At 57.8% G+C, this 461,373-nt stretch carries 383 protein-coding genes, 2 tRNA genes and 2 riboswitches (2 of these 387 running past the window's edge); of the genes, 205 read left to right on the top strand and 180 right to left on the bottom strand.

What is annotated here, in order from left to right:
• The 3 genes in view from ACIPR4_RS03565 to ACIPR4_RS03575 are tightly spaced (at most 7 nt apart) and all read left to right on the top strand, a layout consistent with a single transcriptional unit that may run on beyond the window.
• Positions 1-163: the 3' end of a S66 peptidase family protein gene (locus tag ACIPR4_RS03565; protein ID WP_013567281.1), read on the top strand. Its footprint begins 770 nt before the window's first position; 163 of the gene's 933 nt are visible here — the last part of the coding sequence; the start codon falls outside the window, past its left edge; it ends in the stop codon at positions 161-163.
• Positions 164-165: 2 nt separating this feature from the next.
• Positions 166-1,611 carry a UDP-N-acetylmuramate:L-alanyl-gamma-D-glutamyl-meso-diaminopimelate ligase gene (gene mpl, locus ACIPR4_RS03570; protein WP_013567282.1) on the top strand — a complete coding sequence of 482 codons (1,446 nt, stop codon included), beginning with the start codon at positions 166-168 and terminating at the stop codon, positions 1,609-1,611.
• Between the two features lie 7 nt (positions 1,612-1,618).
• Positions 1,619-2,329 carry a lysophospholipid acyltransferase family protein gene (locus ACIPR4_RS03575; RefSeq protein WP_013567283.1) on the top strand — a complete coding sequence of 237 codons (711 nt, stop codon included), beginning with the start codon at positions 1,619-1,621 and terminating at the stop codon, positions 2,327-2,329.
• A 73-nt stretch (positions 2,330-2,402) separates the two neighbouring features.
• Here ACIPR4_RS03575 and ACIPR4_RS03580 read toward each other — a convergent pair whose 3' ends face one another.
• The 8 genes from ACIPR4_RS03580 to ACIPR4_RS03615 all read right to left on the bottom strand — a co-directional run bounded on the left by ACIPR4_RS03580 (position 2,403) and on the right by ACIPR4_RS03615 (position 9,064).
• Positions 2,403-3,104 carry an SPOR domain-containing protein gene (locus tag ACIPR4_RS03580; protein WP_013567284.1) on the bottom strand — a complete coding sequence of 234 codons (702 nt, stop codon included), beginning with the start codon at positions 3,102-3,104 and terminating at the stop codon, positions 2,403-2,405.
• A 3-nt stretch (positions 3,105-3,107) separates the two neighbouring features.
• Positions 3,108-3,896, bottom strand: a complete 789-nt coding sequence (locus ACIPR4_RS03585) for a slipin family protein (protein ID WP_013567285.1) — start codon at positions 3,894-3,896, stop codon at positions 3,108-3,110.
• Positions 3,897-3,923: 27 nt separating this feature from the next.
• Positions 3,924-4,595: a porin family protein gene (locus ACIPR4_RS03590; RefSeq protein WP_013567286.1), complete on the bottom strand. Its 672-nt coding sequence runs from the start codon at positions 4,593-4,595 to the stop codon at positions 3,924-3,926.
• A 106-nt stretch (positions 4,596-4,701) separates the two neighbouring features.
• A complete protein-coding gene (locus tag ACIPR4_RS03595) occupies positions 4,702-5,415 on the bottom strand; it encodes an NfeD family protein (protein ID WP_013567287.1) in 714 nt (237 codons plus the stop codon).
• Positions 5,412-7,109: a tetratricopeptide repeat protein gene (locus ACIPR4_RS03600; RefSeq protein WP_245536443.1), complete on the bottom strand. Its 1,698-nt coding sequence runs from the start codon at positions 7,107-7,109 to the stop codon at positions 5,412-5,414. The genes ACIPR4_RS03595 and ACIPR4_RS03600 overlap by 4 nt, the downstream gene beginning before the upstream one ends.
• Positions 7,028-8,632, bottom strand: a complete 1,605-nt coding sequence (locus tag ACIPR4_RS03605; protein ID WP_013567289.1) for a glycosyltransferase family 39 protein — start codon at positions 8,630-8,632, stop codon at positions 7,028-7,030. The genes ACIPR4_RS03600 and ACIPR4_RS03605 overlap by 82 nt, the downstream gene beginning before the upstream one ends.
• A gap of 6 nt (positions 8,633-8,638) precedes the next feature.
• Positions 8,639-8,956, bottom strand: a complete 318-nt coding sequence (locus ACIPR4_RS03610; protein WP_013567290.1) for a DUF3467 domain-containing protein — start codon at positions 8,954-8,956, stop codon at positions 8,639-8,641.
• A gap of 23 nt (positions 8,957-8,979) precedes the next feature.
• A tRNA-Leu gene (locus tag ACIPR4_RS03615) sits at positions 8,980-9,064 on the bottom strand.
• Between the two features lie 85 nt (positions 9,065-9,149).
• Between ACIPR4_RS03615 and tdh the strand changes: the two genes are divergently transcribed.
• Positions 9,150-10,187 carry an L-threonine 3-dehydrogenase gene (tdh, locus tag ACIPR4_RS03620; RefSeq protein WP_013567291.1) on the top strand — a complete coding sequence of 346 codons (1,038 nt, stop codon included), beginning with the start codon at positions 9,150-9,152 and terminating at the stop codon, positions 10,185-10,187.
• A 9-nt stretch (positions 10,188-10,196) separates the two neighbouring features.
• Positions 10,197-11,402 carry a glycine C-acetyltransferase gene (locus ACIPR4_RS03625; protein ID WP_013567292.1) on the top strand — a complete coding sequence of 402 codons (1,206 nt, stop codon included), beginning with the start codon at positions 10,197-10,199 and terminating at the stop codon, positions 11,400-11,402.
• Positions 11,403-11,412: 10 nt separating this feature from the next.
• Here ACIPR4_RS03625 and ACIPR4_RS03630 read toward each other — a convergent pair whose 3' ends face one another.
• The 7 genes from ACIPR4_RS03630 to ACIPR4_RS03660 form a co-directional block, all read right to left on the bottom strand.
• Entirely contained in the window at positions 11,413-11,925 is a 513-nt protein-coding gene (locus tag ACIPR4_RS03630; protein WP_013567293.1) for an asparaginase domain-containing protein, read from the bottom strand.
• Between the two features lie 72 nt (positions 11,926-11,997).
• Entirely contained in the window at positions 11,998-13,239 is a 1,242-nt protein-coding gene (locus ACIPR4_RS03635; protein ID WP_013567294.1) for a lactonase family protein, read from the bottom strand.
• A gap of 105 nt (positions 13,240-13,344) precedes the next feature.
• Positions 13,345-14,634: a beta-propeller fold lactonase family protein gene (locus tag ACIPR4_RS03640; RefSeq protein ID WP_013567295.1), complete on the bottom strand. Its 1,290-nt coding sequence runs from the start codon at positions 14,632-14,634 to the stop codon at positions 13,345-13,347.
• Positions 14,635-14,849: 215 nt separating this feature from the next.
• Complete coding sequence (locus ACIPR4_RS03645) at positions 14,850-16,925, bottom strand: M13 family metallopeptidase (RefSeq protein WP_013567296.1); 2,076 nt, start codon at positions 16,923-16,925, stop codon at positions 14,850-14,852.
• Positions 16,926-17,075: 150 nt separating this feature from the next.
• Entirely contained in the window at positions 17,076-17,720 is a 645-nt protein-coding gene (locus ACIPR4_RS03650; protein ID WP_013567297.1) for an HAD hydrolase-like protein, read from the bottom strand.
• A gap of 332 nt (positions 17,721-18,052) precedes the next feature.
• Positions 18,053-19,066, bottom strand: a complete 1,014-nt coding sequence (locus ACIPR4_RS03655) for a radical SAM protein (protein WP_144312304.1) — start codon at positions 19,064-19,066, stop codon at positions 18,053-18,055.
• 54 nt (positions 19,067-19,120) lie between these two features.
• Positions 19,121-19,732 (bottom strand): hypothetical protein, encoded by a 612-nt coding sequence (locus ACIPR4_RS03660; protein ID WP_013567299.1) that lies wholly within the window; start codon positions 19,730-19,732, stop codon positions 19,121-19,123.
• Between the two features lie 306 nt (positions 19,733-20,038).
• Here ACIPR4_RS03660 and ACIPR4_RS03665 point away from each other — a divergent pair, with 306 nt between their 5' ends.
• A complete protein-coding gene (locus ACIPR4_RS03665; protein WP_245536444.1) occupies positions 20,039-21,634 on the top strand; it encodes an ArnT family glycosyltransferase in 1,596 nt (531 codons plus the stop codon).
• Between the two features lie 40 nt (positions 21,635-21,674).
• Here the strand turns inward: ACIPR4_RS03665 and ACIPR4_RS03670 are convergent, their stop codons facing one another.
• The 3 genes from ACIPR4_RS03670 to ACIPR4_RS03680 form a co-directional block, all read right to left on the bottom strand.
• Positions 21,675-22,034, bottom strand: coding sequence for a hypothetical protein (locus ACIPR4_RS03670; protein ID WP_013567301.1), 360 nt, complete (start codon positions 22,032-22,034; stop codon positions 21,675-21,677).
• Positions 22,035-22,243: 209 nt separating this feature from the next.
• Positions 22,244-22,975 carry an SDR family NAD(P)-dependent oxidoreductase gene (locus tag ACIPR4_RS03675; RefSeq protein WP_013567302.1) on the bottom strand — a complete coding sequence of 244 codons (732 nt, stop codon included), beginning with the start codon at positions 22,973-22,975 and terminating at the stop codon, positions 22,244-22,246.
• Between the two features lie 284 nt (positions 22,976-23,259).
• The gene (locus tag ACIPR4_RS03680) at positions 23,260-23,868 is read right to left on the bottom strand and encodes a class I SAM-dependent methyltransferase (RefSeq protein ID WP_013567303.1); all 609 of its coding nucleotides are present in this window, start codon (positions 23,866-23,868) and stop codon (positions 23,260-23,262) included.
• 110 nt (positions 23,869-23,978) lie between these two features.
• Here ACIPR4_RS03680 and ACIPR4_RS03685 point away from each other — a divergent pair, with 110 nt between their 5' ends.
• Together ACIPR4_RS03685 and ACIPR4_RS03690 are read left to right on the top strand one after the other, a co-directional pair.
• Positions 23,979-24,335 carry a PadR family transcriptional regulator gene (locus ACIPR4_RS03685; protein WP_041585903.1) on the top strand — a complete coding sequence of 119 codons (357 nt, stop codon included), beginning with the start codon at positions 23,979-23,981 and terminating at the stop codon, positions 24,333-24,335.
• A 2-nt stretch (positions 24,336-24,337) separates the two neighbouring features.
• A complete protein-coding gene (locus ACIPR4_RS03690; RefSeq protein ID WP_013567305.1) occupies positions 24,338-27,007 on the top strand; it encodes an ABC transporter permease in 2,670 nt (889 codons plus the stop codon).
• Between the two features lie 8 nt (positions 27,008-27,015).
• On the opposite strand, the gene ACIPR4_RS03695 is transcribed toward ACIPR4_RS03690, so the two are convergent.
• The gene (locus tag ACIPR4_RS03695) at positions 27,016-27,831 is read right to left on the bottom strand and encodes a GAF domain-containing protein (RefSeq protein ID WP_041585904.1); all 816 of its coding nucleotides are present in this window, start codon (positions 27,829-27,831) and stop codon (positions 27,016-27,018) included.
• A gap of 415 nt (positions 27,832-28,246) precedes the next feature.
• On the opposite strand from ACIPR4_RS03695, the gene ACIPR4_RS03705 reads away from it, so the two are divergent.
• Positions 28,247-31,690 carry a TonB-dependent receptor gene (locus ACIPR4_RS03705; RefSeq protein ID WP_013567307.1) on the top strand — a complete coding sequence of 1,148 codons (3,444 nt, stop codon included), beginning with the start codon at positions 28,247-28,249 and terminating at the stop codon, positions 31,688-31,690.
• 59 nt (positions 31,691-31,749) lie between these two features.
• Here the strand turns inward: ACIPR4_RS03705 and ACIPR4_RS03710 are convergent, their stop codons facing one another.
• The 5 genes from ACIPR4_RS03710 to ACIPR4_RS03730 form a co-directional block, all read right to left on the bottom strand.
• Positions 31,750-32,430, bottom strand: a complete 681-nt coding sequence (locus ACIPR4_RS03710) for a glycosyltransferase (protein WP_013567308.1) — start codon at positions 32,428-32,430, stop codon at positions 31,750-31,752.
• The gene (locus tag ACIPR4_RS22035) at positions 32,384-33,196 is read right to left on the bottom strand and encodes a UDP-2,3-diacylglucosamine diphosphatase (RefSeq protein ID WP_013567309.1); all 813 of its coding nucleotides are present in this window, start codon (positions 33,194-33,196) and stop codon (positions 32,384-32,386) included. Before ACIPR4_RS22035 ends, ACIPR4_RS03710 begins: the two co-directional genes overlap by 47 nt.
• Positions 33,197-33,359: 163 nt before the next feature.
• Positions 33,360-34,514, bottom strand: coding sequence for an aminotransferase class I/II-fold pyridoxal phosphate-dependent enzyme (locus tag ACIPR4_RS03720; protein ID WP_013567310.1), 1,155 nt, complete (start codon positions 34,512-34,514; stop codon positions 33,360-33,362).
• A gap of 117 nt (positions 34,515-34,631) precedes the next feature.
• On the bottom strand, positions 34,632-35,246 hold the full coding sequence (locus ACIPR4_RS03725; RefSeq protein WP_013567311.1) for a thioredoxin family protein: 615 nt from the start codon (positions 35,244-35,246) through the stop codon (positions 34,632-34,634).
• Between the two features lie 96 nt (positions 35,247-35,342).
• A complete protein-coding gene (locus ACIPR4_RS03730) occupies positions 35,343-36,263 on the bottom strand; it encodes a ferritin-like domain-containing protein (protein WP_013567312.1) in 921 nt (306 codons plus the stop codon).
• 267 nt (positions 36,264-36,530) lie between these two features.
• Between ACIPR4_RS03730 and ACIPR4_RS03735 the strand changes: the two genes are divergently transcribed.
• From ACIPR4_RS03735 to ACIPR4_RS21410, 4 genes are all read left to right on the top strand, one after another.
• Positions 36,531-37,298: an SDR family oxidoreductase gene (locus ACIPR4_RS03735; protein ID WP_013567313.1), complete on the top strand. Its 768-nt coding sequence runs from the start codon at positions 36,531-36,533 to the stop codon at positions 37,296-37,298.
• 255 nt (positions 37,299-37,553) lie between these two features.
• The gene (locus ACIPR4_RS03740) at positions 37,554-38,174 is read left to right on the top strand and encodes an outer membrane beta-barrel protein (RefSeq protein ID WP_013567314.1); all 621 of its coding nucleotides are present in this window, start codon (positions 37,554-37,556) and stop codon (positions 38,172-38,174) included.
• Positions 38,175-38,319: 145 nt separating this feature from the next.
• On the top strand, positions 38,320-38,964 hold the full coding sequence (locus ACIPR4_RS03745) for a carbonic anhydrase (RefSeq protein ID WP_013567315.1): 645 nt from the start codon (positions 38,320-38,322) through the stop codon (positions 38,962-38,964).
• 149 nt (positions 38,965-39,113) lie between these two features.
• Positions 39,114-39,779 carry a DUF2306 domain-containing protein gene (locus ACIPR4_RS21410; RefSeq protein WP_013567316.1) on the top strand — a complete coding sequence of 222 codons (666 nt, stop codon included), beginning with the start codon at positions 39,114-39,116 and terminating at the stop codon, positions 39,777-39,779.
• Positions 39,780-39,854: 75 nt separating this feature from the next.
• Here the strand turns inward: ACIPR4_RS21410 and ACIPR4_RS03755 are convergent, their stop codons facing one another.
• The 3 genes from ACIPR4_RS03755 to ACIPR4_RS03765 all read right to left on the bottom strand — a co-directional run bounded on the left by ACIPR4_RS03755 (position 39,855) and on the right by ACIPR4_RS03765 (position 42,627).
• A complete protein-coding gene (locus tag ACIPR4_RS03755; protein WP_013567317.1) occupies positions 39,855-41,405 on the bottom strand; it encodes a SulP family inorganic anion transporter in 1,551 nt (516 codons plus the stop codon).
• 29 nt (positions 41,406-41,434) lie between these two features.
• Entirely contained in the window at positions 41,435-42,088 is a 654-nt protein-coding gene (locus ACIPR4_RS03760) for a carbonic anhydrase (protein ID WP_013567318.1), read from the bottom strand.
• A 125-nt stretch (positions 42,089-42,213) separates the two neighbouring features.
• A complete protein-coding gene (locus ACIPR4_RS03765) occupies positions 42,214-42,627 on the bottom strand; it encodes a hypothetical protein (protein WP_013567319.1) in 414 nt (137 codons plus the stop codon).
• Positions 42,628-42,722: 95 nt separating this feature from the next.
• On the opposite strand from ACIPR4_RS03765, the gene ACIPR4_RS21415 reads away from it, so the two are divergent.
• Genes ACIPR4_RS21415 through ACIPR4_RS03780 form a run of 3 tightly spaced genes read left to right on the top strand, consistent with a single transcriptional unit; the run spans position 42,723 to position 45,279 of the window.
• Entirely contained in the window at positions 42,723-43,586 is an 864-nt protein-coding gene (locus tag ACIPR4_RS21415) for a transporter (protein ID WP_013567320.1), read from the top strand.
• 33 nt (positions 43,587-43,619) lie between these two features.
• Positions 43,620-44,534 (top strand): bestrophin family protein, encoded by a 915-nt coding sequence (locus ACIPR4_RS03775; RefSeq protein WP_013567321.1) that lies wholly within the window; start codon positions 43,620-43,622, stop codon positions 44,532-44,534.
• A gap of 43 nt (positions 44,535-44,577) precedes the next feature.
• A complete protein-coding gene (locus tag ACIPR4_RS03780; protein WP_013567322.1) occupies positions 44,578-45,279 on the top strand; it encodes a Crp/Fnr family transcriptional regulator in 702 nt (233 codons plus the stop codon).
• 105 nt (positions 45,280-45,384) lie between these two features.
• Here ACIPR4_RS03780 and ACIPR4_RS03785 read toward each other — a convergent pair whose 3' ends face one another.
• From ACIPR4_RS03785 to ACIPR4_RS03805, 5 genes are all read right to left on the bottom strand, one after another.
• Positions 45,385-47,037 carry a cytochrome c oxidase subunit I gene (locus ACIPR4_RS03785; protein ID WP_013567323.1) on the bottom strand — a complete coding sequence of 551 codons (1,653 nt, stop codon included), beginning with the start codon at positions 47,035-47,037 and terminating at the stop codon, positions 45,385-45,387.
• Positions 47,034-47,306: a hypothetical protein gene (locus ACIPR4_RS03790; protein WP_013567324.1), complete on the bottom strand. Its 273-nt coding sequence runs from the start codon at positions 47,304-47,306 to the stop codon at positions 47,034-47,036. The genes ACIPR4_RS03785 and ACIPR4_RS03790 overlap by 4 nt, the downstream gene beginning before the upstream one ends.
• A 72-nt stretch (positions 47,307-47,378) precedes the next feature.
• Entirely contained in the window at positions 47,379-48,623 is a 1,245-nt protein-coding gene (locus ACIPR4_RS03795) for an MFS transporter (RefSeq protein WP_013567325.1), read from the bottom strand.
• A gap of 293 nt (positions 48,624-48,916) precedes the next feature.
• Complete coding sequence (locus ACIPR4_RS03800; protein ID WP_013567326.1) at positions 48,917-49,633, bottom strand: ABC transporter ATP-binding protein; 717 nt, start codon at positions 49,631-49,633, stop codon at positions 48,917-48,919.
• Positions 49,634-49,657: 24 nt separating this feature from the next.
• Entirely contained in the window at positions 49,658-50,014 is a 357-nt protein-coding gene (locus tag ACIPR4_RS03805) for a hypothetical protein (RefSeq protein ID WP_013567327.1), read from the bottom strand.
• 42 nt (positions 50,015-50,056) lie between these two features.
• On the opposite strand from ACIPR4_RS03805, the gene acpS reads away from it, so the two are divergent.
• Together acpS and ACIPR4_RS03815 are read left to right on the top strand one after the other, a co-directional pair.
• Positions 50,057-50,545, top strand: coding sequence for a holo-ACP synthase (gene acpS, locus ACIPR4_RS03810; RefSeq protein ID WP_245536445.1), 489 nt, complete (start codon positions 50,057-50,059; stop codon positions 50,543-50,545).
• A 138-nt stretch (positions 50,546-50,683) separates the two neighbouring features.
• On the top strand, positions 50,684-51,769 hold the full coding sequence (locus tag ACIPR4_RS03815) for an MlaD family protein (protein ID WP_013567329.1): 1,086 nt from the start codon (positions 50,684-50,686) through the stop codon (positions 51,767-51,769).
• Positions 51,770-52,199: 430 nt separating this feature from the next.
• Here the strand turns inward: ACIPR4_RS03815 and ACIPR4_RS03825 are convergent, their stop codons facing one another.
• Positions 52,200-52,712 carry an O-acetyl-ADP-ribose deacetylase gene (locus ACIPR4_RS03825; RefSeq protein WP_013567331.1) on the bottom strand — a complete coding sequence of 171 codons (513 nt, stop codon included), beginning with the start codon at positions 52,710-52,712 and terminating at the stop codon, positions 52,200-52,202.
• Between the two features lie 107 nt (positions 52,713-52,819).
• Here ACIPR4_RS03825 and scpB point away from each other — a divergent pair, with 107 nt between their 5' ends.
• Positions 52,820-53,962: an SMC-Scp complex subunit ScpB gene (gene scpB, locus ACIPR4_RS21420; protein WP_013567332.1), complete on the top strand. Its 1,143-nt coding sequence runs from the start codon at positions 52,820-52,822 to the stop codon at positions 53,960-53,962.
• 39 nt (positions 53,963-54,001) lie between these two features.
• Entirely contained in the window at positions 54,002-54,907 is a 906-nt protein-coding gene (locus ACIPR4_RS03835) for a pseudouridine synthase (protein WP_013567333.1), read from the top strand.
• Between the two features lie 22 nt (positions 54,908-54,929).
• On the opposite strand, the gene ACIPR4_RS03840 is transcribed toward ACIPR4_RS03835, so the two are convergent.
• Together ACIPR4_RS03840 and ACIPR4_RS03845 are read right to left on the bottom strand one after the other, a co-directional pair.
• Complete coding sequence (locus ACIPR4_RS03840) at positions 54,930-55,289, bottom strand: hypothetical protein (RefSeq protein ID WP_013567334.1); 360 nt, start codon at positions 55,287-55,289, stop codon at positions 54,930-54,932.
• A gap of 233 nt (positions 55,290-55,522) precedes the next feature.
• The gene (locus ACIPR4_RS03845; RefSeq protein ID WP_013567335.1) at positions 55,523-55,771 is read right to left on the bottom strand and encodes a hypothetical protein; all 249 of its coding nucleotides are present in this window, start codon (positions 55,769-55,771) and stop codon (positions 55,523-55,525) included.
• 239 nt (positions 55,772-56,010) lie between these two features.
• Between ACIPR4_RS03845 and msrA the strand changes: the two genes are divergently transcribed.
• Positions 56,011-56,487 carry a peptide-methionine (S)-S-oxide reductase MsrA gene (gene msrA / locus ACIPR4_RS03850; protein WP_013567336.1) on the top strand — a complete coding sequence of 159 codons (477 nt, stop codon included), beginning with the start codon at positions 56,011-56,013 and terminating at the stop codon, positions 56,485-56,487.
• A gap of 79 nt (positions 56,488-56,566) precedes the next feature.
• On the opposite strand, the gene ACIPR4_RS03855 is transcribed toward msrA, so the two are convergent.
• Positions 56,567-57,928, bottom strand: a complete 1,362-nt coding sequence (locus ACIPR4_RS03855; RefSeq protein WP_013567337.1) for an amidohydrolase family protein — start codon at positions 57,926-57,928, stop codon at positions 56,567-56,569.
• Between the two features lie 47 nt (positions 57,929-57,975).
• Positions 57,976-58,905 carry a glycosyltransferase gene (locus ACIPR4_RS03860; RefSeq protein WP_013567338.1) on the bottom strand — a complete coding sequence of 310 codons (930 nt, stop codon included), beginning with the start codon at positions 58,903-58,905 and terminating at the stop codon, positions 57,976-57,978.
• A gap of 35 nt (positions 58,906-58,940) precedes the next feature.
• Between ACIPR4_RS03860 and ACIPR4_RS03865 the strand changes: the two genes are divergently transcribed.
• The 4 genes from ACIPR4_RS03865 to ACIPR4_RS03880 all read left to right on the top strand — a co-directional run bounded on the left by ACIPR4_RS03865 (position 58,941) and on the right by ACIPR4_RS03880 (position 65,024).
• Positions 58,941-60,395 carry a lipopolysaccharide biosynthesis protein gene (locus ACIPR4_RS03865; protein WP_245536446.1) on the top strand — a complete coding sequence of 485 codons (1,455 nt, stop codon included), beginning with the start codon at positions 58,941-58,943 and terminating at the stop codon, positions 60,393-60,395.
• Positions 60,388-61,428: a glycosyltransferase family 2 protein gene (locus tag ACIPR4_RS03870; RefSeq protein ID WP_013567340.1), complete on the top strand. Its 1,041-nt coding sequence runs from the start codon at positions 60,388-60,390 to the stop codon at positions 61,426-61,428. Before ACIPR4_RS03865 ends, ACIPR4_RS03870 begins: the two co-directional genes overlap by 8 nt.
• 387 nt (positions 61,429-61,815) lie before the next feature.
• Positions 61,816-63,321 (top strand): DEAD/DEAH box helicase, encoded by a 1,506-nt coding sequence (locus tag ACIPR4_RS03875; RefSeq protein ID WP_013567341.1) that lies wholly within the window; start codon positions 61,816-61,818, stop codon positions 63,319-63,321.
• Positions 63,322-63,830: 509 nt separating this feature from the next.
• On the top strand, positions 63,831-65,024 hold the full coding sequence (locus tag ACIPR4_RS03880; protein WP_013567342.1) for a TIGR03118 family protein: 1,194 nt from the start codon (positions 63,831-63,833) through the stop codon (positions 65,022-65,024).
• 162 nt (positions 65,025-65,186) lie between these two features.
• Here ACIPR4_RS03880 and ACIPR4_RS03885 read toward each other — a convergent pair whose 3' ends face one another.
• The 3 genes from ACIPR4_RS03885 to rph form a co-directional block, all read right to left on the bottom strand.
• On the bottom strand, positions 65,187-65,747 hold the full coding sequence (locus ACIPR4_RS03885; protein WP_013567343.1) for an RNA polymerase sigma factor: 561 nt from the start codon (positions 65,745-65,747) through the stop codon (positions 65,187-65,189).
• Between the two features lie 13 nt (positions 65,748-65,760).
• A complete protein-coding gene (locus ACIPR4_RS21425; protein ID WP_013567344.1) occupies positions 65,761-66,891 on the bottom strand; it encodes a glycosyltransferase family 4 protein in 1,131 nt (376 codons plus the stop codon).
• 401 nt (positions 66,892-67,292) lie between these two features.
• Complete coding sequence (rph, locus tag ACIPR4_RS03900; RefSeq protein WP_013567345.1) at positions 67,293-68,033, bottom strand: ribonuclease PH; 741 nt, start codon at positions 68,031-68,033, stop codon at positions 67,293-67,295.
• A 464-nt stretch (positions 68,034-68,497) separates the two neighbouring features.
• Here rph and ACIPR4_RS03910 point away from each other — a divergent pair, with 464 nt between their 5' ends.
• From ACIPR4_RS03910 to ACIPR4_RS03935, 7 genes are all read left to right on the top strand, one after another.
• Complete coding sequence (locus ACIPR4_RS03910; protein ID WP_041586400.1) at positions 68,498-69,964, top strand: sigma-54-dependent transcriptional regulator; 1,467 nt, start codon at positions 68,498-68,500, stop codon at positions 69,962-69,964.
• Between the two features lie 87 nt (positions 69,965-70,051).
• Entirely contained in the window at positions 70,052-70,561 is a 510-nt protein-coding gene (locus ACIPR4_RS03915; protein ID WP_013567347.1) for a hypothetical protein, read from the top strand.
• Positions 70,562-70,683: 122 nt separating this feature from the next.
• Positions 70,684-70,905 carry a CDGSH iron-sulfur domain-containing protein gene (locus ACIPR4_RS22040; RefSeq protein ID WP_013567348.1) on the top strand — a complete coding sequence of 74 codons (222 nt, stop codon included), beginning with the start codon at positions 70,684-70,686 and terminating at the stop codon, positions 70,903-70,905.
• A gap of 93 nt (positions 70,906-70,998) precedes the next feature.
• Positions 70,999-73,194 (top strand): CocE/NonD family hydrolase, encoded by a 2,196-nt coding sequence (locus ACIPR4_RS03920; RefSeq protein WP_013567349.1) that lies wholly within the window; start codon positions 70,999-71,001, stop codon positions 73,192-73,194.
• Positions 73,194-73,745 (top strand): NUDIX domain-containing protein, encoded by a 552-nt coding sequence (locus tag ACIPR4_RS03925; RefSeq protein ID WP_013567350.1) that lies wholly within the window; start codon positions 73,194-73,196, stop codon positions 73,743-73,745. The genes ACIPR4_RS03920 and ACIPR4_RS03925 overlap by 1 nt, the downstream gene beginning before the upstream one ends.
• A gap of 367 nt (positions 73,746-74,112) precedes the next feature.
• Positions 74,113-74,418, top strand: a complete 306-nt coding sequence (locus ACIPR4_RS03930; RefSeq protein ID WP_245536447.1) for a cupin domain-containing protein — start codon at positions 74,113-74,115, stop codon at positions 74,416-74,418.
• A 215-nt stretch (positions 74,419-74,633) separates the two neighbouring features.
• Complete coding sequence (locus tag ACIPR4_RS03935; protein ID WP_013567352.1) at positions 74,634-75,044, top strand: ester cyclase; 411 nt, start codon at positions 74,634-74,636, stop codon at positions 75,042-75,044.
• Between the two features lie 99 nt (positions 75,045-75,143).
• On the opposite strand, the gene ACIPR4_RS03940 is transcribed toward ACIPR4_RS03935, so the two are convergent.
• Genes ACIPR4_RS03940 through ACIPR4_RS03960 form a run of 5 tightly spaced genes read right to left on the bottom strand, consistent with a single transcriptional unit; the run spans position 75,144 to position 80,104 of the window.
• Positions 75,144-76,394, bottom strand: coding sequence for a vWA domain-containing protein (locus tag ACIPR4_RS03940; protein ID WP_013567353.1), 1,251 nt, complete (start codon positions 76,392-76,394; stop codon positions 75,144-75,146).
• 5 nt (positions 76,395-76,399) lie between these two features.
• Positions 76,400-77,497 carry an alginate lyase family protein gene (locus tag ACIPR4_RS03945; protein ID WP_013567354.1) on the bottom strand — a complete coding sequence of 366 codons (1,098 nt, stop codon included), beginning with the start codon at positions 77,495-77,497 and terminating at the stop codon, positions 76,400-76,402.
• A gap of 25 nt (positions 77,498-77,522) precedes the next feature.
• Positions 77,523-79,043, bottom strand: a complete 1,521-nt coding sequence (locus ACIPR4_RS03950) for a sigma 54-interacting transcriptional regulator (protein ID WP_013567355.1) — start codon at positions 79,041-79,043, stop codon at positions 77,523-77,525.
• 45 nt (positions 79,044-79,088) lie between these two features.
• The gene (locus ACIPR4_RS03955) at positions 79,089-79,787 is read right to left on the bottom strand and encodes an MgtC/SapB family protein (RefSeq protein WP_013567356.1); all 699 of its coding nucleotides are present in this window, start codon (positions 79,785-79,787) and stop codon (positions 79,089-79,091) included.
• Positions 79,788-79,792: 5 nt separating this feature from the next.
• Positions 79,793-80,104, bottom strand: coding sequence for a tetratricopeptide repeat protein (locus ACIPR4_RS03960; RefSeq protein WP_013567357.1), 312 nt, complete (start codon positions 80,102-80,104; stop codon positions 79,793-79,795).
• A gap of 108 nt (positions 80,105-80,212) precedes the next feature.
• Between ACIPR4_RS03960 and ACIPR4_RS03965 the strand changes: the two genes are divergently transcribed.
• The 5 genes from ACIPR4_RS03965 (at position 80,213) to dnaJ (ending at position 84,494) form a co-directional block, all read left to right on the top strand.
• Complete coding sequence (locus ACIPR4_RS03965) at positions 80,213-80,731, top strand: acyl-CoA thioesterase (RefSeq protein WP_013567358.1); 519 nt, start codon at positions 80,213-80,215, stop codon at positions 80,729-80,731.
• Positions 80,732-80,797: 66 nt separating this feature from the next.
• Complete coding sequence (locus ACIPR4_RS03970) at positions 80,798-81,649, top strand: Mrp/NBP35 family ATP-binding protein (protein WP_013567359.1); 852 nt, start codon at positions 80,798-80,800, stop codon at positions 81,647-81,649.
• Between the two features lie 8 nt (positions 81,650-81,657).
• Positions 81,658-82,734 (top strand): heat-inducible transcriptional repressor HrcA, encoded by a 1,077-nt coding sequence (gene hrcA, locus ACIPR4_RS03975; RefSeq protein WP_013567360.1) that lies wholly within the window; start codon positions 81,658-81,660, stop codon positions 82,732-82,734.
• Between the two features lie 38 nt (positions 82,735-82,772).
• Positions 82,773-83,339 (top strand): nucleotide exchange factor GrpE, encoded by a 567-nt coding sequence (locus ACIPR4_RS03980; RefSeq protein WP_245536448.1) that lies wholly within the window; start codon positions 82,773-82,775, stop codon positions 83,337-83,339.
• 18 nt (positions 83,340-83,357) lie between these two features.
• A complete protein-coding gene (gene dnaJ, locus ACIPR4_RS03985) occupies positions 83,358-84,494 on the top strand; it encodes a molecular chaperone DnaJ (RefSeq protein WP_013567362.1) in 1,137 nt (378 codons plus the stop codon).
• A 47-nt stretch (positions 84,495-84,541) separates the two neighbouring features.
• On the opposite strand, the gene ACIPR4_RS03990 is transcribed toward dnaJ, so the two are convergent.
• From ACIPR4_RS03990 to ACIPR4_RS04000, 3 genes are all read right to left on the bottom strand, one after another.
• Complete coding sequence (locus ACIPR4_RS03990) at positions 84,542-85,255, bottom strand: RsmE family RNA methyltransferase (RefSeq protein WP_013567363.1); 714 nt, start codon at positions 85,253-85,255, stop codon at positions 84,542-84,544.
• A 371-nt stretch (positions 85,256-85,626) separates the two neighbouring features.
• Positions 85,627-87,063, bottom strand: coding sequence for an L-serine ammonia-lyase (locus ACIPR4_RS03995; RefSeq protein ID WP_013567364.1), 1,437 nt, complete (start codon positions 87,061-87,063; stop codon positions 85,627-85,629).
• Positions 87,064-87,089: 26 nt separating this feature from the next.
• On the bottom strand, positions 87,090-87,998 hold the full coding sequence (locus ACIPR4_RS04000; RefSeq protein ID WP_013567365.1) for a HEAT repeat domain-containing protein: 909 nt from the start codon (positions 87,996-87,998) through the stop codon (positions 87,090-87,092).
• A 140-nt stretch (positions 87,999-88,138) separates the two neighbouring features.
• Between ACIPR4_RS04000 and ACIPR4_RS04005 the strand changes: the two genes are divergently transcribed.
• From ACIPR4_RS04005 to rho, 3 genes are all read left to right on the top strand, one after another.
• Positions 88,139-89,722 carry a YifB family Mg chelatase-like AAA ATPase gene (locus ACIPR4_RS04005; protein WP_013567366.1) on the top strand — a complete coding sequence of 528 codons (1,584 nt, stop codon included), beginning with the start codon at positions 88,139-88,141 and terminating at the stop codon, positions 89,720-89,722.
• Positions 89,723-90,132: 410 nt separating this feature from the next.
• Positions 90,133-90,366: a hypothetical protein gene (locus ACIPR4_RS04010; protein WP_013567367.1), complete on the top strand. Its 234-nt coding sequence runs from the start codon at positions 90,133-90,135 to the stop codon at positions 90,364-90,366.
• A gap of 120 nt (positions 90,367-90,486) precedes the next feature.
• Complete coding sequence (rho, locus tag ACIPR4_RS04015; RefSeq protein ID WP_013567368.1) at positions 90,487-91,737, top strand: transcription termination factor Rho; 1,251 nt, start codon at positions 90,487-90,489, stop codon at positions 91,735-91,737.
• Here the strand turns inward: rho and ACIPR4_RS04020 are convergent.
• Positions 91,734-92,684, bottom strand: a complete 951-nt coding sequence (locus ACIPR4_RS04020) for a putative bifunctional diguanylate cyclase/phosphodiesterase (RefSeq protein ID WP_187290243.1) — start codon at positions 92,682-92,684, stop codon at positions 91,734-91,736. The two genes, rho and ACIPR4_RS04020, sit on opposite strands and share 4 nt — an antisense overlap.
• 232 nt (positions 92,685-92,916) lie before the next feature.
• On the opposite strand from ACIPR4_RS04020, the gene ACIPR4_RS04025 reads away from it, so the two are divergent.
• Positions 92,917-94,737, top strand: a complete 1,821-nt coding sequence (locus tag ACIPR4_RS04025; RefSeq protein ID WP_013567370.1) for a phosphoenolpyruvate carboxykinase (GTP) — start codon at positions 92,917-92,919, stop codon at positions 94,735-94,737.
• On the opposite strand, the gene ACIPR4_RS04030 is transcribed toward ACIPR4_RS04025, so the two are convergent.
• The gene (locus tag ACIPR4_RS04030) at positions 94,738-95,085 is read right to left on the bottom strand and encodes an L-rhamnose mutarotase (protein WP_013567371.1); all 348 of its coding nucleotides are present in this window, start codon (positions 95,083-95,085) and stop codon (positions 94,738-94,740) included.
• Positions 95,086-95,252: 167 nt separating this feature from the next.
• Between ACIPR4_RS04030 and ACIPR4_RS04035 the strand changes: the two genes are divergently transcribed.
• Complete coding sequence (locus ACIPR4_RS04035) at positions 95,253-96,293, top strand: PLP-dependent cysteine synthase family protein (RefSeq protein WP_013567372.1); 1,041 nt, start codon at positions 95,253-95,255, stop codon at positions 96,291-96,293.
• On the opposite strand, the gene ACIPR4_RS04040 is transcribed toward ACIPR4_RS04035, so the two are convergent.
• From ACIPR4_RS04040 to ACIPR4_RS04055, 4 genes are all read right to left on the bottom strand, one after another.
• Complete coding sequence (locus tag ACIPR4_RS04040; RefSeq protein WP_013567373.1) at positions 96,290-97,528, bottom strand: chloride channel protein; 1,239 nt, start codon at positions 97,526-97,528, stop codon at positions 96,290-96,292. The genes ACIPR4_RS04035 and ACIPR4_RS04040 overlap by 4 nt on opposite strands.
• 14 nt (positions 97,529-97,542) lie before the next feature.
• A riboswitch (Fluoride riboswitch) is annotated at positions 97,543-97,616 on the bottom strand.
• Positions 97,617-97,647: 31 nt separating this feature from the next.
• Positions 97,648-97,974: a Rieske (2Fe-2S) protein gene (locus ACIPR4_RS04045; protein WP_013567374.1), complete on the bottom strand. Its 327-nt coding sequence runs from the start codon at positions 97,972-97,974 to the stop codon at positions 97,648-97,650.
• A gap of 60 nt (positions 97,975-98,034) precedes the next feature.
• The gene (locus tag ACIPR4_RS04050) at positions 98,035-99,285 is read right to left on the bottom strand and encodes a PepSY-associated TM helix domain-containing protein (protein WP_013567375.1); all 1,251 of its coding nucleotides are present in this window, start codon (positions 99,283-99,285) and stop codon (positions 98,035-98,037) included.
• Between the two features lie 20 nt (positions 99,286-99,305).
• Positions 99,306-102,425, bottom strand: coding sequence for a TonB-dependent receptor (locus tag ACIPR4_RS04055; protein ID WP_013567376.1), 3,120 nt, complete (start codon positions 102,423-102,425; stop codon positions 99,306-99,308).
• A gap of 304 nt (positions 102,426-102,729) precedes the next feature.
• On the opposite strand from ACIPR4_RS04055, the gene ACIPR4_RS04060 reads away from it, so the two are divergent.
• The 9 genes from ACIPR4_RS04060 (at position 102,730) to ACIPR4_RS04100 (ending at position 115,885) form a co-directional block, all read left to right on the top strand.
• Positions 102,730-102,834 carry a hypothetical protein gene (locus ACIPR4_RS04060; RefSeq protein ID WP_013567377.1) on the top strand — a complete coding sequence of 35 codons (105 nt, stop codon included), beginning with the start codon at positions 102,730-102,732 and terminating at the stop codon, positions 102,832-102,834.
• 26 nt (positions 102,835-102,860) lie between these two features.
• Positions 102,861-104,159 carry a GRP family sugar transporter gene (locus ACIPR4_RS04065; RefSeq protein ID WP_013567378.1) on the top strand — a complete coding sequence of 433 codons (1,299 nt, stop codon included), beginning with the start codon at positions 102,861-102,863 and terminating at the stop codon, positions 104,157-104,159.
• Between the two features lie 89 nt (positions 104,160-104,248).
• Positions 104,249-105,265, top strand: coding sequence for a LacI family DNA-binding transcriptional regulator (locus ACIPR4_RS04070; RefSeq protein WP_013567379.1), 1,017 nt, complete (start codon positions 104,249-104,251; stop codon positions 105,263-105,265).
• A gap of 105 nt (positions 105,266-105,370) precedes the next feature.
• Positions 105,371-106,234: an inositol oxygenase family protein gene (locus tag ACIPR4_RS04075; RefSeq protein ID WP_013567380.1), complete on the top strand. Its 864-nt coding sequence runs from the start codon at positions 105,371-105,373 to the stop codon at positions 106,232-106,234.
• A 324-nt stretch (positions 106,235-106,558) separates the two neighbouring features.
• Positions 106,559-110,089 carry a TonB-dependent receptor gene (locus ACIPR4_RS04080; protein WP_013567381.1) on the top strand — a complete coding sequence of 1,177 codons (3,531 nt, stop codon included), beginning with the start codon at positions 106,559-106,561 and terminating at the stop codon, positions 110,087-110,089.
• Between the two features lie 93 nt (positions 110,090-110,182).
• The gene (locus ACIPR4_RS04085) at positions 110,183-111,355 is read left to right on the top strand and encodes a phosphatidylinositol-specific phospholipase C1-like protein (RefSeq protein WP_013567382.1); all 1,173 of its coding nucleotides are present in this window, start codon (positions 110,183-110,185) and stop codon (positions 111,353-111,355) included.
• 63 nt (positions 111,356-111,418) lie between these two features.
• Entirely contained in the window at positions 111,419-112,669 is a 1,251-nt protein-coding gene (locus tag ACIPR4_RS04090; protein ID WP_013567383.1) for an ROK family protein, read from the top strand.
• An 85-nt stretch (positions 112,670-112,754) separates the two neighbouring features.
• Entirely contained in the window at positions 112,755-114,965 is a 2,211-nt protein-coding gene (locus tag ACIPR4_RS04095) for a beta-glucosidase family protein (RefSeq protein ID WP_013567384.1), read from the top strand.
• A gap of 98 nt (positions 114,966-115,063) precedes the next feature.
• Complete coding sequence (locus tag ACIPR4_RS04100; protein WP_013567385.1) at positions 115,064-115,885, top strand: hypothetical protein; 822 nt, start codon at positions 115,064-115,066, stop codon at positions 115,883-115,885.
• On the opposite strand, the gene ACIPR4_RS04105 is transcribed toward ACIPR4_RS04100, so the two are convergent.
• Entirely contained in the window at positions 115,886-117,346 is a 1,461-nt protein-coding gene (locus ACIPR4_RS04105; RefSeq protein WP_013567386.1) for a glycoside hydrolase family 125 protein, read from the bottom strand.
• A gap of 171 nt (positions 117,347-117,517) precedes the next feature.
• Between ACIPR4_RS04105 and ACIPR4_RS04110 the strand changes: the two genes are divergently transcribed.
• From ACIPR4_RS04110 to ACIPR4_RS04165, 12 genes are all read left to right on the top strand, one after another.
• On the top strand, positions 117,518-118,810 hold the full coding sequence (locus tag ACIPR4_RS04110) for an MFS transporter (RefSeq protein ID WP_013567387.1): 1,293 nt from the start codon (positions 117,518-117,520) through the stop codon (positions 118,808-118,810).
• Positions 118,811-118,895: 85 nt separating this feature from the next.
• Positions 118,896-120,122, top strand: a complete 1,227-nt coding sequence (locus ACIPR4_RS04115; RefSeq protein ID WP_144312311.1) for an ATP-binding protein — start codon at positions 118,896-118,898, stop codon at positions 120,120-120,122.
• Positions 120,123-120,199: 77 nt separating this feature from the next.
• Positions 120,200-120,823, top strand: coding sequence for a response regulator (locus tag ACIPR4_RS04120; RefSeq protein ID WP_013567389.1), 624 nt, complete (start codon positions 120,200-120,202; stop codon positions 120,821-120,823).
• A 375-nt stretch (positions 120,824-121,198) separates the two neighbouring features.
• Positions 121,199-124,426 (top strand): TonB-dependent receptor, encoded by a 3,228-nt coding sequence (locus ACIPR4_RS04125; protein ID WP_013567390.1) that lies wholly within the window; start codon positions 121,199-121,201, stop codon positions 124,424-124,426.
• A gap of 113 nt (positions 124,427-124,539) precedes the next feature.
• Positions 124,540-125,298, top strand: a complete 759-nt coding sequence (locus ACIPR4_RS04130) for an RraA family protein (protein WP_013567391.1) — start codon at positions 124,540-124,542, stop codon at positions 125,296-125,298.
• 200 nt (positions 125,299-125,498) lie between these two features.
• A complete protein-coding gene (locus ACIPR4_RS04135; RefSeq protein WP_013567392.1) occupies positions 125,499-126,800 on the top strand; it encodes a selenocysteine synthase in 1,302 nt (433 codons plus the stop codon).
• A gap of 25 nt (positions 126,801-126,825) precedes the next feature.
• Entirely contained in the window at positions 126,826-127,329 is a 504-nt protein-coding gene (locus ACIPR4_RS04140; RefSeq protein WP_013567393.1) for a RidA family protein, read from the top strand.
• A 57-nt stretch (positions 127,330-127,386) separates the two neighbouring features.
• Entirely contained in the window at positions 127,387-128,994 is a 1,608-nt protein-coding gene (locus ACIPR4_RS04145; protein ID WP_041586409.1) for a PLP-dependent transferase, read from the top strand.
• Positions 128,995-129,093: 99 nt separating this feature from the next.
• Positions 129,094-130,653 carry an amidohydrolase/deacetylase family metallohydrolase gene (locus tag ACIPR4_RS04150; RefSeq protein WP_013567395.1) on the top strand — a complete coding sequence of 520 codons (1,560 nt, stop codon included), beginning with the start codon at positions 129,094-129,096 and terminating at the stop codon, positions 130,651-130,653.
• 289 nt (positions 130,654-130,942) lie between these two features.
• On the top strand, positions 130,943-131,371 hold the full coding sequence (locus ACIPR4_RS04155; RefSeq protein ID WP_013567396.1) for a DUF3299 domain-containing protein: 429 nt from the start codon (positions 130,943-130,945) through the stop codon (positions 131,369-131,371).
• Positions 131,361-132,059 carry an ABC transporter ATP-binding protein gene (locus tag ACIPR4_RS04160; RefSeq protein ID WP_013567397.1) on the top strand — a complete coding sequence of 233 codons (699 nt, stop codon included), beginning with the start codon at positions 131,361-131,363 and terminating at the stop codon, positions 132,057-132,059. The genes ACIPR4_RS04155 and ACIPR4_RS04160 overlap by 11 nt, the downstream gene beginning before the upstream one ends.
• Positions 132,056-133,309: an ABC transporter permease gene (locus ACIPR4_RS04165; RefSeq protein ID WP_013567398.1), complete on the top strand. Its 1,254-nt coding sequence runs from the start codon at positions 132,056-132,058 to the stop codon at positions 133,307-133,309. The genes ACIPR4_RS04160 and ACIPR4_RS04165 overlap by 4 nt, the downstream gene beginning before the upstream one ends.
• A gap of 195 nt (positions 133,310-133,504) precedes the next feature.
• Here the strand turns inward: ACIPR4_RS04165 and ACIPR4_RS04170 are convergent, their stop codons facing one another.
• Together ACIPR4_RS04170 and ACIPR4_RS04175 are read right to left on the bottom strand one after the other, a co-directional pair.
• Complete coding sequence (locus ACIPR4_RS04170) at positions 133,505-134,212, bottom strand: copper homeostasis protein CutC (protein ID WP_013567399.1); 708 nt, start codon at positions 134,210-134,212, stop codon at positions 133,505-133,507.
• Positions 134,185-134,937 carry a hypothetical protein gene (locus tag ACIPR4_RS04175; protein ID WP_187290245.1) on the bottom strand — a complete coding sequence of 251 codons (753 nt, stop codon included), beginning with the start codon at positions 134,935-134,937 and terminating at the stop codon, positions 134,185-134,187. The genes ACIPR4_RS04170 and ACIPR4_RS04175 overlap by 28 nt, the downstream gene beginning before the upstream one ends.
• Positions 134,938-135,041: 104 nt before the next feature.
• Here ACIPR4_RS04175 and ACIPR4_RS04180 point away from each other — a divergent pair, with 104 nt between their 5' ends.
• The 4 genes from ACIPR4_RS04180 (at position 135,042) to ACIPR4_RS04195 (ending at position 139,269) form a co-directional block, all read left to right on the top strand.
• Entirely contained in the window at positions 135,042-135,761 is a 720-nt protein-coding gene (locus ACIPR4_RS04180; protein WP_013567401.1) for a response regulator, read from the top strand.
• Between the two features lie 23 nt (positions 135,762-135,784).
• A complete protein-coding gene (locus ACIPR4_RS04185) occupies positions 135,785-136,504 on the top strand; it encodes a response regulator transcription factor (RefSeq protein ID WP_013567402.1) in 720 nt (239 codons plus the stop codon).
• A 152-nt stretch (positions 136,505-136,656) separates the two neighbouring features.
• The gene (locus ACIPR4_RS04190; RefSeq protein ID WP_013567403.1) at positions 136,657-138,231 is read left to right on the top strand and encodes an OmpA family protein; all 1,575 of its coding nucleotides are present in this window, start codon (positions 136,657-136,659) and stop codon (positions 138,229-138,231) included.
• A gap of 264 nt (positions 138,232-138,495) precedes the next feature.
• Positions 138,496-139,269: an SDR family NAD(P)-dependent oxidoreductase gene (locus tag ACIPR4_RS04195; RefSeq protein WP_013567404.1), complete on the top strand. Its 774-nt coding sequence runs from the start codon at positions 138,496-138,498 to the stop codon at positions 139,267-139,269.
• Between the two features lie 191 nt (positions 139,270-139,460).
• On the opposite strand, the gene ACIPR4_RS04200 is transcribed toward ACIPR4_RS04195, so the two are convergent.
• Positions 139,461-142,076, bottom strand: coding sequence for a DNA translocase FtsK (locus tag ACIPR4_RS04200; protein ID WP_013567405.1), 2,616 nt, complete (start codon positions 142,074-142,076; stop codon positions 139,461-139,463).
• Between the two features lie 466 nt (positions 142,077-142,542).
• Between ACIPR4_RS04200 and ACIPR4_RS04205 the strand changes: the two genes are divergently transcribed.
• On the top strand, positions 142,543-143,004 hold the full coding sequence (locus tag ACIPR4_RS04205; protein ID WP_013567406.1) for a PA2169 family four-helix-bundle protein: 462 nt from the start codon (positions 142,543-142,545) through the stop codon (positions 143,002-143,004).
• A gap of 73 nt (positions 143,005-143,077) precedes the next feature.
• Positions 143,078-143,512: a DoxX family protein gene (locus ACIPR4_RS22410; protein WP_013567407.1), complete on the top strand. Its 435-nt coding sequence runs from the start codon at positions 143,078-143,080 to the stop codon at positions 143,510-143,512.
• Here the strand turns inward: ACIPR4_RS22410 and ACIPR4_RS04210 are convergent.
• The 10 genes from ACIPR4_RS04210 to ACIPR4_RS04255 form a co-directional block, all read right to left on the bottom strand.
• Positions 143,442-144,311: an undecaprenyl-diphosphate phosphatase gene (locus ACIPR4_RS04210; RefSeq protein ID WP_013567408.1), complete on the bottom strand. Its 870-nt coding sequence runs from the start codon at positions 144,309-144,311 to the stop codon at positions 143,442-143,444. The genes ACIPR4_RS22410 and ACIPR4_RS04210 overlap by 71 nt on opposite strands.
• Before the next feature lie 24 nt (positions 144,312-144,335).
• Positions 144,336-145,346 carry a hypothetical protein gene (locus ACIPR4_RS04215; protein ID WP_013567409.1) on the bottom strand — a complete coding sequence of 337 codons (1,011 nt, stop codon included), beginning with the start codon at positions 145,344-145,346 and terminating at the stop codon, positions 144,336-144,338.
• Positions 145,347-145,352: 6 nt separating this feature from the next.
• On the bottom strand, positions 145,353-146,357 hold the full coding sequence (locus tag ACIPR4_RS04220) for a threonine ammonia-lyase (protein WP_013567410.1): 1,005 nt from the start codon (positions 146,355-146,357) through the stop codon (positions 145,353-145,355).
• A 17-nt stretch (positions 146,358-146,374) separates the two neighbouring features.
• Positions 146,375-147,559, bottom strand: coding sequence for an alpha/beta hydrolase family protein (locus tag ACIPR4_RS04225; protein WP_245536449.1), 1,185 nt, complete (start codon positions 147,557-147,559; stop codon positions 146,375-146,377).
• A 247-nt stretch (positions 147,560-147,806) separates the two neighbouring features.
• Entirely contained in the window at positions 147,807-149,480 is a 1,674-nt protein-coding gene (locus ACIPR4_RS04230; RefSeq protein ID WP_013567412.1) for a ribonuclease J, read from the bottom strand.
• 45 nt (positions 149,481-149,525) lie between these two features.
• A complete protein-coding gene (locus tag ACIPR4_RS04235; RefSeq protein WP_013567413.1) occupies positions 149,526-150,524 on the bottom strand; it encodes a VWA domain-containing protein in 999 nt (332 codons plus the stop codon).
• A 108-nt stretch (positions 150,525-150,632) separates the two neighbouring features.
• Entirely contained in the window at positions 150,633-151,481 is an 849-nt protein-coding gene (locus tag ACIPR4_RS04240; protein ID WP_013567414.1) for a 2,3,4,5-tetrahydropyridine-2,6-dicarboxylate N-succinyltransferase, read from the bottom strand.
• Positions 151,482-151,532: 51 nt separating this feature from the next.
• On the bottom strand, positions 151,533-152,552 hold the full coding sequence (gene gnd / locus ACIPR4_RS04245; protein WP_013567415.1) for a phosphogluconate dehydrogenase (NAD(+)-dependent, decarboxylating): 1,020 nt from the start codon (positions 152,550-152,552) through the stop codon (positions 151,533-151,535).
• Positions 152,553-152,602: 50 nt separating this feature from the next.
• The gene (locus ACIPR4_RS04250) at positions 152,603-153,787 is read right to left on the bottom strand and encodes a threonine synthase (protein ID WP_013567416.1); all 1,185 of its coding nucleotides are present in this window, start codon (positions 153,785-153,787) and stop codon (positions 152,603-152,605) included.
• 59 nt (positions 153,788-153,846) lie between these two features.
• Complete coding sequence (locus ACIPR4_RS04255; protein ID WP_013567417.1) at positions 153,847-156,654, bottom strand: TonB-dependent receptor; 2,808 nt, start codon at positions 156,652-156,654, stop codon at positions 153,847-153,849.
• Positions 156,655-156,780: 126 nt separating this feature from the next.
• On the opposite strand from ACIPR4_RS04255, the gene ACIPR4_RS04260 reads away from it, so the two are divergent.
• On the top strand, positions 156,781-158,427 hold the full coding sequence (locus tag ACIPR4_RS04260; RefSeq protein ID WP_013567418.1) for a rhamnogalacturonidase: 1,647 nt from the start codon (positions 156,781-156,783) through the stop codon (positions 158,425-158,427).
• On the opposite strand, the gene dapA is transcribed toward ACIPR4_RS04260, so the two are convergent.
• The 15 genes from dapA to ACIPR4_RS04335 form a co-directional block, all read right to left on the bottom strand.
• Entirely contained in the window at positions 158,424-159,359 is a 936-nt protein-coding gene (gene dapA, locus ACIPR4_RS04265) for a 4-hydroxy-tetrahydrodipicolinate synthase (RefSeq protein ID WP_013567419.1), read from the bottom strand. The genes ACIPR4_RS04260 and dapA overlap by 4 nt on opposite strands.
• Before the next feature lie 13 nt (positions 159,360-159,372).
• Positions 159,373-159,990 (bottom strand): TMEM175 family protein, encoded by a 618-nt coding sequence (locus ACIPR4_RS04270; protein WP_013567420.1) that lies wholly within the window; start codon positions 159,988-159,990, stop codon positions 159,373-159,375.
• Positions 159,987-160,736 carry a 3-keto-disaccharide hydrolase gene (locus ACIPR4_RS04275; RefSeq protein ID WP_013567421.1) on the bottom strand — a complete coding sequence of 250 codons (750 nt, stop codon included), beginning with the start codon at positions 160,734-160,736 and terminating at the stop codon, positions 159,987-159,989. Before ACIPR4_RS04275 ends, ACIPR4_RS04270 begins: the two co-directional genes overlap by 4 nt.
• 30 nt (positions 160,737-160,766) lie before the next feature.
• The gene (locus tag ACIPR4_RS04280) at positions 160,767-162,032 is read right to left on the bottom strand and encodes an aminopeptidase (RefSeq protein WP_013567422.1); all 1,266 of its coding nucleotides are present in this window, start codon (positions 162,030-162,032) and stop codon (positions 160,767-160,769) included.
• 65 nt (positions 162,033-162,097) lie between these two features.
• Positions 162,098-162,469 (bottom strand): VOC family protein, encoded by a 372-nt coding sequence (locus ACIPR4_RS04285; protein WP_013567423.1) that lies wholly within the window; start codon positions 162,467-162,469, stop codon positions 162,098-162,100.
• Positions 162,470-162,548: 79 nt separating this feature from the next.
• Complete coding sequence (locus tag ACIPR4_RS04290) at positions 162,549-163,232, bottom strand: 4-hydroxy-tetrahydrodipicolinate reductase (protein WP_013567424.1); 684 nt, start codon at positions 163,230-163,232, stop codon at positions 162,549-162,551.
• A 29-nt stretch (positions 163,233-163,261) separates the two neighbouring features.
• Positions 163,262-164,701, bottom strand: a complete 1,440-nt coding sequence (gene lysC / locus ACIPR4_RS04295) for a lysine-sensitive aspartokinase 3 (RefSeq protein ID WP_013567425.1) — start codon at positions 164,699-164,701, stop codon at positions 163,262-163,264.
• Positions 164,698-165,783 carry an aspartate-semialdehyde dehydrogenase gene (asd, locus tag ACIPR4_RS04300; RefSeq protein WP_013567426.1) on the bottom strand — a complete coding sequence of 362 codons (1,086 nt, stop codon included), beginning with the start codon at positions 165,781-165,783 and terminating at the stop codon, positions 164,698-164,700. The genes lysC and asd overlap by 4 nt, the downstream gene beginning before the upstream one ends.
• A 76-nt stretch (positions 165,784-165,859) precedes the next feature.
• The gene (locus tag ACIPR4_RS04305) at positions 165,860-166,150 is read right to left on the bottom strand and encodes a hypothetical protein (protein WP_013567427.1); all 291 of its coding nucleotides are present in this window, start codon (positions 166,148-166,150) and stop codon (positions 165,860-165,862) included.
• 5 nt (positions 166,151-166,155) lie between these two features.
• Positions 166,156-166,944, bottom strand: coding sequence for a hypothetical protein (locus ACIPR4_RS04310; protein ID WP_013567428.1), 789 nt, complete (start codon positions 166,942-166,944; stop codon positions 166,156-166,158).
• Positions 166,945-166,993: 49 nt separating this feature from the next.
• Positions 166,994-167,461 carry a transcriptional regulator NrdR gene (gene nrdR / locus ACIPR4_RS04315; protein ID WP_013567429.1) on the bottom strand — a complete coding sequence of 156 codons (468 nt, stop codon included), beginning with the start codon at positions 167,459-167,461 and terminating at the stop codon, positions 166,994-166,996.
• 28 nt (positions 167,462-167,489) lie between these two features.
• Complete coding sequence (locus ACIPR4_RS04320; protein WP_013567430.1) at positions 167,490-168,521, bottom strand: lysylphosphatidylglycerol synthase transmembrane domain-containing protein; 1,032 nt, start codon at positions 168,519-168,521, stop codon at positions 167,490-167,492.
• Complete coding sequence (locus ACIPR4_RS04325) at positions 168,518-169,231, bottom strand: lytic transglycosylase domain-containing protein (RefSeq protein ID WP_013567431.1); 714 nt, start codon at positions 169,229-169,231, stop codon at positions 168,518-168,520. The genes ACIPR4_RS04320 and ACIPR4_RS04325 overlap by 4 nt, the downstream gene beginning before the upstream one ends.
• Positions 169,232-169,258: 27 nt before the next feature.
• Positions 169,259-170,176, bottom strand: coding sequence for an HAD hydrolase family protein (locus ACIPR4_RS04330; RefSeq protein ID WP_245536450.1), 918 nt, complete (start codon positions 170,174-170,176; stop codon positions 169,259-169,261).
• 8 nt (positions 170,177-170,184) lie between these two features.
• Positions 170,185-171,111, bottom strand: coding sequence for a DMT family transporter (locus ACIPR4_RS04335; protein WP_013567433.1), 927 nt, complete (start codon positions 171,109-171,111; stop codon positions 170,185-170,187).
• 278 nt (positions 171,112-171,389) lie between these two features.
• On the opposite strand from ACIPR4_RS04335, the gene ACIPR4_RS04340 reads away from it, so the two are divergent.
• Positions 171,390-172,547: a hypothetical protein gene (locus tag ACIPR4_RS04340; protein WP_041585917.1), complete on the top strand. Its 1,158-nt coding sequence runs from the start codon at positions 171,390-171,392 to the stop codon at positions 172,545-172,547.
• A 90-nt stretch (positions 172,548-172,637) separates the two neighbouring features.
• On the opposite strand, the gene ACIPR4_RS22415 is transcribed toward ACIPR4_RS04340, so the two are convergent.
• From ACIPR4_RS22415 to ACIPR4_RS04355, 4 genes are all read right to left on the bottom strand, one after another.
• Positions 172,638-173,630 carry a hypothetical protein gene (locus tag ACIPR4_RS22415; protein ID WP_144312313.1) on the bottom strand — a complete coding sequence of 331 codons (993 nt, stop codon included), beginning with the start codon at positions 173,628-173,630 and terminating at the stop codon, positions 172,638-172,640.
• 807 nt (positions 173,631-174,437) lie between these two features.
• Positions 174,438-174,962 (bottom strand): rod shape-determining protein MreD, encoded by a 525-nt coding sequence (mreD, locus tag ACIPR4_RS04345; RefSeq protein ID WP_013567436.1) that lies wholly within the window; start codon positions 174,960-174,962, stop codon positions 174,438-174,440.
• Positions 174,963-174,983: 21 nt separating this feature from the next.
• Positions 174,984-176,159: a rod shape-determining protein MreC gene (gene mreC, locus ACIPR4_RS04350; RefSeq protein WP_013567437.1), complete on the bottom strand. Its 1,176-nt coding sequence runs from the start codon at positions 176,157-176,159 to the stop codon at positions 174,984-174,986.
• 15 nt (positions 176,160-176,174) lie between these two features.
• On the bottom strand, positions 176,175-177,239 hold the full coding sequence (locus tag ACIPR4_RS04355) for a rod shape-determining protein (protein ID WP_013567438.1): 1,065 nt from the start codon (positions 177,237-177,239) through the stop codon (positions 176,175-176,177).
• A 230-nt stretch (positions 177,240-177,469) separates the two neighbouring features.
• Between ACIPR4_RS04355 and ald the strand changes: the two genes are divergently transcribed.
• From ald to ACIPR4_RS04370, 3 genes are read left to right on the top strand one after another with little or no spacing between them, the layout of a single operon-like run.
• Entirely contained in the window at positions 177,470-178,585 is a 1,116-nt protein-coding gene (ald, locus tag ACIPR4_RS04360) for an alanine dehydrogenase (protein WP_013567439.1), read from the top strand.
• A 53-nt stretch (positions 178,586-178,638) separates the two neighbouring features.
• On the top strand, positions 178,639-181,014 hold the full coding sequence (locus ACIPR4_RS04365; protein WP_013567440.1) for a sensor histidine kinase: 2,376 nt from the start codon (positions 178,639-178,641) through the stop codon (positions 181,012-181,014).
• Positions 181,011-182,381, top strand: a complete 1,371-nt coding sequence (locus ACIPR4_RS04370) for a sigma-54-dependent transcriptional regulator (RefSeq protein WP_013567441.1) — start codon at positions 181,011-181,013, stop codon at positions 182,379-182,381. The genes ACIPR4_RS04365 and ACIPR4_RS04370 overlap by 4 nt, the downstream gene beginning before the upstream one ends.
• A gap of 158 nt (positions 182,382-182,539) precedes the next feature.
• On the opposite strand, the gene era is transcribed toward ACIPR4_RS04370, so the two are convergent.
• The 4 genes from era to ACIPR4_RS04390 form a co-directional block, all read right to left on the bottom strand.
• On the bottom strand, positions 182,540-183,589 hold the full coding sequence (era, locus tag ACIPR4_RS04375; protein WP_013567442.1) for a GTPase Era: 1,050 nt from the start codon (positions 183,587-183,589) through the stop codon (positions 182,540-182,542).
• A 32-nt stretch (positions 183,590-183,621) separates the two neighbouring features.
• On the bottom strand, positions 183,622-184,929 hold the full coding sequence (locus ACIPR4_RS04380; protein ID WP_013567443.1) for a hemolysin family protein: 1,308 nt from the start codon (positions 184,927-184,929) through the stop codon (positions 183,622-183,624).
• A gap of 11 nt (positions 184,930-184,940) precedes the next feature.
• Positions 184,941-185,411 (bottom strand): rRNA maturation RNase YbeY, encoded by a 471-nt coding sequence (ybeY, locus tag ACIPR4_RS04385; protein ID WP_013567444.1) that lies wholly within the window; start codon positions 185,409-185,411, stop codon positions 184,941-184,943.
• A gap of 88 nt (positions 185,412-185,499) precedes the next feature.
• Positions 185,500-186,537, bottom strand: coding sequence for a PhoH family protein (locus ACIPR4_RS04390; RefSeq protein WP_013567445.1), 1,038 nt, complete (start codon positions 186,535-186,537; stop codon positions 185,500-185,502).
• Between the two features lie 274 nt (positions 186,538-186,811).
• On the opposite strand from ACIPR4_RS04390, the gene ACIPR4_RS04395 reads away from it, so the two are divergent.
• Complete coding sequence (locus ACIPR4_RS04395; RefSeq protein WP_013567446.1) at positions 186,812-187,072, top strand: GlsB/YeaQ/YmgE family stress response membrane protein; 261 nt, start codon at positions 186,812-186,814, stop codon at positions 187,070-187,072.
• Between the two features lie 75 nt (positions 187,073-187,147).
• Here the strand turns inward: ACIPR4_RS04395 and ACIPR4_RS04400 are convergent, their stop codons facing one another.
• Positions 187,148-190,471: a TonB-dependent receptor gene (locus ACIPR4_RS04400; protein WP_013567447.1), complete on the bottom strand. Its 3,324-nt coding sequence runs from the start codon at positions 190,469-190,471 to the stop codon at positions 187,148-187,150.
• Between the two features lie 292 nt (positions 190,472-190,763).
• Between ACIPR4_RS04400 and rpsT the strand changes: the two genes are divergently transcribed.
• The 7 genes from rpsT (at position 190,764) to ACIPR4_RS04435 (ending at position 201,763) form a co-directional block, all read left to right on the top strand.
• Entirely contained in the window at positions 190,764-191,039 is a 276-nt protein-coding gene (gene rpsT / locus ACIPR4_RS04405) for a 30S ribosomal protein S20 (RefSeq protein WP_013567448.1), read from the top strand.
• Between the two features lie 84 nt (positions 191,040-191,123).
• Positions 191,124-193,085: a penicillin-binding protein 2 gene (gene mrdA / locus ACIPR4_RS04410; protein ID WP_013567449.1), complete on the top strand. Its 1,962-nt coding sequence runs from the start codon at positions 191,124-191,126 to the stop codon at positions 193,083-193,085.
• Positions 193,086-193,089: 4 nt separating this feature from the next.
• Positions 193,090-194,190 (top strand): rod shape-determining protein RodA, encoded by a 1,101-nt coding sequence (gene rodA, locus ACIPR4_RS04415; protein ID WP_013567450.1) that lies wholly within the window; start codon positions 193,090-193,092, stop codon positions 194,188-194,190.
• Between the two features lie 74 nt (positions 194,191-194,264).
• On the top strand, positions 194,265-195,035 hold the full coding sequence (locus tag ACIPR4_RS04420) for an SIMPL domain-containing protein (RefSeq protein ID WP_013567451.1): 771 nt from the start codon (positions 194,265-194,267) through the stop codon (positions 195,033-195,035).
• Positions 195,036-195,518: 483 nt separating this feature from the next.
• The gene (locus ACIPR4_RS04425; protein WP_013567452.1) at positions 195,519-199,124 is read left to right on the top strand and encodes an Rne/Rng family ribonuclease; all 3,606 of its coding nucleotides are present in this window, start codon (positions 195,519-195,521) and stop codon (positions 199,122-199,124) included.
• A gap of 233 nt (positions 199,125-199,357) precedes the next feature.
• Positions 199,358-200,317 carry an outer membrane beta-barrel protein gene (locus ACIPR4_RS04430; RefSeq protein ID WP_013567453.1) on the top strand — a complete coding sequence of 320 codons (960 nt, stop codon included), beginning with the start codon at positions 199,358-199,360 and terminating at the stop codon, positions 200,315-200,317.
• Between the two features lie 141 nt (positions 200,318-200,458).
• Positions 200,459-201,763: a sugar MFS transporter gene (locus ACIPR4_RS04435; RefSeq protein ID WP_013567454.1), complete on the top strand. Its 1,305-nt coding sequence runs from the start codon at positions 200,459-200,461 to the stop codon at positions 201,761-201,763.
• 184 nt (positions 201,764-201,947) lie between these two features.
• Here ACIPR4_RS04435 and ACIPR4_RS04440 read toward each other — a convergent pair whose 3' ends face one another.
• Together ACIPR4_RS04440 and ACIPR4_RS04450 are read right to left on the bottom strand one after the other, a co-directional pair.
• On the bottom strand, positions 201,948-203,306 hold the full coding sequence (locus tag ACIPR4_RS04440; protein ID WP_013567455.1) for an aminopeptidase P N-terminal domain-containing protein: 1,359 nt from the start codon (positions 203,304-203,306) through the stop codon (positions 201,948-201,950).
• A gap of 439 nt (positions 203,307-203,745) precedes the next feature.
• The gene (locus tag ACIPR4_RS04450) at positions 203,746-205,389 is read right to left on the bottom strand and encodes a cellulose synthase family protein (protein WP_013567457.1); all 1,644 of its coding nucleotides are present in this window, start codon (positions 205,387-205,389) and stop codon (positions 203,746-203,748) included.
• A gap of 235 nt (positions 205,390-205,624) precedes the next feature.
• Here ACIPR4_RS04450 and ACIPR4_RS04455 point away from each other — a divergent pair, with 235 nt between their 5' ends.
• Complete coding sequence (locus ACIPR4_RS04455) at positions 205,625-206,590, top strand: alpha/beta hydrolase (RefSeq protein WP_013567458.1); 966 nt, start codon at positions 205,625-205,627, stop codon at positions 206,588-206,590.
• Positions 206,591-206,602: 12 nt separating this feature from the next.
• Positions 206,603-207,787 (top strand): geranylgeranyl reductase family protein, encoded by a 1,185-nt coding sequence (locus ACIPR4_RS04460; protein ID WP_013567459.1) that lies wholly within the window; start codon positions 206,603-206,605, stop codon positions 207,785-207,787.
• Positions 207,788-207,978: 191 nt separating this feature from the next.
• On the opposite strand, the gene ACIPR4_RS04465 is transcribed toward ACIPR4_RS04460, so the two are convergent.
• The 4 genes from ACIPR4_RS04465 to aroE are packed head-to-tail and all read right to left on the bottom strand — an operon-like array spanning position 207,979 to position 211,735.
• Positions 207,979-208,362, bottom strand: coding sequence for a hypothetical protein (locus tag ACIPR4_RS04465; RefSeq protein ID WP_013567460.1), 384 nt, complete (start codon positions 208,360-208,362; stop codon positions 207,979-207,981).
• Positions 208,352-208,849: a vitamin K epoxide reductase family protein gene (locus ACIPR4_RS04470; RefSeq protein WP_013567461.1), complete on the bottom strand. Its 498-nt coding sequence runs from the start codon at positions 208,847-208,849 to the stop codon at positions 208,352-208,354. The genes ACIPR4_RS04465 and ACIPR4_RS04470 overlap by 11 nt, the downstream gene beginning before the upstream one ends.
• A gap of 34 nt (positions 208,850-208,883) precedes the next feature.
• Positions 208,884-209,681: a hypothetical protein gene (locus ACIPR4_RS04475; protein WP_013567462.1), complete on the bottom strand. Its 798-nt coding sequence runs from the start codon at positions 209,679-209,681 to the stop codon at positions 208,884-208,886.
• A complete protein-coding gene (gene aroE, locus ACIPR4_RS04480; RefSeq protein ID WP_144312315.1) occupies positions 209,681-211,735 on the bottom strand; it encodes a shikimate dehydrogenase in 2,055 nt (684 codons plus the stop codon). The genes ACIPR4_RS04475 and aroE overlap by 1 nt, the downstream gene beginning before the upstream one ends.
• A gap of 197 nt (positions 211,736-211,932) precedes the next feature.
• On the opposite strand from aroE, the gene ACIPR4_RS04485 reads away from it, so the two are divergent.
• From ACIPR4_RS04485 to ACIPR4_RS04500, 4 genes are all read left to right on the top strand, one after another.
• A complete protein-coding gene (locus tag ACIPR4_RS04485; protein ID WP_013567464.1) occupies positions 211,933-212,424 on the top strand; it encodes a single-stranded DNA-binding protein in 492 nt (163 codons plus the stop codon).
• A gap of 164 nt (positions 212,425-212,588) precedes the next feature.
• The gene (locus ACIPR4_RS04490) at positions 212,589-213,494 is read left to right on the top strand and encodes a DMT family transporter (protein ID WP_013567465.1); all 906 of its coding nucleotides are present in this window, start codon (positions 212,589-212,591) and stop codon (positions 213,492-213,494) included.
• Between the two features lie 65 nt (positions 213,495-213,559).
• Entirely contained in the window at positions 213,560-213,895 is a 336-nt protein-coding gene (gene cyaY / locus ACIPR4_RS04495; protein ID WP_041586418.1) for an iron donor protein CyaY, read from the top strand.
• Positions 213,896-213,917: 22 nt separating this feature from the next.
• Positions 213,918-214,685, top strand: a complete 768-nt coding sequence (locus ACIPR4_RS04500; RefSeq protein ID WP_013567467.1) for a glycosyltransferase family 2 protein — start codon at positions 213,918-213,920, stop codon at positions 214,683-214,685.
• Here ACIPR4_RS04500 and pgeF read toward each other — a convergent pair.
• From pgeF to ACIPR4_RS04545, 9 genes are all read right to left on the bottom strand, one after another.
• Complete coding sequence (gene pgeF, locus ACIPR4_RS04505) at positions 214,682-215,734, bottom strand: peptidoglycan editing factor PgeF (RefSeq protein ID WP_144312316.1); 1,053 nt, start codon at positions 215,732-215,734, stop codon at positions 214,682-214,684. The two genes, ACIPR4_RS04500 and pgeF, sit on opposite strands and share 4 nt — an antisense overlap.
• Positions 215,735-215,775: 41 nt before the next feature.
• On the bottom strand, positions 215,776-215,997 hold the full coding sequence (locus ACIPR4_RS04510) for a hypothetical protein (RefSeq protein ID WP_041585918.1): 222 nt from the start codon (positions 215,995-215,997) through the stop codon (positions 215,776-215,778).
• 11 nt (positions 215,998-216,008) lie between these two features.
• On the bottom strand, positions 216,009-216,575 hold the full coding sequence (locus ACIPR4_RS04515) for a DUF420 domain-containing protein (RefSeq protein WP_013567470.1): 567 nt from the start codon (positions 216,573-216,575) through the stop codon (positions 216,009-216,011).
• Positions 216,576-216,587: 12 nt separating this feature from the next.
• Complete coding sequence (gene cyoE / locus ACIPR4_RS04520) at positions 216,588-217,541, bottom strand: heme o synthase (RefSeq protein WP_013567471.1); 954 nt, start codon at positions 217,539-217,541, stop codon at positions 216,588-216,590.
• Positions 217,542-217,588: 47 nt separating this feature from the next.
• The gene (locus tag ACIPR4_RS04525) at positions 217,589-218,620 is read right to left on the bottom strand and encodes an AI-2E family transporter (RefSeq protein WP_041585919.1); all 1,032 of its coding nucleotides are present in this window, start codon (positions 218,618-218,620) and stop codon (positions 217,589-217,591) included.
• Positions 218,621-218,720: 100 nt separating this feature from the next.
• On the bottom strand, positions 218,721-219,296 hold the full coding sequence (locus tag ACIPR4_RS04530; RefSeq protein WP_013567473.1) for a shikimate kinase: 576 nt from the start codon (positions 219,294-219,296) through the stop codon (positions 218,721-218,723).
• 291 nt (positions 219,297-219,587) lie between these two features.
• Positions 219,588-219,866 (bottom strand): hypothetical protein, encoded by a 279-nt coding sequence (locus ACIPR4_RS04535; protein ID WP_013567474.1) that lies wholly within the window; start codon positions 219,864-219,866, stop codon positions 219,588-219,590.
• Entirely contained in the window at positions 219,863-220,516 is a 654-nt protein-coding gene (locus ACIPR4_RS04540; protein ID WP_013567475.1) for an RNA polymerase sigma factor, read from the bottom strand. Before ACIPR4_RS04540 ends, ACIPR4_RS04535 begins: the two co-directional genes overlap by 4 nt.
• A 181-nt stretch (positions 220,517-220,697) precedes the next feature.
• Positions 220,698-221,750 carry a ThiF family adenylyltransferase gene (locus ACIPR4_RS04545; RefSeq protein WP_013567476.1) on the bottom strand — a complete coding sequence of 351 codons (1,053 nt, stop codon included), beginning with the start codon at positions 221,748-221,750 and terminating at the stop codon, positions 220,698-220,700.
• Between the two features lie 52 nt (positions 221,751-221,802).
• Between ACIPR4_RS04545 and ACIPR4_RS04550 the strand changes: the two genes are divergently transcribed.
• The 7 genes from ACIPR4_RS04550 (at position 221,803) to murG (ending at position 230,191) form a co-directional block, all read left to right on the top strand.
• Positions 221,803-223,218, top strand: coding sequence for a UDP-N-acetylmuramoyl-tripeptide--D-alanyl-D-alanine ligase (locus ACIPR4_RS04550; RefSeq protein ID WP_013567477.1), 1,416 nt, complete (start codon positions 221,803-221,805; stop codon positions 223,216-223,218).
• A gap of 17 nt (positions 223,219-223,235) precedes the next feature.
• A complete protein-coding gene (locus tag ACIPR4_RS21430; protein WP_013567478.1) occupies positions 223,236-223,949 on the top strand; it encodes a hypothetical protein in 714 nt (237 codons plus the stop codon).
• A 55-nt stretch (positions 223,950-224,004) separates the two neighbouring features.
• Positions 224,005-225,366, top strand: coding sequence for an acetamidase/formamidase family protein (locus ACIPR4_RS04560; protein ID WP_013567479.1), 1,362 nt, complete (start codon positions 224,005-224,007; stop codon positions 225,364-225,366).
• A gap of 117 nt (positions 225,367-225,483) precedes the next feature.
• Complete coding sequence (gene mraY, locus ACIPR4_RS04565) at positions 225,484-226,620, top strand: phospho-N-acetylmuramoyl-pentapeptide-transferase (protein ID WP_013567480.1); 1,137 nt, start codon at positions 225,484-225,486, stop codon at positions 226,618-226,620.
• Between the two features lie 2 nt (positions 226,621-226,622).
• Positions 226,623-227,981 carry a UDP-N-acetylmuramoyl-L-alanine--D-glutamate ligase gene (gene murD, locus ACIPR4_RS04570; RefSeq protein WP_013567481.1) on the top strand — a complete coding sequence of 453 codons (1,359 nt, stop codon included), beginning with the start codon at positions 226,623-226,625 and terminating at the stop codon, positions 227,979-227,981.
• An 11-nt stretch (positions 227,982-227,992) separates the two neighbouring features.
• Positions 227,993-229,084 carry a putative lipid II flippase FtsW gene (gene ftsW / locus ACIPR4_RS04575; RefSeq protein ID WP_013567482.1) on the top strand — a complete coding sequence of 364 codons (1,092 nt, stop codon included), beginning with the start codon at positions 227,993-227,995 and terminating at the stop codon, positions 229,082-229,084.
• Positions 229,085-230,191 carry an undecaprenyldiphospho-muramoylpentapeptide beta-N-acetylglucosaminyltransferase gene (gene murG / locus ACIPR4_RS04580; RefSeq protein ID WP_245536452.1) on the top strand — a complete coding sequence of 369 codons (1,107 nt, stop codon included), beginning with the start codon at positions 229,085-229,087 and terminating at the stop codon, positions 230,189-230,191.
• Positions 230,192-230,256: 65 nt separating this feature from the next.
• Here murG and ACIPR4_RS21435 read toward each other — a convergent pair whose 3' ends face one another.
• Positions 230,257-231,252 carry a YXWGXW repeat-containing protein gene (locus ACIPR4_RS21435; protein WP_013567484.1) on the bottom strand — a complete coding sequence of 332 codons (996 nt, stop codon included), beginning with the start codon at positions 231,250-231,252 and terminating at the stop codon, positions 230,257-230,259.
• Between the two features lie 207 nt (positions 231,253-231,459).
• Between ACIPR4_RS21435 and murC the strand changes: the two genes are divergently transcribed.
• The 9 genes from murC (at position 231,460) to ACIPR4_RS04635 (ending at position 243,249) form a co-directional block, all read left to right on the top strand.
• Complete coding sequence (gene murC / locus ACIPR4_RS04595) at positions 231,460-232,824, top strand: UDP-N-acetylmuramate--L-alanine ligase (RefSeq protein WP_013567485.1); 1,365 nt, start codon at positions 231,460-231,462, stop codon at positions 232,822-232,824.
• Positions 232,825-233,397: 573 nt separating this feature from the next.
• Positions 233,398-234,774, top strand: a complete 1,377-nt coding sequence (locus tag ACIPR4_RS04600) for a cell division protein FtsQ/DivIB (RefSeq protein WP_013567486.1) — start codon at positions 233,398-233,400, stop codon at positions 234,772-234,774.
• Positions 234,775-234,778: 4 nt separating this feature from the next.
• A complete protein-coding gene (gene ftsA / locus ACIPR4_RS04605; RefSeq protein WP_013567487.1) occupies positions 234,779-236,002 on the top strand; it encodes a cell division protein FtsA in 1,224 nt (407 codons plus the stop codon).
• A 3-nt stretch (positions 236,003-236,005) separates the two neighbouring features.
• The gene (locus ACIPR4_RS04610) at positions 236,006-236,911 is read left to right on the top strand and encodes a DMT family transporter (protein WP_013567488.1); all 906 of its coding nucleotides are present in this window, start codon (positions 236,006-236,008) and stop codon (positions 236,909-236,911) included.
• 275 nt (positions 236,912-237,186) lie between these two features.
• Complete coding sequence (ftsZ, locus tag ACIPR4_RS04615) at positions 237,187-238,719, top strand: cell division protein FtsZ (RefSeq protein WP_013567489.1); 1,533 nt, start codon at positions 237,187-237,189, stop codon at positions 238,717-238,719.
• A gap of 78 nt (positions 238,720-238,797) precedes the next feature.
• A complete protein-coding gene (locus ACIPR4_RS04620) occupies positions 238,798-240,078 on the top strand; it encodes a penicillin-binding transpeptidase domain-containing protein (protein WP_013567490.1) in 1,281 nt (426 codons plus the stop codon).
• Positions 240,079-240,163: 85 nt separating this feature from the next.
• Positions 240,164-241,735 (top strand): bifunctional ADP-dependent NAD(P)H-hydrate dehydratase/NAD(P)H-hydrate epimerase, encoded by a 1,572-nt coding sequence (locus ACIPR4_RS04625; RefSeq protein ID WP_041585922.1) that lies wholly within the window; start codon positions 240,164-240,166, stop codon positions 241,733-241,735.
• On the top strand, positions 241,711-242,169 hold the full coding sequence (tsaE, locus tag ACIPR4_RS04630; protein WP_013567492.1) for a tRNA (adenosine(37)-N6)-threonylcarbamoyltransferase complex ATPase subunit type 1 TsaE: 459 nt from the start codon (positions 241,711-241,713) through the stop codon (positions 242,167-242,169). The genes ACIPR4_RS04625 and tsaE overlap by 25 nt, the downstream gene beginning before the upstream one ends.
• A gap of 66 nt (positions 242,170-242,235) precedes the next feature.
• Positions 242,236-243,249: a proline iminopeptidase-family hydrolase gene (locus tag ACIPR4_RS04635; protein WP_013567493.1), complete on the top strand. Its 1,014-nt coding sequence runs from the start codon at positions 242,236-242,238 to the stop codon at positions 243,247-243,249.
• 1 nt (position 243,250) lies between these two features.
• Here the strand turns inward: ACIPR4_RS04635 and ACIPR4_RS04640 are convergent, their stop codons facing one another.
• On the bottom strand, positions 243,251-244,207 hold the full coding sequence (locus tag ACIPR4_RS04640) for a GlxA family transcriptional regulator (RefSeq protein WP_013567494.1): 957 nt from the start codon (positions 244,205-244,207) through the stop codon (positions 243,251-243,253).
• A gap of 108 nt (positions 244,208-244,315) precedes the next feature.
• Between ACIPR4_RS04640 and ACIPR4_RS04645 the strand changes: the two genes are divergently transcribed.
• The 3 genes from ACIPR4_RS04645 to ACIPR4_RS04655 all read left to right on the top strand — a co-directional run bounded on the left by ACIPR4_RS04645 (position 244,316) and on the right by ACIPR4_RS04655 (position 247,597).
• Complete coding sequence (locus ACIPR4_RS04645) at positions 244,316-244,966, top strand: HD domain-containing protein (protein WP_013567495.1); 651 nt, start codon at positions 244,316-244,318, stop codon at positions 244,964-244,966.
• A gap of 184 nt (positions 244,967-245,150) precedes the next feature.
• A complete protein-coding gene (locus ACIPR4_RS04650) occupies positions 245,151-245,666 on the top strand; it encodes a Dps family protein (RefSeq protein ID WP_013567496.1) in 516 nt (171 codons plus the stop codon).
• 125 nt (positions 245,667-245,791) lie between these two features.
• Positions 245,792-247,597, top strand: a complete 1,806-nt coding sequence (locus ACIPR4_RS04655; RefSeq protein WP_013567497.1) for an ABC-F family ATP-binding cassette domain-containing protein — start codon at positions 245,792-245,794, stop codon at positions 247,595-247,597.
• Between the two features lie 57 nt (positions 247,598-247,654).
• On the opposite strand, the gene ACIPR4_RS04660 is transcribed toward ACIPR4_RS04655, so the two are convergent.
• The 8 genes from ACIPR4_RS04660 to ACIPR4_RS04695 form a co-directional block, all read right to left on the bottom strand.
• Entirely contained in the window at positions 247,655-248,860 is a 1,206-nt protein-coding gene (locus tag ACIPR4_RS04660) for an acyltransferase family protein (protein WP_041585923.1), read from the bottom strand.
• A gap of 242 nt (positions 248,861-249,102) precedes the next feature.
• Positions 249,103-249,870 carry an enoyl-ACP reductase FabI gene (locus tag ACIPR4_RS04665; RefSeq protein WP_013567499.1) on the bottom strand — a complete coding sequence of 256 codons (768 nt, stop codon included), beginning with the start codon at positions 249,868-249,870 and terminating at the stop codon, positions 249,103-249,105.
• A 35-nt stretch (positions 249,871-249,905) separates the two neighbouring features.
• A complete protein-coding gene (locus ACIPR4_RS04670) occupies positions 249,906-250,283 on the bottom strand; it encodes an EVE domain-containing protein (RefSeq protein ID WP_013567500.1) in 378 nt (125 codons plus the stop codon).
• 181 nt (positions 250,284-250,464) lie between these two features.
• Positions 250,465-251,316: an aldo/keto reductase gene (locus ACIPR4_RS04675; RefSeq protein ID WP_013567501.1), complete on the bottom strand. Its 852-nt coding sequence runs from the start codon at positions 251,314-251,316 to the stop codon at positions 250,465-250,467.
• 26 nt (positions 251,317-251,342) lie between these two features.
• On the bottom strand, positions 251,343-252,026 hold the full coding sequence (locus tag ACIPR4_RS04680; protein ID WP_013567502.1) for a GerMN domain-containing protein: 684 nt from the start codon (positions 252,024-252,026) through the stop codon (positions 251,343-251,345).
• On the bottom strand, positions 252,023-252,739 hold the full coding sequence (locus tag ACIPR4_RS21440; protein WP_013567503.1) for an N-acetylmuramoyl-L-alanine amidase family protein: 717 nt from the start codon (positions 252,737-252,739) through the stop codon (positions 252,023-252,025). The genes ACIPR4_RS04680 and ACIPR4_RS21440 overlap by 4 nt, the downstream gene beginning before the upstream one ends.
• On the bottom strand, positions 252,726-254,138 hold the full coding sequence (locus ACIPR4_RS04690; protein ID WP_013567504.1) for a DUF1015 domain-containing protein: 1,413 nt from the start codon (positions 254,136-254,138) through the stop codon (positions 252,726-252,728). Before ACIPR4_RS04690 ends, ACIPR4_RS21440 begins: the two co-directional genes overlap by 14 nt.
• A gap of 47 nt (positions 254,139-254,185) precedes the next feature.
• A complete protein-coding gene (locus ACIPR4_RS04695; RefSeq protein WP_013567505.1) occupies positions 254,186-255,760 on the bottom strand; it encodes a hypothetical protein in 1,575 nt (524 codons plus the stop codon).
• Between the two features lie 128 nt (positions 255,761-255,888).
• Here ACIPR4_RS04695 and ACIPR4_RS04700 point away from each other — a divergent pair, with 128 nt between their 5' ends.
• The 8 genes from ACIPR4_RS04700 to ACIPR4_RS04735 all read left to right on the top strand — a co-directional run bounded on the left by ACIPR4_RS04700 (position 255,889) and on the right by ACIPR4_RS04735 (position 263,120).
• Positions 255,889-256,911 (top strand): VWA domain-containing protein, encoded by a 1,023-nt coding sequence (locus ACIPR4_RS04700; RefSeq protein WP_041586424.1) that lies wholly within the window; start codon positions 255,889-255,891, stop codon positions 256,909-256,911.
• Between the two features lie 70 nt (positions 256,912-256,981).
• Positions 256,982-257,992, top strand: coding sequence for a VWA domain-containing protein (locus ACIPR4_RS04705; protein ID WP_245536453.1), 1,011 nt, complete (start codon positions 256,982-256,984; stop codon positions 257,990-257,992).
• A 26-nt stretch (positions 257,993-258,018) separates the two neighbouring features.
• Complete coding sequence (gene tsaB, locus ACIPR4_RS21445) at positions 258,019-258,624, top strand: tRNA (adenosine(37)-N6)-threonylcarbamoyltransferase complex dimerization subunit type 1 TsaB (RefSeq protein ID WP_049780772.1); 606 nt, start codon at positions 258,019-258,021, stop codon at positions 258,622-258,624.
• A 32-nt stretch (positions 258,625-258,656) separates the two neighbouring features.
• The gene (locus ACIPR4_RS04715; RefSeq protein ID WP_144312318.1) at positions 258,657-259,055 is read left to right on the top strand and encodes a GNAT family N-acetyltransferase; all 399 of its coding nucleotides are present in this window, start codon (positions 258,657-258,659) and stop codon (positions 259,053-259,055) included.
• Between the two features lie 31 nt (positions 259,056-259,086).
• Complete coding sequence (locus tag ACIPR4_RS04720; RefSeq protein WP_013567510.1) at positions 259,087-259,713, top strand: phosphatidylserine decarboxylase; 627 nt, start codon at positions 259,087-259,089, stop codon at positions 259,711-259,713.
• Between the two features lie 2 nt (positions 259,714-259,715).
• Entirely contained in the window at positions 259,716-260,561 is an 846-nt protein-coding gene (pssA, locus tag ACIPR4_RS04725; RefSeq protein WP_013567511.1) for a CDP-diacylglycerol--serine O-phosphatidyltransferase, read from the top strand.
• 34 nt (positions 260,562-260,595) lie between these two features.
• Positions 260,596-261,630, top strand: a complete 1,035-nt coding sequence (locus tag ACIPR4_RS04730; protein ID WP_013567512.1) for an Asd/ArgC dimerization domain-containing protein — start codon at positions 260,596-260,598, stop codon at positions 261,628-261,630.
• A 236-nt stretch (positions 261,631-261,866) separates the two neighbouring features.
• Positions 261,867-263,120, top strand: coding sequence for a hypothetical protein (locus tag ACIPR4_RS04735; protein ID WP_245536454.1), 1,254 nt, complete (start codon positions 261,867-261,869; stop codon positions 263,118-263,120).
• 1 nt (position 263,121) lies between these two features.
• On the opposite strand, the gene ACIPR4_RS04740 is transcribed toward ACIPR4_RS04735, so the two are convergent.
• Genes ACIPR4_RS04740 through serS form a run of 3 tightly spaced genes read right to left on the bottom strand, consistent with a single transcriptional unit; the run spans position 263,122 to position 265,507 of the window.
• Positions 263,122-263,772, bottom strand: a complete 651-nt coding sequence (locus tag ACIPR4_RS04740; protein WP_013567514.1) for a LolA family protein — start codon at positions 263,770-263,772, stop codon at positions 263,122-263,124.
• 43 nt (positions 263,773-263,815) lie between these two features.
• Entirely contained in the window at positions 263,816-264,181 is a 366-nt protein-coding gene (locus tag ACIPR4_RS04745; protein ID WP_013567515.1) for a hypothetical protein, read from the bottom strand.
• Positions 264,182-264,184: 3 nt separating this feature from the next.
• Positions 264,185-265,507: a serine--tRNA ligase gene (gene serS, locus ACIPR4_RS04750; RefSeq protein WP_013567516.1), complete on the bottom strand. Its 1,323-nt coding sequence runs from the start codon at positions 265,505-265,507 to the stop codon at positions 264,185-264,187.
• Positions 265,508-265,554: 47 nt separating this feature from the next.
• On the opposite strand from serS, the gene ACIPR4_RS04755 reads away from it, so the two are divergent.
• Both ACIPR4_RS04755 and ACIPR4_RS04760 read left to right on the top strand, forming a co-directional pair.
• Positions 265,555-267,234: an alkaline phosphatase family protein gene (locus ACIPR4_RS04755; RefSeq protein ID WP_013567517.1), complete on the top strand. Its 1,680-nt coding sequence runs from the start codon at positions 265,555-265,557 to the stop codon at positions 267,232-267,234.
• Positions 267,234-268,163, top strand: a complete 930-nt coding sequence (locus ACIPR4_RS04760; protein WP_013567518.1) for a dihydroorotate dehydrogenase — start codon at positions 267,234-267,236, stop codon at positions 268,161-268,163. Before ACIPR4_RS04755 ends, ACIPR4_RS04760 begins: the two co-directional genes overlap by 1 nt.
• A gap of 84 nt (positions 268,164-268,247) precedes the next feature.
• Here the strand turns inward: ACIPR4_RS04760 and ACIPR4_RS04765 are convergent, their stop codons facing one another.
• Positions 268,248-268,610 carry a hypothetical protein gene (locus ACIPR4_RS04765; protein ID WP_013567519.1) on the bottom strand — a complete coding sequence of 121 codons (363 nt, stop codon included), beginning with the start codon at positions 268,608-268,610 and terminating at the stop codon, positions 268,248-268,250.
• Between the two features lie 116 nt (positions 268,611-268,726).
• On the opposite strand from ACIPR4_RS04765, the gene purH reads away from it, so the two are divergent.
• From purH to dgt, 3 genes are all read left to right on the top strand, one after another.
• Entirely contained in the window at positions 268,727-270,319 is a 1,593-nt protein-coding gene (purH, locus tag ACIPR4_RS04770) for a bifunctional phosphoribosylaminoimidazolecarboxamide formyltransferase/IMP cyclohydrolase (protein WP_013567520.1), read from the top strand.
• A gap of 105 nt (positions 270,320-270,424) precedes the next feature.
• Entirely contained in the window at positions 270,425-272,488 is a 2,064-nt protein-coding gene (locus tag ACIPR4_RS04775; RefSeq protein WP_013567521.1) for a tetratricopeptide repeat protein, read from the top strand.
• Positions 272,489-272,519: 31 nt separating this feature from the next.
• The gene (gene dgt, locus ACIPR4_RS04780) at positions 272,520-273,665 is read left to right on the top strand and encodes a dGTP triphosphohydrolase (RefSeq protein ID WP_013567522.1); all 1,146 of its coding nucleotides are present in this window, start codon (positions 272,520-272,522) and stop codon (positions 273,663-273,665) included.
• Here dgt and ACIPR4_RS04785 read toward each other — a convergent pair.
• Positions 273,662-273,988 (bottom strand): hypothetical protein, encoded by a 327-nt coding sequence (locus ACIPR4_RS04785; RefSeq protein WP_013567523.1) that lies wholly within the window; start codon positions 273,986-273,988, stop codon positions 273,662-273,664. The two genes, dgt and ACIPR4_RS04785, sit on opposite strands and share 4 nt — an antisense overlap.
• 74 nt (positions 273,989-274,062) lie before the next feature.
• Positions 274,063-275,595, bottom strand: coding sequence for a hypothetical protein (locus tag ACIPR4_RS04790; RefSeq protein ID WP_144312319.1), 1,533 nt, complete (start codon positions 275,593-275,595; stop codon positions 274,063-274,065).
• Between the two features lie 79 nt (positions 275,596-275,674).
• Here ACIPR4_RS04790 and ACIPR4_RS04795 point away from each other — a divergent pair, with 79 nt between their 5' ends.
• Both ACIPR4_RS04795 and ACIPR4_RS04800 read left to right on the top strand, forming a co-directional pair.
• Positions 275,675-279,229: a trifunctional glycoside hydrolase family 18/polysaccharide deacetylase/glycosyltransferase family 2 protein gene (locus tag ACIPR4_RS04795; RefSeq protein WP_013567525.1), complete on the top strand. Its 3,555-nt coding sequence runs from the start codon at positions 275,675-275,677 to the stop codon at positions 279,227-279,229.
• A 25-nt stretch (positions 279,230-279,254) separates the two neighbouring features.
• Positions 279,255-280,097 carry a hypothetical protein gene (locus tag ACIPR4_RS04800; RefSeq protein WP_041585924.1) on the top strand — a complete coding sequence of 281 codons (843 nt, stop codon included), beginning with the start codon at positions 279,255-279,257 and terminating at the stop codon, positions 280,095-280,097.
• Between the two features lie 8 nt (positions 280,098-280,105).
• On the opposite strand, the gene ACIPR4_RS04805 is transcribed toward ACIPR4_RS04800, so the two are convergent.
• On the bottom strand, positions 280,106-280,765 hold the full coding sequence (locus ACIPR4_RS04805) for a response regulator transcription factor (RefSeq protein WP_013567527.1): 660 nt from the start codon (positions 280,763-280,765) through the stop codon (positions 280,106-280,108).
• A gap of 308 nt (positions 280,766-281,073) precedes the next feature.
• Between ACIPR4_RS04805 and ACIPR4_RS04810 the strand changes: the two genes are divergently transcribed.
• Entirely contained in the window at positions 281,074-282,708 is a 1,635-nt protein-coding gene (locus tag ACIPR4_RS04810; RefSeq protein ID WP_013567528.1) for an NAD(P)/FAD-dependent oxidoreductase, read from the top strand.
• A 29-nt stretch (positions 282,709-282,737) separates the two neighbouring features.
• The gene (locus ACIPR4_RS04815; protein WP_013567529.1) at positions 282,738-284,162 is read left to right on the top strand and encodes an ATP-binding protein; all 1,425 of its coding nucleotides are present in this window, start codon (positions 282,738-282,740) and stop codon (positions 284,160-284,162) included.
• Positions 284,163-284,164: 2 nt separating this feature from the next.
• Here the strand turns inward: ACIPR4_RS04815 and ACIPR4_RS04820 are convergent, their stop codons facing one another.
• Entirely contained in the window at positions 284,165-285,268 is a 1,104-nt protein-coding gene (locus ACIPR4_RS04820; RefSeq protein ID WP_013567530.1) for an FAD:protein FMN transferase, read from the bottom strand.
• A gap of 827 nt (positions 285,269-286,095) precedes the next feature.
• Between ACIPR4_RS04820 and ACIPR4_RS21450 the strand changes: the two genes are divergently transcribed.
• The 5 genes from ACIPR4_RS21450 to ACIPR4_RS21470 all read left to right on the top strand — a co-directional run bounded on the left by ACIPR4_RS21450 (position 286,096) and on the right by ACIPR4_RS21470 (position 290,777).
• A complete protein-coding gene (locus tag ACIPR4_RS21450; protein WP_013567531.1) occupies positions 286,096-286,830 on the top strand; it encodes a helix-turn-helix domain-containing protein in 735 nt (244 codons plus the stop codon).
• Between the two features lie 329 nt (positions 286,831-287,159).
• Positions 287,160-287,795 (top strand): helix-turn-helix domain-containing protein, encoded by a 636-nt coding sequence (locus tag ACIPR4_RS21455; RefSeq protein ID WP_245536455.1) that lies wholly within the window; start codon positions 287,160-287,162, stop codon positions 287,793-287,795.
• 329 nt (positions 287,796-288,124) lie between these two features.
• Entirely contained in the window at positions 288,125-288,787 is a 663-nt protein-coding gene (locus tag ACIPR4_RS21460; RefSeq protein WP_245536456.1) for a helix-turn-helix domain-containing protein, read from the top strand.
• A 108-nt stretch (positions 288,788-288,895) separates the two neighbouring features.
• The gene (locus ACIPR4_RS21465) at positions 288,896-289,783 is read left to right on the top strand and encodes an AraC family transcriptional regulator (protein ID WP_013567534.1); all 888 of its coding nucleotides are present in this window, start codon (positions 288,896-288,898) and stop codon (positions 289,781-289,783) included.
• 106 nt (positions 289,784-289,889) lie between these two features.
• Positions 289,890-290,777 carry a helix-turn-helix domain-containing protein gene (locus tag ACIPR4_RS21470; protein WP_013567535.1) on the top strand — a complete coding sequence of 296 codons (888 nt, stop codon included), beginning with the start codon at positions 289,890-289,892 and terminating at the stop codon, positions 290,775-290,777.
• A 6-nt stretch (positions 290,778-290,783) separates the two neighbouring features.
• On the opposite strand, the gene ACIPR4_RS22675 is transcribed toward ACIPR4_RS21470, so the two are convergent.
• The gene (locus tag ACIPR4_RS22675) at positions 290,784-291,224 is read right to left on the bottom strand and encodes a TlpA family protein disulfide reductase (protein WP_187290246.1); all 441 of its coding nucleotides are present in this window, start codon (positions 291,222-291,224) and stop codon (positions 290,784-290,786) included.
• Positions 291,225-291,825: 601 nt separating this feature from the next.
• Here ACIPR4_RS22675 and ACIPR4_RS04855 point away from each other — a divergent pair.
• Positions 291,826-293,412 carry a UbiD family decarboxylase gene (locus ACIPR4_RS04855; protein ID WP_041586436.1) on the top strand — a complete coding sequence of 529 codons (1,587 nt, stop codon included), beginning with the start codon at positions 291,826-291,828 and terminating at the stop codon, positions 293,410-293,412.
• A gap of 145 nt (positions 293,413-293,557) precedes the next feature.
• Here ACIPR4_RS04855 and ACIPR4_RS04860 read toward each other — a convergent pair whose 3' ends face one another.
• Entirely contained in the window at positions 293,558-294,106 is a 549-nt protein-coding gene (locus tag ACIPR4_RS04860; protein ID WP_013567539.1) for a molybdopterin-binding protein, read from the bottom strand.
• 38 nt (positions 294,107-294,144) lie between these two features.
• Here ACIPR4_RS04860 and nuoI point away from each other — a divergent pair, with 38 nt between their 5' ends.
• The 4 genes from nuoI to ACIPR4_RS04880 all read left to right on the top strand — a co-directional run bounded on the left by nuoI (position 294,145) and on the right by ACIPR4_RS04880 (position 297,129).
• A complete protein-coding gene (gene nuoI / locus ACIPR4_RS04865; RefSeq protein WP_013567540.1) occupies positions 294,145-294,648 on the top strand; it encodes an NADH-quinone oxidoreductase subunit NuoI in 504 nt (167 codons plus the stop codon).
• A 205-nt stretch (positions 294,649-294,853) separates the two neighbouring features.
• The gene (locus ACIPR4_RS04870) at positions 294,854-295,234 is read left to right on the top strand and encodes a response regulator (protein ID WP_013567541.1); all 381 of its coding nucleotides are present in this window, start codon (positions 294,854-294,856) and stop codon (positions 295,232-295,234) included.
• Positions 295,235-295,324: 90 nt separating this feature from the next.
• A riboswitch (SAM riboswitch) is annotated at positions 295,325-295,423 on the top strand.
• Positions 295,424-295,566: 143 nt separating this feature from the next.
• Positions 295,567-296,847 carry a threonine synthase gene (gene thrC / locus ACIPR4_RS04875; RefSeq protein ID WP_013567542.1) on the top strand — a complete coding sequence of 427 codons (1,281 nt, stop codon included), beginning with the start codon at positions 295,567-295,569 and terminating at the stop codon, positions 296,845-296,847.
• Positions 296,848-297,129: a MoaD/ThiS family protein gene (locus tag ACIPR4_RS04880; RefSeq protein WP_013567543.1), complete on the top strand. Its 282-nt coding sequence runs from the start codon at positions 296,848-296,850 to the stop codon at positions 297,127-297,129.
• Between the two features lie 54 nt (positions 297,130-297,183).
• On the opposite strand, the gene ACIPR4_RS22045 is transcribed toward ACIPR4_RS04880, so the two are convergent.
• Positions 297,184-297,342 (bottom strand): DUF3309 family protein, encoded by a 159-nt coding sequence (locus tag ACIPR4_RS22045; protein WP_013567544.1) that lies wholly within the window; start codon positions 297,340-297,342, stop codon positions 297,184-297,186.
• 175 nt (positions 297,343-297,517) lie between these two features.
• Here ACIPR4_RS22045 and ACIPR4_RS22420 point away from each other — a divergent pair, with 175 nt between their 5' ends.
• A complete protein-coding gene (locus ACIPR4_RS22420; protein ID WP_013567545.1) occupies positions 297,518-297,664 on the top strand; it encodes a lmo0937 family membrane protein in 147 nt (48 codons plus the stop codon).
• A 61-nt stretch (positions 297,665-297,725) separates the two neighbouring features.
• On the opposite strand, the gene lon is transcribed toward ACIPR4_RS22420, so the two are convergent.
• The 5 genes from lon to ACIPR4_RS04905 form a co-directional block, all read right to left on the bottom strand.
• Positions 297,726-300,155, bottom strand: a complete 2,430-nt coding sequence (gene lon, locus ACIPR4_RS04885; protein WP_041585925.1) for an endopeptidase La — start codon at positions 300,153-300,155, stop codon at positions 297,726-297,728.
• Positions 300,156-300,383: 228 nt separating this feature from the next.
• Complete coding sequence (gene clpX, locus ACIPR4_RS04890; protein WP_013567547.1) at positions 300,384-301,673, bottom strand: ATP-dependent Clp protease ATP-binding subunit ClpX; 1,290 nt, start codon at positions 301,671-301,673, stop codon at positions 300,384-300,386.
• A 192-nt stretch (positions 301,674-301,865) separates the two neighbouring features.
• Positions 301,866-302,462 carry an ATP-dependent Clp endopeptidase proteolytic subunit ClpP gene (gene clpP, locus ACIPR4_RS04895; protein WP_013567548.1) on the bottom strand — a complete coding sequence of 199 codons (597 nt, stop codon included), beginning with the start codon at positions 302,460-302,462 and terminating at the stop codon, positions 301,866-301,868.
• 58 nt (positions 302,463-302,520) lie between these two features.
• Entirely contained in the window at positions 302,521-303,936 is a 1,416-nt protein-coding gene (tig, locus tag ACIPR4_RS04900) for a trigger factor (RefSeq protein WP_013567549.1), read from the bottom strand.
• A gap of 123 nt (positions 303,937-304,059) precedes the next feature.
• Positions 304,060-305,172 (bottom strand): aldose epimerase family protein, encoded by a 1,113-nt coding sequence (locus ACIPR4_RS04905; protein ID WP_013567550.1) that lies wholly within the window; start codon positions 305,170-305,172, stop codon positions 304,060-304,062.
• Between the two features lie 67 nt (positions 305,173-305,239).
• Between ACIPR4_RS04905 and ACIPR4_RS04910 the strand changes: the two genes are divergently transcribed.
• The gene (locus tag ACIPR4_RS04910; protein ID WP_013567551.1) at positions 305,240-305,953 is read left to right on the top strand and encodes a uracil-DNA glycosylase; all 714 of its coding nucleotides are present in this window, start codon (positions 305,240-305,242) and stop codon (positions 305,951-305,953) included.
• An 83-nt stretch (positions 305,954-306,036) separates the two neighbouring features.
• Positions 306,037-306,354, top strand: coding sequence for a YtxH domain-containing protein (locus ACIPR4_RS04915; protein WP_013567552.1), 318 nt, complete (start codon positions 306,037-306,039; stop codon positions 306,352-306,354).
• A gap of 67 nt (positions 306,355-306,421) precedes the next feature.
• On the opposite strand, the gene ACIPR4_RS04920 is transcribed toward ACIPR4_RS04915, so the two are convergent.
• Both ACIPR4_RS04920 and ACIPR4_RS04925 read right to left on the bottom strand, forming a co-directional pair.
• Entirely contained in the window at positions 306,422-308,902 is a 2,481-nt protein-coding gene (locus ACIPR4_RS04920) for an ATP-dependent Clp protease ATP-binding subunit (protein ID WP_013567553.1), read from the bottom strand.
• A 292-nt stretch (positions 308,903-309,194) separates the two neighbouring features.
• Complete coding sequence (locus tag ACIPR4_RS04925; protein ID WP_013567554.1) at positions 309,195-309,884, bottom strand: ABC transporter ATP-binding protein; 690 nt, start codon at positions 309,882-309,884, stop codon at positions 309,195-309,197.
• A 55-nt stretch (positions 309,885-309,939) separates the two neighbouring features.
• Here ACIPR4_RS04925 and ACIPR4_RS04930 point away from each other — a divergent pair, with 55 nt between their 5' ends.
• On the top strand, positions 309,940-310,254 hold the full coding sequence (locus ACIPR4_RS04930; RefSeq protein WP_013567555.1) for a hypothetical protein: 315 nt from the start codon (positions 309,940-309,942) through the stop codon (positions 310,252-310,254).
• Here the strand turns inward: ACIPR4_RS04930 and glnD are convergent.
• The 3 genes from glnD to ACIPR4_RS04945 all read right to left on the bottom strand — a co-directional run bounded on the left by glnD (position 310,234) and on the right by ACIPR4_RS04945 (position 314,939).
• Positions 310,234-312,927 (bottom strand): [protein-PII] uridylyltransferase, encoded by a 2,694-nt coding sequence (gene glnD / locus ACIPR4_RS04935; protein WP_013567556.1) that lies wholly within the window; start codon positions 312,925-312,927, stop codon positions 310,234-310,236. The two genes, ACIPR4_RS04930 and glnD, sit on opposite strands and share 21 nt — an antisense overlap.
• Before the next feature lie 86 nt (positions 312,928-313,013).
• Positions 313,014-313,352 carry a P-II family nitrogen regulator gene (locus ACIPR4_RS04940; protein WP_013567557.1) on the bottom strand — a complete coding sequence of 113 codons (339 nt, stop codon included), beginning with the start codon at positions 313,350-313,352 and terminating at the stop codon, positions 313,014-313,016.
• 99 nt (positions 313,353-313,451) lie between these two features.
• Positions 313,452-314,939, bottom strand: coding sequence for an ammonium transporter (locus tag ACIPR4_RS04945; RefSeq protein WP_013567558.1), 1,488 nt, complete (start codon positions 314,937-314,939; stop codon positions 313,452-313,454).
• A 308-nt stretch (positions 314,940-315,247) separates the two neighbouring features.
• Between ACIPR4_RS04945 and ACIPR4_RS04950 the strand changes: the two genes are divergently transcribed.
• From ACIPR4_RS04950 to ACIPR4_RS04970, 5 genes are all read left to right on the top strand, one after another.
• Positions 315,248-315,838 (top strand): hypothetical protein, encoded by a 591-nt coding sequence (locus ACIPR4_RS04950; RefSeq protein ID WP_041585926.1) that lies wholly within the window; start codon positions 315,248-315,250, stop codon positions 315,836-315,838.
• 158 nt (positions 315,839-315,996) lie between these two features.
• Positions 315,997-316,614 carry an NADH-quinone oxidoreductase subunit B gene (locus ACIPR4_RS04955; protein ID WP_013567560.1) on the top strand — a complete coding sequence of 206 codons (618 nt, stop codon included), beginning with the start codon at positions 315,997-315,999 and terminating at the stop codon, positions 316,612-316,614.
• A 217-nt stretch (positions 316,615-316,831) separates the two neighbouring features.
• The gene (locus tag ACIPR4_RS04960; protein ID WP_013567561.1) at positions 316,832-318,454 is read left to right on the top strand and encodes an OmpA family protein; all 1,623 of its coding nucleotides are present in this window, start codon (positions 316,832-316,834) and stop codon (positions 318,452-318,454) included.
• A gap of 102 nt (positions 318,455-318,556) precedes the next feature.
• Positions 318,557-320,566: a WD40/YVTN/BNR-like repeat-containing protein gene (locus ACIPR4_RS04965; RefSeq protein WP_013567562.1), complete on the top strand. Its 2,010-nt coding sequence runs from the start codon at positions 318,557-318,559 to the stop codon at positions 320,564-320,566.
• A gap of 210 nt (positions 320,567-320,776) precedes the next feature.
• Positions 320,777-323,902, top strand: coding sequence for a family 78 glycoside hydrolase catalytic domain (locus ACIPR4_RS04970; protein WP_245536457.1), 3,126 nt, complete (start codon positions 320,777-320,779; stop codon positions 323,900-323,902).
• 55 nt (positions 323,903-323,957) lie between these two features.
• Here ACIPR4_RS04970 and ACIPR4_RS04975 read toward each other — a convergent pair whose 3' ends face one another.
• A complete protein-coding gene (locus ACIPR4_RS04975; RefSeq protein WP_013567564.1) occupies positions 323,958-325,793 on the bottom strand; it encodes a DUF885 domain-containing protein in 1,836 nt (611 codons plus the stop codon).
• A 147-nt stretch (positions 325,794-325,940) separates the two neighbouring features.
• On the opposite strand from ACIPR4_RS04975, the gene ACIPR4_RS04980 reads away from it, so the two are divergent.
• The 4 genes from ACIPR4_RS04980 to ACIPR4_RS04995 all read left to right on the top strand — a co-directional run bounded on the left by ACIPR4_RS04980 (position 325,941) and on the right by ACIPR4_RS04995 (position 330,659).
• Positions 325,941-326,312, top strand: a complete 372-nt coding sequence (locus ACIPR4_RS04980) for a VOC family protein (RefSeq protein WP_013567565.1) — start codon at positions 325,941-325,943, stop codon at positions 326,310-326,312.
• Positions 326,313-326,419: 107 nt separating this feature from the next.
• Complete coding sequence (locus ACIPR4_RS04985) at positions 326,420-327,823, top strand: NADP-dependent isocitrate dehydrogenase (RefSeq protein ID WP_013567566.1); 1,404 nt, start codon at positions 326,420-326,422, stop codon at positions 327,821-327,823.
• Between the two features lie 4 nt (positions 327,824-327,827).
• Positions 327,828-329,315: a malate dehydrogenase (quinone) gene (mqo, locus tag ACIPR4_RS04990; RefSeq protein WP_013567567.1), complete on the top strand. Its 1,488-nt coding sequence runs from the start codon at positions 327,828-327,830 to the stop codon at positions 329,313-329,315.
• 18 nt (positions 329,316-329,333) lie between these two features.
• Complete coding sequence (locus ACIPR4_RS04995; protein ID WP_013567568.1) at positions 329,334-330,659, top strand: hypothetical protein; 1,326 nt, start codon at positions 329,334-329,336, stop codon at positions 330,657-330,659.
• Between the two features lie 6 nt (positions 330,660-330,665).
• Here ACIPR4_RS04995 and ACIPR4_RS05000 read toward each other — a convergent pair whose 3' ends face one another.
• The 3 genes from ACIPR4_RS05000 to ACIPR4_RS05010 are packed head-to-tail and all read right to left on the bottom strand — an operon-like array spanning position 330,666 to position 333,196.
• A complete protein-coding gene (locus ACIPR4_RS05000) occupies positions 330,666-331,187 on the bottom strand; it encodes a peptidylprolyl isomerase (RefSeq protein ID WP_013567569.1) in 522 nt (173 codons plus the stop codon).
• Between the two features lie 39 nt (positions 331,188-331,226).
• Positions 331,227-332,018, bottom strand: coding sequence for a peptidylprolyl isomerase (locus ACIPR4_RS05005; RefSeq protein ID WP_041586443.1), 792 nt, complete (start codon positions 332,016-332,018; stop codon positions 331,227-331,229).
• Between the two features lie 56 nt (positions 332,019-332,074).
• Positions 332,075-333,196, bottom strand: a complete 1,122-nt coding sequence (locus ACIPR4_RS05010) for a dipeptidase (RefSeq protein ID WP_013567571.1) — start codon at positions 333,194-333,196, stop codon at positions 332,075-332,077.
• 81 nt (positions 333,197-333,277) lie between these two features.
• Here ACIPR4_RS05010 and ACIPR4_RS05015 point away from each other — a divergent pair, with 81 nt between their 5' ends.
• Positions 333,278-333,466 (top strand): hypothetical protein, encoded by a 189-nt coding sequence (locus ACIPR4_RS05015; protein ID WP_013567572.1) that lies wholly within the window; start codon positions 333,278-333,280, stop codon positions 333,464-333,466.
• A 60-nt stretch (positions 333,467-333,526) separates the two neighbouring features.
• Here the strand turns inward: ACIPR4_RS05015 and ACIPR4_RS05020 are convergent, their stop codons facing one another.
• Both ACIPR4_RS05020 and ACIPR4_RS05025 read right to left on the bottom strand, forming a co-directional pair.
• Positions 333,527-334,012 carry a DinB family protein gene (locus tag ACIPR4_RS05020; protein ID WP_013567573.1) on the bottom strand — a complete coding sequence of 162 codons (486 nt, stop codon included), beginning with the start codon at positions 334,010-334,012 and terminating at the stop codon, positions 333,527-333,529.
• A 54-nt stretch (positions 334,013-334,066) separates the two neighbouring features.
• Positions 334,067-335,062 carry a metallophosphoesterase family protein gene (locus ACIPR4_RS05025; protein WP_013567574.1) on the bottom strand — a complete coding sequence of 332 codons (996 nt, stop codon included), beginning with the start codon at positions 335,060-335,062 and terminating at the stop codon, positions 334,067-334,069.
• A 192-nt stretch (positions 335,063-335,254) separates the two neighbouring features.
• Here ACIPR4_RS05025 and ACIPR4_RS05030 point away from each other — a divergent pair, with 192 nt between their 5' ends.
• The gene (locus ACIPR4_RS05030) at positions 335,255-336,133 is read left to right on the top strand and encodes a hypothetical protein (protein WP_013567575.1); all 879 of its coding nucleotides are present in this window, start codon (positions 335,255-335,257) and stop codon (positions 336,131-336,133) included.
• Between the two features lie 131 nt (positions 336,134-336,264).
• Here the strand turns inward: ACIPR4_RS05030 and sdhB are convergent, their stop codons facing one another.
• The 7 genes from sdhB to ACIPR4_RS05065 form a co-directional block, all read right to left on the bottom strand.
• Positions 336,265-337,044 carry a succinate dehydrogenase iron-sulfur subunit gene (gene sdhB, locus ACIPR4_RS05035; RefSeq protein WP_013567576.1) on the bottom strand — a complete coding sequence of 260 codons (780 nt, stop codon included), beginning with the start codon at positions 337,042-337,044 and terminating at the stop codon, positions 336,265-336,267.
• Positions 337,045-337,073: 29 nt separating this feature from the next.
• Positions 337,074-338,855 carry a succinate dehydrogenase flavoprotein subunit gene (sdhA, locus tag ACIPR4_RS05040; protein ID WP_013567577.1) on the bottom strand — a complete coding sequence of 594 codons (1,782 nt, stop codon included), beginning with the start codon at positions 338,853-338,855 and terminating at the stop codon, positions 337,074-337,076.
• 22 nt (positions 338,856-338,877) lie between these two features.
• The gene (locus ACIPR4_RS05045) at positions 338,878-339,678 is read right to left on the bottom strand and encodes a succinate dehydrogenase/fumarate reductase transmembrane subunit (protein ID WP_013567578.1); all 801 of its coding nucleotides are present in this window, start codon (positions 339,676-339,678) and stop codon (positions 338,878-338,880) included.
• A gap of 165 nt (positions 339,679-339,843) precedes the next feature.
• Positions 339,844-340,110 carry a type II toxin-antitoxin system RelE/ParE family toxin gene (locus ACIPR4_RS23450; RefSeq protein WP_041585928.1) on the bottom strand — a complete coding sequence of 89 codons (267 nt, stop codon included), beginning with the start codon at positions 340,108-340,110 and terminating at the stop codon, positions 339,844-339,846.
• Positions 340,111-340,183: 73 nt separating this feature from the next.
• On the bottom strand, positions 340,184-340,423 hold the full coding sequence (locus tag ACIPR4_RS05055; RefSeq protein ID WP_222829259.1) for a type II toxin-antitoxin system RelB/DinJ family antitoxin: 240 nt from the start codon (positions 340,421-340,423) through the stop codon (positions 340,184-340,186).
• A gap of 36 nt (positions 340,424-340,459) precedes the next feature.
• Positions 340,460-341,056, bottom strand: coding sequence for a non-canonical purine NTP pyrophosphatase (locus tag ACIPR4_RS05060; RefSeq protein ID WP_013567579.1), 597 nt, complete (start codon positions 341,054-341,056; stop codon positions 340,460-340,462).
• 2 nt (positions 341,057-341,058) lie between these two features.
• Positions 341,059-341,988, bottom strand: coding sequence for a carbohydrate kinase family protein (locus ACIPR4_RS05065; protein ID WP_144312322.1), 930 nt, complete (start codon positions 341,986-341,988; stop codon positions 341,059-341,061).
• A gap of 148 nt (positions 341,989-342,136) precedes the next feature.
• Between ACIPR4_RS05065 and ACIPR4_RS05070 the strand changes: the two genes are divergently transcribed.
• From ACIPR4_RS05070 to queF, 3 genes are all read left to right on the top strand, one after another.
• Positions 342,137-343,468 carry an inositol-3-phosphate synthase gene (locus tag ACIPR4_RS05070; RefSeq protein WP_013567581.1) on the top strand — a complete coding sequence of 444 codons (1,332 nt, stop codon included), beginning with the start codon at positions 342,137-342,139 and terminating at the stop codon, positions 343,466-343,468.
• A gap of 221 nt (positions 343,469-343,689) precedes the next feature.
• Positions 343,690-344,838: a M48 family metallopeptidase gene (locus ACIPR4_RS05075; protein WP_013567582.1), complete on the top strand. Its 1,149-nt coding sequence runs from the start codon at positions 343,690-343,692 to the stop codon at positions 344,836-344,838.
• A 359-nt stretch (positions 344,839-345,197) separates the two neighbouring features.
• Positions 345,198-345,608, top strand: coding sequence for a preQ(1) synthase (gene queF / locus ACIPR4_RS05080; protein WP_013567583.1), 411 nt, complete (start codon positions 345,198-345,200; stop codon positions 345,606-345,608).
• A 14-nt stretch (positions 345,609-345,622) separates the two neighbouring features.
• On the opposite strand, the gene ACIPR4_RS05085 is transcribed toward queF, so the two are convergent.
• Positions 345,623-346,909, bottom strand: a complete 1,287-nt coding sequence (locus tag ACIPR4_RS05085) for a glycosyltransferase (RefSeq protein ID WP_013567584.1) — start codon at positions 346,907-346,909, stop codon at positions 345,623-345,625.
• Positions 346,910-347,058: 149 nt separating this feature from the next.
• On the opposite strand from ACIPR4_RS05085, the gene ACIPR4_RS05090 reads away from it, so the two are divergent.
• Genes ACIPR4_RS05090 through ACIPR4_RS05100 form a run of 3 tightly spaced genes read left to right on the top strand, consistent with a single transcriptional unit; the run spans position 347,059 to position 350,500 of the window.
• Positions 347,059-348,312: a spinster family MFS transporter gene (locus ACIPR4_RS05090; RefSeq protein WP_013567585.1), complete on the top strand. Its 1,254-nt coding sequence runs from the start codon at positions 347,059-347,061 to the stop codon at positions 348,310-348,312.
• Positions 348,309-349,469, top strand: coding sequence for a glycosyltransferase family 2 protein (locus tag ACIPR4_RS05095; protein ID WP_013567586.1), 1,161 nt, complete (start codon positions 348,309-348,311; stop codon positions 349,467-349,469). The genes ACIPR4_RS05090 and ACIPR4_RS05095 overlap by 4 nt, the downstream gene beginning before the upstream one ends.
• A gap of 32 nt (positions 349,470-349,501) precedes the next feature.
• Complete coding sequence (locus tag ACIPR4_RS05100) at positions 349,502-350,500, top strand: LLM class flavin-dependent oxidoreductase (protein ID WP_013567587.1); 999 nt, start codon at positions 349,502-349,504, stop codon at positions 350,498-350,500.
• Positions 350,501-350,604: 104 nt separating this feature from the next.
• On the opposite strand, the gene ispG is transcribed toward ACIPR4_RS05100, so the two are convergent.
• Positions 350,605-351,867: a flavodoxin-dependent (E)-4-hydroxy-3-methylbut-2-enyl-diphosphate synthase gene (gene ispG / locus ACIPR4_RS05105; RefSeq protein ID WP_013567588.1), complete on the bottom strand. Its 1,263-nt coding sequence runs from the start codon at positions 351,865-351,867 to the stop codon at positions 350,605-350,607.
• Between the two features lie 51 nt (positions 351,868-351,918).
• On the opposite strand from ispG, the gene ACIPR4_RS05110 reads away from it, so the two are divergent.
• A tRNA-Arg gene (locus ACIPR4_RS05110) sits at positions 351,919-351,995 on the top strand.
• Positions 351,996-352,195: 200 nt separating this feature from the next.
• Here the strand turns inward: ACIPR4_RS05110 and ACIPR4_RS05115 are convergent.
• On the bottom strand, positions 352,196-353,509 hold the full coding sequence (locus ACIPR4_RS05115) for a purine-nucleoside phosphorylase (RefSeq protein ID WP_083811986.1): 1,314 nt from the start codon (positions 353,507-353,509) through the stop codon (positions 352,196-352,198).
• 65 nt (positions 353,510-353,574) lie between these two features.
• Positions 353,575-355,101 (bottom strand): hypothetical protein, encoded by a 1,527-nt coding sequence (locus ACIPR4_RS05120; RefSeq protein WP_144312323.1) that lies wholly within the window; start codon positions 355,099-355,101, stop codon positions 353,575-353,577.
• Between the two features lie 493 nt (positions 355,102-355,594).
• Between ACIPR4_RS05120 and ACIPR4_RS05125 the strand changes: the two genes are divergently transcribed.
• Positions 355,595-356,863, top strand: coding sequence for a M23 family metallopeptidase (locus ACIPR4_RS05125; RefSeq protein WP_245536458.1), 1,269 nt, complete (start codon positions 355,595-355,597; stop codon positions 356,861-356,863).
• Between the two features lie 51 nt (positions 356,864-356,914).
• On the opposite strand, the gene ACIPR4_RS05130 is transcribed toward ACIPR4_RS05125, so the two are convergent.
• The gene (locus ACIPR4_RS05130) at positions 356,915-358,312 is read right to left on the bottom strand and encodes a hypothetical protein (RefSeq protein ID WP_144312324.1); all 1,398 of its coding nucleotides are present in this window, start codon (positions 358,310-358,312) and stop codon (positions 356,915-356,917) included.
• Between the two features lie 459 nt (positions 358,313-358,771).
• Between ACIPR4_RS05130 and ACIPR4_RS05135 the strand changes: the two genes are divergently transcribed.
• The 5 genes from ACIPR4_RS05135 to ACIPR4_RS05155 all read left to right on the top strand — a co-directional run bounded on the left by ACIPR4_RS05135 (position 358,772) and on the right by ACIPR4_RS05155 (position 367,095).
• Entirely contained in the window at positions 358,772-362,248 is a 3,477-nt protein-coding gene (locus ACIPR4_RS05135) for a TonB-dependent receptor (protein WP_245536459.1), read from the top strand.
• A 107-nt stretch (positions 362,249-362,355) separates the two neighbouring features.
• The gene (locus ACIPR4_RS05140; protein WP_013567594.1) at positions 362,356-364,662 is read left to right on the top strand and encodes a GH92 family glycosyl hydrolase; all 2,307 of its coding nucleotides are present in this window, start codon (positions 362,356-362,358) and stop codon (positions 364,660-364,662) included.
• A gap of 325 nt (positions 364,663-364,987) precedes the next feature.
• On the top strand, positions 364,988-365,380 hold the full coding sequence (locus tag ACIPR4_RS05145) for a MarR family winged helix-turn-helix transcriptional regulator (RefSeq protein ID WP_049780774.1): 393 nt from the start codon (positions 364,988-364,990) through the stop codon (positions 365,378-365,380).
• Positions 365,381-365,485: 105 nt separating this feature from the next.
• Entirely contained in the window at positions 365,486-366,460 is a 975-nt protein-coding gene (locus ACIPR4_RS05150) for a ring-cleaving dioxygenase (RefSeq protein WP_013567596.1), read from the top strand.
• Positions 366,457-367,095: an alpha/beta hydrolase gene (locus tag ACIPR4_RS05155; RefSeq protein WP_013567597.1), complete on the top strand. Its 639-nt coding sequence runs from the start codon at positions 366,457-366,459 to the stop codon at positions 367,093-367,095. The genes ACIPR4_RS05150 and ACIPR4_RS05155 overlap by 4 nt, the downstream gene beginning before the upstream one ends.
• 57 nt (positions 367,096-367,152) lie before the next feature.
• On the opposite strand, the gene ACIPR4_RS05160 is transcribed toward ACIPR4_RS05155, so the two are convergent.
• The 4 genes from ACIPR4_RS05160 to ACIPR4_RS05175 form a co-directional block, all read right to left on the bottom strand.
• Positions 367,153-368,148: an efflux RND transporter periplasmic adaptor subunit gene (locus ACIPR4_RS05160; RefSeq protein ID WP_013567598.1), complete on the bottom strand. Its 996-nt coding sequence runs from the start codon at positions 368,146-368,148 to the stop codon at positions 367,153-367,155.
• Between the two features lie 7 nt (positions 368,149-368,155).
• Entirely contained in the window at positions 368,156-369,187 is a 1,032-nt protein-coding gene (locus ACIPR4_RS05165; protein ID WP_013567599.1) for a hypothetical protein, read from the bottom strand.
• Positions 369,188-369,197: 10 nt separating this feature from the next.
• Positions 369,198-371,606 (bottom strand): hypothetical protein, encoded by a 2,409-nt coding sequence (locus ACIPR4_RS05170; protein WP_013567600.1) that lies wholly within the window; start codon positions 371,604-371,606, stop codon positions 369,198-369,200.
• Positions 371,607-371,671: 65 nt separating this feature from the next.
• Entirely contained in the window at positions 371,672-372,910 is a 1,239-nt protein-coding gene (locus ACIPR4_RS05175; protein ID WP_013567601.1) for a hypothetical protein, read from the bottom strand.
• 560 nt (positions 372,911-373,470) lie between these two features.
• Between ACIPR4_RS05175 and ACIPR4_RS05180 the strand changes: the two genes are divergently transcribed.
• The 3 genes from ACIPR4_RS05180 to ACIPR4_RS05190 all read left to right on the top strand — a co-directional run bounded on the left by ACIPR4_RS05180 (position 373,471) and on the right by ACIPR4_RS05190 (position 376,664).
• Positions 373,471-374,154 carry a response regulator transcription factor gene (locus ACIPR4_RS05180; protein ID WP_013567602.1) on the top strand — a complete coding sequence of 228 codons (684 nt, stop codon included), beginning with the start codon at positions 373,471-373,473 and terminating at the stop codon, positions 374,152-374,154.
• Positions 374,151-375,563, top strand: coding sequence for a sensor histidine kinase (locus tag ACIPR4_RS05185; RefSeq protein ID WP_013567603.1), 1,413 nt, complete (start codon positions 374,151-374,153; stop codon positions 375,561-375,563). The genes ACIPR4_RS05180 and ACIPR4_RS05185 overlap by 4 nt, the downstream gene beginning before the upstream one ends.
• Before the next feature lie 78 nt (positions 375,564-375,641).
• Positions 375,642-376,664: a YncE family protein gene (locus ACIPR4_RS05190; protein WP_013567604.1), complete on the top strand. Its 1,023-nt coding sequence runs from the start codon at positions 375,642-375,644 to the stop codon at positions 376,662-376,664.
• A gap of 57 nt (positions 376,665-376,721) precedes the next feature.
• On the opposite strand, the gene ACIPR4_RS05195 is transcribed toward ACIPR4_RS05190, so the two are convergent.
• The 3 genes from ACIPR4_RS05195 to ACIPR4_RS05205 are packed head-to-tail and all read right to left on the bottom strand — an operon-like array spanning position 376,722 to position 382,389.
• Complete coding sequence (locus ACIPR4_RS05195) at positions 376,722-379,829, bottom strand: efflux RND transporter permease subunit (protein ID WP_013567605.1); 3,108 nt, start codon at positions 379,827-379,829, stop codon at positions 376,722-376,724.
• Positions 379,829-381,100, bottom strand: a complete 1,272-nt coding sequence (locus ACIPR4_RS05200) for an efflux RND transporter periplasmic adaptor subunit (protein ID WP_013567606.1) — start codon at positions 381,098-381,100, stop codon at positions 379,829-379,831. Before ACIPR4_RS05200 ends, ACIPR4_RS05195 begins: the two co-directional genes overlap by 1 nt.
• A complete protein-coding gene (locus ACIPR4_RS05205; RefSeq protein ID WP_245536460.1) occupies positions 381,100-382,389 on the bottom strand; it encodes a TolC family protein in 1,290 nt (429 codons plus the stop codon). Before ACIPR4_RS05205 ends, ACIPR4_RS05200 begins: the two co-directional genes overlap by 1 nt.
• A gap of 339 nt (positions 382,390-382,728) precedes the next feature.
• Between ACIPR4_RS05205 and ACIPR4_RS05210 the strand changes: the two genes are divergently transcribed.
• The gene (locus tag ACIPR4_RS05210; RefSeq protein WP_013567608.1) at positions 382,729-385,590 is read left to right on the top strand and encodes a TonB-dependent receptor; all 2,862 of its coding nucleotides are present in this window, start codon (positions 382,729-382,731) and stop codon (positions 385,588-385,590) included.
• A 349-nt stretch (positions 385,591-385,939) separates the two neighbouring features.
• Positions 385,940-386,641, top strand: coding sequence for a hypothetical protein (locus tag ACIPR4_RS05215; RefSeq protein WP_013567609.1), 702 nt, complete (start codon positions 385,940-385,942; stop codon positions 386,639-386,641).
• A gap of 65 nt (positions 386,642-386,706) precedes the next feature.
• On the opposite strand, the gene ACIPR4_RS05220 is transcribed toward ACIPR4_RS05215, so the two are convergent.
• The gene (locus tag ACIPR4_RS05220; protein ID WP_013567610.1) at positions 386,707-387,864 is read right to left on the bottom strand and encodes a redoxin domain-containing protein; all 1,158 of its coding nucleotides are present in this window, start codon (positions 387,862-387,864) and stop codon (positions 386,707-386,709) included.
• A gap of 129 nt (positions 387,865-387,993) precedes the next feature.
• Between ACIPR4_RS05220 and mgrA the strand changes: the two genes are divergently transcribed.
• The 10 genes from mgrA to ACIPR4_RS05270 all read left to right on the top strand — a co-directional run bounded on the left by mgrA (position 387,994) and on the right by ACIPR4_RS05270 (position 399,208).
• Complete coding sequence (gene mgrA / locus ACIPR4_RS05225) at positions 387,994-389,019, top strand: L-glyceraldehyde 3-phosphate reductase (RefSeq protein ID WP_013567611.1); 1,026 nt, start codon at positions 387,994-387,996, stop codon at positions 389,017-389,019.
• 46 nt (positions 389,020-389,065) lie between these two features.
• Entirely contained in the window at positions 389,066-390,445 is a 1,380-nt protein-coding gene (gene fliD / locus ACIPR4_RS05230; RefSeq protein WP_013567612.1) for a flagellar filament capping protein FliD, read from the top strand.
• 8 nt (positions 390,446-390,453) lie between these two features.
• Positions 390,454-390,927 carry a flagellar export chaperone FliS gene (locus ACIPR4_RS05235; protein WP_013567613.1) on the top strand — a complete coding sequence of 158 codons (474 nt, stop codon included), beginning with the start codon at positions 390,454-390,456 and terminating at the stop codon, positions 390,925-390,927.
• A gap of 98 nt (positions 390,928-391,025) precedes the next feature.
• Positions 391,026-391,784, top strand: a complete 759-nt coding sequence (locus ACIPR4_RS05240; protein WP_013567614.1) for an SDR family NAD(P)-dependent oxidoreductase — start codon at positions 391,026-391,028, stop codon at positions 391,782-391,784.
• A 9-nt stretch (positions 391,785-391,793) separates the two neighbouring features.
• Positions 391,794-392,624 (top strand): amidohydrolase family protein, encoded by an 831-nt coding sequence (locus ACIPR4_RS05245; protein WP_013567615.1) that lies wholly within the window; start codon positions 391,794-391,796, stop codon positions 392,622-392,624.
• Positions 392,625-392,972: 348 nt separating this feature from the next.
• Entirely contained in the window at positions 392,973-393,368 is a 396-nt protein-coding gene (locus tag ACIPR4_RS05250) for a hypothetical protein (protein WP_013567616.1), read from the top strand.
• A gap of 60 nt (positions 393,369-393,428) precedes the next feature.
• Entirely contained in the window at positions 393,429-394,613 is a 1,185-nt protein-coding gene (locus ACIPR4_RS05255; RefSeq protein WP_013567617.1) for an acyltransferase family protein, read from the top strand.
• An 80-nt stretch (positions 394,614-394,693) separates the two neighbouring features.
• Positions 394,694-395,527: a TIM barrel protein gene (locus ACIPR4_RS05260; protein WP_245536461.1), complete on the top strand. Its 834-nt coding sequence runs from the start codon at positions 394,694-394,696 to the stop codon at positions 395,525-395,527.
• 83 nt (positions 395,528-395,610) lie between these two features.
• Positions 395,611-396,102 carry a heme-degrading domain-containing protein gene (locus ACIPR4_RS05265; RefSeq protein WP_013567619.1) on the top strand — a complete coding sequence of 164 codons (492 nt, stop codon included), beginning with the start codon at positions 395,611-395,613 and terminating at the stop codon, positions 396,100-396,102.
• 16 nt (positions 396,103-396,118) lie between these two features.
• Positions 396,119-399,208 carry an FAD-binding and (Fe-S)-binding domain-containing protein gene (locus ACIPR4_RS05270; RefSeq protein ID WP_013567620.1) on the top strand — a complete coding sequence of 1,030 codons (3,090 nt, stop codon included), beginning with the start codon at positions 396,119-396,121 and terminating at the stop codon, positions 399,206-399,208.
• A 317-nt stretch (positions 399,209-399,525) separates the two neighbouring features.
• Here the strand turns inward: ACIPR4_RS05270 and ACIPR4_RS05275 are convergent, their stop codons facing one another.
• Positions 399,526-400,017 (bottom strand): TlpA family protein disulfide reductase, encoded by a 492-nt coding sequence (locus ACIPR4_RS05275; protein WP_013567621.1) that lies wholly within the window; start codon positions 400,015-400,017, stop codon positions 399,526-399,528.
• A 23-nt stretch (positions 400,018-400,040) separates the two neighbouring features.
• On the opposite strand from ACIPR4_RS05275, the gene ACIPR4_RS05280 reads away from it, so the two are divergent.
• Both ACIPR4_RS05280 and ACIPR4_RS05285 read left to right on the top strand, forming a co-directional pair.
• Entirely contained in the window at positions 400,041-401,096 is a 1,056-nt protein-coding gene (locus ACIPR4_RS05280; RefSeq protein WP_013567622.1) for a glycosyltransferase family 2 protein, read from the top strand.
• A complete protein-coding gene (locus tag ACIPR4_RS05285) occupies positions 401,093-402,379 on the top strand; it encodes an MFS transporter (protein WP_013567623.1) in 1,287 nt (428 codons plus the stop codon). The genes ACIPR4_RS05280 and ACIPR4_RS05285 overlap by 4 nt, the downstream gene beginning before the upstream one ends.
• A gap of 139 nt (positions 402,380-402,518) precedes the next feature.
• On the opposite strand, the gene ACIPR4_RS05290 is transcribed toward ACIPR4_RS05285, so the two are convergent.
• From ACIPR4_RS05290 to ACIPR4_RS05300, 3 genes are read right to left on the bottom strand one after another with little or no spacing between them, the layout of a single operon-like run.
• Positions 402,519-403,547: a ComEC/Rec2 family competence protein gene (locus ACIPR4_RS05290; RefSeq protein ID WP_013567624.1), complete on the bottom strand. Its 1,029-nt coding sequence runs from the start codon at positions 403,545-403,547 to the stop codon at positions 402,519-402,521.
• Positions 403,544-404,350, bottom strand: a complete 807-nt coding sequence (locus ACIPR4_RS05295) for an SDR family NAD(P)-dependent oxidoreductase (protein WP_013567625.1) — start codon at positions 404,348-404,350, stop codon at positions 403,544-403,546. Before ACIPR4_RS05295 ends, ACIPR4_RS05290 begins: the two co-directional genes overlap by 4 nt.
• Positions 404,347-405,396 carry a galactitol-1-phosphate 5-dehydrogenase gene (locus ACIPR4_RS05300; RefSeq protein WP_013567626.1) on the bottom strand — a complete coding sequence of 350 codons (1,050 nt, stop codon included), beginning with the start codon at positions 405,394-405,396 and terminating at the stop codon, positions 404,347-404,349. The genes ACIPR4_RS05295 and ACIPR4_RS05300 overlap by 4 nt, the downstream gene beginning before the upstream one ends.
• 68 nt (positions 405,397-405,464) lie before the next feature.
• On the opposite strand from ACIPR4_RS05300, the gene ACIPR4_RS05305 reads away from it, so the two are divergent.
• From ACIPR4_RS05305 to truB, 5 genes are read left to right on the top strand one after another with little or no spacing between them, the layout of a single operon-like run.
• Positions 405,465-406,739: a hypothetical protein gene (locus ACIPR4_RS05305; RefSeq protein WP_013567627.1), complete on the top strand. Its 1,275-nt coding sequence runs from the start codon at positions 405,465-405,467 to the stop codon at positions 406,737-406,739.
• Positions 406,740-406,780: 41 nt separating this feature from the next.
• Positions 406,781-407,194 (top strand): 6-pyruvoyl trahydropterin synthase family protein, encoded by a 414-nt coding sequence (locus ACIPR4_RS05310; protein WP_013567628.1) that lies wholly within the window; start codon positions 406,781-406,783, stop codon positions 407,192-407,194.
• Positions 407,191-407,637 carry a 6-carboxytetrahydropterin synthase gene (locus ACIPR4_RS05315; protein WP_013567629.1) on the top strand — a complete coding sequence of 149 codons (447 nt, stop codon included), beginning with the start codon at positions 407,191-407,193 and terminating at the stop codon, positions 407,635-407,637. Before ACIPR4_RS05310 ends, ACIPR4_RS05315 begins: the two co-directional genes overlap by 4 nt.
• Positions 407,638-407,665: 28 nt before the next feature.
• The gene (folE, locus tag ACIPR4_RS05320; protein ID WP_013567630.1) at positions 407,666-408,247 is read left to right on the top strand and encodes a GTP cyclohydrolase I FolE; all 582 of its coding nucleotides are present in this window, start codon (positions 407,666-407,668) and stop codon (positions 408,245-408,247) included.
• Positions 408,244-409,119: a tRNA pseudouridine(55) synthase TruB gene (gene truB / locus ACIPR4_RS05325; protein WP_013567631.1), complete on the top strand. Its 876-nt coding sequence runs from the start codon at positions 408,244-408,246 to the stop codon at positions 409,117-409,119. Before folE ends, truB begins: the two co-directional genes overlap by 4 nt.
• Positions 409,120-409,122: 3 nt before the next feature.
• Here truB and ACIPR4_RS05330 read toward each other — a convergent pair whose 3' ends face one another.
• Positions 409,123-409,866: an arylesterase gene (locus tag ACIPR4_RS05330; RefSeq protein ID WP_013567632.1), complete on the bottom strand. Its 744-nt coding sequence runs from the start codon at positions 409,864-409,866 to the stop codon at positions 409,123-409,125.
• Between the two features lie 62 nt (positions 409,867-409,928).
• Here ACIPR4_RS05330 and ACIPR4_RS05335 point away from each other — a divergent pair, with 62 nt between their 5' ends.
• Positions 409,929-410,606, top strand: a complete 678-nt coding sequence (locus ACIPR4_RS05335) for an ABC transporter ATP-binding protein (protein WP_245536463.1) — start codon at positions 409,929-409,931, stop codon at positions 410,604-410,606.
• A complete protein-coding gene (locus ACIPR4_RS05340; protein WP_013567634.1) occupies positions 410,606-413,170 on the top strand; it encodes an ABC transporter permease in 2,565 nt (854 codons plus the stop codon). Before ACIPR4_RS05335 ends, ACIPR4_RS05340 begins: the two co-directional genes overlap by 1 nt.
• 60 nt (positions 413,171-413,230) lie before the next feature.
• On the opposite strand, the gene ACIPR4_RS05345 is transcribed toward ACIPR4_RS05340, so the two are convergent.
• Positions 413,231-413,818 (bottom strand): winged helix-turn-helix transcriptional regulator, encoded by a 588-nt coding sequence (locus tag ACIPR4_RS05345; RefSeq protein ID WP_222829260.1) that lies wholly within the window; start codon positions 413,816-413,818, stop codon positions 413,231-413,233.
• 24 nt (positions 413,819-413,842) lie between these two features.
• On the opposite strand from ACIPR4_RS05345, the gene ACIPR4_RS05350 reads away from it, so the two are divergent.
• Positions 413,843-414,283 carry a DUF4334 domain-containing protein gene (locus tag ACIPR4_RS05350; RefSeq protein ID WP_222829261.1) on the top strand — a complete coding sequence of 147 codons (441 nt, stop codon included), beginning with the start codon at positions 413,843-413,845 and terminating at the stop codon, positions 414,281-414,283.
• 144 nt (positions 414,284-414,427) lie between these two features.
• Here the strand turns inward: ACIPR4_RS05350 and rpiA are convergent, their stop codons facing one another.
• Positions 414,428-415,126, bottom strand: a complete 699-nt coding sequence (gene rpiA, locus ACIPR4_RS05355) for a ribose-5-phosphate isomerase RpiA (protein WP_013567637.1) — start codon at positions 415,124-415,126, stop codon at positions 414,428-414,430.
• 280 nt (positions 415,127-415,406) lie between these two features.
• Between rpiA and ACIPR4_RS21475 the strand changes: the two genes are divergently transcribed.
• Genes ACIPR4_RS21475 through ACIPR4_RS05370 form a run of 3 tightly spaced genes read left to right on the top strand, consistent with a single transcriptional unit; the run spans position 415,407 to position 419,955 of the window.
• On the top strand, positions 415,407-417,863 hold the full coding sequence (locus ACIPR4_RS21475) for a serine/threonine-protein kinase (protein ID WP_013567638.1): 2,457 nt from the start codon (positions 415,407-415,409) through the stop codon (positions 417,861-417,863).
• Positions 417,860-419,164, top strand: a complete 1,305-nt coding sequence (locus ACIPR4_RS05365; protein WP_013567639.1) for a tetratricopeptide repeat protein — start codon at positions 417,860-417,862, stop codon at positions 419,162-419,164. The genes ACIPR4_RS21475 and ACIPR4_RS05365 overlap by 4 nt, the downstream gene beginning before the upstream one ends.
• Positions 419,161-419,955 (top strand): PP2C family protein-serine/threonine phosphatase, encoded by a 795-nt coding sequence (locus ACIPR4_RS05370; protein WP_013567640.1) that lies wholly within the window; start codon positions 419,161-419,163, stop codon positions 419,953-419,955. The genes ACIPR4_RS05365 and ACIPR4_RS05370 overlap by 4 nt, the downstream gene beginning before the upstream one ends.
• Before the next feature lie 36 nt (positions 419,956-419,991).
• Here the strand turns inward: ACIPR4_RS05370 and ACIPR4_RS05375 are convergent, their stop codons facing one another.
• The 3 genes from ACIPR4_RS05375 to tssK (ACIPR4_RS05385) are packed head-to-tail and all read right to left on the bottom strand — an operon-like array spanning position 419,992 to position 425,489.
• A complete protein-coding gene (locus ACIPR4_RS05375; protein ID WP_013567641.1) occupies positions 419,992-423,420 on the bottom strand; it encodes an ImcF-related family protein in 3,429 nt (1,142 codons plus the stop codon).
• Positions 423,421-424,137 carry a DotU family type IV/VI secretion system protein gene (locus ACIPR4_RS21480; protein ID WP_013567642.1) on the bottom strand — a complete coding sequence of 239 codons (717 nt, stop codon included), beginning with the start codon at positions 424,135-424,137 and terminating at the stop codon, positions 423,421-423,423.
• On the bottom strand, positions 424,134-425,489 hold the full coding sequence (tssK, locus tag ACIPR4_RS05385) for a type VI secretion system baseplate subunit TssK (RefSeq protein ID WP_013567643.1): 1,356 nt from the start codon (positions 425,487-425,489) through the stop codon (positions 424,134-424,136). Before tssK (ACIPR4_RS05385) ends, ACIPR4_RS21480 begins: the two co-directional genes overlap by 4 nt.
• A 249-nt stretch (positions 425,490-425,738) precedes the next feature.
• Here tssK (ACIPR4_RS05385) and ACIPR4_RS22425 point away from each other — a divergent pair, with 249 nt between their 5' ends.
• Positions 425,739-426,917 (top strand): hypothetical protein, encoded by a 1,179-nt coding sequence (locus tag ACIPR4_RS22425; RefSeq protein WP_013567644.1) that lies wholly within the window; start codon positions 425,739-425,741, stop codon positions 426,915-426,917.
• Positions 426,918-426,941: 24 nt separating this feature from the next.
• On the opposite strand, the gene tssK (ACIPR4_RS05395) is transcribed toward ACIPR4_RS22425, so the two are convergent.
• Complete coding sequence (gene tssK / locus ACIPR4_RS05395; protein ID WP_013567645.1) at positions 426,942-428,312, bottom strand: type VI secretion system baseplate subunit TssK; 1,371 nt, start codon at positions 428,310-428,312, stop codon at positions 426,942-426,944.
• A gap of 277 nt (positions 428,313-428,589) precedes the next feature.
• Between tssK (ACIPR4_RS05395) and tssB the strand changes: the two genes are divergently transcribed.
• The 9 genes from tssB to ACIPR4_RS05440 all read left to right on the top strand — a co-directional run bounded on the left by tssB (position 428,590) and on the right by ACIPR4_RS05440 (position 441,376).
• Positions 428,590-429,105, top strand: coding sequence for a type VI secretion system contractile sheath small subunit (gene tssB, locus ACIPR4_RS05400; RefSeq protein WP_013567646.1), 516 nt, complete (start codon positions 428,590-428,592; stop codon positions 429,103-429,105).
• Positions 429,106-430,605 carry a type VI secretion system contractile sheath large subunit gene (tssC, locus tag ACIPR4_RS05405; protein ID WP_013567647.1) on the top strand — a complete coding sequence of 500 codons (1,500 nt, stop codon included), beginning with the start codon at positions 429,106-429,108 and terminating at the stop codon, positions 430,603-430,605.
• A 48-nt stretch (positions 430,606-430,653) separates the two neighbouring features.
• Positions 430,654-431,145, top strand: a complete 492-nt coding sequence (locus tag ACIPR4_RS05410; RefSeq protein WP_013567648.1) for an Hcp family type VI secretion system effector — start codon at positions 430,654-430,656, stop codon at positions 431,143-431,145.
• 236 nt (positions 431,146-431,381) lie between these two features.
• On the top strand, positions 431,382-433,253 hold the full coding sequence (gene tssA / locus ACIPR4_RS21485; protein ID WP_144312328.1) for a type VI secretion system protein TssA: 1,872 nt from the start codon (positions 431,382-431,384) through the stop codon (positions 433,251-433,253).
• Positions 433,246-433,707, top strand: a complete 462-nt coding sequence (gene tssE / locus ACIPR4_RS22050) for a type VI secretion system baseplate subunit TssE (RefSeq protein ID WP_187290247.1) — start codon at positions 433,246-433,248, stop codon at positions 433,705-433,707. Before tssA ends, tssE begins: the two co-directional genes overlap by 8 nt.
• 2 nt (positions 433,708-433,709) lie before the next feature.
• Entirely contained in the window at positions 433,710-435,551 is a 1,842-nt protein-coding gene (gene tssF, locus ACIPR4_RS05425) for a type VI secretion system baseplate subunit TssF (RefSeq protein ID WP_013567651.1), read from the top strand.
• Between the two features lie 23 nt (positions 435,552-435,574).
• Positions 435,575-436,576 carry a type VI secretion system baseplate subunit TssG gene (tssG, locus tag ACIPR4_RS05430; RefSeq protein WP_187290248.1) on the top strand — a complete coding sequence of 334 codons (1,002 nt, stop codon included), beginning with the start codon at positions 435,575-435,577 and terminating at the stop codon, positions 436,574-436,576.
• An 18-nt stretch (positions 436,577-436,594) separates the two neighbouring features.
• On the top strand, positions 436,595-439,258 hold the full coding sequence (gene tssH / locus ACIPR4_RS05435) for a type VI secretion system ATPase TssH (RefSeq protein WP_013567653.1): 2,664 nt from the start codon (positions 436,595-436,597) through the stop codon (positions 439,256-439,258).
• Between the two features lie 51 nt (positions 439,259-439,309).
• Complete coding sequence (locus ACIPR4_RS05440; RefSeq protein WP_013567654.1) at positions 439,310-441,376, top strand: type VI secretion system Vgr family protein; 2,067 nt, start codon at positions 439,310-439,312, stop codon at positions 441,374-441,376.
• Positions 441,377-441,704: 328 nt separating this feature from the next.
• Here the strand turns inward: ACIPR4_RS05440 and ACIPR4_RS05445 are convergent, their stop codons facing one another.
• Positions 441,705-442,766: an SDR family oxidoreductase gene (locus ACIPR4_RS05445; RefSeq protein WP_013567655.1), complete on the bottom strand. Its 1,062-nt coding sequence runs from the start codon at positions 442,764-442,766 to the stop codon at positions 441,705-441,707.
• A 50-nt stretch (positions 442,767-442,816) separates the two neighbouring features.
• Positions 442,817-443,116, bottom strand: a complete 300-nt coding sequence (locus ACIPR4_RS05450) for an ArsR/SmtB family transcription factor (RefSeq protein ID WP_013567656.1) — start codon at positions 443,114-443,116, stop codon at positions 442,817-442,819.
• A 513-nt stretch (positions 443,117-443,629) separates the two neighbouring features.
• Here ACIPR4_RS05450 and ACIPR4_RS05460 point away from each other — a divergent pair.
• On the top strand, positions 443,630-446,986 hold the full coding sequence (locus ACIPR4_RS05460; protein ID WP_187290249.1) for a TonB-dependent receptor: 3,357 nt from the start codon (positions 443,630-443,632) through the stop codon (positions 446,984-446,986).
• Between the two features lie 140 nt (positions 446,987-447,126).
• The gene (locus ACIPR4_RS05465; RefSeq protein ID WP_144312330.1) at positions 447,127-449,493 is read left to right on the top strand and encodes a glycoside hydrolase family 125 protein; all 2,367 of its coding nucleotides are present in this window, start codon (positions 447,127-447,129) and stop codon (positions 449,491-449,493) included.
• A 90-nt stretch (positions 449,494-449,583) separates the two neighbouring features.
• Here ACIPR4_RS05465 and ACIPR4_RS22055 read toward each other — a convergent pair whose 3' ends face one another.
• Positions 449,584-451,698 (bottom strand): PD40 domain-containing protein, encoded by a 2,115-nt coding sequence (locus ACIPR4_RS22055; RefSeq protein ID WP_187290250.1) that lies wholly within the window; start codon positions 451,696-451,698, stop codon positions 449,584-449,586.
• Between the two features lie 568 nt (positions 451,699-452,266).
• On the bottom strand, positions 452,267-453,670 hold the full coding sequence (locus tag ACIPR4_RS05475) for a hypothetical protein (protein WP_013567660.1): 1,404 nt from the start codon (positions 453,668-453,670) through the stop codon (positions 452,267-452,269).
• A gap of 237 nt (positions 453,671-453,907) precedes the next feature.
• Between ACIPR4_RS05475 and ACIPR4_RS05480 the strand changes: the two genes are divergently transcribed.
• Positions 453,908-457,387 carry a TonB-dependent receptor gene (locus ACIPR4_RS05480; protein WP_245536464.1) on the top strand — a complete coding sequence of 1,160 codons (3,480 nt, stop codon included), beginning with the start codon at positions 453,908-453,910 and terminating at the stop codon, positions 457,385-457,387.
• Between the two features lie 92 nt (positions 457,388-457,479).
• Positions 457,480-458,280 carry a DUF1868 domain-containing protein gene (locus ACIPR4_RS05485; protein WP_013567662.1) on the top strand — a complete coding sequence of 267 codons (801 nt, stop codon included), beginning with the start codon at positions 457,480-457,482 and terminating at the stop codon, positions 458,278-458,280.
• A gap of 20 nt (positions 458,281-458,300) precedes the next feature.
• Here ACIPR4_RS05485 and ACIPR4_RS05490 read toward each other — a convergent pair whose 3' ends face one another.
• Positions 458,301-459,668, bottom strand: coding sequence for a hypothetical protein (locus tag ACIPR4_RS05490; protein ID WP_013567663.1), 1,368 nt, complete (start codon positions 459,666-459,668; stop codon positions 458,301-458,303).
• A gap of 210 nt (positions 459,669-459,878) precedes the next feature.
• On the opposite strand from ACIPR4_RS05490, the gene ACIPR4_RS05495 reads away from it, so the two are divergent.
• Positions 459,879-461,373 carry the 5' portion of a TonB-dependent receptor gene (locus ACIPR4_RS05495; protein WP_013567664.1) on the top strand. 1,967 nt of this gene lie beyond the right edge of the window, so 1,495 of the gene's 3,462 nt are visible here — the first part of the coding sequence; it begins with the start codon at positions 459,879-459,881; its stop codon lies off the right edge, out of view.

The raw sequence follows: 461,373 nt of genomic DNA on the forward strand, positions 1-461,373 counted from the left end.
GCAGGCGATTCTGCATAGCCTTCGCGACTTCGCAGGACCGATTGCGATCGGCTTACGGTGCGGCCATGTGTATGGGCCAAATGTGACGCTTCCGCTCGGAGCGAAGGTGCGCTTGAGTGCGCGGGAAGTGCGGCTGGAGATTCTAGAAGCGGTGGTGGGCTAGAGATGCGAGAGACGAAACATGTTCATCTGATCGGGATCTGCGGCACAGCGATGGCTTCGCTTGCGGGGATGCTGCAGGCGCAGGGGCATCGCGTTACGGGATCGGACGCCGCAGCGTATCCGCCGATGAGCGATCAGTTAGCCGAAATGCACATTCCCGTGATGCAGCCATATTCGGAAGCAAACCTTACGCCCCGTCCTGACATGGTCGTGGTGGGAAATGCAATCTCGCGCGGGAATCCAGAGTTGGAGTATGTGCTGGATCAGCGTGTCTGCTTCGTCTCCATGGCGGCGTTGATCCACGATGAGTTTCTGCAAGAGCGCGAGCCGCTCGTGGTCTGTGGGACGCATGGGAAGACCACGACGACGAGCATGCTGGCGTGGATCTACGAAGTGGCTTCGCGCACCATGCCGGAGCTGGCGGCTTCGTTTCTGATCGGCGGCGTGGCTGAGAACTTCGGAACGTCGTTTCTTGTGCGACTAGAGACGAAGCCCTTCATCCTCGAAGGCGATGAGTACGACACGGCCTTCTTCGACAAGGGGCCCAAGTTTCTGCACTACTTTCCCGACGCCGCGATCTTGACGCATGTGGAGTATGACCATGCGGACATTTACGCGGACCTGGAGGCGGTAAAGACCGCCTTCAAGCGCCTCGTAAATCTGGTGCCACGGCGCGGACGGATCGTGGCCTTCGACGGAAGCGCGAATGTGACAGAGTGTGTCGCGCGCGCGTTCTGTGCAGTGGAGCGGTATGGATTTGAACCCAGCTCCTATTGGCAGATGAAGGACTTCAAGGGCGGCGCTTCAACCAAGTGGACGTTGTTGCGCGAAGGGAAGCACTTTGCCGACCTGGAGCTTCCGATGGCCGGCGAGCACAACGCGCTGAACGCCACGGCAGCGGCTGCGATGGCAGCGGGACAGGGCGTTCCCGCAGTGGCGATTGTCGAAGCACTGGCGAGCTTCCGCAGTGTGAAGCGTCGGCTGGAGGTACGCGCGGAGGTCAACGGCATCACGATCATCGACGACTTCGCGCATCACCCGACGGCGATTCGGGAGACGCTGCGCGCTCTGCGTAGTGCTTATCCCGATCGGCGACTGATCGCCGTGCTGGAACCGCGCTCGAATACTTTGCGTCGCAACGTCTTTGAAGCGGATCTGATCGATAGTCTCTCGGGAGCGAATGAGGTGGCGTTGGCGAGTGTTTTCAAGAGCGAAGCGATTCCGACGACGGAGCGTCTGGAGCCTCAGCGCGTCGTTGCGGGGCTGACGCAGATCGGGATACCCGCTCAGCTTTACTCCGATGCGGACGCCATCGTGACGGGTCTGACACCCAGGCTACTGCCTGGAGATGTAGTCGCCATTCTTTCGAACGGCGGATTTGGCGATATTTATACCAAGCTGCCGCGCGCGATTGCAGCTCAGAACAGCGAAGCTGAGAACGGGGAGTAGGCAGAGAATGTTTGCGGCTTTCAAGATGGTGTTTGTGTTTATGGCGCTGGGAATTCCAGCGTGGGTGTTGGGGATGCCCTGGACGCTTCTAACGAAGAGTGTCGATCGCATGTACATCTGGGGAAGACAGGTCGCCGCGCTTGGTGTACGTGCCGCGGGCATTCGCGTGAAGGTCTCCGGGCTGGAGAATATTCCGGCGGAAGCCTGCCTCTTCATGAGCAATCACTGCTCGAATCTGGATCCGCCGATTTTGATTCCGGTGATCCCACGGTTGCCTTCGGTGATGGTGAAGAAGGCGCTGATGAGTCTTCCGCTGCTGGGTTCCGCCATGAAGATAGGCAAGTTCGTTCCGGTAGAGCGGGATAGCAGAGAGGGAGCTGTACGGGCGATGCGCGCCGGGTTGGACGCCGTCCGCTCGGGCAAGTCGATGGTGATCTTTGCCGAGGGAACGCGTTCGCGCACGGGGCGCCTGTTGCCCTTTAAGAAAGGCCTGTTTCACCTGGCGCAGAGCACCGATGCACCTATCGTTCCGGTCGTGCTGCTTGGTACGGAAGCGATGATGGGCAAAGGCGGTTGGCGCGTCTATCCAGGGACTGCAGAGGTGAAGTTTCTGGAAGCTGTAAATACGGCGGCTTTTCCGAAGCGCGAAGATCTGATGGCGGAGGTCCGGAGGCGCATGGTGGAGGCTCTGCCGGAGCATATGCGGCCGTTAGAGTAGAAGAAAAAGCGGATTCCTTCGCTTTGCTGCGGAATGACAAAGAAGCTACGGAGCGACAAACAAAAGGCGGAAGTTATTTCAGGATGGCGTTGTAGCCGTCGCCTTGAAGGCGCAGGCGCATGGCTTCCGCGTCCTTTTTGTTACTGAAGGGGCCGATCTGCACGTGGATCAGCTTATCTCCCGTATTCGTGTGGTTTGAAACGGCGTAGCCGTGGCGCTTGAGTGCAGAGGTGAGTACGTCCGCATCTTCCTGATGGCTGACGGCCGCGATCTGCACCATGATGGATTGCCCGCCGACGACGAGGTTTCCTCCCTGTGATACGACGGGTACGGGTGCCGTCGAGGGTCGCTCCACCGGAGCGGCTGCCCGGAGGGCTGCTGCGGGCGAAGCTAGCGGCGTGCCTGAACTTGGTTTCGGAACGGGCTTGGGTGCTGGGGGCGCAGGTGCTGTCGTGGCTGTCGTGATCGACGGGCTGTCTGAATCGTCGTTGTCGGTTGGCTTCTTTGCCGGGCTGGCAGGACTTCCCGGAGAGGGCTTGAAGTTGCTGAAGCTGCTGCTGTTTGCCGGGGGCGTGGTCTCGGTAGTCTCCGCAACAGGCGCGGGCTGTGCCGACTTGCGACCGAGCGTGTAGCCAAAGCCGAAGAAGACCGCGCAGATCAGGGCGAGGGCGAAGAAGATGCCGAGCACCATGCCGGTGCCAAGAGTCACTTCTTTATCGCGTGAGGAAGAGCGATGGTGGCCGAGATCGTCATCGTCATCGAGCAGATGATTCATGGGTTAGGCGTGATCCTTGGGATCGGTGCCAGAGTTGGGTGCGACGGCGCGATTGAAGAGGGTCATCAGTTCCATGGGCAGAGGGAAGACGATGGTGGTGTTCTTCTCCACGCCAATCTCGGTGAGGGTCTGCAGATAGCGCAACTGGATCGTCATGGGTTGTGTGGAGAGCAGGGCAGCCGCTTCGACGAGCTTGGCGGCGGCGTTGAACTCGCCTTCGGCATGGATGATCTTGGAGCGGCGCTCGCGTTCCGCTTCGGCCTGCTTGGCCATGGCGCGCAGCATGTTTTCGGGCATGTCCACCTGTTTCACTTCGACGGAGATGACCTTGACGCCAAAGGGCGAGGTGTGGCCGTCGATGATGGTCTGGACGCGCCGATTCAGGGCATCGCGGTGGGCGAGCAGTTCATCGAGATCGACTTCGCCAAGGACGCTGCGGAGAGTGGTCTGTGCGAACTGCAGGGTTTGGTAGATGTAGTTGCTCACCTGGATCACGGCGAGCACCGGGTCGACCACGCGCAACGTCAGAACGGCGTTGACCTTGAGTGTGACGTTGTCGCGGGTAATGACATCCTGCGAAGGGATCTCCATCGCTTCCTGCCGCAGACTCATGCGCACAATCTGGTCGAGCGGACGGAATACGAGGATGACGCCGGGCCCGGAGGCGTCCTTACGGACACGTCCGAGCCGAAAGACAACGGCCCGCTCATACTCTTTGAGGATCTTGACGGAGTTGATCAGGTAAAACGCAACGATGACACAGGCGATCAGGATCGGAGTGGCGAGATTCATGGTGATGGCTCCACGTGCGTGAGCGAATTAGAAGTGGAAGACGAAGCCGATAACGGGTTCACTCGTATATGTCCGTTGCTTGGTGGTGATGTACTTCTGTCCGAAGTCTGGAGCCAGATAGAAGAGCTGGCGGAAACCGAGGCGTACCGAGAAGAAGTCCGCGAAGGCCGGGACATCGACGCCCGCCGAATAGTAATAAACCGCGCGCGCCTGGGTGGTAAGACCCTGTCCGCCGTTGACGGTGGGACGGAAAGCGAGCGTGCCGGCGCCGACCGAGGCGTAGGGCTTGGCTCCAAGGAACTCATGAGGAGGATGGACCACGTAGCCGAAGGTGTACTCGTAGGCGTTGGTCTGCGCGCCACCCTGCAGGTTGCAGCAGTCGTAAGTCTCCGTAAAGCGCTGATAACCGATGTTTCCTTCAAGCCCGACGTAGGGACTCTTGGTCGCACGTAGGGTGAACAGGGCTCCGAAGGTATTGCTGGTGTCCTGCGTGACCGTAGCGCCAGCATTGGTCACGCTGCTGGAGGTGACCGTACCCGTCGTCGACTTGGTGAAGACGCCGGTGCCGTTCAGGGCTACGTCGATATGGGAAAGGGCCTTTTCGAGCGGTGTCTGGGTTGCTGCCTGTGCGCGCATTGCGGTGGAAGACATGAGGCATAGCGCGAAGGCCGCGAAGAGGATGCGGGACTGCTTCAACATGAACTTTCGGTACTCCCTTGGCCGTTGCCCGTTGCGGGCAGCCAGCGTCTAGTCTACTCTGCCGTGGCCTGAATTTATGCCCCGGGGCGCGGATTTCCGAGGTACGCTACTCCGTGGGAACGGCGTGTGGCGCGGGAATCACGGTGAGCAACAGGCCCTTCGAGGCGACGATCCGTACGGTTTCCCCCACCATCGCGTGTGTTGCAGGACTCAGGAGCTGCGCAGACCAAATCTCTCCACGCACCAGGACCTGCCCTGAAGGGGCCAGGGGCGTTTGAGCGACGGCGATGCAGCCAAGCATGGCTTCTTCGCCGATACGAACTTTTTCCCGGCGAGCCCGCCCACCCAGAACCGCCAAAGCGCAGGCGATTGCTCCGAAACCGATGCCCGCACCGACCGCAATGCCTCGATTAACCTGCTGCCGGGGATCGTCCGTGGCGATCAGATGCGCGAGCGATGTGACCAGTGCGGCGATTCCAGCCAGTGCGATCAGGCCGCGGCTGGGAAATTTGGCTTCCGCCAGAAGCAGGGCAAGGGCTACCACGAGGAGCGCCGTAGCACCGGGGCTGAGGTGCATCCTCTGCAGCTCGAAGAGCGCGAGCAGGACGCAGAGGACCCCGACAGCGCCGGGAAGGACAGCGCCCGGAGCGTTGAACTCGATCAGGATAAGAAATCCACCGAGCGCGAGTAGAAGCACCGCGGCGTTGGGGTTTGCGAGATAGACGGCATGGGCGGCGGGAGTCTGCTGGGCAGCCAGAGCAAACGGAAGGCAGCAGGCGATCAGGATCGCAAGATGCCGACGCGCCCCGGAGAAGCTCATGGCAGTTGGGTGCCGCGCGTCGCCAGCGCTTGGCGGAGGCCGAGTGCGGCGCTGTTAGTGGGTTCCAGTTGTAGCGCGTGCGATACGTTGGCCGCAGAGGCGGCGTTTGCGCCGGTTTGCAGGTCGAGCCGTGCGAGCACCAGGTAAGCCTGGACGTTGGGTTTCAGCGTAATGGAGGTCTGCGCCTCGGTGCGCGCCTCGGCTGTGTTGCCGCTGCGCTCGCGCACTTCTGCGAGGCCCGCGTGTGCTGCTGCGTTCTTCGGATCGGCGTTCGCCGCGGATTGAAACTCGCGCTCGGACTCGAGAACAAGGCCTTGAGCGAGGTAATCGCGGCCAAGCTGGGTGGTCTGAGCGGCGCGCTCAGAGGGCGGAAGTGCCGCCATCTTCATGAGGCGGAGTTGGTCAAGCTGAAAAGCGGCTTGACGGAAAGAGGCCTCGGAGTATGTGCGACGAACCCGTTCTTGCGGATCGAATCCATTGCTGGTCTTCTGTGGTGCGGCTACGGAGAGGGCTGTGCGCAGTTCCGTTGCTTCGCCATCGTTGGTGTGGATCTGCAGAGCCTTGTCGATCTCAAGGCGCGCGTTGACGAAGTCTCCACGGCGGCGCAGAGCTACCGCAATATTGAAGTGGTAGTCGGCATCCTGCGGATCGGCAGCGGAGGCACGCTGCAAGAGCGGCGTCGCGTCTTTCTTCTGCCGGGCCTGAGCCACGCCCTGGTTATTGACGACTTCGGGCAGGGGAAGACGGCTGGCGACAAAGCCAAAGGAGCTTTCGGCGTCAGCGTAATGCGCCGTGTTGAAGCGGGCCAGGCCGCGATAGAAGCCTGCCTCAAGCGCCAGAGGACTGTTCGCGGGGATCCTGGCAAAGGTGGCTGCAGCGCCGTCGTAGTCGCGCACAGCATACTGCGCCTTCCCCAACGCAAGCAGCGCTGCGGGATAGGTGGGCGAGATGAGAACTGCCGCCTGGAGACGCTTAAGGCGCTCGTCGTCGTTTAGCGTGCTGATGCCGCGGATGTAGTTTTCGTAGGCATCGAGCTTGATGTCATGCGAGGTGGCGACGAAGGTACCGAGCGCCACGTTGAAGTTGGGATCCATCTGCTTCGCGATCTTCCAGGCGATGCTGTTTTCGAGATCCAGCAGGCGCGGCAGGTCCGACGAGTCATCCATGGGCTTCGACAGGGACAGCTGGTTGATGCGTAGTAGCTGTGCCTGTGCAGAGACCTGATTGTCGCGCATGGAATAGCTGCCGACGACGACATACTCGGCGTCCAGCGTCTGTGCGATGCGGATGGTGGTCGCGCGCGACGGGCGGAATCCCGGGGGCAGACCGAGATGGTCGAGCGCGTACTGGCGGTCGTCCCTGCTGATGGTGAGGAAACCGGCGGATGTCAGGCGCTGGTTGAGCGTCTCGGCGAAAGACTCGCCGATCCAGTCGAGCGACGGCTGTCCGCTCCGATTGTCGAAGGGAAGAACGAGGACGACACGACCGCCGGTGTCGGTGCTTTGTGCTCGAGACGCGATAGGCATCACGCAGGCGAACAGGACGAGGAAGCAGCGAAGGCGAACGAAGCGTGTCACAGCCTGATTATAGTTCTCGCGGCTTTTCTCGAAGATCAGGGAAGGCGCAGATGGGCGTCCATGGTGCGGGGAAAGCGAAGAACGGCGGCCCACTCGCCTTTGCGGTCTGCCTGCCATACGACGTCTCCGTGGAGCAGGCGTGCGATCTCCTGCGGAGGCATGTCGTCGTGGAAGTCGAAGTACTTGGTGTCGTTCGGCATGTTTGTCGTGCTGGACGTCCCGGGCGGAAGGTACTTGGTGGAGAAGACGATGGCGGTGTCGAAGCGGTCCTGCTCGCCCATCGCCTTCACGATCTCCTGCGCAGAGAAGTTCTCAAGGGGCGTCATACGAAGAGGTATCCTGACGTATCCAAGCTCCGGGCGGATCAGGTCGGCCCCGACCGGCCAGGCAGTGAGAATGGTCGCCTGCGGCCAGCGATGCGCAACGACACTGATGGCCTGCTGATGCAGCTCGATCATGTCGCGATAGGCGAGGTTGTCTTCCGGAGCATAGGGATAGTTGGGGTTTACCTCGCAGGCCACCGCGAAGCCCGCAAGCGCGACCGTCGCGATGAGAGGCCACTGCGCAAAGCGCTGTCTCCAAAGCGAGACGCATATCAAAAGAAGCAGCGGATAGATCGGCAACAGATAACGCGTGAGGAGTGCACCACCGAGGATGGAGAAGGCAATCCAATTGGCCACACCGATGAACGCGATCGCCCAGAGGGCGTGCTGCGACAGGGTAGTGCGATCTTCACCGTTGCGCGTGCGAAGCGGCGGAAGCAGAAGCACCGCTGCCGTGCACAGCGTAACCACCCAGAGGTTCATGTGGAAGGTGAGATGAACCAGGCGATGCCAGAGGCTAAGCAGGATGCGATGCACGCTCATGTTCGCCGTGGCGTTGTAACGAAGATACTCGGGATTGCCAAAGGTGAAGCCCGTCTTCAGGCGATGGAAGATGTACCAGGCGATAAGCGGAAAGACGGTAGAGGAGATCCACGCAAAGATTTGTAGATGTTCGCGTCGGATAAGGCTGTTCCTGCGGTTGCGCCACGCCAGGAAAAGTTCATAAGCCGAGAGTGCCGCTGGCGTGACGATGGCGGTTTCCTTCGCCATCACAGAGAGCGTGAAGAGGAGGAGGCAGAGCGGCCGCGCGTACTTCCGTTTCTGGGTGAAGTAGAGCGTGAGGGCCCAGAGCGTCGCCGCTGCCGCGAAGATGTCCGCATGGGCAAGACTGCTCTGCGCAAACCAGATTGGGTAGATCGCCGTAAGCACGGTGACCGTGGCGGCCACGGCTTCGTCCGCGAGGATTCGGCCCAGCCGATACACCGCGAGCAGGGCCAGTGCTGCGATCAGGCAGACAAAAAGCCGCGTGCTGTAGATGTGAAAGCCCGCGATCTTCCACCATGCCGCAAGCAGGATCGAGGGAAGCGGCGGATGCGCGTTGCGCATCGTGGAGACCGGAAGTACGGTGCCAAAGCGGAAGAAGTCCCACGCCGCAGGGATGTAGTATCCACCTTCATCCCAGAAGTAAGGAAGGCGCAGAAGCGTGAAGTGCAAGATATAGACCGCTACGAAGATCGGCGGATAGAGCATCCAGAGTGGAAGCGCTGCGAGTTGTTTCTCCCCGTTACGGGCGCTTTGGAGCCGTTTGCGAAGCATCGCTGGCTAGTGCACGGGCCCGTTGGCAGCAGGGAACTGCGGCTCCAGATGCACTTCGCCAAAGGTCTGCTCGTACTGTGCGAGGTTCTGCCCCAGCACGTTCCAGAGCGCCTTCGCCTGCTGCGGGCTGAGATAAATCCCCTGCAGATTGCGGATGTTGACTTCGTCCGGAGAGGTTGTGGGCTGCAGGGTTCCGAAGACGAGCATGAAGTCCCAGACGCTCATCTTCACCTGCACGCTGTTCGCATAGGTGTCGCGATAATCCGGTGCATCAGTGAGCGTCAGCTTCTGCTGCTGTAGATCGGGGACCTTCATCTCGCTCATCGTTTCACTCTTTGTTCCCAATTTGGTGCGAAAGGGGGGACTTGAACCCCCACGGATTGCTCCGCCAGATCCTAAGTCTGGTGCGTCTGCCAATTTCGCCACTTTCGCGCTTGATCAGTGTAAATCAGCAGCCTTATGCCGTGTGTCGCACGGTGTGTTGCGTCGCGTAAACTTAGGCCGAAGGAAAAGGCACATGAAGGCACTTGTGAAGGCGCGCGCCGAGCGCGGATTGTGGATTGAAGATGTGCCCGAACCCGAGATGGGCATTAACGATGTGAAAATTCGAGTGCTGGCCACTGGCATCTGCGGGACCGACCTGCATATCTACGAATGGGACGCTTGGGCGCAGAAGACCATCCCTGTGCCGCTGGTGATCGGGCATGAGTTTGTTGGCGAAATCGCGGCTGTCGGATCGAATGTGACCGACTTTCATGTCGGCGACCGTGTAAGTGGCGAAGGCCACGTCGTCTGCGGGCGCTGCCGGAACTGTCTCGCTGGCAGGCGACATCTGTGCGCGCATACGCAGGGTGTCGGCGTGAATCGCGCAGGGGCCTTTGCGGAGTACATCGTGTTGCCGATGACGAACATCTGGCGGCACGACCACGGCATCGACCTCGATGTCGCGGCGATCTTCGATCCCTTCGGCAACGCGGTGCATACGGCCCTGGCGTTTCCCGTATTGGGAGAAGACGTTCTGGTAACCGGTGCCGGTCCGATCGGGATTATGGCGGCTGCGGTGGCGCGCCATGCGGGTGCAAGGCATGTGGTGATCACTGACCTCAATCCGTATCGCCGTGAGCTTGCGGTGAAGGCTGCCCATGTGACGCGGGCGATTGATCCGCGGGAGACAACGCTGGAGCAGGTCCAGCACGAGCTCGGCATGCAGGAGGGCTTCGATGTTGGCCTGGAGATGTCCGGCAATGCGAATGCCTTTCGCGACATGATTGGAGCGATGAGCCACGGCGGCAAGATCTCGATGCTGGGCATTCCTTCGCCCTCCGAGATGTCGATTGACTGGAGCAAAGTGATCTTTAATCAGCTGACGCTGCGGGGAATCTACGGGCGCGAGATGTATGAGACCTGGTACAAGATGACGGTGATGCTGCAGTCTGGACTCGATCTGAGCAAAGTCATTACACACCGTCTGCCATGGACAGAGTTTGAAACCGGTTTTGACGCGATGCGTTCCGGCAATTCGGGTAAAGTCGTTCTCGACTGGTCCAACCTCTAGGAGAGTTCGATGAGTGAAACACGCAAACAGCTTGGATATCTGACGGAACAGCTCGACGCCATGCGCGCTGCCGGAACGCACTTTCGCCTGCGCGTCCTGGACGATCAGCAGGCTCCTATCTGCCACTATGACGGCAAAGAGGTCATCAATCTCGCTTCGAATAACTACCTTGGGTTGGCGAACCATCCGAAGCTGATTGAAGCGGCAGTGGAAGCGACGAAGAAGTTTGGTGCGGGCTCCGGCGCAGTGCGAACGATCGCGGGCACCATGCGTCTCCACATGCAGCTGGAAGAGCGCATCGCGGCCTTCAAGAACGTCGAAGCGTGCGTGGTTTTCCAGTCCGGCTTTGCTGCGAATGCGGGAACGGTGTCCGCGATCCTGGGCAAGGAGGACTTCATCTTCTCCGATGAGTTGAACCACGCGTCCATCATCGACGGCGCACGCCTCTCGCGGGCGAAGATCAAGGTCTTTCGGCATAAGGACGTCGCCCACTGCGAGGAACTCCTCGCCGAAGTGCAGAACGAGCCCGGGCGCAAGCTGGTCATCACGGATGGTGTGTTCTCGATGGACGGTGATATCGGACCGGTGGGAGCTCTGGCGGGTGTGGCCGAGCGCTACGGGGCCATCATGATGGTCGATGATGCGCACGCCTCCGGTGTCCTGGGACGGCATGGCCGGGGTTCTATTGACCACTTCCACGCGCACGGACGCGTCGATATTCAGGTGGGTACGCTCTCCAAGGCGATTGGATCGCTGGGCGGCTACGTCTGCGGATCCCGCGACTTGATCGACTTCCTCTACCATCGCGCGCGACCGTTCCTGTTTTCCACGTCGCATCCGCCTGCGGTTCCTGCGAGCTGCCTGGCGGCCTTCGACATCCTGGAGAGCGAGCCGGACCGTATGGAGAGGCTGTGGCGAAATACCCATAGCTTCAAAGCGACGCTGGCGAGTGCAGGCTTCAATATCGGAGGGCAAAATACGCCCATGAGTGAGACGCCCATTCTGCCGATCATCGTTGGGGAGAGTGCGAAAGCGGCGGAGTTCAGCCGTGCACTCTTCGACGCAGGCCTGATGGCGACGGCGATTACCTATCCCACGGTGGCGCAGGGCAAGGCTCGCATCCGTACGATCGTGACCAGCGAACACTCGCCGGAAACGCTGGCGCAGGCTGCGGAGATCCTTACCGCAACGGCGAAAAAGCTGGCGATTCTTTAATCGCTGTTCTTCATCTTTGGGAAACCCTGACGAATCGGCTCTGCTCGGTGTCCTTCTTCACGTCCGCGATAGGGAAGACCTCGCCGTGGAAGACGATGTAGACGCCAGGTGCGACAAGCGACGCAGCCAGAAGGCTTTCGGTCAGGTTTTGGATAGCGTCTGAGCCCTCGATGCCGAAAGGCGTCATGGCGCCCGTGAGAAGGACCGGTGTGCGCAGGTCGGGGAGGCGGTCGGCGAGGACGAGGCCAGTCTGTACCATGGTGTCCGTCCCGTGGGTGACGACCACAGGGATGCCCCGGGACGTGGAGCGGGCCGCCGCCGTGGCGATGAGTTCCCGGTCTTCCGGTGTCATGACCAGCGAGTCCTTATTCATCAACTCTTCGACGGTAATCTTCGCCCCTGGCAGGCGGAGAAGAGCGAGACAGCGCTGGATCTGCGGCTCCGTGTTGGCCATCGCGCCCATCTGTTCGACGTAGCGCTTTTCGATGGTGCCGCCGGTGGTGAGAAGTGTGATTGGACGCATACAGCATGCAGGATAGCGCACAAAGCAAAAGGCCCCGCCGAAGCGGGGCCTTGCTGTTGGTCCGGAAGGAGCTTACTGAACGATCTGGGTTGCGTGATCGCCGTTGGCAACCGCAGCAGCGCAGCTTGGCAGACCGGAAGCCGGGAACGGGGTGTTCTGAATGTTCTTCAGAGCGCCCGTGCTCGGGTTGAGCTGAAGGCCCGTTACCGAGTTATCCAGCTGGTTGGAAGTGAAGAGGTAGATACCAAGAGCCGATTCGATCGTCACGCAGGTCGGACCTGTACCTGTCGCCGTTCCTGTGGAACCGCTAGAGGCGGAGAGCGATCCGGTTGAGATATCGATGGCAAACGGCGTCACCGTGTTGGCGTTGTAATTCGCCACGTAGAGGAACTTGCCGCGAGGATCGATGGTGGCGGCTACGGGCAACGATCCAGTGGCGAAGGGGCCATTGTTCATAGGTGTTGGTACGCCGCCGGAGGAGAAGGTGTAGCCGATGACCTGGTTGGCCGAGCGATCCGTCACATAGAGGTAACGGGCCTTGGGATCTTCCACGATGGAGCTGGGAAGAACGCCTGAGCTGTACCCCGTCGCTGCCGTCGCTGTTACCGTGGTGCCAGCGAGCGCCGTCAAAGCCCCCGTAGTGGTATTGCGGGAGAATCCGAGGAGATTGCTCGTAGTCGTCGTATCCTGCTCGATGACGTACAGGAAACTGACGGTTGTAGCGGGTGCAGTAGCTGTAGCTGTGGTCGTGGCGTTCGTGCTTGCCACAACACCGATCGGAGTTACCCCGACGTTCGTATTGAGCGCGGTCAGCGGGGTCAAGCTATAGTCATTGTTCGTTGCATCGTCGGCTGTCTGGAAGACATTGATAATGCCTGGGCCGGTGCTGCTTGTCCCCTGGTAAGTGCAGACGACGTAGAGAAACTTGTCGTCCGAAGAAATTGCGAGGGCCACCGGGAAGCTCCCGGCGGTGCTATAGGTCTTCTGCGCATAGATCTTGCCATCCGTGCCGATCTGATACCAGACGATATTGGAATCGTCGCGGTTGATCACGAAAAGGCTCTTCTGGCTATTGGTCACGACGAGACCTACAGGGTTCTTTCCGCCGGATGAGACTGGCGAATCCGAAAGCTGCATGAGCGAACCCGACTGAAAGTCCACGTGGTAGACGTTGACCAGGCCCGGATTGGACTTGGTGGAAGTCGCGTAGACGTATGCCACCGTATAGTCACGGGTGCATGCGATAAGGCCGAGACATACCGCGAGAGACGAGAGCGAGGCCAGCGTAAAACGGCCCATCTGACTGAACTTCATGTGTTTCCTTCAAATGCCGGGACCGTGACCGCCCCGTTCATGTCCTGCTTTGCAGCAGCGTTGGATTTTCAAACCGGCGCGCCGAAAAGGCCGCGCCGGAAGGTATTAGTTTACGTTTCCGCTTACGATCAGGCAGGTAGGCTTGCCCGTGACCGCAAAGGTGGAACCGCGGCGAAGCGCGTTCAACTGTCCCGTAGATTTATTGATTTCGTAGCCTGTCACGCTGCCATCGTTGGCATTCGACGTGTAGACATACTTAGCCAACGGATCTTCGACCATGCAAACCGGACCAGCGCCGACGGGATACGGATTGTTCGTGTCCGATACCTTGGTGAGCTTGCCATTGGAGTCGACGGTGTACGCTCCGATGCTGCTAAAGCTCGTCGTGACGTTGGTCGATGTCTGGTTGAGTACATAAACAAACTTAGTTCCATCGGTCAGTGTCCAGACTGGAGTGACCTGGCTCACGAAGTTTGTAACTGGACCGCCCGTAACGCTTTGGAGTACACCGTTCGTCCCCAGAGTATAGGGAGAGATGGTGTTGGATGCGGCGTCCGTGAGATAGACATAGCTTCCACCGGTGGTGATCGAAGTGATCGTCGTCAGGTTGGTCTGTTGGGTGCTGTTTGTGGTCAGCGTCAACTGGCCACTGGTCGCGTTCGCCGAGTAGGACGTAATCGTCTGCGTCGTCTGGCTGGTGCTGGTATCCGGCGCATTCACCGTCAGGAGCGTTCCGGAAAAATACTTCATCAGGCTCGGCGTCGGGCCCACGGGGAAGTACGTGATGTTGGTTCCAGCGCTGTTCTTCGTGGTGGCGTTAGTGACCAAAGTCAGGCGGCCGGTATCGGCGGCGACGGAAAAGACCGTGATCGCGCCGCAGTTGGCAATAGTGCAACCTGCCGGGATCGGATTCAGGATTGCTCCCGAGTTGCTATCACGCGTGAACGGTGCCTGGGTATCGAGAACATAGAGGAAACCTCCAGCGCTATCCATCTGAAGGAATACTGGTTTCGAGGTGACATCGCCCTGGGTGCTGTAGTTCTGCTGGAAACTCAAAATGCCATCGCCGCCGACGCTGAAAAGGGCAATATTGCCAGCTGTCGTGCCGTCGCCCTGATTGACAGCATAGACGTACCGGCCGCCAGGCTTCACTACCGCTTGGACGGGATTGACGCCGCCGGAAGTAAAGGGCGAGTTCACAACCTCAGTCAGGTTTCCGGTGAAGTTGTCGATCTTGAACCCGGTAATGGAGTTCCCGGAGCCATTCGACGTCTGTTTTCCAGCGAGGACCCACATGAACCCGATTGTTCCGCCGCCGCACGCCGTCATGCCCAAACCTACGGCGAGGGATACTACTGTGGCCAGAGATGCTCGGCCGATTCTGCTCAACTTCATGTAGTTCCTTCGATTCTTTCCAGTGCTTTGCCCCTTTAGGGGCAAAGCACCGCTTCAGATTTCTGGGAGTTTCAGTCCTCCCATCATTGTAGAACTGTGCGAGCGTTTCGCCAATGGCAGGAGCTCGGGAAACGGAAATCGCGACGCAAAAGAGTGTGGGCCCGAGGATTTGACGCTTCGGGCCCACATTGGTTTTTAGGTGACCTGGAGTGAATCTACCAGACGCGGCAGGAATCGACGGGCGTCATGGGCTGGCCTTTCTTGCAGTTGAAGGCTTCGCCGAATTTGTCGAAGTTGACGACAGATCCGTTGACGCGGAACCGTCCAGGGGAGTGCGGATCGGTCTTGGCGCGCATACGAGCCGTCTGTTCGCGTGTGTTTTCGCACCAGACCTGGGCAAAGCCGAGGAAGTAGCGTTGGGCTGGGGTGTAGCCATCGATGGTTGCCGTTGTGGACAGATTCTCCTTAGCGAGAGTGTTCATCAGGGCGGCGTAGGCGATGTGCAGGCCTCCGTTATCGGCCGTGTTCTCGCCGAGGGTCAGCTTACCGTTGAGGATCGCTCCGGGAACGGGCTCGAAGGCGCCGTATTCCTTGACCTCGCAGGCGGTGCGTTCATCGAACTTGGCCTTGTCTTCGGGGGTCCACCACATCCGGACATTGCCCTTAGGGTCGAACTGCGAACCCTCGTCGTCGAAGCCATGGGTCATTTCGTGTCCAATAACCACGCCGATGGCGCCGAAGTTCACTGCGGGATCGATCTTGAAGTCGTAGAACGGTGGCTGGAGGATGCCTGCGGGGAAGTTGATGTCGTTGTTGGACGAATCGTAGTAGGCGTTCACGGTGGGAGGCGTCATGCCCCACTCCTTCTCGTCCACGGGTTGCCCGATCTTGTCCAGATCGCGGCGGTCGTTGAAGATGACCGTCTGCTGCAGGTCATGGACATAGTCGTCGCGTTTCACGTCCAGTTTGGAGTAGTCACGCCATTTCTCGGGATAACCGATCTTGTCGCGGAATGCGTCCAGCTTCTTCTTGGCTTCGACCTTGGTGGTGTCGCTCATCCAGTCGAGGCCCTTGATGTCCTGATCGAGTGCGGCTTCGAGGGCGTGGACAAGCTGCTCCATGTTGTCCTTCGCCGAGGGTGGAAAATTCTTCTTGACCCAATCCTGGCCGACCGCTTCGCCGAGAGCGTGGTCGGTTCCGGAGGTGCAACGCTTCCAGCGGGGCGCTTGTTCCTTCTGTCCGGCGAGTGTGGCGGAGAAGAAGTTGAAGTTCTCCTGATCGAAAGCCTTGGAGAGACCGCCAGCGAATTGGTGGACGACGTGCCAACGAAGGTAGCTCTTGAGATCGCCGATGGAAGTGGATTCGACCTCCTGGTTCATGGCCTTGAAGAAGTTGGGAGTGCCGACGTTGAGGCTGGTGAGTTGGTCGCGGCGCAGGGCACCGAGGTACTCACTCCACTTAAAACCGGGCGTCAGAGACTGGAGCTCTGCGCGGGACTTGATGTGATACACGTTGGTGGGATCGCGCAGATCGACGCGCGGCGTGGAGCCTTCCGCCAGAGCCGTCTCAATGGTCATCACCGACTTCGCTTCGGTCGCGGCTTTTTCGGGTGTGTCGCCGAGGAGTACGAACATCTTCGTCAGATGTTCGATGTACTGCGCGCGGATCGTCTTCATCCGATCGTCCTGCTGCAGGTAATAGTCCCGGTCAGGCAAGGAGAGGCCACCTTGCATGATGACGCCGATCTGCTTGGTGGAATCTTTCTGGTCCTGCTCGGAACCGAAGTCGAAGAGCGTACCAACGCCGTCTTTGTCTTCCAGATTGCCGAGAAGCGCGGCAAGGGTGGCCTTGTTGTTCCAATGGTCGATCTTCGCCAGCACGGGCAGGATAGGCTGCGCGCCGAGTTTGTCGTGCTGCGCCGTGTCCATGCAGGCAGCGAAGTAATTGCCGTACTTCACTTGGAGCGGCGTGGTGGGATGGTCGGCTGCAGCGCGGAGGTCCTGATAGAGGAGGTAGTTATTGCGTTCGTTGAGAGCGTCGAACTGGCCGTAACGGACTTTGTCTGCAGGGATGGGATTATTCTTTCGCCAGTTGCCGCAGGCGTAGGCGTAGAAGTCTGTGCAGGGATCGACGGTCTTATCTATCCCGTTGAGGTCCATGGAGATGGGAGTTTTTGGCGCAGAGGTGGGGGCCGAGATAGTGTCATCGAGGACAATGGCCTGTGCGGCGTTCTGTGCAGAAAGGCAGACGCTCGTGCTGAAGAGCAAGGCTATAAGGAAAAGGTTGCGCATTCGGTCTCCAGGTTCTGCGCTGCTCTCTGACGAAGAGCGGCGTGCTTTACAGCGTAATACGAAGCGGGACGGAATGGACTGAAAGTTCTGTCTTCGTTGCGATGTGACGGTATGCTATTCCCTTTGCGGAATTCGTGCCGCCATCCTCCTTCAGAAGAAGACTTTTCCTCGTGAAGCGAGGTCAGAGGCCTCGGCGAAGATCCATTGTGCACCCGCCTGCGCAAGCACGTCTGGATCGTTGTAGCCCCATGCCACACCGCCAAACGGGATCTCCAACTGTTTGGCCGCTTCACAATCGCGTATCTCATCGCCGATCAGGATGGTGTCGACGTTTTGGAAGCCTGTCGTCTTGAGCAACTTCTTGAGCTTGGAGCGCTTGCCGAAGATGGATGTTCCACACTCGATATGAAGAAAGAGTTTTGCTGTCTCATGGCCTAAGACGCGCAACACATTGTCCTGCGAGTTCGAGCTCAAGAGGGCCAGTCGAGCGCCGTGCTGTGCGAGATATTTCAAAACCTCTTCCATTCCTGGAAACAGCCGCACCTTGTCGATGTCCTGCGCCATGAGCTTCCGCATTTCGAGCGTAATGGCGGGCAGTTTCCACATGGGGACCTGATGGTAAGCGAGGATGGCTCGCGCGTGCAGCGTTCGCAGATGCGCACCGTTTTCGCGGTCAAAGGGCTTGAATCGATACGAACTAGCAAGAAAATCGAAGGTTTGGGCGAAGAGATCGAAGGTGTCTGCCAGAGTCCCGTCAAAGTCGAAGATGATGAGTTTTTGCTGTATCGATTGCATTAGGTCTCCGCGTGTCAGTGTATGGGCGTGGCCTCCAAAGCTTTCGTCACGCACATCAGTATTGACACCGATCAGCTTCGATCATTCCATTTCGCCTTGGGCGAGTCCCCCTTGAGGCCAGGCTTCGTTTTACGCGAGAGCACCGTATACCAGCCGGGATATATTCTTCGGCCCAGCCCGGGAATCCCCAGTGCCCTCTCGCGTGAACTCAGGACAGACACAGATCAGATTTCCGTATGTACCTGCTGGTATGGGTCTCATGTAGGTTTATGAAATTCCTGTTCGCTGCTCCAGTCGCCCTTTCCTTCACGTGTTTTTTGCGTGCCCGGTCCTCAACGCGTGGAGCTTGGAAGAGCAGAAGCCCGCAGGAGCGGGTAAAGCACTTCGTCGAAGACCACACTTTCGATGATCTCCGCCTCCGCTTCTTTGTAATGTGTGAGGATCGTCGCGGCTACTTTAGGGTCGTGATAGACCCGCTGGCACGCCTGGCAGTTGTGCGCATACATGTTTTCCCACTGGATCGATGGATCGCGCTCAGAGGCCCAGGCCAGGATCTTTTCCGGCCCTTTGTAACGCAGCCATAGTTTGAGTAAGTCACCTTCCGCGTCAGCCATCGCGTTCGCGAGAAAGTTCGGTCCGCGCGCTTCGCCTGCGTAAAGCTCCTCAATCAGTTCCATGCCGAGACCGCAGCATGCGCTGACTCGGCCATCGGGATGTACTGTGTAGCTTTCGAGGACGCTGGTGCAGGGACCGCGGGCGTGCACATTTTCGCCATCGACTCGGTCGACGTTCCTGTAGTCGCCCATCTGCTCCGGACTTAGCGGCATCCAGGGACTCTCCACGATCTCGATTCGTTCACGGTGGGGATGGTCGGCAAGCAGAGGATGAGCAAGCAAGACCGTTTTGGTAATGCTTCGGTTCTGGCGGTATTCCACCATGATGTGGACGGTATAGCCGTGTTCCAGTCCTGTCGCGATTCCCAGCGCCACTCGATCCAGAGGGACAAATCGTGCGTGCTCGTCGCCGGTACTTATATTCAACTCATCCAGACCCGCAGCGTGGAGTGCGGTGACCACTTTGGATGCTGCGTGGGCAGATTCTGCCCAGTGCGCATTGGTGACCAGCCGGGTGCGCAGGCCCAGCGTATGCGCAAGCCCTATCCCCTCCAGCAGTTCGTCCCATGCCAGCGTCGCTTCGCCACCGGTGAACGCTATGAGTGCAAAGCCAAGCTCGGCTGCCTGTTCGATAGACGTCCGAATCACAGAAGCTTCCAGCGACTGTTTGACTTTAGGACTACTGAAGGATCCGCAGTGTCGGCAGGCAGCGGTGCATGTGCGCGTTGGCATGACCGCCAGGATCTTCTCGCGTGAGCACACGGATCCGGCTGTGTTTTGCATCGATCAGCCCACCCTTTCTTCCAGGTTGGCGAGCACCCCCTGCTTCGCCAGTATTTTCGCGCGCGCAACAAACGCTTCGGAGAGCGCACGAATTGTTTCGGGATCGATTACATTTCCGCCCAAGGTGGCCTGGGCCTTTGCGACCGGCGTGCAGGTGCAGGAGGTCTTGTTGGTGGTCTCGCTACTGACGCACTGGTATGCGACCTGGGATAGACCGGGAATCCCATTTCCCACCAGAGCATTCCCTACGAGTGCCACCAGGATATTCTTGTCCTCCAGCGAGGCGATCTTCTTTGCGAATGCGGCGGCAAACTCCTGCTTCGCGGCCTTGGAGTTCGAAGCGGAGGGTTCAAAGCGCGAAAAAAATGTCCGCATCTCATCGTTCGCGATCAACGCAAACAATAGCCGGTTGGACTCCGATACCTGCTGTGGGCTGGCAGCCACATGCGTGACCTGCGAAGTCATCAGCTTGGTTGGATTGGCGATGAAGGCTTTGCGGACGTTCTCATCCCGTTGCACCTTCTCAAGAAGAGCGAGCGTGTTCTTCCGGAGTTCCGGAGGGCGTAGTTCCAGGGTTTTCGTTTTTTTATAAATGGGCAGTTGTTTCGTAGACATGGCGTTCCTCCGCAGCGAATTTTCATCTGGCCCGAAGAGGCAGAAAGTGTACTCCAATTCGCAGTGCAGGCAAGGGTTTTCCTTGCGGTTATCTTTAGCGGGGGAGCGCTCACTTTTGGGATGGGTTTTGCCTGGCAAGACGCCGACTAGCGCGTGACTCACGACGATCTGAAACTGTAAAGCGTTCGGTGCCCATCCCACGGTCCGGGTGAATATTCCGGCATATAAAATTCTCGTCAATTGCGATTGATTTGGGGAACTGGCCGCAATGCCTCTACGTACTTCCGGTCATACTCTATGGAATCTATGATGATTCGTCCCGCCGATTCAACATTGCGCCAAGCCCTGCGTCTCGCCGCCATCTTCGCGGCTGTAAAGCTGGCACTTCACTTTGCTCTTACCTTGTGGACCGAGCATCTGGGATATGGCTACTTCCGCGATGAGTTCTACTACATCGCCTGCGGACGTCACCTGGCCTGGGGCTATGTCGATCACGGACCGATTGTGGCCTTGCAGGCGCGGCTCGGTGAGTTGCTCTTTGGTGATTCGGTCTTTGCCATCCGCATTCTGTCGGCCGTCGCTGGCGCGACCACCATCTTTCTCACGGGCATGATCGCATGGGCGTTCGATGGTCGGAGGCCTGCGCAGGCATTGGCGATGTTCGGCTTGATTGTCTGCCCGCAATATATCGGCACCGATGGTTATCTCTCGATGAACTCCTTCGAGCCGGTCTTCTGGATGACCTGTGTACTCGCTGTGGTTCTGATTCTGCGTGGCTACTCCCAACGCTTCTGGTGGATCGTCTTTGGCGTATCTGCAGGGATAGGTCTGCTGAACAAACCGTCCATGGCCTTCTTTTTGGCGGCCGTTGGGCTGGGCTTGCTGCTCACGCCGCAGCGCCGAATCCTCTGGTCGCGGTGGACCGCAGTCGGCCTTGTGCTGATGCTCCTGATCGCTCTGCCCAACGTGCTTTGGCAGATCCACAACCATTGGCCGACACTCGAATTTCTCCACAATGGTAAGGTCGGGCATAAAAACATCGTCCTGGGTCCAGTCCAGTTCTTCCTGGCGCAGTTCAACAATATGCAACCAGTGAATGCGCTGGTCTGGATTCCAGGCGTTGTGGCGTTGCTCCGTGCGAAGTCAATACGCGAAGGACGCTGGCTCGGTCTTACTTACCTGTTTTTCTTTGTCCTCATGCTGGCCCTGCACGCCAAAGACTATTACCTCGCCGCGATTTACCCGGCCTATTTCGCCGCTGGCGGCATTGCCTGGGAGCGGCGGTTCTCTGGCTCGCGCGGTGTACAGCGCAACCGCGTCGTGGCCTTTCCTCTCTTCGAAGCCGTTCTGTTGGTCACAGGCCTCATCCTTTTGCCGATGAGTTCGCCGGTATTGCAGCCCGATGCCTGGGTGCGCTACACTACGGCTTTACACTTGCGTGGGGACAAGATGGAGACTGCGGCCACAGGTCCTCTCCCGCAGTTCTACGCGGATCGCTTCGGCTGGCAGCAGGAGGTGAGCATTGTTCAGAACACCTTTCAATCTCTCTCACCGCAAGATCAACGGCGCGTTTGCATCTTCGCCAACAACTACGGCGAGGCGGGCGCAATCGATTTACTCAGTTCTCTTCAGGATGCGGGACAGCCCCTGCATCTACCGTTGGCAATGAGCGGACAAAACAATTATTGGCTATGGGGGACCCATGGCTGCGATCCAGATGTCGTGATCGCGGTGATCCGCGACACCCCAGAAGCCGTGTCACAGAAGTATCAATCGGTTACGATCGTCGGCCGCATGGACAATCCATGGGCTATGCCCTTCGAGCACAAAAATATCTACCTGCTTCGCGGGAGACGATCATCGGCCCCTTTCAGCTGGGCCGACGAGAGGTTCTACTTTTGAGCTCTTACCCGACAGATAGCGGGGAAAACGTAAGCTCCTTTCATGCTGCAAGAGCGGCGCAGGCAAGCAGTGCAGCGAAGAGCGCCACGACCATTCGAGGTTGGGAGTATTCAAGAAAGAGAAAGCAGATAGCCAGCCACGCCGCTGCTGCGGTAAATCCGAGCGTCAGGCCGGGCCAGTGACTGACTGCCGAGCTTCCACTCCGCAAAACGAGGATTGCCAGCAACGCAACAAGAACCTGTCCCAGCGCATACGCGGTATTCAACCCGTAGTAGAGCGTCGTCTCTGGGCTTGGCGCGCGTTTGCCGCGGACGTACTGGGAAATTACGTCGACGCCGAAGTGTAGTAGACCTCCCAACAAAAGCCAACCGTACGCTGCGTAGAGAAGTTTGATTCGCATCCTTCATCCTCACTTTCGCGAGTATAGGAAGAGCGCTCTCTTTTGGGAATAAGGCACTTGAAAGTACGTCAGGCACTCAAAAGACAGTGTCAGGCAGGATGAGAGAACGGGACTCTCCTGATAGAAAGTCAAAACGCTCCCGACCTCTGCACGATGTTGCTCGCGAAGAGGCGAGAGCGTTGGTTTTGGTGAACCGGTCCAGCTCGAATTTAGATCGAGGCGGTGCCACCGTCGACGAAGAGCTCAACGCCGTTGACGAAACTGGAGTCGCTGGAAGCGAGGAAGAGGGCGACGGTGGCAATCTCTTCCGGACGTCCCATCTCGCCACGTGGGATCAGAGATTTGAAGAACTCCCTGGTGTCGGTGTCGAGGTGGCCGAGGAGAGGCGTGTCGATGGTGCCGGGGCTAAGGATATTGAAGCGGATGCCGCGTTCCTTAAGTTCTACAAGCCAGGTGCGAACGAAGGACCTTAGCGCAGCCTTGCTGGCACTATAGACGCCGCAATTTGGGAAACCTTTGACACCCGCGATGGACCCGTTGAGGAAGATCGAACCGTTATCCTTGAAGAGTGGTAGTGCCTTCTGCACGGTGAAGAGGGTGCCACGCACATTGAGGTCGAAGGTACTGTCGAAGTTCTCTTCGGTGACCTCTCCCAGCTTTTCGAGATATCCCCGCCCTGCGCTGGCAAAGAGGATGTCGATCTTGCCCTTCTCGCGTTTGACGACCTCGTAGAGACGATCGAGATCGGCGAGGTTAGCGGCGTCTCCCTGTACGCCGGTGACGTTTTTGCCGATGGTCTTAACGGCTTCATCGAGCTTGTCCTGGCGGCGTCCGGTGATGAAGACGTATGCGCCCTCTTCAACGAAGAGTTTAGCGGTAGCGAGCGCCATGCCTGATGTGGCTGCGGTGATGACGGCTACTTTTCCTTCGAGCTTTCCCATAGTGTTTTTTCACTCCCAATTCAATTGCTTTTATCGGTGTCCAATTTTTGCTTGATTGCAGAGGCTGGACCGCCCGACAGCTCGACTGAATAACAGACGAATCGAGCGGAGAGTAGTTTCGTGAATACGGGGAGGAATGCACTAGAATGAGCACTTTTATGTAAGTTGAGTATTTTTGTATAAGCCATTCTTTACTTCAGCTCCGTTTGGGTATTTCACGCACCCATTCTTTCGCGATGAAGTCGCGAATGAATGGGGCACACTTCCACATCTGATTGAGGGTTTTAGGCGTAGCGCTTTCTTAGGACCCAAGTCGTCATGCAGCGATAGTCCTGCACGATGGTGGTTTTGAGAGGGTCGACGAGGACGGCGTTTCTTTTGGCAGTCTGAGCAAGCAGCATCGCTTCGTCGACAAGGAACCATTCAGAGCCGTCGCCGGTACGATAGATGTTTTCTCGTATCTTCTCGAAGTTCATGCCGATGCGTGAGCCGAGGCGGCAGAAGAGTAGGCCGCCGGGCTTCACGGTGCGCCAAAGTTCCGTCAGCATGGCCTCGAAGTGCTCTTCGTCCTTGGCAAAGTGGAGCACGGCATTGCAGAGGACGACGTCGGTGAAGGCATCGGGGAAGGGCATGCGGTCGATGCGGCCTGTCTGGAAGTTTTCGGAGGGTAGGCCGGTTTCGAGCGAGGCGGAGAGTTGGCGAACGTGTTCAACAGCGGCGGGGTCGGCATCGAGTGCGAAGACTTCGCAGCCTTCGCGGAGAAGGTGTACGAGATTGCGGCCGTAGCCGCATCCGGCGTCGAGAATGCGCATGCCGGGAAGGATGTTTCCCCGCAGGATTTGATCGAAGAGATAGATGTCAATCTGGCCGAACTGTTCTTGCACGTTAAGCATGAGTAGTGAGACCCCTGCTATCACTTTACGCACCGGGAACTTTTCCATTGTCGTTCGCGTATGGGTATTTGGGTTGACATCCGACCCGAGCGCGGAGATACTCAGGTCGAATGCCTACCCAAGATAGAAGTCAAGATCGGATTGCCTTATTGCAGGGAACGCTTGACCTGCTGATTTTAAAGACGCTTCTGTCCGCACCGGTGCATGGTCAGGGTGTGGCGCGAATAATTCAGCGCCAGTCGGAAGAGGTCTTCTTTGTGGACCACGGGTCGCTCTATCTTGCGCTGCAGCGGCTGGAAGACAGGAAGTGGATCTCTGCGAAGTGGGGCGTGAGTGAAAACAATCGCAAGGCGCGGTTCTATTCACTGACTCCCAAAGGCCGAGAGCACCTGGTAGAGAAGACCAGCGAATGGCGTCGGCTGGCGCGTGCGATGGCGATGATTCTCGATGCTCCTTTGGAGGGCTGAATATGTTCTGGCGCAGACGAAGTCCGGATGATTTTGCGGAAGAGATCAAGAGTCACCTTGAGCTGGAAGCGGATGAACTGCGGCGCGAAGGGATAAGTGAGCGCGAGGCGCATTGGAAGGCGATGCGCGAGTTCGGCAACGTAAGAGCGGCACAGGAGAGGTTCTATATGAAGGGTCGATGGATCTGGCTGGACAAGTTAATGCGCGATCTTCGTTTTGGAATGCGGTCTTTGTGGAAGACCCCTGGCTTTACCGTGACGGCGGTGCTGACGCTGGCGTTGGGCGTGGGCGCAAATACGGCGGTGTTCAGTGTGATGAATGCGGTGCTGCTGAAGTCTCTTCCAGTGGAAGATCCGCAGCGTGTGGTCTACGTGAAGACATCTGGTGCGCCGCGTCGAGCGAACAACACAGGCAACTGGGACACGTCGCTTTCTTACCCGGTCTATGATGCTCTTCGGCGCGAGAAGAATGTGTTGAGCGACGTGATGGCGTATGTGCCTCTGGCCAACGACAAGATTGGTGTGCGCATCGGAGCGCAGCCGGAAGAGGCCGAGGCCGACATGGTGAGCGGCAACTTCTTTTCGGGGCTGGGCGTGAAGATGGTGCGCGGCAGAGGCTTTATAGGGAGCGACGAAACCGACCATGCGCCGATTGCAGTGCTTAGTTCGAAGTACTGGACTGCGCGTTTTGCGAGCGATCCGGATGTGGTGGGGAAGACGATTTACGTGAAGGGCGTTCCGCTGACGATTGCGGGTGTTGCTGCCGCTGGTTTTGAAGGAGTCGAGCCGGGGCATTCCACGGATCTATGGATTCCGCTGCAGAACAGTGAAGCGTTGAATGCGTGGGGCGCGCCGTTCAGAAAGGGCAAGAACTTCATGCAGGTGCCGGACTGGTGGTGTCTGCGCATGGTGGCACGACTGGCTCCGGGAGTGAGTAGAGAGCAGGCAGCGCAGCGTTTGCAGGGAACGTTCAAGGCTGCTGCCTATATCAGTCTGGGATCTCCACTCGCGGGAGAGAAGCCGCCGGTGTTGAGCTTCGACGAGGCGAAGAATTTCCCCGGATACGAAGAAGAGTGGGGCAAGCCGCTGCGGATGTTGATGGCGATGGTGGGCCTGGTGCTCCTGATCGCGATGACGAATATCGTGATGCTGTTGATGGCGCGGAATGCAACACGGCAGAAGGAGTTTTCGCTCCGACTGGCACTGGGTGCGCAACGAGGTGAGTTGCTGCGACAGCTTCTGGTGGAGAGTCTTCTGCTGGTGACGCTGGGCGGAGCCTTGGCGTGGGCATTTGCGCAGGGTGCAACGCGGATGCTGGGGATATGGGCGCACATCGATTCGAGCTTGTCTCCAGACAGGATGGTGCTGCTTGCGACGCTGGTCGTTCTGTTGCTCGCTGCTGTGCTGTTTGGCCTGGCACCGTTTCGTACCGCAGTGGCGGGCGGGGCTGAGATGGCGCTGAAGACTTCGGCAGCTACCTCTGGCACCGATGCAGGGAAGACTCGCACGGGCAAAATCGTAGTCGCGCTGCAGATGGCCCTTTGTGTGGTGTTGCTGGTCGGCGGTGGGCTGTTGGTGCGGACGCTGCAGAACCTGCAGAATATCCCGCTGGGGATACGGACGGAAGGGCTGCTGGTGTTTGGTGTGAGTCAGCCAAATGCGACGACGGGAATGCAGAGTGTCCAATTCTATGAAGAGTTGCTGCGGAAGTTGCGCGCGTTGCCGGGTGTAGAGGCGGTTACGGTGATGGGCAATCGCGTGGGCTCCGGTTGGTCGAACAACAATAACGCGATGGTGGATGGGAAAGAGCCTCAGCCCGTAGGTGGCGGATCGACCATGCAACGCAACAACTACGTAGGCGCGGACTTCTTCCATACGCTCGGCATTCCGATCGTCATGGGGCGTGAGTTTGCGGATGTGGACACGCCGACATCGCAGCAGGTGGCGGTAGTCAGCGAGTTGTTTGCCCAGCGATTTTTACCGAATGTGAATCCGCTTGGACACCACATCAATGGGAACAGCAAAAAAGACGATGTCGTGATTGTGGGTATCGCAAAGAACAACAAGTACACGAGTATGAATGAAGAGCCGATCCCGATGATCTGGTACCACTACGCCCAAGCGGGCGAACCGATGGCCATGCATGTGGAGATGCATGTCAATGGAGACCCGATGAGCATGTTGCCTTCGGCACGCAAGGTGGTAGCGAGCCTCGATCCAAATATTCCGCTGGTGTTGCCGATGACGCAGCGAGCGCAGTTTGAGCAAAGCATCTCGCAGCAGTTGATGTTCGCGCGGCTGGCGGAGTTCTTTGGTGTGCTGGCGGTAGTGCTGGTGGCGACCGGGCTTTATGGAACGCTGGCCTATCGCGTGAGCATGCGAACAGCGGAGATCGGTGTTCGTATGGCTGTAGGCGCACGTAGAGGACAGGTGGTCTGGATGATCCTGCGAGATAGCTTGATCTTGACGGGAGTTGGTGTGTTGGTGGGAGTTCCGCTGGCAATGCTGGTGGCCCGCGCGCTGACGACCTCACTCTATGGAGTGAAGCCGATGGACGTGATGAGCTACGTGATGGCGGTAGTGGGTGTGACTCTGGTGGCGCTAGCGGCGAGCGCCTTACCTGCCGGAAGGGCGGCGAGTGTCGATCCTTTGACGGCCTTGCGCGCGGAGTAACAGTGCCGCTAACTGCGGTTCAGAGCGTCTATGGGGAGAGCGAGTAGCTTCTTTACTAGAGCCGAAAGCTTGTTGAGATCGCTGGACATCTCCGCGGCGAGGGCCTTCGTATCTTGTTGAGAGTCTCCTTCGGCAGCAAGGTAGACGAGATTCGTGAGGCTCTGCAACGGATTGTTAATACGGTGTGCGAGTTGGTTCGCCATGGCGGCTGCGGCGGAGGCTGATGCCTGGCGCATGAGGATCTTCTGCTGGCGATTCTGACGGACGCCCATGGCCGCGAAGTTTGCAAGGGCTTCCATTAGACGGCAATCGTTCTTGTCGAATGCTTCGGTCCGTTCGTGCGCCATGATCCAGAGGGTTCCGTGGGTCTCTTCCACCTGCCAGGGGATAAGTATGCCGTCGGTGACGATTTCGGCTTCAATACCCATGAGATCGAAGAATTGGGGATGAACACGAAAGAGTTGCGGCTGACCCCTTTGGATACAGACGCTGCAGGCGCTCGGGTAGGAGGGCAGCGTGGCATCGACGAAGCGTGCATACTTCCCAGCGGTGGCGACCCAGCTGTAGGTCGTGTTGGCAGCGTCGTCTTTGTTCTCAATGCTGATGCCCGCACTGTCGGCTCCGCAAAGATCGACAGCGGTGTTGACGAGTTCCTGCAGGATCGTCTCGGGGCGGTCTACGAAGGCTTGGGCGAGGCGTTGCATGCCTGCGAGCTGAGTCGCCGCGTCGCGGGCATGGAGATGCCGACGTGTGAACTCGAAGTCTGTTTCGAGGTCCACCACTTCAAGCCCCGTTCCTGCGAGGTTGGCTAGGTCCGTTTCCACTGCTTCTGAAGTGTGACAGGATATGAGCGAAAAGAACAATACAGATCTGCGCGTCCGGGATATGCATGCGGCCATGCAAGTTGATCCCATGAAGGTGCTCCCAGGGAACGTGCTTTCCAAGCAGCCTTCCGATGAGTTGAGATGGGTAACTTCTCTTGGGGAAACATCCCTCAAGAGGTCGCAAGCGTTTGCAACAAATGCTTTTGGCGGCCATAAGTCCAATGGAACTCGTATGCAATGTGCCTTTGCCTGGGTCAAACGGTGAGTCACTTGCCAATCGTCTGCAACGACGCTGAGTGTAGCTCTGCTCCAGAAATGGTGCGGAGACGGAAATAAGCTTTCCTAAGAGTTGTCATGAACAAGCCGGGACAGAAGAGCCCGTAAATGGTGTTGAAGGTTTTTGGAGGTCTGAGCTGTGAAGGATTTTGGGAAAAAGATGTTGAGGCTGGCGTTGGCGCTCGCGCTCGGCGCGGTTGCTTTTCAAGTGACGCCGACTTTGGCGAAGTATCAGGTCGGCGAGGCGCAGAACACAAACGCGACCATTCGTGGCCAGGTATTGGATCCGACTGGCGCACTGGTTCCCGGGGCGAAGGTCACCATCATTAATCAGGCGACGAATGTGCAGGTCTTCGATGGAACGACGGACTCTGCGGACAGTTTTGTCGCACCGCAGGTGATTCCGGGAGCGTATCGCTTGACCGTGGTGGCCCCTGGATTGAAGACGGCGACGGTGAACGACCTAATCGCAACGGTCTCTCAGGTTGCATCCATCAATATTGATATGCAGGTTGGCGACATGACGGATGTTGTGACGGTGATGTCCAAGGGCGAGCAGTTGGATCGTTCGACGTCGAATATCTCTACGTTGATTTCGCCTCAGGATGTTGAGAATCTTCCCCTGAACAGTCGCAACGTAGAAAATCTGCTGGCGTTTGTGCCCGGTGTGGCGACCGGTGGGAATCCTACGCAGGTGAACACTTCACAGCTCTCGATCAACGGAAGCCGAACGCTGAACAATGAGATTCTGTTAAACGGCGTTTCGACGATCATTGCTTCGACAGGATCGCCCTTGCTGCTTCCCTCACCCGATGGCATCGATGAGTTGCGCTTTCTTACGGCGAACGCTCCGGCGGAGTATGGCCGTACCTCGGGTGCAGTCCTGGCAGCGAACACGCGTTCGGGAACCAACGTGTATCACGGAGCCGTATATTTTCTCGGCCGCAACGAAGCTCTGAATGCCAATAGCTACTTCTTCAATTTGAATGGAACGCCACGCGCCCGAGATCGCTTCTTCCAGATGGGCGGATCGCTGGGCGGACCTGTTTGGATCCCTCATGTTTACGACGGGCACGACAAGCTCTTCTTTTTTGCGAACTATGACCGGACGATCCGCAGGGTCCCTTCGAATACGACTCCGATCACGATTCCGAACCAGGCAGAGCGCGCTGGTGATTTTTCCGCCGCAACCAACCCCGTCTTTCAGCCGGGCGGTACTGCGACGCCGCAGTTTGCGGGGAACCGTGTGACGGGAATCGATCCTGCAGCGGCGAAGATTATGGCTCTTCTGCCACTCCCAAACGTTGCTGGTTCGCCTGATGCGGTGAATGGCCGAACGACAGCGAATTATCTTGCGCCAGTTACGACGTCGCAGGATCAGCTGCGACTCGTCGCCCGCGTGGACTATCAGATGACGCAGAAAGATCGCTTGGGGTTTGCGATGTATCGCTTTACCAGCAGCGCCCCCAATGCGGTTTTTTACAACGTGCCACTTTTGAACACTAACTATGATTGTGCCTGTAGCAATGCGTGGGTCGGTTCGGCGGATTACACGCGCACCTGGACGTCGACTCTCGTTTCCGACTTTAATATGGGCTTCTTCCGGAATGCGGTCTTCCGCAATCCTCCTGGAGCGGGCATGGGCGCTTCGGCGGCACTCGGTATTGCGAGTCTTCCGCTGGACCAGACGCCGCAGATGACAGTCACCGGATACAACAATATCGGTGCAGACACGAATACGAACCAGATCAACATCACCAATACCTTTTCGCCTTATGGCACGGTGACGAAGACTTTCGGTCCGCATACCTTTCGCTTCGGTGGCTCGCTCCGCAAGAACCAGTTCAACTCTTACAATCCTTCCGGCAGTCCGAACGGGTCGTTCGCGTTCGATGGCAGCATCACCAATCACGGTAGCAATGGCAATGCCTCGACAGCTCTGGCAGATTTCCTGACCGGCAATATCAAGACCGCTAACTATCAGTTGCCGATGCCGGAGACGGGCCGTCGCAACTGGAACCTCGGTGCCTTCTTTCAGGATGACTACAAGATCACGCCGAAGCTCACGATGAATCTCGGCATCCGCTACGAGTACGAGTCGCCCATGAAGGTCGCCAACGATGTGTATTCCCGCTTCAATCCTTTGACAGGATTGATTCTCCGTGCGGGAGTCAATGCTTCGGATTCATTGAATATCCAGACACCCAAGGCAAACTTCTCGCCTCGGATCGGACTGGCGTTCAGCCTGAACGATAAGACGGTGATGCGTGCCGCGTTCGGCACATTCTACGGAACGATCTTCCAGAACCTTGGTGGACAGGTCGCGTTTCCCGGATACGACCAGACGCAGCAGTACAACAACCTGGGAACGGCGGTCGCGCAACCCTTCAAGTTGTCGCAGGGAATTCCGTTGACGCTGACTCCAGATGTGACGGCCTCGTTTGCTGCGATCCCAAATCCGACAGACACATCACGCGCCGCTACGCCTTACTCGATCAGTGGCGTTTCCTTCGACAAGCTGAGCCCGATGCCGTTGGTGCAGCAGTGGAACTTCGGTGTGCAGCGTCAGTTACCGTTCGCCATCACCTTCGAGGCGAACTACGTCGGAAATCATTCGCTGCATCTGCCGTACAACATTCCCTTTAATAATGTGGCGATCTCGCAGTGGGATTCCGTCTCCCAGGCGAATACGACCACGGCGACTCAGTTGGCGAGACCCTTTCCGGCACTGCAGGGAATCACGGTCGTCCAGCACGTCGGTATGTCGAACTACAACTCGTTGCAACTCGTAGGACGCAGGCAGTTCAATGCGAAGTTCGTTGTGCTGTCGAGCTATACCTATGGCAAGGCGCTGGATGATGGCAGCTCGATTTACAACTTCTCCGCTCCAAACGGATCAGCGAACGCACAGTACGCAGGCGATGCCTCGCTCCGCAGGCAGGACTATGCCGTGAGTTCGATCGACATCAAGCATCGCGTGAACATCGCTCTCCAATACACGACGAGCGGAGCGTGGTGGCTGCGCGGATGGAATATTGCGCCTGCGTTCGTCGGGCAGACGGGGATTCCGATCAACATTACGCAGAACAATTTGATTCCGAGCGTCTCGCAACAACGACCGAACGGGCGGGCACAGGATGTGATTGTGAAGCCATACTTTGACGGTACGGTTCTCCGGTACTTCAAGAAAGTCGACACGGCGCAGGGACAGACCAATTATCCGCTGCAGCCTTCCGGCCCTATTTATAATCCGGCACGTACGGTCCGCATTATTCCGAGCGCGCTGGGAACGATGCCCAGGGATGCGGCAAGGGCCTTCGGTCTGATCCAGTTCGATGCTTCGGTTTCTAAGACCTTCGACGTGTACAGGAACCTGAAGTTCCAGTTCCGTGTCGACGCATTCAACGTGCTGAACCACACGAACTTCAACGCACCCAATGCCACTCTGACCGCGGCAGCGGACCAGATCGGAAGCACGGGAAACTATGTGGCAAACTTCCGTGCGGGGTCGAACACCTTCGGTCAGATCACGGGGACACAGCCAGCCCGACAGTTGCAGTTGGTAGGGCGGTTCAACTTCTAAGTGTGCGCTGTATTCAATAGAACGGCCACCCCTGCGGGTGGCCGTTTCTTCGTTTGGAGCTAGCCGCGGGAGTAGTAACGGCGCCGTGTGAGAGGTTGTTCCGGGCGTGTGGTCCAGTAATCATGGGATTTCTGGAAGTGGCCGGGGTTGCGCGCGTTGACCATGGTCTTGAGGAAGAGCCACGTCATACCCAGATGGCCTGTCTTCTGGAAGCGGCGGTTTGAGGTGTGCGCTTCTCCACGGATGATGGCGAAGCGCAGCGGCGAGATTTTGCGCGTGAAGTCGTAGTCTTCCGCAAAGAGAGCAAGTTCAGAGAAGCCGCCCAGGGCTTCGAAGCGGGCACGGTCCACGAGAAGGAACATGCCTGTGCCGAAGGGGCGAAGCCAGGTAGAGAGGTGTTGCGCGAGATTGGAGGCACTGTAGAGGATGCGGTCGCGAAGTCCCGTGGAAGTGCAGGCGATGTTGACGGTCGCGCAGTGGAGTTGGCGTCCGCGCATGGCCCGCATGGCGCGGCGGATGAGGGTCGGGTCCTTGAGTTCGATGTCTGCATCGAGGAAGAGGATGAAGGTGGATTGGCTGGCGCGTGCGCCGTTGTTGCGGGCTACGGAGGGCAGGCCGCCGGGGATGATGGTGATGTCCAGACGATCATGGAAGCTCAGGGCTTCTTCGACAGTACGGTCAGTCGATCCGGCATCAGCAACGTAGACTTTCGTAGGCCGCGAGTGCAGGTAATCCTGCATGCTCAAAGAGGCAAGGAGCTTCGGCAGGAAGTTCTCTTCGTTCTTCGCGGGTATGACGATGGCGAGTTCGGGAAACGTCTCTGTATTCACGGAGGTGGACTCCTGTTTCGTCGATCGTGATGTAGGTAGGGATCTGTTCGACCCAGCAACCGGTGTTGAAGTAGTCGATCCCGTTGCGGGAGCGCATCGTGGGAAGGTGGGTGTGTCCGCAGAAGATGCGGTCGGCGTAGCCCGCGGCCGCGTAGGTGAGCGCGCCCTCGGCTACCTTTTCCGTGAGGCGGAGCCAGCGCGTGCTGAGGCGATCGAGGGTGTTGGTGAACTTCTTGCTTTGGGTATCCCAGCGCTGAAGGTGCTCGTAGATGCGAACGCCAATGCGGGAGAGAAGATAGTTCTTCGACACGAAACGATCGAACTGATGGCCGTGGATGGCGATATGCCGTTTCCCCGCAAACTGCCAGACGTAGCGCTGGTAGACGGAGATGCCCATGAGGTGGGACATCAGGTTGGAGAGGCCGAGGTCGTGATTGCCTTCGACCCAGATGACTTGTTTGCGACGGCGGGGGTTGGAGAGCCGCCGGATCTCCGAGAGGAACTCCCAGTGGTCGCGCGTGAGACGAGCGAAGTTGAGATCGGAAAAAATATCGCCGAGGAGAATCAGACGATTGAAGGAGACGGTGCGAAGAAGTTGAACGGCGTCCGCGGCCCGGCTGGCTTCAGAGCCGAGGTGAAGGTCGGACAGGATGAGGGTGTCGCAGGACTCTCTCATGACGTCCTCAGGATGGCACAGTAATTTTTACTTTACTAGTGCAAATGTGGAAATATTTTGTGGATATTGACCATAGTGAATCTCCTGTGGTGCAGAACAGGACATCTAGTTACCGATAACGTAAATATTCGATGAATAAACGTGGAGTGGCCCTCAAGCTGCTTCAGGAGATTTTAGCTACGGCCAGGGCCTGGTGGATGTCTTCGAGAAGGTCGGCCGTGTATTCCAAACCGATGCCGAAGCGCACCAGACGCGGGCCGTGTTGGGCAACGATGCGGGTGTCGTCGGGATAGGCCATGACGACGGAAGTGGTGCCTCCCCAGGAGTACCCGATCATGAAGAAGCGCAGGGCGTCGACGAATGCTTCGGTTTGTTCGCGGGTGGTGTGCTCGTGGAAGACGATGGAGAAGAGCGCCGCAGGGCCGGTGAAGTCGCGCATGAAGCTGCTATGTCCTGGGTTGGAGGGAAGTGAGGGGTGGAGCACGATCGCGATGGCCGGGTGGTTCTCCAACGCCCTTGCAAGGGTGAGAGCTGATTCGGCGGCAGCGGCGAGGCGGACGCTAAGCGTCTGCAGGCCACGCAGGGCGAGGGTGCAGTCATCGGGCGAGGCGGTCAGGCCGAGGATGCGGAAGGTGTCGCCGAGTTTTAAGTAAAGCGCGTGGTCTGTGTGCGGTGCCGTGGTGACGCAGCCAAGGACGAGATCGGAGTGGCCTCCGATGTATTTGCTGATGGCCTGCATGCTGATGTCGATGCCGTGATCGAATGGGCGAAAGAGCACGCCGGCAGAGTACGTGTCGTCGATGACGGTAAGTATGTCTTTGCCGCGAAGTTCTTCCATCAGTGCGGGGATGTTCTGGACCTCCATGGTGACGGAGCCGGGGGATTCGAACCAGACGAGGCGTGTATTCGGACGAAGGTGCGCGGAGAGTGTGCCGAGCGGGTTGTAGAAGGTGGCTTCGATGTGAAGCTGGGTGATGAGTTGCCGCATGAGATCGCGATGTGTCCCATAAATAGTGTCCGGGATGAGCACGTGATCGCCGGGACGCAGAAGAGCCAGGTTGATGAGGGCGATGCCAGCCTGTCCGCTGGGCACGATGAAGGTGTGGCTGCCGCCAGTCATCGTGGCGATGCGCTGGGAGAGATCCAGCGTCGTGGGTGTGCCGTAGATGCCGTAGGTATAGGGCTTCTGCCAAGTCGCGTCAGCTGTCGCGGCAAAGTTGGGAAAAACAGTAGTGCTGGCGCGGTGGGTGCTGGGAGCGAGGGACTTGAATCCAGCGGGAGGTGCGTCGGGGTGAAGAAGTTTTGAGCGCCAGTCCATGAGGGGATTGTAAGTCAGCGGGTCAGCGGGTCAGCGGGTCAGCGGGTCAGCGGGTCAGCGGGTGTTTGGATGGGGAGGTGGGTATTGGGTTGCCCTCCCCGTCCTCTGTTTCCGGATTTAGCTTTCTCGCCACTTGATGTTGCAGCCCAGGGCGGGCACCTGATTCTCGAGTGGTGGCTGGCGGGCAAACATGTTTTGAATGGCGGCGCGGAGGTCTGCGCCGTCGGAGGCTTTGCCGTCCGAGATGTCGGCGTACTTATTGGGACGTGTGCCGTCGATCTGGCCGTGGTACGCGAGCTTCAGTTCGCGGTCGAAGAGATAGACGTCCGGTGTGCAGGCTGCGTGATAGGCGCGGGCTACTTCCTGAGACGGATCGACCAGATATGGGAAGCTCCAGCTGCAGCGGTCGGCCTGAAAACGCATAAAGTGGGGCGCGTCCTGAGGGTAGGCATCGGTGTCATTAGAGTTAATCGCGACGATGGCGAGCGGGCCTTCTCCAGCAAGGCCGTTGAAGTCGCGGCCGATGCGAGCGAGCTGGTCTTCGACGTGTTGCACGAAGGGGCAATGAACACTCGCGAAGATCACAAGGAGGCCAAGGCGCGGGCAGCCCTGCGGATGTGAGGCGAAGATCTCGTCGCGGGAGAGCACGGTGTTCGACCGAACGTCGAGAAGTTCAAAGGCGGGAGCGATGGTGCCGAGGGAGAGTTCCGAGTTCGATTCTGTGCGAGCCATATAGCGATGTTAGATGTTTGGCTTGCGGGGCGGAGATGCAAACAAAAGAGAAGCGGCCCGTTGTGGGCCGCTTCAAGGGAGAGCATCTGCGTTGGTTTATACGGTCTTGATGTTGCCGTTGAGACCAGCGGGGAAGAATCCGCCAGACGCTGTTCCTGCTGTGGCACTGCCATACACGATTGCAAGGACTTGCGAGGTGGAGCGCTGATAGGCGAAGCCGGGATTGGTGCCGGTCTGCGCCGTGGTGGCGCCCGAAGCTCCCGCAGTGGCAAAGAATCCGCCATTCGCAGTGGTTGGGCCAGCAGCTGCAAGCGTTGCGCCCGCGTCGGCAGGCTTCACATCGTAGTTGTCCGGGGTTGTGCCGGAGTAGGCTGCGGCGTTCTGGATGGCGAGGAGACGGAAAGCGCCAGCGTGGAAGGCTTCCACGGCGAGGATCTGAGCGGCTGCCTGAATATTTGCAGCGGTGGGAAGAAGTGTGACGGCACCCGCATAGGCCGTAACGCCGACGTCTTCGATCAGACGTGCGAGGGAGAGATAGTTGGTTGCCGTGATGGCAGAGAGATTCAGATTAGGGCGGGTCACGGCTGCAGAGCTAAGAGCAGAACGAAGGTCATTGACGTGGCTGATCTCGTCAAAGTAGACCTCGGCGAGCAGATCCGCGATGAGCGGGGGAAGACCTACAAGCTTTGCTGGCGCGCCCGTGACAGTACCTGTGCCGCCGGTCGATGCGGAAGGAATATCTGCGCCCGTGACGAGGTACGAATACAACGTCGCTTCAAAGTACTCGAGGTTAAGCGCGAAGTTGAGAACGTCTGTTTCGGAGACGCCTGCTGCTTTGACGACGGTCGTTGCTGCGTCGTCGCCGCAGCCGGTGAGAAGGCCAGCTCCAGCGATGGCTGCGCCCGTGATGCCAATCCCGGCCATGAAGTTGCGGCGGTTTAGAGAGCGAGCGATGTTGATGTGGTGGTTTGCTTTCTGTTCCGCGGTGGGAGTAGCGGTGAGTTCTTCATGAGCCATTGGAGTGGCCTCCTTGTGTCAGTAGGAACGGAGCGACCGCGAACGTTGGATTGGTATGGACCAAAGGATTCTTTCGATGGCTCGATATGACGTAAGCGGCACTTGCTTCTGGTCAAGCCATGCGCGAGCCCATTGAAGAACGGTGTGGGTCGGAATAATTCAGGGCCTGAGGAGTCATTACATGGGGAGTTCGAGAGCAGAACTTCATTTTTATTCAAGCAGTATCCGGAGATCGGCCCACACGCGGTCTGTGGGGAAAGGCAGGAGATGAAACTCAAAGGCAAAAGGGCACTGATTACCGGGGGAAATAGCGGGATTGGTCTGGCCACGGCACAGCTCTTCATCCAGGAGGGCGCCCATGTGGCGATTACTGGCCGGGATCAAGCGACGCTCGAGGAAGCGGAAAGCAAGCTTGGTGCAAGGGCAAGAGCTTATCGGACGGATGTGAGTGACTCTACCGCGCGCAAAGAATTCTTCGTACAGCTTCAGAAGGATTTCGGTCATCTGGACATCGTCTTCGCCAATGCAGGTATCGGTGGTGCGACGCTCGTAGGCAGTTCCGATGAAGCGCTCTTTGAAAGTGTGCTTCGTACCAACGTGACCGGTGCCTACTTCACTGTAGAAAGTGCGGTGCCCCTGCTCAGAGATGGGGCTTCTATCATCTTCAACGGTTCGATTGCAGGGAGCCTGGGCCGGCCGGGTTATGCAGCCTATGCTGCAAGTAAAGCTGGAGTCCGTGCAATGGCGCGTTGTCTTGCAGCGGAGCTTTCCTCGCGCAACATCCGCGTCAACGTTGTCTCTCCGGGCGTGATTACGACACCCATCTGGGACCGCTCGTTTACGCCGGAGCAGATCATTCAGATCGAGAAGCGCGCACGAGAACTTAGCCCGCTGGGGCGTGTGGGTCATGTCGATGAGGTTGCGAAGGCAGTCCTCTTTCTTGCCTCGGAGGATTCTTCTTACGTGCAGGCGATCGAGATGTTTGTAGATGGAGGCATCATGGGGACTCCGTATGGCGGCCCCGGTCTACGGTAGAAGCGCGGATTTTTCTTACATGTGCGTGTTGCGAGGAAGTCCGTTGATTGAAAAGGTTCCATCGATTAAAGGTGTCAATTTAAAGCGACTAAATTCACGGCTTATTATGACGTCTTTCCGGACGTAGTGAATGAGGGCTAAAGGGAATCTAAACGTTTAGTAAGTGTTGTATGAGGAGAGGGTGACCGTGCTCCTCATGAAGTGTTAGGTTGCCGCGATCACGGTACGCGGGTAACAGAAGAAGGAGTAGCAAAGATGAAAAAGAGGCTGATGACATTGGCCGCTGTTATAGCAGCGGTTGCAGGAGCAACCTGCGCCCAGGGACAGTTTTACAAGATCCGCGGATTGGAAGCGGGCGCAAGTGCAACTGGACGTTACGTGACACCGATCTCGAATGAGAACAGCGTGACACCGAGGCCCACAGAGGGCGTCGGTCTATTGGTGACATTGCGCGCAGCGCCGAAATCCTGGCTTGGACTCGAGGCGAACTACGGCCTGAATCACTATAACGAGCGATACTCGACACAGGGCGTGACGGACAGAACCGTTAATGATCGGATCAATACCTATCAGCATGAGGCGACGCTGGGATATGTATTGCATTTGAAGACTCTGTATGGCATCCAGCCGTTTGTGGTTGTAGGCGGCGGCGCGACTGACTTTTTGCCGCGCGGCGGCGGCCAGAACCAGTGGCGCGGTGCAGGCATGTACGAGGTGGGCTTCGACTACATTCCGAAGCGCTCACCGCATGTCGGCTTCCGCATTCAGCAGCATGCACTACTCTACAAAGCGCCGGATTATTACCAAAATGCGCTTCGGTCGAACACGTGGGTGCATCAGTCGTCCCCAGCGGCTGGCGTCTTTGTCCGTTTCTAAGAGTGCCTTACGATAGGCGACCGGGTTTCCCACCGGTCGCCGTTTTTTTATTTAAGGGGCAAGGCAGGATTAAGGGAGGCACGGTAGAGTTTGTAGAGCAGGCGCGTGGCAAATTTTGACGTGCGTTGCTTGCCCTGGAGGGGATATGAAAGCAGTGCTCGACCAGTTGAAGGACGGTATCCGAAAGTTTCAGACGGAGGTCTATCCGGAAAGAGCCGAGGCCTACCGTGTAGCGGCGACGACGCAACAGAAGCCGCATACCCTTCTGATCACTTGCGCGGATTCGCGCATCGATCCCGAGGCGATTACCAGCAGCGTGCCAGGTGAGATGTTTGTAACGCGCAATGTCGGCAACATGGTTCCCGCGTATGGAGAGATGCTGGGCGGTGTGAGCGCCGTCATCGAATATGCCGTAGAGGCCCTCGGTGTGCAGCATGCCGTGGTCTGCGGACACTCGGACTGCGGAGCGATGAAGGGTCTGCTCGGTTCGGCCAGTGACCTGGAAAGAATGCCTACGGTGAAGAGCTGGCTGCGTAACGCGGCTGCAGCCTTGATGGTGACGCAGGGTCTTGCTGGTGAGAATGCATCACCAAAGACACTTCTTCATTCTCTAACGGAGCAGAATGTGTTGCTGCAGTTGAATCACCTCCGGACGCATCCTTCGATTGCCGGTGGACTGGCAAAAGGGACGCTGACGGTCTCAGGCTGGGTCTATGACATCGAGCATGGCGAGGTGAAGATCTACGACGACGTTACGAATAAGTTTTTGCCAGTGAGTACAAGGATCTAATTTGGTTTCGAGACGGATGGAGCGGCGCTGTATAGATCTGTGGGGATAAGTACAGACGGAATAAATCTCTATTGAGGGTGTTCTGTCTTTGCTAAGGCAAACTCTTCACGCCGACTTCTCTGGTCTCAAGACCAAAAGGAAATTGAACTTTGTACAAAAGATTGCTGCGGCCGAAGTATGTCGTTTTCGGCATTATTTTTTTGATGATGGCCTATGTTCTTCACCACAATGAACGGTTTGTGGTTCATTCGGATGATCCAGCGTGGAAGCATTACGAGGCGTTCAAGTGGTGGCTTTTGCCCCACATCATCGCAGGATGCTGCGCGCTTTTTCTTGGTCCGATGCAATTTTCTGAGCGGCTTCGACGCCGTTACCGGAAGCTGCATCGCGTTTTGGGAAGGATTTATGTAGGCGGCGCGTTGATTGCAGCGCCGCTGGGTGCCTTTATTCAGTATCGATTTGATGAACGGTTAGGAATGTCGCGTTCGTTTTCGATCTCCCAAGTCGTTGAGGCCTCGCTTTGGATCGTATCCACCCTGCTTGGCCTGATTTTTGCTCTCCGCGGAAAGATTCAACTACACAGTCAATGGATGACGCGTAGTTATGCTGTTGCGATTGTGTTTCTGGAGACGCGCGTTATCCTCGGTCTGGGCGGTTGGCAGATCAGCCCTGCCAACTCTGCGATCATCGAAACTGTTATCTGGATCGGTCTGTCTCTCTCGATCCTGTTCGCCGATATTGCGATCTCTTGGGAAGATCTTTGGCCGAACCGCTCTACGAATGCGAAGGCCGTTGCGGCTACCGTATTACGGTAAGCGACCATCAATAAGCTGCAATCAAAAAAAGAACCCCATGTCTCAGGCAGGAGACATGGGGTGCCGTTGTTCTGGCTAAGAGACAGACTCTGATACCGGCGTCTGGTAACGCCGGTGAAGCTGTTCCAACTCAATGTGGACGACGTGACCCTGGTCCTGCCAGCGTTCGACCCAGGCTTCGATGATCTCGATGCAGGCGTGGTCGACGTAGCGCAGGCCGATGGCGTGGATGTGGACGGGAATGCCGGGGCGTATCTGATCGAGGGTCTGAGAGATCTTCGGGATCGCAAGGAAGGTTCCGACTCCGGAGAAATGGATGACGGTCCTGTCGGACGCCTCTTCCACGGCCGCCTGAAGGTGTGTGAGCTTCCAGAGCGTCCAGAGGAGTGAGAGGCCAATTCCGAGAAGAACGCCGGTAAGGAGATTGGTTGCGACGATGGTAATCATCGACAGCATGTAGACGATCACGGGTGCCCAGCCGAAGCGGCGGAGGTGCATGATGTCCTTCGGCTTGACGAGCTTGATGCCGGTGAGCACAAGGACGGCGCCGAGTGAAGCCATCGGAATCAAGCGAAGAATGCCTGCGAGAAAGACAACGGAGACCAGGATCCACACCCCGTGAAGGATGGTGGATTTGCGTGTCTCCGCACCGGCCTGTACGTTGGCCGAGCTGCGCACGATGACGCCGGTCATGGGCAAAGCGCCGAGGAAGCCGCAAAGCATGTTACCGATGCCCTGCGCACTGAGTTCCTTGTCGTAGTCCGCGCGCACCTTGGCCTGCATCTGATCGACGGCAGCGGCGGACAGAAGTGTCTCCGCACTGGCGATGAAGGCAAGCGCCGCTGCGGTGCCGAGCATCGCGCCCCAGCCAATCGTGTTGAAGCTCGCGACGGTGGTGAAGCTGACCATGTCGCCCAGAGTGGCTGGAACCTTAATGCGATTGACGTCGAGATGCATGAACTGTGCTACGGCAGTCCCCGCGCCAATGCCGAGCAGGGCTGCCGGAACGAGCTTGAGCTTTTCTGGGCGGACGCGATTCCACAGCAGCATGACGACAAGGGTTACGGCACCGACGAGGAAAGCAAATTCTTCACGACTGCCGTTGAGAGGAAAGAGACCGCCGAAGACGGCCTCGCCCATGGCGTAGATATTCGCGGGGCCGTTGGCTTTGGGAGCGCGATCGAGAACGACATGGAACTGTTGAATCACGATCAGGACGCCGATGCCCGCGAGCATGCCATGCACGACTTCAGGAGAGATGGCGCGGAACCATCTGCCCACCTTCAGCACGCCTGCGATGAACTGCATGGCACCAGCGAGCATGAGGATGGGACCGAGGGCGCCGATGCCGTGATCGTGCACCAGCTCAAAGACCAGCACCGCAAGGCCAGCGGCGGGGCCGCTGACCTGCAGAGGTGAACCGGAGAACAGGCCGACGACGATGCCTCCGATAATGCCGGTGACAAGACCGCGCGCCGGTGGCATGCCGGAAGCAATGGCGATGCCCATGCAGAGCGGAAGCGCCACCAGAAAGACGACGAGGGAAGCAGAGAGATCCTTGACCCACGTACTCTTTGCTTCCATCTGGCTGACCCGTGTTTTTGGGGTTCTTATTTCGGTGATCATTTTGATTTCCTCGCTCCGATGGGAGTGGGTTAAGCGATTTTGAGTTCGTTCTGATGAAGGTCTAAAGCGAGGGGCCCGAAGGAGCCGCTCTCGTTGTCCAGGGCGAGAATTTCGCCGGTGGCGATGTCGTAGACCCAGCCGTGGAGGCGAAGCGTTCCCTTGAGAATTCCTTCCGCCACGCTGGCGTGTTGTGCGAGATGACCGAGCTGGGTCATCACGTTTGCCTGCGTGAGGAGAGAGAGCTTCTTTTCGTCAGAGATCCCCGCGTCCTGGAAGAGAGCCGAAAGCCACTTCGCGGAAGGTCCCGCGTGATGCAGCCAGGAGTGAACGAGCGGGAGATCTTTGACGTGTGCGCGTTCGAGGATCTCTTTCATCGCGCCGCATCCTGAGTGTCCAACGACGACGATGTCCGCCACCTGGAGTGCGCGAACGGCATACTCCACGCTGGCGGCAACGCCGCTCTGGGATTCGGTGGGAGGGGGGACGAGGTTTCCTGCGTTGCGGATGGGAAAGATCTGTCCGGGTTCGCATTGGAAGATCATCTCCGGCATGACGCGGGAGTCGGAGCAGGTGATGAGTGCAATTTCGGGCTTCTGGCCTTGGGCGAGCTGCTGAAAGAGTGAAGAGTGGTGCGGAAAGACTTCGTTGCGAAAGCGAGAATATCCCTCAAGTAAACGCTGCATATTTGTTCTCCTGGTGCGGACCAACAAGGGGTCAACGCGACCTGCAAATGATTCTGGGTACACGTGTAGCCATGCTTCGGCGGAAGCCGGGGCAGATTACACGCCAGATTTTGCTATGGGAAGAACTAGGAGCGTGGAGGGCCGCGGGAGTTTCCCGGCGCACGCGGAGCGGAGCCGAGAGCAACGACGCTGACGGCAGCGAGTGGCTCCGAAGTCAGATTGTTCTGCAGCACCAAACCCGCGGGAAGCAGGACCGCAGCGTGCATGTCTGTGATCGGGTGTGTGGACTTGGAGCGCGGAGCGACGCTGCTTGCCTCGAAGTGATCGGAGGCGCCGTGGTCCGAAACGCTCAGGCGCTGCGAACGAGAACCGCGACCGGTGGGGCGGTGTGGCCCGTGCGGTGGAACGTGCTCGTAGTTCGAGCGGGAGTACTTGGAAGCGTGGTGCCCGTGGGCAGAGACGAGATAGCTGAGCGTGTTGAGACCCAGACCTACGGCAAGCAGCACGAAGATGCGTCCGAGATGTAGGGTCTTTGCCATCTTCTTCGAGAATGCCACAGTTTTCACTTCGTGCGTATGAATAAGTTCTGGGAGTTGGACTTGCAGGGTTTGGGAAAGTTTGCGCAGAATGAGCTATGTCTTTGATTCGTGCGATGAGTGTTTTGTGTGTGGCCTGCTTCGGTTTGATGTTTAGTCCCGATGCGTTTGCGACCGAAATGGATGATAATGAAGGGTTTTTCGCGGGGTTTGAGCGCCGAGCGACGGCGACGCAGTCGAAGCAGCCGGGATGGGCTGTGCCTCTCTTCGCTCCCCATAGCGGCCTGATTCAGTCGATCCGGCAGGACTTTACGCGCCAGATTGGGACGACCGGAACCGAGACCTGGAACTACGGCGGAGGCAAGGGCGTGAACTTTATCCCACTTCCCAACACACAGGTAGATATCAATTTTCCGCCTTACTTTCAGCGCTCCAGCGGAACGGTAGATGGCGCGGGAGACTTTTCTTTTGGTGTGAAATATCGTCTTGCGACGGCAAAAGAAAAGAAGGGAAACTACAGCGTGATGGTTGGCATTGCTGCCGCTGTCCCGACGGGAAGCTACAGTAATGGCGCGACGCACACTGTAATTTCGCCAAACGTCGCGGTAGGCAAGGGATGGGGCCGCTTCGATGTGCAGAGCTCCGCGCTGATCAATCTGCCGACAGGAAATACCGGTAGGCTGGGGAGGCATGTGACCTGGCACACGCTCGCGCAGGTGCATCTTGGAAAGTATTTCTGGCCGGAGATTGAGAACAGCACGACCTTCTACCAGGGCGGAACGAATGATGGCCGCGTGCAAAATCATATTTTGCCGGGGCTGATGTTCGGCAAGATTAAATTCAAACCCGAAGATCCCAAGAGTCGAACGGGGATCTCTGTTGGCGCGGGCATGCAGTTTGCAACGACGCACTTTCACGTGCACGATCACATGCCGATCTTTTCGGCGCGCTTCACTTTCTAAATCCAGTTGCAAGAGACGGAGTAGTTTCGATTCATGATCGTTCCTCGTTCGCCGCAGATTCGCAGAATGGTGGAGTACGTCGGCAGGCCTTTGCTGGTGCTCTTCGGATACGACCTGGCTGTCGTTGTAGCATACAAGGTGATGCACTGGGACTTCGTGGCCCTGCCGCACGTTCCCCTGGCGCTCTTCGGTTCGGCGATCGGTTTGATCCTTGGCTTCCGCAACAACTCGGCATATGACCGCTGGTGGGAGGCGCGAAAGTTGTGGGGTGTGATCGTGAACAACTCACGCAGCTGGGCCCGTCTTGTGGTCTCCACAGTAGCTTCGCCCGATGCATCCGAGCAACAGGCGGTGCGCACGATGCAGGTGCGCCTGGTGCATCATCAGATTGCTTACGTGCATGCGATAAGACAGCATCTGCGCGGCCTCGCGCCGTGGGAAGAACTGTCGCCGCTGCTGCATGAAGAGGAGATTTCCGCGCTGCAGTACGAGAAAAATATTCCGCTAGCCATTCAAGTGCAGACCGGAAAACTGGTGCAGGAGTGCCTGCAGCGGGGGTGGATCACCGATCTGCAATGGTCGCTGATGAATACGAACATCGACGACCTTGCGGACGCGCAGGGTGGGTGCGAGCGCATCAAGAACACACCGATGCCGAAGCAGTATGACTACTTCCCGAAGCTGTTCGTGGAGATCTACTGTCTGGTGCTGCCGCTGACTCTGGTCACGAATATGCAGTGGTATACGCCGCTGGGATCTACGTTGGTCGGGTTTATTTTTCTTGCACTGGACAAGATTGGTCGGGACATGGAAGACCCCTTCGACAACACAATTTACGATGTTCCCTTGACGTCGATCTCGCGGAATATCGAAATTAATCTGCGGCAGATTCTGGGCGAGGAAGAGTTACCTGCGGCCGAAGTTGCGGTGCGTGGAGTACTTTGGTAGCCCGAATTTGTTGCGTGGTGGATACTGAGAACAGAGGTCTGCCATGCCGCGTTCGATTTCAAGGAGCTGTCTGGAGTGCGCGGTCCGAGGGGGTGATTGTTTCTGCACCCTCGAAGACGATGCGCTGCGGACGTTGGAAAATCTCGGCGAGCATGTACAAGTGCCGCAGGGAACACAGATTTTTCGCGAAGGATTCGACCCCGACAAGGTCTTCATCGTCTGCAAGGGGCAGGTAAAGCTGACCGTCACGAGCAAGGATGGTCGCCTGCTGATTCTGCGCATCGCGGCTCCTGGCGATGTGCTGGGGCTGGCTGCAGCGTTGCGGCATAAGCAGTACGAAGCGTCCGCGGTGGCGATCGAGCCGTGCCAGTTGAAGTGGATGGTGCGTGCGGACTTCTTCGAGTTCATGAAGCAGTTCAGCGAGGTGGGTGAGAACTCCGCGCGATCCTTGGCGGAGGAGTATCGCACCACGGTGATGAGTGCGCGGCGGCTGGCGCTCTCCGGAAGCGCTGGTGGAAAGCTTGCGAGCGTGCTGCTGGAGTGGGCGCACAGGGCTTCGATCGACAAGACGCAGTTGAAGTTTGTGATGCCGCTGACGCACGAGGAGCTGGCGAGTATGGCGGGTATCTCGCGTGAGACGACGACGCGGATGCTCACGAAGTTCAAAGGCGACGGCCTGATCACCATCCATGGCTCTACGATTGTGATCGAGGATGAGGCAGGGATGGAGCAGATGTTTTCCTGATTAGCGAGTCAGCTAAAAGCAAATCCCTTGACTTCGTTACGGGATGACAAACAAAAAAGAAAAGCCCCATCTTCCGGCAGTGGAAGATGGGGCTTTTGGCATACGCTACGCCATGACCTTGTGTGGGGAGGCTGTTCCGTCGATCACGTCGTAGGGGTAAGCCTCCGTGGTAATGATGGGCGTTTTGCTGAAGTTTTCGGTAGGGGGCGGTGAGGAGATCGTCCATTCGAGGCCTGCGGCGTTCCACGGATTCGATGTGGCGATGGCACCGTAGCGCAGGCTCCACAGGAGATACGCAGCGGTGAGGAAATAACCAAAGGCCATCACCGTAGCGCCAGCCGTCGACATCACATTGAGTACCTGAAACTCTTTGGGATATGTGGCATAGCGGCGCGGCATGCCGAGATAACCGAGCATAAACTGCGGTCCAAAGGTGACGAAGAACCCGATGAAGATGCAGATGGCTGCAGCCTTTGCGGGGGCTTCGGGATACATGCGGCCCGTGATCTTAGGCCACCAGAAGTGCAGGCCTCCGAGGTACGCCATGATGACAGAGCCGACCATGACGAAGTGGAAGTGGGCCACGATGAAGTAGGTCTCGGTGAGCGAGATATTCATACCGAGTGTGCCGAGGAAGACGCCGGTGCAGCCTCCGATGACGAAGAGGCCGATGAAGCAGAGGACGTAGATCATCGGAGCATCGAACGAGATGGAACCCTTGTAGAGCGTGAAAGTCCAGTTGAAGACCTTGATCGCAGAGGGCACGGCGACGAGCATCGTGAGCATCGAAAAGACAAGGGCGGAGTAGTTCGAGATGCCCATGATGAACATGTGGTGCGCCCAGACGAAGAAGCTGAAAGCAGCGATCGCAATGGACGAGAAAGCCACCGCGGTATAGCCGAAGACGCGTTTGCGCGAGAAGGCACTGACGAGTTCCGAGATAACTCCCATCGCTGGAAGAAGCATGACGTAAACGGCCGGGTGGGAGTAGAACCAGAAGAGATGCTGGAAGAGGAGCGGGTCTCCGCCCATGGCGGGATCGAAGAAGCCGAAGTGAAAGAGGCGCTCGATGGCGACCAGAACGATGGTGACTGCGACGACTGGTGTGCCAAGGACCATGATGACCGAAGCGGCGTAGTTGGCCCAGAGGAAGAGCGGCATGCGGAACCACGTCATACCGGGTGCGCGCATACGGTGGATGGTGACGATGAAGTTGAGACCCGTGAAGATGGACGAGAAGCCAGCGACGAAGGCGGCCAGACCGGCGGAGACCACGTTGGTATTTACGAAGCGCGTGGAGAGCGGCGTGGTGAAGGTCCAGCCTGTATCGACGCCACCTGCGAGAACAGTGTAGAGCAGCAGAATTCCGGCGATGACGAAGCAATACCAGGAGAGCAGATTGATGCGCGGGAAGGCGAGGTCCCGAGCGCCAATCATGATGGGAAGAATGAAGTTTCCTAAGATGGCGGGGACGGCTGGAATCAGGACGAAGAAGACCATGACGATGCCATGCATGGTGAAGACCTTGTTGTAGGTGTCCGCCGCCATAAGATCGCCTGTGGGCGTAAGGAGATGAATACGGAGCACCATCGCGAGCAGGCCGCCGATGAGGAAGAAGAAAGAGATGGAGCCCAGGTAAAGCAGGCCGATCCGCTTGTGATCGACGGTGAGCAGCCAGCTCTTTAGGCCGTGGGTCTCGTTGAGATAGTGACGCTTGGGAGCGATGGCCTGGGGGGCAGTGACTGTGGCGGTACTCATGCGCGCGCCGTTCTGTAGTTGCTGCTCAGGCTGTAGTTGTTGTTCAAGCTGTAACTGTTGCTCATGCTGCCAAAAGAAGGCAGAGTGGCCGCGGCGAGCGAGCGCAGAGCGGCTTCCACGACCGCAAGCACCACGAGGGGCGGGCAGTTGGCGGAGGTGCCATAGCCGACGCAGGCGGAGTGGCCGTCGCAGCTATTCTGGCTACGGCGGGCGTTAGGGCAGTTGGGGCAGGCCTTGGTGCAGGTGGAGGATTGCAGAACTTTGAACATGCGGCGATCTCCCGATATCTGAGGATCGGGTAGATCGCTGCATGAGCGCTGTGACGGCCGTCACAGGGTTTGTCAGAGTTTTGTAGCCGGGGCGTCCTTCGGCTCCATGAAAAACTTGCCCGCGGCGAGGAGAACAACGACCAGGACTGCGCAGAGTGCGAAGACATGCCGCGTTCCCGTGTGTTGAGCCAGCACGCCAGAGAGCAGCAGACCGCCGATCTGGGCGGCGAAGACGGAAGACATCACCGTGGAACCGACGCGGCCCATAAGGTGTTGCGGTGTCTCCTGCTGGATAAGCGTCTGCGCGGGAACGATGACGCCAGCGACCGAGAAGCCGATGAAGAGATTGCCCACGACCGTAGTCCAGAGGTGGGGGAAGAAGACGAGCACCATCAGACCGAGGGCGATGCCACTCAGACCGGAGTAGACGAGGGTGGTCTCGCGCAGACGTTTGCCGAAGGTGTTCAGCACGTTAAGGCCGAGCAAAATGCCGACTCCGATGGCCGCAGAGGCCAGACCGAAGGCACGGTTCGTCCCATGAAGGACATCGCGCACATAAATGGCGATCAGCGGTCCGAAGCAGCCGAGCACGAACATGCCGGAGGCGAGTGCAAGGATCACAAAGAGTAGGGCCGCATGATGGACGATGAAGCTGAGTCCTTGCTGCATGTCATGGCGGATGCGGGCAAGACCGGTGTGCGTCGTGGCCGTCTCCTGGCTTGCAGGCGGGGGTGAGATGGCCACGGTGGCGATGAAGCAGGCCGACGCGGCGAAGCTGGCAGCATCCACGAGATAGCAGCTGCGCGGACCGAAGGCAGAGACGAGCACGGCGGATGTGGCAGGGCCAAGGATGCGCATGACGAACACGACCTGCTGCATAAGGGCGTTGGCGGAGCGCAGACCATGCATGGGAACGATGGACCGGAGAGCGACTCCCTGGGCCGGATTGAAGAAGCTGGAGACGATGCTGATGGCGGCGAGAATCGCGTAGAAGTGTGAGAGATGCGTAGCGAAGAGCAGAAGAAGCGTCAGACCGGAGCGGATGGCATCCGAGAGGATGAGGGTCGGTTTGAGGGGCCAGCGGTCGACGAAGACGCCCGCCATGATGCCGAGTATGGCGATGGGCAGGGAGTAGGCGATCTGTACGCCGGTGATCTGCTGCGCGTTGGCATGCAGGCCGAAGGTGAGCACGGCGATGACGGCATAGAGGGCGAGGAAGTCGCCAAAGTTGGAGACGATCTGCGCGTACCAGAGCCGACGCATGGAGCGAATGCCGAGGGTTTCGCGCATGGACATCGGAATGGGCGTGGTGGCCATGGGTGACTCCTATGATTTTGGGGACAGGTCTACTGTAGCGCGAGCTGTCGAGCCATGATTGTGAAGGTTGGAACGGCTTAGACCTTTCACCGTGTCTGTACCCGCCTGAACTCTTTGTCCTCCCGCAGCGTAGCGGGAGGAATCTGCTTTTACCCAATGGGTATAGGAATCAGATCACTCTGCCGCGCTGCGGGATGACAAAAAAGGCAGTACGGTGGGCTGACAAGAGACCATGCTGCGGCGATTGCAAAAAAGCTGCGCTGCAGAGAGCAGCAAAAGCAGATCTCTGCGCTCTAGTAAACGGTGTGCTCGATGTGATCGGCGGCTTTGCCTGCCACAATACGCTGGACGCGTCCGTCGCGCATGGTGATGACGCGGTCGGCGATCTGGGCTGCTTCCAGGTTGTGCGTGATCATGAGGACGGTCTGGTTGAGCTCACGGGACGCGTGACGCAGCATCGCGAGAACGGCGTCGGAGTTTTCCGTGTCGAGGTTGCCGGTGGGCTCGTCCGCAAGGATGATAGCCGGGCGTGTGATGAGGGCACGGGCGATGGCGACGCGCTGCTGTTCTCCGCCGGAGAGCTCCGAAGGGCGATGATGGAGGCGGCCGTCGATCTTGAGGAGCTCCGTCAGTTCGGCGAGATAGGCGGAATCGAAGGGTTTGCCCGTCGCGGCGATCTCGTGCGCGAGTTCGATGTTGCCCTGAGCGGAGAGGGTGGGCAGGAGATTGAAGCGCTGGAAGACAAAGCCGATCTTCTTGCCGCGCTCGCGTGTGCGGTCCGCGTCGGAGAGCTGGGCAAAGTCGACGTTGTCGATCAGAACGGAGCCGGAGGTGGCGTTGGTAAGGCCTCCCAGCAAATAGAAAAGGGTGGATTTTCCCGATCCGGAGGGCCCCACAATGGCGACAAACTCGCCCCGGTCGATGGAGAAAGAGACGTCGCGGAGGGCGGCGGTTTCGATCTTGCCGGAGCGATAGGTTTTACCGAGGTGGGACGCATTAATAATGGGCATGAGGTCGCTTCCAGTGTATCGCGGTCAGGAAGCGATCTCAGGGCGGCGGCGCATGCTGGTGTCATTCAAAAACGAGATATTCAGGCAGAGCGGGATCACCTGACGCTGGTTTTCGGGTGAGGTGAGATGCTGGCGGCAGGTGCAGCGTTCGGCCAGGGCGAGATGGCTCCAGCGCGTGAGCTCCAGCCCGGCGGCAAGCAATGCGGCATAGAGGTCCAGCATGTCGCGGCTCTGCACTTCGACCCGAAGCGCAATGCCGCGGCCAGCGAGGGCCTTTTTTTCCAGTACCCAGCCGCCGGAGCGGCTAATCGCGGAAACCAGGGAATAAAGCAGGACGGAGGACTCTCTATAAGAAAACCCTTGCAGGGCGATGGGGCTCATCGGGAAGTATTCCGGAGCGCCCAGACAGACGGAGTGGCTTGGTTGATTCACAGAGATGATATCGGCGGTCAGGCGAAGGAGCTACAGGGTGTGTCGAATTCGCACGGTACCCGGCAAGGTCGTGATAGGTTCGGCAAAGGAGTCGAGCGGATGATTGTGGGAACTGGAACCGATCTGGTGGAAATTGCGCGTGTGGCGCGGTCCTTGGAGAGGTTTGGGGCTCGTTTTGAGGAGAGAGTGTTTACGCCGGAGGAGATTGCGTACTGCCGGCGGAAGGTCAAGACGGCCACGGAGAGCTTTGCCGCACGGTTTGCGGCGAAAGAGGCCGGCGCAAAGGCCCTGGGAACCGGGATCAGCCGCGGTGTAAGCTGGCAGGAGATTGAGGTAATTCGACGACCCGGGGAGCGCCCGGAGCTGTTTTTTCATGGACGCGCCGCCGAGTGGGCTGTCAGGCTGGGCGCACGGAAGGCGCATCTGAGCCTGACCCACGGACGCGAAAGCGCCATTGCGATGGTGGTTCTGGAGAGCTGATGGTCAGCAATCCCCTGGAAGATGAAACCGATACCGAAGCTTTCGCATCGGATAGACGTAGAGATTTCAAAGACATCTGTTAGGAATTGAATGGTATCGGCGGGAAGATGCGCCGATACGTCAGGAGCGGAACGACGCATGCCCAGCCAAAGTGATGTGAAGTGGTCGCAGTTGAAGGTGGGCGTAATTGTCGCCGTATCGCTGGTTCTTTTGATCACGCTCCTGTTTTTGATGACGAGTGCTTCCGGGACCGGATTTTTCGCAAAAAAGATCCACGTGAAGACGTATTTTGAGAACTCCGCCGGCCTGAAGCCAGGAGCCGCTGTGAACCTGCAGGGTGTCACCGTGGGCAACGTCGATAAGGTAAAGGTCGTCCCCGATGCGTCGCGCAAGCTGACGCCGGTCGAAGTGACCATGAAACTCGACACAAAGTACCTGCCGATGATGAAGAAAGATTCCAAGGCAGCGTTGAGCACTGTGGGCGTACTGGGCGATACGGTGGTCGATATCAATTCGCAGTTTGCAACCGGCCCGACGCTGGCCGACGGCGACGAGTTGAAGACGTTGGAAAGCCCCAATCTGCAGGACGTGGTGAAGGCAAGCCAGGGTACGATCGAGAGCCTGAATGTCATTCTGGCCAAGATGGACCGCATCGTCGAGGCCATTTCGCAGGGCAAGGGCGCCGTGGGACAGCTGATCTATGACGATTCTCTTTATACCCGGGCAAATGCAACGGTCGGTGAGCTGCAAAAACTGAGTCAGAATCTGAACTCCGGCAAGGGCTCCATCGGAAAACTGCTCAACGACGACGAGATGTACAACCACCTGAACGCGACGACAGCCAAACTGGACCATATCGCGACAGAACTGGATGCGGGTAAAGGGTCGGCAGGCAAGTTGTTGAAGGACGATGCTCTTTATAACAACTTGAATGAGACCTTAAAGCATGCGAACTCCATCATGGCGGACGCGGATGCGGGCAAGGGTGGAATCGGCCTGCTGGTCAAGGATCCGGCGTTCGCACAGAAGCTGAACGACACGATCACGCGACTGGACAGCGTGATGACGGGTATCGATAAGGGCGAAGGAACGGCGGGCCTGTTGGTCAAGGATCCTGCCTTGTATCACAACCTGGATAAGCTGGCGGTGGACTCACAGAGCCTGGTCAACACGATCCGAAGCGATCCGAAGAAGTACCTCACGATCCACTTCAAAATCTTCTAAAGATTTTGTGGTTCGTTCAACGGCGTCCTTCGGGACGCCGTTTTCTGTGTTGTGCATCGCTTTCAGGCACTCTTTTGGGGGATTGAATTTTTTTGAAGATCGGGAATATTTTCTTTGCAAATGGTTGTGGAAAAGGAATAGCCTCCATTTCGTTGAGTTTTCCACCTGAATTACTGAAGGATGACTGCTTTGAGATTTTCCTCTGTGTTGATCGGCTACTTGGTTCTCTCGTTAGTGCTGCCCGCGCTGGCGCTGGGAGTGGCAATGGTGCTGCGGTCCTTTCGCGAAAAAGAGCGAGGAATTCGCAGCTGTCGTTGGTGCGGGACCGGAGTGCGCTCGGCGAGCGAGATGGTTTTCTGTAGCGAATATTGCGAGACGGACTTCCTTACAGCACGCGCAGAAGCTCTGGATCAGCGCACCGGCATTCTCTCTAAAGCGAGTTAAGCAAGGCCTGATAGATCGTTTCGGCCTGCGTATTAAAGCAGCAAAAGACGACCTTTTCGAGTGAAGCTGCCGGGGTGGCAGCAAGGGCTTCGCGAACGGTGCGGACGGCGATGTTCGCGGCACGTTCCAAGGGAAAATGATAAACGCCTGTTGAGATAGCGGGAAACGCGATCGACGCGCACTCGTGTTCGAACGCCAGTTTCAGCGAACGGCGATAGCAGCTGGCCAAAAGGACGTCTTCGTCCTGCGTTCCGTCGCTCCAGACGGGCCCAACGGCGTGGAAGACGAACTTTGCGGGAAGCCGGAAGCCAGGAGTAGCCTTAACCTGGCCTGTGGGGCAGCCGTGCAGTTTGCGGCATGCTTCGAGCAGTTTGGGACCAGCCGCGCGATGGATGGCTCCGTCGACACCGCCTCCGCCGAGGAGTGAGGTGTTTGCGGCATTGACAATGGCATCGACTTCCAGGGTGGTGATGTCGGCGAGGAGGGCTTCGAGGCGCATGTGTGGTTGGATGCACCGATGTCTTTCTGTTTGGCGATTCTGACCGAAACTGGCGGAGCTCCACGGTACACTTGGAAAATATCCCACGAACTGAGCGAATCGAGAGCATGAGCCTTAAGTCGAAGATCGAAGCTGTGATTTACGCGTCGGAAGAGCCGGTGACGCTGGCGCAGTTAGCAGGACTTCTGGGGGAAGAGGCCCAGGCAGAGATGGACGCCGAGCGGGCGCGGCAGAGCGACCTGCCCCTTGACGGCGACCAGATGGACGATTCGGAGCCTCAGATCACCGAGTCGGAGGAAGATTCCGAAGCTGAGTTGGAAGAGGATGCCGGAGTCGGCGACCAGCATGCGGCTCCTGCCGAAGAGCCTGCTGAAGTGGAAGAGGCCGCTGGAGCCGAAGAATCGGTTTCCCTTCCCGAGGCTGCCGTAGGCCAGGAGGACGACGAAGCCGTCAAAAGTTTGAGTGTTGAGGCGGAGAAGAAGCGTCAGCGGGAGACGGAACGCGCTGTGCGCGAGTATCTCCGGGCCGAGGCCGAAAAGCTCATCCGCGAATATGCGGATTCGGAGCGTGGGATTGAAGTGCGTGAGGTCGCCGGTGGATACCGGATGGGCACCAAGCCCGAGTATCACGATGCCGTGCGCGGATTTGTGAAGAGTTTGAAACCTCCGTTGAAGCTGACGTTGCAGGCACTGGAGACTCTGGCTGTTGTGGCGTACAAGCAGCCGGTGACGGCGGCAGAGATTTCGGAGATCCGCGGCGTGGATTCGGGCGGCGTGCTCGGCGGTCTGATGTCACGCAAGCTGATCGCGACGGCAGGACGCAAGCAGGTGGTCGGTCGTCCTATGCTGTACAAGACGACGAAGGACTTCCTGTTGCGGTTTGGCCTGAAGGACATCAATGAGTTGCCGTCCATGGAAGAGTTTGAGCGCATGGCGAGCGAGCTGGAAGAGCAGGAAGATCTGCCGATGGAGCAGACCGAAGTCGATGCAATGGTGGAGCATGCCAACGCGCGCGGGGATGCGGAACACATTGCCGGCGAAACGGCCGTCGAGGCACAGCCGGATGGTGCGGGTGAGTCGGTCGATGATCCTGTCGATGAGCCTACTGGCGATCCCGTTGACGATCCTTCCGGGCCGGAAGAGGCGGTTTTACCGGTTGCCGATCCCGCCGATTCGATGGGCGAAAAGATGCCAGAGGGCGGCGATTCGAGCGAGCCATTGAACGATTTTTTGAAAGAAGCAGCAGAGTAGTCGCAGATCGACCTTCGGGAGAAGGACAGGAGTAAAGACATGGCGAAGAAACCTGAACTAAAGGCTGGCCCAGAGGGCGTCCGGTTACAGAAGATCCTGGCGGATGCCGGGATCGCATCGCGGCGAAAGTCCGAGGAGGTCATCCTCGAAGGCCGTGTGCAGGTGAATGGCAAAGTCGTCACCGAACTGGGGACGCGGGCAAATCCCGAGAAAGACCATATTCGCGTCGATGGCAAGCTGCTGCAGGGGCCGGAGGAGCATCGTTACTACTTGGTTAATAAGCCGCGCGGCTATGTGACGACGATGCACGATCCGGAGAAGCGTCCGACGATCGTCGATCTGCTGATTAAAGACGGAAAGATGCCTGATGTCCGGCTGTATCCAGTGGGTCGGCTCGATTACAATTCCGAAGGTCTGCTTCTGATGACCAACGATGGAGAGCTGGCGAACGCACTTTCCAAGGCATCCAACTCAGTCGAAAAGACTTATCTCGTGAAGGTCGCGGGGCAGCCTAGTGAGCAGGCAATCGACCAGCTGCGGCGCGGCGTGATGATCGAGCGCGGACGTCTGCAGGAGACGCAGGGTGCGCGGCGCAATCGTGTCATGACGGCTCCGGCAAAGGTGAAGCTGGTGCGTGCCGGGTTGAACCCATGGTTCGAGGTTTCCCTAACTGAGGGACGGAACCGTCAGCTGCGCAAGATGTTCGAAGAGATCGACCACCATGTGGAGAAGATTCGGCGTATCGGATACGGAGCACTGGTGCTGGACGTGGCTCCGGGTGAGTTTCGCGAACTGAAGCCGGGCGAAGTGACAGCCTTGGGGCGCGCGGCTACCGGTAAGAAAGTGGAGCGGCGGCGGACGATGCCGGAGGCCGCGAAGCTGACGGTTCCGGGAAAGAAGACCGGGTCGCGGAAGGCTTACAAGCGTCCGCGCAAGGAAGTTTAGAAGGGCGACAGTAGGATCACCCTCATTTGGAGGCAACCGCAGCTACGAGGGCAAATACGAAGCAAGCTCCGAATATAATCAAGACATTGCGCACCAGATGACGATGATGCTGAGGTGGATTCTGGCTACTGCCGGGATTCGCCTGGCCGCTCGGATCTTCGATAGCGCTCTTGACCTCGGCGTAGCTCACCGTGGTTGGCCCTGCAGCGACGCTACGGTCTTTCTCTTCGATCTGCGTCGCGATGTCAGTCGGAGAACTGTCGCGCTGAAGCTCGAGCCTTGCAGGCTTCATATTTGTGTGGCCGGTGGATGCGCTTGCGCTTTGAACCGATAGGCCAGAGATGAGAAAGACGGGAACTATCCGGGCGACAGTTTTCTGCATGGAGGTTTCCTGCATTGGAAGCAATGCGAACAGCTTATCAGGCAACAAGCGCTTGAAGAGTCGCACGAACGTAACCGCCCGATTCCAGGACGGTTGTCCTAAATCTAAAAGCAGATCCCTTCGCTTCGGGATGACAAAGAGGCAGTCGGTAGGCAGCGACAAAAGGGTTATACGCCAAGAACTACGAGTGCTGGCCTTCGCAAGGCCCCCGGTGACTTCGCGGACACCGCTTCTTAGTGAGCGGCAGCGGCGAGGACGCACATTCCCGTGACGCCAATCACGAAATCGCGAACGCGATGGCTGTGATGCCAGGACTGGCTGCTTCCTGAAGTCGCTTCGCCGTTGGGACCCTGGGCAAGCTGTTTGTTGGTGTAGGTAAAGGCATACGCTGTGAGCACGGAGACACCGAAAACGACAAAAGCGGTCGGTAGCCATGCCAGGCACTTCTGCACTGCCAGAACAAAAAGGTGAAGTTCGTACATACCTATGCTCCTTACGGCGCGAGGTGGTCGATCACTCGACACCACTAGAGTGACACCAAAGCCTCCGCCGTGTGTGAAGGTCAGATGAATAATTGGTCTCAATAAGAAAAGTTTCGCTCCCTGAAATTCTTCGGGATGAGAATGGCGTTGCCTCACCTGATGACAAACGTAGGGTGATTAGCATCCAATACCTGTGGCTGCGGATCCCGCGGCAGACAGCAGGCAAGGAGAATATTTCCGTGGCAATAGAGAAGGCGACGTTTGGTGCAGGGTGCTTTTGGGGTGTGGAAGCAAAGTTTCAGGAGCTTCCTGGAGTTCTGGAGACAGCAGTAGGATACGAGGGCGGCGAGCTGGAAAGGCCTACATATAAAGATGTCTGTACCGATACCACGGGCCACGCCGAGGTTGTGGAAGTGACATACGATCCAACCCGCGTGACGTTTGAGACGTTACTGGACACCTTTTTCCTTCTTCATGATCCGACCCAGTTGAACCGGCAGGGACCCGATTGGGGAACGCAGTATCGTTCGGCGATCTTTGCCCACAATGAGGCACAGGCGGAAGAGGCGCGGAGCAAGATTCGCGAGTTGAACGCGGAGGGTGTTTACCGCCAGCCGATCGCAACCAAGGTGGAAGAAGCGCAGACGTTCTGGCGTGCAGAGGAGTATCACCAGCGCTACCTGGAAAAGCGCGGCATGGTCAGCTGCCACATCTAGTCCTACGCAGATGGCGATACGCGCTTTGCGCAAGAGCAAAGCCCCGGCATTTTTGCCGGGGCTTTCTTTTTTAGGTTAGTTACTGAGCGGATTCAACGTGCTGGAGACGGACGCCATTATGAAAGACGGCGACGATGTGGGTGGTATCGGAGATGGTCGTGGAGGGATCGCCATCGACGATGATGAGATCGGCAATCTCGCCTTCGGAGACGAGGCCTTTATTGCCTAAATGGAGGGCAAGCCCGTTGTGGCTTGTGGCGGTGGAGATGGCTTGCAGGGGCGCGAGGCCCGCGGCGACGAGTAGCTGCAGTTCGCGGTGTTCGGAGTAGCCGGGAACGCGTCCGAGCATCGCTCCGGAGTCTGTGCCGAAGCCGATCTGGACGCCTGCATCGTAAAGCTTCTTTACATTGCGTGAGGCCATGGCGAGATCCTGACGATGCACTGCCGTGGACAGGTCGGAGAGGGTCTTTTCGCGGTACTCACTGCTGTTGAGTCGAGCGAGGGTCTCTGCGGGGATGGCATCGCGGAAGAACGGTGACTGCGTGAGTTCAGGGTGATCGGCGAAGACAAAGAAGCTCTCATCCACGGTGAGCGTAGGGAAGTACCAGATGTGTTTCCGCTTGAGAAGCTTGATGAAACTGTCGTCGACTTCCTTGTCGCGGACAGAATGCGCGAGGATATCGACGCCCATGTTAACGACGCGGCGCGCGTCTTCCAGAGCGTAGACGTGAGCGGCGACGCTGAGGTGGTTTTTGTGGGCCTCGGAGATCACGGTATGGACGACCGCGTCGGACATTTCGGGAAATTTGTTGTGGTTGGAGTCGATCCAGATCTTGATGAGATCGGCGTGGTTTGCGACGCTCTCGTCGACGGCGTGGCGGGCCTCTTCCGGGGTGGTGGGTCGGTAGAGCTGATCCGATGAACCATTCATGGGAGGAAAGCCATCGGGAACGCCGATACCTCGGCCTGCGGTGAGGAGCGTGGCTCCGTCGAACTGCCCGGTGTGCTGATGCGCGCGCACGGAGTAGACCAGGTCTTTATTCAAACCGAGCGAGGTCATGGTGGTGACACCGTAGCGCTCGTACTGTTCGAGCTGGCGGAGGACGTTCCTCTCGGTGTACTGCGCGGAGTCGAAGTTCGACTCCGCGTTGAGCAGCGCCAGATGCCCGTGGGCATTGATAAGACCGGGCATGACGGTCTTGCCAGCGAGATCCATGCCGACGGCTGTGGCGGGCGTGGCACAGAGGTGAGCCTCATCGCAGATCTGTTGAATGCGGCCACCGGAGAGGACGAGGGTGACGTGATCGCGCGCGGGTCCACCGCTGCCGTCGATGAGGCGCATGTTTCTGAGGACGGTGAGCGGTGGGGCTTTGAATGTTTGGGACGGCGCTTGTGCGGTGAGCGTAGCGGCGAGAACGAGTGCAAGGAGTGAAATCCGCATAGGTATTCGATGCTACCGAAGTTGGTCCGGACGATGTTTTTGCGTGGCTAGAGCAGACCGAAGGCCGCGCGGAGATCGAGGAATGCAAATTTTTTATCAGAAAAGCGCAGCGCGTGGACTGCGGCCTGGCGCAGACAACGGAGTCGATACCAGAACCGCGTCATGGGGTCGCTGAACTCCTGGTGGAAGGTACTCTCCGCCTGCAGCATAAGAAGATAGCGATCACGGCTGATGCCGGTCCCCAGGGAGGTAGTGGAGAGTGCATGGGGCAGTGCAGAGCCCAGCAGCCAGACGCGGCCGCCATTGCTCTGCAGCATGGCCAGAAGGGCGTGGTCGAGGAATTCCATGCTGTAGCGCAGGGGGAATCCGCCGACGGCTTCAATGGCAGAAGCGCGGAGGAGAAGGCCCGAGTTGAAGGCGCTGATCTCCTGTTTTGCTATGCCTGTCAGCGTGGGTGGAACAGGCTTGTGGCGCACGCGAGGGAGCAGGCTTGGTGAGTGGACCTTCGTTCCCTGAACGAGACGCGGGACTGCAAGAGCGATCTTCGGATGCAGGGGAGCGGTGTTCTCCAGGAAGGCAAGGGCCTCGTGGAAATAGGCGGGGGTGAGTTCCGTGTCGTGATCGAGAAGAAGAAGCCAGGGAGCGCCCTGCTGGTGTGCGAGGTCCAAAGCCGCGTTATATGCAGGGGCCAGGCCGCGGTTGGAGGGGTCGGAGTGATATGTCAGTGGAAAGGAGGCGGGGGGGACCGTATGAGGTTCGGGCGAATTGTCGTAGAGGAGGACGTGGATCTGTTCGCGCAGGCCCGGTTCCTGCTGCAGAAGAGAGGAGAGGGAAACGAAGGCCTCACTCTCCTGGGGCTGTCGCTGGTAGAGCACGATGACTGCGATCAGGAGCGGCGGTTGCATGGATTTAGGATACGTTCTGGCGTAGCCGCGTTGCTGCGAATTTCGCATGTGGACTGGTAGACTGGAGGCCATGCCGAGGGGCTTTCTCCTTCGTGCCGACGAGAGAAATGCCAGAGAAAACGGGAAGAGATCTCGTGCGGATGGATGAGGAAGCGGCGATGGTGTCTGACCTGACGCCTGTGGCGGACGGTCTGCCCCTGGGTGGTCTTGGGCTGAGGCCTTCGCTGTGGCGGCGTACGGTCAAGCGAGCGGGAATCGACCGCGCCATTGGCTACACGATCCTGGCGCGTGGCTGGTCTTCGTCGGCGGGTTTGATTACGGTCGCGCTGATCGCGCATACACTCACACGGGCCCAGCAGGGCTTTTATTACACCTTTGGGTCACTGGTCGCGTTGCAGATTGTCTTTGAGCTTGGCTTTTCTGTTGTGGTTCTGCAGATGGCTACGCATGAGACTGCACAATTGCAGATTCTGGACGATGGACGCGTGCTCGGCGATCTGCGCGCGCGGCAGAGGCTCGCCTCCGTTCTGCAAAAAGCGGTGAAGTGGTACACCCTGGCGGCGGTTCTGATGGGCTGCGTTCTGTTGCCGGTAGGCTGGCGCTTTTTCGTCGGAAGTCCCGGAGCGGGCGATACGGCGTGGCGCGGTCCCTGGATTGCGGTCGTACTGGCGTCTTGTTTTACGTTTCAGATTGATCCCATCTTTTCATTCCTCGAAGGTTGTGGGATGGTCAGCCGCGTGGCGCGGACGCGGTTTACGCAGTCGATCCTGGGATCGTCGCTGGCGTGGGCTGCACTCCTCCTGCACCGAGGGCTGTTTGCGCCTTCCATGTTGATCACCGGGCAGGCGATTGCCGGGGCGTATTTCCTTTGGACGCGTCGCAAGTTGCTGGTTGGCCTGCTGCGCATGACCGTGGGGGAACATGCGATCCATTGGGGCACCGAGGTGTGGCCGTTTCAGTGGAGGGTCGCGATTTCGTACGCCTCGGGCTTCCTGATCTTTCAACTCTTCAACCCGGTGCTGCTGCGCTTCTATGGACCGGTGGTCGCCGGGCAGATGGGGATGTCGTTGAACATCTCGAATGCGTTGGCGGCGGTGGCCGTGGCGTGGATCAATACGAAGGCGGCGATGTTTGGGACGATGATCGCGCGGCGCGAGTACGGCGCGTTGGACCGGCTCTTCTTTCGTTCCGTAGCGCAGACGATGTTGCTGTGCGTGAGTGGATCGGTGGTGGCGTGGTCGCTGGTCGTCCTGATGGGGTACGAGCATGTGAAGTTTGCGCAGAGGCTTCTTTCGCCGCTGCCGTTTGCACTGCTGCTCGCGACGATGTGTCTGAACCTTACGGTGTCGTCGATGGCGCTCTATCTGCGTGCGCATAAGCAGGAGAAGTTCCTGCTCAACTCCGTTCTGGGTGGGATTGTGGTGGCTACGTCGACGCTGACGCTTGGGCGCTGGTATGGGCCGACGGGCATGACGGCGGGACATCTGACAGCGACGCTCCTCATAGGCATTGGTATGGGTTCGTACACCTTTGTGAAGTACCGGCGGCTGTGGCATGCCTGAGAAGCAACCTCTGCTCACGATCGCTGTCCCCACCTACCAACGCGCGGAGTATCTCCGCGAGTTCCTTGCTGAGCTGTTGCCGCAACTCGAAGGTGTGGACGACGTAGAGCTTCTCATCTCGGATAACTGCTCTCCGGACGAGACACCTGCGGTGGTGCAGGCGGCGATCGATGCGGGAGCGCGGCTGCGCTCTGTGCGGCAGGCAGAGAATATCGGTTCGGATGCAAACTTCGTCTTCTGCTTTCGCGCGGCGCGGGGAAAATACTTCTGGCTTTGCGGAGACGATGACGTCCTGCGGCCGGGTGCGATTGCGAGTGTACTGGGGCACCTGCGTGGAGCGGAGTATGACTTTGTCTATCTCTCCGCCGAGGCGTTCTCCAAAGACTGGCGCGTCGAATACAAAGGCGATGCGTACGGGCGCGAGGCGGAGATTGTGACGTCCGCGCGAACGCTGGCCGTGATGATGAATGTGATGGTGACGTTCATCACGGGCATCATTAGCAACCGCGAACGCTTTTTGCAGCTTGAAGCCGAAGCTCCCGAGGCTTTCCTGGGAACGAACCTGACGCAGTTGAGCTGGACGCTGCCGCTGCTGGACCAGCATCGCCAGAGTCTCGTTCTGTGGCAGAAGTGGGTTTCGGGCCGCGAGATGAACTCCGGCGGATATGGCTTGGCGGAGGTCTTCGGCGAACGCTTTGCGACGCTGGTGCACCGGTTGATGCCACGGCATCCGCGCGTGGCGCAGGTCTTTGTGAACTACACGCTGCGGCAGTGGTTTCCGGAGACGCTGCTGCAGATGCGAACAGGAGATGTCGGCGATCGATATGGACTGAGCGAAACAGGGGAAGTGCTGCGAAGATCTTTTGCGGGAAACCCACGCTTCTGGTTGCTGGTGTGGCCGGTGCTGCATTTGCCGCTGCCGCTGGCGCGGAGATGGCAGTGGGCTGGAGCGAAGGCGAGTGTCCTGGCGAATCTCTTCCTGCTTCCCGCGCAGACCCTGCGCAAGCTGCGCGGGAAGCAGTCCAGGCGCTGATGCAGAATGAGATTTTTCTGCATAGATTTGCGAGCCATGTGCTAAAGTATCTCTAGTGGCGAGCAATCGCCCCGGGTGTTTCGGGAACGGCCCTGAGTGGATTGGGGTTGGCCAGAGACTGAAACGGTCCCGTCCCAACTGCGGCTTTCAAATGCGTTGGTTGCTCTGGCTTTGATGGCCCTTATGTTTTTATGGACCTCGCCGTGCAGCAGCATGATTCATCTCAAGGTGAGATGGCCCTAGCTGAAACAAGATGCAATCCATGGTGTGCGAATCAAGCCAGCGACTCGCGACACACTCTGCAAACCGAATGACGATGACTGGCAGGCAGATGCAGTTCGAGAGACGGACGCGTTGCCCCGTATCACCACATAGGAAACCCATACTTTGAATCCAGTTTTTGAAGGCACCACTGAGCCGACGGCAGAGCCCAAGGCAGTTGAAGTAAAGACCACCACTCCTCCCGTAGCGACCGAAGTTCAATTCAACGATTTCAATATTTCAGAGAAGCTGAAGCAGCGTCTTGCTGCCAACAACTTTGTGAATCCGACGCCGGTGCAGGCGAAGGCCATCCCTCCGGCGCTGGAAGGCCGCGATGTTCTGGCGACTGCAGCAACCGGAACGGGCAAGACCCTTTCTTTCCTGATCCCGATGATCGAGCGGATGGATGCGAATCCTCTGGCGGCGTTGGTACAGCAGGTTGCGCAGGAGCAGGCGCCCCAGCCTCCCCAGTACGGCCGTCAGCGCGGTGGACGCAACAATCCTCCTCCCCGTGGACCCCGCGCACCGATTCGCGCTTTGATCCTTCTGCCTACGCGTGAGCTTGCGATGCAGGTTCTCGATGCGTACGCGAAGATCGTTCCGAATGCCAAGCAGGATTCCGTGCTCGTCTGCGGTGGTCTGAGCGAAGGCGCACAGTTGGATGCTCTCCGTCGCGGACCGCGTCTCGTTGTCGCGACTCCCGGCCGTCTTGAGGATTACCTCAAGCGTCGCGAGATCAACCTGAACAACGTCGAGATGCTCGTCCTGGACGAAGTCGACCGCATGCTGGACATGGGCTTCCTGCCCGCGATCCGCCGCATTGTGGGCGCTCTTCCGAAGACGCGTCAGACGATGTGCTACTCGGCTACGCTCGATGCCAACATCACGGAGATCGTTCGCGACTACGTTTCGAACCCGATCCGTATCCAGATTGGAACTACGTCGAAGCCGAACGAGCGTGTGGAACTGCGCGCTTTCACAGTCATGCAGGACCAGAAGCTGAGCCTGCTGGATCAGCTTCTCGGTGAGCACGCTGGATCGTACCTGGTCTTTTCGCGCACGAAGCATGGCGCGGATCGTATTGCCAAGAAGCTCGAGAAGCTGGGACATGAGACCGACGTCATCCATGGCGATCGTTCGCAGTCACAGCGTACCGCTGCTCTGAAGAGCTTTGCAATGGGTCGCAGCCGCGTCCTGGTGGCGACGGACGTTGCCGCTCGCGGTATCGACATTCAGCACATCGCGCACGTCGTGAACTACGACCTGCCGAACGGATCGGATGACTTCGTGCATCGCATTGGCCGTACTGGCCGCGCGAGTGCGTCGGGTGTTGCGACCACGTTTGTCATGCCACAGGAGCGCAGCGATGCACGTAAGCTGGAGCGCGAACTGAAGATCAGCTTCAAGTGGGCGGAAGCCGACAAGGGACTGGCCAAGGAAGAGCGCAACAAGCCCGTGGACATGAACGGCGACATGCTGCACATGGAGACACGCGCATGGCGCACCAATCCTTCGGGAACGGGACACGAGCCGACTTCGGTTCCGTCACGTCGTCCGCAAGGGAACCGCGGTCCGGGTGGACCAAGCCGTCGCCCGAGCAGCGGTGGTGGTGCTGGTCGTCGCGGGCGCTAGTTGCGATTGAGTTGAAAAGAGAACCCCGGACTTCGGTCCGGGGCTTTTTGTTTGTTCTTTGTTCTTCCGGCTTCCTGCTGGATGTCCGATGCATCCTTCTGCAAAGCACGGATGTTCGAAGCTCAAGCTTCGAGCTTCTACGGTTATAGCCTGTATCTGGAAGATCGATAGGCCGGGCGCCTCGAATCACTAGTTAGCCGGCAGGACCCCTTTTGATAAAGCTCATCCATTTAGATAAGTGGAGACAGTAACTTCTACTGCTTGTTCGTGTGAAGTTGTGTCTTCTTACACTTTGTAATGTTAAAAAAGCAAAGCTTATGCGCTTGCGGATGTACACGAAATGACCGCGAATTGTGTTCCCCTGGGAATATGGAAGAGGCCTTGTTGTTCTTGTAGTCAGTGCATCGCGAATTCTTCACTCTGTAGCTGGCTCTGCGATCGTCTCTGTTCCGGGAGGAAAGCTCCAAGACTGCTCTATGAGTGGGTGCGCGAACACTCAAGGAGAAGTTATGAAGTCACTCGTGAATATTGCTGTTAGCGCTGTAACCATGCTGTCTCTGGGAGTTATGTCTCCTGCCCAGAGATACACCCAGACAAATCTTGTTTCGAACACCTCGGGCGTAGCGCCGATAACAGATCCAAATCTTGACGATGCATGGGGCTTGAGCCGTGCATCGTCGGGAGATTGGTGGGTATCTGACAATGACAGCGGTGTGAGTACTCTTTATGCTGGCAACGGCACAAAGAACGCTCTGACCGTAACAATCCCCTCGGTTAATCCGAAGAAGAACCCAAAAGGTAGTCCGACCGGCACGATTGCCAATGGCAGTACGACCGATTTTCTCATCGCACCAAATACACCAGCAGTTTTTCTCTTTGTTACATTGGATGGCGGGATCGCAGCATGGAATCCAAACTTCGCCATCTCTCAGGGAGGCGCGGCACCTTCGACGAATGCCGTCCTGGTTTCGAAGAGCTCAGATGGCTCGTCTTACACGGGAATCACGAGCTCATTTATTAAAGACAAGCGGTATCTGTATGTTGCCAACTTTGCAAAGTCGCGCGTCGATGTTTTCGATAGCTCCTTTCACAGGGTCACTCTCCATGAGGACTCCGATCATACTTACGACTTCAATGACTCGAACGGTCGTCAGCGCAATGAGCCGTTTGTGGATGAGCGGCTTCCTAAAGACTTCGCACCCTTTAACGTGCAGGCCATTGGACCGGATATCGTCGTAACTTACGGTTTGCTCGTTGAAGGTCAGCATGTTGCTGCTGGCGGCCCCGGACTGGGCTACGTTGATGTGTATACTTCCTCCGGTCGGCTGCTCACTCGTCTTGAGAGCGGTTCTCAATTGAATTCACCTTGGGGCGTTACGCTTGCACCGTTGGACTTTGGACGTTTCAGCCACGCTCTGCTTGTGGGGCAATTTGGAGGTGGAGGCTCTACACCTTCGGCCGGTACGATTGCTGCTTATGACTTAGCAACTGGTGAGTTCTTAGGTACGGTAGAGGATGCAACTGGAAGGCCAATCGTTGTTCCTGGACTCTGGAGCTTGAGTCCGGGTAATGTCAGCCCAACTAATCTGGACTCTGCCGCTGCACCCGCCGCCGAGGTGTACTTTACCTCCGGCACAAGCAGGAGTCTTTTTGGTTATTTTACGGCCGTGTCGACTGATCTTACAGAAGGCAATGCTCAGTAGCGTTAGTCTGCAGTAACTCCGAAGCTTGTTAGCATGCCGCAGTTATACCGCCGCGGCATGCTAACACCGCGATAATAAGTATTTGGTTGGAAGTCACTTATAAAGTAAGTGAACCTTACTTTATAAGTAGTGTTGTTTGCAGAAGAGAGTGTGGCAAGGAGGTCAGGCGGGGCGGCAGGTGCAATCGACGCAGCCGTGTTCGGCGCAGCAGCCGCAGGTACGGAGGAGTTCGCGGCGAAGTGCCAGACGTGCTCGATAGGCGCGGACGCCTGCGTTTCCTGAAGTAATGTTGTGCGCCGTGGCGAAGTCTTTCAAGCTGATGTTGCCGAGGTCCACTTCCCGGAGGATTTCGGCGTATGCGGGCGTTAGGTGGTCGAGCACTGCTGTGATGCAGGTGCAGACGACGAGCTCAAGAGTAGGGTCTTTGGCAGGGAGATGTTCGAGAGCGTGTCCCCATGCTTCCAGCAGCTTGTTTTCGGTGGTGCGGCGGCGATAGTGATCGATGATCGCGTTGCGCAGGATGCGATAGAACCAGGCAACTGCGGACTCGTTTGCACGCAACTCCCCACCGTGTTGCAAAGCGCGAATGTAGGCGGTTTGCAGAATGTCTTCCGCCAATGCACCATCCGCAACGCGGCGCTGCACGAAGCCGAGGAACTGCTTCCGTTGGTCGAGCAGCTGCGTTGGAATCTCTGGGTCCAATTTATGGCTTTCGATAGACATCCACTCTCAACGATTACACAACCAGTACATCCACCCACGCCGCCACATTCTTCGGCAGGTCATGGTTCTGAAGCGCGCGGTCCCGCCCTGCAGCACCCATTCTTTTCCTCAAAGCCTCATCTCCAGCCAGCTTCAGGATACCTGCCGCAAGCGCCCCATCATCCTGAGGCTCGAATCCAAACCCATTCAGCCCATCCTCCACAAGCTCCGGCAGGCCGCCGATCCGAGCCGCCACCACCGGCAATCCTGCGCTCATGCCCTCCGCCACCGACAGGCAAAACGCCTCATGCCACTGCGAGCATTGAATCTGAATCGCTGCTGCCCGCCATGCTCCGCTTGCGGAAAGATCCTGCACCTGGCCGCACCAAGTCACATGGTCCGCGATCCCTAATTCGTTTGCCATCGCGGCATATTCGTCCCGTCCAGCCCCGTCTCCACAGAAGACGAATTGCAGGTCCTGCCGCTCGGCCAGCACCCGCTTCGCTGCCCTTAGCGCTACGTCGATGCCTTTTTCAGGCACCAGCCAGCTGGTCTGCAAGACGATCCGCCGATCCACCGGAATGGCATACTTCTTTCGGAACGCAGCCGCATCGCCCAGGTCTCGATGGTTATCCACGGCGCTGTAGATTACGCGGCTCTTGCCTGCCGGCACGATCTGTTCCCGGTCTGAACATGCCTTCACGAAAACCGTCGCGCATATGGACTCAGTCAGAGGCTTCATGAGCATCTGCACCTTGCTGTCTGCGCGATAGTTGTACCGCGCTGCCGATCTCGAAGTCTGGTCGTAATAGATTCGCCGCCCAACACCCAGCAGCGATCCCAGCAAAGGCCACAGCCGCACCGGTCCGCCCAGCGTATAAAGCAGCACGTCCGGACGATACCGCAGAACCAGCTTTATATATTCCAGGGTGTTTTTGAGCCCCAGCCCCTCCTGCGCCGGCATGACGTCCAGGGTTACATTGCCAGGCTCCAGCAGGAACTCCCGCACCGCGCCTTTGGGCTCCGTGAGGTAGCAGATCGTCATGTCCCAGCCTTTGCGGTCCAACTGCCGTGCCAGTTCCGCCGCATAACTTTCAATTCCGCCGATACGGTTTGCCGCCAACGCCGCCAGGAACAAAACCCGTTTGCGCTTCGATGTCGCCATCTTCTAACCCTAACCTGCCGCAGCCCTCAATTTATTCCAAATAGAGCCCTGAAGTTGGAAGTTCCTTGCAGCCGACATCGCTGCTCGCTTTGGCTGTTAAAGGACGGTTCTGGCATCGGGAGAGCAAACGGTCAGGAAGCCCTTTCAGAGATTCCTGACCGTTGGATGGCTGATCAGGCGCGTTTATTGCAGATACAGACTGGCGTGCAGATGCAACCGGTGCCGCAGGGGCAGTCTTCACAACGTGTTGTGGTGGTCATGTTGTTTCTCCTTCGGAACGCGATGGCCGCGTTCACAAAGGCTGACGCAGGTGAAAGGAAAACATTACACCGGGGGACGGCTCAAGTTGGCAGACGTGTTTAGCGCAGCTCTGCCGCGCAAGCAAACACACTCTCTAGCGGCTACTTCTTAAGGACAGAGCGCTGGTGGACGAGGAGGTTCTTGACACCGCTGGCGGCGATGTCGAGCAGGGCGTCGAGTTGCGGGCGGGTGTAGGTGTTGTGTTCCGCTGTGGCCTGGACTTCGACGAGACCGCCATCTTCCGTCATGACGACGTTCATATCCACATCGGCGCGGGAGTCTTCTTCATAGGCCAGATCGAGGAGAATATTGCCATCTACGATGCCGACTGAGGTGGCCGCGACGAGCTGTTTCAGTGGCGAAACGGGAAGCGTGCCCGCAGCTACAAGTTTATCGAGCGCCATAGCCAGCGCAACGCAGGCCCCTGTGATGGCGGCTGTTCGGGTGCCGCCGTCGGCTTGGAGAACATCGCAGTCGAGGATAATCATGCGTTCGCCGAGAGCCTTGAGGTCGACGACGGAGCGCAGGCTGCGGCCGATGAGGCGCTGGATCTCGTGGGTGCGACCGCCGATCTTGCCGCGTTCGCTCTCGCGTGGGGTGCGTGTGAGGGTGGCCCGGGGGAGCATGGAGTATTCCGCCGTGACCCAGCCTTTGCCGGAGTTGCGCAGCCATCCGGGGACGGAGGGCTCGATCGTAGCGTTGCAGAGGACGCGCGTGTTGCCCGCTTCAATGAGGACGGAACCCTCCGCCGTGGCGACATAGTCAGGCGTGAGTTTGATGGAGCGGAGCTGGGCGGCGGTCCGGCCACCCGGACGGAAGAGTTCCTCTGAAGCGTTTGTCATTCTCCGATTATAGGAAGACGCCTGCCGCAGCGCTTGTGGGGGATCGTTTGCAGAGTTTACACATGGGACAAATTTTCGCTTCGAAAGTTTCCCGATTTGGGAATTTGCTCTTTAGAGGCCCTGGATGGGTTTATTTTTCGCGTGATCAAAGGTAGATTCACCTCATCAGAGGTAATCAACCAATTGACGTCCCAAAATGGCGCAGTCAGGTATGGGGAGTTTCTCATTTTTTGGTGCGCTATCAAGGGATTTATTTTCTTCGACTTAGCCGAATTTTTTCGTAAGTCATATTTAATGTTCCATAGGGAACTTGGTGACTTGCAGGAAATAGGGCAGATGTTCGATGAAAAGCTAGGCCCACGAAAGTTAACAGAGTAATGAGGGCGAACCAAATGCAGACGAATTATCTGAGCAGTACTGCAAGCAGCATGAACGAGTCGGCCGAACTTCAAAAGCCCTTAACCATGCTTCGAAACGAAGGGGCTGATGCGGAGACATCACGAGCACTTTCGCTGTTAGTTGTAGATGACGATCCGGCCGTATTGCGGGCGTGTTGCGAGATCGCGCGCAGTATGGGGTATCGCGTTGTAGATGCAAGCTCCGTGGAGGAGGCACGGAACGAACTGGCCAGGCAGCAATTCGACGTACTGCTGTTGGACCTGAAGCTGCCGGTGTATGGCGGGCTGACCCTTCTGGATGAAGTCACGGCCGTATATCCCAACACCGCCGTGATTGTGATGACGGCCTTCGCCACGGTGAACAACGCGCTGGAAGCCATGCGGACGGGGGCACAGGATTATCTGACCAAGCCGTTTGCCATGGATGAACTCACGGTGATGCTGGAGCGCGCTGGGAATCGGAAACAGTTTGAGAGTGACAGCAGGCGGTTGCGCGACCGAACCCTCACGCAGACGGGCATGATCGGCATGGTTGGCCACTCGTCCGAGATGCAAAAGCTGTATCGCATTGTTTCAAAGGTGGCGTTTTCTTCGCATCCCGTCTTGATCATGGGTGAGAGTGGAACGGGGAAGGAGCTGGTTGCGCGTTCGATCCATGCCAACGGACCGAAGGCGAGCAGGCCCTTCATTTCTGTGGACTGCGGATCACTTGTGCCGAAGCTGGTCGAAAGCGAGCTCTTTGGGTATGCCAAAGGGGCGTTTACAGGAGCAAGTCGAAGCAGGGATGGACTGCTCGCGACGGCAGGGGGCGGGACGGTTTTTCTGGATGAAGTGGGTGAGCTCTCTCTGGAGTTGCAGGCGAAACTCCTGCGCGCGTTGCAGGAGAAGGAGGTGCATCCCGTGGGCGCGACGCATGCCGTGCCCATTTCGGCACGCGTGGTGGCGGCGACGAACCGTGATCTCTCCGCGATGGTGGAGCAGGGGCGCTTTCGCAAAGACCTCTACTTCCGCCTGAATGTGGTGAATGTGCGTATGCCGTCTTTGCGAAGCCGTAAGCAGGATATTCCTTTGTTGGCGGCGCATTTTCTGGAACGCATGCGCAAGGAGAACGGTGTGCTCTACAAGTTCTCGGACGAAGTGCTGCGCGTGATGGCGGAGTACGAATGGCCGGGGAATGTTCGCGAACTGGAAAACGCCATCGAGCGCGCCTGCGCTCTGTCCAGCGGACCCATCCTGCACATGGCAGATATGCCATCGCCGCTGCAAAACTTCAGCACCCACACTTCCAAGCCATCGGTGCAAAAGATCGATGAGCGGCGCGTGAGCAGCAGGAGAGCAGCGGACGTGGAGATGGCCATGCAGGTTGAAGCGTCGCGCCACAGGCAGATCGTATCTATCGCCGAATTGGAGAAGCAGGCCATTTTGAGCACGATACGGCAGCTGCATGGCGACAAATTGATGGCGGCCCGTCTGCTCGGCATTGGAAAGACCACACTCTATCGCAAGCTGAAAGAGTATGGGATCGGGGAGTAAAACTCCCGCACCGCAGTGCTTTCACCCGCGTTTGCGGAGTGGAAGAAAATTGGTATCACTTGGATTTGCCTTGGAGAAAATGGGCCTATGAAGCAGGAAGTACACAGCGTTTTGATTTTGACAGCGATGGAGGGGGCGGAGAATCTGGCTGGCGTCCTTTCCCGCGAGGCGGATGTCACAGTACAGGTAGCGCGGAACTGGATGTCAGCTCTCGCGGTTCTGCGAAGGGAGGCGTTCACGATCGTACTTGTGGATAGCGCCCTTGCGCAGACCCAGCCTGGAAGCATGGAAACGCTTTGGGAGCGTGCCGATCTGGCCGTTCCTCTGGAATTGAACATTGCAGAGCTTGGCGCGGACCGTTTGATTCGGCAGATCTGTGGCATCCTGGCGCGGCGGGAGCAGGAGTATGTGCTGGCAAGAAAAGCGGCAGGCCTGGAGATCGAGGAGGAACTGCGGTCGCATGTCACAGGGCTTCTGTTGGAAAGCGATCTGATGCTGAGCGAGCAGGCCATTTCGCCGATAGTGCGTCAGCGGCTTGTGACCTTGCGGGAGCTGGCGGATGGACTTCGGGTGCGTCTTCGGCATGCTTCGGCGTGACACATAAGGCGTCTTCGTGGCGTGGAAGCAGGTCTGCTATTCTGCCTCATCGGGGCATTTGGGAATCTTTGCGGCTGCATGCAGCATGGAAGCCCGTGCGCGATCACTTTGAGGGATGTGTCATGGCAGAAGAAACGGTAAAGATTACGGTGCGTCCGAACGGGCCACTGCGTGTTGAAGGTGCGATTCACCTGGTGGATGCCGACGGGCAGGAGTGGGATCTCACGGGCAAGCCAGCGGTGAGTCTTTGCCGTTGTGGCGCCAGTGAGAAGCGTCCTTTCTGCGATGGGGCTCACAATCGGGTTGGTTTCCAATGTATGACGAGCCCAGGGAACCTGACCTAGAATTTATGCAGCAGAGTTCAGCCGCCGCAGAAGTTTGCGGCGGCTGAATTGTAAGAGCACTCAAGAGCCGAGAGTGTCGGCCAGGGAGAAGTGATGCGGCAACGGTGGATTGGGACAGCAGTGGCGTTGATGCTTGGGGTTGCAGCTTTCCTGCCCAGCGCGATGGGAGGCCAGGCTCCACATCACCCGCACGCTACGGCGGAGTCCCGGCCGCTCGACGCATTTGTCGGACTCTATAAGGAGAATAGCGATCCGGATGTTGTGCTCTCCATCTCGCGGGAGGGTGACAGCCTGTTCGTGGAAAGCGCGCGTATGGCGCGTTTCCAGATGCACGCCGAGGGGAAAGACCACTTCGCCACGACGAGCACGAAATACGAGTTTATACGGGACCCTTCCGGTGCGGTGACGGCGGTGAGTGTTACGGGAGGCCGTCGCGGGACGGAGCTGACAACCGAACTTTACACGCGGACGACCAACGTTGCGGAGACGCTGAATCACTTTCGTAACTACACCCGTACGGAAGTGATGATGCCTGTGCGGGATGGTGTCCGTCTGCATGCCGTGGTGTTGCGTCCAGAGGGATCGGAGCATAGCGGAGAACCGTTGCCGATCTTCCTTCAGAGGACCTGCTATGGCACAGAGGGCAGCAACTCGGCGACGGTGAATATGACGAAGCCCGAACTGGCACAGAGTGGGTACATCTTTGTCTTTGCGGACATTCGCGGGCGGTACGAGAGCGAAGGCCAGTTCGTGATGAACAGGCCCATCGTGCATGTCTATGGAAACCGTACCGATCCGAAGCTGGTGGATGAAAGCTCGGACGCATATGACTCCGTGGATTGGCTGGTGAAGAACCTGCCGAATAACAATGGGCGCGTCGGCGTATGGGGTGTGTCGTACCCGGGATTTTTGGCGATGATGGCGGGAATGGATCACCATCCTGCGGTGAAGGCGGTGAGTCCGCAGGCGCCGATGACGGACGTCTGGATGGGCGACGACTTCTTCCATAACGGAGCGTTTCGCGAGACGTACGGCTTCGACTATACGCAGCGGATGGAGCGCTCCAAGAGGGACGTTCCCGTTTCGATGGACGAAGATATGTACGCGTACTTCCTGCGATATGGGAACTTCGAGAATGCCGCAAAGGCTGCCGACGCGCAGAACCTGCCAACAGCGAAACGCTTCGTTGCCGAACCCGCTTATACGAAGTTCTGGCAAGAGATGGCGGTGCAGCCAAAGCTGACATCGATTGAAGTTCCCGTGCTGGAAGTCGGCGGCTGGTTCGATCAGGAAGACATGTTCGGAACGCAGGCCGAGTATGCTGCGCTGCGACCGCACGATACGAAGAAAGACCCTGAGCACTCTGTCTATATGGTGCTGGGACCGTGGAGCCATGGTGGATGGGCTGGATCGGCACGACGACTCGGTGCGCTTGAGTTCGGATCGGCGACGGGCGAAGAGTATCGCAAGCGCTACGAGGTCACGTTCTTCGAGAAGTTTCTCAAGGACCGCACTGGCTTCGATCTGAAAGACACAGCGACCTTTCGCACGGGCGTGAACCAGTGGGAGCGGTATGACGTATGGCCGCCGAAGGTCGGATTTCATCCGGCGAAGTTGTACCTTGGTGTGCGGCATTCGCTAAGTTTCGATGCTCCCACGGGCGGCGATGTGCGCGACCATGCAAACTACGTCGCCGATCCATCGAACCCAATTCCGTACCGCGAGCGGCCGATCCAGAGCACTTACGGATCAGGGTCGAAGTGGAGGCCTTGGCTGTCGGGCGATCAGGGCTTTCTGAAAGATCGGAAAGACCTGACAAACTTTACCTCCGACGCGATGGACAAGGACACGACGATCACCGGGGACATCGTGGCGCATCTGTTTGCGTCGACCTCTGGAAGCGATGCGGACTGGGTGGTGAAGCTGATCGACGTCTATCCGGACGATGCTCCCGGCGGGATGGCGGGCTACCAGACGATGGTGGTCGAGGAGATATTTCGCGGGCGGTACTGGAAGACCTTCGAGGCAGCGACGCCGATTGAACCGAACAAGGTGAAGGAGTACACGTGGAGTCTGCACGGAGCGGACCACACTTTCCTGAAAGGCCACCGGATGATGGTGCAGGTGCAGTCGTCGTGGTTCCCGCTCTATGACCGGAATCCACAGACGTTCGTGCCCAACATCATGACGGCACCCATGGACGCTTATACACCTCAGACGCAGACGGTCTATTTTTCGAAGAAGCATCCGTCGCATCTGGATGTGTTGCTGCCCGATACGGAGAAGTAATGATCAAGACGATCAGTTCGCGCGAGGTTTACCGGAACAAGTGGACGCGCGTACGCGAAGACGTGATCGAGCGATCGAACGGCGAGCGCGGCATCTTCGGCGTGGTCGACAAAGACCCGGCGTGCATTGTGGTGGCATTGGAGCGTGAGGCGGATGGGACGGAGTATCTCTGGCTCGTCGAACAGTTCCGCTACACGGTAGGTGGACGTTACATGGAGTTCCCGCAAGGTGGATGGGAGCAGGAAGAGGTCGTCCCTGAAGATCTGGCGCGGGGCGAGCTGCGCGAAGAGACCGGATTGGTCGCCGGGAAGATGACTCTGCTGGGCTTTCACTGGATCGCGTATGGCGTCATGAATCAAAAGCACTATGTCTTTCTTGCGGAAGAGCTTGTGCAGGGCGAGCACGATCGCGATGCCGAGGAGACCGATCTCGAAGTGAAGCGTTTGAGCGTGCGCGAGTTCGAAGATGCTTTGTTCGATGGAACGATCAGAGACAACTGCACGGCCGCTGCCTGGGCGCTGTATAAGATCTGGCGGGAGAGGCAGGTTTAGGAATGGTTGCTTGTTTGTTATCCCGTAGCGCAGAGAAGGGATCTGTCTTTCAGACTGTTGTGAGGGTCGCTCTTCGAGCGAACGATGCGCTTTGCGCATAACCCATGTCCCAAAGGCGGGACATGGGGCACTCGGTTTTAGGTTTCCTTACACATCTGGTTTGTGCGCTCCGCGCGACCCCCACCCTTTCGCAAAGAGCGCGAAAGAATGGGGCACAGTACTATGGCGCATGACAAATTTGCGCCCTCTCGCGTTGTGTATCGCTTTGCTCTCGATAGGCCGAGGTGTATCGGCTCAAAATGCCCCGGTGAATGCGCCGCTTAGCGAGGCCCGCATCTTTGCGGCTGACGCTTCTCTCGTTAGGAAGATGGCGAATGGAGCGGAGTTTCGTAGCATCGTGCATGGCGAGTTGAAGACAGGTGAGAGCGTAGATCTGCATGAGACAATGCAGCCCGTCGGCACCGTGCCGAGCCCACTTCATGCGATCCAACATTCCGAGTTCATCGTCGTGCGCGAGGGAATGATCGTCTTTGTGCATGAGGGCAAGGTAGAGCGTGTCGGTCCCGGCGGAGTGATGTACGTCGCCTTGGGCACGATCCATTCGCTGAAAAATGTTGGTGATGTTCCCGCGCGCTACGTTGTCATTGCGATCGGCGGAGATGTTAAAAAGTAATTTTCGACAAGTTACAGCGCTTTGACGGTCATCACCTTTTAATATGGTTCTCCTATCCCAATTTGAAAACACATTCGAGACAAGCGCACAAACCGTTTATGGGCTCACGTGCGTCCAAAAAGCAGGTGTGTTCTTGGATGAAAATCCGAAAGCATGAGTTTGTAACAGTGAGTGATCGGTAACGAGCGCCACAAAGCAGCTGGGGGTAAATAAAGATGTCTGCAAATGTTTTAAGTAATGTCATCGAAGATTATTTGGCTTTATGGTCAAGGCCTGGAGTGACCCGGGAATTTCTTTCGCTCTATACGGATGACTGTGTCTATGAGGATGTAGCGAGGGGGAGTGTCGCGAGGGGGAAGCCCGAGTTAGAAAGCTTCTATCAAGAAGTTCGTGCAGCTTTTCCCGATTTCGCTAAAGTATTTGTGTCCAGCATGAGTACAGAAGATCACGGCGCAGTGCAGTGGGTCATGAAGGGTACGCAGACGGGGGATCTTCCAGGACTTCCAGCGACCAATAAAAAGATGTCTGTCCGTGGAATCAGCATCTTTGAAATGCGGGGAGATAAGATTAAAGAGTTACACGAGTACTACAACTTTGCAGAAGCGCTTAAGCAACTTGGGGCGTAAACAATAACTTTAATATTTCCAGTTCGATGGGAATGCGTCTCGATACAACCTCTATCGGAAAGGGAGGTTGTATCGCCGCATGACCCTAGTATTCACGAGCTAGTGAATCGTCTTCATCCGGCGATTCATGAAGTCCATCAGCAGGTAGCTGCCAAGTTTGTCCGGCGTGGTGAAGTAGGCTTTGCCTCGGCACATGGCGCTGACCTTTTGAACGAATTGCATCAGGGCGAAGTCCTGCGCGAGCATGAAGGTATTGATGACGATGCTGGCGCGCTTGCAGCGGGCCACTTCTTCCAGCGTTTCGGAGAGCACAATGGGATCGAGGCCGAAGGCGTTTTTGTAGATGCGGCCGTCGGGCAGGGTGAGCGCAGAAGGTTTGCCGTCCGTGATCATCACGATCTGCTTCATGTCTTTATTGGAACGGGCGAGGATACGCTGGGCTACGCGCAGACCTTCGCGGGTGTTGGTGTACCACGGGCCCACGCGGACGCGCGCGACCTGCTGGATGGGCATCTCTTCGGCAGAGTCATGGAATAGGACGAGGTGAAGGGAGTCGCCGGGGAACTGCGTTCGGATGAGGTGCGAGAGCGCCATGGCAACGCGCTTTGCGGGCGTGAAACGGTCTTCGCCGTAGAGAATCATCGAGTGCGAGCAGTCGAGCATGACGACCGTGGCGCACGAGGACTGGTACTCCGACTGGTGAATGTGAAGATCGGAGTATTCGATGTTGAGTGGAAGGCCCAGGCCTTCGCGCTGCAGTGCACTAGAGAGCGTGGCGTTGACGTCGAGGTTCATCGTATCGCCGAACTCGTAGGGTTTGCTGGATCCGCTCGACTCGATGCCACTGGCTTCGTAGCGTGTATCATGGCGGCCCATGTTGGCGCGGCCCATGCCTCCAAGGAGATCGCGCAGGGATTTGTAGCTGAGGAAATCCATGCTCTTGTCTGTGACGTTGAAGCGCGCTTCGCCCTGTGGCGGCGCGGGCTGCTGGATTTCTCCGGGTCCGCTACTGCTCTGCGTTTCGGAGGGGTCGCCTTGTTCCTGCTGGATGAAGTTGCCTTGCTCGAGGCGCTCGACGAGTTGATCGATCATCTCTTCGCGCTGCTCTTCGGACATGGCCTCGTACTGTTCCTGCGCCTCCATGTCGAGAAAGCTGCCGTCTTCGAGAACCTGGCGGATCGCTTCGCGGAGATTCTCCATGTTGTGATCGCCGTCGAGTTCCTGGAACTGCGACATCGGATCCTGAAAGCCGGAGTCGAGCAGGAAGTCGCTCAGTGCTTCCATCAGATCTTCGAGGCCGAGCGAGGAAGCGAGATCTCCGTTGAACTTGGTATAGCGTGTGCGCTTCATAGGACCTACTTTGCGGCGAGAACGGTGGTGCTGCCGCCGATGCGTGTGGCGTCCGTCGGCGTGGAGAGGCCGTGGACGATGGAGGCCGGGAGATTCTTCGCGCCAAAGCGGCGGACGTAGAACTCAAGGAAAGAATAATCGCTGCTGCCGAAGTCCAGTATCTGTTCGTCCGGTGTGTAGACCTTCACGATGGATGGATCGTCGATGGCTTTGCCGAGGAAGAGCACGCCGTCCCGAATGGTATGGCCGTTCTGAGAGTAGTTGTAGAGTGGTATGCCCTGGCGTTCGGCAAACTCAGCGATGGGGATGAGCGGTTGCAGAGCGAAGGCCTGATAGTGGATTGCGCGTTCGTGGCGGGCCATCTCCAGAGGGAAGGCTCCGCGCTCGTCGAGAGCAGCGACGGACTCCTGAAAGGTGTCTACGCCGAATTTGAAGAGAGCATCATCGGAAGAGACCACGCCTGCAGCGGTTGCAGCAACGGCGCGCCAGTAGTGGTGGTTGTTCTTTTCGCCCGCTTCGAAGGCGATCATCTTGTGGGCCGATGCGTTGATCCACTTGGTATCGCGCACGGTCTGCTCTTGATCGAGCTTGGAATCGTTGAGTAGAACAGACTCTGTAATAGCTGCTGAGCTAAGCGTCCATTCGACCTGATACCAGGCCTGAGAACTCACCTTCGGATCGTAATCGAGGAGGGCGCCAGCCTTTGCCCAGAGGTCGATCTGCTGCTGTGCGCAGGCTGCCTCCGCGTGGCTTCCCGTAGCGAGGTACTGGTTCATGCCAGCAGTGGTGCGTTTCTCAAACTGGCCGTAGATATGCGTGGCTTCCGCTTCCGCTGGGTTCACTGGGCCGTGCGACCCATTGAGATAGTGATGCGGAATGTCGATCGGACGAGAGGGAGCGGCGACCACCGGAGATCTGAGGCAAGATCCCAAACCAGCAATGGCACTGCGGACACGGGGATCCTTCGTCGAGGGCAGCTCGGCCTGGCGCGCAGGCACATCGATCAACGAAGCGCGGGGATCGCGGACGTGCTGTGCCTGTGCGACAGAAGCGGCGGCAAGCAGACAAGCCATGCCTGCCTGTGCCCACGGACGATTGAACATGCGCTCTGCTCCTTCAGCGTTCAACCTAGTTGAAGCCGCGTTTGTTGCGGTTCTTGGACTGCCACTCCTGCTTCTCCCGCTCACGCTCGCGGATCTCTTCCTGAAAACCCTGCGAGCGGTCCCTGTTCCTCTTCTCGATGGCGGTGAAGCTGCGCTCTTCCGTGCGGGAGATGCGCTTATGCGCCGTCATGCCTTCCAGAAGGAACTCGGCTGCGGAGACGAACTGCTCGGCAGCGATGTGCGCGGGCAGCTTCAGGGGCTTCAACTTTTCTGCGAGCCCCTGGATGGTGCGAAGCTCCTTCATCGAATCCTCCGAGGAGGTTGCGTCGGAGAGCTGCACGGTACCGCCGAGGTTGAACCACTCCTCGATCTGCTGCGTGTTCACGTCGGCGAAGTAGCCGTCGAAGGTGTGGGCGACGGCGGTGTTGATGATCTCGTGGACGACCTTATCCGCGCCGCGCATCTCGCCTTCGTACTCAAGCTCGATCTTGCCTGTGATGCCGGGGAGAGCGGTGTAGATATCGCCGATGCGGGGAACCGCGGTGCTTTCTCCATGAAGGAGCGCGCGGCGTTCGGCGTTCGAGATCACGAGTTCCAGTGTGGAGATAGGAAGGCGCTGTGATACGCCGCTACGCTTGTCGACGCGCTTTTCTTCGCGCGCGGTGAAGGCGATCTGCTCCACGACTTCGCGGATGTAGCGTGGGATGTGCAGATCGAGACCTCCGCGCTTAGACCAGGCTTCCTGCTCCGTGACGGAGATGGCTTGATCGAGCGAGTCGAGATAGTGTGTGCGAATCTCCGAACCGATGCGATCTTTCAGAGGGGTCACAATCTTGCCGCGCGCCGTGTAGTCTTCCGGGTTCGCGGAAAAGACGATGGCGACGTCGAGTTCGAGGCGGACGGGGTAGCCCTTAATCTGGACGTCGCCCTCCTGCATGATGTTGAAGAGCGCGACCTGGATCTTGCCTGCGAGGTCGGGGATTTCGTTGATGGCGAAGATGCCGCGATTGGCGCGGGGCAGCAGGCCGTAGTGCATGGTGAGTTCGCTGGAGAGGATTTCGCCGGAGCGCGCCGCCTTGATGGGATCCACATCGCCGATGAGATCGGCCACGGTGACGTCCGGGGTCGCGAGCTTTTCGACATAGCGCTCTTCGCGTCCCATCCATGCGATGGGGGTGTCATCGCCCATGGTGGCTATCAGGTCTCGGGAGTACTTGCTCAGCGGAGCGTAGGGATTGTCCCGCAACTCGGAGCCGGCGACGTAGGGGGCCTTTTCGTCCAGCAGCGTGGTGAGCGCGCGGAGGATGCGGCTTTTTGCCTGGCCGCGCAGGCCGAGCAAAATGAAGTTGTGTTTGGAGAGGACCGCGTTCACGATCTGGGGTGTGACGGTGTCTTCGTACCCTACGATGCCGGGGAAGATGGCTTCTTTGGCGCGCAGTTTTACGATCAGGTTGTCGCGCAGTTCGTCTTTAACCGAACGAGCGACGTATTCAGGCGTCCATTCGCTTTTGCGTAGTTCGCCAAGTGTTACGGGGAGTGATTTCATTAATCTCGGAATCTCCTGATTTGGTGCTTCTGGAAATTAGATGTTCTATTCATCCCATCGGAACCCAGCAATCCCCGGAAGAGAGCGCAGCTCATCCAGGCGGCGGGGAGTATTGGGTGCCTGGGCAAAGTTTGCCCGCCACTGGAGTTCACAGCGAAGCGTGACCAGCTGGTTGGCGGGGGCGTACTGGACGGACCAGGTCTGGACCTTAAAGGTGTAACCGCGAATGAGTTCACGCAGGGTCTGTTCGTCGGGAGCGCCCTCTTTCAGATTCAGGGTGAGCGCTCCGCGGCGCGCTCTGGGGACATACTGCTCCACCTTCTTAAGCACTTTCAGGATGAAAAGGGCTAACACTGTGGCGGTAATGCCAAGCCAGATTTGTCCTCCACCATAAAGGAGGCCGAGCATGGTGGTGAACCAGAGCGTGGCGGCGGTGGTCACGCCGGTGGCTCCATTCTCCTTTTTAATGATGGCGCCTGCGCCGATGAAGCCAATGCCGCTGAGGACGCCGAGGGGAAGACGCATCAGATCGAGCGTGTTGAAGCTGGTAGGGCCCTTTCCGCTGAGCGAAAGCAGAAGATTGACCTGCAGCATGGAGAGTGTCGCCGTCAGGGTAACCAGCATGATGGTGCGCATGCCAGCGGGTCGGCCGTGTTCGTCGCGGTTGTAGCCGATGGCCAGACTGGCGACGCAGGCCAGCGCTAACCTCAGCGCGATCTGCTGCCAGTGGAGGTCCAGGGGCATGGGCGTCAGCCCTCCAGCTCGTCGAGGAGCGCCTGCATCTCGCTGGCAGCATGTGTGTTGTGGGTGCGGCTGGCTGCAGAGAGGCCTTCCTGCAGGCGAACGACGGCTTCGTCGTTCCGATGCAGCTTAGCCAGTGTCTGGGCGCTCATCTGGTAGGCCGGGACGTAGTCGGGGTTGTGCTGGGTTGTGGCGGCAAACTCAGTCAGCGCGGCGTCGGAGTCTCCGGCGCTGAGGTGTTCCATAGCGAGGCCGTACCGGGCGAAGGAGTCGCCGGGGTTCTCGGAGAGAATCTGGGAGAGCATCGCGATCTTATCCATCGGTCTATTCTTCTCTCGTCCGGAGATGATGGCAAATCAGGGAGTAAAAATGCGCCGTGGAAGGTCGGGCATTGCAGGAAATCCCGCAAAACGCGACACTAGAAGGTGATGACAGAAACGGCACGCACGGTCAGGGAGTCGCAGGCGGAACGGAGCGAGATCATCTTTCCGGGCGACTCGAACGCGTTGGGGAACCTCTTTGGAGGACGCCTGATGCAGTTCATCGATCTGGTGGGCGCTGTGGCGGCATATCGGCACGCCCACGCGACCACGGTGGTGACGGCTTCGATGGACCATCTGGACTTCGTGGCTCCGGTGCATATCGGCGATCTCTTGATTCTGAAGGCGAGTGTGAACCGGGCCTTCCGCACCTCGATGGAGGTCGGCGTGAAAGCGATGGTGGAGGATCCGAAGTCGCGGACCTTGCGGCATGTCTCCACGGCGTACATCACGTATGTCGCTGTGGACCAGAACGGAACGCCCGTGCCGGTTTCGCCTATCGTTCCGGAGACGGAGCATGAGCGGCGGCGCTACGACGATGCGGAGCGGCGGCGGCAGATGCGGTCCAGCGAAGTGACACGAAAGCGCGAGATGCGCAGTACTCTGACGATAGGCTGGCACGTGTAGGGGCAGTGAATCGACCGGCTTTACCGCATCATCTAAGAAGTTTCAGAAGGCTGGAATAGGGAAACGATGGCACACAGTGGACACACGCATGGCGGCGCACCGCAACAGGGACCTCAACCGCAGCCGATCAAGGGCGTAGCGAACGTAATCGCCATTGGCAGCGGAAAAGGCGGCGTGGGCAAAACGACGCTCAGTGTGAATCTGGCAATCGCCTTGGCGCAGCTTGGACATCGGGTCGGCCTGATCGACGCGGACATCTATGGGCCGAACGTGCCCATGATGATGGGACAGACGCGGCAGCCCAATGTGGCTCCGGATAACCGCATCCAGCCGCTGGAAAGTTTTGGCGTGAAGTTCATCTCGGTGGGTCTGATCTCTCCCGGCGACAAGCCGCTGATGATGCGCGGACCGATGCTGCACCAGATCATCCGGCAGTTTCTCCAGCAGGTGGAGTGGGGCGAGCTGGATTTTCTCGTGATCGATCTTCCTCCGGGAACGGGCGATGTGGTGATCTCGCTGGTGCAGACGGTTCCGCTGACGGGCGCGGTTGTGGTGTCGACGGGAAGCGGCGTGGCTTTGCAGGACGCGCGCAAGGCCCTGGAGATGTTCCACCAGGTTCATGTGGATGTTCTTGGTCTGGTAGAGAATATGTCCCAGATGACGCTGCCGACGGGCGAAGTGATTGACGTCTTCGGCGCTGGCGGAACGGAGCGCACGGCGCGTGAGTATGGCCTGCCCTTCCTTGGTGGGATTGACCTCGACCCGCAGATCCGTGAGGGTGGAGATACCGGTAAGCCGGTCACGCTCGCAGGGCCAAATTCGCAGAGGGCCAAGGCTTACTTCGCCATCGCGCAGAAGGTCGCGGACGCCTCCAAGGCCATCGCTGCAAAGCAGGAAGACGTCTTCGAAATTACGTAAACCAAACGATGCAGAATGAGATCAACATCACGGCGCGGCAACGGGCGATCCTCACGGAGGTCGTGGAGAGCTACATCTCTACGGGCGAACCTGTGGCTTCGCAGAACGTCGCCCAGGCGCTGGCGAATCTCAGTTCTGCGACGGTGCGCAACACGATGGCCGAACTCGCCGATGCGGGCTTATTGGAGCAGCCGCATACCTCCGCTGGTCGCATTCCAACGGCGCGGGCGTTTCGTATCTACGTTGAGCAGTTGAACGGAAACGACCGCATCCATCCGGCATTGCTGTCCAGCCGGTCGCGGTCGCAGATCGATTCCAGCTTTGAAGGGATCGCCGGGACACAGGCCTTCCTGGAGCGTACCTCGCACGTCCTCGCAACGCTTTCGAGTGGAGTCGGGGTGGCACTGGCTTCGGTGGATACCGCTGATCTCTTGGAGCACGTTCACTTTTCGCGCCTGGCGGTGAAGAAGGTTCTCGCTGTGGTGGTGTTGAAGTCGGGCCTTGTGAGAGATCGAGTTCTTGCTCTGGATCGGGATCTCGATCTGCGCGAGCTCGAGGCTGCCGCTCGCTTTCTCAACGAGAACTTCCGTGGATGGAGTGTAGAGCGCGTCCGGGTGGAGATTCAGCAGCGCACGGAGCAGGAGCGCAACGAGTACCAGCGGCTGCTGGCGGCGGTGAAGGAATTATGGTCGGGTGCGGTGCCGGAGGGCGAGCAGCAGATTTATGTGGAGGGCGTCTCAAACCTGATGATGGCGCCGGCGCTGGGTCAGGAAGAGCGGGAGCATCTGCGCGAGATGCTGGTGGCGCTGGAGGCGAAGGAGCGGCTGGTTGCTCTGCTGAATGCGTACGTCGATGCACGGCAGGAGTCCGTGCGCGCCGTCTTTGATCTGGATGAGTATGCTCCTGCCATGCAGGGACTGGTACTGATTGCGGCCCCCGCCCGTCTTCACGGGGAGAACCGCGGCGCGGTGGGAGTGATTGGACCGAAGCGCATGCAGTACGAAAAGACGATGAACACCGTGGGCTATGTCGCACAGCTCTTCGATCGGATGCGGCAGGCAAGTGACGAGAGTTCTACACAGTGATGGGAAATTTTCAAGACCGGTTCAAAAGGTGGAAACAGATGAGAGAGATGGAGGGCGATCCAATGACAGAGGCGGAGATTTTGCAGGCAGCAGAGCAGGTAGAAGGCGTACCGGTTACAGAGGCAGAAGTAGGAACGGTTACGCTGGCAGAGTTTGAGCAGGTCAAGCAGGAGCGCGACCAGCTACTCGACCGCATGGCCCGGATGCAGGCAGAGTTCGATAACGCACGCAAGCGTGACGCGAAGGAGCGGACGGAGTTCCGTGAGTTTGCTGTAGGAAGTTCGGTAGAGCAGATCCTTCCCGTCTTGGATAATTTCCAGCTGGCGATGAAGGCGCAGGGAAGCCCGGAGCAGTTCCGGGAGGGCGTGGAGTTGATTCTTCGTCAAATGGAAGAGGCAATGAAGCAGCTCGGCGTTCAGAAAGTCGAGACAATAGGAACGCAGTTCGACCCACGCTTCCATGAGGCGTTGGGGTCGATTGAGACGACGGAGCATCCCGATCATCAGGTGCTGGAAGAAGTACGCGCAGGATATCGCATTAAAGAACGGCTTCTGCGCCCGGCATTGGTTCGCATTGCGGTGAATCACGCGCAGACCGAAGCATAAGAAGGAATCCAGGAAGAGATGAGTTCAACGGCAAATATGAAGCTTGACTACTACGAAGTGCTTTCGGTTTCGCGCGACGCCTCCGACCAGGAGCTGAAGTCGTCGTACCGCAAGCTCGCGATGCAGTTCCATCCGGACCGGAATCCCGGCGACCATGCCGCGGAGGAGAAGTTCAGGCAGTGTAGCGAGGCTTACCAGGTGCTCAGCGACCCGGAAAAGCGCGCTGCCTACGATCGCTACGGCCATGCTGGACCGAGCAGCGGCTTCGGCGGCGGTGGAGGCTCGCCCTTTGGCGGACAGGATGTTGGCGACATCTTTGGGGACATCTTTGGCGAGATGTTCAACATGGGTGGCAACAGCGGCCGGCGTGCCTCACGGGCGCAGCGTGGACGCGATCTTCGTTACGACATGAAGCTCGAGTTTGCCGATTCCGTCTTTGGAAAAGAAGAGACGATCAAGATCCGCCGGCTGGAAACCTGCGACGACTGCAATGGAACCGGCGCTGCCCATGGCAAACAGCCGCAGACCTGCGCACAGTGCAAAGGACATGGGCAGGTGCGCTTCCAGCAGGGCTTCTTCTCCGTTGCGCGGCCTTGCCCCAAGTGCGGCGGCACAGGCACAACAATCACCGATCCCTGCCTGACCTGCAAAGGTGAGACACGGGTCATGCGTGAGCACGAGATCCTGGTGAAGGTTCCCGCAGGCGTCGAAGACGGTACACGCATCCGCTACGGTGGCGAAGGCGAAGCTGGAAAGTATGGCGGTCCTGCCGGCGATCTGTACGTCTCGCTGAGCGTGGAGGCGCATGCCTTCTTCGAGCGCGAGGGCGATGACTTGCACTGCGTGATCCCCATGTCATTCCCACAGGCGGCTCTCGGTCTGGAGATCGAAGTACCCACGATGGACGGTGTGACGTCGATCAACATTCCGGAAGGAACGCAGAGCGGCAAGCGGTTCAAGCTGCGTGGCCGTGGCGTGCCTCATCTGAATGAGCACGGCAAGGGCGACCTTGTTGTGGAGATTCGGGTGCAGACGCCGCAGAAACTCAACAAGCAGCAACGGGATCTTCTTAAGCAGCTTGGAGAGACCATGGAAGTACAGAACACGCCGCATACGCGGACGTTCCTGGACAAGATGAAGGACATCTTCAGCTAGAGGTCTTCAGCACACCAGCGCGGCGCTTTGGCGTCGCGCTTTTTTGTTTACAGGATCGAACTGGTGATTGCCAATGCAGCAATGCAGGCTGTCTCCGCACGCAGAATGCGCGGCCCGAGTGTAGCGTGTGTCCATTGCTGCGTTGAGAAGAGCGCCATTTCCTCCGGCGTCCATCCACCTTCAGGGCCGACGGCCAGTGCGATGTCGCCTGCATGACCTTTCAGCGCGGCGGCCAGTGTGTTCTCCTGCTCTGTCTCCGCAAGCAGGATGCGTGTGCCCGCTGTGCAGGTCTTGAGAGTAGAGGCGAGCGTAGCTGGATCGTCCACGACTGGGATCTCTGTGCGGCGTGACTGCTTCGAGGATTCAAGCACGATGCGTCTCCAGCGTTCGACACGCTTGGTAGATGCCTGTGCGAGATGCTTCTCGGTTCTCCGGGCGAGTACAGGTGTGATGCGTGCCACGCCCAGTTCGGTCGCCTTCTCGATCGCCCATTCCAGATGATCGAACTTGTAGACGGCGAGGTAGAGATGAACGGGAAGAGCGGCATCCGACTCCATCTCCTCATGCAGGGTGAAGATGACCGCGTCCTCGCCGACGTTAACGACTTCGGCGCGATGAAGAAATCCTCCTGCGACGACGTCAAAAATCTGTCCCGGCTCTGCTCGGAGGACACGTGCAAGGTGTGATGCCTGATCGCCGGTGAGCGAAGCGGAGGTCCGTTCTTCGTTCCATGTGTCTGCGATCCATCGTCGGCGTGTCATCGTTTTGCGTCCTCGTTATGGTGGTCTTGCTTCGGTGTTGCCCGTGGACGAGTGTATCGCGTCTCATGTGCCGAGAGAGAAATCGCCTGTGTTCATGCACCTTTGCGGTGCTGCGCAAAGGTCGGCACAAAACACTGCGGGGAGCGCATGACGCGCTCCCCGCAGTGTTTTGCTATTGTTGCTTTGCCTTTTGCATCCGCGGTCTTTGCCACCGGGTTGCGTCTTACCGCTGTCTATTCTCCCTGAATGAGAAGACATCGCGCCGCATCTCGTTCATAGCGACTATCGAATGTATAGAAGTCTGAAAAATCAGTGTCAAGTAAAAAATGTCATAGATGAAAATTCTGCTGAGAAAAATTTAAGCAGATCGATCAACATTCGATGACGTTGAGCGCCAAACCGGCGAGCGAAGTTTCCTTATAACGCGATTGCATATCGAGTCCCGTCTGGTACATCGTGCGAATCACCTGGTCGAGAGAGACCTTGTGCTCATCGGTTTCGTGCATCGCCATGCGTGCTGCGTTGACCGCTTTCACTGCGCCCATCGCGTTGCGTTCGATGCATGGAATCTGTACGAGGCCACCGATGGGATCACACGTCATGCCAAGATTGTGTTCCATACCGATCTCCGCAGCGTGCTCCACCTGCGCGTTGGTACCGCCGAGCGCAGCGACAAGGCCACCCGCAGCCATCGAGCATGCAACGCCGACCTCGCCTTGGCAACCGACCTCTGCACCGGAGATCGAAGCGTTCTCCTTGTAGAGGATGCCGATGGCTGCAGCGGTGAGGAAGTAGCGGACGATACCGTCGTCATTCGCTCCTTCGATGAAGTTTAGATAATAGAGGCCAATGGCAGGGATCACTCCTGCCGCTCCGTTGGTGGGCGCGGTGACGACGCGGCTGCCTGCGGCGTTCTCTTCGTTGACGGCCATGGCATAGATCGTCAGCCAGTCGAGGGGAGCGAGCGGATCGCGTGAGCCTTCCTCCTTCAGGCGCTCGGAGAGGCGCTGTGCTCTTCGACGCACGTTCAGACCACCGGGAAGGATGCCTCCCGTACGCATGCCGCGCTCGGCACAGTCGCGCATGGCGGACCAGAGCGCAAGGATGCCATCGCGGACCTTGTCTGCATCCTGTTCGCCCGTGGGATGCTCGACGCGCGGCCGAAGGATGGAGGCGTCGTGTGCCAGCGCCACTTCATTCTGGAACATGAGCTCGGCAATCGTCAGGTTACTTTTGGTTGAGAGTTTCAAGAGCTCTTCCGCACTTCGGAAAGGGAAGGGCATGGGGCGTGAGGATTTGGGAACAGCGTCCTCTTCCGGCGAAAGCTCCTCCGCCGGAATCACGAAACCGCCACCGATGGAAAAGTAGACGTGAGACGCGACGATCTCTCCCGTGGCATCGAAGGCGGTGAAGCGCATGCCATTGGGGTGCGTCTTGATCTCCGGGGCGGGGAACATCTGGTCGCGATGGAAGAGAAGATCGCGCTCGCGAAGGAACTCGATGGGATGATCGCCGTGGAAGAGCAACTGGTTCTTGGCCGAGGCGCGATCCAGAAGGGAGGCCATGCTCTCCGGAGTGATGGTGTCTGGCTGCTGATTGCTTAGACCTGCGAGGACGGCATGGTCTGTCCCGTGGCCGATGCCCGTCAGGGCCAGTGAGCCATAGAGATCGATTAGGACGCGGTGGATGTCGGGGAGGCGCGGCCCTGCCTCGTGAAGAAACGCAAGGGCCGCGCGCATAGGGCCGACAGTGTGAGAGCTGGAAGGGCCGATACCGATCTTGAAGAGCTCGAAGAGACTCGTGTTCACAGCATGGCCTTCTTTACATCCGGCAACTAGTGCTTACGGACGACGCGTGCAGGTTTTGCTTCCGGCATGCTGACTCGAATATAGGCTCCGCAGGCGATGAGACGTACCCCAGGTTTACTGTCGCTGACGAGAGTACCAAGGGCCTTGACGACCTCCGGACCGCGAAACTTCGCAAGCTCCTCGGCCGCTGCCAGCCGAAGACCGGTATCTTTATCAGTCGTCGCGGCGATCAACTCGTTACGGACAAAGTCTGTGTGGTCCTGCGCGAGTTGCTCAATTGCCACGACACGGGGAGAAAGTCCGCCCTGCCCCTTCATGTAGTGAAAGGCTCCCAGGCCGATGCCGACAGGCGGAAGCAGAATCGTCGAGGCCTGAAGAGCGCCGAGCTTTGCCAGCGCCAGGGGATTGTGGAGCGTTCGGTTGGCGTTGTGCATGCCAGTATTGAAGAATCCTCCGTCGGCCTTGCGCTCGCCGCGGGCAATGGCGACCAGAACATCTTCTCCGCTGTGGTCGTTCATCTTCCAGAGGGTCGAAGCTGCTGCCAAGGCTACCTGCGGCTCTGCGTCATCCAGAAGAGACCGCAGCGCCGTCGTAAAGTTCGGGTTCTTCGTCTCTCCCGCAGCGACGATGGAAGCGACGCGGATGTCGACTTCCTTGTTGTCGAAGTGGGCGCTGAGAATGGTAAAGGCCTTGGGGGAGTTTCCCATGAGACCGAGAGCAGCAATGGCCTGGAGCTGGGTGTCGACGCTCTTGGCATCGAGCGCCGTATTGATCTGCGACCATGCTTCGTCGACTGAAGGAGCAGATGAGGCGTCCGCTGCGGCTGCCTTCTGATCTGCCGGGGCGTCCTGCGCCTGAATCAGATTGGGAAGGAGCAGAAACAAAGCGCCTGCAGTGGTAAGAGTGACTTTTCTCAGTCGAATGGATGCGAGCATAAGGGCGGGACTCCGTATTCTATGTGCCGGGATGGCGGTGTTGGAGGTACATCAAAATTAATAGATGCGATTGTCCCCTGTTGCCGATGCTATACACTGCGACCTTGTGACACAATCTTCTTTCTGAGCAGGCCCGGAAGATGCTTTTCAAAGCACGTAGTGCAGCAGTGTATGGAATCGATGCCCACATCATCGATGTGGAAGTGGACTTCTCGGGTGTAAAGCGAGAAGAAGAGCAGTTCGCCATGGTAGGTTTGCCCGATGCCGCCGTTCGCGAGAGCCGCGACCGCGTCCGCGCCGCCATCAAGAACTCCGGGTTCGATCTTCCGCCCACGCGGATCACGATCAACCTCGCACCCGCTGATCTGAAGAAGGAAGGCAGCGGCTTCGATCTTCCCATAGCCGCGGGAATCCTGGGAGCCTATGGCGCGCTCCATCTCAAAGACCTCGATGATTTCCTGCTGGTGGGAGAACTCGGGCTCGATGGCGCTATCCGGGGAGTGCCAGGAGTACTGCCCATCGCAGTCGCGGCGCGCAAGGCGGGGATCAAGAATCTTCTGCTGCCTGCGAAGAACGCGCGAGAGGCCGCCGTCGTCGATGGCGTCAATGTTTTTCCAGTGAAGTCGCTGGCAGAGGCACGCGAGCTCTTAAACATGGCGGCCTTCGAAGCGCTCACGGTTCCACCGTTGCGCGTTGAGACCAGTCACCTGCTGAACGAGATGCAGAGCTTTCCCTTCGACTTCAAAGATGTCCGTGGCCAACATGTGGCGAAGCGTGCGTTGGAGGTCGCTGCTGCAGGCGGGCACAACATCCTTATGATCGGGCCGCCGGGCTCAGGCAAGACGATGCTGGCCAAGCGTTTGCCTTCGATCCTGGCTCCTTTACGCTTCGAAGAGGCGCTGGAGACGACCAAGATCCACTCCGTCGCCGGAGTCCTGGATGCAGACCAGGGTCTGGTGGCGCATCGTCCGTTTCGCTCGCCCCATCACACGGTCTCCGATGCTGGTTTGATCGGCGGAGGTGCTATCCCGCGTCCGGGCGAAGTCTCGCTGGCCCACAATGGTCTTTTGTTTCTGGACGAGATTCCGGAATTCCCGCGCAATGTGCTCGAAGTACTTCGCCAGCCATTGGAAGATGGCGTGGTCACGATCTCTCGCGCGGCGATGAGTCTTAGCTTTCCCGCGCGCTTCATGCTGGCAGCTGCCATGAATCCTTGCCCCTGCGGGTACTTCAACGACAAGAGCCGCGAGTGCATGTGTACGCCTCCAATGATCCAGCGCTACGTCTCCAAAGTGAGCGGGCCTCTGCTCGATCGAATCGATATTCATATCGAAGTTCCGGCGGTGCAGTACAAGGAACTGAGATCGGGGGAAGCGGCGGAAGGCTCGACCCAGATTCGCGACCGCGTCCTCGCAGCGCGTGAGCGGCAGCATAAGCGCTTCGCTATGATCGAAGAAGCGACTTCTGGTAGGCGACAGAAACCCATCTTCGCCAACGCTCAGATGAGTACGCAGCAGATCCGTATCTTTTGCGAACTCTCCTCCGATGCGGAACGTATTCTGGAGCGCGCCATGCAGCAGCAGGGGCTCAGCGCACGGGCTCACGACCGCATCCTCAAGGTGTCTCGTACCATCGCCGACCTGGAAGGTACCCCGGAGATCGCGGTCAAACATATTGCCGAGGCGATCCAGTACCGGACCCTCGACCGCAGTTATTGGGCGTAGTGAGGTGATAACTCTATGGTTTTCCGTCAAACTTTTGTACAAGTCTCCGAAAATAAGTATTGACCCTGATCTCGATACAAATTATGTTGCATGAGTGTCCGGGGTTTTAGAGCGCTTTTACGCGATCTGATTCTTTCGGGAAACTCGTTGCGGGATGATTGGCCGTATCCCGAAACCTCTTGAATAAAAAGGGCTTAGACCCTAGCCTTCAGCATTGGGCAACTTAAATCCCCCACGCAGTGAGCGTAGTCGAAGCGAGGGCCATGGGCTCTGCAACGTTGCGGTACAGCGTCATACGGCGATTGCACCTTCTAGCGAAGTTGCAACGTCCAATCTAAGGACACGGCGGGGGAGACTCCGTCCAGCGTCCAGCAAGCGGGCTCCGACAAGCCGCATAGATAGGAGAAGCAATGCGTTCTGATCTCATCTTTGGTGCCATGACCCATGTCACCAACCGCTACCAGCTCTGTCAGCTCGCCTCTAAGGCGACCCGCAAGTTGCATAAGCCGAATACCCGCCTCCAGGACACGACCAACGAGGTTCTGGATCGCTTCCGTGAAACGGTTCCAACGGATCAGAAGGCACTCCCGGCGACCGCTTTGCCTGTTGCCAGCCATCTTGTGCAGGAACGCCGCGCGGCCTAACGGCCCGCGGCTCTGCCGCTTTTTTTGTTTGAAACTGTGTCACCCCGCACCACCCCCTCCGTTTCATCCCCCTCCGTACAATCCCCTCCAACATTCCCTCCAAAGCATTTCAGGTAAACGATGACGATCTCTGAGTTAAAAGAAAAGAGTATTGCCGAACTCGGCAAGCTCGCACGCGCACTAGACATCCAGGGCACCAGCGCACTCCGTAAGCAGGACCTGATCTTCAAGATCCTTCAGGCCCAGAGCGAAAAGGAAGGTCACATCTTCGCTGAAGGTGTGCTTGAAATCCTCCCCGACGGCTACGGTTTCCTGCGCTCGCCGGATTACAACTATCTCCCTGGCCCGGACGACATTTACGTCTCCCCCTCGCAGATCCGCAAATTCGATCTCAAGACCGGCGATACCATCTCCGGTAACGTCCGTCCTCCGCATGAAGGTGAAAAGTACTTCGCACTCGTCAAGATCGAGGCGATCAACTTTGAGTCCCCCGAAGAGACGCGCAACAAGATTCTCTTCGACAACCTCACGCCTCTCTATGCGGAAGAACGCGTCAAGATGGAAACCGTTCGCGAGAACATCTCGGGTCGCGTGATGGACCTGCTTACTCCCGTAGGTAAGGGACAGCGTGGTCTGATCGTCGCTCCTCCCCGCACCGGTAAGACGATGCTTCTGCAGTCCATCGCAAACAGCATCTCGACCAACCATCCGGAGATCGTTCTGATTGTTCTGCTCATCGATGAGCGTCCGGAAGAAGTGACGGACATGCAGCGTTCGGTCAAGGGCGAGGTCATCTCCTCCACCTTCGATGAACCCGCAGCACGCCACGTTCAGGTCGCCGAGATGGTGATCGAAAAGGCCAAGCGCCTCGTCGAGCACAAGCGCGATGTCGTCATCCTGCTGGACTCCATTACGCGTCTCGCGCGTGCGTACAACACCATCGTCCCGGCGTCGGGCAAGGTGCTCTCAGGCGGTGTGGATTCGAACGCGCTGCAGCGCCCGAAGCGCTTCTTCGGCGCGGCCCGAAACATCGAAGAGGGCGGTTCACTCACGATCATGGCAACGGCCCTCGTCGATACCGGATCTCGTATGGACGAAGTCATCTTCGAAGAGTTCAAGGGTACGGGCAACATGGAAGTCATCCTGGACCGCAAGCTTGTCGACAAGCGCGTCTTCCCGGCGATCGACATCCAGCGCTCCGGTACACGAAAGGAAGAGCTTCTCATTCCGAAGGAAGACCTCCAGCGAATCTGGATCCTTCGTAAGGTGCTCAACCCTCTCTCCGCAGTCGAAGCCATGGAGCTCCTTACGGATCGCCTCGGCAAGACCCGCAACAATACGGAGTTCCTGCACAACATGAACTCGCTCTAAGCGATACCGAAAAACACAAGAGGCGCAGCTAAAGGCTGCGCCTCTTGTGTTTCTAACGCGCGGGGGCTCAGCGAAAAGATCGCCGTGTCCACCAGGGGCGGGCCCGCCGAATGTGCCTCATTCCTATGCTTCGACATTAAAATAAAAAGTTCTTCGGGCGTCATCGGATGTGCCAGCAGATAGCCTTGGATCTCCTCGCATCCCATCTGGTACACAAGGTTTCGTTGTTCGACGGTTTCCACGCCTTCCGCCACGACTGTGAGTCCCAGCGAATGAGCGATATTCACGATGGCCTGCACCATGGCGGCTCCGCGGATCTCCTCGTCTGCTCCCTGAACGAAGATTTTGTCGATCTTCAAGACGTCCGCATCCAGTTCGCGCAGGCGTCCCAGTGACGAATAACCAGTTCCAAAGTCATCAATCGAAATCCGCACACCATGCCGTCTCAACATTTGCAGATGTTGCTTTACCTTCTCGAAGTCCAGCACCAGCGCGCTTTCCGTGACCTCCAGCTCCAGCATCTGAGCAGGCAGCCCGCTCTCCCGGAGGGCTTCGAAGATGGTCTCCACAAAATCCTCGCGCCAGATATGCACAACGGAGAAGTTGACGGCTAGGCGGCCCAACAGAAAGCCCTGGTCCAGCCATCGCTTTGTCTGGAGGCACGCCTCGCGGATCACCCACTTGCACAGCGGCACAATCAGCCCTGTCTTCTCTGCGAGGGGGATGAACTCCGAGGGAGAGATAGGACCTTCGATCGCATCGTCCCACCGCGCCAGCACCTCTACTGCAGCAATCTGCTGGTTTCGATCGAAGATCGGCTGATAGGCGAGACTTAGGCCGATGGAATCCAACAGCGCTTTCTCAAGCCTGACCGCCAGCCTTCGTTCCCGTTCCGAAACCCTTGCTTTGCTACCTGAAGGAACGCCTGGGCCAATCAGCTCCCGCACATGAGTCTCTTTCCTTTGCAGCAAACCAACCTCCGCACAACATGCCGTGAAGTACGCCTTTTTCCCTCATCGGCAGTTTCCGCTTCAGGTAGAGTGGAGCAAAAAGTGTCTCATTTTCGTACGAAGGGAAAAGTGCTTCATCGCATGAATCACTTGACGCGCGCTTCCCCCGGAGTTTCTCATGGGGCGTAGGGCATGCGGAGCTGTCTTCGTCCCGCGAGAGGAACCTTGAATGGCCACGCAAAGCATCACCTCAGCTCCCACTACGAATCGTCACCTCATCCGTTGGGTGGAAAAGATGGCGGACCTTACCCAGCCCGACCATATCCACTGGTGCGATGGATCTCAGGCTGAGTATGACTTCCTCTGCAACACCCTTGAAGAGGGCGGAACCTTTACCCGCCTGAATCAGAAGCTTTGGCCCGGCTGCTTTCTCGCTCGCTCCGATGCGCGAGATGTTGCCCGCGTGGAAGACCGGACGTTCATCTGTTCGCTCTCCAAGGACGCCGCCGGTCCCACAAATAATTGGGAAGATCCCTTCAAGATGCGCCGCAAGCTGAAGCAGCTCTTTAAGGGCTGTATGCGCGGGCGGACGATGTATGTACTGCCCTTCAGCATGGGACCCATTGGTGGTCCGATGTCCCGCATCGGTGTGCAGTTGACCGACTCCGAGTACGCCGTCGTGAATATGCGCATTATGTGCCGAATTGGAACGCCGGTCTACCGCGAGATCGAAAAAGATAACCAGCGCGTCGTTCCATGCCTTCACTCGGTCGGCATGCCGCTTGCTCCTGGTCAGAAAGACGTTACCTGGCCCTGCAATGACGAGAAGTACATCGTTCATTTTCCAGAAACACGCGAGATCTGGAGCTACGGCTCCGGCTATGGAGGCAACGCCCTCCTGGGCAAGAAGTGTTTTGCGCTTCGGATCGCCAGCAACATCGCGCGCGACGAAGGCTGGATGGCGGAACACATGCTCCTCGTCGGCCTGGAATCGCCGGGGGGCGAGAAGACCTACGTCGCCGCCGCATTCCCATCCGCCTGCGGCAAAACCAACTTTGCCATGATGGTTCCCCCCGAGGGCTTCGATGGCTGGAAGATCCGCACCGTGGGTGACGATATTGCCTGGATTCGTCCCGACGAGAACGGTCACCTCCGCGCCATTAACCCAGAGACGGGCTTCTTCGGCGTCGCGCCGGGCACCTCGCCTAAGACAAACCCCAACGCGATGGCTACCCTTCGCCAGAACACCATCTTCACCAACGTGGCGGAAACGCCCGAAGGCGGCGTCTGGTGGGAGGGCATGACCGACACGCCACCCGCTGAGTGTCTTGACTGGCGTGGAGAGCCCTGGACTCCTGCGATTGCGAAGGAGACCGGTCGCACCGCCGCGCATCCCAACGGGCGCTTTACCGCTCCAGCCTCGCAATGCCCCGTCATCGATGCCGATTGGGAGAAGCCCGAAGGCGTTCCGGTCTCGGCCTTTATCTTCGGTGGCCGCCGCAGCACCACCATGCCGCTGATCTACCAGGCTTTCAACTGGAGCGCGGGCGTGTATGCTGGCGCCACGATGGGTTCAGAGATGACCGCCGCTGCCGGTGGCACGCTGGGCACCGTACGGCGCGATCCCATGGCCATGTTGCCCTTCTGCGGATACCACATGGGCGACTACTTCCGTCATTGGATCAAGATGCAGCGCACGCTTGAGCGCACGCCCCGCATCTTCCATGTGAACTGGTTCCGTAAGGACCAGAACGGCAAGTTCCTCTGGCCGGGCTTCAGCGAGAACATGCGCATTCTTCGCTGGATCGTCGATCGCGTCCATGGCCGTGCCCAGGGGCGTGAGACGCCTATCGGCTGGACACCCTACTACGAGGATGTTGTGTGGGACGGTCTGGATTTTCCAAAAGCCAAATTCGACGAGCTACAGCAGGTGGATCGCACGCTCTGGCGCAAGGAAGTCATGAGCCACGAAGAGCTCTTCATCAATCTCCACGACCGTCTTCCACCCGAGATGATCTACGAGCGCGAACTTCTTATCTGCCGTCTCTAGCTACTGACCTAGAGCGCCCTGTAGCCAGAAGACACGCTCCATCGGCAGCCACTTCCGTCCGTCCTCTGAGAAGGGAAGGGTGGATTGGAAGCGACCCATCATCGTCTCCCACTTCTGCACCACAGGGTTTGCGAGATCCATGGACGCCTTGCGTTCAAAGGTGAAGTCGTCTGTGACCTCCATGATCATAAAGAGACGGTCGCCAAGCGAATAGATCTCCATGTCCAGAACGCCCGCCGCCCCGAGACTCTCCATCACCTCGGGCCACACTTTCGTGTGCCAGTCGATGTACTCCGTAATCAGGGCTGGCTCATCTTTGAGGTCACAGGCAAGGCAATAACGCTTCATAAAAAGTCTCCGGTGTGTTCTTCGCAGAATAATCTGTTTTCACGATTTTCGATCTGCCTTACATCCTAAGAAAGCTTTGGCCTATCGCCATACAACACTTCAGATCTGCTGGAAATCACCATACGAAGGCCATGTCTCTCGCGCCGAAACTTCACTAGCCTGAAGACATGCCCACTTTCTGTCCGCCTACTGTCCACAAGCGCTTCGACGCGCTCCGCGAAATGATCGGACAGACGCCGATGCTTGCGATCGACTATCGCTTTCGCGGTCGCGTAGGAACGATCTGTGCCAAAGCCGAGCAGATCAACCTGAGTGGTTCCATTAAAGACCGCATGGCCCTCCATATCCTCGAGAATGCTTACGCCACCGGTGTCATTGCCCCTGGCGACACCATCGTGGAAGCGACCAGCGGGAACACTGGCATCTCGCTCTCCGCCATTGGAGCGGCCCTCGGACATCCGGTCGTGATCTATATGCCAGATTGGATGAGCCGTGAGCGGGTTGACATCATCCGCAGCTACGGCGCGGAGGTTGTCTCCGTGAGCAAGGCCGCGGGCGGCTTCCTCGGCAGTATCTCTCTCTGCGAGAAACGCATGTCGGAGTGCGCTGGGATCTTTCTGCCGAGACAGTTTGAAAATCAAGCCAACGTGCAGGCGCACGCACGGCATACTGGCCCAGAACTTCTCGCGCAGATGGGTGCGGCAAATCTTCATCCGCACGCTTTTGTCGCCGGAGTCGGCACGGGTGGAACCATCATGGGGGTCTCTGCCTGCTTCCGCCTGCATGACAAGACGATCAAGCTTCACCCTGTAGAGCCTGCCGAATCGCCGACCCTGACGACTGGCTACAAGGTCGGCTCGCACCGTATCCAGGGCATCTCAGACGAGTTCATTCCACAGATCGTGGAACTCAATCGGCTGGATGAGGTGATCGCAGTCCACGATGGCGACGCCATTCTGATGGCGCAGAAACTTGCGCGCAAACTCGGTCTCGCGCTGGGTATCTCGTCGGGATGTAACTTCCTTGCCGCCGTGATGGCTGGCCTGCAGCACGAGCATCCCGTCGTCGCCACGGTCTTCTGTGACGACAACAAGAAGTATCTGTCAACGGGATTGATGAAGGACGAGCCCGTGCGCGAAGACTACCTGACGCCGGAGATCGAGCTGCTCGACCTTCGTGTCATCCCTCGTTCACCCATCGCCAACTAGATCTGCTTGCGCAGAGGATAGATGCCTAACTTCCCGGAGCACAGATAGCTTGCCACGCACGCAATCGCAGCGAAGCAGCCTGGGACAGGCCCAAAGAGTTCAAAGGCCATGATGGTGGACGCAATGGGCGTCTTGGCTGCTCCCGCAAACACCGCCACGAAGCCCATCCCCGCCAGCAGGGAAGCGGGTAAAGGAAGAACGGCGGAGAGCGCGTTGCCCATCGTCGCTCCGATGAAGAAGAGCGGCGTGACCTCTCCGCCTTTAAATCCAAGTCCAAGCGTGACGACGGTGAAGATCGTCTTCCATGCAAAGTCCGCGCGCGGCAGGACATGGTGAAACGCATCCACGATGACGGGCACCCCGAGGCCGATGTACCGCGTCGTTCCCATCGTAAACACCGCCGTTGCAATGATCACACCACCGATGGCGGGCCGCAGCGGACCAAAGCGTACAAGCTTTTTCGACCACGAAGACAGGTGATGCACGCCATAGGAAAAGATCAGGGCCATCAAGCCGAAGAGTGCTCCCGCGAGGACGGAAGCAAGCACTGTCCTGGGCGTAAAGCCTGCGAGCGCATCCACGCGGTAGATGGTGTGATGTACGCGCCACGCGCGTGTGACGATGTCTCCAACGACAGCTGCTATGAGGCAGGGCCCCAGGGCGGGCGTGAGCAGGCGGGCAACGCCGAGGACCTCCATACCAAAGACGAAGCCCGCGAGGGGCGTTCCAAAGACCGAGCCAAAGCCCGCGCTCAGACCCGCCATCAGTAACAGCCGTCTCTGCGAACCATCCAGGCCCAACGGCTGCGTGAGCTGGTCGGCGAGGGATGCTCCCGTTTGCAGCGCCGTTCCTTCGCGACCTGCGGAGCCACCAAAGAGATGCGTGAGAAAGGTGCCAAGCAGGATCAGCGGAGTCATGCGCAGCGAGATTGTTTCCTGCGGATCGTGGATCTCTTCGAGGATGAGCGCATTGCCTCCTTCCACTTTGCTTCCGAAGTGACGATAGAGCAGGCCCACTGAAAAGCCCGCTACAGGAAGCAGAGCGATCAACCAGCGATGCGCTTCTCTCGTTTTCGTAGCGAAATCGAGCGAGACGAGCAGAAACGCAGAAGCCGTTCCTGCAAGTGCTCCGATCACCGCAGAGATGCCGATCCAGCGCAGACCGGTGCCGAGATGAAAGGCATGTTTCCATGTGAAATGCGGTGTGGTGGGGCGGGTAGATAAACCTTCGGGCACACTTCCTCCTACGTTGTCTCGTAGGAGTCATCAGCTCCGCGCATACAGCGCGTGCGGTTAGTGGCGGAACCCCATCGCCCAGGTTGTTCTCTTGAAAGTAGCATCGCAGCGCACCGAAATCAACGCGCTGGCTCTGACCCATCAGGCAGTTTGATAAAGATTTCGTTGTCGTACTGCCGAATCTCGTACAGCACCAGAGGCGGGTCACCCGCGATCTCAGGGCATCCATCGGTGATGTCGAAGCGCCATGCATGATACGGACAGACGACCTTGGTGCCGTCCAGATGCCCGCTCGACAGCGGCGCTTTCTGGTGTGGGCAATCGTTATCAAAGGCGAACATGCCGCCCGCGTGCCGTGCCACGCAGATCTCCAGCGCGCCGCCACGAAATGCCTTCATCTCGTTCTCCGGCGGGAGTTCGTGCGCGTTACACAACTTGACGATCATGACTTCATCCTAACGGCTACTGAAGCTGGAAGGGCATACAAGGGCTCGCGATAAGTGTGTTCAAGACGACTTATTAAGCCGATGCCAGAGGGGCCGCAGCTTGCGGTTCCAGTACATGATCAGGCCTGTGACGGCCAGCAGAACCGGTACAAGACCGACCACGACCCAGAGGATCTTCACCGCAATCCCAAGCCAGCCCTCACCGCCGAACGAACCGAAGTGCACCGTGAAGAAGTACTGGATCACGCGCAGTCCCAGCATCTGCTGCGTGGTATCTGCCTTGCCCAATACTTCCCCTGTATGCGGATCGAGCGAGACACGTACGAGTTGGGAGTAGGGAAGCGATCCGTTGTAGTAGCCCGTTACGCTGAAGGGAACGCCGGGTCTGCCGGGAAGGTATAGGTAATTCGGCGGAGCGTTTTGAGGAAGTGCTCTTCGCGCTGCGGCGATCACCTGGTCCACGGTCATGGCAGGAGCGGAGCTTGGCGCAGGCTTTCGGTCCGGCGCTTCCATCTGGGCCAGGGCCTTGGCCGGGCTGCCTCCTGTGGCTAGCACAGTGATCCGGCTCATGGCTGCAGGGAAGGCAAAGTACAGACCTGTAAACGTAACGGCCAGGAGCGCCGCGCAACTCCAGAAGCCCACGACCGAGTGAAGATCCCAATTCAGGCGCTTCCAGTTGATTCTCTTGCGACCGTGCAGCCGAAGCACCATGGCTCCCGCCCAACGCTGCACACCGGGCCACCAAACCACGAGCCCAGAGAGGCACAGCACAAGCAAACCGACGGACATCCATCCACTGATCTGCAGACCGAGCTTTCCTAAGAGCAGATAGAAGTGAAGATTGCTGATCCAGCCGAGCACGCCGTCATAACGCATGCGATCCAGAAGGACTACGCCTGTGTAGGGGTTGAAGCTCGCCATGCGATAGTTCGAGTTCGGCGCGCCGGTCTTCTGACGCATCAGGACCGTAGTGGCTTCGCCTGTCTTGTCGAAGTCCTTCAGACCGGAAGCGACCCACCCGGGTCTGCTGGCTTCGATGGTTCGTATCGATTGCTCCAGCGTGACCGTCTGCGACACAGGAACGATGCGATAGACCTGCGCTTCGGTGGCGTGTTCGATCTCTCCCTTGAAGACAAGGGCCGATCCGCTCAGACCGATGACGACGCAGTAAAGGGCGACAATCACGCCCATCCACAGGTGTATCTGGAAGATCGCGCGTCGCAGCCAGACTCTCTGAGGCGACCGCAACCAGTTTGCTTTCCTGGTTACAGCCGCCACGTGCTTTCCCGGATTGGCCACAGCAGATTCCATGCGAGGTTCTTTCCTTCAGGTTAGAAATGCAGCTTCATGGAAACCTGCATGGAGCGTGGACCGCCAACTTGATACAACGAGGCCAGACCACCGAGTTGATTGTTGAGCGTGTTGGATGCCTGTCCGAACAGGTCCGCACCGACCGAAAGGGAGTTGCGCACGCTGCCATAGATCGGATGGTTCAGAACGTTATAGGCCTCGGCGCGAAACTGAACGCCTACCCGCTTCGTGAAGGGGAAGTCGCGACGCAGAGTGAGATCAGCCTGCACGGCTCCAAAACCACGCGCAGAGTTGCGTCCCGCGTTTCCATCCACACCAGCTACAGTCGTGGTCGAGAACGCGTTGAAGTTGATCGCACGTCCGCCAGGATATTGGTTGCCATAGAGGTAAAGAGGCGCTATCGCAACGCGGTCCGGATGATAGGCCACGTTCGCACCGGAGCTGGCATCGATGGTCTGCGCCTGCAGGATATCGACCGGCAATGCCGAACGTGCGGAGATGCGTGCATCCATCGACCAGTGCTTCAGCGTGTACGCCACGAAGGAGTTGTTATAGCGCCCCGGGATGTCATAGCTCACGGCAGCCTGGAAGTTATTCCGGATGTCATAGTCAGAGACAGAGCGACGCAGTTGATAGACGGTGAAGTTCGACGTCGCATCATCCATCGCGTGGGACCATGTGTACGCTACAAGGACCTGCAATCCCTTGGAGAGCTTGCGGTCGAAGCGTACCTGAAGCGAGTTGTAGTCCGAGCCTGAGGTGTTCGTGGTGACGTACAGTCCCTTGCCTGCGCTGAACGCTGTGTTTCCCAGAGCTTCGGGATGATAGAAACGCTGCGCCAGTAGACGACGTCCGGCGGAGGCTACGTAGTTGATCGTCAGAGACTGGCTTGTGCCCAGCGCTTGTTCTACTGCGACGTTCCACTGACCGGTATAGGGCAGCTTGAGGTCGGGAGCGTAGGCGTAGATAGGAGCGTTATACGGAGCATTCGCATTGGGTGTGGGAGCAGACTGGACCTGTGCAAGTGTCGCGGGGAAGGGAGCGGTGTAGCTCGCGAATCCGGTTGTTCCGATGCCGTAGTAGCCTTGTGCGCTTAGCGCCTGGCCGGTGTCGTAGAACAATCCACCGCCCGCGCGCAATACCGTTTCTCGACCCGGTGTGCGGTACAGCTGATAGGCCATTCCAATACGAGGTGCAACGTTACCGTAAGTCGTCTTCCACAACGAGGTGCCCTTGGCCGCGGCCTGCGTGGTCGCCAGATTCGAGATCTGGTTCACCGTGTAGGGCGTGTTCCCGTTGGCATCGTTCGGTGCGGGATTCACATCCCACCGTACGCCTGCCGAAACGCTGAGCCGGTCACTCACTTTCCATTCGTCCTGAAGGAAGGCCGAGAAATTCTTCGATACGGCCTTCATGTTCACGTTCTGCGTGTACACGTAGAGGCCGTCGGGTGTGTTGGTCATCACCGCCTCCGGGGTGTAGAAGAAGGCAACCTCCCACAGTGGCGGCAGCTTTTCGCTCGTGACAAGTCGGCGATAGTCGATGCCGAACTTCAGGTTATGACGTGCAACCGTCTTGGTCAGTGAATCCGTGATGTTCAGCTGCCGCTGACGATTCGATTGCGGTTCGAGCAGGTAATAGGGATACAGGCCGTAGAAGAGGAAGAACGTCATCCAGTCACCGTTGCCAAGGCCGGGGGCCGTGCTTACGCTCAGCGGACTTGCGCCGCCGAAGTTATCCAGATAGCGGTTCGACTTGTAGTCGTTGCCTGTGACGCCGATGCGGAATTCATTTGCGAGTGAAGGAGTGATGACGTTGCTTGCACCAAGGACCAGCGTCTTCACGTTACGGGTCGTGGCATTCACCTGTGCGAGGTTGCTGGCCTGCCGAGCTGAACTTTGCGAGGGCACGTCGCTGTATCTTCCAAAGATCTTGAATCGATCGCCAAAGGAATGGTCGATGCGGATGCTGCTGGTATCCAGTCGGCTTGGAGCCGCGTAGCCAGCCGTGTAGTTCGCCAGGCCGTTGCCCAGGTCAGGATTATTACTTACAGGGAACGCGGAGAGAAATGGCCGCAGGGCCGCCGGTGCAGAAGCTCTCAGTGCATTGCTGGGCACCTGGTAGAGCGCTGCCGCCACGGGGCTCGTCAGTCGGAGGCCTTCATAGGAAAAGAAGAAGAAGGTCTTGTCGCGGCCGTTGTACACATGAGGAATGTGCAGATAGCCGCCGAGCGTTCCGCCGAAATCGTTTTGGCGCTCTGGAAGCTTTACCGTGTCGAAGATGTTCTTCGCATCGAGCGCATCGTTCCTCAGGAAGTCGAAGGCCGTGCCATGCCAGTCGTTCGTACCTGAGCGTGTGCTGAAGCTGAACTGTCCGCCGGGTGTCCGGCCATACTCTGCCGAATAGGAAGAAGTGCTCGCACGAAACTGCTCCAATGCGTCGATAGACACAATGCTCTGCGTCGTACCGAGAGCACTGCCCTGTGGCGTCGATCCAGAGAAGCCCGCGCCAGGATATCCGTCCGTCGAAACCGTCGCGCCGGTGTTCGCGCTGATGCCGTCGATCGTGTAGTAGTTTGATTCAGTGCGCTGTCCGTTCACGCTGATCTCGCCGCTCGATCCAGAGCCAGCGGAAGGAACAACAAGTGTTCCCGGAGCAAGGGTGATCAGGGACTGGAAACTTCGTCCGTTCAGCGGCATGTTCTCCACAAACCGGCGGTCGATGACGGTACTCACGCTCGCGTCGGTGGTGTCGATGGTCTGGCCGCTGCCGTCGACGCTGACCTGTTCGCTCGCGGAACCAATGCCCAGCTGTACGTTCTGAGCAATCTTTCCGGCTACGTCCACGGTTACATCGCGAATGACCTCGGAACTGAATCCCGGTGCGGAGATGCGTAGGGTATAAACGCCTGGCTCCAGAGAGGGGATTGCATACAAACCCGTTTCGTTGCTATGGGTCCTGTAGGTTTTCTGTGTCTTCTGATTAACCAGCTCCACCTCGGCGTTGGCCACATTGGCCTTCGCTGAATCGGAGACGATTCCCGAAACCTGTGCGGTCTGGCCCCATGCCTTCAGGGAACCTCCAAACAACACCATTGCAACCGCAGTTCGGCCTAAAACAATATAAAAATGCTTCAGCATGACTTGCCTTTCAAAATAGCAACCGTCTGCCGCAAGCATCTACAATGGACACTCGGCGGCCTAAGGGCTGTCGATCTGTGGGCCCCCTCGATGCTCCGCCAAAAGACTTCGCGGGGGTCCTTTCTGTTAATCCACTTTGTATGAATATACGACATGTTTAGTCTTAGTTAGGGTCGGACATGAATCGTTATGCATGCGGTGCCCACAATTGACACGTCTTATCGGCGAAGATTAGTTTGGCCGCAACGTAATCGGTAACGAAACAGGGAACTTATGCGTCCCACCACAGCTTCGTAGGGAGAACATGCGACCTTCAGAGACGGCGAAAGCCATCCTCACCGACATACACTTCTGGATTCCGGTCGGGGTGCTCGCGCTCGGCCTGGCGCTCCTCGTTGCACTGCACTAAATCAGCTTTACCAGAAGGAAACGAACATGGCGACGGCTCCACTTGCAACACCTCCGCGCAAACTTCATACCGGATCTCTGCACGGCCTGGGTGTTCTCTGTGGCCTGACGGCAGGCGCCTGGCTGGGCGCCGCCGAAGCTCCGACGAAGCTGGTCAACGCGGGTTTTTCCCCTTTTGCGATTTCACTGTGCATGGTGGCAGGCGTCTTCACTGCGCGCTGGACCTTTCCCACTCTTTTAAAAGGAACAACGTATGTCTTCGCGGACCTGATGCAAAAGAAGCACCTCGTGGTCTGGGCGATTCTTGCCGGTGCGCTCTGGGCCGTAGCGAACACACTCACCGTCTTCGCGATTCGCGACGTGGGTCTTGCCGTTGCGTTCCCAATGTGGAACACGAATGCGCTCGTCGGTTTATTTTGGGGACGCATTCTCTTCCGCGAACTCGACGGAGCAGATCGGAAGACGATCGGCAAGGTCATCCTTGGCTCGATATGCATTGTGGTCGCGGCGATCATGCTCGGCTTCAGCACTATTCACGGCGGTGTTACGGCGACGGGACACAATGCGGTTGGTGGCGTACTCGCAGCCATTGGCGCCAGTTTGATGTGGGGAACGATGTATGTTCCTTATCGCAAGGCGTACCTGAGCGGTATGAATCCTCTCTCTTTCGTTACGGCCTTCACCGTAGGCGAATTGTTGACGATGTTCATCCTGACGTGGACGCTCGACGGTGGCCGTAAATCCTCCGTTTTTCAACTCGCACGCAGTGGGCAGTATCTCTTCTGGCTCTTCCTGGGTGGATTCGTCTGGGTGATCGGGGATCTGTTTCAGCAGTTTGCTGCAAAATATTTGGGGATTGGCCGCGGCATTCCTCTCTCCAACACGAACCAGCTCTGGGGGCTCGCCTGGGGCGCTCTCGTCTTTGGCGAACTCGCGACGGCGGATATTAAGCACAAGCTACTGGTTCTCGGCGGATCGACGATCATGATCCTCGGTGCGCTTGCGATCAGTACCGCGAAAGCATCCGCGGGAGAACATGTATCGAAAAACGAGGCCTTGGAGCGGGAGTGTATTCGCTACGGCCTCAGTTATCAGCAAGTGTTAGCAGCACAGAGTGGAGAGGAGTTCGACCGCACGGAGAAGCGTCGCTGGTGGGATGTCGCCATCGTTCTTGCCGCCACCGGCGTCTTCATCTGGTTAGGGATGCGGGCCGTCGTTCCGCCGCTCGCGATGAATATGCGCTGGATGGCTGGGCTGCTTATCATCCTTCTTGTGAGTCTTGTGGGCTGTGGTTGGCGTCTCTTCAAGCAGACACGCTTTTCCTAGTAACTTTCGTCGTTACGTTAACGAAGATTTCCCATACACTTGCTCAATTGCGCTTTTCAGGAAATTAGCACGGGGGTTGCGAAACAAGATTGGCCATTCGTCTCAAGGATATTGCTCGCGACCTGAACGTCTCCACCGTCACCGTCTCCAAGGTGTTACGCGGTAACTCGGATATCAGCGAAAAAACCCGCGCCCGTGTCCTTAAGCGCATGCAGGAGCTGAACTATCAGCCGAACATGCTCGCCCGCGGGCTGGCCAGCGGGCGGACCTACACGGTAGGCCTCGTCGTTCCGGACCTCGTCCATCCTTTTTTTGCGGAGTTCGCCAAATCCCTTTCCGCCGTGCTGCGCGAAAGCCACCGCGCCCTGATTCTGGCTTCCTCCGAAGAAAACGCCGAAATCGAACAGCAGGAGATTCGTACCCTCCTCAGCCGCAGCATCGATGTGCTTCTCATCGCCTCATGCCAGCCAAAGCTCAAAAACTTCTACGAGTTGGGCGACGAACGAACGCCGTATCTTCTGATCGACCGCAATTTCCCCTACCTGGCGGCACATTTTGTCGGTTCTGATGACTACAAGGCCGGTCAGCTGGCTACGCAGCATCTGGTGGATCTGGGACGGAAGCGGATCGCGCATATCGGTGGCCGGGGCATGAGTCCCTCGCTCGACCGTCTGCGCGGCTACCGCGACGCTCTGACCCAGAGCGGTCTGGAAGTGGCAGATAAGTACATTATTCAACGCGAAAAGTTTGAGGAAACAGGCGATATCGCCGGATATCAGGCGATGAAGGAGCTTCTCAAGCTCAAGCCTCGCCCCGATGCCGTCTTTTGCTACAACGACATGACGGCCATCGGTGCGATGGATGCCACGATGGAAGCCGGCCTTCGCATTCCGCAAGACATCGCTTTTGTCGGTTGCGGCAACCTCCGCTATGCCAAGTACCTCAAGATGCCGCTTAGCTCCATCGACCACTCCACCGAGAAGCTGGGAGCGAAGGCTGGGGAACTGGCTTTGGAGCTCACGAAAACGCCGGATTTGACTCCCTCCAGCATTCTGATCGAGCCGAAGCTGGTCCTGCGCGAATCCACGGTCGGCGCAAAGGCCTGAGCTAGAAGCTTTTGCTTGCCATGTTTTGTTCAATTGCCTTATAGTAACCGCTAACGAAATGGTTGATCGCTCGCACCTTAAGCGCGATAGCCACAGGGAGCGACTATGAGCACAGCGACAGCCATTACCGAACAGAATCCACTCGGCGACATCGACCAGTGGGATGAATTCCTTGCCGGCCGATACCAGGAGGGCAAGTCCGAGACCGAGTTTCGCCAGTACGACGCGGAAGCGAATCCCGGCGTAGCCGAGTTTTATCGTCTGAATCATCAGTACCAGACGCATGAGTACGTGCTCGGCAAAGAGAAGGAATACTTCGGCCTGACGCGCGGCAAGAAGACCATCTGGGAGGCTGCTGAGTTCCTCAACACGCTCGTTGATGACAGCGATCCGGACACCGATCTCACCCAGATAGAGCATCTTCTTCAGACCTCGGAAGCCATGCGCCGCGACAAGCAGCCCCGTTGGATGATCCTTACCGGCTTCGTGCATGACCTCGGCAAATGCCTCTGTCTCTATGGCGAACCCCAGTGGGGCGTCGTGGGCGACACCTTTCCCACCGGCTGCGCCTACTCCAAAGACATCGTCTTCCCGGAGTACTTCGCCGCCAATCCCGACTCGAAGAACCCTCTGTACCAGACGAAATACGGCATCTACGAGCCCAACTGCGGCCTGGACAAGGTGCATATGTCCTTCGGGCACGACGGCTACATCTACGAAGTCATGAAGAACTACCTCCCGATAGAGTCGCTCTACATGCTGCGTTACCACTCCTTCTATTCGTGGCACCGTCACGGAGCGTATGACCATCTCTGCAATGAGCAGGATCGGGAGATGCTCCAGTGGGTGAACAAGTTCAATCCGTACGATCTCTACTCCAAGGGCCATACCAAGCCGAACATGGCGGAGTTGAAGCCTTATTACGATGAACTCTTCGCTGAGTTCTTCCCTGAGAAGATCGACTGGTAACTGAGCAAAGTTAGCGGTTCCTAAAAGCCCCAGGCAAAATGCCTGGGGCTTTTTACTGTCATCAACGTTTATTGTGCGAATAGCGACGCTTGGAAGAGGTTGATTACGTAAAAAAGTGTAGACCGTAAGTTATTGAAATAATTGAATATATTTAAAATTCAGTAACTTACGTTATCGATTTCGATTGACTTGAGCTGTTGTGCCCTTTAACTTCGCACTATGCCACGAAGTAATTCTCGACGAAAGTACCTTCCTGCCGGTATTGTGATTGATCGTCGGGCGAGCACTTCGTTCAAAGACAATGAAAACAAAGAAGGAAGCGTAATGAATCAATTTCTCACGAGGTCTATGTCGCGCTGGCAACTGCTGGTGATGACCATCTGTCTGCTCTTCGGGACGACCATGATGCAGGCGCAGTTCGAATCCGCCTCCGTTCTAGGTTACGTTCGCGATAACGCAGGCGCTGCTGTCCCCAATGCCCAGGTCACACTCACCAACGTTGCCACCAACATCGCACAGACGGCCAAGACCGACGGCGAAGGCAAGTACGAGTTCAACTCCGTCCAGATCGGCAACTATGTCGTTACGACCTCTGCCACTGGCTTTGAGGGTGCAAAGACCGAGACGTTCAACGTACAGACCAATGCCCGTCAGCGTGTCGACGTCGCTGTTAAACCAGGATCGGTTGCCACTGTGGTCGAAGTCACTTCTGCGGCGCAGCTTCTGGAAACAGAGACCAGCTCTCGCGGCCAGGTCATCGGCACACGTGAGGTGGAGAACCTTCCTCTCAACGGCCGTTCTTACGCTGACCTTGTCCTGCTTGTTCCTGGAGCGCGCAAGTCCACCCTAGAGAACCAGACTGCATCCAGCCGCGAAGGTTCGTTCAATATCAACGGACAGCGGTCTGCATTCAACAACTTCCTGCTCGATGGTCTAGACAACAACAACTACGGCACGTCGAATCAGGGTTTTGAAAACGAAAACATCTCCCCGTCTCCAGATGCGGTCAATGAATTCCGCGTCGAAACGAACAACTACTCCGCAGAGTACGGTCGTGCCTCGGGCGCTGTGATCAACGTGTCGACCCGCCGTGGTACCAATGCCTTTCACGGCCGTGCCTGGGACTACCTTCGCAACACGAACCTGAATGCGATTGGCCCGTTTCCTCCAAACCTTGGTGTGAAGCCTGTCCTCATCCGTAACCAGTTCGGTGGCACTTTTGGCGGTCCGATTTTCAAAGACCGTACATTTTTCTTCGCAGATTACGAAGGTCTGCGCCAGATCTTCCGTAACCCCACGACGGCTGTTACACTGCCGAACGCAGAACAGCGCGCTGGTAGCTTTGTGCTGCATCGCGTAGACGGTACAACGGCACCAATTCCCTTGTATAACCCCATCACGGGCACCATTTTTGCAAATGGCACTGTGACGGCACAGTCCACTGCTTTTGCTCGTGCCGTTCTTGCTGCCCTGCCAGCGAACACCTCGCCTCTGGCTTACAACACTTTCAGTAATAACTTCGTTGCATCACCTCGTGGAACGATCAATGACGACAAAGGCGATGTCCGCATCGACCATACCTTCAATCAGAAGTGGAGTGCTTTCGCGCGCTACAGCGAGCATCAGGCGGTCATCTTCGATCCGCCTACGGTGACTGGTCGCGCCGGTGGTAATGCGAACTCGAACGTCAACATTCAGAACCGCCAGATTGCAGGTGGTTTGACCTGGGTGATTTCTTCCAACAAACTGCTCGATGTCCGATTTGCTTACACACGCAACATCGGTGCGAAATCCCCCTTTGGTCAAGGCGATTCATCGTTGCTTACAGAAAACGGGATTACGGATGGTCTCCCGACGGACCCGTCAATTGTGCGTGATTTGAATGGACAGTCCATTCAGGGATTCACACAGCTTGGTGCTCAGACGTCGAGCCCCCAGTTCCAGAACCCCACGATCTACAATCCGAAGGCGAATTTTACCTATGTCAAGGGTAAGCATTCGATGAAGATCGGCTATGAATACCAGGCCGTGAACACACAGGTGAACGACTTCAACCCGAGTTATGGGCAGGATAACTACGCCAGCCTCTACTCGACAGGTCCGTCCAGTGTAGTTGCGGGCAAGACGGTCCCATTCTTTAGTGCATGCACCTCACCTACAGCTACAGGTTGCATCCCGACCGATACCGCTACAGGGAATACGGCCAGCACCCAAATTGCGCAGGCACAGGCTGCTGCCGATTTTCTCTTTGGCAATCGCTCATCTTACTCGCTCACCAATTTCACCGTTGTGAACCTTCGCCAGCGCTTCAATTTCATGTATTTCCAGGACGACATGAAGCTGATGCCGAATCTCACGATCAACGCGGGCCTCCGCTATGAGCTGGCCACACCTCAGTGGGAGCGCGACAACAAACTTGCCAACTTTGATCCAAATACCAAGAGCCTCATCCAGGCAAAATCCGGCAGCATCTATGACCGCGCCCTGGTTCACATGCCACTTACAAATTTCGGCCCACGCATCGGCTTCTCTTACAGCCCGTTACAGAAAACGGTTTTCCGCGGTGGCTACGGTATTGCTTATACGCAATTCAACCGCGCCGGTGGCGAGAACAATCTGACCTACAACGGCCCAAATGTCGTCAATGCTACGGTCAACAACTTCAATTCTGCCTACCCCACAACAACGAGCCTCTGCACGAACGATACGCAGGATCAGACCGCTTGCTTCCGGCAGACGCAGCAGGGATACTCCAATATCCTTGTCAATTCTGCCAACTTCAATCCACTCAAGGTAACTTCACGGTACATCGCGCCTAACTTCAAGACCGGCTACGTCCAGAGCTACCACTTAGGCTTTCAGACGCAGCTTCCCGGTGGGATCGTGGCGGACATCGCATACGTTGGTAACAAGGGTACACATCTTCAGGTACTCGCTGACTACAACCAGGCCACCCCTTGCCTCGCGGCTACGCTTGGAGCCTGCACTACGATCAGCTCCTACCAGGCACGCCGTCCAGTTCCAACGTTCGGCGATATTGAAATTGCCTACGGTGCGGGTTCTTCGAACTACAACTCGCTGCAGGCCAAACTGGAGAAGCGCGCTGGCGCACTCTATGTGCTCAACTCCTTCACCTACAGCCGTACCTATGACATTTCTTCAGGCCATCTGGAGACTGCCAACGGCGATAACTCTCGCGTGAACTATGCCAACCCGAGCAACGACTACGGTCCGTCAGGATATGACCAACCGCTTTCCGATACGACCTCCATTGTCTACGACCTGCCTTATGGACATGGCCGTCGCTTTGGCGCCAGCTCGAATGCACTCTCAAATGCGGTTCTGGGTGGATGGCAGCTCACGACCATCAATACGATGACCAGTGGTTTGCCGGTAAACATCAACTACAGCACGTCTTCGTCGAACGGAACCACGGGTATGCTCTTTGGAACTGACCTGGTTACTTATCGGCCTCAGCACATCGCGGGAACTCCGGTCTATGGCCCTGCATCCGGTCGTGCTAAAACCGCAACCGCTCTCACCGGCTTCTTGCCGCTCTCCAGCTATGCCTTGCCGTCGTTCGCTTCATTTGGTAACACATCGCCATACGGCAACGTATCGCGTAACAGCGTACGCTCCTACGCGTTCTTTCAGACGGACATCGGCCTCCACAAGGCATTCCCCCTGTGGAACGATCACTCCAACCTGGACTTCCGCGCAGAAGCATTCAACATCTTGAATAAGGTGAACTATGGCGCACCGGATGGCAACATCTCGGACGGCAGTGGCTTTGGAGCCATCACCACCGCCTATCCTGCGCGTCAGCTTCAACTGGCCGCGAAGTTCATCTTCTAACGATTGCCTTACTGTTCTATCTCTTGCGAGGAGCGGCTTTGGCCGCTCCTCGTTTGGTTCGCATCGCAGTCACCACAAATTTTCAGGAGCCGCATGACCCGTCTTTCCTTTGCCGCAACGTTTGCCACTCTTGCCGCCGCATCGCTCGCTCTTGCGCAGACCGCAACGCAGCAGGACAAGCTCGTCCATCTGAACCAGATCCAGGTCATCGGCTCGCACAATAGCTACAACCTCGGCTTCGCACCCAGCGAAGCAAAGTTTATGAAGATGCGTAATCCCAAGGGCTATGCTTCGCTGGAATACAGCCACAAGGCCCTCACGCATCAGCTCGACGGCGGCGTCCGCCAGCTTGAGATCGATATCTACGCCGATCCGCAGGGTGGTCGCTACGCACATCCGCTCATCGTGGAACTGACCAAGCAGGCTGGTCTGCCCGCTGATCCCGATTTCGATCCGAATCACGAGATGGATAAGCCTGGATTCAAGGTAATTCACGTCCAGGACTTCAATCAGCGCGCGAGCTGCATGACCTTTATCGGCTGCCTGCGCGAGGTCAAGGCATGGTCGAAGGCGAACCCGCAGCACGTTCCTGTCTTTCTGCTCATCGAAAGCAAGAGCGGCGGCGCTCTCAAGGACGTTCCGAACAGCGTCGCAGCCCTGCCGTTTACCTCGGAACTCTTCGACGCGCTCGACAAAGAGATCCGCTCCGTCTTCTCCGACTCGGAGATGGTTCTTCCAGACCAGGTACGCGGAAAGTATCCGACGCTCGAAGCTGCAGTGCTCGCCGGGAAGTGGCCGACGCTCGCCAACTCGCGCGGCAAGGTCATTTTTCTTATGGACCAGAAGAAAGATAGTCCGACTTATGCAGCCGGTCATCCCAATTTGGAACACCGCATCCTCTTCACAAATGCCGTTCCGGGAAACCCGGATGCCGCCTTCATCGAAGAGAACAGTGGCACGAAGGCAGAAATTGACGCTCTCGTGAAGCGTGGCTATATCATCCGTGCTCGCACCGACGAAGGCACCGTTGCGGCGCGCAATAACGACACAACACGTCGCGATGAGGTACTTTCCAGCGGTGCGCAGATGATTTCCACCGACTATCCGCTCTCCGAGCCTTCGGAGTGGAGTGGGTATTCTGTCGGGTTGCCCAATGGCCTTCCGGCACGTTGCAACATCGTCAATGCTCCTGCAGGATGCAGCGATGCTCTCCTGGAACCGAACGCGAAGAGTGCCGGAACGGAATCTCCTGTGCATCATCCGTAGTTTTTTCTCGTCACAAATGAAGGTCGCGGGCTATCATTCCGGAACGAAGTTTCATCCTTCCCAATGGCTACCAGCAGACCTCAAGTTCGCGGGATTCGAAGAGTCGACCTGGCTTATGCCAAAGTTGCATCCAGCGAGCTCGCGCGTGACGTCAACCGGGACTTGTTGTTGGAGATCGTTCGATCGCACCAGCCGGTCTCTCGTGCAGATCTTTCACGCCTCTCACGGCTGCAACCTTCTACGGTTTCCGCCATTGTGGAAGATTTGATTGAAGATGGCTGGGTAGTGGAAGGTGGTACGGCGAGTCGCCCACGCGGCCGCCGTCCCACCATGCTTTCAATCAACGATGAATTTGTCGTCCTCGTCGCTGATATCCGCCCGCGACAGGCGATTCTCTCCGTCGTCGATCTCAACGGACGCTTCCTCGCGCGCGAAGCCTTGCCCATTTCCACTGAGGCTCAGCCAGCGGTGAATGCGATTGTCGCAGCGATGCAGGCGATGCGGGAAGAACATCCGACGAAGAGCTTTGTTGGTGTCGGCATCAGTTTGCCTGGCCGCGTCGATCCGCGCACACAGCGGCTTGTACACGCCCCCAATTTGTCATGGACGCAGTTCGATCTCAAGAGTGCGATCCAGCAGGAGATTGGTCTTCCGACGGAGATGGATAACGCCGCCAACGCGAGCCTCCTCTCCGAGCTTTGGTTTGGCAACATGGATGGAACGCGGGATGCCGTCCTGGTGACGTTTGCGGAAGGCGTGGGCGCGGCAATCCTCGCAGATGGTCAACTCGTCGTCGGGCGCGGCGGTCTGGCTGGAGAGTTCGGGCACATTCCCATGGATGCTGCAGGTCTGCCATGCGGCTGTGGCCAGCGTGGTTGCTGGGAGACGGTCTCTTCCAATCGCGCGGCCCTTCGTTACTATGCCGAAAAGACCTCAAGCGATACGCATCTGACTTACCTGGACCTGATCCACCGCGCGACGGAGAGCGAGGCGGCAGCGATTGAGGCCATCGAAGAGCAGGCCCGAGCGATCGGCAGAGGTCTTCGTCTGGTCACGGCAAGTCTCTCTCCGGAAATCATACTGATCGATGGAGACATCGTTGGTGCGTGGGCGATTGCGAGGCCCGTCATCGAAGAAGAGCTGCACAAAGGTATGCTCGCAGGTACGCCTCCGCGTGTGATCCGCAGCAGCGGTGGAGAGCTGGGACGGCTTCGTGGCGCGGCTGCCGTGCTTCTGCAGCGGCGTTCCGCTCACCATCATCATCTTGTGCAGACGTCTGCAGAGAGCGCTCCCGCACTCGCATCGTTGGCCTAAGTCCACCAGAGACTGGCGACTTCGTCTCGCATCCGCTAAGCTGATGCGGCAGAGCATCTCTTCTTAACTCAGGATTTGTCCCCCAATGAAAAGCGTTCGCGTCGTTCTATTGCTGTGTCTTCTGCCCCTTTCAAACCTTCACGCACAGAAGAACAAGCGTCCGGAGCCGCCTCCCACTCCTCATCCTTGGATGAACGCGTCCCTCGATCCTGACAGTCGTGCGGACATGGTGCAGCAGCAGCTTACCTTCGACGAAAAAATGCAGCTTGTGCACGGTATCGGGTGGGGCGTTCTCCGGGATGGCGATCCTGTGCCGCCCACGTCGAACTTCGGTGCAGGCATGGTGATCGGCATCCCACGTCTCGGCATCCCGGATATCAATCTCATGGACTCCGCTGTAGGCATTCGCATGGCTGCCTACCAGAGCCGCTATGCCACGCTGCTTCCCTCGACGCTTGGTGCCGCATCGAGCTTCGATCCTGAGGGTGCGTTTCTGTATGGATCGGTCATCGGTCGCGAGCTGCGCGACTGGGGCAGCAACATGTCCATCGGCGGTGGAGTCGATCTCACGCGTGAACCGCGCAACGGCCGCAACTTTGAGTACGCGGGCGAAGACCCTGTACTTGCCGGCACGATGACAGGCAACCTCATGCGCGGCGTTATCGCGAATCATGTCATGAGCGACATCAAGCACTTCGCCGTCAATGACGAAGAGACCGGTCGCAACATCAACAACGTCGTGATGGGGCACCGCGCTCTGCGTGAAACAGACTTGCTCGCATTCCAGATTGCGATTGGCATTGCGAGCCCTTCGGCTGTGATGTGTTCGTACAACAAGGTGAACACGCACTGGGCGTGTGAGAACGACTACCTGCTCAACAAGGTGCTCAAGCGCGACTTCGGCTTCAAAGGATTTGTCGTCTCCGATTGGGAAGCGACGCACTCCACGGTGAAGGCCGCGAATGCCGGTCTTGATATGGAGATGCCGGGCGAAGACTTCTTCGGCAAGGACCTGCGTAAGGCCGTCGCGGATAAAAAGGTATCAATGGCGCGGGTCGACGATATGGTGCATCGCATTCTCCGTAGCATGTTCGCCGCAGGCGTAGTGGACTATCCCTTCCAACGACGCGTGACGGATCCCTTCCGTGGACTCGACGATGCGCAGCACATCGCGGAAGAGAGCATCGTACTTCTGAAGAATCGCGCACACCTTCTTCCTCTGGCAAAGGCTACGACGCACAGCATTGCGCTGATCGGTTCGCATGCAGATGTAGGCATGCTCTCCGGTGGTGGTTCCGCGCAGGTCGACGCTCCTGGTGGCAATGCCGTTGCGCCATTTGAGGGCGCTGCGCGCTGGGGATATCCGATCTACTTTCCGACATCGCCGCTCAAGTACATCCAGAAGGCGATGCCCTCGGCGAAGGTCTCGTACAACAGTGGGGACGATATTGCTGCGGCTGTCGCGTTGGCAAAGAAGTCGGATGTCGCCTTTGTCTTTGTCAATCAGTTCTCAACCGAATCGCGTGACTTTCTGACGTTATCCCTACCGAACAATCAGGATGCTCTTGTTGCCGCAATTGCTGCTGCAAATCCGAAGACGATCGTCGTGCTTGAAACCGGTGGTCCCGTCTCCATGCCATGGATCGAGCACGTCGCTGCGGTCTTCGCGGCTTGGTATCCCGGCATCGGCGGAGCGCAGGCCCTGGCGAATCTTGTTTCGGGCGAGGTCAATCCTTCCGGCAAACTTCCCATCACATTTGCACGCACGGAGGCCGACCTGCCTACGCCGGTCGTTCCCGGACTCGATCAACCGAACGCTTATGTCGTCGATGGCGAAGCGAAGGTCAAGCCTTTCGATGTCGTCTATCCTGAGCCGATTGCCGTTGGCTACCGCTGGTACGAACTGAAGAAGAAGACGCCGCTCTTCTCCTTTGGATACGGCCTCTCGTACACCAGCTACGCTTACTCCGCGTTGAAAGTGGATGCTTCGGCGAAGCAGGTCAGCTTCCGCGTGAAGAACACAGGAGCACGGGCAGGGACGGAGATCGCGCAAGTGTATGTTCAGCTTCCAGAGTTGGCAGGAGAGCCTTTCAAAAAACTGGTTGCGTTCAAGCGAGTCACTCTGAAGCCCATGGAAGAGCAGACGGTCACGCTGCCGATCGATCCTGCCTTCATCAAAATCTATGTGGAAGAGGGAACGGATGACGGCCACTGGGAGTTGCCCAAGGGTGATTTCACCGTTTTCGCAGGTGGGTCCTCTGCAACCCTTCCGCTTCATACGGTTGTGGCCTTCTGAAAACTCAACCCGAGAGCCATCGACATGTCCCGTACAACAACAGCGGGCACTTCGCGCATCGACTCCAGTACGTCCTCGCGACGTCTAAGGATCTTCTGATGCGCGCAGTGTCTATTTGTCTCGTTTTTCTATCGCTGACCTTCGGTGCACAGGCGCAGACCGTCGATCAGATTCAGACTCCGGCGGCACAACGCGAGTTCCTACAGACTCTCGCCGCGCATGAGAAAGCGGCAGCCGACCACCAGACGCACTTCTCCTATCTCTCTTCGGAACGCAGCGAGCGCACGGGCGGTCATCTTTGGTCCGAGCGTGTGATCGAAAGTAAGTCGGGGCGCGTGCGCATGCTCCTCGCGGAAGATGGCAAACCGCTCGACGAGATGCGTGCCAAGGCCGAGCGCGATCGCCTCCAATACCTGGCGCTTCATCCGCAAGTGGTCGAAAGAGATGACGCTGCGCACCATAAGGACGAACTCAAGGCGCAGAGTCTCCTCGAACTTCTTGTGCGCGGATATCTCTACTCCAACCCACGCGTGGAAGGGAAGTATCTTCTGCTCGACTTTCATCCGGACCCGAATTACAAGCCCCAGAGTATGGAAGAGCGCGTTATGGCCGCGATGACCGGTACCGTTGCTGTGGCCAGTGGCTCCGTCCGAGTGCATCGCCTGACGGCGCATCTTGATCAGGAGATGAGCATCGGCTTCGGCATACTCGCCACAATCCACGCAGGGAGCAGCTTCACGACCGAGCGCAACGAGATGCCCACGACGGAGTGGAAGACCACCGATCTCGATTCAAAGATCGATGGTCGCGCCATCTTTTTCAAAACCATCAGCAGCCATGCGAAGTACGATCGCACGGACTACCATCGTCTGCCGGACGACCTCACGGTGGCACAGGCGGTCGCCATGCTGACAAAGTAGCTACATGTAACTCTTCGTCAATAGGTGCGGGCGTTCGGCATGGACACGCAAAATCAGTTCACCGAACAGGGTATTGGCCCAGGCAAACCATGGCCGCGTGAACTTCGCTGCGTCGTCCTTCCAGAACGCCTCATGCATGAAGTTGGTTCCTGCCGTAGTGTTGCGCAGCCAACGCAGGCACTGTTCGATCTCGGTGTCGTCCTTCGATGTCAGAGCGCGAACAATGATGGACATCGGCCAGATGTAACCGTCACCCACATGCGGTCCACCGATTCCCTCGGCTATCTTACCGCGATAGAAGTACGGGTTCGCCTCGCTCAAGGCAAAGCGGCGTGTTCGCTGATACATCGGATCATCTACCTCGACACACTCCAATAGCGCGAGGCTCAGAAGCCCCGGAGCATTCGCGTCGTCCATGCAGAGAGCGTTGCCGTAGCCGTCGACTTCATAGGCAAAGATCTTTCCGAATTCTGGCCTCTCCACAATGCCGTGTGCTGCAACGGCTGCTGCAACTTCATCCGCTAAGCGTGTTGCATCTTCAGCAAGCGCATCGTCGTGCGCGATTGCCTTCGCCATCTCCGCAAGCTGGCGCAGCGATCGCACTGCAAAAAGATTCGCCGGTACAAAGAGTGGATAGACGCAGGCATCATCCGAGGGGCGAAACATCGAGAAGATCATTCCGTTCGACTTTGCCGGTGCGCCGAAGCCGCTTCCGGTCAGCGTGTCTGTGGGATTCCACTCCTGCCTCTGGAAGTGATACGGCCCAGGGTTGTCCTTGCGCTGCTGTTCGCGGAAGGTCTTTACAATAGTCCGCGCCGCCGTGTGCCAGCGCTCGTCAAAAGGCGCAGTATCTCCCACGGCTTTCCAGTAGGCATGCGCCAAACGGACGGTGTAGCAGAGAGAGTCGATCTCCCACTTGCGCTCGCCGACGCTGGGTTTCATGTCTGTGCGGTCATGGACGCTCCAGCTCAGTGGCTTTGCGTCTTCCGAACGCATAAAAGAGTTTGCGTACGGATCCAGCGTGACTAGCCGAGCCTGTCGTCGAATGACGCCTTCGATCAGCTTCGCGAGTGCGGGGTCTTGCTTCGCGTACGGAAGATAGGGCGTCACCTGCGCGGAAGAATCCCGCAGCCACATCGCGTCGATGTCGCCCGTGATGACAAACGTATCCGGCTTACCGTCAAACGTTCCAGGAAAGACGGTTGTATCCAAGGTGTTCGGAAAACAGTTTTCAAACATCGTGGCAAGCTGCGGATCGCGAATCTCCGCGCGGGTTTTGGCGATGGTGCGCTCCACGGCGAGGCTCGTAAAACGTCTTTTTACGGGTAGGGGGCGCGCATGCAGGTCCGACGGTGTGTACTGCGCCAGCAGGCGTCCGGTAGAAGATAAGTCCATCACGGCTACCCCGGCCACAGCCGTGCCGCCCCGTAATAAAGTTCGTCGGGTCAATTCTTTCAACATAAGGCCTTCTTCCACAAAATCTTCTCTCCATCGTGTCATATCGGACGCAAAAACATCACGGGGGCTAAGGCAAACGCCCTAGCGTTCGCAAGCGTTCTATGCGCCCCATGCTTTACAGTGCAGAAGACCCACTTTAGTGCAGCTTTGTTGTTGCCGAACCAGGAGTAGATTTTGCCCGTTGAACGCCGAACCCGAGTCCGATTTTTTCTTGCCTTCTGGCTCTTCGTCCTAAGTGGCGTTGCATTCCTGGACCGCACCAATATCTCCATCGCAGGACTTCAGATCAGCCGCGAATATGGCCTCGGAAATCAGCGCCTCGGTTGGATCTTTTCCGCCTTCCTGATCGGTTATGCCGGCTTCCAGCTTCCGGCTGGTTTCCTTGCGGCCAAGTATGGCCCACGTCGCGTTTTGACGCTCGGTGTCCTGTGGTGGGGCGTCGCGACTGCGCTCACGGCAATTCTTCCCTCGGGCATTCCGCATGCGGTGGCTTTGCTTATTGCAGTGCGCTTCGCTCTGGGCGCGGGTGAAGCCGTTATTTATCCTGCCGCAAATCAATTCGTCGCTCGATGGGTACCGCAACAGGAGCGCGGTTTCGTCAACGGCCTGATCTTTGCCGGAGTAGGCGCAGGCAGCGGACTCACACCGCCTTTGCTCACGTGGATCATCGTTTCGCATGGCTGGCGCGCGGCCTTCTGGTTCTCGGCGGTCATCGGCATTATCGCGGGTGCGGTATGGTGGATCTTCGCGCGTGATACTCCTGAAGATCACCCCGGTGTTTCCCGTTCGGAACTCAAGGAGATCCACGCTGGCCTGACACTCGATGCTTCGGACCTTCCGGGAGCAGCCCCCACCCAGACACGGATCTCGTGGCGTGCCATCTTTGCGCGCAGGGATCTCGCGGCCCTGATGGCCGGGTACTTCGCCTTCGGATATATCGCCTGGGTCTTCTTCAGTTGGTTCTTTCTCTACATGGCGCAGGTCCGAGGCTTCGATCTTAAGGCCAGCGCGCACTACGCCATGCTCCCGTTTCTCTGCATGACCATCTTCAGTCTCGTCGGTGGCTGGCTCTCGGATCGCCTGACGCGCCTGTATGGTCTGCGTGTCGGTCGGTGCTATCTGGCCTCTGTTTCGCTGTTCTTTACGGCGATCTTCCTTGTCCTCGGGTCGCAGGTGCACAGCCCCCAGTTGGCTGGAATTATCCTCGCTGGCGGTGCCGGTGCGCTTTATCTCTCACAGAGCACCTTCTGGTCGGTTTCCGTGGATATCGCGGGCCGCAGTTCGGGAGTCTTCTCTTCACTCGTCAACATGGGCGGACAGATCGGCGGAGCCATCACTGCCTCGCTCACGCCTTGGATCGCACAGCGTTTTGGCTGGACGACCTCCTTCGCCGTGGCTGCCGCGCTGGCACTGGTCGGATCTCTTTGCTGGCTTGTAGTGCACCCGGAGCGTGCGCTGGAAGTCTAAATCAGGAAGATCGACTTGCGTTATAGGGCTCAAGTGTGGTGCCGTAGGTACTATGTCCTATCTGGTCAGACCATGTTGTCTCGCAATGGCGTTGCTGTGCAGCCTGACGACGACACGCGTCGTGGCCCAGGCTGCTCCGGTCGAAGTGCTGACGGCACCCGCTGAAAACGCGCCTCCTGCGGAAGCGGCAGCCACTTCGCCGGGGGTGCAGCCTACCTCCGTCATCCGTGGATTTTCATTTGCAAGCGAGACCGACGCCTCTTCGGTTCAACATGCGTCCGACGTCTCCCTTCCGCCCGGCCATCCTGAGATCATTCTTTTTTTCGACACGGTTTCGCCTATCCGCGGGCCAGTCGAGTTTCGGTACCGTCTGAACGACTACGACGGCGACTGGACCGTCACACTCAACCGGAGCGCGCACTACCGGAAACTTACGCCGGGCGACTACACCTTTGAGGTACAGGCACGCCTCCCTGGGCAGGCCTGGGGAAAACAGGTGGCGGTGCTTCCCGTGGTTCAGCAGCCGTTTTTCTACCAGACGTGGTACTGCTATCTGCTCTTGCTTTTGGGTCTCATCGCGCTTGCAGCGCAGCTTCTGCGCCAGCGCGACCAGTTGCTTAAAGGGCAGATGGGCATGGTCCTGGAAGAGCGCAACCGCATCGCCAGCGACTGCCACGACACGCTCATGGCTGGCTTCGCTGCCATCTCCTGGCAGCTCGAAGCTACGGCGAAGCTCTTCCGTGACGCGGGTACTGTGGACACCCCGGCAGCACAGTCCTGCGAACTTGCACGCAGCATGGTCTCGCACTGTCAGGCAGAAGCGCGTCGTATCATCTGGGACCTTCGCGACTCAGAGGAACTCACCAACGTTCTCTCGCAGGCTCTCTCTCGCGCCGTTACCGCGCATCGCCTGCGCGACAGCATCGAGACCACCTTCGAGATCGAAGGCGAGGAGATCCCCATCGCTCCCGGCGCCGTGCATCACCTCGTCTGCATTGGTCAGGAGGCGGTCACCAACGCTATTCGTCATGCACATTCCTCTACAATCGCCATCCGTCTGAGATATGAAAGCGATGCTCTCAATCTTTCGATTCGGGATAACGGCCGCGGCTTTCAGATCTCCGATCCAGCCACGCGGACCGGCCACTTCGGCATTCCGGTGATGGAAGAACGCGCGCGTAAACTCGGGGGTACGCTGCGCCTGAATACTTCCGTCGATTCAGGCACGGAAGTCTCGGTTACGGTCTCCTTCCAGGCCATTAATCTGCCCGCGACGCAGCAGCATTACGTCGTTCCGTGGATCGGTGTTTAGCCGCACGCGGGAACTCGGGGCGCGACAAGTTCCTCTCACTCCATGTAAAACTACAGTTACATGAGGCAACGCAGCGAATGAAGCAGATCAAAGTCCTTCTTATTGAGGACCATTTCCTCGCACGCATGGCGTTGCAATCGGTTCTCGCAGGCCACGCACAGATCAGAATCGTCGGAGAAGCCTCCGATGGCGAACAGGGAATCGAACTCTACCGTTCTCTTTCCCCCGACGTCGTCGTGCTCGATCTCCGCCTGCCGCGTGTCTCCGGCTTCGATGTCATCACGCTTCTTCGCAAAGAGCCGCGCCCCGCGCGCATCGTCGTTCTCTCCAACTACCACGGGTCGGAAGATATCTACCGTGCCGTTCGCTCCGGTGCGATGGCATATCTCACCAAAGACGCCAGCGGCGAAGAGCTTATCAACGCCATTCAGAACGTCGATCGCGATCTCCGCTATCTTCCGCGCGTTGCACTGGATCGTCTCGCGGAACGTATGCCAGCGGTTGAACTTACGCCGCGTGAGAGTGAAGTTCTTATCTGCATCACGCAGGGAAGATCCAACCGCGAGATCGCGGAGCAGCTTCGCATTGCGGAGAAGACGGTTCGCATTCATGTCTCTTCGGTACTCGATAAGATGGGAGCACGCGACCGTACTCAAGCCACGATCTACGCGCTGCAACGTGGCCTTGTTCACTTCGACTAACGGTGTAGATTGTTCCTGAAACGTTGGTTTGTCCGTAGCTAGCGGCAAAATTTTCATTTGGAAGCTGCAGAGAAGGGATCTGCTTTTTCAAGGGCAGAGTTATTTTGTACGTTCTTCCGAATGGAGGAATTTACAAAAAGATATGTTCCCCGCATCGTAAAGAGCCAATTTTCTACCCGCTTGCAATAGGTCGAATAGCCTAGCTACGTCACTGGCAACTGACTGATGACAGGTAAGCTACAAATATTATCAAATCGTAACAATCCAAAAGTTCATCGCCCGCAGTCGGAGATTTTCATCCGATGTCGAGGCAAAGCTCCAGACATTTCCTGTTTCGCTTTCCCGGCTATGCCGAGGTCAAAGGAGTCTTATAACGTGAAAAAAATTCTCGTCTGTTGTGCTGTCCTGTTCTGCGCCATGGTAGGCCGCGCTCAGGTCGCAAATAATACCTCGCTTGTCGGCACAGTCACTGATCCTTCAGGTGGCGTGGTCGCAGGTGCAAAGGTCACCGCGATCAACGAAGGCACCAAGGTCTCTTACCCGGGTACAACGAACTCGGAAGGTTACTACTCCATCCCCTTTCTTCTTCCTGGTACGTACGACGTCACTGTCGAAACGCCAGGTTTTCAGAAGACTGTTACCAAGGGAATCATCGTCACCATCAACGTCGCGGTTCGTTCGGACGCTGCTTTGAAGGTCGGTTCGGAGAATACCGAAGTTACTATCTCTGCTGATAATCCCCCACTCTCGACCGACGACGCGCTTCTCGGTGAGACGGTCAGCCAGCAGCAGGTTCGGGATTTACCGACGGTTGGACGCCAGGCTCTTCAGCTCGCCGCCACGGCATCGAACATCGTCGTCAACGGTACGGCCCTTACCGGTAACCCTCCCGGCAACCGCGCTTCCGGCGCCGGCAGCCGTTCCATCACGAACAGCATCTCTCTCGATGGCATCTCGATCATGAACAACCTGACCTCGACTGCCTTCATCGTGCCCAACACCGACGCTCTCGACGCAGTTCAGACACAGAATGGTAATTACACCGCGCAGTATGGTGACTACCTCGGCGTTCACGTCAATGAAGTGACGAAGTCCGGTACGAACAAATTCCATGGCACGGCTTACGATTACATTCAGAACGACGGTTTCAACGCGCGCAGCTGGCTCCAGGCAAAGGGTTCGCCTAACTCCGAGCTTCGCTATAACCTCTTCGGCGGCGTAGTGAGTGGTCCCATCTGGAAAGATAAAGCCTTCTTCCTCGGTTCTTATGAAGGCCTCCGTCAGCACGGCGCTACCTATACCGTGAACCAGACAGTTCTTACGGCACGGATGCACACGGGCGACTTTGGCGAGCTTTGCACCGTCTTCAGCGCTGCAGGTCTTTGCACCACGGGGAACCAGCTTTTCAATCCTGTTACCCACGCGCCCTATTTGAACAACAAGATTCCCGTGGACCCAATTTCCGCGAAGATCCTGCCGTACCTCACCCTTCCTACCTCTGCGGGCGTGATCAATAACTGGTCCGGAAATCTTCCCACTGCGGTTAACTCGAATTCAAACCTCGAGCGTGTGGATTACAACCCCACCGACAAGATGCGTTTCTTTGCCCGTTATGCGCAGCAGTCGGTGAACAACTTTGCGCAGGCAGTCAATCTGGTCAATACCGCTTACACCACATCGCGTGGACGCAACGGCGCTGTTGGTTATACGCATATCATCACGCCGAAACTCGTCAATGATCTTCATCTTGGCTTCAACGTTGTCTACACGCAGATCGTGAACCAGCAGTATCAGACGAATCAGGCAAATGCAGGATCTGCCCTGGGAATCCCCGGATTTACCGCAGACGTCGATAGCGGCAATCCCGGTCTCGTCGATATGAGCATCACGAACTATCAGGGTGTAGTTCAGAATGGAACCAACTGGTTCCAGGAAGACAGAACACTCACCCTTTACGACCAGATCAACTACACACTCAACAAGCATGCACTGATGGCAGGTGTGAGCTTCCGTAAGTTCACGATCGGACGTAACGCAGCAAACTTGTCTCGCGGCCAGTTCACATTCGATCAGACTCTGATGACGGATCCAGCCGCAGCATTCGTCGCAGGTTTCCCCACAGGTCTCTCTTCTCCCCTCTTCCAGGTCAAGGGTTCAATCGGCCAGTGGCGTGACGGATTCTTTGCTCAGGATAACTGGCAGGTTACGCAGAAGTTCACCTTGCAGTATGGTTTGCGCTACGAACTCCCGCAGGTTGCTTATTCCTTAAACGGCGTAGGGCGTATCCTTGATCCAACGTGGACAAGCCTCTACCCTGCCGCTGGTGGAACTAATCCTGCAAACGCGACGAAATATCCCGGGTTCAAGTTCAGCGGACCCCAGCACTCCAACATCAGCCCGCGCGTTGGTTTCTCGTATCGCGTAACGGACAAGACGGTCATCCGCGGTGGCGGCGGTATCTACTACAACGCCAACCAGATGAACAGCTACACGCTTTCGTCCACCAACTATCCATACTCGGCCAACGTTACGAACTCCAACGCTGCCAGTAACATCAAGTTCACGTTGGATAATCCTGCAATCCCTGCGACCACCGCTTTCGGTCTTGCTACCTCGCCCTACAGCGCCTTTACGGTCGATTACAATCTTCCGACACAGCGTATGTATCAGTGGAACGTAGATCTCGGACAGGAAGTATGGCATAACGGCGGCTTTGAGCTTCAGTACCTCGGTTCGAAGTCCCTTCATCTCGACGAGAGCTACTACCCCAATCAGCCTGGCCCATCGACTGCATTCTCCAACGCAAACCGTCCTAATCCGAATATCGGTAATATCCGCGTAATTCACAACGATGCCATCGCAACCTATAACGGTTTGACCGCAATTCTGCGTCAGCGCATGTTCCACAACCTCACAGCGAACCTGAGCTATACGTGGTCACACGCTCTGGACGAGTCTGACAGCTCGAACGATGGCGGTACGGCTATGTGGCAGGGTCATCTCAAGCTGGATTACGGTAACTCCAGCTACGACATCAAAAACCGCTTCGTTGGTACCGTCACCTATGCCTTCCCGACACTTGAGCATCACAACGCACTCATTCGCCAGACCCTCGGCGGATGGCAGGCAAACGCGATTGTCGATCTTCGGAGTGGATCGCCGCTCAACCTTACCCTCAGCACGGACTACGCGCATGTCAACGGCGTAGGCACGCAGCGTCCTAACTTCGTTCACGTGCCGCTGGCTTCGACTTGCAGCCGTGGAACGGTTACGGGAACAGGCGGATCAACAAGCAACAACTGCTTGGACAAGACTGCTTTTGCAGCACCGGCAAATGGCACTTTTGGCAATCTGCATCGCAACGCGATTTACGGTCCTGGTGCCACAAACACGAATGCTTCGCTCTTCAAGAACTTTCCAATCTGGGAGCAGGTCGCCCTGCAGCTCCGCGTCGAGGCTTTCGATGTCTTCAATCATCCGAATCCCGGCAATCCGAATACAAACATTCAGAGCCCCTCGTTCGGATTCATCACGGGGCCCAACACGAACTTCACCTCGACGGGATCTCGCATCCTGCAAATCGCTGGCAAGATCAACTTCTAGTTGATTTGCATCACTCCTCAACAGCCGCCGAAGCTCAAACTTCGGCGGCTGTTTTCTTTTCTCCTCGTCAAGCGCTACGATTCTCCTAACCAACCGCTGGAGACGCACCCCGTATGTTCGCAACACGTAAAGTTCTCGCTGCCGCCGTTTTCGCCGCAACCGCTTGCACCCTTGGCCTCACGCTCCGTGCCGATACGCCTCTCACCGCCGCCGATTACGAGCGCGATCTCCCACGCATGATTGAGGCTTACCGACACGTTGAGGCGGCCAGCGTATCCGACGCCGAAGAGCAGATCCTCCACGAAAAGCACTACATGTCCCACAAGATGCAGGCCATCTTCCCCACGAAATTTGCAGGGGCCGCGCTCACTGTCCTGCTCAAAAAAGAAGAGAACAAAGATCCGAACGCCCTCTCCGGCATGCTTTCCGCGATCGACGGCGGTGGCCCCGGCTCGGTCTACGTGATGAAGATTGAAGACGGCGCAGATATCGCCGGCATGGGCGGCCTGATGGGTACCTCCATGTTTGCCCGCGGCTTCTCCGGGGCTGTCGTGGACGGCGGCGTGCGCGATCTGCCGCAGCTCAAAAAGATCGGCTTTCCCGTCTACGCCCTCGGCCCCGTGCCTTCTACCTCCGTCGGCCACTATCGTTTCGGCGGCATGAACATTCCGCTCGAAGTCGATGGCACCCATGTCGAGGCTGGGGATATCATCGTGGCCGATCAGGATGGGGTTGTCGTTGTGCCGCGTAAGAACGCCGCAGAAGTCCTCATCAAGGCCCAGCAACTCGACAATTCAGAGCACTCCATGTATCCCTTCATCGAGAAGTTTCACTCCATCGTGGAGGCCGTGAAGCAGTTTGGCCGCATCTAGCCCACGTTTTGTGGCGCTATAGCATTTGACCTATCCGAGCGGCGGTCTTTCGACCCATGACAATGCATGGTCGAATGCCGTCAAATAGCCCCATTCATCACCCACTCATCTGTAGCGCTGTAGCTTGCACGATTTGATCTTGGTCCTGCCGCTCCGTCGCTTCGCAGACACGTCCCCGCAGTCTTCTCCCGGAGCCTATCATGTCCCGTTTAAATCCCGCAGAGTCCAGTCCTCTTTCCCGCCGCAGGTTCTTCCAGTGGACCAGCTCCCTGGCAGCGACCCTCGGCGTTGTACCTCTGCTCCAATCGACTGAGGCCCTGGCCGCTCCTGCAGCCGCCGTCTCCGGTGAGGACTACTACGCAAAGCTCGGCGTCGAGAAGATCATCAACGCAGCCGGAACTTACACCACGCTTACGGCTGCGTGCATGCCCGCTACGGTCGTCGCAGCTGTTCAGAAGGCCGCTCTGCATCCCGTCCGTCTGCACGATCTCCAGGTCAAATCCGGCGAGTACCTTGCGCAGCGCCTGAAGTGTGAAGGCGCTCTTGTGACCTCGGGCGCTTCCGGAGCCATCACCCTGGCCACTGCGGCCTGTATGCAGGCCGCAAACGGCAACCGCCCCGTCGATCTGCCGCAGAAGGCAGAAGGCCTCAAGAAACAGGTCATCGTGCAACGCGCACATCGGTACGGCTACGATCACGCCATCTTCCTGACCGGCGCACGCATTACGGAAGTCGTCACGCTCGACGAATACAAGGCAGCCTGCGCCAAGGGCGACGCCGTGATGACGAACTTCTTCAACGCAGCTGAAGAAGAAGACGGCATCGCCGCGACCGCGCAGATCGGCCGCGAAGAGTGGCTCCGTATTGCACACGAACACAACATCCCCTGCCACATCGACGCCGCCGCAGATATGCCTCCCCTCTCTAACCTCTGGAAGTACACCGGTATGGGCTTCGACCTCGTCTCCTTCTCTGGAGGCAAGGGCATCCGCGGACCGCAAAACGCAGGTCTTCTCCTCGGCAAGAAGAAGTACACCGATCTCGCTCACCAGAACAACAACCCCGGCGAAGGCGTTGGCCGCGGCATGAAAGTCGCCAAGGAGCAGATCGTCGGCATGGTCGCTGCCATTGACTGGGTCCTCTCCCACACGGAAGAGTCGATGCAGGGCGACTACCAGAAGCGCGCCGACCTCATCGCCTCGATGGTCAAGAATGTTCCCTCCGTCAAAACGGAGACCGTTGTTCCCAAGATCGCGAACCACGTTCCACATCTGCTCATCCGCTTCGATCCCGCCGTTACGGGAATCACTACGAGCGAACTCGTCAATCGACTTCGTACCGAGCAGCCCTCCATCGAACTCAATCCCAACACCGGACACAAACCCAACCAGGGCATCCCGTCCGATGCGAATACTCTCGTCGTCGGTGTCTGGATGCTTCAGCCCGGCGAAGACGCCATCGTAGGCCGCCGCATCCGCGCCGCCCTCACCAAAAAAGCTTAATCAACTTCGGAAGGAAAACTACACCATGGAAATGAACTCCCGCAGAGATCTCCTCAAGAATGCCGCCGCCGCAGCCGTTGCCGTCACCGGCGCAGCCGCCCTTGTTCCGTCTGCGATGGCCCAGGCCTCCAAAGCGCTGCCTCTTGAAAAGAAGTCCGTTCCTCCTCGCGTTGTGAACGACAAGCCGACCGGCACACCGCCCAAGGTTCCTCTCTTCTCGTCGATCATCACCTACGGCAACCTGGTCTTCCTCGCAGGCGTTGGAGCCCACTTCACGGGAACCATCGAAGAGCACACGAAGCACGTTCTTGATGAGCTCGAAAGCAATCTGCAGAAGGCCGGTTCCTCTATGGAGAAGGTGCTCAAGGTGAACGTCTACCTGAACGACCTCGCCGACTTCCAGCGGATGAACACGATGTACCAGGGCCGCTGGGGCGCTGTCCCTCCCGTGCGCACCACCGTTGCCGTTGCAAAGGGCGGCGTCCCCGGAGATTCGCTCGTTGAGATCGACTGCATCGCTTTCATCTAGCATTGCTGCAACACGCCGCATGGCCGCAACGAACTCATGATTCAGAAAGGCAACATCATGTCCCTCTTCCGCAATGCGAGCTGGTCCAGGCGCGATCTTCTCAAGCAGACCGGCATGCTTTCCGCAGCCGCTGCGACTGCACCACTCTCTGCCGCTGCCGCAACGATGGCCAAGCCGACCGGTCCCGACCACGTCACCATGACGAGCACGGATGCCGACAATCTCTTCACACGCATCGGCGTGCGTCCCATCGTGAACGCACGTGGTACGTACACCATCATCTCCGGTTCGCAGTCTTTGCCTGAAGTGAAGAAGGCCATGTTCGAGGCCTCTCACTACTACGTGCAAATGGACGAGATGATGGCAGGCGTGGGTGCGGAGATCGCCAAGCTCATGGGCGCTCCCAGCGCCATCGTGACCTGCGGTTGCGAAGCCGCCATCGCGCTTGCCACGGTTGCCTGTATCGCCGGCACTGATCCCGAGCGCTCGCAGTCTCTGCCCTACGTCAAAGGCCGCAATCAGGTCATCATTCCTACCTATTCGCGTAACCAGTACGACTTCGGCGTCCGCATGTCCGGCCCCGAAATCGTTGAGGTCGACACCGAAGACCAGCTCCGGGCGAAGATGTCCGAGCATACCGCGATGATCTACATCATCTCCGGCCCGCGCGCCTTCCAGGAGCCGCTCTCCATCAAGACTGTCTGCGCCATCGCGAAGGAAAAGAACGTTCCCGTCTTCGTCGATGCCGCAGCAGAAGAGCCGCTTGTTCCCAACATCCATCTCGCAGCCGGTGCTACTTTCGTGGCCTACTCGGGTGGCAAGTGTATGCGTGGACCGCAGGCTGCCGGCGTTCTGCTTGGCCCCTCGGATCTCACGAGGGCCGCTTTCTGGAACGCCGCTCCCCATCACAACTGGGGCCGCGCGCTCAAGGTCGGTAAAGAAGAGGCGATGGGCATGCTCGCCGCGGTACAGCAGTGGTACAAGCGCGATCACGATGCAGAGCAGAAGCAGTGGCTTGCCTGGGACAACTACATTATCGACGCGCTCAAGGGCATCCCGTCGCTTACTTCGAAGATCAACATGCCGGACGCGGACCTCTCCAACCGCGCTCCAACCATCGACATCATGTGGGACGCGGAGCAGGTCGGTATCACCGGAACGGAACTCGTCGAGATGCTCGACAAGGGATCGCCGCGCATCCTCGTTGCAGGTGGCTCGGGCCATCGCCCCGACATGATGCAGTCCTCCGTCGGCATCATGCCGTACATGATGCAGCCAGGTGACTACAAGATCGTTGCCGCTGCGCTCTCGAAGTATCTGCGCAACCCCGGCAAGCATGCGAATCCTCCCGTACCGACAGGAACTCTGGCGAACGTTGCTGGCACGTGGAACGTCACGGTCAACTTTACGCGCGGCACCGGCCAGCAGCAGTTTGTTCTTACACAGGATGAAGCATCGATCAGCGGCGAACAGAACGGCGAGCTCTTCAAAGCACAGATGCGCGGAAAGGTCGTTGCCGATCACGTCACGCTCATGAGCTCCATGAACGCGAACTATTCCAACATCCCCTGGACCTTCACAGGCGTCGTCTCCGGCAGCACTATGTCGGGCGATGTAAGGATGGGCGAGTACGGCGCCGCAACTTTCACGGCAAGCAAAGCGTAAATAGACAAGAAGGCCCGGCAGACACACTCTGCCGGGCCTCACTTCTTCGTACGACAGTCAAAGCAAAACGTAGTACACCCTGTTCCGAGAGGCTCACACATGAACGTCAAACCCTTCGGCCGCGCCGTTCTCGCTAGCGCGGTTCTGTGTAGCACAGCACTGATTGCGCAAGCGCCTATGCCCGCAGCGCAGCCCGGTCCCGGCGCAAATCCCGCGGCGCCTACCGCTACTCGCCGCATGGGCATGCCCATGAAGCCCAACACGCTTCCCTATGACCTCATCCTTGCGGGCGGACACGTTGTCGATGCGAAGAACCACATCGACGGCATTAAGGATGTGGGCATTAAGGACGGCAAGGTAGTTACCGTAGGTACGAACCTCAAAGCCGCCGACGCGCTCAAGACCATTGACGTCAAAGGCATGTGGGTCTCGCCTGGCCTCATCGATCTTCACACGCACGTCTACACGGGCACCGGTGAAAAGGGTTCCTACGCGGGTGACAACTCGGTCTATCCCGACGGCTTCACGCTGCGCAACGGCGTGACTACCATCGTCGATGCAGGCTCTTCGGGTTACAAGAACTTCGACGACTTCAAAGACAAGATCATCGACCGCTCCATCACACGCGTCCTCGCCGAACTCAACATCGTCGGCTCCGGCATGCGCGGTGGCAAGTATGAAGACAATCTCGATGACATGGACGGTAAGGCCACCGGCGATTTCGCTCTCAAGTATCCCGGTGTCGTCGTCGGCATCAAGAGCGCGCACTTCAATGGTCCCGAGTGGAAGCCCTATGAGCAGGCGGTTATTGCGGGCAACATCGCGAACATCCCCGTCATGATCGACTACGGTGCACGCCGCATCGAACGTCCTCTCTACGACCTCGTCACCAAGTACCTCCGTCCCGGAGATATCTATACGCATTGCTTCGCTGGCAACCGCGGCGAGCAGGATGCAGAGACGGGCGGTCCCTCCAAGGCGCTCATCGACATGCGCAAGCGTGGCATCTACTGCGATATCGGTCACGGCGGCGGCTCCTTCGCCTTCTCCGTCGCCGCTCCGATCATGCGCGCCGGATATAAGCCTGACTCCATTTCGACCGATCTTCACATCACGTCGATGAACGGTTCGATGAAGGACATCCTCAACGTCGCGGACAAGTTCCTTCTCATGGGAGAGACCATCCCGGAAGTTCTCACGCAGATGACTGCGAACCCCGCGCACGAGATCAAGCAGGACCAGCTCGGCAACCTCTCGCCAGGCGCAATCGCGGATGTGGCGGTCTTCTCCGTGGAGAAGGGCAACTTCGGTTTCTTTGACATGTTTGGCGCAAGGGCCGTCGGTCACGAGAAGCTCATCTGCGAACTTACGATCAAGGATGGAAAGATCGTCTATGACCTCAACGCCATCGAGTTCGACAACTGGGACGCACCGAAGCACACCTCGGACCCAGCCATGACGCGTCATTGGTCCACCTTCTCCGAGCGTCCCTTTGGCGTCCAGCAGTCCGCGCGCTGGCCTGTATGGATTCCGCCATCGCAAAAGAACACGCACGAGGAAGGACCGCCGGATCGCTACAACATGCGCGCTCCCGCAACCACCCCGGAGACCGCAAAGCCCAACCCGGGCGATCCGAACACCCCTGCTCCCCCAAAATAAGCAAAGAGCAGTATTGGAACGGCGCCCAGCTATCGGGCGCCGTTTCGGCTTACTGACTGTACGTGCCCCATTCTTTCGCGCGCTCTTTTGCTCGAAAGGGTGGGTTTGCGCAGAGCGCACAAACCAGATTTCTCAGGAAGCGCAAACCGGGTGCCCCATACATCGCGTTCTTTGCGATGTGTGGGTTATGCGCAAAGCGCATCGTTCGAGCGCAGCTCGACCGCCTCAAACTCAATCCGCAACAAATCGCCACCGAACTGCGTCTCACTTACTAGCAGAGGAGAACGTCATGAAACTCAGATCCCTGATTCTGGGAACAGTCCTCTCGACCACACTCCTCTTCGCCGCGCCCACGCCGACTTCACAGACGGTCACCTGGTCGACCCTCAAGACCCTCGACGCCAAGCCCACATCGCCCGCGCGCTCCCTGAACAACCAGAACATCACCATCCCTGGCTTCATGGTTCCTTTGGAAGACGATGCCGACATGGTCACCGAGTTCCTCCTCGTCCCCTTCGCCGGTGCGTGTATCCACGTCCCGCCGCCTCCACCGAACCAGATGATCTACGTGAAGCTGACACGCGGACAGAAGGCGAAGTATCCGTACACCGAACCCATCGTCGTCACCGGACACCTTCACGTCTCCACAGTACAGAGCCCCTATGGTGATGTCTCGTTCAACATGGACGGAGACTCGGTCAACCCGTATGACCAGTAACGCAATCGATCTGGCGAATGTAATCTTCGCCTACAAAAGTGGCTCTCCCATTCTTCGCATCCCATCACTGCAGATCCCCACAGGCCGTCGTGTCTTTCTTCACGGTCCCTCCGGAAGTGGAAAGACGACACTGCTCTCGTTGATCTCCGGCGTGCTCACCGCCCAGCAGGGAAGTGTAGAAGTGCTCGGACGCGATCTCACAAAGCTGTTACCCGGCGCGCGCGACACACTGCGTGGCAGCGAGATCGGCTACATCTTCCAGGGCTTCAATCTCATTCCCTATCTCACCGTGCGCGAGAACATCGCTCTCCCCTGCGACCTTCATCCGACGCGCCGCAAACGCATCACGGCGTCCACAACAGCGGAAGAGGTCCGCCGCATCGCCACGCGCCTCGACCTCCACGCACAGCTCGATGCTCCCGTCACGCATCTCTCCACCGGTCAGCAGCAGCGTGTCGCCATCGCCCGCGCCATCATCGGTTCACCCGCGCTCGTGATCGCAGACGAACCAACGTCGTCGCTCGACACCGATCGCCGCGACGCTTTCCTCGCTCTTCTTACAGAAGTCACAACGGAAACGCGAGCCACGCTTCTCTTTGTCTCGCACGACCGCTCGCTAGCTAAGCACTTCGACGAAACGCTCTCGCTCGCAACGATCAACGAAGCTGCGCAGACGGAGGCCGCATGATCCTTCTGCGCCTCGCCTTCAAATCGCTTCGCTCCCGCGCTCTCACTACGACCCTCACGGTCTTCTCCATTGCACTCTCTGTCATGCTTCTTGTCGGCGTAGACAGGCTTCGCAACGCCGCGCAGGCAGGCTTCTCCGGCACACTCTCTCGGACCGACCTCGTCGTCGGCGCGCGTGGTGGAGATCTGCCTCTTCTGCTCTCCACGGTCTTCCATATCGGCAACGCCTCGAACAATATCTCCTGGGATACCTATCAACACTTCGCCCATCACCCGGCAGTCGCCTGGACCATCCCGATCTCCATGGGAGATTCGCATCGCGGTTATCGCGTCGTTGCCACGGATGAAAACTTTTACGCACACTACCAGTACCGCGGAGGGCAGCATGTCGCGCTTGCTCAGGGGCGAATTCCGTCCGCGCTCTTCGACGTAGCCCTCGGTGCAGAGATCGCGCAGCGTCTCGGCTATCGTCTCGGCCAGCAGATCGTACTAGCCCACGGTGTGCAGGAACACTCGATCATCAAGCACGACAACACACCCTTCACCATCGTCGGCATCCTCGCGCCCACGGCCACGCCGGTAGACCGCGCCGTCTATATGACCCTTCTCGGCGACGAGGCCATGCACTTCGGTTGGGAGGGCGGCACGCCGCCAGCTATCGGGGAAGCCGTTCCGAAGCTCGATCCCTCCAAACTGAAGGTCGACGAGGTCACCGCCTTCCTACTCGGTGCAAAGTCCCGCGTCAGCACCCTCTACCTGCAACGCGAGATCAGCACCTACAAACCCGAACCACTGACCGCCATCATTCCCTCGCTCACTTTGCAGGAGCTCTGGGGTCTCCTCGACTACGCGGACACGGCGCTCTCTCTCGTCTCCGCAGCCGTCCTTGTCGTCGGTCTGTTGGCGATGCTGATCGCGCTCTACACGGCGCTCAACGAAAGACGGCGCGAGATTGCCATCCTTCGCGCCGTAGGCCTGCATGCACGACAGATCTTCACGCTCTTCCTGTTAGAGTCAACCCTCATCGCCACGGTGGGTACCGCTCTTGGCATTGCGGCCGTCTACGGGCTTCTCTACGCGCTCCACACCACCATCGAGAATCGCTTTGGGCTGCCTGTAGCGCTCGTAGGCCTCTCCAGCCGCGTAGAGATCTACGCGGCTGTCACGATTGCCTCAGCAGCGCTCCTGGGTGCCATTCCTGCCTTCCGCGCCTATCGCAATTCCCTGGTTGACGGCCTCAGCGCCAATTAGCTAAGCGCTCCTGTGCCCCATCCTTTCGCAGCTTTATCGCGAAACCGGGGTCCCTGGCGAACGGCTTTTTGTTCGCTGGGGTGGGAAAGGGTGGAGTCGCGCAGAGCGCACAAACCAGATTTTTTAGGAAATCCGGGGACGGTAGATCCCTTCGCTGTGCTATGAGATGACAAATATTGGGCTGGAGAACGAAAACTATCCAGCGTGAAGCATCCCAACCACCGCACGGACGTCCTCAACCTTAACCGCTCCATCCGCAGCCAAAGTCCCATGCAAATCCAACAACCCCATCCCCACCAGAAGCGGAACATTCGAAACCCTAACCCCACCCCCGGTAGCCACCACCACACGCCCCGCCGCTTGTCGCCGCATCTTCACCAAGACCTCGACACCGTGGACAACATCCGCCGCCCCACCAGAACTCAAGACCCGATTGACTCCACAGTCAATCACGTCTTCCAGCGCATCGAAGATCATTGCAGCATCGTCCATCGCCCGATGAAACGTGACCTCTAAACCCTCTGCCTTCGCTAACGCAACGAGCGAAGAAGTGCGCGCAACATCTACACTCCCGTCTTCAAGCAGCAAGCCAAACACCACGCCACGTAGTCCCAGACCGCGCGCCATGCGAACCGAATCCTCCATCTCCGCAAACTCGGAGCTGGTGTACAGAAAGGATCCGTCACGCGGTCGCACCATGCCGTGAACCGGAAGAGAAGTCGCAGCGACACACTCCCGAATAAGTTTCATCGGAGGTGTCACCCCACCCACATCCAGCCGCGCGCAGAGCTCCACGCGAGTCGCCCCACCCTCTTCCGCCACGCGACAGGCGCGCGCACTCTCAACGCATAGTTCAAAGCTCCAGCGCGCAGGATTCACGGAATCGCCCGTCGCAACATCCATCCGCTCATCCCTACAAAAAATACGGTGGCGATCACCGCCGCCATCATCAACTTCCACCACACCAATCCATCCCTTACGCCATTGACTCGATAAGCTGGATTTGCCGCTACGTCTCCCATGTGAGCCATCTTCACAGCAGTCGGCAGGGTAAAGCCGCGCGCATAGCCGTACTGCACTGCCGGTAGCCCCTCCGCACCGAAGTACAGAATCGGATCGGTTCCGCCAGCAAGGGGGGTGAAACACAGGCTCCGCCGCCGCATCTCCAGACGCACACGCCTGCCTTCCTTGGCCCAGATGCGCACCTCGGCGTCTTTCTGCAGATTGGCTCCAAGCGTCACGGGAAATACGCCGTTCTTCAGCTCACCACGGACCGACTCGCGCAGAGAGGGCTTCGCCATCGCTTCCACATCCACCGCGCCCTGGCCGCCTTCTACGGCAACCCGCTCTACGGGAACCTTCGCTGGCAGATGGAGGGCTGCGCCTACGCTGCCCTCTGCGGCCACCTCATAGAGGGATCGGTCCTCAGGGCGTGTCACCCCAGACCGCAGCGACTCTTCGTCGTAACTCTCTTCGACGGCATAGGGCACTTCTTCGCCGTCCTGCACCAGCCGCAGATCGCGCAGGGCAGGCTCAGCCTTCGGAAAGACCTCCGCATCCAGCACTGCGCACACCACGCCTGCGCGCTCCGGAACATGCACCGTACGCTGCCAGCGGAAGGCAGACACGTTCATCCTCGGCCCGTTCAGCAACATCACAACCATCAACGCAAGTACCCGCATCGTGCAGCGATTGTAACGGGGTCACGCCCTTAGGTTGTAAAGTGGACGCCATGGCCTCGGATCCGCGCACAATTCTGACCATTGACGACGACGCCATCACCCGTCAGGTCCTCGCTGTCGTGCTCGAAGAGGCCGACTGGGAGGTTCATGCGGCAGACTCCGGCGAAGCAGCTCTGGCACTCCTGCATGCGCTTCAACCGCAGGTGGTCCTTAGCGATCTCCAGATGCCTGGCTTATCCGGCGAAGAGCTGGTGCGTGCACTTCGCTCCATGGTTCCCTCAACGACCAGGATCCTCGCCATGTCGGCGACGCAGAAGGCCTCCAGAGCGCTGGAAGCCTTCGACGGTTTTCTCCTGAAGCCCTTCACCGCCGAGGATCTAACCGCCACACTGAATGCCGCCGGAACCCAGCAGATGGAAGCCCCAGCAAACGACCTCAACGAAGCTGTCTGGCAGAAGCTAATGGCCTCCATGCCGCAACCACAGGTCTTCGCCCTCTATGAATTTGCCCTCCAGGATGCTGCAAGCCGCGTGGAGAGCATGCAGGCTGCGCTGACGCGGCAGGATTACGGGACTCTTCATGCCCAGGCTCACGCGCTCAAGGGCTCCGCTGGCATGATTGGCGCTGGAACACTGCGGGCTCTCGCTGCGGCTATAGACGACACGCCCGCCACAGCGGCCATCCCAACATCTGTCGGTGAACATCTAAGAAACATTGTGACCGGGATCTCCCGACTTCGCAGTATCCTGCTGGAACGCTCCATATCTTGATCGCGCGCTTACGGAGTGATTGTATGACTGTTACAAAAGACCTTGGAAAGCTGCCGCCAGCAAAAGTTGTCCCGGCCTCCCGTCCAATCATCCGTCTCGTCGTTGCCGATGATCATCCCGTCGTACGCTTCGGCGTAAAGAACATGCTCATGGCCGATCCCGGCTTCGAAGTCGTTGCGGAAGCCGAAGATGGCGACGTCGCCATTACCCAAGTGCTTGAACACGAGCCGGACATCCTTCTGCTCGACGTCCAGATGCCACGCCTCCCCGGTCTCGAAGCCATGCGCGCCATCATGTCCCGTTCGCCTCGCGTCAAAATCATCCTGCTCACAAGCACCATTTCCACGCAGCAGATCATCGAAGCCCTCCAGATCGGCGCGCGCGGTATCGTCCTCAAGGACTCCGTCGCTGGGGACCTGGGCGAGAGCATCCGCGCCGTCGCCAGCGGTGACTATTGGATCGGCGGAGAGCGCGTCGTCAACCTCGTCATGGCCCTTCACGGCTTGATGCAGAAGGCCGCAGCCCAGCCTGAACGCAAGACTTTCGGCCTCACGCCGCGCGAGCTCGAGGTAGTCGGTTGCATCGTCGAAGGCTGTTCCAACAAAGACGTCGCCCGGCAGTTCAACATCTCCGAAGAGACGGTCAAGCGCCATCTCTCGAACATCTTCGATAAAACCGGTGTGTCCACGCGTCTCGAACTCGCACTCTTTGCCATCAGCCACAAACTCGTCGCCTCCGACTAACCCAAAGCAAGGCATCTCGGGCCCGATGCCTTGCGTCCGGCCCGAGATGCCCGGAAAACAACAAATAAACCCATCCCACCCACGCCATCTTCTTCGCATCCCACAACAGGTATGCGCAGCCTGTCTGCGTCCACGAAGGAGAAGCACGAACCATGAAAATTGCTCGGTACGCATTCCTCACCCTGCTTACAGCAGGTATTTCAATCTCTGCCTCGGCACAGGAACCAAACCCAACGAATGATGCGCGCACCGCTCAGTCGAACGGTATCCAGAATGGCGGCCGTCCCGTCAGCGAGCTCAACGGCGTTCCCCTCTATCGCGTCAATGTCGTCCAGCGCGATCTTGATGCTGTGAACTACCTGCACCGCTCCGGCTCTACGCATATCGGCTTTCAGGGCACCGTACTTCTGCCCGGAGCCAAGGGTGAAGCCAAGGTCGAAAGCCAGCGCGGTACCATTCACGTTGATGCCAAGTTTCAGGGCCTTACGCCCGCCAGCGGCTTCGGCCCTGAGTATCTGACCTATGTTCTCTGGGCCATCACGCCGGACGGAACACCTTCCAATCTGGGCGAAGTTCTCCCCGCCGGTACAAAGAACAATATTGAAGTTACAACCAATCTCCAGTCCTTTGGCCTCATCGTGACCGCAGAGCCCTACTTCGCTGTGAAGGTTCCTTCCGACATTGTCGTGCTGCAGAACGTCATCCTCCAGGACAAGACCTCCGGCGTCCTGGAAAAAGTGAACGCGAAGTACACACTGCTTCCGAAGGGACTCTACAGCGCGCAGACCGCTGGTTCTAAGACGGTACTCGATCCCATCACGCGCAACGAACATTCTCCGCTTGAGCTCTACGAAGCACATAACGCTTACAACATTGCCCGTCTCGCCGGTGCAGACCACTACGCTCCAGACATTATGGCGCAGGTTCGCACCAATCTGAAGAACGCGGACGATATGGACGGATCCAAGAAGCGCGACGAAAAGATGGAGATCACTTACGCGCGTGAAGCTGTCCAGCGCGCTGAAGATGCCCGTCTGTCCAGTATTCGCAAGCGTATCGCTGAAGAGCGCCAGGCCGAAGTAGATGCCCGCCAAACGGCAGAAGCCCAGGCCCAACAGTCCGCCATGGCAGCGCAGCAATCGCAGCTTGACGCCGCAAAGGCCCAGGCCGAAGCGGAACGCTCCGCCGCTGCGAAGGCTCAGGCTGACGCGCAGCGCGCTCAGGCCGAAGCAGCAGCAGCCAACGCGAACGCAAGCGCCGATGCCGCACGTGAAGCTGTCGTCAAGCTGCGTCAGCAGATGCGCGATCAGCTGAACTCCATCCTTGCTACCAAGGAGACCCCGCGTGGTCTCGTTGTCAGCCTCTCCGACGTGCTTTTCGATACCGGAAAGTACACGCTTAAAGGGGATACGAAGATCTCCTTGGCAAAGGTTGCTGTGATCGTCGCCTCGCATCCTGACCTCAAACTTCAGGTTGAGGGCTACACCGACTCCGTGGGTTCCGATGACCTGAACCAGAAGCTCAGCGAAAACCGCGCCAACTCTGTGAAGGCTTTCCTGATCGCCAACAGCGTGAACCCGGGTAACATCACTTCGCTCGGTTACGGCAAGTCGCACCCCGTAGCGGACAACGGCACCTCAGCCGGACGCGCTCAGAACCGCCGCGTGGAACTAGTTATCTCCGGCCCCTCCATCGGCATTGCCACCCAGGCCGAACCCACCAACTAACCATCAATAACGCACCAACGAGGCCGCCCTTACAAAGGGCGGCCTCGTTATGCTTTGTGCCCCATTCTTCGCAGCTTCATCGCGAAGGGGGCGTCGCTCAGAGCGCACAAGCCAGATTCATCAGGAAACCCACAACCGGGTGCCCCATACATCGCGCTCTTTGCGATGTGTGAGCCATGCGCTGAAAGCGCATCCTTCGAGCGAAGCTCGACCAACACCATCCCACCTCAATCAGCTATAACCAGAAGAACAAGGAGCACCCCAATGTCCCTCTCTCTTCGCAGCCAGACCGTCTTCATCACAGGAGCCAGCTCTGGCATCGGTCGCGCCACCGCCTTTGCCCTCGCGGCAGAAGGCGTCCGCCTCCTCCTCTGCGCTCGCAACCCGGAAAAGCTTCCCACCGAAGCCGAACTCACTGGCGCAGGTGCGGAAGCCGCTCACCTCTTCGCCATGGACGTCTCCAGCCGTGCAGTCATCGAAGTTGCCGTCGCTGCTCTCCCCGAAGAGTGGAAGAAAGTCGATATCCTCGTCAACAACGCAGGCAAGGCACGCGGCCTCGCCAAGATCTACGAAGACGATCCCGATCACTGGGACGAGATGATCGACACCAATGTAAAAGGACTCCTCCACGTTTCGCGCGCCTTTATTCCCGGCATGGTGCAGCGTGGCCGCGGCCACGTCGTGAACCTCGGCTCAACCGCCGGCCACTGGACCTACGCCAACGGCGCAGTCTACTGCGCCTCCAAAGCAGCAGAGCGCGCCATCAACGAAGGCATGAAGATCGACCTCACCGGAACGCCCGTCCGCGTCACTACGGTTGATCCAGGCATGGTGGAAACCAACTTCTCCGCAGTGCGCTTCAACGGCGACGAAGAAAAAGCAGCCAAGGTCTACGCAGGCCTGACTCCACTCACGCCCGAAGACGTAGCCGACGCGATCCACTACGCGGTTACGCGCCCGGCCCACGTGAATATCCAGACCATCCTGATGATGCCCACCGACCAGGGCAACGCCACCGTCTTCAACCGCAAAAGCTAGATAATCCACGTGCCCCATCCTTCGCGGCTTCATCGCGAAGGGTGGGGTCGCGCAGAGCGCACAAACCTGATCCCTCAGGAAACCCGGGTGCCCCATGTCCCGTCTTTGGGCCATGGGCCATGCGCAAAGCGCATCCCTCCGAGCAACAAAAAAGCCCCGCCGAAAGGCGGGGCTTTCCGATACCAAAAGTTCTACCGCAAAGCCTCGTCCATCTCACTCAACCAGCTAGGACTCTTCAAAATCTCCCGAGGCTTCGAACCATCCGCAGGCCCCACGAGCCCATCCCGCTCCATCATGTCGATCAGATGCGCCGCGCGTCCATACCCAACGCGCAGCCGTCGTTGCAGCAGCGAAGTGCTCGCCTTGCCGAACTCGAAGACCAGCCGAACCGCATCGTTGAACAACTCATCGTTATCATCGTCGCCCTCAGCCGCACCCTCGCGCTGCATCTTCTCATCCTTCGGTCCTTCGAGGAATCCGGGTACATACTCCGCCTCGCCCTGAGCTTTCCAGAACTCAACGACCGCGGAAATCTCCTTCTCCGTAACGAAGGGTGCATGCACCCGCTGCAGCCGCGAAGTGCCCGGTGGCAGGAACAGCATATCGCCGCGTCCCAGCAGGCTCTCCGCTCCGTTGGAATCGATGATCGTGCGTGAATCCACCTTCGTTGCCAGACGGAAGCTCATGCGTGTTGGTACGTTGGCTTTGATCAAACCGGTGATGACATCCACCGAAGGCCGCTGCGTCGCCAGCACAAGGTGAATGCCCACCGCGCGGGCCATCTGCGCTAGGCGTGTGATGCTCTCTTCCACGTTCGCCTTGTCCAGCATCATCAGATCGGCAAGCTCGTCGATGATGATCATGATGTACGGCAGCGGCTCCTGCTCTTCGCCATCCTCATTGAAGAGCTGCCCACTCTCAAACAGTTTGTTGTACTGATCGAGGTTGCGTACATGGCGGCTCGCCAGTAATTTCAGACGGCGCTCCATCTCCCGCACCGCGTTACGTAGCGCATTGGCGGCGAGTTTGGGCTCCGTGATGATCGGCGTGAAGAGATGCGGAATGCCCTCATACATGCCAAGCTCAACCCGCTTTGGATCGACAAGAATCATGCGTACCTGCTCAGGCGTCGCCTTGAAGAGGACCGACATGATCATCGCGTTGATCGCGACTGACTTACCTGAACCGGTTGAACCTGCAATCAATACATGCGGCATCGCCGAAAGATCCGCGGTCACGATGCGCCCGTTGATGTCCTTGCCCATCGCAATCGCCAGCTTGCTCTTGCTTGTGGCGAAGTGCTCGCTCTCCACGACGTCGCGCAGCCAGATCGTCTCGCGCTCATGGTTTGGCACCTGGATGCCGACGGTGCTCTTGCCCGCCATGCGCTCAATCAGAATAGACTCGGCTGCCATCGCAAGACAGAGATCATCTGCAAGTCCCGTCACACGTGAGTACTTCACACCCGCATCCGGACGGAACTCGAACGTCGTCACCACCGGCCCCGGATTGATCTGGGTTACCTGGCCATCCACGCCAAACTCGGCGCACTTTTCGACCAGCACCTTTGCCTCTTCACGCAGTGCATCTTCGCGAACGTTGGCATGCTCCTCGCTGCGGTACAGCAGGCTCGAAGGCGGCAGCTCGTAGCCGCGCACGCTCTTCGCCACCAGCGTGACTGTCTTCAGAGCTTCGTCCGCGCGCTTGCCAAAGGTGATGCCCGCATCGGCCTTGGGAGCAGCGACAGGGAAGTCGACGATCTTGGCCCTTGGAGCCGGTCGCTCTTCTTCCCAGCGAGGCTCCTCCGCCGGCGCAACCCAATCGGCAAACTCATCCTGCTGCGCCCCGGATACTTCACGCTCCAGCATGGCCTCGGCCATCGCTTCCAGCTCGCTCGGTACCGGCCGGAACTCCGGCTCGGGAACATTGGGTGCATCGACAACCGTACGCGGCATGGCAGACCACATGCTGCCCCGTGGCGCGAGCTCCTCGTCCTCAACGACCACAGCCTTATCCGCGCGCACGCCGCGTCGCCAGAGGCTCATCTTCGCCCATAGCGTGGCGATCAACGAATTGCTCTCGCCCACACTCTGGATCGACTGCTGCAGCGCTGCAGTCTCCCGCAGTTCTGCGGCCCGTCTGCTTTCGAACTCCTCTCCAAATTGTTCAACTGTGCGATCCGAGGCCTGGGCTTTTTCCAGCTTCTTCATCGCGCGCGCTTCTCTCCAGCGCTCGATAAACCCAAGCCGCGCCTCAAACCACTCGCGCCACGTGTTGAAGGTAAACGTCGTCGAAAGATAAAGACTCAGCGCAACCGCCAGAGCCACCACAATGCAGGCTCCGGGGAAGTTCAGCAGAGCGACGAGCGCATCCGCGCCCAGCTTTCCAATGACGCCCTCGATTGGCAGCGCATGCCGCCACAACAGACCTCCCGGCATCAGGCCGAACATCACCGGAGCAAAGACCATCCAGAGCCCAAGCCCCAGGCTCTTCGCCATCGGCGATCCGGCGCCCCGCGACCGTATCCAGCAGATGCCCAGCCGTCCCAGCATCAGCGGAAGCGCCACGACGGCAATGCCGAAGACCTGCAGCAGCAGATCGCTTACCCAGGCGCCCATCAGCCCCGTCCAGTTCTTCGCCGGACGTCCCGTCATGTAGCCGCCGACGGAGTTCAGCGAAGGATCCCCCGGCGTATAGCTCACCAGGGCCAACAGCAACATCGCCGCCGCAACCAGCAGCGTCAGGCCCAGAACTTCATTCAGCCTGCGGCTCTTCGTCGGCGTCATTTCGATCTTCAATGGCTTCATCGGGAACAGACCTCCGCCCGCGCACAAACACTATGCGCAGAACACCATAAGTATCGCCAAACCGGGCCCTGAATCAGCACACAATCGGCACCCCGCATCCACTCCAATACTCCCCAAATGAGCCATTATTTTGTGCATTTGTTCTCACGGAAATCAAAGTTTCTTTCCACAAGCGACAAACCTCGCCATGAAGCAACGCTTCCGTCGCCGAGCCACTCCATCTACAAAGCACCTACATCACCGCTTCGGACATACTCCGAAACGGTCCTTAGTTTGAAATGATTTGTCGTAATGAAATGCAGAATACAGGGCAGCGGGAGGGGGTTTTCGCGATTTCCTCCCTTTGTCACCGGCCAAGGAGAATCGCACTGCAACCGGTGGACCGCTGCTCCTCTGCACCCTTTTCAGTAACCAATGAAACGAAAACGAATGAAACGAACCAATGACCGAAAGGAACTATAGCGACATGTCCAGCGAAAATAACAAGAATTCAGAAGTGGAAAGCACGCTTAAGGAAGTCATCGGCGTCCTCATTGACGGCGAAGAAGGCTTCCAGAAGATCGGTCACGACCTGAAGGACGAAACGCTGAAGCGCTACTTCCTCGCCGAATCCCTCAAGCGCGCCCGTTTCAAAGGCGATCTGGAAGATGTTCTCATCAAGGGTGGCGTACATGACGCATTCAAGGAAAAGGGCACCGTAGCTGGTTCCATTCACCGCACCTGGGGCGAGATCAAGCAGGCCTTCGGCGGCGACGATCATACCCTTCTGGCGACGGCTGAAGGTGGCGAAGATACCGCCAAGAAGACCTACGCAGAAGCCCTCAAGAAGGACCTTCCGCTTCCCGTGCACCAGCTTCTCAGTGAGCAGGCAGCGCACATCCAGACCTCTCACGACTACGTGAAGGCCGCTCGCGACGCACGCAAGTAGTCCGCAACCGATCAAGCAGCACAGAAAAGCCCCGCGTTCACTCGCGGGGCTTTTTCGTTACAATCCCACACACATGTCCAGACTGAAAATCGCCGGGCTTTACCTGCAGGCGCTGCTCTACGTCTTTGCTGGGATCAACCATCTCTGGCATCCCCAGCCTTACCTCGGCGTTATGCCGCCCTACTTCGCCGGTCCAGCATTCTGGGTCGCGTTTACGGGCTACTGCGAGATCGCGGGTGGGCTGGGGCTTTTCCTGCACCGAACACGCAGCCTGAGCGCCTGGTCAATTGCTGCCATGCTGCTCGGCTACTTCACTGTGCACATCCACATGCTCGTCCACCAAGCCGACCTCTACCCCACGATCCCAGTGTGGGGATTATGGGCACGTCTCGCCTTCCAGCCGGTATTGATCGCCTGGGCGCTTCTTTACAGCGGGTCTATTGATGCAGATGGAGCCAAACCAGTAGGCCGGCACCCAGCAGAATCCGATAAATCGCAAAAATCGTAAATCCGCGCTGCCGAACCCATCCCAGAAACCACGCTACAACGACGTAGGCCACGACAAAGGAGACGGCCAGGCCGATGATGAGCACAATCCAGCCCTGCGCGTCGATCACCAGCGGCGTAAGCGTATCTGCTGATTCTGCTGCCTTTGGGTGCAATGCCTTGAGCAGGCTGTAGCCCGTAGCTGCAATCATGGTCGGAATGGACAGAAGGAAACTGAACTCAAGTGCCGTGGGCCGGTCCATGCCTGCAAGCTGCCCCGAGGCGATCGTCGCCATGGAGCGCGAAGTGCCTGGAACCACAGCACTTAGAACCTGTGCCAAACCAATCCACACGGCCTGGAAGATGTTTAGGTCTTCCACGTGCGTCGTGGAAGGCTCGCGGCGAGCCGCCCAGGCATCCACGATCCACATAATGATGCCGCCCACCAGAAGCGCCAGCGCCATGACCGTGAGGTTCTCAAGATTTTCGCCGACCTTCTTGGAGAGAATCTTCGCTGGAATCGCCGTGCAGACAAACGCGATGAAGGTCAGCGTGATCGGATGTGTGAGCCACGTCTTCTCGCCTCGCTCTCCCGTCGGGAAAGTGCGGAAAAACCCAATGATCTTGCTGAGAAATAGCAAAAGGAGGGCGAGAATCGCGCCCAACTGGATCACGATCGTGTACATCTTCCAGTACGGATCGGCCAGGTTGATATGCAGGGCCGCTTCCGCCAGACGGAGGTGGGCCGTGGAGCTAACAGGCAGAAACTCCGTCAAACCTTCGACGATGCCAAGGATTACTGAAACCAGATAAACGTTCAAGCTCTCTCCAATACCAGACCAGAATCAGTCGCGGTCATTTCCATACACAGGAATACCTTGTTCGATCCTGTATATCATCGCAGCCGCGCGCGGCGCGAAGTCCGTGGTGCCAAACTTCTGCTGAATCTGGTTGGCAAGGTCGTGGGCATGTTGGGCCGCGGCATCGGCGCGTTTCTTGTTTTCTTCCGCCGTATACATGCTTACAAGGACGCCCTGACGATAAAGCGCGTTCCAGAGGGCCAGGGCTGTCTTAGGACCATCGGGAAACTGGGCGGCATACTTTTCATAGACCACGCTCTCATCCTGCGGGCACTTCGGAAGCCCCTGCCAGTCGCCGCAAAGCTTCTGGTCCAGAAGATCGAAGGCCGCCAGGGCCGCGTACTTTGTTCCGGGATAGTACTTCTGCACCCTCTTCAAACCCGCGTCGTACATCCGTGGCCGGGCATTGGGGTCGGCCTCTTTCGCGCTCGGAAGGGTGCTGAGGTCGCCTTTTTCAAGCTGCCAACGAATATCTGCGGAACGCCATGCGCTCTCCGCCGCCAGTGGGGAGTCGGGAAAGTACTCCGCAACCCGACGATAGAGAAGATACGCAGCCCCCGCAGCCATCTTGGGAGCGTGCGGCTCCATGGCTGCTGCTTCGTAAGTAGCCGCAGCGCCATAGAGAACACGGTCACCGTTCGGCGTCTTAGCACTGACGACGCCCTTGTCTCGAATCCATCCGCTCTTCGGGGTCACGGCATCATCGCCGAGAAACTCCGGCGTCTCTTCGTCGCGCTGCTCTTCCACGTCCGTGTTGGCGAAGACGCGGACCCAGCCGCTGGAGATCTGGTTCGATACGACCTCGTGTCCGGGCGTGACCAGCGTGATTCTCTGTGACTGATCGTCCGCCGCAACGTAGACGTTTGCCGGATGAATCAGCGTGGCCCGCGAAGCGCGGTCGTAGCCAGCCTGATCCTGCGGACGCTGCTTTTGTGCCGTCGAAACGACGCCAGAAAGAATGAAGAGCAAAAGAGATCCGTAGAGAAACCTTCGCATAGAAATTTAGACGCCTTCTGCGAGTAACTTGTCCCGCAATGCGGGATCAAGATTTCCGCCGCTGATGACCACCGCAATCTGTTTGGATGCGGGAAGCTCTTTCCAGTGGAAGAGCGCCGCCGCAAGAGAGACCGCGCCGCTCGGTTCGGGGACAAGGTCGCTGGCCAGGAGCAGGACGCGCATCGCCGCATAGATCTCGTCTTCCGTCACGGTGACGACGCCGTCCACGTGCTTCAGGATGTGGGCGAAGTTCAGGGCTCCGAGGCTCTGCGTCCGCAGGCCATCGGCGATGGTGCGCGTGGTTTGCTCGGCGCTCCATTCGACCAGCGTCTTGCTGTCGAAGCTCTCCTTCGCATCCCCCGCGAGCGCTGGCTCTACGCCGAAGACCTTCACCTTGTCGGACAAAGCTTTGACTGCGGTCGAGATCCCGCTGATAAGACCGCCTCCGCTCACCGGCGACAAGATCAGATCCACTTCGGGGGCCTGTTCCAGGATCTCCACGCCGATGGTCGCAGCGCCTGCAATCACAAGACGGTCGTCGTACGGGGGAACCATGGTGTAGCCGTGCGCGGCCTCCAACTCCTCCGCTTTGTGCTTGCGGTCTTTACTTGCGGGGCCAACGATGACGACTTCGCCGCCAAGCTTTTTTGTCGCCTCCTGCTTGATGATCGGAGACGTAATCGGCATGACAATGACGGCCTTGGCCTTTCGCTCACGCGCGGCGTAGGCCACGCCCTGAGCGTGATTGCCGCTGGAGTAGGTGATAACCCCTCGTGCGATCGTCTCGTCATCGAGCGAGGCGATCTTGTTATAGGCTCCACGGAGCTTGAAGCTGCCGATGGGCTGTTCGCTCTCTGCCTTCAGCCAGATCTTCGGGGCCCCTTCATCAACCGTGAAACCAGCCGCCGCCATGCGCTTTACATCCAGCTCATAGAGGCCAGAACGTACCACCACGCCCTCAATGCGCTTCTGCGCCTCGCGGATCTCATCGAGGGTGACTAACTCTTCCATCGTCTTTCTCTCCTTACTCAACTCTTCGCCTCACGCAAAACCAGCGCCATGAAGTGCACCAGCTTCCACTCGTCCCACATGCTTGGCGACCTCGCCATATCCAGGTGCGACAAAACGGGACTGATGAGCGCCGCGCGCAACGTTGCTGCGCGCAGTTCACTCGCCATCCATAGTGTCTCAGCTGCGGGGATGATGTTGTCGGCCTCGCCGTGCAGCAGAAAAACGGGTACGGTCAAACCGGGCAGATGCTTCTCCGGGGAGAGCCCATTCATCTCATCCACGTGCCGTAACTCAGCGGCCCGCAGCATCGAACGCGTTGCGATGGAGCTGGTATCCATCAATTGCAAGGCTTCCACCTTTTGAGTGCTGTTGAGCGCCGTCATCGCCGTCGCTTCAGCATCCTTGTCTTCGTAGAGATGTGCCTTCAACAGCGCCCGCAGGGGCACGATATCGCGTTTTGGGACGAACTCCTCAAGATGCTCATACTCCATCACCAGCGGACCGTACTCATGCGCGGGAAGAAGCTCTTGTGTCCCATCGGGCCGCGTGTCTTCGCTGGTGCGATAGTAGGCGGCCACGCGTTCCATGGCGCCTTGGGAACCGACGGCAAGGATCATCTTCATGCTCGGACGAAAGACCGGGTCCGCAGCAGCCACCAGGGCCAGGCCTCCGGAAAAGCTCAATCCCATCACGCTGACCGGCTGGTGCATGTGCTGGGCGAACCATACCGTGGATGCGCCGATGACCTTCACGGAGCCTTCACTCACGCGATAGTCCTTGATGTCGGGAAGTTCCGGCGTGAGCACGGTCAGACCGCATGCGGACATGGCGCGTGCAAAGGCCATCAGGCGCGGCTCGTCCATGCCGAGATAATGCACTCCGTGGAAAACGACTATGCCCGGAGTCTGTGGATGAAGCGAAGGAGTGTAGAGCCGCGAACGCACGGGGCCGCCCGTCGTTTGGAGCGTCAGGTCTGTGACGGTAACTGGCTCTGTCGTGATCCGGGCCAGCGATGTGGACAGTTTTTCCCCACTGACCATCTGCAGCAGGGCCAGCGCCTGCAGGTGCGCACGCACGCTGCTCCATGATGCGGCCAGGACAAACCCAAAGAGAAGAAGCAGCAAACCCGCAACGACAGGTCTCCGTGGAGGGGAGGAGAGTTCGGCACGCGATGCCCGGATCGCCTCCGCAGTCGCGGCCACGCCGATTTCACGAGGGGTTGACCTTCTTCGGATGATGCGGCGCAGCACGTGAGCGGTGATCCCCCTGCGGATCAGAGTACAGCCTGATTAGAAGATACGGTTGGCACCAAAGAACCATTTGGATGACCGCTGTCGCCGATACTGCCGCCGATGAAGAGCGAACCCAGCATCGTGCGCCTGCGGGGAAAAGGATACGAGCGAACCGAATTCCGGTTCGCTCGTAGTTCAGACTTCAGAAATGAACTCGTCAGATTTCCAGAATGACCGGCATCACCATGGGGCGGCGGCCGGTGTTTTTCTGGATATAGCGCTTCAGGTCGGCACGGATCTTTTCTTTGATCAGCATCCAGTCGCGCTTCTCTTCGTCTGAGGAGGTCTCCAGCGTACGCTGAATGATCTTGCGCGCCTCGGCGTGCATGCCCTCTTCGTTGACCGCGAAGCCGCGCGTCACGATCTCGGCCGTGCCCTCCTGGCGGCCGGTCATCTTGTCGATCGAGATGATCGCCAGGACGAGGCCTGCTTCCGAAAGATGCTTGCGATCGCGGATGATGATGTCTTCGATGACGTCCGAAGTGGATCCGGAATCGATCAACACACGACCCGAGGTGACCTTGCCGGTCTTGGTGGCAGAGTTCGCATCCAGTTCCAGAACTTCGCCGTCCTCGATCAGGATGCAGCGCTCCGGAATCGTCGTGGAGGTCGCAACTTCGATATGCCGTGTGAGATGGCGGTAGTCGCCATGTACTGGAACGAAGAATTTCGGCCTAAGGAGGTTAATCATCAGGCGGAGTTCTTCCTGCGAAGCGTGGCCCGAGACATGGATAAGCCCGGACGCGCCATCGTCGTAGATGACCTTCGCGTTACGGCGATAGAGATGGTCGATCATGCTGAAGATCGATTTCTCGTTGCCGGGAATCACACGCGAGGAGAGCAGAACGGTGTCGCCCGCTTCGATCTTGGCGTGCTTGTGGTTGTCCACGGCGGCGCGGGAGAGCGCGGACATCGGCTCGCCCTGGGTGCCGGAGATCATGACGCAGACCTTCTCAGGTGGGAAGTCGCGGATCTGCCCGGAGTGGATCAGCAGACCCTCAGGCGGATTGATGTAGCCCAGGTCCTGCGCAATCTCGGTCGCATTGTCCATCGAGCGGCCAATCAGGGCGACTTTGCGGCCGTGCTGGTGGGCAAGGTCCATCGCCAGCTTAATGCGGTGGATCGAGGACGAGAAGCAGGAGAAGAAGAGGCGGCGCTTGGCGCGGGAGAAGATCTCATCCAGACGCGGGCGCACGGCGAGCTCGCCGGGGGTATAGCCGGGACGATCGCAGTTGGTGGAGTCCTGCAGGAGAAGCAAAACGCCTTCTTTTCCCAATTCGGCAAAAGAATGAAGGTCGAAGGGCTTTCCATCCGGCGAGGAAAGGTCGATTTTGAAGTCGCCTGTGTGGACGATCGTTCCAACCGGCGTACGGACGGCGAGCGCAACGCAGTCGACGAGCGAGTGGGTCACGCGGATCGGCTGAATATTAAACGGGCCAATGTTGAAGCGCTCGCCGGGGACCATCTCGATCAGGTCCGCGCCGTCGAGGAGCTTGTGCTCCTCCAGCTTGCCTTCGACGTAGGTGAGTGTGAACTCGGTGCCATAGACCGGCACGTTCAGCTCGGTCAGGATACGGGGCAGACCGCCGATATGGTCTTCATGCCCGTGCGTGAGCAGGATGCCGCGCACCATGGCGCGGTTTTCAAGAAGGTAGGTAATGTCCGGCACGACGATGTCTACGCCGAGGAGCTCGTCTTCGGGGAACATCAGGCCGGCGTCGATGACGATGATGTCGTCCTTATAGCGAATAGCCATACAGTTCATGCCAAATTCGCCAAGGCCGCCAAGGGGAATTACCTTCAGCTTATCCACGTTCTTATCATTGTTCATTGAACTTCAGGGTAACACTCTGACTATAGGGGTGGGGCGGGAGGCTTATCGCCACATTCCGGCTTTGCCGTGAATTTCGAGGTTATGGTCAACCGCTTCGATACGAATGTGGTGGAAGCCGGGCGGGGAATCCGGCGGCGGACGGTACTCCACCACGAACTGGGAGCGCAGCAACGCAGTCATCCGGCCCAACGCCGCCGCCACGTCGCGGTCCCTTGTGGCGGTGAGCAGCACGCCGCCGCTCTTGTCCACCAGATTGGGCAGGATTTCACTGCCTGGAGGCGAGTGCCCCGTCGCGACAGCCTCTGCTAACTCCATACCCCAGACCCGGATAGCGTAGAAGGGAACGGCCTGCTCCTGCGCCCGACGAAGGATATTTGTGGGTTGTGCGGCGCTGGCGTTGTCGAGCCCATCGGTAAAGACGACGACGGCTTTGCGGCCTTGATACGGGGCCATGGCGTCCGTGGCGAAGTCCATCGCGTCCCAAAGTCGCGTGCCGTTCCCGGACATATTCCGGCTGTGCGTTTCCACTCCGTACTCCTCCTGGAGACTGTCGAGCTTCGTTGCAATGTGGGCAGGAGTGTCGGTCGGTTTTGTCATATCTAAAAGAACTCTGAGGCGGACATTAAAAGTGACGATGAAGACACGGTCGCCGGGGCGGAGGGTCTCTGCGATGAAATGGATCGTCTGCCGCTTCATCCGGTCCCACTCGCCAGCCTCGCTTCCGCTGATATCGAGCAAAATGCCCAGAACCAGAGGGGTATCTTCGGCGTGGCTCAAACCCAGAAGAGATTGAAGCTTGTTATCTTCGAAGACCCGCACCTGCTCGGGCGCGGTAATCTCCTCAATCGAATGGGTTTTGCGATTGGTGGCGGTGCAGTTGATCTGGACGAGCTTTACTGCGACATGGAGGGTTACGGGAGGGTTGATGGTCTCTGGGGCGGTCTGCGCCGAGGCAATCCCAGACAGATACAGCAGGACGATCGCTGCCAGCAAGGAGAGCCTGCGGTGATGCCGGACGCGACTGAGCTTAGGCGTACACATCTTCCTGAAGGTGAGCTGACGCGATGTGTTGAGTCCGGCTCATGGGTGGGAGAAGTATAGGGCAGGGAATGGGGTCGCCGCACACCATTCCCTGGCCATTTTATAGATCTAACGGAGGAGGTCTTCCAGGGTCGCCGAAAGGTCCGTCTTTTCGTCGCGATACTTCACGATGATCGGGGTGTAGACCGAGAGACCGAGGTCCTTCGCCTTGCCCTTGGTGATCGCGCGCGCGCCGGGAACCACGACCGCTCCCGAAGGAATGATCAGCGGCATATCGGCGGTAGCTTTGAGCACGGTATCGTTCACCAGGTCATAGACCGGTGTGCCGCGCGTCAGGATCGTGCCTGCAGCCAGAATCGCTTTGCTGCGAACGATCGTGCCTTCATAGACGCCCGTGTTTCCACCGATCAGGCAGTCGTCTTCGATAATCACGGGCGAAGCGTTGACCGGCTCCAGAACGCCGCCGATCTGCGCCGCCGCCGAAAGGTGAACCCGCTTTCCGATCTGAGCGCAGGAGCCGACGAGGGCGTGAGAGTCGATCATGGTGCCTTCGTCGACGAAAGCGCCTGCGTTGACGTACGCGGGAGGCATCATGACGACGCCCTTTGCGAGATAAGCTCCGCTGCGTACGCTGCTGCCACCCGGCACGATGCGGATGCCATCTTCTGGCTTGAAGGAGCGCGCCGGATAGGTATGTTTGTCCACGAAGGAGAGGGGGCCCGTGCTCATATCGACCAGAGCGCCAAGGCGGAAGCCGAGAAGGATACCGCGTTTGACCCAGGCGTTGACGCGCCAGCCGGTCGGCGAAGCGGCGTCTAGCTCTGCGGAGCGGAGAGTGCCCGCTTCGAGGTGCTCGCGGAGAGAGTGAAAAGCGTTAAGGGCATCGCGGTCGCCGATTGCGGCGGCACCAGCGGCAAAATGGAGTTCGATCTGTTCTTCGAGTGATTGAGTAGGCATGCAGCCCTAAGGATATCAAGGCTGCTGCCTGCTCAATCACCGAGAGACTTCCTACGAAGTCTTCTCTTTGTGCCCGCCGAACTGAAATCTCATCGCCGAGAGAAGCTTGTTTGCATACACCGCGTTGCTCTGCGAGGTGAAGCGAGCGAAGAGCGCCGCACTCAAAACATCCGCCGGAACACCTTCGTCGATGGCAGCGATGGTCGTCCATCGGCCCTCGCCCGAGTCTGAAACTCGCCCGCTGAAGTCCTTCAGTTCGGGAGACTCCACCAGCGCTGCCGCCGTAAGATCCAGCAGCCAGGAAGAGACCACGCTGCCCCGACGCCATACCTCGGCAATCTCCGGAACGGGCATGTCGTACTTGTAATGGTCCGGCTCGCGCATCGGTGCCGTCTCCGCGTCGAAAGTCTCCTGCGTATTGCCGACGTTGGCATGCTTCAGGATGTTCAGGCCTTCCGCATACGCGGCCATGATGCCGTACTCGATGCCATTGTGCACCATCTTCACAAAGTGACCCGCACCCGCAGGCCCGCAGTGGAGATAGCCCTCTTCTGCGGTGGTCGTTTCGGTCGCATTCTCCCGTCCCGGTGTACGATCCACCGTGCCACGCCCAGGCGCGAGCGCTTTGAAGATGGGGTCGAGATACTGCACAGTCTCTTTTTCGCCACCGATCATGAGGCAGTATCCGCGCTCCAGGCCGAAGACTCCGCCGCTGGTGCCGACATCGGCCCACTTCAACTTCGCATCACCCACGGCTTTGGAGCGGCGTAGATCATCCACGTAATACGAGTTGCCGCCATCGATTACGATGTCCCCTGCTTCGAGAGACTGCTGCAGCTCCTGAATGGTGGCATCGACCGCACCTGCGGGCACCATCATCCAGACCGCGCGGGGAGCCTTCAGCTTGCTCACCAACTCCTTGATCGAGGTGGAACCCGTCGCGCCCTCTTTCACCAGGGCGTCTACAGCGGCCGGGCTTCGGTTGTACACAACACACTCATGCCCAGCCTTCATCAGGCGGCGCACCATGTTCGCGCCCATTCTTCCCAAACCAATCATCGCAATTTGCATGTGAAGCTCCTTGTCGATCAGACGCACCAATCTTAGTGTGGATCTATTAATTAATCGCCGTTCGTCAACCCCAGGGCCTGAGCCAGCACATCCGTGTATTTGTTGCCCGAGCCGGTGTTGAAGAGGACCACACGGTCCGAGGGCTTCAGGAACCCGGTTCCGATCAGGTGATCGTAGGCCGCCGTTGACGCTGCACCCTCCGGCGAAAGCAGAATACCCTCATGCTCCGCCCAGTCGCGCAGCGAGACCAGGAGTTCTTCGTCCGTGCGAGCCACCACCGTTCCACCGGACTTCCGCACGTCGTCCAGAATGATGTAGTCGCCATAAGGCTTCGGAACCCGCAGGCCGGAAGCGAAGGTCGCTGCGTTCTGGAACATGACGCTCACGTCCGCACCCTCGTCGTACGCCTTCGCCACGGGGGCGCAACCCGCCGCCTGCACCGCGATCATCTTCGGACGCTTCCCTGTGACCCAACCTAACTCTTCCATCTCTTCGAAGGCCTTCCACATGCCGATCAGCCCAACGCCGCCCCCGGTCGGATAGAACACGGCATCGGGATACTCCCATCCCAACTGCTCCACCAACTCATAGCCCATCGTCTTCTTGCCTTCCACACGAAACGGCTCCTTGAGCGTGGAGAGATCGAACCAGCCCTCGCTCGCCTTCCGTTCGCCGACGATACGCGCGCAGTCGGAGATCAGGCCATCGACCAACGTCATGTGCGCTCCGTAAGCGACGCACTCTACCTGATTGGCCAGCGGAACATCCTTCGGCATAAAAATATGCGCTTCAATTCCCGCCGCGGCGGCATAGGCGGCAACGGCCCCACCGGCATTGCCTGCGGAAGGCACCGCGACCTTCTTGATTCCGTAAGAACGAAGCATGCTGATCGCCATCGCCAGACCACGCGCCTTGAAGGTTCCGGTCGGATTGGCCCCTTCCTCCTTCAGAAAGACGTTGGCGTAGCGGCGGCTCGGAAGCATCGGTGTCCAACCCTCACCCAGCGTTACAGGCTCGACGGTGGGGAGTACATCCCGATAGCGCCACATCCCGGACCACTGCCGATCCTGAACTGTCGTTCCAATGCGATCACGCGCTTCGATCCCCTTCGCGGCGGACAGGTCATAACGAACGTAGAGAGTCCCTGCGCACTTCGGACAAACGGTAGGAGCTTCGGAAGAAGGGGGAACAACTGTCTGGCAACGGGAGCATTCAAAATGGCTGATCAGAGACATTTATCTAGGATAAAGGACGCTGCGCTCCTGGTATATCAACGGTTGATTACAACCGCCGCTCAGAACGCGAAACGCACTCCCAATTCCACGCGTCGCGCGGCCTCGGCAGTAATTGCCTCTCCAAGGTTGGGCGAAGAGATGACTGTTCCCACAGCCGTGGCATTGGTGTGATTGAGCACATTGATCCCGCGGACGTTGAACGTAAGGGTGGAGGGATGGTCTGCGTCCTGTGGATTCAGTTTGAAAGCGCGGCTAAGGTTCGCATAGGCATGCAGTATGTGCGGCATAGTGCCCAGGTTCCGCGGAACATTGCCGTTGACGGTATTCGTGCTGAGAAGTCCAAAGCGCGTGTTGTAGACGCCATCGCCAGCCGCCGCAGCATAGGAAGGCCGGTCGTTGAAGGAGCCATCTCCGTTCGCATCGGTACCAGTCGTGAGGTTATACGGAAGCCCCGTGTGCAGATAAAACTCGGCCGAGAGTTCGAGCCTTCCCGGTAGTTTCAGCTCGGTCTCCGCTAACGCACCACTCGACTGCCAGTCGGGCCGCGAGGATTCGCCTCGATTGCTGTAACTGGACTGCGGTTGAGCTAAATCCGTCCCTCCATCGGATCTGAAATTGACCGCCCAATATCCGAGGTTGAGACTGAATCGCTTGTAGCTCTTCTGTTCGATTCCGGCCCAGAAGACAGTCCCCCATGTATGCGCGGAGTTTTGATATTCAAAGATATTTTGGTTGGGCGCAAAAGGGCGCGGAGCCATCAGAGCGGAAATCGGATCAGGCGCGCCGCCGCTCCCGCTGGCGACCTGCGGTGCATTGATATTCAGAGACCGCGAATCACCCCAGCCATCTGCCCACGTCAGCGCCACTGAAGCGTGCCAGTGGTGGGGAAGGTCGTGATCGAGCGTCGCCTGGAACTGCGCGGACGGAATCCGTCGGTAGGAACGCGCAAACTGCCACCTCGTCCCGATCGCAATCGATCCAGCGATAGGCGTGAGTGGATTGCTGTAATCGGGTGAATAGATTAACGTCTGCTGCTGCCGAAGACCATTCAACCGATAAATTTGCGTCGGATAACTCGGCGCTACGGAGGAACTGAAGAGCCCGGCTCTCAAATGCATCACCCATGTGGATTGCTTATCGAGTGCCCAGGATATCCCGACCCTGGGAGAAAAATTCGCAAGGCTATGCGGCGAGGTCTGAAGGTCATACCGTATGCCCGTCGTGACGTTAAGACGTGGGGCCAGCTTGATCTGGTCCTGGGCGTAGAGAGCCAGTCGCCACTGTGTAAAAGGGACAAGCGGGTTACCGTTGGTGACCTGATACGTTGTGGCATTGCCTCCGGGAAGATGGAGCAAGGCGCGTTCGTACTGCTCGATGGGTTTGAGTGTGGTGGTCTGCCCCGTAGGCTGATTGTCTGCGTCGAGGAGCGGCGCACTTCCGCCACCGAACGTATAGGCGCCGTTGAAGGTATCGGGATCGTAGTTATGGATGAAAAGACCCAGAGACTGTGCGCCGAACTTGAACGAGTGTTTGCCACGCGTCACCATCAGGTCATCGTCTATCTCAAGATCGCGCTCTCGGTCGTTGAGATTCTGGCTGGTGGCTCCTCCGCCGACAAAGTAGCCTGCCACCTGCACGGAAGGCGCAGTCGAAAGAGGCGTCTGTTCGATGCGATTCCACGTATAGCCAATGCGCGTCTCATGCAGCAGGTTCGGGTTCAAGGTCATGACATTGGTGAAGCGCAGATTGTATTGGTTCATCAGGCTGGAGTAGCCCGCCTCCGCCAGCGTAAGACCGCCCACTCCCTGATTCCCACGGTTGTTGGTGTCGACGGTATAAGAAAACGTCGCGACGTCTCTCGGAGTGACCTGCCAGTCATTCCGCGCCGAAGCGATCCAGCGCCGTTGCGGTGCCGTGACTGTTTGCTGGAAAGGAACGGGCTGTCCACTTGAGTTCAACGTAGTTGCGTTGACGATGTTGAACTCATCGATGTCGCGCTTTTCCAGCGCGAGTGAAAACCCGCTCTTCTGCCGCAGAATCGGCCCGCTCAACTCAAAGCCATAGCGACGTCTTCCCGCCGGGGTAGAGATGAGAGAAAAAGGATTGGTCGCGTTGAAACTGCCATCGCTATCGTTGAAAAAAAGCGCTCCGTGAAAGGAGGCAGGCCCAGGTTTTGTCGTGATCTCGATTCTTCCGCCATGCGAGGAAGGACGTTCGTACTCGGGGGAAAATTCATCCGGATTCACGCGAATCGAAGCGATGGAACTCTTGGGTGGCATCGCACTTCCATTCTGAAATCCATCCACCACCACCGCGGCCGACGAAGCAGCCCCACCACCAGTCGCTGCGAGCATCTGCAGTTGCTGCAGGAGATCATCGGGATCGTCCGGTAACTGCTGGATCTCCTGAGCGGAAAGTGTTCTGGTTCCCGCGCCGTTGTCCGCGTCGATCGTGCTTGCATCGGCGTTGACTTGAACACTCGCTTCCACTGCGGCAATCGGAAGTTGGAGGCTAATCTGTACGACGCTTCCGGCTTCTCCATTCGCTGCGGCCGTTCCTGGGGTGAACCCCTCGGCTTGTGCTGTGATCGTGCTCAGACTGCGCGGAACACAGGGCAGAACAAAACCGCCCGCGCCATTCGTTGTCGCTGTAATACCTTCGGATGCCTTGACGCGCGCTCCCGGAATCGCCGCGCCGGTCGTATCGGTCACAGTGCCTTCAATGCGAAGACCTGCAGGGCAAGATTCTTGAGCGACGCCTGCGAGTGGATGGATCAGCGAGGCAAGGGCCGCCGCGAGCTTCCAATGGATAGAGAGATGACATCTCATAGGCCCTGCCTCGACAGCGATGAAGTGGATACTTCTCATCGCTACACTCCTCTGGATCGCATCTTCGATCCACCCCTTTGCAGGGAAGAAGAGAAACAATGCAGGGAGAGAGAAGACTCACGCAGCGAAGCCATCTGGTTTTCCTCTCTGATAGCATCTCGACCTATGAAGAACTTTGACGCCGCGCGTCGCGAACTCTTGAAGTTTTCCGGCATGGGTCTTGCCGGAGTGACTCTACCTTCTCTTCTCACCGCCCAATCGCGTCCTCCCCTTGCTGTGGCGAACGGCGCTGGTGGCCCTGGCTTTTTCGATATACGTCACTATGGCGCGACCGGCGACGGCAAGACGGTGGATACGAAGGGCATCCAAAATGCCATCGATGCGGCTGTCGCTGCTGGTGGTGGAACCGTAGTCTTTCCGGCAGGGAAATATCTTTCTTTTTCGTTGCGCATGAAGAGTTACGTTCATCTCTATCTCTCGCAGGGATGCATCCTCATTGCGGCAGACTCTCCTTCGCCGGGACAGACCACGGGCTATCGCGGAGGCACCTACGACGCGGCAGAGCCGAATACCGCGTGGGATGCCTATCAGGACTACGGGCACAACCACTGGCATAACTCGCTGATCTGGGCGGAAGACGCGCATGATCTCTCCATCTCCGGTCCAGGACTGATCTGGGGAAAGGGTCTCTCCAACGGTCGTTCGCGCAAGGATAACTCCGGCTTCGATTTCACTGCGGAACAGGCGGGCGTGGGAAACAAAGCCATCGCGATGAAGAACTGCTTCAACGTCATGCTCGCGGATTTTTCGGTACTCAAGGGCGGACACTTCTGTCTGTTGCTGACCGGAGTCGATAACCTGACCATCGACAACCTGAAGATGGATACCGACCGCGACGGTATGGACATCGACTGCTGCAAGAATGTCCGCGTCTCGAACTGTACGGTGAACTCGCCGTGGGACGACGCCATCTGCCCGAAGTCGAGTTACGCGTTGGGTTATGCGCGTCCTACGGAAAACGTTACGATCACGAACTGCTACGTGACGGGCTACTACCAGCTCGGCTCGCTGCTCGATGGATCGCTGAAGCGATACTCCGAGGACACGCACGTTCCCCGCACAGGACGCATCAAGTGCGGCACGGAATCCAATGGGGGCTTCAAGAACATCTCCATCTCGAACTGCGTCTTTGAAGGCTGCCAGGGACTCGCTCTTGAGTCAGAGGATGGCGCGCTCTGTGAAGACATCGCTATCTCCAACATCACGATGCGGGATATCGACAGCTGCCCGTTCTTCCTGCGGCTTGGCGCGCGGCTGCGTGGACCGAAGGAGACGACGCAGGTGGGGACTCTGCGAAGAGTACTTATCAATAACGTGACTTGCTACAACTCAAGCTCGAAGATCAGTTCCATCCTGAGCGGCGTTCCCGGCCATGCGATTGAAGACGTGAAGTTCTCCGATATCTACGTGCAACACAAAGGCGGAGCCAGCGCCGATGCGGCGAAGGTCGTTCCGCCTGAGTTAGAGAACAAATATCCCGACCCAGATATGTTCGGCCCCATGCCCGCGCACGGCTTCTACTTCCGCCATGTGCGGCACCTGGAGATGAGCCATGTCGAAGTGCAGCCGGCTGCAGAGGATGCGCGCCCGACATTCATTCTGGAAGATGTGGAACGCGCCGACTTCTTCGCCATCACCGCACCGACGAATGTTCCGGCGTTCGCGCTGAACAAGGTGAAGGACCTACGCATCGGTTGGAGCCGCGCGGCCAAAGATACGGTGCTGGCGAACGCCGACGGTATGTCGCTCTAAAACATCCTCAGATTTTCGCTCGTCTGGGGAGCATTGACGAGCAGGCCAAGCTCTCCGGCAGTGCTCTCCAGGCGGCGTCGTGTGGGGAAGGTCACCGGCGTCATGGGAAGGCGTAGCGTATCACCATCGATCTTTCCCATCGCCGTGAGGACCGCTTTGATCGGTCCGGGGCTCGGTTCAGAGAAAATCTCACGCACAAAACGCGCAGTCTGCCGCTGAATCCGCCGTGCCACCGGCCAGTCGTTCGCGAGCGCCGCATCGACCATCTGGTTCATCATCGCGGGCGCTGCGTTGGAAGCTACAGAGATCAACCCAACGCCTCCAGCAGCAATCACCGGCAGGGTGAGCGCATCGTCTCCGCAGAAGACGCGGAAGCCGCGCGGCAGCGTGGTCAGTAGATCGCCAATCTGGCCGAGATTCCCGCTCGACTCCTTGATGCCGACGATGTTCGCAATCGCGGAGAGGCGCAGCACCGTCTCCGGCAAAAGATTTGAGGACGTGCGGCTGGGCACGTTGTAGAGAAGTACCGGCACCGGTGCGACGGCCAGAGCGATCGCCTGGAAGTGGAGGTACATTCCCTCCTGCGAAGGCTTGTTGTAATACGGGCACGCAGTAAGAATGCCGCCCACACCCGAAAGCTTCGCGATGCGCTTTGCGCGCTTCACGGCTTCCAGCGTGGAGTTATGCGTGCATCCCACAAAGACACTCGCGCGGCTGGCAGCGGTCGAGATCGCCATGCGCGCGACAGCCAGCGTCTCTTCGTCCGTTAGGGTTGAGGCTTCGCCCGTCGAGCCGCATACGACGATCAGGCGAATGCCGCTTTCAATCTGCCAATGGACGAGGGAGTGCAGCGTATTTTCGTCCACCGAGCCGTCTGCATTGAAGGGGGTGACGAGTGCTGTGCCGCATCCGGAGAGTTGCAAGGTGTCCATGTCGTGTACAAGTTTATCTTGAGTGTGGTTGCGGCGTCGTGGAATCAATGCACTCCGTGCCCGTCCCCACCTCCGGGATGATCCAGACGAAGGTGACGAGGACGTTGACTGCAAGCGAAAGCCGCGGATTATGGAAGGCAAGCGGGATCGCAATGAGGTACAGGACGAGCGAGACCTTGTGCTTCCACGCCTCGGCGCGATCTGCCTTCGCATACGTGCCGAGCTGCCTCTGCTTCTGCATCACCGTCACGCGGAGAACATAGAAGACGAGAGCGCAGAAGAGCATGACGCAGCCGTAAAGCGCGGTAGAGAAGCTGTCGAAGTGCTTTTCTCCGATGTAATCCGTGAAAAACGGGATGACAGACAGCCCGAAGAGAAACAGTAGGTTGGCCCAGAGGATGCGATAGTCGATCGTCTCAACCCGCCGCGCAAGCTCGTGATGATTGATCCAGTAGATCCCGACCATGAGAAACGAAAGCAGGTAGATCCCAAAACGGGGAGCGATGGCCCACAGACCTGCCACGCCGTTCTCATGTGGAACGTGCAACTCCAACACCATGATCGTGAGGATGACCGCGATCACGCCATCCGAGAACGCTTCTAGGCGCGAAGAAGAACGCGTCGCGCTCATGGCGTAGGAGGGAGTTCGCGGATCTTGATATTGCGAAACGAGACGGGGAAGCCGTGATCCTGCAGCAGAATGTAACCATCATGCAGCTCGCCGAAGTGGGGCCAGACATGATATTTGCTGTCCGCGACGAGCTTGCGAAACTGCGGCGTAAAGCGTTCGTACTCCACCACTTTCTTGTCGTTGAGCCAGTGCTCGCCATGCGCTCCGCGAATCACAATGCGCGCCGTGTTCCATTCGCCGATGGGCTTCACCGGCTTGTCTTTGGCAGAGGGGATCATATCGTAGAGCGAAGCAAGCGTACGGTCGCCGTTCACACCCTTCTTCGCGTCCGGATGCACGGCATCATCCAGGATCTGGTACTCCATGCCGATGGACGAGCCCGGTCCCTTGTTCAATTCCGGATCGACAAAGTACTTGATGCCGCTGTTCGCTCCACGCGTGATGCGGAACTCGGCCGTCAGTTCGAAGTTGGCATACTTCCGCGTGGTGATGATGTCGCCCGCGTCGCCGCCCTCTTCGCCGCCAGTGTCGGTGACGGTCAGCAGGCCGTCTTTGACCTCCCAGCCAGTGGCAGGGAACGCCGGTCCATGGGAACTGCGCCAGCCGTCGGTCGTCTTACCGTCAAAGAGCAGCTTCCAGCCCTGCGCGACCTCCTTCTTCGTGAGCGTGTTGGGTGAGGCCTGCGCGGAAGCAAGAACACTACCCGCAAGTACGACTACAGCAAAGAGCCCTGCCTGAATCCGCATTCCTGTCCTCACCCTTTTCCCCGCTTACTGTTAGACCCATTCGCCCTGGCGCATCAGAGGCTCTGCTTTGCCGTCCGCGTCCAGGCCGTCAACGTCCATCGTTCCGCCGCCGATCATCCAGTCCACGTGAATCAGAGAGGAGTTGGCACCCTTGCTCGCAAGCTTGGCGTCGTCCATGTGCTCGCCGTCGATCAGGCAGGTAGCATACGCCTGTCCCAGGGCAATGTGCGAGGCAGCGTTTTCGTCGAAAAGCGTGTTCCAGAAGAGCAGACCGCTCTGCGCAATGGGCGAAGAGTGCGGCACCAGGGCGACCTCTCCCAGGCGCGCTGCTCCTTCATCCACGGCGATGAGCTTCCGCAGGGCATCCTGGCCTGCGGAGGCATTCGCTTCCACGATGCGACCGTTCTCGAAAGTGCACTGAATATTCTCGATCAGCGTTCCCTGGTGCGAAAGCGGCTTCGACGCGCTCACCGTGCCGTTGACGCGGTCCTTGTGAGGAGTCGTGAAGCACTCCTCGGTGGGAATGTTGGCGTTGGAGAAGATCCCGTTACCCCCCACGCCGCCACCACCGGCCCAAAGGTGGTCGTCCGCCAAGCCGACCTTCAGATCGGTACCGGGGCCTTTGAAGTGGAGCGTGTGATATCGCTTATCGTTCAAGAGCTTCACGCGTTTATGAATGTTCGCGCCGTGGTTCTTCCAGTCCTGCACGGGATCGTCGCCATCGATGCGCGATGCCTTGAAGATCGCCTCCCACAGCTTGGAAACGGCCTCCGCTTCCGGAAGATCCGGGAAGACGAGCTTCGCCCACGCGGGCGTAGCTCCGGCCAGGATGCTCCAGTTGATCGCGTGGCGGGTCACGAGCTCCATCGCGGGCTTCGAAGCCTTGGAGGCCGCAATGTTCGCGCGCGAGACCTTGCTCGGATCCTGGTCTTTCAAAAGGGAAGGGTTCGCGCCTGCGATGCCGAGACGGGCCGCGTTCGAACGGAACGCCTGCGCGATGCCGTCGGACATCCACTGCGCCGCAAAGTCGAAGGAGCTGTCCGGGGCATACTTGTAGCGCGCCAGCGTCGTCTCATCGTCGCTATAGAGCGTGGTCACCAGATTCGCGCCTGCCTTGTAGGCGTGCTCCGTGATGCGGCGAACGAAAGGGATGTGTTCCAGCGAGGCGGAAACAACGATCTCCTGCCCCGGCTGCAGGTTTAGGCCTACACGAACGGCGACCAGCGCCAGGCGATCGAGCTTTTCTTCAAAGGAGAGGGCGGCGAAGGGGGTGATTGCGACAGCTGCAGTGCTCATCCTTCTAGGGTAGAAGCCCTGCCCCGCCCATGCAACTCCCGGTCGTACAAGCCCGTCTCGTAGTTTCAGTGTTGTGACAGGGAAAGCACGTTTCCATCTGGATCCTGGAACCACGCGATCTTCGTTCCGCCGGGCGCTGTCCATATGCCGAGATCATCCTGGGACATCCCCGGATACAGCCGGAACGAGACGCCTCGGTCGTGCAAAACCTTTGCTTCTTTTTCTATGTCCTGCACGCGCCAACCCAGAATCGTATAGGGAGCGGGCTGGAACTCCTCCATCTTGGCGATGCGGATGACCGTTCCGCGTGCCTCCATGACCAGGGCAAACGGGTCGTCGCTCACGAAGTGCAGACCCAGCACCTCTTCGTAAAAGGTGCGCGCACGTTCCGCGTCGACTGTAGGAATGAAACCCATGACTTCGCTCTCATAAAGCATGCTCTCTCCTCCGCAGAAAGGAGACAGGAACTGCCCAGAGACGTCAAGCAAGTTTTCTGATTTGGTCTCTGCGAAGCCTCTACTTAGGGACAAGTCCCTTGTAGATCTCAGCGAAGTCGTATGTACCCGGCTTCTGAGTGGCCAGCCACTCCGCGGCACTCACCGCGCCTTCAGCAAATCCGCGCCGTGAATGCGCCTCGTGCGTCAGCGAAATCGTGTCTGACTGCGACGTTGCCTTGAGCGTATGAATGCCTGCGGCGTCGCCATCGCGGATCGAGGTAATCTCGGCTTCCGCCAGATCTTCGATCGCCTTCTTGAGCGTGAGCGCTGTGCCTGAAGGCGCATCCAGCTTTGTAACATGGTGCGTCTCGTCAATGGAAAAGGTGTAGCCGGGCAGCGCCTTGGCAAACTCCCGCGCCAGTTCGAACATGGCCTGTACGCCGAAGGAGAAGTTCGTTCCGAAGAGCAGGCTTGCGCCCTTACGGTCCGCAAGATCCTTCATAGACGGGAGAGCGTCATACCATCCCGTCGTCCCCACCACTACTTTCGCCCCGGTCGCAAGGCACGCGCGCAGGTTCGAAAGTACAGCCTCCGGCGTGGTGAAATCAATCACCATATCAAAGGCAGCGATGAAGGGTGCGGTCAGTGCCGCGGCATTCGGGTTTTCCTTTGCGTCGAGAACGTGCACGCCATGGCCCCGCTCTGCCGCTACCTGGGCCACAAGCTTGCCGGTTTTTCCGTGACCTAAAACGAGGATGCGCATGGTGTCTCTTTCGTGTACTGCCTGTTGGATCAGCGTGCGGAAACGGCTGTCTCTGTCTGGGATGCAATCACATCGAAGACGGTAGGATCGGGATCGGAAAAGAACTCCTTGTGCAACGAACGGATGGCTTCTTCCACGTCTTCTTCTTCAATCATGAAGCTCATGTTGATCTCGCTCGCACCCTGCGAGATCATGCGCACATTAACGTGCTGCACCGCGCCGAAGACGCGTGCCGCAATGCCGCGATGTCCACGGATATCTTCGCCCACCATGCAGATCAGCGCCTTGTGCGACTCGTATTTGACGTCGGCGATCTTCGAAAGCTCTTCCGCAATCGCGGGCAGATGCTCGTTCGTATCCACGGAGACGGAGATCGAAACCTCCGAGGTGCTCACCATGTCGATCGCGGCCTTGTACTTGTCGAAGACGTCAAAAACGGCCTTCAGATAACCGTGCGACATCAGCATCCGCGAAGCGACGATGTCCACGATGGTCAGGTGCTTCTTGGCCGCAATGCTCTTGAAGGGCGACTTGCATCGCGGAGCTACGGCGGTGATCTTTGTGCCTTCGTTCTCGGCGTTGCGCGAATTCAGAACAAACACTGGGATGTTCTTCTTCACGGCGGGCAGAATCGTCGCGGGATGCAGGACCTTTGCTCCAAAGTAGGCAAGCTCGGCCGCTTCTTCAAAGCTGATGGTCTTCACGCGCAGGGCATCGGGAACGATGCGAGGGTCGGTGGTCATGATGCCGTTGACGTCGGTCCAGATCTCAATCGCAGCAGCGTGCAGACCTCCACCGACAAGCGCTGCGGAAAAGTCCGAACCGCCGCGTCCCAGCGTCGTGGTGATGTTGGCAGTCGTTGCTCCGATGAATCCGCCCAGAACGGGCGTCTGTCGCTGATCGAGGAGCGGAAGCACGTGTTCCATCAAACGCTGTTCGATGGCGTCCTCCTGCGGAACCGCCTTGCCGTAGTGGGCGTCGGTCACGATGACTTGGCGCGCGTCGACGTGAACGCCGTTCAGGCCGCGCTGCGCGAAAGCCTCGGCGACCATGCGCGAAGAAAGGCGTTCGCCAAAGCTGACCACGAGATCGGTCGTGCGCGGTGTCAGTTCGCCCACGGCGGCAATGCCGCGGAGAAGATCATCCAGCGAATCGAACTCCGAGCCTATGACGCTCTGAATCTTGCTGAAACGCTCCTGTTCCAGCAATTGCGCAGCGGTGTCGACGTGGCGAATCCGAAGTCGCGCGCTGATGGCAAGCGCGCCGGTACGGTCGCCCTTGCCTGCGGCGGTCGCTGCAGCGATCAATTGATCGGTCACCTTGGCCATCGCGGAGACAACAACCACCGCATCCAGGCCCTTATCGCGGCGGCCACGGACGATCTTCGCTGTGCGATCCATCGCGGCGGCATCTTCCACCGAGGTTCCACCAAACTTCATCACAACAACACGTTCGCGGACAGAACTCACGCCTTGGCCTCGCTTACAGGGGAATTTGGAAGTTTCTGCATCCGTGCCAGCACTTCGGCATTCAAAACAGCCGCACCAGCGGCTCCACGGATGGTGTTATGGGTCAACAGCGTGAACTTCCAATCCAGCAGGCTGCACGGGCGAAGCCGCCCTACCGTCGTGGACATGCCGTTTCCGGCCATCAGGTCGAGCCTTGGCTGCGGACGGTCGGGCGCGTCGTTGTAATACACAGGCTGGTCAGGAGCGGAGAGGAGATGTTCGTCCTGAAGCGGACGAAACTCAGCCCAGGCCTGCAGAATCTCTTCGCGTGGTGCAGGCTTGCGCAGCTTGATGCTGACGCACTCCGTATGTCCGTCGATCACGGCCACGCGGTTGCAATGGGCCGTCAGCTTGGCGTCCAGCATCTCAATCGCGCCATCGTTCATGTGGCCCAGAAGTTTGAAGACCTCTTCCTGCATCTTCTCTTCTTCGTTCTTAATGAAGGGAACCACGTTCCCCAGAATGTCCAGCGAAGCCACGCCAGGGTAACCGGCTCCCGAAATCGCCTGCATCGTGGAGACAAACAGGCTTTCGATGCCGAAACGATCCGCAAGCGGCTTGAGCGCAAGAACCAGTCCAATGGCGCTGCAGTTCGGATTCGTCACGATATAGCCGCCGCCGTTGGCGCGCGTCTTCTGGCCTTCAAGCAGGGGCAGGTGAGCAGCATTGACCTCGGGTACAACCAAGGGAACATCCGCCGTCATCCGGAACGCCGAAGAGTTGGAGATGACGGCGCATCCCGCCTCGGCGAAGAGCGGTTCCAGCTCCAGGGCTACATCCGTGTCCAACGCGGCAAAGATAATCCTGGGCAGATCCACGCCAGACTGCGCGGGCGTGTTGGGCTGCATCACCATGGAGGCTACGCGTGCGGGAAGGGGAGTATCGAGCTTCCACTTCACCGCTTCACCGTAGGTCTTGCCGGCGGAGCGATCGCTGGCGGCAAGCCATGCGATCTCAAACCAGGGATGATTTTCCAATAACTGGATGAAGCGCTGGCCCACTGTGCCAGTCGCTCCTAGAATTCCGATTCTGCGTCGTTCCATTGGTATGCTGGCGCGCTTGGATCGCGCGCTCTCCTGTCAGAGAAAGTCCGTCTGACTAGATTATCAGCGGAACGGGCTATAAATCGCTTCTACGGCGTCGCATACGCGTTCCACCGCCAGCAAAAGCAGCCAGCATGACCACCGCGTGCAGCAGAAACCATCCCGAAAGCCCCTGGTCTTGGTAGATCAGCACAAGGATCAGGACGCGGGGAATGATGATCGCGGCCAGCAGAGGAACCAGCCCGATCACCACAAACTGGTGCTGCAGCCACATCACCAGCAGCGAAACGCGCGGCAGGAAGAGGCTGATGACCAGGAACCAGAACGGCAGCAGATGCACGGGAAAATTGATCGTCAAGCTATGCATGAACCCTACTTTGCTGTGAAGGTCACTGAGGCCTCGGCGGCCTGCTGTGCCTTCACGGTAATGGGAATGGTCTGCTCGCCAAGCTTCTCATGAACGAAGACAAGAACGTAGTTTCCTTGCGGCAGGCCGGTGATCTGGAACTTGCCTGAAGTGTTGCTCACAGCAAAAAACGGCGTTGGACTGACATTCAGGAACGCATTCATCCACGGGTGATTGTTGCACCGGATCGGCAGCATGCTCTCCGCGGAGGTGAATTTCAATGACTCCGGCTTGCCACCGGGGCCCTGCGAAACATCGACGGACTGGTTACCCGCCTGGACTGCCATCGTATGCACGTTATGCATGGTCGGATCGGAGTTTGTGAACTGCACCGAACCACCTTGAAAAATCGCGCTCACATGGGGAATGAAGCGGCAGCCCTTCTGATCGATGGTGATCGGCTGCATCGCCTGTGCGGACGCGGGGGCGCTCGGAGCATTCCGCACATAAACAAAGACGTTCGCCAGATTGCCGTCCTTCGCCATGATCTGCTCGGACATGTTCTCCGCGTTCGAAAGCGTGCAGGCAGGGTCCTGACTCATGTCGATCCTGATGGGCGCAGGCACTTGCCCAGCGATCTTCACCGTTCCCGTTATGGAACCGAGGGTCGTAGGATTGGGTGCAGCGGTTGGAGATGCCGGTACAGAGGGTCCGGCTCCCACCACGCTGCCCTGGCGCACGGCGGCATCCGGTTTGCAGCCAATAAGGGGAAACATCAGGCCAGAAAAAAGAAGAAGTGCTGCGGCGTTTCTCATGTACGGATCAAGCCTCGAAATGGGTAAGATGCGCGAACTATCTGATTCGTCAACCCTTGCGGCGTTGGGCCAGCAGAAGACCTTCGAGCTCCTGCTTGAACTCGGAGACGTCCTTGAAGTCCCGATAAACCGACGCGAAGCGAATATACGCTACCGTATCGATCTCCTTCAGGCGCGCCATGATCAGCTCGCCTACCTCGCTGGTGGTGCGCTCGCGCTCGGGCGAATCGACGACGTAGGCTTCCGTTTGATCCACGATCTTTTCGAGGGCAGAAGGAGACAAAGGCCGCTTTTCGCAGGCATGCAGAAGCCCGGAGAGCACCTTTTGCCGGTCGAACTTCTCCCGGCGGCCGTCCTTCTTCACCACCATGTAGGGGATTTCGTCGATCCGTTCGTACGTTGTGAAACGCTTCTCGCAACGTTCGCATTCCCGCCGTCGCCGAATGGAATCGGCTTCCTTGCTTTCGCGCGAATCAACCACCTTGTCTTGAGAAAAACCGCAATACGGACACTTCATAGAATCCAAGTCTAGCGCGTGTCCCGCCTCAGACCGCTGCAGGCTCCGCGGAAGTCTTCTTGAGCTCCTTCATGGAGATGCTCTCCACGCGGGCGTAGATCAGGCCGATGGGAACGATGGACAGAGACGTAACCAGCAGGAGCAGGGCTCCGCAACCGGTCGCCGTCTCGATGGGCGTGCCGTAGGAGGCGTGCATCGCGGTCGAAGTCACCGCGATCTGCGTAAACCAGCCAACCACCGGAAGCTGCAGGAGCGATCCACCGATGGACGCCGCCATCAGCAGCATGGCCTGCGAAAAGGTAAGGTGCGCGAGCGTCGGCTCCAGCACAAACGCGTGGCAGGTCTGCACGTAGGCAAACGCAATCATCGCCCACATCGCCAGCGACATCACGGCGGCAATCACAAACTCGTTCATGGAGGAGATTGCCGAAAGGCCCTCGCGGAAGTGAAGGATCTTCTCCGAAAGGCTGGTCGCAAACTTCTCAGAGAGCCCCGAAAGAGCGCCGCGCGCGAATCCCGCCACCGCAACGCCGGAGACGCGGACCACCAGCGCGATGATCGCCAGGGCAACCGTCCCAATCAGGGAAAATACGCCGACATGGACGAAGGTCTCGTGATGCGGCATGTCCTTCGGCGCAAAGGCAAAGGCCGAAGAGAAGATCAACGCCGCCGCTCCCAGGTCGAACATCCGCTCCACCGTGTACACCGCAATCTGCGCCGGAACATTCGTCTTGGTGCGTTTCGCAATGAGATACGGGCGCGAAAGATCGGCCAGGCGACCGAACATGGCGACCGCGGAAAATCCAACAAACTGCGATCCCAGAAGGGAAAGAGGACCGACCTTCGTCCCGGGGCGAAGGAAAATCGCCCAGCGCCACGATCGGATGACAAACGAAAGATAGATCAGGGCTACGCCCGCGGCAATATGGACCGGGCTGGCCGAGCGCAGCTGATTCCCGAACATCTTCCAGTCGAAGTGAATGCGGTAGATGAGGAGCCATGCGATGAAGAGAACGAAAGCGATAGTGAGAAGCGGGACAACCAGTTTTCGCGAATTCAACGTGTCGCCCTCAGATCTAATCTCTTCTCTTGCGCCAGCTCTTGCATCCTGGCCAGCTTGCGCCGATTGAACTCGCGGATCACGCGGGCCACATACGCCCTCGTCTCGCGATAAGGAGGAACCCCATGATAGCGATCCACCGCCCCCGGACCTGCGTTGTACGCCGCCAGGGCCTTGGGCAGGTTATCGTGATAACGGATGAGCAATTGGTCGAGATAGGTTGTGCCGCCGCCGATGTTCTGTTCCGGCTCAAAGGCATCGTGCACACCCAGCTCCGTCGCAGTTCCGGGCATCAGCTGCATCAAGCCGCGGGCTCCGGTGCGGGAGACCGCATGCCGATTCCCGGCGCTCTCGGCCTGAATCACCGAAGCCAGCAGGTCGACATCGATATGGTGGCGTTCCCCAGCCGTGCTCAACATCGCACCCATCGTCGGTCCATTGGCCGTGGGAATCGTGGAGACGGGCGCGACCGTCGGCGGGACGTCGTCCACAACGACGATCGACTGAATCTTTGCGTTGTCGATCTCAACATAGGCATCGCGGTCGCCCTCGGAGAGGTAGAGACGCACGCGGCTTTCCGAGATGGCTTCGCGACGGACGCAGTTCAATTCAAATCCTGTCGTCAGGGTGATGCGCTCCATGGCCGCTGCAGAAAGATACGGTACCGCGAGCAGCAAAATGAGCGAGACGGGTCTGAAGCGCAACACCATGCTCCAAGGGTAGCAAAATGCCGGAGGTCAGGAGCCTAGAAGGCCCTCAATGGCAATGGCTACACCATCGTCCAAGTTCGTCCTGCCAACGATCCATCCTCGGCGCTGCGCCATCTCCTGCAGGTCCTCGGGAGCATTGCCCATCACGACCGACCGTCCCGCGACTTCAAAGAGAGACACGTCATTCCAGTTATCTCCAATCGCCACCGTCTCTTCCGGGCTTACCCCGTGGTCCTGGCAGAGCTGCCGAAGCGCCGCTCCCTTACTGCAGCCCGCAGGCAGCAGGTCCACCATGCAGAGATCGCGCGCCGGATATTCTGTTCTGTGCACGGCCACACGCGCCGTATGGATCCGCTCCGCAGGGGTATGGCCCTCGGAGATCACGTGTTCGTGCGCCAGAAGAAGCTTCTCGGCGGCGCGCATCCTTTCTAAATTGCCACAGAGCATGGCCTGAATGGGCATGTTCTCCGGATCGTCAAAGATGCGTGTAATGGGCACATGCGCCTCAATCCACGGGGCGTTGGAGACCATCCAACCGTTGATGCTCTGGTGCAGATTGTCGAGCTCCTCCACCACAAGCGCTCCGGGACCGTCCTCGCCGTCCTCCCCCACCTTGTCGAAGGTCAGAACGAGGGCGTTCCGGTACTCCACCAGATGCGTGCAGAGCCAAAGCGCCGTCTCCCGGTCCAGGAACGTCCGGTGCAGCAGTCTGGAATCGAAGGTCCGCGTTACAGCTCCGTTGGAACTCATGATGGGGCAGGAACCGTCCAGTGCGAGCGTCCGGAGGATCTTCATCGCATAGCTGTGCCGCCGTCCGGTAGCGATGGCGATAAGCACACCTTCGCGGGCCGCCAAGTCGAGCGCGGCAACGTTCCGCTCACTTACCTTACCTTCGGCTCCGACCAGGGTTCCGTCCATATCGAGCACGATGATCTTTGGTTTCATTTCCGCTTTCATTCGGTGACCAGGGCAGACGCCAGTTCGGCGCCTACTACCTCGGTGCGGGAGCGCGTGGTCAACACCACGGCGGCCAGAACGATCATGGTTCCTCCCACCCACGCCGAAGGGCCGAGGGTCTCGTGCAAGAGGAGAATACCCAGAACCGAACCCATCAGGGGCTCCAGATTAAGAAATACACCCGCCTGCGAGGCCGGCACCTGCTGCATGCCCCAGTTCCAAAGCATCGTGGTGGCCGCCGTACACAGCACACCGCTGGCCGCGAGCGCCATCCACGCCCGCGCTGAAATTCCATGCACTGGAGGCAGGCCGTACGCCAGCGGCGTCCAGACAGCCAGCATGACAAATCCCGCCAGCAGACCCCATGCGGTTACGGCAATCGAGGTGTGGTGAGCCATCAACTTTTTGTTGATTAGGATCCAGAACAGCGCGATGCAGAGCGAAAACACCACCAACAGATCTCCCGCGACCGTAGGTCCACCATGCGTGGAGTGGCTCGCGCCCAGGGCGATCAAGGTAGCTCCGCATGTGGAGACAGCGAGAGAGGTCCAACCGAGCAGATCCATACGCTCGTGCGCGAAGACCGCCGCGCCCACAGCCAGGATCACCGGCATCGTCCCCACCATCAGGGAGGCATGTGCCACCGTGGTCAACGAAAGTCCTTTGAACTGAAAAAGAAACTGCAACGGCACACCGAGAAAAGATCCGAGCGCCAGCCAGCCCCAGGCGCGCCGGTCAAACGTGGGGCGATGGAGGATCAAGAGGGGGACCAGGGCCACGATCGCGAAGAAGAAGCGATAGAAGACCATGTGCCCGACAGACATCTCCCTTAGAGCGATCTTTCCAAAAAAGAACCCCGTACCCCAAAGAGCGCCCGCGCAGCCGCATGCTGCGAAACCAAGATTGCGATGGCGGATAGGCATGCCTCCACTTTCGCATATTGGCAGCGGAAATGTTCTCGCGGATGCGAGATGCTCTCCGGATATGCCATGATGAAGCTTCCAAAGGCGCACAGACACCCATGCCTCAAAGAGCGTCAGGTAACGAATACTTCCTTCATGCGACGATGCGCGCGGCGTCTCTCCGCCGTCTTGCGAGTTCTTGTCTTGCGAGTTCCTGTCTCGCGGGTCCCTGCCTTGCAGTCTCTTGCCTGGCCTGGATGTGCCTCCCCGCGTGGTCTGCGCCTGCCCGCCCTCAGGCCGTGCCCTCTGCCCATGTCGATCTCGTCCCGCTCGGGTACAAGCCACTCTCTCCGCGTGCCCTGGCCAGCGGGGAATCTCTGGAAACCGTCGACTTCATCGATGCGACGCATCTCCTCGTCACCTTCAATCAGCGCAAACTCATCGCCCGCCTGCGCGACGACCCCGAAGGCGACCGCGACCGCATTCTCCGCGCCGTCGTCGTCCACCTGCCGGATGGGAAAGTGACCGCGGAAGCGGAGTGGCGCACGCATGACCGGGAGCGCTATCTCTGGTCACTCGCCGACGGACGCTTTTTACTGCGCCTGGGGAACGCAATCTCGGTGCTTGCGCCCCGCAACGCGCATCCCGGAGAAGAACTCCAGCGTTACTCTCTTCTGGTCATGTCCCGGAAGTTGAGGCATGTGCAGGTTGCGCCCGATGGACAGACCATCGCTGTCGAGAGTTCAAAACCTGAAATGATTGGCGACGACCCGGACGAACCGACGTCGAAACGTCCCATTGAACTGGATCTCTACACCTTCCACGCCTCTCCGTTCGGCCTGGAAAAGCGCGGAACGACACCTCTTCCTGCCGTACTTCACTTCAGCTTTACGGATGAGGGATACCTCGTTGCCAACCCGGAAAAGGGAGGCACGTGGGCCTTCGATCTCTCGGGCTTTCACGGAGAGACGCTGGAGCTTGCAGGCGTTCAAACCAGTTGCCGCCCGGAACATCTCTTCGTCAGCCCAACTGAATTTATCGTTTCGGCCTGTCGCGTCGGAGACGAACGCGGCATGCTCGGTGCATTCAACCTTCGTGGAGAAGTCCTCTGGCTGCAAGGCGTCCCGCCTCCGCACGGCGCCAGCTTTTCCCTTGCACCCAATGCTGGCCGTTTCGCCATGCGCGGCACCAGCACCGACGTAGACATCTCAAGAGATGACAACCTACCCTCGGGGCAGGAAGTGCGTGTCTTCCAGACCTACAGTGGAGCCATGCTCTTGCGCACCGAATGCACCCCCACGCAGAAGGCCGACCAGAATTTCGCCCTCTCTGATGACGGCATGCAGCTCGCTGTCTGGAGCCGTGACGCGATCAATATCTACCCGCTCCCAGCACTCTCCGCGAAAGACGAAAACGCCGTAAAGCAGGCCAAGCAACCCGTTGTCTTTAAGAAGTAGAGATACTGTTCTCTTGTCATCCCGTAGGGATCTGCTTTTTGCGTGCCCTATTCTTTCGTAGCTATCACGAAAGAATAGGACAAAAAAATCCTAGTTGCAACCAAAAGTACTTACAACTATGCCGCTAACAATCTTTATTGAGCAACCTCCAACGGTTGCCGTACCACTATATCCGTTTCCTGCAACTACACTCGTGGCAGACAAAGCACCTTTGATCTCAAACAATGCAGTCGGATCTTGGACATTGTATGTATCCACGGTTTGAGCGTTGAAATTATTTCCGTAAATTCGAGATGCACCCGAAGCCGAATCTATTGAAAGACCATAGCTGGCATGTGCAGATCCGCCATTCACGCTTGTAATTCCAGCCACCGTTGTATTTGCGCTCCCAACTACTGATATAGATGGGGTTCCACCTTCTAGTGTTCCCGAATTGAATATGACGCCGTTTGAGGTGTTTACACCATTTGACTGGTTAATAAAGATCGATGTTTGGCCCGGGTTGTAGACATGAAAATTACTGATCACTACAGCGGAACTTCCGGAAATACTGATGTCCTGATAATGGTTCTGGGTGAAAATACCTGAGATTTTGGCACCGATAATGCGGGTAAGGCTAATGCTCGCAGATGATTGCACGCTGTTGTCAAATATTCCGGAGAAAGTGTACCCCTGATAGTTGGCTGTTCCAGGGCTAGGTCCAGTAATTGAAACAGTAGAAATCTGCTGAAAACCTCTTAAGTCATCGGCAATGACGTAATTGGCCATCACATCGCCCTCACTCTGGTTAGAGTAGATTCCGTAGCTGGTTCCGGAGTCGAAGGTGTTATGAGATAAATCCAAACCTCCCGCATTAACAAGTCTAATGCCTACCCCGACTCCGGCAAACCAGCAATTATTAATATGGGTGTCAAATATTGCGAATTCTGGAACTCCCAAAGTAATCGCTGTGTTAGATTTATTACCTACGAAAGCTAGGTTTTTGATGTCTACATCGTCAGCCCGAACAATAAAGTCATTCGAGCCCCCGCTAATTCGAGAACCATAGACCCCAGTTTGGGCGCCATGGATGGCGATGTTCATGCCCCTTGGTATTACTACGGGACTACTGAAGTTATACGATCCGGGCGGAACGATAAGTTCAGCGATATATTTCGCGTCTTGAGGTGTCCCGCCTCCGCTACTACAAGAGTTGGTTGCATCGCTACAGCTGCTTGAGATATCTGCAATCGCCCTGCGGAAACAAGTATCATCTAGCACCCCACTCGTGGCGCACCACTGATTTACATAATAGATATTGTTTAGCTTATTTACACCTAGAGAAGTCGATGTTGGCTGTGAGATGGTCTGGCTTGAAGATGGATTGCTGACGATAGCCTGTCCCAAAAAAGAGCTTGAACTAGCGAAGGTTGCGAGCATGATGAGCACGAATGTTCTTATTAACATTTAGAATCGACCCATTTATTTGTGAGAAGGGAAAAGCTACCTGTTGAAGAAGCCAAACCGTTGTGGGTTTGGCCCAAAACGATCCAGGGTAATGCCATCGAAAGCGGCTTGGAGATTGCTTGCCCAATAGAGGTCAACGCCAGCAGAAACGTCGGAATAAATCTCATAATTAAAGCTTCAAACTAGGATTCGGCGGTTGCTTCGCCTTATGTAGTCACGCTAAAGCGTACAGGAGCATCTGGTCAACGCTTTTCCTGCGCTTTGGCTGGCCATTGTGAATCTGAGTTCCGATTTAGTGACCACGTAGATCTTCCGAAGTGTCTGGCGATAGCCATATTTCTCTTTATTGTTTTGGCTCTTCGGCCCATATCTTGTGATAGCCAGCCAAGCGTGGAACCTATGGCGGTCGTGCACAAGAAAAAATATGATCCTCGATACCAGCACCTAGCTATCCGAACGCGTCCGGTCCAGCAGCAGAAACAGCGGCGTAGCCACAGCCGCATTCACGCCCGCTTTGATCAACTCATGCAGCCACAATCCCCGATACCCCGGCATGCCTAGCATCCAGTGACGCACGACGAACAGAATCGCGCTCTGCAGAAGGCTGAAGGCGAAACTCAAAAGCGTCCGGTTGAGCGGGTTCTCCACATCGATTTGCAGACCGATGGAAGCGGCAGCGTATCCCACGATGGACTTCGCAATCCCGTTGATGCCGATTGGCTCATTCGTTGGAAGGTCCTGGGCCAGACCTACGATCATGCCGAGAAACGTTCCCGCCATTGGGCTCCGTTGGGAGACCGCAAAGAAGATCACGATAATCAGCGGCAGATCCAGAAGGTCGTACCGTGGAAAGAGGTGCGGCAGATAGACCCCGAGGAAGAGCGCAAAGAGCACGATCACCGCCGTCACCGCCGGGGGGAAGGTGTGTTGCTGCAATGCACGCCGGGTTGAAAGTCCACGTCTTGCCATAGTCAGACTCGAGTCACAAAGCTACTCGGGTGTCTCCTTCTTCGGGATGCTGGCCGGGCGAGGCGTAAAGGTTGAAGGGGGTGCGGATGTGGTGCTATGAGGCGCTCCTGGCGTGAGGTCTGCCGCTGGCGCAACTGCTCCAGGAGAATAGCGATCAGGGTGTAGTGCCGGCGCGGCCTTTGCAGGCCCATCGGGCATGGTTGGCGCTGGTTTTTCTCCGGGCTTGACGGTGGGTACAGCCTCGCCCGGATCATGCAGACCCGGCAGATGCTCGGCCACAATCTCTGAGGCTCGCTTGGTGGCGATAGCCTCTTCTGCACTCAACTCACTCGCTGGGACGGGCTTCAGGTCGGTAGCTGTCTCGGTGATGATGAGAACTTCCTCCAACCGGTCCAGGTCCGCGGCAGCCTTGATCGTGATGGCAGTGTACGGCTGGTGTTCGGGATCAGGCGCAATCGTCTTTACCGTACCCACGGCAAGGCCCCGCGGGAAGATCCGATCTCCACCTGAGGTAACCACTCTGTCTCCGGGATGAATGCGATTGTCGGGAAGCAGGTTCACGATCTGTGGCACGCCATTCGCCGATCCCCGCAGGATCCCGCGCAGCCGCGTGTTCTCCAGGATCACACCAGCGCCCGCACTCGAATCATTGATCAGCAGCACCTCAGAGGTCGTGGGATAGACGTTGCGGATTTTGCCCACGATACCGTCCGGTGTGATGACCGCCATATCGGGCCGCAGACCATCGCGCGAGCCTTTATCGATATTCAGAACGCGCGAAAGGTCGCTGCCGCTCGTTCCGATCACCTGTGCCGCTACCGTCTTGGAGACGTACTGCTGTCGAAATTCCAGCAGGGAACGCAGCCTCTGGTCCTGCCGCGCGTCCTCCGCAATGGCGGCTTCGTGCAGGTGGATTTGCGCCAGTTCAGACTTCAGTTCAAGATTCTGCTGGCGCGTGTGGCGCAGGTCGATATAACCGTGCCACGCGTTGCGCAGGCCGTGGCCCGTCTTGGTCAGGAGCTTTTCCGGGGGCGAGAGGATCGCGTTCATCCACAGGCGCAGGAGCCGGATATGGTGTCCGTCCGCGCGTCCGGCATAGTCGGGCCGTCGCACCTGCGTTGCCAGCGCGATCGTCTGCACCAGCAACACTGCGATCAGAACCAGCCCGTTTCTATACCGCTGAAAGAATGATTCCATGTTCCGCGGAGGATGTTAGTCGATCGAGATCTTACGCAGGAGCTTGAAGTCTGAAAGCATGCGGCCCGTACCCAGCACTACCGATGCAAGAGGGTCGTCCGCAATCGAAACAGGCAAACCTGTCTCTTCGCGAATGCGGCGATCGAGATTCTTAATGAGAGCGCCACCGCCCGTCAGCACAATGCCACGATCCGAAATATCCGCGGAGAGCTCAGGAGGGGTACGTTCCAGCGCCACGCGGATCGCATTCATGATCGTCGCGATGCACTCGGCCAGGGCCTCGCGAATCTCGGAGTCATCAATGGTGATCGTCTTCGGCACACCTTCGATCAGGTTGCGTCCTTTGATCTCGTAGGTGAGCGGCTTATCCAGAGGATAGGCCGAACCGATCTCGATCTTGATCTGCTCCGCCGTGCGCTCGCCGATCAGCAGGTTGTACTTGCGCTTCAGGTAGTTTATGACGGCTTCGTCCATCTGATTTCCGGCCATGCGAACCGACCGTGAATAGACAATTCCGGCCAGCGAAATAACTGCAATGTCCGTAGTTCCGCCGCCGATATCCACAACCATGTTGCCGCCCGGCTCCGTAATCGGCAGACCCGCGCCAATCGCGGCCACCATGGCCTGCTCGACCAGGTAAACCTCGCTAGCCTTGGCGCGATAGGCGGAATCCTCGACGGCGCGCTTTTCTACCTGCGTAATCTCACTCGGCACGCCGATGATGATGCGGGGATGCACCAGCATCTTGCGGTTATGTGCCTTTTGAATGAAGTAGTTGAGCATCTTTTCGGTGTGGCGGAAGTCGGCGATCACGCCGTCCTTCATGGGGCGGATGGCCACGATGTTGCCCGGCGTGCGGCCAATCATCTCCTTCGCCTCTTTACCGACCGCCTCAACCTCGTTGGTGAGCTTATTCACGGCGATAATGGAAGGTTCGTTCACCACGATGCCCTTGCCATGGGCGTAGACCAGCGTATTGGCCGTTCCCAGATCGATCGCGAGATCGTTGGAAAACAAGCTGAAGAGCGAGCGAAAATTGCGCGCGCGCGAAGACCGCATCTGATAACCATTCTGAGACATGTGCTTGATTCCTGACGAAAGACGCTTTGTCGATTGTAACCGTCCAAAATACAGGGTACGCCCTTCTTCTGGTGCATGGAACCTGCGCAGCCATTGTCTGCCTGCTTACTGTGTTGCAAATTGGTACAGATCTCTTCGGAGGCCGTCCAGCACCGCCGCAGCGTATTTCGTGAAGAAATCGGCTCGAGGCGCTGCACTAGAATTAACTCCTGACAAGGAGCTTTATCGACATGGTGATTGGCGTACCGAAGGAAGTAAAAGATCACGAGAGCCGGGTCGGCATTACGCCAGCCGGGGTGAAGGCGCTCGTGGACGCAGGCCACAAAGTTCTCGTAGAAACAAAAGCTGGCGAACTGTCTGCCTTTCCCGACGACGAATATCAGGCCGCAGGCGCTGAAATCGTCGGCTCTGCCTACGACACGTGGCGTCTCGCCGATATGGTGGTTAAGGTCAAAGAGCCCGTGGAGAAGGAGTACCAGAACTTCCGTTCCGGTCTTGTCCTGTTCACTTATCTGCATCTTGCTCCCATCGCGGGACTCACGAACGCTCTTCTGGAAAAGGGCGTCATCGGCATCGCCTATGAGACCGTCCGTGACCGCGTCGGTTCGCTTCCGCTTCTGACTCCCATGAGCGAAGTTGCAGGCCGTCTCAGTGTGCAGGTGGGCGCTGCCTACCTGCAGAAAGAACATGGCGGCCGCGGCGTTCTCCTGGGCGGTGTTCCCGGCGTGCCTCCGGGTAACGTGGTCATCATCGGCGGCGGTGTCGTCGGCGTGAATGCAGCCAAGATGGCTCTCGGCCTCGGCGCTAAAGTCACGCTCATTGATCTGAACCTGAACCGCCTGCGCGAACTCGACGACATCTTCAATGGCCGCCTCTATACGCTCGCGTCGAACAGCTACAACATTCATCGCGCAGCCTGTGAGGCTGACCTTCTCATCGGCGGCGTTCTGATCCCGGGCGCGGCGGCTCCCAAGCTGGTTACGGCGGAGATGGTCAGCAAGATGAAACGCGGAGCCGTGATCGTCGATGTCGCCATCGACCAGGGCGGATGCATTGAGACCGCCCGGCCTACGACGCACAGCAATCCTTCCTACGTCGTCGACGGCGTCGTGCACTACTGCGTGACCAACATGCCTGCGGCTGTGCCGAATACGTCTACCCTTGCTCTGACGAACGCGACCTTCCCTTACGTGCTGAAGCTGGCTGCGCTGGGTGCGCGGACGGCTATCCGCGAAGATGTGGGTATCGCGGAGGGCGTGAACACGTACAACGGGGTTCTCACCTATGAAGCAGTGGCCCAATCGCAGGCACGTGAATGGACGCCAGTGGCCAAACTCGTCTCCTAACGACTTCGGCGGTCCTTCTCGACGGCCTATAATCGGCCTTTGAGGGGCCGCCGTTGCCAGTTGGACCACCACTCACGCCACCGCACTCGAACCGGCGCAAAGTCGTCGCGATCGTGCTGGGCGTCTGTCTACTGATTCTTCTGCTGGCCTTGCTTGCGTTGAACGCCTTCAACTCGGCACGTCTGCTTAGCCCGAACACGACAGGCCAGATCTTCCTTTTCACCGCAATCTCTGCGGTGGCATTCCTTCTCTTTGTCGTTCTTCTTGTCCTCCTGGTTCGCAATGTCCTGAAGCTCTATGCGGAGCAGCGCAGCCGCGTTCTTGGCGCGCGCCTGCGGACACGCATGCTCTGGGGCGCGGTTCTGCTTTCGCTCGTCCCGATCAGCTTCATGTTCTGCTTCAGCTATCTGCTGATGAATCGCGCGGTCGAACGGTGGTTCTCGCAGCCTGCGGCGCAGCTTCGGGAAGACTCCACCCAGGTGGCGCTTGAGCTTGCGCGGTACGTTGCTGCAAACGCGCGAGCGGAGTCTTCCGACATTGCCGCAGCGCTCAGCACGCCGCAGGGTGCGCTAACCTCCGACCCTACCCGGATCAAGGAAGAACTGGAACAGCACGAAGTGACGCTCCAGGGCGGTTTCGTGATGCTTTTTTCTGTGGGACAGCCGATCGCACAGTTTCATCGTCCCGCTGGCTTTACCAACGCCGCCATCCGCAGTTGGATCCCGCGTTTCGCAACAGAAGATCCTCTTGCGCCTCGAATTTCAGACACCCCCGAAGTCGTGACTGGCACGATCGATCACATCCTTCTCGACGCGGTCCGTCGAACCGACGAACCTGTCGTCACCATTGGAACCACGGACTACAGCATCGGTTTCGTCTGGGTACGAGATGGGGGTCTCGTCGTGGTGGCGCTCCCTCTACCCGCAGGGATGAACGCAACTATCGCCCGTCTGCAGCGTGCTGCAGAGCAGTACTGGACGCTATTTCATCTGCGGCGACAGATCCGCACCACCTATATGCTGCTGATGCTCATGATCACCGGCTTGGCCATGTTCGCATCCACCTGGCTTGCCCTTTACCTGTCCAAGCAGGTCACGCGTCCCGTGGAAGCTCTCGCCGACGCCATGGAAGAGATCGCACAGGGCCATTACGACCATCGCGTCGCAGAGACCGCCACGGAAGAGCTCGGCGAACTGGTGCACTCGTTCAATATGATGGCCGCCGATCTCGACCAGAGTCGCAGGCAGGTGGAGCAGTCCACGCTTCAGGTGTACGAAGCCAACGCTGCCATCGACCGCCGCCGCCACGAACTGGAAACCATGCTGCAGACCATCCCGAACGGCGTCGTGATGATGGATGCGCAGCAGCGCATCGTCGTCGTCAACCGCGCCTTCAGCGAGATGCTCGATCCCGGCGGTCAACGCCCATTCACTGGCTCGCTCCTTCGCGATGTCCTCCCGGTGGATGCAACCGAACCGGTCGAACGTCTCCTCCAGCGCAGCCATCGCATGGGCACGGCTTCGTCCGAGATGGAGATGCAGTCGCCCAACGGCACGCTGAATATCGCGGCCACGGCGTCCATCCTGGAATCGGGCATCGGAAGCGAACGCAAGGCGACGGGCTATGTTCTGGTACTCGAAAACGCGACGCAGCTTTTGCGCGCGCAAAAACAATCGGCGTGGAAAGAAGTTGCTCGTCGCGTCGCCCATGAGATCAAGAACCCCCTCACCCCCATCTCTCTTTCTGCCGAACAGATTCGCCGTCACATCGGGCGTCTTAAGGATCTTCTTCAGGCTGCGGAACTAGACTCACCTTCCATTGATGTGATTCACCGTTCGAGCGAAGTGATCAGCAGTTCCGTAGAGAGCATGCGGTCGCTCGTCGACCAGTTCTCCTCGCTGGCGGAGTTTCCCAACGCACGCCCTCGACCGTCAGATTTGAACGAGATCGTCAGGCAGTCGCTTGCTCTCTTTGCCGGACGTCTCCATGGCACAGAGGTGGTCTGCAAGCTTGCGCCGCATCTGCCGCTCGTCATGGCTGACGCAGAGGCTTTCAAGCGTGCGCTCTCGAACCTCATCGATAACGCCGCTGAAGCCATGCAGGGAAGCCTCGTCCGCGAGATTCATGTCGTCACCTCTCTTGCGGATGATGCCGGTATGGTCTCACTCTCCGTGGCAGATACGGGACCGGGGGTGACCACGGAGATGCGGGACCGCCTCTTCCTCCCTTATTTTTCGACGAAGCAGCGCGGCACGGGACTGGGCCTCACCATCGCGGCTAAAATCGTGCAGGACCATCAGGGCTCGATCCGCGTCGAAAAGAACATGCCCACGGGCGCAAAATTCATCATCGATGTTCCGGTAGCGCAAGCGTATCCGGGCGTTGACGCATCTGAAGTGGTTCACGCAACGGGAGAAGAGAAAGCATGAACCACATCCTGGTAGTGGATGACGAAGCCGACATCCGCACCTCGCTCGAAAGTATTCTCCGCGACGAGGGCTACGCGGTCACCTCTACCGGTACCGCTACGGAAGCGCTCGAACTCATCCGCGACGTGGAGTACGACGTCGTCCTGCTCGACATCTGGCTGCCTGACGGCGATGGCCTCGACGTTCTCGCTGAGATCCGCGCGATGGGCTCAAGCAGCACGCCCGAGGTCGTCATCATCTCCGGTCACGGCACCATCGAAGCCGCCGTGCGTGCGACGAAACTCGGAGCGTACGACTTCCTTGAAAAGCCGCTTTCGCTGGAGCGTACGCTCGTTCTTCTGAAGAATGCCGTCAAAGCGCATGCGCTGAAAAGCGAGAACGCAGAGTACAGGCAACAGCTCGCGGCAAAGGCTTCGCTCACCGGCGAGAGCGTTCCGTTGAAGGCCTTGCGCCAACAGATTAAGCTGATGGCTCCCACAAATGGGCGCGTTCTGATTTACGGCGAATCGGGTACTGGCAAAGAACGCATCGCGCGCACCATGCATACGGAAAGCCTGCGCGCCGAGCGTGTTTTTGTAGAACTCAACTGCGCGGCGATCCCGGAAGACTTTATCGAGAGCGAACTCTTCGGCTACCGCCACGGTGCGATTCCCGGTGGAGCGCAGGAGAAGCGCGGTACCTTTGAACGTGCGGATGGCGGCACACTCTTCCTCGACGAAGTAGGCGACATGAGCCTGAAGACGCAGGCCAAGGTGCTGCGCGCACTCGATGAACAGAGCTTCCTTCCCGTGGGCGCTTCTAACCCTGTGCACGTCGATGTGCGTTTGATCGCCGCGACGAACAAGGACCTCGAAGAAGAGATCGCACGCGGGAACTTCCGCGAAGATCTCTTCTATCGCCTCAACGTCATCCCGTTCTTTGTTCCACCGCTGCGCGACCGTCGCGAAGATATTCCGCTCCTCGTGCAGGAGTTTCTGGACGAGTTCGGTCGCCAGTATGGCCGCCCTCGCATGGAGATCGCCGATGACGCGATCAAGATCCTCCAACAGTACCAATGGCCCGGCAACGTGCGTGAGCTGCGCAACCTCATCGAGCGCGTCGTGATCCTGAACCCGAAGGCGCGACGCATCGAGCGAAAGCATCTTCCAGCACTCGTCTACCGCGAAATTCCGCGCGACGGTGCACGTTCCAAGCCGGAAGAGTTCTCCACGCTGACGGAAGCGCGCGAAGCCTACGAGCGCGATTTCATCTTGAAGAAGATGGACGAACTCAACGGCAACGTAAGCCGGACGGCAGAGGCTCTTGGCATCGAGCGAAGTCATCTCTATCGCAAGATGAAAGCCCTCGGCATCGCCGTTCGTGATTAGAAAGATAGGCGACCCAGCGAATCTCCCGTGCCCCATTCTTTCGCGCTCTTGGCGAAAGAATGGGGTCGCGCGGAGCGCACAAACGGATCCCCACGGCTAGAGCAGATCGTATTAAGAGCACGATCCTCTGAAGCTCTGCCTATCTTCTTACTCGGCCACTATTCTTCGTGATCTTTCGTGCGCACCTTGTCATCCGCCTGCTTGGAAGCCATCTCTTCCAGCTGTCTGCGCCAATCGAGCTCTTCCACAAAGCCGCGCGAGCTACGCCAGTCGTCCTTCACCTTCACGAAGAGCTCCAGGAAGACGCGTGTGCCTACGAGCGATTCGATCTCCTTGCGCGCAGCTGTTCCGATCTGCTTCAGCATCGCGCCCGCGCGTCCGATCACGATGGCCTTCTGGCCCGTGCGTTCCACGTAGATTGCAGCGGAGATCTTCGTCAGTGGATTCGTCTTGCTCTTTGCTTCCTCCCACGCCTCCACCACCACGGCGGACGCGTAAGGGACCTCTTCGCCGGTGAACATCAGGATCTTCTCGCGAATCAGTTCCGCTGCCAGAAACCGCTCCGGCTGATCGGTGAGCTGGTCCTTGGGGAAGTAGCGCTGGCCTTCGGGCAGACGCTTCACGACGGCATCCAGCAGGACTTCCAGGCCGTCCTTCTTCTTCGCGGAGATTGGAATGACTTCTGCGAAGTTGTACTTCTCGCTCCAGTGCGCGATCAGCGGCAGAAGCTCCGCGCGCGGCACGGAGTCGATCTTATTCAGCACCAGCAGCACGGGAGAGTCGACATTCTTCAGCAGGGAAAGTGCGAAGGTATCTTCCTCGGCCGACATCGCTTTGCGGTCGCGCGTGAAAGGCTTGTCGGACTTCGACTCCGCGGGCAGGCGATGCGTCGCGTCCACGATGAACAGCACGACGTCGCGCGATTCCAGAGCGTCGTAGACCTCCTGCATCATGCGCTTGTCGAGGTGCGAGCTGGGTTTGTGCACGCCAGGGGTATCCACCAGTACGACCTGAGCAGCGCCGCGACCGGGGTCTTTGGCAGCCTTCTTCCGGATCGGAAGTTCAAGAACACCCAGGATGCGGTTCCGCGTGGTCTGCGGCTTGTGGGTGACGATGGCGATTTTTTCGCCCAAGAGGGCATTCAGCAGCGTGGACTTACCTGCATTGGGGCGACCGACGATAGAGACGAATCCGGAACGAAGTGGCATCACTCTCTATTATGCGCGTCGAATGCCTGCGATCAGGCTTCCCGAATGGGCGGCATCAAACGCAGACGCACGCGATCTACGCGCCGCGCCGTGGACGCCAGCACCTCGATGCGCAGGCCATCTTCTTCTACGACCTCGCCTGGAAGTGGGATGTGGCCGGCGATTTCGCTCACCAGGCCGCCTACCGTCGTGGCTTCGTAGTGCGTTGGAATGCGCAGTTCGGCGGTTTCGACGGTTTCTTCCGCGTTCTCTTCGGCAGGCGTCTCTTCCGCCAGGAGATCGCGCAGGCGAGCGACATCAAAGCTGCCCGGAAGGATGTAGACGCCGCTCTCTTCACGCAGAGGAGCGTCGGGATCGATCACGTTCTCCTCATGCTCGTCGGCAATCGAGCCAACGATGGCCTCGATCAGGTCCTCAATCGTGACTAGCCCAGCGACGGAACCGTACTCGTCGATCACGATGGACATGTGCTGCTTCGCGCGCTGCATCTCGCGCAGCAGTTCGTTCACGCGCTTCTGTTCCGGCACATAGGCCGCCGCATGCTGAATCTCGCGCAGATTGCGGTGCGTGGCTTCGGTGTCAGGAATCTGCAGAATATCGTGAGCAAACGCGATGCCCGTAATGTTGTCTACCGTTCCGGAGTACACCGGAACCCGCGAATAGGCGTGGACCTGAAGCTGCTCCGTGAACTCAGCTACCGTCATCGACTCCGGCACGGCGTACATCTCCGGTCGTGGCGTCATGACGTCCAGCACAACCATGTCGCCAAACTCCACGACGGAGCGCACCAGGGCGCGGTCACTCTGTTCGAGAATGCCTTCTTCTTCACCCGCTTCGAGCAGAGCGTCCACGCCCTCGGAGGGGTGTTCCTCTTCCTCTTCTTCATTGGGTTCCGCCAACGAAGCGATGGACCACAGAAGACTCAGCATCAGCGTGACGGGCAGCATGATGTAGAAGAGCGTCTGGAAGAGGAACCGCATCTTCGCAGCCCAAAGGCCCTTCGTACGCGCAAAGAAGACCTGCGGCAACATCCGGTCGAACAGGATAATGACCAGCACCAGCTCAAAGGCGGTCTCTCCCACATTGCCCCATGTGTAACCTTTGGCGGCAAGCTTCACACCGAAGATCAAGGCAATCGCCGCCAGAGCGCTCTGCCGCAGAATGGAAGCGGACAGTGCGGACGACTCGCGTGAAAGCTTCAGCTTGGGCTCGACCAGCCGCGTCCAGGCATCGAGATTCTCCTGGTATTCGCGGGCCAGAAATTTGCCCATCTCGGAGTACACACGGTCGGCATACGCTGCCAGGGACAATACTCCCAGAAGAATGACGAGGAACAGCATCAGAGGGCCGTTCACGCGGACACCCGCTTCTTACTGGCCTTTGGCCGAGTCACGCGCTCAATCAGCGATCCCGGAAGTTCAAGCTTCGTCCTCAACTCCAACTCTTTCGCCGCCATCTCGCCCTTGTCTATCTCGTGATCCAGCCCGGCAAGATGCAGCAGACCATGCAGCGTCAGCACTCTCACCTCGTCGTAGAGCGTGTGTCCAAAGCTCTCTGCCTGCTTCTCCGCGGTATCGAGCGAGATCGCCAGATCGCCTGCAATCTCGTCCGAACCTTCGCCTGCCGGAAACGACAGAACATCGGTAGCCTTGTTCTTCTTCCGGAAAGTTCGGTTCAGGTCCTTCACGCGCGCATCGTCCGCCAGCAGAACCGTGACGTCGCCCGTGAGCCCCACGAGCCGTTTTGCTCGGGTCAAAAAGCGCCGCAGCTCCGGCAGGCGGAGCGCAGAAGAGGTGTAGCCAGCGTGTTCTAAAACGATCAATGCTTGTCTTCCTCAAGAAAAAACACGGAGAAGGCGAATTCGCCCTCTCCGTGTTGATGCTATCCCAGAGCTGTTTCGATGCAACGGTTTACTGCGTTTTTTGCACCGTGGGACGAACGCCCGGAGCGGCAGGCATCGTAGCCTCTTCGCCCAGAGTGAGTGGAAGCTGCTGCTGCGCCCGTCCGTACGAGTCGTACGCACGCACGATCCGCTGCACCAGGTGATGCCGGACGACGTCCGCATCCTCGAAGTGGCAGAAGCGAATTCCCTCTACGCCATCGAGCACATGCAGAGCTTCCAGCAGACCGGAGCGCTTTGGGTTCGGCAGATCGATCTGCGTCAGATCGCCTGTGATGACAGCTTTGGAGTTGTTGCCGAGACGGGTGACGAACATCTTCATCTGCTCGTTTGTCGTGTTCTGCGCCTCGTCCATGATGATGAAGGCGTCGCTAAGCGTGCGGCCACGCATAAAGGCAAGTGGAGCCACCTCGATGACGCCCTTCTCCAGCATCTTGTCGACCTTGTCCTTCTCCAGCAGGTCATAGAGCGCGTCATACAGCGGACGGAGATAGGGATCGACCTTTTCCTGCAACGATCCCGGAAGGAACCCGAGACGTTCGCCCGCTTCGACTGCGGGACGTACCAGGATGATGCGTGAGACCTTCTTCGCTAGAAGCGCAGAGGCCGCCATCGCTACCGCGAGGTAGGTCTTACCGGTTCCGGCAGGGCCGATGCCGAAGGTCATATCTGCTTGCTCGATGGCCTCTACATATTTTTTCTGATTAGGGGAGCGCGGATTCACCATCCGCTTGATGCCCACCGCGGAACGCTGCCGTCCGCTGTCGATCAGCGTGCGCAGCGTTGCCGTAGGATCGGCGACGACCAGCTTGATCAGTGCGTGGAGTTCACCATTCTGCAGCAGAACGCCCGCCCGCTGCAGGTGGTCAAAATCGGCGAAGATCTGATGCGTTCGATTCACGGCTTCTTCCGGGCCGGAGAGCAGAATCGAATCGGAACGGAGATCAATGCTGACGTGCAGCGAGTCTTCGATAAGTCTGAGGTTCTCGTCGCGGTTGCCGAAAAGGTTCTCGACGTGGGGCGTGATCTCGATCGCTTTTTTGACCAATGCGGGCTATGCCTCCGTGTGGGGTTGGGAGTTGCTATGGAATTGGATGCGGGAGCTATGGGCGCAGAACTCACCCATGCAGGTGGGACGAACCGGATTGGCGAGATATGCCAAAGAGTGTGGGCCAATTGCGCAAAGAATATCCCCACCCCGCGCAACAGTCAAGCACCGAAATTGGGGCATTCATCCGAAGAAAAAAACGCGCTCCGGCAGTCAAATTCTGTAATTTCGCATCCCACGACTGCACCCGATCTCTACTACTCTCGGAGGAACCATGAACCACGGCATCATTATGACCATCATCATCGGCTTTGTGATTGGCGTCATCGCCAAGCTCATCATGCCCGGTAAGGATCCCGCTGGCTTCATCATCACGGTCCTCATCGGCATCGCTGGAAGCTTTTTCGGCACATTCCTTGGTCGCGCTATCGGTCATTACCAGGACGGCCAGAGTGCAGGATTTCTGATGTCGCTTCTTGGCGCATGCATCCTGCTCGGGATCTATCACCTGATCACGCGAAGTCGAACTGTCTGACACTTTTCTGCAAGCAAAAAATTGAGGCTGGAGCATTTCGCTCCAGCCTCTTCTGTTGCGGTGAGCAGAACCGCTTTAGAAAGCCAATTTCACAGCAAGCTGAATCTGACGGTTGGTTCCGATACCGATCTGGTTGGAGACCGTGCTGGTCTCTGTTCCCAGGTTCGTACCCGCCGTTGCCGTGGAGAACGGCGTACCCGGCTGGAGCGTGTTCGTCAAAGTCGTGCTGGATGGGATGGATTGAGCCAGGCGGATATTGCCCGGGTTCGCATAGTTGGCATGATTGAGCACGTTGTACGCATCGGCATGGAACTCAAGTCCGACACGCTCTGTGAACTGGACACGCTTGGTCAGGGTGAGATCAAGCTGTGCAAGGTTCGGTCCGCTCAAATCGTTGCGGCGAGCGTTGCCAAACGTTCCCGGAGCTGGCGTGCTGAACGCTGCCGGATTCAGGAACTGCTTGCCACTCTTCAGGTAGGGGTTGACGCCCGGAACGATGTTAGGACGGCGGATGTTACGTGTATTGCCGCCTCCCGGAACGTTGACGACTGCAGTCGTCTGCACGACGCCACCGACAACGATTGGGGATGAGAACGTCTGTCCCGCATACGCCGTTCCTGCATTGCCTACGTAGGCCAGATCAGGACGTGTAATCAGAACATCCATCGGTACGCCTGAGCGGAAGTTTACGATTCCGCCCATCTGCCATCCGCCCGCAATCACGTTCATGGGCCCCGTGAGGTTGAACGTTCTGCCCTTACCGAAAGGAAGGTCATAGAGCGTTGTGAGGTTCAGTGTGTGGCGAATGTCGAACGTTCCGCGACCATACTCCGAGCTCGAACCGTAGATTGGAATCGGAAGCTGCGAGGTCGTCGCTTCGTTCGATCCCGAAGACGTTCCCAGTTCGTGTGCCCAGGTGTACTGCGCTCCAAACGACACGCCCGAAGTGAAGCGGCGCTGCAGCGTGCTTTGCAGACCGTGGTACTGGTCCGTTCCGCCGGAGGTCTTGTAATCAATTTCGGCAAAGCGTCCGCCGAACTGGCGAACTGCCGTACCTGCGCCGGTGGTCGGGTTCTGCGCTACACCCGTAATCAGGTTGGTGATGGAACGAAGGAACAGGTTGCGTCCCGTAGATCCCACATACCCGATCATCAGGGCGAACTGTCCGGGAAGCTGCTGCTGAATGGAGGCCGTGTACGTCGTCACACGCTCAGGCACCTTGTACTGAGGAGCAAAAGCGCGTGGCTGATATCCCAGAGTCGTGCTGTTGATGTCGTACGTTGCGTACACATCGTTCGCGGGACTGATAGGGTAGGTTTTTCCAGTGGAAGCCGCAGTGCCGAACGTTTTGGTGACACGGTCATTGGCTTCCGGCTGGATCTGATCTTCCGTCTGTCCGGGGCCGTAGTAGATGCCGCCGCCGAGGCGGATGACAGTCTGGTTGTGCAGGGCCTGAGGGGCCCATACCAAGCCAACACGTGGACCGTAGTTGTTCGTCGAAGACTTGTACCAGTCGCCGGCATCCTTCGGAATGATGTTTCCAGTGGTCATGTCGAAGACGACGTTCTTGTTGCGCGTCTCGTGCAGGGGAGAGAAGTACTCGTAGCGAAGACCGTAGCTCAGCGTCAGGCTAGGCGTGACCTTCCACTCATCCTGCGCATAGCCGATGTAGTAGTTCTGCTTCACATACGCATTGCCGCTCAGGCCAGTGAACGGGCTGAGATCGCTCAGATCGCCGTAGAACTGGATCTGGCTGGTCAGGTTGTTGGTGAAGTCCGCCACACTCGCGTAGGTGTACGTCGTTCCACCAAGCTGGTTGTTGTAAAGACCCAGAGGACGAATCTCAACGCCGAACTTCAGGTTGTGCGCTCCGCGTACCAGGGAGAGGTTGTCGATGTAGTTGTAGCTCTGTCCGGTATAGGGTGCGCCGATGCCGTTGAAGGAGCTGGAAAGGCTGATCAGCGAACCCACGTTGGTAAGACCGGCAACCGCGATACGTGCGCGGCTAAGGTCTGCATTGGGCGACGCTCCGGGAGTTCCCGTTACGCGCATCTTGATGCCGTTGTAACCGAACTTCGTTTCGTTGAAGACGCGCGGTCCCCATACCTGGTTCAGAGCAATTACGCCGTTCTGCGGGACTTCCACCTGGCCGAAGCGGCTCAGCGAGATGTCCTGCGTCTGGTAAGAGGTGCCCTGATCGCGGTGGTAGCGCGCGTACATCTGGAAGCGATCGCTGAGGTGATAATCCAGGCGGAACATACCGAAGTCTTCCTGGATGCGATTCGGACCGACGACCGTCACGCTGGTCGACAATGATCCACCAGTGACCAGCGGAGTCGGATCATTCGGAAACGCTGCGAGGAGAGGAAGGGCCGTGGAAGTCGGTTTGACGAGCGAGCGTGCATAGTTGCTGAGAGTCGCTGCGGTATACGGTGTGACGTAGACCTGACGCAGACCTTCATAGGTACCGAAGAAGAAGAGCTTGTCGTTCAGAAGCGGTCCACCGATCGATCCGCCAAAGTTGTTCAGGCGGAACTTCGGAGAGTTGCCCGCGACGTTGCGGCGGTTGAAGGCGTTGCGCGCGTCGAAGAAGTCGTTGCGGACATACTCAAACGCATCGCCGTGCAGTTTGTTGGTTCCTGACTTGGTCAGAAAGCTGATCTGTCCGCCGGTACCCGTTCCCATCTCCGCGGGGTAGTTGGAGGAGTCCACGCGGAACTCCTGGATCGCTTCCATCGACTGCTGCAGACGGAAGACAGAGGTAAGTTCGCCGTTCAGATTGCCTGGAGACGTATCGATGATGCCGGTGTTTTCGATACCGTCCACGCGGATGATGTTCTGCTCCACCGAACGTCCGGAGAAGTGAATGTTGTCAAAGGTTCCTGAACCCGCGTTGGTCGCACCGGGTACTAGCAAATAAAGCTGCGAGATCTGGCGTCCGTTGATCGGAAGGTTCGCCACTTCGCGCTGGGTGACGTTGCCACCGATACGCGCGGAGGAGGTGTCCAGCGCAACGGCCTGTGCCGAAACCTCGACGACCGTGCTGCTGCCGCTGACGGCAAGCTGAGGTGTCCAGACGAACTCCTGGCTCAGGGAGAGTGTCTGCGCCGGAAGGATCGTGTCCGCAAAGCCCTCGTGCGAGGCGCGCAGGCTGTACTCCGACGGTGGCAGCGAGAAGAACACAAAGTGCCCTTCCGCGTCGCTCGTCGTCGTACGGTCAATGCCCGTTGCCTTGCTGTGGACTGTGAGAGTGGTGTTGGAAATGGCCGCACCGGTAGTGTCTGTGACTATGCCGGTAATGCGAGCTGTCGTGGTTTGAGTATGGGCAGTTGCCGAGGCCGCAAGGAACAAAACGCAGGCCATTCGGGCGAACAGGTGAAACAGCTTGATTGGACGCATAAGCTGAATATAGAAAGTAAACCTGCTGATAAAGTAATTACTTTATTAATTTATGATGAAAATTATTGCTTTTCGGGAATGCCGGACGTCAATAGCAAGCCTGTATTCAGAATTCAATCCTTCGGAATCATTGACGCAAACTGCCGGTTCTTATACCCTCGAAGGTGGCAGGGAATGCGGCGATCGCGATTTTGAGAGCGATTCTCCTCCGATTGAGGTCTGGCGTCTTCATCACAGCCGGCTGCAAACCCCAAATTTCCCCGCATATGCGGTTGAACAGAGAGAGTTTCTAATGGCAAATCATGTTTCTTCCTTGAAGCGCGCCCGCCAGACCGTGGCGAAGACCGCAGTGAACCGCGCCAACCGCACCAAGCTGCGCGGCATCCTCCGCCAGATGCGCGAATCCCTCGTTGCTGGCGATGCAAAGTCTGCGGCTGAGCAGTACCGCTCCACAGTCTCTGTGCTCGACAAGAGCGTGCAGAAGGGCGTTCTTCACGCCAATACCGCTTCCCGTTATAAGAGCCGCCTCAATGCCCGTCTGAAGACGCTGGCGACCAAGGCCGCTTAACCAACATCGTTTTGTTATCAAGCGAGGCGCCCACAATCGGGCGCCTCGTTTTTCTTGCGCTCCACGCCGTACACTTCTCTCAGGATGCCCCTCTCCGATCTCGATAGCCGCGCTGCGCGTGGCGAAGACAAAGTCTCCACCGTCAAGCTTCACGCGGTGCAGTATGTCATCGCCCTCATCGTCCTGATTCTGATGACAGGGCTGTGGCGTCTCCAGGTCTTGGGAGCCAGTAATTACCGCGTGCTCGCGGAAGCCAATCGTGTCCGCAAGGTTCCCATTCTTGCCCCGCGTGGAAAGATCTTCGACCGCGAAGGCCGTCTGCTCGTCGACAACTACTCTTCTGTCGCGGCCTATCTTCTGCGCGAGCAGATGCAGAACCCCGAGACCGATCTGCCCATGATCTCCGTGGGCCTCAATATCCCCATCGAACAGCTCCAATACACGCTGCGCAAATACAAACTCGCCCCCAAGTATCAGCCCATCCCGCTCAAACAGGACATCACACCGGACGAGCAGGCTTTCATTGAGGCCCATCGCAACGAGCTTCCCGAACTGGAGACCATCGAAGAGCAGCGTCGTCTTTACCCGCGCGACGGCTTCGCCTCCCATCTCATCGGTTACGTCGGTGAGGTCAGCGAACAGATGCTCAACCAGGAGCGCTACGCTCTGTACTCGCCCGGCGACGTCGTCGGAAAATCCGGTGTGGAACAGAGCTACGACGCCCTTCTGCGCGGTGTCGACGGCTCCCGCGATGTCATCGTCAACTCGCATGGCCGCGAACTTGGACGTCTTGGGGAAGAACTCGCCAAGCCCGGTCAGGACATTCGCCTCACGATCGACCTCGATCTGCAGATGGCGGCGGAGAAGGCGCTTGAAGGCAAGAACGGCGCGATCGTCGCGATGGACCCGCACACCGGCGAGATCCTCGCCATGGTCTCTCGCCCCAACTTCGATCCCAACCAGTTCGCCGTCCGCCTGACGCGCAACTACTGGAACCAGCTCCTCACCGACCCGGAACATCCGTTGCTGAACAAAGCGATTCAGGCGCAGCTCGCTCCCGGTTCTACCTTCAAGATCATCATGTCCGTAGCCGGTCTTGAAGAGGGTACGGCGCAGGACCTGAAGGTGAACTGCACCGGAGGCGCGGACTTCTACGGACACTTCTTCAAGTGCGACGCACGCCACGGCGGTGTGAACATCTATAACGCCATTCCTTTGTCCTGCGACATCTTCTACTACACCCTCGCGCAAAAACTCGGCATCGACACGATCGCGAAGTATGCTACCGAACTGGGCCTTTCGCAGCGCACCGGGATCGACCTCCCCGAAGAGGCGAGCGGCACCATGCCCAGCACCAAGTGGAAGATGAAGAACTTCCACGACAAGTGGTATGCCGGTGAGACCATCTCCGTCGGCATCGGACAGGGTGCGGTGGCTGCGACGCCAATTCAGATGGCCCGTGCGCTCTCCGGTGTGGCCAGTGGTGGAGCCCTCGTTCGGCCACATGTGCTCTCAATGGATCAGATTCCTGAATCAATGAGGCAGGCCTACGTGGAAGCCTTCCCCGGCAGCGGCGAGAAAAAAGTGTCGATGCGTGCCGAGAACTGGCAGATCATCTCCGACGCCATGGCTGAGACTATGAATACCGGAACCGCTTCCCTGGCTCATCTCGACGGGGTAGATTTTGCGGGGAAGACTGGAACAGCACAGGTCATGAGTCATGATGCCCTTGCACGTTCCGGTGGTGGCAAGAAGACGCAACCCAACGCCTGGTTCGTCGGCATGGTGCCGCGCCGGAATCCCGACATCGTGGTGGCCGCGCTCATTGAAAACGGCGAATGGGGAAAATATTCCGCCAAACTCGCCGCACAGGTCATCACAGCCTTTATCGATAAGCAGCGCAAGAAGGACAACAACCTTCGCGTCGCCGAAGTGAAGCCGAAGCCCACGGAAGAAACTCCCGCCAAGCCGGAGCAGAAGCCGGAACAGGCGCCTTCGGCAGCCGTTCCGGAAAAGCCGCGCAGCATCTCGGGAGCAGGAAACTAGGTCCATGGCGCGTTCCTCTACCTTCCGTGATTTCGACTGGACGCTCCTCGGCTTTGTTCTGCTGATGTCGGTCATCAGTGTCGGCGAGATCTATTCCGCCACGCTGCATACGAAGTTCCACGGTTTTCACACCAAGCAGATCGAGTTCCTCGCCATCGGTCTCGTGCTGATGTTCCTCATCTCTCTGGTGGACTACCATCGCCTCATCGAGATCTCCCCCTGGCTCTATGGCATCGGCCTGACCTCGCTGGTCGCGGTCAAACTCGTGGGTCAGAAGGTCCTCGGTGCTCGCCGTTGGATCCGTTTTCCCGGCAACATCCACTTCCAACCATCGGAGTGGGTCAAACTCTTCCTTGTCCTCGCCGTGGCGCGCTTCTTCTGGAACCTCTCGGGCCGAGAGCTCACCTGGGGCGACATTGCCAAGGCCTTCGCCATGGTCGGTGTTCCGTTGCTCCTCGTTCTCAGCCAGCCCGATCTTGGAACTTCAATGACGTACGCCCCCGTACTTGTGATGGGGCTACTACTTGGCGGGATCCGCCTGAAGCAGGCATCGATCCTGATTGTCAGCTTCCTGGTTCTCTTCGTTGGCGTCTGGAACAGTGGCAAGGTCCTCAAACCGTACCAGAAGGCCCGCCTCACCAGCTTCTCCCATCCCGAAGACGACCCTCGCGGCAAGGGATACCAGGTGCAGCAGTCCCTCATCGCCGTGGGCTCCGGAGGCATCTGGGGCAAGGGTGCGACCAAAGGCACACAGACCCAGGGCGACTTCCTCCCGATTCCGTATACCGACTTCATCTTCGCCGCGCTCTGTGAAGAACACGGCTTCGTCGGCGCCGCTCTGGTCCTGATCCTCTACTTCCTGATCTTCATGCGCCTGGTGCAGAACGCTCAGACAGCGAAAGATCTTCCCGGCACCTTCATCGTGATGGGGATCGTCGCCATCATGGTCTTCCAGCTCGCGATCAATGTGGGCATGGTGGTGGGTCTCGCTCCCGTTACAGGAATTCCGCTGCCTCTGTTAAGCTACGGCGGGTCCAGCGTCATCTTTACGTTTCTTGCACTTGGGATCGTGATGAACGTTCGGATGAGCCGCTTCGTGAATTAATTCACGAAAAGCCGGGCACAAATCGTCGCGCGGTGGAGTCTATCGAAGGGAAGCTCTCTTCTTGAGGCGATGCCATGTTGAGAACGAAGCACACTCTTGGCCTTCTCTTTTCCTTCTGTTTTTCGGCTCCGGCGGTTCTCGGCCAATGCCCGGGAACATGTCCTGAACGTCATATCCTTTCGATTCAGGCGACCGGGACCGCCGTGGCGGATGCCGACAATGCAGTGGTGCACGTTGGCTATAAAGTTTTTGGCAAGGACGCGCAAAGCGCGTATTCCACGGCATCGCAAGTCTCCACGGCAATCATGGAAGCACTTCTCCGCTTGGGTCTCACGAAGAGTGCGATTGAAAGCAGCAGCCAACTGATCGCACACACCCCTACCTGGGAACTTCAACAGAGGCCGCTTTCGAACGAAGAGAGACAAAATATGCAGTTCGCCGTCGTTCAAGCTTGGACGGTGCAGGTGAAGCCCGACGGTGCGGCGGACGCTCTCCACACCGCAATCGAGGCTGGCGCAAACGAGAGCGGCTGGATCGAGTGGAAAGTCGCTGATTCCGCAAGTCTGCAGGCAAAGGCTTCGGCCCAGGCGCTCGCAAACGCTCGAACGATTGCCGAAGCCACAATGAAAAGCTCCAATATCCACCTCGGCCACCTCATCTCCATTACGGAAAACCAGAACGGATACGCCATGGGGGCTCTCGCGGGTAGCAGTTTTGGGAACGGCGGTCCGATCAATGGTGTTTTTGATCGTCTCCAGAACACCCCAGTCTCCGCCCTAGCCATCAGCTCCCGGCGGGTCGAATACACGGTGTCGTCTTACGTTACTTTCGCCCTGGAACCCTAAGTTCCTTTGCCCACAATAATATGTGGAGGCCATTCGCCATAGACCGGGCGTATGATGCACAATAACAACAGCACCCTGGAACTCCGGGTGTCACCAGCCCGCCGCACCCCAGCTTGTAAGAAGCTCGCGGCAGCGGGGCAACAGATTTGAAGTTTTACAGTCGACGGCAAAGGGCAGGGCCCTCCTCGGCTGGTAGATTTTGGGAAAGAACGCTCTCGGACGGCAAACGGCCCCGCCTCAGGAAATGAGGTTGTTTCGGCCACAACACCCGCAGCGTTGGTAGAAGCTTTGCAGAGCGGTTTCGGTACACAGCGCAGCACACCTCTCATGTTGCTCCCCTCGGAGCCAGCACAGGTAGCTTCGTGTGTAAACCGTAACGCACGCCTGCATTCCGCTCTCGCCCTTCCCCATCTCCCAGTCTAGGCACGCGCGAACGTCGCGCACCCTGCACATCTCTGCCGCCGGCGGAAATGAGTAGAAGGCATGTCAAAAGAAATTTTTATCTCCTCAACACCGCATGAGACGCGGCTCGCCATCGTCGAAAACGATGCCCTTTCTGAGATCTACTACGAGCGCGAGAACGAGTACACCCTCGCTGGCTCCATCTATAACGGTAAAGTTACACGCGTTCTTCCCGGAATGCAGTCCTCTTTCGTAGACATCGGCCTCGAGCGCGATGCCTTCCTTTATGTCACTGATTTCATGGAAGAAGCTGGAGACTCCGCCGACTTCGACACCGATAGTGCGAATGGTAGCGGAAGCAAGGGCGAACGCCGTCCGGCACGCGCTCTCGAAGCCCGTCCCGAAACAACCGTTGAAGGTAATCCTGAAACACGTTCCGAAGGTCGTAACGAGGGTCGAAATGAAGGCCGCGGAGAGGGTCGCCGTGGTGGACGCCGTCGTCGCCCCAATGATCGTCCGGATTTCAACGCCCCCGCGCAGAGCACGGATGAACCGCAGGACTTTGTAGCAGAAGAGGTCCCCGCCACTCCGCCCGTAGCCGATGGAACCGACGCGGAAGCCGCCGAAGGCAGCCGCCGCTGGCGCGGTCGCCGTGGACGTCGTCGCGGCCGTGGATCGCGCGAAGGCGCACCGGAGACTACTCCCGGAGTGGTTGCCGAAACGGACGCAGAGCCCCTTCTTTATGGTCAGGCTGAAGAAGCAAATCTGGATCTGAACGCAGAGGAGAGTTCGGAAGAGACCTACACCGAAGCTCCTCCCGAGGTGCAGGCCGCACCGGAGTACACCATAGAGCGTCCCCGCACGGAGCGTCCCGAAGGCCGTGGCGGGCGTGATCGTGGTCGTGGACGGGATGGCCGCAATGGCCGTGGTGGACGCGATCAGCGTGGCGGACGCGAACGTGAGCCGCGCGAAGAGCGCAGCAGTTTTGCCGCACCTGTTTACGGACAGGAAGAAGATGCACCAGCAGGCGAACCGATCATTCTTCCCGGCGAGTCCATTTCAAAGTACCGCGTCGGTGGCGATCCTAACCCCGCGCCCGTAGTCGCTCCGCCTACCGACGTTCTTTCCTCGGGTTCTTCCTTTGAAGTCAAAGGATGGGACGGTGGTCTTGTACTTCCCGGCGAAACGATTCGCCCACGGACACCCTCCGCAGGCGGCGAATCCCGTCAGGAATCACCACGTTCCTCAGAGCCTCGCCGCAGTGAGACCTCGCAGCCGAAGTCGGAAGCTCGTCCTGAAGGCCGAACCGAAAGTCGCCGCGATGGTCGTGGTGGTCGTAACGAGGGCCGCCGCGATGGACGCGGTGGTAATCGGAACGACAACCGTGGAAACGGACGCCGCGAGGATCGCCCACGCAATCCTCGTCCGGACCAGCCAGCAGTCTCCGCTACCGAGTTCATTCCAGTGCTTCTCTCGGAGGTCCGCGAGGAAGCCAGCCTCCGCCCGGCGACTTCGCAGAACTATGAGCAGCGCGTACAGCCGGTTGAGACTTTGCCGGAGCACATTCCCTTTGTTCCGACACCGGTCACGACCTTTCAGGCTCCGGTCATCGAAGAGCAGAAAGCCGCTCCGGTCCACGAGCCCGTCGATACGGTTGCGGTCAGCCCGGTTCCAGAACAGAAGCCAGCCGAACCGGTGGAGTTTGAACCCCGCGAAGGCGATGCGGCCAACCGCATCGACGCTCCCCGCTCCAGCTTCCGCCGCTGGCGCGAGCGCCGCGCCGCCGAAAAGGCTGCACGGGAAGCCGCCAAGCTCGCCGCTCTGGAAGCCCTGAACAAGCCCGAGCCGCCCGCACACGAGTTCACCACCATGCAGCCCACGGGTGAGCTTCTCTCGCGCAACGACCCCGCTCACGAAGCTGCGATCGATGCGTTTTCGTCTCCCGCAACCCCCATCGCCCACGAAGCAGCTGTGCAGTCGGTTCCTTTGGCTGGGGCTGTAACGACTCCCGTACCCGCTGTCCATACCCACTCCTTCGGCCAGGGCATGGTCGAAGAAGAAGAGGAGTTCGAGGAAGACGATCTTCAGATCGAATCCCTCCATGCTCACGCCGAAGAAGATAACGAAGAGATGGAAGAAGAGACGCTCGAAGGTGGACCGGAACTCGGTACCCTGCTTCGGGAAGTCTCGATCGAAGGCCGTACCCGTGCTGCCAATGAAGAGGCCGACGATCTGGAAGATACAGACGAGCCCTTCTCCGAAGAAGACGGCGAATCTTCCGAGGACTCCGACGCAACCGCTCCTGCAGCCGCCAATGGCGAAGGCAGCCCACGCCGTGAGCGGTCGGACCGTGGAGATCGTGGCCGCCGTGACTCAGGTCGCCGTGACCGCAACGATCGTGGTGGAGATCGCAGCGGAGCACGCCGTACCGGTGGCAGTGGTGGAGGCGGCCGTGGTGGACGTCCTCGTGTCCAGGCATCGGACCTTCCCGCGATCTCTGACCTGCTCAAGCCCGGTCAGGAGATCCTCGTTCAGATCGCCAAGGAGCCGATCGCCAAGAAGGGTGCGCGTATTACCTCGCACATCGCCCTTCCCGGACGCTTCCTTGTCTTCATGCCGACGGTGAATCACACCGGCGTCTCGCGGAAGATCTCTTCGGACGAAGAGCGCCGCCGCCTCAAGACGATTCTTCTCTCCGAGAAGGGCGACGCAACGGGCGGCTTCATCGTCCGCACCGCCGCAGACGGAGCCAGCGAAGAAGAGCTTCGCAGCGATCTTCGCTTCCTCATCAACCTCTGGTCGGACATCAAATCCCGCTCAGAGTCTTCCAAGTCTCCGGCGCTCATCTACCACGATCTCAACCTCGTGGAGCGCATCCTGCGCGACCAGGTCGGCGACAACTTCTCCGCCATCTGGGTCGACACGGAAGCCGAGTATGAACGCGTCCTGCGCTTCCTGCAGCGCTTCCAGCCTTCGCTGATCCGCCGCGTCAAGCTCTACACCAAGGAAACGCCGCTCTTTGAACAGTTCGGCGTAACGGCGGAGATCGACAAGGCGCTCAAGAGTAAGGTCTGGCTCAAGTCCGGCGGCTCCATCGTCATCAACCAGACGGAAGCCCTCGTGGCCATCGACGTCAACACCGGCAAGTACGTCGGCAAGACGACGCGGCTCGAAGACACCATCGTGAAGACCAACCTCGATGCCATCCCGGAGATCGTCCGCCAGATTCGACTGCGCGATCTCGGTGGCATCATCGTCATCGATTTCATCGACATGGACGACCGCAAGAACCGCAACAAGGTCATGCAGGCGCTCGACGATGAACTCAAGACGGATCGCGCACCCTCCAAGGTGTTGCAGTTCAATGACTTCGGTCTCGTGATCATTACGCGCAAACGGGTTCGCCAGTCTCTGGAGCGCACGCTTTCGACGCAATGCACGGTCTGCACCGGTACAGGCATGGTTAAGTCACCCATCACCGTGGCGAACGAGATCTTTATCGAGATGCGGAAGATGTATCGCCATATGGATAAGGGCGACATGATGCTGCGGGTGCATCCCGAGGTCGTCAAAACGCTGAAGGCTTCCGGCTCACGCTGGCTCCTCGATATGGAAGAGCTCACCAAGAAAACCATCCTGGTCAAGAGCGATCCCAGCCTCAGCCCGGAGCAGTTCGACATCCACTAGAACGATCCGCACTCAGGAACGATCAAAGCCACCCTCATCGGTGGCTTTGACCGTTTGGGATATGTCCATCTGCGCCACGGTCCCGCGTTCCGTGATCCGAATTCTGCTTTCAGTCGTCTTAATCTACGCAGATCAATGATTTGGCAGACAATGGCAGTGGCACAACAAATCTCTCGTAGTTGGGTTACAGAGAACGAAGTCCCTTGAGGACGCTCATAAGGAGTTTTAATAAGATGAGTCACAACGCAGGCCAGTTTTTTGTCCGGAATCGTGTCTTTGCAGCGGTCATTGCAATCTCTGCTGCCGCGATCGTACCTTCAGCGCACGCCGCCGCGGATCCCGCAGAGGCCCCTGCGTCGATTAACTTCAACACCAGCGTCGGCTCTCCCTTGAGCAACCTCACCTATGCCGATATGACGTACGGCGTGAGCAGCAGCGAGCCCGCCGCAGTCGCCGAGGAGCGCGACTCTCTGGCTTCGACCTCCGAAGCGGACCAACCTCCACCTCGCCGTCGTACCTATGGTCGCCCCCGTTATGCCGATAACCTGCACAACGCCGACGGCTCGACCAAGATAGCCTTTGAAGTGGGCGGCGGGTTTGTGGCTCCCTCAGGTTCCACCGCACACTACCAGACCCTCAGCTACAAATTTTCCGTGGGTGGAGGTCTCAATTTCAACAAGAACTTCGGCGTTCTTCTGCAGTACGACTATGACCACATGAATGTTCCCGCCAGCATCATTCAAGCGATGCAGAACGCTTACGTTAACGGCGGCTATTCGGACGCTGCGGGTGTCGCAGGTCTGGATGCCAATACCCATCTCTGGTCCTTGTCGATCAACCCAACCTACAGCTTGCAAGGCGCCGGTCGTAGCGGCGCTTACCTGGTCGGTGGCGTGGGCTATTATCGCAAAACAACAAACTTTACATTGCCAGCGGTATCGGAATTTTGCGACAGCTTCGGCTTCTGCCAAGCCTTCAACAGCAATCAGACCGTTGATCAATACACCAACGGAGCGTTCGGCGTCAATGGCGGTGTAGGTCTTACTTACAAGCTGTCAAACTTCTCCTCCAACCGCCTCTTCGCGGAGGCGCGTTATGTCTGGGTAGACAATAACGGAGACAAGAATCAGTTCTATCTTCCCAACGGTTTCCGTACAGGCTACTTCCCTGTGACCGTCGGTGTGCGTTGGTAAGCGATCGCACAACGAATCCAATCCATCTCGTGAACAAAGTTGCCAGCCTGCGGGCTGGCAACTTTGTTTCCAGCTCCCGGAAAAGCCAGTTCTATCCTCCGGCTGATACCCTTGATCGAGCAAAAATAAGCCGAGGAATTCATGCAGATTGAAATGCCCACTGAGGGCTCACTTCCGGAGATCAAGGTCGAGCGTTCCGGCGCAGCGATGACCATCGTGACCACCCTGTTCTTCATCTGGGGCTTCGTCACGGTTCTCAACGACATTCTCATTCCGCATCTGCAGAATGTCTTTGCTCTCTCGAACTTCCAGGCGATGTTTGTCCAGTTCGCCTTCTTTTCTGCCTACTTTGTCTTCGCTCTGCCGTGGGGCAAGGTCGTGGATCGCATCGGCTATCGCAATACGATGGTCGCTGGTCTCTGTGTCTCAGCCTGCGGATGCCTGCTCTTTCTTCCCGCAGCCATGCTCGCCTCCTACGCAATCTTCCTCTCAGCCCAGGTGGTGCTCGCCTGCGGCATCACGGCGCTTCAGGTTTCGGCTAATCCCTATGTGGCGGCGCTTGGCTCCAGCCGCACCGCCTCCAGCCGTCTTAATCTTGCGCAGGCGTTCAACTCGCTGGGAACGACGATTGCCCCGCACATCGGTGGTCTCTTCATCTTCTCCACGGTCGCGGTCGTAGCTACTACGACGACGCTTACGGGTTCCGCTCTTCATGCGAACCAGCAGCAGCAGGCCGCCAGCGTCAAGCTGCCCTATATCCTCCTCGCCGGCATCCTCCTGGCCCTGGCTACCTTTATCCGTCTGCGCCTGCCTTCGTTCAGCAGCAACACCTCGGACATCCGCATCCAGGACGCCACGGCGAAGTCCGTCTGGCGTACGCCGCAGGTCGTTCTCGCCGTCCTTGGCATCTTCCTTTACGTGGGTGGAGAGGTCTCCATCGGCAGCTTCCTCGTCCGCTATCTGCAACTCCCCAACATTGCGCATATGACGGAACTCACTGCAGCCTCGTATGTCTCCTACTACTGGGGCGGAGCCATGGTGGGCCGCTTTATCGGTTCCTGGCTTTTGCGCCGAATCAATGCTGGCGTTCTGCTGGCGCTCTTCGCCGCTATCGCCGGAACGCTTGTTCTCACTTCGATCCTGAGCCACGGCTACTTTGCCGCGATCACCATCCTCTGCGTGGGTCTCTTCAACTCAATCATGTTCCCCTCGATCTTTTCGATCGGGATCGAAGGCCTCGGTCAGCGGACGAGCGAGGCTGCTTCGCTGATCGTCATGGCGATCGTCGGCGGAGCCATTATCCCCGTTGCACAGGGCAAACTCGCAGACAGTATCGGCATCCAGCACGCGCTCTTTATTCCGCTGGCCTGCTACGTCTACATTTTCTTCTTCGGTGTATGGGGAAGCCGTCGCAGCGCTGCGCATACCTCTTCCGCGCACGCATAACGACTTATCGTTTGTCATTCCGTAGCGAAGCGAAGGAATCTGCTTTTGTGCCCCATTCTTTCGCGGCTTTATCGCGAAAGGGTGGGGTCGCGCGGAGCGCACAAACCAGATTTTGAACGGAGAAGAAAAGCAGATCCCTTCGCCTACGCTGCGGGATGATAAAGTTTAGAGCCGTCATGCAGCTTTACCGCATGGCGGCTTCTACTTCTTTCGCCGTGTGGGCGAGCGAACCGATCAGGTCGACCAGTTTCCCCTCTTCGTTCACATAGACCACATCTTCAATGCGAACTCCGATCTGCTCTTCAGAAATGTAGATTCCCGGTTCGATCGTAAAGACGTTGCCTCGATCGAGCGGCTTCGCCGGATCATACGGATCGTGCACATCGATCCCCACGGAATGTCCAAGCCCGTGGAGGAAGTACTTGCCGAGCGGCTCTCCATGCAGATCTTTGCCGTGCGTGTTGATGTAGTCGAAGGCGACTTTATCCAGCGTATCGCGGACGTCCGCGATACGCTCGTTCACATTGCCCAGGCGCATTTTGCCCGCAACAAATGCCGCAGCCGCAGCCTGCTGCGCTCCCAGCACGATCTCGTAGATCTCCTTCTGCCGGGCGGTGAAGTGGCCCGTCGCAGGCATAGTGCGCGTGATATCCGAGGCGTACATCGAGTATTCGCAGGCCGCGTCGATCACCACCACTTCGCCTGCCTTGATCGTCGCGGAGTTGTCGGAGTAATGCAGCGTTACAGAGTTTGGCCCGGTGCCCACGATGGGAGCGTAGCTCTCGCGCTCGCAGCCTTGTTTCATGGACTCCGCAATCTCCACACCCGCCACCGTTCGTTCCGTGACACCGGGCTTGATCGCCTTCATGCCCGCAAGCTGTGCCTTGATGGAGGCGTCACTCGCCTTCTTCAGCAGCGCAATCTCTGCGGGGCTCTTGATGCTGCGGAGAGGTATCGTCAACGCGCGTACATCATGCGCCTCCGGAGCCGTATCGTTGCCGACGGAGGCCGCCAGAAAGCGCATCACCGCATTGCCTGCTTCGAAGTCCGTCTGCCACCACAGCGTCCGCAGACGCCTGCGATCTGCCTCTGCGAACTGAGCCAGCACGCCGGGTAGATCGCGCATCGGCATCACCGCATCCACGCCAGCCTTTGTGGCTGCATCAGTAGCAGAGGCGTCCAGCTTCGCGCCCGTGTATTTTTCCATCACGAAGTTGCGCTCGGGGAGGAAAAGGATCTCGCGATAAAAGTGCGCAGGGACCTTCGTTCCGATGCGCGGAAGTACCGTCTCCGGGCCTTCGCCCACGATCACCAGGGCCGCACCGGGCTCCGTCCAACCTGTCAGGTAATAAAAATCGGAGTCTTGCCGGTAGGGCATGAAATCCAGCAGAGGTTCGGTGGCGGCAAACAGAACCGCCGCGCCGCCGTTCAGGCTGGCAGACAGTTTCACACGCCGCTCGCGATACTCGTTCTTAGGAACGGTGTCGAGAGCGACAGCTGAGGTCGTAGACAAAACGAGGGCGAAGACGGCTCGAAGAATCATTGTGGGAACATCGTATCGCCAATCCAAACCGAGACATAGGCAAATAGCTCAGGGAGCAATCGCCCTATTCAATTTCGAATAATTCTTCTTGCAAGCTGTAGTTCTAAGACGAGTACGATCCGCTCCGGTCCAAGCAGAAGCGTGCGTTCGGATAATTCCGTCCCAAAATAAATGCTAGGAGTCGGATCCTCTACGACAATCTGTGTCCAAGGAATGAAAAGCTTTGGACGGAACAGACCCCAAGGTATGGCTAAGTGTAGGTAAAGACCTTGATCGTCGGAGCCAATAGTCAAAATACTTCGCAGCATCCCAAGCGTGGACGCATCCTGAAAGTGCTTTGCTCCTTTGGGAAACGACAGAGTTGTCTTGTAATGCTGCGCCAGCTTTGACCAGCGATCACGCCAACCGAACCCCCTGCTAAGGTAAGAATAAAAAGCCATTAGATCCCCATGGGATAAGGCTTCTCGTGCATCTCCTGGCCCACGTTCAAACGATCAAACCGACCCTGCAACAGGCTCAACGCACCCGTCGTCCAGTATCCGAGAACGAAGAGAAGAAGGAAGGGAATTGTGAAGTAGTTCTCGCTGCCGATCGCGTACCAGACTGTCCACGCGAAGTAGCAACCGATGAGCAGTTCGATCCACGGCACAATGCCGAGACGCTTGCGATACTTATTCGCCTGCGCCTTTTCACCCTTTTTCTCAACACGATACTTCGGCGTGCGCGCAAAGGCGGTCTTCACACCGAAGAGCGCTTCCAGCACGGCCTTCGTATTCGTAATCGTGAGTCCGACACCCAGCGCCATCAGGAAGGGAAGATACAGAAACGTCTTGTACCAGGTCTTCGGGTGGAGCTCTTTCTGCGACACAAGATAGAAGGACGACACGGAGAAGGTGCTCGCCATGAACAAAGGGAAATCGATCAGCAGCATCTGGATCCAGCCCTGCCAGCTGCGAATCACCATCGCGGGCATCAGCAGCGTGCTCAGCACGATCATCAGCGGATAACTGATGTTGGCCGTCAGGTGATACCAGGCTTCCAGCTTGGTGTGCCAGGGAGCATCGCTCTTCAGCACGCGCGGCAGAATCTTCTTGCCGGTCTGGATCAGACCCTTCGCCCAGCGCGCCTGCTGTGTCTTGAAGGCCGTCATCTCGATGGGCAGCTCCGCAGGGCACTCGACGTCCTGGAGGTAAAGAAACTTCCAGCCCTTCAACTGCGCTCGGTAGCTGAGATCGGTATCTTCAGTTAGTGTGTCGTGCTGCCATCCACCGGCTTCGTCGATGGTCTCGCGCCGCCACATGCCCGCTGTGCCGTTGAAGTTGAAGAAGACACCCGCGCGCGAGCGTCCGCCGTGCTCCAGAACGAAATGCCCGTCTAGAAGGATCGCTTCGACTTGCGTCAGAAAGCTGTAATCGCGGTTCAGATGCGTCCACCGCGTCTGCACCATGCCGATGTGCTCATGGCCAGGAACTTCCTTGAACTGGTGAATGACCTGCATCAGCCACTCTTCAGGAGGGACAAAGTCCGCGTCGAAGATGGCGATCAACTCGCCCTTTGCCGACTTCAGGCCAGCATCGAGCGCTCCCGCCTTATAGCCGTAGCGGTTCGTCCGGTGAATGTAGTGGACCGGCTGGGGAGGCAGGCCGCCAAAGCCATCGGCGTAACGCTTAACGATCTGTGCCGCGACCTCGGTCGTCTCGTCGGTGGAGTCATCCAGCAGCTGGATCTCGAAACGGTCGCGTGGATAGTCGATCCGGCAGCAGGCGTCCAGGAGACGGTCGACGACGTACTGCTCGTTGTAGATGGGTAGCTGGATCGTGACAAAGGGGAGCTCGCTCTCTTCAAACCGCGCGGCGGGCGTCTTCCAGGAGGCCGCGTTCTTCCGGTTGCGGAAGTACAGCCACACCAACTGGTAACGGTGGATGCCGTAGAACGCCAGAATCACCATCACCAGAAAATAGGGGATGAGCATGTACGTATCGAACGCGTTCCAGCGGTACATGTGCTGGAAGGTGTGATCGCCGTAGTGGCTGCGCCAGTAACGCCTCACCCCATGCTGAGAGGCAAACAGAATCACGTGCATTGAAAGCATGGAAACGGAAGAGTACAGGGCAAAGCTCCGGGAGTGTGAGTTCGAGACCTCTCGATTTTACGCGACGAGCTACTTTTCCTCGCACTTTCTGCAATTTGGCAGGCTCCTCCTTCTGGGAGAGGGGTTGCCGGGAAAGATGGAAGGAATACTCCGGACGTTCCAGTGTTCTAGATGCAGAGGCGGAGTGCTCGAAGCTCCCCGCCCGCAAAGAGGAGAGTATCCATCGATGAGCGCACTCGATCCCCAAGTAAACGCTTTTTTGGAACAATTTCACGCCAACCAGGCACTCCAGCCCTCTCCGACCGAAGCCCCTTCTGCAATGGAAAAGATTCTCGCAGTCCGAGACTGGATGACTTCGGCTCGTGGGCACGGGATTGCGTTCGAATCCGTCACAAGGGTCCGGGATTTTGGTATACCAGGTACAGCTGGCAAGGTGCTTGTCCGTTTGTACGTACCGAAGGGGAAATCTGCTTTGCCCATGCCCGCGCCGGTGCTCGTCTACTACCACGGCGGTGGTTTTGTCGCAGGCGATCTTGAGGGGTATGACAACTTGCTTCGGGCGCTGGCCAATCGTGCCCAGTGCCTCATCGTCTCCGTGGCTTACCGTCTTGCTCCGGAGCATCCTTATCCTGCTGCAAACGAGGACTCCTGGGCTGCACTTACATGGGTTCACGAGCACGCCGCGGAAATAGGAGCCGATCCGAAAAGAATCGCGGTCGGAGGGGATAGTGCAGGCGGTCTGTTGGCGGCGTGGGTGGCGCAAAAGGCCGCGAAGGCGGGACCGAAACTGAGTGTGCAAGTGTTGCTCTACCCCTGCCTCGATGCCACGACCTCGAGGTCTTCCTGGAAAGAGTTGGGCACGGGTGCGTACTTTCTCTCGCATACCCAAATGCGGGAATGGTACGACGCTTACCTGCCGCCGGGGATAAACCGGGAAGACCCGAAGGTGTCCCCGCTCTTCGCCAGCGACCTCACCGGCGTTGCTCCGGCGCTGATCATCACGGCAGATCACGACCCTTTGCATGTTGAAGGAGATGAGTACGCCGCCAGGCTAAAGGCTGCAGATATTCCTGTGTATCACACGTGCTGGCCCGGCATGGTGCATGGCCTTGCCTCCATGGCTGGCGTGATTGATGCAGGCAAGGCTCTGATCGATCAGACGGGCGCTGCACTTCGAAAAGCGTTTGCCTAGGGCGCGGAACAAATGGCTGGAAAGATGCAAAGTGAATTGACTCGGTGGTGGGACGTGATTGTTGTAGGGGCGGGACCGGCGGGCTGTTCTGCGGCGTACGATCTTGTTCTAAGCGGCAGGCGCGTCCTGCTCCTGGATAAAAATGATTTCCCTCGATCCAAGGCATGTGCTGGCGGTCTAACAATGAAGACGGTGCAAGCTTTGCGCTATTCCGTTGAGCCAGTTACGAGACAACTCATTCGTCATGTTTCTTTGGAAAGCAAAAACAAAAAATCCCCACTTTTAGAAGGAGTTTATCCGTTTGTTGTCATGACGGTCCGTTCGGAGTTCGATGATTATTGCTTTAAGAAAACGAAAGAATTGGGTGCGGATTTTCTAAGAATCCGTGGGATCAAAAGGATAAAACAGGATGGCAAAGGTGTAACTGTAGAAACAGAGACAGAGACCTTGCAGGCAAAATTTGTCATTGGAGCGGATGGCGCAAACAGCGTAGTTCGACAATTCTGTACAGATCTCGCTTCTGTCAAAAAGGGCTTTGCATTGGAAGCACAGCTTCCAATGCAATCGGAAACTCGTACGGTAACAATCGACGTAGGTGCGGTGAAAGATGGTGCTGCATGGATCTTTCCTAAAGGAGATCACCTCAATGTTGGGTTATACGTTATCAACGAGGAAGAGCATCTCAGCCGCAAGCTGCTGTTGGATTACATCCGGCGTAAGTTCGGCTCCGAGATAGAAGGACAGATCAGTCATGTCGTTGGACAATACCTTAACTCTTATGGATGGGAAGGTCGATGTGCCCAGGGACGCGTGCTTCTCGCAGGAGATGCGGCTGGTTTGACAGATGTTATGACCGGCGAGGGTATTTATAGTGCAGTATTAAGCGGACAGATAGCAGCTCAAGCTATCGAAGAACATCTCTGCGGTCGAGCGGTTGCTGCAGATGCTTACCAGAAAGGTTTGCGGCCGCTCATCAATCGATTGTCGCTCTCTGCACGGGCAGCATCTCCCTTTTATAGCAACCCGAATTTTTTGCTGAACGTGCTGTCCATTCCAGGGGTAAGTTCCCTCCTGATGAAGGCCTACACGCGTAATTTGGGGGCGCACGGAAGTGGTCCTTCTAGATCTCAAATACTGGCGAGGAAGCTGACCTACGGTTTGCTCGCAGGTCTTGGTCAGAAGAAGCAAGCCTCCTGACTCAAGAGACGCAGACCAGGATTTTATGTTCGCAGACGCAATTCATCCCACAACGTACTTCAGCACTTTGTTGGCTGAATTATCGAGCGACAAATCGCAGTGCCGGGGCTGGGGAAATAAGGCTGAGGCTGTAGGCACGACAGCGACGGCAGAACAAAGAGACGGGCAATTCGTCTGTCTCTTGCGACTTGCTACCGCATCGCCAGAAAAATCAGAAGACCGACTGCGGCGATCAGTGAGACAAGGCTAGCAACGAGAAGCAACTTGATGGTTCGGGCAGCGGAGTTCATCCGCGTATCCATCTCCGTGATGCGAGTATCCAGGGCGGCAACGCTTTCGCCCAGCCTACGCACATCGTCGCCCACGCTGCCAAGCAGGGCGTTCTGCTCCTGCACCTGCCGGGCAAGGGACGCGTGTCCACTCTTCACCTGTCCCAGGTCGCTCTGGATGGATTCGGAGATACCCGTCAGCACGGCGGCATCGCCACCCTTGTCGAAGTACTTCTGCGCCAGCGGGACAAGATGCCGAATATGGGGGAGTAGTTCTCCTACCTGAAACAACAGTTTAGGCCACATGAATCTCTCCTCCCTGGGCACGGAGATGCAGGCCGGGTCGTGCCGCTCTGCGCGACAGCCACAGATTGATCGCTGCCAGTAGCAGGGTCACAGCGATAATCCCCTGCGACCATACGCAGTAAATGCACCACTTCTCCAGGACGTATTTCTCGAGGAAGGTAAGAATCAGCGCAAAGAAGAATCCAACCTGCGCGGCTTCAAAGGCCCAGAAGTCGAAACCGAAGAGTGCGAGCACGGCAATCAGCAGATAGCCCACGATGCCAAAAGCGGCAATCGGAATATGGCCCTTCGCTTGGGGATTTTCGTCGAAGCTGCGCGGCGGAAAGACCGCAAAACGCGAATGATTCACTGCTCCACAGTCCCAGTTTTCGGTTACCGCGCACGGTGGAGCGGCGTTGGGGTCCTGCATATGAATGCGGAGTGCCAGAACGGATACGACGGCGCCGGCCAGGGCCAGCAATGCAATAAGAATTCGTGTAACTCGCATAGACCTTCGACTCTACCCGTGGCGGCCCACAACTTCAACCGGGCTTGTGTCCGCGCCAGACCCGATGCGGCAGCAGGTAAGTAAAACCGGCGAAGCCGTACCAGTGCGCTGAAGTCGATGTGAGGCCCCGATTGAAGCCAGCATCCAGAATGAGATACGGCCGGATCGAGTAGGCGCCATTCCACAGGGTGCCGATGGCATCGGTGCCCGTATCCGGCTGCGTAAAATGCCAGATCTCCGCGCTCAGGGCATACTTTTTTGTGATGTTTCCGGAGACCGCCAGGGTCTGTCCAAACTGCACGCCGCCGCTCACCTGGTTGAAGAGGAAATTTGTATCGTAATGAACGCCGAAGAGATTTCCACTCGCCAGTAAAGCCCCACCCTGCGAAAGTCCGTCCACATCCAGATCGGGCGTGCTCCCGGAGCGAATCCGACGCGTATAGGCCAGCGCGACCGTTGGCCGGACGTCATGGCCTTCCTTCAGGTCGCTTAGGACGAGCTGCAGGCCTGCGAGCAGATCGCCGGTGTCGTCCTGGCCGAATCCATGGGATTGGGTGTGTGCCCAGGGCTGCGACTCCACCTGCACCATGACATGGTGAGTGAGCGCGATCTTGGTGGTCTGCGCGATGCTGAACTGGGTATCGACGTCGGTTGTCTCAGCCCCGATCAGCGCACCCTGCTCGAATTGCACATACCCTACGGGAGGAATATGGGCAGGATTCGTGACCGTAGGGCGTGCCGGGTCAGCGATAGGGACGCCGTGGTCAAACTGTTCCTGCGCAGCGGCAGAGAAGCAGCTTAGAAGAAGTAGAAGCCATGAGGCCAGGCGCACTAGCGCTTCTTCGTAGACTTCTTGAGAGGAGCTTTCTTTTCCGCCACCTTCCTGGGTGGCGCTTTCTTTACAGGTGCAGCGGCTTTCTTAGGAACCAGCTTCTTTGCCACTACTTTTTTTGTGACTGCTTTCTTTACAACCGCTTTCTTGGTGGGTGCTTTCTTTGCGGCTACTTTGACGGGCGCGGCCTTTTTGGCAACGGACTTCTTCAAGGCCACTTTCTTCGCCACCGACTTTTTGGCCACAGCTTTCTTCACGGCAGGCTTTGTGACGACCGGCTTTCTGGCAACAGCCTTCTTGGGCGCTACTTTCTTTGCCGCGACCGGGATTGCAGCTTTAGTCGAAACCGTCTTGACGGGAGCTTTCAGGACGGGCTTCGCCTGCACCGGCACAGGCACAGGCTTGGGCTCGATTTTCTTTTCCAGTGCTGGCTTCTCCACCGCCGGAGCAGGCTTGGGAACGATGGGAGCGGTTGGATTTTCTACAACAGGAGGCGCTGGTTTCTCCACCACAGGAGCCACCGGCTTTTCCACTACGGGAGCCACGGGAACGGGAACCGGAGGCATGTTTGCCTCGGCCTGCTGCTTCAGTGCGTGGAGCACAACGCGCAACATCTCTTCCTGCGGTGCGGGCTTGCCCGTCCAGATCTCGAACTGACGCGCACCCTGCTGCACAAACATCTCCACGCCCAGCACGACCGCAATGTTCTTGGATCGCGCCAGACGAACCAGCGGCGTCTCAATCGGGTTGTAGACGAGGTCGAAGAGCAAGCCAGTATTCAACTCCTCGGCGGAGATAGGCGCTGCAATCTTCTGCCCCAGCATGCCGTAAGGCGTTGCGTTGATCACGACGTCAAATCGCGTCTTCGCCAGCTGATCGCGCCGCATGACCTTGGCTCCGGCCTGGCGCGCCAGCTTCTGCGCCTTTTCGGGGGTGCGATTTAGGATGCTGACCTCGGCACCCTTGTCCTTCAGTCCAAAGACAGCGGCACGCGCTACGCCACCCGCGCCCAGCACGAGTACTTTGGCTCCGCGCAGAGGAACGCGACGCTCCAGCGGACCAACGATGCCACCAACGTCCGTGTTGAAGCCATAGAGCTTCCCATCCTGCGCCCGCACGACCGTGTTGCATGCGCCGATCTTTGCGCTCAGTGGGTCGGTCTTCTCCAGGTGCGCAAGAATATCCGTCTTCAAAGGCATGGTGACGGAGACGCCATGAATCGGCAGCTTCTCCATGACCTTGAGCAGGTCCTTCACATCGCCTGTCTCCAGCGCCACATAGACAGCATTCACCGTCTCGCGCCGGAAGGCGGTATTGATCATCAGAGGCGACAGGGAACTGGTCACCGGGGATCCAGCCACACCGTAGATGCGGGTCGAAGCTTCGATCCCGTCCATACGGTAGAGCTCAGTCAACGTCCGCGCTGCTACCTGTCCGGGGGCTGTCTCTTCGCCGACCGTGGCCGCTCCAAAGGTGAAGACCGATCCAAAACGAGGTCCCAGAATCCGTGTTAGAACGCCAAAATTACCCATCGCCAATGCCACCACGTTGGCATCTTCGGCATGCTTTTCCAGGAGGGCCGTGACCTTCAGGTTGTCGGGAAGAGACTTCGCCGTGGGCACAATCTTGTAGAAATCCGGGGAAAACTTCGCCATCCGGTCGTATACGGCATCCAGGTCGGGCGTGCCCTTGAAGTCGTGAAAGCTAAGCATGACGACGCATCCTGCATCGCGAAGCTTGTCCAGCGCAGTTGCCTTCAGCGCCTCGGCTGTTTCGACCTCCATGTCCACGATCTGGCAGCCGCTCTTCGCGGACGCCAGTAGATGCTCCATCTGCTCTTCTGCGGAACCGGCAAAGTCGCCGCCATTCGCTTTGCGGCGACAGGTCGCGATCATGGTGATCAGGGGGCGGTCGGACAGAAACTGTTTTAGTCTGCCGGTAACCAGTTGCGGCTTCTCCAGCGAGTCGAGCCGGAGCTCCAGAAAGGGCGTCTCCCGTCCCACTTCGGCCGCGCGGTCGAGCATCTCGCCCGCGTTTTTGGCTGCTATGGGCACACAGACGCGCCCGATCCTCGACCGAAGGTACTGCGCTGTAAAATTGGTACTGCTAAGTGTGCCCACAATCGTGGAATTTTACGCTTAAGTCCCTTTATCCGCAAGCCTTTAGCGTAAAATTGTGCAAGGTGCACCCTCGGGCGCAACACCTTCTGATCTGTTATCTTCATCTCCAACCCGAAAGGAAGTACCTGTTTATGGCAAAGGGCGTCAACAAAGTTATGCTCCTCGGCAACGTCGGAAAAGACCCGGAGATGCGCGCCTCGCAGAGTGGCATGGTGATCGCCAGCTTCTCCCTGGCCACCGCCGACCGGCAGAAAGACCAGACCGGCAACTGGGTCGACAAGACCGAGTGGCACAATCTGGTCTGCTTCGGCCGTACTGCCGAAATCGTTCGCGACTACGTTAAAAAGGGCACACAGCTCTTCGTAGAAGGCAAAATTCAGACCCGTTCCTGGGACGATAAGGAATCGGGACAGAAGAAGTACCGTACCGAAATCCTCGTCAACGAACTCTCGCTCCTCGGCAGCCGCCAGGGTGGAGAATCGGGTGGCGGTTCCAGCTACTCCGCCTCCGGTGGAGGAGCCAGCAGCTACAGCAAGAGCACGGCCTCCTTCGATCAGCGCCCGTCGCAGCCGCAGGAAGACTACGCCGACGCTGGGATCACCGACGACGATATCCCCTTCTAAAGTGTTTCCGTCCTTCTGATCGCTCTTAAGCCAAAGCCCCTCCAGGAGGGGCTTTGGCGTGGGCGGCCAAAAGGTAAGGCCCAAAATGGGAACCGAAAAAACCATCCCAAGATGTCCCAAAGATTCGGTGTGCCCAGAATCGAACACTTCCCTATGCTCAAGTGATGTCGCAGAAACAGACCTCCCTCCCTATCGCGATCACTGCCGCTGCCGTCACGATCTTTTCCTGGGCCTCCGCTTACCCTGCGATTCGCGTCGGTTTGAGGGGCTTTAAACCGGTGGAACTCGCCTCATTGCGTTTTTTCACGGCATCGCTCGTGTTTCTCGTCATTCTCGCGATCAAAAGGCCGCCACTTCCGCGTGGCAGCCATCTCTTTCGCATTGGTCTTGCTGGAGCCCTGGGGATCGTGATCTACAACCTCGCGCTGAACGCAGGGGAATTGACTGTCTCTCCTGTTACGGCCAGCTTCTTGATTAACTGCATGCCCGTCTTTGCGGCTCTCCTCGGAGTGACTTTTCTAGCGGAGCGCCTCAGTCCGATCGGCTGGTTCGCTATCGTGCTCAGCTTCACAGGGGCGACGATCATTGCGTTTGCCACGCCGAACGGGTTTCACTTCGGGGTTGGAGCCGTACTGATTCTTCTCGCGGCGCTCTGCGCATCCGTTATGGGCACGTTGCAGAAGACGCTGCTGCGCACCTATCCTTCCATCTCAATCACTGCGTGCCTCATGTTTACGGGAGCGATTATTCTTTCGCCCTATCTCCCGGAGGCGCTCAAGGTGGCGGCGCATGGTCCGCGCGAACCGCTCTTTGCCGCGCTCTTCCTGGGGATCTTTCCCGCCGCGATCGGTTATCTCGCCTGGACGATTGCGCTGTCGCGCTTCACCCTCAACCAGACCGCGAGCCTCCTCAACCTCGTTCCCATCGTTACGATTGCTATCTCGTATCTCTGGCTTCATGAGATCCCCGCGTTAAGCAGCTTCTATGGGGGTCTCCTCGCCATCGCAGGGGTCATCCTTCTCAGTCGCTATGGGAGAGCCCCGGCGGGCGTCCTCAGCGGCGTCCGCTAGAGAATTTCGCAGAGCGAAATAGTGTGGAAGGGCGGCAGGTTCAGCTCGGCGGTTACACTGGATGCATGATCGACGAAGCTACGTTCCGCCGCCTTTCCGACTCTGTCCTCGAAGACCTGAAGCAGTCCCTGATCGAGGCTGAGGAAGACGGTGGATTTGAAGCCGAAGAAAAGAACGGCGTCCTGAACGTGCTCTTTGAAGACGACAGCGCCAAGTTTGTCTTCACGCCAAACACGCCCGTGCGCCAGATCTGGATCTCCGCCATCTCCACCAGCTTCAAGCTGGAGTACAACCAGACCACAGAGGCCTTCACGCTGCCCAAGACAGGCGAGACCCTCAAGCCGCTCACGCAGCGCCTCCTGCGCGAACACACGGGCAACCAGGACATCGTCCTCGTTTAGCGTACGTGCTACAACGGTACCCATGCCCGCGCTCTCCGTCGCCATCATCACGCACAACGAAGAGGCCAACCTCGCACGGACGCTCCGCTCTCTTCCGGAGGGCTGTGAGGTCGTTGTGGTGGACTCGGGATCGACCGATGGAACGCTGACCGTTGCGAGTCAATACGGTGCGCGCGTGATTGAGCAGCCGTGGCTGGGTTTCGCAGTGCAAAAGAATCTTGCTCTCTCGGAGTGCACCGGCGACTGGGTGCTTTCGCTCGATGCCGACGAAGAGCTGTCGCCTGCTCTGCGCGACGAGATTGTTTCTCTTGTGCAGGGGCAGCCTCTCCCGGGAAAGCCAGAGGCGTATTTCGTACCGCGAAAGAATTTCTTCCTTGGCCGGTGGATCCGCTTTGGCGGCTTTTATCCCGACGCAAAGCTTCGCCTCTTTCGCAAGGGTGTTGCGAGCTTCGAGCCTCGTCCTGTGCACGAAGTGATTCGTTTCGACGGCGCTTCCGGCAAGTTGCAGGGGGCGCTTCTGCATCATGCCTATCCCACACTGAGTGGATACTTGGAGCACATGAACCGCTACAGCACATTGGGTGCGGAGATATTGCAGCAGAAGGGCAAGACTTCGGCGAGTGCCTTTGATTTCATTGCCCACGTATTCCTGGCACCAGCCGCGACGTTTGTCTGGAACTACGTCTTCCGCAGCGGCTTCCGCGATGGGCGAGAAGGTCTTCTGCTGCACCTGTATCACGCCAGCTACACGAGCTGGAAGTATGCCAAGGCGTGGGAGAAGGCTCGCTAGCGAACGCCAATGACGGACATCATGCGTCCAGTGAAGCCCTCTTCGGTGCGATGCGAGAAGTAGCGTGAGGTTCCGCACGCGGTGCAGGTTCCAACCACAGAGATCTTCTTGGCCGAGATGCCAGCGTCGAGCAACTGGCGGCGGTTCGCTTCCCAGAGATCGAGGTGTAGTTGCGGACCAATTGGGGAATGTCCGGGAGCGCGCGCTGTCATGAAGAGCAGAGGATATTTGTCGCGGATCGGTTCGGATTCGTAGACGTCGCTGAAGAGCTCTGGAGCATAGGCAAACTGCGATTCGAACTCGTGACGGACCTCTTCGCCTACCGAGTAGCAGCAGGGGCCGATGCCCGCGCCGATGGCGGCGACGATGTCCTTCGGGTCGGTGCCGTATTCGATCTTCATGGTGCCCACACCGCGCTCCACGATGCGCGCGAGCGTGCCTCGCCAGCCAGCATGAAATGCTGCGACCGCGCCGTTCTTGCGGTCGTAGAGCAGAACAGGAATACAGTCGGCGGTCATGACACCCAGCAGGCGATGCGGGAGGTCAGTCATTACGGCGTCGCCGCGAAGGTGGGTCGCCTCGGTATCCCGCAGGACACGCACGACGGGTGTGTGACGCTGCTGCAGCGTTACGAGCTTCCAGTCTTTGGCTTCCTTGCCCAAAAGGGCTTGCATCATCCGCGTGCGGTTGGCTTCGACATTCTTGCGCTCATCGTGCGAGGTGAAGCCGAGATTCAGATCGCCCTGCGACTTGGGTAAGCCGGGACGATAGACGCGGGTCACACCACCGGAGCGGGTGGAAAATCCGTGAACGACCGCAGGGGCCTTTGCCAGAAGGGAAGAGAAATCGAAGTCGATCTTCGGTGTTGGAACTTTAGTCGTTTCTGCGGCCAGCTTCTTCTTTTTGCCGACAGGTTTGCGCGCGCCTTCGGTCCAGGTTCCTTTGCGGCTGGAACGTGTGCCGTGGGTCAGTCCGATGGAGGCGAGGAGGTCGTCCACGCCGCGAATGGCTGCTGGACTTTCTAAAGATGAAACGGTTTTTCGGGTCACTGGTCTATTTTATCCGTGCGTAAAAAGGGAAAACGGCGAGGTTATCGCCTTCGGTCCTCGAACCACTTTGCGAAGCCGAGAAGAAGAAGGAAACCGGAGGCGGGGAGGCAACCGAGGGCAAAGATCAGGCCGAACCAGCCCAGGTTGCTGGGCGGTCCGTGCTGTCCAAGGCCTCCACCGATCTTCACCAGGATCGCGAAGATCACGCCCGCGATGAAGATGCCTGTGCCTACCCGAAGAATGGAGCGTGTGTCATTGCGCATCTTTCCTGGGGTCATCTGCTGATCGCAGCCTGCATCAGGTACACGGCGACGCCGGTTACAGACACGTAAAGCCAGATGGGAAAGGTGTAGCGGGCGATCTTACGGTGAAGGACGAACCGCTCCGACAGAGAGAAGAAGAAGGTGATGAGGACGAGCGGAAGGGCTACGACTGAGAGAAAGATATGCGAGATCAGCAGTGCCAGGTAGCTGTGCCAAAGGGGGCCGGTGTGCGCGATGGGCAGGTGGTATTCGCCGTGGAGCGCGTGGTTGGCGAGATACGAGACCAGGAAGATCGTGGAGAAGACGAAGGCGGTAAACATCGACGCGCGGTGCTGACGGATTTTTCGCTGCCGAATGAACCAATAGCCGAAGACGAGGGCAATCGCGGAGAGCGAGTTGCAGATCGCATTCACCGTGGGCAGAAACTTGAACTGGCTTCTGTCTGCGTCGATGGGAGGATGGACATACACGAGCCAGAAGATGAAGGCGCTGGCAGCTGCCGAGATCGCGAGAATCAACCAGATGATCGAAGTCGGTGTGTGGATCTGGGGTGCAGGGGAGGCTTTGCTGCTCGTCATTCGTTGGGCTCTCTAGTAGGCGATACGACCCACCGCGTCCAGCATCATGGCGGCGAGGAGAAGGGGGAGGTGGATCACGCTGACGCGGAGAAGCGTGCGGGCGTAGTTGCGTGAGACCGCTGGGGGAAGACCGCGTGTGATCTTCGTGAACTGGATCGTGTACGCCAGGTAGATGAGATCGAGGACGATGGCACAGGCTCCATAGATGCGGCCCGAAGTGCCGAGGTAGACGGGCCAGAGCGAGACCGGGAACATCAGCACGGCATAAAAGAGCGCCTGCGCGGCGGTGGCCCGGCCTTTGGGTGAAACAACGGCTGTGACGCGGATGCCGGCGAGGGCGTAGTCGTCGCGATAGAGCCAGCCGATGGCCTCAAAGTGAGGGAACTGCCAGACGAAGATGATGGCAAAGAGTGCGACGGCGGGCCATTCGATCATGGGGCGGGCGGCGGTCCAGCCAATGATGGCCGGAAGCGCTCCCGGGAAGGCTCCCAAAAAAGTAGCTGCCATGCTGATGCGCTTCATCGGGGTGTAGACGGCGACGTAGCCTACGGCGGTGAGCAGGGTCAGGATCCCGGTGAGGTAGTTCGTGGTGAGCGCGAGAAAGATTGACCCACCGGCGATGGCGGTAAAGCCGACGATCAAGCCGTGCGCCAGACCGATGCGCTCCGCCGCCATGGGGCGCATCCGCGTGCGGGGCATGAGGGCGTCGGTGCGGCGTTCGAGCACCTGGTTCAGAGCGCCTGAACCGCAGGTAACGGCGGTGATGCCGATCATGGCGTTGATGAACTGAATATGGAAGGGACTGATGCCGGAGCGCAGGCAGCCGAGATAGAACCCGGCGGCGGCGGTGATGACGACCATCAGGGTGACGCGCGGCTTGAAGAGTTCGCCATAGTCGGAGAAGAGCGTGTGGCTGGCCGCTTTACGCGACTTGCTCTGCCCGGCGATGGAAGTGGTGGCGCTCACTCTTCAAGGATAGCAGTGAGCGCCCACACGGAGGGTTTGGGGGCAGGTCAGACTTTAGGCGGGGCAGGAAGAGCTTCTTCCTTTTGCACAAGGAATTCGTCCGCGAAGACTGCCACCAGGGCTGCAGAGGGAACAGCGACGAGAGCGCCGACGATCCCGGCGAGCGTGGATCCCACCAGAAGGGCAATCAGGACTGCGATTCCCATGAGGTCAACGCTCTGTTTCATGATGCGCGGCGTCAGCCAGGCGTTTTCAAACTGGGTATAGGCCGCGTAGAAGATGAGCACCAGGAAAGCGTGGGGCCAGGAGTCCGCAGCGGCGACGCCGAAGACAATCACGATGGTGACCAGGTTTCCCGCGATGGGAATGATGTTTGTAATGCCCATGAGAATGCCGAGCAGAACGAAGTAGCGGATATGGAGCGCGCCGAAGACGATCAGGCTGTACGCACCCTGGATGCCCATCAGGATGAGTTGTCCGATCAGCCAGCGGGAGACTCGCTCCTCAGCGACACGGAACATCCCATCCATACGGCGACGGAAACCCGTTTTAAGCGTAGATAGGAAATACTTGTAGACCTCGTCGCCTTCAAGAATGAAGTAGACCGTAAGAATGATCGTGGTCACGATATCGAAGAGGTGTTCCGCCCACAAGGGCAGGGAAGACACGATATAGGCGGCCGTTGCGGAGGCGGCAGTCTCCACGCGCGTAGTAATGTTTTCGATGCCTAGCTTGTCGGCGAGTGGCATGTTCTTGATTCGGGCAAGCAGAACGGGAATACGCGCAGGCAGATCGGTAGCGAACTCCTTCAAATCTCGCATGACGGGCGGAAGGCCCAGGCGGAAGAAGAGGAACAGAGCGCCGAAGAGGGCCACGAGAAGAATGACGACGGCGATGGGTCGTGAGGGATGCCAGCTGCGAATCTTCCAAGTAGTGATCTTTGCCACCACGGGCGAGAGGACCACGGCGAAGAGGGCCGACACGTAGACAATTTCAAGGACGCGGAGAAGATGCCAGCCAGCGTAGAGAAGAATAAGCATGGCAAGCGTGAAGACAATGTATCCGCGGACCTCTCGCACACGTGCGGCTTTGGTTTCTGGAAGTGGCAGCGTCGTTCTCCTGAAAAGCTTTGTCCGTGAGATGCCGGCTGTCGCTTTGGGGTTCGGTGAGTCCGCAAATCTATAGATTCTGTAAGCGTTCCTGAATGGTGATGACGGTCTCGTCGGGGGTCTTTCCTTCTGTGGCCACGGTGATTCGTGCGATGCGGCGGTACAAGGGGAGGCGGGCGCGGAAGCGGGCCTCGGCGGCAACGGGATCGGCAAGATTCGGGCGGACGGCAGCGTCGGGCTGGAGCATGCAACGGTCGAAGAGAGCAGGGAAGCCTGCGTCGAGGAAGACGACGGCAGTGGCGGGGGTCTGTTCCAGAAGAAGGCGGTTGGTGAGGACCTCCGGAGCACCGCCGCCCAATGCAATCACCGTATTCCGATGGCCCAGGGCGTGCGCGATGGCGTGCGATTCGAAGCGGCGGAAGGTGTCTTCGCCGTGGGTGTTGAAGATGTCCGCAATCGTGGAACCGTGGCGCTCTTCAAGGAGGGCATCTATATCGAGGAAGTCCCAGTGGAGTGCGGCGGCGAGGCGACGGCCAGCGGTGGTTTTACCCGCTCCCATGAACCCGGTGAGGACGATGCGTTTTAGTTGCGATGGCAGGGAATGAGGCACTGGGGTTAATGGTAGCGGAACGGTTGTGGTGGCCATGCGATTCTCCGGATCTGGTGCAGAAATTTGAAGTGCAATGGAAAGAGCCGCGTTCCCTGTGGGAATCGCGGCTCGGAGGATTCTGAGATTCATCTCTGAATTTAGAGAGGATTTCGGGCAGATTCCGCACGGGCCGCTACTGGATACCAGTAACGGAAGGTAAAGCAGGCGGTCTGGAAGCTGCACATCATTCTGAAAATAAATGTACGCGCATTGCTTTGGGGGTTGCAAGGGCGAAGGCACAAAAAGCCCCACTCGTTGGAGTGGGGCTTCGTGTCGGATTCAGCAGAACTAATCGATCTTGCTCTTGTCGGTTTCGAGGGAGTTCTGGATTTTGCTCCAGAGTTCCGGGGAGGGGTCGATTTCGTTTTCAGGCTCCAGGAGCATGCGAGCCTGTTCGGCGATGTACTCGAGATCGCGCACGAGTTCAGCGCAGGTCGGATTTTCGCGCAGAATGCGTGCATAGCGCGGATCCTCGGAGATGCGTGAACCGGAGGACTTGGAAAACAGCTCAGGGAGCTGGTTGAGAAACTCCTCGGAGGTCATATTCAGTTCGATGTTTTCGGTCACTTCGCGGCCTCCTGCTTTGGCATGGCCTGTTCGTTCTGACGAAGGATTTCGCGGAGCTTCAGCCGAGCCTTGTGCAACTGTGATTTGCTATTTCCGGTAGAGCATTCGAGCATGCCCGCGATCTCGTTATGCTCGAAGCCTTCGACATCGTGCAGGACGAAGACAAGGCGATACCCGGGAGGCAGGGTCGCGACGGCACGTTCCAGCGCGACACGGTCCACGGAGCCGGAAAGATGAGGGTCGCGGCTGCCGAAATCACGCTTGGGCGCATCTTCCTCGGAGGGATTGATGGTCTCTTCGAGCGAGACGAGCTGCAGGCCCTTCTTGCGCAGGTGCATCAGGACTAGGTTCACCGTCAGGCGATGCAGCCAGGTAGAGAAGGCGCTTTCGCCACGGAAACTGCCGAGTTTGCGATACAGATGGAGGAAGGCCTCTTGGGTCATGTCCTCGGCTTCAGAGACATTGCCGAGCATACGGAGGCAAAGCGTGTAAACGCGACGCTTATGCAGGGCGTAAAGCTTGGAGAAAGCATCGGCGTCGCCGTTTTTTGCTTTCTCGATCGCTTCTGCTTCGCCCGCGATGGGAGGGTTCCGCTTAAATAAGCCGGGCGTTGCGTTGGTTGTGGTCATTCCTTGAACTTGCACCTGCATGCGCTTCTCAGTCCTGAAGATTCCTGGTCAGGAATCTTCGCTTCCTGTTTGTTGTACAAAGCCCACGCATTTACAGGATAAATCAACGGGGCGGCCGCGTTCACCGGCGACGGGAGCTTCGTCTGGTGAGTTGGAAGGAATGGAGGGCTGTAAGGTTGCCTATTTACGCCACGAAAAGAATTTACGAACCAATGAAGCGCGCATAGAGGGATCGCGCTACGGCGACGTCTGTAGTGCCCTGAATCAGTGCCCGGCCATCCGCAAAGACGGTGAGCGTGTGCGGCGTGCGTTCGAAGCGAAGCAACATCTGGTTGAAGCGGACGGCTCCGTGGGGGGAGAGGCGCGCGGCAAGTTCCTGCAGGTCGACGGGGCGCTTGTGTTCGTGGATTTGGACAGAGTTCCGTCCGCAGAGGGTGATCTGAGGGCGGCCTGCGCCTTGGAGATGCGGGAAACGGTGGTGGGCGCAGATCTCGCAGTCGGCCCGAGGGGTGCCGGTGCGGATCTCGGAGTGGTCGCCGGTCCAGAGATCCAGCGAAAAGAGCGTGCGCCGCAGGGCCGGGGCGTTTCCGGTGAGGAGCTTGAGGGCTTCGGTGACGGCGAGCGAGGCGGCGAGGTTGACGGCGGTGTTGAGAATGCCGGCGGTGTCGCAGGTTTCCACGACGCCCGACGGCGGTGCAGGGAAGATGCAGGCCAGGCAGGCGGTCCGTTTGGTCTCTCCGAGGTCCGCGGGCAGGATGTTCATTGTGGCGGCGTAGGAGCCGATGGCAGCGGTATAGATCCACGGCTTTTGCTGCTGGACGGCGTAGTCGTTGAGAAGATAACGGGTTTCGAAGTTGTCTGTGGCATCGAGGAGGATGTCCGCGTCGCCGAGCAGGGCGTGGATATTGGTGGGGGTAAGGTCAGCGATATGCGCGTGGACGGTGACCTCGGAGTTGAAGTCGGCGATACGACGGCGGGCGGCTTCGGCCTTGGGAAGAGACTCCAGGGCGTCGGCTTCGGTGAAGAGGACCTGACGCTGGAGATTGGAGGGCTCGACGAAGTCGCGATCGATGAGTGTCAGGGTGCCGACGCCTGCGCGGGCGAGAAGCGATGCGGCGGCAGCACCGGTGGCTCCTACGCCGATGACGGCGGCGTGGGCATTCTTGAGTTTCTGCTGGCCCGAGAGGCCGATGGGGGAGAAGAGGGTCTGGCGCGAGTAGCGGTCGGTTGGGTCAATTTTGTTTTCTGGGATCAACGGACGGCCTTTCTGCGCTGTGTCTATTCTAAGTGTTGTTCAGGAGAGTGCGATGAAGCTGACGTTGGGGCAGGTAGCGGATTGGATCCACGCGGAGGGCGAGTTTGTTTCGACCGACGAGGTGGTGGGGTATTCCATTGATTCGCGGACGGTGGGCGCGGGTGAGTTGTTTTTTGCTGTGATGGGCGAGCGCTTCGACGGGCACGAGTTTGTAAAGACCGCGCTTGAGGCCGGAGCGGTGGCTGCGGTGGTCAGTATGCGGTGGGTGGTTTCCGCGGAAGTGGATCCCTGCAAATTGCTGCGTGTCCCCGATGGGGAAGACTGTGTTTTGAGCGCGTTGCAGAAGCTGGCGCGTGAGGTGCGCAAGAGCTGGGGCGGGCGCGTGATCGGCGTGACGGGTTCCGCGGGGAAGACGACGACGAAGGAGTGCGTCGCGGCGGTGCTGGCGGCGAAGTTCAAGGTGCTGAAGTCCGCGGGAAATCTGAACAACCACTTCGGTGTGCCTTTGCAGCTGCTGCGTCTCGAAAAAGAACACCAGGTGGCCGTGATTGAGATGGGGATGAACCATGCCGGGGAGATCGCGACTCTGGCGAAGATCGCAGAGCCGGACTGGGCCGTAGTGAGCAATGTGGCGGCGGTGCATCTTGAGTTTTTTGCGGACGGGATGGAGGGGATTGCGCGGGCGAAGAAGGAACTGGTCGATGCTCTTCCTGCTGCCGGGGTCGCGTTCCTGAACGCCGATGATGTCTTTGTTTCGACCTTCGGGGAGGGGCATGAAGCAAGGATGTTCGGGTTGAGTGAGACTGCCGATGTGCGCGGTGTGGAAGTGAAGAACGTTGGCCTGGAGGGAATGCAGTTTGTAGTGCAGGTGACGGCGCGCGAGGGTCGCGTAGCCGACAAGATGCGCGCACGCATCGCCTTGCTTGGTGAGCACAACGTCTACAACGCATTGGCGGCGATTGCCGTGGGGTTGGAGAGCGGGATGACGTTGGGCGAGTGTGTTTTTGCGCTCGACAGCGTGGTGCCCAGCGACAAGCGCGGCGAGATGATCGAGTGGCACGGAGCGCGTTTGATCAACGATTCGTATAACTCCAACCCTCGCGCGCTGGAAGCTATGGTGGATGCCCTGATGGCGATCGAGGGAGGCCGACATATTGTGATCGCGGGCGAGATGCTGGAACTCGGACAGGATGCAGGGAAGCTGCATGCGGCCTCCGGGCGACAGATGGCGAAGCGCGGTGTGGATGTTGTGGTGGGTGTGCGCGGATTTGCGGAAAGCCTTGCCGGGGTAGCGAAGATGAGCGGCGCAGAGGCGCTCTTCGTGAAGACGCCCGAAGAGGCCGGGGCGTGGATGAAGGCGAACTTGCGCGAGGGAGATGTAGTCCTGCTTAAAGCCTCGCGTGGTGTGCGGCTGGAGAAGGCACTGGCTTCGCTCGTCGAGGATGAGGTTGACGCAGAGGTGGGGTAAAGGCGCATCCTACTGGCATGGTTAAAGAACTGGCAGTGGGCGGCGGCAAAAGCGGAAGCAGGGCGATCTCGGCTCCTAAAAAAGCAGTGAAGAAGGCTGCGAAAAAGTCTGCCAAGAAGGCGGCTCCGCACGCGTTGAAGATCGACTCTGAGAAGTCGCTGCGTGAGACCTTGGGGCTGGCTTCGAAGAAAGCAGCCAAGAAAGCTGCAAAGAAGGCGGCCAAAAAGGCAGCAAAGAAGGCAGCCAAGAAGGCAGTTAAGAAAGCCGCGCCTCTGCATGGTGGGAAGAAGCACGATCTGGACAGGGCCTTCCATCACCTGGAGCGCACGGGGTCTGTCGTAGCTCTGCTGGAAGACCACTCCGGCGGAGATCTTCGTGCTCTATTACAGGAAGCAACACAGGCCTACGACGCGGCTCTGGCGTCGGGCGATCGTTACGATGTGGACGTGGCGACCGGACTGGCTCGGGCGTGTGAGCATCTGGCGCTGGGTGGCATGTATGAGGCCTGGGAGCGCCAGCCTTCGGATCTGGGAGATGTGGGTCACGTTGATGTGGAGAAGGTGCTCTCCCGTGTGGAGCACGCCCAGGAAGATGCCAGTGGACGGGCGGTGGAGTGGCTCGGAATTGCGATCTCGATCCTCCAGCAAGCTGAGGAAGAGGGCGGCCGTCCTCACCTGGTCTGGGAGTTGACGAAGGCGGCTGAAGGGTTGCTGGAGGCCGCTGAGGCCTGAGCCTTCGCGCAGACCTGGTCGGAACCAATCGCGCTGGCGGCCGTATAACGTTCGTATGAAGAAGATCCGTACGAGCCTGGCGCGCGCCAGGTTTCTTCGCAGTTTATTGCTCGGAGTCGCGGGGATCCTCGCAGGCTGCTCTATGGGTTCCGCACAGGCTGCACTTCCGAAACAATGGCTGACTTCGACTGATTTATATGGAAACCATCTTTATCGGCGACTGACTCTCACTCTGGATGGAACGAACCTCAAAGGAACCTTTGACGGAGATCCGCTTCAGGGAACCCTGGAGAAAGGCCGGATTCATTTTCTGGCGAGAGACCCGCAGAATACGCTTTACGATCTCCAGGGCAGTCTTCGTGAAGAACGAATGACCGGGGTGCTGAGCGTAACGCGATCAACCGATCTAAACCTTCACGTGCAACATGCATTTACGGGGCGTGTCCTGGAGGATCGGCTGGCCGGTCCTCCGCGGTCCATTGAGTTCAAGCCGACAAAGTTTTTCAACCAGTTTTCGGCGGATACGGACCCGGTACTGACCATCTGGCCGGGGGATACAATTCACACCACGACGCTCGACTCTGGCGGCGTGGATGAGCACGGCATAACGCAGGCGCTTTACGGAAACCCGCAGACTGGGCCGTTTTACGTAGGTGGAGCGGAGCCAGGAGACGTTCTGGCGGTTCACGTGAGGCATCTGCGGCTCAATCGCGGCTACGCCGACAGTCTGGATGCGATCGCGGAACGGGCGAAGACTTCGGCGCTCGCCGTGAAGGCTGAGAGTCTGGGAAATAGCGTTCGTTGGAAGCTGGATGTGGAGCGTGGCGTTGCGACTCCGGAGAGCGCTACAGGGCATCTCGCCCACTTCGCCGTTCCTTTGCGCCCGATGTTGGGTTGTGTCGGAGTTGCTCCGGATTTTGGTTTCGCTCCCTTCTCGACAGGGGAACAGGGAAGATACGGGGGCAATATGGACTACAACCAAGTCGTCGAGGGATCGACGGTTTACCTGGCTGTGACGCAGCCGGGCGCTTTGCTCTACCTGGGCGATGGCCATGCCGCGATGGGAGACGGGGAGACCACGGAGTGGGCGCTGGAGACCTCGATGGACGTGGAATTTTCAGTCGACGTAATCCCAAAGAAGCGAATCGCCACACCAAGGGTAGAGACCGCCACGCATCTCGCGGCGCTCGGCTTCGCTGGCTCATTGGACGACGCTACGCGGCGGGCGACTGCAGGAATGGTCCAGTGGCTGGTGCAGGACTACCATCTGACGCCGTCGGAGAGCGCACAGGTTCTCGGCAGCTCGGCTGAGTACGTCATCTCGGAGATAGCGGACAGGGATGCCAGTGTGGTTTTGAGGCTCAGAAAAGAGATCCTGCAAAGCCTTTCCCGCGAAGGGAACAGTCCGGACAAGTGAAGGGTCTCTCTCTGGCGGGAACCTGCGACGGCACCCGGGCGATTTGCTGCGATGTTCACAGGCGATGGGCGAATAGGATTTTGAAGGACGCATGCGCGCTTGCTGCGGAGGATCCTTTTGCTCTATTGGCTGCTGTATCAGAAGCTTTTTCCTTACTTCCGCGTCTTCCGTATCTTTCGCTATCTCACCCTGCGGACAGGGTTTGCGAGCCTGACGGCGCTTCTGATCGGGCTTTTGATCGGGCCGTTTGTTATTGACCGGCTGCGCGAATTCCAGATTGGGCAGTACATCCGCGAAGAAGGACCGGAGAGCCACCAGAAGAAAAGCGGCACGCCGACGATGGGTGGTGTCCTCATCTGCATCTCGATCCTGGTGCCAACGCTGCTTTGGAGCGATCTCAGCAATCCCTTTATCTGGGTGGCGGTGCTTTCAACGCTGGCGTTTGCGGCCATCGGATTTACGGACGACTACATCAAGGTCGTGCATAAGCGGAACCTTGGTCTGACGAGCAAGCAAAAGCTGTTGCTGCAGTTTCTTGCCAGCGGATGTGTGGCGGCGGCGCTGCTCTATCTGCGCTCACGGGGAAGCTACTCTACGCGGCTGGTGGTGCCGTTCCTCAAAAATTACAAACCCGACCTGATCTGGGCGTGGATGGGGCACATCCCGCATCTGTCCTGGCTGGCGTTCATTCCCTTCACGATCTTCGTGATGCTGGTGATTTCTTTCAGTTCAAATGCCGTGAATCTGACGGACGGCCTGGATGGGCTGGCGATCGGATGCACGATTGTGGCGGCGGGCGCGCTGACGATGCTGACGTATGTCAGCGGTCACGTGGTCTTCAGCGACTATCTCGAATTGCAGCGCATGCCGCTGGTGGGAGAGTTGACGGTCTTCTGCGGAGCGATGGTGGGGGCGAGTATCGGGTTCCTTTGGTACAACGCGCATCCGGCAGAGATTTTTATGGGCGATGTCGGCTCGCTCGCTCTGGGGGGTGCTATTTCTACGGTAGCGGTGATCATCAAGCAGGAGCTTCTGCTGCCCTTTATCGGTGGCGTCTTCATCCTGGAAGCGGTGAGTGTGATGCTGCAGGTGGGCAGCTACAAGTTGCGCGGAGGGAAGCGGATCTTCCGCATGGCTCCGCTTCACCATCATTTTGAGCTGGGCGGATGGAGCGAAAGCAAGGTGATCACGCGCTTCTGGATTATGGCTCTGGTCTTTGCACTGTTTGCTCTGACAACATTGAAGTTGAGGTAACGATGGAACTGAAGGGCAAACGCGTTCTCGTCGTGGGTATGGGGAAGAGCGGCCTTGCGGCGGCGCGGTTTTTACGCGCGCGTGGGGCGATCGTGACCGTGAGCGACGCGCGCCCTTCCACATTGCTGTCTGGGCCGATTGCGGAGTTGCTGGCGATGGGCGCTGCGGTGGAGACGGGCGGACACGGTCTGCTGACGTTTCGCAGGCAGGACCTGATCGTGGTAAGCCCCGGTGTGCCGATGGATACGCCGGAGTTGAAACAGGTTCGGGCGCTGGGCGTGGAGATGATTGGCGAAGTGGAACTGGCTTCGCGGTTTCTCAATGGAAGTGTCGTTGCCATTACGGGGTCGAACGGGAAGACGACGACGACTTCGTTGATCGGAGAGATTCTGCGCGGAGCGGGTGTGCCCACACTGGTGGGTGGAAACATCGGTCTGCCGGTCGTGGAGATGGTGGCCGAGAGTACCGATACGACGTGGAGTGTCCTGGAGATCTCCAGTTTCCAGTTGGAGACGGTGGAGACCTTCGCTCCGAAGATCGCCGTGGTGTTGAACATCACGCCCGACCATCTGGACCGGCATGGGACGTTTGAGAAGTACGCGGAGGCGAAGACGCGCATTACGGAGATGCAGACGCCTGCGGATTTCCTTGTGCTGAACGCGGAGGACAAGCCGACGCAGATGGTGGCAGCGAAGACGAAGGCGCAGATCTTCTGGTTTTCGCCGCGCAGGCCGATCAAGCAGGGCGCGTTTGTGCACGGCGACAGCATCCTGTTTCTTCCGCGCGAGGGTGGCAAGGCGGAGCCGGTGATGCCGGTGAGCGAGATTCCTCTGGTGGGAGCGCACAACGTGGAGAACGTGCTGGCGGCGGTGTGCGCCTGCAGGCTCGCGGGTGTTTCGAGTGAGAAGATTCGCGAGGGTGTGCGCGGCTTCAAGGCAGTAGACCACCGGTTGCAGTTTGTCGCGGAGGTCGCAGGGGTGAAGTATTACAACGATTCCAAGGCGACGAACGTGGATGCGACGGCGAAGGCGCTTGCTTCGTTTGAGGGTAATGTCCTCCTGATTCTAGGTGGCAAAGATAAAGGTTCGGACTACACGGAGCTGAACGATCTGCTCCGCGAACGGGTAGTCACTGTTTACACCATAGGTTCGGCTGCGGAAAAGATAGAGACGCAGCTGGCGGGTGTGATGACACTGAAACATGCGGAGACCCTGGAGCGCGCCGTAGCGTTGGCGACAGAGGATGCCAAGGCGGGCGATACGGTTCTGCTGGCGCCAGCGTGTGCGAGCTTCGATCAGTTTGAGAGCTATGAGCATCGCGGACGCGAGTTTGTCCGGTTCGTGACAGAGATCAAGAGGTAAGCGAAAGCAGTATGGCAAAGCGCGTTGGCGTGGACAAGTGGTTGTTCGGAACGGTGCTGTTGCTGGTCCTCTTTGGACTGGTGATGGTCTTTTCCGCGTCCGCGGTGATGGCGAAGTCGATGTTCGGTTCCCCGTACTTTTTTGTGACGCGGCAGGCAATCTGGGCAAGTCTGGGTCTGGTCGCCATGGTGCTGTTGATGAAGGTGGATTATCGCCTCTACAACAACCCCAAGGTCGTCTTTCCCGCAGTGGGTATCACGGCGCTTTGTTTGACCGTCGTCTTTGCGATGCGGGATTCGCACAATACCCATCGCTGGATCAAGTTTGGCGGCGCGTCGTTCCAGCCGAGCGAACTGGCGAAGCCTGTGCTGGTGCTGTTTCTGGCGTATTTTCTGCAGACGCGGATTCACCAGATGGAGGATTGGAAGGGAACGATCCTGCGGGCCGCAGCACCTCCACTCTTCTTTATCGCTCTGATTTTGAAGGAGCCGGATCTGGGAACGGCGATGGTCTGTGCGGGCGTGCTCGTGCTGATGCTGTATCTCGCAGGTGCACAGACGAGGTACTTCCTGATTGGATTTGCCGGTGCTGCGCCGGTGCTCTATTACCTGTTGTTTCACGTGGCGTGGAGACGCGCGCGCATGCTGGCGTTCGTGAATCCTGAGGCCGATCCGCGCGGCAGTGGATTCCATATTCTGCAATCGCTGATCGCTGTGGGAACGGGCGGTGTTTACGGACATGGACTGATGGAGGGCATCCAGAAGCTCTTCTACCTGCCGGAGCCGCACACGGATTTTATCTTTGCGAATGTCTGCGAGGAGCTTGGGCTGATTGGAGCCTTGTTTGTGGTGGCGCTCTTCTGCATGTTGGGATATCGCGGCCTGCGCACGGCGTTTCTCACCACCGATCCGTTTGCACGGTTCATGGCATTTGGGCTGACGACGGCGATTCTGATTCAGGCGTTTTTCAATATCAGCGTCGTTCTCGCGCTGCTGCCGACGAAGGGGATTCCGCTGCCGTTCATCTCCAACGGTGGAACGAGCGTGTTTATTACGCTGGCCGGGATGGGTGTGCTTCTGAATATTTCGCGTGAGATCGATTAGGTGAAGCGAGTCAGCGAGTCAGCGGGTCAGCGAGTCAGCAAGCTCAGGGTTTTGATGGCTGGTGGCGGGACGGGGGGGCATGTGATCCCGGCGCTAGCAATTGCGCGGGAGTTGCGGGATGCGCATGGCGCTGAGGTCCATTTTCTTGGGACAGAACGTGGGCTGGAGACGAGGCTGGTTCCTGAGGCCGGGTTTGCGATCTCGTATGTGCAGGTTGGCATGCTGAAGAATGTAGGGCTGCTTACGCGGGCGAAGACTTTGCTGAACCTGCCGCGTGGTGTGTTCTCTGCGATGCGGTTGTTGCGGGAGTTTCGACCGGATGTCGTCGTTGGGGTGGGCGGGTATGCGAGCGGGCCGGGGATGCTGGCTGCGATCTTTCGCCGTATTCCGACGCTGGTCTTCGAACCCAATGCCGAACCGGGGATGGTGAATCGATATATCGGGAAGTATGTAAGCGCGGCGGCGATCTCTTTCGAGACGACGAAGCGGTTTTTTCGGAACGCGAAGGTGACGGGAAGGCCGGTGCGTGCGGAGTTTTTCGCCATCGGGCCGAAGGTCGATGCTCCGCCACGACTGCTGATTCTGGGTGGATCGCAGGGCGCGCGGGGACTGAATGAAATCATGCCAAAGATCGCGACAGACCTGCTGGAAAAGGTTCCGGGACTTACGATTGGCCATCAGGCGGGCGAGCGTCACGCCGAATCGACGCGGGAGGCCTATCTGCGCGAGGGGGTAGATCCCCGGCGCTACGAGGTCTATGCGTTTCTGGAGGATACGCCTGCCGCGATGGCGAAAGCGGATCTGATCCTCTGCCGAAGCGGCGGAACTGTGGAGGAGTTGTGTGCTGCGGGAAGGCCTTCAATCCTGGTGCCGTTTCCGCAGTCTGCGGACGATCACCAGAGCCGCAATGCCGAGGCAATGCAGGCGGGTGGAGCGGCGATCTGGTTGCCGGAACGCGAGATGACTCCGGAGTTGCTCACGACGATGCTGCATGACCTTCTGCTGGACGTTGCTCGACTGGAGCAGATGAGTGCCGCAGCGCGGGCGATGGCGCACCCTCATGCGTTGGAAGAGATCGGTGCCATGGTGGTGGGATTGGCTCGATAGAGACTTGCGCAAAAGAAGAGGGCCGGGATCTCTCCCGGCCCTCTTTGTTCTTTGGTGCGGATGGTTTAGCGATGTCCGCCGCCACCACCACCGTGGGCTCCACCGCCGCCTGCTCCACCACCGTGGAAGCCACCGCCACCACCGCCGCTGAAGCCACCGCCGCTGGGACGAGCACCACCGAAGCCGCCAGAGGATGCACCGCCGCCAGAGAAGTTACGTGCTCCGCCGCCGGAAGGTGCGCTGCCTGAGAAGCTGCGGCCCGTATTGCCGCCCTGTGGTCCGCCAGAGAAGCTGCGTCCGGTGTTACCCGGCTGCCCGCCGAATCCACCGCGGTTCACATTTCCGCCCTGGGCAAAGCCATGGCCGACGTTACCCTGTTGTCCGCCAAAGTTGCTGCGGTTGCCGTTGTTCTGGCCGCCGAAGCCACCACGGTTTTCATTGTTCTGCCCGTTGAAGCCGCCACCGCGGTTTCCATTGATGGTTGCGCCGCGGTTGCCGTTGAAGCCGCCGCCACGATTGTCTGCGAAGCTCCGACCGCCGGGGTGGAAGCCATTGTGTCCGCCGAAGCCGCCGTTGTAGAAGTGGCCGCCGAAGCCGGGACGGAAGCGGTTGACGGACGAGTTGTACCAGAAGTGTCCGCCCCTCCAGTAGCCGCCATAGAAGCCGACGCCGAAGTAGCCGAAGCCGTAGTCAATGCCACCGTAGTAGCCGATGCTGGTTCCCCAGTATCCCGGGCACCATCCATAGCCGCCACCGTAGGGCCCCCAGTATCCAGGAGTCCAAAGAGCGTTGACGTACGGAGGCTGAACCCATGCGCCGTCTACCCAGTAGTAATCGCCAGCAGCGGGGTCCCAGGCCCAGTAGCCAGGCGTCCAGATATAGCCGTCTCCGGGAGAGTAGGGCTGCTCATAGTCCGGGATAGGAGGCGGAGCAATGTTGGCCGAGATGGCTACCTGTGCTTCGGCCTTTAGGGTCGTAATTCCGCTCAGGGGCAAGGCCACGAGAACTGCCGCGAAGAAAACTTTGCCGGCGATTTGTTTAATGCGATTGTTGTAGCCCATCTCTTACTCCCTGCCTTCGCTTTCTTCGCGGGCCGCTGATCGAACTGCGGTTGCGAGAGGCTATCGGCATGTTACCGGCTGGTGAATCTCGCCTTGGTCCGGCTCATGTTTTATAGAACACGGAAATATCAAAAGGGTTGCGCGAGGTAATGGCGCGGATTGGCGTCTGCACGTTTGGCATCGACCTCTGGCTGATAGAGTTTTGGGATGTTCGCATCGGGTCAGCAGAGGGTTCATTTTATCGGTATTGGTGGCATTGGCATGAGCGGGATCGCGGAGATCCTGCTGACGATGGGGTATCCCGTCTCGGGGTCGGACCTACGGTCGAACGCGGTGACCGAGCGGTTGCAGGGGATGGGCGCGAAGATCTTTCTGGGGCACGATGCGGCCAATGCACGCGACGCGGACGTGATCGTGACGAGTTCCGCTGTTGCGAAGAGCAATCCTGAGGTGGTGGAGGCGCGCTCTCGCAAAACGCCGATCATCCATCGGGCCGAGATGCTGGCGGAGTTGATGCGGCTGAAGTACGGCATCGCCATTGCCGGTATGCACGGGAAGACGACCACGACGAGCATGGTGGCGAGCGTTCTGGCGGGTGGCGGATTGGACCCGACGGTGGTGGTCGGCGGGCGGGTGAATGCGCTGGGTTCGAATGCGCGTCTGGGGAACTCACGCTACCTGGTGGCGGAGGCCGATGAGAGCGACCGCAGCTTCCTGAAGCTTTCGCCGATTCTGGCGGTGGTGACGAATCTGGACCGCGAGCACATGGACGCGTATCGCGATATGGCGGATGTCGAGACAGCGTTTGTGGAGTTCATGGATCGCGTGCCGTTTTATGGGGCGACAACCGCCTGTATCGACGACCCAATGCTGCGGGCGATTTTGCCGCGCGTTCGGCGGCGTGTGATGACCTATGGCGAGAGTCCGGATGCCGATTTCCAGTTGCGCATGTTGCCGAAAGATTCCGACTGCCATGCGGTCTTTGAAGTGAACACGAAGGGGCTGCTGCTTGGGCCGTTTCGGTTGCATGTGCCGGGTAAGCACAATGTTTTGAATGCGACAGCAGCGGTGGCGATTGGTGTGGAGCTGGGGATCGCGCCTTCTCAGATCGCCGAAGGGCTGGAGGCTTTTCGAGGTGTGGATCGGCGTTTTCAGGTGAAGGGCGTGGTTCGTGGGGTAACGGTGGTGGACGATTATGGGCACCATCCTACCGAGGTGCGGGCCACCCTGCAGGCGGCGCGGGAGTGCGGCTATGGCCGGGTTCTGGTGCTGTTTCAACCGCATAGATACTCGCGGACCGCAGAGCTGATGGAGGAGTTTGCCACGGCTTTTGGGGATGCGGACCTGGTGGAGGTGGTGGATATTTATGCAGCGAATGAGGAGCCGATTGTGGGTGTGACGGCGGAGGCGCTGGTGGCGCAGATGCAGGGGACTCGGGCGGAGTACGCCGGATCGTTTGAGGAGGCTGTGGGGAGGTTGGTCTCGGAGGCACGGGATGGGGATGTGATTTTGACGATGGGTGCGGGGAATGTCTCGCAGGCCAGTGGGATGTTGATGTTGGCTTTGGTTTAGTCTCTTTTGTCATCCCGTAGCGGAGCGAAGAGATCTGTTGTTATCGCGCGGCGCGCGATCGTATGCGCCTTCGGCGCATAACAAAAGCAGATTTCTCCGCTCCCGCTACGCGGTCGGTCGAAATGATGGTGGTGTGATATGTGCGGGGCGGCGGGTGAAGCCTCCGTCATCTCGACCGGAGCGACAGCTTTATCGTCGCGTAGCGGAGAGATCTGCTTTTCCTGTTTTTAGCTAAGCCACCGCGGGAGCCAGTCCACAAAAACCTGTCAAGCCCTTCCGAAGAGATTTTCCTCGCAAACGGTAGAAAGCATGAGTAATAGAGTCCCTCCAAATTGCCGTTTTACCTACCTTGAATCGCTACAATTAAAACAGCCGAAAAGACCGTACTTCCTGAAGCCTCTGGTTTGTGCGCTCCGCGCGACCCCACCCTTTCGCAAAGAGCGCGAAAGAATGGGGCACAGGTTTTGAGGAGTCGTTCCTTGGCGGGTACCCCTTGAATGCGTTGATGCGGTTGTAGGTGGGGTTGGATATATTCAAGGTTGGCGATTCCCGCGATCTCTTGCTCAGAGGCCCATGCGGACAAAAGATGTCATAGGAAAGCGTGCTTCGGCCGTGCTGGATACGCCGGAGGACAAGTTCGTCCCGGAAAACGAGACGCGCTGGTCCCGGGGTGACGTGCGCAGGCCCGAACCTCCGCGTCCGCGTCGGGAGATGGTGGAAGACTTCTCCGACGATGCAGACACGGCCGCATTTCTGCGTTCGACGGGTCGGGGACGGCGCATCCGCCGAGGACTGATTCCACAGACCAAGTGGGGAAGGATCGCTGCTGGCTCCGCGCTGGCGCTTTTCCTGGGCGGTATGGGAGCTGCCGTGTGGACGACTTCGCGCTTCTTGATGCATGACGAGCATTTTCTGATCCCGTCTTCGCAGGCGATTGAGATCGACGGGAATAGTCACGTTTCGCGGGCTCAGATGCTGAGTGTCTTTGGTGAAGATGTGGACCGCAATATTTTTCACGTTCCGCTGGCGGAGCGGCGGACGGAACTGGAAACCATGCCGTGGGTGGAGCACGCCAGCGTGATGCGGCTGCTTCCGAATCGCATTCGCGTCCACGTGGTGGAGCGGACGCCGGTAGCCTTTGTGCGCCAGGGCGGCACGATTGGTATGGTGGACGTCCACGGTGTTCTGTTGAACCTTCCCGCAGACTCTCCGGGAAATCCGAATTATTCGTTTCCTGTGGTGACGGGCATCAGTTCGCAGGAGCCGTTGAGCACGCGCGCTCCGCGGATGAAGCTGTATACGCGTTTCATCCAGGAGCTGGATGGTGGCGACGCGAAGCTTAGCGGACAGTTGAGTGAAGTGGACTTGTCCGATCCTGAGGATGTGAAGGCGCTGATTCCGGACCACAACACCGAGGTGCTGGTCCACTTTGGCGAAGAGAATTTTCTGGACCGCTTTCACCGCATGCAGGAGCATATGCCGGAGTGGAGACAGCAGTATCCGCGGCTGGCGAGTGTGGATATGCGGTATGAGCGGCAGGTCGTTCTGCAGATGCCTCAGAATGCGAGTGGCGGCGGAACTTCGTCCGCAAATGCTCCCGCGCCCGTTTCTTCGACTGCACCGACTGCTGTCAAGGCTGCTCCTTTGGCCGTCGTACAGTCCAACAAAGTGCAGGCCAATAAACCAGCGCCCTCCGCTCCTGTAATCGACGCGGAGAAGAAGACTCCTGCGGTCGCCAAAACAGTTGCGCCAAAGAAGCCTGCTGCACCAGCCAAGGTGTCGGATGCGAAGGCGGCGGCTTCGGCGAAGCGGGTTGCGGCGATCAAGTTGTGGATGGCGCAGCGCGAGAAGGTTCGCCAGGCGCAGAAGAGTGCAGTGCCGCATACATCGACTGGGGCTCCTGTTCGCATCGCACCTATGACCCCTGGTCAGACCGGGCGGGTGGAGTAGCGACTTGGAGAAGAGCGACAATCTGATCACAGTGCTGGATGCCGGGAGCGCGAAGAGCTGCGTCCTGGTGGCAGAGCTGCAGGATGGCGTTCTTCGGTATCGCGGACACGGGATTGAAAAGTCGCGCGGCATGCGCAAGGGACTGATCGCGGAGCTTGGACCTGCGGCTGAAGCGATCAATAAGGCCGCGCTGACGGCGGAGCGCATCGCCAAAGTTGGGATTGAGACGGCCGTCGTCGGCGTAGGCGGAACGCATGTGCGCGGTGTGAACTCGCGCGGCGGCATCAGCATGGGAAGCCGGATGCGGGAGATTACACGCGAAGAGGTTCGTGCAGCCGTAGACCGTGCGCGCAGTGTCGCTCTGCCTGCCGACCGTGAGATTCTGCACCTTTTGCCGCAGGAGTTCATCCTGGACGATCAGCCGGGCATTCACGATCCGATTGGGATGGTGGGGACGAAGCTTGAGGTGAACCTGCATCTTTCGACATGCAGCGGCGGCGTAGCCCAGAGTGTGGTGACGTGCGCGAATCGTGCCGGTCTGGAAGTGATCGACACGGTGTACGAGGGAATTGCTTCGGCAGAGAGCGTATTGAGCGCGGATGAGCGTGAGCTTGGTGTCTGTCTCGCCGACATCGGCGCGAGCACGACGGAGCTGGTGGTCTTCTTTGAGGGCTCGGTCGCGCATACGGCGGTGCTGCCGATTGGTGGAGATCACTTCACGAACGATCTCGCGGTAGGACTTCATGTCCCGGTGGACGAGGCCGAAGAGTTGAAGCTGATGTACGGCAACTGCGTAGTGACGAGCGTGCCGTCGTTGAACGAGATTGAGATTGGCGGAAACCTGGCGACGGGTGGCGGCACTCCCCGGCTGGTACGGCAGAGATTTTTGGCGGAGATCCTGGAGCCGCGTGCGCGTGAGTTGTTCCAGATGTTGCGGGACAATCTGCGGCAGGGCGGTGTTCTGGAAGCCCTTGGAACTGGCTGTGTGTTGACCGGTGGGGGAGCGAATCTTGCAGGCCTGCTGGATGTCGCGGAGAGTCTGCTGCGCACGCCTGCGCGGATCGGAACTCCGGTGCCGTTGTCGCGGATGCCTCCTGAACTGGCGAAGCCCGAGTTCGCCACGGCGATTGGGATGCTGCTGTACACGCACCGCACGCAGGTGCGGAAGGCCAGCGAAGAGCTTGGTCTGAAAGCGAAGTTGAAGGCGATCTTTGCGGGCAGCTTCTAAGCGGTGAGTGGAGCGGGGAAAAGCCGGGAGCTGCGCGCCTATGGTGCGCTTGCAGGCGGGGTCTTTTGCATTGCGTGGTCGGCGATCTTTGTCCGATGGACTTCGATGCCGGGGCCAGCTTCTGCCTTTTATCGGTTACTGTTTGCGTTGATTGCGCTTAGTTTTTTCCTTCTTCGATTCAGGCGGGAGCTTGTCTCCATGCGGCGCTCCGCAGTTCTTCTGGGGTTGCTCGGGGGCGCGTTCTTTGGGGCGGACGTCGCTTTGTTCAACAGCGCGGTTTTGAAGACGTCTGCTGCGATCGCTACTCTATTCGCGAACAATGCGCCTTTGTTTGTCGGGCTGCTTACGTGGGCGATCTGGCGTCGGCGGCCTTCCATTGCGTTCTGGATGGGGCTGGGGATTGCGATGGCTGGTTCCATCTTTATCTTTCGCGCGGACGGAGCGCGGTTTGCGGGAAGTGCTTCAGGGGACTGGATGGCTGTGGGCGCGTCGTTTTGTTTCGGGGCTTATCTCGTGATCACGGGAAGATTGCGGGAGCGCGTGAGAACGGAGCTGCTGCTGGGTATTTCCTTTCTTGGAAGCACGCTGGCGCTTTTGTTTTATAACCTGGGCACGCATACGTCTCTTCGTATTCCGGATACGAAGGCCCTGGCTGCGCTTTTAGGGCTGGCGGTTGTTTGCCAGTTGCTGGGGTACTTTTTTCTGACGTATGCGCTGGGGCATCTGTCTTCTACGGTTACGTCCGTGACGCTGTTGTTGATTGCGCCGCTTACGGCGGTGATTGCTCTCGTTCTGTTTGGAGAGAGCGTTGGTGGTGCACAGATCATTGGAGGGATCCTTGTTTTGGCCGGGGTTGGGCTGACGAACCTTGTTTCGGCGGGACGAGGGCGGATTGCGTCGGCGGTTTGACGGGGATCGCTTTTTGAGCGAAGGATGGGCCTTGCGTATAACCCACACATCGCAAAGAGAGCGATGTGTGGGGCACCCGTGTTTTGAGTTTCCTGAGGATCTGGTTGTCGTGACGGAAGTTGTAGGGCGAGATGTACCAAGTCAGGCACGTTCGCCTGTTTTCAACGGGCGTCCGCAGGGTGTGACGTGCCAGAATGAAGATGCGGAATGACGATCGGTGAATGAGATTGAGCCACGCCGAATCGCGCCAAAGTTTTCTAGGAGAACCCCCGACCATGCTGCCTGACGACGACCTTCGGATCCAGTACCAAGACGAGATGCCGCGTGGAGCGCGCATTAAAGTGATTGGTGTGGGCGGCGGAGGCAATAACGCCGTCAACCGCATGATCGAAGCTGGTGTTGAGGGGGTTGAGTTTATCGCCGCAAATACCGATGTGCAGGCGCTGAAGACCTCGCGCGCACCGGTGAAGCTGCAACTAGGCGTAAAGCTGACGAGTGGTCTGGGCGCGGGTGCGAATCCTGACGTGGGCCGACGCGCGGCGCTGGAAGACTCCGACAAGATCATCGAGGCGCTCGAAGGCGCAGACATGGTCTTTGTCACGACTGGTTTGGGCGGCGGCACCGGAACCGGTGCTGCTCCTGTGATTGCTTCGCTGGCGAGTGAGATGGGCGCGTTGACCGTTGCGGTCGTGACGCGTCCATTCAGCTTTGAGGGCAAGCGCCGCATGATGCAGGCGGAACGTGGTTTGCAGGAGCTTCTGGAAGCGGTAGATACGGTCATCGTGATCCCGAACGAAAAGCTGCTGGCCGTTGCGAAGGATGCTGGTTTCTTCGAGAGTTTCCGTATTGCGGACGATGTTCTCAGGCAGGGTGTGCAGGGCATTTCGGACATTATTACGATTCCGGGAATCATCAACCGCGATTTTGCCGACGTGAAAACCACGATGGCGGGCATGGGTTATGCGGTGATGGCGACGGGCGTTCGCAGTGGCGAGGACCGCGCGCGGAATGCGGCGATTGCGGCGATGGCTTCTCCTTTGCTGGAGGCCGGTGCGATCGATGGAGCGCGCGGAATTCTGATCAACATTACGGGGTCGAGTTCGCTGAAGCTGAGCGAGGTCAATGAGGCTTCGACGTTGATTCAAGATGCGGCGCACGAGGACGCGAACATTATTTTTGGTGCGGTACTGGATGAGTCGATGGGCGATGAGGTGAAGATCACTGTCATCGCTACGGGATTCAAGGAAGAACAGCATGATCGCCGCGAGCGGATGCTGCAGGAGAGCGGACTGCCTGCAGCGCGCATCGAACCGACGATTACGCGCCGGGCTGTGAACCCTGTGGCTGTTCCGATTGTGACGCCTGCTCCGACTGCGGTGCGCTTTGCCAGTGAAGAGCGTGAGGCTGCGAAGCAGGTTTTTGCTGCGCCGGAAGAGCGCGCGCCATTCGCTGTGGATGAGGTCGAGGAGCGCGAAGAGTCGGTTTCGCCCGAGATGTCGCCGATGCAGCGTGCCAACGCGGCTCTGGATGAAGCGGAGCAGGAACTGGTTCCGGTGCCTGCTTCCATCTTCGATGACGATTTCTTTCAGCGCTCTGCACGGGCCACTGTAGACCGCGACGCTCCCAATCGTTCGCAGAATCCGCCGCGTGTCTTCACTGCGGACGAGAATCCGGCGACCGAGGTGCGTGGCGGCGTGGCGGAACCTGGCGTACGCGTTCCGGGATTTGCCAGCGTCTCTTCAGAAGGGCCTGCGCACGATCATGACGAATTGGATATCCCCGCGTTTCTGCGTCGCGGATCGAATTAACACTTTAGACGTATGCACGGAATCTGGAAGTGATGTCTGAACGTGATCTATTGGAAGTATGTGGCCCCGGGAGTCTGGATGAAGAAGTTGAGTGTTTTGCCTGTACTACTTGCCCTGGTTCTGTTGGCGACTGGAACGTTGAGCGCGACGGCGCGTAGCGCGCGTGCTCATGCCAAGGTAGGAAGGGTGCACGAGTCTCCTCGCGCGGCTGCGAAGATGTCTCGCCTGCAGCATGGAAGACGTTCCGCCACGGCCCCGGTTGTGGCTGGAGCGCGACGCAGGGGCAGACGCGGAGCTTCTGCCAAAAACATTATTGTGGCTTCACACGGACGCCGACAAGTGCGTTGGGCTGAGCATTTTTCGGCACCGTCGTTTGCGGAGAACGTCGACAACCTGACGCTGGGCGATGTGAGCGCGGGAGAAGATCCGATTGTGCGCGCTTCGCTGATCCAGGCGTTGGGCAATATGAATGGAACGGCGTTGGCAATCGATCCCAAGACGGGTCGTCTGTTGGCAATGGTGAACCAGAAGCTTGCACTGGGCCCGGGTGCAGAGCCCTGCTCCACGATCAAGCTGAGCGTGGCGCTGGCGGCGCTCTCTGAGGGTTTGATCAAGCAGGACACGCCGGTGAATATCGGTGGGCACTACAGCCTGGATCTGACGCATGCGCTGGCGAAGTCGGTGAATCCGTTCTTCGAAGTGCTGGGACGTCAGCTTGGGTTTGAGCGCGTGAAGCATTATGCGAACGAGCTTGGTCTCGGCGAACTGGCTGGCTACAACGTGCGCGGCGAGCAGTTGGGAACGTATCCGAGCGAAGAGCTTCCCAAGTCGCAGGGTGGCGTGGGCCGTATGTGTTCGTTTGGCGAAGGCATCTCGATGACGCCGATGCAGCTGGGCGCGATTGTGTCTGCGATTGCCAATGGCGGCACGCTGTATTATCTGCAACATCCGACTACGCCGGAGGAGATTGCGAACTTCTCTCCCAAGGTGAAGCGTCAGCTGAACATTGGACCGATCATTCCGGAGATCCTTCCCGGTATGGCAGGCGCGGTGAACTTCTCCAACGGTACGGGACGCAGTGTGCGGGCTAACTTTTCCGAGTTTCCTGTGATGGGCAAGACGGGAACGTGCTCGAACAACGGCACGCGGTACGGCTGGTTTGGATCGTTTGCGGACACGCCGAACGGGCGCATCGTGGCGGTGTTCTTCCTTACGGGCGGACGTCCCACGTTTGGGCCGAAGGCTGCCGAACTGAGCGGTATGTTCTATCGCGCACTGGCGGACAGAAGCTATTTCCTGCGGGCTTCGAATACTACGGTGCCTGCAACGACTCCGGCGATTGGGCCGGGACAACAGTAAGACTTTCTACTGGCGGATCAAGGGCGCGGTGCCACTATGGACCGCGCCCTTGCCATGTGCGCTGCAAGGCTCTTGAATGGTGTGTATGAAGATTTTGACGGCAGCGGAGATGGGTGAGGCGGATCGCGCGAGCGTGACTGCGGGTATCTCGATGGCGACCCTGATGCAACATGCGGGCGAGTCGGTGGCGCGGTTTGTGCGATCGCAGTATCCGCAGGCGCAGAGGGTTACGGTGCTGTGCGGTACGGGCAACAACGGCGGCGATGGCTTTATTGCGGCCAAGGTGCTGGCCGATGCGGGCGTAGATGTTGCGGTGCTGCTGGTGGGCGATGAGGCGAAGCTGAAGGGCGAGGCCGCGGATGCTTACTCGCTGCTGGACGGCCGAGGCGTTGCGGTGTTTGCGTTCGAAGCGGAGGGGTTGGGTGCTCTACTCTCCGGTGCGGATCTATTGCTGGATGCGGTGACGGGGACGGGCTTCAAGGCTCCTCTGCGAGGCGATGCGGTTGTGTTGCGCGAGCTCATTTCGGGGTTGAAGGTGCCGGTGGTGGCGGTGGACCTGCCGACGGGATGGGATGCGGATTCGGTAGTGGAGACGTTTCCCGGAGCGTTTCGCGCGGATGCCGTAGTGACGTTTACCGCGCCGAAGCTGGCGCATGTTCTGGGGCATCTGACGCCGGGCGTGTTCGGGCCGGTGGTGGTGGTGGGAATTGGATCGCCGGAGTCTGCTGTGGTGTCGCAGCAGAGGCTGGTGTGGGCTGGAGCTTCGAAGCGAATGACGGAGAAGGTGCGGCCGATCAATTCGAACAAGGGCAAGTTTGGACGCGTGCTGCTTATCGGTGGAGCGCTGGGGAAGGCGGGTGCGCCTTCGATGAGTTCGCTGGCTTGCCTGCGTACAGGTGCGGGGCTGGTGACAGTGGCGGTGCCTGCCGTGATTCTTCCGACGGTAGCGGCGATCACACCGGAGTTGATGTGTGCTCCGCTGGTCCACGATGCGGAGGGGGTCTTGTCGCTTGCAGCGTTGGAGATCGCGTTGAAGCTGGCGGAGAAGATGGACGTGCTTGCCGTGGGGCCGGGGATTTCGACGGAGGGTGAGGCGAGCGAGTTTGTGCGGCGGTTTGTTGCGGAGACCAAGCAGGCTCTGGTGCTCGATGCGGACGGGTTGAATGCGTTCGCTGGGAAGACGGATCTGCTGCGCGCACGTGGGGGAGCTTTGGTACTGACACCGCATCCAGGCGAGATGGCAACGCTCCTCGGTGTGACGGTGAAAGAGGTCGAGGCGGACCGTGTGAACCTTGCCCGTAAGTTTGCGACGGAGCATGGGCTAACGCTGGTGCTGAAGGGATGGCGCACGCTGGTCGCGCATCCGGATGGGACTGTTGCGGTCAATACGAGCGGCAATCCTTCGATGGCGAAGGGTGGAAGCGGCGACATCCTTACGGGCATTGTTGCGGCGATGGTGGCGCAGCATCGCGAGAACGTTGCGGAGGCGGTGAATGCCGCGGTGTATCTGCATGGTCTTGCCGGAGATTTTGCGGCGCACGCGATGGATGAGCACTGCGTGCTGGCGACGGATACGGTGGCACATCTGAGTGCTGCGTTTCGGTATCGTTCGCAGGACACGGATGGATTTGAATGGATTGCGGGGTTGCGGAAGTGATTGAGAAACGATTGAAGACGCGCAGCGTGAATGGCACGCTGGCGTTGGGCCAGACGATCTATGAGTTGATGTTGCCTGCGCCGCGACTGGTGATTCTGCGCGGCGAGTTGGGCGCAGGCAAGACGACCCTGGTGAAGGGCATTGCCGAGGCGATGGGCGCGGCCCTGGCAGAGGATGTTACGAGCCCGACGTTCACGCTGGTGCATGAGTATAAGGGTAAGACGAAGCGGCTTTATCATCTCGATCTTTATCGGCTGGAGACGGAGCGGGAGTTGCTCACGCTCGGCCTGGAGGAGATGGAATCGGAGCCCGATGCGCTGGTGCTAGTGGAGTGGGGAGAGAAGTTTCCTTCGCTCGTGGCACGGGCGGGAGGCGAAATCGCGATCTCGCCTCTTGAGGGCGACGAGCGTTCCTTTTTGGTACGGATGCTCTGATTCACCCTTTTGAGGGATGTAGAAGTCTTGCTCTCCGGATATTCTACGAGCCGAGGAGTACGACTCATGAACCGCCGAGATGTCTTGAAGTACTCTGCTTATGCGGCCGCATTCTCTGCTTCTCCATCGCTCGTTTCCGCACAGAAGACCTCCAATTCGGAGTTGCTCACGCGCGGGGATGCTTTGAATCCAAGCGGAATCCGCATGGCGGGTATCCAGATGATTCCCGTCGTAGGAGGCAAGTATAAGGTCTGGACGAAGCGGATTGGTTCCGGACCGATCAAAGTGTTATTGCTGCACGGAGGGCCTGGAGCAACGCACGAGTATCTCGAAGCCATGGAGTCCTTCCTGCCGCAGGCGGGCATCGAGATGTACTACTACGACCAGCTTGGTGTGGGTAACTCCGATGTTCCCGATGACCCGGCGCTTTGGACTTTGCCGCGTTACCTGAGCGAAGTGGAAGAGGTTCGTCGCGGGCTGGGCCTGGACCACTTTGTTCTCTACGGCCACTCGTGGGGTGGCATCCTCGCGATGGAGTATGCGCTGACTTATCCGCAGCATCTGCGCGGTTTGGTGATCTCGAATATGACGGCGGGCATCCAGTCTTATTTGAAGCGAATTGCCGTGCTTAAAGCGCAGATGCTTTCGCCTGAGATGCGGTCGCGATTGGACGCACTGGAAGCTGCGAAAGACTATGACAATCCCGAGTACTCAAGGATTGTGGAGGAGAACCTCTACCCGCAGGTGCTTTGTCGCACGAAGCCTTGGCCCGAACCATTTGACCGTTCGTTTCGCCACTTAAACCAGAAGATCTACAACCAGATGCAGGGCAAGAGCGAATTCGAAGTGACGGGCAACCTGAAGGATTGGGAGCGCTGGGACCGGCTCCATGAGATCAAAGTGAAGACACTTACGATGGGCGCGACTTACGACGAGATGGATCCTGCCGACATGAAAAAGATGGCGACCATGATGCCGAACGCCAGTTATGCCTTCTGTCCCAATGGAAGCCACATGGCCTTATGGGACGATCAGGCCGTCTACTTCAAGCAGCTTCTCGCTTTCCTGGGCAGCGTGTAATTCAATCGCTCAAATTTCGCGACCGATTGAAGCGGGTAGCGTAAGCGCTGGGTGAGATGCCGATCACGCGCATGAAGGTTCGTCGCATGGCATCTGCTGTGGCAAATCCGCAGGTGTCTGCGATCTCCTTGAGACCGAGAGAAGAGCTGTCGATCTGCTGCTGCGCGGCTTCTACGCGCATGCGGTCTACGAACTGGCCGGGATTCATGCGGGTCTCGCGAAGACAGACGCGGGTGAAGTGACGTGCGCTCATGCCGATGCGTTCGGCCAATCTCTCTATGGTGAGATCGTCGCGCAGGTGTTCGAGCATCCAAACTTGTAGTTCGCGTAGCGGTTGTGAGGTGATCGCCTGCCGCGAGAGCATGTGACTGTACTGCGATTGCCCACCGGGGCGAACGAGAAACATCACAAGATGGCGCGCGATCTCCAGCGCGACGGCGTGTCCGCAATCTTCTTCGACGAGAGCGAGGGAGAGATCCATACCGGCGGTGATTCCTGCCGAGGTGTAGATCGAACCGTCTTTCAAAAAAATCGGATCCGGTTTTACCTGGACGGCGGGGAATTCTTTGGCGAGACGATCGCAAAAGTTCCAATGCGTGACGGCCTGTCTTCCGTCGAGGAGACCTGTAGCAGCCAGGGTAAACGCACCTGTACAGATGGTGGCGATGCGGCGTGAGCGCGAGGCTGCGTCTCTGATCCATGCGAGAAGCTTTTCATCGTAGACTCCGCTCTCTGCACCGAGTCCGCCTGCGATCACGAGCGTGTCGATGGGACCTGTTATCTCTTCCAGAGGTTTGGCGCCGGTTAAGGAGATTCCGCGATGCGTTTCCAGAACGGATGCGCCGTCGGGGGAGCCGAGTTCCACGGTGTAACCCGGAGCACTTGAAAACACTTCGAGGGGCCCGGTGACATCGAGGACCTGAACGGGTGCGGCACCTGTGATTACGATTCGACGCATGTCTGAGTGTACGAAAGGTGATGTCCGAAAATGCAGTTTCTGTGTCGTGGCGTACGGGGAACAAGACTCCTAACGTAGGTCTTGTAAGCAAAAACGAGGAGAGACAACATGCCGACGATGAACGCTTTATTGCAGATTCCCGATTCCAAACTCGCCAAGGAAGCCACAGAGATCCTTCGCACATACGCCACCAGCCTGATCTACAACCATTCGCTGCGCGTCTATCTATTTGCTGCAGAGCAGGGACGCGAGAAGAAATTGCATTTTGATCCTGAACTGCTTTACATCAGCGCTGCCTTTCACGATCTGGGACTGGTCAAGGAGTTCTCCAGCGCCGACGAGCGTTTTGAAGTGGATGGCGCCAATGCTGCGCGGCGGTTCCTGGCCTCACACGGTATTCCGGAGGAGCAGGTGCAGACGGCCTGGGAGGCGATTGCCTTGCACACCACGCCGGGTGTGACGCAGTACATGCGTCCCGAAGTCGCGCTGCTGTATACCGGTGTCGGTCTGGACGTGCTGGGTGAAGGCTTCGAGGGCTTTCCCACCGAGCTGCGCGAGGAGATCGTCGCGCAGTATCCGCGAGAGGACTTCAAAGCGGGGATCGTGCAGGCGTTCTTTGGTGGATTCGCCCATAAGCCCGGAACGACCTTTGGTACCGTAAAGGCCGATGTCTGCGAGCGTTTTATTCCTGGGTACCGGAGTCCGAACTTCTGCGATCTGATTGCTGCGTCGCTGTTTCCGGACTCCCGTTCCTCGTAGGAGGAAGGATATTCGAATCGGAACGTGGGCCGCATTTATCCTATGTACCGAGGTCCGGTAAAGGGAGTTTCTCTTTCCCGCCTCTGGGCCCTCGAATATCCACGCGTGGGACGCGCAGATGCTGTTCCTCGCAGAACACGGCGATTGCGTATGAAGCGCTTGCCTAACTCGGAAAGGAACAAACATGTCGAACACAGCTGAACTTATCGCTCGCCAAAAGGCTCCGTTGGCTACACCTTCGGATATCGACGCCAAATCGGTGAAAGATATCACCGGAGCTCTCAACGCTTTGCTGGCCGATGTCTTCACCCTTTACCTCAAGACGAAGAACTTTCATTGGCATATGAGCGGTCCTCACTTCCGCGACTATCATCTTCTGCTCGACGATCACGGCGACCAGCTTTTTGCTATGACCGATGACATCGCAGAACGTGTTCGCAAGATCGGGGGAACAACGATTCGTTCGATCGGGCAGATCGCACGTTTGCAGCGTATTGCCGACAACGATGCGGAGTACGTTACGCCGAAGGACATGCTGAGCGAGCTGCATGAGGATGAGAAAGCGCTTGTTTTGAGCATGCGCGCTGCCCATGTGCTCTGTGACGACGCGGAGGATGTCGCGACGGCGAGTCTTTTGGAGAACTGGATCGACCAATCGCAGCGCCGCGGCTGGTTCCTCTTTGAATCGACACGCAACTAAACACACGCCTGCACGAGGATAAGTCCTTGTGTAGGCGTACCTTCGCGTATTCAGGATGAAGCGCCGAAGGTTGCGCCGTGCGCCGCATAAAAGGGCTTGGAGCGGGTAGACGGTACACTGAATGAATGCCGCCGATCATTAACGCTCAGTCGCTGAGCAAGCGTTTTGGAGCGAAGCCGCTCTTTGAAGATATTTCGTTCACCATCAATGATGGCGACCGCATTGGCTTGATTGGGCCAAACGGCGCTGGAAAATCCACGTTGCTGGCGATTCTTGCCGGACGCGAAGACACCGATACGGGTGAAGTCGCGATGCGGAAACGCGCGCGCGTGGGCTATGTCGTCCAGAACTCCGAGTTTGCACCGGGGCAGTCGATCCGCCACGTACTGGAGCGGGCGCTGCACGCCGCAGGTGTGCCGGAGGGCGAGCGGGAGCAGAGGCTTCGCGAGACGCTGGGACGAACAGGGTTTGTGGACGAGAACGCGGAGGCTGCGAAGCTCTCCGGCGGATGGCGCAAGCGCCTGGCGATCGCCGAAGGTGCCGTAACCGGCCCCGACGTTTTGCTGCTGGATGAACCGACGAACCATCTCGATCTGGGCGGCATTCACTGGCTGGAAGAGCTTTTGTCGCAGGCTCCGTTTGCGTGCGTAATTATTTCGCATGATCGCTACTTTCTTGAAGAAGTCGCCAACGAGACGATGGAGTTGAACCGCGTCTATGCGGGCGGCGCTCTGCGTGTGAAGGGCAAGTATTCCAAGTTCCTGGAAGAGCGCGAGCTTTACCTGGAGGCGCAGACAAAGCAGCAGGATGCGCTGAAGAACCGTGTGAAGACCGAAGTGGAGTGGCTTCGCCGCGGACCCAAGGCTCGTACGACGAAGAGCAAGGCGCGTATCGATTCAGCCCACGAGATGATGGGTCAGTTGGCCGAGGTAAATCAGCGGACGAAGACCACGTCTGCGGGCATTGATTTCACGGCGACGGATCGCCAGACCAAGCGACTGGTAGAGATGGAAGATGTAGGCTGCGTTCTGGGTGAACGGACGATTCTGAACAAGCTGGACTTTGTTATGACAGCGGGAATGCGTCTGGGCCTGGTGGGGCCGAATGGTTCCGGCAAGACCACGCTGCTGAAGCTGTTGACGGGCGAACTGGAACCGACGCGCGGAACGATCAAGCGCGCACAGATGCTGCGGACAGTTTACTTCTCGCAGAACCGCGAGATCGATACGAGCCTGACGCTGCGCCGCGCGCTGGCGCCCGAGGGCGACTCCGTGGTGCATAACGGCAACGTGATTCACGTGGCGAGTTGGGCTTCGCGTTTTCTCTTCACGGGTGAGCAGTTGAACCAGCCGGTAGAGCGGTTGAGCGGTGGCGAGCGGGCGCGCGTGTTGATCGCGCGGCTGATGCTGCAGCCCGCCGATCTTCTACTGATGGATGAGCCGACAAACGATCTGGATATCCCGACGCTTGAGATTCTGGAGGCGAGCCTTCTGGAGTATCCCGGAGCGCTGGTGCTGGTGACGCATGACCGCTACATGCTGGACCGCGTGAGTACGACGGTGCTTGGTCTCGATGGCAAGGGCGCGACAGAGCGGTTTGCCGATTTTGCCCAGTGGGAAGAGTGGATGGTGGCGCGTGACGGCGATCTGAGCGAAGAGCTTCTGAGCGTTGGACCTCGCACTGCCGAAGTGAAGAGCAAGGCGACGAAGAAGAAGCTCTCGTATCTCGACCAGCGCGATTGGGATTCGATCGAGAAGCGCGTGGAAGAGGCCGAGGCCCGGTTGAACGCGGCACATGACAAGCTGGAGGATTCGGCGGTGACATCGGATGCGGTGAAGTTGCAGGCGGCGCTGGATGAGCAGGCGAGCGCACAAGAGGCCATGGATGGTTTGTATGCGCGTTGGGCTGAACTGGCTGAGAAGGCTGGATAATAGGCCCTCCCCGATGGCCGGAAAGCAACCTCGGCAAACGTAGGGCGTGCTGCCACATCAGGTGGGGCCTTGCTTCAAGATAAGTGCGTTTTGTGGACTGACGGAGCTAGATCTAAGTTGGAACCTATCCGCGAGTCTATGGCCAATCCTGATCATTGGACGCTCGACCACATAATAGCTAACGAGTGCCGCAATTAAGGTGAAGAGGTAGCGCAACGGAAATGACGACATAATGACTAGAGGGTGCCAGGTGATTCCCATTTCCGGTCGCGCTGGTAAGAAGAACAATACATGCCACAGGTAAAGACTGTAAGACAAGCGCCCCACGTACCGAATTGCTCTATTTTCCAGAAACCTAGTAGAGAGGCTCCTGGGATGGGTCACGGTAGACACAATCCAAAGAGTGAAGCAATAGAAGATGTATTTCTCAGATCGATCCAGTGTGTCCGTCGTAAAGAGGCCGCTCGGCTGGTTTACGGTTCTCAGGCTCACGAGTAGAACCGTAATCAGAACTGTTATCCAAGGAGACAGATAGGCTTTTACGGTTTCAAGGTTTTTCTTGTTTTGAAGCAGCGCGGCTGCTAGCGCCGCGAATAATAAATAAGGAAGAACGACATTCGTCATTCGGAATCGGGAAGCCAAGTCGATATGGCATACGTTGACAAGAAGCCTGTTCAGGATGACAGAACTGAACCAGAGACTGGCGAGGACGAGAATACGCCTTCTCTTGAAGAAAAAAAGTGTTGCCGAGATCAGGATGTAAAAATGTTCCTCTACGGCCAAGGTCCAGAAGTGACCAGTGAGCAGAGTTCTAATGTTCTCCCGCGCTGACACGTGCGAGTTATACAAAAAGTTCTGATATCCAAACAGTGCACCGATCCAAAATTTTGGTGACTCCATAACTACGCCGCCCACCATGAGCAAACCCACCACTCCCAGATAGGCGCAGGCGGCAGGCTGAATACGAAAAAATCTTCGTATGTAAAAAGAGGCGATCTTGAACGTCGCGAATTTTTCCTCTTCGCCCAATATGCGTGAGCAGATTAGAAAGCCGCTAATGGCAAAGAAAAGCTCCAATCCCCACGCAGTGCGAATTTTGAAGGCTTGCAGGGAAAAATTTCCAGTCCATGCATCGTGATGGATCATAACAGCGGCGATGGCGATCGCGCGCCAGCCATCCAGACTTGGTAAATAGCCTGATTTCGTTTGCCGTACTGGAAGTGTTGTTGAATTTATTGAAGTTTGCACAATACCTTTTGCCATTTGAGATTCACTGAGATCACGGACACACAATGAAAATTGAGGACAGTTGGAACCGACCCTCCAGGGCTGGTATATGGGATTTCTTTCAGAGTGTGCGTGTTTTGGTTGCCTAAGAGCTAAAGTCGAGGAGAGACGTGGGCGATCTTAATGTGTGTGGGCTCGTGAAGGGGATGGAAGAGACAAAGCAGATCCTTCCGCTTCGCTGTGGGATGACAAAGAGAAGCGGAAGGACAAAAGAGATCTTAGAGACCTGTGACGTTGTATCCACAGTCGACGAAGGTGACTTCGCCGGTGATGCCGCTGGCGAGGTCGGATGCGAGGAAGATGGCCGCGTTGCCGACTTCGACGGTCTCTACGTTGCGGTGAAGCGGGGCGCGTTCTTCCACGGCGTTCAGGATCTTGTTGAAGTCGCCGATGCCGCGTGCGGCGAGCGTTTTGATGGGGCCTGCGGAGATGGCGTTGACGCGGATCTTCTTGCTGCCGAGCGAGGCGGCAAGGTAGCGCACCGTGGCTTCCAGTGCGGCCTTGGCGACGCCCATGGCGTTGTAGTTGGGGAAGACCTTGGTGGAGCCGTAGTAGGTCAGTGTGAGGATCGAGCCGCCGTCGGTCATGAGTGGAGCTGCGCCTCGGGCGACGGCAATGAGCGAGTAGGCGCTGACGTCGAGGGCGACGCGGAAGTCTTCCCGTTTCGTTTCGAGGAAGTCGTTCTTGATGGCATCTGCAGGCGCGAAGGCGACGGAGTGGACGATGATGTCCAGCTTGCCGTAGGTGGCCTTGAGCTGTTCGAAGACATTGTCGATTTCAGCATCGACGGAGACGTCGCACTGGAAGGCCTTGGCGTCGTTCAACTCCGGAAGGAGGGCTTCGGCTTCGCGGGCGAGGCGTTCGCTCTGGTAGCAAATGGCGACGCGTGCGCCGGCCTCATTGAGCTTCTGGGCGATGGCCCAGGCGATGGAGCGCTTGTTGGCGAGGCCGAAGACGACGGCGACTTTTCCCTTGAGATCGATCATTCTTTTTGTGATTTCCTTCCGGCTGATTCCGTTTGTCAGGATACCAGCCAGTCGTACTGCTCGTCCGTGAGGGGCACGACGGAGAGGCGGAACTGGCGGAAGAGGATGGAGTCGGTGAAGACGCCGGCGGCCTTGATGTCAGCGAGAGACTTCGGGGTTTTGAGAGCCTTGACGGGCTTGATGATGACCTTAGGATCCTTGGGATCGCTGGCGTCTACGCTGACCACCTTCGCCGTACCGACGGCTTCCTTGCCGATGTTCGAGTGGTAGATGACGAGCTTTTCGCCTTTTTTCATCCCACGCAGGTACAGGAGGGCCTGGTTGTTGGCGATGCCGTCCCACGTGGTCTCGCCGTCGCGGATGAGGTCGTCGAAGGAGTATTTGTTTGGCTCTGATTTCAGGAGATAGGGCATGGAGTGAGTTTATCGTTTTGGTGGGGATTTGATGGATGCGCTTTGCGCATAACCCACACATCGCAAAGAGCGCGATGTATGGGACACCCAGTTCTGGGGTTTTCCTCACAAATCAGGTTTGTGTGCTCTGCGCGACCCCACCCTTCGCGATGAAGCCGCGAAGAATGGGGCACGAGGGTATCTACGAGCTTTGGGTGTCGGCGATGAGTTCGAGGATGTCCATGTCGTCTTCGGAGAGGTTGATGTTCTGGGCGGAGACATTTTCTTCAAGATGGGCGACGGAGGAGGTGCCGGGTATCGGAACCATCACGAGTGAGTGTTGCAGCAGCCAAGCCAGGGAGATCTGGCTGAGCGTGAGATTGCGTTCGTGGGCGAAGCTGTCCAGCGCGCCGCCGGGTTTGGCGAGCGAGCCTGCGGCGACGGGGTACCAGGGAATGAAGGCGATGTTGTTCTGGGTGCAGTAGTCGAGGACGGCTTCGTGTTTGCGTTCGGTGAGGTTGTACTTGTTCTGCACGCTGACGATGGGAACGATGGTGCGGGCGTGTTCGATCTGTTCGACTGTGACTTCGGAGAGGCCGATATGGCGGATCTTTCCCTGTTTCTGCAGGTCGGCGAGTTTGCCCAGAGACTCTTCCGCAGGCACCTTGGGGTCGATGCGATGGAGTTGATAGAGATCGATGCGTTCGAGCTTGAGGCGGCGGAGGCTCATCTCCACGCACTGGTGAAGGTACTCCGGACGCCCGCAGGGTGCGGCCTTGGCAGGTCCCTGGCGGGTGATGCCGCCCTTGGTGGCAATGATGAGGTTTTTTGCATAGGGATAAAGCGCTTCCGCGATGAGCTCTTCGGCGATGTTGGGGCCGTAGGCGTCGGCGGTGTCGAGGAAGTTGACGCCGAGTTCGAGCGCGCGATGAAGGACTTTGTGGGCCTCGTCACGGGAGCGAGGTTCGCCCCACGCTCCCTCGCCTACGAGGCGCATGGTTCCGTAGCCGAGTCGATGAATGGGAAGGTCGCCGCCGAGAAGAAAGTTTTCCATGGCCGATTGGATGCTGCGGAGGTTGACTACGGATGCGTTGCGTTGGCGGTGTCCACGCTGTGGTAGGTGCGTGCGAGATCGATGTGGCCCGCGAGTGTGGCCCGCTGCTGGCCGTCGACAAGAAAGCGGACGTAGCTGATCGACGGCAGGTTGGCGTGCAGCGTGCCGATGATGGAGAGGACCGTGAGCGTCTCCGTCTCGATACCGGAGGGATGAGCGTCGGCCCATGAGCCGCGCAGATTGACGACCGCCAACTCACCGGAGGCATGGGTCATGGGATCGGCGTCTTCGGCCTTGGATGGAAGCTGAGGAACGCCCAGGCTCTCGCTGCCTGCGCGCTGCGGCGCGGTGAGCGGAAGGTTGACGAGGTAGACGTCTTCCACGGCAATGCCGCCGGGTAAAGGATGTTCGGCGCGCGGGAGGGCGTCGTCCGAGAGGAGACGTTCTACGAGGGCGCGTGCACGCACGGCAGACTCGCCGGGAAGCGCGACGGAGAGCTCCGTGTTGGTGATGGTGCCGTCGGCGTCATGCGCGAGGGCAAAGGTGATGCTCTCGGCCTGCGAGGAGGACGGCGCGGCGATGGGGGTATCGTCGCCTTCCGTGCCCGCAGTGGAGCGTACGCGTTGATGCAGGTAGATCAGGTATCCGGCCATGAGGACGGAACTGCCGACGAGGATCCAGAAGAGGAAGCGCTGATAGCGGGAGATCATTGCGCCGCTCCCATGGTGGGATCGATTTTGCCGTGCCAGAAGAGCACCGCTCCAGCAATGGCTTCGGCGACGCGCTGCTGGTAACCCGCGTCTGTGGGCGGTTTGCTGCCATCGGCGTTCAGAGACGCGATTTCAATGGCGATAGCGGGGCAGAGAAGATTGTCGAGCGGCGGCATCCATGTGCGTCCCGAAGATACGGGGATCTGTGAACGCGAGAAGGCGGTAGAGATCTCGGAGGAGAGACGAAGACTACTGGCGATGTAGGTGGACTGCGCCTCATCCCAGGGGACGATCGAAGTTGCAGGAATAATCGTGGCTTCAGGTAGGGCGGAGGTGTAGATATGTACGCCGGTTCCGGTAGGCGCGCTGTGCAGGATGATGCAGGCTGCGGGGTGTGCCTGATTTTGCAGGCCAGCTCGTTGATCGGTGGTGGGTGTTGGCGTGGGGTCGCCTTCGCGGGTCATGCGGACATCGAAGCCGCGCGCTGAGAGCAGAGGACGAATGCGGTTAGCGAGTTCGAGCGTGACGGCTTTTTCCAGAACGCTGTCGCCAACCTTGGCTCCGCCGTCTGCGCCGCCGTGGGCTGGATCGAGAAAGATCACGGCCCGGAGATGCGGTGGTGCAGGCGCTGGCGTCTGCACTGCCACCTGGGCCGTGATGGCCCAGATGGAGGCAGAGGTGATTCCAGCTGCAGCGACCTTAGTCCAGCGCATAGAAGGCGAGGCCTGAGAGCAGCTTTGGATAGAAATCCGTGGACTTCTGCGGCATGACGTCGAGTGCGAGCGAGACATCACGGAGCTGGTCGAGCGTAACCGGCTTGATCAGGAAGGCAACGTTCGCTTCGCCGCTCGCAACCTTCGCGACGGCGTCGGAGGCGGAGCGGAGGTAGCGGAGGTTTTCCTGGTTGCGGATCGACTCCTGCGTGAGGCCAAGAAGCTGCTCAAGGACGAGTGCGTGCAGCTGCACGACGTCGAGCTGGCGCTGCTTCTCGCTGATATTGGAGAGCGCCTTGGAGATGGCTTCGGCGTTCGCCTTGAGAAGGTAGTTACCCTCTGCCGTGGCGGCGATCATCGCCACGCCTTCGGTGGCGTTCAGCGGAGCGAGAAGTTCGTTCGCGCTTTCGAGGGACTCTTCATCGGTCGTGCCGGAGCTCTTCGCGGCAACGTCGAGTTTCTCGATCTCGAAGTAGGGCTTGGCGCGTTCCAGGAAGGCAGCGACGGAGAAGTCTTTGAGCCCGACCACGAGGCGATGCGTGGGCAGGATGGTGATGCCGGGAGCGTCCATGTTGACGAGGGTCATCATCATCGCGGCTTCCGGGAAGGGAGGCGTGGGGAGCTGGGCGTGGCCTTCATCGGCGCGGTTCGAGGGGGATTCGAAGCTCTTCGTGGTGTCGCTGACGCCGAGTTCCGCAGCGCGCTCGCGGGCGTAGGCCGTGGAGGTCTCATAGCGATGGTGTCCGTCGGCGATAATGAGCTTCTTATCGCCCATGGCGCCCACAACGAGGTTGAGGATCTGGGGATCGGTAACCTTCCAGAGCATGTGCACGACGCCGTACTCATCCGTGACGGACTGGTCGGGCGGCGTGGTGACATGACCGGTCGCGTTGCCGAAGATGAGCTTCTCCACAGAGAAGGAGGGGTCGCTGTAGAGCATGTAGATCTGTTCGCAGTAGGTGCGGGTGGCCTTGAAGAGATTCAGGCGGTCGGACTTCGGCTTGGAGAGCGTCTGTTCATGGCGATAGACGACCTTCTCCGCGTAGTCGTAGAGATGACCGAGGCAGATGAAGCCGCGGCGTTCGCGCACTTCGGTGGTGCCGGGAACGGTGTAGCGCTGGGCGTAGCCGTAGACGGCGGGCTCAGACTCTTCTTCGAGTATGGCTTCTTTGCGCCACTCCTTGAGGGAGTCGGCGGCGCGTGTGTAGACGTTGGGGCCTGCTTCTGTGTCGGTGTCGAACTTCTTGCCGAGGATGACGCGGATGAGGTTATAGGGGCTGGCGTCGTAGTAGGCCTGCTGCATGGCGGGCGAGATCTTGTCGTAGGGCTGAGTCACAACCTGCTCGAGGGCAACTTTGGACGTGTCGTAACGAAGGGCGCGGAAGGGGTAGATACGCATCTGGTGGGTCTGATCTCCAGGTTCTGGTCTGCCTCGATTGTACGTGCCTAGCGTTTGTAGACGTCGTAACGTCCGTCGACGCCGTTGAAAGTGTAGGCGGAGAAGATCTGGCGGAAGTGGGGGTCCGTGGAGAACCAGCGGAGCAGATTGTCGTGGCGGTCTTCCAGAAACTGGCACTGGATGGCCGGGTCATAGCAGCGCTCGATCAAGATGAGAGCAGGTTGCCAGCGGTCCAGATCTTCGTCCATAAAGCGATGCTGCGTGGCTTCCAGGGATTGGAGGGTCGCCGGGCTGAGGCGTCGTTTGGGGGCGATGATCTGGTCTTGGTTGCGAAGGATCGCGGGGAGAAGCCAGAGGTTATTCATGCGCGAGGCCCAGGTGAGGTGGAACTTCGCGATGGGCATCATGGCTTCTTCGACCTCCATGGTGAGGATGGCGACAGAAATTCCCGGGGGAAGATTGCGAAAGACCGCGGGATCGGGCGAGTCGAGCGGGAAGGATCGCGCGGGTGTGATGGGATACCGGGAGAAGTGCAGTGTGAGGAAGACGGCGAGGGCACCGACGGCAGCGGTGGCAGGGAAGAGCCAGCGCGGAAGGGAGAAAGTACGGTCGGCGAAGTCCTTCCAGAGGAGCAGGGCGAGCGTGCAACCGAAGAGGCTGATGGCCGGAAGCTGCTGGTAGTACCATCCCGTTCCCTGCAGATAGTAGGCTGCGGTTGCCGCGAAGGATGCGGTCAGGAGGATCCTGAGGACGAGAGGGTTTGAACGGCTCCGAACGAAGAGTATCAGGGCGAGGACAGCCAGGACGTGCAGCTCGATGGCGTTGGAAAAGAGGAGTGCCGGGGAGAGGTTTCCAATCGCCCAGTAAGTGGCGCGAACGATGGGAACGGCGGTGTGGATGTACTCCGGTGCGAAGGTACGCAGAGCTGCGAGGAAAAGGAGCCCACTGGCGGCTGCGGTGAGAAGTTCGGGGCGGAAGAGGGTTCGCAGGGAACGCCGGGCGAGGACAAGCGTCAGTTCGATGGCGACTAGGATGAGAGCGTGATGGGGTTTGAGGCAGACGGACATCGCTGCAAGAATTCCGATGGCGATGCGTGTCGAGGCCTTCGGCAAACCTTCGGAAGGAAGTGCGGCGAGAAGCAGGTACGGAAGGATCAGGAAGCCGAGGACATGGTCGCGCTGGCCGAAGTCGCGTGCGGGCGCCACGGCGAAGATGGCTACGAATGCGAATGCGAGCCAGAGCTTTGCGGCTGGGGTAACGCGAGGAAGCTGCCCTGCGAGGGTCAGTTTGTTCACAAGATGAACACACAGCCATGCTGAGAGCACTTCCGCGAGCATCACACAGAACTTGAACACCGTTGTGAGCGGGAGATGCGTTATACCTGCGATAGCGGATGGGACCGCGGAGAGCCAGAGAACCAGCGGCGGGTTGGAATCAAAGATCTCGGGGCCATAGACGCGAGATCCATGAAGGACCCGCCCCCCGAGCAGGAGAAACCAGAACTGGTCGTGGCCGATAGGAGCCAGCAGGCTGAGCACAATCGCCATGCCGCAGGCGGCTATAAGTAACGCCGCGAATACGTTGCGCGGGATGTTTACGGAACTTCTATCGGAAGTCTGCATGCGAGGTGTACTCTTCGACTCTGATCAGGTGGTTGCGCATGGTGCGCAAGGACTGCTGCGGATGGGTGGAGCGAGGCCGCAGCAGGCTTCTGTTTCGTTCCGTGCGGCGTCTCATGTTAAAGGTCATTATGCGGCATCGGTGTCTTTATCTCACGGTTCTAGCGCTTCCGTTCCTTGTGTTGAGATGTCCAGCAGCTCACGCCCAGGAAAATCCCCTGGGTAACGTGCAGACGGCGCAGCCTGCCCCAAAACCAGTGGTAAAACCCGAGGTAACCGAGGGGCCGGATGCCGCGCGGGACGCTACCTCGCACCCGACACGGACGATCCGCGTGGAGTCGAACCTGGTGCTGGTTCCGCTGACGGTGACGGACGATCGCAACCGCCTGGTGACCGGCCTGGAGCGCGACAACTTTTATCTTTACGAGAACAACCAGCCGCAGACGATCAAAACCTTTTCCACGGATGACGCACCCGTGAGTATAGGGATCGTCTTCGATCTGAGCGGAAGCATGATGTCGAAGTTCGGACGGGCACGGAAGGCGTTGAGCGAGTTCATGCGTACCTCCAACCCGCAGGACGAGTTTTTCGTGGTGGGATTCAATGACCGGCCTGCGGTGATCGTCGATTACACCTCGAATGTGGACGATGTGGATGCGCGCATGGTGATGTTGCGTCCGGAGCGGCGTACGGCCCTGATCGATGCGGCGTACCTGGGTTTGAACAAGCTGAAGGACGCCAAGTATGAGCGCAAGGCGTTGCTGATCATCTCGGACGGTGGAGACAATCGCAGCCGGTACGTGGAAAGTGAGCTGCGGCGCGCGGTGCGCGAGAGCGATACGCAGATCTACTCGATCGGCATCTTCGATGTTTATGCCGCGACGCCGGAGGAGAAGAGCGGGCCTACGCTGCTGATGGATATCTGCGAAATGACGGGGGGACGAATGTTTCGCGTGACGGATGCGGACGAGCTGGGCGATATTGCGGCGCGTATCAGCGCGGAGTTGCGGAACGAATATGTCCTCGGATTCAAGCCCACGGACCTTCGTCATGACGGTAACTGGCGTAAATTGAAGGTGAAGATGAATGCGCCGGCAGGTCTGCCGCCGCTTACAGTACATAATCGCCAGGGGTACTATGCACCGTCGGAGTAGAGGGTGGAGCTGTGCGGCGGGCGTTTTCCTGCTCGCTACAAGTGTGTGGGGGCAACAGCCCTCGTTATCGGTGGATCGCGACCCGGTGCCATCGCCGGACGGCGACGCCGTGGTCCAGACCGCACCGCCAGTTCCTGCCGCGCAGAGTGCGCGTACGGTGGAGCGCGCCGCTGGAGGACGGTACACCCTGCGTGCCGAGGTGGGAGAAGTTCGTCTGAACGCCAGCGTGCTGGAGAATGGGCGGGCGGTGCAGACGCTGACCCAGGACGCCTTCCATGTCTTCGAAGATGGCGTTCCGCAGACGATTGCCAGCTTCCGGCATGAAGACCTTCCGGTGTCGCTGGGGATTTTGATCGACAGTTCGGGCTCGATGTATGACAAGCGCGAGGCCGTGGGCAAGGCTTCGCTGGATTTCGTCCGTCTGTCGAATCCTAAGGACGAGGCGTTTCTCGTGGACTTTTCCGATGAGGCGTTCATCGATCAGGACTTCACCAGTGATGTGAAGAAGCTGGAAGACGGCCTGGGCTATGTGAAGGCCAGTGGTGGGACGGCGATCTACGATGCAGTCGTCGCCAGCGCCGATTATCTGGCCAAAAACGCCAAGCTGCCGAAGCAGGTTCTGCTGATTGTTACGGACGGTGACGATAATGCGTCGGGATCGACGCTCGAAGATGCGATTCGCCGCGTGCAGGAGCTGGACGGGCCGGTGATCTACTGCGTCGGTCTGCTCTTCGGGCCGGATAGCAACAAGAGCGAGAGCCGCCATGCGCGTCGCGTCCTGGAGACGCTGGCTGCGCAGACGGGTGGTCTCGCGTACTTTCCACGCAAACTGAGCGAGGTGGACAGCATCGCCACCGAGGTGGCGCAGGATATTCGGCAGCAGTACACGATCTCTTACCGTTCAACCAAGCCAGCTGCTCTGGGTGGATACCGGCAGGTGCATGTGGACGCGAAGGGCAAGGGATTTAATCGGCTTGAGGTTCGCACACGCAGCGGGTACTACCCGAAGGTTGGTGGCGCACCGGCCAAGGGCGACGGTACGCCCGATCCCGGTCTGGCTCCGGGTTCGAAGCATCCGTAAAGATCCTCGAAGACTATGATCGACGCATGCGATGGATGCTTGCGGTCGATACGTGTGGCGCCGAGGGCGGGGTGGCGGTTGCGCGCGATGGAGAAGTCGTGGCGCGCCGCAGTCTTCCCGGACGTGAGACGCAGGAGCGCCTGATGACGGCTGTCCAGGAGTGTCTGGCTGAGGCTGGTATTCGGGCGACGGAGCTGAATTTTCTAGCCGTGATGACGGGGCCGGGTTCGTTTACAGGGGTGCGCATCGGTGTGGCGGCGGTGAAGGGGCTTGCCGAAGGTCTGGGGATTCCGGTGGTGGGTGTTTCGCGTCTGAATTTGATGACGCGGCTTGCAGGAGAAGGGGCCGTGGCTTGGTTGGATGCCGGACGCGGCGATGTTTACGCTGGCGGCAGCGGTCTGCCCGAGGCGATGTTTTCTCGCGCGGAAGCCGAGGCGATGGGCGGACGTGTCGTGGTTGGGGAAGAGGTCTTGCGCGGTGCGGGAGAGTGGGTTGGTTTGCCGGATATCTCCACGCTGGTGCGGGCGGCTGAAGAGTCCGCCGCGAGGGGCGAGTTTTCCGATGTGGTGTTGCTGGATGCCAATTACCTCCGCATTCCGGACGCGGAGATTGCGTTGAGGGCAAGGTCTTGATCCGGCGGGCGGTCCTGGGCGATATAGAGGCTATGCGGGAGCTTGCCACAGAAGCAAAAGAGGCGCCGCATTGGCTGGAGGCAGACTATCGCGCCCTCGTCGAGGTGGGCGTTTCGGGCGTGGCGGAGATCGAGGGTGTTCTCGCTGGTTTTATATGCGGCCGCGTCCTTCTGCCGGGACTTGAGGCGGAGCTGGAGAGCATCGTTGTGGCCAAGAAATATCGCAGGCAGGGTGTGGGAAAGGCGCTGAGCGATTGGCTCTTGCATGCGATTGCGGCCAAGGAGGTCCGGCTGGAGGTCCGCGAGTCCAATGCAGCGGCCCGGTCGATGTATCGTGCGATGGGATTTGAAGATGTCGGTTTGCGGCGCGGGTATTACTCACAGCCTGTGGAAGACGCAATTTTGATGCTACGGACGGACGTTAGCCGGTAGCGGGCTTATACGCCTGTATCATGTCGAAGACATGGTAAAAGACGGATATTTCTACGGCCTCGGATTTTTTGCGGTGGCGGTCGCTCTTCGGGTGCTGACCGGATCGATTGGACTTGCGATTGTGCCAGTAGTGCTGGCTTGCTTCTTCCTCTGGTTCTTTCGTGATCCGAACCGCGCGATCCCCTCAGCGCCGGGACAGATCGTCTCTCCCGCCGATGGCAAGATCCACGAGGTCGCTGTCATCGAGACGGCCCAGGGGAGCCGACTGAAGTTGAGCATCTTCCTCAACGTCTTCGATGTGCATGTAAACCGTGCGCCGAGCGAGGCGATCATCAGCGAGGTCACGTATCGCAAGGGCCTGTTTGTAAACGCCATGCGACAGGACTCTGCCGTGGTCAACGAACAGAACATGATTGTGATGGACAGCGGAACCCATGAGATTGTGATCAAACAGATCGCGGGTCTCTTGGCGCGACGGATCGTCTGTTTCGTGAAGGTTGGTGACCGTGTGAAGCGCGGAGAGCGTGTCGGCCTGATCAAGTTTGGATCGCGCGTGGATATTCTGATGCCCGCGTCCGCACAGTTGCAGGTCAAGAAGGGCGACCGTGTAAAAGGCGGAGCGACCGTTCTCGCCGTACTTCCGCAGGCTGGAGCTTGAGCGTGGCGAACGTCGTCAGCACGAAGCCACGGCCGCGCCGGGGGATGTATGTGCTTCCGAGCCTCTTTACCGCAGGCAATATCGCGGCAGGTTTCTACGCGATCACGCAGAGTCTGCAGGGGACTGCAAGCGATTACGGATACTTTGACCGCGCGGCCATTGCGATTGCGCTGGCCGTGCCGTTTGACGCGCTCGACGGGCGCATTGCGCGGCTGACGAATACGGAGAGCGACTTCGGCAAAGAGCTGGATTCGCTGGCCGATGTGATTACCTTTGGCGTTGCTCCTGCCGTGCTGGCGTACGTCTGGGGCTTCCGCATGCTGCCGATGGCGGGGAACCTGGTCTTCCGCCAGAAGATGATCGAGATTGGCGTCTTTGTCTGCTTTTTGTTCCTGATCTGCGGCGCGTGCCGTTTGGCGCGGTTCAACGTGATGGTGAATCCGCAGCCGCAAAATCCCGGCAGACCGGGGCGGAAGTATTTCGTCGGCATGCCGATTCCGGCGGCGGCGGGCGTGGTTGTGAGCGTGGTGCACTGCTTCAACGGAGCGCCGATCGACAATCCCTGGATTTCTTTGGTTTGGCTGGGGCTGGTTTTGTTTGCCGGGTTTTTGATGGTGAGCCGTTGGCGGTTCTGGAGCGCGAAGGAGATTCGCGTGGAGAGCCGACAGCCGATGCGTATGTTGATCGTGCTGGTGGTGCTGTGTGTGCTGCTGGTGAAATGGTCGGAGTATGTGCTGATCATTGTCGCCCTGGCGTACATGGTGAGCGGTCTGTGGGCGCGTTTGATGTACGCTTCGCAGGCCAAGGCTCTGCGTGCGCGGCGGGTCGTAGACAATTCCGCGAACTGAGATCCTTCCGCGAAACAATTGAATTGGGGACGAGATGGCAAAGAAGTTAGAGCGCGTAGGGATTGCGGGAGCGTCTTCGCTCGTGGGGAAAGAGCTTGCCGAAGAGTTGCAGGAGAGCGTGCTCGCTGCCGCCACTGTGATTCTTCTGGATGAAGGTGATGCTGCGGGACAGTTGGAGACGGTCGCCGACGAGGTGACGTTTGTGCAGAAGATGGAGCCAGCGGCGTTCGAGGGCATGGACTTTGTCTTCTTTGCCGGAGACCCCGAAGCGACGAAGCGGCATTGGCGCGATGCGGGTCGCTGGGGCGCAAGTATCGTGGACACGACCTATGCTCTTGAAGGGGAAAAGGGCGTGCTGGTGCGGTCTCCCTGGGTGCAGGACGAGGCCACAACCAAGCCGGACCTGAAGACGCCCGGTGTAGTGAGTGCGCATCCCGTGGCAGTGATGCTTGGTCTGGTGGCGAAGCAGATGCAGACTGGTTTGAAGGTACATTCTCTCGCTGCGACCGTCATGCAACCGGCGAGTGAGCACGGGCGCGCGGCGATGGATGAGTTGCATCAACAGACGGTGAACCTGTTGTCGTTCCAGCCGCTGCCTAAAGACGAGTACGATGCGCAGGTGGCATTCAACCTGCTCCCGGCATTCGGTGAAGAGGCTAAGGTGAAGCTCTCCACGACGGCGGAGCGTGTGCGGAAGCACTATGCTGCGATTGGCGGAGATGCTTTTCCAAAGCTGGCACTCACTGTGATTCAGGTACCGGTCTTTCATGGCTACGCGATCTCTGTCATGGTCGAGCTGCAGGAACTGGCTAGCCAGGAGCAGGTCGAAACTGCGCTGGCATGCGACCAGATCGATCTGGTGATGGATGACGTGGATCCGCCAAGCAATCTGAGCGCGGCAGGACAGCGCGATGTGTTGGTGCGAGTCACGGCGGAGCCCGCTGAAGCAGCAGTGGCTACGCGTTTTTGGCTCTGGATGACGGCGGACAATCTGAAGCTCACAGCGCTGAATGCGATTGCATGCGCGATGGAACTGCGGAAGCTGCGGCCTGTGGGATCCGTGCAGTAGACCGGTTGAGAGCAGTGCGAAACTCTCTTGAGGTACGATGATCCCGCCGACAGAGGTACCAAGAGCACGTTGTTGCATTTTCGAAAAGATAAATCTGCGACCGATAGGACCGAATGCCCGTGAGGAAAAAGGAATTACTCAAAATTGCGGCTAGTGAGACAAATTTATCCCCAGTGGCCGAAACCTTGGAGTCCCACTCTCTCTTCACCCGGCGGGAAATGTTGGGAATAACAGGTATGGCGGGATTGGCGGCATTGACCGGTATCGGATCCGATGCTGTTGCGCAGACCGCGCAAAAACGGCCTCGTGTCGCCTGTCTCGTCAGCTTCTGGGGTCTCCCGACTTCCCATGCGGACTGGATCGTAAACAAGCTGTTAGACGGTTATTGGTGGCAGGGGGCCCACACTCCTTCGCGGGTGGACGTGGTGTCCGTTTACATCCATCAGTTCGATACCAGTTTGCTGGGCCAGAAAGTATGCAAGGCGAAGAACATCCCCATCTATAAGTCAGTAGGCGAAGCCGTCACGCTCGGCGGCAAAGACCTTGCGGTGGATGGGGTTGTCATCGTTGCAGAACATGGGAATTATCCAACCGATCTCAAGGGCCACTGGCTCTTGCCGCGCTGGTGGATTTACCAGCAGGTTATCCGGGTTTTTGAGCAGAGCAAACGCTCGGTGCCCGTGTTTAACGACAAGCACCTCTCCTACAACTGGGACGACGCCAAGTGGATGTTCGATAAATCCCGTGAGCTGAACTTTCCCCTGACCGGCGGGTCCTCCATACCGACTTACTTCCGCAAGCCCGAGATAGAACTCGCGATCGATACGCCGATCAGGAACTCGATCCTGGTTGGAGACGCTGCGGATGAGGGAGCCATCTTCCATTGCATAGACACTCTGCAGGCCTTTGTCGATCGCCGCAAGGGCGGTGAGACAGGCGTCAAGTCGGTGCAGTCTATCCGGGGGCCTGAAACGTGGAAGTGGGTGGAACAGAATCCCTGGGCCAGCAACCTGCTTGAGGCAGTGCGGAAGAATTTCGACCTGAAGTCGGGATACTTTCAGGAGGGCAGGCGACCAAACGTTTGTATCGTGGAGTACAACGATGGGACCAAGGCGGCGGTCATTTCGGGCGAAGGTGTGGGGTGGACCTATGCCGGCGAAATCGCAGGGCAGAAAGACCCGACGATTGTCTCGATGCTTGGCTTTCCCGGTCCCATCTCGCAGTACCACGCTGCGAACGGCCACGAGCACTGGATCACCGAGATGATGCTGACTGGAAAGGAACCGTTCAATGCGGAGCGTCTGCTTCTGTCCACCGGGATCACGAACTACTATATTGAATCAAACTGGGAGAACGGCCGCTACTCTGCCGTGGGAAGACGCATTGAGACGCCGTACATGAACATGCAATATCACTCGACACACGGACCGCTCTTTGAGACGGGGCAGCGGCCGCCAAATACCCCCTACTTACGCGGTTTCCAATCGTAGGCTACTGCTTCGGCAGGTTATAGGGCTTGGTGTTGACCTTCTGGTTGTAGCGGATGTTCGTGTAGATATTCGTACGGGTGTCGTGCGAAGGCGTCTCTAGAATCTGCTTCAAAGAAATCCCGCGTGTGGGGTCGACCCAGATTGTGATGTGCGAGAAGTTGTTACGGGTGGCAGCATCCTTTGCGACGAGATCAAGCTTCGCGGTCTGCACGTTGTCGATGGTCTCGTATCCCTGGAAGGTGATGTCCCAGACGCGCTCCAGGTCCTTGCCACTGCCGCCGAAGCCGAGGGTCAGGAAGCTTTCATACTGCGCACGATCTTTGCCCGCGTCGAGATGCTTTGTCTGTTTGATGGAATCGTCGTAGACGTCGAGCGCACTGCCGTGGAAGCTGAGAATCTTGCGGCCAGGAGCTTTGACCACTGCTCCCATCTCCAACTGACCGCTCTTGCGCAGAATGTAAAGCTCGCCTGTCTGCGAAGTCGTATCCCGTACAACGCGCTCGTAAAAATCCCACTTGAAGTCGGCTTCGGTGGACTGGAACTTTGCGCTGGCGGCATCGAGCTGACGAAGGACTTTTTCGAGGTCAGGCGAGTTCGCCGCGTGGGCGGAGAGGGTGACACATGCGATGAGGGCGAGCAGAAGTTTTTTCATACGTTTGGTTAGACACGGTTCCTGGCGGGATGGATGTGCTGGGCTAGCGATGCGCCCAGACTTTGTAGGCCACGGGATGATTGTCCGAGACTCCGGGAACCACTTCGTAGCGCTCGATACGAACATCGCCAGCGATGGGTTCGATGATGTGGCGGAGAGCGAGGTCGGTATTGCCGGTGAGGGCCGCTTCCTTCTGTACGTCCGTTGCGCGGACCTGGTAGACAAGCTCACCTGAACCGTCGTTATCCACCATAACCTGAGACGGTAGATGAAAGACGGGGCGGTCGTTGTAGTTCCAGAGATGCGGCGTGATGAAGACGAAGAGGAGGATCGCCGTGACCATGATGTCGTAGTGCAGGGAGCCGCGTTCGTAGGCCCAGAAGACGTAATTGCGCAGGGTGCGAAGCATTCTTTATTTCGCCTCCGGTGTGATGACGGTGTCGCCGTGCATGTAGGGCACGAGTACCTCCGGAATGCGTACGGTGCCGTCGGCCTGCTGATAGTTTTCGAGCACAGCGAGGTAGGTACGACCGACGGCGAGGCCGGAGCCGTTGATGGTGTGGAGGTACTCGGACTTCTTGGCCGCAGGAGAGCGGAAGCGGATGTTCGCGCGACGCGCCTGGAAGTCGAGGAAGTTCGAGCAGGAGCTGATCTCGCGGTAGAGGTTCTGACCGGGCAGCCAGACTTCGAGATCGTAGGTCTTGGCCGAGGAGAAGCCCATATCGCCCGTGCAGAGCAGCATGCGGCGATAGGGAAGCTTGAGCAGTTCGAGGACGGTCTCCGCATGCCGGGTAAGCTTCTCGTGCTCGAACTCTGAATCGGCGGGTGTAGCGAATTTGACGAGTTCCACCTTCTGAAACTGGTGCTGGCGGATCATGCCGCGCACATCTTTGCCGTAGCTTCCGGCTTCGCTGCGGAAGCAGGGCGTCCAGGCGCAGTAGCTGATGGGGAGTTTGACCTCGTCGATGGTCTCGTCGCGCAGAAGGTTGGTAACGGGCACCTCCGCCGTGGGAATCAGCCAGTGATCGTTGTCCTGCAATTCGCCGGGGACGTAGGAGCCCTTGTCGTCGGAGTGAAAGAGGTCTTCGGCGAACTTGGGAAGCTGTCCCGTGCCGTAGAGCGATTTGGAGTTGACCATGAACGGCGGCAGTACTTCGGTGTATCCGTGCAGGCGTGTGTGCAGGTCGAGCATGAAGTTTGCCAAAGCGCGCTCCAGGCGTGCGCCTGCGCCGAAGTGGACGACGAAGCGTGAGCCGGAGATCTTGGCGGCGCGGTTGAAGTCGAGGATGCCGAGGGCTTCACCGATCTCCCAGTGCGATTTGGGGGCGAAGTCGAAGGTGGGGATGGCGCCCCAGCTCTTTTCGACGATGTTGTCGTGCTCGTCCTTGCCAATGGGCACGGAGTCATGCGGCAGATTCGGAATCGCGTGCAGGATGGTCTGGAGGCGAAGATCGGCCTGGGCCGCGGCGGCTTCGAGGGACTCTGCCTCGTCCTTCAGGGCGCGGGTCTGGTCCATCAGCGCGGTGGCGTCTTCGCCGGCGCGCTTCTTCTTGCCTACCTCTTCCGCAATGCGATTGCGCTGGGCCTTCAGGCTTTCGAGGCGGGTGATGGCCTCACGGCGCTCCGTATCGATGGACGCGAAGTCACCGAGGACGGCGGCGGGATCCATATTGCGGGAGCGGAGTTTTTCTTCAACGGCGGCCAGGTTGGCCCGCACATAAGCGAGATCAAGCATACGTCTTCTATCGTAACGGGTTTCTAAGGCTCGGTTAGCATTGGAGTATGCGATTCCTTCAGCGGTGGTTGGTGGTGGTGGCAGTAGCGGTGTGTTCCGTGGTGGCGCGTGCGGATGCGTATGACGGCAAACCCAAGCTTGTGGTGATCCTGGTCTTCGACCAGTTCCGAGGTGATTTTCTGGACCGCTATCGCGCGGATTTCAAGGCGAAGAACGGCTGGAACCTGTTTTTGAAGCAGGGAGCGCACTTTACCGACTGCTACTACGACTACGCCAACCTGATCACGGCGGCGGGACATTCGACGATCGGCACCGGGGCGTACACGGACGGGCACGGTATTCCCCTGAACGAGTGGTATGAGCGGGGAGCAGATGGCAAGCTGCGGCAGGTAAGTTCGGTCCAGGATGACCGCTACACCCTGGTGGGAGCGCCTGCGGGAACGAAGGATCTGACGGGTGCCTCGGCGCATCGCGAGCTGGCGAGCACGCTGGGCGACGAACTGGTGCTGGCTACGGGTGGAAAAGCCCGTGTCTACGGCGTTTCCATGAAGGACCGTGCGGCGATCCTGACGAGTGGACATGCCTCCAAGGGCGCGTTCTGGGTGGACCACGATTCGGGACAATGGGAGACTTCGACCTACTGGATGAAGCAGCTTCCGACCTGGGCGACGGAGTTTAATGCCAGTGGAGCAGCGGATCGCGCGCGTACCGAGGGGGGAGTCGCCACAGGGCTCAGCTTTTACGAGCGCGTGGGACGCACGGCGGCCAGTGTGCGGTATCAGTTGGACTTCGCGAAGGCTCTGATTACGAATGAAAAGCTGGGGCAGAATCCTGCCGGCGTTCCAGACCTGATTGCGATCTCGGTCTCTTCGACGGACATCAACGGCCATGCCTTTGGCCCGGATGATCCTTCGCAGAAGGCTCTGGTTGTGGGTTCGGATGCGGCTCTGGATGAGTTCTTTACCTATCTGGACAAGACCGTGGGCTTGAAGAACGTGATGGTGGCGATGAGCGGCGATCACGGTGTGGCGACATCCCAGGTTTCGGCGGATGCGATGGGAATGCCCGCCCTGGATTTCCCGGCGACAAGCTTTACCGAGCCTCTAGAGAAGGCACTGCAGAAGCGTTGGCCGCTCAAGGGGAAGGGAGCCTATGTGATCACGATGGACAACCCTTACCTGCTGCTGAACCAGGCGGCGTTTGAGGCCGCAGGCGTCCGTGAGGATGAGGCGGAGAATGCGACGCGGGAACTCCTGACGCAGATCTTCGCGGGGTTCGCTTCGACTAGCACGACGCACGATGTACGCCAGAAGGATGTCCCGGTACTGACGCATGCTTATACCAGCACCGAGATGCGCGAAGGTCGCTTGCCGGACACGCAGTACGGACGCCTGGTGGCGCATAGCTACTCGCCTTATGTCGGATGGGCGCTGCATCTCAACTTCGGCCCGTACCAGTTCCCTTGGCATGGTTCGGGAACGACGCACTTCTCCGCGAATAGCTATGACCGGCATGTTCCTTTGGAACTCTTCGGTGCAGCATTCGTGCCGGGAACATATCACGGCGTAGTCGCTCCGGTGGATATCGCGGCGACGTTTGCTTCGTTGCTGCGGATCAACCGCCCGAGCGCGGCGGTGGGGCGCGTGTTGACCGAGGCGATCAAGCCGGAGGCGGCGGGATCGACCTGGGTGCGAGAGAGTGCGACTCCGCACACGGCGGTGAAGTAATGGAGAAGACGGGCGTTCCGGATATGCGTGTCACGATTGCCGGCGTGGAGTTGCAGTCGCCGGTGATCGCAGCCAGCGGTACGTTCGGCTACGGCATCGAGTTCGACGAGATTCTTTCGCTCCAGAAGATCGGCGCTTTTATTACAAAGGGGCTCTCTCTTGAGCCGATGGAAGGAAATCAGGCTCCAAGACTGATTGAGACCTCCGCTGGCATGATGAACGCGATCGGTTTGCAGAATGTTGGCGTGGAGACGTTCGTCGAAAAGAAACTGCCGGAGATTCGCAAGCTGCGCGGGGCTGTGTGTTTCGCGAATGTCTTCGGCTTCACGATTGAAGATTGTGTTGCTGTTGTCGAGAAGCTGAATGAGGCGGAAGGCATTGCCATTTATGAGTTGAATGCCTCTTGTCCCAATACTCGCCACGGAGGCATGGTCTTCGGCACTGATCCGGGATTGCTGGAAGAGTTGACACAGCGGGTGAAAGCGGTTTCGCGCAGGCCACTGATGGTCAAACTTTCGCCGAACGTGACTTCGATTGGAGGGATGGCCCTGGCGGCGGAGCGGGGCGGTGCGGATGCTGTGAGTCTAGTGAATACGTTCGTGTCTATGGCGATTGATATCGAGACACGCAAGCCACGCATCAAGAACGTCACGGCAGGTCTTAGCGGTCCAGCGATCAAGCCGATTGCGGTGCGCATGGTGTGGGAAGCAGCGCGTGCGGTGAAGATTCCCGTCGTGGGTATGGGCGGCGTTCTGCGCGCGGAGGATGCTGTGGAGTTCCTGCTGGCGGGGGCTACGGCGGTGCAGGTAGGGACGGCGAGTTACGCCGATCCGCGTGCCGTGGAAAAGATTGCTACGGGGTTGCGCAAGTGGTGCGAAGCGCATGGCGTGGGCAAGGTGAGCGAGTTGACCGGCGGCCTGAGCTCTTAGTTGTTAGTTTTTAGTGGTTCGTATTTGCACATGAAATAGCGGCCGCACTCAGTGCGGCCGCTGTTTTCGTTTGAATAAATCGGTTTAGTAGGGACGAGGTCCGCCGCCACCCATCATGTGCTGAACGCCGGTGCGATAGCCCTGAGCGAAAGCCTCGCGATAGTTGCGACGTTCGGGTCCGCGGTAGCCGCGGTATTCATCGCGGTTGTTTACGTTCGGGCGGCGATGATTTTCGAAGTCTTTACGCGCGCCTTCGATACCGTCACGAAAACCCTGCCGCTGGATGTCACGGCTAAAGTTGGAAGGAGGCGCATCCCACCCCCCGGGGCCTCCGGGACCACGATCTCCATATCCTGGAGGCGGGGGGCCCTGTGCAAATACTGCGGCTGCTGGAGCGATCATGCCTGTTGCGAGGATTGCTATTGCGAATCGATTGATCAGTTTCATGATGGAACTCCTATTTGTCTTACGTTCCTAATGAACACGACATCAGATGAAAGGTCGCGGTCAGTTGTTGCCCAGGTTTTGCGGTATCCCACAGCAACTTCGTTAGAATCGAAGCTATGAGTGATTTACGGACGGTGCGTCGGGCGTTGTTGTCGGTTACGGACAAGGCAGGTTTGGTGGAGTTTGCGAAGCGCCTGGATGCGCTGGGCGTAGAACTGGTGAGCACGGGTGGGACGTCCAAGGCGCTGCGCGAGGCGGGCCTGACGGTGCGCGACATCAGCGATCTGACGGGCTTTCCCGAGATGCTGGACGGACGCGTGAAGACGCTGCATCCGAAGGTGCACGGCGGCATTCTGCATATTCGTGGGAACAAGGAGCACGTTGCTGCCGTGGAAGAGCACGCGATTGAGCCCATCGATATGGTCGTGGTGAATCTTTATGCCTTCGCAAAGACCGCTGGGAAGCCCGGCGTGGAGTTCGGCGAAGTGATCGAGAACATCGACATCGGCGGCCCCAGCATGGTGCGTAGCGCCGCAAAGAATTTTCATGACGTCGCCATTGTGACCAGCGTTGCGGAGTATGCGTCGGTGGCGGACGAGATGGAGAGCCTCGGTGGTCTGACGCTGCAGACGCGTTGGCGTCTGGCCAAACAGGCGTTTGCGACCACGGCGGCTTACGATACCGGCATCGCGAATGCTCTGGAGAGCATGGAAGCGCCCACGGGAGACGAACATGCTCCGGCGAAGTTTGTCACCAAGGGCGAGTTCCCCAGTTCGTTGCGTGTGAACTTTCCGCTGAAGCAGACCCTGCGCTATGGCGAAAACCCGCACCAGGCAGCGGCGCTTTACACCGATGGATCGGGTACGGGCGTTGCCAATGGAAGGCAGCTGCAGGGCAAGGAACTTTCGTTCAACAATATCGTGGATCTGGATGCCTGCTGGGACCTGGTCCGCGAGTTCGATGAGACGGCGGTCGCCATCATCAAACACACGAACCCCTGCGGAGCGGCAACGGGCGATACCGTGCTGGCTGCCTACAAGAACGCTCTTGCGGCTGACCCAATCAGCGCCTTCGGCGGCGTGATCGGCATCAATCGCGAGGTAGATGGGGAAGCAGCGGAGGAGATCGCGAAGCTCTTTGTGGAAGCGATTGTCGCGCCGAAGTTTTCTCCTGAGGCCATTGAGCGATTTGCTGCAAAGAAGAACCTTCGTCTGGTGGAGATTGCCAGCGGAAGCGCGCCGCGTGTGATGAAGCACGTCTCCGGCGGCATGTTGCTGCAGGATGCGGACCACGGCATGGTGGCTTCGGCGGATTGGAAGGTTGTGACGGAGCGTACCCCAACTGAAGCGGAGCGTACCGCCCTGAAGTTCGCTTGGATCGTCTGCAAGTACGTGAAGTCGAACGCGATCGTCTATGCCCGTACGCACGAAGGCCACGGACAGACGGTCGGTGTGGGAGCGGGGCAGATGAGCCGTGTGGACGCTGCCCGTTTTGGCGCGATGAAGGCGACGCTCCCGATGGAGGGCTGTGTTGCGGCCTCGGACGCCTTTTTCCCGTTCGCGGACGGTCTGGAGACGGTCGCTGCGGCGGGTGCAACGGCGATTATCCAGCCGGGGGGCAGTGTTCGGGACGCGGAAGTCATTGCTGCAGCCGATAAACTCGGTCTGGCGATGGTATTTACGGGCATGCGGCACTTCCGTCACGGGTGATTTCAGCGACCCAGCATCCGTAGGCTCCCGTTCCCCGTCTAAAGTCTGTAGGCTTTAGTGTGAGAGCGAGTACTGCTGATGATTTTTGCGGGGCGGGAGTTTTCAATGCGTTGGTCCAAATCTTTGACTGTAGGCCGTAACTTAGCGGCAGGTGTGGTGAGCGGAACGTTGATGCTGGCGTCCGCCGCCATGGCTCAAGCCACCGCACCCACCGTAGTTAAGCCAGCGACCGACCGGTCCGGGTCTTATTACCATTACGGTCTGGCCAAGATCTATGAAGATCTGGCCACCAGCCAGGGCCGCTCCGACTATGCGACGCAGGCTATCGAAGAGTACAAGCTGGCTCTGACGGCGGATCCGGACTCCACCTATCTGCAGGACGGGATGGCGGAGCTCTACTTCAAAGTAGGCCGCATCCGCGAGGCCGTGCAGGTCTCGCAGGATCAGATCAAGAAGAACCCGAACGATATCGAAGCGCACACGCTGTTGGCACGGATCTACTATCGTTCGCTCGGTAACCTGCAAAACAGCGCACAGACGCAGATGGTGCAGCTGGCCACGGCGGAGTACGAGACGCTGGTTCGCCTGCAGCCTGACAACGTAGAAAACCATCTTTTGCTCGGCCAGCTGTACGAGATTGCGCATGATTCGGTGAAGGCCGAGGTGCAGTTCAAGGCGGCACAGGGCCTGGATTCTAACTCGGAAGAAGCTCTGCTGAATATGGCTCGTCTATACAGCGAGCAGGGCGACATTCAGCGTGTTGTGACGACGCTGACCTCGTTGCCGGCAACAGATCGCACGGCGCGTATCGAGTTTGCGCTTGGCGCGAGTTACGACCAATTGAAGCAGCCAAAGAATGCGGCAGAGGCTTACCGTCGCGCTCTGGATATCGAAAACGACAATCTTGACGCTCAGCGTGGCCTGGCAAACGCCCTTTTGGCCGACGGCCAGATGGATAAGGCCCTGAAGCAGTTCGAGGAGATCGTCGCCGCAGAGCCACAGGATGCACAAAGTTACGTGCGCATCGCCGAGATTCAGCGGAGAGAGGGGCACTATGACGAAGCCCTTGTAACGCTGAAAAAAGCGAAGGCCCTGGTTCCGGACTCCGAAGAGTTGACCTTCAATGAAGCTCTGACCCTGGATGCTCTGGGTCGCTACGACGAGGCGGAGAAGGCCCTGACGGACCGTCTCACCGCCGCCGCTAAGACCGACAACAGCTACACGGACGCGGAGCGCAGCAATCGCGCCATCTTCCTCGACCGCCTGGGCATGTTGTACCGCGAACAGAACAAGACGCAGCAGGCCATCGAGATCTACACGCAGATGATTGCGCTGGGCGGAGAGTTTGCGCCGCGCGGTTATCAGGGAGAGGTAGATTCCTATCGCGATGCGCACGATATGGCGAAGGCAACAGCCGCTGCGGACGCTGCTTACAAGGCTCTGCCGACCGACCGTGACATTCAGCGGATGTATGCCGGACAGCTCGCGGACACAGGCCAGGGCGACCGCGGCGTTGCGATGATCAAGGCGCTTTTGAACGGCAAAGACGATCGCGATACGTATCTCACGCTGGCGCAGATTGATGTTCGCCTGAAGCGCTGGGCCGATGCCTCTGCTGCTCTGGACAAAGCGGAGGCGATCACGCTGAAGCCCGAGGACAAGCTCTATATCTACTTCCTGCGCGGCACGCTGGCCGACCGTCAGAAGCAGTATGACGCGGCCGAGGCGCAGTTCCGCAAGGTGCTCGCTCTGGACGCAAACAACGCTCAGGCACTGAACTATCTCGGGTATATGCTGGCCGACCACAACTTGAAGCTGCAGGAGTCCGTCTCCCTTTTGAAGAAGGCGGTTGAGCTCGATCCCCAGAACGGGTCGTATCTCGACTCTCTGGGTTGGGCGTACTTCAAGACCAGCCAGTACGCGCAGGCGGAGGACCTTCTGCTGAAGGCGCAGAGCCGCCTTCCCACGGAGGCCGCGATCCATGACCATCTGGGCGAGGTCTACGAGAAGCAGGGCAAACTCAAGATGGCGGCTACCCAGTGGGAGCGTGCCGTGGCTGAGTATGCTCGGACGCCGGCGGCCGACGTTGATGCTGAGGATGTAGCACGCGTGCATCGCAAACTGGACACGGTCAGAGTACGCATGGCCAAGGTGCGGACGACTCCTTAACTGTGGGGTCGTCGCGATAAACTGAGCCTTGATGCGTGAATCTCTCCAATCTCTTCGTGTGCGTGGTGGAAGTTCCGATCCGCTGACCGTGCGCGCCTTTGAGGACCCCGAGCGATTGGGTGGGATGCGCTCGTTCGAGTTCGATCGCGAGCGCATCGTTCAGTCGCGCGCCTTCCGCCGTCTGGCTGGAAAGACGCAGGTTTTCACGAGTCGGGAGTCGGACCACTTCCGCTCGCGCCTGACACACACCATCGAGGTCGCCCAGATTGCGCGGCAGGTAGCGTGCGCGCTCGATCTGAATGAGGTTCTAGCAGAGGCCCTTGCGCTCGTGCATGACATCGGCCATCCTCCCTTTGGCCACGCGGGCGAGCGGGCTCTGGACGCCTGCCTGCGCGAGTACGGACGCACCTTCGATCACAACCTGCATGCGCTTCGTATTGTGGAGCACTTCGAGGACCGCTACGCGGGACATCGCGGTCTGAACCTGACGCTCGGCGTGCGCGAAGGCATCATTAAGCACTCACGGGATTATGCCGCCAGCGATTATCCCGCCCTGGCCGAGTATTTCCTCGGAGAGCGGCCACCCATCGAGGCGCAGATCATCGATCTGGCGGATGAGATTGCGTATCTCACCGCCGACCTGGATGACGGCGTGGAGAGCGGCCTGCTCGAAATCGGCTCCATCTGCGACCATATTGCGATCATGCGCAGAAGCTATGACGCCGTGGCTGAAGAACATCCCGGGATTGAAGAGAAGTTCCTGTTCCACGAGGCTCTGCAGAGGATGCAGAAAGAGCTGACGGAAGATCTGATTGCCACCACGCTTAGGAACGTGCGCGAAGCCGGTCTGAAAACTCTGGAAGACGTCCGTCACCACAAGCATCGCGTCGCCGTCTTTTCCGATGCGATCGAGGAGCAGCGTCTTGAAGAGAAGCGCTATTTGTACGACAAGCTCTACACCTGCGACACGCTGGAGGCGGAGCACGACAAGGCTGCACAGGTGGTTTCCACGCTCTTCGCCTGGTACATGGAATCGCCGCAGCGGATGCCCGCCGGCTATGTCGAAGAGGCGCAAGAGCAGGGCTTGGCACGCGTGGTTGCGGATTACATTGCAGGCATGACGGACAGCTTTATCCTGCAGCAGTTCTGGGCTGCAAAGAGTCGCTCGCGCCGTTAGGCCGAAAACTGGTCCAGCGGTTCCAGCGAGATCTCGCCATCGTGCAGTTGGACTACACGTGCCTCACCCTCCACCCATGCCTTCGCCACGCGCTGATCTTCCGGCTGCGGCGTGTATCCCGGCTTCACGCTACATCCCGTGACTGCGGGGACGTTGTTCATGTGAATGCAGGTGCACTTTACCTCGTGCGCCGGATCTCCGTCGTCGATGGACCAGACGAGCGGAGCCTCGCGCAGGGAGTTGAGGTATAGGCGGAAATGTCCAACCCAGAGAAGGCGTTGAACCAGAACGGGTGTGATGGATGGGAGGGCCTGCGTTGACACTAGAGTTTCTCCAGCCAAATGAGATGCCCGTTTTGGCAACCCAAGTTCCGCAGAGAACTCGTTTCTTTCTGTCTTTATTGCGACACGGCAGGTTCGCGATGTTCTGGACGCACCCGAAGAAGAAGCAGAGGAATGAGCAGGAAAAACAGGGGATAGAACTCCATGGTGTAGCGCTGTTCCGCGTTGTCCAGCGTCAACAGTAGGCAGCATCGCAGGAGGAAGAAGGCGAGTACGGCCCATGCCAGCGGAGGCGAAAGCGCGCGCAGGCGTGGCCAGGCGTAAACGGCGGCCACGATGTAGGCAAGATTCAGCAAGGCGAACGCCCAGGAGATCAGGGTCTGCTGATGATGCCAGCGGTAGCGCCACCAGATGAGGTCGTAGGGAAGCAGCTCTGTGCGGGGATGAAAGAGCATGTTTCCCAGTCGCGCGACGGGCAGCAGAACGTAGTAGCGGAGAGGGTTGGCCGCAATCCGCTCTTGCGCAAGCTGGTTGAAGCGCGCGTCGATGTCACGGTGGAAGTGCACGGCGTTATTCGAGTCTGCAATCAGGTCTGCCGTTTGGTCATACTGCGCTTCGCTGTCGAAGGCGCGGTCAGGCAACTGGGCGATATCGATGGGCTCATCAGGGTACTTCCAGTAGAAGTACTCGGTCGAAGCGAAGTCGATGGCCCAGGACCGATACCACCGTTGGAATCCCAGGTCGATGGGTTCTCCCGGATCGGTGGCGTAGTGCGGTGCGATGGGCTGGAAGACGTGGAAGGTCCGCTCATTGCGAATAGTCCATGGCACTAGCGGCAGAAGGGTGAGGAGCAGCACCACAATGGCCGGGGCGAAGACGCTTCTTGTAGGCAACTTGAGGGGCGTGCTGTAGAGGCGGCGACGCAGGCGACTCTCCAGGGCATCGGCAAGAACCACCGGCGGGGCGACTGCATTCTCCTTCGTCTGGGGATACAGATTCATCCACAAGAGAGCCGGGAGGAGTGCAGCTGCCAGCAGCGCCTGGTCTGGGCGCAGCAGGAGGCTCGATGCAAGCGAGGCAGCCAGAAGGTAGAGGTAGCGGTTGAAGGATTTGCCGGTTGAGCGAAAGACGCTGTTCCAGCGTTCCAGACTGTAGATCGCCGCCGAGATGGTGAAGAGGACGAGTGGTTCGGCCAGAGGTGTCGCCGTGTAGTTGGCCGTGAAAGGGCAGAGGCAACTGATGGCGAGCACCAGGAGGAAGCCGCGCCGGGCGATCCGCTCCTCCATACGGCTCTGTAGGAGGCTGCGCACCGTGCAGGCGATCAGAACGCAAGAGGCGAGGTCGAGGAAAACCTGCAGGAGCATTGCGGGGACGAAGCTATCCGGCCCCACCCAGTGCGAGAAGAGCGCACGACAGAAGACCAGGAAGATCGGGTAACCGGGCAAGCGGATCAGTGTGGGCCGGATATAGTCCGTGTCCGTGGAGAAGCCGTATGTGTGCGCCTGAACCCAGTTCTGGGCGATTTCGGAATAAAGATTGGAATCACCCTGAATCACGGAGTGCCGCAGCACGAACCAAAGACGCAGCGCCGCTCCCAGCAGAAGCAGTGCTGCAGGGAGGATCATAGGTTGTAGGCGATTGCGACGCATGCCTTTGCATCATAACCGTCAAGACAACGTATGACGCACGTGTTTCCAGCAGGCGCTGGCTGGTAGGATTCGGAAGAGCATGTCAACGAACAAACAGATCTTTTACGATCCGCAGAAGAAACGCTGGAAGCGTCTGCGACGCATCTTCGATATCAGCGCCGCCGTTGGCGCAGTGCTTTTGATTCTGTTCGTCATCGGTGTGATCCGTATGAAGCCCCTGCCGGAGCTGCTTCTGGAGCTGCCGAAGCGGAACTACCGCGCCTTGAATACACCCCAGGTGCCCTCCGGTGCAGACAAGAATAAGAAGCGAACGCTCCATCGCAAGACCGATAAGGCCCCCAGCGATGTTCCCCTGAACCAGGGCGAAGGTCTGCGCGCCGCCTATTACGTGGAGTGGGACCCCTCCAGCTACTCCAGCTTAAAGCAGCACATTGCCCAGATCGACCTCCTCTTCCCTGAGTGGCTGCACGTGATCAATCCGGCTGGCGGACTCACCTCCTACACGACGGACCAGCGGCCTTATGCCGTGGTGGACCGGCAAGGGGTGCATAACGTTGACCTGGAGAACAAGGTCGCGCGAACGATCAGCGACTCGAAGCAGGACACGGAAATTTTTCCGCTGGTGAACAACTTTGACCCAATCAAGGGGAAGTTTTTACCGGAGGTCGGCGACTTCCTCAAGAGTGTGGATTCTCAAAAGAACTTCATGACCCAGGTCGGCCAGTTTCTTGGGGCGAATCCACACTATCGCGGCCTGTCTCTTGATTTTGAAGAGATCCCAAGCGATGCGCAGGATGCGTATCGCAACATGATCTCGGTCTTGTACACCCAGCTGCATGCACGCGGTCTGAAGCTCTATATCAACACGCCCGTCGGCGACGATGACTGGGACCTCAAGTTCATGGCGGACCACTCCGACGGTCTGCTCCTGATGAACTACGACGAGCACGAGACGGAAAGCCAGCCCGGACCAATCGCATCGCAGGACTGGTTTGTTGCGAACCTGAAGAGAATTCTGCTGAAGGTGCCGAAAGAGAAGCTTATCTGCGCTCTGGGCAGCTATGGCTATGACTGGACCATGTCACTGCCGCCCGTTGGTGGGGCAGCTCCACCGAAGGACAAACACGGTAGGCGCAAGACGCAGAATGAGTCCACCTTCGTTTCAAAGGTACTGAACTCGGACAACAAGACGACGCAGGAGGCTTGGCAGGCCGCGGCCGACTCCGGCAGTGAAGTCGATCTCGACGATGCATCGCGCAATCCGCACTATGCCTACGACGATGAAGACGCGCACGTCCGCCACCAGGTGTGGTTTCTGGATGCCGTCACCGTCTACAACGAGATGCGCGCGGCGCGGGAGCTAGGTCTGCAGACCTTCGCGCTCTGGCGTCTCGGAAGCGAGGATGCCTCTCTTTGGAGGATCTGGGACAACCCGGGAAAGGCGAGCCCCATCAAGGATCTCGCTTCGGTGGCCCCTGGATTCAGCGTCGATATCGAGGGCCAGGGAGACATCATGAAGGTCTCCGGTGCGCCCCGTGAGGGACACCGCACCTTGACGATTGACGATGACTCCAAACAGATCGACAGCGAGGTAATGAGCAGCTATCCGCTGAGCTACGAGGTGAACTACTTCGGCTACAACGCGAAGAAGCTGGCGATCACTTTTGACGATGGTCCCGATCCCGAGTGGACGCCGAAGATCCTCGACGTTCTGAAGAAATATGACGTGAAGGGCACCTTCTTCATGATCGGCGCGGAAGCCGAAAACAATGTCGGGATCATGAAGCGGGCATACGCCGAAGGGCATGAACTTGGCAACCATACCTTCACGCATCCGGACATCAGCGAAATTTCATCCCGACAGGCCGACCTGCAACTCAATCTGACGGAGCGTCTGTTTGCCTCCAAGGTGGGTGTGCAGCCGCTTTACTTCCGTCCTCCGTACTCCATCGATCAGGAACCCGACACCAACGATCAGGCCGCGCCGATTCAGCGGATTCAGCGCATGGGTTACGTCGTTGTAGGGAACAAGATCGATACGAACGACTGGGACGAGCATCCGCAGAAATCGCCACAGGAGATCACGCAGTCCGTCCTGGACCAGATCGAAATCATGAAGGTGAAGCCCTGGTTCCGCGGGTCGATCATTCTGATGCACGATGGTGGAGGAAACCGCGCACCCACTGTTGCGGCGCTTCCGATGCTCATCGAAACGCTGCGCGCGCGTGGTTATGAGTTCGTCCCTGTAAGTGAACTGCTGGGTAAGACCCGCAGTCAGGTAATGCCTGAACTCACCCGGAGACAGCGGTGGCAGGCACGTGTGGATTCACTGGCCTTCTTTGGGATTGGTGCCTTCAACCATATCGTGGTCGCTGTCTTCTTTGTCGGCGACATTCTGATGAGTGGACGCCTGATCATCATCGGTCTCTTCGCACTGATCGATCGCTTCCGCAAACGCAAAAACTTTGCGACAGAGGACTATCTGCCGCGCGTAGCCGTTCTGATCCCGGCATACAACGAAGAGAAGGTCATCGTTCGTACGATCCGTTCCGTCATGATGTCGACATACAAGAACCTGCACATCATCGTGATCGACGACGGATCCAGCGACCGCACGGCGGAGATCGCGCGCGAAGCGTATCCAAACGACATTGAGAGTGGTCGTCTTCGCGTGCTCAAGAAAGAAAACGGCGGCAAGGCAGAGGCTCTCAACTACGGCCTTCAATTTGTCGAAGAAGAGATCTACGTTGGCATCGACGCGGATACCGTTATCGCGCACGACGCCATCGCCCGTCTGGTGCCACACTTCGCGAATCCGGAGATCGGTGCGGTCGCGGGCAATGCCAAGGTCGGCAATCGCGTGAACCTCTGGACGCGCTGGCAGGCACTGGAGTACATCACCAGCCAGAACTTCGAACGCCGCGCGTTGGATCTCTTCGATGTGGTCGTGGTGGTTCCTGGAGCGATCGGTGCATGGCGCACCGTGGCGGTGAAGACCGGCGGTTGCTACCACTCCAATACGGTGGCCGAGGATGCGGATCTCACGATGATCCTCCTGGAGCAGGGACTCGCCGTGATCTACGAGGACCAGGCCCTGGCGTTCACGGAAGCTCCCATCAATGCCAATGGCTTGATGCGGCAGCGTTTTCGCTGGTCGTTTGGCATCATGCAGGCCGTCTTCAAGCACATCGGAGCGATCAAGCGGCGTAAGGCGATGGGGCTCTTCGCCCTGCCGAACATCATCGTCTTTCAGATTATGCTGCCGCTCGTCTCTCCTCTGATCGACCTGATGTTTGTCGCCAGCGCGGTGAAGTTCCTCTACGACTTGCACTTCCATCCGGACTCTGCCAGCTCTGCCAGCTTCCTCTTATTGGTGAAGTACTTCATGGCGTTCCTCGTCATCGATTTCTCGGCATCGGCGCTCGCGTTTGCGTTGGAGCGAAAGCATCCCGCCAGCAAGGGCGATGCTTGGCTGCTCTTCCATATCTGGATTCAACGCTTTACGTATCGCCAGGTCTTCTCGGTCGTTCTCTTCAAGACAGTGAAGCGCGTGATCGATGGGCGTCCCTTTAGCTGGGACAAGCTCGAACGCACGGCTACGATGAGTAAAGCCACGGACAAATTGACGGAGTAGGGGAAGATTTCCAAAAAAGGAGAAATTGCCGCGCAGAAGCGGTGATATTCTTCCGGCGAGGTTTGTCGCCATGCGGAATCTTCCCGTGTTCTTTGGATGCGCTCTCGCAGCAAGTGCTTTGGCCCAAGTGGGTGTCACTACCCCGGCGGCCTATCGCGGTGTGATGACCGTTGTGGACGGCGTGTACGTCACACCCATTCCAAATATCCCAATGACGGCGACTGTGGACATTAGTTCCATGCGCATTCTTCCCGACGGGACGCAGGAGTTGCGAAAGACCCTGAACGAGATCGCCCGCGACTCGCGTGGAAGAATCTATAACGAACGACGGGCGATGGTGCCGGTGACCTTTGAGGGAAAATCTTCCCTGCAGTCGGCACATATCTTCGATCCACAGACTCGGCAGAGCGTTTTTCTCAACCCCCATACACATCTTGCGCGCGAGATGACCCTGCCCGATGCCGGGAACCGGCCCGTCTCTGAAAGCGGGATCCCACCTGCTCCGCACGGTGCTGCGGTAGAAGATCTTGGGCAATCGAACCTGGCTGGAGTCAATGTTCACGGTGTTCGCTACACGATCCAAATTGCCGGCATAGCGAGTGGCACAGGGAAGCCTTTGCAGATCAAGGATGAGTACTGGTATTCCGATCAGCTACGCCTGAACATGATGGTGGTTCACGATGATCCGAGGACGGGGCAGCAGATCGTGATGATCAAGCAGGTCAGCCAGCGTGAGCCAGATTCCAAGTTGTTTCAGGTGCCCGAGGGGTATCGCGTAGTGGATGAGACTCCAGTGCAAACGGCGCCGCCATCGAGAGAGGCTGCGCCGCGTGGTTCAGTGGCACCGGTCGGCACCACTCCGTTTTAGAGTGGGTTCTAGGCGGTAGAGCGAAGCTGGATCACCTGGCCTGCGCGCGACGCCGCTTCAGCCAGAACCCGATGATGGATGGTGAAGAGGGCAAGCTCCAGGCGATCGGAGACTCCGGTCTTGTCGTAGATCGAGCGCAGGTAGTTCTTCACAACTTGCTCTTTGGTGCCGATTTGCAGGGCGATTTCCTTGTTCTTGCACCCTTGCACAATGAATCCAACGATCTGCAGTTCGCGCGGGGTTAAGCGTTCCCGAACGCGCGTTCCTACCGAGTCCGCCACATTTGCGGAAGGCGTGGGGAACTGGGCAACAGAACGGTATCCGCGGCTGACTTTACGGACGCACTCCACCATTTCAATGCCTGTAGCGCTGCGATTGAGCAGACCTTCCACGCGCTGGAGCACCATGGGGGAGGTGTTTTCGCCGTTCTCGGCCAGAAGCACGATTCGGCTGGCTGCTGCCGTAGCTTCGGAAAAAAGGCGTTCGAAGTCAGGGGGAAGAGTAGAGGCTACGATGATGATGGAAGACCGAAGTGTAGACACGGCTTGCATCAGCCGCTCAGCGTCTCCGCATTGTGCCACGATGCGCATGTCGTCTTCCATCGCGAGCACCCGCGCCGCGCCCGCGCGGAAGATGGCCTGATTGTCCGCCAGAATAATCCGGTTCATTAATCTCACTCTCTCATGTGCCACGTCTAGGTGGTCGACGCTAGGTATCGTCCCAGATTCCCTGATTTTCCGATGCCAGGCTTAAAACTATGAAAAACAAGCCCTTTAGAGAGAGTCAAGTCGAACTGAGAACAGCTCTAACCTTAAAGACGTGCATACGTGAGTGCTATTCCACGTTCGGGTCATGGGCATACCACTCCGAGATGGGACAGGAATACCCAAAGATTGCGACTTTTGGAAGTCTACTGTGATCGAACATTTAGCGGCGGTGTTCGCCTGAAGTGGGATCGCGGAATAAACTGGGGCCTATGCCAAAGCCAATTCTTTTTGCCATCGACGATGATGTGAGCGTTCTGGAAGCGGTTGTAGGGGATTTGCGCCGGAAATATGGGGAACATTACCGTATTCTCCGCGCCGCCAGCGGCCAAGCTGCGCTCGATACGATGATCCAATTGAAAGACCGTAAGGAATCGGTTGCGCTTCTGCTGAGCGATCAACGCATGCCGGGCATGACCGGTGTGGAGATGCTGCAGCGTGCGATTGGAATTTATCCCGACGCGAAGCGAATTCTGCTCACCGCCTATGCGGATACGGAAGCGGCGATCCGTGCGATCAACTCTGCCAAAATTCATTACTACCTGAACAAGCCCTGGGATCCGCCTGAGGAAAAGCTTTATCCGGTGCTCGATGATCTTCTCGAAAACTGGAACGAGGGGTATCAGCCCCCCTATCGCGGTGTTCAGGTGATCGGAACCCGGTGGGGCGCATTGGACCACGGCGTCCGTGACTTCCTCTCCCGCAACCGCGTGCAATATCGCTGGATCAGCCCTGAAGTCGGCGATGAAGCGGAAGTTCTTCTTGAGCAACACCATCTGGATGGGGCAAGGCTTCCAGCCGTGATCTTCGGAGACGGAACCGTGATGGTCCGGCCATCGCAGATGGAACTGGCGGAAAAGCTGGGTATGCGCACGCGCGCTACCGAGGAGTTCTACGACCTGATCGTCATTGGAGCGGGGCCTGCCGGGCTTGCATCGGCTGTGTACGGGGCCAGCGAGGGTCTCCGCACCCTGATCCTCGAATCGGATGCTCCGGGCGGCCAGGCGGGCTCTAGTTCCAAAATCGAGAACTATCTCGGTTTCCCCGGTGGCATCAGTGGCGAGGAGCTGGGCAAGCGTGCCTTTCTCCAAGCCGCACGTCTTGGCGCGGAGATCGTCACGCAGCGCGCGGAGTGTCTCCGTTGCGAAGGCCAGTATCGCGTCATCAAGCTCGGAGACGGCAGAGAGGTAAGTTCTTCGGCTGTCGTGATTGCGACCGGTGTGAGCTGGGTCCGGCTTCCGGTGAAGGGCGCGGACAGGCTGCTTGGTGCGGGCGTTTACTATGGTGCGGCCCTGGCCGAGGCGATGTCCTGCAAGGACGAGGACGTTTATGTCGTGGGCGGCGCGAACTCTGCGGGCCAGGCTGCGATGTACTTTGCCAAGTACGCACGCAGCGTCCGCATGATTCTGCGCGGTGATGGTCTGGCGAAGAGCATGTCTCGCTACCTCATCGATCAGATCGAAGCGACCGACACGATTCAGGTAGAAACAAACGCTGAGATTATCGAGATGATGGGTGATACCCACCTTGAACAGGTGCGCATTCAAACGGCAACCGGGGAAGAAATTCGACCGGCGTCGAGCGTCTTCATCTTTATCGGCGCCGCGCCCAAAACCGCATGGCTGCCGGACGATGTGGAGCGGGATGATCGCGGCTTTGTGCTCGCAGGTCCTGACGTACGAGATCGCAAAGCCTTTACTCGGGAACCGTATCTGCTGGAGACCAGCGTTCCCGGGATCTTTGTCGCGGGTGACGTGCGGCATGGCTCTGTGAAACGAGTGGCCTCCGCCGTTGGCGAAGGATCCATAGCGATTCAGTTTGTACATCAATATCTGGCAGGATTTTAGCCGTGGAGACGCGAGTTGAGGGCGAAGCAATGAACGATGTTGGTTGGGACCGGGACGAGAAGTTCTCGAAGATTCGGTCCATGGATGTCTTCGCGGAAGTTCCTGATACAGAACTATCGCGACTGGCAGAATTTCCATACCGCAGGTATCCCGTGGGCTCTGCGATCCTCCGCGAAGGCGATTATTCTCACGAATTTGTCATTGCTCTGAGCGGTTCCGTTCGTGTCTATCGAAGCAACGGAGACAAAACCGAACTCACCCACGTGCGCACTTCGGCCCCGAGCATCGTGGGAGATGTCGGTCTCCTCTCTGGTCTTATCTGCCCTGTGACGATCGAAGCCACCGAAGATGTGCATGCTGTCATTGTGGATGAAGAGAGTTTCTGGCAGATCATGACGGATTGCCACGCCATCCGAAAAGCGGTGTTGCGCTCCAGTTCGACGCGCGCCACGATGCGCGAGGGTATGAATCTTCGTGCGGAAAAACTTGCCAGCCTGGGCACGCTTACCGCCGGGCTGATGCATGAGTTGAATAATCCCGGCGCGGCCGCAGGAAGGGCAGCAGCGCAACTCCGCGAGAATCTGAATCGCATGCACGCACTCGCCCGGAACTTCGCCGAAAAGGAACATACCCTGGAGCAGGGAAGGTGCATCTGGGAGATGCAGGAGATGGCGCTCTCCAAAAAGCGTGTGGCTTACATGAGCACGCTGGACCAGTCCGATGCCGAAGAGCAGCTATCGCAATGGATGGAGGACAATCACGTAAAAGAAGGTTGGCGGATGGCTCCCACGCTCGCCATCAGCGGCGTAACGGAGGCCGACCTTGAGTGCCTAAAGGCCCAGTTCGGCGCCTCCAACATGAGCGAGCCACTTGCCTGGATGGAAGCGATGGTGAGCAGCATGCAAATGGTGGATACAATCGAAGAGAGTGTTGGACGCGTTTCTGCTCTGGTGGGTGCGGTGAAGACCTATACCCACGAAGGACAGGGCCAGTCTGAGATCGTGGACATCAATCGCAGCGTCTTTTCCACGGTCGTCATCATGAAACATAAGATCCGCGAACGGAATATCTCACTCACGAAGGAGTTTGGTGACGAGATTCCTGGAATCAACTCCGCCGGTTCCAGTCTGAATCAGGTGTGGACGAACCTTCTGGACAATGCGATCGATGCCGCGGGCGAAGGTGGTGAGGTCGGGGTGAAGACATGGCACGAAGAGGGAGAGATCTTCGTCAGCATCCGAGACAACGGGACCGGCATTCCCGTCGAAAAGCAGGCGCGCATCTTCGATCCTTTTTTCACCACAAAGCCGTCGGGTGTAGGTACGGGACTTGGTCTCGGCATTGCGCACCAGATCGTGACGGAGTACGGTGGAGAGCTTCATTTTGCAACGGGACCGGAAGGAACCGAGTTTGTTGTGCATCTGCCGTCGACTCCCCAACCCTCCAAGGCCTGAGTTCAATACCTCGAAGCAGATCCCTTCGCTGCGCTGCGGGATGACAAAGTTGGTATTTCGGCGTGTTGCGCAGGGCCACATCGCGGCGAAAGTTTTGCGGTCCAGCGAAAGACGGTGCATGTGGGATTCGAGCTATCACCAGAGACGATGATCGCTCTCGACTGAGGTGCACTCCGCGCCAGGACTTTCAGGCTTTCGCCGGGACGCTTTACGAATACGACGTTCGAGAGAGCGTCACTTGCTGTCGCGTTGGGATGGATGACACTCACGCGCAGCATGCCTTCGACCGGGCGTAGTGTCGAAGGATCCATGATGTGGCAATAGAGATGGCCGTTGAGTATAAAGTTCTTCTCCGTGCAGTTCGCGCTGGAGACGGATTCATCCCGTAGAAAGATCACCGAAAGCGGCGGATTCCCCTGTACCGGATCGGGCACCACGACGCGCCAGCCCGTGCGATGGGGAGGCGCTCCAATCGCATACAGAGTGCTGCTTCCAGCCGAGAGCAGGGCGGACCGCACACCCTCTCGTCGCAGAATCGCGGCCGCTGCGTTCACCGCGAAACCTTTGCCTATCCCGCCAGGATCCAGTTCGAGTCCGGGTGAAAGGAAGCGGACCGAACGATTTTCGGGCTCGAGACGCATCTTCTCCCATCCTGTCTCCTGCCGCACCGTCGCCAGTTCCGCATCGCTCGGAATGTGGCCGCTGCTGCGGAAAAAACCCCACGCGCGCATCAACTTTCCAACGGTGATATCGAAGGCGCCGTTGCTCGTGCTGCTCCAGTGCTGCGCTTCGGAGAGAAAGCGAAAGGTCTCAGGATCGGTCGTTATCGGCGCGTCCGCTGCGAGGTGGTTAATGCGGGAAAGCTCGCTGGTTTCGCGATAGTTGCTGAGCAGATCTTCGATCCGATCGATCTCGTCCCAGACGTCGTCGGAGAGCTGCTTCGCGCGCCGCGCGTCCGACGTATAGACGAAGAGCGAATAGGTGGTTCCCATGGCGGGGTGCGTACTTGTGAAGAGATGCTGGTGAGTGGAGGCGGCCCGTGTGGATGGGCTCGCCGAAAGAAAACAGAGGCAGACCAGGAGGGAGAAGTATCCTAGACGCATCATTGCCACCGCGTGAGGCATTCAAGTTCGCTGAGCCCGTGCGGGAGGAGTTCCATGGCTGTCTCCAAACTAAATGAGAGCTGTATTTGACGATTCTCGAAGGCGATCCTCCACCGAAATAGCCAGGGATGAGTTTCAGCCGCGACAAGTTCGTGACAATTTAATGACGAATGGCTGATACATTCTGCTCATAGGCCAAATAATGTCTTTATGAGGACATGTAGGGCTTTTAGAGATTTTGATGTTCTGTAGCTTCCTTGGAAAATCGGCCCAGAAAAAAAATAGATCGATTGGCAAAACAGCTTTCCTTGCCTGCTGAGGTGCCATAACATTTTTGAACCGGTGTATCGCTTGAACGAGCGACGCGATGAAAGTGGGATAGATAAAGCTACCCTGATTCAGCTTATTTCGCCACCGGCTAGAGAGTGCCTGTTGAACTTGGATGACCTGTTTCTGGCTTGTGCATGCGAACGACGGAGTGCTGTAAAGAATGTGCCGGCATGATGCCTGACTTCCTTTGAGTGCCCACCACCACAATTGACTCGATTCAGTCGTCCTACGGACGCAGGACTTGTGCCGGATGCGCTGTACCGATGGGTACACTCTCCTTCCTTCTTCTGCTCCCAGGCTTAACGGGTTGTTACGGGCGTCCGTGCAACCGATTTCAAGCGATACCAAACCGAAGAACGTTCGACCTTCTTCGCCATAAAAAGCTTTTTCATAACTGAGGCTCTACCCGTGCGATTTTTGCGCGAGCAGAGACCTCCTGTGTTTCCGATCTATCCGGTGACGTTCGACGCAGCCGGATGGGTTGATGAAGGAGAGTGGCAATGAATGTATTCCAGAATGAAGCGGGCCGGGAGATGGGTCTGCTACGAGTAGAGCCCGCTTCCTCCACGCGCCCTTCGCGACCGGTCATCATGTTTTCTCAAGATACTGCTGCGACGTTCGTTGAACGAGAGCGATTCGACGAAATGCAGGTTGTATCCCAATCAAACGTTGTGAACCCTATAGAAGAAGATGACAGCCATCCGGAGTTTAAAGACGCCGCTACGATTGAACTGACCCATCTTTTGAGTTCCAGGGAGCCCCAAGGTCCGGCGGGAGGGCTGTATGCGGATCATCTTACAAGTGCGGTCACCGTTTGGCTCTTTTTTCCTTGCAGAAGTAAAAAGGAGAAGTTAGAACGCGCTCCATCCATTCTGCCGCGTCACCGGTTGCAACGGGTCCTGGAACGCATGCGTGATCTTCGGGGCGATTTGGATCTGGAAACACTGGCCACAGAGAGTGGATACAGCCGAAGTCATTTTCTGCGCATGTTCCGTGCGTCGACCGGTTGCACACCGCATCGCTATCTTTTGCAGCTGCGTCTTGAGCGTGCAAAGGAGCTGATGCGTCAAAAGAGCGTGTCCCTGATTGACATTGCCGCCCTGTGCGGATTTTCCAGTCATGCGCACCTCTCCAAAATGTTTCGCCAGATCGTCGGCATGCCGCCCAGTGAGTATCGACGTAACATCGCGAGTTTGACCCCCCCGACACGGACCTACCTGGAAGGGAGTCGGTAGTATCGGCGCTCTATGTAGGGATTGGCAACCGATCGAACATAAGGATGTCTTAAGGCCCTGAAGCATGGAGGGAAGAGATGAACACGGTTCCACTCAACACAGGCACAGAATTCGATGCCGTTCTGCGCGGACCTTCTACGTCAAGTTTATCCAGCCGCAGATTGAACTGGAGAGGCTATTTGACGGAAAGACATCTCGCAGGACCTGGCGAGCGGCCAGAGACGATTTCGGATCACCACGTCGTTTGTCTTTGGCTGGAAGATGTGCCGATTTGTGAGTACAGCGGGGGAGATGGAGAGTCTGTTACGTACTTCAGGCAGCGCAACTCCATGACGATTGTTCCGCAGGGCATCGTCCCGGCGGTGCACCCGCAGGGGCAGGTCGATTTCATTTTGTGCGCATTGGAACCGGACTTTGTAAAAAATGTCGAAATGGAGCTGGATCAGAAGCCCATAGTGGCACCCTTCTACCGAAGAGTTCATCTAGATCCGGCCATGTCGGGATTGACAAAACTTCTTAGCCACGAGGCGGCTAAAGGGGGGCTATCGGGACGGTTGTATGCGGACCAGCTGGCGACCGCTTTGGCCATCCGGCTTCTTTTCCTTGAAAGGCAGGAAGGTCGGCGGGAGTTTTGCAAGGCGTCGGCTTTACCACGACATCGTCTCAGGCGGGTCATTGAACGGATGCGGGAACTTCAGTCCGATCTGGACCTAAAAACTCTGGCTACGGAGAGCGGGTACAGCCGAACCCATTTTCTGCGTATGTTTCGGGAGTCGATGGGATGCACGCCTCACCAGTATCTTCTGCGTCTGCGCTTGGAACGTGCGCGGGAACTTCTGCGTCAGAAGAGGATGTCGCTGATTGATATCGCGGCGCTGTGCGGATTTTCCAGCCACGCTCATCTTTCGAGAATGTTTCGGCAGGTGGTTGGCGTACCGCCCAGCGAGTATCGGCGCTCTCTGTAATTCTTCACACATTTCTCCATGTATGAGAAAAGAGAAGATGACAAGACAAATCGGTAATTCCGCCGGATATGCGGATTTCAAGGTACTGGAATAGCGGAGGAGAAATGCAGACAGCACAATTCAAGACGAACGGCGTTTTCGATGCGCTCCTTCGCGGGCCCTCTATTTCAAGCGCATCCAGTCGCGGATTAAATTGGAACGGCTATGTGACCGAGAGACACCGTGCGGAAGGGTTTGAACGGCCTGAGGCGGTTTCCGATCGATACATTGTCGCGCTCTGGACCATGCTCCCGCCAATTTGCGAGTATGCCGATGTGCCTGGACAATTTGTGAAGCACCGCAAGCCACCGAGGGCTATTGTGTTAGCTCCACCCGGGATCATACCCGCCATACGTCCTCATGGCCAGGGCGACTTTATCTTATGTGCTCTCGAACCGGAGTTTGTAAACAGTGTCGAAGTAGAACTGGACCAACGGCCGAATGCCGAAATTTTGTACCGAAGAGATTTCGTTCATCCAGCCTTCGCTCGATTGATGGAACTGCTCAGCGCCGAGGCGAATCAAGGGGGACCGTTAGGACGACTGTATGCGGATCATCTGGCGAATGCCCTGGCCATGCAGCTTCTCCATCTGGGGAGTCAGGCAAGAAAAAATAAGACGGACAAGGTATCCGTTTTGCCGAGTCATCGCCTGCGTCGGGTTATAGAACGCATGCAGGATCTTCAGGTCGATCTCGATCTCCAAACTTTGGCAGTCGAGAGTGGATATAGCCGCAGCCATTTTCTCCGCATGTTCAAAGGGTCCATGGGATGCACCCCGCACCGTTACCTGCTGCAACTGAGACTGGAACGAGCAAAAGAAATGCTGCGACAACGAAAATGGTTGTTGAGCGATATTGCTGTCATCTGCGGATTTTCCAGCCACGCGCACCTCACCAAGGTGTTTCGCGACGTTGTGGGAGTGTCGCCCAGCGAGTATCGTCGCCTTCTATAATTTTTGGCACATTTCTCTTTGTATGAGAAATCGAGAAGATGACGAGACAGAACCGGTAATTCCGCAGGATATGCGAATTCCTCAAGGTCTTGGAATAGCGGAGGATAAATGCAGACAGCACAACCTAACACAAACGAAGTGTTCGATTCGATCCTTCGCGGGCCCTCGACCTTAAGCGCATCAAGCCGCGGACTAAATTGGAACGGCTATGTGACCGAGAGGCACAGTGCAGAAGGATTTGAAAGGCCGGAGACGATCTTAGATCGATATATCATTGGGCTCTGGGACAAAAAACCGCCGGTTTGCGACTACGCCGATGAACCCGGAGAATTTTTGACATACCGCAAACCACCGAAGGCTATGGTGATTGCGCCGCCAGGGATCTTGCCCGCCGTGCGTCCCCATGGTAGGTGCGACATGATTTTGTGTGCCCTCGAGCCAGAGTTTGTAAACGGTGTCGAAGTTGAATTAGACCAACGACCGAAAACGAAAATTCGGTATCAAAGAGATTTCGCTGATTCAGCCTTTGCTCGATTGATGGAGATGCTCAGTGCTGAGGCGAATCAAGGGGGACCGTTAGGAAGACTGTATGCGGACCATCTGGCGAATGCCATGGCCATTCGGCTTCTCCATGTGGGAAGCCAGACAAAACAGAATAAGAGAAAAAAGGCATACGTATTGCCGCTTCCTCGCCTGCACCGAGTCATCGAGCGCATGCGGGAACTTCAGGCAGACCTTGATCTACAGACTCTTGCTGCGGAGAGTGGGTATAGTCGAAGTCATTTTCTGCGCATGTTTCGGGCATCGACGGGATGCACTCCGCACAGATACCTTATGGGCCTGCGGTTGGAACGCGCGAAGGAGCTGATGCGTCAGAAGAATAGGTCGCTGATTGATATTGCAGCCACCTGCGGATTTTCCAGTCACGCTCATCTTTCGAGAATGTTCCACCAGGTGGTGGGCGTACCACCCAGTGAGTATCGGCGCTTTCTGTAATTTTTTACACATTTGTTTACGTGCGAAAAATAGAAGATGACAAGACAAAATCGGCATATCCGCCAGATATGCGGATTTGCCAAGGGACAGGAGTAGCAGAGAGGAAATGCAGACAGCACAAGTGAACACACAAGGAGAGTTCGATGCGATCCTTCGCGGACCCTCTATCTCAAGCGCATCAAGCCGCGGGTTAAATTGGAACGGCTACGTGACCGAGAGACACTGTGTAGAGCCGCTTGAACGGCCGGAGACGGTTTCGGGTCGATACATCGTCGCACTCTGGGATAAACATCCGCCAATTTGCGAGTATGCCAACGAGCGAGGACAAATTGTGAAGCACCGCAAGCGATCGAGGGCTATGGTGATTGCGCCACCAGGTACGATTCCGGCTTCACGTTCCATAGACCCGGGCGACTTTATCTTGTGTGCTCTCGAAGCGGAATTTGTAAACGGTATCAAAGTAGAACTGGACCAGTGGCCGAATGCACAAATTTCGTATCAAAGAGATTTTGTCGATCCAACCTTCGCTCGATTGATGGAACTGCTTAGCACCGAGGCGAATCAAGGGGGACCGTTAGGACGACTGTATGCGGACCATCTGGCGAATGCTATGGTCATTCAGCTTCTCCACCTCGGAAGCCGGAAAAGAAAAAATGGGGTAAACAAGGTATCCGCCTTGCCAAGCCATCGTCTACGTCGGGTCATAGAGTGCATGCAGGAGCTTCAATCCGATGTGGACCTGAAGACTCTGGCTATGGAGAGCGGATATAGCAGAACTCATTTTCTGCGCATGTTTCGGGTGTCGACGGGATGCACGCCGCACCGATACCTGCTGCGACTGCGTCTGGAACGCGCGAAAGAAATGATGCGTCAGAAGAATATGTCGCTGATCGATATTGCGGCCATGTGCGGCTTTTCCAGCCACGCGCACCTCACCAAGGTGTTTCGTGAGTTCGTGGGAATGCCGCCCAGCGAGTACCGACGCAATCTGTAAAGCAAGCTAGGAAATTTCGCTGTTCTTGAGCGCTGCGGCATACTCCGGTCCCAGATTTTTCACGGCTTCGACCAAAGCCTTCGAGAGCGCTGGTGTGGATCCTTCGGAGTAGTAACGGATGATTCCATTCTTATCGATCAGGATGGTCGTCGGAAGGATCTGTGCAAACAGTCTCGGACCTTCCGCGACTTCTCCGAAGTTGTCCCAGTTATAGCCATTTTGATCGAGCCACTTTGTTCCGTCTTTCAGGTTCTTGTCCCAGTCGATTCCAATGATGACCAGCTTGGTCTTTTGCGTGGCTTCGTCGATCATGCCGATGACGGGAAGCTCCTGCATGCAGGGTTCGCACCACGTGGCCCAGAAGTCGATTAGCACAGGGTGCCCGCGAAAGGCCGACATCGCCGTCTCTGCGCCCTTGGTGTCGTGCAGGACTGCGTTGGGAACCATGGTCCCCACCAAGGCCTGGAGCTGCTGGGCATGCGCTTCCTGTTTCGACTGCGTGGCTGTTTCGGTCTGTGGGACGCACCAGCGGCTGGAAAGGGCAAGCAGAACCGCGAGACAAGTAGGAGCTCTCCTCGCGTTCTTTAGCTTTGGGATCATGTTCCAGCCAGCGTACCACCGCCTCGACCGGATCAGTCGACCGACCCCACTTCGGTGTTCGGTGGGACGAGGTAGGGAAAGCCTTCCGGACCGGATGCGGCGGCGCATTGCGGGCAGGTTGCGGCACGGTCGGCCAGAATGTCCGGGACGGGCCAAACATGGTTGCACCACATGCATTTAAAGAGAATGGTTTGCATAGCAACTCCCGTGGAGAAAGATTCACTGCGGAACCTGCTTGAAATAGCGTGGGGTTGCTGGTGGAGTGGCCTTCGGGTCGATACCTGCAGCTCACATCCAAACTTGTTTATCTTGACACGACTTTTCGTGGGGTGATGCTTGTCATTCTACGCCGCTCAAAAATCAAGCCGATTTGTTGCCTCCACCCAATTTGAGCGGAGCGATTACGATGGAGGTTGCGCGGATTCGTCCGCGCGCGAAAGAGGCGGGCGTGGCGTACAGGGACCTTCGTGAGTGGATCAAGGCGCTTGAAAAAGCGGGCGAACTGAAGCGCATTCGCGCGGAAGTGGATCCGAACCTGGAGATGGCGGAGATTGCCGATCGCGCCGCCAAAATGGGGCGGGGAACTCCGCGCGCTGGCGGCCCGGCGCTGCTCTTCGAGAACGTGAAGGGATATCCCGGCGCAACCGTCCTGATGAACCAGTTTGGCAGCGAGCGCCGCATGAAGATGGCCCTGGAGGCGGATTCACTTGACGCGATTGCGGAGCGCATCGAAGTCCTGCTGAAGCCCGAGATGCCGGCGACGCTGATGGACAAGCTGAAGATGCTGCCCATGCTGGCCGAGATTGGACGTTTCTTTCCCAAGGTCATCGCGCGCAAAGACGCTTCCTGCAAGGCAGTAATTCATACCGGAGAAGCCGTGAACCTGCATGCGCTTCCTGTGCTGAAGACCTGGCCGGGCGATGGTGGTCCGTTCATCACGCTTCCGCTGGTGATGACGCGCGATCCGAAGTCGGGCAAGCGCAATACCGGCATGTACCGGATGCAGGTCTACGACCGCAACACGACCGGCATGCACTGGCAGCGTCAGAAGAACGCGGCGGAGCATCTGCGCGAAAGATTACGCGGCGCAGCGACGACGGATGCGGAGCGCGTCAACATCATGGCGTTGACCTCCGGCGGAACGACGGCTGCAGGCGATAGCAGCAGTATTCCCGGCGTGACGCTGAGCAGGATCCGCAACGAACGGATGGAGGTCGCTGTGGCAATCGGAACCGATCCGGCGATGACCTTCAGCGCGATTGTGCCTGCTCCTCCCGAAATTGAAGAGTTCCTGATCGCTGGTTTCCTGCGCCAGGCGCCAGTAGAGCTGGTGAAGTGCGAGACGGTGGATCTTGAAGTTCCAGCAAACGCGGAGATCGTTCTGGAGGGCTACGTCGAACTGGGCGAACTCCGGAGCGAAGGACCCTTTGGCGATCACACCGGTTTTTACACGATGCCGGACGACTATCCCGTCTTTCACGTCACCTGTATTACGCACCGCAAAAATCCTGTGTACGCGGCGACCATCGTCGGCAAGCCTCCGATGGAGGACGCCTGGATGGGCAAGGCGGTGGAGCGGATCTTCTTGCCGCTGATGAGGCTGACCATGCCGGAGATCGTCGATGTGAATCTGCCTGCGGAGGGCGTCTTTCATAACCTGATGATCGTGTCGATCCGGAAGAGCTACGCCGGACACGCCCGCAAGGTAATGTCTGGCATCTGGGCTATGGGACAGGCGATGTTCACCAAGTGCATCGTCGTAGTGGACGAAGACTGCGACGTGCAGGATGTGGCGGAGGTGGTTTTGCGTACGGCGAACAATATCGATCCGGAACGGGACATTCAGTTCACGCTGGGGCCGGTGGATTCGCTGGACCACGCCTCGCGCCTGCCGAACTTCGGCTCGAAGATGGGGATTGATGCAACGCGGAAGTGGGCTGCAGAGGGATTCACACGGCCCTGGCCGGAGATGCTGGAGATGCCCGGCGAGGTGAAGGCACGGGTGGATGCGATGTGGAGCAAGTTGGGGATCTAGTTACTTCCACGAGGTCCAGTTTGTCATCCCGTAGTGGAGCGAAGGGATCTGCTTTTTTACCTAGCCTCCGAGATCTGGTTTGTGCGCTCCGCGCGACCCCACCCTTTCGCAAGAAGCCGCGAAAGAATGGGGCACAGAATGTCGCTTAGTCGATGGCTTTGAGGGTGATGCTGTTGAGATTGCGGACCCAGCGCTGGGGCTTCTTGTCTTCCGTCACGATGAGCTTTAAGGCACCGTCGGTTCCGATGCTCTTACCGTCCTGCTGGTCTGCGATGATCACCATGCCGTTATGGCAGGAGGGGTCTACGTCGCACATGGTCAGCACGACATGGTAATTGTCCGTGCCGCCAAAGACGAGCGCCAGCATGAGGGGCTTGATTTTGGCCTTGTCGCCGGTGACGAGTGTTGGTTCTGCACGTTTGGCCAATTCGCTTACAGGGACGCCCGCGTAGGTCTCATCCGCATTGGAGTGCATGTTGTGCACTTTTACGGTGAGATGTGCCATGCTGCGCAGGTCTTCGAAGCTGTAGGTCTGTGTCTTTCCGTCCAGGCCGGTGACCGTCAGGGAGGTCGAGGCGACCGGAGCGGCGTGATGCATCGCTTCCATGCCGCTGGCTGGGGTGGCGTCGTGTTTCATCTGGGCAGGCAGACAGGCAGGAAGAAGGAACAAAATGGCTTTACAGAAGATCTTCATGGCTTCAGCGTAGACCGCCCCCGTCGTATACTCAAGCTATGTCGATCGTAAAAAATATTGCGGGCATCGCTAAGGGCATGAGCATCACCTTCAAGGAGATGTTGCAGCCGACCGAGGTGGAAAACTACCCTGACGGTCCGGGGCCCATGCGTGGGGCGAAGTTTCAGGAGCGGTTCCGCGGCAAGCACCAGCTGCAGCGCGACGAAAACGGCCTGGAAAAATGCGTGGCATGCTTTTTGTGCGCCGCCGCCTGCCCGTCGAACTGTATTTACATCGAAGCTGCCGAGAACACGGAAGAAGTCCGCATCTCTTCCGCAGAACGCTACGCAAAGGTCTACAACATCGACTACAACCGGTGCATCTTCTGTGGCTATTGTGTAGAAGCCTGCCCGACCGACGCGATTACGCATGGCCACGGCTTTGAGCTTGCGAGCCTGAACGCGACAAACCTTGTGATGCGCAAAGAAGACATGCTGGTGAAGCCGATGCATATCCCGGATCATCCGCTGTCCAATGAAGACGAGGCGGAAGTCCTCGCGTAAAGGATTTTGGAACCCCGAGAGGTGCGGTGGAACCTGCCGCACCTCTTTGCTTTTAAGGCGGATACTAAGCCTGAATTCAGGCGTAGCTTCCCGTATCCGGATCGGATAAAATTAGAGGTATTCCGAAAGAGTTCGGACGCGCACGAGGCTTCCTGGCAGGCCAAAAACGCATGTGTCCGTCCAGCGGACATGGATTGAGAGCGACATGAGTACTGGGCCCCATAATGGTAAACCGAAGATGATCCTGCACATCTGCAGCCGGGAGATGCTTCGGCCCCTCCGTGATCAGATTCTGCGCATCTCCGGATTTGAGGTCGACTCGACTCTAAGGGCCAAGGACGCCCTGGATCTCTTCTGGGGCAAGCAGTACGATCTCGTCCTTGTGGATGTTGAGGGAGAACAGGCCATCCACGATGCAGAGCATCTTTGCCAGGAGATCAAGACCGCACAGCCCGAGCAGAAGGTGGCCTTCGTCTGCAACTGGCGGGTGGCGATGCAGACGGATTGTCCGGACGAGATCCTCAGGACAGAGTTTGATCCGTCGCGATTTGTTGCCGGCGTGAAGGACATGATCTCGCCTGCCTAGAGCTTCCCTAAGACTTGTATCGCAGGGTGCAAGGTGATAAAACTAACTCATTCCAGTCTGACCTTGGATTCGTTCAAGAGCAGGCCCGGAGTTTCATGAAGAGTGGCTGAGGGACGAGCCCTTTGACGCCACGACAACCGGCCCTCGGGACCGGTGTCACCTCTCTCCTGGTAACAGGGAACATGAGATTCGGGATACATGGCGTCCTTTGTAGCTCTGTACCTCCGAATAATCCTGACTTCCTCCACCACGCCGCCGGCGTTTGCCGCCTTCGTGGATCCCAGAAAAGAGTACGTCAAAGGCACGCTTCTCTCCATTCGGAGAAGGATTGCATGTCTGCCTGTACGCCGTACGAGCTTCGGAATATGGATGGAAAGAGCTTCGGCAACCAGCCGCTCTCTATCTGCGATGAGACCTTCACGCCGCTTGAGGTGCACTATGATCTTGAAGCCGCGAAGAGCCTCTTTACCCGCAAATCGATCGAAGCCGGACCGGCGAATATCTGGCGGTATCGTGCCCTGCTTCCGATTCCCGAGGGCTTCGAGCCCGATCTTCCCGTAGGCTTCACGCCGCTCGTTCGTGCGAAGAACCTGGGCAAGCGCATCGGTGCCAATAATCTTTATGTGAAGAACGACGCCGTCTGCTTCCCGACGCTGTCGTTCAAGGACCGTGTTGTCAGTGTCGCCCTGGCGAATGCGCAGGCCTTTGGATTTACAACGGTCGGCTGCTCGTCCACGGGCAATCTGGCGAACTCGGTAGCGGCACAGGCCGCGCGCCTGGGGATCAAGGCCTGCATCCTCGTTCCGGCGGACCTGGAGCCAGCAAAGATTCTCAATACGCTCGTCTATGGAGCACAGCTCGTCCGTATCGACGGCAACTACGATCACGTCAACCGTCTCTGCTCGCTGATCGCCGACCAGTACAACTGGGGCTTCGTGAACGTCAATCTGCGGCCTTACTATGCCGAGGGTTCGAAGACTGTCGGCTACGAGATCGCGGAGCAGCTTGGATGGCGGCTACCGGATAACGTTGTGGTTCCCATGGCGGGCGGTTCGCTGATCCGCAAGATCCGCAAGGCCTTCAAGGAGCTTGTTTACCTCGGCCTGGTCGAAGACAAGCCGGTCCGCTTCTTCGGTGCGCAGGCTACGGGTTGCTCTCCCATCTCGCACGCCGTGAAGAACAATCTGGATCACATCGAGCCGCAGCGTCCGAACACGATTGCGCGTTCGCTGGCGATCGGCAATCCCGCCGACGGTCCGCAGGCAGCGAAGATGATCCGCGAGAGCGGCGGTTGGGCTGAAGATGTCTCCGATGTAGAGATCGTCAGCGGCATGCAGGAGCTTGCTGAGACCGAAGGCATCTTTACGGAGACTGCAGGCGGTGTGACTACAGCTGTGACGGCGCGGCTGTATGCGCATGGACGCATCCATCCCGACGATCTCACTGTGAGCTGCATCACGGGCAATGGTCTCAAAACGACCGATGCCCTGGCAGGAAAGTATGAAGCGCAGCGCGCAGTGCGCCCGCGTCTTTCCGACTTTGAAGAATATCTGCGCGAGATGAACTACGCCGCAGAAGCAAAACCCGAGCTCGTGCTCGCAGGAGGAAAATAAGTGTCTATTCGTGTGATGTTGCCCGCCGCGTTTCAGCGGCATACCGACGGTGTCAAGCAGGTCGATTCAAGCGCAATCAATCTCGCGGCGCTCGTGGAGGACTTGAAGTTCAAGTTCCCCGTTCTCGGCGAACATATCAAGGATGCAGACGGCAAGCTGCGGAAGTTCATCAATGTCTATGTCAACGACGAAGACATCCGCTTTCTTGGAGGAGAGAGCTATGCCTTCCAGGACAAGGATGAAGTCATGTTTATCCCGTCGATCGCTGGCGGGGCTCGCTAGGTCATCATGGCTCTGCAACGGCAGCCCGCGCGGCTGCCGTTTTCTTGCGCCCAACTAGAAGTGCAGACCGCCATTCATTAGAAGCACGACGAGTAGGACCAAAACGATCAGGCCCAGACCGCCGCTCGGGTAATATCCCCAGTCGCGGCTATAGGGCATGATGGGGGAAGATCCAAACATCAAAACGACCAGGATGATAAGCAGAATGAGCATCTGTTTTCTCCTTCGCGACAAATAGATGCGTTCTGCCGAAGTGAGTTTGCCACGGTCAATACGCCTGACGTTTTTTTTGATTGCTCGGCAAAGCAACGTCCGTACGGGAGCGACCCTCTTACTATTTCGTGCGGCGTGGCGGAATGGATTGGCGCGTACGCCCTGGAGGATCTAAATGTTTCTGATCATTGCTTTGGTTCTTGTAGTGCTTTGGCTTGGTGGTTTTGTCATGTTTAAGAGCGCAGGTATTCTCATTCACCTGCTGCTGATCTTCGCGGTCATCTCAGTCATCGCACATTTTCTTACTGGAAGACGCGCCTGAGTTCGACGCGCACGAAAAAGGCGGCCCCGTCATCGGGCCGCCTTTTTTAGTTTCAAGATTGTTACTGGTGAGCGTGAGGAACGATGGCTGAAACGATCGGAGGCGGAACCGCTCCGGCCAAAGCCTGCGGTACTTCCTCTGTTAGTTCGGGCAGCTTTCCTTCAAGAGCGATCTTCAGCACTTCATCCATCTGCTCCACAAAGTGCAGCTTCATCTCCGACTTGATCAACTCAGGAAGCTCAGCGAAGTCCTTGCGGTTGTCCCCGGGCAGGATCGCTTCGCGGATGCCTGCACGATGGGCCGCAAGCAGCTTCTCCTTCAATCCACCGATCGGAAGCACCTTGCCACGCAGCGTGATCTCGCCGGTCATGGCGACGTCACGACGGACGGGGATCTTGGTGAGGGCACTCGCGAGGGCGGTTGCCAGCGTAATGCCTGCGGACGGGCCGTCTTTGGGAATCGCGCCTTCCGGTACATGTACGTGGATGTCGATGTTGCGGTAGAACTCGCGTGGAAGCCCAAGGTGCTGCGCGCGGGAGCGGATGTAGCTCAGGGCTGCCTGGGCCGACTCCTGCATCACATCGCCCAGCTGGCCGGTCGTTGTGAGCTTGCCTTTGCCGTCCAGCACCTGCACTTCGGTCTGCAGAATGGATCCGCCTACCTCTGTCCATGCAAGGCCCGTGACGAGGCCGATCTCGCTCTTCTCCTGCACCTGCGAATCGCGGAAGCGCTGCGTTCCGAGGAAGTCCGGCATGTTCTCCGCCGTGACCTCTTCCTTCTTGTGTTTGGTGCCCGACTTCACGACGCGACGTACGACCTTGCGGCAGACATTGCCGATCTCGCGTTCAAGGTTACGAACGCCGGCTTCGCGCGTGTAGCCGCGGATGATCTCTTTCAAAGCGCCGTCGGTGAACTCGATGTTCTCTTCCGTCAGGCCGGTGGCTTCACGCTGCTTCTTCAGCAGATACTGCTTGGCGATCTCGAGTTTTTCAATCTCGGTATAGCCGTGCAGCTGCAGAATCTCCATGCGATCCCGTAGCGGGCCGGGGATGGTGTGGAGAACGTTCGCCGTAGCAACGAAGAGGACCTGCGAGAGATCGTATTCGACGTCGAGGTAATGGTCCTGGAAGGTGCTGTTCTGTTCAGGATCGAGGACTTCGAGCATCGCGCTGGCAGGATCGCCGCGGAAGTCCGAAGCCATCTTGTCGATCTCGTCGAGCATGATGACGGGATTCTTGGTTCCAGCCTTTTTCATCGACTGGATGATCTGACCGGGAAGGGAGCCGATGTAGGTGCGACGATGTCCGCGGATCTCGGCCTCGTCACGCACACCGCCCAGAGAGAAGCGGACGAACTTGCGGCCTGTGGCCTTGGCGATGGACATGCCGAGCGAGGTCTTACCAACGCCCGGAGGTCCGACGAAGCAGAGGATCGAACCCTTCGGGTTCTTTACCAGCTGACGGACGGCGAGGAACTCAAGGATACGGTCCTTGATCTTCTCCAAGCCGTAGTGATCTTCGTTGAGGATCTTTTCCGCGTGGTCGATAGAGCGAATTTCCTTGCTCTTCTTCTTCCACGGCACAGCGAGCAGCCAATCGAGGTAGTTGCGCGAGACAGTCGACTCAGCAGACATCGGCGGCATGGCTTCGAGCTTCTTGAGCTCCTGATGCGCCTTGTCTGCGACGTCCTTCGGCATGCCTGCAGCTTCAATTTTTTTCTTGAGCTCGTCCCATTCGCTCTTCTCGCCGCGACCGAGTTCTTTCTGGATCGCTTTGATCTTTTCGTTGAGGTAATACTCTTTCTGCGCGCGCTCCATCTGCCGCTTCACACGCGACTGAACAGTGCGATCCACGTTCAGCTTCTCGATGGCGATGTCCAGAACATCCGCAATGTGCGCGAGACGGGCTTCGACGTCGAAGAGGTCGAGGATCTGCTGTTTCTCATCGATGGTGAGCTGCAGGTTTGCCGCGATGGTGTCGGCAAGTTTGCCGGGCTCGTCTCCGCGTACGGAGGCGACCATTGTTTCGTAGTTCAGGCTCTGCTGTAGCTTCACGTACTGCTCAAAGAGTGTCTGTACGCGCTGCATGGCCTGCTCGATGGCAGGTGACATCTCGGAAGAGAGGCCGCCTGTGCGCACGGTGGCCACAAAGAATCCGTCTTCATCGTTCAGGTCGAGAGCCCGTGCGCGCTCCACGCCTTCGACGAGGACTTTGATATTTCCGTCCGGCCCCTTCACACTCTGCACAATGGTGCCGATGGTGCCGGTGGTATAGATGTCGTCTGCGTTGGGTTCGTCCACCGAAGCGTCATGCTGTGTGGCGAGAAAGATCTTGCGGTCGCCGCTGAGCGCTTCTTCCAGCGCACGTACGCTGGATTCTCGTCCCACCACGAAGGGTGTCATCATGTGCGGGAAGATCACCATGTCGCGGATAGGCATCATGGGGAGCTTGCGCTTTTCGCCTTGTAGGAGCTTTTCGTCTGGCTTAGTCATAGTCTCCCCATTAGACGCTCCCACCCAGTGCATGGTCGCAGAGTGCGATAAGACGGGTGGGGAGCTTGCAGTTGATTGTAAATGCGTTTCCCTGGGACCGTGCGGAACAGTACTTTTGTCACTTCAGGTTGGACAGGGGAGAGCAAGTCTGTTGACACAGCGCAATTTGCCGCTTAAACAAAAGTGCAACCCTGCAGGGTTGCACTTTTGTTTTCCGTTTGCAAAGTTTTATCCGGCTTTTTCAAGCGGCTGCAAGGGGATGACCACATTGCGAGACTTCACCATCTCCGCCGTAATCTCCAGTTCCTTCAGCTTCTTGTTCGTCGGAACGGTGTACATCAGGTCGAGCATGAGCTCTTCCAGAATCATGCGAAGACCACGAGCGCCTACCTTGCGATTCAGGGCCTCGTGTGCGATGGCCTGGGCCGCCTCAGAAGAGAAGGTCACCTTTACGCCTTCGAACTCGAAGAGCTTGGCGTACTGCTTCAGAATCGCATTGCGCGGACGCGTGAGAATGTCGATCAGAGCAGCTTCATCCAGTTCATCGAGGATTCCCAAAACAGGAAGACGTCCAACGAACTCAGGGATCAGGCCGTACTTCAACAGATCCTGTGGTTCCGCCTGTCTAAGCAGTTCGCTATCGCGCTGGGCGCGAATCGGCGTTGCTCCTTCGATGACGTCCGGATCACCCTGCGTCTTGAAGCCGAGTGCTTTTTTGCCAATACGACGAGCAATTACCTTCTCCAGGCCGACGAACGCTCCACCGCAGATGAAGAGAATGTTCGTCGTATCAACGACGGTGAACTCCTGATGCGGATGCTTCCGTCCACCCTGGGGCGGAACGTTGGCGACGGTGCCTTCGAGGATCTTCAGAAGAGCTTGCTGCACGCCTTCGCCGCTCACGTCGCGGGTGATGGAAGGGTTCTCGTCCTTGCGGCCAATCTTGTCGATCTCGTCGATGTAGATAATGCCGGTTTGCGCGCGGGCGACATCGCCTTCGGCAGCCTGCAGAAGCTTAAGGATGATGTTCTCCACATCTTCGCCAACGTAGCCTGCTTCCGTGAGCGTGGTCGCGTCGACGATGGCAAACGGAACGTCCAGCATCTTCGCCAGCGTGTGCGCGAGCAGTGTTTTTCCGCTGCCGGTCGGGCCGACGAGAAGAATATTCGACTTCGCCAGTTCCACGTCGTTGCCGCGCGTGCGATTCATCTGAATCCGCTTGTAGTGGTTGTAGACGGCCACGGCGAGCTTCTTCTTGGTCATCTCCTGGCCGATGACGTACTCGTCCAGAAATGCCTTCACTTCGTGGGGTTTGGGCAGATGGGCAGGCGGTGCGCCTGCCTGCGTCTCACCGCCGCGGTCGTCTTCGAGGATGGAGTTACAGACAGCTACGCACTCATCGCAGATGTACGCCCGTGGATAATCCGACGGCGACGAAATCAATTTCGCTACGGCGTCCTGCGACTTGTGGCAGAACGAGCACCGCAGTGATTCGTCTGTACCCTTCGAAGTCTTCATAAGAAGTGGAACTCCTGACCTGACCCTGAACTGAAGCGCGGGCATCGTTGCCTGCGCAAATAGAGTTTAAGTCTACACCCGCAGGACTAGTGAAATTGTCCGGTAGGGTGCTCTAAAAGCACTTCCGGAAGGATGTGCCGAAACGGAAAAAGCGGCCCAAATACTGGGCCGCCTCTCCTTAAAATGCTGGAATTAGACTCGTGGACGCGTAATGATATCGTCGATGAGCCCATATTCCTTTGCCTGGGCCGAATTCATAATGAAATCGCGATCGGTATCGCGCTCAATCTGCTCCAGCGTCTGACCGGTATGCTCTGCCTGGATCTTGTTCATTAACTCCCGGATGCGAAGAATTTCCCGAGCGTGGATATCAATTTCCGTAGCTTGTCCGCTGATACCGCCGCCCATGATGAGCGGCTGGTGAATCAGGATGCGCGAGTTCGGAAGGGCAAAGCGCTTGCCCTTCTTGCCCGCCATCAGAAGGAAGGCACCCATGCTGGCTGCCTGACCGATGCAGAGCGTGGAGACGTCATTCTTGATGTACTGCATCGTGTCGTAGATCGCCATACCCGCCGTGATGCTGCCACCCGGCGAGTTGATGTAGAGCTGAATGTCCTTCTCTGGGTCTTCGCCGGACAGAAACAGCAACTGCGCGATGATTACGTTCGCGATGTTGTCATCGATCGGCGTTCCAAGGAAGATGATGTTGTCGCGGAGCAGACGGCTGTAAATGTCGTAAGCGCGTTCGCCACGACTCGTCTGCTCGATCACCATTGGTACAAGTCCCATCGGTCTCCCTCTTTCTGATGTGTAGCTTTGCAATTGCCGCAGTAATTGGATTCGCTTCCTACGCGGAAAGCTTCTCGTAGAGTGCCGTGCCGGTTTTTTCGCGGAGCATCTGTTCGCGAATGCGGGCGAGATTGCCTTCCTTCGTGAGACGTTCGCGCAACTGCTCGACCGGCTCACGCGACTGGATGGAGAGAATGAAGAGTTCGCGATCGAGATCGGCATCGGAGACGGTAATGTTCTCCTTCTCCGCGATCTTGTCGAGAACCATCGAGGCCTTGACCTCGTTCACGGCTTCGTCACGCTGAGCAGCGCGCAGACGTCCGAAGTCGAGCTTACGCATTTCCTCCGGCGGCATGCCCTGCTGAGCCAGAGCGCGGAGGCCACGGTCCAGGCGCGCATCGATCTGCTGCTGCACAAAGCTCTCGGGAACAGGGAACTGGAACTTTGCGACGAGTTGGTCGACCAGCTTTTCCTTGGAGGCATTCTCGAGCGAAGTGCGCTTGCGCCCTTCGACGTTCTCGCGGAACTTGGTGGTGAAGTCTTCCCAGCTCTCGTAGTTGCCGAGCTGCGAAACGAACTCCGCATCCTGTGCAGGCGGCGTCTTCTTCTTGATGGCCTTCACCGTGACGTCGTACTCCACGGTCTTGCCTGCAAGGCGAGCTTCGCCGAAGTCTGCGGGATACTCAACCTCAGCGCTTAGTTCCTGTCCCACCTTGGAGCCACGAAGAGCTTCGGTGAATGCCGGAAGGGTGTTCTTTCCGCCAATCTCCACGAGCACGTCGTCGCCGGTGATGGGCGGCTCTGCGGAGGTGGAGGCAAGGCCCTCTTCCGTAACGGTCTGGGCAAGGTCTTTCACCGTGCCCTTGAATTCGATCTCTGCCCAGTCGCCGTCGTGCAGCTCGCGCTCTTCTTCCACGGTCTCAACCGTCGAATGCTGATCGAGAAGATAATCCAGCTCGGCCTGATACTCCTCGTCCGTGACGGTTACATCGGCCTTTTCGGCTTTGATGCTCTCGTAGCCGGTGACATCGAACTCGGGCAGCACTTCGAAGGAGGCGCGGAAACGCAGCGGCTGACCATCTACAAGCATCAGTTCGGTGATTTGGGGCTGAGAAATCGGATTCAGCTTCTGTGCTTCCAACTCAGTGCGGAAGCGCTCGGAAACCAGGCTCTCCATCACTTCCTGCCGAAGTTCTTTGCCGAACCTGGAACGGATCATCGACGGCGGAACCTTGCCGGCGCGGAAGCCAGGAATGCGTGCTTGCTTCTGGTAGGTCTTGAGCACCTTCGCAAAGGCGGCCGTAACGTCTTCGGCGGGCGCTTCCACGACGATCTCTCGCGTCAACTCAGGATTGAGCGCGGGAGCATCATGGTGATGATGATGGTGCTCATGATCGTGATCGTGGGTGTGCTCGCCCTCGGTTTCGTTCTGCACGGCTACTTCAGTCTGCTCAATCTCCGTTGCCGGAGTCATTTCATTGGTCTCGTTAGGGGTCAAAACTGTGCCTTCCAGGTTAGTTCCATCAACACTTTTTGCGTGTGATCGCTTGTCTTCAATGGTACGGACGGTAGGCCGCAGGGTCAAACAGAAGGGGGCTTACTTTATGGATGTCGCCAGCGGGACAATCTGCAGTCGGATCCGGAATTGCAGGCTCTCCCCAGGAGCCAGAAGCGGGATGTCGCCTCGATCGCGTTCCCCTTCGGCTAGATCGGCCTCGGGCTCTGCAATAGGCGCAATGACCACCCAGGGCCCATTCGCAGGAGCCAGCACCCTCAGCGAACGAATGGACGAACTGATTGCCGTGATACGTAGCGCATAGCCGGACGCTGGATCTTCGAGCTCAATCTCTGGCCCATCGCCCATGAACGCCCTGCGCAGATGAGTAAATGTCGCATCCAGGGTCGAACTTTTCAACGGTCTCCCACCCGGCATGCTGAAATCTTCGGCCGCAGCGCCGCTGCTTTTGTCCGTAGACGGAATGAGCAGCCGCGCCTGGTCCCGCTGCCCGCTTGGGATGGCGAGATGAGGAAAACAGCCCAGTCGCAGTGGTACAGCCTGCTTGCCCTTATTGTTCGCGGTGATCGACATGTCGATGGAACGCCCACTCATCACGATCGACGTGCGCAGCTCGATGCCCGCCGGAAGTCCGCCGGGCAAGCTCTGGGCGGGAGCGTTGAAGACGGTGGTCATGTTGGCACCATCAAGAGTTCCGTGATTTTCGGACGAATCGGCTGCCTGCAGCGTAAGGGCGTCCGCTGCTGACGGCGATGGATGGCCGCTGTCTGCGAGGTAGACCAGAAAGGCAGCGCCGATGCGTCCATGACTCTTGGCGTCCTCCGCCACCTCTTCCAGGCTGGAGGAGTTCAGCAGGTCGATCTCACCCCTTGAGGGAAAGGCCGCTGTGATCTGGAGGATCTGCATGCCGAGACCAGGCATGATGGTGGTTGAGAGAAATTCTGGGGAAACGCCGTTCCGCGTTGGGGCGCGCACAAGACTCACCGCAGCTTGGCCGCCCGGTCTGGGCGCCACTGCTTCCGACGGCTGTGTCTTTTTGTTGAACTTATGGAAAGATTCGTAGCGGACGGTCCGGTAGCCTAGAAAAAATGCGGCCAGAAGGCAAGCCGCCACGAGAGCGGCGAGAAGTTTCGATCCAATCCGATCCGGTTGTTCCGCGCTCGACTGCGGGTCGCTTTTACCTTCTGCGCGCATTTTCAGGGTGCTCGTTTCTATCCGCCGTACGCGACCTTGGTGCTTCAGATGGCGTTACTATGGGATTGTGTGTCCCGCTCCGCTTGCCCAGGCCAAATCTCAACTTGAAACCGCCCGCCAGAACATCGTCAGCTGCGAACTTTGTCCCCGGCTTCGGTCGTACTGCATCGGCATAGGAGAGACGAAACGGCGGGCTTATCTGGATTGGGATTACTGGGCTCGCCCCGTGCCCGGTTTCGGCGATCCTACCGCTCGCGTCCTGATTGTGGGCCTCGCCCCTGGAGCTCACGGAGCCAACCGTACCGGACGCCCTTTCACCGGGGACGGCGCTGGTTATTTCATGTATCCCGTCCTCTACAATCTCGGGTTTGCCACTAAGCCCCTTGCGACGTCGCGCGACGATGGCTTGAAGCTCCGAGGTGCGTGGATCGCCTCCGTAGTTCGTTGCGCACCCCCGGCAGACAAACCTATGCCGCAGGAGGTTCGGAACTGCGCCGTGCATTTCCGCGCGGAACTCGCCGCATTGCGGCGTCTCCGTGTCGTGGTTTGCCTGGGAAAGATTGCGTGGGACGGGTATCTTGCTTACCTGCTCGGCGAAGGCGTCATCAAGCGTCGCAGCGCGTACACCTTTACCCATGGAGCGGATTACCTCATGCCGAATGGTCTGCGCCTGATAGGGAGTTATCATCCATCGCTGCGCAATACCAATACGGGACGATTAAACGAAGCGATGTTCACACGCGTCTTTGTGAAGGCGCGCGAAGCGGCCGGGCTCGGTTGATCGGATCAATATTTCGCACAACCTCTGCCATCGTGATGGAATCAGAAGTAAAGACAGGCGCGATTTGTCGCACGGAGGGAAGTATGTCCGCAAAAGGATATGGATTTGCAATTGGGATTGGGGCACTTTTGGGAGCTTCAGTTGCTCTTCTCTTTGCTCCTCAGAGCGGAGCCAAAACCCGCAAGCGCATCAAGAGAAATATCGACGATGCCGGAGATTATCTGCAGGATGCGAGCGACTACCTGAAGGATCAGGCAGAACGTCTCTCGCGTGAAGCGCAGAGCGTGTACAAGCGCGGCGTGCATCAGGCAGCTGACGCCACCGATGCAGCGAAAGAATATGTCGGCAAAGTGGAGGGTTACGCCCAGGGCGTAGTCAAAACCGCAAAGTCGATGTTGTAGCTTTACACATCCGCAAACAAAGAAGGGAGCCGCTCGCGGCTCCCTTCTTTTGGTTTCAATGGCAGCATCAGACGATCTGCAGTGCCGCGCCTTCGGTTTTTTCTACCGTGCCTTCTCCAACGATGGGGCGATAGAAAAGCTTGTCGACATCCAGGTAGACCTCGAGGAAAGCAGGCCGTTCCTTGATGCCACCTCCGATGAGCGCCTCTGACAGAGGATCCTCTACATACTTCTGCAGGGCCCTGCGCAGCGGACGTGCACCGTAGGTACGGTCGACCAGCGTCTTCTCCAGAATCCACTTCTTGGCCTCGTCGGTCACGGAGATCGTGATCGCTTTATGCACAAGGTTCTGATTCAACTGCTGGACGAGCAGTTCGAGGATCTGGATCAGATCTCCATCCGACAGCGAGGTGAAGATAATCGTCTCGTCGATACGGTTGAGGAACTCCGGATTGAACGTACGCTTCACTTCGCCCTTCACGAGCTCTTCCATCTTCTCGAGGATCAGGTCTTCCTTGCTGCTCTGGAAGCCCAGTCCCTCGCGCTTCTGGAGGTGCTTGGCACCGATATTCGAGGTCATGATGATGATCGTGTTCTTGAAGTCGACCTGGTTGCCGAGGCCGTCTGTCAGATGACCATCTTCAAAGACCTGCAGCAGAATGTTGAAGACATCCGGATGCGCCTTTTCGATCTCGTCGAGCAGAACGATCGAGTACGGCGAACGCTTCACGCGCTCCGTCAACTGACCGCCTTCCTCGTAGCCGACGTAGCCCGGAGGCGAACCGATCAGCTTGGAGACCGAGTGCTTCTCCATGAACTCCGACATATCGAACCGGATCAGGCTCTTCTCGCTGCCAAAGAGGAACTGGGCGAGCGTACGTGCCATCTCCGTCTTGCCGACGCCCGTAGGCCCGAGGAACAGGAAGCTGCCAATCGGACGCGCCGGATTCTTGAGACCTGCACGCGAGCGGCGGATCGCACGGGCGAGAGCGCTGATGGCCTTCTCCTGAGAGATCACACGCTTATGCAGTTCTTCTTCCACACGCATGAGCTTGGCGGTCTCTTCTTCCTTGATCGCCGTAATCGGTACGCCAGTCCAGCGCGAGACGACATCTTCGATGTCTTCTTTCGTCACGATGCCCGCGCTCGAATCGTCGAGGTGGTACTTGTCGCGAAGGGCGCGCAAATTTTCACGCTCTTTACGCTCCTCATCCGAGTAGAAACGCGCCTTTTCGAACTCGTGATTCGCAATGGCGTTTTCCATGCGGTGCACGATGAACTTGATACGCTTCTGGACCTCGGTCAACTCCTCGGGAAGGGAAGACTGCCGCAACTTGACGCGAGCGCCAGCCTCGTCGATCAGATCGATGGCTTTGTCCGGCAGGAAGCGGTCGGGAATGTAGCGGTTCGAGTGCGAGACGGAGAAGAGAATGGCTTCATCCGTGTAACTCACGGCATGAAACTTCTCGTACTTCTCCTTGATGCCCATGATGATTTTGATGGCATCTTCCTCGTTGGGAGGCGGCACCTTGACGGCCTGGAAGCGCCGTTCCAGCGAGCGGTCTTTCTCAATCGATTTGCGATACTCTGCAGGGGTCGTCGCTCCAACGCATTGGATCTCTCCACGCGAAAGCGCAGGCTTCAGGATGTTCGCCGCATCGAGCGAACCCTCCGCCGATCCAGCACCTACCAGCGTATGCAGCTCGTCAATGAAGACGATGCAGTTCTGGTTTTCCATCAACTCTTTCATGATGGTCTTCAGGCGCTCTTCAAACTGGCCGCGATACTTCGTTCCCGCCACGATGAGCGAGAGGTCCAAAGAGAGCACGCGCTTGTCGGCGAGAAAGCTGGGAACATCGCCGTCGGCGATCTTCTGTGCGAGGCCCTCGACGATGGCCGTTTTGCCGACGCCGGGTTCGCCGATCAGGACGGGGTTGTTCTTCGTCCGGCGGCAGAGGATCTGGATGACGCGCTCCAGCTCAGGATCGCGCCCGACGAGGGGATCGAGCTGCTGATCCGCTGCGGCCTGCGTCAGATCGCGGGAAAACTCCGCCAGCATGCTTTGTTCGCCGCCGCTTCCGGCGTTGCGCGCCTGCTTCTGATTGGGGGCGGGCTTCTCCTGCGTTGTGCGCTGCAACTCCTCGCGAATGGCGGGGAGGCGCAAGCCACGTTCCTGCAGAATCTCGGCAGCGAAGCACTTTTCTTCGCGCAACAGGCCCAGCAGGAGGTGTTCCGTGCCGATGTGTTTATGGGAAAGTCGTTCAGCTTCTTCCGCCGCATACGCCAGAACGCGCTTGCACTCGTTCGAAAGCGGCAGATCGACCGAAGTCGACACCTTCTCCCGAATCGTCGTGTGGCCCTCGATCTGTTTCCGGATCGACTCTACCGATGCGTGGGAGCGCAGGAAGCGGTTGGTGAGTGCCTTGTCTTCGCGAAGCAGGCCCAAAAGCAGGTGCTCGGTCTCGATGTAGGGCGACCCAAACTGGCTGGCCTCGTAACGCGCAAAGAAAATTACGCGTCGCGCTTTTTCTGTATAGCGTTCGAACATGTTCCCCCTCAGTCTGCCGCGCGGCGAGTATGTCGCGTGCCAGCCGTTGGTTCCTTGCTCTTTCCTGCACCGCTTGCAAAAAACAGCCAGCAGATGCAGGAACATTAAGGCCGGGTACTTTGCCACATTAGCGGCGCGGTGCCCCTTCCCACATCTTTAGATCTATTTTACAACCTGCATCGTGTTGTGTGCAGATCGCCCGATTTCGCGTTTGCGATACGGTATCAGTCTCTAGATGCTTCTGAATAGTCTTTCGACGCTTGCCTGTTGAAATCGGTAGCTAAACTCTCTTTTACCCGACCAACAAACCGGACGAAAGTCGTAGTTGCCGGTCGCATCGGGCGGCAAAGGTCTGGTTGTGCGTCACTAAAACGCTGGTCAAACCATGCTCCCGATGCAGCCGCTCGATCAGCGAAAAGACGACTTCACCGGTTCGTCCGTCCAGATCGCCGGTTGGCTCGTCCGCCAGCAACAGCTTCGGCTCCGTTACCAGAGCTCGCGCCAGCGAAGCCCGCTGCTGTTCGCCGCCGCTCAGCTCGCCGCTACGGTGATCCGCCCGGTCAGCCAGCTCCACCTCGGCCAGCCAGCGGCGGGCACGGGACAGGGCCTCGCTCCGTCCTATGCCGCGCGCCAGCAGAGGCATCGCCACGTTCTCTTCCGCCGTAAACTCCGGCAATAGGTAATGGAACTGCCAGACGTATCCGATCTGGCGGTTGCGAAACTCTGACTGCGCCCGTCCGCTGAGTGCTCCCAGGGAAATTCCGCTCACCGTAACGTCGCCCGAAGTGGGCGTATCCAGGGCCGCCATCATGTGCAGCAGCGTGCTCTTGCCCGCGCCGCTCTCGCCCACGATTGCGACCAGCTCACCAGTCCGCACCGTGAAATTCAGGTCGCGAAAGAGTTCCAACGTCCCACGGCCGGTGGTATAAGTCTTGGTCAGACCACGTACTTGTAATAAAGCGTCTTGATCTGTTTCGGCCACATGGACATCTTACTCACTGAGCACGTCTTGACGGCACGAAGGAGCCGCTTCTTCTATGACCAGCGAAGAGTTCCGTAACCTGAACCGCCAGGAAGCCTCCGCGTACAGCCTGTTGTTGCAGGCGCTCTGGCAGGATGTGCACAGCGACTGGCAGAGCGCACACGAACTGGCGCAGGACATCGAAACGCCAGACGGCGCATGGGTTCACGCCTACCTGCATCGCAAGGAAGGCGATGAGTTCAACGCCACGTATTGGTATCGCCGAGCCGACAGGCCGGTCAGCACAGCCACTCTCGAGGACGAATGGGGTTCTATCGTGACAGAGCTTCTACAAAAACAGCCGGCGATTCTAAGCGGCGGAGTTGGCTAAAATCGCTGCCTTCACGCGCTCGCAGATCTCTTCCAGGTCTCCATCGGGTAACGGCTGACCCTCGCGCGTGAGGTAGAAGACGTCGATCGCGGTCTCGCCCTCGGTGTCGATCACGGCGACTTCGATGTTGCATCGAGCTTCGCCAAGTGTGACAGCCAGCGCATGCAACAGGCCGGGTGTGTCCTGTGCGATCACCTGTAATAACGTGCTGTGTGTCGACGATTTCGTATCAAACTCGACTTTGGTATCGACCGTGACCAGAGGAGCATTCTTGCGCGTTCGCTTGCGACTGGCCAGCATTCGATCAGCTGCGCCTTCGGCCAACATGGCGTCATGCACACTCTTCACAAAACGCGCATGCTCCTGCGGATTCATCTCCAGCGTGCGATAGCTGTCCGTAAACCGGAAGGTGTCTACAACAATGCCCTGTGCGTTCGAAAATGCGTCGGCGGTCACGATATTCATGCCCCATCCCGCGAGCGCTCCAGCCACCCGCGCAAACAGCATCGCCTGGTCGCGTGTGACCAGAGTCACGTCGCTGCGCTCGGGCGAATAGTGGAAGTCAAGCTGGACAGCGTCGTCTTCCAGGCGGCTCGCCATGTCGAAGTGCGTCCGAATCTGCTCGGGAGAACGCGTCCTCAAATAGCGTTGTGGAAAGCCCTCCAGAAAGGCCAGTACTTCCTTCGTTTTTCCGGGAAGCAGACCTGTGACGCGGTGCACAAGTTCGCTAGAAACGCGCGAATCCACGCGCTCATCGTCGATATTGCGATCTAGATGGTTCGACGTCGCAATGTACAGCCGCCAGAGATTTTCGGCTTTCCAAGGCGTCAACGCATCCGGGTGCACCGCGTTGATGTCGGCATAGGTAAAGAGCGTGAGCATGCGCAGCTCTTCTGGCGTCTGCACCTTGGACGCAAAGGCGCGCACCGTCTCCGCGTCAAAGATGTCGCGCCGCAGCGCCGCAGACATCTCCAGGTGGTTTTCGATCAGGCCGAGGACCAGCGGGCGTTCATACGCGTCCAACTCCAGACGACTGAGAACACTCAACGCCATCCGCGCGCTCTCGATCGTATGCTCCCCCGTGCTGCGACCCTTGCCTGTGTCGTGCAGCAGGGCAGCGAGGTAGAGCAGTTCGGGATGCTCCAGGTCTTTCTGGATGGCATAGAACGGCGCGCGCCACGCCTCCATCGCGGTAGGTGCTGTGGGCGTGCTTTCCAGCCCATGCAGTGTATCGATGAGGACGAAGGTATGTTCATCCACCGTGTAGCGGTGATACGCATCGCGAATCACCAAGGCATCGATGGCGTGAAACTCGGGTACCATTAGCTCCAGAATGCCCATGGCATGCATGGAGCGCAACGCCGCTCCGGCATGCCGACCGCACAGGATCGTTCGCAGATGGTTCCAGAGCCCCGGCCCCTCTTCGAGGTGCGCCGAGAGGATAGGAAGCGCGCCCTCCAGCCGGTTCTCCGTATCCGCAGCAATGCGCACCCCAGTCTTCGCCATTGCCTCGAAGACCTGCAGAACGATGTCCGGATCACGCGCGGGGTCTTCGCCGTTCACTGCGGCATCCAGCACCAGACGGCCACGGTCCACACGAAAGCCCTCACCGCTCAAAACCGATTTGCGGCGAAACGCCTGCGGCAGCTTGTCCAAAAGCGAGCTCTCCTGCGGCAGTTCATCCATCCTCTGCAGAAGCATTCGTTCGATTGTGCGCGCATGGCGAAAGTAGATCTGCATCCAGTAGGCTGCGTCCGCTTGTCCAGCTCCACGGTCGATGCCGACACCCGCAGCAGCGGCTGCGTCCTGGCTCTTCCAGTCCAGCGTGTTCGTGTCGCGGCCATTACGCAGATGCAGGAAACACCGTACCGAAGCCAGAAAATCAAACGCGGCGGTAAACTCGCGCGTCTCTTCCGCGGGTATGGGAGCCTCGGCGACGGCGGTCGCTCCACGAAACACCTTGGGGAGTGCCTGCTCCCTGCTGGCATCGGTGACGAAGCTCTCCGTCAGAATCCGGATCCAGCCGCAGACGTTGGCATCGCGCAAGCCGCCGGGGCAGTCCTTGATATTTGGTTCCAGGTGGAAGAGTGTGTTGCCGTAGCGCGCGTGGCGTTCGCGGGTCAACGCCGCCAGCCCTGTAAAAAGCGCACGCCGCTCCTGTTCGATGAGGCGAGGCAGCATCTCCCGACGGAGCTTGTAGGTCATGGCTTCGTCCCCTGTGAGGGGGCGAAGGTTCAAGAGAGAAAGGGTGAATTCGAGGTTGTCCGGATCGAAGCGGTCGCACTCGGCGAGCGCCCGCGTTACCGGGGAAACGCGCACACCCGCGTCCCACAGCTGCTGGCAGACCTTGCGGATCGCAGGCTTGGCGAGCTTTTCCTGTCCGCCGTCGCGCAAAACAAAGAGGAGATCCAAATCGGAGAGAGGGAAGAGTTCCTTGCGTCCGTAGCCGCCGGTGGCGAAGAGGGCAATCGACTCCGTGGCCTGGCGATTTTCCTTCTGCGCGGCGGCCCACAGGGCGAGAACGAGAGTATCTGCCGCAGCCGTCCGTGCAGCAATGGCGTTACGGCCGGACTTTCCGTGCTCAAACTCCGCACGGATGTCGTCTGTGGCCCGCTGATACGTCAATCCTGCAGCGGAAGCCGTTCCGGCTTCCTTGGAGGCATCTCGATCCATCGTCGCTCACCGTCCATTCATCTGCGAAACATCCGGTGAAATTGACTGCTCTCCGGACCAGGGTGTCCGGCAACAGGAGAAGCAGCCTAAAGCGCCAGGTCTCCACGGTCTTCGTTGCGAATACGAATGGCATCATCGATTCGGCTCAAAAAGATTTTACCGTCGCCAATTGCGCCAGTCTGCGCGGCCGTGACGATCGCCTGCACGACCTTCTCAGCCATCTCGTCCGTCGTGACCACTTCCAGCTTGATCTTCGGCAAGAGGTCGACGGAGTATTCGCGGCCCCGGTAGAACTCCGTGTGGCCCTTCTGGCGTCCATGCCCACGTGCTTCCACGATGGTCATACCGTCGATGCCGATTTCCACCAGAGCCTCTTTGACGGCGTCTAGTTTCCCAGGCTGAATCACTGCTTCAATCTTCTGCATTGTCTCGTTTCCTCGTTGGCTCGTCCGGCCGAAACCGTTTGCCCTAAATCAAACCCATTGTGCATTGCCCCGAACACATCTGTCCGCAGGCGATGAAGTTTAGTGCGACGACATTTCGGCGTGGTATCCCTCTTCGCCGTGCTGGGACAAGTCGAGGCCTTCGCGTTCGTCTTCTTCTGAGACGCGCAAACCGATCAACTTATCTACGAGGAACAGAAGAATCAGCGTTCCAACAATTGAGATGCCCCAGGCCAGCGCAATGCCGACAAACTGGTTCAGTACTTGCTTGCCGTTGCCTTCCAAGAGGCCCGTCGCCTTGCCAGCACCGAAGATCGGGTTGATGGCGCTATTTGCAAAAATACCCGTCAGAATCGCACCGATTGTTCCACCCGCTCCATGGACGCCAAACGCATCCAGGGAGTCGTCATAGCCAAACTTCATCTTCACGATGAAGACCATGAAGAAGCAGAAGGCTCCCGTGATCAGACCGATGGCAATTGCGGACATTGGAGTGACAAATCCCGCCGCCGGGGTGATGCCGACCAGTCCGGCCACCGCGCCAGAGATAGCTCCCAGTGCCGTGGGCTTGCCGTTCTTCATCCACTCCGCCGCGCTCCAGCTAATAGCCGCCGCCGCTGCTGCAAAGTGCGTGGCCACGAACGCCGAGGTGGCAAGGCCGTTGGCCGCCAGCGCGCTGCCTGCGTTGAAGCCGAACCAGCCAACCCACAGAAGGCAGGCGCCCACAAAGCTCAACACCACCGAATGTGGAGGCATGGGCTCTTTGGGATAGCCGACTCGCTTGCCCAGATAAAGGCAAGTCACCAGCGCCGAAACGCCGCTCGTGACATGGACTACGGTGCCGCCGGCGAAGTCAAGCGTGGGGAACTTACCGCCCAACGCTGCGTTGAGCAGACCATGCTGGCCCCAGACCATATGCGCCATCGGGCTGTACACAAAGATCGCCCACAGGGTCAGGAACAGGAGCATCGCCGAAAACTTCATGCGTTCGGCAAACGCACCCGTGATCAATGCCGGGGTGATGATGGCGAACATCAACTGATAGACCATGAAGGTCTGCAGAGGAATGGTGGTGACGTAGACGCCGTCCGGCACCAGGCCTACGCCGTGCAGAAGCGCGTTACTGAATCCACCGATGAAACTTCCCGACACGCCATTGTTCACGCCAAAGGCAAGGGAGTATCCAATTAACGCCCACAGGACGGTGATGATGGCCATCATGGCGAAGGTCTGCATCATCGTGCCCAGGATGTTCTTCTTCCGTACCAGACCGCCGTAGAACAACGCCAGGCCGGGTCCGCTCATCATGAGAACCAGAGCCGCAGAGACCAGCATCCACGCGTTGTCGCCCGCGCTCTGTGCCGATACAACCGCAGTTTTGGCGTCTGCCACCTGCTTTTCGAGCGCAGCAATACGATCACCCTGTGTCTGCGCCAGTACTGTGCCGGACACGGCAAGGCCCAGGCAAAGAACGAACAGAAGACGCGCAATCCGCGATCTGAAACCACGGGAAGGCGAATGCGAAGAGAAGGGGAAAGAAGACGAAAGTCTGCGAGAGCGAAGGTCCATAGTGTCAGTTCACCGGTTCGAAAAGTGCTGGTAGAAAAGTCAGAAAAATGGAAGATTTACGACGGAGCGAGCAGAGCGCGGGGGAGCGCATTTGTTGCAGAATGGCGCAACTTATTCGTTTTACTGTACAACACAACAGAACGTCCCAGGCAAGAGTCAATCGATTGCAATGTCCATCGTCCAAAATGAATATAAAAATAGTCGCATTCTTGTTGCTCTTCGCGACTTCTTTTAGGGCGTCTGTCCTATCTCGTAAGGCGTCGGGCCTATCCTCGGCTCCGGCGTGCGGCCTCAGCTTTGAAGGAGAGGTGAGCGAGGGGCAAAGCTTTTCTCACCCGGGCCCAGGGCAACTTGATTTTCTGTTGGAGAATATTCCTTCGGGCTGGATCATCCGTGTCCTTCCCCGGGACCTTCCGCGTTCTGCCTATGATTTCGCGGGCCTAGCCACACCGCCCTACGATTCGCCCAATCCGATTCTTATCTCCACGGACTTTGCCTTCCGTGCGCAAGACGCGATTGGCTGGAATCCGCGTCGATTTCAATACTTCGATTCGGCGGAGAAGATGCGTCAGGCCGTGGCGGATTACAACCTCATCAAGGCCTCAGGCGCAAAACCGACTGCAGAGCAATCCGCGGCGATGGCCCGCCTCATCGCACTCAGTGCAGCGGCATCGCCCGCGATCTTCACGATCCTGGACGCTCATCTGATTGGGGGAACCGGGGATCAGTTCGTAATGGCTGCTGCTGTGGCCTCACACTTCAGCACAACGGCCCACGTCGTCGAGCAGCCATCTGGCCCTCATAGCTCGCCTCTCGGAAAGATTACGTGGATGCGCTTTCGCCTGGAGTTCCCCGCAGTGGATACCGGAAGTCATCGTTCTTGTATAAAAGCGCCCTAATGAAAATGCACTTCGCGTGTTCCGATATCTGTTGAGGAGCCTGTAACGAAAATCGTTTGCTCTTGAGCAACGATTGCACTTTGGTGTGCGTCCGAAGCTAAGTAGAGGAAAATATATGCGCCGTTCAAAAGACACTCGCATATATTGAAGTGACAAGCATGAATTCACCAACTTCAGAGACATCGAGCAACGGACGCCCCACAGCGGTGCCGCAGCAGCATGACCGCTATATTTTTGGCACCTTGGACAGCTTCGGCAAAAATCAGGAAAAGCTACGCGAAGTGACCTGGGGTTATGACCAGCCCGAGGGGATCGTCCTCGCATCCATGGATGCGGCCATCAACTGGGTGCGTAAGAACTCGGTGTGGCCTATGACCTTCGGTCTCGCCTGTTGCGCGATCGAGATGATGAGCATGGGGGGGTCGCGTTACGACATTGCACGCTTCGGCGCCGAGGTGTTTCGTCCCTCGCCCCGGCAGAGCGATCTGATGATCATCGCCGGACGCGTCTCGCAGAAGATGGCGCCGGTCATTCGGCGTCTCTACGAGCAGATGCCTGAACCGAAGTGGGTCATTTCCATGGGTGCTTGTGCTACTTCAGGCGGTGTCTTCAACAACTACGCGCTTTTGCAGGGTGTCAATCAGATTATTCCGGTTGACTTGTACGTCCCGGGCTGCCCTCCCCGACCCGAACAACTGCTTTATGCCATCACACTTCTGCAGGAAAAGATCCAACAGGATCGTGGCAGCATGAAGCGGACTCTCAATCTTGGGTGATGCACCTTTCGAGATAACCCCCTCGTTTGAAGCATTGTCACAACTTTAACGGACCACAACGCATCGAAGTCTTTGAAACTCAACATTTCTTGCGCAATTTTAGCCGATCCTGGCGCGAAATTGCGTTACACTTCAGACGCATTGGGATACCAAACCCCGGGCTCCTCTACGAGAGTCCGATCAGATAAGTAACAATTTTCCGCGGAGGATAAGTCGAATGTTTTCACGCCCGTTTCGCAAGCTAGGCCGGTCAGTATTGGCTGCAAGCGTCATCAGTCTTGGTGTCATGAGTCTGGGAGCGCAGACCACCGCAGCCACGCCCGCCCCGCCCGCAGGCCCAAATCCTTCGCGGGTGGATGTTTTCCTGGGATATTCCTACTTCGGTGCTCACGGCACTGTTAAGCCAGCGAATATCGCTTACTCTTCCATCGATATCGGTGCAATCGGCAGCGGCGCCTACTACTTCAACAAGTATGTCGGCGGCGAAGTCTCCTTTGCAGCTCATCCAGATGGTAAGAATGACGGTCTCTTCATCGCCGCTGCGGGTCCTATCTTCCGTGCTCCGATGCAGAACTTCACTCTCTTCGCTCACGGCCTCGTAGGCGCGGCGAAACTGGGCGGACCGAACAACGAAGGTGTTTTCCTGTACCACGAGCCCTATCGCTGGGGACCGTCCTTGACGGCCGGCGGCGGTATGGACTACGACCTCCCGTTCTTCAATCACCGCTTCGGTCTTCGCCTCTTCCAGGCTGACTATGTATATGTCCACGAGTCGTACGGTCCTTACACCCCTCCCCCAACGGGCGGAGTTATGGGCGGCCGCACCAACCTCGGTGGCGCACAGCTCTCCACCGGTCTTCTGGTTCATTTCGGCCACATCGTCCCGCCGCCTCCAGTCCTTTATGCCTGCACAGCGAGCCCGATGACCGCCTATCCTGGCGACCCGATCACCATCACCGGTACCGCAACCAACCTGAACCCCAAGAAGGATGCGACCTACACCTGGACCACCGACGGTGGAACGATTGCAGGTACGTCTTCGACGGCCAATGTCGACACCAAGACACTCTCCGCTGGCAGCTACAACGCCAAGGGTCATGTCTCGCAGGGTATCAAGGTCGGCCAGTTCGCCGATTGCGTCGCGCCGTTCACGGTCAAGGCCTTCGAGCCGCCCACTGTCACCTGCTCGGCTAGCCCGTCTTCGGTTCGCCCTGGCGATTCCTCCACCATCACTGCATCTGGCGTAAGCCCGCAGAACCGCCCCCTGACGTATAGCTACAGCGCGACGTCTGGTTCGGTCTCTGGCTCTGATGCCACTGCAACCCTCTCCACCGCCGGTGCTGGCCCAGGTACGATCACTGTCACCTGCAACGTCGTAGACGATAAGGGGCAGACCGCTTCGGCCACTACTTCGGTCGACGTCTCTGCTCCTCCGGCTCCTCCTGCACCCACGACCTCGGCTCTTTGCTCGATCAACTTCGGTCGTGACAAGCGTCGTCCGGCTCGTGTGGACAACGAAGCGAAGGCCTGCCTTGATGATGTGGCTCTCAACCTCCAGCGCACCTCTGATGCCAAGGTCATTCTGACCGGCAACAAGGCTGGTAACGAAAAGGGCGGCAAGCTTGCTGCTGAGCGTGCCATCAACACCAAGGCCTACCTGGTTACGGAAAAGGGCATCGACCCGTCGCGCATCTCGGTCTACACCGGATCCGCTGATGACACGACGGTCACCACCACCCTCGTCCCAGCTGGTGCCACCGCGAGCGATGCAGGAACCCCGGTCGACGAAAGCGCGATCAAGGTTCAGCCCCGCACCGCGAGAAAGCACCACAAGAAGTAGTCACACACGTACCAAGCCTGAGGCTGACTGGGATTTCCCGGTCAGCCTTTGTGCTGTTAAGGAATAAACTTGTTTTAGTCGCACCACCCAAAGGAATTGAGTATGGCCCCGCAGTACCCTAGATTTCCCTTGTTGTCTTCTACTGTCCTTGCGTTCACTTTAGCCTTGTCCAGCTACGCTTCCGCGGCTCCCTGGCTTCCCACCGGTCCTGAAGGCGGAGACGCCCGCGCCTTTGCTGGCGATCCGACAGACCACCTCCATATCTATCTCGGCACCTTGACGGGCTGGATCTATGACACACACGATGGTGGCAAGCAGTGGACGCGCCTTGCCCGTGTCGGTCAGCGCGACGATCTCGTGCTCGACAACATCGTTGTCGACCCCTCCAACTCCAAGCACCTCGTCATCGGCGCTCACGTCATCGATCGTCCTGATGGCGGTATCTACTCCAGCATGGACTCCGGAAAGAGCTGGACGAGCTCAAAGCAGATGCAGGGACACTCGGTCCTTGCCCTGAGCTTCGCTCCGTCGGACCCCAAAATTCTGATCGCGGGCGCGCTGGACGGCGTTTATCGCTCAACCGACGGCGGCAACGACTGGAAGCTCATCACACCAGCTGGAAGCATGGAACTGCACGAGATTGAGTCCATCGCGATCGATCCGAAGGATCCTTCGACCATTTATGCCGGTACCTGGCATCTTCCCTGGAAGACCTCCGACGGCGGCGCTAACTGGCACAACATCAAAGAAGGCATCATCGACGACTCCGATGTCTTCTCGATCATCGTCGACCCGAAGAATCCCCAGGTCGTCTACGCCAGTGCCTGCTCCGGTATCTACAAGAGCGACTCCGCCGGAGTCCAGTTCAAGAAGGTGCAGGGAATTCCCTCGACCGCTCGCCGTACGCGCGTCTTAATGCAGGACCCGACGCGCAGCGATGTCGTCTTTGCGGGAACTACCGAAGGCCTCTTCCGTACCGCGGACTCCGGTAAGACCTGGGTCCGGAACACCGCCAACGAAGTCATCGTCAACGACGTCTTCGTCGACCCGAAGCAGCCGGACCACGTTCTGCTCGCGACTGATCGTGGTGGCATCGTCATCGCGGAGGATGGTGGTTTCAGCTTCCACGCTTCGAATAATGGCTTCTCCGCCCGGCAGATTACGGCCTTTGCAGCTGGCCACACCAATCCCTCCGAACTCGCCGTTGGCGTCGTCAACGACAAGACCTTCGGTGGCGTCTTTACCAGCACAGACGGTGGGATCAAGTGGGCGCAACAGAGCGATGGCCTTGTGGGACGCGATGTCTTTGCCCTGACTCGTACAGCGGAGGATACCCTTCTCGCAGGTACCAGCCACGGCATCTTCCGTCTGGAAGCAGGAAAGTGGAAGGAGTCGGGTCTGCTGCTCAGCCCTGTCGTCGTTCCTCCCGTGGCCCCTCCCCGACGCAAGGGTGCGCCAGCAAAGAAGGCTCCTGTGGCTCGCCGAGTCCCTCCGCCTCCAGCCGTCCACTTTGACGGTGCTGTCTACGCATTCGCGTCTTCGGGAAACACGATCTATGCGGCAGCGGGCGACAACGTCGTCGTCTCCCCAACCGGCGGTATCGGTTGGCAGACGGTGGAGCCACTCAAGAACAAGGAGTGGCGGAACATCGCTGTACAGGGCACCCGCGTCGTTGTGGGCGGTCTGAAGGTGCTCGCCCTCTCTTCGAACAGCGGTGCGGACTGGCACGAGATTCCCGCTCCGCCCAGCATTTCGCTCATGCGTGCGCTCAGCATGGACGACACCGGAAGCATCTGGGTCGGCGGTCGCGAAGGTCTCGTTGTCTCCAAGGATGACGGCGCTACCTGGACGAAGGTTCACGAGAACTATCTGAATGATGTGAACAACATCTTTTTTGATAAGGCAGGCGAGCGCATCCTGGTGACCAACAACCGTCCCACGCTGGTCTACGCGATCAGCGTTCCCGCCATGAAGTTTACTTACATGGAGTCCGGCTGGAACCTGCGCTTCGTCCGCCCGGTCGGGGACCATCTTGTCGGTGCCACGTTCTTCGACGGCATCGTCCTTCAGCCCCGTATGATGGACAGCCCCGTCGTCACCGCCTCCAAATAGCCAAAAATCCAGAGAACTGTGCCCCATTCTTTCGCGGCTTTATCGCAAAAGGGTGGGGTCGCGCAGAGCGCACAAACAGATTCACGAGGGAAGCAGCCGTTCTATACAACACCCGATGCGCCGCCATATTCTTGATGGCGGCGCATTGCTTTTGCTCTGGTCGAACGTAGGTCTTATGTCACATAGCGCATCCCGGTTTCAATCGGTACTATGTTCCCAACTCAACATTGGGGTAACGACCAGATGTACAAGTACTCTGCACTTCTCTTTTCTGCCACACTCGCCGCCACGGCCTTTGCATCTCCGGTCCATCTCCGCACCAACTCGCTCGATGCTCCTATCGGCATCGACACGTCTCACCCCACGCTCTCCTGGCAGAGCGACGCAAAGACTCCCAACTGGACGCAGTCTGCTTACGAAATCCTCGTGGCCACCGACGCGAAGAACCTCAAGCCCGGCAAGGCAGACGTCTGGGACTCGCGGCGTGTCTCTTCTTCCGAATCCGTAAATATTGCCTATGCAGGAGCCGCGCTCAAGCCGCAGCAGCGTTACGTCTGGGCCGTCAAAACATGGGACAGCAAGGGTAAGCCGACGACCTCTGCGCCCGCGTTTTTTGAGACAGGACTCATGTCTCCCTCCGACTGGAAGGCCCAGTGGATCATGCGCAAGGATCCGGCAGATGAAACTGAGATGGCGACGATTCGCTGGATCTGGCTGCCTCATGTAGATCCGCAGAAAGTGCTCGCTTCTTCACCCGCCCACTTCCTTTACAAACTGCATCTCGACGCAAAACCCGCAGCGGCCAGCCTGCATATTCTCGCTCCGGGCCGCGTCATCGCACGAGTCAATGGCCAAGTCACAGGGCATCACGATGAGTGGAGCGCCTTCGATCAGGAAGAGATCTCCGGATTCCTGCATGTAGGCGACAACGAAATTCAACTGGACGCAGTCTCCCGTCGCGGCAGCCGGTCTGCCAACACCTCACGTGCAGCCGTCGCCGCATCGATTCATATCACTCCGGCCAACGGCGTCGAACAGCGTATCGTGACGGATGAGCATTGGCTGGCGCGCGAAACCTCCGAAGGTCCCTGGGCTCCTGCACAGGCCATCGGGCCCATGTCCCTGCACTTCAGCACCGGCACCGACCGTGAAGAGGCTATTTCTGGACCTGATCGTGTTTCCACGAATGCTTCGCTGTTGCGCAAAGACTTTGCTCTGGCCAACACCGTCCAGTCCGCACGCCTTACCGTCACGGCGCTCGGAGCGTATCAAGCCTTCATCAACGGCAAACCGGTTGCGGCGAACAATCTGCTTACCCCAGGCTGGACAGACTTCCGCAAACGCGCGCAGTTCCAGACCTACGATGTAACGTCTCTCGTGAGCAAGGGTGCGAATACTATTGGAGCCATTCTCGGTGGCGGATGGTATAGCTCGCCTATGACGTGGACTGCCATCCGTGTCACGCCTGGCCCTAACCTCCTCCGCGCGCAGCTTGACCTCACTCTCGCCGACGGAACGCATCAGACCATTGCGACAGACAGCACGTGGTTGACCTCGACTTCCCCCATCACCTTCTCCGAGATCTACGGTGGAGAATCCTACGACGCGCGCCTTATCCAGAAAGGCTGGAGCAGCCCTAACTTCAATGCCGCAAGCTGGACGACGGCCGCCGTCGGCGCTCCCTTCAACGCGGACATGGTTCTCAATGCGCAGCCGGATCTCCCCATCAACACCACCATCACCCTGCATCCCATCGCGCTCGATCCGGCGAACTCCGCGCATCCCGTGATCTATGATATGGGCCAGAATATGGTGGGCAATATCCGCATCCACGTCAGCGGCCCGCGAGCCTCCGTCATCAAGATGCGCTTTGCCGAACGACTCAATCCCGACGGCAGCATCTACACAGAAAACCTCCGCAACGCCGACGCAACCGACACCTACATCCTCTCCGGTGAAGGCGATGAAACCTATACTCCCTCCTTCACCTTCCACGGCTTCCGTTATGTCGAGTTCTCCGGCACTGCCGCGCCGCCAACCCTCGCCACCATCGAGGGTCTGGTCTTCAACAACCTGCCCGCGAAACCCTCGATCCGTCTCAGCAGCTCTTCGGCAACGCTTAATAAGATGAACGAGCTTGGAGCATGGGGTCAGCGCGGAAACTTTGTCTCCATTCCCACCGACTGCCCACAGCGCGACGAGCGTCTTGGATGGATGGGTGACGCAGGAGTCTTCTGGCGCACCGGCAGCTATAACTTCGATATCGATGCCTTCAGCCACAAGTTCATGCTCGACGTCGAGGATGCACAAAACCCAGAGGGCGCCTTCTCCGACGTCTCGCCGAACGTCCTCAGCCTTACCAAGCCCGGTGCACCCGGATGGGGTGACGCAGGCGTTTTTATCCCCTACGCCGCGTGGCTCCAGTATGGCGATGCAAACCTCGTCGAACAATCCTGGCCTGCGATGGAGCGTTGGATGGACTTCATCCTTAAGAGCAACCCCAACCACCTCCGCCAGCAGGCCCTCGGCAACAACTACGCTGACTGGCTCGCGCCCGATCAGAACACGCCCAAAGACCTGATCGGCACAGCCTACTGGGCCCTCATTGCGCACGAGATGGCAGAGATGGCGACCGCCCTCCACCGCACGGACGATGCGAAAAAATATCAGCAGCAGTATGACCAGATCGCCGCTGCCTACCGCGCTGCCTATGTGAAAGAAGACGGCAGCGTTGCGGGCAATACGCAGACCAGCTATCTTGCCACGGTCTTCACCGGCATCGCGCCCGCATCGCTCCGTGCCAACATGGTGGACCGCGCCGTCAAAGACATCGAAGCGCACGGAACGCATCTCACTACCGGCTTCCTCGGTACGCCCTTTTTGCTCTCTGTTCTAGATGAAAACAACCGCTCCGACGTAGCCTTCAAACTCCTTCTCTCGGACACGTATCCCTCGTGGGGGTACATGGTGAAGAAGGGTGCGACCACTTGGTGGGAGCGCTGGAACGGCGACACCGGCGACCCCGGCATGAACTCCTACAACCACTACGCCTTTGGCTCCGTCATGGCCTGGGTCTACCGCCGCGCTGCGGGCATCGATACGGACACGACCGGCCCCGGCTACCACCACCTCACCATACAGCCGCACTTCGACGCGGCTCTTCCGCAGCTCCACGCGGAATACGACTCTACCTATGGCACCATCACCACTGACTGGCAGCAGAGCGCACACAAGTTCTCGGTGACGATTCCCGCAAACACTACCGGTACAGTCACCTTGCCCAATGGCAAAACGGAGAACGTCGGCAGCGGTACAAAGTCCTGGACGGTGCAGTAGGAAGCAGAAGCCTTGTCCCCGTTTCCTTTCAGGAGATGGGGACAAGGCGCTGATCTCAGTTGCTGGCGGTAGTGGGAAGCTGGCCTTTGATCCAGCGGTCGATGCGTGCATCCAGAACGTCCAGCGGGAGAGCTCCTCCGGAGAGGACCTCGTCATGGAAGGTCTTGAGATCGAATTTGGGGCCTAGCTGCAACTTGGAGCGTTCCCGCAGTTCACGGATCTTGAGCTGGCCGAGCTTGTAACTGCAGGCCTGGCCCGGGCCGGAGATGTAGCGGTCGGTTTCGGACTGGATGGTAGGTTCGTCGATGGCATGGGAGTTGCGCATGTACTCCACGACCTGATCGCGGCTCCAGCCCATGTCGTGGATACCGGTGTCTACGACCAGACGCACGGCGCGGAAGAGCTCCGAGCGAAGACGGCCGTAATCGGACCCTGGATCCTGGTAGAAGCCGATCTCCTTGCCAAGCTCTTCGGCGTAGAGACCCCAGCCTTCCGTGTAGGCGGAGTTTCCACCATGTTTGCGAAACTCGGGCAGGCCAGTGAGTGACTGCTGGATGCTGATTTGAAGGTGATGGCCGGGAACGCCCTCATGATAGGCGATGGCTTCGTCATTGATATAGCTGCGGTGGGTAGGGTCGGAGACGGCGACGGAGACGCGGCCAGGACGTTTCCCGTCCGGAGTTCCGCCTTGATAGTGGGTGGCAGCGGACGCCTGGAAGGGCGGGATCGGCTCGACCGTTACGGCCGTCTTAGGCAGGAGATTGAAGAGTTCAGGCAGGTGCGGCTGCATCTGGGCGATGTACTTGCGGAAGTCTTCGACGATGGCATCCGCCGAGACGGCCTGATACTTGGGGTCGTTTTCGATGTGATTGCGGAAGCTCGCAAGGTCGCTGTAGCCGTTGGCCTTGGCGAGAGCAGCCATCTCTCCGTTGATCCGGTCGACCTCTTTGAGGCCGATCTCGTGGATCTGTGCGGCGGTGAGGTCAGTGGTCGTGAAGCGGCGGAGCGTGGCCTGGTAACGGCGCTTGCCGCCGCCAAGAGAATTGATGGAAAGCGTCGTACGCGTGTAGGGGATGTAGTCCTTGGTCACAAACGCTGCGAACTGCTTGTAGGCGGGAAAGACCTCGCTATTGACGGTGGAGGTGATCTCATCCGTGAGACGCTTCTTCTCGGCGTCTGAGAAGCTGGCTGGGAATTTCCTGAGCGGGATCAGGAAGGGATTGGCGGCGATGACGCCTTCAGCCTGGCCGGGAATTTTCTCCGCGGTGAAGCGGACAGGAAGGAGATGATCTTTCACTCCGGCGCGGAGGACGTCCTCGACCTGGAGGAAGGCCTTAGGTATCTGGCGGAGCCGGGAGAGGTAGTCCTCGTAGTGTTTGACGGAGTCGAAGGGCATGGAAAGCGGAAGGTCGGCGAGGCTGGCATGAATGCCCCCACCGCCTCCGGACGCGCTCAGCGGCATCTCGAACTCTTTGAGGTCGAAGTCCTCGACACGCTGCTGGAGCTGGCGGAGGAAGAGATCGTGGGAGATGAGGTCCTGCTCCGGAAAGCCGGTAGGATCGATGGTCTTGATGCGAGCCAGGTCCGAGACTTCGCGCTGATGGCGTGCGGCAATCGCGGCGAGGGAGTAGTCGCCCAGTTGATCGTTGTACCGGTAGTCGCCGACCGAAGTCGCCAGAGTGGGACTCATCTTGAGACTCGCCTGCCACGACTCGTCAAAGAGTGCGTTCTGGGTAGCGAGACGCGAGGCCACCGGGGACGTCTGGGCAGAGACAAATGGGCACGCAGCGGCAAGGAAAAGTGCGGAGGTCGCGAGGATGTGGGGACGCATGCGGACAAGAGTAACAGGGCAGTGTGTACCGCGAATGGATCGATTTTCGGAGATTTTCATGAAAAGCCGGTGTCGTCCCATTTTGGCTAAACCTTCAAAAGGTTCAGCCGCATCCCCGCCATATTCCTCTTCGAGAATTGTTCGCAAAAATGTATGCCCGTAATCCAGATTGGGAGCATCCTGTTACTAATTTTCAGGAGGAGACTTATGAGTTCTGAAAAGCAGGGCAAGATCTGCTACATGGAGATTCCGGCGCGAGATATCGCCGTCTCGTCGCACTTCTACACCTCGATCTTCGGTTGGACCACACGTCGGCGGAGTAACGGTTCCACCGCATTCGATGACGCGACCGGCTACGTCAGCGGCTCCTGGATTCTCGGTCGGCCACCCTCCACCGCTGTTGGCATCCTCACCTACATCCTTGTGGAGGATGCGGAAGCGACGGTCAAAAAGATCCTCGAAGAAGGTGGAACGATCGTGCAGTCCATTGGTGGAGACGCGCCGGAAATTACCGCCCGTTTCCTCGACCCGGCTGGGAATATCCTTGGCATCTACCAATCTCCGTCGAAAAAGACGTAGTCTCAGTCCGTTATTCGCACTATTGTGCGCTCACCGCATTGCCGCTCGTTCGCGCGCTTTGTTACCCTTGCCTTCTGAGCAGCAAACCCGCCTCTCGCAAGGAAAATATGCAGACAAGCTACAACGGCATCGCCCTCCCTCCCAACGGACAGGTCATCGACTACAAGGACGGAAAGTTCATCGTTCCCTCGCACCCCATCGTTCCCTTCATCGAAGGTGACGGCTCCGGCCGCGATATCTGGAAGAACGCGCAGATGGTCTTCGACGCCGCCGTGGAGAAGGCCTACAAGGGCGAGCGCAAGGTGGAGTGGTACGAGGTCCTCGCAGGCGAAAAGGCCTTCCGCGAAAAGGGCGACTGGCTCCCCCAGGACACCGTGCAGGCGGCCATCGACTTCCGTATCTCCATCAAGGGACCGCTCACCACGCCCATCGGCGGCGGCATCCGTTCGCTCAACGTAACGCTGCGCCAGACGCTCGATCTCTACCAGTGCATCCGCCCGGTGAAGCACTATCCCGGCGTGCCCAGCCCTATGCTCAAGCCGGATGAGGTCGACATCGTTCTCTTCCGCGAGAACACGGAAGACATCTACGCGGGCATCGAGTTCAAAGAGGGCACTCCCGAAGCGAAGAAGTTCATGGACTTCGTTAACACAGAGTTGCTTGCCGGTACGAAGAAGCGCCTCCGTGACGATGCGGGCTTTGGCATCAAGCCCATCTCCATCCGCGGCTCGAAGCGCCTCGTCCGCGCTGCCATCCAGTACGCCATCGATCACAACCGCAAGGTCATGACGATTGTGCACAAGGGCAACATTCAGAAATTCACCGAAGGCGCCTTCCTCGACTGGGGATACCAGGTTGCCAAGGAAGAGTTCCGCGCTCAGATCATCACCGAGCGTGAAAGCTGGATCCTCGGCGCACTCGACAAGAACGCCAGCATCACACCAGAAGAGATTGCCGCAATCGTTGAGCCCGGCATCACCTTCGCCGCCCCTGCTTTTGGAGAGAAGATCGTCGCCGAAGTGAAGGACGTTCTCGCGAAGATCGGCGAGACCCACGGCAACGGCAAGTGGAAGAGCATGGTCCTCGTCAACGACCGCATCGCCGATGCTACCTTCCAGGACCTTCTGCTGAAGCCTGCTGAGTACTCCGTCCTCGCAACGACGAACCTCAATGGAGACTATCTCTCCGACGCTGCCGCCGCGCAGGTTGGCGGTCTTGGTATCGCGCCGGGCATGAACCTCGGCGATGGTTTCGCGGTCTTTGAGGCAACGCACGGAACGGCGCCACGCCTCGCGGACCAGGACGTCGTCAACCCCGGCTCCGTGATCCTTTCCGGCGTTCTTCTGCTTGAACTCCTCGGCTGGAAAGAAGCTGCCGACATGATCGAGAAGGCGATGGAAGAGACGATCAAGCAGAAGTTCGTCACCATCGACTTCCATAAGGGCATGGCCGGTTCGGCTTTAGCCTCCACCTCGGCCTTTTCCAAACGCATCGTCCAGAACATGAAATAACGCGATGCCAGGGACCGAACACAACACGCCGCGCAGCACAGACGTCCTTCTCGTCGGTGCCGGCGTTATGTCCGCAACCCTGGGCACGCTTCTCCAGCTTCTGGATCCCTCGCTCAACATCACCATCGTCGAATCGCTCTCTGCCGTAGCGGAAGAGTCTTCCGACGCATGGAATAACGCAGGCACAGGGCACGCCGCTCTGTGTGAACTCAACTACACGCCGGAACTCAAAAACGGCAGCATCGAAATTACTCGCGCGGTCAAGATTAACGAGCAGTTTCAGCAGTCGCGCCAGTTCTGGGCGACGCTCGTAGAACGCGGCCTCCTCACAAATCCGCGCAGCTTCATCAACGCCATCCCGCACATGAGCTTCGTGCAGGGCGCTGAGGCAGTGGACTATCTGCGTCGTCGCCACGCAGCGCTCGCTACCTCGCCGCTCTTCTCCGCGATGGAATTCTCCACCGACGCCGCCAAACTACGCGAGTGGATCCCCCTCATGATGCGCGACCGCGATGCGACTCAGCCCGTTGCCGCCACACGCTTCGCGGACGGCACAGACCTCGACTTCGGCGCACTCACGCGTTCGCTCATAGCCTCAATGCAGCAGCAGGGAAGCAGCCTTCTCCTGCTGCACAGGGTCACCGGACTGACACGGCTACCAGACACACGCTGGTACGTCGAGGTCCAGGACCTTACGACCAAGAAGACCAGCAAAATTACCGCGCGTTTCGTCTTCCTTGGTGCAGGCGGCGGAGCACTTCCTCTTCTGCAGAAATCCGGCATTCCCGAAGGCCGCGGCTACGGTGGTTTTCCCGTCAGCGGCCAGTGGCTGCGCTGTACCAACCGCGCCGTCATCGAGCAACACGCGGCCAAGGTCTACGGAAAGCCCGCGCTTGGCGCACCGCCGATGTCTGTGCCGCACCTCGATACGCGCGTCATCGCAGGCCAGCGCGAGCTCCTCTTTGGGCCCTTCGCGGGCTTTTCCACCAAGTTCCTCAAGCGGGGCTCGTTCTGCGATCTTCCCGGCTCCATTGGCTCAGAAAATCTCGTGCCCATGCTCGCAGCAGGAGCGCAGAACTTCTCGCTCACGCGTTATCTTGTGGGCCAGGTGATTCAATCGCAGGCAGACCGCATCGCCGCTCTGAGCGACTTTATCCCCTCTGTCCGCGGCGAGGACTGGAAGCTCGAAATTGCCGGGCAGCGTGTACAGATCATCAAGTCCGACAAGGACAAACTTGGCAAGCTGGAGTTTGGTACAGAGATCATCCGTTCTGCCGATGGCTCTCTCGCTGCACTGCTCGGAGCCTCTCCTGGTGCCTCCACCGCAGTCTCCATTATGCTGGAACTTGTGACCCGTGGCATCTCGATTGGAACCGCCAGCGCAGAAGCTCTCCGCTCTCTCGTCCCCTCTTTCGATCTCTCCCTGGACAAAGACGCAGCTCTCTACGAGCGCATGACGGAACGCACGCGCACGCTCCTCCAACTTAAATAGCGCGGGGTACCATAGCTCATGCCGCAAGCGCCTGACGCCCTTACGCCGAAACACACGTGGCCGCGGATCTACCTCTTCTCTCTCTTCGCCGCCTACATCCTGCTTGTCCTGTTCCACCACGCCGTTCCGCTGCTTGGGGACTACTCCATCTGGACCTATGAGGGAGTTCTCTTTCGCAATCATCTTCTTGGTCTTGCCGACGCCTTCCACACGCTCAAGCACTATCCCGTCCCGAATAGTGCTACGACTGTAGGCATCGGTCTGCTGGCGCTTGTTATGCCGTGGCAGCTCGCGGCAAAACTGTGGCTGTGCCTGCAACTGGCCTTCTCTGCCTTCGCTCTGCGCTCGATTTTTCGTGCCTCGAACGCTCCGGCGGACCTCTGGTTCATCCTGCCTACGGCGACCTTCCTCAATCTGAATCTTTGGTGGGGCTTCATCAACTTTCAATGGGGCATCGCATTGGCGATGTTCTTCGCCGCGATGCTCCTACGTTCTCCGAAGCGCATCTGGATTCTCGGCCTCATGCTGGTGCTGCTCTTCTTCACCCACATGATCCCGTTCACCTTCGCGGCGCTTATGCTGGCTCTCTACGCATATCAGGTGAAAAGATACCGCTTGCTCCTCTCCGTGGTGCCTTCCGCGCTGCTTACGCTCTGGTACGTCTGGGGCAGAGTCTTCCTGGCGCACAACGCGGACGCCCACGCGCCCATGCTATCGACGCTGGGGCAGGGCGGCTACGCGTGGATACTCGCCTACAAAGTGAACTCTCTGGTGAAGGGACTGGGCTTCATCAATCCCGTCGACACGCAGCGCTCGCTCTCCCTCTCACTCTTCGGCAAACCGTTCTACCTGATCCTGCTGATGGCTACGCTTGTTCTGGCCGCACTGCTTCTTTGGGCCATCGCGCAGAGTGCGCGCGCGTCTTTCCGATCCGATGCGCCCAACCGATTTCTTTGGATCACAGGCGGTATCTGCGGCGTAGCCTATCTCTTCTTGCCCGGCACCGCTCTGGGTGTCTCGGATCCCGGATCGCGCGTCCTGCAGGTCTCGCTGGCCGTCATGCTGGCCTGCATCACACGTCCGCTCCCTGTACTCAGAGTCGCAAAAGCACTCTCGGTTCTGCTGATGGTATCGGGGCTTTCCCTGTTCGCCTATATCCCGTTCCAGCCAGCGATGCCAAAGGTAAACACCGCCATCAATCCGACTCTGGCCGGTTTTGCCCACGCGCCTTACAACTACGCGGCGTTCTACCTCGACGAACTGGAAAAGGGTGAGCTGGATGAGGCCGTCTTTCCGACGGCACTCTTCCTTAGCTCACCCTCTGCCCAACATCGTTACCAGTAACGCGTACTAGACGCGGTCGATCGTGACCGACTCCAGAACCACCGGCGTCTTCGGACGGTCCATGCCGTCGCGGCTCACCTTGGAGATCTTCTCCACGATGTCGTAGCCTTCGACCACATCACCAAAGATGGTGTGCTTGCCCGTCAGCCAGCCCGTTGCGCCCACCGTGATGAAGAACTGCGAACCGTTGGTGTTGGGACCGGCATTCGCCATCGCCAGCTTGCCCTTCTCTTGGAAGCCATGCGGTGAACCCTTGGTCTCATCGGCAAACTTGTATCCCGGTCCGCCCATGCCGCTGCCTTCGGGATCTCCGCCCTGAATCATGAACTCAGGAATCACGCGATGAAAGACGGTGCCGTCATAGAGCTTTTCGCCCTTCTTGGAAGGGCTGGACCAGCTCTTCGTTCCCTCGGCCAGCTCGATGAAGTTCTTCACCGTCTCTGGCGCGTCCTTCTCAAACAACTTACAAACGATTGTGCCTTCGCTCGTCTTGAACGTGGCGTAAGTTCCCGGTGCGCGATCTGCCATTGCTTTCTCCTTGGAAAAATCAGTTGTTCTCATAAAAATTTAGTGGGCCGCCGGGGGTGTCGCGGGAACCGCGGGAGTGGTGGCTGGTTCGGCAGGCATCGCCTGGCCTTCGCGCGCAATGGTCACCTTATTGATGACCACAGGGGTGATGGGCTTGTCTTCGGCAGTGCGTTCCACGCGCGCGATGGACTGCACAATCAGGATGCTGTGCGCATCGCACTGCCCGAAGATCGTGTGCTTGCCGTCAAGCTGGTCGACGGGATCTTCGGTAATGAAGAACTGAGAACCATTGGTGTTCGGTCCGGAGTTCGCCATAGCCAGACGTCCGGCGCGGTCAAAGCGAAGACCGCGATCGAATTCATCGGCGAAGTAGAAGCCCGGATCTCCGCCGCCCGTTCCCAGACGGTCGCCACCCTGGATCATGAAGTGCGGAATCACGCGATGGAAGGTCGTTCCGTCGTAAAAAGGCTTAGTCATGCGGTTACCCGTCGCGGGATCCGTGAACTCCTTCGTTCCCTGGGCAAGAGCAATAAAATTTGCGACCGCCAGTGGGGACTGTTTCTCGAAGGCCTGGCAGACCAACCGCCCCATGGTTGTGTCCAGGATAATCATCGGTCCGTTGGGCTCAGGCGACGGCAGAAGCTTTTCCGTCGCGCTCGGCGAATCGGGAAGATCGTCGACCGGATGCGCTGCTGGCGGCGGTGTCGTCGTGGAAGGAGGGGCAGCCGCAGGCGCGCTCTGTGCCAGCGTAGCGGAGGGTGAACTCTGCGCCCATCCCGCACAGCAGGAAAGGGCCATCATCAGAAGAGCAGAACGGAATAAAGTCTTCATACGCAACTTATCCAGAATACCGCTCCCAAGCTCATAGCGCGACCCCGGCCGTATCTTCACCGGCCCGTCGCATCCATCACCCGTAGCAGATTTCCTCCTAATATTTTTTTCATCTCTTCCGCGCTCACCCTGGCCTCCAGAAGAGCTGCGGTGACCTTTGGCAGGTCTGCGGCGCTGTCGATTCCCTCCGGAGGCTCGGGAATGCCGTCAAAATCCGTCCCAATCCCGACATGCTCCGACCCAACGATCTCCAGCGCATGCAGAAAATGATTGATCAGCGAGCGAAAGGGAGCGCGGCCAATCTTCGCGGTAAACTCGCGGTCTACGCCATCGGAGATATGAAAAGGAATCGCCTCGCCACGCTCTCGAAACGCCTGCGCGACGTCTTTATGTCGTTGAATTCTCTCCGGCTTCAGGGCATTCCATGCAGCCCTCCATCCCTCATCGATAAAGGCAGGGAAGAAGTTGATCCCCACGATGCCTCCGCTCTCCGCAATAGCACGCATCATCTCATCCGTCAGGTTCCTGGGTGCCTTGGTCAGGGCGCGCGCGCTGGAGTGCGATGCGATCACCGGCCCTTCCGCAACCTTCATCACGTCCCAGAAAGTCGCATCGGAAACATGAGAAACGTCCACGATCATTCCCAGCCGATTCATCGTGCGGACAACGTCTCCGCCTAACTCCGTCAAGCCGCCATGACGCGCCACATCGCCGCTGGAGTCCGCCCACTCATTCGTGTTGGACCACGTGAGCGTCATATAGCGCACACCGCGCGCATAAAACTCTTCCAGCAGTTCGAGTCGACCTTCGATGGAGTGTCCGCCTTCAATACCGATCAGAGCGGCAAATTGTCCTGCGGCTTTGGCATCCAGAACCTCTTGCGCGGTCACACACACACGCATCGCTCCAACAGAAGCCTGCGCATGCACGCCATCGATCAAAGCGCGTGTGCGTTCCGCATACTGTCCTGCCCACTCGTGCGGCTCTACCCAGGCAGCGAAGAACTCACCGTCTAATCCGCCGGTCAGAGCCGTCGGCAGCGAGAGATGCCCGCCACGCAGATCCTTTTCTGTAAACGCCCAGCCCTCATCCACAAACCTCTGCGGCGTATCCGCGTGCATGTCCAGAACTACTGCATCCGCATGCACCTGCCGCGCCTCTGCCATCCAATCGCGCATAACCCTCATCGTTTCTTAGGCGAAAAATGCGAGCAAACTCCAACTCGCCCTATGGCGTCTATCTTAGGCGAGGTGACCGTTATGAACGAAGTATCCAAGGTCGACGCAAACAGCACCAAGAGTCCCGCACGTCCTTCGCACGAAGCCATCGAGCACCCTGAGCACCAGTCCAACCTGGACCGCATCGCCGAAGAGTCGGCAACTCGCTCCAGCAATCGCATGAAAAACAACGAGCAGCGCGATCCGGAATCCACCATTTTCACTAAGTAGTTTCCTTGGCAAGCAACAACAGAAGCCCCGCAATCATGCGGGGCTTTCTGTTACCCGACACTACTTCTTGCGCGTCAGAATAATCTGGCCCACGTGAAAGCTGAGATGGCTTGTCCTGCTGAGAAAAACAGCCAGCCGGTTTCGTCCGGGCTCTTTCACAAAATCTTCTTCACTCACATCTGCGTGCCGCTCAATCCACTCCGCCGGGGTGAGTTTCTCAACGCCAGCCAGCAGCGTCGCGTTCACCTGAAGCCAAGCAGCCTTCAAGGTTTCGCCAGAAGGTATTTCCGCCGCCGCACGATCCGGTAACTTACCGAAGGGTTCATCCAACTCCGGATGCAGACGCTCGCCCAAACGCAGAAGCGCCAACATGCGGTCATGCGCCCCAGTCAGATGCCCCAACAGATAGATGAGCCGATTTCTTCCCGGCGCCACTTCCTGCTCAAGTTCTGTGTCACTCAATCCGGCAAACAACTTGTCTGCACGTCCAACTACGAGCTTCCAGTTGGCAATCACCGTCTGGACCATTGTCACTTCGACACTCATCGAACTACCTCCTGCGATTGGAGGCTGCTCAAGCATCGAACGATGCGGAAATCTTTAGACGGTCGGCCAGCTTCCCGGAACGCTTGGTTGCAGAATTACAGGCAGCGGGTCGGCCTCCGATTTTACACTTGTCCAGCCATATGTCTCGTAGCGCCAGCGAATCCGCCCGCGATCCAACTCCACAACGGTAAAGCCCTCCGGCGTACCCCAGCGCGATCCCATCCACCAGTTGCCGCAGATGGCGCCGCTGGTGATGAATGGAATGTCGCGCCAGTAGACCACTTCGTTCAAATGCGTGTGTCCTTGGAAGACCCCGATGATGTTGTGTCCCTCGAAGAGCGGCAGGACCTGCCAGGCATTCCCCGTCAAAAACGTCGGGTACTTCGCCTGTCCCGGATCAGGTTCGTGCCAGGGCGACTTGTACTCGTTCGCTGCAGAGATGAGCGGGCAGTGCACAGAAATCACAATCGGCACCCCAGCCTTTACCGCCGCTAGATCTTCTTTCAACCACGCAATCTGCGGATCGTCGATCCATGCCGAGTAATAACGGTCCGGCGTGATCTGTACCGAATCCAGCACGATAAAGTGATAACCCTTGTAATCCCACGAGCGATACGTCTTCGCATCGAACTTCTGCTCGAACGCCTTCTTGCCATAGAGCGGATCGCTCTCGCTCACGCCGCTCTTCGTTCCGCGCCCGAAGACATCATGGTTACCGAGCACGTGATGGATCGGCATATCCAGCGTGTGCTCCGTCTTCTGATACAGATCGAGCAACATCATCGAGCGATCTCGCGGCGCGACCGCAAGATCGAAGCAGTGGTCGCCGCCCTGGATGCAGAACTCGGGCTTGATCGCCTTGATCTTCGCAAAGGCCTGCGCCGAACCAACGTCGCCCTTTAGTTCCGGTTCCAGATGCGTATCGGTAAAGAAGATGTACTTCACGTGCCCCGCGCCCGGCGCTACCTTTGCCTCGACCGGCATAGCCCAACCCGCCGCTGCGGCAGCCCCAAGAGAGAGAAACCCTCGCCGATCCATATTCATTGCCATGCCAAAATCCTAACGCACAAGAGAAACAGAAGGGTCCCGTGCCCCATTCTTTCGCGGCTTCATCGCGAAAGGGTGGGGTCGCGTGGAGCGCACAAACCGGACTTCTAAGGCGCTGCTTCAGGATGATTCCCGCAGAACCCTGAACTCCACGGACGTAGAATCTTCCCAGAGCCAAAGGAGAGACAAAAGCACATGGGATTTCGCAATCGACTTGTCCTGATCCTCATCCTTGCCGCCTCCTGCGTAGCGCAGGCCCAGACTCTTACCACGCAAGCTGCCATGCACACCTGGGTAACCTCGCTTTACAGCTTCTCGCCCTCGAAGATCAGTAAGGCGCAACAGTCCCAAAAATCGCAACAGATGGATCAGTTCTGGAAGGATGTGAAGGCAGACCCTGAGACCACGCTCCCTCTGCTCCGAGTCGAGCTTGCAGACGCATCCAATCCGCCTTTTTTCATGATGGACGGAACCAGCCTCCTGCTCTCGCTTTCCAAGGAGACCGCCGACGGTGATCTCGCCGCACAAGCCCTTCCGCGTGCCGACCTCAAAGACGTTGTCCTTTCGGTCTACTTCTCTACTGTGCACGACCTTTCCATGTCCGGTGCAGACACCACACAGGCTGGGCTTCACATCCTGGATGACCCGAAGTTCCGCGTTTCTTTGCCACAACACACAACGACACTCTCGCAGCCCATCAGCCTTGTCTACCTGCTCCTTCCCGTCGATCAGAATCTGTGGCTTCAAGCGGCGCTCGACCGCTTCGCCAGCGAAAAGGATGAGGTGGCACAGGTAAGTCTCCTCACCCTCTTCTTCTTCTCGCAGACGAAAGAGGGAGATCAGATCCTTGCCGCCACGGCGCAGGACAGCAGCCGCAGTGAGACTGTTCGCAATGAAGCAGCAAAATGGATCAAAGCGGCGAAGGATGTCTCTACGGCGAAGTCCAAGGTGCCCGGATCGGAAGAGCAGATCCGTGAGCGCCGCGCGAAACGCCTTGGCAATGTAAGCGATGAAGCGCTTAGCGATGCGCAGGATATGACCAGCCGCATCATCCAACTCCGCCGCAGGAAATAAGTTCAACGCATACGCCGGGTGCCCCATGTCCCGATTTTGGGACATGGGTTATGCGCGAAGCGCACCCAACAAAATCTTGTAAAACAAAAAACGGGAGCGCCGAAGCACTCCCGTCATACCGATCAAATAGATTACCGAGCGAAGAAGTCCTTCACCTGCTGCACAAAGACATCGCGACCCATATCCGAAATCGCCTCCGTCAGCGGCAACTGCTTCGGGCAGGCCTGCACGCAGTTCTGCGCAAAGCCACACTCCTGAATTCCTCCATCGCCAGCAAGCGCGCGCAAACGTTCTTCCTTCAACACGGCTCCCGCAGGGTCCATATTGAAGAGCTTCGCCTGTGCAATCGTCGCCGCGCCCACAAAGCCGGTGGCCTCATTGAACTGCGGGCAGACCTCCATGCAGATCGTGCACGAGATGCAATTGGACAATGGATACCGCTCTTCCTGAATCTGCGGAAACTGCCGTGGTCCAGGCCCCAGATCGTAGCTGCCATCGATCGGCACCCAAGCCTGTACTTTCTTCAAATTCTCGAAGAGCACGGATCGGTCAACCGCCAGATCGCGCACCACAGGGAACTTGCTGAGAGGAGCGAGGGAGATCGTGCCATCCTTCGTCTCCGCCATCAGCTTGTCCACAAGAGCACTGCACGCCATCCGTGCTTTGCCGTTGATCAGCATCGCGCAGGAGCCGCAGATTTCTTCCAGGCAGTTCGAGTCATACGTGACGGCCGTCGTCTGCTTGCCTTCGCTCGTGATCGGAGCCATGGCGATCTCGCCCAGCAGGGAAGTGATGTTCATGCCCGACCGATAGGGAAACTCGAACTTCTCCACAAACGCCGCAGCCTCGGGCGTGGCCTGCCGCTTCACTTCCACTCTGATCGTCTTCGGAGCTACCTTTGTCTCTGCCATCTAATCCCTCTCCAATATCAAAGTGAAACCTAAGCGGAAGCGTCATACCGGCGCGGGCGCGGCGTGATCCACTGTGTGTCGACCTCTTCGTACGTAATCACCGGAGCATCCGCTATCGGGTCATACGATCCCATCGTCGTCTTCAGGAACTTCTCATCGTTGCGCTCGGTGAAGTCCGGCTTGTAATGCGCGCCGCGGCTCTCATCCCGCTTCTCCGCACCCTGCACGATCACGCGCGCGAGCTGCAGCATGTTGTAGAGCTGACGAGCGAAGGCAAACGAGGTGTTCGCCCATGCACTCTTGTCCGAGAGATTGATGTTGCGATAACGAGAGAGCAGTTCGACGATCTTCTCGTCGGCTTCGCGCAGACCCGCGTTGTAGCGAATGATCGTCGCGTGCCGCGTCATCGTATCGCCGAGCTCACGCCATAGCTTGAACGGATTCTCTGTGCCTTCGTTCTGCAGAAGAATATTGTTGAACTCGCGCTGACGAACCTCTTCCTTCGCCGCTCCTCCATCGCCCTTCTGTGCAGGTAGATTCTTGGCATAAAGGATCGCTTGCGGCCCGGCGACAAAGCCGCCGTAGATGCAGGAGAGAAGCGAGTTCGCACCCAGGCGGTTTGCACCGTGGATCGAGTAATCCGCTTCTCCTGCGGCAAACACACCTGGGATATTCGTCATCTGGTTGAAGTCCACCCAGAGTCCACCCATCGTGTAATGCACGCCCGGGAAAATCTTCATCGGCACTTCATGCGGATCGTCGCCGACAAACTTCTCGTAGATCTCGAGGATGCCTTCGATCTTCTTCTCCAGCACCTCGCGGTCGATATGTGAGACGTCGAGATACACCATCGGCTGTCCGTCGATGCCAAGATCTTCCTGGTACACAATGCGATGGATCGCACGCGTCGCAATATCACGCGGCACAAGGTTGCCGTACTTCGGATACCACTCTTCCAGGAAGTAGAAACGGTCCGCCTCGGGAATCGTCTTCGCCGGACGGGGATCGCCCTTCTTGCGCGGAACCCAGACGCGTCCACCTTCGCCACGTGCGCTCTCGGACATCAGTCGCAGCTTGTCCTCGCCCGGGATCGCCGTCGGATGCACCTGGATAAACTCGCCGTTGGAGTAGTACGCGCCCTGCTGATACAGCGCGGAGGCGGCCGATCCAGTGCAGACCACGGAGTTCGTGCTTTTGCCGAAGATCGCTCCATTGCCGCCCGTGCAGATGATGATCGCGTCCGCGTGGAAGGTCTTCACTTCCATCGTGCGCAGATCCATCGCGCAGATACCGCGGCAGACGCCAGCCTCGTCGAGCACGGCGGAGAGAAACTCCCATCCCTCGTACTTCTGAACCTTCCCTTCGCTCTCAAAGCGGCGAACCTGCTCATCCAGCGCGTACAGAAGTTGTTGTCCCGTCGTCGCGCCAGCAAAAGCCGTGCGGTGATAGAGCGTTCCACCAAAGCGGCGGAAGTCCAGAAGACCTTCCGGTGTGCGATTGAATGGGACGCCCATACGGTCCAGCAGATCGATGATCGCCGGGCCCTGCGCCGTCATGTTCTTCACGGGCGTCTGGTTGGCAAGAAAGTCGCCACCGTAGATCGTGTCGTCAAAGTGCTTGAAGACGTCGTCGCCTTCGCCCTTCAGGTTCTTCGCGGCGTTGATGCCGCCCTGCGCACAGACCGAGTGCGAACGCTTCACCGGTACGATCGAAAACAGGTCGACCTTACCGCCCGCCTCAGCAATTTTGATCACCGACGACAAGCCCGCCAGTCCACCACCAACCACAATAATCTTAGGCACTGCTGCCATCGTTTACTCCCTCACTCGATTGCTACTGCTGTGTCAACGGCGGCTGCTGTTGCGACTCATTCTGAACAGGCATGGATGGAGCCATCACACCCGGCTGCTGCGCAGGCATCACATCTTCAAACGGAACCGCAGGCGCACTCACAATGGCGATAATGCTCCAAAGGCCGGCCGCGCAAAGCACCGTTCCAAAGACACCGCAGACCCATCCGAACTTCTTTCGCGCGCGATCGCCAGGCGTAATGCCCCACTTCGCTGCAAAGAGCCAGACGCCGTAGGCAAAGTGCCAGCACGTTACGATCATGCCAATTACATAGACGGCGACCATCCATGGATTGGAAAGCTCATACTGCACCTTCCAGTACGCGAGGCCGGGATGCTCCGGCAGGCTCACACCCGTGAACCGCTGGAAGTACAGATGCTGAATGATGTACGCCAGCGCCAGGATGCCCGTCACGCGCTGCGACAGGTACATCCAGTTGCCCGCCCACGGATACACATTTACATTAGGACGGCCCTTGATGGCGATGTACACGCCGTACAGCGCGTGGAAGGCCAGCGGGATAAAGATGAACGCCCACTCGAGCACGCGCACGAGCGGCAGGCCGTTCAAGAACTTCACCTGCTGCGCATAGGCCAGCGGGCCATGCACGATCTCGATATTCGAGATGATATGTTCGACCAGAAATGCGCCGATGGGAACAATGCCCGTCAGGGAATGAAGCCGGCGCAGCACAAACGAGTTTCCCTCGCCCGCGCGCAGTGGCTGAACACCCTTGATCGGATGCTGATTGGATGGTGGTGCCGGTGCAGCGACCGAAGCCATAGTCTTACTCCCTCAAGTACCTTCAATCGCAGAGTGCTTTAACTTCTTGAAAAGGCAGGCACAGCCATTATTCAGCGACGGTTAAACGACCGTCAATCGAAACTCGAGCGATCGTGCGATTATCGTGGTCTTTGTGCGATTTTGGAGCCACATCGAAAATTATGGCTACTGCTGCGCTCCATGCAGCACCCGCAAGAGCAGCACCTGATCTCTGGAAACCCTGTAGATGAGCAGATGAAGGTGTGCCGTTAGCAGGAATCTCGCGTGTCCCGCGCAGCGCGGCCTATTCTTCCGGCTTGAGGAAGCGAGCGACTCGGACGCGTCGTAAATCGCGTCATGAACTCGAAGTGCTGCTTCTTTGTTCTCGGAATAGATTCTTGCAAAGATCGCATCGGCATCTTCGTCAGCAGGGACAGTCCAGATCAACTTCATCGCTTCGTAGGGGTTCGCTTTTCTTCTTCAATCTCACGTAACCACTGAGCCCGCCTCGCTGCGAACTTGGCTTCTACGATTTCGCTAGGGATTCCGGTCGGGGATCTTCCAGCGCCTCCTGCACCTTGGCACGAAACCACGCATCGTAATCCGCGTCCGCCGCCCCAAACGGCAGAGCACCCTCATTCGCCGTCCGCGTCAGCATCATCCGCACCGCGTCGGAGACCGTCAGCCCCACGCGCTGCAATACCTCTGCCGCCTTATCCCGGATTTCAGGGTCGATCCTCGTCTGAACCAGCGCCGTAGCTGCCATGGCCTTCACCTCGAAGACTAGTGTAATGCAAATGCATTACAGACGCGAAAGGATCCCCACTAACGCCCGTCCGCGATGGCTCACCCTTTGCTTCTCCGCATCATCTAGCTCTGCCATGGTGAGCCCACGGTCCGGAAGCCAGAAGAGGGGATCGTACCCAAATCCACCCTCCCCAACGGGCGCGCCGAGAATCTCCCCTTCAACCGAGCCTTCGCTCACATCGACAACCGCTCCATCACGAGCTAGCACCAGGACACACCGGTAGCGTCCACGCCGATCGACCTCATCGCCCAGTGCGGCCAGCAGGCAAGCGTTGTTGCGCTGATCCACCGTGCCCTCGAAAACAAAGCCCGAATCGTCCGCATACCGCGCCGACCGCACACCCGGAGCTCCACCCAGCATATCGACTTCCAGCCCCGAGTCATCCGCCAGAACCAGCTTGCCCAGTGCCAACGCCGAATAAAACTCGGCCTTCAGGCGTGCATTCCCCTCAAAACTTTTCTCGGTCTCGTCCGGAGCCGGAATCTCCTTCAACCCCGGAAGCGGCTCGATGTCCACTCCAAAGACCTCCGCAGCCGCGCGGAAGTCTCGCAGCTTCCCGGCGTTTGTGGAAGCGATGTACAGCACCGGCATCGTCAGGATTGCCTCGTATAACGCTCGCCCGTGCTCCGTAGCTGTTCGATCGCTGCCAGTGTCTTAATCCCGCCGCGAGCTCCGAGCGCCGTGCAGTTTAAGGCTGCTGCCGCGCAGGCAAAATCGAGCTGATGATCCAGCGCCCACCCCTGCTGCAGGCCGTAGATAAAGCCCGCGCGAAAGGTGTCGCCCGCGCCCGTCGTATCCACCACAGGAACTTTGTACGCCGCCTGGTAGTGCATCGTCTCACCATCCCAGGCCAGTACGCCGTCATGGCCAAGCGTTGCAGCGCTGAGCTTGCAGTCGTACTCGCGATGCATCGCCTTCAGGGCCTTCTCGATGTCGTCTTCACCCATCAAGCGGCAAGGGAAGTCCGCGCTGGCAATCACGTAATCAATGCAGGTGATCAGCTCTTCTACGCCGGGATAAAGCTGGTCCAGATCGCAACTCACCAGTACACCGGCTTCGCGCGCCCATCGCGCCGCGACGGTCGCAGCCTCCGTGTCCCATCCATCCACGTGCAGCATGCGCGCATTCACAATCCACTCGCGCTTCAGGTCTGCAGGCGACAACGCCAGCCGCTCATCGCGTTTGTGCAGAATCGTGCGTTCGCCTGTGCTATCCAGAATGATGATGGACTGCTGGCTCGCACAGTTTGCTACGGGTACGATCTGAGCGTCCACACCCGCAGCGGCAAAGGCCTCGCGGTGGAGGGAAGCTGCCGCATCGTCGCCGACGCGGCCGATGTAGCGCGTACTCATGCCCCATCGTTGGCAGGCCACGACCGTCGAAGCGGTCTGGCCTCCCGGCATCACGTTGACTGCGTGAAACTCGACTTTTGATCCCACTGCAGGAAATTTTTCAACAGATATTACGGTATCGGTGGCGTTCAGGCCTACGCCTACTAAATCCACCGTGGTAGATGCACTCATGACCTTCATCGTAAATGGGCGTTAGCGCTGTCTGCCAATTTCGGCCTTTTTCGCCCCAGCGCGACGTAAAAACTGCACGTATGCTCGGCCTTGGAAGCATCTCTCTTCAACGCAAAATACGCAGCACCGAGCAGGAGTGAAGTTCGCAATGACCGAAGCATCCACAGCACCGAAAGCCGCTGACATCCAACCCGCCGCAGGAAAACTCGGCATCATGATTCCCGGCATGGGGGCCGTCGCCACTACGCTCATCGCTGGCGTGGAAGCCATCCGCCGCGGTCTCGCCAAACCCATCGGCTCCATGACGCAGATGGGCACCATCCGTCTGGGCAAACGTTCCGACGACAACCAGCCGCTTATCCGCGACTTCGCGCCCATCGCCGCGCTTGACGATCTCGTCTTCACTGGCTGGGACATCTTCGGAGGCAATCTCTACGAGGCCGCTAGAACCGCCAACGTGCTCGATCGCGATCAGCTCGAAGAGATCCGTCCCTTCCTCGAATCCATCGAGCCCATGCCTGCCGTCTTCGATCAGCACTACGTCAAACGCCTCACCGGGACACGGATCAAGACCGGCAAGAACAAGTGCGATCTCGCCAACCAGATCCGCAACGACATCGCCGAGTTCAAAACAAGGACCGACCGTCAGGTCATGCTCTGGTGCGGCTCGACGGAGATCTTCCTCGAACAAACCGCAGTCCATCAGACGCTGGCGGCCTTCGAAAAAGGCCTCGTCGACGATGACCCCGGCATCTCGCCTTCCATGCTGTACGCCTGGGCCTGTCTCAAAGAGGGCATTCCCTTTGCCAACGGCGCGCCCAATCTAACGGTAGATATTCCCGCTCTCCGCGAGCTCTCGAAGCTCACAGGTGCACCCATCTGCGGCAAAGACTTCAAGACCGGTCAGACCTTCATCAAGACCGTTCTCGCGCCAGCCTTCAAGACGCGCTATCTCGGACTCTCCGGCTGGTACTCAACCAACATTCTCGGCAACCGCGACGGCGAAGTCCTCGACGATCCCGAGTCCTTCAAGACTAAGGAAGAGTCGAAGCTCGGCGTTCTGGAATACATCCTCCAGCCCGACAAGCACCCCGATCTCTACAAAGACATCTTCCACAAAGTCCGAATTAACTACTACCCGCCTCGCGGCGACAACAAAGAGGGCTGGGACAACATCGACATCTTCGGCTGGCTGGGTTATCCCATGCAACTCAAGGTCGACTTCCTCTGCCGCGACTCCATCCTTGCCGCTCCGCTAGCGCTCGATCTCTGCCTGTACATGGATCTTGCCGCACGCACGCCCTCACTCTCGCACCTCGGCGTACAGGAGTGGCTCAGCTTCTACTTCAAAGCGCCCGACACCGCCCCGGGAAACATCCCGGAACACGATCTCTTCATTCAATCCATGAAACTAAAAAATACCCTCCGTCACATCATGGGCGAAGACCTCGTCACCCACCTCGAGACCCCGAACGATTAGAAGACGCGGGGCTGTGGTGAAAACGCCACAGCCCTACTCATTTGTCATCCCGCAGCAAAGCGAGGGATCTGCTTTGCAAAGCTCACACCACATCTTCCGTCCTCAAAGGCGATGGCGCTTTCTCCTCCCAGGACACCAGAACTAATTTTCAAAAAAGGCGTCTAATAGAGAACAGGAGACGCGGGCAGAGCTACGCCCCTTTTCCCGGGAGCCACACCGCCATGAAACTCCTCCACGCCGCTGCCGTTCTTGTTCTTACCCCGCTTGCGCTGAGCGCGCAGGTCTCAAATAATCCCCAAAATCAGAACCCGAACCAGCAGCCGCAGAGCAAGGCGCCGCAGGGGCCCACTGCGACGCAGGCTGACCTTGACGCCGCGAAGAAAAAGGCCGACGCAAAATCCGACTCCATCCCCGAGGTGGGCGACGACCTGAAAAAGGACATCAAGTCCGGTTCGATTGATGACGTCAACGCCGCTGGAACCCGCGACATCGGTGGCCGCGGCATGGGCAACTGGTATTCGGTCGATTGGGAGGTCCGCAATGGCAAGGGATACTCGATGGAGATTGAAAAGTCGGCCCATCTGATCACCGATCCGGTCATCAACGAGTATGTCAATCGCGTAGGCCAGAACATCGTCAAGAACTCCGACTGCAAGGTTCCCTTCACGATCAAGGTCATCGATTCCGACGAAATCAATGCCATGGCTCTCCCAGGCGGATATTTCTACGTCAACTCCGGCCTAATCCTGGCTGCGGACGAAGAAGCCGAACTCGCCGGTGTGATGGCGCACGAAACCGCTCACGTCTGCGCCCACCACGCCGCCCGTGAGATGACGCGCATGAACTACGCGCAGATCGGTTCTGTCCCGCTTCTGTTTGTTGGCGGCTGGACTGGCTACGGGATCTACGAGGCATCGCAGATCGCTATCCCCATGACCTTCCTCTCCTTCTCGCGCGGATTTGAGGCGCAGGCAGACTGGCTCGGCGTGCAGTATATGTACCGCTCCGGTTACGATCCGCAGGCCTTCATCTCGATCTTTGAAAAGCTGGACGCTCTCGAAAAGCACAAGCCCGGCATGCTCGCCCGCGCTTTCTCCGATCATCCCCAGACGCCCGACCGCATCGCTCGCTCGGAAGAAGAGATCGCCACAATCCTTCCTGCGCGACCTGACTACGTTGTCACCACCTCGGAGTACGACGACATCAAGGCCCGCCTCGCTCGCATCCAGAACAAGCGCAAGATTGACGACAAGAAGGACGGCAACAAGCCGACACTCCGCCGGACCTCCGCTGGCAGCAACGATCCCAGTGCCACTACCTCCGGTCAGGACAAATCCGACGACCGCCCCACCCTGGGCCGCCGCGACTAGCAGATCCCTTTCGTGCCCCATTCTTTCGCGCTCTTTACGAAAGGGTGGGGTCGCGCAGAGCACAAACTAGATCCATCAGGAAAATTCACAATCGGGTGCCCCATACATCGCGCTCTTAGCGATGTGTGGGTTATGCGCAGCGTATAAATTCCTGTCAACACCCAATCCTCGCAACTCCAACAAACCAAACTACATTCCCGTGGCATACGTGCCTGTCTCAATCCGATAAAATAGAGATATAGCTTCTAAGAGCAATGCAAGAGCAGAACTCCACCAGGATGAAATTTGCAGCGATCTCCCTGAAACGATCAGCGTACGAAGCAGGTGCTACCTCGGGAGAGAGTACCCAAAGGATGACAATGACTACCGACAAGCGCTACACCGACGAGCACGCCGCAGCAGGCCTCGACCATGCCTTCCCAGCGATTGAGACATGGCAGAACCACTTCCGTGCCTACGAGATTCTCGTCGACGACCCCGAATTTACCTCCGTCTGCCCCAAGACCGGCCTTCCCGACTTCGGTGTTCTGACGATCCGCTACATGCCGCGCGAGAGCTGCCTTGAACTTAAGAGCCTCAAGGAATACCTCTTCCACTATCGCAACCTCGGCATCTTCCAGGAGAACATCGTCAATCAGGTCCTCAACGATGTAGTGAAAGCCTGCGACCCAATCTGGTGCGAGATCAAGGGCGATTTCCGTCCTCGGGGTGGTATCTCAACGATTGTGACGGCTTATCATCCACGCACTGAGGACGATCCAAGGCGGTAGGCCGCTTAGCTATTTTATGCGTAAGTCGCCCCGGTCCTTGCGAGGGTTTCATTCACGATGCGGGAGATTGTTTGGAGCGCGTCTACTTTCGCGATCTCTGCACCGATGCTTCCGGCGCGTTCAGCATAGCGTGGATGATCAAGAATTTCACGCACCGCACCGCGGATCTTTTGCGGCGTCGCGACTCCGTCTTTGATGCCGATACCCACACCGCTCCAACTCACGCGCGCCGCTACACGGGGCTTATCCTCGCTTGCGCCGCAGGAGACGATGGGAACGCCATAGGTCAACGCCTGCTGCACGCCGTTGTATCCGCCATTCGTAACAAAGACGCTTGTCCTGGGCAGCACGAGTTCATAGGGGATATAAGACTCGACGATTGCATTCCTCGTTGAGATAATTTTTCCGCTCTTGCTATCGCCGGCGGTGACGACGACCTGCACCGGTTCATTGGCAAGACCTGTCAACGTTGGATTGACGAGTTGGTCGAAGTCGAAGTTCGCCAGGGTGCCTTGGGTCACCAGAACAAGAGGCAGAGAGGGATCCAGTCGGTTCATCCACTCGGGTGTTTTTGTGGGGGCTGTGGCCTTGGGGAGAAGGGGACCACTGAAGACCAGATTGGCAGGTCGGTCTTCCATGGGATATTCGAAGGCCTCGGCCCCAAGCTGAATGAAGGTGTCGGGGAGACGATACTGAGTATTTAGGCTGTATCCGCCAGGCAGGGGGAAACCCAACCGATCGAGGATGCCATCGACATAGCGATGTCCAGAGGCACGCGCCGCCAGGAATTGGTTGTTGTCGGCGATGTTGCGAATTCTTCCTTCCGGTGTCGTGTCAGGACCGGAGAATATGGAAAAGGCAGGGTCTGTCCACAAAGGTGCGGTCACTCCAAAACTGATGACGGGCGGGCGAGGGCTACCGCCGATCAATAAAGGCAAGATCCCTAAAAAGAGGACCTCTGTTATCACAAGATCAATTTCTTTCTCCGCAATGGTCTGTTCCAGACCTCGATATTGATCGGGAATACGGTCGCCAAAGAGATGCTTCAGGTAGATGAGGGTCTGATCGGCGGGCTGTGCCGTCCGAAGTTCGGGTATGAGTTCACCGAGCTTGTGGTAGTCGTAATTCGCATTACCAAGCAGCGGAACGAACCGCATTCCGGTGGCTTCCACCTTGGAGGCGAAGAGATCGGATGTTTGAAAAAATACTTCGTGTCCATTCTCGGCCAAATGTTTTCCAAGCGGGAGCATAGGGTTTACATGTCCAACTGTAGGGGTAACGGCGAAGAGAATCTTGCTCATGAAGCTCCTAAGGCCGGTGCTGGCGAGAAAGATGCGGAATGCCAGACTCCCGACAGCAGATAAGACACTTCAACGAGTGCGTCTATTCCCGACGAACTTGAGAAAGAAGCGAGTGCCAGCGCTCTCACCTCAGTCTTCTGCGACCTGTTATGCTGAACGCCATGAAGGCCCCTGCGAAGCCGAATAAAGTGGGGCTAGCCGGTGCAACGGTTGCTCTTGTGCTGTTGACGGCCTTGAACTTCGTCAACTACATCGACCGCTACATTCTCCCCGGTGTGCAGGAGATGGTGAAGCACGAGTTCTCGCTCACCGATCAGGCTGTGGGTGCATTGACGACATGGTTCTTTATCGCTTACATCGTCGCGGCTCCGGCTACGGGATGGCTCGGCGATCGTATGTCGCGCAAGCTCCTGATCTTCGCCGGAGCCTTGCTTTGGAGCGGTGTGAATCTCTTCACCGCCTTCGTACACAGCTACGACGCTCTGCTTGTTCGCCACGCCGCGTTGGGTATTGGAGAAGCGAGCTTCGGCATCTTCGCTCCCGCGGTGCTCGCCGACTTTTATCCTGCGGAGCAACGGAATCGCGTGCTTACGATCTTCAATCTTGCAGTTCCAGTGGGCGCCGCGATTGGCTATGCTGCGGGTGGTGGACTGGCAGCGGCCCACGGCTGGCGCGCACCATTTTTTGTCTCGGCAATTCCGGGAATTATTTTTGCCTTCGCCGTTCTCTTCTTCATGAAGGAGCCGAAGCGCGGAGCCAGCGATAAGAGCGAATCGAAGCCCGAAAAGCAGATGGTTCTCGGCCTCGTTAAGAACCACGCCTATACCACCTCTGTGATCGCCTTTGCGATGGTGACCTTCATGATCGGCGGAGTCGCAGCATGGATTCCGACGTTCTTCCAGCGCTTCCACGGCATGTCGCTACAGAAGGCAGACTTCTCCGTGGGAGCGATCACAGTCGTCGCGGGTATCGCAGGCACTGTCCTGGGCGGGATCTGGGCACAGAAGTGGATCAAGACGAACCATCGCGCTCTGTATCTGGTGAGTGCGTGGAGTGCGTTGTCGTCCATACCGTTTGCTCTCCTTTGCTTCTTCGGCCCCGGCAAACTTAGTCTGCCGTCGCTTGCGCTCGCAGAGTTTTGCATCTTCCTCGGCACAGGACCTCTCAACGCTGCGGTGGTCAATGCTGTTTCATCCCGTGTCCGCGCAACGGCACTGGCAGGAGAGCTTTTTCTTCTCCATGTGCTTGGAGATGCTCCATCGCCTCGACTGATCGGCGCTGTCTCCGATGCGACGAACCTTCGCCTCGGTCTGGCAGTCACTGTAGTCGCTCTTGCTATCGCGGGAGCGTTACTCTTCTACGGAGCGCGCTTCGCTCCGAAGGTAGAATCTCAACTGGCATGAAAGTAGCGGTCGAAATCATTGCGTGGTTGATTGCGCTTAGTTGGTGGTCTCGCGTCTTGCCCGCGATTCTCTATACTCCTCGACTTCCCGATCTTCTGAAGACACCGAAGGAGTCGCACTCAGCCTCTTCGATTACCATCATTGTTCCTGCACGGAATGAAGCAGCAGCCATTGGTCAGACGCTGCGTTCACTCGCCACTCAGGACCACGCGTTGCTGCGCGTCATCGCGATCAATGACCGTTCGACCGATGCAACCGGTAGCATCATGAATCAAGTTGCGGCTGAATATCCTGCAGTGATTCAGGTCCTTCACCTCTCCGAACTTCCGTCCCAATGGACGGGCAAAGTCCACGCTATGGCCCTGGCTGCGCGGAGCGTCGAAACCGACTGGATGCTCTTCACGGACGGCGATGTGAACTTCGCACCTTCAGCGATCCGTCTTGCCTTGGCCACGGCGGAAGGCGAACGAGTAGACCACTTCGTCCTCCTTCCGACGATGGAGATTCATACACGAGGTGAGGGTATTGTTCTCGGCTTCTTCCAGATCGTCTCCATCTGGGCAGTGCGTCTCTGGAAGGTCAAGGATGTGCACGCTAAGCGGGATATTGTCGGCGTTGGCGCTTTCAACCTGATTCGTCGGGAGGCCTATGAAAAAATCGGTGGCTTCGACGCGATGCCGATGGAGATCCTCGAGGACATGCGCCTTGCAAGCACGGTCAAACGCGCAGGTCTGCGTTCGCAGGTCGGTTTCGGTCGCGACTTCATCCGTATCCATTGGGCAGAAGGTATGCGCGGCATTGTTGGAGTTCTCACCAAGAACATGTTTGCCGGGGCTCTGTTTCGAGTGGAACTGGTGCTTGCCATCTGTCTCTGGCTTACCGCGTTTTGCGTCCTGCCGTTCTTCGGTCTTTTCGTCCATGCAACGCGCTGGCAAGCGGTAGTTACTCTTCTCGCAATGGTCGCCACCTATATGCTTTATGCGAAGCAAAGCCGCATTCCGGTCTGGTATGTTCTTGCAGCTCCGTTCGCGGCCGTGGTGATGATCTATGCGGTCCTGCGGTCTATGCTCTTCGCCCTTCGGCAGCGTGGCGTGACGTGGCGCGGAACGTTTTATCCTCTAGCCGACCTGCGCCGCCGCGCGCGTTCCATCGAATGATTCGTTTCCCCTGACCGGATCATCCAATCGCTATGGCACACGTAACACTTTCGGTACTGGATCTGGTTGGAATGCGCCCCAGCGAAACAGCTGGTGGAGCGATCGCCCGCAGCGTAGAAACCGCGCAGCATGTAGAGCGCCTTGGTTACAAACGCTTCTGGCTGGCAGAACACCACTCCATCGCAGGCCTCGCCTGTTCCGCCACGGCGGTCCTCATTGGTCACGTCGCGCAGGCTACGAAGACGATCCGCGTAGGCTCCGGCGGTGTGATGCTCCCGAACCACGCGCCTCTGATCGTCGCCGAGCAGTTTGGCACACTCGCCTCGATTTATCCCGACCGTATCGACCTGGGTCTGGGCCGCGCTCCAGGTTCCGACGCACCGACGATGCGTGCTTTGCGCCGTGATCTTCGCAGCACCGGCGAGGAGTTTCCCGAGCTGCTGCAGGAGCTTCGCGGCTATCTCGGAGCACCCAAGGCAGGACAGATCGTCCACGCGGTTCCCGGCGAGAATACGAACGTCCCTGTGACCCTGCTTGGTTCCAGTGGATTCAGCGCACAACTCGCGGGCCAGTTAGGTCTGCCATTCGCCTTTGCTGCACACTTCGCACCGGACTATCTGCTGCCTGCGATCCATCTTTACCGCCAGAATTTTCACCCCTCCGCGACGCTGAGCGAGCCGTACGTGATGGCCGGTATCCCTGTAATCGTAGCGAATACAGATGAGGCAGCTCAGCACCTCTTCACTACGCCGCAACAACGCTTTCTCGCGCTGATTCGGAGCCAGCCTGTCGAACTGAAAGCGCCGGTGGACACGATGGAAGGGGTGTGGAATGCGATGGAGAAAGAGGCTGTGGATGCGCGTCTTCGCGAAGCCATCGTCGGTAGCTCTGAGACTGTGTCACGGAAGCTCAAGGAGTTCCTGCAAAAGACGGGCGTTCAGGAGATCTTTGCTGTTACGGATACGTATGAGCAGAGTGACCGATTGAGGTCTTACGAGTTGCTTGCGCAGGCGGCGGGATCGCTTAGCTAGGGTTTTTTTCTTTTGTCATTCCGTAGCGAAGCGGAGGAATCTGTTGAGAAAAGCAGATCCCTTCGCTTCGCTACGGGATGACAAAGAAAGAGAGCATGCTCTTTCTACAGAACAACGAACTCTTCGACCTTAGCCTTCGTAGCACTGCCATTTGCACCGTAGTGGCTCTTCACGTAGTCATCCAGAATCACTTGGAACTCTCCAACGATATCGTCCCCGCGGAGCGTCTTCGCGAGCTTCCCGTCGATGTAGACAGGAGCGACTGGATCTTCGAAGGTGCCTGGGAGCGAGATGCCGATGTTGGCGTGCTTGCTTTCGCCCGGTCCGTTCACAATGCAGCCCATCACCGCGAGTTTCATCTCTTCCACGCCAGGATAGTTCAGCTTCCACTCGGGCATGGACTCGGTAATGTAGTTGGTGACCTGCTCGGCCAGCATCTGGAAGTAGGTGCTGGTGGTGCGGCCGCAACCGGGGCAGCTGGTGACCTGAGGGGTGAAGCTGCGAATGCCGAGTGCCTGCAGGATCTGCTGTCCGCAGCGAACTTCTTCGGAGCGATCGCCGTCCGGCGTTGGCGTAAGGGAGACGCGAATCGTGTCTCCGATACCCGAGAGCAGCAGCGGAGCGAGGCCCGCCGTGGAGGCGACGATGCCCTTCATTCCCATACCTGCTTCGGTGAGCCCGAGATGCAGAGCGTGGTCGCAGCGTCCGGCTAATTCTTTGTAGACGTCAATCAGGTCGCGAACGCCGGAGACCTTGGCCGACAGGATGATCTGATCGCGACGCAGGCCGTAGCTCTCGGCAGCAGCTGCATTGTCCAATGCGGACCGAACCATGGTTTCCAGCATGACATCGCGAGTCTCCAGGGGCTGAGCCAGTTTGGAGTTCTCATCCATCATTTTGGTGAGCAGCGCCTGATCCAGCGAACCCCAATTCACGCCGATGCGGACGGGCTTCTGGTTCTTGACGGCGCACTCCACCATCGTGCGAAAGTTGTCGTCATCTTTCCGGCCGATGGAGACGTTGCCGGGGTTGATGCGGTACTTTGATAGTGCCTGCGCGCATTCGGGATACTTGGTCAATAGCTGGTGGCCGTTGTAGTGAAAGTCGCCGATGATGGGCGTATTCCAGCCTTTTTTCGCCAGGCCTTCCACGATATAAGGAACAGCCTTCGCCGCCTCGTCGTTATTGACCGTAATGCGGACCATCTCGGATCCGGCGCGGGCCAGGGCAGCGACCTGCTGTACGGTGCTTTCAATGTCTGCCGTATCGGTATTGGTCATCGACTGGACGACGACAGGAGCACTGGAACCGACAAGGACACCGCCAATATTCACGGTAACGGACTGACGGCGATCAATAGAAGGCATAGGATTCTCTCCCCTATTTTACCATTCTGCCGCGATACACTAATCTGACGTGGCCCGGTAGCTCAGATGCATAGAGCGGCGCACTCCTAAGGCGAAGGTCGGCAGTTGGACTCTGCCCCGGGTCACCATAAACATCAAGGAAATAAGTCACTTATTTAAAGTGATGTGTTGGCGGCTATTTGCATCAGCACGGTTTCGTATAACCTTTGGTACATCTCACCCGTATTGCAGCTCATTGCTTTACCGCGTGATTTGAGAGCCATGACAGAGCTTCGTCGTATCAATTTGAAGCTCAAAGAAAGGCCGTCGACCCCACTACGATATGTACCTAATGATGATTTCCAGGGGCCAACAACGCCTTTTCGCTTTCGCTGGAACTTCGGGAAGCCGCGCTTGGGCGTCTCTTGAAGAGGAACCACACGGATACGGCAGCAATACAACCCAAAACCCATAAAGTCCACCAACCGATGGATCTATGGCGCAAGGCTTGCTTGAAGCTGCGCCAGGTCGGAGATTGCAGGGTTTCACGTAGGACATGGGTGAGCCTTTTATCTTCGTCAAGCATGCGGTTCTGCTGCGCGGAAGTTATTTGCGCGTCAAGGGTGGGATTACCTTCGAACGCCCTATCCCAATGACTGAGAATCGCGTGGAGGACTGTGCTGCCGCAGAGCCACGCGGATTCGTAAGCCAATTTGGCTCCCCCCGGATACGGAGAGGTGAAAGAGTCGATCGCGGTGGTGCCGGGAGCTTGCATCGAGTAATTACTGGCTGTGCGGAGAACCAGGACTCGATTGATATCTACCCGATGAATGTGATCTAGCCGTGCGAGAGCGTTCACAATGCCGGAATCTTCCATCTCCGTCATCACAAAGTTTCCCTTGCCACCCGTGTTAAGCTTCACAAAGTCGTTGGCAAACGAAGTGAGATTTGTGCCATACCAGTAATGGTCGGACGCAAAATCGTCGCCGAGCAGCACGAATGGCGGGCGTTGCGCATTCGGGTGGCCCGTGTAGGCAGCGCGAAAGGCCTCGGTAGCCGAATCGTCCGGTAGTTTAAGACTGCGGGTTTGCTCAAATGCCCAGGCCACCAGCTTTGGATTGAGCGCAAAAGTGTTGAAACCCGGGCGAACTATCGTTGAGTTGGGACGTGCGGAACCCGCAGGGAAGAGGCCATAAGGCCAGTCGGTTGGAGCCTCACGTATATCTATTTCGCTCATGACATCGCCGACCACAAAATTCGCCCAAGCGGCCGACCCTATGGAGGCGTCTTCCGGATCGACGCCCGCGATGCCATTGATGATGATGTAGGCATGTGTGAGGTCGAAGTGCGGATCCAGGCCGATCGCCATCATGGACGCTGAGGCATTGATGAGGGTGTCGCCACTGATCATGCCGAGTACTGTATGTTCGGCATTTGTGTGGACAGGTAGCGGGACGCCAGGCACGTCGAGAGTCTCAGGCAGATGTTCTCGGGCGCCCCAAAGCTTAAACTCGTTGGGGGTGGTAACCGCGATAACCGCTCGAATCAACCACGGCTTTGGCTGCTGTTGCGGTGTGACTTGAGGCCGAATTTTCGATGGGTCAGCGACGAAGAGCAGTGAAAGGAACCCAGCTATCACAGAGTTGCGAATTGAACTGCTCATGCTTAGCTCCAGAAACGCGCCAACCAACGACAAAGAACGTCCGTTGGGGACTTTGATATAGCCCCTCATTCCGTTGGACATCTCAGTTGATCCAGGTGACGCGTTGCGATGTCTTTTCGAAGGTAAAAACCCCACTTGTCTGCTATGCCTCCATCAGAATCCGGCACATAGCAATAGTCATACTCTCCTGTGATTTTGCTGTTGGACAAAAGATAGGGAGCATGGCTTAAGGAATTTGCTCTTGTCTCCGGGCGAGTGGGGTCGATTGGACCGCCTGGAATGATTGCTTGCGGGTTCCACTTGTTCAGGGTTTGGCTGACGTTCCACTTGTTGTGCCCAGGCATTCCGCCCTTGGCTTTGCGCGTCGCGATCGATTCATCCGCCACGCCATTGAAGTCAGCGATTTCGAATCGAGGCAGATCGTAACTCACGCCAAGATTAAAGAATCCGATGGAGCCGTCCGTGGGCGCCAGGTTGATTGCAATCCATTGCGAAACGAAAAATTCTTGTGCAGTCGTTGACTCATAGAGCGAATCATGTGAGATGACAGCGTTCTTGTGGCGTTGCGCAATAAGAGAAGTCAAGCTGCCTATGACGACTACCGCCATGAAGGCCAGGAAAGCGCGAAATCCCCTCGTCGTGGACTGAGGGGGCGAAGCTGAAGGTTGACGTCTGTATATGGGGGCGATGTCCAGCAGCTCTTTCAGTCGATGTTTAGAAGAGGACAACAACGCGGGGGACGAAACGGCGATCAGGACGGCCAGTTGGCATACTGGCGACCAAATCATGCGCGCACCGCTGAGGTAGTCGCTGTTGTACAACGCGATGATCGCTGTAACCAGGCAGGAACTGACAACGAGGAGGCCTTTTTCCCTGGACATTGTGTGAGAGAAGGCGAAGTAGAAGACAGTTAACATCACGAGCAGCGTCAGAGCGCTGTAGGAGAGAATTCCATTCGCAACGATGTATTTGAGGATGTAGCCAAGAGAGGGTGCCGCGCCAAACTTGAGTCTCGTGGTCGTCGGTGTGAGATGCCCAAACTGGTGGAGGTTAAGGGCGAGAGCTGCACCTACCAGCACTATGTACGGGCCCGCTCCGAAGAGGAGAAATTGGCGGGAACTCGTGGACGCTAAGTATGCGACTGCGAGAATTCCAAGCGAAAGGATGAGACCGTCTGGCCGAAACAATGTGCTGAGGACCAGAAGAAAGGATACGGCGACCATTCTGCGGGAGGTCATTCCGGGTTTTAAGGACAAAGCGGTTGCGAATGCCAGGACGAATCCCTGGAAAAGGTGATCCCAGCCATTGAGAGCGAATTTGAAGTTGGTCGAGGTACAGACGAGCAACGACACGAGAAGTAATGCGTTGGTGGTGGATCTCGAATACCAGACGATGATCGCCGCTGTACCCGCCACAGAGAAGAGGCCTAACAGGGCATAGAAAACTATGGCGACATTCGGTTGCAGGAACTTCAACAAGCAGGCAAACAGATACGGAGCGATATAGGACGTTGATGGCTGAGCTACATCAATCCGGTTGAACGCTGGTATGCCTCGCCCACGCAGGATATAGCTGGATCTGAGGGAGATCATGACATCGTCGGAGAGGCGAACGGGCGACGTGAAGAGCTGTCGCGGTGTCCCAGGCTGAGACGGGCGGGCAAAACCATAGATGTCTGGCCAAGTCGCGCATACCACTGTGAAAATACATGCGAAGGCAAACGTGAGAATAGCCACAAGTCGTTTGTTGTTTTGAACGCGAGGGAGGCTTGAGACTGGGTTATTTCCGTTTTTCACAGTATCAATCCATTGCTCTCTTACCGAAGGCGGTTGCTCCGGTTCTCACCTGCATCCCTGAGGTATCGTTAGCGGGACCTAACGAACTTTATTCGAAGCCTGGCACCCAAGTTGTCATGGAAATGTCTATTCATCGGTGCTGTTTGTCGAGAGCCGCTACGTCTTCTTTCTATGTATTTGTTGGCTGCTTGCGGTTCGCGTGATCGATGCGGGCGGCTGCGAACACAACTCCCAAATGCGGACGCTAGAATTGATCTGTGAAACTCCTATTTCTTTTGCAAGTCTTCTATTGTTCCCGCTCTGCGTGGCCCTGACCGGCTGCGGCAAGCCTGCACTCGATGTGCCTGCGTCCTTGACCACAGTCGGGCAGGCAACGCCCATCGCCGTCTATGTGCGCGATCCGCACGGTGTCAGCAAGCTCACCGCAACTCTGGCTCAGAACGGCGCGCAGTATCAGGCATGGCAGGCCCCAGCTGCTTCGAAAGGCGCTGATACTGCCTTCAACTTCGAGATCGGCGTCAAAACCACACCCCAGCTGCACGATGGTCCCGCACGCTTGATCCTCGAAGCCACATCTGGCGGTCTGTTTCACGGCACCACTCGCCTGGAACGCGAGGTGAATGTGGTCACGCTGCCGCCTCTCATCAGCGCGGACTCCGACCAGCACTACCTGTACCTCGGCATGGCGGATCTCGCGACGATGAACGTTACGGGCTCCTATACCTCCGCAGGAGTCCGCGTCGGAAACCAGACGTTTCGCGCCTGGCCGATGCCCGACGGCAAGCCCGGCCTCTTTTCTCTGTTCGCCTTTGCCTGGAATATGCCTCCAGGAACGACGCCTCTGGCCTACGCTTCCAATAGTGCCGGCAACGATGTGACGACGCCGCTGACCGTGATCTTCCCCAAGAAGGAACAGCCTGTCTACACACAGCATGAGATCCAGCTCTCCGACCAGTTCATGCAGAAGGTCCTGGGCGAGCTCGACCCCAACGGCACGGGTGATCCCGTTGTGCGCTTCGTCAAGATCAACACCGAGATGCGTCAGGCTAACAACAAGACGCTGTCCGACCTGCGCCTGAAGACTGCAGAGAAATTCCTCTGGTCTCAGCCCTTCACGCGCCAGTCGCATGCGCAGGCCGAGGCCACCTTTGCGGATGTACGCAGCTATATGTACCACGGTAAGAAGATCGATCAGCAGGTGCATCTTGGTTATGATCTAGCCGTCACACAGCATGTAGGCGTCGAGGCCTCGAACGACGGCCGTATCGTCTGGGCCGCCCCTCTTGGTATCTACGGTAACTGCGTTGTGGTCGATCACGGCTACGGTCTGCAAACGATCTACGGCCACATGAGCCGGATCGATGTGCATGTGGGTGACATGGTCAAACGCTCACAGATTATGGGTCTGAGCGGTATGACTGGAATGGCTGGCGGCGACCACGTCCACTTTGCCATGCAGCTCGATGGTGTCCAGATCGATCCCAAGGAGTGGTGGGACGCGCACTGGATCCAGGACCACGTCGCCCGTCGTGTCGATCTGCCCGGCTTCGGAAAGTAATTGCGCGAACAGGACGAGGCGGTCTAAGAGATGGGCCGCCTCGTCGTGAAGCTAAGAAGCGCCTATCCGCTCCAGAATGAGCTGCGGTGCCGATGCATTGGCCGCGAAGCTTCCGGCACCGATGAGCAACTCGAATCTCTGCAAACCGCCATGAGCCATCTTTGCCCGCTGTAGAATCGGCATCATCAACGAAGGCGTAAGGAGAAACGTAGTGGCCGCTTCCGTGCCAGCCGTGTTCAATCCACCCACAATCAGAACATGTCCCGTTGAGGTGAGATTTGGAACATAGGTGATGAGGCCGTAGGTATGATTCGGGTCCGGAGTGCCATAGATTTTCTGCTCTCCGGCTCGTGGTTGCGCATTGAGGATTCCTGACGGTTTGTTCGTGCCAGCGTTGATGGTGAAGCGAAAGTTCATCTGGGGCTGAAAGAGCTCGATCCATGGATTGGCTTCAATGGATCCGATTAAGATCGCATTCCCGACTCTGAGGTCTTCCATGCGCAGATCACGAGCATATCGAATCATCATGCGTGCGGGCACGGCTTCTTCCAACTGTCCCAGATGAGCAACAAAGTCCAGGTCAACGACGCTGGTGTAGCGCCTGGCTCCGAGCTTGAGTATCTCTGGGGCACCCGGACTGTTGTCTATCTTAAGATTGGTCCGATAGCTTCCATTGACATAGCTGGCAAGCGGCACGGGCCTCTCCGTAAGCCCTTGCATGATGATCAGTCCATCATCGGACGGCACGATAAACGTGTCTTGCTCTTTGCTGAAAAGCTGCGTCCAAAGCGTATGCGACATTGCCGCAGCTGGCGAGAAGTTCGTTCTCTTAAACAATTGGCTGGACAGGAGAAACGCCCCTCCGATGCCAAGGAGCATACCCACCAGGAATGCAGGCAGAGCGAAGTTCCAGAGACGCTTCGCTTTCGGTTTTTTAAACCAACCAGCAGATGAAAGACCTGAGCGATTGTCACGCGTCTCCGTTTCCGCTATATCCTCTGCGTTTGGCAGGACGGAGACCCCGCCCAACGTGTATTCCTCTTCGGAGTCGCTGCCTTCAACGGACTCCACCAGGCCGGACGCTTTCTCACTTAGCTGATTAAAAAACTGGGGGACATAACCGCCACGCGGGATCTCCATACGCAGCGGCTCATGGCTGCCCTCGCCAGAAAAATATTCTTCAAGGCGTTTGCGAAGATTGCGGGCATAGCTGCGAACGATATTGTCTTCATTCGAGTCGTAGCCATCGGGTCGTCCGAAGACGAGTACGCCGATCTGCTGTTCGGTGATCTCGTCGCCGCGATCCAGGATGTGACGATCGACAACATAGAGCAGGAACTCCGCCATCAGCCGAGAACGGCCAAGGCTTCCACTGGCCGCGATACGCTGGGCCAACTGCCAGCGCGGATCATCGCTGCGGTCAGCCCTTTCCGTAGGCGCCTTTGGCAACGGTAAAGTGAATTCTCCGTTTCTCTTTATGGGTGCTTCTAAAGTCTGCATGAGTCCTATGTCACTTACTGAGAGCGAGTCTATGGGGCTTATGTGAACGCCCGGTAAATTTGCCCTGCGTGAACTCTTCGAACACACGTGTATAAAAGTGCGGCGCCGAAATGCAACTGCTTTATTCCAAGCGGGATAGGTCGCGGTTGCCGTGCATGCAGGGACGCACACCTGAAATACACCTACCGCCGCCAGCGTGATTCTCCAATACTCGGGTCATTCAGGTCATCTCTGTGTTCGACGTAAATCAGCACGCAAGCCACTTAGAAACGAAGAGGAGCAGTAATGATTTTTTTGATGCGACATTCAACCGTGAGAAAAGAAGTGTCTTCCGCAAGACGACGCTTTTCACAGCACGGTCTCCCGTGTAGTCCTTTGCTCTCCTTCGGTCATGCATCTGGTTCTTCCGTGGGAGTAACCAAACGCTGCCTGCATTCCAACTGGGCTGCAACGCTCATCCTGCTTTGGCTTTTGGTCGTTCCTGCAACCGGGCTCAGAGCGCAGTCCGATCTCTCCGGCATCTCGGGAACGATTACAGATGCTTCAGGTGCTGTCGTCCGTGGAGCGGAGGTCACCGTCACGGATGAAGCAACCGGCACGTCCCACAAAAGCACGACCAATGACTCCGGCTACTACACCATCCCGAGCCTTTCGCCGGGCAAATACACGATCGTCGTCGAAGCCCCTTCCTTCGCGAGCCTGACGAGCACGGGGAACAATCTTGATCCCTCGGTGTCCACCACGGCCAATCTGCGACTCAAGGCCGGTTCCACGACAGAGACAGTGCAGGTAGCCGCTCAAGAGACAGCCATCCAGACCGATAGCACAACGCTCGGCAAAGTGATCACCGCCAATCAGGCTGAGACGCTGCCGCTGAGCGGACGCAATCCGATTAACCTTGCTCTTCTGAAAGCGGGTGTTACCAGCACCTCAGGCAATGTCTCCAACTTTCAGTTCAGCACAGGTCTGGGCGCTCTGAATATCAACGGCGCACGCGAGCGGGACAACCTGTTGACGTATGACGGTGCGGTGGCCGTTCGAGTCCGCGCCAGTGGCGACTCGACGGGCGTCCTCGATCTGGACGCGGTGCAGGAAGTGCAGGTGCTCTCGGCCAATTATCCGGCGGAGTACGGTCGCTCCGTCGGAGGGCAGGTCCGCATCATCACCAAGGCCGGCACCTCTCAGTTCCACGGCAGTGCGTACGAGTATCTACAGAACCCGGTGCTGAATGCCAACACCTGGGTACGCAACCACAACGCGAATAACGCGAATCCAAACTATCCTGCAGCTCTCAAGACGAATTTTGTAGCGCCATTCACCTTCAACCAGTTCGGTTTCAACGTCAATGGTCCGCTATATGTTCCACGCGTGTTGCCAAAGGGGAAGGTCTTCTTTCTCTACTCGGAGGCGTTCGTTCAGTTTCCGGCTACCAATACGAACCCGGTGACCGTGCCTAATCCAGCCTTTCGCACAGGCGACTTCAGTTCGATCGCAACCCACATCCGGGATCCGCAATCCGCGCTGCCCTGCGATCCCAAGACTGGCGGAGCTGGCTGCTTTGCGGGAAACATCATTCCGAAGTCCCGCCTTAGCCCGAACGGTGTAGCTCTGCTCACTGCCTTTCCCACGCCCACTCCCAACTTTCTCCTCGGGACTCAGAACCTTCTGCAGGTGGCGAGCCATCCACAGACCCAGCAGATCGACACAGGCAATCTCGACATCATCCCGACAGAAAAAGACTACATCCGCTTCCGGTTGATGCACTTTTTCTACCACGAAGACAATCCGTTCTCGTCAGCTTACGATGTCGTTCCACGGCTCTACAATCGTCCCAACCAGACGGGCTCTCTCGATTGGGTCCACACCTTCAACCCAAAGACGATCAACGAAGTACTGCTTACCATCAGTCATGGTGCGGACCGCTTGAGCATCGATACTTCGTCGGGGCTCTACGACCGCACCAAGTATGGCATCAACTATCCTTACCTCTTTCCGAATGGGAAGGACCTTCCGAATAAAATTCCGACGGTGCAGTTTGATAACAGCGGCATCACGACACTGGACGGTAGCGCTTATCCCTCGCACTCGCAGGGACTCGTGATGGACTACGCCGATACCGTCACCCGCATCATCGGCAATCACACGATACGTGTAGGTGTCCTCTACGAACGTGCGGCGGCGAATGATGACGACCAGATTTCTGGCCAGAACACTGTTCCCGGACAGACCAATAATCAAAACGGTAAGTTTGAGTTTTCGAGCGCCAATCCTGTCGGCACCGGACTCGATACCGCCGACGCCGCGCTCGGCCTCTTCACCAGCTATGCCGAAGTTGGTCCCAGAGCGGAGACACCGTACCGTGCCAATCTGTACGACTTCTTCGCCCAGGACTCGTTCAAGGTGAGTGCGAAACTTCATTTCGACTACGGCATGCGCTACTCCATCGTGCAGCCCTTTTACAGCCTTTGGAATAATATCGGCACTTTCGATCCGGCCTTCTATAACCCTGCGAGTGCAATCAAGGTGGATCCCACCACAGGGAATCCGATCGCAGGCACAGGCGATCCTCTCAACGGCACCGTCCTGTTCGGCAGCGGATTTACTGCAAGCGCCAAGGCGCATGTGCCCATCGCTGTGACCGGTCAATACGACTCACTCTTTCATAACCTTCCTCGTGGATACATCGATGTCCACTACACCACCTTCCAACCTCGTGTCGGACTGGCGTACGCGTTCAACAGCAAGACCGTACTCCGCTCGGGCTTTGGCCGGTATATCAGTCGCCAGGGTGTGTCGGATGGAGTCTTCGAAGGTGGCGCGCCTCCGCTTCAGTCTTACGCCGGTATCAGCGGTGGCAGCGTGGACAATCCGGGAGCGGGTGCAGCGGGTTCGTTCCCCACGATTTCGGGACGGGTCGATCGCAGCTCGCCTCCGCCCGAATCTTATGTCTGGAACTTCTCGGCGGAGCGCGATCTCGGATTCAATACCATTCTGGGAGTCTCTTACGTCGGTCGTCGCGGCTTGCACGGGCAGTTTCAGTCCAACCTCAACCAGGCCCAGCCTGGAACGCAGCAGGCCATCGGTAAACAGAATATCAACGCCTATCGTCCGTTCCTCGGCTATGGACCCATCACTCAGGTCAAGCAGAGTGCAGGTTCGGCATATGAAGGTCTCCAAATGGACCTTAATCATCGTTTCGAACACGGACTTGGTTTCGGGGTCGCTTATACCTACGCTCACGCTTCGGACTGCGGCTCGTTCCAGAAGAACTTCCTTCCGAACACTTACGATCCCAAGGCCATCTGCGGCCCGGCAGACTACGATATCCGGAATGCAATTACCATCAACGCTGTCTATACACTTCCATTCCATAGCCACAGCCGGTTCGCGAACGAGGCCCTGGGCGGCTGGCAACTGAGCCAGATTTACAACTTCCAAACAGGAACGCCCTTCTCCGTCGCTACGACGAGCGATATCGCCGGAGTGGGAGCAGGTAGCGGGGCACAACTGCTGCAGATTACTCCCGGCGCCAACCTAAAAGGCAACGGCAAGTTCTCTACTTCGTCGGGAGATAGTAACTACTGGTTCAACCCGGCGGTCTTCTCTTATGCTCCGGCCGGTACGTTCACAACACAGAAGAACCGTAATATTCTCCGCAATCCCGGCCTGGAGAACTTCAACGCTTCTCTGATGAAGCGCTTCCAAACCTTTGACAACCAGTTCCTCATCTTTCGCTTTGAAGCCTTCGACTTCCCCAACCATCCAAACTGGGCCGCAGCCGATGCGACCTTTACGAACGGAACGCCAGCGATCAATACCTTCGGCAAGGTCAACAGCAAGACCGGTCAGAGATCCATGCAGGCCAGCCTTCGTTACTCGTTCTAGCTTTGCCTCTGTTCCTTGCCGCTGGTATTACTCCAGCGGCAAGGACCTGTAGATTGTGAGACGATCTTTCACTACCAGCCCAATCCAAGAACGAAGGATATTTATTCATGCGGCATCTCCCTGCATCACCTTCCCGGTGGATCCAACTTCGTCGTCTAGCTGCCACCTGCATCGCTCTGTGGAGCATTGCTACTCCGCTCGTTGGTGCAAAAGTGCAGTCGCAGGTGGACTACACGCGCAATGTCGATCCCTTTATCGGTGTGGACTGGGGTGGAAATACGTTTGTCGGTTCCGCGATCCCTTATGGCGTGGTGAAGGTCGGCCCCGATATGCAGACCTTCGATGGCCGACGGTCAGGCTTTGGTTATTCGAGCAGCGGCGTGATTCTTGGTTTCTCGCATCTGCACCTCAGCGGCGCGCAAGGCAAATATGGAAATATTCTCGTCGCGCCCGTCACCGGTCCGCTCGACCTGAATGACATTAAGACTCCACGCACCGATGAAGTAAATCGTGTCGGCTACTATGCAGCGAAGCTCACTCGCTATCAAGTGCAGGCCGAGTTGACGAGCAGCCGCCGCGTTGGGTTTCACCGGTATACCTTCCCCGCGTCGCAGCAGTCGCATATTACGATCAACGTTGCTTCGGCGCTGAGTCTCGGGACCGACTGGCAGGCACAGAAGTTTCTCGGTGCGGAAGTCCACCTTACCTCCAATCATGAAGTGCAGGGAGTAGCACGCTTCACCGGCGGTTGGAACCGAGGCGGTGAGTATAAGGTCTACTACTACATGACGCTCGACACGCCTGCGAACGCAACGCATACGTGGAGCGGCAAAGATCTGACGACTGCCCAGGACGTAACCGTAGGCGCGAACACCCCCGTAGGCGCCTCCTTCGACTTTGCAACGAAAGCAAATCAGGTGATCCAGGCCAAGGTCGGCATCTCCTTTATCAGTGCAGAACAAGCGAAGCACAACGTGCAGCAGGAAGTTCCCGCGTGGAACTTTGCGACGGTGCGCAATGCCGCAACCGGGCTCTGGAACTCTGAACTGGCCAAGCTCAGTCTGTCAGGCGAAAGCGACTCTCAGCGCCGTCAACTCTATACCGCCATGTATCACATCATGCTGATGCCTACAGACCGTACCGGCGAGAACCCGGATTGGCAATCCAGCGAGCCCTACTACGACGACTTCTATTGCATCTGGGATACCTTCCGCACTTCAAGTCCCTTGCTCACGCTCATTTCGCCCGATCGTCAGCGCGACATCCTTCGTGCGCTCATCGACATTTATCGTCATACCGGCTACATGCCAGATGCTCGCAGTGGCAACGACAATGGACGCACCCAGGGCGGCTCCAATGCGAACGTCGTGGTGGCCGATGCCTGGGTGAAGGGGCTCAAAGGCATCGACTATGAAACCGCCTTCGCCGCGATGGTGCACGATGCGGAGGTGCCTCCAACGGATCAACAGAAAGAGGGTCGCGGAGGCCTGAAGGATTACAACGAAAAGGGATTCGTTACGCTTGCCGATGAGCGCTCCGGTTCACGCACAGCAGAGTACAGTTACGATGATTTCGCTATCTCCGAAGTCGCTTGCGGTCTGGGCAAAGCGAAGGAAGCTGCACTCTATGCCAGCCGCGCCCATAACTTTGAGCACCTCTGGGATAAAGATATGAGCGTGGAAGGCTTCAAGGGTTTTATGAGACCACGCAATCCTGATGGCAGTTGGGCTCCCCCATACCTCGTTGTGCGCGGTACCTGGCCGGACTTCTTTTACGAGGGAGATATCTGGACTTATTCCATCTACGCTCCGCAGGATATGCGCCGCCTGATCGAGATGGCCGGAGGGAACGAAGCGTTCGCCCATCGCCTCGACTGGACGTTTCTGCGTCGCCACTTCGACGTCACCAACGAACCTGGCTTTCTTCTTCCCGTGCTCTATAACTATGCGGGGCGACCCGATAAGACCGCCGACATCGTTCACATGACTTTGGAAAAAGCTTTCGCAGACAACCGTGCAGGCATTCCTGGCAATGACGATTCCGGCGCGATGTCGAGTTGGTTGATCTTCTCAACCCTCGGTCTCTTCCCAATCGCTGGTCAGGACGTCTATCTCATCAGCACACCCAGCATTCCAGATGCCTCGCTCTCTTTGGGCAACGGAAAGAAGCTGCGCATTCTTTCGAAGAACCTGGATCCCGACGGTCTCAACCGGTATGTGCAATCGGCGACACTCAACGGGGTCGATCTGCCAAACTCCTGGTTCCGGCACGCCCAGATCAAGGATGGAGCCACGCTGATTCTTACCATGGGTTCAGCCCCATCAGATTGGGGCAAGCTGATTCCTCCACCTTCGATGAGCGATACGACATCGCCCGTTTGTTCGAAAGTGCAGTCTGGAACGCCGTCGATGTAAAAGACGTTTCATTCGCCGTCATCGGTCCACGGGATGCAGCTCATCCCGCAGATCGGTGACGGCTGTGTCTGTTAACAACCCCTCAAGCCGCATGGACTTCTGTAGATACATGGGGAAATGGTGAGAACCGCAACTTCTGGAGGTACGCCCGGAAGTATCCTGTCCAAAAGAATCCTTTCATCAGGATAATCATCTATCTTGTGTACGACTGGAAGGGCGAGAGATGGCAAGCCAAACAATGATCGCAAGAGAGAGCAGCCCAATAGTGAAGAGATGCCCCAAGCCGGAGCAGGTTTGGATTGCCCTTGCACATTGCTATCGGAGGATGAGTTCGCTGATTGAGCAGAGTTTCGTCGAAAGCGGCCTAAGCCTGACCGATTTTATGATGCTGGAAGCGATCCTGCACAAGGGGCCCATGACGATTACGGAGATTCAGACGAGCGCGTTGCTCGCAACCGGGTCGATGACCGCCGCCGTGGATCGTTTGGAGTCAAAAGGCCTGCTCGCAAGGACGTTCAGTAAGAGCGACCGCCGGGCTCGCGTGCTGGAACTGACGGACGAGGGGAGAGCCGTGATTCTTCCCGCCTTTGAAAAACACAGCGCGAATCTGAAGCTTTGGATGGGCGCGCTTTCGGCGAATGAGCGTGCGGATACCTTCATCAATCTCCGAAAGCTTGAAAAGCAGTTGAAGGCAGTCGACACAAACGCACCGCAGTAGCAGTCAACACAGACTTGGCTCGCGGCACACATTTGCCTCTTGGCGAAGAAGGTTTTCGTCCTCGCGGCCCGCACCTAATCGCAACACACTCCAAAGGAGAGAATCATGAGAACTCCCATCGTAGGTCTTCACCACGTCACAGCCATCGCGTCCGATCCTCAGCGGAACCTCGACTTCTACACGCAGGTCCTTGGGCTTCGCTTCGTCAAGAAGACCGTAAACTTTGACGATCCGGAGACGTACCACTTCTACTTCGGCGACGACACGGGAACGCCGGGCACCATCCTGACCTTCTTCCCGTGGCCTGGGACGCCGCAGGGACGTCGCGGCGCTGGAGAGACCATTGCCACAGCCTTCTCGATTCCTGTTGGCTCTTTGCCTTACTGGCGGAAGCGGCTGGTCAGCAAAGGCGTCGCCACGGAAGAGAACGTCTACTTCGGCGGTGCGCACCTGAGTTTCAGCGATCCGGATGGCATGGTACTTGAACTGGTGGAGCATACGGAAGCCCAGGCAGTGGCCGCACCGCGCTACTCCGATGTGCCGGCGCAGTATGCGATCCAAGGGTTCTTCGGAACAACGCTGCTGGAACTGAGCTTGATGCGCACGGAGTCTCTGCTGAGCATGATGGGCTATCGCAAGTTGGGCGAGGAGGGAGACCGCTTCCGCTACGCACCGGATGGTGATGCACGCGGTCGCATTCTGGACATCGTCGTGGACAAGGACGCGCAGCAAGGCCGTATGGGTGCGGGCACGGTGCATCACATCGCCTTCCGCGCCAGCGATGATGCCTCGCAGTTGGATTGGAAGCAGGAGCTGGGACGGAACGTCAGCGTGACGCCCGTGCAGGACAGAACCTACTTTCACTCCATCTACTTCCGCGAGCCGGGCGGCGTGCTCTTCGAGATTGCGACCGACTCTCCGGGCTTCCTGATCGACGAGCCCATCGAGTCGCTGGGCGAAGCCTTGCGCATCCCGGAGTGGTTTGAACCGCAGCGCAAGCTGATCGAATCGCGTGTGCAGCCGATCACGCTTCACAAAGCAGAGAAGGCTGTTGCAAACGAAAGCGAGGCAACACTGTGAGCCCACAGAACCCACACGGAACACAGCCCGTCGTAGCCGCGGGTACATCGCTTGCGGATGCGGCGGGAGTCCTCATCCTGCTGCACGGCCGAGGAGCCTCGGCGGAAGACATCCTTGGCCTTGGGCAGGAGATCGTTCCGGCAGGCTGGGCCATGCTGGCTCCGTCTGCGGCGGGACACACATGGTATCCCTACTCGTTTCTCGCGCCTCGGGAACAGAACGAACCGTACCTCTCGTCTGCGTTGGCTAAGATTCAATCAACCTTGGATATGGCATTGCAGGCAGACATACCCGCGGAGAAGATTGCGATTGCAGGCTTTTCCCAAGGAGCCTGCCTTGCAACCGAGTTTGTCGGCCGCAATCCACGCAAGTATGGAGCGCTTCTGGCCTTCACCGGCGGCCTGATAGGACCTCCGGATGCGCCACTGACGCTTGCGGGAGATCTGGCTGGTACACCTGTGCTTCTGAGCTCGGGCGATCCTGACCCGCACGTGCCGTGGGCGCGCGTGCAGGAATCCGCCGACCTTCTGCAGAAGATTGGCGGCCACGTCACACTCCGTCGTTATCCCGGCAGGCCGCACACCATCGGGCCTGAAGAGGTACGCATGGCGCGCGAGATGCTTGCTGCGCTGTAATCCTCTCAACGTAAAACAATAAGAAAGCGCGAGCTTCCGAGCTCGCGTTTTTATTTGCTACTTGCCAACCTGGGAGCTGGCATAGTTGGAGAAGTCTTGCCAAGCCTGGGCCGCGACCGTAATGTGCAGCGAGGCCAGCGCGGTGTTCGTGGCCTGGATGGTCTGGGCCTGGGCAAGCTGCGTGGTGACGAGATTCATGCGATTCGCCATGTTGTTCATGGAGCCGAGCAGGACGCTGCCAGCCTGATCGGACGCAGCAGCGCTGGATCGAAGGCCAGAGAGGGTCTTGTCGGTGCTATCGATTGAGCCGTTGATCCGACTCTTGAAGCCGTTGAACTGGTCCCAGGCATTGCCGGAACAGGGCTGACTGTCGATGAACTGCTGCATCTTTGTCAGCTCCTGATTGACGTTGGTGGCAAAGCTGGTCTTCTGCTGAGCGAGGATGTCCTGATTCCGATTCTGTTGCTGAAGGTAGGCCGCGACCTGGCTCATGAGTCCCTGCACCTGCGTAGAACTTGAGCCGATCTGACGGGAGATGGCGGTGAGTTGGGCCTGTACCGTCTGCCGTCGTTGCGTGACCGTGGCGGGATCGAGCCTGGGCAGATCGGTTTGCAGCTGAGTGACCTGCGAGGAGGCCTGCTGCAGGGAGGAGTTAATGGTGGTCACGGTAGCGACCCAGCTTCGGAATTGATTTTGAAAGTATGAGGTAAAGGAAAGGCTGCTCTGCTGCTGGGCGGAGAGTAGCCGGTCCATAGAGGGTTTCCACGAGGCAAAGTTGACGTCGTAGGTGAAGTGACGGTCGTAGAGACAGATACCAATGAAACAGCTGTAGGAGCATTTAACATCGACGTGCCCTGGGCCGAAGAAAAGGCCGGAGAGTTGGGCACGACTCGCGCCGATGGCGGCATCGAGTTGCGAGAGCTTGGTGACGGAATCCCTGGCCGGGCCGAAGTTGTAGTCCTGCGTCTGAAGGGAACCGGTAGATACCGCAAGCAGGGACACAACGCAAGAATTGCGGAGGCGTCGAAGATTCCGAGAGCGAAGAGCGTTCATGGGCGCCTCAGGAGTTGGAGGTGAGCGACGTCTGCATGAACTGTTGAGACGCTGCCGTCACGGCTTTCCAGAAGGTGATGCGGGCAGGGAGACCGAGAGCCTTCGAGAGCCAGGTGATATCGGATAGCTGATCTTTGTTGGAGATGCGTGTGATCTCGGAGAGCTCAGACGCGACGCCGGTCAGGGAGTCCTGCAGAAGGGCCAGGCGAGAGTCCATGTCAATGAACGCGGTGAGGGCGTTGTTCGCAAGCGGAAAGAAGTCGCCAAGGTCGTGGGTGAACTGTTTGCGAGCCGCAAGCAGCTTCGTCCTGGAGTTGAGGTCGTCCTGTAGTTGGGCAAGGGCTTCGGGTTTGGGACGGTCCAGGGGGTTCCAGCCGGTGGCCTTCTTGTGCATCTCTGCCAGTTGCGCGGACGCGCGTGTGAGCGCGCCCTGCAGGGCGCCGATCTGCTGGTTCGCATCATTCGCAAGACTGGTGGCCGCGATGCTCTGTTGATCCGCTTGCAGCCGAGGACCAAAGGCGGCGAGCTTGTTACGAAGATCGGAGACCTGTGTGGCAGTCTGGAGCGCGGCCTTCACGAGGCCAGCGTTGCCGTTGAAGAGCTGGTCGAGCAGCATGGCACGGTGGGCGGCATCGCCGGAACGAGGCTGGAGCTGAAGTGCAAGGCTATCGAGAGTGAAGCTCACAGTACTTGCGGTGGTCTGGATCTGGGAGCAGAGCCATACGATCCGGGCGTAGATCTCGGAGGGCGGCGTGTTGCTGGTAAGGAGAGAGGGGTTGGTGACGAGCGCTGCTTTCAAGGACGCAGGCGAACCAAACGCTGCCGCGGCACTGGCAATATCGGCGATGGCAGCGACCAGCCTGGTCACATCGCTGGAGTTGTCGAAGCTGCCATAGCGTGCGATGAAGGTGGCCTGGTCTGCAGGGATCGAAGCAGCTTCCTCAAAAAAAGCCAGAATCTGGGAACAATCGGGGACGAGCTGAAACCAGGTGCCAGGGTCTTCTCGTTGAGCGGGTGCAGGAAGGGTGAGAGCAATCATGGGGTCTCCTTCAGTTGCTGTCGCTGGTGCGGTACGAGACGACCAGATCCATGCGCAGGGTGGTCGCGGTGGACGGATCGCCAGAGTTGTTGGACGCAAATTGAGCGGTCCACTGGGTGAAGGGAGTTGGCATCTGGTAGACCTGCGAGTCGATGTCCCACTGGTTATAAACCTTGGCATCCGGGAGGTGATAGGCGTAGCCCTTGCCCAGACCTTTCGTGACGAAGTTGAACGCCTCAGGCGGGCCGAAGCCGTTCTGATAAGAGCCGGAGGTGGAGATGTTGCAGAGGACGTTGCCTTTTTGGTTAGGCGTGACGCCGTCGAGGAAGAAGTTCGCACTGGTAATCCAGATGGCGACATCCCCGTCGTTGGGAAGCACGCCCGCAAGTTGGTCGGTGCCCACGGGGATCGTCCATGTCAGGGTGGGGCCGTTGCCTGCGGTCCCAGGGCTTAAGAGAGCGGAGTCGCCGTGTGTGAGAGCCTGGCCGCTTTTGACGATGGGAAATTTAAGGCTGATCTGAACATTGCTGGATGGGAGGGTGATCTTCTGAGATTGGGGATTGTCGCCGAGAAGCTGGCCGACCCATCCAACGACGCTGGCGAAGATGCCCTTGAGCTGAGCGGCGTTCATGTCCATGTTGACGGCGTAGGGGGGCTTCTGGAAGTAGAGATAGAAGTATGAGTTGCGGTAGTAAGTCCAAGACACGAGCAGCGAACGCTTGATGGAGTTGGAGCGCAGAAGGAGGACGCCCTTGAGAGCGGCGAGCTTTTCCTGGTCGGACGCAGCCTTGGCCTCCAACTGCTCCCAGCGCTCGACGATCGTCGTGGCTGCGGCGATCTGCGCTTTGAGCACCACACCGCGCGCGAGCTGAGAGGCATAGGTGATCATCTTCACGTTGACGGCTTTGCCATACTGGGCGAGGATCTCAAGGCTCGCGAGATACTCATCGGCGGGCTGCTGCACACCTTCGCCGTTGTCCCTCTTAAGCGTTGCGATGCTGAGCTTGGCGCGCACCACGTAGTTGTCCCAGGCAAGACCGGGGTCGATGGTGACGGCGCTGAGGCTGTTCGGCAGAACCGGGATCGTTTTGACGCTCTTGAGAGCTTGCGCCCAGAGGACGGCGCCAGTCTGGAAGGAGGTCATGAGAGACTCCTGCATCTGCGTGAGGAGTTTGGCCTGTTCCAGCATGGAGGTGTCGAGACCGGGCTCCGAGGCGAGGGCGCTGGCGGCGTCGTAAAAGCCTTTGGATGCTTCGGCGAAGCCCTTGACCGAATCGGCCAGACCGTCGGCACTGGGTTCTGCAGCGGCAAGTTTACCGACGGAGACACCCAGAGAGACGATTGAAGTCGCAAGTTTGAAGCAGGCCGTGAGCCAGTCCTGAATGCGCTGCTGCTGGATCGAGTTGATCAGGAGGGCGAAGCGCGAGTGGGCTTCGATCTGCTGGAAGAAGTATTGATCGCCGAGTGTGCCGATGGCGGCGGCAAGGCCATCGATGTTGTCCTGCACCTGCTTGAGCTCGATATTGAGAGGATCGAGTTCGGTATTGGAGACATCGACTAACGTAGCGCTTACATCCTTGACTGCCTGGCTGATGTTGGTGGAGATCGCAAGGGTATTGAGATTGTCCTCGTAGCTCTGGAGTGCGGCCACCAGCACCTCGGACTGGTTCTTGTAGAACGCGGAGGAGAGGACCGGTACGTAGTAGTAGCCAGGAGAAACGTTAAGCGTGACCATCAGAGCTGCGGCCTGACTGTAGAGATCTGCAAAGGCGCCGGGAAGGTCGGCAGCGTCAACGGAGCGAACGCAGGCAATAATCCACTGCAGCATCTGGGACGCAGTCTGGCGGCTGAGATCGTCGGCGTCAGCGAGTAGCGAGGCCGCGGTGAAACCGGCCTGAAAGGCATTGAGCGCCCAGGGACGAGAGATCAGATCGGTGAGATCGGCCACAGCGGGAGTAACCCGTGTTTCGATCTTGCCCTCGGAGTTCAGCGTGTAATAGACGGCTTGTAGCGGTGTCTGCCCATAAGGGATGGCATAGGCGGGCGGCGGCGTTTTCGACACGGGAGTGAGTGCGAAAGTGCCGCCGGTGACGCTGCCGACGATGAACTCGAGGATGCGCGAGTCGCCAGTGGGGGTAACGATAGGAAGGGCTGAGCCCTGCAGCGCGGACACGTCGATGCAGCGGGCGAGAATGGTCACGCCGCGCGCGTCGAGCGTAGGTGCATCGATGACGAGCGTATCGACGAAGAGGGCAAGGCCAGAGGCGCCACCAATCGGAAAACCAGCCATGACCTCAGAGAGATTGACACGAAGGCCAGCATAGACCGTATCGAGGATATTTCCGGTGTCGGGATCTTTGGTTACAGTGAGCGTACTGTAGCCGCTGCATTTGTCGGACAAAAGTTTCCAATCGATCATCACGAAATTGCTCCGAAGTGGCGAAGTTGGCGAGAGGTGCGTGTGCGCCTCTCGCCGGGTTGCGGTTAGGCGATCTTCTGTCCGTAATTGGTGCTGAAGTTGTACGTGACAAGAGAGTTGGAGGTGTACTGCTGTGTGGTGGCCGAGATGGCCTGCCACTTGGACTGTGCATCGCCAATCTTGAGAGTCTGCATGACCCAGCTGTAGTCGGCGAGTTGGGCATCGGAGAAGTTGTTGGCGATGAAGGCCAGGTTCAATGCAGCGGTGTTGAACGTTCCCTCGACGGTCTCAAGGCTGGACTTGAAGGTTCCCAGGGCGGGAGCAACGAGACCGATTTTTCCGTTGAAGCCGCTGAGGTCGGTCACAAGGTTCGTCTTTTGCTGGATCTGCCCGCGCTCGGTAGCGATCTGGTCCATGAGGTCGTTGTAGGCCTTTTTCTCCAGGGCTGCGGCGACTCCGAGACCGACTCCAAGACCGACTGCAACCGGCCAAGCCAGACCGAAGCTCAGAATCATGATTCCGACCGAAGTGGTGACGGCCGCAATCGTGTAGTCGCGCCAAAGTTTGTACGCGTTGTCGGCGGCCGGTTGCAGGTTGTTGTTGATGTCGTCCGTCATTGTGCCAATCATCGTGTTGGCCTTCTGAAGAAGCGAGGATCCTGAGCCGACGTAGTTAAGAATCTGGGTATTGGCCGCGGTGATGTTGCCGTCGAAGGTGAGCAGCTTGGTCATGAGATTGGAAGTCTGCTGCTGCATCAGGGCCGCCGAGGACGCAAGGCCGCCGGGGCCGTCGAGAATGGCTCTGAGGTTAGCCGCACGTACGGCGGGCGTTCCCGCGTCCGGTCCGATGAGTGGGGCCAGATTCGCGAGAGTGTAGCTGAAGGTACTGGCGGTATTGGAGATCTGGTTGGCCAGCCAGACGATGTTGCCATAGATCTCGGCGGGTGGTGTCTGCGTGAGCAGATACTGCGGGTCCGAGATGATCTTGCTCTTGATGGTGACGGGGCTGCCAAAGACATCGGAGAGTTTACTGACGTCTTTCATCGCGCCGACGGCGCCATCGATAAGACCCTTGTCCGTGGCCGGGAAGTCACCATATTTCGCATTGAAGTCTCCCTGGGTGATGGGCATGGAGAGGGCGAGCTGGATGTAGTTCTGAAGATCGAGCCACTCCTGTGTGAAAAGGAGGAAGCGCGAGGGTGGAGGATTGGTGCCGGGAGGCGGCGGTGCTGTCGAGGTTAGGGTCAAATCGTTTGCGGGTACCAGCGAAGGTCCCGGAACACTGTTCGATTGAGCGGCTGACATGATTGAACCTCCGGCGCCTCAACATCCGCGTCTGACCTTGCGTGTTGACGAATCCGTCAGGAAAGAGGAGACGAATTCATGGGACCATCGCAGGCCAGATCGATTGCAAGGTCACGAAATTTGGTTGGGCCATCACCTTTCTCTCCTTCAAAAGAAAGAGCGAGAGGTGTCTGGAGCGTGTCGATTGCGCGACACCATGAACACTAAGTGAAGTGTTAAGTAAGTTTTGAGGGGGCCCGGTTGGACGCTGTCTTCTTTCCGCATAAAAAAGCGGTGACAACAGTGACTCGGAGAGAACGTTACAAATTCGCGACTGAAGCGGCGTGCCATCTGCCCAGTCTTATCGTGCCGCCTGAGAAGCGACGGCACCGCTCCGCAAGAGTACTCTCAGTCCAGCAAAACGCGCATTATTTTTTTAGGGACACTGTAGAAACCGTTGATATTGCTTTAATCCTTGGCATTTCTCGGACCCAATATCCGTCTAAGGCAATCAATGCCTGCTTCAGCTAGTCTTAAGGCCGCTGTGAGAAGCTCTGAGAGAGCTTTTCCCTGGGACCCCTATGCGCGTGCTTTTAGTTGAAGATGAAATCAGGCTCGCGGAAAATATCGTCGACGCCCTACGAGAGACTGGCCTTGCTGTAGACCACGCTGCGGATGGCAGGCTGGGGCAGGAGCTTGCCCTCCAAGCAAATTACGACGCCATTGTTCTCGACCTGATGCTGCCTGGTAAGAGCGGCCAGGAAGTCCTTCGCGGACTTCGCCATGCAAAGATAAGCACACCGATTTTGATTCTGACGGCACAGGAAGGGAAGGAATCGGTCATTCAATTACTGAACTCCGGGGCGGACGACTATCTGAGTAAACCCTTCGATCTAGGAGAGCTGCTTGCAAGAGTTAAGGCACTGATCCGAAGAGGAAAGGGCACCGCCGATCCGGTCTTGCGTTTCTCAGATGTTGAGGTCGACACCATCCAGCAGATGGTGACCCGGAAGGGAAATCGTCTGGAGCTGTCTCCGACGGAATATCGCATTCTCGAATATCTGGTGCATCGTCCGAGGGCGGTGGTCTCCAAACGAGAGCTTCTGGAACATCTTTACGATTTCGATTGGGAGCATCATTCCAACGTGATCGAGGTTCACATCTCCAATCTACGGCGCAAGTTGAATGTTACGAACGGCGGCCCTGTGATCGAGACGTTGAGGCATCGCGGTTATCGCCTGCATGAAGAGTCGGATGTCCAATGAAAAGACAACATTCTCTTGCGCGAAACATCATCGGAATTGTTCTTCTTCTCGAAACTGTTTCTGCCGTCGCACTTCTTGCGGGAATTATTTTTCACGAACGGCATACCCAGTTATCTGCCTTTGATGCGACCTTGCGTGGGCAGGCCCAGAGTATCGTCGGGGCCGTCCAGGACGCAGAAGATGAAGGCGACAAAATCGTCCTTGTTCCTGGCGACCTGCAACTCCCAAGACGCTCCGTTTATCGCGTTCAAGACGAACGGGGAGAGGTCATCGGGCACGCTGGGAATCTCGAAGGATTGAACGTCCCCACGCAGCCAATCTGGAAAGACTCTGTTGACGGTGTCGAATATCGCTTCATGCAAATGCAGGGACTGCGCACCGTAGACCCAGGACGGCCCGACGGCGGAGTTCACCATACGGTGAACGTGGTGTTCGGGATGCCGGTGGGCCATGTCTGGCACGAAGTGCTTGAAGCCGTACGGTTTTACATCCTGCTCACCGTTCTTTTAATGGCGGTAACCACGGGGATCATGATTTTGACGCTTCGCCGAGCGCTGCATCCTTTAGACGAACTTGCAATCGAAGCCTCGCGCATCGACTCCGGCCGATGGAGCTTTGAAGCACCGAAGAGCGCGCATGATCTGAAAGAGTTGCAGCCATTGGCGATTGGCCTGGAAGCCGCAGTCAATCGTCTGCAGCGCTCGTTCGAGCAACAGAGAAGATTCACAAGCGACGCTGCACACGAGCTTAAAACGGACGTTGCGATTGTGAAGTCTTCGTTGCAACTGCTCTCGATGAAGAAGCGCAGCACGGAGGAGTATGCGCGTGGCCTCGATCTTTGTCTCGACGATTTTCTCCGCCTGGAACGGACCGTGCAGGAGATGTTGACGCTCGCACGTGTAGAGCACGAAGACAATGTGACGTACGTAGTCCCCCAGCCCTGTTCGCTCTCAGAGGTAGTAAAAGATGCCATGCAGCATGCAAGTGCGCTGGCAGAGGTGCGTGGGATTCGCATGAAACTGACGGTCAGCGATTCGCCACTTGTGCGCCTGGATCCCAGAGACGCACTCCTCGTCTGCAGCAATGTTTTGCTCAACGCGCTGCAGCATTCCAATCCGGAATCCGAAATCCTCTTGCATGTGGGGCAATCGCAAGGACAGGCGGAGCTGCTCTGTGAGGATGAAGGGGAAGGAATCAGCGAAGAGGACCTTCCCTACGTCTTCGAGCCCTTTTATCGTGGCGATGCTTCCCGTAGCCGCAAGAGCGGAGGCACGGGCCTTGGTCTTTCGATCTGCCGGGCGATCTGCAAACGTGGCGGAGGCATCATCCATCTAGAGAACCGCGAGGAGGGCGGCGCGATTGTCCGGGTCCTTCTTCCATTGGCTTCATACCCCACAACGACCGCGTGATCTTCATCTCAGGTTAAGGCGGCTCCTGCACACTACGCATTAAGACGGATCCACGAGACCGGTCTCAGGAGACTTTGTATGGGAAGACGTATCGCTCTTTTTTCACTCGCCATGTTTTCAGTTCTGGCAGCCGTTCAGGCCTCAGCGGCCCAGAACTATCACATAATAGATAAGTGGTTGATCGGCGGCCAGGGAAGCTGGGACTATCTGCTTGCCGATTCCGAAGCTCACCTTCTTTATCTCACGCACGGTCCCAGAGTCGAAGTCGTGGATACGCTTACGGGTAAAGCTGTCGGTGCGATCACAGGCTTCAAAAGCACACACGGGATTGCTCTCGACCCGGATGGAAAGACCGGCTACATCAGCGATGGCCAGGGAAACAGCGTTGCCGTCTTCGATCGCAAGAGCTTTGCCGTGATCAAGACTGTGGCGGCAGGCACGAATCCGGATGGCATCGCGTATGAACCAACGACAAAGACTGTATGGGCCTTCAATGGACGCAGCAATGACGCGACGGTCATCGATGCTGCTACAAAACAGGTAATTGCGACGATCAAGCTTCCTGGCAAGCCCGAGTTCCCCCAGGTGGATGGCAAAGGTCATGTCTTCGTCAACATCGAAGATAAGAACAGCATTGTGTTGCTCGATGCTGGCAGTAAAACGGCAACCGCCACGTGGCCGCTTGCCGGATGTGAGTCTCCCTCCGGAATGGCTATCGATCGTGAGCATCACCGTCTATTTTCGGTCTGTGATGGAAAGAAGATGGCCGTTACCGATGCGCTCAGCGGAAAACAGATCGCTCTTGCACCGATCGGAGACGGGCCGGATGCCGCGGGTTACGACAGCAAGAGGCAGCTTGCGTTTAGTTCCAATAGCGATGCAACATTGACCGTGATCGATGCGGCCCATGGTTATAAAGCTGTGGAGACGATTGCAACGCAGAAGGGTGCACGCACGATGAGCTACGACGAGAAGAGCGATCGGATTTATCTCGTGACTGCACAGACTGGTCCAAAACCTGCAGCGACGGTGGAGAATCCTCGTGCCCGGCCTGCTATTGTTCCTGGGACCTTTACGGTTCTCGTGGTGGGACGCAAGTAGTTCGGAGATGCATCGCAGATTGGAAGCACGCATAGAGGGAGAGCGCAAGCTCTCCCTCTATGCGTGTGCGTGCTCGCGTGTGAGAAGAAAGTAAATCACAGGCGTGACGATCAGACTTAGAACCATGGAGATGAGCAAGCCGCCTATGACGGCGATCGCAAGAGGCTGAAGCATCTGCGAACCGGAGCCCAGCGCGAAGGCCAGGGGCAACATGCCGCTGATCGCTGCGGTGGCAGTCATCAGGATGGGACGCAACCGACGCTGTGCCGCGTGGACCATCGCTTCGCGCGCGGGCACACCTTCAGCACGATACCGCTCATCGGCATCCAGTAGGAGAATGCCATTCTTGGCGACGATGCCGATCACCATGATGACTCCCATAAACGATGCGACATTGAAGGTCTTCCCTGTGACGAGAAGCGCGAACACAACTCCTGCAATGGAGAGTACCGACGACGAGAGAATGGCTGTGGGTGCAGAGAAGTTGCGGAACTCTGCGAGCAGTGTCCCAAAGACGAGTGCGAGGGAGAGCAGAAGCACTTTGAGTAGTTCGCTGAAAGACTTTTGCTGCTCCTCGTAGGTGCCGCCGTACTCCACACGAATTGTTGGAGGAAGATGCATGCCTGCGATCGTTTGCTGAACCTTCGCAATCGCTGTGCCGAGATCGGAACCCTCCAGGCGCGCCGTTACGACCACGAGTTGTTGCAGGTTTTCGCGACGGATCTCGTTCTGAGGAGGAAGTTGCTGCATCTGTGCGAGCGAGCCGAGCGTCGCTGTCTTTCCGCTTGAGCTGTTGAAGACGGTGTTTTGGATCGTATCGAGAGACTTGCGTGTTTCGTCTCCAAGACGAACCCGAATCGTATAAGGACGCCCATTCGCAATCAAAGGGTCTGTCGTGGTCACGCCATCGAGAATGGCGGTTGCATCTTCCGCCACTTCTGTCGGTGTGAATCCCATGCGTCCCGCCACCGTGGGATCGATCTGGAAACTCGTGGCCGGTCCGCTGATCGTGTTGTCGATTCCATTCTGAATATCGACGACGCCTTGGATCTTGCCAATCGCCTCGGCAATGCGAGGGCCGAGGGAAGAGAGCAGCGCTGGATCGGTAGCAAAGAGCTTGATCTGGATAGGCTCCGGAGCATTGGACAGATCGCCGATCATGTCCTGAAGTACCTGCGTGAACTCCACGTCGAGTTCAGGCTCTGTTTTTTTGATCTCCGCGCGCGCATCGGCGATGACCTCGTCGATACCACGGTCCCGCGATGTCTTGAGACGTACTGTAATGTCTCCGGTGTTGGCTTCGGTTACAGCAGCCAGGCCCATCTGCAGGCCCGTCCTGCGCGATGTGCTCTGCACTTCGGGCAAGTTGTGTAGGACCTGATCGACATGCGCAAGGACGCGATTCGTTTCTGTAAGAGAACTGCCGGCGGGCATGATGTAGTCGAGGATGAAGCCACCTTCATCCATCTCTGGCAGAAGGTCCGATCCCAGGCTGCGATAAGCGAGGAAAGACCCGGCAACCAGAACTCCGCAAAGTCCGAGGAGTAAGAGCGGCTTGCGGAGAGCCCAGTCCAGGGCGCGTCCATGCCACGTAAGAATGCGGCTCATCCAGCGTCCATGCTCATGTTCTTTTGTTGAACCGTGAGAATTTTCGCCCGCAATCCGATCTTTCAGCAACCACATGCTCAGACCGGGCGTCCATGTCAGTGCCAGAACCAGAGAGGTAAGAAGCGCTGCCGTCATGGTGACGGCGAGGGCCCGAAAGAAACTCCCCGTCACGCCTGTGACCGTAATGAGAGGCAGGAAGACGACGACGGGAGTAATCGTGGAGCCCACCAGCGGGACCATGATTTCCTTGAGTGCCAGTCTTGCGGCTTCGACGCGCGATTCTCCCGCATCGCGATGGAGCACGATATTTTCCACGACGACAATCGCATCATCGATCACAAGACCGATCGCCGCCGCCAGACCGCCGAGGGTCATCAGATTGAAGCTTTCGCCAAGCGCCCAGAGAAGGAGCCCCGTAATCGCAACGGTCACAGGGATAACCAATCCCGCAACGAGCGCCGAACGCCAATCGCCCAGGAAGACGAACAGGATAATGCACGCGAGCACAAGGCCGATCAGGATGGCGTCGCGTACACTCCGTATGCTTTCGCGCACGAGCTCCGATTGATCGTAGTAAGGTGCGAGATGCACGCCCTTAGGTAGTGTCTTGCTGAGCTGTTGGACCGACACTGCAACCGCATCGGCGACAGAGACGGTGTTGCTCGACGGTTGACGCGCGATATTGAGCAGCACTGCTGGTTTACCATCCGCGCTGACAGCGGTGTAAACCGGCATCACCCCCGGCTGGACGGTCGCAACATCGGAGACGCGTACAGCGGCGCCGCCCGAGGTGGTCTTCACCACAAGATGCGCCAGTTGGTCCGCATCGTGAACCTGGGCTCCCACCAGACTGAGCACAAGCTGGTGGTTTTCTTCGTAGAGTCCGGGTGAATCGATGATGTTGGATGCCTGAACCGAGTTTGCGATGTCCAGAATCGTGACGCCAGAGTTTTGCATCCGCGCAAGGTTTGGCACGATATGGAACTCAGGAATCTTTCCGCCCTGAACGGTGACGGTACTCACGCCGAGAACCCGGTTGAGCGGCGGCTTCAACTGGTATGTGGCTAGTTCCCAAAGCTGTGTTTGAGACAACGTATCCGAGGTCAGACTGTAGCCGAGAATCGGAAAGGTTGCGAAGGTCAGGCGGTTCGTCGTGATCGCAGCGGTGGTGGGAAGTGTCTGGCGCACTTTGCTCAATGCAGCATCGACCAGCTGCAACGTGCTGAACATATCGACGTTCCAGGCGAAGAAGAGACTGACCTCTGCCGAGCCGCGACTTGTCGTGGAGCGAACCGTGAGCAGGCCCGGCACAGAGTTGACTGCGTCTTCGATGGGCTTGGTCACCATGACCTGCATCTGTTCAACGGGCATGACGCCGTTGTCCACACCGATCACGACGCGGGGAAAGTTCGTGTCAGGGAAGACCGAGATTGGCACGCGCTGCGAAGCATAGATGCCTGCTACCGAAAGGACAATCAGGAAGAAGAAGATGGGGCCACGAAAACGAGCGAGCCAGAATGAATTGTCTTGCTTAGGCGCAAGAGCAGAATGAGTCATCACTTTGCGTCCTCTTCTGCCGCACCAACTTTGACCTTGGTTCCTTCATCCAGTCCATAAGCCCCCGTTGTGATTACGGCATCATTGGGCGCAATTCCGGTGAGAACCTGGACGTCGGTTCCATCGTTGATGCCAAGTGTGACGGTCTTTTTATGTGCTGCGCCGTCAGCGCCTGCAACCATGACGTATTTACCCGCCTCCTGAGAAGAGAGAATAGCCGTGAGTGGAATCTTCATGGCTTTGGGCACACTGCGTCCCGTGATGGATGTTCTGACCGGCGTGCCCGCCTTGTATCTGCCGTCACGGTTATCCACCTTGAGCCAGACTTCAACGGTTGTGCTTCCGGGATCGAGAGCCGGACTGACAAGGGCGACGGTGGCCTCTACCTTATCGTCGACACCAGGAATCGTAACCGCGGCCTTGTCTCCAAGCGCAAGACGCTGCGCCACGATCTGCGAGAGATGAACTTTCGCCAAAAGACTTGAGGTATCCATCACCGTGATTAAGGTGCTACCGGACGCAACGGTCTCTCCAGGAAAGAGCGGCCTGTCGGTCACCACTCCGTCGATGGGACTTTGGATCTTTGAGTACGAGACCTGCGCTTCTGCGTTCAGATATTTTCCTTTTGCGGAGGTTAATTGCCCCTTCGCTTGATTGAGGGCCGATTGGCGGCTGACATTCTGCAGAGAATGAAGATGATTCATCGCAACATCGTAGGTAGCTTGCGCCTGCACCAGTGCAGCAGCGGCGGTGTCATAATCGCGTCCCGGAATCGCTCCCTCGGTAAACAGCTTCTTGCGCGCTGCTGCGATCTCACCTGCAAGGTTCACCTGGGCCTTCGCCTGGGATACATCGAGCTGGGCTTTGGCGAAGTCCTCAGGTACCTGTGCTTTCGTCTGTGTCTCATACGTTGCTTGGGCCGCTTCGAACTGCCCCTGGTTATCGAGCGCCGTTGCGGCAAGATCTCGATTTTCAAGAATGGCCAGCAGTTGGCCCTTCTTCACATGCGCCCCGCGCTGTACGAAGAACTGATGCACGGGAGCCGTAATCTTCGGAGAGATCGACGCCTGTGCCAGTGGCGAGAGCGTAGCATCGGCGGCAATCTGTTCCGCGATCTCACCCATCTCTGGCTTCTCCGCTTGCACGGTCACGAGGGTTGTCGTGTCACTGCTGTCTGCCGCTTTTTTACATCCACTGAAGAGGGCCAGAGGTACACAGAAGGCAAGGAGAGTTGCACATTTGACGCGAAAGGTCGGTGTCATCTCTGTCATTACAGGGTTCCTGTCAGAAGTTGGAGGTTCGCCAGTGCGCTCTCATAACGGGAGAGGCCATCGGCCTGGGATGTCTGCGCGGTGAGGAGTGTGGTCTGCGCGTCGACTACTTCAAGAGCGGTTGCTTCACCCGCCGTATAGCGAAGGCGCGTGAGCCGAAGACTTTCAGTGGCTGTACGAACGTTGAGGTCGAGCAGATCAAGCTGATCATGTGCCGTCGCAGCCTCCGCGTAGGCTTCTTCCAGCGTGGCGACGAATCTTCGCTGGGCCGCAGAGAGAGTCACACGCGCAACCGTGCGACGAATCTCACTCTGCTTCACTCTCTTCTGCGTGGAAAACCAATCCCACACCGGAATATCGAGAGTGGCGCTCATCGAATATCCAAGATTGTTCACGCCAGCGTCCCCACGCCTGGCAAATTGCGGAGCATCGATACCGTAGGTAAAGTTCAGGCCTAGATCCGGTAAATAGGCCGCCTTTGCGGTTAGCACATCGGCGTCCGCGACCCTCATCGAAGCCAGCGCGCTTTTGATCTCGGGGCTGCTCGCGCCTGCGGCTGCAATCATTTCAGCGCGCGTTGGAATAGCTTTCGGGGCGTTTGGAGCCATCGTCTCATAGGAAGTTCGAGGATCGGAGAAGAGTAAAACACCTAATTCCAGCTTGGCCTTGGCCGTAGCCACGGTCGCATCCATCAGATCGCGTTGCCGAAGTTGTTGCTGCAACTGTGCCTTGAGCACGTCGGCAAGAGCAACCTCGCGTGCACTCTCTCGTTTCTGCGTCTGATCCGCGAAGTCCTGCGACTCCTTCAATGCCTCTTCCAGGAGAGAGAGTTTGCGGTTAGCATTGGCTAATCCGTAATAAAGACTCACGACCGCTGCAAGAAGACCTCGGCGCGCTATCTCCAACTCAGCAGCGGAACGAGCCGCATTGGCATCTGCGGTATGAATCGCAGCGAATTGCTTGAGACCGATCGTCTCATTGATCGAAGCCTGGCTCGCGTACTCGTGGACGGCGTTGTTGGCAATGAAGATCGGAGAGGGTTGCGTTCCAGCCTGCCCACCCTGATTGGTCTGTCCATTCGGTTGGGTATAGAGAATCTGATTGTGATACAGCGCGGTTGGCAGAAGGGCCGCCTTTGCCAGATATTGGTCGACGCCCGCAGACTTGCGGTCCGCGACGGCCGCAGCGAACGCAGGTTCATTCTGCTGCGCGCGGTGAATTGCTTCGCCCAGGCTGACGATAAGCGTTGTGTCGGCGGCGATGGAATTCTGTGCACGCAGTCCATCCATCCTGGTAAACGCCAGAAGCAGGCAAAGGAAAGTCGTGCGCGAAAGGAATGTTCCCCTGGGGAGATGGATCATACCTGGAGCTTATCGCTTCAACCTTAAGGCGAACTGAATGACCATTCGGACGGCAATTTGCCCTTTGGGGCCGCAGGCCGGGCTGCCGGGAGCTTACGTTCCGTGCTGCATGGTCTTGCGCAACGCAATCCGCGTGTCTATATCGCCCTTGGTTCTTTGAGGATGGTTTCTATTCAACTCCGTCTCCAGACGGAGCTCAATATTCCCGAATCGGCAAAAATAATTTATAAAAAAATACTCTGACCACCTAACCCTCCATGAGGACGTGTGTCCAATGGATATCGCACGAAGCCGATTTTGTATGAGGTGGTTGTCCTGAACCGTCACAGAATCACCATGTTTCTCTGTGCTCTGCTCTCCGCGTGGCTTCCCGGGTGCCTATGGCCGGAGACGCTCGAACCTCCCGTGGCCAACGCGCTTTCGGGAAACGTCGTGGATCCTTCCACGGCGCGGGTCGCTGGCGCTCTGGTCCTGCTCACGGGCGACGCGACGAAAGAAGCGACGACCGATGCGTCCGGTCACTTTAGCTTTAGTCTTTCGCCGGGTAAATACCATCTGGTCATCGGCGCGTCGGGGTTTCAGACCGTCGAGCTGGATGAATTGGTCAGTGATAAGCCTCTCCCTGTGCTTACCGTGCCGCTGCCGATCGCAACCGAGAGCGAAGTCGTCTCCGTTAATGCCGCTGATGGGGCCAGCACTAGCGCCGATACCAACGCCACCGCGCTCGTCTTCAAAAAGGAACAGCTCGACATGCTCTCCGACAACGACGCCACCCTCCAGCAGCAGCTCCTGGCGCTGGCAGGCGGCGACGGCGAACATCCGCCGCAGGTCTATATCGACGGTTTTACCGGTGGCAGATTTCCGCCCAAAAGCTCCATTCGTGAAATCCGCATCAACCAAAACCCTTACTCGGCACAGTACGACGATCTCGGCTTTGGACGCGTGGAAGTCTTTACCAAACCCGGAAGCGACAAGTGGCACGGCTCCTTCCAGACGCAGGGCAACGACCGTTCTTTCAACTCGCGCAACCCCTTCGCCGGTGTTCAGCCCGAATACCACACGCTCTATCTGGACGGAAACGTCAGCGGCCCACTCAACAAGAAGACTTCGCTCTTTCTCGGCGGCACGTATAACGATCTGCAGAACAACACCGTCATCAACGCCTTTACGCTCGACAGCAATCTCGCGCAAACATCGTTCTCGCAGGCCGTCCCGGATCCTCAGACCAGCAAAACCTTTTCCGCGCGTCTTGATCGCCAGCTCACGACGAATAACACCTTCCTCGCGCGCTACGAGTACAACCAAGTGCTCGCGACCAACGGCGGCGTCGGTCAGCTCGTCCTCGCCAGCGAGGGTTACAACAACTCCACCACCACCCAAACCCTCCAACTCGGCAATACGCAGGTCATCGGCGCGCATCTGATCAGCGAAACGCGCTTCCAATATATCCGTACACGCCTGCAGCAAAACGCCATCGACAGCACGGCCTCCATCGTCGTGCAGGGCGCTTTCTCCGGCGGCGGATCTCCTACGCAAAACCAGAGCGACAACCAGGACCGTTACGAGTTCCAGCAATACGTCTCCTGGACGCACGGGAAACATTTCCTGCGGGGAGGAGCGCGCTACCGCCTGCTGCGTGACGCGAACGTCTCTTCGGCAAACTACAACGGCCAGTTCACTTTCCCCGACCTTGACACGTACCAGAAGACACTGCAGGGAATCGCCAACGGTCTAACCCCGGCGCAGATCAGGGCCAACGGCGGCGGCGCCAGCCAGTTCAGTCTTACCGCAGGACAGCCCACCGCTACCATCCTTACGGGTAACGTCGGCATCTACGCCGAAGACGAGTGGCAGCTCCGCAAGGACTTCACCGTAGACCTCGGTTTCCGCTTCGAGTCCCAATCCGCCATACCGGATCACGTTGATCCCGCTCCGCGCATCGGCTTTGCCTGGGCTGTCCATCAGGGCGACAAGCACCCCGCGTGGATGACGATCCGGGGAGGCTACGGAATCTTTTACGACCGCTTCCAACCCACCAACCTGCTCACCGCCAATCGTCAGAATGGCATAAGCCAGACCTCGTACTTCGTGCAGTCGCCGGACTTCTACCCCACCATCCCCGCGCCCTCTTCGCTTACAGGCGTGCCCCCCACCATCTATCGTTTGGCGTCGAATCTACGCGTACCGTACGCCTTGATCGCAGGCATCTCGGCGGAACGCAACTTCGGCAAAATCGGTACTGTCTCTGCCATGTACCTCAATATCCACGGCGTCCACGAAAATCTTTCCAGGAACGTCAACGCACCCCTTCCGGGCACCTACGACCCCGCCGTCCCCACCAGCGGGGTGCGTCCCCTGGGAGGTTCGCAGAACATCTATCAATTTTCCACGGATGGTGTCAGCCGCGGCAATCTGTTGATCGTGCGCGCCCAGCTCAATCCCGCCAAATGGGTCAATGTCTGGGCGTTCTATCTTAACCAGCACGCCAACTCGGACTTCGGTATTGGTTCCACCTTTGTCTCCAACTCCTACAACGTAGGCGCGGATTACTCCCGCGCTCCATGGAACATCACCAATCGTTTCTTCGGCGGCGGATCCTTCAAGCTACCCTACGGTTTTTCCATTGAAACTTTCCTCATTGCGCGCGGAGGTCGTAACTTCAATATCACCACTGGCGCCGACAATAACGGCGATACCATTTACAACGACCGCCCCGCCTTTGCCACGGACCTCACCCGTTCCTCTGTCGTTCACACCTCTCTCGGCAACTTCGACACCGATCCACTTCCATCACAGACCATCGTCCCCAGAAACTACGGCAACGGTCCCAGCTATATTTCGCTGCAACTCTCCATCTCCAAGGGCTTCAAGTTCGGCCCTCGGCCTCCTGCCCCTCCACCCGATCCAGCCGCAAAAAAGGGAACCCCACCGCCCGGCAAACCCGATCCACCCTTCGAGTTCGGCTTCTCTGCGGAGGCGCAGAACATCTTCAACCGTGTCAACGCCGGCGTACCTATCGGCATCGTGACCTCTAGCCTTTTCGGGAAATCCAACTCGCTTGAAGGCGGGTTCTTCGACAACTCCGCCGCCAATCGTACGATCAACCTCCGCACCTACTTCCGCTTCTAGCTCGTTTATTTCTCAGACCACGCAAGTGGCGCTCATCAGGTGAAGGATGTCGGACTTACCAATTTGGTAGGTGATGGCTTGCCCCGGCATGGAGGCGGCCATCGTCCTCGTTGCGGGACGTTCCCCTCATCCGATCGACTCTATCTCACAAAGGGCCGCAGCTCATCATGTACGCGCGGGTGAAACCCACGCGGGGGAATAAATAACAGGGCTGGGGTGTCTCATAGAAGGCTCTACGTAAAGAGAGATGGAGCATACTCACGTCGCTTTCCCTGCGAACGGTACTCCCTCTTATTGCTTAGATCACTAACTAGCGATACGTTGCCATCCAGGCGACTTGAAGGAATTTGTGACAGCGAAACGCACGAGCATCTTGGAACAATATTTTTATCTCTTCATGTCATTCTTGATTGCAGTCGTTGTTATCTATGGCTTCAGTCATACTATCGATCGAAATCTGTTACACCCCAGTTTTCAGCCTCCGTGGATCCTCTACCTGCACTCGTTTGTCTTCTCGGCATGGGTGCTCTTCTTCATCTTGCAATCAGCTCTTGTACGTTCTCGCAATTTGCTTTTGCATCGTACGCTGGGTTGGGTTGGAGTTGGCCTGGGAGTTGCTATCGTCGTCCTCGGCTACACGACGGCAATTACCATGGGCAGGTTGTCTCTTCAGCATCGAATTCCATTCCCGTTCGCATCTTTTCTCATCGTTGCAATACTGGACCTGGTCTGCTTTGCAGTTCCGTTCGTTCTGGCAATTTACTGGCGCAGACGATCTGATTTTCATCGTCGTCTTATGCTGATCGCCTCATGTGCACTTTTGGAAGCAGCCTTCGGGCGCATTCCGATTTCGCGCATCTTTCTTGCACCCGTTGGTGTGGATCTGTTGATTCTCTTGGGTGTGGTTCGGGACGTTATCGTGGATCGCCGCATCCACAAGGTCTACCTCTATGCTCTTCCGGCAATGATTTTGTTGCAGGTTATCGCGGAGTACACGTTCGTTCACCAATCCCCATGGTGGACCGGGATCGGCAACTACCTTTTACGATGATGCAGTGGTCTGACCCATCGTTTGGACCAGATGAGAAATGCGTACCCGTCAGATTCGGAATGAAGTTAGTCCGTCTTCCAGTACTTATTGAAGCCGATATAGTCCGAAGGCAGGTTGGCCAGAATCGTTCGTCGCAGCTCCAGCAGGTCGACAGGGCCCATTTTTTTGTAAAGCACTTTTCCATCCCCAGACAGAAGCACCGTATATGGAACCGCCGAGTCCCACTTGGGATCGAAGGCAGTCTGTAGCACTGCCGTATCCGAGGAATCGAAGAGCAGATTGCGGCTCGTCGCATGCTTCTTCTCCAGCAGACGAAGGACAGAGGCCTTTTCGTCCGGCATATTCGCGGAGACGGTCACAAGCGAAAATTCACGATCCCCGTACATGCGCAGAAGGTCCTGCAAATCGGCAAACTCCACAATGCAGGAGCCGCACCACGTTGCCCAGAAATCAACCAGCATCATCTGATGCGTAGGATTGGTGCGTAGCTTTGCCAGCTCTGCCTTCGACACCGGCTCCACATGAACTGGCTGCGCTTCGATCTTTTGCAGGGCCGCCGCGCGTGCCGCAGACTTTTCCGCCCATTTGGTGGAGCAGCCAAAGGTGCCGGTGTGTTTCACGACGACCTCCTTGCCCGAGAGAAGAGCGTCGATCGCGTTGCGCGCATCGTTCGTCTTGACCATCTCCGTCCGGTAGCTATTATCCATGCGGCCTTCGTAGCGTAGCTTGCGCTGCCTGTCGAAGATGAAGACATGCGGCGTAGCCTGGGGTCCATAAGCACGCGCTACCTGCTGCGTGTCGCCGTCGTAGAGGTAGGGGTAGGTTAGGTGCTTGTACTGCACGCGAATCTTCATCTCCGGTAGCGTGTCGCTCACATCGGAGGAGTCGAGTTCATCGATACGAATGGCCTTCGGATCGTTCGGCTGAATGGCAACGACGGAGACACCCTTCGTCTTGTAGTCATTGAAGAGCTGCTGAATGCGCTGCTCATACATCTGTGCAATCGGACAGTGATTGCAGGTGAAGACGACAACAAGCACGTGGCTGGCAGCATAATCGCTCAGCTTGTGCACCTTGTCATCCACTCCTGGAAGCGCAAACTCAGGAGCCGAAGCTCCGAGCGGCAAAATGGGATGCTCTTCCGCGGAGGCCATAATGCAGAATGCAAAGCAGGCCAGAAGAAGTACGCAAATCCTTTTCAGTTTTCCCTCGAACTCTTTCAACGGAGCTCTCCTCTTTTGCCGAATCGAAGCCTTGGCGGGATTCTACTTCCGCGTGGCAGAGATCGTCGACTCGTTGCATGCTCGGTCGTGCCTAAAATGAGATTCAGGTCTTCCAATCAGGAGCGTGTCATGGCGTACGAACCAAATGCGAAGCGGTATGAGGGTGTGGAATACCGGAGATCGGGACAGAGTGGCCTGGTGCTTCCGCCGGTCTCTCTGGGGCTGTGGCAGAACTTCGGCGGGTCAGATGTCTTCGAGACAGGTCGCGCCGTGGTGGGTCGTGCCTTCGACCGTGGCGTGACCCACTTTGACCTCGCGAATAACTACGGCCCTCCCTACGGATCGGCAGAGGAGAACTTCGGCGAGATCGTCCGGAAGGATTTTCAGGCCTACCGCGACGAACTCATCATCTCCTCCAAGGCCGGCTGGGATATGTGGCCCGGGCCGTACGGCATCGGGGCATCGAAGAAGTATCTGGTCGCTTCTCTGGATCAGAGCCTCAAACGCATGGGGCTGGAGTATGTGGATATCTTTTATGCGCATCGACCCTGGCCTGAAGTTCCCCTGGAAGAAACCATGGGCGCGCTGGCGCAGATCGTGCGGCAGGGCAAGGCCCTCTACGTCGGAATCTCCTCCTACAGCCCGGAACGCACGCGCAAAGCACACGAGATCCTGAAATCGGAGGGGATAAGACTTCTCATCCATCAGCCGTCCTACTCCATGCTGAATCGCCATATCGAGGACGGCCTGCTGGATACTCTGGAAGATCTCGGCGTCGGCTGCATCGCCTTTTCGCCGCTGGCGCAGGGTCTTTTGACCGACAAATATCTCAAGGGCGTCCCGGACGACGCACGCGCCGGACAGGACGCCAGCTTCAAAAAGAACTTTCTGAGCGACCAAAATCTGGAAAACGTTCGTGCATTGCACGGAATCGCCGAACGCCGTGGCCAGAGCCTCGCCCAGATGGCGATTGCCTGGGTCCTGCGCGATCCCCGCGTGACCTCCGCGCTCATCGGTGCCCGCAATGTGGCCCAGCTGGACGATTCTCTGGATGCGCTAAAGTGTTCCGCGTTCTCTGCCGATGAACTGATTGAGATCGATCGCTATGCCGTGGAGGGAGGCATCGACTTGTGGCGTTCGGTATCGACGCTATAGGCCGAGCTTTCTGAGCCTCCCCCAGAGCGTGCGAGGAGGCGAGTGGATGTCTACAGTCGGAATCAACTTTGGATCGGCTACGAGCGGGACGGGATTTGATGTAGCCAGCACGGTTGCCAGCATTATGGCTATTCAGCGAACCCCCGAGACAGCGTGGGCGGCGCAAACTACTGCGTTGAAGGCGCAGGACACGGCGCTGACCGCCTTGGGAACCGACCTTTCCAATCTGTCGACCGCCCTGTCGGCCCTGACAGCCTTCGACGGCGCCATGTCTGCGAAGAGCGGCGCCAGCTCGGACACCACGGTTGCCACGTTGCTCTCAGCTGACTTCACGGCGCGCGCTGGCACCCATATCCTCAAAGTCGGTCAACTGGCTCAGACTTCGGCTCAGAACTCTGACCCCGTGGCCGCCACAGATACTCTGAGCGGGACCTTTACCTTCCAGGTGGGTAACGGCAAGGCGACGACAATCACGCTGGACAGTACCAACAACACTCTGGCGGGACTGGCAGCAGCGATCAATGCGTCCGGCGCAGGCGTAACGGCGGACGTGGTCACAGGAACCTCTGGCTCTCGTATCTCGCTGATCAGCCAGACCAGCGGTGTAGCGGGCAACATTACTGTTTCGGGAGCGTTGACGGACTCCACCACTTCGAGCGCGGTGAACTTCAATGTGAGCCAGGCGGGGCAGGACGCGGCCTTCACGATCGACGGCATCGACATGACCAGCAGTAGCAACACGGTATCGACCGCCATTCCTGGAGTCACCATGCAGTTACTCTCTGTCACGCCAACCTCTGACACCGCTGGGACGCAGATCCAGATCGTCAACGACACCTCGACGGTCTCCAGCGCGCTGAACAGTTTTGTCACCGCTTACAACCAACTCATCACCGATATGGCGACGCAGGAAGGCAAGGACTCCACCGGTGCCGCTGAACCGCTCTACGGTTCGTCGGTGCTTTCGCAGATCCAGTCCCAGATCTCCCTCGCCTTGGGAACGGCATCCTCAGGAAGCGGAAGTATGCAATACCTTACCCAACTTGGAATCACGACGAACACAGACGGAACGCTCTCGCTCGACAGCAGTCAGCTCTCTTCGGAGCTGAGTTCGGACTTCAATGACGTGACCACCTTCTTTCAAAATGTGGGCAGCTTTGGGCAGAGTATGCTTACGACGATCAATGGTCTGGGTACAGCTGGCGCCAACAGCACGATCAAGCTGGCTCTCTCGGAAAATTCGGACCAGGAAACCACCCTTGCCGACAACACGAGCGCACTCGAACTCCGGCTCACCTCCTACCAGGCTTCCCTCACTACGGAACTCAACACGGCGAACCAGATTCTTCAGGGCATTCCGGGGCAACTGGATGAAGTGAACCAGATCTTCGACGCGATCACTGGGAACCACAACAGCAACAATTAGGAGCGACCATGAACTATCAGGAGCAGGCCCTCGCGGGTGCAACCGGTGTCGACCTCATTCTGGCGCTGTACGACGGTGCGGTACGTTTTCTCTACCGCGCGATCCGTGCCGTGGAAGAAGAAGATGTAGTGGAACGCCGCTTTGCCGTCAAGCGCGCGCTCGACATCCTGATGTACCTGCAGGCGCGCCTCCGGCCAGACATTGGCGGAGCTCCCGCGATCTCCCTCGCGGATTTTTATGCTGCGATGTTCAAGATGACGCTCGAAGCCTCCTTCCATGCTTCGAAAGAAGAGTTTCTTGGTGTGATCGCCTGCATACGCAACGTGCGGGAGGCCTGGGTCGTCGTAGCGCAGGATCCTGCCGCAAATCGCGCGTTACCCCGCGAGCTTCGGACGGCGGAAGAGAAGCGATCTCCCGCGAGTCTCGTACAAAGAAAGACCGCTGTCGCCGCACCCTCCGGACGCTCTGCCTGGAGTGCATGATCGTCTGATCTTCCGGCATCTGCATTGACATGCCCGTTTGGCTTCATTACAACCAAGACGCACACCCAAAAGAGGCATGACGAGGTGTGGAGGTTGAAATGAAGCATACAGATCTGACAGGAAAACACGCCGTAGTGACTGGCGCGGCCAGCGGTATTGGGGAAGCGATCGCACGCTGTTTTGTAGAAGCGGGTGCGAACGTCACCCTGCTCGATGTGAATGAAGTGCGCGTGCAGGAAGCGGCATCCAAGCTGGGCGAAGCCGCTGCCGGAGTAGCCTGCGATATTACCCAGGAAGACGCGGTCCGCAAAACGTTTGAAGGCTTCCCCGGTGTCGACATTCTCGTCAACAGCGCAGGCATTGCGCACGTCGGCACGCTTCTCACCACCGCGCCAGCAGACTTCGACCGTCTTTTTAACGTCAACGTACGTGGGACTTATCTCTGCATGCAGGTTGCCGTTCCCAAAATGGTGGAAGGCGGAGGCGGCACAATTCTGAACATGGCCTCGATCGCCGCCACCTCGGGTCTTCCGGACAGGTTCGCCTACTCCATGACCAAGGGGGCTGTGCTCTCTATGACCCTCTCCGTAGCGCGTGACTACATCGACAAGAAGGTGCGCTGCAACTGCATCTCTCCCGCGCGTGTGCATACGCCGTTCGTCGATGGCTTCGTCGCGAAGAACTACCCCGGCCGGGAGGCCGAAATGTTTGAGAAGCTGGGGAAATCGCAGCCCATCGGACGTATGGGAACGCCGGACGAGATCGCCCTGCTCGTGCTCTATCTCTGCAGCGAAGCCTCCAGCTTCGTCACCGGGTGCGATTATCCGATCGATGGCGGCTTCTTCAACCTTCGCTAGGAGCACGCAATGCGGGTGATCGACAGCCATCAACACTTCTGGCGATATTCGCCGGAAGAGTACGACTGGATCGATGGCAGCATGGAGAAGCTGCGGACGGATTTCCTCCCTGTGGAACTGCAGCCGGAGATGGCATCCGCGCGAGTGGACGCCTGCGTCGCGGTGCAGGCCCGACAGACCGTGGAAGAGACGGAGTGGCTGCTCGACCTCGCCGCAACCTCACCATTCATAGCAGGCGTTGTGGGATGGGCACCGATCGCTGCTCCGGAGTTCCCGGCGATACTCGCCCAGATCGGGGCTAACCCCGTGCTCAAAGGTCTGCGCCATATAGTGCAGGCGGAGCTGCAGGCCCGCTTTCTCCTGCAATCAGCCTTTCGACAGGGGATACGCGAGATCACCCGCGCCGGTCTGGTCTACGACATCCTCATCCTTCCGCACCAGCTCCCGCAGGCCATCGAATTCGTGGACGAACACCCACAACAGAGCTTCGTCCTGGATCACGCCGCTAAACCGCCGCTGCGCTCCGGCGATCTCGCCGTTTGGGAACGGGACTTCCGCGCACTCGCTCGGCGGGAAAACGTCTGTTGCAAACTCTCAGGTCTGGTCACCGAAGCCGATTGGAACACCTGGACGGAAGAGAGCCTCCGGCCCGTCTTCGACATCATGGTGGAGTCTTTTACCCCACAGCGCATGATGGCGGGATCGGATTGGCCGGTCTGCACGGTTGCCACAAACTACGATGCATGGTGGTCTCTGCTTCGAAGAGGTGTGGCGAAACTCTCTGACGCGGAACAGACAGCGGTGCTTGGCGGTACGGCGGAACGTATTTACAAGCTTTGAGATTCAGAGTTCAGGATTTGCATCTTTACTGTATGACGCACAAAGATGCCCAATTTTTTCACTGGGTGGATGTGGGCTGTTTGTCATTCCAAGCGCCATTAGAAAGGCGCGCGTATCTGCTTGAAAATCAGAGGTTTCTAAGATCTCTTCGGGCCATTCCTCTGCCCGTATCTATGCCTCTAGAAGCCTCCGAACGGGCTTCTCTTTGAACATCCGTAAGAAGAGGAAACCAACATCGCTTCTGCTGCGTCTCATTTACAGGTAAGGGTCTGCTTTCCAGCACGTTTGAGAGCGGGTGGCGCGCCTACTTGGGTCTACCTAATTCGCATCGTTTGAAGGGTTGCAGATATGAGCAATATGCTAAGTTCCTGGAAAGAAATTGCGCAGTTTTTTGGCAAGGGTGTGCGGACCGTACAGCGCTGGGAAAAGACGCTGGATCTTCCCATTCATCGTCCACCAGGAGCGCCCAGCAATGTGGTTCTAGCCCGCGAAAGCGATCTGGAAGCATGGATGCATCGCGGTTTACCTCAGGCAGAACAAGCGTCAGCCGCATCCGAAGACCTTGATCATGCCTTTGAGATCATCCACGCGCGTCTGCGTGAGTTGGAATCGGGAAACCTTGAGGCCGGTCGGTCGCGGGAAGAAGAGATTAAAAGTCTCTCCGAGCATATCGAAGCCTTGCGTGCCGCAGTACATGCGGCCAACGGGCGACAGAGCGTCTCCGACGGTTCCATTGCGGCTTAGCCTCCTGGGATAAGCCATTTCACCGTGGCGAATCGCCGCCCGGCATGAGATTATCCCGGAATGGTCGAAACCAAGGCAGCCCCTACCCAGAGGATTCTCTCCGTCGATGTTCTACGTGGCCTTACGGTCGCGTTCATGATCCTGGTGAACGATCCAGGGGATGGCCATGTGGCCTATGCTCCCCTGGATCATGCTCCCTGGAACGGCTGGACACCAACGGACATGGTCTTTCCCACGTTTCTCTTTCTCGTGGGATGCTCCATCGTCTTTTCCATCACCTCGCGCCTGAAGCGCGGCGATAGCAAGAGCCGAATTGCCCTTCAGGTCATCCGACGCACCATCTATCTTCTGGCTATCAACTACGCCATTCGCCTCATCCCTCAGTTTCATTACGGAAGAATGCGGCTTTTCGGGGTTCTCCCCCGCATTGCGATCTGTTATCTGATCGCGGCGCTTCTTTTTCTCTGGCTGCAGCGCGCGCGATGGATCGCCGTCGCTGTCGTCACACTCTTGGTGGGCTACTGGGCGCTGATGCGCTTCGTTCCTATTCCCGGCGCTGGAATGCCGGTGCATGATTTCCCCCTGATGGACCAGTTCAATAACCTGCCATCGTACATCGACCGTGGATTCAACGACTTCACGCAGCGTTTCCTGCATACCGGATCGTTGTACGAGAAGACCCGCGATCCCGAAGGTATCCTGAGCACGCTTCCCGCCGTGGGAACAGCCCTCCTCGGCGTACTCAATGGAAAGCTGCTGCGTTCGAATACGCCTCCGGTAAAAGTCAGCGCCATCCTGTTGGGCGGCGGAGTTTTGAGTATTGCCTTGGGCTATCTCTGGAATCCCTGGTTTCCCTTCAACAAGAATCTTTGGACGAGCTCGTATGTGCTGCTCGCCGCCGGAATCGCCGCTCTGCTCCTCGGTATCTCGTTCTTCCTCTTCGATGTGAAGAAGTGGCAGCACACCTCAAAGATGATCCGCATTCTCGCCTGGCCCTGCATCGTCTTTGGGTCGAACGCGATCGTGGCCTATGTCACACCAAGCATCTATGGAAAGATTCTTGGGTACATTCACATCCCTGATGGCGACCGAACCGTCACCCCACTCCGTTGGCTCTATCTGCACGTCTTCGCGCATTGGGGATCGACGGCGAACACCTCGCTGGCCTACTCGCTCTTCTACGTGGTGCTCTGCTTTATTCCGGCCTGGCTGTTGTGGCGCAAGGGAATGTTTCTCCGCGTTTGAAGCGAGGATTCTTTTGGCCGTTGGAGAAATGTAGACGATCGTGCGTTGTGCACAGTAGTATGCCGTGCATGAACGCTTCCATGAACCGCCGTGACCTTCTACTCGGAGGCGCGGCCCTGACCGCCTCCGCCGCCCTCCCCAGCTCGCTCTTCGCCGCCGGTTTGAAGAAGTCGCCCATCCGTCTTGGCATCGCCAGCTACACCTTCCGTCAGTTCAAGCCGGACCAGGTCATCGGATTCATGAAACAGCTCAACTGTACATACCTGAACCTGAAGGACGTGCACCTCCCCATGACGCCCCTCAGCGATGTTCCCGCACTGGCCAAGCACTATCGTGACGCGGGCCTGGAGCTGACCGACGCTGGCGCAATCTACTTCAAGGTCGACACAGATGAAGACGTTCGCCCCAAGTTCGAATATCTGAAAGCCGCAGGTATCAAGAGCTTTGTTGGTTCTCCCACGCACGAGATCCTGCCCCGCGTCGAAAAGTTCGTCAAGGAATATGACATACGCATGGCCATGCATAACCACGGCCCCGAAGATCACGAGTGGCCCTCGCCCTATGACATTGAGAAGGTGATCCGCCCCATGGACCATCGCATCGGCTGGTGCATCGACGTCGGCCACACCATGCGTACTAAGACAGACCCCGTCGCGGCCATCAAGATGGCGGGAGACCGTCTCTACGACGTACACATGAAGGACCTCGCCGACCCAACTTCAAAGGAGAGCCAGGTAGCGGTCGGTGAAGGGAAGATGCCGGTCAAAGAGATCTTCCAGGCGCTGATTGGGATCAAGTACAAGTACTTTGTCGATCTGGAGTACGAGATCCACGGCGACGATCCCATGCCCGGTGTCCTGAAGAGCTTTGCCTCCATGCGCAAGACGCTGGCGGAGATGGGCTACTCCGCATAAATCGGCTCAAGCTTTAGAGCGGCGCACGGAGTTTCACACTCCGTGCGCCGCTCTCTTGAGAATGTCGTATCGTCAGAAAGATCATGCCAGACCATACCGCAGACATCGCTCGCATCGCTTATCAGGAAACAGAACTGGCGCTTCCACGCTTCAACCTTGAGATTGCATGGCAGCTTGGCGAACGCGCCCGCTCGCTCTCTGTAGAACGCGGATACAAGCTCGCCATCGAGGTTCGCCGCGGCCCCGCAACCGTCTTCCTTACTGCAATGGATGGCACCACGCCAAGCTCGGTGGACTGGCTTCGCCGCAAGGCCAACACCTGCGCGTGGTTTGCACGCAGTACCTATTCCACCGGCCTGCAATTGGCACAGAAGAGCCAGACACTCGCCCGCCACGCCCTGGCAGATCGAGACTACGCCGCCGATGGTGGCTCGGTTCCGCTCATGGTAAAAGATGCAGGGCTGGTCGGCAGCCTTACAATTTCAGGTCTCGACCAGCGAGCGGATCACGAACTGGCAATTGAGGTTCTCTGCCTGCATCTGGGACGCAGCTACGCCGAACTCAAGCTCGATTAGGTATCCTCAACCTCTCATGAGTACCGTCCAGATCACGCCGCTCAAACCTCTACCGCCCTCTTCGCACGCCTATCCGGTAGATGCCTTCGCGCAGGCCAGTGCGCTCGAAGCCGAGCTTAAGCGCACGATCACGGGCGAGGTGCGTTTCGATCGCGGCACACGGGCGCTCTACGCGACGGACGGCTCCAACTATCGGCAGGTGCCCATTGGTGTCGTGATCCCGCGTACGCGTGAAGATGTGATCGCCACCGTTGCGGCCTGCCGCAAGTTCGATGCGCCCGTGCTCTCGCGGGGGGCGGGAACGTCCCTCGCGGGCCAATGTACGAACGTCGCGGTGATCCTGGATTTTTCCAAGTATCTGAACCGCGTCCTAGAGCTGAACAAGGATGCCGCTTACGCCATCGTGGAACCGGGCATCGTTCTGGACGACCTCCGTCGTCAGGCCGTGGCTGTCGGGTTGACCTTCGCACCCGATCCCGCGACGCACTCGCACTGCACGCTGGGCGGGATGATCGGCAACAACTCCTGCGGCTCGCACGCACTCATGGGCGGCAAGACGGACGACAACACGCTCGAGTTGGAGGTGCTGCTCTACGACGGAACCATCCTGACCGTCGGCGAAACCAGCGAGGCCCAGCTTGCACAGAAGATCGCCGCAGGTGGTCGCGAGGGCGAGATTTACGCAGGCCTGCAGCGGATTCGCGATCGGTACGCCGCGCTGGTCAAAGAGAAGTTCCCGGACATTCCCCGGCGTGTGTCTGGATATAACCTGGACCGCCTCGCGCCGGAAGAGAACTTCAACGTGGCCCGCGCTCTGGTTGGTTCGGAATCGACCTGCGTCGTCGTGCTTTCGGCGAAGCTACGGCTGGTCACGAACCCGCCGTATCGCACGCTCGTCGTCTGCGGTTATCCGGATATTTTTTTGGCGAGCGACCATCTTCCGCAGATCCTCGAACACAAGCCCATTGCCGTGGAAGGCTTCGACCGCAAGCTGGTGGAGTTTATGCGCGTGAAGTCCATGCTGCCAAACAATATCGCGCTGCTGCCGGGCGGTGATGGTTGGCTCTACGTCGAGTTTGGCGCACACACGGAAGAAGAATCACGCGAACAGGCGCACCGCTTCGCACAGCAGATTGCGGCGAACCCACTCTCTCCCGAGATCGTCATCGATGCGCGCGTCATCGAGCCGATGGCCGAGCAGAAGCGCCTCTGGGAGGTGCGCGAATCCGGCCTGGGTGCGACCGCGTTCGTGCCCGGACGCAGCCCCGGCTGGGAGGGTTGGGAGGACCACGCCGTCGCGCCGGAGCAGCTCGGAGCCTATCTCCGCGACTTCATGGATCTCGTCCACAGCTTCGGTTATGAGACCGCGCTCTATGGGCACTTCGGACAGGGATGCGTACACAACCGCATCAACTTCGATCTCGTAACGGAAGATGGCATCCGCAAGTTTCGCGCCTTCCTCGATCGCGCTACTGATCTCGTCGTTCAGCACGGCGGTTCGCTTTCCGGCGAACACGGCGACGGACAGGCGCGTGGCGCGCTGCTGGAGCGCATGTTCGGCTCGGAGATCATGCAGGCCTTCGAAGAATTCAAAGAGCTTTGGGACCCGGACTGGAAGATGAATCCCGGCAAGCTCGTCCGCGCGCGGCAACCGCACGCGGACTTGCGCTATGGCGCGGATTTTTCACCGTCGGAGCCGAAGCATACGCACTTCCACTTCATCTCCGACGGCAACAGCTTCTCCCACGCCACGCAGCGGTGCGTCGGCGTGGGCAAGTGCCGCAAGGACGAGGGCGGCACCATGTGCCCGTCGTATATGGCTACGAAGGAAGAACGGCACTCCACGCGCGGCCGCGCCCATGCGCTCTTCGAGATGCTGCAGGGCGAGGTGATCGGTAAAAAAGGAACCGTCGATTGGAACGATCACGACGTGAAGGAGACGCTCGACCTCTGTCTCTCGTGCAAGGCCTGCAAGTCGGAGTGCCCGGTGCAGGTGGACATCGCGACCTATAAGTCGGAGTTCATGTCGCACTTCTACAAAAACAATGCCCGTCCACTGAACGCCTATGCGTTTGGGCACATCGATAAATGGGCCCGGATGGCGGCGTTTGCACCGGAGCTCCTGAATCTTTCTCTGAAGATCCCAGGCGTTGCTGCGCTGAGCAAATGGGTCCTGAATATTCCGCAGGAACGGACGATTCCGGAGTTTGCTCCCTACAACTTCAAGTCCAAATTTCACGCAAAGCTACGGACGTCGAACAAGGACGTTCTCCTCTGGCCGGATACCTTCAATAATTACTTCGCGCCGCAAGCTGCAGAGGCCGCTGTCCGCGTTCTGGAGAATGCCGGATTCAACGTGCTCGTGCCGCGCGATCACGTCTGCTGTGGACGTCCGCTTTATGACTTCGGCTTTCTCGACGAAGCGAAGAAGTACATGCAGCGCAACCTCGACCGCATCGGCTGTCTGATTGATGCGGGCGTGCCCGTCGTCGTGTTGGAGCCAAGCTGTGCCTCTGTCTTCCGCGATGACCTGAAAGACCTTTTCCCGCACGATGAACGCGCGAAGAAGCTATCGCTGCAAACCTACCTGCTCAGTGAATTTCTCGAACAGCATGCGCCGGATTGGAAGCCCACGCAATGGAGTGTGAAGACTCTGCTGCACGGGCACTGCCATCACAAGGCGCTGATGAAGATGACCTCGCAGGAGGCCGTACTGAAGCGCATGGGTGCAGAGTTCACAACGCTCGATGCTGGCTGCTGCGGTATGGCGGGGCCGTTCGGATTTGAGAAGGACAAGTACGAGGTCTCGCAGACACTGGCGAACCGCGTTCTGGTTCCTGCGGTCACGGCGGCTGCGACCTCCACGGTGGTCACGACCGATGGTTTCTCCTGTAAGGAGGCGGTGGGACAGAACTCCGCGCGGCACGGGTTGCATCTGGCGGAACTGCTCGACCTGGCAAACCACCCGGAGCGGAACTTGGCTACGCCGGACGAGCTTGCGCGGCGGCCTTTGACGAAGGCTCGAAAGAGAGCGCGGGTGAAGATCCTTGTGCTCTGCGGAGCCATTGTCGCCTCGGTGGTGGCCGCGCTGGAAATGGCGCCTTAGCGAGGGTTATTCACTTTGTCATCCCGTAGCGCAGCGAAGGGATCTGCTTCTTTTTGAGCATCGCCAACGCTGTCAAGCCCCTGTGAACCTGCAATGCCTGTAAACCACTGAAATCATGCGCAATATAGGTCGGCCAAATTTGCCGATTTACCCATTCCAAATTGCTAGAATTAAAACAGCAGGGGAAGATCCGTATTTGGATCTTCCCCTGTTTTACATAGACCGGGTTTTCTCTTCCTGAGAAATCAGGTTTGTGCGCTCTGCGCGACCCCACCCTTTCGCGATGAAGCTGCGAAAGAATGGGGCACGAGGAGGAGTTACAGTTTTCCGAGGTAGCTGGTGACTTCGGGATTCGTCCAATCCTGTGCGCCAATGAACTTGCGGCGGACGGAGCCGGTGCGATCGATGATGAAGGTCTCAGGAACCTGAACAGAGCCAAACTTCAGGTTAGCGCCCTCGCTGCCGTCGCGAATGGAGTACAGCGTGACAGAATACTCCTTGAGGAAGTCCTTATAAGCCTGTGGGTCATCGTCGATGGAGACGGCAACCACCTGGATCTGTGGCATCTGCTTCTGCAGTGCCATGAGCGAGGGAAGTTCCTGGATGCAGGGCTGGCACCACGTGGCCCAGAAGTTGAGCACGACAATATGGCCGCGCGATTGGGCGAGATCGAACGATCTGGTTCCGTCATTCACGGCAAAGACTGGAGCGGGTTGGGCGATCTGCCTTGGGTGGCCGCCACGGTCGCAACCGGACGCTCCTGTGAGGACGGCAAAGAGAACAAGGGCGGCGGCGAGGCGAGTCTTCATCGCTTTCTATAATACGGAGCGTGATGGAAGAGCGGGAAACGAAGCCGAAGGTAGTTTGCGTGTTGGTCCCTGCACGCAATGAAGAACGCAACCTGCGCACCTGCGTCGAATCGTTGATCGCCCAGTCAGAGGCGACCTTTGCGCTCGATCAGGATTGGTCAATCGTGATTGTGGACGACCACTCGACGGACGACACGCTGAAGATCGCGCGTTCGCTGGCTGCGGAACATCCGGGAATCCTGGTTTTAAAGGCCCCGGAGCTAAAGCGCGAGCGGCACGGTTTTACCGGTAAGAACAATGCTCTCTGGTTTGGTGCGCAAGACGATACTGCGAAGACGTCGGAATGGCTTCTGTTCACCGATGCCGACACCGTGCATGAAGAAGGTTCTCTGCATCGCGCGATTACGGAGGCGGAGCGGCACGAGCTAGCGATGCTGAGTTACTCTCCTCGGCAGGTTACGACTGGCTTGGTACAGCGCGCGGTCATGCCGCTGGTCTTCTCTGAGCTGGCGAGCGTGTATCCACCGAAGAAGATCAACGATCCATCCAGCCCGATTGCCGCTGCGAATGGACAGTTCCTCCTGGCGAATCGCGAGGTTTACTTTGAGGTCGGAGGCCATCGCGCGGTTGCGGACAAGGTGTTGGAAGACGTGGCGCTGGCGCGCCTGATCAAGCGGCGGCATGCGATCCGTCTGCGCTATGCTCCCGACGCGGTGAGCGCGCGGATGTATGAGGGAATCGGAGACATGTGGGCAGGCTGGACCAAGAATCTGGCACTGCTCTTCGGGAACCCGCTCTTTCTCGCAGCCAACCGGTTGCTGGATTTTCTGCTGCTGTTCGGACTTCCGGTTGCGGCAATTTTGTTGCCGATGACCTATCAGAAGGCCGCAGCAGGGCTTCTGTTTGTGCGTGTACTCTTCAGGTACTACAACCGCGTGTCGCGCTCGAACTTTCCACTCATCGACCTGCTGTTAAGTGTTCTTGCACTGCCGGTCTTCGCGGCGATGCTGGTCCGAAGCTGGCAGAAGGTAACCTTGCTGAAGCGAGTGGAGTGGAAGGGCAGAGAGTACACCACGTGATCGAACGAACGAGTGCAGGCGTGCCGCGGCGGCGGTGGAGGATCGCATGGCTGCTCGGGCTGGGCGTTCTCGTCAACTACTTCGACCGCGTGAACCTGTCGGTTTCGCACGAGGCGCTGTACACGACCTTCGGGATTTCGACGGTCACCTTCGGTTATCTCTCCGGCGCGTACAACTGGACGTATGCGATGTGCCAGTTGCCGGTGGGCGTGATCTTGGATCGGTTTGGCATCAAGCGCGTCGGGCGAGTAAGTTCCTTTCTCTGGAGTCTGGCTTCGTTCGGCGCGGCGACCACCCCGGGTATCGGTGGATTTTTCGCGGCGCGCTTTCTGTTGGGTGTTGGTGAGGCCCCCACGTTTCCCGCGAACGCAAAGGCGATCGGTAAATGGTTTCCCAAAAGCGAGAGAAGCTTTGCGACGGCGATCTTCGACGCCGCAGCCAAGTTCGCCTCTGCGATTGGTGTACCGGTCATCGGGCTGATCCTGTTGAAGGTGGGCTGGCGGTGGAGCTTCGCCCTGACCGGCGTTGTGAGCGTGCTTTACTTCGGTCTCTTCTGGCTGGTCTATCGCGATCCTGAAGACGACCCAAAGTTGACGAACGTCGAACGCGACTACATTGCGGATGACGTTCCAATCACTGCGGTCGAAGAGCGGGCATCGCTTGGGGCCCTGCTGCGGCAGCGCAAGGTGATCGCTATGGTGCTCGGCTTTGGCTCTTACAACTATGTGTTTTATCTGCTGCTCACGTGGCTGCCGACGTATCTTTCATCCGCGCTGCATATCGATCTGATGCACTCGTTTCTCTACACGGGTGTGCCATGGCTCTTTGCCACGGTGACGGACCTGATCGTCGGTGGATGGCTGGTGGACGCGTTGATCCGTCGCGGTTGGGACGCGAACCGTGTGCGCAAGGTGATTCTGATCGGCGGCACGGCCTGCGGTCTGGGCATCTTGGGTGCGGCCTATGCGCATACGCCAATGCGTGCGTTGATCTGGATCAGTATTTCGATTGGCGGGCTGGCCGCTGCGGCTCCCGTGGGGTGGTCGATGCCTTCGCTCATCGCTCCGAAGGGAAGCGTCGGTACGGTGGGTGGGATTGTGAATCTCTCGAATCAGATCTCGGGGATCTCTGCGCCAATCATCACGGGATATCTCGTGGCGGCGCGGCATAACTTCGCCTGGGCGTTTGGGGTGTCGGCGGTGTATCTGCTGATTGGGATTGCGGCGTATTTGTTCCTGCTCGGGAGGATTGAGCCGATGGATGTGGAGACGACGACGGTTTAGAAAACCAGATTCGTTCCCCACTTTTGTCATCCCGCAGCGAAGCGGAGGGATCTGCTTTTGGCTTTCCTGACAAATCCGTTTGTGCGCTCCGCGCGACCCCACCCTTTCGCAAAGAGCGCGAAAGAATGGGGCACGGGGCTTAGCGTACGGCGTAGTGCTTTGCCTGTGCCGTTCGTGCGTTGATTACGTCGAAGCTACCGTCCCGGTTGCCGATCAGTTCGATGCCATTCCCTGCGTCGGTGCCGGTGAGGTTGGCGATGTTCGCCGCGCTGGTGTTGTGGGCGTCAGCACCTTCGGCGGAGTAGTGAAGCTGCCACAAGTCTTCCAGACCGGGTGAGCTGCGGATGGTGTCGAGCACGGGAATCGAGCCACCCTTGGTCTCTCCGTTGTCCATGATGGCTACACGTGGGTGGATCGCGTGAACAAGCGCGGGGCTCGAGCTCTGATACCAGCCGTGGTGGGAGACGATATACACGTCCACCGTGCCAATCGGGTTCGTCGGGCACATGAGTTGCATCTCTTTGTCCCACGTCAGGTCGCCGAGGTCGAGCAGCTTCAGTTTGCCGAAGGTGACGCGTATACCGAGTGAGTGACTGTTCTCCGTCTTGTCGTCAGGGTGCTTCTCGGATTTTGCGCAATAGGGATTCGGCGCGCCTTCTCCGGGCAGAGCAGTCTTGAGCAGGTTGCCGTCGGCGCTGATCACCTTGGCATACAGCCCGGTGAGAGGAAGCACATCGCCAGGCTTTGCGATGATGTGGGTGTAGTGACCCTCTCTCAGAACCTTGTGATAAGCCTCGTAGTCGCTCACGACGCCAGCGTTTTCGGTCTCGCGGTTGATGCCGTGGTCGATGAATGCACCCACCGGAATCCGTTGCACAAGCTGCGGGATTCCACCAATGTGGTCGTCGTGAAAGTGCGTGATGAGGACGTAGTCGATCTTCGTGATCCCCGCGCTCTTTGCGGCGGCGGCGATGCGGTCGGCGTCACGGAAGTCGTGGCCGGGCCAGCCAGTGTCGATCAGAAGTGATTCACCCTTGGGCGTGACGAAGAGCGTGGATTGTCCCCCTTCCACGTCGATGAAGAAGACGCGAAGCTTGTCCGTCTTCGCCTGTGCGAGAAGAGTGGTGGAGATGAGGCAGGCAGCGACGAAGGCGAGCAGGCGTTTCATGCTTTTACTCCTGAAGGTGGGGGTACCGTAGCGCGGGTCGAGCCAGTGGAGATGCCGCCGTCGACGAGCAGCGTCTGTCCTGTGATGTAGCGGCTGGACTCCGAGGCGAGGAAGACCACAGCGCCGTCGAGATCATGCGCCTGTCCCGGACGCTTTACAGGGATACGGTCGACGAGGTACTCGACCCACTCCTTGTTGTCGTAGAGCACTTTGTTCTGCTCGGTGCGAAACCAGCCGGGGGCGAGGCAGTTTACGGTAATACCGTGCTTGCCCCAGTCGTCCGCGAGACTCATGGTGAGCTGACGCACGCCGCCGCGACTGGCTCCGTAAGGAGCAAGGCTGGCGTAACCGAAGACGGATGTGACCGAGCCGATGTTGATGATGCGGCCGTAGTGGTGCGGCACCATGCGACGCGCGATCTGCTGCGCGACGAAGAAAGTGCCGCGCAGGTTCGTATCGAGGATGAGGTTCCAGTCGTCCCATGTGACGTCCAGCGCGGGCTTGCGGACGTTGCAGCCTGCGTTGTTTACAAGGATGTGGATCTGGCCGACGGCTGCTTCTGCTGCCGCGGCCATCGCTTCAATACTGGCCTGATCGCGAACATCAAGTTCGAGCGGTAGACAACGGCGACCGAGGGTTTCGATCTCGGCGACGAAGGGTGCGAGGTCGGCGAGCTTGCGGCTGGTTAGTATAAGGTCCGCGCCGGATTTCGCGAGAGCGCGACCGAAGTGCTGGCCGAGACCACGGCTGGCTCCTGTAACGAGTGCGGTCTGCCCGGTGAGGTCGAAGAGTTCGTTGGTCATGCCGCAGGCTCCTCGTCCGGAGAGAGAACGATCTTCATGAGGTTCGGTTCGCGGTTGTAGAGGCGTTCAAACCAGTCTGCACCGTCAGAAAGAGGTGCGATGGCAGTGATGAGAGGTGCCACCTTGATCTTGCCAGAGGCGATCAACTCCATGGCCTCCGGATACTCTCCCGCGGAGGCGCAAGAACCCTGCAGGCGGATCTGTCGTGTGACGACCTTCTGCAACGGCAGTGTGACTTCCTTTGCAATATTGCCCACGAGGGTGACTTTGCCGCCTTTGCGTGTGCAGTCGATGGCGGAGGTGACGGTCTCGTTGTGACCCACCGCTTCGAAGACGATATCGACGCCTTCGCCGGAGGTGTGTTGCAGGATCTTCTTCAGAAGATCTTCTCCGGAAGCGAGAAAGGTCTCATCCGCACCGAGGTTCTTTGCGAGATCCAGTCGGGTTGCGTCGATGTCTGCGACAAAGACGCGAGAGCAACCGAGAGCGCGCGCGGCCTGCACGAGCAGAAGGCCGATCATGCCTGCGCCGATGACCAGCGCGGTTTCTCCGCCATCAATTTCGGTAACGTGTACGGCGTGCAGCGCGACGGAGACGGCTTCCAGCATGGCGGCTTCGGGAAAGGAGAGATTATCCGGCAGGCGATAGAGAATGCGCTCTGGCACGGCGACGTACTCCGCGAAAGCGCCTTCGCGGTGAAACTCCGGACAGGAGACGCCGATGACCTGGCGGTTGTTGCAGAGGTTGACCTCGCCCTTGGCGCAGAAATCGCACTTGCCGCAGTAGACGGTGGAATCGAAGGTGACGCGGTCGCCAACCTTGTAGTCGTTGACGTGGGCCCCAAGCGCCGCGATGGTTCCAGAGGCCTCATGCCCCATGACGATGGGAGGAATGCGTCGGCCGGAGCTGCCATCGTATCCGTGGACATCGCTGCCGCAGATGCCGCAGGCGGCAACGCGCACCAGCACATCCTCCGCGCCAAGCGTCGGGGTTGGGAGATCGGCGATCTCCAGATGCTTGTATTCCGAGAGTAAAAGGGCCTGCATGGAGTGAAACCTCGTCCGATCAGGCTACAGCTTTCAACGCAACACTGAAAAGGCTGTAGTGTGGATGCATGAAGATTCCTGCCGTCTTCCTTGCATTTTGGACGTTGAGCGCCGGAGCGTCCGTGACTTTGCCCACGGGGACGCCGCTGGCAGTACGCATCGATGGCAATCTTCCCATGCATGCAGGGGCCGAGATTCGTGGGCATCTGATCTATGCGATCTATGAAAACAACAGGATTGCGATTCCAGAAAATACCGTCGTGCGCGGGCATGTGATGGAACTTACACCCGACCGGAGTAAGCGCGTTCATGCGCGTCTGCGGGGCGACTTCACGCCGTTCCATGTTCCGATTGTTGAGTTCAGCGCGATCGAGATGCCTGATGGCACGGTGCTTGCCGTAACAACTGGCGCGGCGACCAATGGCGCGCCAATTTACCGTGTTGTGGCTCCGCCGCCGAAGAAGGGCGGATTCGTCCGACAGCAGATGGACATGGTCAAGCAGGCGGCGAAGGATCGGGTCGCCGTAATCACCGGACCCGACAAGGGTGACCGCCTGAAGCAGCTTCTGTACAGTCAGCTTCCATATCATCCGGAGCGGATCGTGAAGGGAACCGCGTGGACGGTGGAGACCTCCGCTCCGCTTGAGATGATCCAGGGAACAACCGATGCAGTGACACCGTTGCCCGCAGTGGAGACACCGGAAAAACCGCCGACGTGGATCGTGCAGGCTTACCTCGCTGATGCGATCAGTTCGGGCGAGTCGAAGGCTGGGCAGCCAATTCGCGCCATCGTTGCGGCACCTGTCCTGAATCCTGATGGGACGGTGGCCGTTCCACAGGGATCTGTACTGACAGGAACGATCTCACAGACGCGGAAAGCGCGTAGCTTTGGCCGGGCGGGGGAGCTGCGGTTCAATTTTCGCCAATTGACGGTTCCGGGTGGCACAGCGCAAAGCGTACAGACGTCGATCAAGGGCGCGGATATCGCGGGCGATCTGGCGATGACCTCAGAGGGCGAAGTCAAGCCAAAGCCCAAGGATAAGTTAGTGGTTCCGTTGATTCTGCTTAGCCTGGCGGCTCGTCCCCTGGATCATGACGGCCATCATCAGATTGCAAAGAATGCAGGGGCTTCCAATGCAATCGGCGTTCTCGGATTCATCATCGGGACCGCGGCGCAGAAGCCTTATCTGGCGGCCGGGATCGGGTACTACGGAGCTACGATCTCTCTTTACGAGCGGATCTTCCGAAAGGGAGAAGAGATCTCCTTTCCGAAAGACACGCGCGTAGTCCTGCAGACGACGGCCCGGCGCAGTGCGGCGATGCCTCTGGGTAAGCCCCAGTAGAAAATGCATACCGGGGCATTAGGGGCTTATCCTAGATAGATATGATTTTTCTGACACGCAAGGCGGAGTTTTCATCGTCGCATTTCTACCGCAATCCAGAGTGGAGTGAAGAGGAGAACGTCCGCCGCTTTGGCAAGTGCGCCAACGTGCATGGGCACGGACACAACTACACACTGGAGGTGACGGTCGGTGGCGAGGTGGATCCCGTGACCGGCTTTGTGGTGGACCTGAAGTTGCTCAAAGAGATCCTGGAGCGAGAGGTCGTGAGCATCTACGACCATCGCCACCTGAACTACGAGGTTCCGGAGTTCGCTCACGTCATTCCAACGACGGAGAACATCGCTGTGGCGATCTGGCGTCGACTTGACGGCAAGATTCCAAACGCAAAGCTTGAGCGCGTGCGCGTCTACGAGATGCCGGATCTTTTCGCCGACTACTACGGAGAGAGCGCGTGACGCCCGTCGTCCATTTTTCCAGGCGCTATCGCTTTTCCTCCTCGCACCGCCTGCACGTGGGGACGATGAGTGAAGAGGAGAACTATGCCACGTTCGGCAAGTGCAATAACCCTTTTGGACATGGGCACAACTATGTGCTGGAAGTAACCGTGGCCGGGTCGGTGGATGCAGCGACGGGCATGGTGGTCGATATGGTGGCGCTGGACTCTCTTGTGAAGGAGCAGATTGTGGAGCGCTTCGATCAGACGCACCTTAACATAGACCCGCTCTTTGCCGGAGCGTTGGTGCCATCCACGGAAAATTTTGTGATTGAGGTAGAGAAGCTGTTGCTCAAAAGCGCGGATGCGCTGGGTGTTCGCCTGGTGCGTGTGCGGATGGAAGAGACGTCGAATAATTCGTTCGATCTGCTGCCGCAGGAACCACGCGACCGCGTGGTGTTTTAGGTTCGTTTCAAAAAGAAAGAGACCGTAAATGGTGAAGAGTTTGGAACAGGCAACAACGGAAGAACTGTACAGCGAAGTGTTGCGAAGGTTGGGTGAGGATCCGGAGCGCGATGGGCTTTTGAAGACGCCTGAGCGCGTCGCGAAGTCCATGGCGTTTCTGACGCAGGGGTATGCGCAGAATCCCACAGAGCTTCTGCGCGGTGCGTTGTTCGATGTGGACTATGACGAGATGGTGATTGTGCGGGACATCGAGTTCTACTCTTTGTGCGAGCATCACATGCTGCCATTTTTTGGCAAGGCGCACGTCGCATATATTCCGCAGGGCAAGGTCATCGGCTTGAGCAAGGTGGCCCGTCTGGTCGACCTTTTTGCGCGTCGTTTGCAGGTGCAGGAGCGCATGACGCGGCAGATTGCAGACGCGATCGTGGAAGCGATTGCGCCGCAAGGTGTGGGAGTCGTGGTGGAGGCGCAGCATCTCTGCATGATGATGCGTGGCGTGGAGAAGCAGCACAGCATGACGACGACCTCGGCGATGCTGGGGGCCTTTAGAAATGCAGCGCAGACGCGGAATGAGTTCCTGTCGTTGATTCGCCGACCGAGCGCCCTGTGAACGGTCTGCTGGTGTTGGATAAACCTTCCGGTATGACTTCCCACGATGTGGTCTATGCAGTGCGACGCGCAACGGGCGAGAAGTCGGTCGGGCATCTGGGAACACTGGACCCGATGGCGACGGGTGTTCTGCCTTTGCTGCTGGGCAAGTGGACGCGGTTGGCGCAGTTCTTCTCCGCAGCGGAGAAGGTGTACACGGGGACCATTCGCTTCTGTTGGGCGACGGACACCTACGACGCCGAGGGGACGCAGGCAGGCGAAATTGTTCCGCTGACCCTGGGCCTAGCGGAGTTGCAGAAGCTGGCGCTGCACTTTGCCGGCGAGATGGAGCAGATGCCTCCTGTGTTTTCCGCCAAGAAGATCGGCGGCGTACCGGCGTACAAGCTGGCGCGCGCGGGCAAAGAAGTTCCCGTGAAGCCCGCACGCATCTTCATTCATTCGTTTGTGTTGACCGGGCTGGAAGACGATGTTGCGAGCTTCGAGATGCACGTCTCGGCTGGTGGCTATGTACGTTCGGTCGCGCATGAACTGGGGCAGATGGCGGGTTGTGGCGCGCATCTTGCTTCTCTGCGCCGGACGCGCGCGGGAGATTTTTCGCTGGAACAGTCACTTACCCTGGATGCGATGTCAGCGCTCGCCGGTCGTGGCGAGTTGGAGGCCGCGCTGCCGCATCCGCGCACGCTTCTGCAACAACTGCCCTGCGTCACGGCGGATGAGGCTGCGGCGGGACGCTTGCGTAATGGTATGTCGGTCAATTTGCCGGAGTTCTCGCAGTCGCCGCTGGTGAAGATCTTTACCGGGCCGCGCGATCTGGTGGGCGTAGGGAAGCGGGTAGCCGGGACACTGGTACAGCCGTTCGTGAATCTTGCCTGAGGGTTACTTCTTCAGCATCGGTTGAATCAGCGAGAGGACATTTTTCGCGACCTGGCGTGCTCCCTGCGCCGTGGGGTGAATGCCGTCCGGCTGAATACCGCCCTGTACGCCGTAGACGTCTTTGAGAAGAAAGGGCAGGAGCGGGACGTGGTACTTCGTGGCGGCGAGGTGATAGGTGTCGTCGAAATCCTTCACGTAGGCTTTGCCGTACTGTGGCGGCAGGGTAATCCCAGCTAGAACCACCTGTGTGTGCGTGGGGACGAGCCTGGAGACGATGGCATCGAGGTTTGTGCGCGTGCTGGCGATGGGAAGGCCGCGCAGGCCGTCGTTGCCGCCAAACTCCACCACCACGATGGCAGGGGCGAGCGCCAGGACGCGGTCGATGCGTGCGAGGCCGTCTTTCGTGGTATCTCCCGAGATGCCGAGGTTGACGACGCGATAGCGGTATCCGGCGCTGTCGAGCGTGCGCTGCAACACGGCGGGGTAGCTGTCTTCGGAGTCGATACCGTAGCCCGCCGTGAGTGAGTCGCCAAAACAGGCGATGACTGGCCGACCGTCATTTTGTGCGATGGCACCCTCCCCGGCTGCAGGCTTGGATGCGGCGCGCTGGCGGGCCTGTTGTGCGGCTGCGTTAAGGTCAATCTCGGAAGAACGCTGAGAGGCCGGATCTGCCTTGCACCCAAAGATTGTGGCCGTCATCAAAAGAGTGATCACTGCGGCGGTGCGGCGCATCTGTATCATCGTCATCACACTAACTTAGCAAAGTAGAGGGCACGGGCTTGGCGGATGCAGCGATCGTTGTACGAGGTTTGACTCGTTCCATTTCCAATGGGACCCGTCAGGTGGAGATTTTACGCGGCATCTCGTTTGAAGTGGAGCGTGGCGAGTTTGTGGCGATCATGGGCTCTTCCGGTTCAGGCAAGAGTACGCTGCTGGGGCTGTTGGCAGGGTTGGACACGGCGACGAGCGGCGAGGTGGTGCTGAACGGCATCTCCATCACGAGCCTTGCTGAGGACACGCTGGCACAGATGCGCGGCAAGCTGATCGGCTTTGTCTTCCAAAGCTATCAACTCATCCCGACTTTGACGGCGTTGGAAAATGTTCTGCTGCCGTATGAGTTAAACGATTCGACCGGTGGCCTGAAGGCTGGAATTGAGAGAGCGCGCGAGCTTCTGGCCTCGGTCGGTCTGGGCGAGCGTGGAGATCATTATCCTATCCAGCTTTCGGGCGGAGAGCAGCAGAGGGTAGCGCTGGCGCGGGCGTTCATGATGCGTCCTCCGATTGTGCTGGCGGATGAGCCAACGGGGAATCTCGATACGGTCAACGGAGCTCAGGTGATGCGTCTTCTGGAGACATTGAATCGCGCCGAAGGCACAACGCTTGTTCTCGTCACGCATGACCCTGTAGTGGCAGAGCACGCGCGCCGGGTGATCACTTTGCGCGATGGTGCGATTGTGAGCGATGTGCGTAAGACGGTGACGGCGTAGTGGCTGCGCTGCGATGGAGTACGGCGGCCCGCATTGCGACGCGCGAACTGCACTCGTCGAAGGGTAAGTTCTTGTTTGTCGTTTTGAGCGTCGCTGTAGGTGTGGCTGCGCTCACGGGAGTGCGTGGATTTGCCGCATCCTTCAAGCAGACGCTGCTCGTAAGGGCACGATCAATCCTGGCTGCCGATCTGGCAGCGCGTATGTTCGCGCAGCCTTCGGAGAAGCAGGAAAAGGCGATCGACGCCCTGGCTTCTGACGGGGTCTCCGTAACGCCTGTGACAGAGATGTCAGGTATGGCGACGGCTGCCAACAGCTTCGATCCACTTCTGGTTGCGGTGAAGGCGATTGATCCCGCAGCCTATCCTTTCTACGGCAAGGTCGAACTCCAGCCCGCGATGACGCTGCAGGACGCGATGGCGCATGAAGGCGCCGTCGTGGGAGAAGATCTGCTCATTCGCCTGAAGCTGAAGACGGGCGATTCGATTCGGCTGGGCGATGCGACATTTCATGTCTCCGCAGTTGTTGTGAGCGAACCGGACAGGCTGTCGGGATCGTTTGCCGCGGGTCCGCGTGTTCTCATCTCCCAGTCTGAACTGGATGAGACGGGACTGATCGCTCCAGGATCACGCGCGGGGCAACGGTTTCTCTTCAAGCTGCCTGTAAAGGAAGACAAGGCCGTGGCGAAGTTGAAGTCGCGCGTGGAGGACATTCTTCCCGAGGCGCAGGTCTCGGATTATCGCGAGACAAATCCCGGCGTGACGATGGCGCTGGACCGCTCGACGTCTCTCCTCAGTCTCGTCAGCCTCGTGGCGCTTGTGCTCGGAGCGGTGGGCGTGGCGATGGCGATGCGGACGCATCTGCTGGAGCGCATGGATTCGATTGCGATCATGAAGTCGCTCGGAGCACAGAGTGGTCATGTGCTGCGCATCTATTTCCTTGAGACGGCGCTGTTGGGTATAGCTGGCGGCATCGCCGGCGTTCTGCTGGGCGTGGGCGTGCAGATGATCATGCCCCTGCTGCTGGTGAAGATGCTGGGCGTTGCACCCGATTTGCATCTCTCTGTCCGCACGATGCTGGCTGGACTGGCGACCGGCGTTGTGACGACGGTGCTGTTTACGTTGCCGCCTCTGCTCGACATTCGCAAAGTACGTCCCGCGTTGATCCTGCGGCGTGGCATGGAAGAGAATTCTGAAAACTGGTGGCGCGGCGGTTTGAAAAAACTACGCGCTGCGCCGATGCAGGTAATCGCGGCCCTGGGGATCCTTGCGGGTCTTGCACTGATTGCCACCGTGCTCTCGGATTCGCGTCAGGTCGGCATCGTCTTCACGATTGGTTTGGCGGCAGTTCTGCTTGTATTGATCGTAGCGAGCGCACTTCTGCTTTCAATGCTGCGTACTTTCCTGCGATCTGCGGGAATGAAGTTGCCTCCGGTGGTGCGGCACGGTCTGGCGAATCTCTATCGGCCCGGAAATCCTTCGGCTTCGTTGCTGGCCGCGCTGGGTCTGGGAGTTATGTTGATCGTTGCGGTGTATCTGGTGCAGAGCGCCTTTGTGCGCGATCTGAAGGTGAGCACGCGGCCCGATCTTCCCAATGTGTTTCTCATCGACATCGCGACAAACGAAGTAGAAAACCTTAGAGCGTTGCTGAAGAAGCAAGTGGGCGTGCACGGTGAGACAGAGCTTGTGCCTGTCGTCTCGTCACGCATATTGTCGGTGGACGGTGTGAATGCGGCGGACCTCAAGCTGAAGAACTTTCCCCGTCGCGCTCTGGCGAGCCTGCAGATTACGTGGAGCGATACGCTTCCCGTCGGAACGACCGTAGTGAAGGGCCAGTTCTGGAAGAGTGGCGAAAAGGGGCCTCTGCTGGCGATGGAAGAGGGCCGTGCGAAGCGGCTTGGGTTAAAACTGGGATCACGCGTCGTCTTCGGCGTGGGCGATGGCAGCGTGGATGCGACGCTCATTGCGCTGGTCAAGCCTGACGGTCAACACGCCTTCTCGCGGGCTGACTACATTCTTCCGCCGGCGGCGCTGGTGGGCGCACCCGTGGTCTGGTACGGAGGCGTGCATGTCGATCTCGACAAGGTAGGAGAGCTGCAAAGGACGATGTTCGCGAAGTACCCCACCGTCACAGTCATCAACGTGGCACAGGCGCTGGAGAACCTTCGCGGCATCCTGTTGCAGGTCACGCTGGTGATCGAGTTTCTCGCGGCGTTCTCGATTTTCGCGGGTCTGGTGATCCTGGCGAGTTCGATCGCAGGCACGCGCTATCGCAGAATCCGTGAAGTCGTCGTGTTGAAGACCCTCGGCGGTACACGCAGAAGGATTGCGGCGATCTTCTCGGTGGAGTTTGCCATGCTCGGCATGGTGGCGGGCGTGGTTGGCATCGTCTTTGCGAACTTTGTGGCGCGCGCCATATTGAAGCAGATGATCCTTCCATGGGAGCTGCCATGGAGAGCATCGTTGGTCGCGCTTGGGCTGACAGCGGTTCTGACGGTGGGTACCGGATGGGCCGCAAGCTTCCGCGTTTTGGGAAAAAAGCCATTAGAAGTATTGCGGGAAGAGTAGAAGCTCGCGGAGTGCGAGAGTGGCAAACGAAATAAATTTCGTCGAATCATTCGTCGGGCATTAAGCAAGAGTGGAGATTAGACGTCGGTTATCCGTCTGCGATTTAGATTTTGCTAGCGACTTAACTTTGGTATCGTGCTGCTTTTGTGCGGAAATAATGTAGTCGTAATGATCAATAATCCAGTATTCCATTTGTTTCATAAGACGACCTAAAGAATGGCCAACCTCTGTCAGGCTGTACTCGACCCTAAGAGGAAGTGCTCTGTAGTCGGTCCGTACGATGATTCCATTGCGCTCCAGATCGCGGAGAGTTTCGGTCAGCATTTTCTGTGAAATACCCGAAACCGAGCGACGAAGTTCTCCAGTGCGTACGGGACCATCTTTGAGCGTGCAAATGACCAGCATGGACCACTTACTTCCAACCAACTCCAGAACGTCACGCGACGGACAATCGACATTGAAAACATCTGCGGGTTTACATTCCATCTGAACCGCCCGGGCACCAAAAGGTACGTACTGTTCTTTCAGGAGCGTGCCATATATGCTCCGATTTGTCGACACGATTTCTACTTCTGTGTCGCGGAAGGACGGTATATGAAGGGTCAGGTAATCAGTCAGCAAGAGCAGTTTCAGGATCTCAAAAAACAACAGACCATCTTGAATGACACAGTATTGTCAGATTTATTCGACTCCCTCGAATCAGTTTCATGTGAAGACGTTTTCGCAAAATGGCAGGGTGGTGGATTTGATACGGGGCATTGGCTTCTGCCGGCGCTCGCAGGCATGAAGTGGTATGGCAAGTGGATCAAGTCAACGACCGACGCCAAGCCTCTCGTTTGCTATAACGACGACGGGCAACTCTATTCGAATCAGGCCATGAATGGAGAGGCGAGCGTTGCCATGATGGAGTTCCGTGGAAAGGTATCGGCGACAGTCGTCTATGACGGTGTGCCGATGCGCGGACATCTCCGCAAGGTAGATCACAACACGTTACTCGGTGCAGTAAGTGGGAAGAGCCTGCCAACCGGAGACGCCATTGTGCAGGACGGCAGGCATCAGTACTTCTACCTGGAACGGGTCGAAGAGTTTCCTGCCAGATTTATCGAAGAATAACTTTTATCTCCTTGTGAACTTACGTTTGTTCACGGGCTCAATGGACCGCACTGCGAATCACAGGCATCAATATGCCATGTGATTCGCTTGCGTCTGCTATAAGCAGGCGATATCGCCCTCTCGCTTCCTGTTAGGAGTTGGTGCCTAAGGAATCTGGCTTTCGCGTGTGTACTGCTTTACCTCGCTTTCGCCCGCGATCAGAGCCAGATTCGCAAAATTGATGAAGAGCCCATGTTCGACTACGCCTGTGATGGCGGAGATTTTTTCTCCGAGGGCGATGGGATCTTCGATCACGGTCGGACCGCAGTCGAGAATGAGATTGCCTTCGTCGGTGATGTAGTTCCCGCTGCCGTCCTTGGCCTGGCGAATCTTTGAGTGTAGACCCAAAAGCTCGAGCTTCTTCGATACCAGCGGTTGCGCCATGGGGATGACCTCGATGGGCAGCGGAAACTTGCCGAGCGTCTGTACGAGCTTTGATGCGTCCGCAACGACGATGAATTTCTTTGAGGCCGAAGCGACAATCTTCTCGCGGAGCAGCTTCCCGCCGCCGCCCTTGATCAGGGCGAGACCGGGAGCGACTTCGTCTGCGCCGTCTATGGTTACGTCGATTTCCGTGGCTGAATGGAAGTCGATGATGGGAATGCCAAGTTCCGCACCGAGCTTCGCGGAGTCTTCAGAGGATGCGATGCCTCGAATCACCAAGCCCTTCTTCACCTTCTCGCCAAGCAGTTTGATGAAGAGAGTCGCGGTGGAACCGGAGCCAAGGCCTACGACCATTCCGGGTTCGATAAATCTGAGGGCTTCGTGCGCTGCCTGAAGTTTGAGCTCGTCCTGTGTTGGCATGTGCGTCCTTTTATTGCAGGTTGAGGTTCTGACCCACTCCTGGGCAATTCCTTCTCACCGACAGTTTGCCTTCGGTTCTTCGAATCATGTTAGCAGTCCGCAAAGAGCAGTTTTCTTTACTCAGATATTCCCGGCGGCGTCCGGGTCGCGAAAAACGCACAAAAGGAATAAAGCTGAGCCAGCGGTGTTAAGAATAAAGGCCGAGTCAGCGGTGGAAACAGATGGATAGCTCGTGCTCTTCATTGGGCCTCAGCTAGAGAGCCGTGGAAGCGGGTAGGTGATGGATATCGATCTTAAACCCTCGGATTTAGCTGTCATTGGACGCTATGGCATTGTTACCGAGATTGGGCGCGGAGGCATGGGGATTGTCTACCGTGGAGTGGACAAGCTGATCGGCAGAGATGTCGCCATTAAAACCCTGACCGAGGTGACCCCTGAGTTACGCGATCGCTTTTACGTCGAGGCGCGCTCAGGCATGCTCAGTCATCCGAACATCGTCACTGTGTATGAACTTGGGGAACATGATGGAAGTCCCTTCATTGCGATGGAGTTTCTGGATGGGGAGTCGCTGGAGCGGGTGCTGCGGGAGCGTGGTCGTCTACCTCTCCTGGAGACGCTCTCGATTGTTGAGCAGCTGTGCGCGGGGCTCGGATATGCTCATCAGTGTGGCATCATTCATCGCGATGTAAAGCCCGCAAATGTCATCGTGCTGCGGGACGGACAGATCAAGATCGTCGATTTTGGAATTGCACGTCTTACGGATCAGATGAGTCGGTTGACTAAGCCTGACGCTCTCCTTGGGACGTTTCACTACATCGCTCCGGAGCGACTAAAAGGTGAGATAAGCGACGGCCGGGCCGACATCTGGTCTGTGGGCGTCATGCTGTATGAGATGGTCACGGGAGAATTGCCGTTTCGAGGCAAGGACGTATCTGCCTTGTATCGGGTGATGCATGAACCATATGTGCCGGTGCGAGATGTCGTGAACGACATACCGGAGACGCTGACGGCTGTACTAGACCGGGCACTCGCGAAAGATGTGAACTTACGCTACGCAACGACCGAAGAGATGGCTGTAGATCTCCAGGTCGTGGGTGAGGAGCTCAAGCAGGAGCGGGTGGGATATCTGCTGGATACGGCACGTCGTCTGTGTAACGAGCGAGAGTTTGCGAATGCTCGTACCGTCTTGCTTCAGGCGCAGCGCATTAGTCCGCGAGATCCGAAGGCAAAGCTCCTCCTGCAGGAGGTACAGGACAATCTCAATTTGCTCCAGCGTAGCGAACAGGTGCGACAGGTGCTGGAGCAGGCGGAGGAAGCTGCGGCAAAGCGTCAGTTCGACGACGCGATTACCTTCTTTAGCCAGGCAGCCCAGCTTGATCGGGAGAAGGCATTCGATATCACAGCAAAACTTGAGCAAGTGAGGATGCTGAAAGACCAGGCGCAGCGAGGTCGGTTTCTTTGGGAGCAGGCGAATGATGCACGGAGTAAAGGGGACCTGACCCAGGCGGAACAGTTCCTTTCAGAAGCGTTGCGCCTTGACGAAAAGAGCACGGACCTCCGAAATGCTCGCTCTATTGTGTTGCGGGAGATCAAGAGGAGACAAGATGCTGCACAAGTTGAGGAGTTGGTAAGTAGCGCACGCGAGGAGTACAGCGCGCGAAGGTACACCGAGGCGATCGCTCAGTTACACAAAGCGGCGGAAATCGATCCCACCGATAGGCATTTACATGAGTTGCTTTTTTCAGCAACGACTCGGCAGAAGGAAGAGCGTCGACGGCGTCTCTTAGACCAAATCGTTGGGGAGATAGAGGACTGCCTTGAGATACCTGATTTCGATCGTGCTCAGGATAGGGTAAGCCGCGCACTAGAGGCTCTTCCTCTGGAGCCGCTTTTAATTCAACTGAAGAACGACATTGAAAAGAAGAAAGATGAGGCTGCCATAGCGCAGCTGGTCCGCTCCACGATCCTGGAGGCTCAGGGACTTTTCACCGAAGAGCCAGTGCAGGCGCTTGCCTTGGTAGATGCAGCGTTACTACAAGCGCCTGGGGAAGAGAATCTGACGCAGTTTCGTGTGCGACTTGAGGAGCATCTTCGGCAGATCCAGAGGGAAGAGCTGCGTAAGAAGCGACTCAGCCAGGCGCATGTCGCTTTGAAGGTAGGACGGTACAACGAAGCCATCCAGAAACTGGAGTCGGCGAAAGCGGAGGGGGCGGAAGATTCTGAGGTCCTGGAGTTGCTGGCTCTTGCACGGCGCGAGCAACAAGCGTTGCAGTCGAAAGTGGTTATACAGGAAACAAAGAAGCCTGTTGAACCACTTGATCGGCAGAGGCTTAAGATGCCGTTGCTGGCAACGCTTGGAGTCGGAATGATGTTGGCCGTAGTTGCGGCGTTCTGGCATACACGCCACGGGGCTCGCCGCATAGCTTCGCAGCCCCATCCAGAAGCGATCTCACCCGCAGGTGTCGCCCGGACGTACCTCGATCTCAATGCCTCGCCCTGGGCAGTGGTTACATCCGTGCAGAGTTCCGCAGGACAGGCTGTTGATCTTGGTGGAGGAGATCGAACAACGCCTTTGCGGCTGGACAATGTACCGATTGGCAGATATACGGTCGCATTCAAAGATGCAGATGGAATACAGCAGAAGATCGACTGTGTGGTAAGTGCGGAGCAGCACCTCTGCACTGCCACTTTTGCCATGCCAGAGGTACAGGACGCACTGAGGGGAGACCAGCCATGAAGATGACGCGTTGGCGGTGGTTGCCTGTTGTGGCATACATCGCATTGATTGCCATGCCAGCGTTTGCGGCGGATGAGACGGATCGACTGCGAGATCTTGCCAAGCGGTCAAAGACAGATGGCAGACTGGACCAGGTTGCAGTCTATCTCTGTCAGGCGGCCGGGATCAATGAAAAAAAATATGGAAAGCAGTGCGAACGCGCGCGCGCAAGTGCCACCGCCAAGCTCCAGGAGTTCGAGGGGGATTTTGGGACCGGGAAGTTCGAACTGGGGCAGAAGGATTATGCGGGCTCCATACGCGATCTGAAGAAGGTCCTCTATGGTCCACATCTTGAGGAGGCTGCTCATTTAGTAGAGCAAGCGAAAACGCTGCAGATGAAAAGCGCCAGCGATCCCACGGGTATGGTTTCCCTGCGGGCCGCACAGGCTGCCTATGATCGCGGATCGTTCGATGCTGCGACCACAGCAGCGAACAAAGTCGAGTCGGCGAATTTGAAGCCTATAGCGGCCCAGATTCTGAACAACATCAAAATTTACCAGGCTACGATCTCGGAGGCAGAGTCACTTGAACGTAGTGGCAATTTCAAGGAAGCGAAGGCGAAGTACAGCTTTGCGTTGACGATCAAATCGAATGGTCCGGGAGATCCTGCAGGTGCTGTGCAAAGGGTTGCGGCTTTACTGGCACAGCAAAAGCTGGATACAGCGAAAGCGCAAGCAGCAAAGTTGCAGCCAACAGCCAAACCTGATCCGCTCCTGCTGAAGAATGCGCTCGCGAAGGCTGACCGCGATGAGAAGCAACGGAATTGGAAGGCGGCCCTGGATGATTATGAGACCGTGCTTTCGCTAGACAGTGCGCAACCTGAAGCGCTGCGGGGTAAGAGAAGAGCACTCGCTCAGTTACGGAAGTCCTCAGGTTCACAGAGCGATTCCACAAATGTGGTCAGTATGTCAGCCAGCATGTCGTCCGAGAGTGCAACTCCGCAGGATTTGCTCCGCGCGCAGCTGGAGAACGGGATACACGCGTATTATGCCTCGCAATTTTCGGAGGCGAATCAGGATCTGTCGCAGTATCTCAACGCAGGCGGAGAGTCCTATAAGGGTGCCGCACATTTCTACCTCGCGGCCTGTCTCCTGTCGCAAGCGCTTCTGGCGGATCCGCAGGATGCGTCGCATGTCCAAGGTCTGCAACACGACGCACAAGAGCACTTCAGGCTCGCAAGTGAAGAGAAGTATAAGCCGATCGAAAAGCTGGTCTCTCCGCGGATTTTTGCCGAATGGAAGAGGATGGAGAAGCAGCAGTGAGTCTTGACGGGGCGACGGAGAACGACGGGATCCGGTCTGATCGCGACGCGGATTTACAAGAATTCCAGGCGACCGTAGAAGTCGCAGCACTCTCGGATATTGGCTGCATTCGCTCAGGTAATGAAGACAGCTTCGGGTACGATCTCGCTCTGGGGCTGTTTGTCGTTTGCGACGGGATGGGGGGCATGGCCGCTGGTGAAGTCGCAAGCAAAGCTGCGGTCGATCAACTCCTACTCCACTACGAAGAACTGAGTTCCAGCGAAGCGTCCCTCGAAGAGAGAGTGCGAGAAGCGATCGTCAGAACGAATCGGGACGTGTGGCAAGCATCCCGAGACCATCGGCATCTCCGCGGAATGGGTACGACCCTGGTAGCAGCTTGTCTGGAGGGCAACCACATCGTTATTTGCAATGTGGGAGACAGCCGAGCTTATTTTTTGAGGCAGGGTAGTTGTCTTCAGGTGACGCGTGACCACTCGTATGTGGCTGAGCAGGAGCGGCTCGGGCTAACGACGAAGGCATTACCGGGTCTTTCGGCCTTGCAGCAGTGGATCACACGCGCTGTTGGCGTAGGAGAACAAGTACAGCCAGATATGTTTATGGCAGAGGTCAAGACGGGCGACATCGTGCTTCTTGCCAGTGATGGTTTGACACGGTATGCAGAGACAGATTTGATCGCGCAGCGGCTGAACGAGACTGCGAGTTTGGCGGAGGCCTGTCGCGGGCTCGTGGACATTGCAATGGAAGGTGGAGCGGCGGATAACGTTACATGTCTCCTGCTCCGCATCCTCTAGAGGTGCCGCATAGGCCGGGCTGTCATCCGCAATTGGTCAGTGCGCAATCTGTGCAGCGCAATGTAGGCCAGTGAGCGCACCTGGGATGAGCAGACTCGCTCCGGGACCGGAGATCTCGAACCGCTCCGTTAATGGTGTGCCCTTGATAACGATGGGCGTGTTTGAGATTTCGAGAGGATACGCGAAGCGTGCCGGATTGCCACCCTGTTCGAGTTTGCCGCGATCCAGAAGGTGGAAGAGCGACCAAGTCCCGCTGAATTGCAGAGGCAGAGTACCGCTACCGTAGTTCGCAATCAGCTCTGCTTTCTGCGCGTTCTGAGCCGACCATGTAAAACCGCGCGAGACCTCAGCACCGGTGAGACGATCTGCGTCGACAGTGAAGGTGACACTTTGAATTTCTTTTGAGCGCAGGATATGCGTGTTGAAAGTCAGTGTCGGAGCGGTCGCGCCGGCAGGGAAGAGCGCGTTCGAAATCGTCGCCATGCGATTGAAGAACTGCAGGAACGCCGCCGTGGGTTTGATTGGTGCGGTGGGTGCCGCAACCCACGTGCTGCCCTGTTGAATGATCAGAGGTTTGAGCGTTGCATCATAGAACACCCAGAGTGCGCCCGAACCGGGCTTGAACATCGAGGTAATCTCGGCGGCTGTAGCCTCGACCGTGGCTCCGCGCGAGAAGGGGTACTTAGCAGTCAAGGTCGCTACGTTGCTGCAGAAGCCATGACCTGCGAGGTTGGTTTGTTGTGGACGCTCGCCGCGTATCGTATCTTCGACAGAGGTGATGGGTGTCTGCAGCAGGCTGATGACCATTTGCTCAACATGCGCCTGCGGATCGATGTTGAACGATTGCGATGTCTGCCCCACGGCGGCGTGGGCTGCAACCGCAGCGCTGACGATGGGTTGGGTTGCGGCGGGGTTGGTGGCTGCGGTGGTGTCCTGATTGAACTGAGAGAGAGCGCCCTGGAGACCGATGAGTCCGTTGATATAGCCGCTGTTGCTGCCAGCGATGAACCGGTTGATGCTGTCTGGCGGGACCATGACCTGGACTGGCTGAAACTGGTGCGCAACCGTTGGGCTGGCCACAGCCGTATGATGCGAAGCGGTGAAGATAAGCGCGAGTAACGATGAGTTGGGTGATGACAGGCTCTGTAATTTTTGTTGCGCATCCTGCAGGTTGCGATAACGCACGATTGTCGCAGAGTGCAAGAAGATGTGCCATTGGGCTGTGAAATCCGTGTCGTAGCGCTCCGTAAGCTTCTGTGCAAGTTGAGCGAGCTGCATGGAAGGCGCAGTCTGGGTGCCCAGAACCCAATCCTCGCCCCTGAGAAAGTGATCCGGGTGCTGCAACGCTTTCTGCACATAAGCGAAGCCATCGCGAGTAAAAGCGCCCGGTACTACATGCGGCTCGACTACCGTCGCGGCCGACCCTGGATAGAGGCGGTTGAAGTCCACTGCAAGTGCGACTTGATTCGCAGCCGCGATCATGTTCTGGTATACGCGATCGAATCCGCCAAAACTGTCCAGATATAAACGAGCTTCAGCGACAGCAGGCATGGCTGGCGCGATGTGGAAGGGATCGGCACGTCGAAGCTCCTCGGCGTAGAAAGTGAACTGACGTCCGGCGAGTTCACTCTGCAGATCTGACTCCTGATGTTGGCCGTTAAGCCAGAAGCGGGTGAGCACTGGCGGAAGGAAATCTGCTGTGCTCTTCTCCGGGTTGGATGTGGTGATCAGATAAGCGCGAAGGGAGTTATAGGCGGCAAAATAGTCCGCGTCAGCTGGCGCGGTAGCAGGCAAAGCGCCAAGATTCGCGACGAGATGCTTCTGCGTGCTCGCGAGCAGCAGTTGCTGAAACCGGTCAAAGTAGAGACGGCGTGCGGGGGCGATGAGCGAATCACCATGGAAGAGTCCCCATCTGAACATCATGGGCGCTCCATTTTGTTCGTATCCTTCTAATTCCGCGAGGGTGGAACGAAGTCGGTCGAGACTTGCCAGCTGTGAAGTAGATGCCAACGTCTCGACTGGCCCGCCGGACGGCAGAGCCACTTCACTCTCCTGAATCTCCCGTTCAAGGCGCGCATTGTTGCGGTAAGAGAGAGTAAGACCGATGCCGCAAATCAGGAGAAAGAGGGAGACAGTGGCAAGCAGCAGTCGACGCACGAGATGAACGCGCTTGCTGTTTTGATCGCCAGCGAGCGCATGTCGGTCGGCAAAAATTACGTCTGTAAATAAGTGAGGCAGGAAGCACCACTGCGCGATCCTTTGCGTGACGATTGGAGCCACGGGCTGCGGGCCGTTGGCTGCCAGGCTTTTAAGGGAAAAAATGCCAGTTGCTTCGGCATCGATCTGTGCCTGCCGACGTACGGCTGCAGGGGCACTGACTGCCTGTTCCGAGAGGTGCGCACGCACACCTGTGAAGTAGAAACCATATAAGTGAGGATTGGCGCTCAGGTGGCTGGGGCGGGTAAGTTCGATTAAATATGAGATCAGGTTGTTGCGAAGCTTGGCCATCTCCCGGGGAAACTCATAGACAGGAGCTGTGGTGTTCTGACCGGCCTGGCGCGCGAGCGCCTCCACGCGGAACTGGCCGAGCGAGAAGAGAAGCTGATCAAGAGAGGACGAAACCGACCTGGTCACTTCTTCCGCATAAAAGCGGCTCGAGGCTGCATGACGTGGGAGCGCAATGCCCAAAGGCTCGGAGATCTCTTCCGTGGACAAATGGCGCACGAACTCGGCGAAGCCAGGAATCCGGTCGAGTTTCGTCAGCAGAACATAGACAGGGAGGTCGGTTCCGAGTTGACGTGCGAGCGTCCGGAGCATGCCGTTTGTTTCGCGGGCAAGGGTTGTTAGGGAGGTTGCGGCATCTGGACCGAAAAAAGATTCGCAACTCGTACACACAATCACTGCACGGGATGGCGGTTTTTTGCCCAATGCCGATTGGTAAATTCTGGGTCTGGTCACGCTCAACAGGAGCTTCCACAGTTGAGGGCTTTTGCGAACGGTCTCGCCCACTTCGACGATCACGTTTTCTCCGGTATGCCAGAGGTTTGCGCGCGAGGTCGAGGCCACCGTTTGATCGCGATATACCTCCCCAGCAAGCAGTTCAGGATCGAGACCGGATCTGAGAACGGTTGTTGTCTTGGCAGAGTTGGAGCCGCCGAGGAGGTAGAGCAGGGGCGTGGAGGCAAACGATTTGGCAACAGCCCGCTGCGAAGAACTGAGATGACGTTGCGCATCGCGCAGGAGCGTGTTTAGTTCCGCGCTGTCATGGGGGTTTGCATCGCGAGTCTGAAAGAACTTCAGGCTTCGCTGAAAGAACAGCACCGCAATTGCTGCTGCGATGCCAAGGATCAGAAGGACGATGCGAACGACAAGCAGTCCAGTCCCATGAAGGTGAAGCAACGGTCCCGCAAGCCACGCGAGAATCGCGGAGACGGCGACGAAGAGAAAGGCGAAAAGATAAACCACTTATATTCTTTCCAGACTGACGAGATTTGCGGCGACCGTGAGGATGGTGCGTTGCAGAAGCCGGAGGCCGGAACTAAGTTCAACCTCATACCAGACAAAAAGAATGAAGACGAGTGCAGAGAGGAAACAGACCGTCCATGCCAAGCGACGCGTCCATGTATCCGATGTAGGAATGGCCAGAGCCGGAGGAACAGAGTTTGGGCGAAGACCGAGATGCGCGTCGCCGCGAATGCGCCGGATGCGCTCCCGGGCTTGTCGTAGCAGGGCGTGAAGCTCGCCGCTATCTCCCAGCGCATAGCGCCCCCGATAGCCAATCAAGAGACAGAGGCAGTGAATTTCAAGAACATCTGCTACTTCGCTCGAATCCTGCTGGCCAAGGCAGGTCCGCAGGTTTTGGAAGAAGGCCTCGCCAGCGAGATGGCCACCGAAAAGTTCTTCCTGAAGTGGGCGTCCCGCCCAATCGGCGAAGACGGGGTCCTGGACGTTGAGTACACTTTCGTCCAGAAAAGCTACGGTGGCGAATACGGCTACCTGTATGCCTTCATTCGTATAGCCGAGGCTACGCGCTTGCTGCATGGCATGCTGTAGAGACTGCCGAATTTCATCGCGGAAGGCCGAAGCGTTCTCCACACGCTGCAGGCGGAAGCGCACGCGTACGATCGCGGTGAAAACTTCCTGGAAGGCAGAGGCTAGGCTGGCCGCGCGCGGCGAATTCATGACGAAGACTCCACAACCGCAGTAAGCGTAAATTCTGTATCGCCTAATTCTTTTGGCAGAAAGAGTCCAACATCGCGGGTCTGCAGGATGTGCTCCCAGCATGCACCGGAGGTATCGATGGAGTAATAGTGCATGTCTGGTTCCGCGCGAATCGACATGGGCGGTATCGAAAGATGCCTGAGCGCCATGCCGGGCAGAGCGCGCTTGACTAATTCGGGCACGAAGCGAGCTGAGCAGACTTTTGCGAGAAGCGGAACGAGGCGTAGCTGCTCCGATTCAGCGATCGAAGAACGAACTCCCAGGATCCAGCGTGCACGCCGCAAGCAGCGCTCGTCTGCCACCGGGGCTTGATAGAAGAAAGGGCCCGCGGAGGTGAAATCAAGTACGACAGTATTCGTGGGAACAACGATTTCCAGATGATGTCGAATGTAGGTATTCAGACCCCGAAAGCCCGCGCCTGGATCGCGATGATCATACTCCGGCAGTAGACGTGGATCGGAGTCCACAGCGAAGGTGGAGAGAGCGCCAGCTAGCCTGGAAAGCTCCAAAAAACAATCCGCGGGATGTGCATGGCGCGTGTGTATGAGATGACGCAGAGGCGGCAGAGCGCTATGCAGCGAATGGAGGAACCAGTAATTCGCGATGTCGAGTGCGGATACGCCAGGTTCAAACCGCTGGGCTCGCTGCGAGCCGCGCAGGATGGTTTCGCTCTTGTCGCCTATCGTTTGGAGAAGTCTTTGCAGCAGGAGCATGAGCGTATCGCTGGCGCTGATCCGCAGACAGGCGGGAATAAAATCCTCGTCATATCGCAGGCGTCCACGGGTATCGCGGACAACTCGGGCCAGTGGCATGGTCAGAAGCTGTGGGGTGATCTCATTGGCTGTCACGATCGAGATATTCTTGTGGGCCAGCGCGACTTCGCGCTCGTCGATGCCGTTTGTTTCGTCATGCAGTATATGCATTCTGCTCAAATATCGAGCTTCGTCCGAAGCATCCGTCACTTGTGCATCATAGCCATCGTTTCTGCGTGCAGGAACCGCCAGGTACAGAAGCAGTTCAGTGGAAGAGGTGGGAAAGAGTGGCGCGATATCGCGTAATGGCGGTGCGGAGTCGGAGACAGGCATATCAAAGGAAAGCCCATCCAAAAAGATGCCCGAGGCAAAAAGCACGGATGCGATTCCGTTCTCTATCGCTTTTTGATCAAGTTCAATGTGGAGGAGACCCCATGGATCACGCCAGAGACTGTTTGCGAGAAAAGCGATGGAGTCTTCGTAGTAACGGCTCTGGGTCTGAAAGTGATGTGGCGCGAGGTACATGCCCTCGGACCACACCAGACGCGAAAGAAATTTCATAGCAACCTAACTGAGTTCACCTTGGAGCATTTCTCTTCAACGAGTTGTTTTCGGCAGTTGCTGGCCATTGGCAAACTGGCGGGGATCACCTTCATGGCGTGTACTGCTCAATTTTCATAACGACATTGGGAATAACACGGCTCCAAAGGGTTTATTCCAACAGCATGTTTTAACCTCTGTGCGCAGTTTGGTTTGTCTTAGGCGCAAGGTGAAGAAAACATGCTTGTATGGGAAAGATAGGTGGCCGCCATGAAATCGCCGAGCGACAGCAGCATTTCACAGCCGGAAGAACCGACCGACGTGCAGTCCGCGATACCGAAAAGCGCAACAGGTTTATTGTCTCCGCTGAATCTAACTTCTCATCCACGCGAAGCGAGTCAAAATGAGATCGCCACCCTTCTACGTAATGCGGATTCGCTCGTCCCGGATGCAGCCGGTCGCGGATCGAGCCAGCACAGTATCGAATCGACTGAATCTACTGCGGGGGCGCAACGGAAGCCTTTACCTACAGAAGTGTCCGCAAGCCAACCTGTGGATCTCACCGGCGTGTTTCGCATGGTGTCTGCGGCAGACTTGAACGACTCGATGTCGAAGACTGGTGCCGCTGAAGAGCATCATTCTGCGCCTCGCCTACGTTCAGGTGGAACGGAAGAGACTGGAGGTTTCACAAAAATGTTCCAGTCTTTGTCTGCTTCAACCGTATCGGACGCCGCTCAGGATTTTGATAGAGTTCGGGCGAACGAGGCGTCCTCGCCTACGGAGTCGCTTTGCGGATCCCCAGGGCCCGCGCCCCACTTCGATACTTCGACCCGCAATGAAAGATTTACGGAGCTACCCCAATATCTTGATCGGGATAGAGGCTGGGGAGAGTCTCGTTCTAAGAGAGATCAAGCCTCCGCGAGTGTTGCACCGCAGATGGAAGGTGGCTTCACCCAGTTGTTGCGAACGTTGAGCAAAGACATGGACGAACCTTCACCGGAGCGCGTGATGCCGGAGCCCGCTATCCGCAGCGCGCGGGATTCGGACGGGCCCGGAGAATTCACACGCATTATTTCTGATTCGATGCTGCGTGAGGCACAGGGCCGAACTTCAACACCTGTTCCGGTCCCCGAATTTCGCGGCGCAACGCCATCGGATCTATCGGCGCAGGGAGGTTCTGTGAGCCCGGCGACTCCTGAAGGAGCATCACCGACCGCTGCGGGCACCCCGTTGCCCCAAGCCACGAAGTTATCCCAGAGTTTTCCGCCACAGCAAGAGACCTCGCAGTCAGTCTCTCCTCAGTCAACCGCTCCGCATGCTCCAACGCCCGCTGCGCCGTCATCGTCACACGGGAGTCTGCAGCGGTACGTACCCCTGTTGTTAATCGTGAATGTGTTCCTGATGCTTCTCGTTCTTCTGGCCTTAGGCATCGTAATCACGCGTCACTGATCCAGAGACCGCATGGTCAGCACCTCATCCACGTGGCTTCGTCCCAACCGGCGGCAGGAGGATAAGTTCCAACCTGGGGTTAGCGATCTCGCCCGGCACATAGACCCCGATGTTCCTTGCTCGTTGGATGGTATCCCAGGCAGCACCAGCCCGGTCCAGACTGAAGTACTCGAAGCTGAGTTTGACTGGAATTTCCTGTGGCGGAGATGGTACATGCGTCAGGGCGACCCCAGGTAGCGCCTGGCGGATCAGCGTTTCGAGATGTGTCGCAGAGCAGGCCTTTACGAGTGTTGTGGTCCGCGCAATGAGTTCGGCTGTCGGAAGTTCGGACGCGATCGCGAGATAGAAACGCGAGTTTTTAAGGGTATCTTCTTCTACATCGATATCTGCCACATAAACGGAATCTCGTAGTTGGCGAAGAGGTAGCGCGAGAAAGCGGCTTGGAATGACCGTGTTCAATAATTCCACCAGGATGGCCTCCAGCGCCAAAAAGCATCGTCCTTGACGCATGTGATCGTACTTCGGCAGATCTTGTGGCAGCACGCGCTTGGAGAAGGTCGTCAGCGCCCCAGCCAGCGTGAGCAGGTGCATATATACCGTCTCAGGATGTACCTGGGGAGCCTGTAGCAGCTGGTGCAATACGGGCAGATGCGTGTTGATCGTGTAAAGCAGCCAGAAGTTCGCTACGTCGGAGGCACTGAAGTCCGCTAGAGACTGATTGCGCTGCCTTCGTACGCCAGCAAGACGACCGCTCAGCGATATCATCACCTCGACCAAGCTACGAAGAATACTGGTCAGGCTCTCGCTTGCGTTGGCATCGATCATGGGTGCGATGAATTCCCGATCGAGCTGATACTGTCCAGCCTCAGTGCGGAGCACGCGCGCAAATGGAAGAACAAGGGAGCCTTCCAGACTCTCTCCTTCTGCAAGAATTTTTAGGTTTTTGCGCGCGAGAGAGACTGGCTTCTCGATGCCTGTACTGTTCTCATCACGAAGCATCTGGAGCTCGGGGTAAAACCGCGTACTTAGACCGGAGCCTCTTTGTCCGATATTAATGCCAGCACTCCTGCTCTCTGGAATGGCGAAGTAAAATACGCACGAATGCTTCTTGTCCTCAAAGCAGTCATCCAGCGAGCGTGACTGAGGCGGCATATCCGCATTTGCGAGATCGAAGGCAAGACCGTCCGGAAAGAAGCCCGATGCCTGCAACAGGTTGAGCGAACCCTCGGTGATTGCAGTGGCGTCAACCTGAAGCAAGCGGAAGCCCCAGAAGCGAAATGAGGTTGCCTCCACGATGAACCGCAATGAATCTTCTACAAAGTGATCCTGCGCCTGGAGATGTTGCGGAGAAAGAAATACGCCTTTGGACCAGGCGACGGGCTGGAGTCTTCGCATAATGGATCTCTTTCTGAAAATCGCACCGACAAGGCACGGGCCGATTCCTTCGTTAGAGAACGGAATTTATGTGCAATTTGTGTGCCTCATCTCGATTCAAAAAAAACAATCTGCCCCTGAAGTAACAAGTTAAACGAAAGTTTATTCCAAACCATGCGAAAGGAGATCCTCATGTTTCAACTTGGCGTACTTGTTTTTCAATTTGGAATAAATTCGGATGTCCGGTGTTTCATCTAGCAGAAGAATGACGAAGGCTCAACCAAGCTAAGAGGGATCCATGGCAAGAGAGTCAACACAGCAGAAGCTTAGTCGTGTGCGCAGTCCGCGCGTACATATTACCTATGACGTTGAGATAGGTGACGCAATTGAAAATAAGGAATTGCCCTTCGTAATGGGTATTCTTGCTGATCTCGCAGGGCAGCCTGTCACGCCAATGGCTCCGCTGAAGGAGCGTAAGTTTGTCGAGATAAACCCCGACAATTTCGATGACGTAATGGCAAATCTGCAGCCGCGTGTTGCTTACTCGGTGCCAAACAAGTTGTCCGATGATCCGAATGCCGGGCAGTTGAAGATCGACGTGAATTTTCGATCGATGGATGATTTCTCACCCGAACAGGTCGCCGCTAAGGTAGAGCCGCTACGCGCACTTTTGGAGCTGCGGACGAGGCTATCGGATTTGCGCGGCAGCTTACAGGGCAACGACAAGTTGGACGAGATGCTCTACGAGGCGGTGACAAACACCGAAATGCGCGAGAAGCTGCGCCTTGAATTGGGAAAGACGGAGAAGCTCTAGATGGAAGAGGCAAAGTTGGCAGATTCGTTGGTGCTTACTGACGAGGCATCAGAAGTAGCGCAAGAAGGATCTCTGCTGGATAAACTCGTCGCCCAAGGGCGCTTTGCGCGAACTGCCGAGAGCAGGGAGCGTGGCAAGGATTTGATTAAAGAATTTATCTCGCAAGTGCTTGAAGGGCACATGACAGTATCGCGAGATGCAGAGGCGGCGATCCAGGAGCGTATTGCCCAGATCGATCGGATTATATCCGAGCAGCTTAACGAAATTCTGCATCATCCCTCTTTTCAAAAGCTCGAAGGAACTTGGCGTGGAATTCGGTACTTGATGGATCAAAGCGAGACGAACAGCATGCTGAAGCTGAAAGTCTTGCCGGTGTCAAAGCGCGAACTGTTACGCGACCTTCAGCGTGCTTCAGAGTTTGATCAAAGTTCCTTGTTCAAGAAAGTGTACGAAGAAGAGTTTGGTATCTTTGGCGGAGCGCCATTTGCCGCGCTCATTGGCGATTACGAATTCAGTAAGAGCCCGGAAGACATGGACCTCCTGCAGAGGGTAGCGCAGGTGGCAGCTTCCGCGCATGCGCCGTTCCTTTCTGCGGCTTCGCCTGACCTTTTAAATCTGCGCGACTTTACGCAGCTAGGGCTACCAAGGGACATTGGGAAGATCTTCGACACGACCGAGTATGCGAAGTGGAAATCATTCCGGCAGTCAGAAGATTCGCGCTACGTGGCACTTACATTGCCGCGCGTTCTTACGCGGCTGCCATATGGCAAGGAGACACAGCAGATCGAGGGTTTTGACTTTGAAGAGAATGTAGACGGTAGCGATCACTCAAAGTATCTATGGAGTAATGCAGCCTATGCCCTCGGAGCGAGGCTTACCAGTGCTTTTGCAAGGTATGGCTGGTGCGCGGCGATACGAGGTGTCGAAGGGGGAGGCTTGGTTGAAGATCTGCCAGCGCACACCTTTGCTACAGATGAGGGAGACATCGCGCTCAAGTGTCCAACCGAGGCGCAGATCACCGATCGCCGCGAGAAGGAACTTGCCGATCAGGGGCTTGTTCCGTTAGTGCATTGCAAGGGAACGGATTACGCTGCGTTTTTCAGCGTACAGTCTGTGAACAAACCGCGACTGTATGACAAGGATGCAGCCAATGCGAACGCAAGGCTCTCAGCTCAGATGCCTTATATTCTTGCGATGTCCCGCTTTGCGCACTATCTCAAGGCAATGATGCGCGACAAAATCGGAAGCTTTACCACTGTGGCCGAATGTCAAAAGTTTCTCAATAACTGGATATCGCAATACGTGCTTTTGGATGACACCGCATCGCAATCGGCGAAAGCAAGACTGCCGCTGCGCGAGGCGCGGATTGAAGTGTCCGAAGTGCCCGGCAAGCCGGGCGCCTTTCGCGCGGTGGCTTTTCTTAAGCCACATTTTCAGTTGGATGAATTGACCATCTCACTGCGATTGGTCGCCGACCTTCCAGATTCCGCACGAAATTGATCCTCGTAAGCGGGAAAGACAAAAATAAATAAACGACTAAGGAGAATTATGGCAGAGTACGGCATGGGCAGTCTATTTTTGAAGCTTGATGGAGCGACGGGTGAGGCGATCGAACCAACACATAAGAACGAAATTCCTGTGTTAAGTTTTAGCTTTAGCGGGCATGCTGAATCCGGCTCCGGGGGCACGGCCGGTTCAAGTGGAGCCGGAGCTATGCTACACGGAATCAATGTTACCGCGATTATGGACAAAGGCCTTCAAACGGTAGGCAAATTGTTTTGCGAAGGTAAACATATAGCAACCGGAGTGTTGTCTGCCATGAAGGCTACTGGTACTGCTAACAAAGATTACTTCACTCTTAAAATGACACAAGTCTACATTCAAAGTTTCAACGTGAATTTATCAAACGACTCTGCGATCGTGAATCTTACTTTGACTTATGCAGAGATCACTCCGAATTACTTCCAGCAGCAGGCAGATGGCAGCATGGCTGCCACGACCAGTTATACGTTCAATACGAAGTCGGGCAAGACAACCTAAAACTTTCGTGCTCCGAGTCCTTACTTCGCAAGCATCATGAAAGTGAGTTCAGCAAGAACTGTCAAGAAAAAAGGTGCACGGCATCGAGGTTGGAGGCTACGGTCTCCAACCTGTCCGTTGTAAGGAGACACTTCGTTTTGTGGTGGATCCACTGAGCCATATGACTTTTTCGATACGAAGTCGATCTCTGTAAGACGCACCAGGGGGCAAAAACCGTGTTTCTGATCGAATCCTTGATGCTGCCGATCCGAGAGGACGAACCCTCTGGAGACAGCCTCCGCTATGATCGGATCTTCGATCAGATTGCAGAAGCGCGTGCAGAAGAGGACGAGACCCTGCCCACTGGGAATTGGGAGAGACAGGCAAAACGCGCAGACGTTTCTCAGGTAATTTCCCTCACATGCGAGACGCTTCAAAACCGCAGCAAGGATCTTTGGCTGGCAGCCTGGTTGGGGGAAGCCAGTATCCGTCAGGAGAAATGGAAGGCGCTTCCCGAGAGTCTCAATCTGCTCTTGCGCCTGCAGGAAGAGTTTTGGGATTCACTTTATCCGGAGGTTGAAGAGGGAGACCTTGGCCTGCGCATTGCACCGCTGCAATGGGCCATGACACGGTACGCAGCACTGGTCTATGAGTTGCCAGTAACTGTGGAAGCGTTTGGATTTCACGTGTATCAGGCCGCACGTGCGATTGGCTACCAGGCCGATGCAGACCAGGACGAAGTAGCACGTGCGGCCCGTGCGGCAGCGATCGAGCAAGGGAAGCTGACACCGGAGGACTTGGATGTCGCACTCGCGGCTACGAGTAAGTCTTTCTACGTCTCCCTTGTCGCTTTGTTCACGGAAACCAGCGAAGTTTTGCAGAACCTCCACTCCTTCTGCGAAGCGCGATACGGCGACGACGGGCCTTCGCTCGTTAAGATCCGAACAGCAGTGGACGAGGTGGGCAACCTGGCCTTGTCGCTGTTGCGAAAGAAGCGAGAGCTGGATCCAGATCCGGCCTCCAACAAGCCGGAGCCCGACGATGCGTCAAAGCAGTCAGAACAGCAGGACCGACTAGACGAAATACCACCGCAAGACGAAGCGATACTGTCTTTAGTCGATGCTGGAACTGCAGAAGCTGATTTGGTGCCTCTACCCGAGAAGAGCACTCCGGAAACTACAGCAGGCTCGGGCGATTCGAGTGCATTCTTTCAGTATGATTCCTGGGATTCTGCCGTTGCTCAGGTTCAGCGATGTGCGGATTTCATGTTTACTCAGCGGCCAGATCATCCGGCTCCCTATTTGCTGCTCAACTCTCTCATGTCTTCGGACGCGATGACCGGCCTACGTGTGGCAGCACCTTCCAGCGAGACGCGGCTACTACTAAAGCAGACGAGTGAAGAAGGCGACTGGACCGGCCTCCTCCAAAAAACGATGACCGCGTTGGCAACACCCTTCGGTACTGAGTGGCTGGATCTACATCATTACCTGTGGCTTGCCAGCACGGAACTCGGTTATGAGACCTTGGCAGACTGTGCGCGGGATCATGTGCGAGCAATGTATCGGCGATTTGGGGCTCCCTTGATAGGGCTGGTCTTCGAAGACGATACTCCCACTGCAAACAGTGGCACGCTGCAATGGCTCCAGCGTGATGTTCTGGATATAGCGGAGAGCGAGACCCGAGCGGAAACGTCATTGCAAGCTGCCGATACGGAGGAATCTCCTTGGTCTTCAGAGCAAGAGCTTTTTGTGTTGGCCAACGAGTGGGCCGCGAGTGGAGATCTACAAAAGGCTTTGCGCGTGTTGACCGGGGACACGATAGCTGCCAATGGGCGCATTCTTTTTCAACGCAAACTGGAGGTTGCGAGGCTCTGTCTTGAGGCTGGCCAGAGTCTCGTAGCCGAGCCGCTATTACGGCGGTTGTTGGATGAAGCTGATGAGCGTCATCTAGCGCATTGGGAGGGGCATGGCATGGTGGGAAGTGTCCTCACATTGTTGTTGCGCTCTACAGATGCGAATGGTACCCGAAATGAGGTTCCAGAAGAAAACCGGAGCTCGATTTTTGCGCGACTTTGCGCAATCGATGCTGTAGCGGCGCTTGCCCATGCTACCAGTGTTCAGCATGAGTAATACCAGAGAGACAATTTTCGTGCAGTCGGTGTTAGACCGGCTAAGAGAGAAAACAAGTTGGCCAACAACGCGAGCCGCATCGCTTCGCTATTTGAAGGAAGCGATTCGCAGAGATATTGAAGACCTACTTAATACGCGGCGACCTCCAATTCCTGAGATCGAAAACTATCCGTTGGCCAACGTATCGGTTTTAAACATGGGACTGCAGGACATCAGTCAGCTTGGCAGTTCAGCGGACGGACGTCTGGAAGAGATTCAGCGGGCTGTGCAGCAATGTATCGAGACATTCGAACCCCGTCTGCAGAACCTTATCGTGACGGCGAAAAACGGTAGCACACCGCGACGTGAGATCTGGCTCACCATCGAAGCGACGATCCAGGTGCAACCGGCGGCAGAAACGATTTCGTTCGACACCATGCTTGATTTGACGAGCGGAATGTACTCGGTGAAATAGCAATGGCAAAGCCGCTTTTGGAATATTACGAGCGCGAACTCGCTTACCTCCGCCAGATGGGCGCTGAGTTTGGCGAACGCTATCCCGCGATTGCGGGTCGGCTACTGCTTGAGTCAGACCGCTGTGGCGATCCGCATGTAGAGCGGATGCTTGAGGCCTTTTCGTTTCTCGCAGCGCGCATACATGTCCGGCTCGACGACGATCTTCCTGAACTAACGGAGGGCATGCTCGACATCATTTATCCGCATTATCTTCGGCCGATTCCGGCGATGTCGATCGCTCAATTCACGTTCGACCGGGAGGCAAGTTCGCTCGGTGCAGCTGTCGTGGTTCCAGCGCAAAGTGAACTGATCACCAGACGAACGATGGGCGGTGAGCCATGCCGATTCCAAACAAGCTACCCTGTCGATCTTTGGCCCATAGAAATAAAGGAATGCGTTTGGCGTCGGCCAGAGCAAATTAAATCGCCAGCGCGAGTACCAGATGCTGTGGGCGTATTGAGAGTTCTGCTCCGAGCGAGCGAAGGAGCTTCCTTAAAACAGCTCAAGCTGGAGCGGCTCAACTTCTATCTCGGTGGAGAAAAGAGTCTGATGCTCTCGCTGTATGAATTGCTCTGCCGCAATCTGTTGCAGGTTGTGGTGCGTGATCCGCAATCGTCAGAGACGCGAAAAATCCTCCTTCATCGCAGATGCGTTCAGCCGATGGGGTTTGACGAGGACGAAAGTATTCTTCCGTACACTCAAAGGTCTTTTCATGGCTATCGATTGCTGCAAGAGTACTTCAGCTTTTCTGAAAAATTTCTCTTCTTCTCCGTAAACGGACTTGCAGAAGCGATGTTGCTGGCTGAGTCAGGAGAACTCGAAGTGTTGTTCTACTTTTCGCAGTTTGATCAGCCAGAGCGCGCACAGGCACTCGAAATGGGCGTAGGGGTTGGGTCGATGAAGCTCGGCTGTACGCCGATTGTGAATCTCTTTCGGCAGACCGCCGAGCCGATACTTGTCTCGAACGCGAAGCATGCCTATCGCGTTAACCCGAGTTCTCGACACCATCGCATGACAGAGATCTTCTCTATCGATGAGGTGAAGGCGACTAATCCTTCGCGCCGAAGTTCAACCACGCTGCGACCTCTTTTTGAGCACCGTTTTCACAGGTCATCGGAAGAAGAACACATCTTCTGGAGATCCAGCAGAAAGCAAGCGGAGTTCGATCAGAGACGTCCGAGCGAAGTCTTCCTGACGATCGTTGATCGAAACAGTGTGATGATGCAGCCCAATGCCGAGATCCTTAACGTGCACTGCACCTGCACCAACCATGACTATCCCTCCAGTCTTTCCTTCGGCGATCCGGGCGGCGATTTCGATCTGCAGGGAGGTGGGGGAGTAGGACCTATCCAAATGCTGCACAGGCCGACGGCGACCTCTTCTCCACCCGCAGTCGCGGGTCAGGTCTGGAGCCTGATATCTCAACTTTCTCTGAATCATCTCTCGCTCAGCGAGGGTGGTCTTCAGGCTCTGAAGGAGATCCTGCGGCTGCACAACTTTACCGAGTCTCCACATCTCGATCGGCAGATTGACGGCATACGTTCCTTTAAGAGTGCACGGCATATCGCCTTGATGCAGAGCGAACACGGAAGCGTCGCGGCGCGTGGAACCCGTATCGAACTCGAGTTGGATGAGGAAGAGTTTGTCGGTGGCGGCGCTTACCTGTTCTCCGCCGTACTTAATCGTTTCTTTGGACTGTATGTCTCGATGAACAGCTTTTCGCAGCTATCGGTACGCAGCACTCAGAGAAAGGAGGGAATAGAGGAATGGTTACCAAGAGCAGGCAGTCAAGTGGTGATGTAGGCGGCAAAGCAATGCGGAAGTGGATGGAAGAAGAGCCTTGGAATATCGGCTTTTTCCAGATGGTGCGCATCCTGGAGCGCCTGCATCCGGACCGCAAACCGGTTGGCATCTTTGTTCCTCCAGGAGATGAGGTTGTACGGTTTTCAGCACCGCCTGATCTCACCTTCCCTCCGAGCGAAATCAGGAGCTTCGTGGAGAGCGTCAGCGGCCCGGCATGCATGGACGTAAGCTTCATGGGTCTCAATACGGTGAACGGACCTATGCCGCGATCCTATACGGAAGGCCTGTTGGAGCGTGCGCGCGAGGGGGACCAAGCCACGCTGGACTTCTTCGATCTCTTCAATCATCGTCTGATTTCGCTCTTTTATCGTGCGTGGAAGAAGTATCGATTCTTCCTCGCTTACGAAGAGTCTGCGGATGGCAGCGATGGTATGACAGGCCGTTTATACAGCCTTATAGGTCTTGGCACGCCTGCGCTGAACAACAGGATGGCAATCGCTGACGAAGCCGCGCTTCATTACGCCGGCCTGTTAGCTCACCGCGTGCGATCAGTCGAGGGGCTGCGACAGATCCTGACACACTATTTCGGGATCCGCGTGGAGATTGCACAATTTTCTGGAGCATGGGTCAAACTGCCGCTGGAGCAGAGGACCACGCTCGACGAGGGAGAAAACTTTTCTGATTCTCTCGGCGTCGGCACAGTCGTGGGCGATGAAGTCTGGGACCAACAGGGAGCAATGACGGTGCGACTCGGTCCCATGTCGATTGACCGGTATCGGGATTTTCTGCCCGGCTCAAAGGGTTACTGGGAGCTTGAGGCATGGCTCAGGCTTTATTCGCGACAGGAATTCGATTTCACGATTCGGCTTCTGCTTGCCCGTGATGAAGTTCCCGCAACCGTACTCGCGACTGGCTTTGGAGAAGCTGCGGGCGTTGGCCAAGGTAACCGGTTGGGCTACGAAAGTTGGCTCAAGGTGAAACCTATGAACAGAGATCCAGATGAAACCACTTATGTATTGGGATAACGAGAAGGAGTGTTTGCGATGGTACTGAGTCTGAAATCGCTGGTAGCAAAATTTGATGGAAGTACGCGGGATGCAATGGAGGGCGCTGCGGGCCTCTGTGTTTCGGGCACACATTACCAGGTTGAGATTGAACATTTTCTCGTCAAGGCGCTTGAGCAGAAAGACGCGGATCTGCACTATATCTTCCGCCATTTTGAGGTTGACTCGTCAAAGCTCGTAGTAGAACTGCGAAAGAGTCTGGATCGACTGAAAACAGGGAACACGCGTGGACCTTCCTTCAGTCCGATGCTGGTCACCATGTTTTCTGAGGCGTGGTCCATCGCCACGTTGAATTACGCAGACACACGTATTCGCACAGGCCACGTACTCTTAGCGCTGCTGGCGAATGACGAAATGTTGCGATTGCTGCGAGAGATCAGCCGCGAGATGAAGAAGATCTCACTCGAAGTATTGAGCGAGCAATTTGAGGAGATCACGACGTCCTCAATCGAGATTCCGGCGGAGGTGCCTGTCGAATCGGGTAGTAACGGGTCCAAGATTCCAAGGGTAACCTCTGCTACGCCGTTTTTGCAGCAGTACACCACGAATCTCACGCAGAATGCGCGAGAGGGCAAACTCGATGCGGTCATCGGGCGTAACGCAGAAATCCGCCAGATGATCGATGTCCTGATGCGCAAGCGACAGAACAATCCGATTCTGACTGGCGAGGCCGGTGTGGGAAAGACCGCAGTCGTAGAGGGACTGGCCGCGCGCATTGCTGCTGGCGAAGTTCCACCCGCGTTGCAGAACGTGCAGCTTCACGCGCTGGACCTTGCACTGCTGCACGCAGGCGCCGGAGTCAAGGGTGAGTTTGAAAATCGGTTGAAGGGCTTGATTCAGGAGGTGAAGTCCTCTCCACAACCGGTGATCCTCTTCATTGACGAAGCGCACACCATGATCGGGGCTGGCGGGCCCGCAGGACAGGGAGACGCAGCTAATTTGTTGAAGCCGGCTCTGGCGCGCGGCGAACTGCGCACGATCGCCGCCACCACATGGTCGGAGTACAAACGCTACTTTGAAAAAGATGCAGCACTGGCTCGGCGATTCCAGGTGGTTCACGTTCAAGAGCCTTCGGAGGAACGCTGTGTTGCCATGTTGCGCGGTCTCTTGCCCGCGCTCGAACTGCATCACGGCGTCCGGATCATGGACGATGCTTTGATTGCGGCGGTCCGTCTCTCGCATCGCTATATGCCTGGTCGTCAGTTACCGGACAAGGCCGTCAGTGTGCTTGATACCGCGTGCGCACGAGTGGGTCTGAGCCTGAGCGCCGCACCCTCGGCACTGGAAGAAATCATGCATCGCATCGCGACTCTGGAATCGCAAGAACGCGTGCTACTCAGGGAGCAGGCTACCGGAAGTTCACACAAGGATGCGCTGTTGGAGATCACAACTTCGTTGGAAGGCGCAAAGGGCGAACTTCGAGAAATGCAGGCAAGGTGGGCGGAGGAGCGCGACATCGTTGACCACCTGCATGTGCTTCGGGCCAAACTGGAAGGAACAGAGATCGAGGCGACCCTGCGGGAAACAACATTGCGCGAGCTTGCTACGGCCAAAATCGAACTCTTCGATCTGCAGCAGGGAAAACCCTTGACCTATGTTGGTGTAGATCAGCAGATCGTTGGCGAGGTCATCTCGGAGTGGACTGGTATTCCGCTCGGTAAGATGCTTGCAGACGAAGTGTCGCGCATCCTCGACCTCGAAGACAGTCTGAAGAAGCGTGTCATCGGCCAGGATCATGCGATGAAAGCCATCGCTCAGCGGGTTCAGACGTCGCGAGCCAACCTTGACGATCCATCCAAACCGATCGGAGTTTTTCTGCTTGCCGGACCAAGCGGTGTTGGCAAGACGGAGACAGCCCTGGCTCTTACCGATCTACTCTATGGCGGCGAGCAAAATCTGATCACGATCAATATGTCGGAGTTTCACGAACCACATTCGGTATCGACGCTTAAGGGAGCACCTCCCGGCTACGTGGGATACGGCGAGGGAGGAGTACTCACCGAGGCGGTGAGAAGGCAACCGTATTCGGTCGTGCTGCTTGACGAAGCGGAAAAGGCGCACCCCGAGGTGCTGGAGCTGTTCTTCCAGGTCTTTGACAAGGGATACATGGAGGACGGGGAAGGGCGAGGCATCGACTTCCGCAACACGCTTATTCTGCTCACGACCAACACGGCAAGCGGAATAATCTCCAAACTTGCCGAGGATCCCCATGCGCTGCCAGCCCCCTTGGCGTTGGCTTCTGCGATCCGGCCGGAGCTGAACCGCGTCTTCAAACCTGCGTTGTTGGGACGCATGCTCGTCGTGCCCTATTACCCGGTGCAGGACGAAGTACTTGAGCGGATCATCCGATTGAAACTCAACAAAATTCAAGCGCGGCTCATGGCAAATCACCATATTGCATTGGACTATGACGAATCGCTTCTCACGTTGATCCGGCAGCGTTGTATGGAGGTCGAAACCGGCGCGCGCAATGTGGATCACCTTATTTCCAACACGATTCTGCCCGAGATTTCAAAACAGCTTCTGGAGCGCATGGCTGAAGAAGACCTGCTTGAGAGTATTTGGCTCGGGGTTTCAGAGAACGGAGCCATCCGCTACGAATGGACGATTTTGGAGTCAGACGAGTTGGTTTCGCAAGCCTGAACTCTCCACCCACAAACTGTTTCACTTACCTTTGAACCACCGAGAGATTCTTTGTCGACCTATACTCAAGCTAATCGAGTCCTCAACTTCACCAGTCCGCTTGGTGCTAATGCGCTTCTGGCGGCTGCGTTTGAAGGTACGGAGGAGATCTCCGAGATGTTTAACTTTCAGATAGACCTGCTCTCACTCCCGGAAACTGTGATCTCCCCGAGCGAGCTTGTGGGCAAGCGTGTAACGCTCCAGATCCGCCTGAACGAAGCTGGCATTTACAGGCCGTTCAACGGCATTGTCTCCAGTCTGGAAATGACCGGTACCGACACGTTCTTCAACTACTACCGCGTGCGTATGGTTCCGTCGCTCTGGCTCCTATCGCTGAACCTCCAAACGCGCGTCTTCCAAAATAAGACTGTGCTCGAGATTGTTCAGGCGGTCCTTGAGCCATATAGCATCCTGTTATCGATCGAGACGCACGCCAGTTATGAAACTCTCGAATACTGCACCCAGTATCGGGAAACCGATCTGAATTTTGTTCTGCGTCTTCTGCAGCAGCATGGGATTTTCTTTTACTTCACGCACACGACCTCCGCTCATCGCTTGGTGCTTTCCGACGATTCCAGCCATTTGTCCGCATGCCCGGTCTTCAGCGAATTTCCGTACCGGGAATATCATGTAGCTCTACCCGGCATGTATGTTCCATATGTTTCCGTATTTTCTTCCAGAGCCTCGCTCATCTCCGGCGAACATACTCACTGGGATTTCCGATTTATGCAATACGCTGCTTCCAAAAGCAATCCAAAAACCTCGAAGTCGAACAGTAGTTTGGGAAACAACGCTCATGAAATATATGACTACTCCGATGCTGCGTCGGCCCCTTTGAAGACCGAGGCTGCCGATGCAAAGACAAGCTTACTGCAGAAGCATTTACAGGAGGTTGCGCGGGCCGCTTCGGACGCGCACGCTATTGAATGTCAGGGACGATCGACAGCGAGCACCATGCAGGCCGGTTTCACCTTCACCCTGCAGAACCACCGCCAGACGCAGCAAAATATAAAATATCTGATCACACAAGTCCATCACGTTGCTGTTCAGTACCCGCTCTACCGGGCAGAGCTTGATACGCAGATAAACGAGCCTTACGAAAACAATTTTGTGGCAAAGCCATTTACACAGCCTTACCGAAAAGCGCAAACCTTACTTAAGCCCCGCGTCAACGGTGTGGTTACGGGTAAAGTGGTCACGCCAGCAGGTGAGGATTCCCATCTCGATAAATACGGAAGAGTCTGTGTGCAATTCTGGTGGGATCGGCAACGTCCGCCAAACAGTACGGACAATACACTCTTGCGCGTCTCGCAGCAGTGGGCGGGGAAGGGTTGGGGCACTTACTTCTGGCCCCGCGCCAACGACGAGGTACTGATTGACTTTCTCGATGGAGACCCCGACGCACCGATCGTAGCAGGATCCATCTACAACGGCGTCAATATGCCGAAGTACGACCCAGTCCTGGAATATACACGCTCAGGTATCGTTACCCGATCGTCAAAGCAGGGTACCGCAGAGCAAGCCAATGAACTTCGTTTTGACGATTTAAAAGGGTCGGAGCAGATATTTATCAATGCGCAGCGCGACTTCGATGTGCATGTGGAAAATGACCAGCATACAAAGATCGATCACGAGGAGCACCTGACGGTAACCAAGGATCAATACCATGCAATCGGTGGAGCGTCGCAACTCAAGGTGACGGAAGATCGCTTGGTAGAAGTAGGTGGTAACCGTGAAGACAGTATCCAAGGGAGCCAGTTGCTCTCCGTCGGCATGAACCACAGCTTGAAGGTCGGAGGAAGTCAGTTCAGCAAGAGCGGTGTCGCCCACGTGATTCAGGCCGGAGAAGAGATCCACATCTCCGGAGGAGTGAGGGTGATCATCGATGGAGGCCCCGCAGGCATATGCCTCATGAGTGGAGGAAGCGCGATTTCGATTGACGCCTCAGGGATTGCATTGCAAGGTGCGATGCGTATGGGAAAGGCTGACTGTCTTCCACCCTCGCCTGTACCAGAAGCAGCACCTGCCAAAAATGTAAGCCCCCCAAAATGGCCAGGTGATGACCCGAGGAAAAAATAAAGGTACTGCCAGGCCAAGAACAACAATGTGAGTTCTCACTTGCAATATGGGAGGATTCGGTCTTCATCGCAGAGGAGGATCGGAAAAGGATGTTGATATTTCTCGGGGGTGCTCCTAACCCAGCAGCTTCCCACGCCGTTAAGCCGGTGATGGCCTGTGGAATATTTACTCCTGTCCCGAGTTTTGCTCTTAGCGTCATGCACGCATGGGCAGAACAATGCAGGCCAATCGCGCTTCCGGGCAGTTGTTCCAAGGCATTTGGGCTGGTTTGTAAATCATTGCACAGACGTTCGTTTGCGCAACTCGGCCACGTCCCTGGACGAGGCCGCTAAAGCGGGGGGAGAATGTGTCGAGATCTCAGGTTTGAAAAGAAGTCGCTGAACATGTCTTCAGTGTCGATGCAGTCCTGAAAGCCATGCTGGCGAGCTTTGATAGTGGAAGTGATATTGTCGAACGCTGAGTTGAAGATGAAGTCTCCAAAAGGCCAACTGACGATCTGCTCGTAGGGGATGGGCTTCAACCCGTATCTTTTCGTCATGTCGGCCCAGAGAGGGCCTTTGTCCGCCATATAGATACTGAGTGGCATCGGGACCGGCTCTGCTACCTCCATGTGAAAAGATTTTGCGATTCTTGGCCACATGAACTGCCAGCGAAAATAGTCTCCGTTTGTGATGTTGAAGATTTGTTCCCGCGCCGATTCGGTTGTTCCTGCCCAAGAGGAAGCTCTTGCCAGAATGTCAGCAGAGGTGACCTGATAGAGTGCACGATAAGCAGCCTCCGGTCCTGGAAATCGCAACGGCAAACCGAGCTCCTTGGAAATCGCGGCGTAAACGCCGATGACCATGGTGAGATTCATAGGATTCCCAATGCCATAGCCGCATACCGCCTCTGGACGCAGCACTGTGTAGTGCCAATTCTTTCCGTCCTGCTGGGCTTTCAGGAAATCTTCTTGGTCATAGTAGAAGTTCGGTGACATGAGTCGCGGATCGTCCTCTCGGGCCGGTGTCTTGAATGGCCCGAGGTCTGCTCCGTAGGCCTTTCCACCTTGATAAAGCGTCACATGTTCCAGTCCGGGGGAGTGTTTTTCGACCGTGTTCAGCAGGTTGCGGAGTAGTGTGACATTCACAGCGCTACGCTCCGCAGGCGTGTTTTTTTCTACGTATGCCCCGAAGACGACGTGTGTCACATCTTTCAGAGGAGCAAGAGCACGCTCTGTGTCTGCTTCGGAGAGCATGTCCACATTCAGTGGCATGAAATTCTCGGCGGCTTCCATCGAACGCCTGGAAAGGCCGTAAACCTGTGTATCCGGTAGCGAACCTATATATGTAGCGGCGGCATAGCCGATCACGCCCTGTGCTCCTGCAACGAGAACCACTTGTTTTGTAGACATCGCCATACTCCTGTATTGCCAAATGCGTGAAAGTCCCGGTGACAAAGTCACTACAGTTCCTGTCGTAGCGAGCGCAAGAACTCCTGAACGGCCTTCTCGTTTCGCTGGAAGTAGGTCCATTGGCTTCGCTTTTGGGAGGTGACCAAGCCCGCGCGCTGAAGAATCGCGAGATGAGTTGAAATGGTCGATTGCGCGAGGCGCATACGAAGGACGATATTGTCGCCGCAGACGCCCTGTTCGTCGGGAAAGTGCTCATTCGCAGCGAAGTTTCCAAGAGGATCTTTTAGCAGAGCCAGAATTTCCCGTCGAACCGGATTTGCAAGTGCCTTGAGTGCCAGTCCATGGTCCATACCATTTTCCATATATCGTTATATCACGATGTGACGATCTGTCTGTCCGTAGTAAATGGCTGGAGAGTTCTTAGCATTCTCTTTCCCGTTTATTTGTAGACCGTCGGTTGCGCGTTCCTGATCGGAGAACCTGCATCGACCTTCTCGCTTTCTACCGGGCCCCCGACTACACCAACACGGATGTTCCAGTTGGATTGCCCTCCGAACTCTTGCAACGTTGTCCCGACATTGCAGCGGCAGAACGGAACCATGACCGAGGCGAACGCTTTGATTGGAGTCCAACGATTCTTATAGGGATTTGTGAATAGCAGGTAAATATCCTTCAATTCTTTGGGGTAGCAGGGGGTGGCATCACTCGTAGTCACTTCGCCGGGAGAAAGCCGAACGATAGTTTGGGGCTCAGAATTCGTTTACAGAGTCGTGTTTTGTATCGAGACGGCCACTTCGTCCTTAACCATTCTCCGCGAGGTATTAATGCACTTCTCCCTCAAGATTCGTGACAATAGAAGCAGTTTGAAATTTGCAGTCTTTGTACTTACCCTTGCCTTGATCACCGGAAGTGCCTGGGCGCAGAGCACGCTCACCGGCCTTGTATCCGATCCGTCGGGCGCAGCAATTGCCGGGGCCCAGATTCAGGCCCGCAACCTCAATACGAACATCAACCGCACAGCGGTGACCAACGAAAGAGGTTACTACACCATCTCGGCCCTGACTTCCGGGACGTACAGCGTTCAGGTAAATGCATCCGGCTTCACAGAACTGACCCGCACGGGAGTCGCGATGGGTGAAGACCAGGACTTGCGACTCGATCTCGCCGTCGCCCTGGGTACGGAAAAAGCTACGGTTCAGGTCAACACCCAAGCCCCGGCACTTCAGCAGGAGACGACAGCTGTCAGTTCTTCCCTTGAGCAGGAGCCCATTCAAAATCTTCCCCTTAATGGGCGCAACATTACCGGGCTCGTCGCTCTGTCGCCAGCCGTTCGAGCAATCGGAGCGTTTGGGAGTTATACCCAGTCGGCAAACAGTGACGGTCGCATCTCCATGGCAGGCGCACCGCCCTCCTTCAACACTTTCCTCGTAGATGGGAACGCCAATGAATTGCCCACAGGCGGTGGGCCAATGGTTCCGCTGTCTCCGGATGCCACTCAAGAGATCATTTTGGTCACACATAACGCGTCCGCTGAATATGGCCGGAGCGGCGGCGGCGTGGTCAATTACATCTCGCGAAGCGGTACAAACCAGCTTCATGGATCGGCTTGGGAATTTGCGGAAAATGACGCCTTCGATGCAAATGACTACTTCAGCAAGAACGCCAAGAAGCCGATTCCCCCATTGCAGTTCAACCAATATGGTGCGGCCCTGGGCGGTCCTATCCTTCCGGACAAGCTGTTCTTTTTCGTCAACTACGAGGGTTCGAAGCAGACCATTGGCTCCAACGCTTTTTATACGGTTCCCACGGATCTCCAACGGGAAGGAGATTTCTCTCAAACCTTCAATGCATCGGGCAATCTTATCCCTATCTACAATCCCATCACCGGCTCGGCGCAGGCACCTCGCACACAATTTCAAGGCAACGTCATTCCGAAGGGGCTCTTGAATCCCATTGCGTTCAAGATACTGTCTTACTATCCAGAGCCAAATGCGACAGGAAATCCCTTCACTGGAGTCAACAACTACTTCGCGAGTGGGGTGCAAACAACGACGCGCAACGCGTTCGGGATACGGCTCGATGACTATCTCACGCCGACTCAGAGGCTCGCAGGGCGTTATAGCTGGGACAAGGGAACCCTGATTTCGCCACTGTACTTCGGCGGACAGAGTGTTGCCGACCCCGGCTTTGGCCCCACCATTTATCCCCGAACCAGCGCGGCTCTGCTCTATACCAACGTCATCACGCCTACACTCTTGCTGGAAGCCCATGCTGGATTCAATCGGTTTGGTCTCGTGAGAAACCCGATCAGCCTCGGTTTCGACCCCGGAACGCTGGGATTTCCATCCTCCTTAGCGCCTCAGATGCAACTTCTTGAGTTCCCGTTATTCGCGATGTCCACGACTTCGTCCATTGGCAGCAACCAAAGTGATCCTTCTACGCAGGAGAACAACGCGTATACCTTTGGGGGGGATGCCACTTGGGTCAAGGGGACACACACCTTCAAAACAGGCGCAGAGATGCGGGATTACCAATGGAATTCGATTCAAGGCACGGGTGTTCTCCAATTCAATTTCGATGCCAATTTCACCAAGGGGCCGAGTCCTACAGCCGCCGCAACGAATGGATATGACCTGGCTTCTCTTCTTCTCGGTTACCCATCGGCGGGAACACTGACCCGGCATCAGAACTATGCGTATTCGACGTACTATTGGTCCCTGTATGCGCAGGACAACTGGAAGCTCACGCGAAAATTGGTGATCGATTATGGACTCCGATATGACCATGAGGCTGGCACGACAGATCGACACAACGGCATCAGTAATTTCAATCCAGGTCTCATCTACAGCGCGGGGGCACAACATCTGTCCGGCGGACTTCAGTTTGTTGGGACCGATGGCATCGCCCGCGGCAATCGAGATGCGACCTGGGACAACTTTGCGCCTCGCATAGGTATTGCATATAGCCTCAATCCAAAGACGGTCTTCAGAAGCGCCTTCGGTCTCTTCTTTTTACCCACTACGGGTGGGTACGTTCGATTGGGCTCTACTGGATTCACCAGCGTGACGTCGTACGTCCCTTCACTCGATGGAAATCAGCCAAGTGGAACACTGGGCAATCCCTTCCCGCAGGGGATCGTGCCCATCACAGGTTCTTCACTAGGGCCTTTGACAGGACTCGGCACGGCGATCACAGCGAACGTTCGCGACCTCAAGACCGGAAGTACGCAGCAATGGAGTGCAAACCTCCAAAGGCAAGTTGGTGTTTGGGCACTGGAACTCGGTTATATCGGCACTCATGGACTCCATCTGCCAGCAGACTATGCCTTCCATCATTTGCCGCAGCAAGACCTCACGCAAGGCAGCGCCCTGCAACAGCTGGTGCCAAACCCGTTTGCCGGAATCATCACAAACGGTTCGCTTTCTGCTGCTCAGGTACAACGGGGACAATTAGAGATGAATTATCCGCAGTTCACGGGTGTGACCTCGCTGACAAACTGGGCAGGCTCTAACTTCCATGCGGGAATATTCGAAGTACGCAGACAGTTCGTCAATCAGTTCTATCTTCTGGCCTCGTACACCTACTCGAAGCTGCTGGATAACAACCTTGGCAATGGCGAGAACATCTACGCCGACACTGGCAGCAACACCGTTCAAAACTGGGACAATCTGAAAGCGGAAAAGGCGGTTTCTACCTCAAATCTTCCGCACCACCTTGTTATCTCAGGCAATTACGTTCTGCCGTTTGGTAAATCGGGAAACCGTCTCTACAAAAAACTAGCGGGAGGATGGCAACTTAACGGCATCTTGACTGCAGAGAGCGGCAATGTGATTAGTGTGACCGCAAATGCGCCCGCATATGGGGGAGCTCGGCCGAACATGATCGGGAATCCAACTTTGCCTCATCCCACGGTAACCAGTTGGCTCAATAAGGCTGCGTTTGCCAATATTCCTGCGTTCACTTACGGCAACGCACCGAGGAATCTACCCGCAACACGCACCCAAGCCTATGTGAACCTGGATGCGTCGGCAGGCAAAGACGTAGTACTGCATGACGAGATTGCTCTCACTCTCAAAGTGGAAGCTTTCAATCTATTCAACAGCACTACGTTCGGAACACCGGATAGCAACATCAACGACACCAACTTCGGTCAGGTCACGACGCTCCGCACAGGAACTGCTCCCAGGGTTCTTCAGTTCGGCGCCAGGTTGCACTTCTAAAGTTCCTGCCCGTACTGGCGGTCCCCTATTACCAATTTGTTGCTGCTACATCGCGCGACGGTGCCAGATGTAGCAGCCATCCGTTCGATTGCTCCCGCATCATCCATTCTTTGACTTCACGCATATCGATCGGAAGACTATTGACGACCTGTATTTCACGACGGCTTTTTCTCCAACTGTTAGCAGCAACTCCGCTCGGAAAAATTCTGGCCAGCGATCGAGTTTCAGCCGAGAAATCGTTAGGACGAATCCTATCGCTGCACCGGAGCGTCAACTTTGGTCTAACTTCCACGGGCAAAGGCCGCACGGTGGGAAGCGACTATGAGCAATCAACCGAGAAGGAGTCAGAACTATCTTTCGATATATCCAATAATCAGCTTGCAGCTTCCCTTACTCGAAATGGAAAGATAAAGCGTGCCTGTATCTGTGAAGGGGTTGTGCCGCTGGCAGTTGAAAAACTCAAGGGTGGCGTCTATTCCACAAAACGGCTTCTATACGGTGGCCCTTGGTTGCTCAAGGCCAACGTAGACACAGTCAATGCGTCTCCTGGGAAGATGGAAGTCTCGCTCATTGAGAATTGCTTTCCAATGTTCACTCAAGAATTTGGGAAAATTCGAATCCATCAATTTGTTTTTGCGCCAGTCGATTTACTGAGGACAGCCCAATCTCCCCGAGCCCTCATCGCCATTTTTCTCATAGAGAATAGAGGTGGCACGCCGCACGCTATCGACTTTCAACTCGAAGACGCGATCGATGAACCGAAAGACGATCTTTCACTTGCAGCCGCTGGACAAGCTAGCGATTTGGCTGTTGATGCGAAGAGTAGAGCGTCGTTTGCCTACGCGCGCTTTGATCAGAATGGCTACATCGGAATGGCCTTATCGTCCATCACTAGCCGTATCCATGTTGAAGCAAATTCTATTGCTGCCTCAGGACATGCGTTGATGTTAGGAGAAAGCCCTGCAGAAGTGCTTCGAACTCAAACAAGGATCTCCTCTAAAACCCTCTCATCCTGGCTTCAAGACACACTCGAATCTCGGCGTGAGTCTTATGGTCACCTTGTCATCTCTGGCGAAACCTTTTTTTCTGAATCAGTGATTCGCTTTTCGGAGCTGTCCCGTCAGTCAGCGTTGCGTTCATCCGACGGTAAAGTGAGTGGTGGATTTCTTGGCAGCGACGTCGATCTTAATCAGGTGAACTGGGTTCGGGATTCTTACTATTCCATGTTGGCCATGAGTCTCGTAGAACCGTCCCTCTGTCGGGACTCGATTCCTTACTTGTTGGAATGGGGACGACCTTCCGTAACAACAGGTGCGGGCCAAGCGCGCTTCCCCGGAGTCAAATCCATTAGTCAATCGCTCAGCAATTCAGTCTCCGGTCTAGCCCTCGCGGCGATGTACTATCGCTCAACCGGGGATCGCGAATTTTTCACTGCAAGACCGGAAATACTGAGAAGAGCGAAGACCATTCTCGATGAGGTTCTCGCAAGCCGCCGTACGTCAGCGATGCTCTTTCCATCGTTGTATTTCTCGGACGGAGAGGCACGTGGCGACTTCCATACAGGGTCAAATGTTGCAGCTTGGGTGGCCTTCTCAGGAATGGCCCGGATTGCAGATGACGTGTATCGCAACGATGTCCTGGCTAAAGAGTGGTCCACGGTCGCAGGCGATATCCGTCAGGCAATCGACGCACATTGTGTTAAAAACGGGCCTGCAGGGCAGCATTTCGTAGAAGGCGTGAACGTCGATGGGACTTTTGTAATGGGACATGACGGCGAAGAAAGCGAAACAACTTTGATGCCGTTTTACGGATTTTGCGGTGCCGATGATCTGCGACTGATAAACCATGCGGCATCAGCGATGACCGCTCAAAACCCTCTCTACTCTGAAGACCTCGATGCAATCTGGTGGTACAACTCCGATTGGAACTCCGCCACATTTCCTGGTTGGACTACTGCGCTTGCCGGAGCATGGGACGAAGTCCAGATTCTGGACAGATTGCAACGAATTCGATCCCTCACTGATTTGGACGGATCGCTGTGGTGGTGGCCTTACGCCTACGGAAGCAAGGATCCGAACAAACCGACGCGTGGCGGCGTAGCTCGAAAGTGCGGATGGGGCACGGCGGTGTATCTCTGTTTGTTCATCCATGACATTTTAGGCATCTCGGTTGATGCACCAGCTCAGTCCATACGATTTGCGCCGTTCGCACCATGGAAAGAGTTTGTTTGGAAGCAAGCAACAATCGGTTGGAGCACGTTTGACCTCTCTTACCGGCGAGATGGAAGTGAGATCTTGGCCACGCTCAAAAATCTAAATACGCACAACTACTCTGCCACAATCGTTATCACACCGGAAAAAGATAAGCACTTGAGGCATGCCAAAGTTGTCGGAGGGAGGGAAGTCAGACAGCGCTTCATTGAGCATCGAGGAAGGCAGGCTATCGAAATCATGGTCGAGATCCCGTCATACCAACAGGTGCGCGTGACGGGTGAGGTTGGGCCATAGGCACCTCTCACGTCACAGTTTTTCTCGTGATCGGAAAGCGTGCATCATCTATTGCCGGACTACACACCGAACATCGAACTGTGGCAGTGCTCAGTGCATGGCCCAAAGCATCATCAGATCGCTTCTTGAGTCTTCCTTGGTGGCGAACAGAATGGCATTGTCCGATGGCGAGTACGACAAGCTGGGATAGCCAATCAGGGGATCGCGGGGCAAGGTGAGCGCGGGGCGATTCGAGTGTGTTTGGAGATCATACCGGATCACCTTTGACCGATCGCCACGGATGTTCACGTAATAGATTCCTCCATCGGAGATGGTCCAGAGCCTTCCGAATCTACAGTGTTCAAGACCGGGTATCTGAACGGGCGATCCGCCACTAAGTGGCATTTGCCAGAGTCCCTCGGTTCCATTGGTGTAAAAGATGGACTTGCCGTCCGGAGCGATATGCGCATCAGTAAGTGCAAACTGCGAGACACTAGTCGCATCGCTGCCTGACGTTGTCATCTTCCAAAGCTGCATGGAGCCAGCTCGATTGGAATCGAAATAGATCCATTTCCCATCCGATGACCAGGCTGGCTGCTTTTCCTCTTGTCCTTTCGGACTCAGATTGCGAAGGCCTTGTCCATCAGGTGAAATGACAAAGATCGCGGAACGTCCGTTCGGCCGAGCGTCAAACGCTATGGACAGTCCATCAGGAGACCACCGGGGGCTGCCAACCGAACCGGTATCGAAGTTGGTGAGCTGACTGGCCTCTTTACCATCTGCGCTTGAAACCCAAAGTTCCCATTTTCCGCTGCGATCCGAAACGAAGGCAATCCGCGATCCGTCGGGAGAAAATTGCGCGCTATGGCTGCTTCGGATTGAGGGCGCGACACTGACAGGTGGAACGGAGGTGCCGGCCTGCGAAACTCCGATCTTGAGGATCTCGGAGCGAAGTGTGAAATCGGCGTAGACAAGAAATTGGCCATCACGAGAGATGGCCGGTTGAATTGCCGATTCTCCTGTTGCGGATATCGGGGAGGGGTTACCCCCATCCAGACCGATTGTCCATAAACCATAAGCGCCGCCACGGTTCGAAGAGAATACGATCTCACGGTTACCAGCACTCCAGGCCAATCCCTGAACATCCGTGTGATCCGATGTCAGCCTTCGTTCTCTGCCGTCGAGCAGTGACCTTATAAAAACGTCCGATGAGTCATAGCTCGAAAAGCGCGCGTATGCTAACCACTTTCCGTCCGACGAAAGAGTCGGGTTGAGATCACGTTCGTCGGAAGAAGGATTCGTCAAAGAGTGTAGCTCGTGAGTATTCAGATCGAATCTATATAAGCCCATGCCCCGGCCTGACGGCGCGACGTCTGACACAATGAGGCCCTTCCCATCCGACGACCAACTTGGCCCGGTATCATTCCTGATCCCCAACAGATCTTCGCTCCATGGGCGACCGTTTCGCAGAGCGAATAACGCATTTTCTGATCCTCCGGGGAACGACACTACTCTTACCTGCGAGCCACTCGACGTGACTCGAAGGAACGCGATTAAATTTCCATCGGGAGACCATACAGGATGGATATCCGTACCCGGGCCAGCCGTGACTCGGAGAGGCTTACCGCCAGGTCGCACAACGTAGACGCTATAGGTGCTGCCCCCGTTATTCCAGATGAAAGCCACAGACTTCCCGTCAGGCGACACGTTGGGTTGATAAGACTCCCCGAGAAAGGTAGTAAGTGGGATGATACGCGCGACACTTCTCCAATGGTCCGGTGTCCGGGTAACAAACAGCAAAGCCCCGAGACCGAACGAGAGACCGAGTGCCAGAAACGAGGCGTAAAGCAGAATTCGGCGGAGCCTGCTTGCGGGAGGTACTGCCAAAGGAGAAGGGGCGAGGGTGCCCCCTAGTATAACGAGATCAGAAGTGCTGGATGTTTCGGCAATAGTTGAAGGCTGCACTGCCACAGCCTCAAATATAGGGAGGTATGCCCCCTTGGGAATCCATATCCGGATAGGGTCAAACTGGCCTTCCTCTTCAAAGTACCCCTCCAACTTCAGGCGCAGCCGTCTCGCTTCGCTGCGAACAACGGTGTCGAGTTTCGGATCGTAGCTGGGCGCTTTGTCGTAAACGGAGACACCGATAGAGGTTTCTTTGATCTCTCCGGCTCGACCATCGAGAGCGGTTTCCGTGACGTAGCGGAGGAAGCGGGAGATCCGCACGGAGTTCTTGAAACGATTGCTAGTTAGTATGCGGTCGAGTTGAGAACGGATAGATTCGGCGTCAAGGCTGGGGAGCTGTTGCTCGCCCGACGAAATACCTTCGCTACAAAACGCATGCTTGGGCGGTGTTCTCGCCGCAATTGCCGCCTTGAATGCCCGCGCTTCCATCTGTAGATTCCTCATGTTATAGCGACAATGTTACTTCCTGATGAATAGCAGCCAAGTCGACGGTGCATCTGCACGTTATTTCTCAGGTATAGCGCGATCGGAAGGCTTAGTTTCGCAACCGTTGCCCCGGCTGGAGGTGGTTGGGTTTAGCTGAACCGATCGGCGAGTACACGGCAGCGGCTCGCTGTCCGCCAACCGATCCAACAAACAGGGAAGTTCCTCCGGCTAAGGTCTACAGCGCATAGTGCCCATTCGCTTGATCGTGGCGCTAGACAAAGGCGTCGAGTGATAACCAGAAACCCGACTTTCCATGCAGCCACTGCAACAAAAATACGGAAAATGCGGAAGTGAATATGTCGATACATCCTAGGGCTAAATTCTGTAGATCCTATTTCATTTCCTAATCGCTGGTTCGCCATGCAAGAAGATTGCTATGTACAGCGCTGGAACTCATGTTCTGTGTACCGAGTAGCAATTCGAAGTGCGGAATCCTGCCGTCGGGATGTTGGATCCGTTTCAGAAAGGGCAACAGTTCGGAATCGTCGGAAACAAAGTCCCATGCCGCTTCCGTACCTGCCATGGAAGTGCCTTCGATGAGGAGTACATTTCCGTTGCCCGAAAGGTTGGGTGTGAAAGCAACGACGGCATAGACACGGCGCTGCGGATCATCCAACTTGGAGTCCCAATGGCTTGGCTCGTCTGCATGGGGAGATCTGTTGATGACTGAAAATACCTTTGCCTTGTAGTCATTGTGCAGAAGGAAGTTCATGTTGCGCTCGAGTAATTCAACCCAGGGGTTTGCCTCGAACGCGCCGACGAGAATTACATTTCCGCTCTTCAGATCATTTGGTCTTAAATCTCTCGCATAGCCGACCTGTAAGCGGCTGTGAAGAGATTGTGCAATCAGTGCAAGTTTTACGGCCGCTTCCAAATCGACGATCGAGGTATAGCGGCGATTGGTGACTTCGGTCCGCAGCGACCTCATATCGAGTGACAGTGGATTCGCAGGCGAATTGGAGTTCGTGCTTCTGTAGTCGCCAAGCAGATATTCATTGAGGGAAATGCTTCTGTGGTCGAAGACATGAGAAAGTACCAATCCTGAGTCGCCAGGTACTTCCAGCGTTGTCTGTTGTGGGACGAAGATCTGACTCCAGAGCGGATGGATCGAGGAAGCGGCGGGAATCTCTGTCGCCTTTTTATGATTCTGGATCAATACGATGGCGAGGACACAGGCCATCGCGGCGCAGAGGAGCCACGGAATGATCTGGCTGCCAGATCTCGGCGTGTGTGCGGGTGTGGCAGGAAGAATTTCGGCAGCCTTCGGTGCGGGAGGCTGCACCTCCACCGTCACGTCGGTGAGTCGACGTGGCATGAAGACTGGAATATAACCGCCCTTTGGAATGACGACCCGAGTCGGCTCTTCGGCTCCTTCCTGTTCGAAGTACAGATCAAGTCGTTGCCGCAGTCTGCTGGCTTGGGTACGAACGATACCGTCGATGGAAGAATCGTAATCCTGTGAACGGCCAAAGACGGCTTGTCCGATCTTCTGTTCGTTCAAGTCACTTTCACGGCCCTTGAGCGCCATGTCGCAGATGTAACTAAGTAGGGTGGAAAGGCGTTCGCAGCGAGCAAAGGTAGGCGAAATCACGATGCGATTAACCAGTTCGCGATGAGCTGACTCCAGCCAGTCCGTCGCCGAAGTCGTTTGACCGGGCGGGGGAGAGTGTACGGAGCGTTCTTGCTTCGCAGTGAGCATGGGAATGCCGTAAGTGTAAGCGGATTCTGTGAATATACCGTGAACCATTCACACTGTGTTCACTGTATCCCGATACATCGATGCCTGCTAAGTCCATTATTCCAAATAGGTTAGTCGGTGTATCGAACATGTCTCGGTGAAACTGCTTCTCCGATCAAGATGGCGCTGCTATTTCTTCTCCAACGAACCCCATTGATAGGGAATTTTCATGTTCGGCGAATTACTTATGGAGCGAATGCGATGAAGCGGAATGCAAAGAAAAGAACACTGTGGATTTTTTCTCATATGCCGCGCCTGTTGTTGCTTGCAATGCTCGTCGCATGCAGTGATGTGTATGCGCAGTTTGACTCCGGAGCTGTCCTGGGCAATATCAAGGATCCCTCTGGCGCAATCATCAATGGTGCGTCAGTTGAGCTACTGAACGTTGCTAAGGGAGTAAAGAGCACGCGTCAGACCGACCAGAGCGGCTCCTATGAGTTCGATAGCGTACAGCCGGGTGAGTATGTGCTGTCGGTTGCGGCTCCGGGCTTTCAGAGCTCGAAGACGGACGTCTTCCGAGTCAACGTGGGAGCGCGTCAGCGCGTTGACCTTGGGTTGAGCGTCGGCGCGGTTGGCGAAACCGTTACTGTTTCAGGCGCGGCAGCCCAATTGGAGACCGACACCAGCGATCGCGGCCAAACCATTCAGGGGACTGAGGCCGTGACGCTCCCCCTCAATGGACGCTCTTATGCCGACCTGGCACAGCTGGTTCCCGGAGTTCGCAGATCGCTGATTGCCACTGTGGCTTCCAATCCGCCGCGTGACGCTTCCTATAACGTGAACGGCCTGACCTCCATGGATAACAATTTCATCCTGGATGGCATCGATAACAACGCCTATCAGGAGGCCAATCAGGGATATTCCAATCAGGCAGTCATTCCGTCGCCAGACTCGCTTCAGGAGTTCAAGGTGCAGACGGACAATTACTCGGCAGAGTATGGCCGCGCAGGTGGGGCCATCGTCAACGCAAACACACGGAGCGGTGGCAACGCGTTCCACGGCGGTGTCTACGAGTACTTCCGCAATACCGTTTTGAATGCCTTCGGACCTTTCTACGGAACCGGTATCAAACCGACGCTGGTACAGAACCAGTTCGGTGGCACCTTCGGCGGCGCTGTGCGTCGAGATAAGCTCTTCTTTTTCGTAGACTATGAAGGTCTTCGCTCTGTATCGCACTCTCTCACGACGGCTACGCTTCCGACTGCTGCTGAGTTGAGCGGACTTTTCACGACCGATGGCACAACGGGCGGGACAGCGATTCCAATCAAAAACCCCTATACCGGTGCCGTGTACACCAATGGACAAGTACCTCTCAACGATCCCAACATCAACCCTGTAGCACTCGCTGCTTTCAAACTCTTGCCGCAGCCAAATATTCCAGGTGCCGCCCTCACCGCGGCGAATTATCAGTACCTCCCAGCGGCTCCGACGACGGACAATAAGGGCGACGGCCGCGTAGATTTCATCCGGAACGAGCGCCAGAATGGATTTGCCCGTTACAGCCAGAGAGCAGTCACCTACTTCCAGCCACCTCCGTTTCCCGGTGCTGCCGGCGGCAATGCCAATGGAACCCTCTATGCGAGAACACGTCAGATCGCGGCTGGATTCAACTTGACCCTTACGCCAAGTTCGATTCTGGAATTGCGCTTCGGTGAGACATGGACCCAAAGCGGTAAGGCCCCGATCTTCCTCGGAGCACCGAATCTGCTGGCAGGCATTCCGAACGTTCCGCAGGATCCTGCCTACACAGGTGGTCTCAACGCTCAGGCTGTCTCGGGCTTTACCCAGTTCGGAGAGCAGGGCACGAATCCGCAGTTCAACAATCCCACACAGGCAAACCCTAAGGTCAACTACACCTGGATTAAAGGTCACCACAGTCTGAAGGTGGGGTATGAGTTCGGTTGGCTCTCGCAGGCAATCTCAGACTTCCATCCGAAGTTCGGTCAGGATACCTACGCAGGCTCCTTCAGTTCCGCGGGAAGCACTACGACGGCGCAGGCAGCGAATCTCGCGGACTTTCTCTTTGGCGCGCGCAGTAACTATCAGTTGAACGCTCCGAATGAGGTCAATTATCTTCGCTACTGGCATATGGGCTATCTCCAGGATGACTGGAAGGCCCTGCCTTCGCTCACGTTGAACATCGGTCTTCGCTACGAGTTCATGACGCCGAACTATGAGCAGGACAACAAGTACTACAACTTCGATCCAGTGAATAATCGCCTGCTTGCAGCGGGTGACGGTACCGATATCAACAGCACCGCCCCCGGCCATGTTTACAACATTCACTATGTCGGCGGAAACTCGCTTTCAAGTCGCGCTCTCGTCGATCCAAACTACAAGAACTTCGGTCCTCGCGTGGGATTCGCTTACCAGGCAATGCCAAAGACAGTCGTTCGCGGTGGCTATGGCATCAGCTATGCCTATCTGTTCCGGTTTGGCGGGGAAGGCCTTCTCGCTTACAACGGTCCGAACAACTATTCCGCAACACTGCCTGCGAATCAGACACCAGGGCAGGGTCTTTGCACAACACTGACGCAGGATCCGACGACCTGTTTTCGCAGAACCCAGGATGGCTATCAGACGAACTTTGCCGGACCTACAAACTTTTCCACCACTAAAGCGCAAACACGCTATACGCCGAAGGACTTCAAGCCCGCCTACGTGCAGGCCTTCCATCTGTCGGTGCAACAGGAACTGCCTTTGGATACCACCTTTGAGTTGTCTTACGTTGGAAATCATACAGTGCATATCCCTGCGCTTGAAGACTTCAACCAGGCCCGTACTTGTCTCGCCAGCGAAATCCCCACGTCTGCTCCAGGTCAGTGCACTACTTCACTCCTCAACCGCCGGCCAATCGCAAACTTCACCGATATTCTCACGGAGAGCAACGCAGGTTCGCTGGTTTACAACTCTCTTCAGACGAAGCTGCAGCGCCGCTTCCACAACGGCATCTTCCTCATCAATTCCTTCACGTGGTCGCGTGGCATTGACCTTAATTCAGCCGATCTCGAAACGCAGAACGGCGACAGCGCGGTGATCAACAAGTTCAATCCAGCGGGAGATCGAGGCCCCTCCGGCTACAATCAGCCAATTAACAATACGACCTCCGCCATCGTCGATCTACCGTTTGGTAAGGGCCATCGTTTTCTCTCATCTGCTCCGGGTTGGGAACAGCAGTTGGTCGGGGGGTGGCAGTTGACCGGAATCAATGTGGTGACCAGTGGCGTTCCGATCAACTTGGCCTACACGCCGAGCAGTAACCAGGTCGTCTCCACCACGAGCGCTGCGTATGCGATTCGTCCGAATCTTACCGGAGCGGCATCGGCGGTGTACGGCCGTAACTTCGTCAAGACCGCAAGCTCGCTCAACGGATATTTGACTGCGGGATCGGGTGCCACACCTCCGCCTGGAGTTTCCATCCCCTCGGGTACACAGCTCTTCGGAAATGCAGGACGCAACAGTCTGCATGGCCCGGCCTTTGGCCAGTTTGACCTGTCCGCTCACAAGAAGTTCGCATTGCCGAATGAGCGATACAACGCTGAGTTCCGCATCGAGGCATTCAATGTTCTCAATGCGACCAACTACATTAGCCCCTCGTCCAACGTGGGATCTCTCAATAGCTCATCCGGTGTCCCGACCTATAGCAGCAGTTTCGGCAGCTTTACGGGAAGTACCAGTGTGTACCCGCCGCGTCAGGTTCAACTGGTGCTTCGGCTGGCATTCTGACAGAACAAATCCAAAGAAGGTCAGCAGGAATACCTGCTGGCCTTCATCTCCCGCGGTATCCGATATCTAGCCCCAAACAGAAAGGATCTACCTTGTTTCAGCGTGACCGTCGCCAGTTTCTCCTTCAGTCGTCCACTCTGGCAGCCGCCTCGTTCCTGCCTTCCCATCTTTTTTCGCAGACAGCTTCATCAAGCCCGGAGCGGAAGATCCCAAACCAGGACACGATTCTGAAGTTCAACCCCGACGGTACACCACGCCCTTTCGCGGGCAACACGGTCATCTGCCATTTACCGGCGCAGTGCGCGATGCGCGACGCTATGGTGGAACTGCACGGTGCGCTAACGCAGGCTTCTTATCGCCACAAGCTTGGGCTTACTTCTACGGACAGCTACCACATGACCATCTTCCCAGGAGCGAACGATCAGGGCAGATCTGCTTACGGATGGCCGTCCTATGTACCAGCAGATGCTCCGATTGAAGTCTGCGATCGCATGGTGGGTGAGCGGATAGCGAAGACACATTTCTCCTGCCCATTACCCCTGCGTATGCGCGTCGATCAAGAGCAGACCATCCATTACTCGACAGCCTGCACCTTAAGAATGATTGCAGTCGACAGCGACGAAGAAAAGAAGTTAAGGTCTCTCCGAGACAAGCTTGCAGAGGTCTTTGGCTTTCAGCTCAAGAATCATGCGACCTATCAGTTCCATATCACTATGTCGTATCAGATGGCCCCATTTACAACTGAGGAGAACGGCGCTTATCGGAATCTGCTCGAAAAACATGTCCAACGCATCATCGATGCAGAGCCTGTCCTGGAGCTTGGAGTTCCTGAATATTGTGTTTTTCCGGACATGTTTCGCTTTGAGCCGCAGAAGTTGCTGGCTTGCTCCTGAAGGCCTGTCTGAGACGGCCTTCAATTCATCGTACGCCAGGCAACGATGTGGCTTTGCGTGGCACTAGCGCCCATATTCTGCGTTCCCAGAAGCACCTCAAAGTGCGGCAGCGTGCCGTCGGGATGTCGTATGCGGTTCAGGAACGGCAGGAGTTGTGCATCGTCCAAAACGAAATCCATTCCCGCCTCAGTGCCGGACATCCCCGTGCCCTCAAGCAGCAGAGCATTGCCGTCTCCAGCAAGGCTTGGCATATAGGCGACCACCCCGAAGACCGTTCGTTGGGGGTCGTCCCTTCTGGACTCCCATCGTGCAGGTTCGCCTTTTTGTGGGTTCCGGTTAAGGATCGAAAAGACGCCCTTATAGTCATCCTTAAAGACGAAGTTCATGTTGTGTTCATAGAGTTCATCCCATGGATCGGCTTCGGACGAACCGAGCAGGATGACGTCACCTGCCTTGAAATCATTCGGTCGCAGGTCGCGGGCATACCGTACGGACACTTCACTGCCCAGGGTCTGCGCCCGATCCTTAAGACTTAGGATCGTCTTGAGATCCACGATGGAGGTATACCGGCGATTTGCAAGATCGAGGACTGAATCCTTGAGAGATGCTGCTGGGCCGATCTGGGGCAGGACGGCTGGCTCCGATCGATATCCTGCATCAAGATAACCCTTCAAGTCGAGGTCTCGACCTGACATGCCATGAAAGAGCACCAAACCAGAATCTGGAGCAACCACCATGGTTGGTTGATTCTTAGTGAAGAGGTGGCTCCAGAGTGGGTGATCCGCGATAGCGGGCCGTTGAAGGGTACTACGGTCATGAAACCAGAGTGCCATCAGCATCAGGGTCAATACAGCACTTAGTCCCCATGGCAACCATCTTCCAGTGACAGATTGTTTTGGATGTACTTCTACACTCGGCGTAGGTGTCAGGGGGGAGAGGTAGGGAGAAGGCAGTGTTGCCTCGACATCTGCCGGAGTGGGGACGGATGTATTTTGTGTCTCGAATACCGGCACATAGCCACCGCGTGGGATGGTGATTCGTACTAGTTCGTCCGCACCTTCCTGCTGGAAGTACAGTTCCAGACGCTGCCGTAACCGGCTTGCCTGGCTGCGGACGATCCCGTCCACTGCTGAGTCGTAATCCTGGGGTCGGCCAAATATCTCTCGACCGATCTTCTGTTCGTTGATCTCTGCTTCGCGACCTTTGAATGTCATGTCGCAGACGTAGGTCAGGAATGTGCCTAAACGCTCGCTCCGGGCGAAGGTCGGAGAGTGCACGATGCGGCGGACCAACTCCCGCCGCGCACCGTCCGAACCGACCGCTGGCAACTGGCCTAGCCTTCGGGGACGAGTGTCCGACGCTTCACGCTCTGGTTTTGCCGTCACCATAGTTTGTTCTCGCTCGAGTTAATCACGCCAGTGTGAAGATATCGTGAATCGTTTCGCCGTTTTCGAGTCCTGAGTCATGACGCATTACTGTCAGGTAAATAGTTCATTCCAGTCTGGTTCGGAGCTGAATCGGTTGAGCACCGGTGAAATGCTTTGGTTCGCCGCTTTGTGCCTGCTACTTCTGACTCATCTCTAACGCGAAGGAAACCGATGACCGTCCCAAAGCCGACCAGACCTCCGAAACCTACAAACGCCCATTTGAACCTCAGCAGGATCGTAACGTTTGTCTTCTACGTCTTGCTTACGACCACGGCCACGTTTGCACAGTTCACGGCTGGGGTTCAGGGCAACATCCAGGATGCTGGGGGAGCCGGCATACCGAACGCGCAGATGGTTCTTCTGAACACTGCGACGAAAGTGCAGCAAACCGGCGCCAGCGATACCTCAGGGCTCTATCGCTTTACGAGCCTTGGTCCTGGAGAATATGAGATCTCCACCTCTGCAAAGGGCTTTACGCCCGCAAAGGTGCGGTTTACTTTGACGGCCGGTCAAATCCGAGATGTCTCTCTGAAACTCGGTGTCGGCAGCGACACGACCAGCGTCACCGTCACGGGCGAATCGCCACTTCTGGATACGGCTGACAGCCGAGAAATACTGACCCTCGATCAGACGGCGCTTGAAAATCTGCCACTGGCCACCAGAAATCCCATGTCCCTGTTGGGTCTTACGCCGGGTGTGACCGGGATACAGCCAGCGACGACAACGTTCAATCCGGAGACCACAAATCACTACAGTGCGAGCGGACGAGGGGGCAATGCAAATACGGTCATCGTTGATGGGTTGGATGTCGACAGCGACATCGGTGCTGGTGTGACCAATCTGACGCCCAATGTTGATTCGCTCTCAGAGGTAACGGTTCAGACCAACACCTATACCGTGGATTACGGTAAGTCCGGCTCCATTCAAACCCTCATGTCCTCCCGGCCCGGAACGGCCCAGTACCATGGCTTTGCGAGTGGCTACTACACCTATCAAGGGCTGGAGGCGCGTGGGGAGTATGGCGTACCAAAGCCGACTCGTCTGTCTCCGTTTCACACCACCGATCTATCCTTCGGAGTGGGTGGTCCCATTATCCCGAAGCAGCGTTTCTTCTTCTTTGCGACACTGGAACCATACTTTTCCTCCACTCCAAATCCCGCTCTCACTGCGGTCGGAGCCCTTGCCCCAAATAGCGGCAGCCTTACCTATGAAGATCCGGCGTTCGCAGCCTTCGCCCAGCAGGTGAAACCTGCTTCGCTGGAGACGTCTCTGCTCACGAAGTATCCCACGCAGAATGTTGTGTTCAAGTCGTCTACGAACGCGCAGGCGGTTTTTGGGGCTCAGAATATCGCAGCAAACACTGGCTGTAACACTCCGAGCACAGATAACATCCCTTGCTCTACGCCTGTCTTTGATTCAGGTATTTTCAATGCCTCGGCACCGAATACCTCGTACCAATACAGCGTTCGAGTCGACAAGGTCTTCGACAAGGATCGCGTCAATGGCTTCTTCGTTCGCAATACGATTGCGAGCTCGGCGCCAAGTCCGAGACCGCAGTTCACAACGAGCAGCAATCTCTATACCTTCTCCCTGCAAGGGAACGAAACGCATACGTTTTCCGCTCACTTGCTGAATGAAGCTTTTGCTGGGTACAACCGGATTGAGG

Origin of the sequence: Terriglobus saanensis SP1PR4, assembly GCF_000179915.2 — a bacterium.
GTDB lineage: Bacteria > Acidobacteriota > Terriglobia > Terriglobales > Acidobacteriaceae > Terriglobus > Terriglobus saanensis.

Bases quoted from the DNA above. Each gene is read 5' to 3' on its own strand.
- mpl (WP_013567282.1), top strand. From the start codon at position 166: ATGCGAGAGACGAAACATGTTCATCTGATCGGGATCTGCGGCACAGCG.
- ACIPR4_RS03575 (WP_013567283.1), top strand. From the start codon at position 1,619: ATGTTTGCGGCTTTCAAGATGGTGTTTGTGTTTATGGCGCTGGGAATT.
- ACIPR4_RS03580 (WP_013567284.1), bottom strand. From the start codon at position 3,104: ATGAATCATCTGCTCGATGACGATGACGATCTCGGCCACCATCGCTCT.
- ACIPR4_RS03585 (WP_013567285.1), bottom strand. From the start codon at position 3,896: ATGAATCTCGCCACTCCGATCCTGATCGCCTGTGTCATCGTTGCGTTT.
- ACIPR4_RS03590 (WP_013567286.1), bottom strand. From the start codon at position 4,595: ATGTTGAAGCAGTCCCGCATCCTCTTCGCGGCCTTCGCGCTATGCCTC.
- ACIPR4_RS03595 (WP_013567287.1), bottom strand. From the start codon at position 5,415: ATGAGCTTCTCCGGGGCGCGTCGGCATCTTGCGATCCTGATCGCCTGC.
- ACIPR4_RS03600 (WP_245536443.1), bottom strand. From the start codon at position 7,109: ATGGCAGGCAGACCGCAAAGGCGAGTGGGCCGCCGTTCTTCGCTTTCC.
- ACIPR4_RS03605 (WP_013567289.1), bottom strand. From the start codon at position 8,632: ATGCTTCGCAAACGGCTCCAAAGCGCCCGTAACGGGGAGAAACAACTC.
- ACIPR4_RS03610 (WP_013567290.1), bottom strand. From the start codon at position 8,956: ATGAGCGAGATGAAGGTCCCCGATCTACAGCAGCAGAAGCTGACGCTC.
- tdh (WP_013567291.1), top strand. From the start codon at position 9,150: ATGAAGGCACTTGTGAAGGCGCGCGCCGAGCGCGGATTGTGGATTGAA.
- ACIPR4_RS03625 (WP_013567292.1), top strand. From the start codon at position 10,197: ATGAGTGAAACACGCAAACAGCTTGGATATCTGACGGAACAGCTCGAC.
- ACIPR4_RS03630 (WP_013567293.1), bottom strand. From the start codon at position 11,925: ATGCGTCCAATCACACTTCTCACCACCGGCGGCACCATCGAAAAGCGC.
- ACIPR4_RS03635 (WP_013567294.1), bottom strand. From the start codon at position 13,239: ATGAAGTTCAGTCAGATGGGCCGTTTTACGCTGGCCTCGCTCTCGTCT.
- ACIPR4_RS03640 (WP_013567295.1), bottom strand. From the start codon at position 14,634: ATGAAGTTGAGCAGAATCGGCCGAGCATCTCTGGCCACAGTAGTATCC.
- ACIPR4_RS03645 (WP_013567296.1), bottom strand. From the start codon at position 16,925: ATGCGCAACCTTTTCCTTATAGCCTTGCTCTTCAGCACGAGCGTCTGC.
- ACIPR4_RS03650 (WP_013567297.1), bottom strand. From the start codon at position 17,720: ATGCAATCGATACAGCAAAAACTCATCATCTTCGACTTTGACGGGACT.
- ACIPR4_RS03655 (WP_144312304.1), bottom strand. From the start codon at position 19,066: ATGCCAACGCGCACATGCACCGCTGCCTGCCGACACTGCGGATCCTTC.
- ACIPR4_RS03660 (WP_013567299.1), bottom strand. From the start codon at position 19,732: ATGTCTACGAAACAACTGCCCATTTATAAAAAAACGAAAACCCTGGAA.
- ACIPR4_RS03665 (WP_245536444.1), top strand. From the start codon at position 20,039: ATGATGATTCGTCCCGCCGATTCAACATTGCGCCAAGCCCTGCGTCTC.
- ACIPR4_RS03670 (WP_013567301.1), bottom strand. From the start codon at position 22,034: ATGCGAATCAAACTTCTCTACGCAGCGTACGGTTGGCTTTTGTTGGGA.
- ACIPR4_RS03675 (WP_013567302.1), bottom strand. From the start codon at position 22,975: ATGGGAAAGCTCGAAGGAAAAGTAGCCGTCATCACCGCAGCCACATCA.
- ACIPR4_RS03680 (WP_013567303.1), bottom strand. From the start codon at position 23,868: ATGCTTAACGTGCAAGAACAGTTCGGCCAGATTGACATCTATCTCTTC.
- ACIPR4_RS03685 (WP_041585903.1), top strand. From the start codon at position 23,979: ATGCCTACCCAAGATAGAAGTCAAGATCGGATTGCCTTATTGCAGGGA.
- ACIPR4_RS03690 (WP_013567305.1), top strand. From the start codon at position 24,338: ATGTTCTGGCGCAGACGAAGTCCGGATGATTTTGCGGAAGAGATCAAG.
- ACIPR4_RS03710 (WP_013567308.1), bottom strand. From the start codon at position 32,430: ATGCAGGATTACCTGCACTCGCGGCCTACGAAAGTCTACGTTGCTGAT.
- ACIPR4_RS22035 (WP_013567309.1), bottom strand. From the start codon at position 33,196: ATGAGAGAGTCCTGCGACACCCTCATCCTGTCCGACCTTCACCTCGGC.
- ACIPR4_RS03720 (WP_013567310.1), bottom strand. From the start codon at position 34,514: ATGGACTGGCGCTCAAAACTTCTTCACCCCGACGCACCTCCCGCTGGA.
- ACIPR4_RS03725 (WP_013567311.1), bottom strand. From the start codon at position 35,246: ATGGCTCGCACAGAATCGAACTCGGAACTCTCCCTCGGCACCATCGCT.
- ACIPR4_RS03730 (WP_013567312.1), bottom strand. From the start codon at position 36,263: ATGGCTCATGAAGAACTCACCGCTACTCCCACCGCGGAACAGAAAGCA.
- ACIPR4_RS03735 (WP_013567313.1), top strand. From the start codon at position 36,531: ATGAAACTCAAAGGCAAAAGGGCACTGATTACCGGGGGAAATAGCGGG.
- ACIPR4_RS03740 (WP_013567314.1), top strand. From the start codon at position 37,554: ATGAAAAAGAGGCTGATGACATTGGCCGCTGTTATAGCAGCGGTTGCA.
- ACIPR4_RS03745 (WP_013567315.1), top strand. From the start codon at position 38,320: ATGAAAGCAGTGCTCGACCAGTTGAAGGACGGTATCCGAAAGTTTCAG.
- ACIPR4_RS03755 (WP_013567317.1), bottom strand. From the start codon at position 41,405: ATGATCACCGAAATAAGAACCCCAAAAACACGGGTCAGCCAGATGGAA.
- ACIPR4_RS03760 (WP_013567318.1), bottom strand. From the start codon at position 42,088: ATGCAGCGTTTACTTGAGGGATATTCTCGCTTTCGCAACGAAGTCTTT.
- ACIPR4_RS03765 (WP_013567319.1), bottom strand. From the start codon at position 42,627: ATGGCAAAGACCCTACATCTCGGACGCATCTTCGTGCTGCTTGCCGTA.
- ACIPR4_RS21415 (WP_013567320.1), top strand. From the start codon at position 42,723: ATGTCTTTGATTCGTGCGATGAGTGTTTTGTGTGTGGCCTGCTTCGGT.
- ACIPR4_RS03775 (WP_013567321.1), top strand. From the start codon at position 43,620: ATGATCGTTCCTCGTTCGCCGCAGATTCGCAGAATGGTGGAGTACGTC.
- ACIPR4_RS03780 (WP_013567322.1), top strand. From the start codon at position 44,578: ATGCCGCGTTCGATTTCAAGGAGCTGTCTGGAGTGCGCGGTCCGAGGG.
- ACIPR4_RS03785 (WP_013567323.1), bottom strand. From the start codon at position 47,037: ATGAGTACCGCCACAGTCACTGCCCCCCAGGCCATCGCTCCCAAGCGT.
- ACIPR4_RS03790 (WP_013567324.1), bottom strand. From the start codon at position 47,306: ATGTTCAAAGTTCTGCAATCCTCCACCTGCACCAAGGCCTGCCCCAAC.
- ACIPR4_RS03795 (WP_013567325.1), bottom strand. From the start codon at position 48,623: ATGGCCACCACGCCCATTCCGATGTCCATGCGCGAAACCCTCGGCATT.
- ACIPR4_RS03800 (WP_013567326.1), bottom strand. From the start codon at position 49,633: ATGCCCATTATTAATGCGTCCCACCTCGGTAAAACCTATCGCTCCGGC.
- ACIPR4_RS03805 (WP_013567327.1), bottom strand. From the start codon at position 50,014: ATGAGCCCCATCGCCCTGCAAGGGTTTTCTTATAGAGAGTCCTCCGTC.
- ACIPR4_RS03815 (WP_013567329.1), top strand. From the start codon at position 50,684: ATGCCCAGCCAAAGTGATGTGAAGTGGTCGCAGTTGAAGGTGGGCGTA.
- ACIPR4_RS03825 (WP_013567331.1), bottom strand. From the start codon at position 52,712: ATGCGCCTCGAAGCCCTCCTCGCCGACATCACCACCCTGGAAGTCGAT.
- scpB (WP_013567332.1), top strand. From the start codon at position 52,820: ATGAGCCTTAAGTCGAAGATCGAAGCTGTGATTTACGCGTCGGAAGAG.
- ACIPR4_RS03835 (WP_013567333.1), top strand. From the start codon at position 54,002: ATGGCGAAGAAACCTGAACTAAAGGCTGGCCCAGAGGGCGTCCGGTTA.
- ACIPR4_RS03840 (WP_013567334.1), bottom strand. From the start codon at position 55,289: ATGCAGAAAACTGTCGCCCGGATAGTTCCCGTCTTTCTCATCTCTGGC.
- ACIPR4_RS03845 (WP_013567335.1), bottom strand. From the start codon at position 55,771: ATGTACGAACTTCACCTTTTTGTTCTGGCAGTGCAGAAGTGCCTGGCA.
- ACIPR4_RS03855 (WP_013567337.1), bottom strand. From the start codon at position 57,928: ATGCGGATTTCACTCCTTGCACTCGTTCTCGCCGCTACGCTCACCGCA.
- ACIPR4_RS03860 (WP_013567338.1), bottom strand. From the start codon at position 58,905: ATGGCCTCCAGTCTACCAGTCCACATGCGAAATTCGCAGCAACGCGGC.
- ACIPR4_RS03865 (WP_245536446.1), top strand. From the start codon at position 58,941: ATGCCAGAGAAAACGGGAAGAGATCTCGTGCGGATGGATGAGGAAGCG.
- ACIPR4_RS03870 (WP_013567340.1), top strand. From the start codon at position 60,388: ATGCCTGAGAAGCAACCTCTGCTCACGATCGCTGTCCCCACCTACCAA.
- ACIPR4_RS03880 (WP_013567342.1), top strand. From the start codon at position 63,831: ATGAAGTCACTCGTGAATATTGCTGTTAGCGCTGTAACCATGCTGTCT.
- ACIPR4_RS03885 (WP_013567343.1), bottom strand. From the start codon at position 65,747: ATGTCTATCGAAAGCCATAAATTGGACCCAGAGATTCCAACGCAGCTG.
- ACIPR4_RS21425 (WP_013567344.1), bottom strand. From the start codon at position 66,891: ATGGCGACATCGAAGCGCAAACGGGTTTTGTTCCTGGCGGCGTTGGCG.
- rph (WP_013567345.1), bottom strand. From the start codon at position 68,033: ATGACAAACGCTTCAGAGGAACTCTTCCGTCCGGGTGGCCGGACCGCC.
- ACIPR4_RS03910 (WP_041586400.1), top strand. From the start codon at position 68,498: ATGCTTCGAAACGAAGGGGCTGATGCGGAGACATCACGAGCACTTTCG.
- ACIPR4_RS03915 (WP_013567347.1), top strand. From the start codon at position 70,052: ATGAAGCAGGAAGTACACAGCGTTTTGATTTTGACAGCGATGGAGGGG.
- ACIPR4_RS22040 (WP_013567348.1), top strand. From the start codon at position 70,684: ATGGCAGAAGAAACGGTAAAGATTACGGTGCGTCCGAACGGGCCACTG.
- ACIPR4_RS03920 (WP_013567349.1), top strand. From the start codon at position 70,999: ATGCGGCAACGGTGGATTGGGACAGCAGTGGCGTTGATGCTTGGGGTT.
- ACIPR4_RS03925 (WP_013567350.1), top strand. From the start codon at position 73,194: ATGATCAAGACGATCAGTTCGCGCGAGGTTTACCGGAACAAGTGGACG.
- ACIPR4_RS03930 (WP_245536447.1), top strand. From the start codon at position 74,113: ATGGCGAATGGAGCGGAGTTTCGTAGCATCGTGCATGGCGAGTTGAAG.
- ACIPR4_RS03935 (WP_013567352.1), top strand. From the start codon at position 74,634: ATGTCTGCAAATGTTTTAAGTAATGTCATCGAAGATTATTTGGCTTTA.
- ACIPR4_RS03940 (WP_013567353.1), bottom strand. From the start codon at position 76,394: ATGAAGCGCACACGCTATACCAAGTTCAACGGAGATCTCGCTTCCTCG.
- ACIPR4_RS03945 (WP_013567354.1), bottom strand. From the start codon at position 77,497: ATGTTCAATCGTCCGTGGGCACAGGCAGGCATGGCTTGTCTGCTTGCC.
- ACIPR4_RS03950 (WP_013567355.1), bottom strand. From the start codon at position 79,043: ATGAAATCACTCCCCGTAACACTTGGCGAACTACGCAAAAGCGAATGG.
- ACIPR4_RS03955 (WP_013567356.1), bottom strand. From the start codon at position 79,787: ATGCCCCTGGACCTCCACTGGCAGCAGATCGCGCTGAGGTTAGCGCTG.
- ACIPR4_RS03960 (WP_013567357.1), bottom strand. From the start codon at position 80,104: ATGGATAAGATCGCGATGCTCTCCCAGATTCTCTCCGAGAACCCCGGC.
- ACIPR4_RS03965 (WP_013567358.1), top strand. From the start codon at position 80,213: ATGACAGAAACGGCACGCACGGTCAGGGAGTCGCAGGCGGAACGGAGC.
- ACIPR4_RS03970 (WP_013567359.1), top strand. From the start codon at position 80,798: ATGGCACACAGTGGACACACGCATGGCGGCGCACCGCAACAGGGACCT.
- hrcA (WP_013567360.1), top strand. From the start codon at position 81,658: ATGCAGAATGAGATCAACATCACGGCGCGGCAACGGGCGATCCTCACG.
- ACIPR4_RS03980 (WP_245536448.1), top strand. From the start codon at position 82,773: ATGAGAGAGATGGAGGGCGATCCAATGACAGAGGCGGAGATTTTGCAG.
- dnaJ (WP_013567362.1), top strand. From the start codon at position 83,358: ATGAGTTCAACGGCAAATATGAAGCTTGACTACTACGAAGTGCTTTCG.
- ACIPR4_RS03990 (WP_013567363.1), bottom strand. From the start codon at position 85,255: ATGACACGCCGACGATGGATCGCAGACACATGGAACGAAGAACGGACC.
- ACIPR4_RS04000 (WP_013567365.1), bottom strand. From the start codon at position 87,998: ATGCTCGCATCCATTCGACTGAGAAAAGTCACTCTTACCACTGCAGGC.
- ACIPR4_RS04005 (WP_013567366.1), top strand. From the start codon at position 88,139: ATGCTTTTCAAAGCACGTAGTGCAGCAGTGTATGGAATCGATGCCCAC.
- ACIPR4_RS04010 (WP_013567367.1), top strand. From the start codon at position 90,133: ATGCGTTCTGATCTCATCTTTGGTGCCATGACCCATGTCACCAACCGC.
- rho (WP_013567368.1), top strand. From the start codon at position 90,487: ATGACGATCTCTGAGTTAAAAGAAAAGAGTATTGCCGAACTCGGCAAG.
- ACIPR4_RS04025 (WP_013567370.1), top strand. From the start codon at position 92,917: ATGGCCACGCAAAGCATCACCTCAGCTCCCACTACGAATCGTCACCTC.
- ACIPR4_RS04030 (WP_013567371.1), bottom strand. From the start codon at position 95,085: ATGAAGCGTTATTGCCTTGCCTGTGACCTCAAAGATGAGCCAGCCCTG.
- ACIPR4_RS04035 (WP_013567372.1), top strand. From the start codon at position 95,253: ATGCCCACTTTCTGTCCGCCTACTGTCCACAAGCGCTTCGACGCGCTC.
- ACIPR4_RS04045 (WP_013567374.1), bottom strand. From the start codon at position 97,974: ATGATCGTCAAGTTGTGTAACGCGCACGAACTCCCGCCGGAGAACGAG.
- ACIPR4_RS04050 (WP_013567375.1), bottom strand. From the start codon at position 99,285: ATGGAATCTGCTGTGGCCAATCCGGGAAAGCACGTGGCGGCTGTAACC.
- ACIPR4_RS04055 (WP_013567376.1), bottom strand. From the start codon at position 102,425: ATGCTGAAGCATTTTTATATTGTTTTAGGCCGAACTGCGGTTGCAATG.
- ACIPR4_RS04060 (WP_013567377.1), top strand. From the start codon at position 102,730: ATGCGACCTTCAGAGACGGCGAAAGCCATCCTCACCGACATACACTTC.
- ACIPR4_RS04065 (WP_013567378.1), top strand. From the start codon at position 102,861: ATGGCGACGGCTCCACTTGCAACACCTCCGCGCAAACTTCATACCGGA.
- ACIPR4_RS04075 (WP_013567380.1), top strand. From the start codon at position 105,371: ATGAGCACAGCGACAGCCATTACCGAACAGAATCCACTCGGCGACATC.
- ACIPR4_RS04080 (WP_013567381.1), top strand. From the start codon at position 106,559: ATGAATCAATTTCTCACGAGGTCTATGTCGCGCTGGCAACTGCTGGTG.
- ACIPR4_RS04085 (WP_013567382.1), top strand. From the start codon at position 110,183: ATGACCCGTCTTTCCTTTGCCGCAACGTTTGCCACTCTTGCCGCCGCA.
- ACIPR4_RS04090 (WP_013567383.1), top strand. From the start codon at position 111,419: ATGGCTACCAGCAGACCTCAAGTTCGCGGGATTCGAAGAGTCGACCTG.
- ACIPR4_RS04095 (WP_013567384.1), top strand. From the start codon at position 112,755: ATGAAAAGCGTTCGCGTCGTTCTATTGCTGTGTCTTCTGCCCCTTTCA.
- ACIPR4_RS04100 (WP_013567385.1), top strand. From the start codon at position 115,064: ATGCGCGCAGTGTCTATTTGTCTCGTTTTTCTATCGCTGACCTTCGGT.
- ACIPR4_RS04105 (WP_013567386.1), bottom strand. From the start codon at position 117,346: ATGTTGAAAGAATTGACCCGACGAACTTTATTACGGGGCGGCACGGCT.
- ACIPR4_RS04115 (WP_144312311.1), top strand. From the start codon at position 118,896: ATGGCGTTGCTGTGCAGCCTGACGACGACACGCGTCGTGGCCCAGGCT.
- ACIPR4_RS04120 (WP_013567389.1), top strand. From the start codon at position 120,200: ATGAAGCAGATCAAAGTCCTTCTTATTGAGGACCATTTCCTCGCACGC.
- ACIPR4_RS04130 (WP_013567391.1), top strand. From the start codon at position 124,540: ATGTTCGCAACACGTAAAGTTCTCGCTGCCGCCGTTTTCGCCGCAACC.
- ACIPR4_RS04135 (WP_013567392.1), top strand. From the start codon at position 125,499: ATGTCCCGTTTAAATCCCGCAGAGTCCAGTCCTCTTTCCCGCCGCAGG.
- ACIPR4_RS04140 (WP_013567393.1), top strand. From the start codon at position 126,826: ATGGAAATGAACTCCCGCAGAGATCTCCTCAAGAATGCCGCCGCCGCA.
- ACIPR4_RS04145 (WP_041586409.1), top strand. From the start codon at position 127,387: ATGTCCCTCTTCCGCAATGCGAGCTGGTCCAGGCGCGATCTTCTCAAG.
- ACIPR4_RS04150 (WP_013567395.1), top strand. From the start codon at position 129,094: ATGAACGTCAAACCCTTCGGCCGCGCCGTTCTCGCTAGCGCGGTTCTG.
- ACIPR4_RS04155 (WP_013567396.1), top strand. From the start codon at position 130,943: ATGAAACTCAGATCCCTGATTCTGGGAACAGTCCTCTCGACCACACTC.
- ACIPR4_RS04160 (WP_013567397.1), top strand. From the start codon at position 131,361: ATGACCAGTAACGCAATCGATCTGGCGAATGTAATCTTCGCCTACAAA.
- ACIPR4_RS04165 (WP_013567398.1), top strand. From the start codon at position 132,056: ATGATCCTTCTGCGCCTCGCCTTCAAATCGCTTCGCTCCCGCGCTCTC.
- ACIPR4_RS04170 (WP_013567399.1), bottom strand. From the start codon at position 134,212: ATGGATGTTGCGACGGGCGATTCCGTGAATCCTGCGCGCTGGAGCTTT.
- ACIPR4_RS04180 (WP_013567401.1), top strand. From the start codon at position 135,042: ATGGCCTCGGATCCGCGCACAATTCTGACCATTGACGACGACGCCATC.
- ACIPR4_RS04185 (WP_013567402.1), top strand. From the start codon at position 135,785: ATGACTGTTACAAAAGACCTTGGAAAGCTGCCGCCAGCAAAAGTTGTC.
- ACIPR4_RS04190 (WP_013567403.1), top strand. From the start codon at position 136,657: ATGAAAATTGCTCGGTACGCATTCCTCACCCTGCTTACAGCAGGTATT.
- ACIPR4_RS04195 (WP_013567404.1), top strand. From the start codon at position 138,496: ATGTCCCTCTCTCTTCGCAGCCAGACCGTCTTCATCACAGGAGCCAGC.
- ACIPR4_RS04200 (WP_013567405.1), bottom strand. From the start codon at position 142,076: ATGAAGCCATTGAAGATCGAAATGACGCCGACGAAGAGCCGCAGGCTG.
- ACIPR4_RS04205 (WP_013567406.1), top strand. From the start codon at position 142,543: ATGTCCAGCGAAAATAACAAGAATTCAGAAGTGGAAAGCACGCTTAAG.
- ACIPR4_RS22410 (WP_013567407.1), top strand. From the start codon at position 143,078: ATGTCCAGACTGAAAATCGCCGGGCTTTACCTGCAGGCGCTGCTCTAC.
- ACIPR4_RS04215 (WP_013567409.1), bottom strand. From the start codon at position 145,346: ATGCGAAGGTTTCTCTACGGATCTCTTTTGCTCTTCATTCTTTCTGGC.
- ACIPR4_RS04220 (WP_013567410.1), bottom strand. From the start codon at position 146,357: ATGGAAGAGTTAGTCACCCTCGATGAGATCCGCGAGGCGCAGAAGCGC.
- ACIPR4_RS04230 (WP_013567412.1), bottom strand. From the start codon at position 149,480: ATGAACAATGATAAGAACGTGGATAAGCTGAAGGTAATTCCCCTTGGC.
- ACIPR4_RS04235 (WP_013567413.1), bottom strand. From the start codon at position 150,524: ATGTGTACGCCTAAGCTCAGTCGCGTCCGGCATCACCGCAGGCTCTCC.
- ACIPR4_RS04240 (WP_013567414.1), bottom strand. From the start codon at position 151,481: ATGCCTACTCAATCACTCGAAGAACAGATCGAACTCCATTTTGCCGCT.
- gnd (WP_013567415.1), bottom strand. From the start codon at position 152,552: ATGCAAATTGCGATGATTGGTTTGGGAAGAATGGGCGCGAACATGGTG.
- ACIPR4_RS04250 (WP_013567416.1), bottom strand. From the start codon at position 153,787: ATGTCTCTGATCAGCCATTTTGAATGCTCCCGTTGCCAGACAGTTGTT.
- ACIPR4_RS04255 (WP_013567417.1), bottom strand. From the start codon at position 156,654: ATGAGAAGTATCCACTTCATCGCTGTCGAGGCAGGGCCTATGAGATGT.
- ACIPR4_RS04260 (WP_013567418.1), top strand. From the start codon at position 156,781: ATGAAGAACTTTGACGCCGCGCGTCGCGAACTCTTGAAGTTTTCCGGC.
- dapA (WP_013567419.1), bottom strand. From the start codon at position 159,359: ATGGACACCTTGCAACTCTCCGGATGCGGCACAGCACTCGTCACCCCC.
- ACIPR4_RS04270 (WP_013567420.1), bottom strand. From the start codon at position 159,990: ATGAGCGCGACGCGTTCTTCTTCGCGCCTAGAAGCGTTCTCGGATGGC.
- ACIPR4_RS04275 (WP_013567421.1), bottom strand. From the start codon at position 160,736: ATGCGGATTCAGGCAGGGCTCTTTGCTGTAGTCGTACTTGCGGGTAGT.
- ACIPR4_RS04280 (WP_013567422.1), bottom strand. From the start codon at position 162,032: ATGAGCACTGCAGCTGTCGCAATCACCCCCTTCGCCGCCCTCTCCTTT.
- ACIPR4_RS04285 (WP_013567423.1), bottom strand. From the start codon at position 162,469: ATGCTTTATGAGAGCGAAGTCATGGGTTTCATTCCTACAGTCGACGCG.
- ACIPR4_RS04290 (WP_013567424.1), bottom strand. From the start codon at position 163,232: ATGCGCATCCTCGTTTTAGGTCACGGAAAAACCGGCAAGCTTGTGGCC.
- asd (WP_013567426.1), bottom strand. From the start codon at position 165,783: ATGGAACGACGCAGAATCGGAATTCTAGGAGCGACTGGCACAGTGGGC.
- ACIPR4_RS04305 (WP_013567427.1), bottom strand. From the start codon at position 166,150: ATGCATAGCTTGACGATCAATTTTCCCGTGCATCTGCTGCCGTTCTGG.
- ACIPR4_RS04310 (WP_013567428.1), bottom strand. From the start codon at position 166,944: ATGAGAAACGCCGCAGCACTTCTTCTTTTTTCTGGCCTGATGTTTCCC.
- nrdR (WP_013567429.1), bottom strand. From the start codon at position 167,461: ATGAAGTGTCCGTATTGCGGTTTTTCTCAAGACAAGGTGGTTGATTCG.
- ACIPR4_RS04325 (WP_013567431.1), bottom strand. From the start codon at position 169,231: ATGGTGTTGCGCTTCAGACCCGTCTCGCTCATTTTGCTGCTCGCGGTA.
- ACIPR4_RS04330 (WP_245536450.1), bottom strand. From the start codon at position 170,176: ATGAAACCAAAGATCATCGTGCTCGATATGGACGGAACCCTGGTCGGA.
- ACIPR4_RS04335 (WP_013567433.1), bottom strand. From the start codon at position 171,111: ATGCCTATCCGCCATCGCAATCTTGGTTTCGCAGCATGCGGCTGCGCG.
- ACIPR4_RS22415 (WP_144312313.1), bottom strand. From the start codon at position 173,630: ATGAACATCGCCATCCATGGCGCCCAAACTGGGGTCTATGGTTCTCGA.
- mreD (WP_013567436.1), bottom strand. From the start codon at position 174,962: ATGGCAAGACGTGGACTTTCAACCCGGCGTGCATTGCAGCAACACACC.
- mreC (WP_013567437.1), bottom strand. From the start codon at position 176,159: ATGGAATCATTCTTTCAGCGGTATAGAAACGGGCTGGTTCTGATCGCA.
- ACIPR4_RS04355 (WP_013567438.1), bottom strand. From the start codon at position 177,239: ATGTCTCAGAATGGTTATCAGATGCGGTCTTCGCGCGCGCGCAATTTT.
- ald (WP_013567439.1), top strand. From the start codon at position 177,470: ATGGTGATTGGCGTACCGAAGGAAGTAAAAGATCACGAGAGCCGGGTC.
- ACIPR4_RS04370 (WP_013567441.1), top strand. From the start codon at position 181,011: ATGAACCACATCCTGGTAGTGGATGACGAAGCCGACATCCGCACCTCG.
- era (WP_013567442.1), bottom strand. From the start codon at position 183,589: ATGCCACTTCGTTCCGGATTCGTCTCTATCGTCGGTCGCCCCAATGCA.
- ACIPR4_RS04380 (WP_013567443.1), bottom strand. From the start codon at position 184,929: ATGCTGTTCCTCGTCATTCTTCTGGGAGTATTGTCCCTGGCAGCGTAT.
- ACIPR4_RS04395 (WP_013567446.1), top strand. From the start codon at position 186,812: ATGAACCACGGCATCATTATGACCATCATCATCGGCTTTGTGATTGGC.
- ACIPR4_RS04400 (WP_013567447.1), bottom strand. From the start codon at position 190,471: ATGCGTCCAATCAAGCTGTTTCACCTGTTCGCCCGAATGGCCTGCGTT.
- rpsT (WP_013567448.1), top strand. From the start codon at position 190,764: ATGGCAAATCATGTTTCTTCCTTGAAGCGCGCCCGCCAGACCGTGGCG.
- mrdA (WP_013567449.1), top strand. From the start codon at position 191,124: ATGCCCCTCTCCGATCTCGATAGCCGCGCTGCGCGTGGCGAAGACAAA.
- rodA (WP_013567450.1), top strand. From the start codon at position 193,090: ATGGCGCGTTCCTCTACCTTCCGTGATTTCGACTGGACGCTCCTCGGC.
- ACIPR4_RS04420 (WP_013567451.1), top strand. From the start codon at position 194,265: ATGTTGAGAACGAAGCACACTCTTGGCCTTCTCTTTTCCTTCTGTTTT.
- ACIPR4_RS04425 (WP_013567452.1), top strand. From the start codon at position 195,519: ATGTCAAAAGAAATTTTTATCTCCTCAACACCGCATGAGACGCGGCTC.
- ACIPR4_RS04430 (WP_013567453.1), top strand. From the start codon at position 199,358: ATGAGTCACAACGCAGGCCAGTTTTTTGTCCGGAATCGTGTCTTTGCA.
- ACIPR4_RS04435 (WP_013567454.1), top strand. From the start codon at position 200,459: ATGCAGATTGAAATGCCCACTGAGGGCTCACTTCCGGAGATCAAGGTC.
- ACIPR4_RS04440 (WP_013567455.1), bottom strand. From the start codon at position 203,306: ATGATTCTTCGAGCCGTCTTCGCCCTCGTTTTGTCTACGACCTCAGCT.
- ACIPR4_RS04450 (WP_013567457.1), bottom strand. From the start codon at position 205,389: ATGCACGTGATTCTGTTTGCCTCTCAGCATGGGGTGAGGCGTTACTGG.
- ACIPR4_RS04455 (WP_013567458.1), top strand. From the start codon at position 205,625: ATGAGCGCACTCGATCCCCAAGTAAACGCTTTTTTGGAACAATTTCAC.
- ACIPR4_RS04460 (WP_013567459.1), top strand. From the start codon at position 206,603: ATGGCTGGAAAGATGCAAAGTGAATTGACTCGGTGGTGGGACGTGATT.
- ACIPR4_RS04465 (WP_013567460.1), bottom strand. From the start codon at position 208,362: ATGTGGCCTAAACTGTTGTTTCAGGTAGGAGAACTACTCCCCCATATT.
- ACIPR4_RS04470 (WP_013567461.1), bottom strand. From the start codon at position 208,849: ATGCGAGTTACACGAATTCTTATTGCATTGCTGGCCCTGGCCGGCGCC.
- ACIPR4_RS04485 (WP_013567464.1), top strand. From the start codon at position 211,933: ATGGCAAAGGGCGTCAACAAAGTTATGCTCCTCGGCAACGTCGGAAAA.
- ACIPR4_RS04490 (WP_013567465.1), top strand. From the start codon at position 212,589: ATGTCGCAGAAACAGACCTCCCTCCCTATCGCGATCACTGCCGCTGCC.
- cyaY (WP_041586418.1), top strand. From the start codon at position 213,560: ATGATCGACGAAGCTACGTTCCGCCGCCTTTCCGACTCTGTCCTCGAA.
- ACIPR4_RS04500 (WP_013567467.1), top strand. From the start codon at position 213,918: ATGCCCGCGCTCTCCGTCGCCATCATCACGCACAACGAAGAGGCCAAC.
- ACIPR4_RS04510 (WP_041585918.1), bottom strand. From the start codon at position 215,997: ATGCGCAATGACACACGCTCCATTCTTCGGGTAGGCACAGGCATCTTC.
- ACIPR4_RS04515 (WP_013567470.1), bottom strand. From the start codon at position 216,575: ATGACGAGCAGCAAAGCCTCCCCTGCACCCCAGATCCACACACCGACT.
- ACIPR4_RS04530 (WP_013567473.1), bottom strand. From the start codon at position 219,296: ATGGCCACCACAACCGTTCCGCTACCATTAACCCCAGTGCCTCATTCC.
- ACIPR4_RS04540 (WP_013567475.1), bottom strand. From the start codon at position 220,516: ATGCAGGTGCAAGTTCAAGGAATGACCACAACCAACGCAACGCCCGGC.
- ACIPR4_RS04550 (WP_013567477.1), top strand. From the start codon at position 221,803: ATGAAGCTGACGTTGGGGCAGGTAGCGGATTGGATCCACGCGGAGGGC.
- ACIPR4_RS21430 (WP_013567478.1), top strand. From the start codon at position 223,236: ATGGTTAAAGAACTGGCAGTGGGCGGCGGCAAAAGCGGAAGCAGGGCG.
- ACIPR4_RS04560 (WP_013567479.1), top strand. From the start codon at position 224,005: ATGAAGAAGATCCGTACGAGCCTGGCGCGCGCCAGGTTTCTTCGCAGT.
- murD (WP_013567481.1), top strand. From the start codon at position 226,623: ATGGAACTGAAGGGCAAACGCGTTCTCGTCGTGGGTATGGGGAAGAGC.
- ftsW (WP_013567482.1), top strand. From the start codon at position 227,993: ATGGCAAAGCGCGTTGGCGTGGACAAGTGGTTGTTCGGAACGGTGCTG.
- ACIPR4_RS21435 (WP_013567484.1), bottom strand. From the start codon at position 231,252: ATGGGCTACAACAATCGCATTAAACAAATCGCCGGCAAAGTTTTCTTC.
- murC (WP_013567485.1), top strand. From the start codon at position 231,460: ATGTTCGCATCGGGTCAGCAGAGGGTTCATTTTATCGGTATTGGTGGC.
- ACIPR4_RS04600 (WP_013567486.1), top strand. From the start codon at position 233,398: ATGCGGACAAAAGATGTCATAGGAAAGCGTGCTTCGGCCGTGCTGGAT.
- ftsZ (WP_013567489.1), top strand. From the start codon at position 237,187: ATGCTGCCTGACGACGACCTTCGGATCCAGTACCAAGACGAGATGCCG.
- ACIPR4_RS04620 (WP_013567490.1), top strand. From the start codon at position 238,798: ATGAAGAAGTTGAGTGTTTTGCCTGTACTACTTGCCCTGGTTCTGTTG.
- ACIPR4_RS04625 (WP_041585922.1), top strand. From the start codon at position 240,164: ATGAAGATTTTGACGGCAGCGGAGATGGGTGAGGCGGATCGCGCGAGC.
- tsaE (WP_013567492.1), top strand. From the start codon at position 241,711: ATGGATTGCGGGGTTGCGGAAGTGATTGAGAAACGATTGAAGACGCGC.
- ACIPR4_RS04635 (WP_013567493.1), top strand. From the start codon at position 242,236: ATGAACCGCCGAGATGTCTTGAAGTACTCTGCTTATGCGGCCGCATTC.
- ACIPR4_RS04640 (WP_013567494.1), bottom strand. From the start codon at position 244,207: ATGCGTCGAATCGTAATCACAGGTGCCGCACCCGTTCAGGTCCTCGAT.
- ACIPR4_RS04645 (WP_013567495.1), top strand. From the start codon at position 244,316: ATGCCGACGATGAACGCTTTATTGCAGATTCCCGATTCCAAACTCGCC.
- ACIPR4_RS04650 (WP_013567496.1), top strand. From the start codon at position 245,151: ATGTCGAACACAGCTGAACTTATCGCTCGCCAAAAGGCTCCGTTGGCT.
- ACIPR4_RS04655 (WP_013567497.1), top strand. From the start codon at position 245,792: ATGCCGCCGATCATTAACGCTCAGTCGCTGAGCAAGCGTTTTGGAGCG.
- ACIPR4_RS04660 (WP_041585923.1), bottom strand. From the start codon at position 248,860: ATGGCAAAAGGTATTGTGCAAACTTCAATAAATTCAACAACACTTCCA.
- ACIPR4_RS04665 (WP_013567499.1), bottom strand. From the start codon at position 249,870: ATGATCGATCTCAAGGGAAAAGTCGCCGTCGTCTTCGGCCTCGCCAAC.
- ACIPR4_RS04670 (WP_013567500.1), bottom strand. From the start codon at position 250,283: ATGCCCTATCTCCTGAAATCAGAGCCAAACAAATACTCCTTCGACGAC.
- ACIPR4_RS04675 (WP_013567501.1), bottom strand. From the start codon at position 251,316: ATGGAAAACTTTCTTCTCGGCGGCGACCTTCCCATTCATCGACTCGGC.
- ACIPR4_RS04680 (WP_013567502.1), bottom strand. From the start codon at position 252,026: ATGATCTCCCGCTATCAGCGCTTCCTCTTCTGGATCCTCGTCGGCAGT.
- ACIPR4_RS21440 (WP_013567503.1), bottom strand. From the start codon at position 252,739: ATGCGCTGGACTAAGGTCGCTGCAGCTGGAATCACCTCTGCCTCCATC.
- ACIPR4_RS04690 (WP_013567504.1), bottom strand. From the start codon at position 254,138: ATGCGTATCTACCCCTTCCGCGCCCTTCGTTACGACACGTCCAAAGTT.
- ACIPR4_RS04695 (WP_013567505.1), bottom strand. From the start codon at position 255,760: ATGCAGACTTCCGATAGAAGTTCCGTAAACATCCCGCGCAACGTATTC.
- ACIPR4_RS04700 (WP_041586424.1), top strand. From the start codon at position 255,889: ATGCGGCATCGGTGTCTTTATCTCACGGTTCTAGCGCTTCCGTTCCTT.
- tsaB (WP_049780772.1), top strand. From the start codon at position 258,019: ATGCGATGGATGCTTGCGGTCGATACGTGTGGCGCCGAGGGCGGGGTG.
- ACIPR4_RS04715 (WP_144312318.1), top strand. From the start codon at position 258,657: ATGCGGGAGCTTGCCACAGAAGCAAAAGAGGCGCCGCATTGGCTGGAG.
- ACIPR4_RS04720 (WP_013567510.1), top strand. From the start codon at position 259,087: ATGGTAAAAGACGGATATTTCTACGGCCTCGGATTTTTTGCGGTGGCG.
- ACIPR4_RS04730 (WP_013567512.1), top strand. From the start codon at position 260,596: ATGGCAAAGAAGTTAGAGCGCGTAGGGATTGCGGGAGCGTCTTCGCTC.
- ACIPR4_RS04735 (WP_245536454.1), top strand. From the start codon at position 261,867: ATGGCGGGATTGGCGGCATTGACCGGTATCGGATCCGATGCTGTTGCG.
- ACIPR4_RS04740 (WP_013567514.1), bottom strand. From the start codon at position 263,772: ATGAAAAAACTTCTGCTCGCCCTCATCGCATGTGTCACCCTCTCCGCC.
- ACIPR4_RS04745 (WP_013567515.1), bottom strand. From the start codon at position 264,181: ATGCTTCGCACCCTGCGCAATTACGTCTTCTGGGCCTACGAACGCGGC.
- serS (WP_013567516.1), bottom strand. From the start codon at position 265,507: ATGCTTGATCTCGCTTATGTGCGGGCCAACCTGGCCGCCGTTGAAGAA.
- ACIPR4_RS04755 (WP_013567517.1), top strand. From the start codon at position 265,555: ATGCGATTCCTTCAGCGGTGGTTGGTGGTGGTGGCAGTAGCGGTGTGT.
- ACIPR4_RS04760 (WP_013567518.1), top strand. From the start codon at position 267,234: ATGGAGAAGACGGGCGTTCCGGATATGCGTGTCACGATTGCCGGCGTG.
- ACIPR4_RS04765 (WP_013567519.1), bottom strand. From the start codon at position 268,610: ATGAAACTGATCAATCGATTCGCAATAGCAATCCTCGCAACAGGCATG.
- purH (WP_013567520.1), top strand. From the start codon at position 268,727: ATGAGTGATTTACGGACGGTGCGTCGGGCGTTGTTGTCGGTTACGGAC.
- ACIPR4_RS04775 (WP_013567521.1), top strand. From the start codon at position 270,425: ATGCGTTGGTCCAAATCTTTGACTGTAGGCCGTAACTTAGCGGCAGGT.
- dgt (WP_013567522.1), top strand. From the start codon at position 272,520: ATGCGTGAATCTCTCCAATCTCTTCGTGTGCGTGGTGGAAGTTCCGAT.
- ACIPR4_RS04790 (WP_144312319.1), bottom strand. From the start codon at position 275,595: ATGCGTCGCAATCGCCTACAACCTATGATCCTCCCTGCAGCACTGCTT.
- ACIPR4_RS04795 (WP_013567525.1), top strand. From the start codon at position 275,675: ATGTCAACGAACAAACAGATCTTTTACGATCCGCAGAAGAAACGCTGG.
- ACIPR4_RS04805 (WP_013567527.1), bottom strand. From the start codon at position 280,765: ATGAACCGGATTATTCTGGCGGACAATCAGGCCATCTTCCGCGCGGGC.
- ACIPR4_RS04810 (WP_013567528.1), top strand. From the start codon at position 281,074: ATGCCAAAGCCAATTCTTTTTGCCATCGACGATGATGTGAGCGTTCTG.
- ACIPR4_RS04815 (WP_013567529.1), top strand. From the start codon at position 282,738: ATGAACGATGTTGGTTGGGACCGGGACGAGAAGTTCTCGAAGATTCGG.
- ACIPR4_RS04820 (WP_013567530.1), bottom strand. From the start codon at position 285,268: ATGATGCGTCTAGGATACTTCTCCCTCCTGGTCTGCCTCTGTTTTCTT.
- ACIPR4_RS21450 (WP_013567531.1), top strand. From the start codon at position 286,096: ATGAATGTATTCCAGAATGAAGCGGGCCGGGAGATGGGTCTGCTACGA.
- ACIPR4_RS21455 (WP_245536455.1), top strand. From the start codon at position 287,160: ATGACGATTGTTCCGCAGGGCATCGTCCCGGCGGTGCACCCGCAGGGG.
- ACIPR4_RS21465 (WP_013567534.1), top strand. From the start codon at position 288,896: ATGCAGACAGCACAACCTAACACAAACGAAGTGTTCGATTCGATCCTT.
- ACIPR4_RS21470 (WP_013567535.1), top strand. From the start codon at position 289,890: ATGCAGACAGCACAAGTGAACACACAAGGAGAGTTCGATGCGATCCTT.
- ACIPR4_RS22675 (WP_187290246.1), bottom strand. From the start codon at position 291,224: ATGGTTCCCAACGCAGTCCTGCACGACACCAAGGGCGCAGAGACGGCG.
- ACIPR4_RS04860 (WP_013567539.1), bottom strand. From the start codon at position 294,106: ATGAAGATCTTCTGTAAAGCCATTTTGTTCCTTCTTCCTGCCTGTCTG.
- nuoI (WP_013567540.1), top strand. From the start codon at position 294,145: ATGTCGATCGTAAAAAATATTGCGGGCATCGCTAAGGGCATGAGCATC.
- ACIPR4_RS04870 (WP_013567541.1), top strand. From the start codon at position 294,854: ATGAGTACTGGGCCCCATAATGGTAAACCGAAGATGATCCTGCACATC.
- thrC (WP_013567542.1), top strand. From the start codon at position 295,567: ATGTCTGCCTGTACGCCGTACGAGCTTCGGAATATGGATGGAAAGAGC.
- ACIPR4_RS22045 (WP_013567544.1), bottom strand. From the start codon at position 297,342: ATGCTCATTCTGCTTATCATCCTGGTCGTTTTGATGTTTGGATCTTCC.
- ACIPR4_RS22420 (WP_013567545.1), top strand. From the start codon at position 297,518: ATGTTTCTGATCATTGCTTTGGTTCTTGTAGTGCTTTGGCTTGGTGGT.
- lon (WP_041585925.1), bottom strand. From the start codon at position 300,155: ATGACTAAGCCAGACGAAAAGCTCCTACAAGGCGAAAAGCGCAAGCTC.
- clpX (WP_013567547.1), bottom strand. From the start codon at position 301,673: ATGAAGACTTCGAAGGGTACAGACGAATCACTGCGGTGCTCGTTCTGC.
- clpP (WP_013567548.1), bottom strand. From the start codon at position 302,462: ATGGGACTTGTACCAATGGTGATCGAGCAGACGAGTCGTGGCGAACGC.
- tig (WP_013567549.1), bottom strand. From the start codon at position 303,936: ATGACTCCGGCAACGGAGATTGAGCAGACTGAAGTAGCCGTGCAGAAC.
- ACIPR4_RS04905 (WP_013567550.1), bottom strand. From the start codon at position 305,172: ATGCGCGCAGAAGGTAAAAGCGACCCGCAGTCGAGCGCGGAACAACCG.
- ACIPR4_RS04915 (WP_013567552.1), top strand. From the start codon at position 306,037: ATGTCCGCAAAAGGATATGGATTTGCAATTGGGATTGGGGCACTTTTG.
- ACIPR4_RS04920 (WP_013567553.1), bottom strand. From the start codon at position 308,902: ATGTTCGAACGCTATACAGAAAAAGCGCGACGCGTAATTTTCTTTGCG.
- ACIPR4_RS04930 (WP_013567555.1), top strand. From the start codon at position 309,940: ATGACCAGCGAAGAGTTCCGTAACCTGAACCGCCAGGAAGCCTCCGCG.
- glnD (WP_013567556.1), bottom strand. From the start codon at position 312,927: ATGGATCGAGATGCCTCCAAGGAAGCCGGAACGGCTTCCGCTGCAGGA.
- ACIPR4_RS04940 (WP_013567557.1), bottom strand. From the start codon at position 313,352: ATGCAGAAGATTGAAGCAGTGATTCAGCCTGGGAAACTAGACGCCGTC.
- ACIPR4_RS04945 (WP_013567558.1), bottom strand. From the start codon at position 314,939: ATGGACCTTCGCTCTCGCAGACTTTCGTCTTCTTTCCCCTTCTCTTCG.
- ACIPR4_RS04955 (WP_013567560.1), top strand. From the start codon at position 315,997: ATGAATTCACCAACTTCAGAGACATCGAGCAACGGACGCCCCACAGCG.
- ACIPR4_RS04960 (WP_013567561.1), top strand. From the start codon at position 316,832: ATGTTTTCACGCCCGTTTCGCAAGCTAGGCCGGTCAGTATTGGCTGCA.
- ACIPR4_RS04965 (WP_013567562.1), top strand. From the start codon at position 318,557: ATGGCCCCGCAGTACCCTAGATTTCCCTTGTTGTCTTCTACTGTCCTT.
- ACIPR4_RS04970 (WP_245536457.1), top strand. From the start codon at position 320,777: ATGTTCCCAACTCAACATTGGGGTAACGACCAGATGTACAAGTACTCT.
- ACIPR4_RS04975 (WP_013567564.1), bottom strand. From the start codon at position 325,793: ATGAAAATCTCCGAAAATCGATCCATTCGCGGTACACACTGCCCTGTT.
- ACIPR4_RS04980 (WP_013567565.1), top strand. From the start codon at position 325,941: ATGAGTTCTGAAAAGCAGGGCAAGATCTGCTACATGGAGATTCCGGCG.
- ACIPR4_RS04985 (WP_013567566.1), top strand. From the start codon at position 326,420: ATGCAGACAAGCTACAACGGCATCGCCCTCCCTCCCAACGGACAGGTC.
- mqo (WP_013567567.1), top strand. From the start codon at position 327,828: ATGCCAGGGACCGAACACAACACGCCGCGCAGCACAGACGTCCTTCTC.
- ACIPR4_RS04995 (WP_013567568.1), top strand. From the start codon at position 329,334: ATGCCGCAAGCGCCTGACGCCCTTACGCCGAAACACACGTGGCCGCGG.
- ACIPR4_RS05000 (WP_013567569.1), bottom strand. From the start codon at position 331,187: ATGGCAGATCGCGCACCGGGAACTTACGCCACGTTCAAGACGAGCGAA.
- ACIPR4_RS05005 (WP_041586443.1), bottom strand. From the start codon at position 332,018: ATGAAGACTTTATTCCGTTCTGCTCTTCTGATGATGGCCCTTTCCTGC.
- ACIPR4_RS05010 (WP_013567571.1), bottom strand. From the start codon at position 333,196: ATGCGCGATTGGATGGCAGAGGCGCGGCAGGTGCATGCGGATGCAGTA.
- ACIPR4_RS05015 (WP_013567572.1), top strand. From the start codon at position 333,278: ATGAACGAAGTATCCAAGGTCGACGCAAACAGCACCAAGAGTCCCGCA.
- ACIPR4_RS05020 (WP_013567573.1), bottom strand. From the start codon at position 334,012: ATGAGTGTCGAAGTGACAATGGTCCAGACGGTGATTGCCAACTGGAAG.
- ACIPR4_RS05025 (WP_013567574.1), bottom strand. From the start codon at position 335,062: ATGGCAATGAATATGGATCGGCGAGGGTTTCTCTCTCTTGGGGCTGCC.
- ACIPR4_RS05030 (WP_013567575.1), top strand. From the start codon at position 335,255: ATGGGATTTCGCAATCGACTTGTCCTGATCCTCATCCTTGCCGCCTCC.
- sdhB (WP_013567576.1), bottom strand. From the start codon at position 337,044: ATGGCAGAGACAAAGGTAGCTCCGAAGACGATCAGAGTGGAAGTGAAG.
- sdhA (WP_013567577.1), bottom strand. From the start codon at position 338,855: ATGGCAGCAGTGCCTAAGATTATTGTGGTTGGTGGTGGACTGGCGGGC.
- ACIPR4_RS05045 (WP_013567578.1), bottom strand. From the start codon at position 339,678: ATGGCTTCGGTCGCTGCACCGGCACCACCATCCAATCAGCATCCGATC.
- ACIPR4_RS23450 (WP_041585928.1), bottom strand. From the start codon at position 340,110: ATGAAGTTGATCTGGACTGTCCCTGCTGACGAAGATGCCGATGCGATC.
- ACIPR4_RS05055 (WP_222829259.1), bottom strand. From the start codon at position 340,423: ATGGCAGCTACGGCGCTGGTTCAGACGAGGATCGACCCTGAAATCCGG.
- ACIPR4_RS05060 (WP_013567579.1), bottom strand. From the start codon at position 341,056: ATGCCGGTGCTGTACATCGCTTCCACAAACGCCGGGAAGCTGCGAGAC.
- ACIPR4_RS05065 (WP_144312322.1), bottom strand. From the start codon at position 341,988: ATGAGTGCATCTACCACGGTGGATTTAGTAGGCGTAGGCCTGAACGCC.
- ACIPR4_RS05070 (WP_013567581.1), top strand. From the start codon at position 342,137: ATGACCGAAGCATCCACAGCACCGAAAGCCGCTGACATCCAACCCGCC.
- ACIPR4_RS05075 (WP_013567582.1), top strand. From the start codon at position 343,690: ATGAAACTCCTCCACGCCGCTGCCGTTCTTGTTCTTACCCCGCTTGCG.
- queF (WP_013567583.1), top strand. From the start codon at position 345,198: ATGACTACCGACAAGCGCTACACCGACGAGCACGCCGCAGCAGGCCTC.
- ACIPR4_RS05085 (WP_013567584.1), bottom strand. From the start codon at position 346,909: ATGAGCAAGATTCTCTTCGCCGTTACCCCTACAGTTGGACATGTAAAC.
- ACIPR4_RS05090 (WP_013567585.1), top strand. From the start codon at position 347,059: ATGCTGAACGCCATGAAGGCCCCTGCGAAGCCGAATAAAGTGGGGCTA.
- ACIPR4_RS05095 (WP_013567586.1), top strand. From the start codon at position 348,309: ATGAAAGTAGCGGTCGAAATCATTGCGTGGTTGATTGCGCTTAGTTGG.
- ACIPR4_RS05100 (WP_013567587.1), top strand. From the start codon at position 349,502: ATGGCACACGTAACACTTTCGGTACTGGATCTGGTTGGAATGCGCCCC.
- ispG (WP_013567588.1), bottom strand. From the start codon at position 351,867: ATGCCTTCTATTGATCGCCGTCAGTCCGTTACCGTGAATATTGGCGGT.
- ACIPR4_RS05115 (WP_083811986.1), bottom strand. From the start codon at position 353,509: ATGAGCAGTTCAATTCGCAACTCTGTGATAGCTGGGTTCCTTTCACTG.
- ACIPR4_RS05120 (WP_144312323.1), bottom strand. From the start codon at position 355,101: ATGATCTCCCTCAGATCCAGCTATATCCTGCGTGGGCGAGGCATACCA.
- ACIPR4_RS05140 (WP_013567594.1), top strand. From the start codon at position 362,356: ATGCGGCATCTCCCTGCATCACCTTCCCGGTGGATCCAACTTCGTCGT.
- ACIPR4_RS05145 (WP_049780774.1), top strand. From the start codon at position 364,988: ATGAGTTCGCTGATTGAGCAGAGTTTCGTCGAAAGCGGCCTAAGCCTG.
- ACIPR4_RS05150 (WP_013567596.1), top strand. From the start codon at position 365,486: ATGAGAACTCCCATCGTAGGTCTTCACCACGTCACAGCCATCGCGTCC.
- ACIPR4_RS05160 (WP_013567598.1), bottom strand. From the start codon at position 368,148: ATGAACGCTCTTCGCTCTCGGAATCTTCGACGCCTCCGCAATTCTTGC.
- ACIPR4_RS05165 (WP_013567599.1), bottom strand. From the start codon at position 369,187: ATGATTGCTCTCACCCTTCCTGCACCCGCTCAACGAGAAGACCCTGGC.
- ACIPR4_RS05170 (WP_013567600.1), bottom strand. From the start codon at position 371,606: ATGATCGATTGGAAACTTTTGTCCGACAAATGCAGCGGCTACAGTACG.
- ACIPR4_RS05175 (WP_013567601.1), bottom strand. From the start codon at position 372,910: ATGTCAGCCGCTCAATCGAACAGTGTTCCGGGACCTTCGCTGGTACCC.
- ACIPR4_RS05180 (WP_013567602.1), top strand. From the start codon at position 373,471: ATGCGCGTGCTTTTAGTTGAAGATGAAATCAGGCTCGCGGAAAATATC.
- ACIPR4_RS05185 (WP_013567603.1), top strand. From the start codon at position 374,151: ATGAAAAGACAACATTCTCTTGCGCGAAACATCATCGGAATTGTTCTT.
- ACIPR4_RS05190 (WP_013567604.1), top strand. From the start codon at position 375,642: ATGGGAAGACGTATCGCTCTTTTTTCACTCGCCATGTTTTCAGTTCTG.
- ACIPR4_RS05195 (WP_013567605.1), bottom strand. From the start codon at position 379,829: ATGACTCATTCTGCTCTTGCGCCTAAGCAAGACAATTCATTCTGGCTC.
- ACIPR4_RS05200 (WP_013567606.1), bottom strand. From the start codon at position 381,100: ATGACAGAGATGACACCGACCTTTCGCGTCAAATGTGCAACTCTCCTT.
- ACIPR4_RS05205 (WP_245536460.1), bottom strand. From the start codon at position 382,389: ATGGATGGACTGCGTGCACAGAATTCCATCGCCGCCGACACAACGCTT.
- mgrA (WP_013567611.1), top strand. From the start codon at position 387,994: ATGGCGTACGAACCAAATGCGAAGCGGTATGAGGGTGTGGAATACCGG.
- fliD (WP_013567612.1), top strand. From the start codon at position 389,066: ATGTCTACAGTCGGAATCAACTTTGGATCGGCTACGAGCGGGACGGGA.
- ACIPR4_RS05235 (WP_013567613.1), top strand. From the start codon at position 390,454: ATGAACTATCAGGAGCAGGCCCTCGCGGGTGCAACCGGTGTCGACCTC.
- ACIPR4_RS05240 (WP_013567614.1), top strand. From the start codon at position 391,026: ATGAAGCATACAGATCTGACAGGAAAACACGCCGTAGTGACTGGCGCG.
- ACIPR4_RS05245 (WP_013567615.1), top strand. From the start codon at position 391,794: ATGCGGGTGATCGACAGCCATCAACACTTCTGGCGATATTCGCCGGAA.
- ACIPR4_RS05250 (WP_013567616.1), top strand. From the start codon at position 392,973: ATGAGCAATATGCTAAGTTCCTGGAAAGAAATTGCGCAGTTTTTTGGC.
- ACIPR4_RS05255 (WP_013567617.1), top strand. From the start codon at position 393,429: ATGGTCGAAACCAAGGCAGCCCCTACCCAGAGGATTCTCTCCGTCGAT.
- ACIPR4_RS05260 (WP_245536461.1), top strand. From the start codon at position 394,694: ATGAACCGCCGTGACCTTCTACTCGGAGGCGCGGCCCTGACCGCCTCC.
- ACIPR4_RS05265 (WP_013567619.1), top strand. From the start codon at position 395,611: ATGCCAGACCATACCGCAGACATCGCTCGCATCGCTTATCAGGAAACA.
- ACIPR4_RS05270 (WP_013567620.1), top strand. From the start codon at position 396,119: ATGAGTACCGTCCAGATCACGCCGCTCAAACCTCTACCGCCCTCTTCG.
- ACIPR4_RS05275 (WP_013567621.1), bottom strand. From the start codon at position 400,017: ATGAAGACTCGCCTCGCCGCCGCCCTTGTTCTCTTTGCCGTCCTCACA.
- ACIPR4_RS05280 (WP_013567622.1), top strand. From the start codon at position 400,041: ATGGAAGAGCGGGAAACGAAGCCGAAGGTAGTTTGCGTGTTGGTCCCT.
- ACIPR4_RS05290 (WP_013567624.1), bottom strand. From the start codon at position 403,547: ATGAAACGCCTGCTCGCCTTCGTCGCTGCCTGCCTCATCTCCACCACT.
- ACIPR4_RS05295 (WP_013567625.1), bottom strand. From the start codon at position 404,350: ATGACCAACGAACTCTTCGACCTCACCGGGCAGACCGCACTCGTTACA.
- ACIPR4_RS05300 (WP_013567626.1), bottom strand. From the start codon at position 405,396: ATGCAGGCCCTTTTACTCTCGGAATACAAGCATCTGGAGATCGCCGAT.
- ACIPR4_RS05305 (WP_013567627.1), top strand. From the start codon at position 405,465: ATGAAGATTCCTGCCGTCTTCCTTGCATTTTGGACGTTGAGCGCCGGA.
- ACIPR4_RS05310 (WP_013567628.1), top strand. From the start codon at position 406,781: ATGATTTTTCTGACACGCAAGGCGGAGTTTTCATCGTCGCATTTCTAC.
- folE (WP_013567630.1), top strand. From the start codon at position 407,666: ATGGTGAAGAGTTTGGAACAGGCAACAACGGAAGAACTGTACAGCGAA.
- ACIPR4_RS05330 (WP_013567632.1), bottom strand. From the start codon at position 409,866: ATGACGATGATACAGATGCGCCGCACCGCCGCAGTGATCACTCTTTTG.
- rpiA (WP_013567637.1), bottom strand. From the start codon at position 415,126: ATGCCAACACAGGACGAGCTCAAACTTCAGGCAGCGCACGAAGCCCTC.
- ACIPR4_RS21475 (WP_013567638.1), top strand. From the start codon at position 415,407: ATGGATATCGATCTTAAACCCTCGGATTTAGCTGTCATTGGACGCTAT.
- ACIPR4_RS05365 (WP_013567639.1), top strand. From the start codon at position 417,860: ATGAAGATGACGCGTTGGCGGTGGTTGCCTGTTGTGGCATACATCGCA.
- ACIPR4_RS21480 (WP_013567642.1), bottom strand. From the start codon at position 424,137: ATGAATTCGCCGCGCGCGGCCAGCCTAGCCTCTGCCTTCCAGGAAGTT.
- tssK (WP_013567643.1), bottom strand. From the start codon at position 425,489: ATGAAATTTCTTTCGCGTCTGGTGTGGTCCGAGGGCATGTACCTCGCG.
- ACIPR4_RS22425 (WP_013567644.1), top strand. From the start codon at position 425,739: ATGAAATCGCCGAGCGACAGCAGCATTTCACAGCCGGAAGAACCGACC.
- tssK (WP_013567645.1), bottom strand. From the start codon at position 428,312: ATGCGAAGACTCCAGCCCGTCGCCTGGTCCAAAGGCGTATTTCTTTCT.
- tssB (WP_013567646.1), top strand. From the start codon at position 428,590: ATGGCAAGAGAGTCAACACAGCAGAAGCTTAGTCGTGTGCGCAGTCCG.
- tssC (WP_013567647.1), top strand. From the start codon at position 429,106: ATGGAAGAGGCAAAGTTGGCAGATTCGTTGGTGCTTACTGACGAGGCA.
- ACIPR4_RS05410 (WP_013567648.1), top strand. From the start codon at position 430,654: ATGGCAGAGTACGGCATGGGCAGTCTATTTTTGAAGCTTGATGGAGCG.
- tssA (WP_144312328.1), top strand. From the start codon at position 431,382: ATGCTGCCGATCCGAGAGGACGAACCCTCTGGAGACAGCCTCCGCTAT.
- tssE (WP_187290247.1), top strand. From the start codon at position 433,246: ATGAGTAATACCAGAGAGACAATTTTCGTGCAGTCGGTGTTAGACCGG.
- tssF (WP_013567651.1), top strand. From the start codon at position 433,710: ATGGCAAAGCCGCTTTTGGAATATTACGAGCGCGAACTCGCTTACCTC.
- tssG (WP_187290248.1), top strand. From the start codon at position 435,575: ATGGAAGAAGAGCCTTGGAATATCGGCTTTTTCCAGATGGTGCGCATC.
- tssH (WP_013567653.1), top strand. From the start codon at position 436,595: ATGGTACTGAGTCTGAAATCGCTGGTAGCAAAATTTGATGGAAGTACG.
- ACIPR4_RS05445 (WP_013567655.1), bottom strand. From the start codon at position 442,766: ATGTCTACAAAACAAGTGGTTCTCGTTGCAGGAGCACAGGGCGTGATC.
- ACIPR4_RS05450 (WP_013567656.1), bottom strand. From the start codon at position 443,116: ATGGACCATGGACTGGCACTCAAGGCACTTGCAAATCCGGTTCGACGG.
- ACIPR4_RS05475 (WP_013567660.1), bottom strand. From the start codon at position 453,670: ATGGTTCACGGTATATTCACAGAATCCGCTTACACTTACGGCATTCCC.
- ACIPR4_RS05480 (WP_245536464.1), top strand. From the start codon at position 453,908: ATGCCGCGCCTGTTGTTGCTTGCAATGCTCGTCGCATGCAGTGATGTG.
- ACIPR4_RS05490 (WP_013567663.1), bottom strand. From the start codon at position 459,668: ATGGTGACGGCAAAACCAGAGCGTGAAGCGTCGGACACTCGTCCCCGA.